General features: G+C 66.7%; 321 protein-coding genes and 3 pseudogenes (1 of these 324 only partly in view). 130 read left to right on the forward strand and 194 right to left on the reverse strand.

From position 1 onward, the window contains the following. Positions 1 to 977 carry the 3' portion of an AGE family epimerase/isomerase gene (locus tag CFB52_RS27755; protein WP_060011226.1) on the forward strand. 133 nt of this gene lie to the left of the window's left edge, so the window shows 977 of its 1,110 coding nt (coding positions 134-1,110); the start codon falls outside the window, past its left edge; its stop codon occupies positions 975 to 977. Here CFB52_RS27755 and CFB52_RS27760 read toward each other — a convergent pair. Continuing rightward, on the reverse strand, positions 950 to 2,569 hold the full coding sequence (locus tag CFB52_RS27760) for a methyl-accepting chemotaxis protein (protein WP_059608901.1): 1,620 nt from the start codon (positions 2,567 to 2,569) through the stop codon (positions 950 to 952). The two genes, CFB52_RS27755 and CFB52_RS27760, sit on opposite strands and share 28 nt — an antisense overlap. A 281-nt stretch (positions 2,570 to 2,850) precedes the next feature. Between CFB52_RS27760 and CFB52_RS27765 the strand changes: the two genes are divergently transcribed. Next, entirely contained in the window at positions 2,851 to 3,294 is a 444-nt protein-coding gene (locus CFB52_RS27765) for a PaaI family thioesterase (RefSeq protein WP_059581818.1), read from the forward strand. Between the two features lie 58 nt (positions 3,295 to 3,352). Here CFB52_RS27765 and CFB52_RS27770 read toward each other — a convergent pair whose 3' ends face one another. The 8 genes from CFB52_RS27770 to prpB all read right to left on the reverse strand — a co-directional run bounded on the left by CFB52_RS27770 (position 3,353) and on the right by prpB (position 12,638). After that, positions 3,353 to 4,405 (reverse strand): CaiB/BaiF CoA-transferase family protein, encoded by a 1,053-nt coding sequence (locus CFB52_RS27770; RefSeq protein WP_099318043.1) that lies wholly within the window; start codon positions 4,403 to 4,405, stop codon positions 3,353 to 3,355. Positions 4,406 to 4,693: 288 nt separating this feature from the next. Beyond that, positions 4,694 to 5,602, reverse strand: a complete 909-nt coding sequence (locus tag CFB52_RS27775; RefSeq protein WP_060317894.1) for a hypothetical protein — start codon at positions 5,600 to 5,602, stop codon at positions 4,694 to 4,696. Between the two features lie 167 nt (positions 5,603 to 5,769). Further along, positions 5,770 to 6,219, reverse strand: a complete 450-nt coding sequence (locus tag CFB52_RS27780) for a response regulator transcription factor (protein WP_081083368.1) — start codon at positions 6,217 to 6,219, stop codon at positions 5,770 to 5,772. A 220-nt stretch (positions 6,220 to 6,439) separates the two neighbouring features. Beyond that, complete coding sequence (locus tag CFB52_RS34435; protein WP_124860187.1) at positions 6,440 to 6,649, reverse strand: hypothetical protein; 210 nt, start codon at positions 6,647 to 6,649, stop codon at positions 6,440 to 6,442. Beyond that, the gene (gene prpF / locus CFB52_RS27785; protein WP_060317888.1) at positions 6,639 to 7,829 is read right to left on the reverse strand and encodes a 2-methylaconitate cis-trans isomerase PrpF; all 1,191 of its coding nucleotides are present in this window, start codon (positions 7,827 to 7,829) and stop codon (positions 6,639 to 6,641) included. Before prpF ends, CFB52_RS34435 begins: the two co-directional genes overlap by 11 nt. 26 nt (positions 7,830 to 7,855) lie before the next feature. Then, complete coding sequence (gene acnD / locus CFB52_RS27790; RefSeq protein WP_060317885.1) at positions 7,856 to 10,450, reverse strand: Fe/S-dependent 2-methylisocitrate dehydratase AcnD; 2,595 nt, start codon at positions 10,448 to 10,450, stop codon at positions 7,856 to 7,858. Between the two features lie 82 nt (positions 10,451 to 10,532). Continuing rightward, the gene (gene prpC, locus CFB52_RS27795) at positions 10,533 to 11,705 is read right to left on the reverse strand and encodes a 2-methylcitrate synthase (protein WP_099318044.1); all 1,173 of its coding nucleotides are present in this window, start codon (positions 11,703 to 11,705) and stop codon (positions 10,533 to 10,535) included. Positions 11,706 to 11,744: 39 nt separating this feature from the next. Beyond that, complete coding sequence (gene prpB / locus CFB52_RS27800; RefSeq protein WP_059581788.1) at positions 11,745 to 12,638, reverse strand: methylisocitrate lyase; 894 nt, start codon at positions 12,636 to 12,638, stop codon at positions 11,745 to 11,747. Positions 12,639 to 12,808: 170 nt separating this feature from the next. Between prpB and prpR the strand changes: the two genes are divergently transcribed. Continuing rightward, positions 12,809 to 14,791 (forward strand): propionate catabolism operon regulatory protein PrpR, encoded by a 1,983-nt coding sequence (gene prpR, locus CFB52_RS27805; RefSeq protein WP_059644326.1) that lies wholly within the window; start codon positions 12,809 to 12,811, stop codon positions 14,789 to 14,791. Positions 14,792 to 14,815: 24 nt separating this feature from the next. Here prpR and CFB52_RS27810 read toward each other — a convergent pair whose 3' ends face one another. Continuing rightward, on the reverse strand, positions 14,816 to 15,445 hold the full coding sequence (locus CFB52_RS27810) for an ABATE domain-containing protein (protein ID WP_226093802.1): 630 nt from the start codon (positions 15,443 to 15,445) through the stop codon (positions 14,816 to 14,818). Between the two features lie 275 nt (positions 15,446 to 15,720). On the opposite strand from CFB52_RS27810, the gene CFB52_RS27815 reads away from it, so the two are divergent. Beyond that, the gene (locus CFB52_RS27815) at positions 15,721 to 16,104 is read left to right on the forward strand and encodes a VOC family protein (protein ID WP_059581780.1); all 384 of its coding nucleotides are present in this window, start codon (positions 15,721 to 15,723) and stop codon (positions 16,102 to 16,104) included. Positions 16,105 to 16,328: 224 nt separating this feature from the next. Here the strand turns inward: CFB52_RS27815 and CFB52_RS27820 are convergent, their stop codons facing one another. Next, positions 16,329 to 17,177: an ureidoglycolate lyase gene (locus CFB52_RS27820; protein WP_059644333.1), complete on the reverse strand. Its 849-nt coding sequence runs from the start codon at positions 17,175 to 17,177 to the stop codon at positions 16,329 to 16,331. A gap of 643 nt (positions 17,178 to 17,820) precedes the next feature. Between CFB52_RS27820 and CFB52_RS27830 the strand changes: the two genes are divergently transcribed. Continuing rightward, positions 17,821 to 18,642, forward strand: coding sequence for an IclR family transcriptional regulator (locus CFB52_RS27830; protein WP_060968222.1), 822 nt, complete (start codon positions 17,821 to 17,823; stop codon positions 18,640 to 18,642). A gap of 176 nt (positions 18,643 to 18,818) precedes the next feature. Beyond that, the gene (locus tag CFB52_RS27835; RefSeq protein ID WP_059581772.1) at positions 18,819 to 19,370 is read left to right on the forward strand and encodes a hypothetical protein; all 552 of its coding nucleotides are present in this window, start codon (positions 18,819 to 18,821) and stop codon (positions 19,368 to 19,370) included. A 663-nt stretch (positions 19,371 to 20,033) separates the two neighbouring features. On the opposite strand, the gene CFB52_RS27840 is transcribed toward CFB52_RS27835, so the two are convergent. The 5 genes from CFB52_RS27840 to CFB52_RS27860 form a co-directional block, all read right to left on the reverse strand. Next, the gene (locus tag CFB52_RS27840) at positions 20,034 to 22,391 is read right to left on the reverse strand and encodes a GNAT family N-acetyltransferase (RefSeq protein ID WP_099318045.1); all 2,358 of its coding nucleotides are present in this window, start codon (positions 22,389 to 22,391) and stop codon (positions 20,034 to 20,036) included. Between the two features lie 581 nt (positions 22,392 to 22,972). After that, positions 22,973 to 23,275: an H-NS family nucleoid-associated regulatory protein gene (locus tag CFB52_RS27845; RefSeq protein WP_099318046.1), complete on the reverse strand. Its 303-nt coding sequence runs from the start codon at positions 23,273 to 23,275 to the stop codon at positions 22,973 to 22,975. Positions 23,276 to 23,377: 102 nt separating this feature from the next. Beyond that, entirely contained in the window at positions 23,378 to 23,650 is a 273-nt protein-coding gene (locus CFB52_RS27850) for a hypothetical protein (protein WP_059608900.1), read from the reverse strand. Positions 23,651 to 23,711: 61 nt separating this feature from the next. After that, on the reverse strand, positions 23,712 to 24,248 hold the full coding sequence (locus CFB52_RS27855; RefSeq protein WP_099318047.1) for a BON domain-containing protein: 537 nt from the start codon (positions 24,246 to 24,248) through the stop codon (positions 23,712 to 23,714). Between the two features lie 53 nt (positions 24,249 to 24,301). After that, positions 24,302 to 25,789, reverse strand: coding sequence for a sigma-54-dependent Fis family transcriptional regulator (locus CFB52_RS27860; RefSeq protein WP_059581763.1), 1,488 nt, complete (start codon positions 25,787 to 25,789; stop codon positions 24,302 to 24,304). A 327-nt stretch (positions 25,790 to 26,116) separates the two neighbouring features. Here CFB52_RS27860 and CFB52_RS27865 point away from each other — a divergent pair, with 327 nt between their 5' ends. Together CFB52_RS27865 and CFB52_RS27870 are read left to right on the forward strand one after the other, a co-directional pair. Further along, positions 26,117 to 27,520, forward strand: coding sequence for a GntP family permease (locus tag CFB52_RS27865; protein ID WP_059581760.1), 1,404 nt, complete (start codon positions 26,117 to 26,119; stop codon positions 27,518 to 27,520). Between the two features lie 344 nt (positions 27,521 to 27,864). Further along, complete coding sequence (locus CFB52_RS27870) at positions 27,865 to 28,116, forward strand: DUF4148 domain-containing protein (protein ID WP_011694888.1); 252 nt, start codon at positions 27,865 to 27,867, stop codon at positions 28,114 to 28,116. Positions 28,117 to 28,155: 39 nt separating this feature from the next. Here CFB52_RS27870 and CFB52_RS27875 read toward each other — a convergent pair whose 3' ends face one another. Next, a complete protein-coding gene (locus CFB52_RS27875; protein WP_099318048.1) occupies positions 28,156 to 29,754 on the reverse strand; it encodes a thioredoxin family protein in 1,599 nt (532 codons plus the stop codon). A 275-nt stretch (positions 29,755 to 30,029) separates the two neighbouring features. Continuing rightward, entirely contained in the window at positions 30,030 to 30,530 is a 501-nt protein-coding gene (locus tag CFB52_RS27880; RefSeq protein WP_059581756.1) for a GNAT family N-acetyltransferase, read from the reverse strand. A gap of 470 nt (positions 30,531 to 31,000) precedes the next feature. Here CFB52_RS27880 and CFB52_RS27890 point away from each other — a divergent pair, with 470 nt between their 5' ends. The 3 genes from CFB52_RS27890 to CFB52_RS27900 all read left to right on the forward strand — a co-directional run bounded on the left by CFB52_RS27890 (position 31,001) and on the right by CFB52_RS27900 (position 35,035). Beyond that, positions 31,001 to 33,346, forward strand: a complete 2,346-nt coding sequence (locus tag CFB52_RS27890; RefSeq protein WP_099318049.1) for a phosphocholine-specific phospholipase C — start codon at positions 31,001 to 31,003, stop codon at positions 33,344 to 33,346. 272 nt (positions 33,347 to 33,618) lie between these two features. Then, positions 33,619 to 33,888, forward strand: a complete 270-nt coding sequence (locus CFB52_RS27895) for a hypothetical protein (RefSeq protein ID WP_059581751.1) — start codon at positions 33,619 to 33,621, stop codon at positions 33,886 to 33,888. Between the two features lie 154 nt (positions 33,889 to 34,042). Further along, a complete protein-coding gene (locus CFB52_RS27900) occupies positions 34,043 to 35,035 on the forward strand; it encodes a DedA family protein/thiosulfate sulfurtransferase GlpE (protein ID WP_099318050.1) in 993 nt (330 codons plus the stop codon). A 54-nt stretch (positions 35,036 to 35,089) separates the two neighbouring features. Here the strand turns inward: CFB52_RS27900 and CFB52_RS27905 are convergent, their stop codons facing one another. The 7 genes from CFB52_RS27905 to CFB52_RS27935 all read right to left on the reverse strand — a co-directional run bounded on the left by CFB52_RS27905 (position 35,090) and on the right by CFB52_RS27935 (position 42,979). Next, complete coding sequence (locus CFB52_RS27905; RefSeq protein ID WP_099318051.1) at positions 35,090 to 36,562, reverse strand: OprD family porin; 1,473 nt, start codon at positions 36,560 to 36,562, stop codon at positions 35,090 to 35,092. Positions 36,563 to 36,725: 163 nt separating this feature from the next. Continuing rightward, positions 36,726 to 37,748, reverse strand: a complete 1,023-nt coding sequence (locus CFB52_RS27910) for an ABC transporter ATP-binding protein (RefSeq protein WP_059581742.1) — start codon at positions 37,746 to 37,748, stop codon at positions 36,726 to 36,728. Beyond that, positions 37,745 to 38,737, reverse strand: a complete 993-nt coding sequence (locus CFB52_RS27915; RefSeq protein ID WP_060317836.1) for an ABC transporter ATP-binding protein — start codon at positions 38,735 to 38,737, stop codon at positions 37,745 to 37,747. The genes CFB52_RS27910 and CFB52_RS27915 overlap by 4 nt, the downstream gene beginning before the upstream one ends. A gap of 2 nt (positions 38,738 to 38,739) precedes the next feature. Next, on the reverse strand, positions 38,740 to 39,642 hold the full coding sequence (locus CFB52_RS27920) for an ABC transporter permease (RefSeq protein WP_059644373.1): 903 nt from the start codon (positions 39,640 to 39,642) through the stop codon (positions 38,740 to 38,742). 13 nt (positions 39,643 to 39,655) lie between these two features. Next, positions 39,656 to 40,594 carry an ABC transporter permease subunit gene (locus CFB52_RS27925; protein WP_059581735.1) on the reverse strand — a complete coding sequence of 313 codons (939 nt, stop codon included), beginning with the start codon at positions 40,592 to 40,594 and terminating at the stop codon, positions 39,656 to 39,658. 11 nt (positions 40,595 to 40,605) lie between these two features. Further along, positions 40,606 to 42,222: a peptide ABC transporter substrate-binding protein gene (locus CFB52_RS27930; RefSeq protein ID WP_059581732.1), complete on the reverse strand. Its 1,617-nt coding sequence runs from the start codon at positions 42,220 to 42,222 to the stop codon at positions 40,606 to 40,608. Positions 42,223 to 42,400: 178 nt separating this feature from the next. Then, entirely contained in the window at positions 42,401 to 42,979 is a 579-nt protein-coding gene (locus tag CFB52_RS27935; RefSeq protein WP_011548888.1) for a cupin domain-containing protein, read from the reverse strand. Positions 42,980 to 43,476: 497 nt separating this feature from the next. Between CFB52_RS27935 and CFB52_RS27945 the strand changes: the two genes are divergently transcribed. Further along, positions 43,477 to 44,994, forward strand: coding sequence for a peptide MFS transporter (locus CFB52_RS27945; RefSeq protein ID WP_059608903.1), 1,518 nt, complete (start codon positions 43,477 to 43,479; stop codon positions 44,992 to 44,994). Between the two features lie 120 nt (positions 44,995 to 45,114). Further along, positions 45,115 to 45,321 carry a hypothetical protein gene (locus CFB52_RS27950; protein WP_059581729.1) on the forward strand — a complete coding sequence of 69 codons (207 nt, stop codon included), beginning with the start codon at positions 45,115 to 45,117 and terminating at the stop codon, positions 45,319 to 45,321. A gap of 44 nt (positions 45,322 to 45,365) precedes the next feature. Here CFB52_RS27950 and CFB52_RS27955 read toward each other — a convergent pair whose 3' ends face one another. The 3 genes from CFB52_RS27955 to CFB52_RS27965 all read right to left on the reverse strand — a co-directional run bounded on the left by CFB52_RS27955 (position 45,366) and on the right by CFB52_RS27965 (position 48,132). Continuing rightward, positions 45,366 to 46,490: an OpgC domain-containing protein gene (locus CFB52_RS27955; RefSeq protein ID WP_099318052.1), complete on the reverse strand. Its 1,125-nt coding sequence runs from the start codon at positions 46,488 to 46,490 to the stop codon at positions 45,366 to 45,368. 418 nt (positions 46,491 to 46,908) lie between these two features. After that, positions 46,909 to 47,808, reverse strand: a complete 900-nt coding sequence (gene rarD / locus CFB52_RS27960) for an EamA family transporter RarD (RefSeq protein WP_099318053.1) — start codon at positions 47,806 to 47,808, stop codon at positions 46,909 to 46,911. 27 nt (positions 47,809 to 47,835) lie between these two features. Further along, positions 47,836 to 48,132 (reverse strand): acylphosphatase, encoded by a 297-nt coding sequence (locus CFB52_RS27965; protein WP_099318054.1) that lies wholly within the window; start codon positions 48,130 to 48,132, stop codon positions 47,836 to 47,838. Positions 48,133 to 48,284: 152 nt separating this feature from the next. On the opposite strand from CFB52_RS27965, the gene hpnA reads away from it, so the two are divergent. Beyond that, a complete protein-coding gene (hpnA, locus tag CFB52_RS27970) occupies positions 48,285 to 49,292 on the forward strand; it encodes a hopanoid-associated sugar epimerase (RefSeq protein ID WP_059581722.1) in 1,008 nt (335 codons plus the stop codon). 108 nt (positions 49,293 to 49,400) lie between these two features. Next, positions 49,401 to 50,807 carry a phage tail protein gene (locus tag CFB52_RS27975; protein ID WP_099318055.1) on the forward strand — a complete coding sequence of 469 codons (1,407 nt, stop codon included), beginning with the start codon at positions 49,401 to 49,403 and terminating at the stop codon, positions 50,805 to 50,807. Positions 50,808 to 50,929: 122 nt separating this feature from the next. Here the strand turns inward: CFB52_RS27975 and CFB52_RS27980 are convergent, their stop codons facing one another. Then, positions 50,930 to 52,117 carry a glycosyltransferase gene (locus tag CFB52_RS27980; RefSeq protein ID WP_099318056.1) on the reverse strand — a complete coding sequence of 396 codons (1,188 nt, stop codon included), beginning with the start codon at positions 52,115 to 52,117 and terminating at the stop codon, positions 50,930 to 50,932. A gap of 402 nt (positions 52,118 to 52,519) precedes the next feature. Between CFB52_RS27980 and ispH the strand changes: the two genes are divergently transcribed. Further along, the gene (ispH, locus tag CFB52_RS27990; protein WP_059581714.1) at positions 52,520 to 53,461 is read left to right on the forward strand and encodes a 4-hydroxy-3-methylbut-2-enyl diphosphate reductase; all 942 of its coding nucleotides are present in this window, start codon (positions 52,520 to 52,522) and stop codon (positions 53,459 to 53,461) included. A 12-nt stretch (positions 53,462 to 53,473) separates the two neighbouring features. After that, a complete protein-coding gene (gene hpnH / locus CFB52_RS27995; protein ID WP_006480287.1) occupies positions 53,474 to 54,634 on the forward strand; it encodes an adenosyl-hopene transferase HpnH in 1,161 nt (386 codons plus the stop codon). 148 nt (positions 54,635 to 54,782) lie between these two features. Here the strand turns inward: hpnH and CFB52_RS28000 are convergent, their stop codons facing one another. The 4 genes from CFB52_RS28000 to CFB52_RS34830 all read right to left on the reverse strand — a co-directional run bounded on the left by CFB52_RS28000 (position 54,783) and on the right by CFB52_RS34830 (position 56,619). Beyond that, on the reverse strand, positions 54,783 to 55,043 hold the full coding sequence (locus CFB52_RS28000) for a hypothetical protein (protein ID WP_059581711.1): 261 nt from the start codon (positions 55,041 to 55,043) through the stop codon (positions 54,783 to 54,785). A 182-nt stretch (positions 55,044 to 55,225) separates the two neighbouring features. Next, positions 55,226 to 55,705 carry a hypothetical protein gene (locus CFB52_RS28005; protein WP_059581708.1) on the reverse strand — a complete coding sequence of 160 codons (480 nt, stop codon included), beginning with the start codon at positions 55,703 to 55,705 and terminating at the stop codon, positions 55,226 to 55,228. Positions 55,706 to 55,928: 223 nt separating this feature from the next. Next, entirely contained in the window at positions 55,929 to 56,306 is a 378-nt protein-coding gene (locus tag CFB52_RS28015; protein ID WP_060011197.1) for a hypothetical protein, read from the reverse strand. 136 nt (positions 56,307 to 56,442) lie between these two features. Continuing rightward, a complete protein-coding gene (locus CFB52_RS34830) occupies positions 56,443 to 56,619 on the reverse strand; it encodes a hypothetical protein (RefSeq protein WP_180278274.1) in 177 nt (58 codons plus the stop codon). A gap of 175 nt (positions 56,620 to 56,794) precedes the next feature. Between CFB52_RS34830 and CFB52_RS28020 the strand changes: the two genes are divergently transcribed. Beyond that, positions 56,795 to 57,148 carry a DOPA 4,5-dioxygenase family protein gene (locus tag CFB52_RS28020; protein WP_059581700.1) on the forward strand — a complete coding sequence of 118 codons (354 nt, stop codon included), beginning with the start codon at positions 56,795 to 56,797 and terminating at the stop codon, positions 57,146 to 57,148. 120 nt (positions 57,149 to 57,268) lie between these two features. Further along, positions 57,269 to 57,694, forward strand: a complete 426-nt coding sequence (locus CFB52_RS28025; protein WP_099318057.1) for a nuclear transport factor 2 family protein — start codon at positions 57,269 to 57,271, stop codon at positions 57,692 to 57,694. 58 nt (positions 57,695 to 57,752) lie between these two features. On the opposite strand, the gene CFB52_RS28030 is transcribed toward CFB52_RS28025, so the two are convergent. The 3 genes from CFB52_RS28030 to CFB52_RS28040 form a co-directional block, all read right to left on the reverse strand. After that, entirely contained in the window at positions 57,753 to 58,373 is a 621-nt protein-coding gene (locus CFB52_RS28030; protein ID WP_050013387.1) for a hemolysin III family protein, read from the reverse strand. A gap of 205 nt (positions 58,374 to 58,578) precedes the next feature. Continuing rightward, positions 58,579 to 58,785, reverse strand: coding sequence for a YbdD/YjiX family protein (locus CFB52_RS28035; protein WP_027781714.1), 207 nt, complete (start codon positions 58,783 to 58,785; stop codon positions 58,579 to 58,581). A gap of 12 nt (positions 58,786 to 58,797) precedes the next feature. Continuing rightward, complete coding sequence (locus CFB52_RS28040) at positions 58,798 to 60,876, reverse strand: carbon starvation CstA family protein (protein WP_099318058.1); 2,079 nt, start codon at positions 60,874 to 60,876, stop codon at positions 58,798 to 58,800. 269 nt (positions 60,877 to 61,145) lie between these two features. Here CFB52_RS28040 and CFB52_RS28045 point away from each other — a divergent pair. The 8 genes and pseudogenes from CFB52_RS28045 to CFB52_RS28085 all read left to right on the forward strand — a co-directional run. Continuing rightward, a pseudogene (locus tag CFB52_RS28045) lies at positions 61,146 to 61,535 on the forward strand (diaminopimelate epimerase); the annotation flags it as partial. A 77-nt stretch (positions 61,536 to 61,612) separates the two neighbouring features. Beyond that, positions 61,613 to 62,497, forward strand: coding sequence for an RNA polymerase sigma-70 factor (locus CFB52_RS28050; RefSeq protein WP_099318061.1), 885 nt, complete (start codon positions 61,613 to 61,615; stop codon positions 62,495 to 62,497). Between the two features lie 192 nt (positions 62,498 to 62,689). After that, positions 62,690 to 63,169, forward strand: coding sequence for a carboxymuconolactone decarboxylase family protein (locus tag CFB52_RS28055; RefSeq protein WP_059581685.1), 480 nt, complete (start codon positions 62,690 to 62,692; stop codon positions 63,167 to 63,169). Positions 63,170 to 63,242: 73 nt separating this feature from the next. Further along, on the forward strand, positions 63,243 to 63,647 hold the full coding sequence (locus tag CFB52_RS28060) for a cupin domain-containing protein (RefSeq protein WP_059644407.1): 405 nt from the start codon (positions 63,243 to 63,245) through the stop codon (positions 63,645 to 63,647). A 109-nt stretch (positions 63,648 to 63,756) separates the two neighbouring features. After that, positions 63,757 to 64,770, forward strand: a complete 1,014-nt coding sequence (locus tag CFB52_RS28065; RefSeq protein ID WP_099318062.1) for a LysR family transcriptional regulator — start codon at positions 63,757 to 63,759, stop codon at positions 64,768 to 64,770. Positions 64,771 to 64,975: 205 nt separating this feature from the next. After that, on the forward strand, positions 64,976 to 65,731 hold the full coding sequence (locus tag CFB52_RS28075) for an SDR family oxidoreductase (protein ID WP_059581677.1): 756 nt from the start codon (positions 64,976 to 64,978) through the stop codon (positions 65,729 to 65,731). 20 nt (positions 65,732 to 65,751) lie between these two features. Further along, complete coding sequence (locus CFB52_RS28080) at positions 65,752 to 66,267, forward strand: Ohr family peroxiredoxin (protein ID WP_059644411.1); 516 nt, start codon at positions 65,752 to 65,754, stop codon at positions 66,265 to 66,267. Positions 66,268 to 66,307: 40 nt separating this feature from the next. After that, positions 66,308 to 67,060: an SDR family NAD(P)-dependent oxidoreductase gene (locus CFB52_RS28085; protein WP_060317800.1), complete on the forward strand. Its 753-nt coding sequence runs from the start codon at positions 66,308 to 66,310 to the stop codon at positions 67,058 to 67,060. A gap of 61 nt (positions 67,061 to 67,121) precedes the next feature. On the opposite strand, the gene CFB52_RS28090 is transcribed toward CFB52_RS28085, so the two are convergent. After that, positions 67,122 to 67,550: a PRC-barrel domain-containing protein gene (locus CFB52_RS28090; RefSeq protein WP_059581669.1), complete on the reverse strand. Its 429-nt coding sequence runs from the start codon at positions 67,548 to 67,550 to the stop codon at positions 67,122 to 67,124. Positions 67,551 to 67,923: 373 nt separating this feature from the next. Then, on the reverse strand, positions 67,924 to 69,054 hold the full coding sequence (locus CFB52_RS28100; protein WP_099318063.1) for a 3-deoxy-7-phosphoheptulonate synthase: 1,131 nt from the start codon (positions 69,052 to 69,054) through the stop codon (positions 67,924 to 67,926). 352 nt (positions 69,055 to 69,406) lie between these two features. Between CFB52_RS28100 and CFB52_RS28105 the strand changes: the two genes are divergently transcribed. Together CFB52_RS28105 and CFB52_RS28110 are read left to right on the forward strand one after the other, a co-directional pair. After that, positions 69,407 to 69,961, forward strand: coding sequence for a hypothetical protein (locus CFB52_RS28105; protein ID WP_060317797.1), 555 nt, complete (start codon positions 69,407 to 69,409; stop codon positions 69,959 to 69,961). 55 nt (positions 69,962 to 70,016) lie between these two features. After that, complete coding sequence (locus CFB52_RS28110) at positions 70,017 to 71,282, forward strand: hypothetical protein (protein ID WP_099318218.1); 1,266 nt, start codon at positions 70,017 to 70,019, stop codon at positions 71,280 to 71,282. Positions 71,283 to 71,325: 43 nt separating this feature from the next. Here CFB52_RS28110 and CFB52_RS28115 read toward each other — a convergent pair whose 3' ends face one another. Further along, entirely contained in the window at positions 71,326 to 72,033 is a 708-nt protein-coding gene (locus tag CFB52_RS28115; protein WP_059644423.1) for a YceH family protein, read from the reverse strand. A gap of 405 nt (positions 72,034 to 72,438) precedes the next feature. On the opposite strand from CFB52_RS28115, the gene CFB52_RS28120 reads away from it, so the two are divergent. After that, on the forward strand, positions 72,439 to 73,200 hold the full coding sequence (locus CFB52_RS28120; RefSeq protein ID WP_099318065.1) for an SDR family oxidoreductase: 762 nt from the start codon (positions 72,439 to 72,441) through the stop codon (positions 73,198 to 73,200). A gap of 17 nt (positions 73,201 to 73,217) precedes the next feature. Here the strand turns inward: CFB52_RS28120 and CFB52_RS28125 are convergent, their stop codons facing one another. The 3 genes from CFB52_RS28125 to CFB52_RS28135 are packed head-to-tail and all read right to left on the reverse strand — an operon-like array spanning position 73,218 to position 75,648. Further along, a complete protein-coding gene (locus tag CFB52_RS28125) occupies positions 73,218 to 73,922 on the reverse strand; it encodes an MOSC domain-containing protein (RefSeq protein WP_099318066.1) in 705 nt (234 codons plus the stop codon). Then, positions 73,919 to 74,815 carry a dihydrodipicolinate synthase family protein gene (locus CFB52_RS28130; RefSeq protein ID WP_060968201.1) on the reverse strand — a complete coding sequence of 299 codons (897 nt, stop codon included), beginning with the start codon at positions 74,813 to 74,815 and terminating at the stop codon, positions 73,919 to 73,921. The genes CFB52_RS28125 and CFB52_RS28130 overlap by 4 nt, the downstream gene beginning before the upstream one ends. Positions 74,816 to 74,865: 50 nt before the next feature. Next, positions 74,866 to 75,648, reverse strand: a complete 783-nt coding sequence (locus CFB52_RS28135; protein ID WP_099318067.1) for an aldolase — start codon at positions 75,646 to 75,648, stop codon at positions 74,866 to 74,868. A gap of 146 nt (positions 75,649 to 75,794) precedes the next feature. Here CFB52_RS28135 and CFB52_RS28140 point away from each other — a divergent pair, with 146 nt between their 5' ends. Then, positions 75,795 to 76,337: a helix-turn-helix domain-containing protein gene (locus CFB52_RS28140; RefSeq protein WP_059644440.1), complete on the forward strand. Its 543-nt coding sequence runs from the start codon at positions 75,795 to 75,797 to the stop codon at positions 76,335 to 76,337. 32 nt (positions 76,338 to 76,369) lie between these two features. After that, positions 76,370 to 77,107, forward strand: coding sequence for a histidine utilization repressor (gene hutC, locus CFB52_RS28145; protein WP_059581643.1), 738 nt, complete (start codon positions 76,370 to 76,372; stop codon positions 77,105 to 77,107). Positions 77,108 to 77,174: 67 nt separating this feature from the next. Here the strand turns inward: hutC and CFB52_RS28150 are convergent, their stop codons facing one another. After that, positions 77,175 to 78,032 (reverse strand): phytanoyl-CoA dioxygenase family protein, encoded by an 858-nt coding sequence (locus CFB52_RS28150; RefSeq protein WP_099318068.1) that lies wholly within the window; start codon positions 78,030 to 78,032, stop codon positions 77,175 to 77,177. 586 nt (positions 78,033 to 78,618) lie between these two features. Between CFB52_RS28150 and CFB52_RS28155 the strand changes: the two genes are divergently transcribed. Both CFB52_RS28155 and CFB52_RS28160 read left to right on the forward strand, forming a co-directional pair. Next, positions 78,619 to 79,098, forward strand: coding sequence for a helix-turn-helix domain-containing protein (locus tag CFB52_RS28155; RefSeq protein ID WP_089465868.1), 480 nt, complete (start codon positions 78,619 to 78,621; stop codon positions 79,096 to 79,098). Continuing rightward, positions 79,095 to 79,784 carry a nucleotidyl transferase AbiEii/AbiGii toxin family protein gene (locus CFB52_RS28160; protein ID WP_089465869.1) on the forward strand — a complete coding sequence of 230 codons (690 nt, stop codon included), beginning with the start codon at positions 79,095 to 79,097 and terminating at the stop codon, positions 79,782 to 79,784. Before CFB52_RS28155 ends, CFB52_RS28160 begins: the two co-directional genes overlap by 4 nt. On the opposite strand, the gene CFB52_RS28165 is transcribed toward CFB52_RS28160, so the two are convergent. After that, positions 79,781 to 79,954, reverse strand: coding sequence for a hypothetical protein (locus tag CFB52_RS28165; protein ID WP_226093803.1), 174 nt, complete (start codon positions 79,952 to 79,954; stop codon positions 79,781 to 79,783). The genes CFB52_RS28160 and CFB52_RS28165 overlap by 4 nt on opposite strands. On the opposite strand from CFB52_RS28165, the gene CFB52_RS34835 reads away from it, so the two are divergent. Then, positions 79,953 to 80,177: a hypothetical protein gene (locus CFB52_RS34835; RefSeq protein ID WP_180278268.1), complete on the forward strand. Its 225-nt coding sequence runs from the start codon at positions 79,953 to 79,955 to the stop codon at positions 80,175 to 80,177. The two genes, CFB52_RS28165 and CFB52_RS34835, sit on opposite strands and share 2 nt — an antisense overlap. Before the next feature lie 27 nt (positions 80,178 to 80,204). Next, positions 80,205 to 81,068: a LysR family transcriptional regulator gene (locus tag CFB52_RS28170; protein ID WP_059581630.1), complete on the forward strand. Its 864-nt coding sequence runs from the start codon at positions 80,205 to 80,207 to the stop codon at positions 81,066 to 81,068. Between the two features lie 220 nt (positions 81,069 to 81,288). On the opposite strand, the gene CFB52_RS28175 is transcribed toward CFB52_RS28170, so the two are convergent. The 3 genes from CFB52_RS28175 to CFB52_RS28185 all read right to left on the reverse strand — a co-directional run bounded on the left by CFB52_RS28175 (position 81,289) and on the right by CFB52_RS28185 (position 84,268). Continuing rightward, positions 81,289 to 81,762 carry a nuclear transport factor 2 family protein gene (locus tag CFB52_RS28175; protein WP_059581627.1) on the reverse strand — a complete coding sequence of 158 codons (474 nt, stop codon included), beginning with the start codon at positions 81,760 to 81,762 and terminating at the stop codon, positions 81,289 to 81,291. A 54-nt stretch (positions 81,763 to 81,816) separates the two neighbouring features. Then, positions 81,817 to 83,001 (reverse strand): amidohydrolase family protein, encoded by a 1,185-nt coding sequence (locus CFB52_RS28180; RefSeq protein ID WP_099318069.1) that lies wholly within the window; start codon positions 82,999 to 83,001, stop codon positions 81,817 to 81,819. A 67-nt stretch (positions 83,002 to 83,068) separates the two neighbouring features. Further along, entirely contained in the window at positions 83,069 to 84,268 is a 1,200-nt protein-coding gene (locus CFB52_RS28185) for an amidohydrolase family protein (RefSeq protein WP_099318070.1), read from the reverse strand. Between the two features lie 464 nt (positions 84,269 to 84,732). Between CFB52_RS28185 and CFB52_RS28195 the strand changes: the two genes are divergently transcribed. Beyond that, positions 84,733 to 85,380, forward strand: coding sequence for a glycine zipper 2TM domain-containing protein (locus CFB52_RS28195; RefSeq protein ID WP_059581620.1), 648 nt, complete (start codon positions 84,733 to 84,735; stop codon positions 85,378 to 85,380). A 279-nt stretch (positions 85,381 to 85,659) separates the two neighbouring features. Next, positions 85,660 to 86,169, forward strand: coding sequence for a GNAT family N-acetyltransferase (locus tag CFB52_RS28200; RefSeq protein WP_059582180.1), 510 nt, complete (start codon positions 85,660 to 85,662; stop codon positions 86,167 to 86,169). A gap of 64 nt (positions 86,170 to 86,233) precedes the next feature. Here CFB52_RS28200 and CFB52_RS28205 read toward each other — a convergent pair whose 3' ends face one another. Both CFB52_RS28205 and CFB52_RS28210 read right to left on the reverse strand, forming a co-directional pair. Then, positions 86,234 to 88,231 (reverse strand): glycoside hydrolase family 28 protein, encoded by a 1,998-nt coding sequence (locus CFB52_RS28205; protein ID WP_099318071.1) that lies wholly within the window; start codon positions 88,229 to 88,231, stop codon positions 86,234 to 86,236. A gap of 261 nt (positions 88,232 to 88,492) precedes the next feature. Beyond that, positions 88,493 to 89,068, reverse strand: coding sequence for a CS1 type fimbrial major subunit (locus CFB52_RS28210; RefSeq protein ID WP_099318073.1), 576 nt, complete (start codon positions 89,066 to 89,068; stop codon positions 88,493 to 88,495). A gap of 481 nt (positions 89,069 to 89,549) precedes the next feature. Here CFB52_RS28210 and CFB52_RS28215 point away from each other — a divergent pair, with 481 nt between their 5' ends. Then, positions 89,550 to 90,911: an aspartate aminotransferase family protein gene (locus tag CFB52_RS28215; protein ID WP_099318074.1), complete on the forward strand. Its 1,362-nt coding sequence runs from the start codon at positions 89,550 to 89,552 to the stop codon at positions 90,909 to 90,911. A gap of 129 nt (positions 90,912 to 91,040) precedes the next feature. Here CFB52_RS28215 and CFB52_RS28220 read toward each other — a convergent pair whose 3' ends face one another. Beyond that, positions 91,041 to 92,225, reverse strand: a complete 1,185-nt coding sequence (locus CFB52_RS28220; RefSeq protein ID WP_099318076.1) for a M20 aminoacylase family protein — start codon at positions 92,223 to 92,225, stop codon at positions 91,041 to 91,043. Positions 92,226 to 92,254: 29 nt separating this feature from the next. Continuing rightward, positions 92,255 to 93,487, reverse strand: a complete 1,233-nt coding sequence (locus CFB52_RS28225) for a diaminopropionate ammonia-lyase (RefSeq protein ID WP_099318077.1) — start codon at positions 93,485 to 93,487, stop codon at positions 92,255 to 92,257. Between the two features lie 179 nt (positions 93,488 to 93,666). On the opposite strand from CFB52_RS28225, the gene CFB52_RS28230 reads away from it, so the two are divergent. After that, complete coding sequence (locus tag CFB52_RS28230) at positions 93,667 to 94,143, forward strand: Lrp/AsnC family transcriptional regulator (RefSeq protein ID WP_059581607.1); 477 nt, start codon at positions 93,667 to 93,669, stop codon at positions 94,141 to 94,143. A 63-nt stretch (positions 94,144 to 94,206) separates the two neighbouring features. Here the strand turns inward: CFB52_RS28230 and CFB52_RS28235 are convergent, their stop codons facing one another. The 14 genes from CFB52_RS28235 to CFB52_RS28300 all read right to left on the reverse strand — a co-directional run bounded on the left by CFB52_RS28235 (position 94,207) and on the right by CFB52_RS28300 (position 112,150). Next, the gene (locus tag CFB52_RS28235) at positions 94,207 to 95,931 is read right to left on the reverse strand and encodes a tannase/feruloyl esterase family alpha/beta hydrolase (RefSeq protein WP_099318078.1); all 1,725 of its coding nucleotides are present in this window, start codon (positions 95,929 to 95,931) and stop codon (positions 94,207 to 94,209) included. A gap of 33 nt (positions 95,932 to 95,964) precedes the next feature. Beyond that, positions 95,965 to 97,104: a porin gene (locus tag CFB52_RS28240; RefSeq protein ID WP_059644485.1), complete on the reverse strand. Its 1,140-nt coding sequence runs from the start codon at positions 97,102 to 97,104 to the stop codon at positions 95,965 to 95,967. A 68-nt stretch (positions 97,105 to 97,172) separates the two neighbouring features. Continuing rightward, positions 97,173 to 98,378, reverse strand: coding sequence for a 3-(3-hydroxy-phenyl)propionate transporter MhpT (mhpT, locus tag CFB52_RS28245; RefSeq protein ID WP_060317739.1), 1,206 nt, complete (start codon positions 98,376 to 98,378; stop codon positions 97,173 to 97,175). 215 nt (positions 98,379 to 98,593) lie between these two features. Further along, positions 98,594 to 100,507, reverse strand: a complete 1,914-nt coding sequence (locus tag CFB52_RS28250) for a feruloyl-CoA synthase (protein ID WP_373680981.1) — start codon at positions 100,505 to 100,507, stop codon at positions 98,594 to 98,596. Further along, positions 100,504 to 101,952 carry an aldehyde dehydrogenase gene (locus CFB52_RS28255; protein WP_099318079.1) on the reverse strand — a complete coding sequence of 483 codons (1,449 nt, stop codon included), beginning with the start codon at positions 101,950 to 101,952 and terminating at the stop codon, positions 100,504 to 100,506. Before CFB52_RS28255 ends, CFB52_RS28250 begins: the two co-directional genes overlap by 4 nt. A 70-nt stretch (positions 101,953 to 102,022) precedes the next feature. Next, positions 102,023 to 102,853 carry a p-hydroxycinnamoyl CoA hydratase/lyase gene (locus tag CFB52_RS28260; protein ID WP_059581593.1) on the reverse strand — a complete coding sequence of 277 codons (831 nt, stop codon included), beginning with the start codon at positions 102,851 to 102,853 and terminating at the stop codon, positions 102,023 to 102,025. Between the two features lie 231 nt (positions 102,854 to 103,084). Beyond that, a complete protein-coding gene (locus CFB52_RS28265) occupies positions 103,085 to 103,603 on the reverse strand; it encodes a MarR family winged helix-turn-helix transcriptional regulator (protein ID WP_099318080.1) in 519 nt (172 codons plus the stop codon). Positions 103,604 to 103,707: 104 nt separating this feature from the next. Continuing rightward, a complete protein-coding gene (locus tag CFB52_RS28270; RefSeq protein WP_099318081.1) occupies positions 103,708 to 104,616 on the reverse strand; it encodes an SMP-30/gluconolactonase/LRE family protein in 909 nt (302 codons plus the stop codon). A 50-nt stretch (positions 104,617 to 104,666) separates the two neighbouring features. Continuing rightward, positions 104,667 to 105,692: an L-arabinose ABC transporter permease AraH gene (araH, locus tag CFB52_RS28275; RefSeq protein WP_059581586.1), complete on the reverse strand. Its 1,026-nt coding sequence runs from the start codon at positions 105,690 to 105,692 to the stop codon at positions 104,667 to 104,669. A 30-nt stretch (positions 105,693 to 105,722) separates the two neighbouring features. After that, entirely contained in the window at positions 105,723 to 107,273 is a 1,551-nt protein-coding gene (araG, locus tag CFB52_RS28280; protein ID WP_059581583.1) for an L-arabinose ABC transporter ATP-binding protein AraG, read from the reverse strand. Positions 107,274 to 107,293: 20 nt separating this feature from the next. Further along, positions 107,294 to 108,307 (reverse strand): arabinose ABC transporter substrate-binding protein, encoded by a 1,014-nt coding sequence (locus tag CFB52_RS28285; protein ID WP_059581581.1) that lies wholly within the window; start codon positions 108,305 to 108,307, stop codon positions 107,294 to 107,296. 91 nt (positions 108,308 to 108,398) lie between these two features. Then, entirely contained in the window at positions 108,399 to 109,328 is a 930-nt protein-coding gene (locus CFB52_RS28290) for a Gfo/Idh/MocA family protein (RefSeq protein ID WP_060968186.1), read from the reverse strand. 25 nt (positions 109,329 to 109,353) lie between these two features. Beyond that, positions 109,354 to 110,283, reverse strand: coding sequence for a dihydrodipicolinate synthase family protein (locus tag CFB52_RS28295; RefSeq protein WP_059581575.1), 930 nt, complete (start codon positions 110,281 to 110,283; stop codon positions 109,354 to 109,356). 115 nt (positions 110,284 to 110,398) lie between these two features. Beyond that, complete coding sequence (locus CFB52_RS28300; RefSeq protein ID WP_059581572.1) at positions 110,399 to 112,150, reverse strand: IlvD/Edd family dehydratase; 1,752 nt, start codon at positions 112,148 to 112,150, stop codon at positions 110,399 to 110,401. Positions 112,151 to 112,264: 114 nt separating this feature from the next. On the opposite strand from CFB52_RS28300, the gene CFB52_RS28305 reads away from it, so the two are divergent. Next, positions 112,265 to 113,215, forward strand: a complete 951-nt coding sequence (locus CFB52_RS28305; protein ID WP_059581569.1) for a LysR family transcriptional regulator — start codon at positions 112,265 to 112,267, stop codon at positions 113,213 to 113,215. A gap of 168 nt (positions 113,216 to 113,383) precedes the next feature. Here CFB52_RS28305 and CFB52_RS28310 read toward each other — a convergent pair whose 3' ends face one another. From CFB52_RS28310 to CFB52_RS28325, 3 genes are all read right to left on the reverse strand, one after another. Then, positions 113,384 to 115,120 carry a ShlB/FhaC/HecB family hemolysin secretion/activation protein gene (locus CFB52_RS28310; RefSeq protein WP_099318082.1) on the reverse strand — a complete coding sequence of 579 codons (1,737 nt, stop codon included), beginning with the start codon at positions 115,118 to 115,120 and terminating at the stop codon, positions 113,384 to 113,386. Positions 115,121 to 115,516: 396 nt separating this feature from the next. Beyond that, positions 115,517 to 124,696, reverse strand: a complete 9,180-nt coding sequence (locus CFB52_RS28320) for a hemagglutinin repeat-containing protein (protein ID WP_180278275.1) — start codon at positions 124,694 to 124,696, stop codon at positions 115,517 to 115,519. A gap of 438 nt (positions 124,697 to 125,134) precedes the next feature. Then, complete coding sequence (locus CFB52_RS28325) at positions 125,135 to 125,611, reverse strand: OsmC family protein (RefSeq protein ID WP_060011291.1); 477 nt, start codon at positions 125,609 to 125,611, stop codon at positions 125,135 to 125,137. A 130-nt stretch (positions 125,612 to 125,741) separates the two neighbouring features. On the opposite strand from CFB52_RS28325, the gene CFB52_RS28330 reads away from it, so the two are divergent. Continuing rightward, positions 125,742 to 126,383 (forward strand): GntR family transcriptional regulator, encoded by a 642-nt coding sequence (locus CFB52_RS28330; RefSeq protein WP_089465873.1) that lies wholly within the window; start codon positions 125,742 to 125,744, stop codon positions 126,381 to 126,383. Positions 126,384 to 126,409: 26 nt separating this feature from the next. Here CFB52_RS28330 and CFB52_RS28335 read toward each other — a convergent pair whose 3' ends face one another. Beyond that, on the reverse strand, positions 126,410 to 127,435 hold the full coding sequence (locus CFB52_RS28335; RefSeq protein ID WP_059581555.1) for a LacI family DNA-binding transcriptional regulator: 1,026 nt from the start codon (positions 127,433 to 127,435) through the stop codon (positions 126,410 to 126,412). Positions 127,436 to 127,624: 189 nt separating this feature from the next. Here CFB52_RS28335 and CFB52_RS28340 point away from each other — a divergent pair, with 189 nt between their 5' ends. The 5 genes from CFB52_RS28340 to CFB52_RS28360 all read left to right on the forward strand — a co-directional run bounded on the left by CFB52_RS28340 (position 127,625) and on the right by CFB52_RS28360 (position 133,972). Further along, entirely contained in the window at positions 127,625 to 128,773 is a 1,149-nt protein-coding gene (locus CFB52_RS28340) for an ABC transporter ATP-binding protein (RefSeq protein ID WP_099318083.1), read from the forward strand. Between the two features lie 9 nt (positions 128,774 to 128,782). After that, on the forward strand, positions 128,783 to 130,774 hold the full coding sequence (locus CFB52_RS28345; protein WP_099318084.1) for a beta-galactosidase: 1,992 nt from the start codon (positions 128,783 to 128,785) through the stop codon (positions 130,772 to 130,774). A gap of 66 nt (positions 130,775 to 130,840) precedes the next feature. Further along, entirely contained in the window at positions 130,841 to 132,100 is a 1,260-nt protein-coding gene (locus tag CFB52_RS28350) for an ABC transporter substrate-binding protein (RefSeq protein WP_099318085.1), read from the forward strand. A gap of 54 nt (positions 132,101 to 132,154) precedes the next feature. Next, positions 132,155 to 133,099: a carbohydrate ABC transporter permease gene (locus CFB52_RS28355; protein ID WP_059581543.1), complete on the forward strand. Its 945-nt coding sequence runs from the start codon at positions 132,155 to 132,157 to the stop codon at positions 133,097 to 133,099. 21 nt (positions 133,100 to 133,120) lie between these two features. Then, complete coding sequence (locus tag CFB52_RS28360; RefSeq protein WP_099318086.1) at positions 133,121 to 133,972, forward strand: carbohydrate ABC transporter permease; 852 nt, start codon at positions 133,121 to 133,123, stop codon at positions 133,970 to 133,972. Between the two features lie 246 nt (positions 133,973 to 134,218). Here CFB52_RS28360 and CFB52_RS28365 read toward each other — a convergent pair whose 3' ends face one another. Together CFB52_RS28365 and CFB52_RS28370 are read right to left on the reverse strand one after the other, a co-directional pair. After that, on the reverse strand, positions 134,219 to 134,602 hold the full coding sequence (locus CFB52_RS28365) for a hypothetical protein (RefSeq protein ID WP_060011169.1): 384 nt from the start codon (positions 134,600 to 134,602) through the stop codon (positions 134,219 to 134,221). 172 nt (positions 134,603 to 134,774) lie between these two features. Beyond that, a complete protein-coding gene (locus tag CFB52_RS28370; protein WP_099318087.1) occupies positions 134,775 to 136,226 on the reverse strand; it encodes a DEAD/DEAH box helicase in 1,452 nt (483 codons plus the stop codon). A gap of 51 nt (positions 136,227 to 136,277) precedes the next feature. On the opposite strand from CFB52_RS28370, the pseudogene CFB52_RS35245 reads away from it, so the two are divergent. The 8 genes and pseudogenes from CFB52_RS35245 to CFB52_RS28410 form a co-directional block, all read left to right on the forward strand. Continuing rightward, positions 136,278 to 136,577: pseudogene (locus CFB52_RS35245) on the forward strand (hypothetical protein); the annotation flags it as partial. Positions 136,578 to 136,599: 22 nt separating this feature from the next. Then, positions 136,600 to 137,004 (forward strand): heme-binding protein, encoded by a 405-nt coding sequence (locus tag CFB52_RS28380; RefSeq protein WP_099318088.1) that lies wholly within the window; start codon positions 136,600 to 136,602, stop codon positions 137,002 to 137,004. 39 nt (positions 137,005 to 137,043) lie between these two features. Further along, positions 137,044 to 139,218 carry a malate synthase G gene (locus CFB52_RS28385; RefSeq protein ID WP_099318089.1) on the forward strand — a complete coding sequence of 725 codons (2,175 nt, stop codon included), beginning with the start codon at positions 137,044 to 137,046 and terminating at the stop codon, positions 139,216 to 139,218. Between the two features lie 573 nt (positions 139,219 to 139,791). Continuing rightward, positions 139,792 to 141,360, forward strand: a complete 1,569-nt coding sequence (locus CFB52_RS28390) for a sensor domain-containing diguanylate cyclase (protein WP_059581528.1) — start codon at positions 139,792 to 139,794, stop codon at positions 141,358 to 141,360. 193 nt (positions 141,361 to 141,553) lie between these two features. Beyond that, positions 141,554 to 142,939 carry a cache domain-containing protein gene (locus tag CFB52_RS28395; RefSeq protein WP_060011165.1) on the forward strand — a complete coding sequence of 462 codons (1,386 nt, stop codon included), beginning with the start codon at positions 141,554 to 141,556 and terminating at the stop codon, positions 142,937 to 142,939. A 31-nt stretch (positions 142,940 to 142,970) separates the two neighbouring features. Beyond that, a complete protein-coding gene (locus CFB52_RS28400; RefSeq protein WP_059581523.1) occupies positions 142,971 to 143,615 on the forward strand; it encodes a response regulator transcription factor in 645 nt (214 codons plus the stop codon). 166 nt (positions 143,616 to 143,781) lie between these two features. After that, on the forward strand, positions 143,782 to 144,345 hold the full coding sequence (locus tag CFB52_RS28405; RefSeq protein WP_257220687.1) for a hypothetical protein: 564 nt from the start codon (positions 143,782 to 143,784) through the stop codon (positions 144,343 to 144,345). Positions 144,346 to 144,354: 9 nt separating this feature from the next. Then, a complete protein-coding gene (locus tag CFB52_RS28410) occupies positions 144,355 to 144,573 on the forward strand; it encodes a hypothetical protein (RefSeq protein WP_081059309.1) in 219 nt (72 codons plus the stop codon). A 253-nt stretch (positions 144,574 to 144,826) separates the two neighbouring features. Here the strand turns inward: CFB52_RS28410 and CFB52_RS28415 are convergent, their stop codons facing one another. Further along, a complete protein-coding gene (locus CFB52_RS28415) occupies positions 144,827 to 145,423 on the reverse strand; it encodes a phospholipid-binding protein MlaC (protein ID WP_059581520.1) in 597 nt (198 codons plus the stop codon). 327 nt (positions 145,424 to 145,750) lie between these two features. Here CFB52_RS28415 and CFB52_RS28420 point away from each other — a divergent pair, with 327 nt between their 5' ends. Beyond that, entirely contained in the window at positions 145,751 to 148,384 is a 2,634-nt protein-coding gene (locus CFB52_RS28420) for an MMPL family transporter (RefSeq protein WP_099318091.1), read from the forward strand. Next, on the forward strand, positions 148,377 to 149,381 hold the full coding sequence (locus CFB52_RS28425) for a VacJ family lipoprotein (protein WP_099318092.1): 1,005 nt from the start codon (positions 148,377 to 148,379) through the stop codon (positions 149,379 to 149,381). Before CFB52_RS28420 ends, CFB52_RS28425 begins: the two co-directional genes overlap by 8 nt. Positions 149,382 to 149,862: 481 nt before the next feature. Here the strand turns inward: CFB52_RS28425 and CFB52_RS28430 are convergent, their stop codons facing one another. The 7 genes from CFB52_RS28430 to CFB52_RS28465 all read right to left on the reverse strand — a co-directional run bounded on the left by CFB52_RS28430 (position 149,863) and on the right by CFB52_RS28465 (position 156,853). Continuing rightward, positions 149,863 to 150,456, reverse strand: coding sequence for a peptidoglycan recognition family protein (locus CFB52_RS28430; RefSeq protein WP_099318093.1), 594 nt, complete (start codon positions 150,454 to 150,456; stop codon positions 149,863 to 149,865). 14 nt (positions 150,457 to 150,470) lie between these two features. Then, a complete protein-coding gene (locus CFB52_RS28435; RefSeq protein ID WP_060011158.1) occupies positions 150,471 to 150,953 on the reverse strand; it encodes a type VI secretion system tube protein Hcp in 483 nt (160 codons plus the stop codon). Between the two features lie 496 nt (positions 150,954 to 151,449). Then, complete coding sequence (locus tag CFB52_RS28440; RefSeq protein WP_059581508.1) at positions 151,450 to 152,106, reverse strand: phosphorylase; 657 nt, start codon at positions 152,104 to 152,106, stop codon at positions 151,450 to 151,452. Between the two features lie 54 nt (positions 152,107 to 152,160). Then, positions 152,161 to 154,134, reverse strand: coding sequence for a squalene--hopene cyclase (gene shc / locus CFB52_RS28445; protein WP_060317681.1), 1,974 nt, complete (start codon positions 154,132 to 154,134; stop codon positions 152,161 to 152,163). A 12-nt stretch (positions 154,135 to 154,146) separates the two neighbouring features. After that, on the reverse strand, positions 154,147 to 155,400 hold the full coding sequence (gene hpnE / locus CFB52_RS28450; protein ID WP_099318094.1) for a hydroxysqualene dehydroxylase HpnE: 1,254 nt from the start codon (positions 155,398 to 155,400) through the stop codon (positions 154,147 to 154,149). A 13-nt stretch (positions 155,401 to 155,413) separates the two neighbouring features. Further along, positions 155,414 to 156,262, reverse strand: coding sequence for a presqualene diphosphate synthase HpnD (gene hpnD, locus CFB52_RS28455; protein ID WP_059581498.1), 849 nt, complete (start codon positions 156,260 to 156,262; stop codon positions 155,414 to 155,416). 258 nt (positions 156,263 to 156,520) lie between these two features. Continuing rightward, entirely contained in the window at positions 156,521 to 156,853 is a 333-nt protein-coding gene (locus tag CFB52_RS28465) for a hypothetical protein (protein WP_059581495.1), read from the reverse strand. A 205-nt stretch (positions 156,854 to 157,058) separates the two neighbouring features. Here CFB52_RS28465 and CFB52_RS28470 point away from each other — a divergent pair, with 205 nt between their 5' ends. Next, positions 157,059 to 157,943 carry an alpha/beta fold hydrolase gene (locus tag CFB52_RS28470; protein ID WP_059581492.1) on the forward strand — a complete coding sequence of 295 codons (885 nt, stop codon included), beginning with the start codon at positions 157,059 to 157,061 and terminating at the stop codon, positions 157,941 to 157,943. A gap of 15 nt (positions 157,944 to 157,958) precedes the next feature. On the opposite strand, the gene CFB52_RS28475 is transcribed toward CFB52_RS28470, so the two are convergent. The 3 genes from CFB52_RS28475 to CFB52_RS28485 are packed head-to-tail and all read right to left on the reverse strand — an operon-like array spanning position 157,959 to position 159,884. Then, positions 157,959 to 158,900, reverse strand: a complete 942-nt coding sequence (locus tag CFB52_RS28475; protein ID WP_059581488.1) for a GGDEF domain-containing protein — start codon at positions 158,898 to 158,900, stop codon at positions 157,959 to 157,961. Further along, positions 158,897 to 159,523 carry a chemotaxis protein CheC gene (locus CFB52_RS28480; protein ID WP_059581485.1) on the reverse strand — a complete coding sequence of 209 codons (627 nt, stop codon included), beginning with the start codon at positions 159,521 to 159,523 and terminating at the stop codon, positions 158,897 to 158,899. Before CFB52_RS28480 ends, CFB52_RS28475 begins: the two co-directional genes overlap by 4 nt. Beyond that, positions 159,516 to 159,884 carry a response regulator gene (locus tag CFB52_RS28485; protein WP_011548759.1) on the reverse strand — a complete coding sequence of 123 codons (369 nt, stop codon included), beginning with the start codon at positions 159,882 to 159,884 and terminating at the stop codon, positions 159,516 to 159,518. Before CFB52_RS28485 ends, CFB52_RS28480 begins: the two co-directional genes overlap by 8 nt. A gap of 474 nt (positions 159,885 to 160,358) precedes the next feature. On the opposite strand from CFB52_RS28485, the gene CFB52_RS28495 reads away from it, so the two are divergent. Beyond that, positions 160,359 to 162,608, forward strand: a complete 2,250-nt coding sequence (locus tag CFB52_RS28495; protein WP_059644560.1) for a hybrid sensor histidine kinase/response regulator — start codon at positions 160,359 to 160,361, stop codon at positions 162,606 to 162,608. A gap of 68 nt (positions 162,609 to 162,676) precedes the next feature. Here CFB52_RS28495 and CFB52_RS28500 read toward each other — a convergent pair whose 3' ends face one another. After that, a complete protein-coding gene (locus tag CFB52_RS28500; protein ID WP_059581481.1) occupies positions 162,677 to 163,231 on the reverse strand; it encodes an NADPH-dependent FMN reductase in 555 nt (184 codons plus the stop codon). 370 nt (positions 163,232 to 163,601) lie between these two features. Between CFB52_RS28500 and CFB52_RS28505 the strand changes: the two genes are divergently transcribed. Next, positions 163,602 to 164,201, forward strand: a complete 600-nt coding sequence (locus CFB52_RS28505) for an RNA polymerase factor sigma-70 (protein WP_059581479.1) — start codon at positions 163,602 to 163,604, stop codon at positions 164,199 to 164,201. Further along, a complete protein-coding gene (locus CFB52_RS28510; RefSeq protein ID WP_089465883.1) occupies positions 164,179 to 164,394 on the forward strand; it encodes a zf-HC2 domain-containing protein in 216 nt (71 codons plus the stop codon). Before CFB52_RS28505 ends, CFB52_RS28510 begins: the two co-directional genes overlap by 23 nt. 148 nt (positions 164,395 to 164,542) lie before the next feature. On the opposite strand, the gene arsC is transcribed toward CFB52_RS28510, so the two are convergent. Beyond that, entirely contained in the window at positions 164,543 to 164,899 is a 357-nt protein-coding gene (arsC, locus tag CFB52_RS28515; protein WP_059644600.1) for an arsenate reductase (glutaredoxin), read from the reverse strand. A gap of 1,119 nt (positions 164,900 to 166,018) precedes the next feature. Here arsC and parA point away from each other — a divergent pair. Beyond that, positions 166,019 to 166,681, forward strand: a complete 663-nt coding sequence (parA, locus tag CFB52_RS28525; RefSeq protein WP_059581476.1) for a ParA family partition ATPase — start codon at positions 166,019 to 166,021, stop codon at positions 166,679 to 166,681. Positions 166,682 to 166,704: 23 nt separating this feature from the next. Next, positions 166,705 to 167,766 carry a ParB/RepB/Spo0J family partition protein gene (locus tag CFB52_RS28530; RefSeq protein WP_099318097.1) on the forward strand — a complete coding sequence of 354 codons (1,062 nt, stop codon included), beginning with the start codon at positions 166,705 to 166,707 and terminating at the stop codon, positions 167,764 to 167,766. Between the two features lie 92 nt (positions 167,767 to 167,858). On the opposite strand, the gene CFB52_RS28535 is transcribed toward CFB52_RS28530, so the two are convergent. Then, positions 167,859 to 169,226, reverse strand: a complete 1,368-nt coding sequence (locus tag CFB52_RS28535; RefSeq protein WP_099318098.1) for a replication initiation protein — start codon at positions 169,224 to 169,226, stop codon at positions 167,859 to 167,861. A gap of 1,819 nt (positions 169,227 to 171,045) precedes the next feature. Between CFB52_RS28535 and CFB52_RS28540 the strand changes: the two genes are divergently transcribed. Beyond that, positions 171,046 to 172,227 (forward strand): DNA-binding protein, encoded by a 1,182-nt coding sequence (locus CFB52_RS28540; protein WP_059581468.1) that lies wholly within the window; start codon positions 171,046 to 171,048, stop codon positions 172,225 to 172,227. Between the two features lie 136 nt (positions 172,228 to 172,363). Here CFB52_RS28540 and CFB52_RS28545 read toward each other — a convergent pair whose 3' ends face one another. The 3 genes from CFB52_RS28545 to CFB52_RS28555 form a co-directional block, all read right to left on the reverse strand. After that, positions 172,364 to 173,383 (reverse strand): tyrosine-type recombinase/integrase, encoded by a 1,020-nt coding sequence (locus CFB52_RS28545; RefSeq protein WP_099318099.1) that lies wholly within the window; start codon positions 173,381 to 173,383, stop codon positions 172,364 to 172,366. A gap of 102 nt (positions 173,384 to 173,485) precedes the next feature. Beyond that, positions 173,486 to 173,863, reverse strand: coding sequence for a DUF2471 family protein (locus CFB52_RS28550; protein WP_059581462.1), 378 nt, complete (start codon positions 173,861 to 173,863; stop codon positions 173,486 to 173,488). A 141-nt stretch (positions 173,864 to 174,004) separates the two neighbouring features. Next, complete coding sequence (locus CFB52_RS28555) at positions 174,005 to 174,616, reverse strand: helix-turn-helix domain-containing protein (RefSeq protein WP_059581459.1); 612 nt, start codon at positions 174,614 to 174,616, stop codon at positions 174,005 to 174,007. A 158-nt stretch (positions 174,617 to 174,774) separates the two neighbouring features. Here CFB52_RS28555 and CFB52_RS28560 point away from each other — a divergent pair, with 158 nt between their 5' ends. From CFB52_RS28560 to CFB52_RS28580, 4 genes are all read left to right on the forward strand, one after another. Next, complete coding sequence (locus CFB52_RS28560; RefSeq protein ID WP_059581457.1) at positions 174,775 to 175,974, forward strand: glycine C-acetyltransferase; 1,200 nt, start codon at positions 174,775 to 174,777, stop codon at positions 175,972 to 175,974. Between the two features lie 13 nt (positions 175,975 to 175,987). Next, positions 175,988 to 177,016: an L-threonine 3-dehydrogenase gene (gene tdh, locus CFB52_RS28565; RefSeq protein WP_006480187.1), complete on the forward strand. Its 1,029-nt coding sequence runs from the start codon at positions 175,988 to 175,990 to the stop codon at positions 177,014 to 177,016. Between the two features lie 547 nt (positions 177,017 to 177,563). Then, the gene (locus CFB52_RS28575) at positions 177,564 to 178,169 is read left to right on the forward strand and encodes a TetR/AcrR family transcriptional regulator (RefSeq protein WP_099318100.1); all 606 of its coding nucleotides are present in this window, start codon (positions 177,564 to 177,566) and stop codon (positions 178,167 to 178,169) included. A 64-nt stretch (positions 178,170 to 178,233) separates the two neighbouring features. Next, positions 178,234 to 178,713: a nuclear transport factor 2 family protein gene (locus CFB52_RS28580; protein WP_099318101.1), complete on the forward strand. Its 480-nt coding sequence runs from the start codon at positions 178,234 to 178,236 to the stop codon at positions 178,711 to 178,713. A gap of 465 nt (positions 178,714 to 179,178) precedes the next feature. On the opposite strand, the gene CFB52_RS28590 is transcribed toward CFB52_RS28580, so the two are convergent. Continuing rightward, the gene (locus tag CFB52_RS28590) at positions 179,179 to 180,264 is read right to left on the reverse strand and encodes a tartrate dehydrogenase (RefSeq protein WP_099318103.1); all 1,086 of its coding nucleotides are present in this window, start codon (positions 180,262 to 180,264) and stop codon (positions 179,179 to 179,181) included. A 115-nt stretch (positions 180,265 to 180,379) separates the two neighbouring features. On the opposite strand from CFB52_RS28590, the gene CFB52_RS28595 reads away from it, so the two are divergent. Further along, a complete protein-coding gene (locus tag CFB52_RS28595) occupies positions 180,380 to 181,303 on the forward strand; it encodes a LysR substrate-binding domain-containing protein (protein ID WP_059581443.1) in 924 nt (307 codons plus the stop codon). A 66-nt stretch (positions 181,304 to 181,369) separates the two neighbouring features. Here the strand turns inward: CFB52_RS28595 and argC are convergent, their stop codons facing one another. Continuing rightward, entirely contained in the window at positions 181,370 to 182,311 is a 942-nt protein-coding gene (gene argC / locus CFB52_RS28600; protein ID WP_099318105.1) for an N-acetyl-gamma-glutamyl-phosphate reductase, read from the reverse strand. Positions 182,312 to 182,432: 121 nt separating this feature from the next. Here argC and CFB52_RS28605 point away from each other — a divergent pair, with 121 nt between their 5' ends. Then, positions 182,433 to 183,317, forward strand: a complete 885-nt coding sequence (locus CFB52_RS28605) for a LysR family transcriptional regulator (protein ID WP_099318107.1) — start codon at positions 182,433 to 182,435, stop codon at positions 183,315 to 183,317. 48 nt (positions 183,318 to 183,365) lie between these two features. Here CFB52_RS28605 and CFB52_RS28610 read toward each other — a convergent pair whose 3' ends face one another. From CFB52_RS28610 to CFB52_RS28625, 4 genes are read right to left on the reverse strand one after another with little or no spacing between them, the layout of a single operon-like run. Further along, a complete protein-coding gene (locus CFB52_RS28610) occupies positions 183,366 to 183,830 on the reverse strand; it encodes a hypothetical protein (RefSeq protein ID WP_060317653.1) in 465 nt (154 codons plus the stop codon). A 60-nt stretch (positions 183,831 to 183,890) separates the two neighbouring features. Then, a complete protein-coding gene (locus tag CFB52_RS28615; protein WP_099318109.1) occupies positions 183,891 to 185,108 on the reverse strand; it encodes a patatin-like phospholipase family protein in 1,218 nt (405 codons plus the stop codon). Then, positions 185,105 to 185,890 (reverse strand): 3-hydroxybutyrate dehydrogenase, encoded by a 786-nt coding sequence (locus CFB52_RS28620; protein ID WP_099318111.1) that lies wholly within the window; start codon positions 185,888 to 185,890, stop codon positions 185,105 to 185,107. The genes CFB52_RS28615 and CFB52_RS28620 overlap by 4 nt, the downstream gene beginning before the upstream one ends. A gap of 52 nt (positions 185,891 to 185,942) precedes the next feature. Beyond that, positions 185,943 to 186,683: an acetoacetate decarboxylase gene (locus CFB52_RS28625; protein WP_059581426.1), complete on the reverse strand. Its 741-nt coding sequence runs from the start codon at positions 186,681 to 186,683 to the stop codon at positions 185,943 to 185,945. A gap of 435 nt (positions 186,684 to 187,118) precedes the next feature. Here CFB52_RS28625 and CFB52_RS28635 point away from each other — a divergent pair, with 435 nt between their 5' ends. Next, entirely contained in the window at positions 187,119 to 187,700 is a 582-nt protein-coding gene (locus CFB52_RS28635; protein ID WP_099318113.1) for an undecaprenyl-diphosphatase, read from the forward strand. 25 nt (positions 187,701 to 187,725) lie between these two features. On the opposite strand, the gene CFB52_RS28640 is transcribed toward CFB52_RS28635, so the two are convergent. From CFB52_RS28640 to CFB52_RS28650, 3 genes are all read right to left on the reverse strand, one after another. Beyond that, positions 187,726 to 187,959 carry a hypothetical protein gene (locus tag CFB52_RS28640; RefSeq protein WP_060317637.1) on the reverse strand — a complete coding sequence of 78 codons (234 nt, stop codon included), beginning with the start codon at positions 187,957 to 187,959 and terminating at the stop codon, positions 187,726 to 187,728. Between the two features lie 148 nt (positions 187,960 to 188,107). Continuing rightward, positions 188,108 to 188,929: a siderophore-interacting protein gene (locus CFB52_RS28645; RefSeq protein WP_099318115.1), complete on the reverse strand. Its 822-nt coding sequence runs from the start codon at positions 188,927 to 188,929 to the stop codon at positions 188,108 to 188,110. Between the two features lie 38 nt (positions 188,930 to 188,967). Continuing rightward, positions 188,968 to 189,678: a PadR family transcriptional regulator gene (locus CFB52_RS28650; protein ID WP_099318117.1), complete on the reverse strand. Its 711-nt coding sequence runs from the start codon at positions 189,676 to 189,678 to the stop codon at positions 188,968 to 188,970. Between the two features lie 655 nt (positions 189,679 to 190,333). Between CFB52_RS28650 and CFB52_RS28660 the strand changes: the two genes are divergently transcribed. The 4 genes from CFB52_RS28660 to CFB52_RS28675 all read left to right on the forward strand — a co-directional run bounded on the left by CFB52_RS28660 (position 190,334) and on the right by CFB52_RS28675 (position 194,479). Further along, positions 190,334 to 191,368, forward strand: a complete 1,035-nt coding sequence (locus CFB52_RS28660) for a LysR family transcriptional regulator (protein WP_059644993.1) — start codon at positions 190,334 to 190,336, stop codon at positions 191,366 to 191,368. 160 nt (positions 191,369 to 191,528) lie between these two features. Beyond that, positions 191,529 to 191,909 carry a response regulator transcription factor gene (locus CFB52_RS28665; protein WP_059581410.1) on the forward strand — a complete coding sequence of 127 codons (381 nt, stop codon included), beginning with the start codon at positions 191,529 to 191,531 and terminating at the stop codon, positions 191,907 to 191,909. A gap of 30 nt (positions 191,910 to 191,939) precedes the next feature. After that, positions 191,940 to 193,838, forward strand: coding sequence for a PAS domain-containing sensor histidine kinase (locus CFB52_RS28670; protein WP_060317628.1), 1,899 nt, complete (start codon positions 191,940 to 191,942; stop codon positions 193,836 to 193,838). Next, complete coding sequence (locus CFB52_RS28675; RefSeq protein ID WP_059581405.1) at positions 193,835 to 194,479, forward strand: response regulator transcription factor; 645 nt, start codon at positions 193,835 to 193,837, stop codon at positions 194,477 to 194,479. Before CFB52_RS28670 ends, CFB52_RS28675 begins: the two co-directional genes overlap by 4 nt. Positions 194,480 to 194,599: 120 nt before the next feature. Here the strand turns inward: CFB52_RS28675 and CFB52_RS28680 are convergent, their stop codons facing one another. From CFB52_RS28680 to CFB52_RS28725, 10 genes are all read right to left on the reverse strand, one after another. After that, a complete protein-coding gene (locus CFB52_RS28680; RefSeq protein ID WP_089465886.1) occupies positions 194,600 to 195,928 on the reverse strand; it encodes an MFS transporter in 1,329 nt (442 codons plus the stop codon). A gap of 500 nt (positions 195,929 to 196,428) precedes the next feature. Continuing rightward, positions 196,429 to 197,793, reverse strand: coding sequence for an FAD-dependent oxidoreductase (locus CFB52_RS28685; protein ID WP_099318121.1), 1,365 nt, complete (start codon positions 197,791 to 197,793; stop codon positions 196,429 to 196,431). Positions 197,794 to 197,872: 79 nt separating this feature from the next. Next, positions 197,873 to 199,306, reverse strand: coding sequence for a catalase (locus tag CFB52_RS28690; protein ID WP_059645005.1), 1,434 nt, complete (start codon positions 199,304 to 199,306; stop codon positions 197,873 to 197,875). Between the two features lie 103 nt (positions 199,307 to 199,409). Further along, positions 199,410 to 200,171: an SDR family oxidoreductase gene (locus CFB52_RS28695; protein ID WP_050012423.1), complete on the reverse strand. Its 762-nt coding sequence runs from the start codon at positions 200,169 to 200,171 to the stop codon at positions 199,410 to 199,412. Between the two features lie 56 nt (positions 200,172 to 200,227). Continuing rightward, positions 200,228 to 201,028, reverse strand: a complete 801-nt coding sequence (locus tag CFB52_RS28700; protein ID WP_099318123.1) for an SDR family oxidoreductase — start codon at positions 201,026 to 201,028, stop codon at positions 200,228 to 200,230. 295 nt (positions 201,029 to 201,323) lie between these two features. Next, positions 201,324 to 202,085 (reverse strand): glycine betaine ABC transporter substrate-binding protein, encoded by a 762-nt coding sequence (locus tag CFB52_RS28705; protein ID WP_099318125.1) that lies wholly within the window; start codon positions 202,083 to 202,085, stop codon positions 201,324 to 201,326. Between the two features lie 28 nt (positions 202,086 to 202,113). Continuing rightward, entirely contained in the window at positions 202,114 to 203,037 is a 924-nt protein-coding gene (locus CFB52_RS28710) for a DMT family transporter (RefSeq protein WP_059581387.1), read from the reverse strand. Between the two features lie 90 nt (positions 203,038 to 203,127). Next, positions 203,128 to 203,781: an oxygen-insensitive NAD(P)H nitroreductase gene (gene nfsB / locus CFB52_RS28715; RefSeq protein ID WP_059581384.1), complete on the reverse strand. Its 654-nt coding sequence runs from the start codon at positions 203,779 to 203,781 to the stop codon at positions 203,128 to 203,130. 36 nt (positions 203,782 to 203,817) lie between these two features. Further along, on the reverse strand, positions 203,818 to 205,041 hold the full coding sequence (locus tag CFB52_RS28720; protein WP_099318127.1) for an L-dopachrome tautomerase-related protein: 1,224 nt from the start codon (positions 205,039 to 205,041) through the stop codon (positions 203,818 to 203,820). 62 nt (positions 205,042 to 205,103) lie between these two features. Beyond that, positions 205,104 to 206,111 carry a zinc-binding alcohol dehydrogenase family protein gene (locus CFB52_RS28725; RefSeq protein ID WP_059581379.1) on the reverse strand — a complete coding sequence of 336 codons (1,008 nt, stop codon included), beginning with the start codon at positions 206,109 to 206,111 and terminating at the stop codon, positions 205,104 to 205,106. Positions 206,112 to 206,251: 140 nt separating this feature from the next. On the opposite strand from CFB52_RS28725, the gene CFB52_RS28730 reads away from it, so the two are divergent. Together CFB52_RS28730 and CFB52_RS28735 are read left to right on the forward strand one after the other, a co-directional pair. After that, positions 206,252 to 207,184: a LysR family transcriptional regulator gene (locus CFB52_RS28730; protein WP_059581376.1), complete on the forward strand. Its 933-nt coding sequence runs from the start codon at positions 206,252 to 206,254 to the stop codon at positions 207,182 to 207,184. 469 nt (positions 207,185 to 207,653) lie between these two features. Beyond that, positions 207,654 to 208,022 (forward strand): BON domain-containing protein, encoded by a 369-nt coding sequence (locus CFB52_RS28735; RefSeq protein WP_099318129.1) that lies wholly within the window; start codon positions 207,654 to 207,656, stop codon positions 208,020 to 208,022. On the opposite strand, the gene CFB52_RS34440 is transcribed toward CFB52_RS28735, so the two are convergent. Further along, positions 207,988 to 208,302 carry a hypothetical protein gene (locus CFB52_RS34440; protein ID WP_144029772.1) on the reverse strand — a complete coding sequence of 105 codons (315 nt, stop codon included), beginning with the start codon at positions 208,300 to 208,302 and terminating at the stop codon, positions 207,988 to 207,990. The two genes, CFB52_RS28735 and CFB52_RS34440, sit on opposite strands and share 35 nt — an antisense overlap. Before the next feature lie 225 nt (positions 208,303 to 208,527). Between CFB52_RS34440 and CFB52_RS28740 the strand changes: the two genes are divergently transcribed. Further along, positions 208,528 to 209,064: a carboxymuconolactone decarboxylase family protein gene (locus tag CFB52_RS28740; protein ID WP_059581370.1), complete on the forward strand. Its 537-nt coding sequence runs from the start codon at positions 208,528 to 208,530 to the stop codon at positions 209,062 to 209,064. Between the two features lie 225 nt (positions 209,065 to 209,289). Continuing rightward, on the forward strand, positions 209,290 to 209,577 hold the full coding sequence (locus CFB52_RS28745; RefSeq protein WP_060317923.1) for a putative quinol monooxygenase: 288 nt from the start codon (positions 209,290 to 209,292) through the stop codon (positions 209,575 to 209,577). A gap of 211 nt (positions 209,578 to 209,788) precedes the next feature. On the opposite strand, the gene CFB52_RS28750 is transcribed toward CFB52_RS28745, so the two are convergent. From CFB52_RS28750 to CFB52_RS28760, 3 genes are all read right to left on the reverse strand, one after another. Beyond that, a complete protein-coding gene (locus CFB52_RS28750; protein WP_257220701.1) occupies positions 209,789 to 211,024 on the reverse strand; it encodes an MFS transporter in 1,236 nt (411 codons plus the stop codon). A 145-nt stretch (positions 211,025 to 211,169) separates the two neighbouring features. Beyond that, positions 211,170 to 212,030, reverse strand: coding sequence for an N-acyl homoserine lactonase family protein (locus CFB52_RS28755; RefSeq protein WP_059581364.1), 861 nt, complete (start codon positions 212,028 to 212,030; stop codon positions 211,170 to 211,172). Between the two features lie 140 nt (positions 212,031 to 212,170). Next, the gene (locus tag CFB52_RS28760; protein WP_099318133.1) at positions 212,171 to 212,719 is read right to left on the reverse strand and encodes a TetR/AcrR family transcriptional regulator; all 549 of its coding nucleotides are present in this window, start codon (positions 212,717 to 212,719) and stop codon (positions 212,171 to 212,173) included. Between the two features lie 729 nt (positions 212,720 to 213,448). Between CFB52_RS28760 and CFB52_RS28765 the strand changes: the two genes are divergently transcribed. After that, positions 213,449 to 214,450, forward strand: a complete 1,002-nt coding sequence (locus CFB52_RS28765; RefSeq protein ID WP_099318135.1) for an FHA domain-containing protein — start codon at positions 213,449 to 213,451, stop codon at positions 214,448 to 214,450. Further along, positions 214,447 to 218,496 (forward strand): TOMM system kinase/cyclase fusion protein, encoded by a 4,050-nt coding sequence (locus tag CFB52_RS28770; protein ID WP_099318220.1) that lies wholly within the window; start codon positions 214,447 to 214,449, stop codon positions 218,494 to 218,496. The genes CFB52_RS28765 and CFB52_RS28770 overlap by 4 nt, the downstream gene beginning before the upstream one ends. 423 nt (positions 218,497 to 218,919) lie before the next feature. On the opposite strand, the gene CFB52_RS28780 is transcribed toward CFB52_RS28770, so the two are convergent. The 10 genes from CFB52_RS28780 to CFB52_RS28825 form a co-directional block, all read right to left on the reverse strand. Then, positions 218,920 to 219,492, reverse strand: coding sequence for an AidA/PixA family protein (locus CFB52_RS28780; protein ID WP_059581353.1), 573 nt, complete (start codon positions 219,490 to 219,492; stop codon positions 218,920 to 218,922). Positions 219,493 to 219,620: 128 nt separating this feature from the next. Beyond that, positions 219,621 to 220,175: an AidA/PixA family protein gene (locus CFB52_RS28785; protein ID WP_059581350.1), complete on the reverse strand. Its 555-nt coding sequence runs from the start codon at positions 220,173 to 220,175 to the stop codon at positions 219,621 to 219,623. Between the two features lie 242 nt (positions 220,176 to 220,417). Next, entirely contained in the window at positions 220,418 to 221,602 is a 1,185-nt protein-coding gene (locus CFB52_RS28790) for an NAD(P)/FAD-dependent oxidoreductase (RefSeq protein WP_099318137.1), read from the reverse strand. 9 nt (positions 221,603 to 221,611) lie between these two features. Next, entirely contained in the window at positions 221,612 to 223,732 is a 2,121-nt protein-coding gene (locus CFB52_RS28795; RefSeq protein ID WP_099318139.1) for a LodA/GoxA family CTQ-dependent oxidase, read from the reverse strand. Positions 223,733 to 223,814: 82 nt separating this feature from the next. Further along, complete coding sequence (locus CFB52_RS28800) at positions 223,815 to 225,092, reverse strand: hypothetical protein (protein ID WP_124659251.1); 1,278 nt, start codon at positions 225,090 to 225,092, stop codon at positions 223,815 to 223,817. Positions 225,093 to 225,463: 371 nt separating this feature from the next. Next, on the reverse strand, positions 225,464 to 226,555 hold the full coding sequence (locus tag CFB52_RS28805; protein ID WP_099318140.1) for a porin: 1,092 nt from the start codon (positions 226,553 to 226,555) through the stop codon (positions 225,464 to 225,466). Positions 226,556 to 226,723: 168 nt separating this feature from the next. Further along, positions 226,724 to 227,446 (reverse strand): SDR family NAD(P)-dependent oxidoreductase, encoded by a 723-nt coding sequence (locus CFB52_RS28810; RefSeq protein WP_059581339.1) that lies wholly within the window; start codon positions 227,444 to 227,446, stop codon positions 226,724 to 226,726. Continuing rightward, entirely contained in the window at positions 227,424 to 228,545 is a 1,122-nt protein-coding gene (locus tag CFB52_RS28815) for a 2,3-butanediol dehydrogenase (RefSeq protein WP_099318142.1), read from the reverse strand. The genes CFB52_RS28810 and CFB52_RS28815 overlap by 23 nt, the downstream gene beginning before the upstream one ends. A gap of 1 nt (position 228,546) precedes the next feature. After that, the gene (locus CFB52_RS28820; protein ID WP_099318143.1) at positions 228,547 to 229,851 is read right to left on the reverse strand and encodes an MFS transporter; all 1,305 of its coding nucleotides are present in this window, start codon (positions 229,849 to 229,851) and stop codon (positions 228,547 to 228,549) included. Positions 229,852 to 229,869: 18 nt separating this feature from the next. Next, a complete protein-coding gene (locus tag CFB52_RS28825) occupies positions 229,870 to 230,403 on the reverse strand; it encodes a 2,4'-dihydroxyacetophenone dioxygenase family protein (RefSeq protein WP_059581331.1) in 534 nt (177 codons plus the stop codon). Positions 230,404 to 230,579: 176 nt separating this feature from the next. Here CFB52_RS28825 and CFB52_RS28830 point away from each other — a divergent pair, with 176 nt between their 5' ends. Continuing rightward, entirely contained in the window at positions 230,580 to 231,560 is a 981-nt protein-coding gene (locus CFB52_RS28830) for a helix-turn-helix domain-containing protein (RefSeq protein WP_059581328.1), read from the forward strand. 89 nt (positions 231,561 to 231,649) lie between these two features. Here CFB52_RS28830 and CFB52_RS28835 read toward each other — a convergent pair whose 3' ends face one another. The 5 genes from CFB52_RS28835 to CFB52_RS28855 all read right to left on the reverse strand — a co-directional run bounded on the left by CFB52_RS28835 (position 231,650) and on the right by CFB52_RS28855 (position 237,440). Next, positions 231,650 to 233,215, reverse strand: coding sequence for a GMC family oxidoreductase (locus CFB52_RS28835; protein WP_099318144.1), 1,566 nt, complete (start codon positions 233,213 to 233,215; stop codon positions 231,650 to 231,652). Between the two features lie 187 nt (positions 233,216 to 233,402). Continuing rightward, positions 233,403 to 234,371 carry a helix-turn-helix domain-containing protein gene (locus tag CFB52_RS28840; RefSeq protein ID WP_060011764.1) on the reverse strand — a complete coding sequence of 323 codons (969 nt, stop codon included), beginning with the start codon at positions 234,369 to 234,371 and terminating at the stop codon, positions 233,403 to 233,405. Positions 234,372 to 234,574: 203 nt separating this feature from the next. Next, on the reverse strand, positions 234,575 to 235,369 hold the full coding sequence (locus CFB52_RS28845; protein WP_059581320.1) for a hypothetical protein: 795 nt from the start codon (positions 235,367 to 235,369) through the stop codon (positions 234,575 to 234,577). Between the two features lie 155 nt (positions 235,370 to 235,524). Beyond that, positions 235,525 to 236,472 (reverse strand): aldo/keto reductase, encoded by a 948-nt coding sequence (locus tag CFB52_RS28850; protein WP_099318145.1) that lies wholly within the window; start codon positions 236,470 to 236,472, stop codon positions 235,525 to 235,527. A gap of 347 nt (positions 236,473 to 236,819) precedes the next feature. Further along, positions 236,820 to 237,440: a LysE/ArgO family amino acid transporter gene (locus CFB52_RS28855; RefSeq protein ID WP_059581314.1), complete on the reverse strand. Its 621-nt coding sequence runs from the start codon at positions 237,438 to 237,440 to the stop codon at positions 236,820 to 236,822. 113 nt (positions 237,441 to 237,553) lie between these two features. Between CFB52_RS28855 and CFB52_RS28860 the strand changes: the two genes are divergently transcribed. After that, a complete protein-coding gene (locus tag CFB52_RS28860; RefSeq protein WP_059581311.1) occupies positions 237,554 to 238,447 on the forward strand; it encodes a LysR family transcriptional regulator ArgP in 894 nt (297 codons plus the stop codon). Positions 238,448 to 238,507: 60 nt separating this feature from the next. Here CFB52_RS28860 and fnr read toward each other — a convergent pair whose 3' ends face one another. The 3 genes from fnr to CFB52_RS28875 form a co-directional block, all read right to left on the reverse strand. Then, a complete protein-coding gene (gene fnr, locus CFB52_RS28865; protein ID WP_059581308.1) occupies positions 238,508 to 239,254 on the reverse strand; it encodes a fumarate/nitrate reduction transcriptional regulator Fnr in 747 nt (248 codons plus the stop codon). 103 nt (positions 239,255 to 239,357) lie between these two features. Then, complete coding sequence (locus CFB52_RS28870) at positions 239,358 to 239,825, reverse strand: universal stress protein (protein ID WP_059581304.1); 468 nt, start codon at positions 239,823 to 239,825, stop codon at positions 239,358 to 239,360. A 477-nt stretch (positions 239,826 to 240,302) separates the two neighbouring features. Further along, entirely contained in the window at positions 240,303 to 240,710 is a 408-nt protein-coding gene (locus CFB52_RS28875; RefSeq protein WP_059581302.1) for a DUF3005 domain-containing protein, read from the reverse strand. Positions 240,711 to 240,988: 278 nt separating this feature from the next. Between CFB52_RS28875 and CFB52_RS28880 the strand changes: the two genes are divergently transcribed. Further along, entirely contained in the window at positions 240,989 to 241,222 is a 234-nt protein-coding gene (locus tag CFB52_RS28880; protein WP_006480138.1) for a hypothetical protein, read from the forward strand. Between the two features lie 137 nt (positions 241,223 to 241,359). Beyond that, positions 241,360 to 242,280, forward strand: coding sequence for a serine O-acetyltransferase EpsC (gene epsC / locus CFB52_RS28885; protein ID WP_059581299.1), 921 nt, complete (start codon positions 241,360 to 241,362; stop codon positions 242,278 to 242,280). Between the two features lie 44 nt (positions 242,281 to 242,324). Here epsC and CFB52_RS28890 read toward each other — a convergent pair whose 3' ends face one another. The 3 genes from CFB52_RS28890 to CFB52_RS28900 form a co-directional block, all read right to left on the reverse strand. Next, positions 242,325 to 243,128: an SDR family oxidoreductase gene (locus CFB52_RS28890; protein WP_034203083.1), complete on the reverse strand. Its 804-nt coding sequence runs from the start codon at positions 243,126 to 243,128 to the stop codon at positions 242,325 to 242,327. Then, the gene (folE, locus tag CFB52_RS28895; RefSeq protein ID WP_059645050.1) at positions 243,128 to 243,763 is read right to left on the reverse strand and encodes a GTP cyclohydrolase I FolE; all 636 of its coding nucleotides are present in this window, start codon (positions 243,761 to 243,763) and stop codon (positions 243,128 to 243,130) included. The genes CFB52_RS28890 and folE overlap by 1 nt, the downstream gene beginning before the upstream one ends. A 96-nt stretch (positions 243,764 to 243,859) precedes the next feature. Further along, entirely contained in the window at positions 243,860 to 244,786 is a 927-nt protein-coding gene (locus CFB52_RS28900; RefSeq protein ID WP_099318146.1) for a LysR family transcriptional regulator, read from the reverse strand. A 116-nt stretch (positions 244,787 to 244,902) separates the two neighbouring features. Here CFB52_RS28900 and pobA point away from each other — a divergent pair, with 116 nt between their 5' ends. From pobA to CFB52_RS28935, 7 genes are all read left to right on the forward strand, one after another. Further along, positions 244,903 to 246,135: a 4-hydroxybenzoate 3-monooxygenase gene (gene pobA, locus CFB52_RS28905; protein WP_060968134.1), complete on the forward strand. Its 1,233-nt coding sequence runs from the start codon at positions 244,903 to 244,905 to the stop codon at positions 246,133 to 246,135. Between the two features lie 144 nt (positions 246,136 to 246,279). Next, positions 246,280 to 246,996: a 3-oxoacid CoA-transferase subunit A gene (locus CFB52_RS28910; protein WP_034205770.1), complete on the forward strand. Its 717-nt coding sequence runs from the start codon at positions 246,280 to 246,282 to the stop codon at positions 246,994 to 246,996. Between the two features lie 69 nt (positions 246,997 to 247,065). After that, positions 247,066 to 247,722: a CoA transferase subunit B gene (locus CFB52_RS28915; RefSeq protein ID WP_006482308.1), complete on the forward strand. Its 657-nt coding sequence runs from the start codon at positions 247,066 to 247,068 to the stop codon at positions 247,720 to 247,722. 88 nt (positions 247,723 to 247,810) lie between these two features. Beyond that, positions 247,811 to 249,184, forward strand: a complete 1,374-nt coding sequence (locus CFB52_RS28920) for a 3-carboxy-cis,cis-muconate cycloisomerase (protein WP_099318147.1) — start codon at positions 247,811 to 247,813, stop codon at positions 249,182 to 249,184. Further along, positions 249,184 to 249,969 (forward strand): 3-oxoadipate enol-lactonase, encoded by a 786-nt coding sequence (pcaD, locus tag CFB52_RS28925; RefSeq protein ID WP_099318148.1) that lies wholly within the window; start codon positions 249,184 to 249,186, stop codon positions 249,967 to 249,969. Before CFB52_RS28920 ends, pcaD begins: the two co-directional genes overlap by 1 nt. Before the next feature lie 9 nt (positions 249,970 to 249,978). Continuing rightward, on the forward strand, positions 249,979 to 250,365 hold the full coding sequence (pcaC, locus tag CFB52_RS28930) for a 4-carboxymuconolactone decarboxylase (protein ID WP_059581279.1): 387 nt from the start codon (positions 249,979 to 249,981) through the stop codon (positions 250,363 to 250,365). A gap of 222 nt (positions 250,366 to 250,587) precedes the next feature. Further along, on the forward strand, positions 250,588 to 251,946 hold the full coding sequence (locus CFB52_RS28935; protein ID WP_060968130.1) for an MFS transporter: 1,359 nt from the start codon (positions 250,588 to 250,590) through the stop codon (positions 251,944 to 251,946). A gap of 130 nt (positions 251,947 to 252,076) precedes the next feature. Here CFB52_RS28935 and CFB52_RS28940 read toward each other — a convergent pair whose 3' ends face one another. Beyond that, on the reverse strand, positions 252,077 to 252,325 hold the full coding sequence (locus CFB52_RS28940) for a hypothetical protein (protein WP_060317524.1): 249 nt from the start codon (positions 252,323 to 252,325) through the stop codon (positions 252,077 to 252,079). 108 nt (positions 252,326 to 252,433) lie between these two features. Beyond that, positions 252,434 to 253,051: a LysE family translocator gene (locus tag CFB52_RS28945; RefSeq protein WP_059581272.1), complete on the reverse strand. Its 618-nt coding sequence runs from the start codon at positions 253,049 to 253,051 to the stop codon at positions 252,434 to 252,436. A 669-nt stretch (positions 253,052 to 253,720) separates the two neighbouring features. Here CFB52_RS28945 and CFB52_RS28950 point away from each other — a divergent pair. Beyond that, positions 253,721 to 256,669 (forward strand): DEAD/DEAH box helicase, encoded by a 2,949-nt coding sequence (locus tag CFB52_RS28950; RefSeq protein ID WP_099318149.1) that lies wholly within the window; start codon positions 253,721 to 253,723, stop codon positions 256,667 to 256,669. A 32-nt stretch (positions 256,670 to 256,701) separates the two neighbouring features. Here CFB52_RS28950 and CFB52_RS28955 read toward each other — a convergent pair whose 3' ends face one another. Then, on the reverse strand, positions 256,702 to 257,793 hold the full coding sequence (locus CFB52_RS28955; RefSeq protein ID WP_099318150.1) for an IS630 family transposase: 1,092 nt from the start codon (positions 257,791 to 257,793) through the stop codon (positions 256,702 to 256,704). Positions 257,794 to 257,890: 97 nt separating this feature from the next. On the opposite strand from CFB52_RS28955, the gene CFB52_RS28960 reads away from it, so the two are divergent. Then, entirely contained in the window at positions 257,891 to 258,451 is a 561-nt protein-coding gene (locus tag CFB52_RS28960) for a hypothetical protein (RefSeq protein WP_144029774.1), read from the forward strand. After that, positions 258,451 to 258,666: a hypothetical protein gene (locus CFB52_RS28965; protein WP_099318152.1), complete on the forward strand. Its 216-nt coding sequence runs from the start codon at positions 258,451 to 258,453 to the stop codon at positions 258,664 to 258,666. Before CFB52_RS28960 ends, CFB52_RS28965 begins: the two co-directional genes overlap by 1 nt. A gap of 210 nt (positions 258,667 to 258,876) precedes the next feature. Here the strand turns inward: CFB52_RS28965 and CFB52_RS28970 are convergent, their stop codons facing one another. The 9 genes from CFB52_RS28970 to CFB52_RS29000 form a co-directional block, all read right to left on the reverse strand. Further along, on the reverse strand, positions 258,877 to 259,437 hold the full coding sequence (locus CFB52_RS28970; protein WP_099318153.1) for a RidA family protein: 561 nt from the start codon (positions 259,435 to 259,437) through the stop codon (positions 258,877 to 258,879). Beyond that, on the reverse strand, positions 259,434 to 260,666 hold the full coding sequence (locus tag CFB52_RS28975) for an acyl-CoA dehydrogenase family protein (protein WP_099318154.1): 1,233 nt from the start codon (positions 260,664 to 260,666) through the stop codon (positions 259,434 to 259,436). The genes CFB52_RS28970 and CFB52_RS28975 overlap by 4 nt, the downstream gene beginning before the upstream one ends. Further along, positions 260,666 to 261,805 carry a class I SAM-dependent methyltransferase gene (locus CFB52_RS34945; RefSeq protein ID WP_257220715.1) on the reverse strand — a complete coding sequence of 380 codons (1,140 nt, stop codon included), beginning with the start codon at positions 261,803 to 261,805 and terminating at the stop codon, positions 260,666 to 260,668. Before CFB52_RS34945 ends, CFB52_RS28975 begins: the two co-directional genes overlap by 1 nt. Then, positions 261,700 to 263,223, reverse strand: a complete 1,524-nt coding sequence (locus tag CFB52_RS34950; protein ID WP_218964213.1) for a class I adenylate-forming enzyme family protein — start codon at positions 263,221 to 263,223, stop codon at positions 261,700 to 261,702. Before CFB52_RS34950 ends, CFB52_RS34945 begins: the two co-directional genes overlap by 106 nt. Beyond that, positions 263,213 to 264,433, reverse strand: coding sequence for an MFS transporter (locus tag CFB52_RS28985; protein WP_099318155.1), 1,221 nt, complete (start codon positions 264,431 to 264,433; stop codon positions 263,213 to 263,215). The genes CFB52_RS34950 and CFB52_RS28985 overlap by 11 nt, the downstream gene beginning before the upstream one ends. 106 nt (positions 264,434 to 264,539) lie before the next feature. Continuing rightward, complete coding sequence (locus CFB52_RS28990) at positions 264,540 to 264,926, reverse strand: ectoine synthase (protein ID WP_039344448.1); 387 nt, start codon at positions 264,924 to 264,926, stop codon at positions 264,540 to 264,542. Between the two features lie 645 nt (positions 264,927 to 265,571). Continuing rightward, a complete protein-coding gene (locus tag CFB52_RS28995) occupies positions 265,572 to 266,306 on the reverse strand; it encodes a polysaccharide deacetylase family protein (RefSeq protein WP_059581267.1) in 735 nt (244 codons plus the stop codon). 23 nt (positions 266,307 to 266,329) lie between these two features. Continuing rightward, positions 266,330 to 266,482 (reverse strand): hypothetical protein, encoded by a 153-nt coding sequence (locus CFB52_RS34840; protein WP_155634572.1) that lies wholly within the window; start codon positions 266,480 to 266,482, stop codon positions 266,330 to 266,332. Next, positions 266,479 to 267,633: a glycosyltransferase gene (locus CFB52_RS29000; RefSeq protein WP_099318156.1), complete on the reverse strand. Its 1,155-nt coding sequence runs from the start codon at positions 267,631 to 267,633 to the stop codon at positions 266,479 to 266,481. The genes CFB52_RS34840 and CFB52_RS29000 overlap by 4 nt, the downstream gene beginning before the upstream one ends. Positions 267,634 to 268,126: 493 nt before the next feature. Between CFB52_RS29000 and CFB52_RS29005 the strand changes: the two genes are divergently transcribed. The 3 genes from CFB52_RS29005 to CFB52_RS29015 all read left to right on the forward strand — a co-directional run bounded on the left by CFB52_RS29005 (position 268,127) and on the right by CFB52_RS29015 (position 273,002). Further along, positions 268,127 to 269,425: a dicarboxylate/amino acid:cation symporter gene (locus tag CFB52_RS29005; RefSeq protein ID WP_059581262.1), complete on the forward strand. Its 1,299-nt coding sequence runs from the start codon at positions 268,127 to 268,129 to the stop codon at positions 269,423 to 269,425. Positions 269,426 to 269,881: 456 nt separating this feature from the next. Next, on the forward strand, positions 269,882 to 271,816 hold the full coding sequence (locus CFB52_RS29010; protein WP_099318157.1) for an SMP-30/gluconolactonase/LRE family protein: 1,935 nt from the start codon (positions 269,882 to 269,884) through the stop codon (positions 271,814 to 271,816). Positions 271,817 to 272,159: 343 nt separating this feature from the next. Further along, positions 272,160 to 273,002, forward strand: a complete 843-nt coding sequence (locus CFB52_RS29015; protein WP_081059333.1) for a peptidylprolyl isomerase — start codon at positions 272,160 to 272,162, stop codon at positions 273,000 to 273,002. A gap of 31 nt (positions 273,003 to 273,033) precedes the next feature. Here CFB52_RS29015 and CFB52_RS29020 read toward each other — a convergent pair whose 3' ends face one another. The 10 genes from CFB52_RS29020 to CFB52_RS29070 form a co-directional block, all read right to left on the reverse strand. Next, entirely contained in the window at positions 273,034 to 273,471 is a 438-nt protein-coding gene (locus CFB52_RS29020; protein ID WP_059645112.1) for an N-acetyltransferase, read from the reverse strand. Positions 273,472 to 273,513: 42 nt separating this feature from the next. Then, a complete protein-coding gene (locus CFB52_RS29025) occupies positions 273,514 to 274,470 on the reverse strand; it encodes a hypothetical protein (RefSeq protein ID WP_099318158.1) in 957 nt (318 codons plus the stop codon). A 286-nt stretch (positions 274,471 to 274,756) separates the two neighbouring features. Next, positions 274,757 to 275,791 (reverse strand): MerR family transcriptional regulator, encoded by a 1,035-nt coding sequence (locus CFB52_RS29035; protein ID WP_099318160.1) that lies wholly within the window; start codon positions 275,789 to 275,791, stop codon positions 274,757 to 274,759. Between the two features lie 82 nt (positions 275,792 to 275,873). Then, a complete protein-coding gene (gene xylB, locus CFB52_RS29040) occupies positions 275,874 to 277,340 on the reverse strand; it encodes a xylulokinase (protein ID WP_099318161.1) in 1,467 nt (488 codons plus the stop codon). Further along, a complete protein-coding gene (locus CFB52_RS29045) occupies positions 277,337 to 278,272 on the reverse strand; it encodes an AraC family transcriptional regulator (protein ID WP_060968105.1) in 936 nt (311 codons plus the stop codon). Before CFB52_RS29045 ends, xylB begins: the two co-directional genes overlap by 4 nt. Before the next feature lie 29 nt (positions 278,273 to 278,301). Continuing rightward, complete coding sequence (locus tag CFB52_RS29050) at positions 278,302 to 279,495, reverse strand: ABC transporter ATP-binding protein (RefSeq protein ID WP_099318162.1); 1,194 nt, start codon at positions 279,493 to 279,495, stop codon at positions 278,302 to 278,304. A gap of 3 nt (positions 279,496 to 279,498) precedes the next feature. Next, positions 279,499 to 280,533 carry an NAD(P)-dependent alcohol dehydrogenase gene (locus CFB52_RS29055; protein WP_099318163.1) on the reverse strand — a complete coding sequence of 345 codons (1,035 nt, stop codon included), beginning with the start codon at positions 280,531 to 280,533 and terminating at the stop codon, positions 279,499 to 279,501. Positions 280,534 to 280,543: 10 nt separating this feature from the next. Beyond that, a complete protein-coding gene (locus CFB52_RS29060) occupies positions 280,544 to 281,374 on the reverse strand; it encodes a carbohydrate ABC transporter permease (protein WP_059581236.1) in 831 nt (276 codons plus the stop codon). Then, positions 281,362 to 282,258, reverse strand: coding sequence for a carbohydrate ABC transporter permease (locus tag CFB52_RS29065; protein ID WP_059581234.1), 897 nt, complete (start codon positions 282,256 to 282,258; stop codon positions 281,362 to 281,364). Before CFB52_RS29065 ends, CFB52_RS29060 begins: the two co-directional genes overlap by 13 nt. Before the next feature lie 46 nt (positions 282,259 to 282,304). Then, positions 282,305 to 283,570 carry a sugar ABC transporter substrate-binding protein gene (locus tag CFB52_RS29070; RefSeq protein ID WP_264160034.1) on the reverse strand — a complete coding sequence of 422 codons (1,266 nt, stop codon included), beginning with the start codon at positions 283,568 to 283,570 and terminating at the stop codon, positions 282,305 to 282,307. Between the two features lie 398 nt (positions 283,571 to 283,968). On the opposite strand from CFB52_RS29070, the gene CFB52_RS29075 reads away from it, so the two are divergent. Both CFB52_RS29075 and CFB52_RS29080 read left to right on the forward strand, forming a co-directional pair. Further along, the gene (locus CFB52_RS29075; RefSeq protein WP_059581228.1) at positions 283,969 to 285,117 is read left to right on the forward strand and encodes an AAA family ATPase; all 1,149 of its coding nucleotides are present in this window, start codon (positions 283,969 to 283,971) and stop codon (positions 285,115 to 285,117) included. Then, on the forward strand, positions 285,117 to 287,333 hold the full coding sequence (locus CFB52_RS29080; protein WP_081066505.1) for a S8 family peptidase: 2,217 nt from the start codon (positions 285,117 to 285,119) through the stop codon (positions 287,331 to 287,333). Before CFB52_RS29075 ends, CFB52_RS29080 begins: the two co-directional genes overlap by 1 nt. A 49-nt stretch (positions 287,334 to 287,382) precedes the next feature. Here CFB52_RS29080 and CFB52_RS29085 read toward each other — a convergent pair whose 3' ends face one another. The 6 genes from CFB52_RS29085 to CFB52_RS29110 form a co-directional block, all read right to left on the reverse strand. Then, on the reverse strand, positions 287,383 to 288,342 hold the full coding sequence (locus CFB52_RS29085) for an amidohydrolase (protein WP_099318164.1): 960 nt from the start codon (positions 288,340 to 288,342) through the stop codon (positions 287,383 to 287,385). A gap of 1 nt (position 288,343) precedes the next feature. Continuing rightward, positions 288,344 to 289,291: a YncE family protein gene (locus tag CFB52_RS29090; RefSeq protein ID WP_059645137.1), complete on the reverse strand. Its 948-nt coding sequence runs from the start codon at positions 289,289 to 289,291 to the stop codon at positions 288,344 to 288,346. Positions 289,292 to 289,334: 43 nt separating this feature from the next. Beyond that, entirely contained in the window at positions 289,335 to 290,627 is a 1,293-nt protein-coding gene (locus CFB52_RS29095; RefSeq protein ID WP_059574796.1) for an MFS transporter, read from the reverse strand. A gap of 97 nt (positions 290,628 to 290,724) precedes the next feature. Further along, on the reverse strand, positions 290,725 to 291,642 hold the full coding sequence (locus CFB52_RS29100) for a dihydrodipicolinate synthase family protein (RefSeq protein ID WP_059574794.1): 918 nt from the start codon (positions 291,640 to 291,642) through the stop codon (positions 290,725 to 290,727). Between the two features lie 8 nt (positions 291,643 to 291,650). After that, entirely contained in the window at positions 291,651 to 292,823 is a 1,173-nt protein-coding gene (locus CFB52_RS29105) for an L-rhamnonate dehydratase (RefSeq protein WP_099318165.1), read from the reverse strand. 50 nt (positions 292,824 to 292,873) lie between these two features. Continuing rightward, a complete protein-coding gene (locus tag CFB52_RS29110) occupies positions 292,874 to 293,929 on the reverse strand; it encodes a 4-hydroxythreonine-4-phosphate dehydrogenase PdxA (RefSeq protein ID WP_059574789.1) in 1,056 nt (351 codons plus the stop codon). Between the two features lie 119 nt (positions 293,930 to 294,048). On the opposite strand from CFB52_RS29110, the gene CFB52_RS29115 reads away from it, so the two are divergent. Next, the gene (locus CFB52_RS29115; protein WP_099318166.1) at positions 294,049 to 294,996 is read left to right on the forward strand and encodes a LysR family transcriptional regulator; all 948 of its coding nucleotides are present in this window, start codon (positions 294,049 to 294,051) and stop codon (positions 294,994 to 294,996) included. A 378-nt stretch (positions 294,997 to 295,374) separates the two neighbouring features. Here CFB52_RS29115 and CFB52_RS29120 read toward each other — a convergent pair whose 3' ends face one another. From CFB52_RS29120 to hchA, 4 genes are all read right to left on the reverse strand, one after another. Then, complete coding sequence (locus CFB52_RS29120) at positions 295,375 to 296,646, reverse strand: MFS transporter (RefSeq protein WP_059574785.1); 1,272 nt, start codon at positions 296,644 to 296,646, stop codon at positions 295,375 to 295,377. A gap of 383 nt (positions 296,647 to 297,029) precedes the next feature. After that, positions 297,030 to 298,115: an ATP-binding protein gene (locus tag CFB52_RS29125; RefSeq protein ID WP_060314657.1), complete on the reverse strand. Its 1,086-nt coding sequence runs from the start codon at positions 298,113 to 298,115 to the stop codon at positions 297,030 to 297,032. After that, complete coding sequence (locus CFB52_RS29130) at positions 298,112 to 298,849, reverse strand: response regulator (protein WP_099318167.1); 738 nt, start codon at positions 298,847 to 298,849, stop codon at positions 298,112 to 298,114. The genes CFB52_RS29125 and CFB52_RS29130 overlap by 4 nt, the downstream gene beginning before the upstream one ends. Positions 298,850 to 298,970: 121 nt before the next feature. Then, a complete protein-coding gene (gene hchA, locus CFB52_RS29135) occupies positions 298,971 to 299,852 on the reverse strand; it encodes a glyoxalase III HchA (protein WP_060968091.1) in 882 nt (293 codons plus the stop codon). 358 nt (positions 299,853 to 300,210) lie between these two features. Here hchA and CFB52_RS29140 point away from each other — a divergent pair, with 358 nt between their 5' ends. Both CFB52_RS29140 and CFB52_RS29150 read left to right on the forward strand, forming a co-directional pair. Further along, positions 300,211 to 301,878, forward strand: a complete 1,668-nt coding sequence (locus CFB52_RS29140; RefSeq protein ID WP_180278276.1) for a fatty acid--CoA ligase — start codon at positions 300,211 to 300,213, stop codon at positions 301,876 to 301,878. A 295-nt stretch (positions 301,879 to 302,173) separates the two neighbouring features. Continuing rightward, complete coding sequence (locus CFB52_RS29150; RefSeq protein ID WP_099318169.1) at positions 302,174 to 304,939, forward strand: LuxR C-terminal-related transcriptional regulator; 2,766 nt, start codon at positions 302,174 to 302,176, stop codon at positions 304,937 to 304,939. Between the two features lie 24 nt (positions 304,940 to 304,963). Here the strand turns inward: CFB52_RS29150 and CFB52_RS29155 are convergent, their stop codons facing one another. Beyond that, complete coding sequence (locus CFB52_RS29155) at positions 304,964 to 305,836, reverse strand: LysR family transcriptional regulator (RefSeq protein WP_099318221.1); 873 nt, start codon at positions 305,834 to 305,836, stop codon at positions 304,964 to 304,966. Positions 305,837 to 305,928: 92 nt separating this feature from the next. Between CFB52_RS29155 and CFB52_RS29160 the strand changes: the two genes are divergently transcribed. The 3 genes from CFB52_RS29160 to CFB52_RS29170 all read left to right on the forward strand — a co-directional run bounded on the left by CFB52_RS29160 (position 305,929) and on the right by CFB52_RS29170 (position 308,616). Beyond that, complete coding sequence (locus CFB52_RS29160) at positions 305,929 to 307,068, forward strand: NAD(P)H-quinone oxidoreductase (RefSeq protein WP_179231808.1); 1,140 nt, start codon at positions 305,929 to 305,931, stop codon at positions 307,066 to 307,068. Between the two features lie 138 nt (positions 307,069 to 307,206). Next, positions 307,207 to 308,190: a LysR family transcriptional regulator gene (locus tag CFB52_RS29165; protein ID WP_099318170.1), complete on the forward strand. Its 984-nt coding sequence runs from the start codon at positions 307,207 to 307,209 to the stop codon at positions 308,188 to 308,190. A 48-nt stretch (positions 308,191 to 308,238) separates the two neighbouring features. Further along, positions 308,239 to 308,616: a BON domain-containing protein gene (locus CFB52_RS29170; protein WP_099318171.1), complete on the forward strand. Its 378-nt coding sequence runs from the start codon at positions 308,239 to 308,241 to the stop codon at positions 308,614 to 308,616. A gap of 127 nt (positions 308,617 to 308,743) precedes the next feature. Here the strand turns inward: CFB52_RS29170 and CFB52_RS29175 are convergent, their stop codons facing one another. Further along, a complete protein-coding gene (locus tag CFB52_RS29175) occupies positions 308,744 to 308,899 on the reverse strand; it encodes a DUF3309 family protein (protein ID WP_006483086.1) in 156 nt (51 codons plus the stop codon). Between the two features lie 203 nt (positions 308,900 to 309,102). Here CFB52_RS29175 and CFB52_RS29180 point away from each other — a divergent pair, with 203 nt between their 5' ends. From CFB52_RS29180 to CFB52_RS29215, 8 genes are all read left to right on the forward strand, one after another. Continuing rightward, positions 309,103 to 309,777, forward strand: coding sequence for a histidine phosphatase family protein (locus CFB52_RS29180; protein WP_059574768.1), 675 nt, complete (start codon positions 309,103 to 309,105; stop codon positions 309,775 to 309,777). 19 nt (positions 309,778 to 309,796) lie between these two features. Continuing rightward, positions 309,797 to 310,828: a phosphotransferase gene (locus CFB52_RS29185; protein ID WP_059574766.1), complete on the forward strand. Its 1,032-nt coding sequence runs from the start codon at positions 309,797 to 309,799 to the stop codon at positions 310,826 to 310,828. Between the two features lie 78 nt (positions 310,829 to 310,906). Further along, positions 310,907 to 311,671, forward strand: a complete 765-nt coding sequence (locus CFB52_RS29190) for an SDR family oxidoreductase (RefSeq protein WP_059574764.1) — start codon at positions 310,907 to 310,909, stop codon at positions 311,669 to 311,671. Positions 311,672 to 311,678: 7 nt separating this feature from the next. Further along, entirely contained in the window at positions 311,679 to 312,437 is a 759-nt protein-coding gene (locus CFB52_RS29195) for an SDR family NAD(P)-dependent oxidoreductase (protein WP_059574762.1), read from the forward strand. Positions 312,438 to 312,476: 39 nt separating this feature from the next. Beyond that, on the forward strand, positions 312,477 to 313,721 hold the full coding sequence (locus CFB52_RS29200; protein WP_089465897.1) for an acyl-CoA dehydrogenase family protein: 1,245 nt from the start codon (positions 312,477 to 312,479) through the stop codon (positions 313,719 to 313,721). 61 nt (positions 313,722 to 313,782) lie between these two features. Beyond that, positions 313,783 to 314,688, forward strand: a complete 906-nt coding sequence (locus CFB52_RS29205; RefSeq protein WP_099318172.1) for a LysR family transcriptional regulator — start codon at positions 313,783 to 313,785, stop codon at positions 314,686 to 314,688. Positions 314,689 to 314,833: 145 nt separating this feature from the next. After that, entirely contained in the window at positions 314,834 to 316,030 is a 1,197-nt protein-coding gene (locus tag CFB52_RS29210) for a M48 family metalloprotease (RefSeq protein ID WP_099318173.1), read from the forward strand. Continuing rightward, entirely contained in the window at positions 316,027 to 321,516 is a 5,490-nt protein-coding gene (locus CFB52_RS29215; RefSeq protein ID WP_099318174.1) for an AAA domain-containing protein, read from the forward strand. The genes CFB52_RS29210 and CFB52_RS29215 overlap by 4 nt, the downstream gene beginning before the upstream one ends. A 197-nt stretch (positions 321,517 to 321,713) precedes the next feature. Here the strand turns inward: CFB52_RS29215 and CFB52_RS29220 are convergent, their stop codons facing one another. Both CFB52_RS29220 and CFB52_RS29225 read right to left on the reverse strand, forming a co-directional pair. After that, on the reverse strand, positions 321,714 to 322,841 hold the full coding sequence (locus CFB52_RS29220; protein WP_099318175.1) for a J domain-containing protein: 1,128 nt from the start codon (positions 322,839 to 322,841) through the stop codon (positions 321,714 to 321,716). 132 nt (positions 322,842 to 322,973) lie between these two features. Further along, the gene (locus tag CFB52_RS29225; RefSeq protein ID WP_099318176.1) at positions 322,974 to 325,358 is read right to left on the reverse strand and encodes a DNA polymerase II; all 2,385 of its coding nucleotides are present in this window, start codon (positions 325,356 to 325,358) and stop codon (positions 322,974 to 322,976) included. Between the two features lie 140 nt (positions 325,359 to 325,498). On the opposite strand from CFB52_RS29225, the gene CFB52_RS29230 reads away from it, so the two are divergent. Both CFB52_RS29230 and CFB52_RS29235 read left to right on the forward strand, forming a co-directional pair. After that, on the forward strand, positions 325,499 to 326,083 hold the full coding sequence (locus CFB52_RS29230) for a TetR/AcrR family transcriptional regulator (protein ID WP_099318177.1): 585 nt from the start codon (positions 325,499 to 325,501) through the stop codon (positions 326,081 to 326,083). 90 nt (positions 326,084 to 326,173) lie between these two features. Then, the gene (locus tag CFB52_RS29235; RefSeq protein ID WP_180278277.1) at positions 326,174 to 326,914 is read left to right on the forward strand and encodes a 3-oxoacyl-ACP reductase family protein; all 741 of its coding nucleotides are present in this window, start codon (positions 326,174 to 326,176) and stop codon (positions 326,912 to 326,914) included. A gap of 83 nt (positions 326,915 to 326,997) precedes the next feature. On the opposite strand, the gene kdgT is transcribed toward CFB52_RS29235, so the two are convergent. Then, positions 326,998 to 328,017: a 2-keto-3-deoxygluconate transporter gene (gene kdgT, locus CFB52_RS29240; protein ID WP_059574750.1), complete on the reverse strand. Its 1,020-nt coding sequence runs from the start codon at positions 328,015 to 328,017 to the stop codon at positions 326,998 to 327,000. A 209-nt stretch (positions 328,018 to 328,226) separates the two neighbouring features. Here kdgT and CFB52_RS29245 point away from each other — a divergent pair, with 209 nt between their 5' ends. Then, positions 328,227 to 328,598 (forward strand): SH3 domain-containing protein, encoded by a 372-nt coding sequence (locus CFB52_RS29245; RefSeq protein WP_099318223.1) that lies wholly within the window; start codon positions 328,227 to 328,229, stop codon positions 328,596 to 328,598. 18 nt (positions 328,599 to 328,616) lie between these two features. On the opposite strand, the gene CFB52_RS29250 is transcribed toward CFB52_RS29245, so the two are convergent. Then, complete coding sequence (locus tag CFB52_RS29250) at positions 328,617 to 330,221, reverse strand: EAL domain-containing protein (RefSeq protein ID WP_099318224.1); 1,605 nt, start codon at positions 330,219 to 330,221, stop codon at positions 328,617 to 328,619. A gap of 425 nt (positions 330,222 to 330,646) precedes the next feature. Here CFB52_RS29250 and CFB52_RS29255 point away from each other — a divergent pair, with 425 nt between their 5' ends. Then, entirely contained in the window at positions 330,647 to 330,943 is a 297-nt protein-coding gene (locus CFB52_RS29255) for a hypothetical protein (RefSeq protein ID WP_059574748.1), read from the forward strand. Between the two features lie 22 nt (positions 330,944 to 330,965). Here CFB52_RS29255 and CFB52_RS29260 read toward each other — a convergent pair whose 3' ends face one another. Next, a complete protein-coding gene (locus CFB52_RS29260) occupies positions 330,966 to 331,277 on the reverse strand; it encodes a hypothetical protein (protein ID WP_099318178.1) in 312 nt (103 codons plus the stop codon). Positions 331,278 to 331,567: 290 nt separating this feature from the next. Here CFB52_RS29260 and CFB52_RS29265 point away from each other — a divergent pair, with 290 nt between their 5' ends. Next, the gene (locus tag CFB52_RS29265) at positions 331,568 to 332,104 is read left to right on the forward strand and encodes a YcxB family protein (RefSeq protein ID WP_099318179.1); all 537 of its coding nucleotides are present in this window, start codon (positions 331,568 to 331,570) and stop codon (positions 332,102 to 332,104) included. 89 nt (positions 332,105 to 332,193) lie between these two features. Here the strand turns inward: CFB52_RS29265 and CFB52_RS29270 are convergent, their stop codons facing one another. The 3 genes from CFB52_RS29270 to CFB52_RS29280 all read right to left on the reverse strand — a co-directional run bounded on the left by CFB52_RS29270 (position 332,194) and on the right by CFB52_RS29280 (position 336,110). Then, positions 332,194 to 333,813 (reverse strand): histidine-type phosphatase, encoded by a 1,620-nt coding sequence (locus CFB52_RS29270; protein ID WP_099318180.1) that lies wholly within the window; start codon positions 333,811 to 333,813, stop codon positions 332,194 to 332,196. Positions 333,814 to 333,992: 179 nt separating this feature from the next. Further along, complete coding sequence (locus CFB52_RS29275) at positions 333,993 to 334,427, reverse strand: phosphatase (protein WP_099318181.1); 435 nt, start codon at positions 334,425 to 334,427, stop codon at positions 333,993 to 333,995. 324 nt (positions 334,428 to 334,751) lie between these two features. Beyond that, positions 334,752 to 336,110 carry an NAD(P)/FAD-dependent oxidoreductase gene (locus tag CFB52_RS29280; RefSeq protein WP_099318182.1) on the reverse strand — a complete coding sequence of 453 codons (1,359 nt, stop codon included), beginning with the start codon at positions 336,108 to 336,110 and terminating at the stop codon, positions 334,752 to 334,754. 100 nt (positions 336,111 to 336,210) lie between these two features. On the opposite strand from CFB52_RS29280, the gene CFB52_RS29285 reads away from it, so the two are divergent. Next, entirely contained in the window at positions 336,211 to 337,164 is a 954-nt protein-coding gene (locus CFB52_RS29285; RefSeq protein WP_059574736.1) for a LysR family transcriptional regulator, read from the forward strand. A gap of 20 nt (positions 337,165 to 337,184) precedes the next feature. Here the strand turns inward: CFB52_RS29285 and CFB52_RS29290 are convergent, their stop codons facing one another. Further along, positions 337,185 to 337,379, reverse strand: coding sequence for a hypothetical protein (locus CFB52_RS29290; protein WP_099318183.1), 195 nt, complete (start codon positions 337,377 to 337,379; stop codon positions 337,185 to 337,187). A gap of 194 nt (positions 337,380 to 337,573) precedes the next feature. Between CFB52_RS29290 and CFB52_RS29295 the strand changes: the two genes are divergently transcribed. Both CFB52_RS29295 and CFB52_RS29300 read left to right on the forward strand, forming a co-directional pair. After that, the gene (locus tag CFB52_RS29295) at positions 337,574 to 338,476 is read left to right on the forward strand and encodes an AraC family transcriptional regulator (protein ID WP_099318184.1); all 903 of its coding nucleotides are present in this window, start codon (positions 337,574 to 337,576) and stop codon (positions 338,474 to 338,476) included. Positions 338,477 to 338,707: 231 nt separating this feature from the next. Beyond that, positions 338,708 to 339,595 carry an NAD(P)H-binding protein gene (locus CFB52_RS29300; RefSeq protein ID WP_099318185.1) on the forward strand — a complete coding sequence of 296 codons (888 nt, stop codon included), beginning with the start codon at positions 338,708 to 338,710 and terminating at the stop codon, positions 339,593 to 339,595. A gap of 25 nt (positions 339,596 to 339,620) precedes the next feature. Here the strand turns inward: CFB52_RS29300 and CFB52_RS29305 are convergent, their stop codons facing one another. Together CFB52_RS29305 and CFB52_RS29310 are read right to left on the reverse strand one after the other, a co-directional pair. Next, positions 339,621 to 340,823, reverse strand: coding sequence for a benzoate/H(+) symporter BenE family transporter (locus CFB52_RS29305; RefSeq protein WP_059574728.1), 1,203 nt, complete (start codon positions 340,821 to 340,823; stop codon positions 339,621 to 339,623). Between the two features lie 172 nt (positions 340,824 to 340,995). Next, positions 340,996 to 342,021 (reverse strand): fatty acid desaturase, encoded by a 1,026-nt coding sequence (locus tag CFB52_RS29310; protein ID WP_059574726.1) that lies wholly within the window; start codon positions 342,019 to 342,021, stop codon positions 340,996 to 340,998. 240 nt (positions 342,022 to 342,261) lie between these two features. Here CFB52_RS29310 and CFB52_RS29320 point away from each other — a divergent pair, with 240 nt between their 5' ends. Next, a complete protein-coding gene (locus CFB52_RS29320) occupies positions 342,262 to 343,083 on the forward strand; it encodes a phosphate/phosphite/phosphonate ABC transporter substrate-binding protein (protein WP_099318186.1) in 822 nt (273 codons plus the stop codon). 50 nt (positions 343,084 to 343,133) lie between these two features. Here the strand turns inward: CFB52_RS29320 and dbpA are convergent, their stop codons facing one another. The 4 genes from dbpA to CFB52_RS29345 all read right to left on the reverse strand — a co-directional run bounded on the left by dbpA (position 343,134) and on the right by CFB52_RS29345 (position 348,354). Continuing rightward, positions 343,134 to 344,531 carry an ATP-dependent RNA helicase DbpA gene (gene dbpA / locus CFB52_RS29325; RefSeq protein WP_059574722.1) on the reverse strand — a complete coding sequence of 466 codons (1,398 nt, stop codon included), beginning with the start codon at positions 344,529 to 344,531 and terminating at the stop codon, positions 343,134 to 343,136. Continuing rightward, positions 344,528 to 344,725 carry a hypothetical protein gene (locus tag CFB52_RS29330; protein WP_006483193.1) on the reverse strand — a complete coding sequence of 66 codons (198 nt, stop codon included), beginning with the start codon at positions 344,723 to 344,725 and terminating at the stop codon, positions 344,528 to 344,530. The genes dbpA and CFB52_RS29330 overlap by 4 nt, the downstream gene beginning before the upstream one ends. A gap of 299 nt (positions 344,726 to 345,024) precedes the next feature. Further along, positions 345,025 to 346,710: a malate dehydrogenase (quinone) gene (gene mqo, locus CFB52_RS29335; protein ID WP_226224000.1), complete on the reverse strand. Its 1,686-nt coding sequence runs from the start codon at positions 346,708 to 346,710 to the stop codon at positions 345,025 to 345,027. A gap of 774 nt (positions 346,711 to 347,484) precedes the next feature. Next, on the reverse strand, positions 347,485 to 348,354 hold the full coding sequence (locus CFB52_RS29345) for a mechanosensitive ion channel family protein (protein ID WP_059574718.1): 870 nt from the start codon (positions 348,352 to 348,354) through the stop codon (positions 347,485 to 347,487). Positions 348,355 to 348,651: 297 nt separating this feature from the next. On the opposite strand from CFB52_RS29345, the gene CFB52_RS29350 reads away from it, so the two are divergent. Beyond that, positions 348,652 to 350,025 (forward strand): M23 family metallopeptidase, encoded by a 1,374-nt coding sequence (locus CFB52_RS29350; RefSeq protein ID WP_099318188.1) that lies wholly within the window; start codon positions 348,652 to 348,654, stop codon positions 350,023 to 350,025. 496 nt (positions 350,026 to 350,521) lie between these two features. Next, positions 350,522 to 353,821: an autotransporter outer membrane beta-barrel domain-containing protein gene (locus CFB52_RS29355; protein ID WP_099318189.1), complete on the forward strand. Its 3,300-nt coding sequence runs from the start codon at positions 350,522 to 350,524 to the stop codon at positions 353,819 to 353,821. A 163-nt stretch (positions 353,822 to 353,984) separates the two neighbouring features. Here CFB52_RS29355 and CFB52_RS29360 read toward each other — a convergent pair whose 3' ends face one another. The 3 genes from CFB52_RS29360 to CFB52_RS29370 all read right to left on the reverse strand — a co-directional run bounded on the left by CFB52_RS29360 (position 353,985) and on the right by CFB52_RS29370 (position 356,206). Beyond that, entirely contained in the window at positions 353,985 to 354,719 is a 735-nt protein-coding gene (locus CFB52_RS29360) for a fucose-binding lectin II (protein WP_099318190.1), read from the reverse strand. 162 nt (positions 354,720 to 354,881) lie between these two features. Beyond that, complete coding sequence (locus CFB52_RS29365; protein WP_099318191.1) at positions 354,882 to 355,703, reverse strand: fucose-binding lectin II; 822 nt, start codon at positions 355,701 to 355,703, stop codon at positions 354,882 to 354,884. A 113-nt stretch (positions 355,704 to 355,816) separates the two neighbouring features. Beyond that, complete coding sequence (locus CFB52_RS29370; protein ID WP_059574709.1) at positions 355,817 to 356,206, reverse strand: fucose-binding lectin II; 390 nt, start codon at positions 356,204 to 356,206, stop codon at positions 355,817 to 355,819. Positions 356,207 to 357,124: 918 nt separating this feature from the next. On the opposite strand from CFB52_RS29370, the gene leuA reads away from it, so the two are divergent. From leuA to CFB52_RS29395, 4 genes and pseudogenes are all read left to right on the forward strand, one after another. Next, on the forward strand, positions 357,125 to 358,834 hold the full coding sequence (gene leuA / locus CFB52_RS29375; RefSeq protein WP_059574803.1) for a 2-isopropylmalate synthase: 1,710 nt from the start codon (positions 357,125 to 357,127) through the stop codon (positions 358,832 to 358,834). Positions 358,835 to 358,994: 160 nt separating this feature from the next. Beyond that, positions 358,995 to 359,546 (forward strand): annotated as a pseudogene (locus CFB52_RS29385) (putative Na+/H+ antiporter); the annotation flags it as partial. A 205-nt stretch (positions 359,547 to 359,751) separates the two neighbouring features. Continuing rightward, positions 359,752 to 360,189, forward strand: coding sequence for a cation:dicarboxylate symporter family transporter (locus CFB52_RS35465; RefSeq protein WP_144029775.1), 438 nt, complete (start codon positions 359,752 to 359,754; stop codon positions 360,187 to 360,189). Beyond that, entirely contained in the window at positions 360,162 to 361,163 is a 1,002-nt protein-coding gene (locus CFB52_RS29395) for a cellulase family glycosylhydrolase (protein WP_099318194.1), read from the forward strand. The genes CFB52_RS35465 and CFB52_RS29395 overlap by 28 nt, the downstream gene beginning before the upstream one ends. Here the strand turns inward: CFB52_RS29395 and CFB52_RS29400 are convergent. From CFB52_RS29400 to CFB52_RS29440, 9 genes are all read right to left on the reverse strand, one after another. Continuing rightward, the gene (locus tag CFB52_RS29400) at positions 361,146 to 362,228 is read right to left on the reverse strand and encodes a hypothetical protein (protein ID WP_099318225.1); all 1,083 of its coding nucleotides are present in this window, start codon (positions 362,226 to 362,228) and stop codon (positions 361,146 to 361,148) included. The two genes, CFB52_RS29395 and CFB52_RS29400, sit on opposite strands and share 18 nt — an antisense overlap. Next, the gene (locus CFB52_RS29405) at positions 362,218 to 363,501 is read right to left on the reverse strand and encodes a polysaccharide biosynthesis protein (RefSeq protein ID WP_099318195.1); all 1,284 of its coding nucleotides are present in this window, start codon (positions 363,499 to 363,501) and stop codon (positions 362,218 to 362,220) included. The genes CFB52_RS29400 and CFB52_RS29405 overlap by 11 nt, the downstream gene beginning before the upstream one ends. Beyond that, entirely contained in the window at positions 363,498 to 364,661 is a 1,164-nt protein-coding gene (locus CFB52_RS29410) for a polysaccharide pyruvyl transferase family protein (protein ID WP_099318196.1), read from the reverse strand. Before CFB52_RS29410 ends, CFB52_RS29405 begins: the two co-directional genes overlap by 4 nt. Next, the gene (locus CFB52_RS29415; protein WP_099318197.1) at positions 364,658 to 365,875 is read right to left on the reverse strand and encodes a glycosyltransferase; all 1,218 of its coding nucleotides are present in this window, start codon (positions 365,873 to 365,875) and stop codon (positions 364,658 to 364,660) included. The genes CFB52_RS29410 and CFB52_RS29415 overlap by 4 nt, the downstream gene beginning before the upstream one ends. Then, positions 365,872 to 368,154 (reverse strand): polysaccharide biosynthesis tyrosine autokinase, encoded by a 2,283-nt coding sequence (locus CFB52_RS29420; RefSeq protein ID WP_099318198.1) that lies wholly within the window; start codon positions 368,152 to 368,154, stop codon positions 365,872 to 365,874. The genes CFB52_RS29415 and CFB52_RS29420 overlap by 4 nt, the downstream gene beginning before the upstream one ends. After that, positions 368,151 to 368,657, reverse strand: a complete 507-nt coding sequence (locus CFB52_RS29425; protein WP_099318199.1) for a low molecular weight protein-tyrosine-phosphatase — start codon at positions 368,655 to 368,657, stop codon at positions 368,151 to 368,153. The genes CFB52_RS29420 and CFB52_RS29425 overlap by 4 nt, the downstream gene beginning before the upstream one ends. Continuing rightward, positions 368,654 to 369,907 carry a polysaccharide biosynthesis/export family protein gene (locus tag CFB52_RS29430; RefSeq protein ID WP_099318200.1) on the reverse strand — a complete coding sequence of 418 codons (1,254 nt, stop codon included), beginning with the start codon at positions 369,905 to 369,907 and terminating at the stop codon, positions 368,654 to 368,656. Before CFB52_RS29430 ends, CFB52_RS29425 begins: the two co-directional genes overlap by 4 nt. 128 nt (positions 369,908 to 370,035) lie before the next feature. Next, positions 370,036 to 371,424, reverse strand: coding sequence for an undecaprenyl-phosphate glucose phosphotransferase (locus CFB52_RS29435; protein ID WP_099318201.1), 1,389 nt, complete (start codon positions 371,422 to 371,424; stop codon positions 370,036 to 370,038). Between the two features lie 485 nt (positions 371,425 to 371,909). Continuing rightward, positions 371,910 to 373,565 (reverse strand): APC family permease, encoded by a 1,656-nt coding sequence (locus CFB52_RS29440; protein WP_099318202.1) that lies wholly within the window; start codon positions 373,563 to 373,565, stop codon positions 371,910 to 371,912. A 288-nt stretch (positions 373,566 to 373,853) separates the two neighbouring features. On the opposite strand from CFB52_RS29440, the gene CFB52_RS29445 reads away from it, so the two are divergent. Further along, a complete protein-coding gene (locus tag CFB52_RS29445; RefSeq protein ID WP_218964214.1) occupies positions 373,854 to 375,383 on the forward strand; it encodes a catalase in 1,530 nt (509 codons plus the stop codon). Positions 375,384 to 375,466: 83 nt separating this feature from the next. On the opposite strand, the gene katG is transcribed toward CFB52_RS29445, so the two are convergent. Then, positions 375,467 to 377,623: catalase/peroxidase HPI (gene katG / locus CFB52_RS29450; protein ID WP_099318203.1), on the reverse strand; the 2,157-nt coding region annotated here is incomplete at its 5' end.

Below are 377,623 nucleotides of genomic sequence, written 5' to 3' on the forward strand. Positions count from 1 at the left end.
CCACCCACGCGCCGCTGCCCGTGACCCGTTATCGCGCAATGGCGTGCGCGAGGCAACTGTTCGTGTTCGCGCAAGCCGGCGATACCGCACACGCGGCCACGCTGTTCGACGCGCTGTGCCGGCACTTTCGCGACCCGCGCCACGGCGGCTGGATCTACAGCGTCGATGCGCACGGCGCGCCGCTCGATACGACCAAGGACCTCTATACGCACGCATTCATCGTATTTGCGTGCGCCGCGTGGCATGCGGCGTCGGGCGACGCCGCCGCGCGTACGGTCGCAGAAGAAACGGCCGCACTGATCCAGGACCGCTTCGCGCCGCGCCACGGCGACGCGTTGCTCGATGCCGCACGGCACGCCGATTTCTCGTCATCCGGCAGCGGCGCGCTGCAGAATCCGCTGATGCACCTGACCGAAGCGTGGCTTGCGGCCGCCGATGCGTTCGGCGACACCGCGTTCGACGATGCGCTCGCGCGCACCGCGCAGGCCGTCGAGCGCACGTTCGTCGATCCGGCAACGGGCTGCGTGGCCGAGCTGCCGCTCGGGGCGGCCGACAACCGTTTCGAGCCCGGCCATCAGTTCGAGTGGTTCTATCTGGTCGACGCGGCCGGTGCGCGGCTCGCGCAGACCGGGCTCCCCGCCGCGCTGTCGCGCGCGTTCGCGTTCGCCGAGCAATACGGCGTCGATCCGCAGACGGGCGGCGTGTGCGCGGCGCTCGACGCGCAAGGCGCGTGCATCGACGGCACGCAGCGGATCTGGGCGCAGACCGAATACCTGCGCGCGCTCGCGACGCACGGCGGCACGCCGGCGTCGGCGCCGCTCGCACGTCAGATCGAGCGGTTCGCCGCGCGCTTCCTGCATCCGCGCGGCTGGTTCGAGTGCAAGACGGCGGACGGGCAGGTATCGCGCGCCGACATGCCGTCGACCACGCCCTACCACCTCGCGACCGCCTACGCGGCGCTGCCGGCCGGTTCGTAACCTGCCGCGGCAAGCGACGGCGCCGCGCGATCGCCGCGTGCGGCGCGTCCGTCGCCCAGTTCGAACACCGACACCGCCTGCATCAGGTGCGCGGTCTGGTCGTTCAGCGACGCGGCCGCCGCCGCGACTTGCTCGACCAGCGCCGCGTTCTGCTGCGTGAGCTGATCCATCTGCGTGACGGCCTGGTTCACCTGCTCGATCCCGACGCTCTGCTCGACCGACGCCGCAGTGATCTCCGACATCGTCTGCACGACCCGCGTGATCGACGCCGACACCGTGCGCATCGCGTCACCGGCGCGCTCGACGAGCTCCGCGCCGCCATTGATCTGCGCGACCGAATCCTCGATCAGCGCCTTGATCTCCTTCGCCGATTGCGCGCTGCGCTGCGCGAGCGAGCGCACTTCGCCCGCGACCACCGCGAAGCCGCGCCCCTGTTCGCCGGCCCGCGCGGCCTCGACCGCCGCGTTCAGCGCAAGGATGTTGGTCTGGAACGCGATGCCGTCGATCACCGAGATGATCTCCGCGATCCGCCCCGAGCTCTGCGCGATGCCGCGCATCCGGTCGATCACGCTGTCGACCACACCGCCGCCATGGCTCGTCGCTTCGAGCGCCGCGTCGGCCAGCGCGCTCGCCGCGCGGGCGCTGTCGGTGTTCTGCCGGACGGTCGCGGTCAGTTCCTCCATGCTCGCGGCGGTTTCCTCGAGCGACGCGGCCTGCGTGCCCGTGCGCGCCGACAGGTCGGCGTTGCCCCCGGCGATCTCGCCCGCGCCGAGGTGAATCGCGTCGGACGCGTGGCGCACCGTGCGCACGGTGCCCGCGATGCTCGTCTGCATCGCGGCGAGGCCGCGCAGCATTCGGTCGATCTCGAACACGCCGCCCGCCTGCACGGCTTCGTCGAGACGGCCCTGCGCGATCCGCTCGAAATGGCGGCCGGCCTGCTCCAGCGGCGCGACGACCGCGCGCCGCGCGGCCGCGTAGATCGCGGCGCTCGCCGCGAGCATCGCCACCAGCAGCACGATGCCGACCGACTTGAACCACAGCATGCCGCCGTCGATGGTGTCGAGCGCCGCGCGGCTCGACGTGCCGCCATAGTCGGTGAAGCGATGCAGCTCGGCGATGTACGCGTCCTGGAAGCCCTGGGTCGGCTGGTCGAGGAACGCCTGGATGTTGTCGGCGTCGAGGAACTGCACGAGTTCGCCCAACGCGCCGCGCAGCGCGCGATAGCGCTCGGTGAGCGCCGCGACGCGCGTGCGGTTGGTCTCGTCGACCGGCTGCGCGGCCGTCAGCACGGCGAACGCCTTGTCCGCTTCCGCGAGCGATGCGCCGGCGTGGCGGATGATGTCTTCGGGCTTCGGGCCGCCGCGCACCATCCGCGTGCCGGCGCGCGACAGGTTGATGCGCGCGTCGAGCAGTTGCTCGGTCGCCCGGCTGGCCGCGTCGACCTGCGCGATCGCGACGTTCGACAGATCGTCGACGCCGCTGCGCGTCGACGCGAGCGTCCAGAAACCGAGCGCTTCGATCGCGAACAGGAAGAGACAGAACACGGTCAACACGCCGAGCAGACCCGACGCGAGCTTGATTTTTCCGAACATGGGGGGATTCCTGGAAAGCGGACGATGAGGCAATGCCCCGGCATTAGCGGCATTTCTTCGTCGGACTTTAGGCGGAACGGCCGGAAACGCGGGCCAATCGCGCGCTTCGCTCGCGCATTCGCGTCGAATCGCCCGCAAACGCGGAGATCTTCGGTATTCGACGCAATAATCGCGTCGCATCGCACCGGGATTTGCACGAAATGCGGACGAATTTCCTTGCTTATCCGGAACCCCCTTCCTAGAGTTCAGCGCAAGCGGGCACTCATTTCGAAGGAAATTCGATGACCGACATCACGGACCACGCGCGCGGCGCATTGCGCGCGCAGCCGTTCAGCATGCTGCTGGGCACGGAGCTGATGCATATCGGCGACAACGAAGTGTCGCTGTGTCTGCCGGTGCGCGAGGAATTGCGGCAGCAGCACGGTTTCGTGCACGGCGGCGTCATCAGCTATCTCGCGGACAACGCGCTGACCTTCGCCGGCGCGCTCGTGCTCGGCCCGCGCGTGATCACAGCCGAATACAAGATCAACTATCTGCGGCCGGCCGTGAACGGCACGCTCGTCGCCCGCGCGAAGCTCGTGTACGCGGGCCGGCACCAGGCGACCTGCCAGTGCCACGTGTTCGTCATCGACGGCGATCACGAGCGGCTCGTCGCGATCGCGCAAGGCACGATCAATCGGGTCGGCGACGGCAAGATGCCGGATGCGCCGGCGGAAACGGCGTGAGAACGGCCTGAGCAACCGGCGCGCAATATCGCGGCCGGCTGGCCCCTGAGTCGCGCCGCTAGGCCGCGTCATCCCCCGCCAACGGCAAAAACCGCGGCGCCACCCTCGCCCGCACGTTCCCGCGCTCATCCGTCCGATAGATCCCGCGCGCCGCGTTGTGCGGATGCACGGCCGCGTCGGCCACGCTCAGCACCGGCGCGAAACACGCGTCGGTGCCTTCGAGCAGCGCGCGCCAGTGCGCGGACGGCCGCTGCGCGAACACCTCCGCGAAACGCGCCTTCAGCGCGGGCCAGCGCGCCCGGTCGTACTGCGACGCGGGATCGACGTCGGTCAGCCCGAGCCGTTCGACCAGCAGCGCATAGAACGGCGGCTCGAGCGCACCGATCGTCACGCATTCACCGTCCGCGCAGCGATACACGTCGTAGAACGGCGCGTCGTGGAACAGGCTCGGCTGCGCGCCGTCGAGCTGCCCGTTCGCGCGTGCCCACAGCGCGAGCGAACCAAGCATCGACACGATGTCGACGATCGCGCCGTCGACCACGCGGCCCGGCCCGCCGCCGCGCACGTCGAGCAATGCGCAGACGATCCCGAAAGCAAGCCCGAGCGCGCCGCCCGCATCGCCGACGATCGTCGGCGGCACGCCCGGCCGGCCGTCGCGCGGCGCGGACAGCGACAGCAGCCCGGTCAGCGCGACATAGTTCAGGTCGTGCCCGGCCGCGGCCGCGAGCGGTCCATCCTGGCCCCAGCCGGTCATGCGCCCGTAGACCAACGTCGGATGGCGGCGCGCGCAAACGTCGGGCCCGAGGCCGAGCCGCTCCATCACGCCGGGCCGCAAGCCCTCGATCAGCGCATCGGCCTGCGCGATCAGGTCGAGCGCGGCGTCACGCCCGGCCGGCGCCTTCAGGTCGAGTTCGACGATCGTCTTGCCTTCACGCAGCAGGTCGCCGTCGCGGGCCCGCAGCGCGTCCGGTGCGCTCGTGCGGCCGGACGGACGCGCGACAAGCGTGATGCGCGCGCCCATTCCGGCGAGCATCCAGCCTGCGAGCGGGCCGGGGCCGAGACCTTCGAATTCGACGATGTGGATGCCGGAAAGCGGTGCGTTCAATGACATGGCGACCTCGTGGGAATGCGATCGAAGCGGGGATAGGCGAGCCTTCACCGCAGGCAGGCATGTGCGCCGGATACACGTATTCTGACGTGCTTTCGCGCATCGACGACGTCCGGTTCGAATCCGTGAGGCGGCAGGCAGAACGGCAAACGAAAAGGCCGGCGAAACGTCGCCGGCCTCTGCCGTCAGGGGATGATCCAGGACCGCCCCCGATACACGCGGGCCGCCGTCGAAACGCCGGAGAGATCGATCTCGACGTAACGGCCGACAACCCGGTCGGTCACGGCAGGATCACGGCGTTTTCCATTGCCCGCCTTCGTACACTCGCCCCGTCGAATTCGTATTCGTGAGGTCAATCTCGATGCTCCGCGACCGCGCCTTCGAGAAGATCGTCGACGTCTCGATGTTCTGCTCGAACCACACGAGCACTTTCTCGATCGGCGTGAACGATGCCTCCCCGGACACCATCACGTCGGGGGCTGCGTAGATCGGCGTGCTGATGGCCTCGCCGTCCACACCCGTGCTCAGTTGGCAGATGCCCGGGTGGATGTCGCCGTAGTCGTTCTCCATGTTGATCGCGGTCGGGTCGCCGCCCGTCGACGGCGCCCCGAACTGGCCGTACTTGTCGAGGGTAACGATCTCCCCAAGGCCGATCGAGACCTTCTTGGTCGACGCCTTGACCGAAATGCCGTCCTGATAGCGGTTCGTTCCGAAGATCTGGTAGATCGGCGTCCACGAGAACTCGTTGTCCTCGAGATACTCGAACGATGCGCGCCAGACCACGTTGTACGCCGCGTCTCCGACCTTCTTGGCGAAGCACAGGTTGTAGCGGGCCTGCTTGAGCGTCGCGAAGTCCTTCTTGCCGATTCCGATATCGACCGTCTTCGTCGCGGCCGCCAGCGCGTTCTGGAACGACTGGACGAGCACGCCGTATTCCTCCGCCTGGAACAGCTGCGCCTGAACCTGGAACTCCGCCACGTTCCCGGTCGGACTGAGGCTCTTGCACACGACCTTCTGGCCCTGGTCGGCATGCGAGCCCTGATACACGTAGTACGTGCTTTCGGTTCTCAGCTGGTCCTTGTTCACCCCGGTCACGGAGAACTTCTCGCCGGCCTTTTTCTTCAGCTCCCCGGTCCCCTCGGTAATGACGTCCCAGGTAACACCGACCTTCGGCCAACGGCATACTTTCAGAATGCTCATTTTCTGATCCCCTCGGATAAGCTCGCTGAAAATAAATCTCTTGCACGCGGCGAGCATCGCGCACAAAAACCAAAGACACCTCTTTATTGGTGAATTGAACAATTTCAAATTCGAAAATTATCGACGACTCAATTCATCGATTCGAATGTGCAGCGCATGGACCCAGATTAGGATTCGCCGGACAAATTGGCCATGCCACACTTCGCGTATTGACTGGCGATCCAGGCGACCAGTTGACGCGTCGATTTGCAGCCGCATTTATCGAGTAAATGCTCGCGATGCTTGTCGACGGTACGGGGACTGACTTGAAGCACGCGTGCGATCTGCTTGCTGCCGTGCCCCTGGCACAGCAGCCGCAGCACCCGGGATTCGGCCGGGCTCAGGCGGATACCGCCCAGGTCGAGTCGCTCGAGCCATCCGGGCTCGTCCGGCAGGTCGCCGGCAGGCAATGCGATGACGGATCGGACACCCGTCTTTCGCTTGATGCGGCTTACGTGGCGTCGCGCGGTATCGAGTCCGATTCCGAGGTGAACGGCAATGGCCTTGTTGCTGAATCCGAGACGCAGCAGATCCACGACTTCTTTCTCTCGCGGCGTGAGAGCAGGATCCGAATCCATCGGCCCGGTCGTCTTGTTTTCGCCGCCGGGTAGGTGTGGTCAGTTGAATGCGATGCTGTCGGCTGCGGGTGTTTATGATCGAAATTTCCGGCAGGAGCGTCGCTTATATCACGTTTCAATACGTGCAATTTCACTGGACATCGACCCGGGTCAATCGATATCCAAAAGAAAGAAAATTACGCCGCACATGCGGTACGTAAATTGAAATCGTTTTCCACGGTCAGGATATTTTTATCATCCAGCCGTCAACGACCGGATTTTTCTTTCGAATCGAAACATCGTGGAATATCGCGATTGCGGAGGCCGCATCGCGCGATGGCCCACCCATGGCGGACAGGCCGCCCGCTTCGCCGGCCGCGAAGCCGGCGAAGCGGGAAAATCGCTTGTCGCACGCCCCTTCCAGGGCGATGCGGTACCGATCAGAACGCATCCCCCGGCACGCGCACCCAGCCTTCCATCAATACGCGCGCGCTGCGGCTCATGATCGCCTTCGTGACGGTCCATTCGCCGTTCTCGCGCCGCGCTTCCGCGCCGACCCGCAGCGTGCCCGACGGATGGCCGAAGCGCACCGCATTGCGTTCGCCGCCGCCCGCCGCGAGATTGACGAGCGTGCCGGGAATCGCCGCGGCCGTGCCGATCGCGACCGCCGCCGTGCCCATCATCGCGTGATGCAGCTTGCCCATCGACATCGCGCGCACCAGGAGGTCGACATCGCCCGCGTTCACGCGCTTGCCGCTCGACGCGACGTAGTCGGCCGGCTTCGCGACGAACGCGATCTTCGGCGTGTGCTGCCGCGTCGCGATTTCGTCGAGCGTGTCGATCAGGCCCATCCGCAACGCGCCGTGTGCACGGATCGTCTCGAACTTCTCGAGCGCCTTCGCGTCGCCGTTGATCGCGTCCTGCAACTCGGTGCCCGTATAGCCGATCGCTTCCGCGTCGACGAAGATCGTCGGAATGCCCGCGTTGATCATCGTCGCCTTCAGCGTGCCGATGCCCGGCACGGCCAGATCGTCGACGAGGTTGCCGGTCGGGAACATCGAGCCGCCCGCGCCTTCTTCCTCGGCGGCCGGGTCCATGAACTCGAGCTGCACTTCGGCGGCCGGGAACGTGACGCCGTCCAGCTCGAAGTCGCCCGTCTCCTGCACCGCGCCGTTCACGATCGGCACGTGCGCGACGATCGTCTTGCCGATGTTCGCCTGCCAGATCCGCACGGTCGCGACGCCGTCGCGCGGCACGCGCGCCGGGTCGACCAGCCCGCCGGCAATCGCGAACGGGCCGACCGCCGCCGACAGGTTGCCGCAGTTGCCGGTCCAGTCGACGAATGCACGGTCGATCGCGACCTGACCGAACAGGTAGTCGACGTCATGACCGGGCCGCGTGCTCTTCGACACGATCACCGTCTTGCTGGTGGACGACGTCGCGCCGCCCATCCCGTCGATCTGCTTGCCGTACGGATCGGGGCTGCCGATCACGCGCAGCAGTAGCGCGTCGCGCGCGGCGCCCGGCGCCTGCGCGGCGTCCGGCAGATCCTGCAGCCGGAAGAACACGCCCTTGCTGGTGCCGCCGCGCATATAGGTCGCGGGAATCCTGATTTGAGGAATGTGAGCCATGTTTGCGTTATCCCTGTGTGCGCCGGTCAGGCTGCCTGCGACGATTCGAGGAAGTCCTGCGCGAAACGCTGCAGCACGCCGCCCGCTTCGTAGATCGACACCTCCTCGGCCGTATCGAGCCGGCACGTCATCGGCACCTCGACACGTTCGCCGTTCCTGCGGTGAATCACGAGCGTCAGGTCGGCGCGCGGCGTGCGCTCGCCGATCACGTCGAAGGTCTCGGTGCCGTCGATGCCGAGCGTCGTCCGGTTGGTGCCCGGCTTGAACTCGAGCGGCAGCACGCCCATCCCGATCAGGTTCGTGCGGTGGATCCGCTCGAAGCCTTCGGCGGCGATCGCCTCGACGCCCGCGAGCCGCACGCCCTTCGCGGCCCAGTCGCGCGACGAGCCCTGGCCGTAGTCGGCGCCGGCGATCACGATCAGCGGCTGCTTGCGATTCATGTACGTCTCGATCGCTTCCCACATCCGCATGACCTTGCCGTCCGGCTCGACGCGCGCGAGCGAGCCCTTCTTCACCACGCCGTCGACGACGGCCATCTCGTTGACGAGCGTCGGGTTCGCGAAGGTCGCGCGCTGCGCGGTCAGGTGGTCGCCGCGGTGCGTCGCGTACGAGTTGAAGTCTTCTTCCGGCAAGCCCATCTTCGCGAGATATTCGCCGGCCGCGCTGTCCGGCAGGATCGCGTTCGACGGCGACAGGTGGTCGGTCGTGATGTTGTCGCCGAGCACCGCGAGCGCCCGCATGCCTTTCAGCGTGCGCTCGCCGGCAAGCGCGCCTTCCCAGTACGGCGGGCGGCGGATGTACGTGCTCTGCGCGCGCCAGTCGTACAGCGGCGCCGCGCGCTCGCCGGCGTCGGCGCTGCGCGCGAACATCGGCTCGTAGACCTTGCGGAACTGCTCGGGCTTCACGCTCGACGCGACGATCGCATCGATCTCCTCGTCGGTGGGCCAGATGTCCTTCAGCGTGACGGGGTGGCCGTCCCGGTCGTGGCCGAGCACGTCCTTCTCGATGTCGAAGCGGATCGTGCCGGCGATCGCGTACGCGACGACGAGCGGCGGCGACGCGAGGAACGCCTGCTTCGCATACGGGTGGATACGGCCGTCGAAGTTGCGGTTGCCGGACAGCACGGCGGTCGCGTAAAGATCGCGATCGACGATCTCCTGCTGGATCTTCGGATCGAGCGCGCCCGACATCCCGTTGCAGGTCGTGCACGCGAACGCGACGATGCCGAAGCCGAGCTTTTCGAGTTCCGGCAGCAGGTTCGCTTCCCGCAGATACAGCTCGACCGCCTTCGACCCGGGCGCGAGTGAGCTCTTGACCCACGGCTTGCGCGTGAGGCCCTTCGCGTTCGCATTGCGCGCGAGCAAGGCCGCCGCGATCACGTTGCGCGGGTTGCTGGTGTTCGTGCAGCTCGTGATCGCGGCGATGATCACCGCGCCGTCGGGCATCTCGCCCGGCTTCTCTTCCCACTGGCCGGCAATGCCGCGCGCGGCGAGATCGGAGGTCGGCAGCCGCTTGTGCGGGTTCGACGGGCCGGCCATGTTGCGCACGACGCTCGACAGGTCGAACGTCAGTGTGCGCTCGTATTGCGCGTTCGCGAGCGTATCGGCCCACAGGCCCGCCGTCTTCGCATACGTCTCGACCAGCTTCACCTGCTCGTCGCTGCGACCGGTGAGGCGCAGGTAGTCGATCGTCTGGCCGTCGATGAAGAACATCGCGGCCGTCGCGCCGTATTCGGGCGCCATGTTGGAGATCGTCGCGCGATCGCCGAGCGTGAGGCTCGCGGCGCCTTCGCCGCGGAATTCCAGATACGCGCCGACCACCTTCTCCTTGCGCAGGAACTCGGTCAGCGCGAGCACGACGTCGGTCGCGGTGATGCCGGGCTGGCGCTTGCCGGTCAGCTCGACGCCGACGATGTCGGGCAGCCGCATCCACGACGCGCGGCCGAGCATCACGTTCTCGGCCTCCAGCCCGCCGACGCCGATCGCGATCACGCCGAGCGCATCGACGTGCGGCGTGTGGCTGTCGGTGCCGACGCAGGTGTCCGGGTACGCGACGCCGTCCTGCGCCTGGATCACCGGCGACATCTTCTCGAGGTTGATCTGATGCATGATGCCGTTGCCGGGCGGGATCACGTCGACGTTCTCGAACGCCTTCTTCGTCCACTCGATGAAGTGGAAGCGATCCTCGTTGCGACGATCCTCGATCGCACGGTTCTTCGCGAACGCGTCCGGGTCGAAGCCGCCGCATTCGACGGCGAGCGAGTGGTCGACGATCAGCTGCACGGGCACGACCGGGTTCACCTTCGCCGGATCGCCGCCGCCGTCCGCGATCGCGTCGCGCAGGCCGGCGAGATCGACGAGCGCGGTCTGCCCGAGGATGTCGTGGCACACCACGCGCGCCGGGAACCACGGGAAATCGCGTTCGCGCTTGCGCTCGACGATCTGCTTCAGCGAATCGGCGAGGATCGCCGGATCGCAGCGGCGCACGAGGTTTTCGGCGAGCACGCGCGACGTGTACGGCAGCGTGTCGTAGGCGCCGGGCGCGATCGCATCGACCGCGGCACGCGCGTCGAAATAGTCCAGCGACGTGCCGGGCAGGGGTTTGCGGTTGGCGGTATTCATGATGTGGGGCGGAATTCGGGGAATGACGCGCCGCACGCGCGGGCCGCCCGCATCACGGGCGCCGGCGCGCGCGGCGGGCGTTTCAGCGCTTCTCGATCGGCACGAACTGCAGGTCTTCCGGGCCCGTGTAGTTCGCGCTCGGGCGGATGATCTTGTTGTCGATGCGCTGCTCGATGATGTGCGCGCTCCAGCCCGACGTGCGCGAGATCACGAACAGCGGCGTGAACATCGCGGTCGGCACGCCCATCATGTGATACGACACCGCGCTGAACCAGTCGAGGTTCGGGAACATCTTCTTCGCGTCCCACATCACCGATTCGAGGCGCTCGGCGATGTCGTACAGCCTCAGGTCGCCCGCTTCCTTCGACAGCTTGTGCGCGACGCCCTTGATCACCTTGTTGCGCGGATCGGAGATCGTGTAGACGGGGTGGCCGAAGCCGATCACGACTTCCTTGCTCTCGACGCGGCGGCGGATGTCGGCTTCGGCGTCGTCCGGCGAGCTGTAGCGGCTCTGGATCTCGTACGCGACTTCGTTCGCGCCGCCGTGCTTCGGCCCGCGCAGCGCGCCGATCGCGCCGGTGATCGCCGAGTAGATGTCCGAGCCCGTGCCCGCGATCACGCGGCCCGTGAACGTCGACGCGTTGAATTCGTGCTCCGCGTACAGGATCAGCGACGTGTGCATCGCCTCGACCCACGACTTCGACGGCGCCTTGCCGTGCAGCAGGTGCAGGAAGTGGCCGCCGATCGAGTCGTCGTCGGTTTCCGTCTCGATGCGCTTGCCGTTGTGCGAGAAGTGATACCAGTACAGCAGCATCGAGCCGAGCGACGCCATCAGGCGATCGGCGATGTCGCGCGCGCCCGGCAGGTTGTGGTCGTCCTTCTCCGGCAGCACGGTGCCGAGCACCGACACGCCGGTGCGCATCACGTCCATCGGGTGGGCCGACGCCGGGATCTGTTCGAGCGCGGCCTTCAGCGCGCTCGGCAGGCCGCGCAGCGCGCGCAGCTTGGTCTTGTACGCGGCCAGTTCGGTCAGGTTCGGCAGCGTGCCATGCACGAGCAGGTGCGCGATTTCCTCGAATTCGCACGATTCGGCGACGTCGAGAATGTCGTAGCCGCGGTAGTGCAGATCGTTGCCGGTCTTGCCGACCGTGCACAGCGCGGTGTTGCCGGCCGTCACGCCCGACAGCGCCACCGACTTCTTCGGCTTGAATGCGCCTGCGGCGGCCGGTGCTGCTGCGTCTTTCGTCTCGCTCATGTTTTCCTTCTCCAATGGGTATCGGGGGTGCGGGCCGCGTTACTTCCTGCCCTGCGCGAACAGTTCGTCGAGCTTGCGTTCGTATTCGTGATAGCCGAGGAAGTCGTACAGCTCGGCGCGCGTCTGCATCGTCGGCACGACCGCCTTCTGCGTGCCGTCGCGGCGCAGCGTTTCGTAGAAGTTCAGCGCGGCCTTGTTCATCGCGCGATACGCGCCGCAGCAGTACAGCGCGATGTCGACGTTCGCCTCGCGCAGCTCGTCCAGCGTGAACAGCGGCGTCGAGCCGAATTCGGTCAGGTTCGCGAGGATCGGCACCTTCACCGCGGCCTTGAAACGGCGGTAGTCGTCGAGCGTCTTCATCGCTTCCGGGAAGATCATGTCCGCGCCGGCCTCGACGTACGCGACCGCGCGCTCGATCGCCGAGTCGATCCCTTCCGCGGCGGCCGCGTCGGTGCGCGCCATGATCACGAACTGGTCGTCGGTACGCGCATCGACCGCGGCCTTCACGCGATCGACCATCTCCTCGGTCGGCACGACTTCCTTGCCCGGGCGATGGCCGCAACGCTTCTGGCCGACCTGGTCCTCGAGGTGCACGGCCGCGACGCCGGCGTTGATGAACGAGCGGACCGTGCGCGCGATGTTGAATGCGCCGCCCCAGCCCGTGTCGATGTCGACCAGCAGCGGCAGGTCGGTCGCGTTGGTGATCCGGGTCGCGTCGATCAGCACGTCTTCCATCGTGCTGATGCCGAGGTCGGGGATGCCGAGCGAGTTCGCGGCGACGCCGCCGCCCGACAGGTACACGGCCTTGAAGCCGACGGCCTGCGCCATCTTGGCCGCGTACGCGGTGATCGCGCCGACCACCTGCAGCGGCTGCTCGGCCGCGACTGCCGCGCGGAACTTCGCGCCGGCGCTCTGAAGATGCGTATTGCTCATGAACGGCCTCCTGATGGAATGCCTGATAACAGCAAGGACCGGGCCAGCTTGCGGAATGTCGCTAACCCACTGATTCTTAAGCAACGGCCGTGGGCGTTGCATCGGCCGTCGATTTCAATTCGGCAATTTGGTGTTTCAAAAATGAAATGGCACGCGCATAATCGACCGTCATGGACCTCTCTTCGACCAAGCCCGTCGGCCCGGCCGACCGCACGGTGCGCCCGCGCATCTGGGCGATGGGCATCAGCCGGCTGCGCGAGCTGTTTCGCGAGATCGCCGGCGAATTCGACGAACGCGCCGACGTGCGCATCGTCACGCGTGCCTATGAAGATGCGCTGAGCGCCATCGCGGAAGCCGGCACCGCGCGGCCCGACGTGATCGTCGCGGCCGGCTCGAACGGCGGCTTCCTGAAAACGCGCGCGCAGGTGCCGGTGGTGGTCGTGTCGCCGACCGGCTTCGACGTGATGCAGGCGCTCGCCCGCGCGCGGCGCGACGCCGCGCGGATCGCGCTCGTCAGCGCCGGCGAAACGCCACCCGAAGTGCGCCGCTTCGTCGCCGCATACGGCCTCGACGTGCAGTTTGCGTCATATCAGTCCGCGCAGGAAGCGGAAGCCTGCGTGCACGACCTGCGCGACCGCGGCATCGAGACGATCGTCGGCCCCGGCCTCGTCACCGATCTCGCGGCCAGCGCCGGCATGGGCGCGGTGTTCCTGTATTCGCATGCGTCGGTGCGCAAGGCCGTCGAAACAGCGCTCGAAGTCGCGTATGCGACGCACGCCGAGGCTTTTCGCCGCCAGCGGCTCGACACGCTGCTGCAGCACTTGCGCGACGGCGTGGTCGCGCTCGATGCGCACGGCCGCGTCGAGGCGATCAACGAGCGGCTCGCGTCGGCGCTCGGAGTCGAACCCGCGGCGGCCGTCGGCCGCGCGCTCGTCGACCTGCGGCCCGAGCTGCGCACGCTCCGTGGCGAGGACGGTGACGCGCTCGCGACCGTGCGCGGCGTGCGCTACGTCGTGCATCGCGGGCCGCTCGTCGATCGCGGCGTCACGTCGGGCAGCGTGCTGACGTTCCAGGAATCGCGCGCGGTCGAACGGCTCGATCGCGCGTTGCGCTCGCAACCGACCACGCAGCAGTTCGCCGCGCGCTATGCGCTCGACGACGTGGTCGGCGCCTCGGCGCCGATGACGCGCGTGCGCGACCTCGTGCGCCGCTACGCGAAATCCGACGCGACCGTGCTCGTGCTCGGCGAAAGCGGCACCGGCAAGGAAATGATCGCGCAGAGCCTGCATGCGCTGTCCGCGCGGCGTAGCTACCCGTTCGTCGCGGTCAACTGCGGCGCGTTTCCGGAAGCGCTGCTCGAAAGCGAGCTGTTCGGCTATGAGGAGGGCGCGTTCACCGGCGCGCGGCGCGGCGGCAAGACCGGCCTGTTCGAGGCCGCGCACCGCGGCACGCTGTTTCTCGATGAGATCGGCGAGATGCCGCCGTCGTTGCAGAGCCGGCTGCTGCGCGTGCTGCAGGAGCGCGAGGTGATCCGCCTCGGCTCGACCGAGCCGATCCGCATCGACGTGCGCGTGATCGCCGCGACGCACCGGCCGCTGCTCGCGGCGGTCGAGGCCGGCACGTTCCGCGCGGATCTCTATTACCGGCTCAACATCCTGAACATCGGCCTGCCGCCGCTGCGCGAGCGCGCGGCCGACATTCCCGCGCTCGCGGCGACGCTGCTCGTGCAGGCCGCGCGGCGCGAGCCGCGTCTTGCCGAACGCGTGCGCGACACCGACGACGCACTGCGCGTGCTCGACGCGACGCAGGCGACGCTCGCGCGCTACCGCTGGCCGGGCAACGTGCGCGAACTGCAGAACGTGGTCGAGCGGATCGCGGTCGAGCTGGCCGAGGAAGTCGACGAAAGCGATCCGGCTGCCCCGTGCGCGGCGCTCGCACCCGGCGCGCTGCAAGTGATCGCGCCCGAGCTGTTCGCCGCGCGGCCCGATGCGGCCGACGCCGACGACGCGCAAACCCTGCAGGCGCGCCGTCGTCGAGCGGAAGCCGACGAGATCCGCGCGGTGCTCGACGCGTGCGGCGGCGACCGCGACCGCGCCTGCGCGATGCTCGGCATCAGCAAGACGACGCTGTGGCGCAAGTTGTCGGCGAAATAGGTTCGGGCGGCGCCAGCCGCGCCGTCATTCGGCCTTGTGGTAGTGGCGATACGCCTTCGCGCGATTGCCGCACGACGACATCGAGCACCAGCGGCGGCTGCCGTTCTTGCTGTCGTCGATGAACAGCCACTGGCATGCATCGTTCGCGCAGCGCTTGACCTTCGCGAGCCGCGCGCCGCCGAGCAGGTCGATCGCCGACCACAGCACCGGGCTCAACAACCCCGCGAGCGTCGCGCTCGACGCGTCGACCCGCCACGCATAGCGGCCATCGACGCGCGCCAGCGCAACGCGCGGCGACGCTTGCGCCAGAAAGCCGCCGAGCAGCGCGAGATCGTCGGGCTGCGGCTCGCGTTGCTCCGCCTGTGCAAGAAACAGCCGGTACAGCGCCTCGCGCAATGCGAGCGCCCGCGCAAGCATCGGCGGCGCGTCGCTCTTGTCTTTCTCCTTGTCGGGCACGCGGCATGCGTCGGTCAGGCAGGCCGGCACGCCGGCCCGCTCGCGGCACCACACCAGGAGGTCGTCCATCGTGGCGAAGGTTTCCGTCGGCGGATCGCTGCCGCGCCAGTACAGCGTGTTCGCGAAATCGACGCTCAGCGTATCGGGCGGCGCCGGGACCAGGCAGTCGGTCGCGACAGAAGGTTGCATTTTGTTCATGACGCGATCGTATCTAACCACCATGCCGGTTGACAAGCGCTCGAGCGATTTCTAACATAACCAGCATGGTGGTTAAAAACAGGTTGATTGCACTGACGCCCCTTCAATCCAAGGAGACACAGATGATCGATTGCCTTTCGTTCGACGTTATCCACACCGCGGCCGGCCGCGCGTACGACGACAGCACGCTCGGCGCGCTTCGCTACAAGCGGCTGGCATGGTGCCTTTGAGCAGGTCTGCCGCACTGACGTCCCCTTCCGTTCAAGGAGCCACAGATGATCGATCACCTTTCATTCGGCGTTGCCCACGTCGACCGCAGCCGCACCTTCTACGACAACGCGCTCGGCGCACTCGGCTACAAGCGTCTGTATAGCGACGACAGCGCCATCGGGTACGGCGCGACCGAGCCCGAGCTGTGGTTGCAGCACGCGGCTCGCCCTGTCGCCGCCGATCCCGAGTCGGGGATGCACCTGTCGTTCAAGGCCGCGTCGCCGGCCGAGGTCGATGCGTTCTACCGCGCCGCGCTCGAGCACGGTGGCAAGGACAACGGCGGGCCCGGCAAGCGCGAGCACTACGGCCCCGGCTATTACGCGGCGTTCGTCGTCGATCCCGACGGATATCGGCTCGAAGCGCATTGCGAGCTGGACAACGTCGTTTGATCCGCTTCGTGCGGACGCCGACGAGCGACAACGGCCCGATTCCGCATCGCGCGGAATCGGGCCGTTGGTTTAGGGCCTGTTCACGCTAATAACGGGCGTGCGCTGGCTGCATCGTCGTTCGGTTCGCGGCCGCCACCGACGGCGGCCGGGCCGACATGTCGAAGCGCGTGACCGGCACGCGCGGACGGGTTGCGCCCTCCGGCCAGCGCCCGCCGCGCACGCGCTTATTGCGCGTTGCGTGTGCGCTGCAACTGTTCGCCGAGCCCTTCGATCCCGAGGCGCACCGTCTGGCCGGCCTTCAGGAACACCGGCGACGGCTTGACGCCCATGCCGACGCCCGGCGGCGTACCGGTCGTGATCACGTCGCCCGGCTGCAGCGTCATGCACGCCGACAGATAGGCGACCAGTTGCGCGACGGTGAATACCATCGTGCGCGTGTTGCCGTTCTGATAACGATGGCCGTCGACGTCGAGCCACAGGTCGAGACGCTGCGGATCGGGCACTTCGTCGCGCGTGACGAGCCACGGGCCGATCGGGCCGAAGGTGTCGAAACCCTTGCCCTTGTCCCACTGGCCGCCGCGTTCGATCTGCCATTCGCGCTCGGACACGTCGTTGACGACGCAGTAGCCCGCGACGTAATCGAGCGCGCGCGCTTCGTCGACGTCCTTGCATGTCGCGCCGATCACGACGCCGAGTTCGACTTCCCAGTCGGTCTTCACCGAGCCCTTCGGGATATCGATGCCGTCGTTCGGGCCGCAGATCGAACTCGTCCATTTGCCGAACACGACCGGCTCCTTCGGCACCGGCATCCCGGCTTCGGCCGCGTGATCGGCATAGTTCAGGCCGATGCCGATGAACTTGCCGACGCGCCCGACGCACGCGCCGATGCGCGGCTCGCCCGACACGAGCGGCAGCGTGGCCGGATCGATCGCGCGTAGCCGCGCGAGGCCGGTGTCGGACAGCACGTCGCCGGCAAGATCCGGTACATGTGCGGACAGGTCGCGAATCCGGCCGGCCGCGTCGAGGATGCCGGGCTTTTCCTGGCCGGACGGGCCATAGCGAAGCAGTTTCATCGTGCTTAACCTCTGTTGTCGAATGGGACAGCATACCGGCCGGCGCGGCCTTCCGCAGCCGCGCACCGGACGGATGGTCGATCGTCGATTGCGCGCGTCGGCGCCGCATGCGGCATGCCGTCGACGCGCGGGGGTCGCGCGGGCGCAGCGATCGGGGCGCCATACGGAAGGACGGCGCGCATCGAACGGGCAGCCGCCGGTCCGTGCATCGGCGACGACGGCCCGGCACGCGCGACGCGTGCCGCCCCATGCGGCCGCGCCGTCGCCGGCCTGCAACCCTTTGTACCATCGGCCGCGCGCCGTGAAATGACGCGCGACGGATACCGACTATTGGTGCACCCGCAGACGCTGCGACGCAGCACGCGCTGCACCGGCGTCGGTGGCTCGGCCGCCATTCGCAATGGCGCCGGCCATCGGTGCGTGAATACTGGCTATTCGGGGTGCCCTGTCATCGGAAACGTTTGCCCATCCGTTCTTTTCCGGTAATGATCAGTAAAAAGACGCTGCATTGCACACTGTATGTTTATTGCTAAGCTCGTACGGATGGCTTTCATCGCCATCCGCGGGGCCGCCCTCTACACGTGCAGAACCGGCCAGCGTGCGTCGCCAATCGATCGAGTAATCCCCCAACCTCACACCGACAATGCAGACAACCAACGACCCGCTTCCCGGCTGCGACGCACGGGAATCGATGGCCGCTATCGAACGCTATCGCGCCCCCGCGCTCGACAAGGGCCTCGACATTCTCGAACTCCTGTCCGAGCAGAAGGAAGGACTCACCCGCACCGAAATCACGAAGGAGCTCGGCCGTAACGCGAGCGAAATCTACCGGATGCTCGAACGCCTCGTCGCGCGCCGCTACGTGATGCGTTCGACCGGCGGCGATCGCTACACGCTCAGCCTCAAGCTGTTCGCGCTTGCACACCGGCATCCGCCGATGAACCGGCTGATCGCCGAGGCGCTGCCGCCGATGCAGCGCTTCGCCGATGCCGCGGAGCAGTCGTGCCACCTGTCCGTCTACGATCGCGGCAACCTGCTCGTGATCGCCCAGGTGGACGGGCCCGGGCCGTGGGGCGTGTCGGTCCGGCTCGGCTCGCGCGTCGGGCTCGCCGATACGGCGTCGGGGCGCATGATGCTGGCGTTCCAGGGCTCCGAGCAACGCGCGCACATGCTGGCCGAGCACCGCAAGGTCAAGGGCGAGGCGCCGCTGAACGAACAGGAGCTCGCGACTGCGTGCCAGTCGATCCGGCAGTCCGGCTATCTGCGCCAGGACAGCCGCCAGGCGTACGGCGTGACCGACCTGACCGTGCCGATCCTCGGGCCGGCCGGCCATGCAATCGCGGTGCTGACCTGCCCGTACATGCGCCGGATCGATGCGCACATGGCGCCGTCCGTCGACGTGGTCGTCGGCGCACTGCGCGACACGGCCGCCCATCTGTCGATGTGCCGCACCGAGACCTGCTGACACGCGGGATAGCCGGCAACGCGCACCGGGCAACGCGAAGCGGCGCCGGCTCCGGTTGCGCGCGACGCCCGTGCGGCGGCCGGTGCGCGATGTCGCATCGGGCGCCCGCGGCGCTACGCTAGAATAGCGGCCCTCTCAAAAACTACGGCGGCCGGTTGTCGCGGCCGTCGTGTCCGATGGATGTCATGGCCAAACTTCTGAACGATCAAGAATTCCAGCGTTTCTCCGAACTTCAGCAGAAGCAGGCAAGCTTCACGATCACGCCCGAGGAAGCGGACGAGCTGCGCGATATCGTCGCGCGCGCACAGAAGAAGCGCGACGATCGCGCCGCCGCGATGCAGGCGATCGAGAACTACATCGAGCAGTTCGACATCACGCCTGACGAACTCTTCTCGCCGGAGCAGATCGGCGACGCGGCCCGTACTTACGGGCTCATCACGGCGACCAAGAAGGAACGCACGCTACCGCCGTCGATCACCTTCAACGGCAAGCCGTACCAGTGGACCAAGACGCTTCCGGACGACGTGCGCGGCGCACTCTTCGACGCGTTCACGTCCGGCGAATCGGTCAAGCGCTTCATCGCGATGCCGAAAGACACCGCGCGCTGTGCGCTGACGATCGCCCGCCTCGAGCGCGAAACCGGCGCCGTCTATGCCGATCCGCACCTCGAGGAACTCGCGATTTCGCGCGATCAGGTGAACGACGCGGCGTCGAAACTCACCGCGTGAATGTCATCACGGGCACGCTTCCTGCGTGCCTGCACCCGCGCATGACGCCGGCATCGGCCGGCGCCGCGCCTGCGGGAGCCGTGCATTCGCATGCTCCCGAAAAAGCTCACCTCGGCATCCTGCAAGCGCTCACCACCGCCTCCCGGAAAACCTCACCCAAGGCGCGCGGAGACGCTGACTGACGCCTCCCGAACATCCTCACCGATTGCTCCCGCACGTGCTCACCGAGGCGTCCCGGAAAGGCTCACCGGCACCTCCCGCAGGTGCTCACCGGCCGTTCCCGGGAAAGCTCACCGAATGCTCCCGTATCGGCTCACCATGCTGTCCCGGAAAAGCTCCCTCACTGCTCCCGAAAAATCTCACCTGTCTCACCTTCGTGATGGCTATGAATCCGCGAGGCCGGCATATGGCCGCGAATATTTGCGAGCACATCGCTTGAAACGGCGGCGCAAGACGAATATCGCAGCACGCTGGTGCGCATCTCCCGACCTCATCCGTGCCTCGCGATATCGCCGCGATCGACAGGCTCGACACGTTGGCAAGCGCTTCATCCGGGATGATTTTTCGACTTCTTTGCATCCCTGATCGAAATTCCGGCATGGCGAAACATTGCTGCCTCGACGCCATGCGCTCACCCTTCAGCGTCGGGGCGCGGGCTGCCGCCTACGGCTGCAACTTCATCCTGAAACCCACGACACCGGGCTCCTCCGTCGTCGACACCTCGAAACCGCACGATTTCGCGAGCGAAATCATCGCCGAATTCTCGCGCAGCGCCTCGCCGACCATCCAGGCGGTGCCGCGCGAGCGTGCGTAGTCGATGATGCGCGTCATCATCAGCCGGCCGAGCCCCTTGCCCTTCTGGTCGGGCCGCACCGCGATCGCGAACTCCGCCGTCTCGTTGTCGGGATCGGCCACCGCGCGCACCACCGCGAGCGTGTGGTCGCGCCCGGACACATCGGTAAACGACACGATGAAAGCCATCTCGCGGTCGTAGTCGATCTGCGTCATGCGCGCCACCTGCGAATGATCGAAGCTGCGCACCGCGCCGAAGAAACGCATCCGCAGATCTTCCGGCGTCATCGCACCGAGCAGTTCGTTGTGCGCGGCTTCGTCCTCCGGACGGATCGGGCGGATCGTCACCGTCTCGCCGTGCCACTCGAGCGTCTGCTCGAGGTGCCGCGGATACGGCATGATCGCGAGCCGGCTGCGCCCCGAAGCCAGCGTGATGCGCGGCGCGATTGCCCATGCGCGGTCGGACAGCACGCGCAGCGTGACCGACATCGCCACGACTTCACGCACGTCGCAAACGGCCTGCGACAGCGCGGTCAGCGCATCGAGCGTGGGCTCGACGGGCGTGCTGCGCGCATACGGCGAGCGCTCCATCACCGCGCGGGCGAGCACGGTATTCAGCGGCGGCAGGCCGTAGACGACGAACGGCGCCGATACGCCATCGGCCGGCGGCACGGCATAGCGAAACACCGGACCGAAGTTCGAATCGTCGTACATGTCGACCGTGATATCGACGATTTTCTTGCCGGCCGGCTCGTCGGGCTGCTCGCCCTGCAGACCGAAACGGGACAGCCAGCGCAGCGCGGCTTCGCCGGCCAGTTCATGCTGACCGGCTTCGACCATGCGGCGCGCATCGGCCTGGGCCGATGCCACGCACTCGGCCGGCTGCAGCGGCGTGCCTTCCGGCGTCTGCATCAGCAGTTGGCGCCCGAGGTTGTAGTCGACGAGACGCGCATACGCGCGTGCGAGCCGCTGCGGCGTCGTATGCACCGGAATGCCGTTCGCGTGCAGCGCGTCGCGCGTCGCCGCGTCGACCGCGCCGAAGAAACACGCGAGGATGCCGCGATGCGCGTATTGCCGCGAGTCGATCAGCGTGCGCGCGACCCGATCGGCCGGCGCGCTGTGCGAAGTCGAATGAACGACGAACAGCGTGCCCGTCTGCGGAAACGGAGCGAGCGCCTTGATCGCCTCGGCAAAATGCTCGGGGCGCGCATCGTCGCCCAACGTGAGCGGGTTGCCGGGTGCCGCGAGATGCGGCAGCGCGGCCGCGACGGCCGACGTTGCCGCGGGCGACCAGTTTGTCAGTACGTCGCGCACCTCGGCCACCGCATCGACCGCGAGTTTCGCCACGCCCGCGTCGCTCGTCACGAGCGTCGCCGCCCCACGCGCGGTGACACGGCCGACGCCGAGCGTCTCGATTTCGTCGAGCAGATCGTCGAGCGCATCGACACGCACCATGCCCGCGCGCTGGAACGCCGCCGTGTACAGCGCGTCGCCAGGGTCGGCCCGGCCGGTGCGCAACGCGAGCACCGGCTTGTTGCGTGCGGCCGCGCGCGCGGCCGACATGAACTTGCGCGCCGCGCGCACGGTATCGAGTTCGAGCAGGATCGCGCGCGTGCCGGGGTCGCTTGCCAGATAGTCGAGTACGTCGCCCGCATCGACGTCGGATTCGCTGCCGAGCGCGACGACATGCGAAAAGCCGAGGCCGCGCGCATCGGCCCAGCCAAGCACCGCGTTCGTCAACGCATTCGATTGCGACACCCACGCGACACCGCCCGATCGCGCCGTATACGCAGGCGCGCCGAAATGCGCATGCCGCGCGGGCGACAACACGCCCAGGCTGCCGGGCCCGACGATACGGAGCACGAACGGCTTCGCCGCCTTCAGCGTACGATCGACCGCGGCGCGATCGGCATCGGTGCGCGCCTCGCCGACGATCACCGCGACGCGCGTGCCGAGCTCGCCGAGCTTGCGCACGATGCCGGCCCAGGTCGCGGGCGGCGTGCAGATCACGGCAACCGACGGCGGCGCGGGCAACCGGTCGACATCGGAGACGACCGCATGCCCGTCCAGCTCGCGATATTTCGGGTTGACCGGCCACACGGGCCCCTGGAACGCGCCGTCGAGCACGCGTGACCACACCATCGCGCCAATACTGCCCGCGCGCGATGACGCGCCGACGACCGCAACGGACCTGGGCTGGAACAACGCATCGAGATGGCGAACGGTCACATCGGCTCCCTGCGGTGACGAAAGACGACACGATCGGCATGCGGCCGGGCAGGCCATGCACCGATCGACGCGAACTCCAAGCATAGGCGAAGCGCCCGCGACTGCCTATATGCCGAACGGCCGACTATTCGACGAACGTCAATGCCCGCACCATGGGCCTGCACCACATGCGGCCCGGCATCGCAGCGCCGCTCGCATGATGCACGCAACGCGGCACGACGCTGCAGCCGCTTTCTCAAAGGTGAGGATTTACAGGAGCCATGGTGAGTATCTTCGGGAATCGCACGACATACCGCGCCACCACGCGAACGGTGATGAAAATCCGCGTCATGCATGCACCGCGAAAATGGCGAATGCCAATGCGCGTGCGTTGCGCCATTACGCGGGTGTTTATGGAAATTCCCCGCGATATGCAGTCGGATCGCGGCAAATTCGCAAAACGGTATCCGTTAATTGCGCGGCGGCGCACTTCAATCCGTCGGGGAAAATCGCATGACGCGCGCGCAAAATCAAAACGGTGCGAAGGCCGCATGGCCATTCGCACCTTCGGTCGACACGCGAAAGGTGAGGATTTTCGGGAGTCAGTCCTTGATCAGGAAACGTCCGCGATTCTTGCCGAGCCATGCCGGCGCCCGCCCGCGGCCACTCCAGGTTTCGCCCGTCTTCGGGTTCAGGTACTTCGGCGGCAAGGTGCGCTTGGGCTTCGCGGCGGCAGCGGCGGCCGCTCCTGCCGGGCGAAAACCGAGCTCTTCCGGCGTGATGTCGTATTCGTCGATTTTCGCGCGGATCGTCGCAATCGCGTCGGCGATCGCCTTTTCACGTTCCTTGTCGATCTTTTGCTGAAGCCGTTCGAGCTGCGCGGTCAATTGCCTGTAGGTCGCCATATGGATGGGACTCCGTGAGTGTTATTCGTGAAAAACAAGTGACTCAAGCAAACAGAAAAGCGCTTCGCCCGATCGTGGTCTCCTCAGCCGGTCATTTCGGGATCAATAACCGCTTTTCTTCTTGCATGCGAAGAGAAGATTTCGCACGGCGTCATCCGTCGATTGCTGGATCACGTCGAAATCTCCGTTGCACATGGCCCGGGCATTGTCCGTGCAATTGCTCCAGTCGCTGCCGGTGCATTGCACCTGCGTGGTCGGACGCCCGTCCGAAGTGAACAGCGGAGCACCGCCACCGCACCCGCCGAGCCCGGCAACCAGAACCAGCATCACGGCCGCCCGAGGCCACCGACAGACCGACGCAAGCATGTGTTTCATTGTTGTTCCCGTCAACCTTTTTTTGAATGTCGCGAGTATGCCATGGGCAGCCGTTCGGCCGTCAGTCCGGCGTGCGGTCGGGTTGCCCGCGCGCCTTGTACGGCAAGCGCTTGCGCGGATCGTCGGTGATGCGAATGAAAACCTGCTCGACGTCCGGAAGCGCCTCGAATTCGCGTTGCAGCGCCTGGCGATCGAATGCCGTATCCGCGCATCCTTCGACGTAGATGAAACGTCGCTGCACGGTGATCCACAGGCTCGTGCTGCGCAGACGATCGGAGCCGGCAAAGTGCGCCTTCGCCGCATCGGCGATCGACGCGTCATACATGTACGAGTTCGGCTTCGTGCAGCGATGGGCGAGCCAGCAGGTCGTGCCGCGTTCGGCGCGGTAGTGCGCATCGTCCGCCATCTCCGCGCGCGTCATCCACGGGCCGAGCGGCAACGGGCATTCGGCCACGTCCCGCGACAGCGCGACGAACGGATCGTTGTACCAGTTGCGCCGCGTGTCGGGCGCGTCGGGCGTGTCGGTGTTGCCGGCCTGCGCGAGTGCGGCGCCCGCCAGCAACATGGTCAGCCACCCCGCGATGCCGATCTGCTTCATCGTGACTCCTGTTCGATGCGTTACATCGGGCCGCATCGGCGTCGCCGATCGGCCTACCGGGCGATACCGAGCGCCGCCAGTTTCTTGTACAGCGTCGCGCGGCCGATGCCGATGCGCGCGGCCGCTTCAACGACCTTCCCGTCACAAGCCGCCAGCGCATCGGTCAGGAACTGGCGCTCCCACGCCGCCAGTGCATCGGCATACGAAACGGCCGGCGCACCGGATGTCGTCAACGCGTCGCCCGCGCGCTGCTCGGCCGGCACCGCGGCAATCCGCTGCGCCGGCGCCGCACCGTCCGGCGAGATGCGCACCGGCCCGAGAAACGGTGCGAGCGCGCGCGCATCGATCACCGAACGGTCCGACAGCATCAGCGCGCGTTCGAGCGTATTGCGCAACTCGCGCACGTTGCCCGGCCACGGATACGCGCACAGCATCCGCAATGCATCGTCGGTCAGCTCGCAGTGCGCGGCGCGCCCGTGCTGGGCCGCCAGTTCCTCGAGCGTCGCATAGACGAGCGCCGCGATGTCGGATGCGCGTTCGCGCAGCGGCGGCGCGTGGATCGTCAGCACGTTCAGCCGGTAATAGAGATCCGCGCGAAAACGCCCGGCTGCCACGAGCGCCGGCAGGTCGGCCGACGTGGCGGCGATGATGCGCACGTCCGCCCGCACGATCCGGTTCGAGCCGACCGGCTCGAACTCCTTGTCCTGCAGCACGCGCAGCAGCTTGCCCTGCAACGGCAGCGGCATGTCGCCGATCTCGTCGAGAAAGAGCGTGCCGCGATCGGCCAGCTCGAACTTGCCGACGCGCCCCTTGCGATCGGCGCCGGTGTACGCGCCGGGCGCCGCACCGAAGAATTCGGTTTCGAGCAGCGTGTCGGGAATCGCCGCGACGTTGACGGTCACGAGCGGCTGGAGCGCACGCGCCGACGCCGCGTGAATCGCGTGGGCGAGCAGTTCCTTGCCGGTGCCCGTCTCGCCGAGCAGCAGCACCGGCGAATCGACTTGCGCCGCGCGACGCGCCTGGCGCTTGGTCTCGAGGCTCGCGGCGCTCGTGCCGACGAAGCTCGCGAACGTGTATTTCGCGCGGCGCGCCTGCGCGAGCGAGCGCTGCGTCGCGATCAGTTGCTGCTGAAGCTGCGCGTAGCGGGAAAAAATCGGCGTGAGCGTCTTCAACTGGTCGAACAGCGCGAAGCCGATCGCGCCCACCGTCTCGCCGGCCTCGTTCTTCAACGGCAGGCGCGTGACGACGAGCGGTTCGCGGCCCGTCTCCATGATGTCGAGCAGGATCGGCTGCCCGGTCGACACGACCTCGCGCATCAGGCTGTTCGGAATCACGGCCTCGCAGTCGAGGCCGACGGCCTGCTGCGGATCGGCGAAACCGAAGCGTGCGGCGTAGCGCTCGTTCATCCACACGACGCGCGCCTCGCGATCGACGACCACCGTGCCCGCACTCGAATCCTCGAAAGTCCGGAACAGCGACTCGGCGGCGCGCCGCAGCACGTCGCCGTAGTTGACGGGCAGGCGGGCCCAGTCGTTCATCATCGTGTCGTCGTCTCCATGTATCGTCGGCCAGATTGTCTCTGGAACGAGACGGATTATCTCACTCTGGAGACACCCCGCAATGCGTTGTCCGGGAAAGCCCTGCATGATTTCGAGGGTCGGCCGGATGGCCGAAACGTCTCCCGATGGAGACGTTTTATGTAGAATCGTCAGACTTACGCCGGCGCGGGCCCGCCGGCCGTCGGCGGGCCCATGTCCGGCGGCGCAATGCGCCCGGTGGCACGAAACCTGCACCAACCCGAGTTGGTCCGCGGTGCACCGCGCGATCGAACAACAACCAAAGCCATTCCAAGCTTTTAGGAGACTCCCTTGTCTTTCGTGATCGTCCTCGCCGCGCTGGCGTTCCTGATGTTCGCCGCGTATCGCGGCTACAGCGTGATCCTGTTCGCGCCGATCGCCGCGCTCGGCGCGGTGCTCCTGACCGAACCCGCCGCCGTCGCACCCGTTTTCTCGGGCATCTTCATGGAGAAGATGGTCGGCTTCGTCAAACTGTATTTCCCGGTCTTCATGCTCGGCGCCGTGTTCGGCAAGGTGATCGAGCTCTCCGGGTTCTCCGAGTCGATCGTTCACGCGGCGATCCGCTACATCGGCCGCTCGCGCGCGAATGCGGTGATCGTCGCGGTGTGCGCGCTGCTCACCTATGGCGGCGTCTCGCTGTTCGTCGTGGTGTTCGCGGTCTATCCGTTCGCGGCCGAACTCTATCGCCAGAGCAACATCCCGAAACGGCTGATGCCCGGCGCGATCGCCCTCGGCGCGTTCTCGTTCACGATGGATTCGCTGCCCGGCACGCCGCAGATCCAGAACATCATCCCGACCACGTTCTTCAAGACGACCGCCTGGGCCGCGCCCGCGCTCGGCACGATCGGCTCGCTGTTCATCATCGTCGTCGGCCTCGCGTATCTCGAATGGCGGCGCCGTTCGGCAATGGCGAAGGGCGAAGGCTACGGCACGTCACTCGTCAACGAGCCGGAACGCGTCGAGGCGAAGGCGCTGCCGCACCCCGCGCTGGCGATCCTGCCGCTGATCCTCGTCGGCGTGTCGAACTTCGCGTTCACGAAGCTGATCCCGCAGTGGTACGGCGCCGCGTCGTACACGGTCGCGCCGGAAGTGCTGCCGGGCGTGCACGCGCCGGTCACGACGTCGATCAAGACCGTCGTCGCGATCTGGTCGGTCGAGGCCGCGCTGCTGCTCGGTATCGTGCTGGTGGTGCTGACGGCATTCAAGCGCGTCAGCGACCGCTTCGCGGCCGGCTCGAAGGCCGCCGTCGCCGGCGCGCTGCTCGCCGCGATGAACACCGCGTCGGAATACGGCTTCGGCGGCGTGATCGCCGCGCTGCCGGGCTTCCTCGTCGTCAGCGATGCGCTGAAGAGCATCCCGAACCCGCTCGTCAACGCAGCCGTGTCGGTCAGCTCGCTCGCCGGCATCACGGGCTCGGCGTCGGGCGGCATGAGCATCGCGCTCGCCGCGATGTCGGACTTGTTCATCAAGGGCGCGCAGGCCGCCAACATCCCGATGGACGTGCTGCACCGGGTCGTCGCGATGGCGAGCGGCGGCATGGACACGCTGCCGCACAACGGCGCGGTCATCACGCTGCTCGCGGTCACGGGCCTCACGCACCGCGAGTCGTATCGCGACATCTTCGCGGTCACCGTCATCAAGACGCTCGCCGTGTTCTTCGTGATCGCCGTGTACTACGCGACGGGGCTCGTGTAAGCGTTGGCATCAGGGCGGCGCTTCGTGCGCCGCCTTCCCGTCTTTCAAGATCGGACCGCATGCGCGCCGGAATCAATTCCGGAATGCGCATCCGGTCCGACTTCATTTCCCTGCCCGCCGAATCAGGTCAAATTCACGCCGCCGCGCCTGCACACGCGTGGCGGCTACCCGGGGCCATTGCACGACCTCGCCCCTTACGCGCCCATTGTTACCCGCAGCAAAACACTGCGTTGGGCGCGATCGCATTTTTCCCGGGCCCGCCGCGGCCTACACTGGTTCCAACGTCGCGCGGCGCTTCGACGAACGAAGCGCCGCGAATCACCGGAATCGTGGAGGTCCCGATCATGAAGCGCCTGATCCAAGCCGTTGCCATCGCCCTGGCCGTCTCGGCCCCGTTCGCCGCACAGGCCCAGTCGAACCAGCCGCTCACGCGCGCGCAGGTCCACGCCGAAGTCAAGGCGCTCAAGCAGGCCGGCTTCCAGTCGAGCGACTGGTTCTATCCGGCCAGCATCGTATCGGCCGAAGCAAAAATTGCCCGCGAGCACGACGCCGGATACGGCAGCGACCGCGGCGCATCGTCGGAGTCGGGCCGGTAATCGTTCGCCCCGCCCGCTCGACGATCCGTCGACGCGCCGTTACGCCTTCACGGGCTGGATCAGCTTCGCGCACGCCGCTGCCTGCGGATCGCCCGCCGGCAACTTCCCGCACACGCCGTCGAACTGCTTGACGACCGACCTGACCGACGCATCGTGCGCGCCGCTGCCGCGCCAGCGGTTCAACTGCGTGACGACCTTGGTCAGCGCGCGCAGGTTCGCGCCGTAGAACGCGTCCCGGGTCTTGTCGGCCTGTGCGAGCACGCTGGCCGCAATCCCTTCGATGCGCGCCGAATCGTTCGGCGCCAGTTCCACCGCATTCGCAAAGTAAGTCGCGCCCCAGCGCAGCTTCGTCGCCGGCCCGCTCGCCGCGTCGTACGCCTTGCGATACCAGTCGAGCGCGGCCGCCTTGTCGCCGCGCGCCTTCGCGTTCGCGGCCAGCCCCGACATGAAGTAGTACGGCGTGGACGAACGCGGCAGCTCGGCCTTCAGCAACGCATCCGATTCGTCGTACAGGCCGGCGTCGGTCAGCGTGTCCGCGCCTTCGCTGACGAGCGCCTGCCGCTCGTACGCGTTCGCCGCGCCCTGCACCGACGCGGCGATCTGCTTGCGTGCGGTGTCGGCCAGCGCCGCCGGTGCGGCGGGCGACGTGCCGCTGCGCGCGTCGCCGCGCGCGAGCAGCACGCGGCCGTGCAGCGCCATCAGCCGGTCGATCGACGATAGCGTGGTGTCGGTCGACAGGCGCGCCAGCGCCGCGTCGTATGCGCCGCGCAACTTGGTGCGCTGCGCGTCGTCGCTACCGAGATACGCGACCACGCGCGCGGGGGCCGCGACCAGCACGTCCGAATCGGCGCGCGACAGCGCGGCATCGTGCAGCACCGTGCGCAGCGAATCGGCCAGCGCAGCCTTGTCGAGCGCACCGGCCTGCGTCGGGTCGTCCGACGCGGCGACCACCGCCGACTTCAACGCGAAGCGCGCCGATTCGGCTTTCGCGCCAGCCGCCCGTGCGCGTTGCGCGAGCGACTGCAGCGTCTCGGCGACACGATCGGCCGGCACCGGCAGCGCACCGTCGGTATCCCACGAATAGTCGGCCAGCAGGCGCCATTCGTCCGGCGTCAGCGACGCGCCGTTCTTCAGCGCCGTCGCGAGCGTCTGCCGCACCGGATGCGCGGCCGTCATCCCGAGCGACAGCGCCTGCATGTAGCGGTCGAGATCGGCCTCGCCCGGCAGCCGCGTCACTTCGGTGCCGTCGGGACGGAACAGGATCATCGTCGGATAGCCGTGCACCTTGAAACGCTCGCCGAGCTTCTGCGCGCTTTCGGTATCGCCGTCGAGATACACGGGCACGAAGAACGACGAGCGCGTCTTGAATGCCTGCTGGCTGAAGATCGTCGACTTCACCTGGTTGCACGACGGGCACCATACCGCGCCCCAGTACAGCAGCAGCGGCTTGCCCTCGCGCTTAGCGAGCGCGAACGCGGCATCGACGTCGCCGTGTTGCCACGCGATGCCGGGCGGCAGATGCGCACCGTCGGGCGATGCGCTCGCCGCCGGCGCGGCCGCGGGAGTGGCAGCGGCAAGCGCCGCACCGGCGGCGGCGAACAGGCAGGCGGCGGTGAGATTGCGGAGAACGGTTTTCATCGAAGCGGATTCCGTTGAAAAAGACGGTTTCAGGGCGATGCCGCGCACGCAACGAGGGCCGTGAAGCGATGACGATGAAGCCGGCCGACATGCCGCGCCGCGCAGGCATCGATACGGAGAAGCGAAGCCGGCCGAATCGGCCGGCAAATCGTTCGACGATACGACGGATACAGCGGAAGGAAAACGAACGAATTCTCGATTGAATATGACGCGCGGCAGCGCGGCAGCGCGGCTGCACGGCCGCGCGTGCCGTCACGTCCGCGACGGCCGGCCCTTCATTGCCGCGCCCTGATCCGGGCCATGTGATACACGGACGCATGCACGCCGTCGCGCAATGCGTAATCCGGCGATTCGCCCTCGATGCGGAAACCGTGTTTCTCGTAGAGCGCGATCGCCGCGCGGTTGTCGGTGAACACGGTCAGCTCGACGCGCGTGATGTTCAGCCAGTTCTCCGCGAGATCGATCGCGGCCGCGAGCAGCCGGCCGCCGATGCCATGCCCGTGACGGGCCGCGTCGACCATCATGCCGAGCGCCGCCGCGTGCCGCCTGCGGGGATTCGGCTCGGGACGCAGGCCGAGATGGCCGACCACCGTGCCGTCGATTTCGGCGACGAGGCTCACGCCGTGCGCACGTATGTCGTCGAGCCGCTTCTGCCATTTTTCGAGCGACGGAAACGGCTGCAGCAACGTATTCATGTACACCGCGGGGTGCGCGGCGATCTGCCGGATCGCGTCGACGTCGTGCGTCTCGCTGTGCCGGATCCTGATATCGGTCATGGGTGGGCCGGGTCCGAAAAGTCGCGCCGATGGCGCGGACCGCGCACGCGCGCGGCAATGCATCGAGCTTAGCCGATTTCACGCATTTGAAACACGGGGTCACGCCGTGTCCGTCAGGTTGCATCCGCAACGAAACGCCTTCGCGCCGCGCGCGCGGAATCCGGAAAATTCTGACCGGCCGCCCCTCGGCGATCGGTAATTTATTACCGTTTTCAAGCTCGCAAAGCGCTCGAACGTATCGTTGTGCATGCAACGTCGCTTTCGCGACATGCGATGTCATTTCTTCATCACGTCGACGTCATGCGGCCTCCCTAGACTGAGCGCCGCGCCGGCCGCGATGCGCGCACCGCCGCGACACGCGGCCGACGCCCCGAACGCGCATGCATCGCGGACCGTCCCGTGGCGGGACGACACCCGGGCACCGCCAGACGAACTCACGAACGCTCCCACCTTCACAGGATCCGAACGCCATGACGTCACGCCGCAAATTCCTTCAGCAGACCGCCGGTTCCGGCCTCGCCGCCGCCGCGCTGTCCGCGTTTCCGCCGAGCATTCGCCGCGCGCTCGCCATTCCCGCCTTCCACGAAACGGGGACCATCCAGGACGTGAAGCACGTCGTGCTGCTGATGATGGAGAACCGCGCGTTCGACAGCTACTTCGGCACGTTCAAGGGCGTGCGCGGCTATGGCGACCGCTTCGCGGTGCCGTCGCCGAACGGTCGCGACGTGTTCTACCAGTCGTACACGAAGGTGACGGCCGCCGCGACCGTGACGCCGTATCACCTCGACGCGCGCCAGGGCAACGCGCAGCGCGCGGGCGGCACGCCGCACGCATGGGCCGATGCGCAGGCCGCGTGGGATCACGGCCGGATGAACCGCTGGCCCGACACGAAAACGCCGCTGTCGATGGGCTATTACGACGCGGCCGAAGTGCCGTTCCAGCGCGCGCTCGCCGATGCGTTCACGCTGTGCGACCACTACCACTGCGGGATGCACACGGGCACGATCGCGAACCGCCTGTTCTACTGGAGCGGCACCAACGGCCCGAACGGCATCAGCCCGGCCGACGGCAGCCGCGTGAAGATCGCTGCGCTGAACAACCAGTTCAACGGCGGCAACGACATCGGCCCGTCGAGCCAGGGCTGGACCTGGACGACCTATGCCGACCGGCTGCAACAGGCCGGCGTGAGCTGGAAGGTCTACCAGAGCCTGATCGACAACTTCGGCTGCAACGAGATGATGAGCTTCCGCCACTGGCGCGCGGCGATCGAGCAGATGCCGGCCGCGCGCCGGCCCACGTACGTCGCGTCGACCGACATCACGCAGCCGGTGACGGCGGCCGGCGCGTTCTACGATCCGGCGATCGACGATCCGCTGAGCCCGCTCGCGAAGGGGTTCGGCAACACGATGCCATACGGCTTTCTCGAAACGTTGCGCGACGACATCCGCGACGGCAAGCTGCCGGAAGTGTCGTGGATCATCCCGCCGTCCGCGTACAGCGAGCACCCGGGGCCGTCGAGCCCCGCGCAGGGCGGCTGGTACGTGCAGGCCGTGCTCGACGCGCTGACGGCGAACCCGGAGGTCTGGAGCAAGACCGTGCTGCTGGTCAACTACGACGAGAACGACGGCTTCTTCGACCACATGCCGTCGCCGGCCGTGCCGTCGCGCAACGCCGACGGCACGCTCGCGGGCGGCCATACGCTGTCGGCCGCCGACGTCGCGGTCGAGTACCACGACTTCACGCCGGCCACGTCGAGCCAGCCGGCCAGCGACGGCCGTCCGTACGGCCCGGGCCCGCGCGTGCCGATGTGGATCGTGTCGCCGTGGAGCCGCGGCGGCTGGGTCAACTCGCAGGTGTTCGACCATACGTCGACGCTGCGCTTCCTCGAGAAGCGCTTCGGCGTCGCGGAGCCGCAGATCAGCGCGTACCGCCGCGCGGTGTGCGGCGACCTGACGAGCGCGTTCAACTTCCGCACGCCGAACGACGAGCCGCTGCCGACGCTCGCGGGCCGCACGACGAAAAGCCAGGCCGATGCGCTGAGCGCCGCGCAGCAAACCGCGCCGAAGATCGTGCCGCCCGCCACGCCCGCGCTGCCCGCGCAGGCGACCGGCGTGCGCCCGTCGCGCGCGTTGCCGTACGAGCTGCACGCGAGCGCGCGCGCCGATGCCGCCGCCGGCACGGTCACGCTGAAGTTCGCGAACACCGGCCGCGAGGCCGCCGTGTTTCACGTCTACGACAAGCTGCACCTCGACCGGCTTCCGCGGCGCTACGTCGTCGAGCCGGGCAAGACGCTGCATGGCGACTGGGCCGCGCGCGCGGACGACGGCGGTAAATATGACCTGTGGGTGCTCGGCCCGAACGGCTATCACCGCCGCTTCACCGGCGATCTGAGCCGCCTGGCCGGGGGGCGCGCGCCGCACCCGGAAGTGCGCGTCGGCTATGCGGGCGCGAGCGGCAGCCTCCACCTGCGGCTGCGCAACGACGGCGGCGGCACGGTGCGCTTCACGGTGAAGTCGAACCAGGTCTACGGGCCGCTGTCCGGGCGCGGCGCAAGCGCCGACCATGGTCATGGCCACGGCGACGAAAACGGTCACGGTCACGGCAACGGCCATGGCACCGGCACCACGTGGACCGTCACGGTGCGCGCCGGCGATCAGTCCGAACTGCACTGGAAGCTCGATTCGACCGGCTACTGGTACGACTTCATCGTCACCGCCGACAGCGACGCGAGCTTCTCGCGCCGCGTGGCCGGGCGCGTCGAAACCGGCCGCCACTCGGTCAGCGACCCGGCGATGGGGCTCGCCGACCGCTTCTGACGCCACCGCGGCGACGCGCGGCGCGGCGCGCGCCGCCCGCGCCGGGGCGGCCGCGAACGCCGTTCGGGTACCGGTTCCGGCCGGGGCCGATCCGGCGCAGACGCCCGCCCGGCGCGGCTCAAACATCAGAAGGATCGGTGGTGTAGCCCTCATTTCCGGCCCACGAAAATGCTCCGTGTCGCGGCCCGTTCGCGTTAAACTGCGTCAAGCCGTATTCAACAAAGACATCCTTGCCGCTCCGGCATCCACGACACGATACGAGGATAGGTTCGATGCGCACTACCGGCTCATCCGGGGCAATGACCCTGCTCACCGAACACGACGCGGCCGACGGCCGCGAACTGCGCTCGCTCCGGCTCGAAGCGACCGGCGACGGCAAGAGCGTGCTGCTGATCGAGGTCGACGAACGCAAGCCCGGCATCCACCGCGAGGTTCGCTACGAGATCACCCCGGCCGAACTGATCGCGGCGATCCGCTCGCACGGCGCCGAGCTGCCCGGCGAAAACCACGGCGCCGCGTCGCTCGCCCGTACGCCTTCCTGATTCCGAACGGTGAGCCGCGTGCAACGCGCCGGCTCACCCACATTCCCCTGCCGCCGTCAGGCGCTTTGCATCATTCCCGCCGCTGCGTTGAAAAAGGCCGATAATCGGCCCATCCGCCTTTCCTGCCCACGCGTTTCCTTTTCGGCCAGCCGTCATGCTCCGTGACCTCGTCGCCCAGTACGGGCCGCTTCTCGTGTTCGCCAACGTGCTCGCGGCGGCCATCGGCCTGCCGGTGCCCGCGATGCCGACGCTCGTGCTGTTCGGCGCGATGTCCGCGATGCATCCGGCGATGATCGGCTCGCAACTCGTGACGGTCGTGGCGCTGTCGGTGCTCGGCGCGCTGGTCGGCGACACGGTCTGGTACGTCGCCGGGCGGCGTTACGGCGGCACGACGCTGAAGACGATCTGCCGGCTGTCGCTGTCGCGCGATACCTGCGTGAAAAAGACCGAGCGCTTCTTCGGCCGCTACGGCGTGCGCGTGCTCGCGGTCGCGCGCTTCATTCCGGGGTTGTCGCTCGTGTCGGTGCCGATGGCCGGCGCGCTCGGCACGCGCTACCGCACGTTCGCCGGCTACGACGCGCTCGGCGCCGCGCTGTGGACGATCGTCGGGCTGGGCGCCGGCCTCCTGTTCTACCGGCAGATCGACTGGCTGTTCGCCGGCGCGAGCCAGCTCGGCCGCGCGGTGCTGCTGGTCATCGTCGCGCTGCTCGCGGTCTATGCGGCCGTGCGCTGGATGCGCCGCCGTGCGCTGATCCGCCAGCTCGCGAACGCGCGGATCGGCGTCGACGAGCTCGACATGCTGCTGCGCGACGCCGCCGCGCCGGTGGTGCTCGACGTCCGCTCGCCCGAGCACCGCAAGCTCGACCCGTTCACGATTCCCGGTGCGCAGTTCGCCGACGAGCGCCAGATCGGCGACATCGTCGCGCGCTATCCGCTCACGCAGAAATTCGTCGTGTATTGTTCGTGCCCGAACGAAGTGACGGCCGCGCTGATGGCCAAGCGCCTGCTCGATGCAGGCTTCACCGATGCGCTCGCATTGCGCGGCGGCCTCGACGCGTGGCGCGATACGGGCCGCCAGCTTACGTCGCTCGTGGAAGAGGTGCCCGCCGCGAACGATTCCGTAGCGGGATGGCACAAGCCGGCCTGATCGCATCGATCGCCGGCCGGCCGTGCGAGACAGGGGGCCTCGCGCCCCCTTCGGTCAGAACGCGTGCAGCGGCAGGTTCACGACCAGACGGTACTCGGTGTTCGTCGCGTCCGAGTAGTGGGCCGAACCGTTGTGCCACATCGAGATGAACGTGACCTTCGTGTTCTTCAGCTTGCCGCTCTGGAACGTGTACGAAGGGATGAAGCCGAACTCGTGGTGACGGCCCTGCACCGGCGCGCCGTTGCTCCAGTAGATGCTCGACTTGCTCGGGTCGTTCGCCGCGCCCGCACTGCCGTCCGCGCCCCAGCCGGTCACGCCCCACACCATCGCCTTGAAGCCCGGCAGGCCCGCTTCCTTGCCGTAGAACGTGTAACGCAGCTGCAGCGATTTTTCGTGCGGCGCGTTGTAGTCGACGTCCATCGAGTTGGTCAGGAAGATGCCGTTCGTTTCGTTCAGGTAGTCGAAGAACTGGTCGCCGAGCACCTGCTGGAAGCCGACCAGCAGCTCGTGCGGGCCGTGCTGCGCCGCCAGCGACAGGCTGTACGCGTTGTTGTTGATCTTGCCTTGCAGCGCGTCGCCCGTGTCGTGCGTCGAGTAGACGTTGCCGAAGCCGGTCCACTTGATCGTCTGCGGGCTGCCGATGCTGTGCTTCACCGACGCGTAGTACTGGTGCCACACGTCGTCGGCCTGGTTCGCGTACAGCGCGACCTCGCCGTTCGGCGAGTAGTCCCACGTGCCGCCGACGTAGGTCAGGCGGTTCACGCGCGTGCCGCCGTATTGCGTCGTCAGGTTGGTAAGCGTCGTATGGCCGCGTGCGTCGGTCTTCGTGAAGCTGCCGGCCTCGAGCATCACGTTCTTGAATTCATTGCTGACGATCGTCGCACCGAGGAACGTCGGCGGCAGCGCGCGGTTGTCGTGCTGCTCCATGAACGGGTTGTCGACGGCCTGCAGACCGTACTTGACCACCGTGTTCGAGATGCGCGCCTTCACGTCGTAGATGCCCGGGTACGCCCATGCAAGCTGATTCGACCCGCCGCCGCCCTTCGCCACGTGCACCATGTTGCCCGCGCCGGCGCCGCCATCGAGCTTCAGGCCCGCGTACAGCGATGCGTCGACGCCGAAGCCGATCAGGCCCGCCGTATAACCGGACTCGAAGTTCGCCATCACGCCCTGGACCCACGCATGGCGATGCGGCCCGCCCTTGTTGTCGAGGATGTCCGAATAGTTGCGGAACAGGAAGTCGAGATGGCTGTCGGCGATGAAGCCGTTCGATTTCGACTGCGCCGACGGCTCGTCGGGCGGCGTGACGGCCTGGCTGGCCTCGGCATTGACAATGGCGTTCGGGGTCGTTGCCTGCGCAACGGCCGCGCCCGAGCCGGCGGCCGGCGCGGCCTGCGCGACCGTCAACGGCGCGGGGGCCGCGTCGTCGGCGTGCGCGACGCCCGTCAGCGAGACGCCGGCGAGCGCCGGCAGTCCCCATGCAAGCAGCATCTTCGATGCCGTCCCGATCGTCTTCTGCTTTTTCATCGTAATAATTCTCGTCTTGTGTTGATATCGTCCACGCCGGTCGCGATCTGCTCCCAGCCCCCCGGCGAGCCCCGCCAAGGACGCGCCTGTACCCGCGGTGCGAAGATCGTTCGCGCCGCACCTACCCCTGTTGACCTGCCTTGGTTATGTTTGCTGTGTCACTTCAGCACGCCGCGCCCGCGCGGATGCATGCGACGCGCGCCGCCGACCCCTGCCGCACTTCCGGCAGCGGCACGTCCCGCGCGCATGCGTCGATCGCGACCGGACAGCGCGTGCGGAACGCGCAGCCGGACGGCGGGTTGAGCGGCGAGGGCATCTCGCCCGCCAGCAGCATCGGACGGCGAGCACGCTCGCGCGCCGGCTCCGGCGTCGGCGCCGCATCGAGCAGCGCCTTCGTGTACGGATGCTGCGGCACGCCGTACACGTCATGCCGCGTGCCGAACTCCATGACGCGGCCGAGATACATCACGAGCACGCGCTGGCTGATGGCCTTCACCACCGCCAGGTCGTGCGCGACGAACAGATAGGACAACGACAGTTCGCGTTGAAGATCGCGCAGCAGGTTCACGATCTGCGCCTGGATCGACACGTCGAGCGCCGATACCGGTTCGTCGCAGATCACGAGCTTCGGCTCGCTGATCAGCGCGCGCGCAATGCCGACGCGCTGGCACTGCCCGCCGGAAAATTCATGCGGATAACGCAGCAGGTGATGCGCGTTCAGGCCGACGCGTTCGAGCATCGAGATCACGCGGCGGCGCACTTCGGTACGGCCGAGGCCCGCGTGATGCGTGACGAGCGGCTCCGCGACGACCTGCTCGATCGTCATGCGCGGGTCGAGCGACGCGAGCGGATCCTGAAAGATCATCTGCACTTCGCGCCGCATCGCGGTGCCGCGCAGGTGATCGGGCGCGACGGCCTGGCCGCGCCATTTCACGGTGCCGGCCGTCATCGGCACGAGGCCGATCAACGCCCGCGCGAGCGTCGACTTGCCGCAGCCCGATTCGCCGACGAGCCCGACCGTCTCGCCGCGCTTGACGTCGAACGACACGCCGTCGACCGCGCGCAGCGTGCCCTTCGGCGACCACGGATAGCCGCCGAGCGGCACGCGGAAATGCACTTTCAGATTGTCGACGGACAGCAGCGTGTCGTCCGTCGCGCCGGCTTGGCGGCGTTCATCGACGCTCATCGCAGACCTCCGATCAAATCGGCCACGGGCCGGTGGCACGCGCGCACCGCGCCCGCGGCGCCATAGGTTACGAGCGCCGGGCGCTCGGCGCCGCAGCGTTCTTCCGCATACGTGCAGCGCTTCGCGAACGCACACCCGGCCGGCGCGGTGCCGGGCATCGGCGGGTTGCCGGGAATCGCGACGAGCGGCGCATCGTCCGCGTCGGTCAGGCGCGGCAGCGCGTTGAGCAGGCCGATCGTGTACGGATGCGACGGCGCCGCGAAGATCGAGTCGGCCGGCGCGTATTCGACCGTGCGGCCCGCGTACATGACCATCACGTCGTCGGCGAGGCCGGCGACCACGCCCATGTCGTGCGTGATCAGCACGATCGCGGTGCCGCGCTCGCGGTTCAGCTCGCGCAGCAGGTCGATGATCTGCGCCTGCACGGTCACGTCGAGCGCGGTGGTCGGCTCGTCGGCGATCAGGATTTCCGGCTCGGACAAGAGCGCCATCGCGATCATCACGCGCTGACGCATGCCGCCCGAGAACTCGTGCGGATACATGCGAATGCGGCGCGCCGCGTCGGGAATGCGCACCGATTCGAGCGCCTCGATCGCGCGCTTGATCGCTTCCTTGCGCGACAGCTTGCGATGCAGCTGCAGCGTCTCGGTCATCTGCCGCTCGATCGTCAGGAACGGATTGAGCGACGTCATCGGATCCTGGAAGATCATCGCGATGCGGTCGCCGCGCACCGCGTTCAGCGCGCGCGTATCCATGTCGAGCAGGTTGTCGCCGCGGTAGCGCGCGGCGCCCGTCGTCGTGCCGTTGCCGGCCAGCAGGCCGAGCAGCGCCATCACGGTCTGGCTCTTGCCCGAGCCCGATTCGCCGACGATGCCGAGCGTCTTGCCGGCTTCGAGCGAGAACGACACGCCGTTCACGGCGTCGATCGGCGGCGCATCCTTGCGCGTGAAGCGCACGCCGAGGTTTTCAACTTCCAATAGAGCGGCCATCTTCAGCGATCCTTCGGGTCGAGCGCGTCACGCAGGCCATCGCCGACGAAGTTCACGCAGTAGAGCGTCACGCACAGCATGACGGCCGGGGCCAGCAGCAGCCACGGCATCGATTCCAGTTTCTGCGCGCCGTCCTGGATCAGCACGCCCCAGCTCGTCATCGGCTCCTGCACGCCGAGGCCGAGGAACGACAGCACCGATTCGGTGAGCACGATGTTCGGCACCGAGACCGTCGCGTACACGACGACCACGCCGAGCAGGTTCGGCACGACGTGGCGCAGCACGATCGACGCCGGCGACACGCCGATCGCGCGCGCCGCATCGACGAACTCGCGGTTGCGCAGCGACAGCGTCTGGCCGCGCACGACGCGCGCCATGTCGATCCACGAGAACGCGCTGATGGTCAGCACGACCAGCATGAACGAGCGGCCGAACAGGGTCATCATCAGGATCGCGATCAGCAGGTACGGGATCGCGTACATCATGTCGACGACGCGCATCATCACGGCGTCGACGCGGCCGCCCGCGAAGCCGGCGGTCGCGCCCCACGCGACGCCGAACAGGCCTGACACGAGCGTGCCGAGCAGGCCGACCTCGATCGATACGCGGCCGCCGATCAGCGTGCGCACGAGCAGGTCGCGGCCGAGCTCGTCGGTGCCGAACCAGTGCTGGTTCGCCCAGGTCGGCGGCAGGCTGATCGAGGCCCAGTCGCTCGCGGCGGGATCGGCCGCGAGCAGCCACGGGCCGACGAAGCACGCGAGCGTGATCAGCGCGAGCAGCACGAGGCTGAACACGGCCGCACGGTTGTGAAGGAAGCGTGCGAACGCCAGCTCGAGCGGCGAGCGCGAACGCGGCGGCGAATCGGTCTGCACGGGCAGGCCGACGACGGGAGTGGTCGGGGTCATCGCTGTGCCTCGCTCAATAACGGATGCGCGGATCGAGCCACGCGTACGCGAGGTCGACCAGCAGGTTGAACAGCACCGCGAAGACGGTCGTCAGCACGACGAGGCCGAGCACCAGCGTGTAGTCGCGGTTGATGGCGCCGTTCACGACGAGCTGCCCGAGGCCCGGCAGCGCGAACACCGATTCGGTGACGACGGCCGCCGTGATCGACGTGATGCAGACCGTGCCGAACAGCGACACGACCGGCATCAGCGCGGGCTTGAGCGCGTGGCGCAGCACGATGGTCGAGCCCGGCAGGCCCTTCGCGCGCGCGGTGCGGATGTAGTTGCTCGACAGCGTCTCGATCATCGAGCCGCGCATCACGCGCGCGAGCAGCGACACGTTGATGAGTGTCAGCAGCGCGATCGGCAGCAGCCGGTACCGCCAGCCGCCGTCGCCCCAGCCGCCGGCCGGCAGCCAGCCGTTGCCTTCCGACGTCTTCAGCAGGATCGCGAAGATCCACACCATGACGGGGCCGAGCACGAACGGCGGCACGACGTTGCCGAAGTTGCCGATCAGCATCACGAAGCGGTCGATCACGCTGTCGCGGCGCACGGCCGCGACGGTGCCGAGCAGCACGCCGAGCACGATCGAGATCGGGATCGACACGCCGCCGACGCCGAGGCTCACGGGCAGCGCCTTCTTCACGAGATCGTTGACCGACCAGTCGACGTAGCGGAACGACGGGCCGAGATCGCCGTGCAGCAGCGAGCCGAGATACAGCAGGTACTGCTTCCACAGCGGCTCGTCGAGGTGGTACTTCGCGTTCAGGTTCGCGAGCGTCGCGGCGGACAACTGCTTCTCCGTATCGAACGGGCCGCCGGGCGTGAAGTGCAGCAGCAGGTAGCAGACGGTGATGACCGCGAGGATCGTCGGCACCGCCCACAACGTGCGCCTCAATGCGTAGGCCAGCATGATCGCTCCGCTCAGTGCTTGATCAGGTACATGTCCTGCGAGGCGCGCATGTCGATCACGTTCTTCAGCGAATAGCCGCCCACGTACGACTTCACGAGACGGTCGGCCGAATACTGGAACAGCGGCACCATCGGCGTGTCCTTCATCGCCATGTCGTGCGCCTGCGTGAGCAGCGCGGCGCGCGCCTGGTCGTCGAGCTTCTGGTTGCCTTCCTCGACGAGCGCGTCCACCTGCTTGTTGCAGTAGCCGACGGTGTTCTGCGCGCTGCCGCAGCGGATCAGGTCGAAGAAGGTCATCGCGTCGTTGTAGTCGGCGAACCAGCCGTCACGCGCGATCTGCACCTTGCCGTCGTGCCGCTGCTTCATCAGCACCTTGAACTCGACGTTCTCGAGCTTCGTGTTGATGCCGAGCTTCGTGCGCCACTCCGACGCGGCGAATAGCGCGACCTTCTTGTGCAGGTCGTTGGTGTTGTACGTGAGCGTGAACGACAGCGGCTTCGCGTCCGAGTAGCCGGCCTGCTTCAGCAGGTCCTTCGCGGCCGCGACGCGCCTGGCCATCGGCCACGACGCCCATTCCGGCGTGAACGGCTGCTGCACGCCCTTCGTGCCGTTCGGCATCAGCCCGTACATCGGCTTCTCGCCGGCCTGCGTGAGCTTCGACGTGAGCACGTCGCGATCGATCACCATCGACAGCGCCTGGCGCACGCGCTTGTCCTTCAGCGCCGCGTCGCTGTTGTTCAGGTAGTAGTAGTAGGTCGCGAGCTGCAGGCCCTGGCGCAGCTCGCCGCCGAACTGCTTGCTGACCTGCTGGAAGATGCCCGACGGGATCGAGTAGCTGTAGTCGATCTGGCCGGCCTGGTACATGCGCATCGCGGTTTCGTCGCTTTCGATCGGCAGGTACGTGACCTTGTTGATCACGACCTTCGACGCGTTCCAGTACTTCGCGTCCTTCGTCGCCACGATGCGGTTGTTCGGCTGCCAGTCGGCGAGCTGGTACGCGCCGTTGCTGACGATGTTGCCCGGGCGCGTCCACGCGTCGCCGAACTTCGCGACCACGTCCTTGTTCACCGGCGCGAGCGGCGCCATCGCGGTCAGTTCGGGGAAGAACGCGACGGGCACGTCGGTCGTCACCTCGAGCGTGTACGGGTCGACCGCACGCACGCCGAGCGTCGACGGCGCGGCCTTGCCGGCGATGATGTCCTTCGAGTTCTTGATGAACTCGACGAGGATCGTGTACTTCGAGCCCGTCTTCGGATCGACGAGGCGCTGCCACGAGTAGACGAAATCGGCGGCCGTCACCGGCTGGCCATTGCTCCACTTCGCGTCGTGGCGAAGCTTGAAGATCCAGGTCTGCGGCGTCTTGCGTTCCCACGACAGCGCGACGCCCGGCACGATCTGGCCGGCCGCGTCGATGCGCGCGAGCCCTTCGAACAGGTCGAGGCCGATCGTGTTGCCGGTCCACGATTCGATGTGCGCCGGGTCGAGCGACTCGACTTCGGCCGGCACCTGGCGCGTGAGGTCCTGTTGGGGAGCGAGCGCGACGTTGGACGGAACGGTCACGGCGTGGGCGGCGGGCGTCGTCAGGGCGAGCGCGGCCAGCACGGCCGACATGGCATGCAAGGATTTCATCGTGGCGGTCTTGAGAAGGTGGTTCGGTGGGCGTCGCGCGGCGGATGCCGCGGCTTACGCGTGAGACGCTGACGGGTGCAGCGATCGGGGAGGCCCGTGGTTCTCGTATTGCATGTTAGTATTCCTTACATTTCTTTCGACGGGCATCCCGTCGAAGAAACGAAGGAATACCCGTGCGTTAGAACAGCCGCGGCGTACCGACCCAGACCACCACCGACTCGATCTTCGCGGTGTTGACCCAGCTGTGCGGGACCGTCGACTGATAGTGCGAACTGTCCCCGGCCTGCAGGACGAACGTCTTGCCTTCCAGCGTCAGCGACACTTCCCCTTCAATCACGTACAGGAACTCCTCTCCTGCATGTGTCGTCACCTCCGACCGCTTCTGCCCCGGCGGCATCCTCACGAGGATCGCCTCCAGCTGGCGCCCTTCGGACACGTTCGTCAGTCGCGCGAACAGGTTCGCCGAATCGGCAAACCCGAAGAAGCGCAACTGATCGCCTCGGCACACCGAGCGTTCCTCGCTCGGCGTATCCACGAAGTACTGCACCGTCACGCCGAGCGCGTGGGCGATACCGGCCAGCGACGTCAGTGACGGCGACGCGAGCCCGCGCTCGACTTGAGACAGAAACGGCTTCGAAATCCCCGCGGCGGTAGCGGTGTCGTCGAGCGTGCGCTTCAGACGTTGGCGCAACGCGCGAATCTTGCTGCCCAGTGCGACAGCGTCTGCCGATCGCGAGTTTTCAGTGGGGGGAACCATAGCAGGCCGAAAAGTGGTCGTCAAAAAATGTTTGATGGAAAGTAACTAAGTTAATTAGAGATAGCTTAATCTTCGGTTTCGTACACGCTTTCGGCGTTGAGCCCGGTGCACTAAACAGGGGCCGAAGCGAGCGAAACGACGCGCTATCTTGCCAGACTCGCCGGCTTCACAGGCAAGCTGCAAGCGGCTCTCCGGGAATTTGCGGAGAACGGTCGCGAAGCTTACAAGTAGATGATGAGACAAATGTTCCTGAAAGCTGCTGCCATATCGGGAGTTTCCCTAAGTGGCGCGGACCCGACGCACCGGACCGGCAAACGTTACCATTCGCGCGCCGGTCGGGGGCTTGCTCCGCCTTCCAACGCGGAGTTCGACCCCGGCCCGGGCTAACCGCCCGACTGCTCCATCGCCGACGCCAAGCCTACCCGGCCACCGTGCTCCGGCGCCAGTTCGACCCCAAGGCGACGCGCGATCCGCGCCGTCCGTTTCAAACGAGATTGATGATGCAAGCACCTGTTTCACAGACCCGATCGTTTACGACGGTCTTCCTCATCGAAATGTGGGAGCGCTTCGGCTACTACGGCATGGCCGCGCTCCTGGTCCTCTTCATGGTCGACCGGCTCGGCTTCACCGACAGCCACGCGAACCTGACCTGGGGGGCGTTCACCGCGCTCGTCTACGCCGCGCCGTCGATCGGCGGCTGGATCGGCGACAAGGTGCTCGGCGCGCGCCGCACGATGATCATCGGCGCGTCCGTGCTGTGCGCCGGCTACCTGATGCTCGCGGTGCCGAACGATCACCTGGCGTACATGTACGCGTCGCTCGGCGTGATCGTCGTCGGCAACGGCCTGTTCAAGGCCAACGCGGCGAACCTGGTGCGCCGCATCTACGAAGGCGACGACGCGCGCATCGACAGCGCGTTCACGATCTACTACATGGCGGTCAACATCGGCTCGACGGTGTCGATGCTCGCGACGCCGTGGATCAAGGATCACTGGGGCTGGCACACCGCGTTCGCGGTCTGCTGCGGCGGCATGCTGCTCGCGATCCTCAACTTCATGCTGATGCACCGCACGCTCGCGCACGTCGGCTCGCAGCCGGACGACGAGCCGATCCGCTGGAAGCGCCTCGGCGCGGTCGCGGCCGGCGGCGTCGCGCTCGCGCTGATCACGCTGTACGTGCTGCAGCACAAGCAACTCGCGGTCGCGAGCGTGTGGACGGCCGCATTCGCGATCCTCGCGATCTTCGCATACATGATCGCGAAATCGGAGCGTTCGGAACGCGCCGGCCTGATCGCGGCGCTCGTGCTGATCGGGCAGGTGATCCTGTTCTTCATCTTCTACGTGCAGATGTCGACGTCGCTGACGCTGTTCGCGCTGCGCAACGTCGACCCGCGCTTCATGCTGTTCGGCACGACGCTGTTCACGTGGAGCGCCGCGCAGTTCCAGGCGCTGAATCCGATCTGGATCATGCTGCTGAGCCCGGTGCTCGTGTGGGTCTACAACGCCGTCGCGAAGGGCGGCCGCGACCTGCCGGTCGCCGCGAAGTACGCGCTCGGTTTCGGTGCGGTCGCCGCGGGCTACCTGGTGTTCACGATCAGCGGCCGCTATGCGGTCGACGGCCGCGTGTCGTCGTGGTTCATGGTGTGGGGCTACGGCCTGTACTCGCTCGGCGAGCTGCTCGTGAGCGGCCTCGGCCTCGCGATGATCGCCCGCTACGTGCCGGCGCGCATGAGCGGCTTCATGATGGGCGCGTATTTCGTCGCGACGGGCGTGTCGCAGTATCTGGGCAGCGTCGTCGCGAACTTCGCGCAGATGCCGTCGCACGAACTGCCGGCCACCGAATCGCTGCCGCTCTACCTGTCGCTGTTCGAGAAGCTCGGCTGGCTCGCCGCGATCGGCATGCTGCTCGCGCTGCTGCTGCTGCCGCTGATGAACCGCCTGTCGCGCCAGCATCAGCGCTGCACGGACGAGCGCCGCGAAGAAGCGCTGCAGGCGCAGGCCGCCGCCGCGCAGTAAGGACTATCCCTCGGCGTGCGGCATGCACGCCACATTCTCCCGCCAGAAACGCGAACGCGTCCTACACTGGTTGCAGGCAACGCATCCGCTTCGCGAGATGCGCACTGGCGGGAGAACACGATGAAAAGCAAGACGACGCGGCTTTTGAGGATCCTGTCGGACATCCGGCACGCGCAGCGCTGCACCGCGATGCGCGCCGCCCGGGCCGCGGCCGAAGCCGACGCGGTGCTCGCGGAGCGCGACGAGCCGGCGCAGGACGAACGCGACGACGCCGAACCCGACGACGCCACCGCCACGCCCCGCTCCCGTATCGGCTCACCTCACTGACGCCGCGCGGCGCCTGCCGCGCCGCATACGCCACTTCCGCGCGCCTACGCCGCCGCGCCGCGCCATCGCGCGATCCACGTTCCCGAACCGGCCACCGCCATCATCAGCCCGAGCGCGCACGCGTCGGCCACGAGGCCCACGCCGACATGCCGCAGATCGGCGCCGCGCACGACCGGATGCAGCAGCGAATCGATCACGAGCGAGATCGCCGCGCCCGCGACGAAGCAGACCAGCCCGCGCTGGCCGACCGCCACGACGGGCCGCACGCCCTGCGCGATCCGCGCGATCCAGCCGAAGCGCACGCAATCGGCCATCAGCCACGCGACGGCCGCGAAGCTCACGACGCGCGGCAGCGCGAGATCGCGCTTGAACACGCCTTCCGGCACCGGCAGCCCCGAGAACAGCTTGTAGCTCGCGCAACCGAGCACGATCGCGCACGCGAGCCCGGTCGCCGCGGCGCCCCAGCGGCCGAGCGCGATGCGCTGGTAGAACGGCTGGCAGCGCGCGAGCACGCCGGCGACGAACATCAGTTGCCACGCGAACGGGTTGAAGCTCCAGCGAAAGCCATCGGTGTCCAGCAGCTCCGGGCCGAGCCAGGCCGCCGCGAGCCACGACGCGACGCTGAGCGCGACGAGCGGCCACGGATGGCGCCGCGCGAACGGCACCAGCACCGGCGACGCGAGCGCGAACAGCACGTACATCGGCAGCACCGACGCGAGATACGGCTGGCGCTGGAACGTCAGCAGCTCGGCGAGCCCCGTGAGCGGCGACGCGAGCATCACGCTGACGTCGTCGAGCGCGAGGTTCGGCGCATCGATCCCGTAGTGGTCGAGCACCGCCGACACGACGAGCATCAGCGTCGACGTCGCGAGAAACGCGCGGTAGATCTGCATCGCGCGCCGCACGAACCGCTGCTGCGCGGCGCGCGCGCCGTGCCGCTCGGCGATCGCGCCGTACGCGCTCGCGGTCGCGAAGCCGCCGAGGAACACGAACACCTCGGCCGCATCGCACAGCGCGAACGCGTGCAGCGTCACGCGCGACAGCACGCTCGCACCGATGTGATCGACGACGATCATCAACAGCACCAGCCCGCGGAAGAAATCGATTTCGATCAGGCGGCCGCTGCGCGGCAGCTGCACCGTAGTGGAATGCAGCGGGCTCAACGACATGAGCGCACCTGTACGGCGGCGGTGCGGCGTGCACCGGGGAGGGGATCGGGAACAAGCAGGCGAGCGCGATCGGCGGCGATACGCGTATGCTCGCATCGCGCCAACCCGGGCGGCTCGGCACGGAGGTGACCGTTCATTGAAAAGCTGCATACGAAGGGAAGTCGGTCAGATCAGTCTAATGGCCGATCAGGGGAGACCCTAAGTAACAAAGTGCAACCGAATCTTCTCTTCGATTACACGCGCGAGCGTGGCGCAGCAAGGCAGGCAGCGTCGCCAGATTCGCGTCAGCGCGGCGCCAGTTGGCGGTCAGTATCGATGGATTCGGCGGAACCCGGCAGCGAAACGAAGCTGTCGGATGGTCGATGAAACACGCGATGCGCGGCACGTTGCGCACGGCCGGCGCATCGCGACGATGCGGTTAACCGCGCGCGGGCAAGCGCCGCATCAGCATCGCGCTGTGCCATGCGGTCAGCGCGACGGCGACCCAGATCGGCCCGTACGTCGCGAGCTGCGCGACGCTCAGCGTTTCGCCGAGCAGCAGCAGCGACACCACGACGAGCAGCACCGGCTCGACGTAGCCGAGAATCCCGAACAGCGCCATCGGCAGCATGCGGCTCGCCTTCAGGTAGCTCGCGAGCGCGAGCGTGCTGAGAATGCCGAGCCCCGGCAGCAGCGCGGCCCACAGCAGCGGATGGCCGGCGACACGCGTCGTGCTCGTCGCGACCATCGCGAACGCGACCGGGCACAGCAGCACGATCTCGATCGCGAACGCGGCCAGCGAATCGGCGCTGATGCGCCGGCGCAGCACGAAATACGGCGGATAGCCGAGCGCGACGACCAGCGTCGGCCACGCGAACGCGCGCGTCGCCCACACCTCGTGCGCGACACCGAGCGCCGCACAGGCGACCGCCGCCCATTGCAGCGGGTCGAGCCGTTCGCGATAGTAGAAGCGGCCGACGAGCACCATCGTCAGCGGCAGCAGGAAATAGCCGAGCGACACTTCGAGCATGCGGCCGTGCAGCGGCGCCCACAGGAACAGCCACAGTTGCACGCCGAGCAGCGCCGCGCTCGCCGGCAGCGCGATCAGCAGGCGCCAGTCGCGCGCACCGCGCGCGGCGAGGGCGACGAGCGCCGGCCAGCGGCCGCGCAGCGCGATCAGCGCGAGCGCGCCCGGCGCGGTCCAGAGGATGCGCCACGCGAAGATGTCGAGCCCCGTGAGCGGCGCGAGCAGTTTCGCGTAAGCCGACATCAGCGCGAACAGCGTCGACGCCATCACCGACAGCATGAGGCCGCGCCCGGCTTCCGGATACCCCGTCATATTGTTGTGTGTCCCCTCGCGTGGTGCTTACTGCTGCTGGAAACGTTCGAAGCGCTTCTCGGTCAGGCGTTCCTCGAACGTCACCTCGGTCACGCGCGCGGCGGGCGGCCCGTGACGCAGCCACGCGAGCATCCGGTCGATCTGTGCGCCGGGCCCCTGGATCATCGCCTCGACGGTGCCGTCCTCGAGATTCGCGACCCAGCCGCGCAGCTTCAGCGCATGCGCTTCGCGCACCGTCGCATGACGAAAGCCGACGCCCTGCACGACGCCGCGCACCCGCACGTAGTAGGTCTCGATCCGTTCGTCCAGTTCATTGCGGCTCATCGCGTCGCCCTCCCGTTGCATTCAAGCCCGGCATTGTAGTCGCGTCGGCCGCTTCGCACACGCGCCGGCCGGGCGTCGCCGCGCACGCCGACCACGTACAATCTCGCCGATGCCCAACCGCCGCGCCGCCCGCGCGGCCCAGAAGGAAACGCATGACTGATACTTCCCGCGATCTCGTTCTCGTCACCGGCGCGTCCGGTTTCGTCGGCTCGGCCGTCGCGCGCATCGCGCAGCAGAAAGGCTATGCGGTGCGCGTGCTCGTGCGCCCGACCAGCCCGCGCACGAACGTCGCGGATCTCGATGCCGAGATCGTCACCGGCGACATGCGCGACGAGGCGTCGATGCGCGCCGCGCTGCGCGGCGTGCGCTACCTGCTGCATGTGGCGGCCGACTACCGGCTGTGGGCGCCCGACCCTGACGAGATCGAGCGCGCGAACCTCGAAGGCGCGGTCGCGACGATGCGCGCGGCCCGCGCGGAAGGCGTCGAGCGGATCGTCTATACGAGCAGCGTCGCGACGCTGAAGGTGACGAGCGCCGGCGACCCGTCCGACGAGAACCGGCCGCTCACGGCCGAGCAGGCGATCGGCGTATACAAGCGCAGCAAGGTGCTCGCGGAGCGTGCGGTCGAACGGATGATCGCCGACGAAGGGCTGCCGGCCGTGATCGTCAATCCGTCGACGCCGATCGGCCCGCGCGACGTGAAACCGACGCCGACCGGCCGCATCATCGTCGAGGCCGCGCTCGGCAAGATTCCCGCGTTCGTCGATACGGGGCTGAACCTCGTGCACGTCGACGACGTCGCGCACGGCCACTTCCTCGCGCTCGAGCACGGCCGGATCGGCGAGCGCTACATCCTCGGCGGCGAGAACCTGCCGCTGCAGCAGATGCTCGCGGACATCGCGCAGATGACGGGCCGCAAGGCGCCGACGATCGCGCTGCCGCGCTGGCCGCTGTATCCGCTCGCGGTGGGCGCCGAAGCGGTCGCGAAGTTCACGAAGAAGGAGCCGTTCGTCACCGTGGACGGGCTGCGGATGTCGAAGAACAAGATGTATTTCACGTCCGCGAAGGCCGAGCGCGAGCTCGGCTACCGGGCGCGCCCGTATCGCGAAGGGCTGCGCGATGCGCTCGACTGGTTCGGCTCGGCGGGCTACCTGAAGTAACACAAAGCGGCGCACCTCGCGCCGCTTTGCGCACTTTGTTACACGTCGCGCACGGACCGGCATCGGCGCAGCGGTTAAAATCGCGGGTCTTACGCAGAGAAGACACGCATGAACCTCAACGATCAGATCGCTTCGCTCGCCACGGGCGTCGATCAGCTCCTCCACGATCACCACGCCGCACAGCAGGCGGCACGCAGCGCGGAAGCCTTCGCGCGCGCCGCCGCGGCGGAAGCCCGGGCTGCCGCCGAGCGCCACGCGGCGGCGGAAGCCGAAGCGAAGGCCGCCGCGCAGCGCCACACGGCCGCCGCCGCCGATGCCGAAGCCGCGCAGCGGCGCCATGCCGATGCCACCGCCGTCGCCGAGGCGGCCGCCCAACGTCATACCGATGCCGCCGCGCAAGCCGAAGCCGCTTCGCAGCGCCATGCGGAAGCCACCGCGCTGACCGAAGCGCTCGCGCAACGTCACGCGGATGCCGAGGCCGCATCGCAGCGGCACGCGGCGGCGATCGCCGAAGCCGAGGCCGCCGCGCAGCGTCATCACGCTGCCGCGACCGAAGCCGAAGCGGCCGCGCAACGTCATGCGGCGGCGACCGCCGAAGCCGAAGCCGCCGCGAAGCGCCACGCGGAAGCGACCGCCGAAGCCGAGGCCGCCGCGCAGCGCCACCGGACCGCGATCGCCGAGGCCGAGGCGCTCGCCCAGCGTCACACGCAGGCGCTCGCCGACACGCAGGCCGCCGCCCGGCGTCACGCCGAAGCGACCGCCGAGGCCGAAGCCGTCACGCAGCGCCACGCCGAGGCGATCGCCCAGGCCGAAGCCGCCGCGCAACGCCACGCCGAGGCCACCGCCGAAGCCGAAGCCATCACGCAGCGCCATACCGAGGCGATCGCTCAGGCCGAAGCGGCCGCGCAGCACCACGCGAAGGCCATCGCCGACGCCGAGGCGCTGGTCGAGGCCGTCGTCCAGGAAGCCGCGACGAGCGCGGCGGCAACCGCCGTGGCGGCTGAAGTCGTCGAGCCGGCGGTGGCGCCGCCAGCGTCCGTGAACGCGGCCGCGCCGGCCGTGGCTGAAACGGTCGAGACGGTCGAAGTGGTCGAAGCAGCCGGCGCGCCGGCCGATGCCGAGACGGCACCGATTCCGACCACACGAGCCGAAACCGCGGTTGAAGCCGGCGCCGCTGCCGCGCCTGCCGACAAGGCGACGCTGCACGTGTCGCGCCCGTCCCAGAACGAACTCACGCTGTCCATCAACGGCCAGTCGATCACGCTGCATCCCGAGCAACTGGGCCAGTTGATCGAGGAGCTCGCGCATGCACGCGCGTCGATGCAGCCGGAGCCGCCGCCCGGCATTCCGGCCGGCTGGCGTTTCGTGACGACGAAGAACCCGATGATGGCCGTGCAGAAGCAGGCGAACGGCGACCGCCTGCTGGTCGCGCGCCACACGGGCTACGGCTGGGTGCCGTTCACGTTCTCGCCGGACGTCGTGATCCAGATGTACATGATGCTGACGCAGCGGTAAGCGCCGGCATCGGCCGGCAACCGGCCGGAGGACACACAGCCCGAATCGGCTTGCGTCGATCCGGGCTGTGTGTTTTCAGGGGGCCGGTTTATCGGTACGGCAGCGGCATCCGCCGGCGTGGGTCAGCGCTCCACCGGCGCCTGCACGCGCGCCTTCCACTGGCCGCCCTTGCCGCGCCAGTAACGCCACGCGGACGCGAACGTCGCGCCGACGTAGAACAGCGCGACGAGCGGCAGCGCGGGCGCCCACAGCGGCGAGCGCCGGTAGTAGCGCAGCATCGGCGCATACGCGGCGCACATCGACGCCCACGCGAGCCAGGCCGGCCATGCGCGCGCGCCGTAGGCCAGCGCGGCGCAGGGCGGCACCAGATAGATGATCGTCATCCCGAGCAGCGTGCCGGCCAGCAGTAGCGGCGAATAGTGCAACTGCGTGAACGCGGTGCGCGCGATCATGTTCCAGATGTCGCGCCAGCTGTCGTACGGGCGCAGCGACACGCTGCGATCGGCGAGATCGAGCCGGATCGGATGACGGCCGCCGCCGCGATGCTTGATCTGCGCGGCAAGGCTGCAGTCGTCGATCAGCGCGCCGCGAATCGATTCGATGCCGCCCGCTTCCTCGAGCGCCGTGCGCTTCACGAGCATGCAGCCGCCCGCGGCGCCGGCGGTCCGGTTGCGCGGGTTGTTGATCCACGAGAACGGGTACAGCTTCGCGAAGAAGAACACGAACGCCGGAATCAACGCCTTTTCCCAGAACGAATCGCAGCGCAGCCGCACCATCAGCGACACGAGATCGCGATTTTCGGCCTGCGCGCGCGTGACGAGCTGCGCGACGGCGTCGGGCGGATGGCCGATGTCGGCATCCGTCAGCAACAGGTAGTCGGCCGGCAGGCCGAGCGTCTGCACGGCCGCGATCCCCTGCGATTGCGCCCACACCTTGCCCGACCAGCCGGCCGGCAACGGCTTCGCGCTCAGCACCGTCAGCCGGTCGGCGCGGTTGATCGCGAGCGCGGCCGCGCGGGCCGCGTCGGCGGTGCCGTCGTCGCTGTGGTCGTCGACGATGATCAGATGAAAGTCGCCCGGATAGTCCTGCTCGAGCAGCGAAGTCGCCGCGCGGGCGATCACGTCGGCTTCGTTGCGCGCCGGCACGACGGCCACGACGGCCGGCCAGCCGGCCTCGGCCGCCGCGCCGCGGGCGTCGGCCGGCAGCGGCCGCGCGGGCTGCGCGCGCCAGAAGCCGCCGCGCGCGACGAGCAGCACGATCCAGATCAGCAGCGACAGGCCGGACACCAGGAAGGCGATCGCGAGCATCATCGGCCTGCCCCCTGCCGGGCACCGGCGCGTGCGACATCAATAAGGGTCTGGAACAAAACACCCGGCCCCGCAGGAGCGGACGGGCAATACGCGTAAGAATCGACGGTCATCGAATGGCCTTGAAATGAGCGCGATGGCGGGCAGCCGGAGCGGCCGCCCGCGAAACCGCGCAGTTTACCGGGTTCCGCGCGCGCCAGCGCCGACGCGGCTCTCCCGCAATTGCAACGGTGTCGATACGGCACCGAAGCAAGGACGGCCCGATAGGGTTAAAATGCGCGATTAATTCGGGGTTCCGGGGCCTGGCCGGCCGGTTCGTTCCTGCCTTCATAACATCAAGCCGGGGCGAGCAAGCGCGTGCCAGCGCCTCGAACCCCGGCGTCTGTCGTCGGAGTTCGCTCACCTATGCGAGTCATCCTTGCCCAGCCCCGCGGCTTTTGTGCGGGGGTTGTCCGTGCGATCGAGATCGTCGATCGCGCGCTGCAACAGCACGGTGCGCCGGTCTATGTGCGTCACGAGATCGTGCATAACCGGCATGTCGTCGAAAATCTGCGTAATAAAGGGGCACGATTCGTTGAGGAGCTCGACGAGGTGCCGCACGGCGCTGTCGCGATCTTCAGCGCGCACGGTGTCGCCCAGACGGTCGAGCGCGACGCGCAAACGCGCGGGCTCGACGTGCTCGACGCGACCTGCCCGCTCGTCACGAAAGTGCACGTGCAGGGCCGCCAGTACGTCGCGGCGGGCCGCCGGCTGATCCTGATCGGCCACGCGGGCCACCCGGAAGTCGAGGGCACGATCGGCCAGATTCCGGCCGAGGTGATCCTCGTGCAGAGCGAGGCCGAAGTCGATACGCTGACGTTGCCCGTCGACACGCCGGTCGCGTACATCACGCAGACCACGCTGTCGGTGGACGACACGCGCGGCATCATCGAAGCGCTGCAGCGCCGGTTCACCGACCTCGTCGGCCCGGACACGCGCGACATCTGCTATGCCACGCAGAATCGCCAGGCCGCCGTGCGCGAGCTGAGCGAACAGGTTGACGTGCTGCTCGTCGTCGGTGCGACGAACAGCTCGAACTCGAACCGCCTGCGCGAGATCGGCACGGAAAGCGGTGTGCCGAGCTATCTCGTCGCCGACGGCTCGGAAGTGAAGGCCGAATGGTTCGCGGGCGTGCAGACGGTCGGCCTGACCGCCGGCGCGTCGGCGCCCGAGGAAATGGTCGAGGATGTAATCGGCGCGCTGCGCGCGCTGGGGCCCGTCGAGGTCGCGACGATGGCGGGCCGTGAAGAAAAAGTCGAATTCAAGTTGCCGGCGAAGCTCACGCAAGCTGTCGCCCGCGAAGTTTAAGGAGGACATCCCTTGTCTATTCCGCTGCTCCAGCAAGTCCGTGTCGGCGCCTACATCGTGCGCCAGCACCTGTCCGGCAACAAACGCTATCCGCTCGCGCTGATGCTCGAGCCGCTGTTCCGCTGCAACCTCGCGTGCAACGGCTGCGGCAAGATCGATTATCCGGATCCGATCCTGAACCAGCGTCTTTCCGTCGAGGAATGCCTGCAGGCCGTCGACGAGTGCGGCGCGCCCGTCGTGTCGATCGCCGGCGGCGAGCCGCTGCTCCACAAGGAGATGCCGGAAATCGTCAAGGGCATCATGAAGCGCAAGAAGTTCGTGTACCTGTGCACGAACGCGCTACTGATGGAAAAGAAGATGGACGACTACCAGCCGAGCCCGTATTTCGTCTGGTCGGTCCACCTCGACGGCGACAAGGACATGCACGACCATTCCGTGTCGCAGGAAGGCGTGTACGACAAGGCGGTCGCGGCGATCAAGGAAGCGAAGCGCCGCGGCTTCCGCGTGAACATCAACTGCACGCTGTTCAACGATGCGATCCCCGAGCGCGTCGCGAAGTTCTTCGACACGCTGGGCCCGATCGGCGTCGACGGCATCACCGTGTCGCCGGGCTATGCGTACGAGCGCGCGCCGGATCAGCAGCACTTCCTGAACCGCGACAAGACGAAGAACCTGTTCCGCGAAATCCTGAAGCGCGGCGAAGGCGGCAAGCGCTGGTCGTTCAGCCAGTCGTCGCTGTTCCTCGACTTCCTGGCCGGCAACCAGACGTACAAGTGCACGCCGTGGGGCAACCCGGCGCGTACGGTGTTCGGCTGGCAGAAGCCGTGCTACCTGGTCGGCGAAGGTTACGTGAAGACCTTCAAGGAACTGATGGAAACGACGGAGTGGGACAACTACGGCGTCGGCAACTACGAGAAGTGCGCGGACTGCATGGTCCACTGCGGCTTCGAGGCCACGGCCGTGATGGACACGATCTCGAACCCGCTGAAGGCGCTGCGCGTGAGCCGCAAGGGCATCAAGACCGACGGCCCGTTCGCACCGGACATCTCGATCGCGAAGCAGCGTCCGGCCGAGTACGTGTTCTCGCGCCACGTCGAGATCAAGCTCGAGGAAATCCAGCGCGCCGGCAAGGGCAAGCTGCAGAAGCCGGCGAAGTCGGCAACGGCCGCTTAAGCGCGTTTCGCCGCGCGGCGGTTCGCGCCTTCAGCGGCCACGCATCGAAGCAGCGCCACGGAGTTCGCTCCGTGGCGCTTTTGTTTTGTCGGACGCCGTGTGACGCGTGGCGCTTGCACGTGTACGTGCGGGGGCGAACGTCCGTTGCCTAGCTTCGCGACTCCGCCGCGGCGATCAGTTGCCACGCGGTCGGCCCCGGATCGAGCAGCGGATCGGACGGCGGGTCGAGATCGTGCCGATGCGCTTCCTCCGACGGCAATCTCTGTGATTTCGCGATGCCGATTTCGTCGCCGCAGACGGTGCATCGGTAGATGCCCGCCACCGTCACCTCGCTGCCCGGCGGGAGATTCTCGCTGAATGCGCGGCCACTTCCGCACGTGAAGTAGCCGCCGCTCCTGTATAGCGCCATCGCTCCTCCTGACCGAAAACGAATGCGTTCGCGTCGACACGCATGATCGCGGCGTTCGCCGCGAACGTCGCGAACATGGATCGTCGTCGCCCGGCCACACCGGGTTCCAGTCATGTCATTAGACGGCGCGCGGCCGCGCGATGGAATCGGACACGTATGAAACGCGGCCGTCGGCCAGCCGTTCAATGCAGAATGGCCGGCTCCCGCATCTTCGTCGCGGCCTGCGCGACCAACCCCGGCTGTTCGGCGGAAGCGAACGTGCAGACATGACGCCACAGCTCTGCCAGCCGATGCCGCGTGAGCGTCGCGACGCACGCGTCGTTCGCGGCGAGCACGCGTTCGAGCACCGCGCATTCGTCGGCGTGCAGCGTCCATGCACCGCCTTGCGCGGCGCGCGCCGCGCTCGCGTCCAGCACGCGCTCCGCGTCGACGCACAGGGCGATGGTCGCATCGGGGGAGACCGCATCGTCGAGCGCGAGGAAGACCAGATACACGCTCGTGCGCAGCCGCATCAGCAGCGCTTCGCTACCGTGCTCGCCGCGCAGCGCGACCAGCGCCATGTGGCATTTCAGCGAGATGTCGCGTGCATGCGCGAGCGGCAGCGGCAGCAGCCATTCGCGCGTCAACGGCGGATGGCGCCGGCCTTTTCGGGCAACCTTCATGATTCGCCCTCGCTCGCGCATGCGTCGTTCGCCGCCGCCCCCGGCCACGCGCTGCGGCACACGCGCGCGCAGCGGCCCGCGTCGCGCAGGGCGTGCGCCCGACGTCGCACGCCGCGCACATCGGCGCGCCGTCGCGTCGCGCTCGCTTGCGGCAGCCTGCGTATCGCCAGCTCACGCAACACGCCGAACAATCGGTTCGGGCACGCCATGTCCGTCTCCCGCATCAAAACGTGTTGTCGCCCTTCAGGTAGTACGCGGTTTTCACGAAGAACGCCTTCACCGGATGGCCGCTCTGCGCGTCGCGGGCCGCCCGCGCTTCCATCGCGGCCTTCTCGTCGCGCCACCGGTCGGGCATCGGGTTGTTCACGCGCTCGAGCGCACGCTGCATCGCGAGCGGATAGTTCTGGTTGCCGGCCGTCGTCGCGCGATAGCCGGCGCGCGTCATCTGCATGAGCTGCGCATCGGTTTCGGCACGCGCCGCCGACCAGGTCAACGGCGCGGCATTCGGGGTGTCGGCGACGCCGATCGACTGCGCAAAGCTAACGGCCGGCAACGCAGCGAGTGCGCAAGAAAGAACGGCAACGGGAACGAGGGATCGCATAATGGCCTCCAGATGGTTGTCCCCGCATCGATCCAGCATCGATGCGTTGAAATCATCGTATGTCGGGCCGCATCCCGGTTGAATAGCCGAATCCGCAATTGTTATTTTCAGCCGCGCATTCGGCGCATGAGCCGCGTCATTCGCGAATCCATTCGAAACGGAATTTCTTTATTTCATTCAACGACCTGATCGGATTCTTACCGGCGATCCGGCTCGGCGCACATACCGTTCTTTCAATTTCCGAAATGACGTGTTGCCGGCGCGATGCCGGCCGGCGCGCCTGCAGACAAGGCTTTGGCGTGATGTCGCGCATGCGGATACCGCCGAAACGATTTCATCCGATCAGCCGATTCTTCTGATGCAGGACAAATCATCCGCGTCGGCCTGCCGGATCGGGACACGACGCATGCCGCAAGGACGCGCGATAATCACGCATCGGCCGTTTCGCACGGCATGTCAGGTGTTTTCATTTTTAATCGAGCCTCTTCATGGTCGCTCTCGACATTACTGCCATCGACAGTTGGCACGCGCACGTCTATTTCGATGCGGCGAGCCGCGACGCGGCCTGGGCGTTTCGCCAGGTCGTCGACGCGCGGTTCGGCGCGGTCATCGAACTCGGCCGCTTTCACGAACGCCTCGTCGGCCCGCATCCGGCGTGGTCGTACCAGATCGCGTTCGGCGCCGCGCGATTCGACGACATCGTGCCCTGGCTCGTGCTGAACCACGGCGCGCTCGACATCTTCGTGCATCCGAATACCGGCGACGACCTGCGCGACCATCGCGATTGCGCGATGTGGATCGGCAAGTCGTATACGCTGAATCTCGACGCGCTGGCCGGCTAACCGCACGCGCGCCCTGCCGCCTTCGCCGCGGCGAGGCATTCACGTTTCGGGTCGACGTGAAACGTCTGGCGGCGGCGCGCCTCTACAGTGGTTTCCATGATCGACTTCCGGAAACCCGCGATGACACCCGCAGCCACCCACGCCGACGCCCGGCGTATCCATGAAGACTGGCACGCCGCCGTCGTCGCCCGCGACCTCGACGCGCTGATGTCGCTGTATGCCGACGACGCGGTGCTCGAAACGCCGCTCGTCGTCGCCACGCTGCCCGCGCACGGCTCGGGCGTGCTGCACGGCAAGGCCGCGATCGGCGCCTTCCTCGCGGCCGGCCTGCGCGATCCGGACAACGGGCTCGGGCGCTGGTACCGGACCGGGCTGTTCTTCTCGAACGGCCGCCAGCTCGTCTGGGAGTACCCGCGCGCAACGCCGGACGGCGACCAGGTGGATCTGGTCGAAGTGATGGATCTGCGCGACGGGCTGATCGCGCATCATCGTGTGTATTGGGGATGGGCCGGGTTCAACGCGCTGCGGGCCGCCTCGCGCCCGTAACGCATGCTCGGGCCGGCTCGCCACGCGCGGGCATCACCTGCCCGACGCTCCATGCCGCTCACGCGACATACATCGCGACACTGACGAACTGGCACAGGCTGCCGGCCAGCACGAAAAGGTGCCAGATACCGTGCCCGTGGCGGATGCGTTCGTCGTTGATGAAGAAGTAGATCCCCGCGCTGTAGATCACGCCACCGGCCACGAGCCACGCGGTGCCCACGGGCGGCAGCGCATGAATCAGCGGACGCACGGCGACGAGCGCGAGCCAGCCCATCAGCACGTACAGGATCATCGACAGCAGGCGCGTGCGGCGCCCGAGCGTCAGCTCCTGCACGATGCCGAACACGGCGAGCCCCCAGCTCACGCCGAACAGCGACCAGCCCCACGGGCCGCGCAGCGTGACCAGCGTGAACGGCGTGTAGCTGCCGGCGATCAGCAGGTAGATCGCGGCATGGTCGCATTTCTGCAGGATCGCCTTCAGGCGCGGGTTGCGCACGCTGTGATACGCCGTCGAGATCGCGTAGAGCAGGATCAGCATCGCGCCGTACACGCTGAAGCTCACGACCTTGTACGGGTCCCCTTCGAGCGCGCCCATCGTCACGAGCGCCACGAGGCCGGCTACCGACAGCACCGCGCCGACGAGATGGGAAATGCTGTTGAAACGCTCACCGACATGCACGACGTGTTCTCCTGCGGTCCATCGGGAAAAGAGGGAGCCCTATGATACCGGCGGCCGGATAGCCCGTGCTGCGCCCGGGCAAACGGCGTGCGAGCGCCATGCGCCGCGCGCCGCCGGCCGGCGCAAAAAAAAGCGCCGCGACATCCATCGCGGCGCTTCCGTTTCGTCAACCGGACCGATTCGTCAGGTCATTGCAACGGCCGGTTCAGCAACACTTCCCTGCTCCCGACCCATACCGCGCGTTCTGGCGTTCGCGGAAGAATTCCTCGTAGGTCATCGGCTCGCGGTCCGGATGGGTTTCGCGCATGTGCGCGACGTAGGTGTCGTAGTCGGGCAGGCCGACCATCAGCCGCAACGCCTGCCCGAGGTAACGCCCCGCGCTGCGCAGGTCGCTGCCGAGATCGGTAAACATCGCGGCCTCCCGTTATCGTCCGCTGCCGAGCGCCTGCGCGGCCGGCATTGCTTCGTACGGCGTCTCGCGCACGGTCGGCTTCGATTCGCGGCGCGCGCGCAGCACGGCGAGCAGGCCGTACACCGCGATGCTCAAGACGACGAAGATGAACAGCCCGGCCAGCGCCGCATCGATGTAGTCGTTGAAGATGATCCGCTTCATCTGCGCAATCGACTTCGCCGGCGCGAGCACCTTGCCTTCGTCCACCGCGGCCTGCAGCTTCGCGGCGTGCGCGAGGAAGCTGACCTTCGGGTTCGCGTCGAAAATCTTCTGCCAGCCGGCCGTCAGCGTGCAGATCAGGAGCCACGCGGTCGGTACGATCGTCACCCACGCATAGCGCTCGCGCTTCATCTTGAACAGCACGACGGTGCCGAGCACCAGCGCGATCGCGGCGAGCATCTGGTTGGAGATGCCGAACAGCGGCCACAGCGTGTTGATGCCGCCGAGCGGATCGACCACGCCCTGGTACAGGAAGTAGCCCCATGCGGCCACGCACAGCCCGGTGGCGACCAGGTTCGCGGGCAGCGACTCGGTGCGCTTGAGCGCCGGGTGGAACGTGCCGAGCAGATCCTGCAGCATGAAGCGGCCCGCACGCGTGCCCGCGTCGACGGCCGTCAGGATGAACAGCGCCTCGAACAGGATCGCGAAGTGATACCAGAACGCCATCATCGCTTCGCCGCCGATCACCTGGTGCAGGATGTGCGCCATGCCGACGGCCAGCGTCGGCGCGCCGCCCGCGCGCGCGATGATCGTCGTTTCGCCGACGGCCTTTGCGGTTTGCGTGAGCATGTCGGGCGTCAGCACGAAGCCCCATTGCGTGACGGTGTTCGCGACCGCTTCCGGCGTCGAGCCGAGCACGGCCGCCGGCGCGTTCATCGCGAAGTAGATGCCCGGCTCGATCACGCACGCGGCGACCAGCGCCATGATCGCGACGAACGATTCCATCAGCATCGCGCCGTAACCGATGAAGCGCGCGTTGGTTTCGTTGTCGATCAGCTTCGGCGTCGTGCCCGACGAGATCAGCGCGTGGAAGCCCGATACGGCGCCGCACGCGATCGTGATGAACAGGAACGGGAACAGGTTGCCCGACCACACCGGGCCCGTGCCGTCGACGAACTTCGTCAGCGCGGGCATCTTCAGTTCCGGTGCGACGACCAGGATGCCGATCGCGAGGCCGAGGATCGTGCCGATCTTCAGGAACGTCGACAGGTAGTCGCGCGGCGCGAGCAGCAGCCACACCGGCAGCACCGATGCGACGAAGCCGTAGCCGATGAGAATCCACGTGAGCTGCGTGCCGCTGAACGTGAACCATGCGGCGACCGTGGGCGAGGCGGCCACGTTCTGGCCGAACGCGATCGCCGCCATCAGCCCGATGAAGCCGATGATCGACACTTCGCCGATGCGGCCCGGGCGGATGTAGCGCGTGTAGACGCCCATGAACAGCGCGATCGGAATCGTCGCGGCGACGGTGAACGTGCCCCACGGCGAATTCGTCAGCGCCTTCACGACGATCAGCGCGAGCACCGCGAGGATGATCACCATGATCAGGAACGCGCCGAACAGCGCGATCACGCCGGGCACCGTGCCGAGTTCCATCTTGACGAGGTCGCCGAGCGAGCGGCCGTCGCGGCGCGTCGAGATGAACAGCACGATGAAGTCCTGCACGGCGCCCGCGAACACGACGCCGGCCAGGATCCACAGCATGCCGGGCGTATAGCCCATCTGCGCGGCGAGCACGGGGCCGACCAGCGGCCCGGCGCCGGCGATCGCGGCGAAGTGATGGCCGAACAGCACGTACTTGTTGGTCGGCACGTAGTCGAGGCCGTCGTTGTACTTGACCGCCGGCGTCATGCGCAGCCCGTCGAGCTGCATGACCTTGCTGGCGATGAAACGGCTGTAGAAGCGATATGCGATCAGATACACGCAGACTGCGGCGATCACGATCCAGAGGGCACTGACGCGCTCGCCGTGCGCGAGTGCGATCGTGCCGAATGCGAACGCGCCGAGTAGCGCGACCGCGATCCAGAGCAGGGTACTGGAAGCCCGATTCATGGCGTCTCCTGGTCTCCAATGTGTTTTTGAGTGGATGCGGCCCGAAAGCCGAACCCGCGTGACGTCGATGCGTCGTGCCGCAGCCTCGCAGAAGCCGCGGCGATGGGCCGTAGTATTCCGCGCGACGGGGGCCGCTTACAAGCGGATAACTACGTATGAGGATCTACGTAGAATTACGTAGTCGCTGTCACATGCCCGCCGTCAGGCCACGATTGCTCACGACCGGCGAGCCACGTACAGTATTCGCCTGCCCCCATTCCGGAACCGCCATGCCGATTGCATTTCAGAAGACGAACGCGAATGGCGATGACTTCGTCATCGTCAACCTGCGTGGTCAAGGGCACGATCCCGCGCATCGCGTCGATCGCGACCTCGTGCGACGCATCGGCGGTCGGCATCGCGGCATCGGCTCCAACCCGCTCGCGGTTGGGTCGGATTGCGACGATGCGGCCGCCCGTGTCGCGTTCCGGAACCCCGACGGCTCGGCGCTCGATACCTGCGGCAGCGCGACGCGCGGTGTCGCATTGAAGCTGATGCGGGGAACCGGCGCGGCGTCGGTCGTGCCGTGCACGAATCGCGGGCGCCTGCACTGTTCCCAGGATACAGACGGGTTGATCGAGGTCGAAATGGGCGTGCCGCTGCTCGGCTGGCAGGACGTGACGGTTCGATGGAACGGCACCGGCAGCGTGTTCCTGAGCGGGCACGTGACATTCGGGTTCAACGGGGCGTGGCTGTGATGACCGACGACGCACAAACCTTTCACGCGTTGCGCCCGCGCCTGCAGAAGATCGCGTACCGGATGCTCGGCTCGATCGCGGACGCCGAGGACATCGTGCAGGACGTGTGGCTGCGCTGGCACGACGCGGCGCGCGAGCGCATCGAGAACGCCGAGGCCTGGCTCGTCGCGGTCACGACGCGGACGTCGATCGACCGCCTGCGCGCGGCGAAGCTCCGGCGCGAGCACTACACGGGCATCTGGCTGCCCGAGCCGGAACTGGGCGAATCGCCTGCCACGCCGGAGGAAATGACCGAGCGCGCGAACGACGTATCGGTCGCGTACCTGCTGCTGCTCGAACGGCTGACGCCGGAAGCGCGCGCGGCCTTCCTGCTGCGCGAAGTGTTCGATGCCGACTACGACGAGATTGCCGACGCGATCGGCAAATCCGAAGCCGCGTGCCGGCAGCTCGTCAGCCGCGCGAAGGCCCAGTTGCGAGACGACGACAGGCCGCGCCACGCCGTGCCGCGCGAAACCCACCGGCAATTGCTGCAGAGCTTTTCGCACGCGCTCGCGCAAGGCGATTTCCCGTCGATCCAGGCGCTCCTCGCCGAAGACGCGATGCTGATCGGCGATGGCGGCGGCAAGGTCCAGAGTTTCCCGAAACCGCTGGTCGGCGGTCGCCGCATCGCTCAACTGTTCTATGCGACGTGGTTGCGCTGCGGCAGCGGTGTCGAGATGCGGCCGGTCGTGCTGAACGGCGAATGGGCGATGCTGCGCTTCATCGCGGGGCAACTCGAAGCAGCGATGTCGTTCGAGACCGACGGCGCGCGCATCGGCCGGATTCTCGTGCAGCGCAACCCCGACAAGCTCGCGCGGATCGCGGCCGCCTGCGCGGCCGGCTGACTTGCGCGTCCCCGCGCCGGCGCCGGCCGCACCCGCAGTCGAGCGCGGATTGATGCAGCGCGCGCAACACGATGCGTCCCTGTGCGTGGCTACCGCGTACCGGCGCACCCTCCTAAGATGATTTCGCGCGGCGCCCTGCCGCCCACGACACCCGCACCACGCGGGCCAGCCTCTTCGTCGCCAGGAGAAATCATGACGCAGCGTCTCAACTACATGCATCAATCGCCCGAGCTGTTCAAGCAGTTCCTCGAACTCAGCAATTTGCTGCGCGGCAGCGCGATCGAGGAATCGATCCGCGATCTCGTATCGGCCCGTGCGTCGCAGCTCAACGGCTGCGCGTTCTGCCTCGACATGCACGTGAAGGAAGCGCGCCTTCACGGCGAGCGCGAGCTGCGCCTGCACCATCTGGCGACGTGGCGCGAATCGACGCTGTTCTCGCCGCGCGAGCGGGCCGCGCTGGCCTGGACCGAAATACTGACGAAGCTTCCCGAGCACGGCGTGCCGGACGATGTCTACGATCGCGTGCGCGGCCAGTTCTCCGAGAAGGAATTGTCGGACCTGACGTTCGAAGTGATGGCGATCAACGGCTGGAATCGCGCGAACGTGGCGTTCCGCACCGCTCCGGGTTCGGCAGACAAGGCTTACGGCCTCGACAAGGCCAATCTCGCCTGACGCCCTCGCCCGGTCGCGGGCGCCCTTCTTCGCCGCCGGCGGCCTGCCGGCGGCGGTCACTGGAATACATCCCATGATTCGCTTGAAACATGCCGTCGCATCCGCGCTCCTGGTCGCGGCCGCCACCGCCGGCGCCGCCCATGCGGCGCCCTCGGCCATCGTCACGACGCTGATGACGAAGCCGCTCGACGACTATCCGGGCAAGGAAGCCCAGATGATCTCGGTCGAATACCCGCCCGGCGCGGTAGACCCAGTTCACCGCCACCACGCCGACGCGTTCGTCTATGTCGTCGAAGGCTCGATCGTGATGCAGGTGAAGGGCGGCGAGCCCGTCACGCTGAAACCGGGCCAGACCTTCTACGAGGGCCCGAACGACCTGCACACGGTCGGACGCAACGCGAGCCAGACCCGGCCCGCGAAGTTCATCGTGCTGCTGTTGAAGGACAAGGGCGCGCCCGTGCTCGTGCCGGAAAAATAGCCGGCTCGCACGCCGCCGCGACCTTTTTGAAAAAATGCGGCGGGCGGTGTCACAGGCGGCAGCGCTGAAACGTCTAGTCGCATACGGACACCACGATTCAAGCGCCACCATGCCCGACACCTCCATCCGCCGCCCCGATGCCGACGACCCGTTCGCGCGCAGCTTCTCGACCTGCTACGCCGGCGTGGTCACGTTCCTGGCCGTCGTCACCGAGGGCAGCTTCGCGCGCGCCGCCGACCGCCTCGGCGTCGGCCGCTCGTCGGTCAGCCGCCACGTGCAGCGGCTCGAGGACCGGCTCGACGCACGCCTGTTCCAGCGCACCACCCGCAGCATGTCGCTGACGCGCGAAGGCGAGCTTTTCTACGAAAACTGCCGGCCCGGCATCGAGCATCTGGCGCAGGCGCTCGAGGACATGCGCGAGCTGCGCAGCGGGCCGCCTAGCGGACACCTGCGCATCGGCGCGACGCCGGGCTTCGGCCGCAAGGTCATCGCGCCGCTGCTGCGCGACTTCCATGCGCAGTATCCGGACATCACGCTCGAACTGCTGCTGAACGACCGGCCCGTCGATTTCTCCGCCGACCGCATCGACGTCGCGTTTCGCGACGGCCGCATGGAGGACAGCGCGATCGTCGCGCGCCGGCTGATTCCGATGCAGATGATCGTCTGCGCGTCGCCGTCGTACGCGCATCAGCACGGCTTGCCGCGCCACGTCGACGATCTCGAGCGGCATCGCTGCATCAACCTGCGCACCGCATCGGGCCGCGTGACGGAATGGGAATTCAGGATCGACGGCGTGACGCAGCAGCGCCAGATCGCCGCGCATCACACGTTCAACGACATCGATCTCGTCGTGCAGGCGGCGCTCGACGGGCTCGGCATCGCGCAGTTGCCCGCGTACCAGGTGTGCGACCTGCTCGCCGACGGCCGGCTGGTGAGCTGTCTCGGCCAGCACGCGCCGGACGACGGCGGCCACTATCTCTGTTACCTGAGCCGCAAGCACCTGCCCACGCGGATCCGCGTGTTCATCGACTACATGATCGAACAGACGCGTGCGCGCGAGCTGCAGTGCCCGACGACGATGACGACCATGACGACGACGGCGCCGCTGGAGGCGGTCGATTGATGCATTCGCGGCAACATGGTGAGGGCTTGCAGGACACTGGCGGATCGCGCGGCGCATGCCTACGATGCGGGCTGTTCGGCAGGCACGCGCATACGGCGCGGCGCCGCTCGGCAAGGCGGCGGCCCGATCGCGCGAACGCGATCGGCGCCGGTTTCGGCAGGTTCAAGCGGCGCGCATGTCGCGCGCCCGTTCAAGGAGAGCAATCGTGAAGATCGTCGTCATTGGTGGTACCGGCCTCATCGGCAGCAAGGTCGTCAGGAACCTGATCGCACGCGGCCACGACGCGGTGGCGGCAGCGCCGTCGACGGGCGTCGATACGATCACGGGTGCGGGGCTGGACGATGCGCTCGCCGGCGCGGAGGTCGTGGTCGATCTCGCGAATTCGCCGTCGTTCGAGGAAGCGGCCGTGAAGGCATTCTTCGAGGCGTCGGGACGCAACCTGTTCGCCGCGGAGCGCGCGGCCGGCGTGCGCCATCACGTCGCGTTGTCGGTGGTCGGCACCGACCGGTTGCAACAGAGCGCGTATTTCCGCGGCAAGATCGTTCAGGAGAACCTGATCCGCGAAGCGGGCGTGCCGTACACGATCGTGCGCTCGACGCAGTTCTTCGAATTCGTCGGCGCGATCGCGCAGGCTGGCGCGCAAGGCGACACGGTCCGCTTGACCACCGCGCATTTCCAGCCGATCGCGTCGGACGACGTCGCGGCCGCCGTGACCGATTTCGCGCTCGATGCGCCGCGCAACGGCATCGTCGAGATCGGCGGCCCCGAGCGCGTGCGGATCGCCGATCTGGTCGAACGTTTCCTGTCGGCCACGCACGACGCGCGCACGGTGACGCGGGATGCGGGCGCCGACTACTTCGGCGCGGTGCTGCAGGACGACACGCTCGTGCCGGCGCCCGGCGCGCGCCTCGGCGCGACGACCTTCGACGCGTGGTTCCGGCAGCACGCGCTCGCGCGCTGACCACCGCCGGATCGCACACCATGACGCCGCTGCGCCCGCCGCCGCTGTCGCTGCTCGACCGGTATCGCGGCCGAGAACCGCAGACGCTGTACTCGACGACGGTCACCGTCACGGGCGGCGAGGCCGAGCACGGCCGCGCATCGGGCGTCGCGCGTTCCGACGACGGGCGCCTGGATGTCGCGCTGCGCCTGCCGTCCGCACTGGGCGGGCCCGGCGACGGCCCGAACCCGGAGCAACTGTTCGCCGCGAGCTACGCGGCGTGTTTTCACGGCGCGCTGAGCCTGCTGGCCGCACGGGCGGGCGTAGCGATCGCCGGCGCGTCGGTGTCCGCATCGATCGACTTCTGCCGCGATCCGATGGACGGGTTGTTCATGCTGAACGCGAACATTCGCGTGCGGCTGCCGGGCGTCGAACGCACGTTGGCGGAAGAACTCGTCCGCAATACGGAGCGTTTCTGTCCGTATACGAAGATGGCGCACGACGGGATCAGCCACATCGTGGCGCTTGCGCCGGCGGACGATGCGCCCGAACGCTAGACGGCGCGAACGTTCCACCCATCGTCTTCACGAGGGAGTCATGCAGTCATTCGACAACAAGGTGGTCCTCATTACCGGCGGCGGCGCCGGCATCGGGCGGGCGGCGGCCGTCGCGTTCGCGCGCGAAGGGGCGCGCGTCGTCATCACGGGCCGCCGCGAAGAGGCGCTTTCCGCCGCCGCGCGCAGCGCGCCGGGCATCGACTACGTGGTCGCGGACGCCGGCAATCCGGCCGACGCCATGCGCACGATCGACGAAACGGTCGCACTGGCGGGGCGGCTCGACGTGCTGGTCAACAATGCGGGCGCGGGGGCGATCCTGCCGCTCGAGTCGGCGACCTTCGACGCGATCAGCGCGATCTTCCGCGTCAATACGCTCGGGCCGTCGATGCTCGCGACCGCCGCGCTGCCGCATCTGAAAGCGGCGCGCGGCAGCATCGTCAACGTGTCGAGCACGTTCGGACACAAGGCTGCGGCGCTGTTGTCGCACTATGCGGCGAGCAAGGCCGCGCTCGAGCATCTGACGCGCTGCTGGGCGCTCGAGCTCGCATCGGCGGGCGTGCGCGTGAACGCCGTTGCGGCGGGCCCGACGGAAACGGACTTCCTGTCGGAACGGATGAAGCTGTCGGAAACCGACATCGAAGCGATCAAGGCGCAGGAGCGCGCGCGCATTCCGCTCGGCCGGCGTGGCGAGCCCGCGGACGTCGCGAGCTGGATCGTGTCGCTGGCGTCGCCGCAGGCGGCATGGATGACGGGGCAGGTAATCACGGTCGACGGCGGGCTCGACGCAACCTGACCGTCGCCGGAACGCGCGTCACCCGTCGCGACGGGCGACGCGTGACGCGCGAGATGGAGGATCAGTGCTTTTCGTCGACCTTCTTCGGCTTCGGCGGCGACGGCACCTTCGCGTACTGGAACGCCGGCGTGGCCTTCAGCGCCTCCTTCGTCGCGCCGGGCAGGTAGATGTTGCCGTTGCGCACGTCGAGCGACGCGATCGGCACCGCGACGTCATGCGCGGCCACGCCGAGGAAGCCGCCGGCCGACACGATCGCGGCGGACACCGAGCCGTCCGGCGCGACGATCAGGTCGCGCACCTTGCCGACCTTCTGGTTGTCGTCGTTGTATACGGTCTTGCCGAGCACGCTCTTCTTCACGCTCCAGCCTTCGAGCAGCGCCTGCGACTGCTCGACGGTCACGCTGATCGGCTGCGCGCCCGCGATCTGCGCGTGCGCGCTGACGCTCGAGGCGAGGACGGTTGCTGCGATGAGGGTCTTGTAGAACTTCATGTTTCATGCACTCCGGTGCGGTTGTTGTGGATTCCGGGCGCGAAGCGGGCGCAACGGCTGATCGGTGGGCACCCCGCGGATGGCCGCCCCGCGCTTCGTCGGTCGCGTGACGGCCGGCCGCACCGCCACTGCGCGTGTGCGTGGCGGACCGGCGTGGCCGGACTGCGGCGAGCAACACGTCTTTCATGGTAGCGGCATTCGCCGGATCGTGCGTTCACGATGCAACACGGCAGATGGGGCAAGCCGGATCCGGATCAACGATCGTGCGGACAAGTGGAGCGAGCGGCCCCGAAAAATGGCGCCGCGGCCTGCCGATCGGGACAACCTCACGAAACGCATACCCGGCCTTCGCGGCGCATCGGACCACGCGGCGTCACGCATTGCGCGAATACGTTCGCCGGTGCCGCACGGCGTCGGCCAGCACGTCGAGCACAGGCTCCGTCTGCGTCCAGCTCAGGCACGCATCGGTGATCGACACGCCGTACTTGAGCGGCACGCCGGGCTTCAGGTCCTGTCGGCCGGCTTCGAGATGGCTCTCCACCATCACGCCGACGATCCGATGCTCGCCCTGCCCCAACTGCCGCGCGAGATCCTGCGCCACGTCGATCTGCCGCTCGTGCGACTTGTTCGAGTTCGCATGCGAGCAATCGACCATCACCTGTTCGCGCAATCCGGCCTTGCGCAGCACCGCGCAGCTTGCTTCGACGTGCTCGGCGTCGTAGTTCGGCCCGTTCTTGCCGCCGCGCAGGATCACGTGCGCATCGTCGTTGCCGCGCGTCTCGAAGATCGCGGCCATCCCCATCTTCGTCATCCCCATGAACGCATGGCTCGCAGCCGCGGCGACGATCGCGTCCGACGCGACCTGCACGCCGCCGTCGGTGCCGTTCTTGAAACCGATCGGGCAGCTCAGCCCCGACGCCAGCTGACGGTGGCTCTGGCTCTCGGTGGTGCGCGCGCCGATCGCGCCCCACGCGATCAGGTCAGCGATGTACTGCGGGCTCAGCAGGTCGAGGAATTCGGTCGACGCCGGCAGGCCGAGCGCGTTGATGTCGAGCAACAGTTGCCGCGCGGCGCGCAGCCCTTCGTTGATGCGGAAGCTGCCATCCAGGCGCGGATCGTTGATGTAGCCCTTCCAGCCGACCGTCGTGCGCGGCTTCTCGAAGTAAACGCGCATCGTGATCAGCAGGTCGTCCTTCAACGCGTCGGCGGCCGCCTTCAGCCGGCGTGCGTAATCGAGCGCCTGGTCGTGATCGTGGATCGAGCACGGGCCGACGACGAGCAGCAGGCGGTCGTCGCGGCCGTGCAGGATGTCGCCGATCGCGCGGCGCGTGTCTTCGACGAGCGTCTGCGTGGCGGCCGGCACCGGCAGTTCGTCGAGCAGCAGCGCGGGCGAAATCAGCGGGCGCACCGCGCCGATGCGCACGTCGTCGATGCGCGTGGTGTCCTGCGTCGCGTCGGCGCTGCCTACCTCGCGATCGTGGGAAGGATTGTCGAGGTTCTGCATGGTGATTCTCCGGGGGACGTCTGTCTGGAATGATGGGCAGGCTCGATTATGGCACTCGCGCGAAACGGTAGCGGCTTGCGGCAGGGGAAGGCGGGCGAGCGCCGCCGCGGGAATGCGGCCGACGTCAAAACGAGGCAAAAAAGGCGTGTCGCAAGGGTTCGCCCGCGGTTCGCCGCGTTGCGCGGCGTGGTGACCAGCAAGTGGCCCGGCCGTTCGGCCGAGTGTTCGCGTGCGGGCGAAGTACCGTACGATCGCAATTGTCCGGTAGCGAAGCGGCCCGTCGGGTGACGTCCGCCGCTTCGCGTACCGCTTGCCTGCGACCACGCGTTCCCTGCCCGACCGACACATCACGATGACCGTCTCCGAATTGCTCCGCGCCATCCGCCAACCCTATGCCGATCTGCTCGCGAAAGCGGCCACGCAACCGGCGGTCGTCGTCGAACCGGCCTACCGGCGGGACGACGGCACGCTGGCCACCGAAGGTCCGCTCGCGCTGCCGTGCCGCGCCGATACCATCGCCGCCGAAGGCGAATCGGCCGGCGAGCCCGCGATGGTCGACTCGGCCACGCAACTGGATTTCGAGCCGTTCGCGTTCGAGCTCGAAACGGCGGCCGTGTCGATCCGCCCGTTTGTCTGGGACTGGGCCGCGGTCGAAGCCGACGGTCTCGACGCAACCGCTGCCAACGACGCCTTCAAGACGTGGTTCCTCGCGTGGTTCGACGGGGACGACGAGAACACGCCAGCCGAGGATGGATTGCACGGCATCGTTCACTACCTGTCGGAACCGGTTCGCACGGAACAGGGCTGGCGCATCCACGCGGATCTCGGTTCCGCACCGGAGACGGCCGTCGAGGATCTGCTGTTCCGGCTCGTCGATGCCGGCGCGACGCGGATCAGTGTCGGTTGACATGCATCTTCATCATTCACGCACCGTCATGAAAACCATCCTGTTGTCGCCCGTGATGCGCCCGTTGATCCGAAGCGCGTGTGCGCTGATCGCGCTGCACGCGAGCTTTGCCAACGCCGCGCCACGCACCGTCTATGAAGGAACGCTGCAAGGCGCCGGAACCGTCGTGATGGAACTCGACGATCGCCCGGCCGCGGACGGCTCGATCACGGGCCGCTATTTCTATGCGCAGTTCGGCGTCGATATTCCGCTGCGAGGCAAGCCCGCGCAACTGGTCGAGCCGCTCGTGCGTTCGCAATTGCCGGACGATGTGCGCAGCGCGTCGAAATACAGCGGGCAGCCCGATTTCGATCACAGGGCGGCCACCTGGCAGGGCACACGGGACAAAGATGGCTATCGCGGCCGTTGGATCGATGCGCGCTCGGGCAAGACGCGGCCCTTCGCGTTGCGCCGCGTGGCTGCATACGATCCCGACGCGGTTGCACCCGGCCCCGTCGAAGCGATTAGCGCGCTCGTGGCGGGCGGTATCGGCAGCGGCGTCGCGCGCAGTGAGGACATCGACATGCAGCACGCGCCTTATGCCACATTGAAGCTTGCCGGGCACGCGCAGCCGGTCGGCTCCGAAGTGGGCGACGGTACGGTTGCGTACCGAATGTGGCGCGACCCGCGCACGGTGCTCGCGTATCCGCGCCTGAGCCGCCATCCCGACCCGGCCGTGATGGCGCGGATCAATCGTTTGCTCGAACAGCGGCACTGGCAAATGAATCTCGCGGCGCTCGAATGCGCGTCGACGCGCTATACCGACGACGGGCCGGCCGCCGGAACGCTGGGCAGCTACGACGACGAGAGCGTGACGGTCACGTGGCTGTCGCGGGCGGCGCTGGGGATCGTGGAAGCAGGCAGCACGTACTGCGGCGGCGCGCACCCGGACAATCACTACGATCCGGTCACGTTCGACCTGCTGCGCGGCACGTATCTCGACTGGAATCGCGTGATCGACGCCGCTGCGCCGGCCGAAGACCATGAATCGGCAACGAGCGCCGCGCTGGCGAAGTTCATTGCGCGGCTGCGCGACGGAACCTCACCGGGCACACAATCGACGGACGGCGACGACGATTCGCTATCGTGCGCCGACGTGTTCCCGCAATATCTGGCATTCGAACTCGATGCGCCCGGGAAGCTGTCGTTCGTCGTATCCGGGATCGGTCACGCAATGGGCGCCTGCCTCGGGCCTCAGCTCGACGCGCCTTTTGCCGCGCTCGCGCCGATCCTGAGACCGGGCGGTGCGCGTTACCTCGTCCCCGGCGTCAAGCTGAAGTAACGCGGCGGTGCGCACGCTCCGCCGTCATCGCATCGGCAGACGATCAGCCCGCGTCGCCCGGCGCGTCTGCGTCGATGCCGAGTTCGCTCGCCATCCGCTGAACCAGCGCATTCAGGCGCGCCACTTCGTCCGCCAGGCGCTTCTGCTCGGCCTTCAGCGCTTCGAATTCGGAAGGCGGCACCGAATCCGCGCCGCCTGCATCCGCGCTCGCGAAGTCGGCCATGTTCACTTCGCCGCACATCAGGTGCATCCAGCGGTTCTCGCGCGCGCCCGGTGCACGCGGCAGGCGGACGACGAGCGGCTGCGCGCGCGCCGCGAGTTCGTCGAGGAACGCCTCGACCGACGAGATATCCGCGAAGCCGTGCAGGCGCGCGCTGTTCAGGCGCAACTCCGCGGCCGTCTGCGGGCCGCGCAGCAGCAGGATCGTCAGCAGCGCGATCGCCTGGCTCGGGATGCCGAGCACGCGGTTCATGTTGTGCTCGAAACGCGGCACGCGGCTGCTGCTGCCCTCCATCACGAGGCTCAGGTGCTTCAGCCCGTCGAGCGCGGTCGTGACTTCGTCCTCGCTCACGTTCATCACGGGCGAGCGCGCGGTTTTCTGGTTGCAGCCGGCGGTCAGCGCGTTCAGCGACAGCGGATAGGTATCCGGCACCGTGTGCTGTTTCTCGACGAGCACGCCGAGAATGCGGGCCTCGAGGGGCGTGAGTTCGCGAAGGGCGCGGGGCGTGGGCGTATCCGGCGTGGTGTTCATGGGTGGCGTCGCAGCGTGCAGCAGGTGAAGGGAACGGTCGCGGCCCGCGCGGCATCGCGCACGGGCGAGCCATATGATAGCTCGCGACGCGTGTCCCGGCGCCGCTCGCCGCCCCGGCGTGCGCACTTGCCGCAGCGGGCTTTCGTCGGACGTGGCGGTGCGCCCGATGGCACGCGGCACCAAGCGGCGATGCATGCGCGCGCCGCACCGCCGATTCATCGTCCACGCGCGCCCGGGCGTTTGCGCGATGCGCATGCCGGCGCTACGATATGCGTTCATCCCGATACCCGCGGCGCCGCGCGCGACCGTCCTCGCACGCCACACCACGCATGACTCGCCGAACGCGCCGCCGCCGTGCCGCGCGCCGCTCGTCACTCCTGCTCACCCCCTCACCGGTTCACCACCATGACTGCATCTTCTTCCGCACACGTGCGCGCCATCGTCACCGGACACACGCGCGGCGTCGGCGCGGCGCTCGCCGAACAACTGCTGCAGGAAGGCATCGTCGTGCTCGGCGTGTCGCGCAGCCGTCATCCGTCGCTCGCGTCGCAAGCCGGCGACCGCTTCGCCGAAGTCGAACTCGATCTGTCGGACATGACGGCCGTCGCCACCTGGCTGGCCGGCGACACGCTGCGCGGCTTCGTCGACGGCGCCTCGCTCGTGCTGCTGTTCAACAACGCGGGCATCGTCGATCCGATCGGCCCGCTCGCCGCGCAGGACCCGACGATCGTCGCCCGCGCGGTCGGACTGAACGTCGCCGCGCCTCTGATGCTGTCGGCGGCGCTCGTGCAAGCCGCATCGGCGTCGACCGAATGCCGGATCGTGCACCTGTCGAGCGGCGCGGCCCGCAACGCGTATGCGGGCTGGAGCGTCTACTGCGCGACCAAGGCCGCGCTCGATCACCATGCGCGCGCCGTCGCGCTCGATGCGAACGGCGCGCTGCGCATCTGCAGCGTCGCGCCGGGCGTCGTCGATACCGGCATGCAGGCCACGATCCGCGCGACCGGCGAAGATCGCTTCCCGATGCGCGGGAAATTCGAACAGTTGAAGTCGAGCGGTGCGCTCGCCACGCCCGAAGCGACCGCCCGACAACTGATCGGCTATGCGTTGAGCGACGCATTCGGTGCCGAGCCGACGGCCGACGTGCGCAACCTGCCGACGAAGTAAGCGCCGGACGCGGCCCATCATCCTTCGAGCCGCTTCGTCCAGTCTTCGACCTGCCGCTCCGTGCGGCGCCTGTCGAGCATCTTGCGCCAGCCGGGCGGCAGCAACGGCACGTCGCACAGCGCATCGAGCGCGGCGATGTCGAGCGTGCGCCGATACAGCACGTCGAGCACCGCCGACAGCGGCCATTGCGGGTAGGGGCGCTCATGCAGCGCCAGCACATCGCCCGGTGCGACCCGGCCTTCCTGCAGCACGCGGTAATACCAGCCGGTCCGGCCGCTTTGCTGCACGAGCGCCGCCATGCGCGGATGATCGAAGCGCGCGTTGAGCTTCCAGCACGGCTGTCGCGACTGCGAGACCTGAAGCACCGCGCCGCCCAGCGTGAACACGTCGCCGAGACACACGTCGTGCTCGGTGATGCCGCGCGTCGACAGGTTCTCGCCGAACGCACCCGGCCGGGTGAGCACGTCGCGCGCGCCGATCTGCGCGGCCCACCACACATAGTGATCGTGCGCATAGTGGTGGACGGCCTTGTCGGGGCCGCCGTGATGCCGCGTATCGGCCTGCGCGTCGCCGGCAAACCCGAGCGCGCCCAGCCACAGACGCGCCTCCGTCGGCTGCTTGTCGATCGCGCTCGCGTGCGGTGTGCCGGCAAGCGGCCGGCTCGCGCCGATCCGCACCGCGCCGATGGCGACCGCGATCGCCGGCCGTGCGCCGTCGCTCATGCCGCCACACCGTCCGGCAGCGTCGCGAGCAGGCGCTCGAGCTCGCGCGTGCGTGCCTCGCCGAGCGGCAGCAGCGGCCGCCTCGGTTCGCCCGCGTCGAAGCCGCGCAGCCTCAGCCCGGCCTTCACGGTCACCGGCAACCCGCCGTTGACGATGAACTGCAGCAACGGCAACTGCGCGTGAAAGACCGACCTGGCGCGCGCGAGGTCGCCTGCGCGCATCGCATCGAACAACGCGAGCGGCAACGCGGCATTCAGGTTCGGCGCGGCCGTGCACCATCCGGCCGCGCCGGCGGCCAGCGCGGCAAGCGCCATCGGATTGCTGCCGTTGTAGAACGGGATCGTCCCGTCGCTCAATTGCGCGAGCCGATGCATCCGGCCGATGTCGCCGGTGCTTTCCTTGACCATCGTCACGTTGTCGACGGCCCGGCAGATCGTCACGATCAGGTCGGGCGACATGTCGACACCGCTCGTCGCCGGGTTGTTGTACAGCATGACCGGGATGCCGATTGCGTCGCCGATCGCGCGATAGTGCGCGACGATCTCGTCGTTGCCGAGCTTCCAGTACGACACCGGCAGCACCATCACCGCATCGGCGCCGGCCTGTTCGGCGAAGCGGGCACGGCGCACCGCGCCCGCCGTGGTGAGATCGGAAATCCCGACGACGGTCGGCACGCGCCGGCGCACCGCGTCAATCGACGCGGCGGCGACGGCCTCCCATTCGGCGTCGGACAGGTACGCGCTTTCGCCGGTGCTGCCCAACGGCGCGATCGCGTGAACGCCGTCGGCGATCAGGCGTTCGATCAGCGCGTCGAGCGCTTTGAGATCGACGCCGCCGTCGGCGGAGAACGGCGTGACCGGGTAGGCAATGATGCCTTTCAGCAGGATGGACACGATGGGTATTCCTCAATGATGGTCTGACGGAGTTGAAGCGATGCGCCGATTCACGCGACGCAATCCCGATGCGTACGCAACGCGCGGCGCGCGTAGTAGTCGAACGTCACCGCATCGCGTTTCGGCTTCGAGATCCAGTCGTGCGCTTCACGCGCCAGCGCCGGCGGTACCGGCCTGATCTCGCCGGCCGACATCGCGAGCAGTTGCAGCTTCGCCGCGCGCTCGATCAGCAGCGCGAGGATGCAGGCCTCCTCGATCGTCTTGCCGACCACGAGCTGGCCGTGATGCGCGAGCAGGATCGCGCGCTTGTCGCCCAGCGCCTTCGAGATGATCTCGCCCTCCTCGTTGCCGACCGGCACGCCCGGCCAGTCCTTCAGGAACGCGCAATCGTCGTACAGCGGGCAGGTGTCCATGTGCGACACCACGAGCGGCTGCTCGAGCATCGACAGCGCCGCGACATGCGCCGGGTGCGTGTGGATGATGCAGTTCACGTCCGGGCGCTCGCGATAGATCCACGTATGGAACCGGTTGGCCGGGTTCGGAATGCCTTCGCCGTCGACGACGTCGAGATCCTCGTTGACGCGCAGCAGGTTCGCGGCCGAGATCTCGTCGAAGCCGAGCCCGAGCCGCTGCGTGTAGTACGTGCCGGCCGCGTCCGCGCGGCAGGTGATCTGCCCGGCCAGACCCGAGTCGTGGCCCGCGTCGAACAAGATCCGGCACGTGAGCGCGAGCTTTTGCCGCGCGGACCAGCCGCTGTCGCCCACCTCGTTTTCGAGCCGCCGCTCCGCCAGCGCGACCAGCGCTGCCTTCGTCAAATTCAGCGTTTCCGCCATGTTCGCCTCCTGAATGAACCGGGCCTGCCGCGCCGCTCGCGACCGTCTCCCGGGGTGTCCCACGCGACACGAATGACACACGATACACCGAATGACACTTTGTGTCATGCGTTACAATCGGTTTTTCGAAGGACACCTGGCGCACCATGACGATTCGCCTGAAACTGCTGAGAAAACAGAAGGGCTGGACGCTCGACGTGCTGGCCGACGAAACCGGTCTCACAAAGAGCTACCTGTCGAAGGTGGAACGCGGCCTGAGCGTGCCGTCGATCGCGGTCGCGCTGAAGCTGTCGAAGGCGCTGAACGTCGACGTCGAGCAACTGTTCTCGGAAAGCCGCAACCGCGAGCTGATCACGGTCACGCGCGCCGGCGAGCGCACCGCGATGGGCGCGGCGGCCGACAGCCATGCGCACCGCTTCGAGAGCATCGCGGCCGGCGTCGCGCCGAAGAAGATGCTGCCGTTCGTCGTGCATCCGCCGCACGAATTCGTCGCGTCGACGTTTCGCGAGCACGAAGGCGAGGAATTTCTGTTCGTGCACAAGGGCCGCGTCGAAATCGAATTTCCGAACGAGACGGTGCAACTCAGGGCCGGCGATTCAGTCTATTTCAACGCGCTCATCCCGCACCGCACGCGCAGCCTCGGCACCGCGCAGGCGGAGATCCTGGTCATCGTCAGCCACGACGACTAGCCTCGTCACTTTCTTCGCGCAAGGATCTTCCGATGGTCACCAAGGCCACCGCACCGTTCCAGCAGATCAAGACGCTCGTTCGCCAGAACGTCGAGTCCGGCGACTGGCGCCCCGGCGACCGCATTCCGTCCGAGCTCGATCTCGCCGCGCAGTTCGGCGTCGCGCGCATGACGGTCAACCGCGCGCTGCGCGAGCTGACCGAGGAAGGCGTGCTCAAGCGCATCGCGGGCGTCGGCACCTTCGTCGCCGAGGTGAAGCCGCAGTCGAACCTGCTGATGATCGCGCATATCCGCGACGAGATTCGCGCGCGCGGCCACGAGTACCGCTGCCGCGTGCTCAGCCAGTCGCGCGAGCCCGCGTCGTTCGACGTCGCGGCCGCGTTCGGCCTGCCGGTCAACACGCCGGTCTTTCACGTGGTGTGCGTGCACGAGGAAAACGGCCGCCCGATCCAGCTCGAGGACCGCTACGTGAACCCGGCCGCCGCGCCCGGCTTCATCGATCAGGATTTCCAGACCGAGCCGCCGTCCGAGTATCTGTACAACAACGTGTCGCACGACGAACTGGAAATCGAGCACGTCGTCGACGCATCGCTGCCGACCGGCGAACAGGCGCGGCTGCTCGACATGCGCGCCGACGAGCCGTGCCTCACGCTCACGCGCCGCACGTGGACGGACGGGCTGCCCGTCACGTTCGTGCACTTCCTGCATCCGGGCAACCGCTACCGGCTCGGGTCGCGCTTCAAGCCGGGCGCGGGGCGCCACCCGACCTGATTCGTCGTCGTACGCCCCCAGACGCACGGCGGCCGTTTCGTCACGAAGCGGCCGCCGCGTTCGTTATCTACGCCGCTCGGATCGCACCCACCTGCCCCGCGTCGCGCGACCACACGACCGGAAACAACGGGTGATCGAGCGGCGCGCCGGCGGCCAGTTGCGCCGCGAGCCCCGGGAAATCGGGCGAGGTTTTCCAGCGGCGCGGCGCGTGACGGATGTCGTCGCCGACGAAGCGCAGTGAAAACGCGCGCCGGCGGTTCTGCGTGCCGCCCGACGCATGCAGCGTGAGCATCCGGAAGCACACCATGTCGCCGGGTTCGAGCGCCCAGCGGCGGATCGGAAAGGCCGCGCGATCGGCTTCGATGTCGGGCAGGTCGGCGAGGCTGCCTTCCGGGAACCACTTCGCCTCCTTGTCCATGAACGTGCGCGGCATCAGCCACGGGCCGCGGTGCGAGCCGGCGACGAATTCCAGCGTCGATTCGAACGGCACCGGATCGACCGGAATCCACATGCTGACGTTGTCGTCGCCTTCGATGTTGTAGTACGGCTGATCCTGATGCCACGGCGTGCGCTGCCGCGTGCCGGGCTCCTTCACGAGCAGGTGGTCGTGATGCAGCCGCACGGTGTCCGTTCCCATCAGCGCGGCGGCGACAGACGGGGCCGGCGAGCGCGCGATGAAGTCGCGATACGCGTCGTTGTGCTGCCAGTTGCAGAAATCCTCGAAGAACCAGCCCGGATCGTCGGGCCGGCTCGCGACTTTCGCGCGTTCGCTCGGCTGCGCGAGGTTCGCGTCGATGCCGGCCCGCAGCGCGGCCACTTCGTCGGGGGAAAAGATGCCTTTGATGCAGACCGCGCCTTCCTCGCGGAACGCAGCGATCAGTTCGGGCGTCACGGCTTGCGCGACGCGATCCGGGATACTCGTCATGGTGTGCCCTGTCGGTCGAATGAGTTGCGGGGTCACGGTGCCGAAGTCAGTTGCCTTGCGCCGTAGGTGTCGATACGAGCGGCGCGAACGCCGGCGCGGTAACGAGGAGCGTTGCGGTGCGGGTCATGGCGTGTCCTTGAAAGTCTCGACGCGGCGGGCGACGCCGGCGTCCGGTGGAGGCGCTGCGACGGGATGCCGGCGCTGGGCGCGAAAGACAGGGATTTCGATGAAACTGCGATGCAGTCTAGACTGCTCAATTTTCGAGCGCAAGCGGGGAAATGGGGAGCGCGGCGGATGGAAGATGCGGACTGAGAAGACGGGAAAATCCTCCGCTGAAGGCCTTTCTGCGGAATTTTCGGTTATTTACCGCGTGTGACAAACGTCTGTCGCAAGGCGTGTTTTCGAGGTGTCAGCGAGACGTGGCGGTCTATACCGTCAACCACGGCGACGCATTTCCCCGATGTTCCATCGAACCGGTCGGCAACACGCCCTATACCGCCAAGGAATTTTTCAGCACCGACATCACGCTCGAGATGTAAGATATAGCTTACATTGAAGAGCACCCAGCCGTCGTCGGGAGGTCGCCATGCAACTCTATGAAATCGGACAGGCCGTCGCAAAACGGCGGGCCCAACTCGACCTCACTCAGGCGCAACTTGCCAAGCTCGCAGGGTTGTCTCGCCTTACCATCAACCAACTCGAAGCCGGCAAGGTCAAGGATCTCGGTATCAACAAGCTCATCCCGTTGCTCAGTGTGCTCGGCATTGAACTCCTGGTACTTCCGCGACAGGCTCAAAACGGGCTTTACAAAGCCGTCGTGAGCGCAAACGTCAGCTACAAGGGCGAACTGACCGAACGCCTTCTGGCTGAGGCGTTGACCACGGGACGGATTCCGAAGGGATACGAATCACAGTTCTCCGTCATCCTTGACGAGGTGCCACTCCCTGTCGTGGTGAAGGCGGCAGAGGAAGCCGCCGAGCGCTCGGGCACCCCGCTTCGGACCATCTGGAAAAATCTTGCCGCCTGGTCGAAGGAGCTTCATCTGTATCGGGAGGTGTGGGCATGACCGCACCATCCACGTTGCCCGACGGCCCGTGGCAAGGTCTTTTTCGCCACGCACTGACACTGATCGACGAGATACGGAAGCATGGCACGTCGAATCCGTTCTGGACATTTGGCGGAGGCACCGTCCTCATGCTGCGTCACGGCCATCGCGTCAGCAAAGACGTCGACATCTTCGTACCCGATCCCCAGTATCTCGGGTACGTGAATCCCCGCATCAGCGATGCCGCGTCCGACATCACGCCGAATTATGAGGAACACGCCGGGTTCGTGAAGCTGATGCTTCCCGATGGCGAAATCGACTTCGTGGTCTCCCGGAATCTGACGTCTCCCGGTTACGACGAATGGACGCTGATGGATCGCGTCGTCAAGGTCGAGACTTCGGCGGAAATCATCGCCAAGAAAATGTGGCACCGCGGTGATCGTCCGACTGCGCGGGACCTGTTCGATCTGTGCCTGGTCATCGAGCGGGAGCCGGGAAGCCTGATCGAAGCCGGTGCGTTCCTCGTTCGGCATCGCGACACGTTTCTGCGTCTGCTCAACGAGCATCGCGCCTTCGTACGACCGCGCTTCGACGACATTCGGACACTCGGCTACGCGCCGTCGTTCGACTATTGCATTGAACTCGCCGATGCATTCCTGCGAAAACTCCCCGGTGGCACGCCCGAACCAAAATCGCGCCGCCGCTAAACCTGACGCGCCCCCGCCGCCGCCAACACCCGCTCGACCTCCCGATACCCGCTTTGCCGCCCACGCCGCAGCGGCGTCACGCCGTTCGAATCGGCAAGATCGACGTTCGCATGCGCATCGACGCGCAACTGCACGATCCGCACGTACCGCTCGCTGCCGTCGCCGGCCATGCTTGCCTCCAGCAGCGCGGTCGATGCAAACGAGCCGATGATCGCGATCCGTTTGAAAAACATCCGGTTCCCTCCCGACGTGCCGGCGCTCGTCGACGCGCGGCCGATACGATGGGTCGAGCGCCCCGAGAACGCCGCGAAATACCGCGCCCAGGTCGGGCGAAACCGCGATTGCCCGCGCCGTCCGGTCATGTTAAAAATCGTCGCACGCATTTGGAAATGAAATGCTCTTATCCATATAAGTGCAGAAATGAATAGACCCCTGTTCGACATCGATCTGCTGCGCGCGCTCGTGATGGTCGCCGATTGCGGCAGTTTCACGACGGCGTCCGCACGGCTACATTCGACGCAGTCGACGGTCAGCCAGAAGGTGCGCCGGCTCGAGGAGATCGCCGGCCACCGCCTGCTCGACCGCGGCACGCGCGACGTGCGGCCGACCGACGCGGGCGTGACGGTGCTCAGCTACGCGCGGCGCATGCTCGCGCTGAACGACGAGATGCTCGAAGCGCTGTCGGGCGCGACGGTCGCGCTGACGATCCGGCTCGGCGTGCCCGACGATTTCGCGGCGGGCCGCACGACGCACGCGCTCGCGGCGTTCAAGCGCGAGCATCCGCAGGTCAAGCTCGAAGTGACGTGCGGGCTGAGCCGCGACATCAGCGCCGCGTACGATCGCGGCGAACTCGATCTCGTGCTGATCAAGCAGCGGCGCGACAGCCGCGAGGCCGTCGTGCGCTGGCCGGAGAAGCTGCGCTGGATCGACAGCGCGAAGCATCCGTCGATCGATCTCGACCCGGTGCCGCTCGTCGTGTTCCCGCCGCGCGGGCTCTATCGCGACGACATGATCAAGGCGATCGAGGAGCGCGGCCGCCGCTGGCGGATCAGCTTCACGACGTCGAGCCTGAGCGGCATCCAGGCGGCCGTCGCGGACGGGCTCGGCATCAGCGTGCTGCCCGCGCGCGTCGTGACGGACGAGCATGTGGTGCTGACCGCGAAGCAGGGCTTCGCGCCGATCGAGCACATGGACATCGCGATCCTGCACCGACCGACGGCCGACCCGATGGTCGGCGCGCTGACGAAGACGCTCGCGAAGATGCTGGAACTCGAAGGACGCTAGGGTCTGTTTACATACGGAACGCACATGCGAATGCGCGAAATCGCTCGTCCCCCAAGGGGACTTCCTTGCGGGGGCGCAGGCAAGGAGGAAGGAGCGCCGTTTGGCCGAGCCAAACAAGTGACGCGCAACGCCGCCATGCGGGCGATTTCGGGCATTCCCCTGGAATGATTTTTGAATTTGGGGTGGCCACGAGAACGGCCCCTGGGCAACGCGGATCGCGTCAGAACATCGTGTTGCCGTTCGCCGCCTGCTCGGGCACCGGCTGGTTGACGTCCCAGTGTTCGACGATCTTGCCGTGTTCGAGCCGGAAAATGTCGATGATCGCGCTGCCGCGCGTGCCGGGTTCGCGCACCGCGTGCACGTGCAGGATCACGTAGTCGCCGTCGACGAACGCGCGCTTGATCTCGCTGTGCGACTGCGGATATGTGTCGCGCAGAAAGGCGACGAACTTGCGGAAACCGTCGCGGCCGTCGGCCGCGTTCGGATTGTGCTGCACGTAGCGATCGCCGACGTACGCGAGCGCGGCGTCCGCGTCCTTCTCGTTCAGCCCCTTCTCGTAGAACGCGAGCACCGCGCGCCGGTTGGCTTCCTGCTGCGCGTCGGCCGGGCCGGCCGCCACCGCATGCGCGGCGCTCGCGGCGAACAGGGCCGCCGCCATCCATCGTGCGGCCCGTGCCGCGGTCGTGCGTCGCATCGTGGTCTCCCGAAATCCGGCCGAAAACCCGATCATACCGGCGCGACGCGGCGCTCAGACCAGCGCGCCGTCGCGCGCGACGATCTTCCCGGACGATACGACGAGGCGCCGCACCGGCCGCGCGACGACGGCCTCGGCGAACGTCAGTGCATCGACGAGCACGACGTCCGCGCGATTGCCCGGCTGAAGCCCGTAATCCGCGAAGCCGCAGCCGCGTGCCGCGCCGTACGTCACGCAGTCGAGCGCGACTTCGAGCGCATCGTCACGGCGGAAATCGTTGCGCATGCCGATCAGCATCGCGCGTTCGAGCATGTCGGGCGAACCGTACGGCGTCCACGTATCGCGCACGCCGTCGTTGCCGCCGATCACGGTCACGCCCGCCGCACGGCACGCGGCCACCGGCGGCACCGGCACCGCCGCCGGCGCGGTCGTGACGATCGCGACGCCGAGCGCCGCCATCCGCGCGAGCAGCGCATCGCGCTCGCGTTCGGCGATATCGCCAAGGCAAAAGCCATGGCTGATCGCGACCTTCCCGTGCATCCCGTGCGCGGCCGTGCGCTGCAGGATCAGGTCGAGCGAGTACGCGCCCATCGAGCCGCGCTCGTGCAGATGGATATCGAGCCCGCGGCCGTGGCGCGCGGCGATCGCGAACAGCACGTCCACCGCCTGCACCGGATCGCCTTCGATCGCGCACGGATCGAGCCCGCCGAGCACGTCCGCGCCGGCGTCGAGCGCGTCGGACAGCAGCGCATCGGTGCCCGGCCGCTGGAGCACGCCCGATTGCGGAAACGCGACGATCTGGATCTCGACCTGCCCGCGCAGCGTCTCGCGCGTCGCGAGCACGCCGTGCAGATGGCGCAGCCCGGCTTCGGTATCGACGTCGACGTGCGTGCGGATGCGCGTCGTGCCGGCCGCGAGAAACGCGCGCGCCAGCGCGAGCGAGGCGGCGCCCGCGTCGTGGCCGCTCGTCGCGCGATAGTGGCGCTCGTTCTCGATGCGATCGACGAGGCGCGGCCCGACGTGGTTGCGATACCACGGCATCCCCCAGTGGGTCTTGTCGAGGTGCGTGTGGCCTTCGACGAGGCCGGGCAGCGCCAACGCGAGCGCGCCGTCCTCGATCGCGCAGCCGGCGGGCGCGTCGAGCGACGGACCGACGCGCGCGATACGATCGCCTTCGATCAGGATATCGACCGCGGCGTCGGCGCGCGTGCGCACATTGCGGATCAGCAGGTTCGTCATGTCGGCTCCGGTCGGGTCGGTCGGTGCAAGGCGGACACGGCGCGTGCCGCGCCGCCGGTCGGGCGGGTCAATGCGCGAAGCGCAGCGACGGCGTGAGCGGTGCGCCCGTATCGCTTTCGCCGCGGCGGAATACCCTGCGCTCGGCCGGCACGCCCGCGACGGCCGCCGCCGCATTCGGCGCGCGCACCGCGACGAAGCTCGCGTCGCAGCCGACCGCGATTCCGTAGTTCTCCTTGTCGATCACGCGAGCGCCGGCGTGCGTCGCCATGTCGAGCGCGATGCCGAGCGCTTCGTCGGTGTAGAAACCCGACCGGTAGCCGATCATCATCGCGCGCTGCAGCATGTCGCCGTTGCCGTACGGCCACCACGCGTCGCGGATGTTGTCGTTGCCCGCGAACACGTGCACGCCCGCGTCGCGCAGCCGTCGCACCGGCGGGAACGCGCAGTCGCCCGGCGCATTCGTCAGGATCGACACGCCGGCTTCGGCCAGTGCCGCGGCGGTGCGCTGCACGTCGTCGTCGCTCACCTGGCCGAGCGCGTACGCATGGCTCACGTTCACGCGCCCGCCGAGCCCGGCCGCGCGCGTGCGCGCCGCGATCCGCAGCAGTTGCGCGATGCCCGTTTCGCCCGGCTCGTGCAGATGGATGTCGATCTTCGCGCCGCGCTTCTCGGCGATGCCGAACACGATGTCGAGCTGGCCGTCCGCGTCGCCGTCGAGCGTCGTCGGGTCGATCCCGCCGACCACGTCCGCGCCTTCGCGCACGGCTGCGTCGAGTATCTCGGCAGTGCCCGGGCACGTGATCACGCCGGCCTGCGGAAACGCGACCAGTTCGATGTCGACGATGCCGCGCCATCGTTCGCGCGCGGCCATCACGGCGTGCAGGTTCGACAGGCCGGTCGTCGCATCGACGTCGACGTGGCTGCGCATCGCGATCGTGCCGAACGCGGCGGCCTGCGCGATCAGCGCGTTCGCACGCTCGACGATCGGCGGCGCGGCCGCGAGCTGGCGCTTCTCGACCGCGAGCCGCTCGCGCAGCGAGCCGACCGGTTCGTGCGGCACCCAGCGATCGCCGACGAAGCTCTTGTCGAGATGGATATGGCCGTCGACGAAACCGGGCAGCACGACGCGGCCGTCGAGGTCGATCGTCTGCGCGCCGGGCGCGGCGGCGCAATCGGCGCCGATCGCGGCGAAGCGGCCGTCACGGACGACGAAGTTGACGGGCCGACCGCCGGCGTCGACGGCGTTGAGGAAGAGTCGTTCGGTCATGGCTTGATAGGTGGAGCGGTCGCGGCGCGACACCGGCGCGGACAGGGGGAGGAACCGCGGCCGGCGCGGCGCGACCGTTGGCAGGGAATCCGGCCACGATATCGGACGCCGCTGCGCGAGGCCAATTAAATGTCGCGATGCCGCGCATTCGATTTCCCGATGCTCGGCGCGCAGGGCCGCCGGGCCGGGCGCGGGACGGGTTTCGCCGGCCGTGGAAACGGCTGGAATGTCGGCGGCCGCGCATGGGCCGCATCGCCCACCCGCGGGTGCCGGGAAGCCGCGTCGCGCCGTTGCGCGCGGGGGCTTCGACGCGCCGCCCAGCCGGCGATTTACGCGGCAACAGACTTTACACGTTGTTACCCGGCCGCACCGGACGCGCATCCGCCCATTCCTTATACTCACGCCGAGTTCGCCACCCATGACGGGAATCCATCGGCGGACACGTTGCCGATGCAGGAACCATCATGATGCGCATGCCTTCCACGAAGACCGTTCTGTTCGCCTCGCTCGTCGCCGTGGCGGCGCTTCCGCTCACCGCCTGTGTCGCGCCGGGCTACTACGGCGCGCAGCCCGGCTATCCGCAGCAGCAATACGCGACGCCCGGCTATGCGCAGCCCGCGTATTCGCAACCGGGTTACGTGCAGCAGCAACCGGCGTATCCGAATCAGGCGCCGCAACCGTACGATCAATACGGCAACCCGTCGCAGTACGGATCGCAGCCTTACGACCAGTACGGCAATCAGCAACAGCAATACGCGAACCCGTACGGCACGCAGTACGGCACCGTGTCGAACATCCAGCCGGTCAGCAGCTCGGTCGGCCCGTCGGGCGTGGCCGGCACCGTCGTCGGTGCGCTGGTCGGCGGCCTCGTCGGCAACCAGTTCGGCCGCGGTCACGGCCGCGATGCGGCAACCGTGATCGGCGCGCTCGGCGGGGCGGTGGCGGGCAACCAGATCGGCCAGCAGATGGGCGCCGCGCAAGGCCCGAGCAGCTACCGGATCGACGTGCGGGTCAGCGACGGCTCGATGCGCTCGTTCGACGTGCAGTCGCCGGGCAACCTGCGTCCGGGCGACCGCGTGCAGATCAACGGCAATCAGCTGTCGCGCTATTGATGCCGCCGGCGGGCGCGTGAGCCGATCGCGCGCACGTCGTTTGTTTGACGTCGTGCGCCAGACCGGCGCGACGGCGCATGCGCTTGACGCGCTCCCTCCTTGATGGCGGTACGACGTACCGCCATCACTGTCTTGTCCGTTCACGATCGTGCGCGCCGCGCGCGCGACGCACCGCACATCGCGACGCGGCATCCGGATTCCTATTAGGATAAGCACGATGCATCCCGCGACCGCGGCAGCGGTGCGCCGGCATGCGCGCCCTCGACCGGAATACCCCCGATGACGATCACGATCCGACTGCTTGACGCCGCCGACGCGGCGCAGTTCCAGACCGTCCGCCTGCGTGCGGTCGACACCGCGCCCACGTCCTTCCTGCCGACGCTCGACGAAGAATCGCAGGTGCCGGTCGACGAATTCGCGAAGCGCCTCACGCCGACGCAGGTTCAGGCCGTGTTCGGCGCGTTCGACGGCGACACGCTCGTCGGCATCACCGGCGTACGCCGCGACGCACGCACGAAGATCGCGCACAAGGCGACGATCTGGGGCGTGTACGTCGACGCCGCGTATCGCGGGCAACGCATCGCGCACGCGCTGCTCGACAGCGCGACCGCGCATGCGGCTCAGGCGTGGGGATGCAGCCAGTTGATGCTGTGCGTGAACGAGGTCAACCGTACCGCGGAGCGACTGTATGCGTCGCAGGGGTTCGTGCGGTTCGGCACGGAGCCGCGCTCGATGTTCGTCGATGGACGCTTCTACGACGAGCACTACATGATCAAGACGCTGGCGTAACCTGATGGCGTTCGCGTGCGGGCACCGGCCGGTTGCACGCGAACGCCGCGGCGCGTTGCCTTTCTCACCGCTTGTCGGTGATCGTCGTGTCGACGACTTGCCCGGCGATCGTCACGTTCGTGAGCGCCATGGTGCTCACGTTGAACGCGTAGATCGGCCCCGGCGACGTGACCGTCGGCGTGCCTGACGCCACCGGCGTGCCGAAGTCGCAGTTGCTGATCGTCACGCCGGAGATCGGCTGCACGGCCGGCGCCGGCGGCGTACCGTTGTAGTCGAACGCGACCGGCCCCTGCGCGACGATCGCCTGGAAGCACGATGCGGTCACGCCGTTCAGCGTCACGTTGCTCGCCCTCACGTCGGCGATCGTCACGTTCTGTACGACCGGCGGCCGCGTGCGCACCGCGTCGCTCGCCGGCTGGTAGTCGCAGTCGAACGTGACGATGCCGCCCTGCGCGGCCGACGGGTTGCCGGCCGACGGCGTGACCACGCCGAGCGGCACGCTCGCGTTGATCGGACTGCCGGCGAGTAGCGCACTGCCGTAGCCGCCGCCCTTCAGCGTCACGCCGTTCGGCAGCGCGACGCCCTTCACGTGGAAATCCTTCACGTAGCCGCCGCGGTTCATGTTGGTCTTCACGCGAATCGCGATGTTCAGCGGATTGGTCTGCCAGTTTGCGTTCAGCATCGACAGGTTGGTCGCATAGATCTGCTCGACGCCGCCGCCCATCTCGCTGCCGAGCGTGATCCCGCCGTGCCCGCTGTTCATCGTGCAGTTGCGGATCAGGTGCCGCTTCGCGGGCCCGTATTCGGTGTCGCGGTCCTTGCCCGACTTGATCGCGATGCAGTCGTCGCCGGTGTTGAACGTGCAGTCCTCGCACAGCACGTCGATGCATGCATCCGGATCGAAGCCGTCGTTGTTCGGGCCGATGCTGTTGGTCGTCACGCCGCGGATCACGACGTTGCGGCTCGCGGTCGGATGATGCTGCCAGAACGGCGTGTTCTGCGTCTGGTAGTTCGCCATCAGCACGTTCGTGCAGCCGATGAATTCGACCATGCACGGCCGCAGGTAGTGGCCCAGTCCGAAAATCCGCTTCTCCACCGGCACGCCGGCCTCGGACAGCGCGGGCAGGTAGTTCTGGTCCTGCTGCCACGGCGTGACGGGCGACGTCAGCATCGCATAGAGCGCGTCGGGAATCGCGGGCGCGACGATCCGCAGGTCGACGTTGTTCGGGTTCGCGCCATTCTGGGCCGGCACCGCCGCGCTCGCGCCGTATGCGCCGGACGTACCCTTGTAGGTCCACCAGCAGACGCTGTTCGCGCCGCTGCCGGAGAACGGCGTCGTTGCCTGCCCGTTGAGCACCGACGTCGGACCTTCGCCGGTCAGCGCGATGTTCGTCGCGTTGCGTGCGTAGACGGGCGCGCCGTAGTTCAGGCAATCGTTCGCCTGCCAGCGGCTGTAATACAGCCGGCCGTTCGCGCCGCAATCGACCGGGCCGTCCTTCGCGTAGTCGGCCGGGTTCGGGCTGAAATAGATCGTGCAATTCGCGCTCAGATGGAACGTGACGTTGCTCTGCAGCACGATCGGCCCCGCGCAATACCAGGTGCCCGCCGGCACGACGACCCGGCCGCCGCCTTCGCGCCGGCACGCGTCGATCGCCGCGAGAAACGCCGGCCGCGAATCGAATGCGCCGGGCGCGGTCGTCAGTTCGGAACCGGGGCTGACGGGCGATTTCGCGACCGGCCACGGCGACGTCTGCGCGACCGTCGCGCACGGGCGCGCGCCGTAGTGCGTCACGTCGAAGTCGCGACCGTGCCGCGCGAGCCGCGACACGTGCGCGAGCGACGCGGCGATGCGCGCCGCCGCGCCGTGCTCGCCCCACACGAGATCGACCGCCGACGCATGGGGCGTCGTGCCCGCCGCCAGCGCCCGGGTGGCCGTCAACGGCCCACCGAACATCGCGCCGCTGGCGAGTGCGCCGGTCCAGCCGATGAAGGCGCGGCGCGATACCCGTTTCGGGGTGGATGATCGGACGGGCGAAGACGAACGGCGGCGAGGGGCGGCCATGGGCACTCCTTCAGGGTAAGGGTATCGATGCGCCGGGCGGCGGATCATGATTTATACGTCGTCGTACTACATTGCGCAGTCTAGACGCGATCGATGGAAGACACGTATTTGTCGTTTACCCTGTTTTCTCTGACATTTCGTGCGGTATGTGTGCGCACACTCACCTCGCCTAACCAGCCTTTAGAGATATGTTGTCGTATGTTTATGCGCAACAACTTCAACTGGATCGCGCGGCCGACGATGTGCTCCAAGGCGATTTTCCTACTCGCCCGCTACCGCAGTCGGCGCCGTCGCCGGCTCGCGTCCCGCCGACGCAGCCGGCTCGAACACCAGCATCAGATCGCCGCGATAACTTCCGCGGGCCGGCGGCGCCGCGCTCGCGGCCGGCGCTTGCGCGCTGACCTTCAGCATGCGGGTTTCGTCATAGCCGTCGAAGCCGTCGCGCCCCCGCGTCGTCGCCACGAGCGCGTGGGCGGCGCCGGGCGCGATTTCCGCGCTGCTCGCCTTGCCCGTCAGCACGACCTTCGCATGGGCCATGTCGTCGCGACCGTTCGAGAACCGCAGCGGCTGCAACAACGTGACGTTGATATCGGGATTCGTCGTGCGTACGCGGATCGGCAGCGCCGCGGCGAACGTCTGCTGCTTGCCGTCCGTGTCGTTCAATTCGACCAGGCCGTATGCGGCATCGTCCGGCTGCGAAACGAACAGGATGTCGCCGATGTGCGCGGTCAGGCGGATTGTCTTGACGACCGCTTGCGGCGACGTCTGGCCCGCATGGGCGACCTCGATCAATGCAATGCTCACGGCGAGTGCGACGAGATGTCTGGAGGTCTTCATGGTGTGGTTTCGCATCCTGATGGTTAAAATCCGATCGTCGAAAAACGGCTCACTTCACGCACCCAACTCCCACCATTACGGAAAAAATCCGGAATTCCTTTATCTCGAAATTAGCCGGCAAGATTGTCGCGGAATTCAATGCACCACCCGTCCGTGCAATCGAACGGGCCGGCCGGTGCCGATCCCGACCGCGCCGAGGCCGCGTCGCCGGGCCCCACGCCTGAATGGCGTCGATGCCGCACTCGGCCTGCAACAACGATAGGTCGGGCGCAGGCGGATAAAAATCCATGCAAACCTTCACAACCCGTATCCGTTTCAGTTCACCAGTGCTATCTCAAAATCAAATGGAAATCGCCCGAAAATCGCGCTGCCGCGCGGGCCGCGTCGCGCCCGTCGCCCACCCGCTTCGGTAATTCCGCCTCTGTTCAGCCCCCCACCGCCCGCGCTATCGTTTCCCATTCCCACAGCCCAGGAGCTGCCTTTGCCTACCCACCACGGAGTCGACCTCATCCGCGCCCGCGCGCTGTTCGATCGCGAGCGCCGCGCGTTCACCGAAGCCATGCCGGTTTCCCGCGCGCTGTCCGCGGAAGCGTCCGAGCATCTGCTGTTCGGCGTGCCGTTGCACTGGATGCAGGACTGGTCGACCCCGTTCTCGCTATACGTGAAGGAAGCGCGCGGCGCGACGTTCACCGACGTCGACGGCCATCGCTACGTCGATTTCTGCCTCGGCGATACGGGCGCGATGTTCGGCCATGCGCCCGAACCCGTCGCCCGCGCGCTCGTCGAGCAGGCCACGCGCGGCTACACGACGATGCTGCCGAGCGAGGACGCCGCGTGGGTGTCGCGCGAACTCGCGCGCCGCTTCAAGCTGCCGGTGTGGCAATTCGCGTTGAGCGCGAGCGACGCGAACCGCTTCGTGCTGCGCTGGGCGCGCGCGGCGACCGGCCGAAACACGATCGTCGTGTTCAACGGCTGCTATCACGGCACGGTCGACGACGTGTTCGTCGATCTCGTCGACGGCCGCCCGGTGCAGCGCGACAGCCTGCTCGGGCAGTCGTACGATCTGCTCGCGAACACGCGCGTCGTCGAATTCAACGATCTGGCCGCGCTCGAAGCGGCGCTTAAGGACGGCGACGTCGCATGCGTGCTCGCCGAGCCCGCGATGACGAACATCGGCATGGTGCTGCCCGACGCGGGCTTCTGGGAGGCCGCGCGCGAATTGACGCGCCGCCACGGCACGCTGCTCGTGATCGACGAGACGCACACGATCAGCAGCGGCCCCGGCGGCTACGCGGTCGCGCACGGTCTCGAACCCGACATGCTGGTGGTCGGCAAGCCGATCGCGGGCGGCGTGCCGTGCGCGGTGTACGGGTTCAGCGCCGAATTCGCGGAGCGCGCGAAAGCGGCGAAGCTGAACGCGCCGCCCGGCCATTCGGGCATCGGCACGACGCTCACCGCGAACATGCTCGCGATGCACGCGATGCGCGCGACGCTCGCCGAAGTGGCGACCGACGCCGCGTACGCGCACATGTTCGAACTCGCCGCGCGGCTCGCGACGGGCCTCGAACAGGCGATCGCGAAACACGGGCTGCCGTGGTGCGTGACGCGCATCGGCGCGCGCACCGAGTTTCAGTTCGCGCCCGTGCCGCCGCGCAACGGCACGCTGGCCGGCGCGCAGCTCGACAGCGAACTCGAGCACATCGTGCACCTGTACCTGCTGAATCGCGGCGTGCTGATCACGCCGTTCCACAACATGATGCTCGTGTGCCCGCAAACGACGGCGGACGATGTCGACCGGCTCGTCGCGCAATTCGATGCGTGCCTGGGCGAACTGGCCGGTTGATCGAATACGACGACGGAGGATTCTCGGCGTGCCGGCAAGCCGGTGCGCTCGCGCATCGATGCGGCGTCGATGACGAAGTGGCGCCGCGCGCGCAGCGAACCGAATACGCAGCGACCCGCCCCCGTCGCGCTACGCGGCCCGCAACGCGCGCCGCGCCACTTCCGCGAAATACCGCGCGCCGATCGTCAAAATCTCGTCGTTGAAATCGTACGCCGCGTTGTGCAGCGGCACGCCGCCCTGCCCGGCCGCCTCGCCGTTGCCGATGAACACGAAGTTGCCCGGCACCGCCTGCAGGAACGCGCCGAAATCCTCCGAGATCATCATCGGCTGCACGTTGGCGTTCACCGCGTCGGCGCCCGCGACGTGCGCGGCGGCCTGCACGGCCGTATCGACCCATTCCGGCGAGTTCACCGTCGGCGCGAACTCGTGCGTGTACTCGAACGTGCAGGTCGCGCCATGCGTGCGGCAGATCCCTTCGGCGATCTCGGCCATCCGCGTCTCCAGCAGCGCCTGCACGTCGCGCGAATAGCTGCGCGTGTCGCCCTTGATCGTCACGGTCGACGGCAGCACGTTGCGCAGCCCGTCGGTGATGAATTCCGTGCACGACACCACCGCCTGCTGACCCGGGTCGAGATTGCGCGACACGATCGTCTGCAGCGCGAGCACGATCTGCGCGCCGATCACGATCGGATCGATGCCCATGTGCGGCCGCGCCGCATGCGTGCCGCGCCCGTCGATCCGGATCACGAAATTGTCTTCGCTCGCCATGATGCCGCCCGCACGTGTCGAGAACGTGCCCGCGCGCATGCCCGGCATGTTGTGCGCGCCGAAGATCGCGTCGACCGGAAAGCGTTCGAACAGCCCGTCGGCCATCATCGCCTTCGCGCCGCGGCCATGCTCTTCCGCCGGCTGGAATATGAAGCGCACCGTGCCGTCGAAATCCTTGCGCTCGGCCAGTAGCCGCGCGGCGCCGAGCACCATCGACATGTGGCCGTCGTGCCCGCACGCATGCATCTTGCCCGGCGTGCGCGATACGTGTTCGCGGCCCGGCGCGTGCTCCGCGATGTTCAGTGCGTCCATGTCCGCGCGGATGCCGATCGCGCGCCGGCCCGTGCCGGCCGTCAGGTTCGCGACGAGCCCCGTGCCGCCGATTCCGCGATGCACGTCGAGCCCGAGCGTCGTCAGGATCCGCGCGACGTAGTCCGACGTGTTCACTTCCTCGAATCCCGTCTCGGGATACTGGTGCAGATGGCGGCGCCACGTCTTCAATTGGCCCTGCAGCGTGCTTTCGTCGATTGTGTCGATCGTGTCCATTGCGTTCGCCTCGTCGGTCGTCGTGTCGTTCAGGCCGCCACCGCCGCGCGGCTCAGCCAGTCGCGCTGGCGCGCGAGCACCGCGTCGGCCGTCTCGCCGACGCAATGCCGGTACACGGACGGCGCGGTCGCCCCTTCCGTGTTGATCGCCAGCACGCGCGCGCTCGCATCGAGTCCGACCTGCCGCGCGCGCGCCGGGTCGCGCATCAGCACGGCCAGCCCCGCGACGCCGGCCGCGCCCGACTCGCCGGCGACGAGCGGCACGTCGCGTTCGCTGCCGGCCGCGAGGGCGCGCATTGCCTGCACCGCGTCTTCGTCGTCGATCAGCATGAAGTGGTCGATGCACATCTCGAGGAAATCCCACGCGAGCGGCGACGCCTCGCCGCACGCGAGCCCCGCCATCACCGAATCGACGCTGCCGGTCGCCTTCGTCGCGCGCCCGGCCAGCGCGCTCTGGTACAGGCAATCGGCCTGGCGCGGCTCGACGACGACGAAGCGCGGCCGCTGCACGCCGTCGCGCTCCCACAGGTAGCTCGCGACGCCCGCGGCGAGGCCGCCCACGCCGCCCTGCAGGAACACGTGCGTGAACGGCCGCCCGTCGTCCTCCGCCGCCTGCGCGGCGGCTTCGGCTGCGATCACGCCGTAGCCCTGCATCACGTCGCGCGGAATCGCTTCGTAGCCGTCGTATGACGTATCCGACACGACGTACCAGCCGTTCGCCTGCGCGAGCTGCGCCGCGCAGACGACCGATTCGTCGTAGTTCCCCGCGATGCGCACGATCCGCGCGCCGTAGGCCGAGATCGCGCGTTCGCGCTCGGCGTCGACGTTCGCGTGCAGCACGATCACGCAGCCGCAGCCGATCGCGCGCGCGGCGGCGGCCAGCGCGCGGCCGTGATTGCCGTCGGTCGCGCTGATCACCGTCAGGTCGGCCAGCTCGGACGCGTAGCGGCCCGTGACAAGCCCCTGCGGATCGAGCGCCTGCGTGCGCCGCAGCCGCTTCACGAGCCGCACCAGCGCGATCGGCGCACCGAGCGCCTTGAAGCTGCCGAGCGGCGAACGGCACGACTCGTCCTTCACGCTGACGCTCGCGACGCCGAGCCGCGCGGCGAGATCGGGCAGCGCACGCAACGGCGTGCGCGCATTGCCGACGAGCGGCCAGTGCGCGAGCCACGCACCGCTTTCGTCGGCCGACGCGATGTTCATCACGCGGCGCAGCGCGTTCGGGTAGGCGGTGCGCGACGCGCGCGGGTTGGCGATGAGCATGACGGAAGGCTCCGGATCGGGACCGCGCGGGCGGCGGTCGGGTGGGTCGGATCGGGCAGGCGCGAGTTGCGCTTGCGGTCGGTTGGGAAAATAATATTGCGCACGCCGGTCAACAAAATCGCCAAATCGACGGCGTCGACGCAAAAATTTCTCATTCTTTCGAGGCTTCACGCGCCATCATGACGACCCCTCTCGATGCGTTCGATCGCAAGCTGCTGATGGAAGTCCAGCGCGACGCGCAGACGCCGCAGGCCGAGCTCGGCGCGCGCGTCAACCTGTCGACCGCCGCCGTGAACCGGCGGCTGCGGCGCCTCGCGGAAGCCGGCGTGATCGAGCGCTATACGGCCGTCGTCGCGCCGGACAAGGTCGATCATCCGCTGACGATCGTCGTGAACGTGGAGGTCGAAAGCGAGCAGATCGACCAGCTCGACGCGATGAAGCGCGCGTTCGAGCGCTGCCCGCAGATCCAGCAGTGCTACTACGTGACGGGGGAATGGGATTTCGTGCTGATCCTCGCGGTGCGCAACATGGATCAGTACAACGCGCTCACGCGCGAGCTGTTCTTCGCGAACAACAACGTGAAGCGGTTCAAGACGCTCGTGAGCATGAGCCGCGTGAAGGTCGGGCTCGACGTGCCGGTCGATGCCGGCGAGTGAACGCAACGATGAAGCGGCCGGCGCGCGACTGCATGCGCCGGCCGCTTCCCGTCGACGGCTACGTCAACGACAACTGAAGCTCGCCGCCGAATTCACGTCGCCCGCGCCGTTGTAGCGCGCGACCTGCGGATACGGACACAGCGGCCGCGTGCGCCCCGCGCCCCACGATGCGGGCACCTCCGCGTTCGGCACCGCGTTCGTCGCGTCGCGCGCGGTCGCCACGATCGCCGCCGGCGCCTGCCCTTGCTCGACCCATGCGACGAGCGGGGTCAGCATGTCGAACTGGTCAGCCGCCGGTCCGCCCGAGCAGTGGTTCATCCCCGGCACCGGATAGAAGCGTGCAAAGCTCGACGCATCGCCGCCGTTCGCCTGCGCGACCTGTGCGTACCAGTCGCGCGTGTCGTTGAACGAAAACACCGGGTCGCCCGTGCCGTGATAGACGAGCAGCTTCGCGCCGCGCGCCTTCAGCGCGGCGAGGTTCGTCTCGTCGGGCGGCGTCATGAACGACCATGATGATTGCGTGTACGTGCCGTTCGTCGCGAAGATCGCCGGCGCGTCGTTGTCCATGTCGAAACCGAGCGCGAAGCCGGCGAGGTTCGCGAGCGTCGCGGCGGTTTTCGGCGGCGTCATGAACGTGAACGCCATCGCGGCCGGATCGAGCGCGATCGAATTCGACTGCTTCCACGCGGCCCAGCCGCTGCCGGCCACGCCCGGATCGTACGGAAAGCTCGCGTACAGCGCCGTGCCCGCGCTGTTGCGCGCGCCGGCGAACACGTTCGCCAGCGCGGTTTTCTGCGCGGGCGTCAGGCAGGCGCCCGTGCGCGTGCCGTTCGCGCAGGTCGGGATATCGACATCGATGCTGAAGTGCGCCTGGCACGCGGCGACGTCCTGCACCATCCCGTCGGCCGCGCCGTCGAGCGCATCGCATTTGTCGAGGATCTTCGCGCCGACGAACTGGCGCTCCGCATCGTTGAAACCGCTGCGGATATCCGGCAACCCGTTCGAGCCCGTCGCCGACGCGATCTTCGCGAACTGCTGCGCGCCGTACATCTCGCCGATCGCCGCCTTCGGCAGATGGAAGCCCGGGTCGCCCGCGATGATGCCGTCGTAGTCGGCCGGATTGCGCACCGCCGTGACCATCGCGTGGCGGCCGCCGTTCGAGCAGCCACCGAAATAGCTGCGATCGGGCGCCTTGCCGTACGCGAGCCGGATCACCTGCTTCGCCATCGGCGTGAGCGCATCGACGGCGCCGTAGCCGTAGTCGATCCGCGCCTGCGGATCGAGGCCGAACAGCGGATTCTGTGCGGCGCTGTGCCCGGAATCCGAGCTGATCACCGCGAAACCCTGGTTCAGTGCATTGGTCAGCGGCCCGCCGCCGCCGATCTCGCCGGTCGCGGTCACGACGTTGCCGTCGAGCCCGCCGTTCGCCTGGTAGAAGAAGCGGCCGTTCCATGCTTTCGGCAGACGCATCTCGAAGCCGATCGCATAGGTGTTGCCGTCCACCGCGCTCACGCGCTGATTCATCTTGCCGGCGATCACGCAGTGCTCGGCGACCGGCTTGCCGGCCACCGTCAGCGCGCCGGCCGCCGCGGTCGTCACCGACGTGAACGACGTGTTCGCATACGCGAGCTTCGCGGCCAGCGCGTCGCACGTTTGCGTCATCGCGGCCGGCGTCGCGGCGCTCAGGTGCGTGGGCGCGGCGCCGATCGAATCGTCGCCGCCGCACCCGGCGAGCATCGCGGCGGCGGACAGCGGCGCAATACAGAGGAATGCAGATTTCGTGTTCAAGATAGCTCCCGTTCGGTTCGTCACGCCGGTAAATCAGAACATGTGCCGCACGCCGACCATCGCGCCGAGCTGCCCCATCCCCGCGCCGGGCGTCGTGCCGGGCCCGCCGCCGCTGACCGAGTAGCGCGCATGCGCGCTGTTCCACAGATACGACGACTGCGCGTAGACGGCCGTGCGCTTGGTGAGCAGATAAGTCGCGCGCAGCGTGGCCATCGTCGCGCGCGTGTCGTGCGCGGTGTTGACGATCCGGTAGCCTTCGCCGTCGACGATGAAATCGGGCTTCACCGCATACGACGCGCCGACGAAGAACAGGTCCGAATGCGCACCGGGCGCGGCCGGCGAACCGGTCGATACGCGCCGCCCGATCCAGCCCGCGCCGATCTTCGCGCCGGCCGCTTGCGCATACGCGCTCACGTGCGTGCGTGCATCCTTGCCGCCGCTGCTCGTGAACGGGACGGGCGCCACGCCGTCGAAGAAGTTGGCGGCCGCGCCGGTGCCGCCGCGCTGTTCCTCGTACGATGCCGCCGCGCCGAAATACGCGCTGTCGTACTTGAGCATCACCGACCAGTTGCGGCACTGCACCGCGTCGCCGGGCACCTGCCCCGCGCACGTGCCCTGCCCCGGCGAATTGCCGGTGCCCGCGCCGTCGCGGCCGAACGAATACGCGGCGCCGAGCGTCACGCCGCGATACGTGCCGACGTAGGTCACCGCGTTGTCGGCGCGGCCGTTCGGCACGTATGCGTCGAACGAGCCGAGCCCGTAGATGTCGGGGCCGATGATGTCCGCACCCTGCAGCGCGAGATAGGTCATCGTGTACTGGCGGCCGAACGCGAGCGTGCCGAAGCCGCTCTTCAGCCCGACGAACGCCTGCCGCCCGAACAGCCGGCCGCCCTGCCCGAGATCGCCGCCGCGTACGTTGAAGCCGCTTTCGAGCGTGAACACCGCCTGGTAGCCGCCGCCGAGATCCTCGGTGCCGCGCAGCCCCCAGCGCGACGGCAGTTCGCCCGTCACGCCCGGCATCCGCACCACGTGATCGCCGGCCGCGTTCGCGTGCGACACGAACTCGACGCCCGTGTCGATGATCCCGTACAGCGTCACGCTCGACTGGGCGTGCGCGCCGGTCGCGGCCAGCGCGCATGCGCCGGCTGCCAGCAAGGCTTTGGTGTGCTTCATGATGAATGTCTCCAGACCTGTGTCGATATCGCGCTCTGTCGGCGCTGGTGGGTTGAAAGCAACGGAATTCAGTCGTGTGCCTGCGGCCGCCGGATCAGCACCAGCGCGGCGACGGCGGCGACCAGCGTGACGGGGATGCTCGCGCCGATCACCATCGGCGCGCTGCGGCCAGCGGCCAGCAGCGTCGCGGCCGCGAGCGGCCCGACGACGGAGCCGAGCCGGCCGACGGCGACCGCGGAGCCGACGCCGGTACCGCGCATCGCGGTCGGGTAGTACATCGCGGCAAGCGCGTACAGCACCGACTGCCCGCCGACGACGAACATCCCGGCGGCGAACGCGGCCGCCGCGAGCGACGCGAAGCCGGGCGCGGCCGCGAGCGCGGCGAGCGACAGCACGATCCCGACGTACATGCCACCGACCACGCGCGATGCGCGCATCCGGTCGAGCGCCGCGCCGATGCCGAGCGCGCCGAGCCCCGCGCCGACGTTGAACGCGATCTGCACGAGGCCGACGTGCGCGCGATCGAGCCCGCGCGACGCCATCAGCGACGGCAGCCAGTTCAGCAGGAAGTACAGGACGATCAGCGTGCAGAAGTAGCTGACCCACAGCGCGACCGTCGACGTCGTGCGGCCGTCGCCGAACAGCGTGCGTGCGACGCTGATGCGCGCGGCCTGCGTGCCGGCGACGTCGAGATACGCGCGCGATTCCGGCAGGCACCACACGAGCAGCGGCACGAGCAGCAGCGGCCCCACCCCACCGACGTAGAAGATGTGCCGCCATTCGGTGTCGCCGGCGAGCAGCACGCCGATCAGCGATGCGATCACGCCGCCGAACGGAATCCCGCAGTACATCGTCGCGACCGCGCTGCTGCGCGAGCGCGGCTCGACCGCTTCGGACGACAGCGCGATCAGGTTCGGCATCGCGCCGCCGAGGCCGATGCCGGTCAGCACGCGCACGACGACGAGCATCGCGAACGTCGAGACCTGCGCGGTCGCGATCGACAGCAGTCCGAACAGCACGACCGATGCGATCAGCACGCGCTTGCGGCCGATCCGGTCGGCGAGCCGCCCGCCGAGCATCGCGCCCGGCAGCAGCCCGAAGGTGCCCGCGCTGAACGCGATGCCCATCTGCGACACGCTCAATCCGAATTCGCGCGCCATCCGCGGCGCGGCGACGCCGACCGACTGCAGGTCGAGCCCTTCGAGAAGGGCGATCGCGAAACACAGCGCGAGCGTGGTCGCGACCGTGGATTTTTCGGCAACGTAAGTGTTCATGTCTCCATTCCCATGTCTTTGTAGTCGGTCGGCCCTGCAACGGCCGCCGCGCGCCGCCGCCGGCCAGTGGCGGTTCGGCGCGCGAGGTGTCGTATGAACGTCCGCCTTTATCAGGCAGCCTGATTCACTGGCCGCGAAAGTGCCTGCCGGTGTCGTGGCCGGCCGGTCGTTGTGCCTGCGTGCTGCTTACCGCTGTAACTGCTCGCGCGTGCTGCTCACGCGTAAATCGCGTCGGGATCGCGCCGCGCCGGGTCGTACAGCGCGTCGATCGTCGCCGCGCGATGCTTCTGCACGGCCGCCTGGTTCAGCGATCCCTTGTCGGTCACTTCGCCGAGATCGAGCGACGGCGGCGTGTCGATCAACCGAATCCTCGCGACGAACGTCGAACCGCCGCTCGCGTTCCGGTTCAGCGCGGCCAGCCACGCCGCGAACGCCGCACGCACGGCCGGCGCACGCAGCACGTCGGTCACGGACGCATCGGCGGCGAGCCTCGCTAGCGCACGGCATGCATCGACGCGCGGAAACACCAGCAAGCCGATGTCGTCGCGATTGATTCCCGTCACGACCACGTCCTGCACGTACGGCGCGCCGCTCGACACCGCGTTCGCGCGCAGCGGCCCGACGCTGACGAACGTGCCGCTGCTCAGCTTGAAATCCTCGGTCAGCCGTCCGTCGAACATCAGCCCGAGCTCCGGCCGCTCCGGATCGGCAAACACGCCCGCGTCGCCGCTGCGGTAGTAGCCTTCTTCGTCGAACACGTCGCGCGGATCGACATCGGCATGCCAGTAGCCGCGCATCACGTTCGGCCCCTTGAAGCGCAGTTCGTGCTTGCCGCCGCACGGCACGAGCTTCGCGTCGCAGCCGGGCGCGGGCAGCCCGATATAGCCCGCGCGCATCAGCGGCCCGGTCGTGAACAGGCACGACGGCGACGCCTCCGTCATCCCGAGGCCGGCCATGATCCGGATGCGCTCGCCGCAATGCGTTTCGGTCACGCGGTCGAGCCGGTCCCACGCGGCCTGCGACAGCCCCGCGCCGCCGAAGAAATACAACTTCACGCGCGAGAAGAACGTGTCGCGCAGTTCGGCGTCGCGTTCGAGCGCGGCGGTCAGCTCCTCCCAGCCCTTCGGCACGTTGAAGTAGATCGTCGGCGCGATCTCGCGCAGGTTGCGCACGGTTTCGTCGAAGCGGCCGGGCATCGGGCGGCCATCGTCGATGTAGAGCGAGCCGCCGTTGTACAGCGCGATGCCGAGGTTGTGACTGCCGCCGAACGTGTGATTCCACGGCAGCCAGTCGACCAGCACCGGCGGCTCGCGCGTGAGCTCGGGCATCGTCTGGCGCAGCATCTGCTGGTTGCTGCACAGCATCCGGTGCGTGGTCGGCACGGCCTTCGGCAGCTTCGTCGAGCCGGACGTGAACAGGATCTTCGCGAGATGGTCGGGGCCGACCGCCTCGTGGATCGCGTCGATCGTGCGCGGGACGGTGGCGAGCAGGCGCGACAGCGGCACCGCGCGGGCCTTTCCGTCCGCATCGGCATCGGCATCGGCATCGCGCGCGACGATCAGCACCGCATCGGCCGGCAACGTCGCGTCGAGCGCACGCGCGAACGACGCGCGTTCGGCGACGAACACGGCGCCCGGCTTCAGCACGCCGAGCGTGTGACGCAGCTTGCCGTAATCGGTCGACACCAGCGAATACGCGGGCGAGATCGGCGAGTACGGCACGCCGGCCAGCATCGCCGCGAACATCAGTTGCAGATGCTCGAGATCGTTGCCGGACAGCACCGCGAGCGGACGCTCGGCCGACAACCCGAGATCGACGAGGCCCTGGCCGAGCGCGCGCGCGCATTCGAGCATCTGCGCGTAGGTGATCTCGATCCAGTGCCCGTCGGCGCCGCGCCGCGCGGCCAGCACGCGGTCGGGGTGCGCCTGCGCGCCGCGCACGAGGCAGTCGGTGATGCGCGTCGGGTAATCGCCGAGCGGCTCGCGCGAGCGCAGGTACCAGGTGCCGTCGTCGGCGCGGCGAATCTCGGCCGCGCCGACCGCGACGGCGGCCGCGCGATAGCGTACGCCGCCGGCGTGTTGGCCGACCTGAAGCGGCGCCTTCTCTGCATTCATCGTCGGCTCGCTCATATCGGATAGTGGCGCGGCGTGGTCTGCACGGTGATCCAGCGCAGCTCGGTGAACTCGGCGATCGACGCGCGGCTGCCGAAGCGGCCGTAACCGCTCGCCTTCGTGCCGCCGAACGGCATCTGCGCCTCGTCGTGCACGGTCGGCCCGTTGACGTGGCAGATTCCCGATTCGATCCGGCGCGCGACCGCCATCGCGCGGGCGATATCGCGGCTGAACACGCTCGCCGACAAGCCGAACTCGCTGTCGTTCGCGAGCTCGACCGCTTCGTCGTCGCTGTCCGCGCGCAGGATCGCCACCACCGGCGCGAACGATTCCTCGCGATACAGGCGCATGTCGCGCGTGACGCCGTCGACGATCGCGGGCTGCATCGTCGCGCCTTCCACGCGGCAGCCGAGCGGCAATTGCGCGCCCAGTGCGCGCGCATCCTCGACCAGCGACGCCGCGCGCGCGGCGGCCGACGCATCGACCATCGTGCCGAGCGGATGGCCGGCCAGCGGATCGCCGGCAACCAGCGTGCGCGCCTTCGCGGCGAGCCGCTCGACGAGTGCATCGGCGATCGGCCGCGCGGCGATCACGCGCTCCGTCGACATGCAGATCTGCCCCTGGTTGAAGAATGCGCCGAATGCGATCGCGTCGACCGCCGCATCGAGATCGGCATCGTCGAGCACCAGTACCGGCGCCTTGCCGCCGAGCTCGAGCAGCACCGGTTTCAGGTGCGCGGCCGCGTGGCGCGCGATGATCCGGCCGACGTGCGTCGATCCGGTGAAGTTGATCCGCTTCACATGCGGATGCGCGATCATCCGCTCGACGAGCTCGGGCGCGTCGGCCGCCGCGTGCGTGATCACGTTCACCACGCCCGCGCCGAGCCCCGCTTCGTCCAGCACCGCGCCGATCAGCGCGTGCACGCCCGGGCACGCCTCGGACGCTTTCAGCACGATCGTGTTGCCGCATGCGAGCGGCATTGCGAGCGCTCGCGTGCCGAGGATCACCGGCGCGTTCCACGGCGCGATGCCGAGCACCACGCCGCACGGCACGCGCATCGCGAGCGCGAGATTGCCCGGTACGTCGGACGGGATCACGTCGCCGGCGATCTGCGTCGTCATCGACGCGGCCTCGCGCAGCATGTTCGCCGCGAGCGTCACGTTGAAGCCGATCCAGCCGGGCGTCGCGCCGGTTTCGGCCACGCCCGCCGCGACGAACGCGTCGATGCGCGCGTCCATCAGGTCGGCCGCCTTCAGCAGCAGCCGGCGGCGCTCGGTCGGCGCGAGCGCCGCCCATGCGGGGAACGCGCGGTGCGCGGCGTCGATCGCCGCGTCGGCATCGGCCAGGCCGGCCGCCGGTGCGCGCGATGCGAGCGCGCCCGTCGCGGGGTTGAAGCGGTCGAAGGTGCGGCCGTCGCGAGCGTTGCACCACTCGCCGCCGATCAGCATCCGTCTGTCGGTCATGTCGTCTCCTGCCCTGCCTGTCTCTTGCGGTTACGTCCGCGGTTATATCGGCGGCTGCGTTCGCGCCGTATCAGCGCTTGTATGCCTGCAGGCCCGGCTTGATCGTCTTGTCGTCGAGGAACTGCTTCAGCCCCTGTTCGCGGCCGCGCTCCGGGTCGCGCAACTGCGCCTGGTCGAGCTTCGCATACAGGTAATCCTCGCACTGCTCCCACGTGAGCTCGCGCGAGCGCTTGAAGCCGTGTTTCGCCGCGCGCAGCACGACCGGGTTCTTGTCCATCAGCCGCGCGGCGAGCGCGATCGTCGCGTCACGCAGCCCGGCGAGCGGCACGCTGCTGTTCACGAGGCCCATCTCGGCCGCTTCCGCGCCGGTGAACGTGTCGCCGGTCATGATGTAGTGCAGCGCGCGGCGATGCCCGACGGTGTCCGCCATCGCCTTGCTGACGAGGTTGCCCGGCGGGATGCCCCAGTTGATCTCCGACAGCCCGAACACCGCTTCGTCGGCCGCGATCGCGAGATCGCACGCGACGAGCGGCGAGAATCCGCCGCCGAAACACCAGCCGTTCACCATCGCGATCGTTGGCTTGTTGTACATCCGCAGGCGGCGCCACTGCCATTCCGACGCGTCGCGGCGCACTTTTTCCTGCAGCGCGTCGGAGCCGCCGTCGATCTCGCGGAAGTATTCCTTCAGATCCATGCCGGCCGTCCACGCGGCGCCCGCGCCGGTCAGCACCAGCACCTTCGCTTCGTCGTCGAATTCGACCGCGTCGAGGACTTCCAGCATCTCCCGGTTCAGCGTCGGGCTCATGGCGTTGCGCTTCTCCGGGCGGTTCAGCGTCACCCACGCGATGCCGGCCTCCACTTTCAGTTCAACGGTCTGCCAGCGGTTGTCGTACTTGCTCATGTCTGTTCCTGTCGTTCGTTCCTGTGCGATTCGGTGCGCAGCATTCCTGCTGCGGACGACTTCATTTAATATCAGGCTACCTGATATTGCAAGCGGCACGAGCGCCGGTGTAAACCCGGAGCGGAAAGCGGGAAAACGGGGAGGAATCGGGGAACGGTCAGGCGCCGGGAGGCGGGGAAGCGAAGCGGACGCGCGCCGCCCGGGCCGCGCGTCGTGAAGGGTCGGAGCCGATCAGCCGCGCAGGTTGCGCGAGAACAGTTCGAGCGCGCGCTGAACGTGCGCGGCGGCGTCGGCCGAAATGTCGCCGAGCATGCGCATTTCGAGCGGGCGCAGCACGGCTTCGCATTCACGCAGCATCGCCGCGCCGGCGTCGGTCAGCTTCAGCAGGATGATGCGGCCGTGCGACGGGTCGGCTTCGCGCGTGACGAAGCCGCGCGCGGCCATCACGCTCATCACCTCGTTCGCCGATTGCGGCGTGATCCACGAGCGTTCGGCCAGTTGCGCGTTCGACGATGCGCCGCGCGCCTCGAGCACCGACAGCGCCGTGTATTGCGCGAGCGTGATGCCGAGTGGTGCGAGCGCGTCGGTCATGTGACGGCGCAGCAGCCGGTCGAGGCCGCCGATCACGTAGGTCAGGCGCTGCTGCACGCGCGGCTTCGGCTTGTCGCCCGGGGCGCGGGCGGCGTCGTTCTTCGCGGCGGCTTTTGCAGCGGTTTTCGGGTTCGCGGGCTTGGTCGGGGTGGAACTCATGGTGCGGGCGGGATGGAATTGCGGGCCATCTTACCAGCACGCGAAACGTCGCTCTGTCCGGTTGTATGCGACACGCGCCCGGTACGCGCGGTCAGCCGCGACGGTCAGCCGTCCGACGGGCGCGTGCCCGCAAACCGCGCCGTCGGCAGCCCCGCATAGCGCGTCTGCGCGACGAACACACCACCCGCGTGCGCATCGCCGGCCAGCGCGTCATCGCTCAGGTCAACACGCGCACTCGTCACATACAGCCTGCCTTCGCCATCGATCGCCACGCAGCTAGGCTGCGCGGTCGGCACCGCCACGCGGTCCGTCTCGACACCGTCGGCGCCATAACGCACCACCCTTCGCCCGCCCCACTGCGCGTTCCAAAGCCCGCCGTCGCGATCGACGATCGACCCGTCCGGATCGCCATCGGCATCGGTCAGCCGCGCGAACGGTCTCACGTTCGCGACATCGCCGCCCGCCCGGTAATCGCACACAAAAATCTCGCGCACCAGCGAATCGCAGAAATACATCTTCGTGCCGTCCGGCGAGAACCCGATGCTGTTCGCGATCGCGGCCGGCGGCAGCGCAAGCCGCTCCAGCGTGAGATCGGCATTGAGCCGATAAAACCCGCCGACCGCGCGCGGCGGATCGCCCCCCTCATCCTTCATCCCGAACACGAACGCGCCGAACGGATCGCAGCGCCCGTCGTTCAGCCGCGTCGGCAGCTCGGGTTCGACGTCGACGATCCGCGTGAACGTGCCGCTGCGCAGATCGAAGAACGCAAGATGCGTCGCGAGCCCGACGAGCAGCACATCCGGATCGTCGGTCAGTGCGAAGCACGCGAGCCGTTCGGGCATCGCCCATTGCACGAGGTCCGAACCGTCCGCGCGGCAGCGCCACAGCTGCGCGCCTTCGATGTCCACCCAGTACAGCGCGTGCGTCCTGTCGCACCACGTCGCGCCTTCGCCGAGCGTGTTGCGGCTGTCGGCCAGCAGCGTCGCCGCCGTGCCCGGATGAGTCTGTTGCATGCCGTCTCCCGATATTCGTCGTATTTGCAGGCGGCCGCACGTGGTCGACATCAGATCTTCATCGCGCGCCGCTGGTTGCGACGATACTGGTCGAACAGCACCGCAAGCAACAGAATTCCGCCGCGTATCAGATATTGGTAAAAGGTCGGCACGTTCAACAGGCTCATCGCGTCCTGCACCGAGCCCATGATCAGCACGCCGACCAGCACGCCGGAGATCGTCGCGACGCCGCCCGTCAGCGACACGCCGCCGAGCACGCACGCGGAGATCACGCCGAGCTCGAGGCCGACCGAGGTTTTCGGGTCGCCGAGGCTCATCCGCGACGCGAGCATCACGCCCGCGAAGCCGGTCACGAGCCCCTGCAGCACGAACACCGTGATCTTGATGCGCATCACCGGCAGCCCCGCGAGCAGCGCGGCCTCGCCGTTGCCGCCGACGGCCAGCACGTTCTTGCCGAACACCGTCTTGCGCAGCAGGAAGCCGAACACGACGAAGCCGACGATGTTGCTCCAGATCGGAAACGAGATGCCGAGGAACGACCCACCGCCGAGATCGAAGAAGCGCTCCTCGGAGATCATCACCGCGTCGCCGTTCGACGTGATGAATGCGAGGCCGCGCACGACTTCCATCATCGCGAGCGTGACGATCAGCGAGTTGATCCGCCAGCGCGCGATCAGCACGCCGTTCACGAGCCCGACCGCGCCGCCGGCGAGCACGCCGGCCGCGATGCCGAGCACGACGCTGTGCGTCGCGGTGATCAGCGTCGACGCGACGACGCCGGAAAACGCGACGATCGACGCGACCGACAAGTCGACCTCGCCTAACGCGAGCACGAACATCATCGTCACCGCGATCGAGCCGATCAGCGTGACCGACAGCAGCAGGCCCTGGATGTTGCGCGGCGTGAGAAAGTCCGGCACGGTCAGCGACAGCACCGCGAACAGCACGAGAAACACCATCACGATGCCGGAACGGTTGATCAGCTGCCACACGCCGCCACGCGGACGCGCGGGCGTGGCCGCGGCGGCGGCATCCGGGGATGGGGAGGTACGTTGGGGTTGCATTGCCTGGCTCATATCAGTTGCTTTCCGGTTGACTGCTCGCCGCTAGCGCGGCAGCGCGAGCTTGATCAGCGCGTCGGGCGTCGCGTGCGCCTTGTCGACCTCGCCCGCGATCCGTCCTTCCTTCATCACGATGATGCGATCCGACACGCCGATCACCTCGGCCAGATCGCTCGACACGAGGATCACCGTGCGGCCCGCTTCCGCGAGTTCGTAGAACAGGTTGTAGATTTCCGCGCGCGCGCCGACGTCGATGCCGCGCGTCGGCTCGTCCATCAGGAACACGTCGATGCGCTCGGCCAGCCAGCGCGCGATCACGACCTTCTGCTGGTTGCCGCCCGACAGCGCGCCGATCGGCGTGTCGCCGTCGCGGGTCTTGATCGCGAGGCGCTCGATGTATTTCTGCGCGAGCTCGCGTTCCCGCCGCCCGTCGAGCAGCACGCGCGCCGGGCTGAAATGACGGCGCACGCTGATGTTCAGGTTGTCGGCCACCGACGCGATCGCGACGATGCCCTCCTGTTTTCGGTCTTCCGGGCACAGCGCGATGCCGGCGCGCACCGCGTCGCGCGGGCTGCCGAACGCGACCCGCTTGCCGTTCAGCTCGACGTGCCCCGCGCTCGGGCGCGCGGCGCCGTACAGCAGCTTCATCAGTTCCGAGCGGCCCGCGCCGACGAGCCCGAAGAAGCCGACGATCTCGCCGCGCCGCGCGGTGAACGACACGGGCTCGGCGAGCCCCGGCCCCGTCAACCCTTTCGCCTCGATCAGCACGTCGCCGGCCGTGCGCGGCCGGTAGCCGTACACGTCCTCGATCGAGCGGCCGACCATGCAGCCGATCAGCCGGTCGCGGTCGAGATCGGCGACGGAATCGAACGTGTCGATGCGGCGGCCGTCGCGAAACACGGTCACGCGGTCGCACAGTTCGTACACTTCCTCCATCCGGTGCGTGACGTAGATGATCGCGCGGCCTTCCGCGCGCAGCGCGCGGATGATCCGGAACAGTTGCGTGGTCTCGCGCGCGGACAGCGAGCTCGTCGGCTCGTCGAACGCGATCACCCGTGCGTCGCGCATCAGCGCCTTGCCGATCTCGATCATCTGGCGCTGGCCGATCGACAGATACTTCACCGGAATACCCGGATCGATATGCTCGCCCAGCCGCTCCAGCGCATCGAGCGCGCGCGCGGCGAGCGCGCGCTCGTCGACCACGCCGGCCCGGCTCGGCAATTGTCCGAGCATCAGGTTCTCCGCGACCGTCAGTTCGGGCACCAGATGCAGCTCCTGGTAGATGATCGCGATGCCGGCCTCGAGCGCCGCGCGGGTCGACGCGAAGCGCTGCACCGTGCCGTTCAGCGTCAACGTGCCGGCCTGCGGCTGGTTCACGCCGGACAGCACCTTCAGCAGCGTCGATTTCCCCGCGCCGTTCTCGCCCATCAGCCCGTGCACTTCGCCCGCGCGCACCGACAGCGACACCGTGTCGAGCGCACGCACGCCCGGAAACGTCACGGTGATGCCGTCGAGCGCGAGCAGCGCGCCGCTCGGCGGCGTGCCCGCTTCGGCACCGTGGCCGGCGGACGCGGCCGTCATCGTCTGCATCGTCATCGCGTTCTCGCCTCGCCCGCTCAGATGCCGAGCTCGGCGCGCACGGCCTGCCAGTTCGTGCGCGTCATCAGCTTGCCGCTCGTCTGCGTGTCGGCCGGCGGCACCTTGCCGTTGCGGATCCAGTCGACGAGGTTCTGCGTGCTGTCCTTGCCGTGGTTCGTCGAGCTGACCGCGATCGTCCCGTAGAAGCCGGTCGGCTCCTTCTTCTGGAATTCAGCGAACGCCTCGCCCGCACCGTTGATGCCGACGCCGATCACGTCGGCCGCCGGGATGTGCAGCTGTTCCGTCGCGCGCACCGCGCCGAGCACGGTTTCCTCGTTCAGCGCGTAGATCACCCATTTCTTCACGTTCGGATGGCGGGCGAGCACGGGTGCCGCCGCGCTGAAGCCGCCTTCGTCGTCGGTCGTCTTCTGCGGCGCGTCGAAGATGTTCTCCTTGCGGAAGCCGTTCGCGAGCAGCGCCTGCGTCGCGCCGTCGGTGCGCAGCTTCGCGGTCGGCAACTCGTAATTGGTGATCCGCAGCGCGCCGACTTCTTCGGGCTTCCAGCCGCGCCGCTTCATTTCGTCGGAGATTGCCTGGCCGACCTGGTTGCCGATCTTGGTCGCCGACATCCCGAGGTGCGGCACGTTCGGCAGCGGCTTGCCGCTCGAATCGACGAGCTGGTCGTCGACGGTCACGAACTTCATGTTGTAGCGCTTCGCGCGCGACGCGATCGCCGGCCCGAGGCGCACGTCCGGCGCGCAGATCACGAAGCCCTGCGCCCCCTGCGAACCGAGGTTGTCGATCGCGGCCAGCACCTTCTCGCCGTCCGGCGTGCCGATCTTCACGACCGAGAAGTTCTCCTTCTGGCCGAGCGCGGACGCCGCGTTCTGCTCGTTGATGAACCACGCCTGCTCGGGCATCTTCACGAGGAAGCCGATCTTCAGCGGCGCGTCGGCGTGCGCGGCGCCCTGCATGCCGAGCGGCGCGATGCACAGCGCGGCCAGCAGCGCGCGCAGGGTATGTCGACGGATCGTGTGAGTCGTGCGGTTCATGTGGTGTCTCCTTTGTGTCGGCCGATGCCGTGATGTGTGTCCGTAATCAATCGTTCGTCGTGCGCGCCCCAGGCGGTGCGCGCACGCAGGTTCAGCGGCCGAACGCGTCGGTCTGCACGCGTCGGCCGAACAGGAAGGCGTCGGCGACGAGCCGCAGCGGCCGCACGTCGACGTCGCTTTCGCCACGCGCGATCAGCGCACGAAAGTGCGCATACAGCGCCGGATACTCGCGTTCGGGCCCGATCTCGACCGGCTCGCCCGCGATCGACAATTGCGCGCCGCCGCGGCTGATCGCGAGCACGCCGTCGGCCGTGTCGACCGCGATTTCCCATTGCTCGACCGGGCCGTGCCGCCAGTCGAATTCCGCGCGCACCGGCACGCCGTCGGTATCCGCGCAATCGAGTTCGGCCGCGATCGGCGTCTGCACGTCGCTCGGCACGATGAGCGTCGCCTCGCGCAGCACGAGCTCGCGCGGCAGGATCCGCGTGACGATCGACAGCGCGTTGATGCCCGGATCGAACACGCCGAGGCCGCCCGGTTCCCAGATCCACTGCTGCCCCGGATGCCAGCGCCGCACGTCTTCCTTCCAGCGAACCTGCACCGCGCGGATCGTGCGTGACGCAAGCCACGCACGCGCCGGTTCCACCGCGCTCGCGCAGCGCGAATGCCAGGTCGCGAACAGCGTGAGGCCGCGCTCGCGCGCCAGCGCGTCCAGCGCGGCCACTTCGCCGAGCGTCGCGCCCGGCGGCTTCTCGAGCATCACGTGCTTGCCGGCCTCGAGCGCGGCGCGCGCCTGCGCGTAGCGCACCTGCGGCGGCGCGCACAGCGACACGGCGTCGAGCTCGGGCTCGGCGGCGAGCAGCGCGTTCAGATCCGGATAATTGCGCACGCCGTTGACTTCCGCGTGACGGCTCGCGCAGGCAGTCAACGCGAAGCCCGGTTCGGCGGCGATCGCCGGCAAATGCTGGTCACGGGCGATCTTGCCGATCCCGATCACACCCAGCGAAATTGGATTGCTCATCGTGCGTCTCTCCTTCGCGAATCGCTCAGCGCGCCCAGCGCAGCACGAGCGGATCGAGCCGGCGCGCGATCGCGAGCAGCTCCGCGCGCGTGTCCGGGTGCAGTTCCGGCATCGGATGCCGCGGCCGCTCGCACGCGATCACGCCGCCGGCGCGCATCAGCGCCTTCGCGGTGAGGATCCCGGACTGGCGGTTCTCGTGATTGATCAGCGGCAGCCACGTCTGGTAATGCGCGAACGCATCGTCGTGCCGGCCTTCGCGGAACGCTTCGAGGATCGGCCGGATGCCGTCCGGAAAGCCGCCGCCCGTCATCGCGCCGGTCGCGCCCGCATGGAGATCGGCGAGCAGCGTGATCGCTTCCTCGCCGTCCCACGGCCCCTCGATCGCGTCGCCGCCGAGCCGGATCAGCTCGCGCAGCTTGTTCGCGGCGCCCGGCGTCTCGATCTTGAAGTACGCGACCTGTTCGATCTCGCGCGCCATCCGCGCGAGGAACGGCGCGGACAGCGGCGTGCCGCTCGCGGGCGCGTCCTGGATCATGATCGGGATGTCGATCGCATCCGACACGCGCGCATAGAACTCGAAGATCTGCGCCTCCGGCACGCGGAACGTCGCGCCGTGATACGGCGGCATCGCCATCACCATCGCCGCGCCGAGCTGCTGCGCGCGCAGGCTGCGCGCCGCGCACACCTGCGTGCCGTAGTGCGACGTCGTGACGATCACCGGCACGCGGCCGGCGACGTGTTCGAGGATCGTGCGCGTGAGCACGTCGCGTTCGTCGTCGGTGATCGCGAACTGCTCGGAGAAGTTCGCGAGGATGCACAGGCCGTCCGACCCCGCATCGATCATGAAGTCGACAGCGCGCTTCTGGCTCGCGAGGTCGAGCTCGCCGGTGTCGGTAAACGTCGTCGGGACGACGGGAAAGATGCCGCGATAGCGCGGCGTGCTGCTCGATGTCATGGTTCGCGTCCTGCTTCGGCCCGGTTGTCGCCGGCCGTCATGCGTTCATGGTTTCATGAAGCGCGGGCCGGGAAGGCCCGCCATCGGCGGCGGCGCACGTCGCGCCGCCCGCCGCTCAATGCGAATGGCTCGGCACGTCCGCGCCGCGCGTGCCGACCAGGAAGTCGAGGTCGCACCCCTCGTCGGCCTGCAGCACGTGATCGATATACAGCCGCGCATAGCCGCCCTTGCCGAGCTGGCCGGCCACGCCGGGCGCCGCGGTCGGATCGACGTCCGACAGGCGGCGCTGCAGTTCTTCATCCGTGATGTCGAGATGCAGCGTGCCGGCCTCGCAGTCGAGCTCGATCCAGTCGCCGTTGCGCACGGCCGCGAGCGGGCCGCCCGCGGCCGCTTCCGGTGCGACGTGCAGCACGACCGTGCCGTACGCGGTGCCGCTCATCCGCGCATCCGAGATCCGCACCATGTCCTTCACGCCCTGGCGCAGCAGCTTCGGCGGCAGCCCCATGTTGCCGACCTCGGCCATGCCCGGATACCCGCGCGGCCCGCAATTCTTCAGCACCATCACCGAGCTCGCGTCGATGTCGAGCGCTTCGTCGTTGATCGTCGCCTTGTAGTGGTCGAGGTTCTCGAACACCACCGCGCGGCCGCGATGCTTGAGCAATTCGGGGCTCGCCGCCGACGGCTTCAGCACCGCGCCGCGCGGCGCGAGATTGCCGCGCAGGATGCGGATGCCGCCGTCCTCGATCAGCGGCCGGTCGAGCGGGCGGATCACTTCTTCGTCGTAGTTCGGCGCTTCGCGCACGTTGTCCCACAGCGACTTGCCGTTGACCGTCAGCGCGTCCGGGTGCGGCAGCAGCCCGCCTTCCCCGAGCCGGCGCAGCACGGCCGGCAGCCCGCCCGCGTAATAGAACTCCTCCATCAGGAAGCGCCCCGACGGCATCAGGTCGACGATTGTCGGCGTGTCGCGGCCGATGCGCATCCAGTCTTCCAGCTCGAGCGGCACGCCGATGCGGCCGGCGATCGCCTTCAGGTGGATCACGGCGTTGGTCGAGCCGCCGATCGCCGCGTTCGTGCGGATCGCGTTCTCGAACGCCGCGCGCGTCAGGATCTTCGACAGCACGAGCCCTTCGAGCGCCATCTCGACGATCCGGATGCCCGACATGTGCGCGAGCACGTAGCGGCGCGAATCGACGGCCGGAATCGCCGCGTTGTGCGGCAGCGCGACGCCGAGCGCCTCAGCCATGCACGCCATCGTCGACGCGGTGCCCATCGTGTTGCAGGTGCCGGCCGAGCGCGACATGCCGGCTTCGGCCGACAGGAAGTGATGCACGTCGATCTCGCCGGCCTTCAGCGCTTCGTGCAACTGCCACACGGCCGTGCCCGAACCGATGTTCTTGCCTTCGAGCTTGCCGTTCAGCATCGGGCCGCCCGACACGACGATCGCCGGCACGTCGCAGCTCGCCGCGCCCATCAGCAGCGCGGGCGTCGTCTTGTCGCAGCCGGCGAGCAGCACGACCGCGTCGATCGGGTTGCCTCGGATCGCTTCCTCGACGTCCATCGATGCAAGATTGCGCGTGAGCATCGCCGACGGCCGCAGGTTCGATTCACCGTTCGAGAACACCGGGAACTCGACCGGGAAGCCGCCTGCTTCCGAGATCCCGCGCTTCACGTGCTCGGCGAGCTTGCGGAAGTGCGCGTTGCATGGCGTCAGTTCGGACCACGTGTTGCAGATGCCGATGATCGGCCGGCCGTCGAATTCGTGATCGGGAATGCCCTGGTTCTTCATCCAGCTTCGGTACATGAAGCCGTTCTTGTCGTTCGTGCCGAACCATTGAGCGGAGCGCAGCCTGGGTTTTGTTGCCGACATCGTCAGTCCTGTGGTGACGGGATACCGGCGCAGTCTAGGCAGAATTTTGATAACTGGCTAATGACGATTTAGGCGATTACGATATCGATTCCGATATCGATATAAACCCGTACGATGACCGAAGCCAGCCCGTGGGGCAACCGCGCCCGCCTGAAGACGCGCCAGTTGCTGCTGCTCGTCGCGCTCGCCGACGAAGGCAGCATTCACCGCGCGGCGGCCGCGCTGAACATGACGCAGCCGGCCGCGTCGAAGCTGCTGCGCGAGCTCGAGGAATCGATCGGCGCGGTGCTGTTCGAGCGCCTGCCGCGCGGGATGCGGCCGACGCTGTACGGCGACGCGCTGATCCGCCACGCGCGCGCGGCGCTCGGCAGCCTCGACCAGGCGCGCGAGGAACTGGCCGCGCTGAAGGCCGGCCATCTCGGGCACGTGGCGGTGGGCGCGATCACGTCGCCGGGCCTGCGGCTCGTGCCGCCGGCCGTGGCGGCGGTAAAGGGTACGCATGCGGGCCTGCACGTGTCGGTCGAGATCGATACCAGCAACGTGCTGCTCGAACACCTCGCGCAGGAAAAGATCGACATCGTGCTCGGCCGGCTGTCCGCCGAACACGACAAGCTGCGCCTGCGCTACGAGCCGTTGACCGGCGAGTCGGTGGCCGCCGTCGTGCGGCCCGGCCACCCGCTGCTCGCGCACGCGCCGCTGGCGCTCGCCGACGTGCAACGCGCCGCGTGGGTCGTGCCGCCGGCCGGCAGCGTGCTGCGCCACCGCTTCGAGCTCGTGTTCCAGCGCGCGAGCCTCGCGCCGCCGGCGAACCTCGTCGAAACCTCGGCGCTGCTGTTCATCACGCAACTGCTCGAACAGAGCGACATGATCGCGGTGCTCGCCGAGGACGTCGCGCACTACTACGCGCGGCACGGGATCGTCACGGTGCTGCCGCTGGAGATGGATTGCCGGATGGACGATTTCGGGATCATCACGCGCACCGACCGGCTGCATTCGCCGGCAGTGGCGGTGATGGTCGAGGCGATTCGGGCGGCGGCTGGGGAGGTTTACGGAGTGGGGTTGTGAGGCGGCGATTTCGGGCTTTGCCGCCGCAGCGCGGATAGCATGGTCGCCACACGTGGCCCTCCGACAAGAGAGCCATGCACTATACGATCGAAAAAGCCGTCAGTTCTCGATCCTCGCCGCCGTCGTCTCAAACGACGGCGGGCAAAGTAGCGGATTGCGCCCACTTCGTCAGAACTGTGCGGTGAGCTGAAAGCCAACGGTCACGCGTGCCGTAGGAAACCCGGACGGCTTGTAGATCGGCGTGCCGGCAAACAGGTCGTAACCGTAGGCACCCAAGCGAGTCGCGACGCTCCCCTTCACGCCGATCACGGCCCCTGCCAGTTGCGTGCCCACGAGTGTGACCGGCTGCGGGCCCCACACGCGGCCGTAGTCGATGCCCGCATACACCGCCTGCCCGGTTTGATCGATCGGCGCCTGCAGTTCATTGCGCCAGTAAAAACCACGGGAGGCGGCCAGCATCGTCTCCCCGTCGAAGCCGCGCACCGTGTAGCGGCTGCCGATCGTCATGTCGTCGATGTAGTACAGCGTGTTGCCCGTGAATTGGCCGTGGAGGGTCGTCACGTAACGAAACGGCTGCTGCGCGATCGCGAACGGCACCGACAGGTTCGCATCGAGCACCGCCATCTTGTAGCGGTAGGTCGGGCCGCCGTCGGCCGCCACGCTGTCGTCCTGTGCGCCGAACGCACCGACGCCCTGCCGGTACGCGAGCGTGCCGTCGAACTGCGCGTTGCCGAAGTAGTGCCGATCGGTCAGGCCGAACTCGACGAACGTGTTGTTGCGGCGCTGCTGCGGGATTTCGGTGTCTTCGATGAAGCTTTGCCCGAACCGGCGTGACAGCCGGAACTGCACGCCGAACACGTCGTTCTGACTGCGCGACAGCACACGGTTCAGCTTGAAATCGACGGTCTTCGAGTTGCCGCTGGCGACGAACGTCTGATTCACGCCGGCGATCTGCTGATAGTACGTGTTCGTGTACGCCGAAAGCGTCGCGGTCCAGTAGCCCCAAGGGATCGAACAAAAGCCGTTCCAGCCGTGCGAGCTGAGGCGCTTGTCGCCCAGCTCGAGATCCTGGCTCACGCCGATGTTGAAGATGTCGTTCAGGCCCAACGGATTGTCGATGCCGAGCGACAGGTTGCCCTGTAGCCGGCCGGTCGCGCGCGTGCCCGAGTTGTCGATCGACGCGACCACTGTCCAGGGCTTGCCGCGCTTCACGTCGAGCACGACGTCGCTCTCGCCCGGCACATCGGCGGGGACAATCTGCATCGACACGTCCTGGCTCGACACGCGCTTCATCTGCTCGAGGCCCTGTTCGAGGTCGCGCAGGTTTAGCAGTTCGCCATCGCGCGTCGGGAAGGCGGTTTTCCAGGTGCCGCGCAGCTTCTCGTCAGCGAAGCGCACGTGGCGGATCACGCCGGGGATCAGCGATAACTTCAGGGTGCCGGTCGACAGATCCTGTTCAGGCAGCAGCACGCGGGTCGTGACGTAACCGCGCGCCAGGATCGCTTGCGACAGGCCCTTGACGAGCGCGTCAAGGCCTTGTTTGCCGACGCACTGGCCAGCGTAGTGGTCAAGCCATTCGCGCGCGAACGCGAAGCGGTCCATCGGCAAGGCGGAAGCACCTTGCGCTTTCACGGAAGCGGGCAGCGCGTTCGGCACGTCGAGCGAAAAACGATCGATGCGAAAGCACGGCGACTCCGACGACAGCGTCGGATAACCGGCGCTCGCCGTCACGCCCGAACGCACCCCGGGCGCGGAGACCGTTCGTTCGCGCTCGCGCGCCTCTTCCTGCTGACGGATTTGCTGGTCGTTCCCCTGAGCAGCCAAGCGCGGCGCTTCCTGCGCCGACACACTTGCCGCTATCAGCAGCAGTGCTGCTGCAGAGTTCCCCCGGCGAATAGTTCTCATATTTTTCTAGACATGTACTCGCGGACTTCGATTTCTTAGCGGAATCGCTCAAAAGTCACCGCTACTCACCTAATAATCTCAATCGAGACTAAAGCAAAAAGTGCCCGGCCCAACACTGTCAAGATAGTCATTTATACAATCCTCATTTATGGCTATCTTCCCGGTATGTCTTCTTTGCTTTACGCCACGCCGAACCGCCAAATGGTTTAATCTTAAGCATATGCGCTCGACTAGAAATACCGCCAAGCGCCATTGTCGCAAAGCCAAGGATGAATGCCCCGGCTCTGATCCATCGGGGCATTTGGTCAAATCCAAGCCCCCCCACAGCCACGGCTAAGCCAATCAAGAAAAGTACAACCCTCAGCCACCCTGCGAAATTACCATCTTCGATTAGTCTCATTTCTTTCCCTTGTCAGCGCTCGGACCGAAAATCGAATTCAGCTGCTGTCCAACCCAGTTGCTGATCGTTGTTGAGAATGGTTGCTTTTTTATGACTTCGGATGTGCCATTGATGACCAGCGACGCGATAGGCATTTTATCCCCAACCACTTGACCACCCAGTGCCAAAGCACCCTCGTAAGTGTATTGACCTGCATTGGGACTTACCAGTTGGGACACGGCGTCAGCACCGATACCTACAACCGTCGCTCCGTATGCAATTGTTCCAAACGCTGGAGCAAAGGGTGACGGCACGGCAGCCCCAGTTGCCGCAGTTGACGAAATCCACCCTGCGGTGTTCGACACCATCGACGCCATATCCGCAGTCGTGCCCTTCACATAGTTCGCATCCGACTGGTCGAACTTCGTAAACGGTCCCGTTATGTTCCAGCTTCCACCGCTTCCGTTGGGAGCATAAATAACGCGCGGCACGTCACCCGCCGGGACCGATCCCGCATTCGTCGCGATGTATGTCTGCAATTCCGGATTAGGCTGTGCTGTAAGCTGCGTGAGAATCGTTTTCCCATCACTGGTCGTGCCGCCCGACACCCATCGCGCCCCCGAATCGGTGGGCAACTGACCAATCAGCGTCGCTGGCGCACCCGACTCGTTCGTCCCGTTCACGTTGGCGCCCATAATACGCATCTGGTCTTCGATCTGCGCTTGCGTGTATTTCCCCTTGCTTTTATCGGCGAGCTGCTTCGCGAGCGTCTTGTCTTCGGCATGCAGTTGACGGTTGAACCGGTCAACGTTGTACCCCGAGAACGCTCCCGCCTCACCTCCTACAGCGGCGCCCGCACCTGTCGCAAGCGCGTTCGCCACGATGTTGCCCAGCGCCTGATTCATATTGGCATTGCCGGTCGGATCGCTGCCGGCGATCGCGCTGCTCAGCTCGTTCAGCTTGCCCGACGCGATCGATGCAATCGCCGCGCCGGCTGCACCACCTACCGCGTTGCCGCCAGCCAGTCCCGTCACCAGCGCCGCGCCGGCACCTTGCATCAGCGCGCGATTCGCTCCGCCTTCCTTCCACGCTTCGACGCCGGCCTGGTCACCGCTCGCGGCGGCGTCCTTCATCATCTTGTCCGCGTAATCCCCAATCCGGCGCGACACCGCTTCGCCGGCCGCGCTGGCTGCCGCCATCATGTCCGACTGATTGGCCAGCAGGTTCTGCATGTCGGGGAGTTTGGCGACCGTACCGTTCGTATTCGTCGTGTCGCGGTTCAAGCCCGCCACATCCTGCTTCTGGTTTGCCGAATCCGTAATCGTAATGGTCCCCGCACTCACGCCGCTCTTCGTCGTCGCGCTATCACTGCCGCTGTCGTTTTGGCCAAGCATCGGTGCGACACCACCGGCATTCTTGCCCGACGCGCTGCCGTGCGTGCTGTAGTTCATCCCGCCGTCGCCGGTCGTCGCGCCCGCGCTGAAGCCGCTCGAGCTCGCGTCGTAGTGCGACTGGTTCTGGATATCCGAGAACGAGAGGGAACCCGTCGTCAGCGAATTCTTCGACGCATCCGCGCTACTCGCGATCAGCCCGCCTTTCAGGTCGGTATTGCCGGTGACGTTGATATTGAAGCCGCCGTCGCCCGCTTGGATCCCGGCTTGCTCGTTGACGCCCGCATAGCTGCCCGACGCGTTGCCCTTGCTCTGGCTGAAGCTCGCACTGGCGCCGCCCTGACTGATGCTGAAGCCGCCGCCCGAACTCGACTGATGCGCCGCGCTCGTCAGCGTGTCTTGCACGCTCGCGATGTTCAGGTTCCCGCCCACATCGGCATTCACCTGGTTGCCGTTCACGTTCGAGCCGATGATGTTCGTATCACCGCCCGAAATGATCGTCACGCCGTTTGCCGCATTCACGTGACTGTTGTTCTGCGTGGCCAGATCGCTGTTGCCGTCGCCATTGGCTTTCGACATCGCCGCCGAGATACCAAAGCCGCCCGTGCCGACCGACACGCCCACGCTCGCACTCTTCGACTCGTTCGTGCTGCGCGTCGAATCCGTATCCGTCGTATTGACGATATTGACCTGATTCTTCGCCGCCAGAATCACATCGCTCGCGTTCACGTTCGAGCCGGCGATCGTCACATTGCCGCTGCCCGGCTCACCGTTGCCGGTTGCCGCAAATGCCACCGTTCCGCCGGCGTTCACATTCGAGCCGCGATTCGTCACGCTGTTCTCGGTAAACGCGCTCTTGCTATGGCTGCTGCCGACGCTGAGTTCGACCTTGAATTGGGGCGTCTGGCCTGCTCCCAGCGCGTTGACCACGTCGCCTGCAGTCACGTTCGCATCCCACGCCGCACTCGCCGCGGCCATCCCGTGCAGCGCTGCTGCACGGCCATCCTGGCTATTACTGGACGCACGCGATTGACCCACCGCATTCGACACCGCATCGATCACCGGCGCTTTCAACGCCAGCGTCAGGCCGCTCTTCGACACTTCCTGCGTCTCGCCGTGGTGGTTCTTGTCCTGCGCGGCGTCGATCGTAACGTTCGCGCCTGTCCCGCTGAGATTCTTCGCCGCGATCAGGTCGCTGCCGGTCACGTGCAGATCGTTGCCAGCCGCGATGCTCAGGTTGCCGTTCAGCGAGCCGATCGTGCTGGCGTTGTTCGACACCTCGGCGCTCTGGTTGGTTGTCTTCAGCGAACTGCTGCCCACCGACACCGACAGTCCGCCGCCCGACATCAGCCCGGATTCCTTCTTGTTGTAGTAGCTCGACGACTGCAAGGTATCCTGCGACGTCGTGACCGTTACGTTACGCGCTGCCGTGAGCGTCACGTCATTCGTTCCGACGATGGTGCTGCCCTGAACATTGACGTCCTTTCCACTGACGATGTTCGCACCGTCCGCTGATACCAGACTACCCTGATTCAGCGTCATCGTCTGGTCGATCCCGCTCGCGACCTTCACGCCGCTCACGACGTTGCTGTGGCTATGCGTCTCGTGTGAGTTCAGCTCATGCGTTTCGGTCGCCGCGCCGATATTCACGTCGCCGGCCGCCATCAGGTTCGCATTCCCCTTGTCGAGGCTAACCGTGCTGCCACTGATCGTGAGATCCTTGCCCGACGCAATCGTGACCGTGTCGCTGCCTTTAAGCGTCGTCCCGGTCAGCGCCTGATCCGACGTGTGCAGCGTCTCCGCGTAACTGCCGTGACTATCGCTGCCCGAACTGTTGCTGTTCACGGTCGACGTCGCGCTCGCTGCGCCGAGCGTGACGTTGCCCTTGGCTGCGATCGCCCCGCCTTGGCCGAGGTCGATCTGCGCACCCTTGGCGGTCAGATCTCCGCCGACGCCAATCAGTGAAGCACCGCCAACCTGCACAGTGCTGCCGGTGACCTTGTTGATGTCGGTATTCGACACGCCGTTCGCGCGCTGCACGATCTTGTGCTCGCCGGTCTGGACCGCGCCGAGATCCCAGTTGCCGCCGACATTCATCCCGAGATTGCCGCCGACCGACAGGTTGCCCGCGTTCTGCTGGAAGTTGCCGCCCGTCGTGATCGACGCATTGCCCGACACGTCGAGTTTGGCGGTCGGCCCGAGCGTCGTCACCACGCTCGTCGCGCCGTCCCGGCTCACGCGCGTGTTCGTCTTCGTCGCCGTATCGAGAACCAGGTCTTTCCCGGCATCCAGCTGCAGGCTGCCAGCCTTCACGTTGGCCGACGTCAGATCGATGTTGTTGTCGGTCTTCAGCGACATCAGCCCGCCGCTTTGCAGCGCACCGAACGCGTTGTCGATCTGCTTGCCCTGGATCTCCAGCGTGTTGTCGGCCTTGATCGTGCCGCTGTTCGTGAACGACTGCGCATTCTGGAAATCGATGTTCGTCGCGCTGATCAGCGGGCCGTTGATATTCTGCTGATTCGCCTGCGCGAGATATACGACCGGCACCAGCACCGACTGGCCGTCGACCACACGCGTCTCCATCATGATCACGTTGCTGGTTAGCTTCGACACCTGCTCGGCCGTCAAGCTCGCGCCCATCGGCAGATCGAGCGATCTCGACAGATCCGCGCCCGCCGTCATCAACGACTGATACATCGTCTGCAGGTCCGCGTACGGGCCGAGCACCGCCTTGCCGGTCAGCGCCGTCACTTGATTGCGTACGAGCTGCTGCTCATAGAAGCCGTCGCCGAGCCGCTTCGGGATGTGCGTGAGGTCGACGCCGAGCTGACCGAAGAAGTAGTCGCTCGAAATGAAATTCTTCTGGTTCGTGAAAGCCGGATTCGTCTCGATCACGTAGCTCGCGTTCGGCGCGGTGGTCGGCTTGAACAAGCCTCCTTGCGGAATGGTGAGGTTATTCAGGACGTTCAGCGCCGTTGCACTGGCGATGATCGGATCGACCGGCGCCGGCGGACCGCCGTGCACCGACGACGCCCCCGATTTCGCGCCGCTCGCGTTACCGCTCAGATTGGCGGGCGTGAGGCCCGGCACCGACTGTCCCGGCAACAAGCCGAGCGACGGAATCGATGTGTTGGCCGCCGAGTTGTTGACGCTCACACCCGTACCCGAGATCGTGCCGTTGGAACTCAGCGTCGAAAAATAGCCCGGCAGCGTGTAATCCTTGATCGACGCCGGCGCCGCCTGCGTATAGCCACCCGGGCGCCCCGTCACGAACGGCGCATTGCCGAACGGCAGTTGCCAGTCGTGTTCAGTGTTGTCGTAGTTGTTGTAGTGGTATTGCCCCGAGTAGGACACCGTCACGCCCGGCAGTTTCTGCCCGGTCACCGCCCAGCCGTCGGCGTCGTAGTGCCCCGGCACCTTGATGTCGCCGACCGCCGCGATATTGCTCCAGTAGTTTTGCAGCGTGCCGACCGACGACGCATCGATCTTGCCGCCCGACACGATCTGCGCGGCCGGGCTGATGTCAGACACGGTCGTCGCTGTCGCGCTGTCGGCATAGTACGTCGTCTTCTGGTAGTTGCTGTTCCACTGCCCGCTATGCGGCGGATCGGTCGGCACCCCACCCACGAAACCCAGAAAAAGTTCACGTACTGCGGGGTCGCGAAGGTCGACCCCGCCCACGTCCCGACCCGCGCAGGCTTCCATGTGGACCGCCACGCATCCGGACATGCTGATGCCGAACTGCGCGAGCAGTGCCGGATCGATCTGGCTGGTGGACGTCTTCATCACGCGGCGCGTGCTCGTCACCTTGTCCGCGTGCAGTTCCATGTCGCCGCTGGACTGGATCAGCGCCGACACATTGTTGACGAGCCCCGCGTTCGTGTAGTTGCCGCTCGCGTCCTTGCCGCCTCCCAGTACGACTTTGCCCATCCCGAAGATGGCCGTCGTCGCCATCGAATCGGACGCAGTCGTGTCGTCGCGGTTTTCGATGTCGCGTGCGAGGATTTCGAGCGTGCCGTTGCTGTCGGATGCGCCGATCAGCGCGGTCGGGCCGAGGTTCGAGATCGTATTGACGGCGTTAAGCGACGCGCTGGCGCCCACGAGCGCACCCGTGTTCGTCAGATTGATCGATTGCGTGTGCAGCAGGCCGCCGGCAGTCAACGCGCCCACGTTGACGATGTTGCCCGCGTTGACGCTCAGGTTGTTGACCGATTGCAGGTTCGCAATGTTCGTGAAGGTGCCGGGCAGCGTGAAGGCGAGATCGTGCCCAACGTTGAACTGCGTATCGGACGCCGCCGTGTAGTCGCCCTGCAGGTTCACGTTGGCGTCGTGCGTTGCGCTGTACGTGCCGCCGCCCAGCAGCGTGGCCGCCGACACCGACAGATCGTGCGTCGAGCTGATCTGTCCGTTCGTATTCGTGATCGCGCCGGTCGTCGTGACGTCCACGTCGCCGTTCGAATTCGTGACGTTGCCGATGGTGCCGCCGCTGTTGTCGAGGGTGTTGCCTTGTACGTGCAGCGACGCGCCGCTGAGCTGCCCGCCCTGCGTGTTGCTGATCGATGCCGCGCTGACCGTCACATCGCCGTTGCCGGTGATCGCACCCATGCCCGACACGCCGCTGGCGTGGCTGTTCGCAATCTGGCTGCCGCCTTGCACGGTCATCTTGCCGGTGCCGAGGTCGACAATGGCGCCGTCCGCGTTGTCGATCGAGGCCGATTGAATGGCGAGCGTGCTGGTGTCGCCTGCAACCGATTGCCCTGCCTGGATGTGGCCGCTTCGGTTCGACAGCGCCCCACCGTTCTTCAACGACAGCGACGCGTCTGATCGGAGCAAACCCTGCGCGTTGTTTACGTCACCGGCAATGGTCGCGTTGATGCGGCGTTGCGCCGCGAGAATACCGCCGGCGTTATTCCAGGAAGCCGCGTTGACGATAGCTTGTCCCTTCGTCACGATGGTACCGGACGCGTTGTTCAGCGCGCGGGCGCCATTGCCCGGCGCAATCGTCAGCGTGCCGGTGCCAGCATGCGTAATGGTGCCGCCTGCGTTGTTCAACTCGGCCGGCTCAAGCGTCAGATCCGTGGCATTGGTCTGGATCACGCCGGCGGCCGAGTTGTCGAGCGTGCCGCTGACGTTCATTCCCATCGCCGACGAGCCGTACTGCGTGATCGTGCCGCCGTGATTCACGAGGTTCGCGGCCGTCAGCGCGAGCTGATTGGCTTCGAGCTTGCCGCCGCTGTTGTCGAGCGTCGAATCGGCGATGACAGACAGATTCGGCGCGACGATCGAGCCGCCCTGATTCGTCATGGAGCCCGTGCGGAGCGTCGCATTCGTGCCGGCACCGATCTGGCCGCCGTCGTTCGACAGCGTACCGCTGGTGACGCCGAGATCCGTGTTCGACAGCAGCTTGCCGCTCGCATTGTTCAGCGTGCCGGCGACGGTTGCCGCCAGTCCGTTCTGCGCGTTTATCGAGCCCGACATGTTGTTCAGCGTGCCGGCTTGCGCGACCACGCGCCCGTTGCTCGCGATTGCGCCGCCGACGTTCGATACCGAGCCCGAACCATTGCCGAGCGTCAGCGTGCCGGTTCCAGCATGCGTGATCGTGCCGCCGTCGTTCACGAGTGCCGTCGGCGCGAGCGTCAGGGCGGTACTGTTCGTTTGCAGCGTACCGCCACTCGAATTGTCGAGCGTGCCCGACACGTTCACGTCCATCGCGCCGGCGCCGGTCTGCGTGATGGTGCCGCTGTGATTCATGAGCTCGGTCGCGTTCAACGACACCTGACTCGCCTGCACGGCACCCGCGCTATTGTCGAGGGTCGTGCCCGTCAGCGCGGCCGTCTGACCGACGATCGAGCCGCCGTTGTTGATCAGGCGCGCGCCCGCATCGACAGCCACCTTTTGCGCGGCCTGCAGCGTGCCGCTACCGTTGTCGACCGACTGGCCCGATACCCGCAGATTCGTGTTGGACGTGATCGCGCCGCGATTGACAACGTTTGCGCCGCCGACCGACACATCGCCATTGCCGCCGATCACACCGCCTTGCGCACCGTTCGCGGTGGTACCTGCCGCATTGATCAATTGGCCGCTCGTCGTGACCGAGAGGCCGTCTGCGTTGAGCGACGTGATCCGCCCCGCCGTGTTGTCCAGTGACGCGCCGGCCACCGTCATGCCGGCCGCGCTTTGAATAGTGCCCTGGTTGTTCGCGATATCACCGCCACGCAGGTCGGCCGTGCTTTCGGATACGAGCTCGCCCGATTGGTTGGCGATCTGGCCGGCGACATTCACCGACAACGCGCTCTGTGACGAAACCTTGCCGCTCTGGTTCGAGAGGGCACCGCCGGTCAGCGTCGTGCTGCCGCCGCTCGACAGGTTGCCGTGATCGTTGATCATCGTGCCCGAAGCATTCGCGTGGACGTCGCCTTGCGCGCTCGTCGTCGCGTTCGACAGGTTCATGTCGCCGGCCGTCGCGTTCAGCGACAGATTGCCGTTTGCTGCGGTCTGGCTGCCGGCGAGATTCACGCTGCTGCCGGACAGCGACGCATTGCCGCCTGCCACGTTCTGGCCGGTTGCGCTCAGTTGGCCCGACGTCGAGACGTTCAGGTCGCCACCGCGGCCGACGGAGCCATCGTTGTTCACACCCGCGCCGAGCGTACCCGTCGAATTGACGGTGCCGGCGTTCACGGTCGTATTCTGTTGCGCCGCGAGCGTCCCGGTGTTCGTCAGATCGGCGACGGTATTCACCGACGCCGACTGTTGCGCGTACGTCGTGCCGCTGTTCTGGAGGCCACCGGCGGCCGACAGTGCGAGATTGCCGCTCGCCGTGGTCTTGCCGGTCAGCACGAGCCGGCCGTTCGACTGCAGCGTCAGGTCACCGGCCTGCGCCGCGATCGTGCCAGCGTTGGCCACCCCGACACCGAACTCGTTGGACGCCAGGAAGATCCGATTACTATACATACCGCCTAACTGGCTCACGTCGATCGCGACTGACGGAGCGGGGCCGTCGCCGGCGATCGGCGTCGCGGCAAGCGTGTCGTGGTTGACCTGATTCGTACCGGCGATCACGTTCATGTTCTTCGCGTAGACCGCCGCGTTCACCTGTACCGCGCGAGCAATAAGATCCACCTGATCGGTACCGGTTGCATTCAAACCGGCACCCGAGACGGTCACGAGCCCGCGGTTGACGTTGTAACCGGCGAGCGAACCATCGGCGCCGTAGTACGGCGCGCCCGTTGTGAGGGTTGCGCGACTGGTGTTGATGAAGGACGCGCCATCAAGATAAATGCCCGACGGATTCGCGAGGACGAGCTCCGCCCGGGAGCCGGCGATCTCCAAAGCGCCACGAATTTGGGAAGGATTCGGACTGTTGACCTGATTGACGATGATCCGCGCGGCCTGCCCGGCGCCGAAGTTCGGGTTGCCGTTGATCCAGCCCGCCTGCTGCGTCTGAACCATCGTGGCCGAGTTGTTCAGGATCGCGCCAGCCTTTTGTACGTCGAACTGGTTGTAAGTGTTGACCGAGACGCCCGCATTCGACGGTCGCGCCACGTTGACTTGAGGCAAGCCGTTCGGCGTCTGGATCACGTGCGTGCTCGTGCCCGGCGTCGGCACGATCTGCGCATCGGACAAGGTGGGGAACATGCCAAGCGCAGCAACGCCCGCTGCTACGACGTGCACACCGGATATCGACGAGCGTCGACGTGCGCGTGCCTCGGCTGTTGCGGATTTGCCCTCGGCGATCGCCGTCTCCGCGACGGCCACCACGATACCCCGAAGCCTGGAATACACCAGGCGATGCGTATTTTTGTTCACTCTCGTTGACGCGGCCCGCGTCCATTCGTTGGATTATCGAGCGTGAGCGTACCAAAGCACTGGTAAATCACTGTCAACAATTGCTAAGCCGTTGAAGAAACACCACAAATTGTGAATTCCGGATGCGTCTGATTGACATGCGCCGTGGACATTTCCTGTCAGATACGTAAGGCATACTGACGGACAATCGGACTGACTTTTCGCATAAATTTTGTTTTCCGATTTCTCTCGCACGACTCCCGTCCGAAAATAATCGTTATCGTATGCAGTCAATTAAACAAGAGGCATTCGACATCGATGGCGCGCCCGTAGCCCACTCGGTCACAATAAACGGGCGTATATCGGAAGCACGACTCGCATCGCTATCCCGAGCGTCCATGCAGGCGCATTGATCTGCTCGAAAATGTCCGGCTACGAACGAGGACTGATTGCTCCGAGCTAGGCTGCCTCGACCTCGATCACCGGCTCGCAACGAATCGGAAAATTGACCGAATTCGCGATATAGCACTTCGCGTGCGCATCGTGATGCAGCCGCTCGGCGAGCGCGCGATCGTCGCCCGCCCGGATCATCACCCGCGGGCGCAGCACGATTTCGGTGAAGCGCCCGGCTTCAGCGCTGTCGACCATCGTGCCTTCCGCGTGGTCGACGTAGGCCAGCACGCGGATGCCGGCCTCGGCGCACAGATGCAGATACCAGAGCTCGTGGCATGCCGATGCCGACGCGAGCAGCAGATCTTCGGGGTTCCAGCGCGCGGCGTCGCCGCGGAACGCCGGGTCCGACGAACCGGGGATATCCGGCTTCGAACCAGCCCGGATCACATGATCGCGGCCGTACTCGCGATAGCCGGACGTGCCGGTGCCGCGATTGCCCGTCCACTCCACCGCGACGCGATACCGGTGTTCGCCAGATGCCATTTCGCTCTCCATTGATGTTGGTTGCCCCACCGGGCCGAACGCCGTTGCGTGCAGCCCGTCGATGGTCGCCATTGTGGCACTGGATGGTCGTTTGGTATACCATTATTCCAAAATTAACGAACAGGCACGCATGGAAGCCAAACTCGACTCCACGGCGGACGCGATCGCCGCGTCGCTGCGCGACATGATCATCAACGGCGAGCTGGCGGCCGGCGAGCGGCTCGTCGAGCGCGACCTGGCCGAGCGGTTCGGCATCAGCCGGATCCCGATGCGCGAGGCAATCCAGCGGCTGGAGCGCGAAGGTTTGCTCGATATCTTCCGGAATCGCGGCGCGGTCGTGCGCATGCTGAGCGCATCGGACGTGCAGGAAATCTACGATCTGCGCGTGCTGCTCGAAGGCGACGCGATCTACCGCAGCGTGAAGCGGCTCGACGACGAAACGCTCGCGCGCGCCGAGCTCGTGCATCGGCTGCTCGGCGATGCAACCGCGCCGCGCCGGCAGGGCGAGCTGAACCGTGAATTCCACGCATTGCTGTATTCGTGCTGCGGCAACGCGCGGCAGTTGAAGTCGATCGGCGAACTGCGCGGCCAGGTCGAACGTTATGAGCGCCTGCAGGCCACGCTGCTCGCGGACACGCCGTCGTTCCAGGTCGAGCACGAAGCGATTCTGCAGGCATGTCGCGAACGCAATGCACGCGCGGCACGCGCGATGACGGTCGCGCATCTCGAGTCGGCAAGAAGCATCGTGCTGCGGCTCGTCGAAGGCGGCTGAGGCGGCGCACGACCGCCCGCGCCTCGCTATGCCGCGTGCGGTACCGGCCCGGTCGTCCCGCGCACCGCCAGCGTCGGCGGTGACGCGACCCGCACGCGCGATGCGTCTCCACCCTGCCCGCCCGCCTCGCGCAGCGTATTGAGCAATTCGACCGCGAGGCCGGCCGCCTCGGCGGTCGGGATCGCGACGGTCGTCAGCGTGGGCCGCGTGTCGCGGGCGAGATGGATGTCGGTGATGCCGACGATCGACAGATCGTCGGGCACGCGCCGGCCGCGATCGGCGGCCGCATGCATCGCGCCGATCGCCGGCAGGTCGTTGGTCGCGACGAGGGCGGTCAACCGCGGGTGCGCATCGAGCAGCCGGCCCGCCGCACGCAGTCCGCCTTCGATCGAATCGTGCTCGGCCGCGACGATCGACGCGTCGAGCCCCGCGTCGCGCATCACGTCGACGAAGCCGTCGTAGCGCGCCGCCTGCACGCCGCTCGCCGCGCCGCCGACGATCACGCCGATCTTCTCGTGACCGAGCTCGAGCAGATGCCGCGTCGCGATCCGTCCGGCCTCGCGGAAATCGATCGCCACGCACGGCAGGCCGTCGGGCGGCGCGTCGGGCCGCTCCCACAGGCACAGCACGACCGGCACGCCGCGCCGCGCGACGTCGAGCAGATCCGGCAGGTGCAGGTTCGCATTGGTCACGAGAATCCCCTCGGAGATCGTGCCGGCGATCTGGTCGAGATACGCACGCCCCTGCAACGGGTCTTCATTCGTATTGCAGACGATCAGGAACTGCCCGTTGCGGCGCACCGCGCGCTCGACCGCCAGCGCGAACTCCGGATAGAACGGGTTCGCGATACTCGATACCATCAGCGCGACCGTCGGCGCACGGCCTTCGGCCAGCGCCCGCGCGGCGAGATGCGGGCGGTAGCCGAGCGCGTCGACCGCTTCGAGCACGCGCGCCCGCGTCGCGTCGCCGACCCGGCCGCGGCCGCGCAGCACGTTCGACACCGTCGCGGCCGTCACACCGGCGCGGCGCGCCACTTCTTCCAGTGTTGCCATCGTTTGCCCACTATATGAGACGTCGATCCAGTATTTGCTTCGCTCACCGAAGCGGCGCACTATCGCCGCACACCTTGCCGCCCGACCGACGGGCGCGACTCGGCCGCGATCGCATCGCCTCTTTTTTTGATCGCGATGATTAAGCGCTTAATCACGCAGGATGGCGCATTAAAACATGGAGCGGAGACAATGGCGAGCATCTCGATGCGGCGCGTGCAGAAAGCCTTCGGCGAGCACGCGCCGGTCATTCGCGACGTCGATCTGGAGATCGGCGCGCACGAGTTCTGCGTGTTTCTCGGGCCGTCCGGGTGCGGGAAATCGACGCTGCTGCGCATGATCGCCGGGCTCGAGGATCTGAGCGCGGGCGAGCTGTCGATCGACGGCCGCCGCGTCGACGACGTGCCGGCCGCCGAGCGCGGCGTCGCGATGGTGTTCCAGAGCTACGCGCTGTTTCCGCACATGACGGTGTACGAGAACATGGCGTTCGGGCTGAAGCTCGCGCGCGTGCCGAAGGCCGAGATCGACCGGAAGGTGCGCGACGCCGCGCGCATCCTGCAGCTCGACGCGCTGCTCGAGCGCAAGCCGAAGGCGCTGTCGGGCGGCCAGCGGCAACGCGTCGCGATCGGCCGCGCGATCGTGCGCGAGCCCGGCGTGTTCCTGTTCGACGAGCCGCTGTCGAATCTCGACGCGGCGCTGCGCGGCCAGACCCGCGTCGAAATCGCGAAGCTGCATCGGCAGTTCGAGCGCGCGAGCGTGGTGTACGTGACGCACGACCAGACCGAGGCGATGACGCTCGCCGACAAGATCGTGCTGCTGCACGCCGGCGCGGATACCGCGCGGCACGGCAGCATCGCGCAAGTGGGCGCGCCGCTCGACCTCTATCACCACCCTGCCAGCCGCTTCGTCGCCGGCTTCATCGGCTCGCCGCGCATGAATTTCCTGCCGGCCGTCGTGACCGCGTGCGACGCGCGGCGCACGAGCGTCACGCTCGTGCCGTCCGGCGAAACCTTCGTGCTGCCGCGCGACGGCTCGGCGCTCGGCGCCGGCACGGCCGTGACGCTCGGCATCCGCCCCGAACACCTGACGCTCGGCGCCGCGCCCGACGCGACGACGCTCGCGCGCGACGTCGTGCTCGTCGAACGCCTGGGCGAACAGACCTACGTGCATCTCGATCCGCCCGGCGGCGCACCGCTGATCGCGAAGGTGCCCGGCGACGCGCAGGTCCGCACCGGCGAACGCGTGCACGTGCACGCGCCGGCCGCGGCCTGCCACCTGTTCACCGAAGACGGCCGCGCGGTGCCCGCGCGCGCCGACGTTCACGTTCACCACTACGCATAAGGATCGGGCATGCGCCTCGGAGTCTGTTACTACCCGGAACACTGGCCGGAATCGATATGGGCCGACGACGCCCGCCGGATGAAAGCGCTCGGCATCGAGCAGGTGCGGATCGCCGAATTCGCGTGGAGCCGCATCGAGCCGTCTCCCGGCGAATACGACTGGGGCTGGCTCGACCGTGCGGTCGACGTGCTCGGCGCGGCCGGCCTCGAGATCGTGATGTGCACGCCGACCGCCACGCCGCCGAAATGGCTGGTCGACCGCCATCCCGACATTCTCGCGATCGGCGCCGACGGCCGGCCGCGCGCGTTCGGCTCACGCCGCCACTACGATTTCTCGTCGCCGACCTATCTCGAAGCGTCGCGCCAGATCTGCACGGCGGTTGCCGAACGCTACGGCCGCCACCCGGCCGTGCGCTACTGGCAGACCGACAATGAGCTGGGCTGCCACCAGACGGTCGTCAGCTATTCGCCGGCCGCGCTCGTGCGCTTCCGTGCATGGCTGAAGGCGCGCTACGGCACGATCGATGCGCTGAACCGCGCGTGGGGCACCGTGTTCTGGAGCATGGAGTATCGCCATTTCGACGAAGTGGACGCGCCCGTGGGCACCGTGACCGAAGCCCATCCGTCGCATCGCCTCGACTACCGGCGCTTCGCGTCCGACGAGCTCGCGCGCTATCACCGGATGCAGGTCGACGTGATCCGCGCGCACTCGCCGGGCCGGCCGGTCGCGCACAACTTCATGCAGCTGTTCACCGAGTTCGATCACTACGAGGTCGCGCGCGACCTCGACGTCGCGACGTGGGACAGCTACCCGCTCGGCGCGCTCGAGGAGCTGTGGTTCGCGCCCGACGTGAAGGCGCGCTGGCTGCGCACCGGCCATCCTGATTTCGCGTCGTTCAATCACGATCTCTATCGCGGCATGTCGAAGCTGCCGTTCTGGGTGATGGAGCAGCAGCCGGGCCCTGTGAACTGGGCGCACTGGAATCCCGCGCCGCTGCCGGGCATGGTGCGGCTGTGGAGCTGGGAAGCGTTCGCGCACGGCGCGGGCTGCGTGTCGTACTTCCGCTGGCGGCAGGCGCCGTTCGCGCAGGAGCAGATGCACGCGGGCCTGAACACACCCGACAATCAGCTCGACGAAGGCGGCCGCGAAGCGCGGCGCGTCGCGCAGGAAATCGCCGCCGTGCTCGACGCCGGCGCGGATGCCGACGCGAACGGCGCGGTGCGCGCGCCCGTTGCGCTGGTCTTCGACTACGAGGCGAAGTGGCTGTTCGAAGTGCAGCCGCAGGGCGCCGATTTCCACTACCCGCGGTTCGCGTTCGAGTACTACTCGGCGCTGCGCTCGCTCGGCCTCGACGTCGACATCGTTTCCGCGCATGCACCGCTCGACGGCTATCGGCTCGTCGTCGTGCCGCCGCTGCCGATCGTGCCGGACGATTTCGCGTCGCGGCTCGCCGCATCGGGTGCGCACGCGGTGTTCGGCCCGCGCACCGGCTCGAAAACCGCCGACCTGCAGATTCCGCCGGCGCTGCCGCCCGGCCCGCTCGCGTCGATCCTGCCGGTGCGTGTCTGGCGCGTCGAATCGCTGCGGCCGAACCTGACCGAACGGATCGACGGCACGCTGCGCGACGGGTCACCGCTCACGGGCGCGGCGCGCCACTGGCGCGACTTCGTCGAGTTGCACGACGACACGCGCAGCGTCGTGCACGCGCGCTTCGCCGACGGCCATCCGGCCTGCCTATCGCACGGTACGCTGCATTACTGGGCCGCGCTGTTCGACGATGCGACCACCGTGCGCCTGTTCGCCGATATCGCGGCCGAAGCCGGCCTGGCCCCGACGCCGCTCGGCGACGCCGTGCGCGTGAGCCGCCGCGGCGGCCTGACCTACGTCTTCAACTACGGCGACACACCGCACGCGATCGACGCGGTACCGCCGTCGGCGTTCGTGCTCGGCGCCGCGCAGGTGGAGCCGCAAGGCGTCGCCGTGTATCGAAGCCGTTCGTAGCAACCGCCCCGGCGCGAAGACGCGCCGGTCACGCACAAACAACGACACACAGGACTGGAGACACTCATGACCCATCGCCCCCTTCGCGTCGCTGCCCGCCTGGCGACCGTCGCCGCCATCGCATCCGCATCGTTCGGCGCCGCGGCGCCCGCCGATGCCGGCACGCTGACGATCAACATCGCGTTCAAGGGCGCGAGCCAGCGCGCCGTGTGGCAGTCGACGATCGAAGCGTTCCACAAGGCCCATCCCGACATCGACGTGAAGCCGACCTTCGTCGACGAGGAAGCGTACAAGGTGCAGCTCCCCGCGTGGCTCACGACCGTCGCGCCGGACGTCGTGAACTGGCACGCGGGCGAGCGGATGGCGTACTACGCGAAGCGCGGGCTGTTCGAGGACCTGAGCGGCGACTGGACGAAAAACGGCTGGGACGCGATGTACGCGTCGACGCGCAGCGCCTCGTCGTACAACGGCAAGCAGTACGCGGCGCCGACCGTCTACTACTCGTGGGGGCTGTTCTACCGCAAGGACCTGTTCCGCAAGGTCGGCATCGCCGACGCGCCGAAGACGTGGGACCAGTTTCTCGATGCGTGCAGGAAGCTGAAGGCGGCCGGCATCACGCCGATCGCGATCGGCGGTCGCGACGCGTGGACGCTCGCCGGCTGGTTCGACTATCTCGACCTGCGCCTGAACGGCAACGCGTTCCACCAGCAGCTGATGGCCGGCGACGTGCCGTACACCGACCCGCGCGTGAAGAAGGTCTACACGACGTGGAAATCGCTGATCGATGCCGGCTACTTCATCGACAACGCGCTGTCCTACGATCTCGACGGCGCGCAGCCGTTCCTGTTCCAGGGCAAGGCCGCGATGATGCTGATGGGCACCTTCATCGCGGCGGGTTTCCCGCCCAACGTGAAACCGGAAATGGGCTACTACCGCTTCCCGATCATCGACCCGAAGGTGCCGACCGCCGAGGACGGCCCGGTCGAATCGCTGCACATCCCGACCAAGGCGAAGAACAAGGCCGACGCGCACACGTTCCTCGCATTCGTCGAAACGCCCGAGATCGGCGCGAAGCTCGCCGAAGGGCTCGGCTCGCTGTCGGCCAACAGCAAGTCGCCGGAGCCGGCCGATCCGATCTCGCGCATCGGCTTCCGGATCCTCGCCGACACGAAGGGCGGCGTCGCGCAGTTCTACGACCGCGACATGACCAAGGAAATGGCCGACGAGGGGATGAAGGGCATGCAGCAGTTCGTCGCGAATCCCGCGCAGCTCGATACGGTGCTCGCGCAACTCGAACAGACCCGCAAGCGGATCTACAAGAAGTGACCGCGTGACCCAACCGGCGGCCGCGCGCCGCCGTGTCCGTTCAGGAGGCTTGCCGTGTCCAGTCCGACCACGTCCACCCCGCGCGACGGCACCGCGCCGCCGTCGCGCGGCTCGTCCGCCAGTGCATGGCGCGCCCGCCGCCCGTCGCCCGCCGTGCGGCGGCAACGGCGCGCCGCATGGCTCTTTCTCGCGCCGGCGTGCGCGATGGTTGCCGTCTATGTGATCTGGCCGATCCTGTCGACGCTGTCGCTGAGCCTGTACAACTGGGACGGGATGACCGAGCGCACCTTCGTCGGCCTCGCGAACTACGCGGAGCTGCTTCATGCGCCGACGTTCTACACGGCGCTGCGCAACAACGTGATCTGGCTCCTGCTGTTCATGCTCGCGCCGCCGCTCGGCCTCGCGCTCGCGCTGTATCTGAACCAGGCGGTCGGCGGCATCCGGCTCGTGAAGTCGCTGTTCTTCGCGCCGTTCGTGCTGTCGGGCGTGGTGGTCGGCCTGATCTTCTCGTGGTTCTACGATCCGACCTTCGGCCTGCTCGCGCTGCTCGCCGGGCATGGGATCCCGGTGCTCGGCGACGCGCGCTACGCGACGTTCGGCATCGTGTTCGCCGCGCTGTGGCCGCAAACGGCGTACTGCATGATCCTGTACCTGACCGGCCTCACGTCGGTCAACCCGGAACAGATCGAGGCCGCGCGGATGGAAGGCGCGCGCGGCTTCGCGCTGTTGTGGCACGTCGTGCTGCCGCAACTGCGGCCGACCACGTTCATGGCGATCGTCGTCACCGTGATCGGCGCGCTGCGCAGCTTCGACCTGATCTCGGTGATGACGGGCGGCGGCCCGTTCGAAAGCTCGACCGTGCTCGCGTATTACATGTACGACCAGGCGATCAAGTACTACCGGCTCGGCTATTCCGCGTCGATCGCGGTCGTGCTGTTCGCGATCATGCTCGTCTACATCGTGTTCCAGTTGCGCCGCATGCTGCGCAACGAACAGTGACCTTTCGGGAGTTCACTCATCATGTTTCCGACACCCGTTGCCCACTGGAAGCCGGTATCGCGCCGGCTGTACAAGCTGTCGCTGCCCGTCGCGCTCGTGATCTGGCTGCTGCCGATGATCGCGGTGTTCGTCACGTCGGTGCGCTCGACCGAGGAGCTCGTCGAAGGCCACTACTGGGGCTGGCCGCGCCGCTTCGCGATGATCGAGAACTATCGCGACGCGCTGACGACGTCGCCGATGCTCCATTATTTCTGGAACAGCGTGCAGATCACCGTGCCGTCCGTCATCGGCTCGATCGCGCTCGCGGCGATGGCCGGCTTCGCGCTCGCGACCTACCAGTTTCGCGGCAATACCGCGCTGTTCGGCACGTTCGTCGCCGGCAACTTCGTGCCGGTGCAGGTGCTGATGATTCCGGTGCGCGACCTGTCGCTGCGGCTCGGCGTATTCAATACCGTCGAAGCGCTGATCCTGTTCCACGTCGCGTTTCAGACGGGGTTCTGCACGCTGTTCCTGCGCAACTTCATCAAGCAGTTGCCGTTCGAGCTGATCGAGGCGGCGCGCATCGAGGGCGCGGGCGAATGGACGGTGTTCTGGCGCATCGTGCTGCCGCTGATCCGGCCGGCGCTGGCCGCGCTCGCGATTCTGGTGTTCACGTTCGTGTGGAACGATTATTTCTGGGCGCTGTGTCTCACCCAGGGCGACGAGGCGGCGCCGATCACGGCGGGCGTCGCGGCGCTGAAGGGGCAATGGACGACGTCGTGGAATCTCGTATCGGCCGGGTCGATTCTCGCCGCGCTGCCGTCGGTCGCGATGTTCTTCGCGATGCAGAAGCATTTCGTCGCGGGGCTCACGTTCGGCGCGACGAAAGGCTGACCGCGCGCCGATCGCGTTTTCGGATCTCCCCCTCCGCATCGTGAGGTTGCCCGCTTCGGCGGGCTTTTTTCATGCGTCGCGGGTTCGCTGGATCTCGTTTGGCAACCCTGGCCCGCCGTTCAGCTTCAACACCGTCCACGAATCGGATGAGCGAGAAGACTGATATGAACGGCGAGCGTCCGATACGTGGTGCGGAGCCGACCTTCACAACGGCACGCCCAACGTACCGGCGAATGACAGGCCCGGTCAGAGATCTCCGCGCACTTCACCCGTTCCCAGCGCGTTCCGCTGCCGGTTGACTTCCGCCCACAGTTCATCGCTGTCGTCGTCGCGCAGCACGACCATCCAGTCCAGTTGATCGTCGGTCACGCCGAAGTACTCCAGAATTTCCCGCCGAACCCCATCGATGAACTGCGCGTATTCCGGCGTGGCCTGCGCTCGCGCGTGCAGGGCGTCGTATTCCGCATCGTCCACGCCGCCGCCGTGCTCGTCGATATAGCGCGAGATCCACTGGTCTCGTTCGTGGTCGTAATCGGCTTCGGCGCGCATCGCTTGCACGGCCGTGTAGAAATCCAGTTGGGCAAACGCGGCGATCGCCGCCGTTGTCGCCTCGTCGAATGTCGTCGTCATTCCATCTCTCACTTCAGTCATCGCACATCATCGGTCATGCCGCGAAGCTTCTATCGCGGCCGGTTTCAGGTCGCTCACGACAAACCCGGCAGCGCTGTTCCGAACCACCCGTATGCGTTCACGGCATCGGACAGCTCGATCGTATCGGGCACGTCGAAAGCGAAGGATCGGGCTATCTGGACGGTTTGCCAGGTTTGCCGCGACCACTCGCGGATTTGCCCGCAGCCTTTCCCGCCGCCGGCTTGCCCGCCGGCTTGCCGCGCGGCTTGTGCACGCTGAACGGGCTGCCGACGGTGTAGTCCGTTCCCGTGCCGACGGCTGGCTTCGCATGCTGCGCCGCGGGCTTGCGCTTGCCTTCGCTCCCTTGCGTAGGCGGCTTCTTGCCCGGCGCCTGCCTGGCGACCGGCACGGCTTGCGGCACTTTGGGCTTCTTCGGCTTTTTGGGTTTCTTGATGATCTGACCCGTCGCGCTGGTTTCCGGCACGCGGTGTTCGGCTTCGAAACCCGGCTCTTCTTCCCGACGCAGCGTCTGCCGGATCAGCGCTTCGATCGCGGCCAATTGCGGCGCTTCATCGGCGCACACGAGGGACACCGCCACCCCGCTGGCACCTGCGCGGCCGGTACGGCCGATACGGTGCACGTAGTCTTGCGCGACGATCGGCAGATCGACGTTGATCACCAGCGGCAGATCGTCGATATCCAGCCCGCGCGCCGCCACATCGGTGGCGACCAGCATCTGCACCTCACCCGTCTTGAAGCGCTCCAGCGCACGCAAACGCGCGGGTTGCGGCTTGTCGCCGTGGATCGTATCGACCGCATAGCCGGCTTTCTCCAGCATGAGCGCCAGATAATCGACGCCATTGCGGGTCTTGACGAACACCAGCGCGTGTTCCCACTTGTTTTGGGCCACCAGGTGCATGAAGAGCTCTGGCTTGTTCCGCTTGTCGACCGTCACCACCCACTGCTTGATCTTGCTGGCCGTGGCGTTGGGCGGGCTGACGCTGATATCGACCGGGCTGCGCAGAATGCTCGCGGCCATCTTGCGGATTTCGTCCGAAAACGTGGCCGAGAACAGCAGCGTCTGGCGCCTGGCGGGCAACGCGGCAAAGACCGCGTCGAGTTCGCGCGCGAAGCCGAGATCGAGCATGCGGTCGGCTTCATCGAGCACGAGCGTCTGCACCTGATCGAACTGCACGGCGTTCTGGCGATTGAGGTCGAGCAAACGGCCGGGCGTCGCCACGAGCACGTCGACGCCCTTGCGCAGCTTCATCATCTGCGGATTGATGCTCACGCCGCCGTAGGCGGCCAGAAATCGCAGATCGAGGCCTTTGCCGTACTCGACGAAGCTTTGCAGCACCTGCTCGGCCAGTTCACGCGTCGGCACCAGCACCAGCACGCGTGCACGGTTGCTGGATACCGCCGGGCCGTGTTGCGCCAGCCGTTGCAACAGCGGCAGCGCGAAACCGGCCGTCTTGCCGGTGCCGGTCTGTGCGGCGGCCATGACGTCCTTGCCGCCGAGCACGGCGGGAATCGCCTTGGCCTGCACCGGGGTGGGTGTCTGGTAATTGAGGCCCTGCAGATTACGCAGCAACGGCTCGATCAGGCCAAGCGAGGCAAAAGACATGGACGTGTTCCGGGCTAAAACCGCAATTCTAGCGGTTACCGCGCCGGCCAAGCCCCGCCCGCTCACGTCCGGCCATCGAGCCACAACGTCGACGCGTGGTGGCCCGCGATCGAAGCCGGCGCGGCAGCGATCGCCGCCGACCGCAAGCGGCTGCGGCAAGTTCATGAAGGAATACGGCGGCCTGTCGCGCTCCGACCCCGTCCATGCGGAGAAGGCGCGCGCGCGTCGGCGCGCTCGCGGCCGGACCTGATTGTCACCGCCAACGTCGGCTGCCAGACTCATCGGAATGGCGCGAGCCGCACACCCATGCGCCACTGGATCGAGCGCGTCGACAACCGGCTGGTCGACTGACCGCCTATTCCGGAGGAAAGCCATGCAAACGAAACCCGAACTCGAACTGGCCGATGCCGAGTGCATGCTCGCCGCGGCCCGCGCGGAAGCGGAACGCCACGGCTGGGCCGTGTCGATCGCCGTCGTCGACGACGGCGGCCACCTGCTCGCGTTCGCGCGGCTGAACGGCGCATCGCCGGCCAGCAGCTGCATCGCGCAGGACAAGGCGCGCGCGGCGGCGCTCGGCCGTCGCGAGACGAAGGCGTATGAGGATATGATCAACGGTGGCCGCACCGCGTTTCTGAGCGCGCCGCTGACGGGGTTGCTCGAAGGCGGCGTGCCGGTCACGGTCGGCGGCCGGATCGCGGGCGCGATCGGCGTGTCTGGCGTAAAGTCCGAACAGGACGCGCAGATCGCCCGCGCCGGCACACAGAGCGTCGCGGAATAACCAGCCAAACCGCGCGCATTTTCCCCGGGAGGATTCACGATGATCGACCAAGCAGGACTGCAAGTCGCGCCAGCGCTGAGCCAGTTCATTGAAAACGAAGCGCTGCCGGGCACCGGCATCGACAAGACCGCGTTCTGGAGCGGTTTCTCGGCCCTGGTGCACGACCTCGCGCCGCCCAACCGCGAGCTGCTCGCCGAACGCGACCGCCTGCAGCAGGAACTCGACGCGTGGCATCGCGCGCACCCCGGCCCGGTACGCGACCATGCCGCGTATCGCGCATTCCTCGAACAAATCGGCTACCTCGTGCCGGTCCCGTCGAACGTCGCCGCAGCCACCGCGAACGTCGACAGCGAGATCGCCACGCAGGCCGGCCCGCAGCTCGTCGTGCCGCTGTCGAACGCGCGCTATGCGCTGAACGCCGCGAACGCGCGCTGGGGCAGCCTGTACGACGCGCTGTACGGCACCGACGCGCTGCCGGAAGACGGCGGCGCCGAACGCACCGCGGCCTACAACCCGACGCGGGGCCAGCGCGTGATCGACTACGCGCGCGACGTGCTCGACAACGCCGCGCCGCTCGCGAGCGGCTCGCACCGCGACGCGCTGCGCTACCGCGTGCAGGACGGCCAGCTCGCGGTGGAAACCGCGAAGGGCGACGTCGGGCTCGCGCAGCCGGCGCAGTTCGTCGGCTACCAGGGCGCGGCCGATGCGCCGTCCGCGATCCTGCTCAAGCACAACGGCCTGCACCTCGAGATCCAGATCGATGCATCCACGCCGATCGGCCGCGCCGATCTCGCGAACGTGAAGGACGTCGTGCTCGAAGCCGCGGTCAGCACGATCATCGACTGCGAGGATTCGGTCGCGGCGGTCGACGCGGACGACAAGGTCCAGCTCTACCGCAACTGGCTCGGCCTGATGCAGGGCACGCTGGTCGAGGAAGTCGCGAAGGGCGGCAAGACCTTCACGCGCCGGCTGAACGCCGATCGCGAGTACACGACGCCCGCCGGCGGCACGCTGTCGCTGCACGGCCGCTCGCTGCTGTTCGTGCGCAACGTCGGCCACCTGATGACCAACGGCGCGGTGCTCGACCGCGACGGCAACGAGATTCCGGAAGGCATCCTCGACGGCGTCGTCACGACGCTGTGCGCGCTGCACGACCTGAAGGCGAAGCGCAACTCGCGCACGGGCTCGATCTACATCGTGAAGCCGAAGATGCACGGCCCGGCCGAAGTCGCGTTCGCCGATACGCTGTTCGCGCGCATCGAGGATCTGTACGGCCTGCCGCGCAACACGCTGAAGATGGGCATCATGGACGAGGAGCGCCGCACCAGCGTGAACCTCGCCGCGTGTATCGCCGCCGCCGCCGCGCGCGTCGCGTTCATCAACACCGGCTTCCTCGATCGCACCGGCGACGAGATGCACACCGCGATGGAAGCGGGCCCGATGATCCGCAAGGGCGACATGAAATCGTCGGCGTGGATTCAGTCGTACGAGCGCAACAACGTGCTCGCGGGCCTGTCGGCCGGCCTGCGCGGCCGCGCGCAGATCGGCAAGGGCATGTGGGCGATGCCGGACCTGATGCACGCGATGCTCGAGCAGAAGATCGCGCATCCGCGCGCCGGCGCGAACACCGCGTGGGTGCCGTCGCCGACCGCGGCGACGCTGCACGCGCTGCACTACCACCTCGTCGACGTGCAGGCCGTCCAGCAGGCACTCGAGAAAACGCCGTACGCGAGCGAGCGCGACGCGCTGCTCGAAGGGCTGCTGACCGTGCCGGTCGTCGAGCGCGCCGCGTGGAGCGAGGCCGAGATCCTGAGCGAGGTCGAGAACAACGCGCAGGGCATCCTCGGCTACGTCGTGCGCTGGGTCGAACAGGGCGTGGGTTGCTCGAAGGTGCCGGACATCCACGACGTCGGCCTGATGGAAGATCGCGCGACGCTGCGCATCTCGAGCCAGCACATCGCGAACTGGCTGCGCCACGGCGTGATCACCGAGGCGTTCGTGCTCGACGTGTTCAAGCGGATGGCCCGCGTCGTCGACCAGCAGAATGCCGGCGATCCGAACTATCGCCCGATGGCGCCCGATTACGACCGGTCGACCGCGTTCAAGGCCGCGTGCGCGCTCGCGCTGCAAGGCACGTCGCAGCCGAGCGGCTATACCGAGCCGCTGCTGCACCGGTTCCGGCTCGCGTTCAAGGCGCAGCAGCACGGCGCATGAACCTGCGCATGCGGGCTCGTCCCGCATGCCGGGCGCCGCATGCCGGTGGTACACCGGCCTTGCGAAACGGGCGGCCCTCGCGGCTGCCCGTTTTCACATGGGTATTCACCCGACCGTTGAAACCGATAATCGGCGCATATCGCGCGCTTTCGCGTGCGACGCCCGCCCGCCGTTAATCCGCCGATCCGCCGGTATCCGCGGCCGGAAGCCGCGCGAACTTTCCCGCCGCACCGCAATGCCTTGCTCGGCAACGATCCGCCCGATATTTGCAAGCGCGGGATTACCCCATAATTTGACCCCGATCAACCGGTCGCAACATTTTCCGCGCACCCAAACACGCGCGTTATACTCCGTGGCATTCGCATCGCGCGATTTGTCAGATCGTCGAATTGCAGCCGATGTTACCTGTGAATATCGGGTTTATCTGGCCGCGGTTGTCGATAATCGGTGCCCGTTTTCTCCGCTGGACGGAAGGTATGCACGGGCAGGGCTGCGCACCGGGTCGCCACCGGTAGCCATACGAACAATCGCATCGGCACGCCGCCCGGCGACGATGCCCCCGATCCACGGACCATGGCCGAAACCAACTACGCAATGCCCAGCGAATCCGGCGTGACGAGCCGTATCGCCGCTCATCTGCGCCGGTTGTTGCTGCCGCACCTGATCTTCTACACGGGGCTGCTGATCGCGCTGATCCTGCTGCTCCTGTGCGCGATCGTGCTGTACGAAGGCCGTATCGACGCGCGCGACCGCTCGCGCAGCATGCAGCAGAACCTCGCGCTGATGGCGGCGTGGGACATCGAACGCAACATCGAGATCTATTCGCTGTCGCTGCAGGCGGTCGTCGACGGCGCGAACGACCCCGAGGTCGCCAGGCTGCCGATGCCGCTGCGCCGCCAGGTGCTGTTCGACCGCTCGACGACGGCCAAGTACCTCGGCGGCATCTACGTGCTCGACGCGAAAGGCGACATCGCGGTCGACGGCATGAGCGACGTGCCGCGCAAGGCCAACTTCGGCAACGAGCCGTACTTCGCCGTGCACCGCGACCGCCCCGACGTCGGCCTGTACGTCAGCCCCCCGTATCATTCGCGGCTGCGCGGCGGCTCGCCGAGCATCGCGCTCAGCCGGCGGATCACGCGGCCCGACGGGTCGTTCGGCGGCGTCGCGGTGATGTCGATCCGGCTCGAATATTTCCAGAACCTGTTCTCGCGCCTGTCGCTCGGCGATCGCGGCTCGGTCGCGCTGATCAACACGGACGGCAGGATGGTCGCGCGCGAGCCGTACGACCCCAGGATCGTCGGCCGCGACATCAGCCGCGCGAGTACGTTCCGGCAATTCATGACCGCCAGCGAAGGCAGCTTCGCCGACACCGCGTCGATCGACGGCGTGCGGCGCCTGTACGTGTTCCGGCACCTCGATCACCTGCCGCTCATCGTCATGGTCGCGCGCTCGGAAGCGGACACCTACGCCGCGTGGTACGACCGTGCGATCCCGATCGGCTCCGCGATGGTGGCGCTTGCGATCGGCTTCGTCGGCCTGTCGCTGCTGCTCGACGTGCAACTGCGCAAACGCCACCGCGCCGAAACCGAGCTGCAGGCGCTCGCGCGCACCGATGGCCTGACGGGCCTCGACAACCGCCGGATGCTCGACGTCACGCTCGCGCGCGAATGGCGGCGCGCCGCGCGCTCGCAACATCCGCTGTCGCTGCTGTTCATCGACGTCGATTACTTCAAGCACTACAACGACACGCAGGGCCACCAGGCCGGCGACGACGCGCTCGCCGCGGTCGGCCACTGCATCGCCGGCTGCCTGCGCCGCCCGGCCGACTATGCGGCGCGCTACGGCGGCGAGGAATTCGTCGTGGTGCTGCCGGACATCGATAGCGACGGCGCGGCGACGATCGCCGAAACGATCCGCACCGGCATCCTCGATCTCGGCATCCGGCACGACGCCGGCACGGTCGGCCGGCTGACCGTGAGCATCGGCGTGACGACCAGTTATCCCGAACGCGACGACAACATCCAGGCCGCGCTGAAGCTCGCCGACGATGCGCTGTATCGGGCGAAGGAAGGCGGGCGCAACCGCGTCGTCGTGCAGACGGCGGCCACGCCGCCCGTCGATCTCGAATCGCGGCGGGCCTGAGCGTACGAGCAGCGGCGGGGCAGCCGCCGTCCGCCTGCAAAATCGCCGACAATATCGGCTCGATACGCCGCCGCGCGGCCGATGCGCCCGGCCGGCCCGCGCCTGTCGGCAGCACCCCGGCCGCGCTTGGCCGGCCGCGCCTCGCCGGCCGCGCCTGGCCGGCCGCGCCGCTTCACGGCCGCTTCGCACCACCATGAGACTCAAGGCAAAGATCTTCCTTCTGGCCATCGTGCCGTTTCTGCTCACGATCGCCGGCATCGGCTTCGGTGTGCGCCACCAGGCGACGTCGCTCGCGCGCACGCAGCACGCGACGATCCAGGCCGCGTACCTGTCGAGCAAGGAAGTCGAGCTGAAACACTACGTCGAGCTCGCGACGAGCGCGATCATGCCGCTCTACGACGCGAGCGGCCGCAATGCGCGCGACGACGCGCTGCTGCGCACGCAGGCGCTCGCGATGCTGCAGAAGATGGATTTCGGCCCTGACGGCTATTTCTTCGTCTACGACCTGCACGGCAATTCGCTGATGCATCCGCGCGAGCCCGAGCGCGTCGGCCACAACTTCTGGTCGATGCGCGACCCGCAGGGCGCGCTCACCATCCAGAAGCTGATCGGCGCGGCGTCGCAGGGCGGCGGCTACGTGCGCTACGCATGGCAGCGGCCGTCGACGGGCCGCGTCGCGCCGAAGCTCGGCTACGTCGTCGCGCTCGAGCGCTGGGGCTGGATGGTCGGCACCGGCATCTATCTCGACGACGTCGACACCGCGCTGCAGCGCATCGACGCGCGCGCGTCCGCGAACATCGAGCGCACGATGAGCTGGCTGACGGCGATCGCGCTCACCGGCGCGGCGGCGATCGCCGTGTGCGCGCTGGTGCTGAACGTCAGCGAGTCGCGCAGCGCCGACGCGAAGCTGAAGCTGCTCGCGCAGCGCGTCGTCGAATCGCAGGAGCAGGAACGCGCGCGGCTGTCGCGCGAGCTGCACGACGGGATCAGCCAGATGATGGTGTCCGCGAAGCTGATGCTCGAATCCGCGCTCGCGCGCTTCGAGCGCGGCGCGTCGCGCGTGCCGGAAGCCGAGCAGGCGCTCGCGTCGGGCGTCGGGCGGCTCGGCGACACGCTGCGCGAAGTCCGGCGCATCTCGCATGCGCTGCGGCCGTCGATGCTCGACGATCTCGGCCTCGCGGCCGCGCTCGAACAACTCGTGCGCGAGCTCGGCGCCGAAAGCGGCATCGACATCGGCTATACGCAGGTCGCGCACAGCGGCACGCGGCCGCTGCCCGAAGCCGTCAATACCGCGCTGTTCCGGATCGCGCAGGAAGCGCTGAGCAACATCGTGCATCATGCGCGGGCGTCGCGCGCGGCCGTCACGCTGGACGTCGGCGCGCAATCCGTCACGCTGACCATCGCCGACAACGGCTGCGGCTTCGACGCCGAACGCTCGCAGGCCGACGCGAGCCGCGGCATCGGCCTGCGCAACATGCGCGAACGCCTCGACGCGCTCGGCGGCACGCTGACGATCACGTCGCAGGTCGGCCACACCGTCGTGGCCGCGCGCGTGCCGCTGCGGCGTGCCGCCGCCTGAGCACGCGCACCCTAACCGGAGACTTTTGCCCATGAGCGCCCCCGATACCGCCCGGCCCGCCGCGCGACTGCTGCTCGTCGACGATCACCCGCTCGTGCGCGACGGCTTGCGGATGCGGCTCGAAGCCGCCGACCTGTCGGTGGTCGGCGAGGCCGGCAACGCGGACGAGGCGCTCGCGCTCGCCGCGTCGCTCGAACCCGATCTCGCGCTGATGGACGTCGGCATGAACGGAATGAACGGCATCACGCTCGCGGGCGTGTTCCACGAGCGTTTTCCGGGCATTCGCGTGCTGATGCTGTCGATGCACGACAACATCGAATACGTGACGCAGGCGGTGCGCGCCGGCGCGAGCGGCTATCTGCTGAAGGATTCGCCCGCGAGCGAGATCGTCCGTGCGATCGGTGCGGTGCTGGCCGGGCAGACCTTCTTCAGCGAAGGGCTGGCCGCGCGGATGATCCAGGCCAGCGCGACGGCGTCGCCGCTGGACCGGTTGACGCCGCGCGAACGCGACATCCTCGACATGTTGGCCGAAGGGCTGTCGAGCAAGCAGATCGCGCAGCAGACGGGGCTGTCGGTGCGCACGGTCGAGACGCATCGGCTCAACCTGAAGCGCAAGCTGGAGATCGAAGGGCAGGCCGAGCTGATCAAGTTCGCGGTCGAGCATCGGCGGCGGTAGAGTGACACCGGGGCGGCTTGCCCCCCGCGCCAAGACCGTCGCGCGAACGGCCACAAACCCGCAGCGGGCAATACGCCAGCGCGTCTGCCTTGCGCCACGCGCAATTCGCCCGTCCGATTTCATACTTGTCCAATCGCCCCCTCGCTGGATAGATGACACTATTCCGGTGGCCACGACATTCGAATCGAATGCTGGTGGCAAGTCGCTTCCCCCAAAGAACCGGCACATCACCGTACAACAACTTTCCAACGGAACATTTTTTGATATGAACGAGTGCCGCGATTTCTTTCAGGTATTTAGGGGCAACATGGAAGCGCTGGGGCTCGACGTCCCGACAAGCTGGTTCGGCGCCCAAGGGACCACATTGGCGAATATCTCCGCCTTGGTTGCCGCAACGGAAAAGCTCGGAAAAACGGCGACGGTCGCCGAATTGGCGGGCGCGACTCTGTTGTCTGAAAAATTGCTGGTCGCCGGGGCCTTGTATGCGTCGTATTACACCGGGGCTGCGATCGGAAGCGCAATGGTTGCATCGGCAGAGCGCTTGACTTGCAGACGAACCGCCGACGTTTCAACCGTGATCCGGAATTTCCAGTCGCAAACGGCCATCTACGTGCCCTACAGCCTTCAATTGCATTTGAAAATGCATCCCGAAATATTCGACGCGGAAAATCCGGCGCGTGCAACGTATGCGCGCAAAGGGCTCGCGTGTACTCGCCGCCGATATAGCTGAGGTCGCAACGTGAAACTGGGTTCGTACGCGTGGTGGAAGGACCGGTTACTGCTTTTGCTGGTTGCGTTTTTGTGCGCTGGGCTGGCGAGCGCGTTTGCCCGAATGTCGGGAAAGAATGCACCGACGATCATCCTGGCAATTACCGTCTTCGCACTGCTTATCGATAACCGCAGGCTTCGCAAGGCGCTGCGGCAAGTCACCGACGAAAATCGGCGACGCGAGCCGTGAGCGGGGCATGCCGCACGGCGTTCATTCATGCCATGGCGAGGCAGCCTGCCGGATGACGGAACCTGCCGTCCGGCGCTTTGCCGAACGGATTGTCACCGCAGACTCGCAGCGTCCGGCCCGGCATTGATCGGCTTGCGCCGAGGCGGGCGGATATTGCCCGGCCACGGCGCAATGTGAAACGCCCCGGCAGCATCCGCGACCGGGGCGTCATGGTTTGCGAGCCGCATTTCAGTCGCGCATCGCGCGGCAGCCGTCAATTCGTCCGCGAGTTGTGCTTCTGCAGATACGCGATCAGGCCGTCGATCCCGCCCGCCGCGAGCTGGCTCTTGAACTGGCCCTGGTAGACCTGGATGAGCCACGCACCCGACATGTCGATGTCGTAGATCTTCCAGTCGTTGCCGACCTTGCCGAGACGATAGCCGACCGACTGGCTGTCGCCCGGCGTCGTCACCGTCGACTGCACGAGCGCGTCGGCGCCCGATGCGCCGCCCGGCTTGAACGAGAACTTCGCGTCCTGGTTGCCGAGCTGCGCGAGCGACGCGGCGTAGGTGCGCGTCATCAGCAGCCTGAACTGCTTGTACAGCTCCTGCTGCTGTTGCGGCGTGGCCTGCTTCCATGCGTCGCCGACCGCGATGCGGGTCGTGCGCTCGAAGTTCGTCACGGGCAGGAAGCGCTGCTCGACGACTTGCGTGATTTTCGCCATGTCACCGCCGCGCGCGGCCGGATCGGCCTTCATCGCATTGACGGTGCCCTCGACCGCCGTGCGGACGACATCGACCGGCGCGCTCTGCGCGAAAGCGGAAACCGACACGGCGGCCGCCGCGACGAAAGCAAACAGATGACGTTTCATACGAATTTCGCACTCGATGGAAAAAAACGGCCGGCTCTTTGCATCGGCCGGTGGAGCAAAGTATACCGGGCCCGACGCCCCGGTGCCGCCCGGTGACCGACTGTTACCTTTCAGCGCCGTTTGTCACAGGCGCTCGGCCGCATGTCGGCGCGTCGCCGCGCCCCATTATGTAAATATCCCCATACAAATGAACCGACCGCGCACTCCGATTGCGACGCCGGAAGCAAATATCCTTCCCGCCCCGAATCTCCCCACCGTCACGACCGTCGCCGCGCCGCGCCGGTATACTTGGCTACTTTGCCCTAGCCAGCCGCTCCCCACCGCCACATGGTGACATCTCTCATCGTCCGACTCGTTGCGTGGTCGGTGCGCCGCCCCGTCTGGGTCGTCGTCCTGTCGCTCGTCATCGCCGCCTTCAGCGGCGTCTACGTCGCGCAGCATTTCAAGATCAACACCGACATCAGCAAGCTCGTCGATGCGGAACCGCAATGGGCCGCGCTCAGCCAGGCCGTCGACAAGGCGTTCCCGCAACGCAACGGCACGATCCTCGCGGTCGTCGAGGCGCCCGCGCCGGAATTCGCGACCGCCGCCGCGCATGCGCTGGCCGAAGCGCTGCAGAAGGATGCCGCCGCCGGCCGCATCGGCCCGGTCGCGGAACCGGGCGGCGGGCCGTTCTTCGAGCACAACGGGCTGCTGTTCCTGTCGCCGCAGGAAGTCTCCGATACGACCGCCCAGCTCGCGAGCGCGCGCCCGCTCGTCAACGAACTCGCGAAGAACCCGAGCCTCACGGGGCTCGCCACCACGCTGTCCACCACGCTCGGCCAGCCGCTCCTGACCGGCCAGGTGAAGCTGCCCGCGATGGCGAAGCTGCTCGCGCGCAGCGCCGCGACGGTCGACGACGTGCTGGCCGGCAAGCCGGCCGCGTTCTCGTGGCGCGCGCTGGTCGACAACGATGCCGCGCGGCAGCCCGCGCGCGCGTTCGTCACCGTGCAGCCGGTGGTCAACTACGGCGCGCTGAAGGCCGGCGCGGCAACGAGCCAGGTGATCCGCGACGCGGCCCGGTCGCTCGATCTCGACAAGCGCTACGGCGCGGCCGTGCGCCTGACCGGCGAACAGCCGCTCGCTGACGACGAATTCGCGTCGGTCGAAGACGGCGCCGCGCTCAACGGCGTGCTCACGCTGCTCGCCGTACTCGTGATCCTGTGGCTCGCGCTGCGCTCGAAGCGGATGATCGGCTCGGTGCTCGTCACGCTGTTCGTCGGCCTCGTCGTGACGGCCGCGCTCGGCCTCGCGATGGTCGGCTCGCTGAACATGATCTCGGTCGCGTTCATGGTGCTGTTCGTCGGCCTCGGCGTCGATTTCTCGATCCAGTACGGCGTGAAGTACCGCGAGGAACGCTTTCGCGATCAACGCATCGATCACGCGCTGATCGGCGCCGCGCACTCGATGGGCATGCCGCTCGCGCTGGCCACCACAGCGGTCGCGGCGAGCTTCTTCTCGTTCATTCCCACGGCCTATCGCGGCGTGTCCGAGCTCGGCCTGATCGCGGGCGTCGGAATGTTCGTCGCGCTGCTGACCACGCTCACGCTGCTGCCCGCGCTGCTGCGCCTGTTCGCGCCGCCGGGCGAATCGAAGACGCCGGGCTTCCCGTGGCTCGCGCCGGTCGACGATTATCTCGATCGCCATCGCAAGCCGATCCTGATCGGCACGCTGGCGGTCGTGATCGGCGCGCTGCCGCTGCTCGCGTTCCTGCATTTCGACTTCAACCCGCTGCACCTGAAGGATCCGAACAGCGAATCGATGGCGACGCTGCTCGCGCTGAAGGATTCGCCGGAAGCCGCCGTCAACGACGTCACGCTGCTCGCACCGTCGCTTGCCGAAGCCGACGCGGCCGCGAAGCGCCTCGACGCGCTGCCCGAAGTGGGCCGCACAACCACGCTGTCGACCTTCATCCCCGCCGACCAGCCGGCCAAGCACGCGGCGATCGCGGCGGCCGCGAGCGAGCTGCTGCCCGCACTGACGCAGCCGGCCGCGCCGCCTGCGACCGACGCGCAGCGCGTGGCCGCGCTCAAGCGCGTGTCGGACCTGTTGAGCTATGCGGCCGAAGATCACCCGGGCCCGGGCGCGGCCGCCGCGCAGCACCTGTCCGCGTCGCTCGCGAAGCTCGCCGCCGCCGACAGCGCGACGCGCGACCGTGCCGAACGGGCGTTCTCCGATACGCTGCGCATCGCGCTGAACCAGCTCGCCGCGCTGCTGCAGCCGCAGGACATCACGCGCGAATCGCTGCCGCCGCAGGTCGTGCGCGACTGGGTCGCGCCGGACGGCCATGCGCTCGTGCAGATCTCGCCGAAGGTGCCGAAGGGCGTCGACCCGAACGACGACACGATGCTGCGCCGTTTCGCGAAGGCCGTGAAGGCCGCGGAGCCGGGCGCGACCGGCGGGCCGATCTCGATCCTGCATTCGGCCGACACGATCATCAACGCGTTCCTGCATGCGGCGCTGTGGTCGATCATCTCGATCACGATCCTGCTGTGGGTCACGCTGCGCCGCTTCGGCGACGTGCTGCGCACGCTGGTGCCGCTGCTCGTGTCGGGCATCGTGACACTCGAGATGTGCGTCGTGCTCGGCATGTCGCTGAACTTCGCGAACATCATCGCGCTGCCGCTGATGCTCGGCGTCGGCGTCGCGTTCAAGGTGTATTTCGTGATGGCGTGGCGCGCGGGGCAGACGGGGCTGCTGCATTCGAGCCTCACGCACGCCGTGCTGTTCAGCGCAGCGACGACGGCGACCGCCTTCGGCAGCCTGTGGCTGTCGCATCATCCGGGCACATCGAGCATGGGCAAGCTGCTCGCGCTGGCCCTGACCTGCACGCTGATCGGTGCCGTGGTGTTCCAGCCCGTCCTGATGGGCAAACCGCGCGTCAAGCGCGCCAAGAACCAATCGCAAGGAATCAATGAATAAGGTGCGAATCATTGCGGCGACCGTCGCCGCCAGCGCGATGCTGACCGGCTGCGCGACGGGACCGAACCGCAATCCCAACGACCCGCTCGAGCCGATGAACCGGGCGATGTACAAGTTCAACGACACGGTCGACACGAACATCGCCCAGCCGATCGCGAAGGGTTACCAGAAAGTCACGCCGACGCCGGTGCGCACCGCGATCAGCAACTTCTTCTCGAACCTCGGCGATCTCGGCAACATGGCGAACAACCTGCTGCAGTTGCGCATCACCGATGCGACGCAGGATCTGATGCGCGTGGCGATGAACTCGCTGTTCGGCGTCGCCGGCCTGATCGACATCGCGACGCCGGCCGGGCTGCCGAAGCATCACCAGGATTTCGGGCTGACGATGGCGCGCTGGGGCATGCCGTCCGGCCCGTACCTCGTGCTGCCGGTGTTCGGGCCGAGCACGATCCGCGACGGCGTCGGCCGTGCGGTGGACGTGCGCTTCAACCTGCTGAACTACATCGAGCCGGCCGCGCGCAATCCGATGTACATCGCGCAGTTCATCAGCGCGCGCTCGGACCTGCTCGGCGCGACCGACCTGCTGAAGCAGGCCGCGCTCGATCCGTATTCGTTCGTGCGCGACGCGTACCTGCAGCAGCGCAAGTCGCTCACGTATCGCGGCCAGTCGACATCGGCCGCGGCGCCGAACTACAACGAGCCGGGCGAAGCGGGCGCCGTGCCGGCCGCGACGCCGGCCGTGCCGGGGCTGCCGAACTACGAGGATCCGGGCGATGCGGGCGGCACATCGGGCGCCACGCCGAACAACGCGCCGGCGGCACCTGGATTGCCGCAGTACGACGATCCCGGCGCGGACAGTGCGATGCCGGCGAGTACGCCTGCTGCGGCACCGGCGGCAGCATCGTCGGGCGCCACCACGGCGCCGGCCGCCAACGGCGCGCCGATCGCGCCGGCGATGCCGACGCTGCCCGCGAGCGGTCCGGCCGCGCAGTAACGCCGCAACGGCGGACGCGCACAAACGAAGAGCGCTGCATGATGCAGCGCTCTTTTTTTCACACCAGGCCTGGCAACCTAGCATTCCCCAACGTCGCCCAGCCCATAAGTACAAGCAAACGGGTCGTACCATTTATTGTTTTTATAAAACAGCGTTACTGCATCGCCTCTGGTGAAGATAAATGTAGCAACGCCACTTGAAGATAGATCCCACTTCCCCGAACTGCCGTCATCGAATTTCAAAGTTCCCGCCGCATAACACGAAGAATACCGTTCGTGAGAAAACATATATCCCTCGACCGGATATGCCCTCGTGAAGAAATTCCTGATCTGCCTGACCGTGGGTCGAAATCTCTTACAGACCTCCAACGCATCAGCCTCTCTGCTCTTCCCGGATTCGAGAATCTCGATATCCCTCACCCCTCTCGCCTGCGACGAGGAACAGAACAAGAAAATACATACAAGAAAAAAATACCTACACATCAATCCCATTTTGCAGTTCCCGCTTCAGTTTCCCTCTTGTACGACACCTCAGGATGCCTGTATATCTCGGAAAAAGATATTCCCAATGTTTCGCAAAGCTCCTTTACGAGCCACCTCAATGAATCATTTTGCCTGTCATTTACCACTTCGTATATTTTCGTTTCTCTATCCATTCGACCGACGATTTCTATCCCAATAGAGTCCGCATTTCCCGGATACCTATCCGGAAAACCATTCCCATACTCCACCCCCGATAATTTTGCATATTTCCCTGCCATGCCAGACACCCTTTTAAATTCGGATGGACTACACTTTCTTTCCATAAGACACCGAGATTTGAGCAACCCGACATGGTTGGTTCTCTTGTACACTGAAGCGGTTTGATATATGGCTCCACTCTTGTCTATCAGGAAGTGCGCTCCATTTGCCCCACTTGCTGCATAGCTATTAAACGTACTATCAGCCGTGGTCCCGTCAGTTTGGTGAACAACGATTCCATTCACCTTTGCCATCGCGCTTCGCTCAATTGTCGAAAAAATCCTGACCTCGATGCGCTCCGCATCGACATGGCCTTGTTTTGAAATAAACAGCATTGCGCCCCCTGTCGTTAAATAGTCATGTTGGCCTTGATGTCGTAGCCCATGCTCACCGTTCCGCCATTTCCTCCCCGCGAGTTCTGAACCAGATATTCCTGTCTCACTTGGGAGAAGGATAGTCGAACCGCCTCGCGCGGAATTCTCATATTGGTGGTACTAACCTGACTAACCTTGGTAACAAGTACGTCCTCCATCGTGACCCTGAGGTATCCGAGCGGCGTACCGCCGGCTTTGCGCATAACCAGCACCGCACGCTCAATATGCCTTCCTGTCAGGCAGCACTGGATAAGATTCGGTGTGGCACGGTCGATGTAGTGCTCGAAAGTCAGGTCGTCGACGATACTTCTGCCTGCTCCGCCACCACTTCCCATATGCATATTGGATTGCTGACTCACCGACCAATCCCACGTCAGCACTTCAATTTCATTCGAGTGATCTGCATCGAGCGATTCGCCCGCTATGCCCGCCAGCTTCAAGAAAATGTCTTGCGCCATTCGCCTCTCTCGCTCGGTAAATAAGAAAACCAAATCAATTCGAACGATGAAAGATGGGGCCCGACGCGTCAATCAGACAAAATCGAAAAGCAGGATCCAATTGCGTCGACGCACAGCCCACCGGAATGAGTCCGTGGGCACGCGCTTATACCGGGATGAACCTGGAGCAAAGGAAGCTCACCGGGGTATTGACTGCCGATGAGCGACGGGATATCGGATGGTTGAGCGCCGACGGGTTACACAATGGCAAATAGTGCCCACCATACCGACGCACAAGCGCGAACACACTCTGCGTACGATGCCCGCGCGATTCCCGTTCGAGATTCGGGAATCTCATACGGACGGCTGTTCCGGAGACACCCACTCCGCTGCGGCTGCCATGCCGGTGCAGGCGCGCGCCGACTTCATGCGCTCGCGGCTGCGGCGCGGCAACGACAGCGCGTCGGTTCCGCGCGATCGAATGGGGAAGAAAGAAGTAAAGCGCGGCGAACGCCGCTCAGACGATCCGCATCGCGCCTGCCCGCTCGAACGCGTGGCGCGCCTGGATCAGCGTCGTGCGCGCCGCACGCGCGTCGCTGGCGACCTGCAGCAAGGGGCCGAGCTGCGACGGCTGCTTCAGCAGTTCGCGCAGGATCGGCAGGATCGCCGTGCTGCCGTCGTCGCGCAGGCCGGCCGTCGCCGCACGCGGCAGCGTGCGCCACGCCGGATCGACGATCGCGCGGCACACCGCGAACGGCACGCCGCGCGCGGCCGCGAACGCGGCGGCGATGTGCGACTCCATGTCGACGGCCAGTGCACCCTTCGCATGATGCAGCGACGCCTTGTCCTGTTCGCTGACGACCGGCGCACCGACGGCCGCGATCGTGCCGCGCGTGACGCGCGCCCACACCGGCGTGTCGTGCAGCGCGGCGACGAGCCGCGTGCTCCAGCCCGCATCGGTCTCCACGCGGCCGAACGGCCCGTCGATCGCGTTCGCGATCACGAGCGCGCCAGGCGTCAGGTCGGGCGCGAGCCCGCCCGCCGTGCCGAAGCTCACGATGCCCGCGCAACCGCGCGCGGTCGCTTCGGTCAGCGCGCGCTCGAGCCGGTCGGCCCGCGCGGCGAACACGGCCTCGACGCCTTCACCGCGCGCGATGCGCGCCTCGAACGCCATCCCGGTAACCGCGATGACGGGCAACGTGCCGTTGTGCTGCGTCGTCGGCACGCGTTACATCCCGACCGTCACGCGCGTCGCATTGGCGCGCTTCAGGTTGCGGTAGCGCGCGAGCGCCCACAGCGGGAAGAACTTGCGATAGCCGTGGTAGCGCAGGTAGAACACGCGCGGGAAGCCCGTCGCCGTGAAGCGCGTCTCGTCCCACAGGCCCTCTTCGTTCTGCTGAGCGACCAGGTAGTCGACGCCGCGCGCAACGGCCGGGTTGTTCACTTCGCCGGCCGCCATCAGGCCGAGCAGCGCCCAGGCCGTCTGCGACGCCGTGCTCGGCGCCTGCTCGTAGCCGCGGTAGTTCAGCTTGTAGCTGTCGCCGTCCTCGCCCCAGCCGCCGTCCTTGTTCTGGATCGACAGCAGCCACTGCGCCCCGCGCTTCATGCGCGGATCGTCCGGCGTCAGGCCGGCCGCGTTCAGCGAGCACAGTGCGGTCCACGTGCCGTACACGTAGTTCATCCCCCAGCGGCCGTACCAGCTACCGTCCGGCTCCTGCTCCTTGAGCATGTAGTCGAGCGCACGGCGCGCCGGCTCGCTGTTCAGCGGCGTCTCGCCGAGCTGCGACAGCATCGACAGGCAGCGGCCCGACACGTCGGCCGTCGGCGGATCGAGCAGCGCGCCGTGATCGGAGAACGGGATGTTGTTCAGGTAGTACTGCGTGTTTTCCGGTTCGAACGCGCCCCAGCCGCCGTCGCTGCTTTGCATGCCGACGACCCATTCGCGCGCACGCGCCATCGATTCGCGATACGTGTCCGACTGCGTGAGCTTCTGCGCGCGATCCATCGCCATCACGACCACGGCCGTATCGTCGACGTCCGGGTAGTGCGCGTTCGCGTACTGGAACGCCCAGCCGCCGGGCCGCACGTTCGGGCGGCGCGAGATCCAGTCGCCGCGCACGTCGAGGATCTGCAGCGGACGCAGCCATTCGAGGCCGCGCAGCACGGCTGCCTGCGCACGCGCGTCGCCGGTCTCGAGCAACGCATGCGCGACGAGCGACGTATCCCATACCGGCGACAGGCACGGCTGGCAATACGCTTCGTCGTCGTGCACGACGAGCAGCTTCTCGACCGACTTGCGCGCGAGCGCGCGGTTCGGATGATCTTCCGCGTAACCGAGCACGTCGTACATCATCACCGCGTTGGCCATCGCCGGATAGATCGCGCCGAGGCCGTCCTCGCCGTTCAGGCGCTCGTCGACGAACGACACGGCCTGACGGATCGCGCGTTCGCGCGTATAGCTCGGGAACAGGCCGTCGACCGCGCGCAACGCATGGTCGACCACGCGGAAGAACGCGAACCAGCCCGGGCTCTGGTGACCCTGGCGCGGCAGCAGCCCGGCGTTGACGGGCGGGTCGATGAACAGCTCGTCGATGCGCACGCCGCGCGGGTTCTTCGCGAGCGGACGCTTCGCGTTCAGCACGAGCAGCGGCACGATCACGGTGCGCGCCCAGTACGACACCTTCGACAGGTGGAACGGGAACCACTGCGGCAGCAGCATGATCTCGACCGGCATCATCGGCACCGCGCGCCACGGGATCGCACCGTACAGCGCGAGCTGGATGCGCGTGAACACGTTCGACATCTCGGCGCCACCCATCGCATGGATCGCGCGGCGCGCGCGCTGCATGTGCTCGGCATTCTCGTCGTCGCCGATCACCTTCAGCGCGAAATACGCCTTCACGCTCGCGCTGATGTTCGGCGCGCCGTCGGTGAACAGCGGCCAGCCGCCGTCGGCCTGCTGGATGCGGCGCAGATACTTGCCGATCTTCTGTTCGAGCTCGAGGTTCGGCGTCTCGCCCAGATAGTGGACGAGCAGCACGTATTCGGCGGGAATCGTCGAATCCGCTTCGAGTTCGTAGACCCAGTGTCCGTCCGGTTGCTGCGCGGCGAGCAGCGCGTCGGTCGCACGCGCGACAGCCGCGTCGACGCCGGCCGGCACGGCGCCGGCGGACAGGGTAGCCATTTCGGTGAGATCGTTCATCGGTCCCTCTGTTTATTGCGTCTGGAGCACGTCCGCGGCCAGCTGGCCGGAACGGATCGCGCCCTCGATCGTGGCGGGCAAGCCGGTGGCAATCCAGTCGCCCGCGAGTACAAGATTGGTCCAGCGCGTACGCACGGCCGGACGTTGCATTTCCTGCGACGGCACCGCCGCAAAGCCCGCGCGCGGCTCGACGACGAGCTGCCACGCGGGAATGGCTTGCGGGTTCGCGCCGGTCACGCGCGCGACGTCTTCCCAGATGCGCCGCGCGAGCGTGTCGCGCGGCAAGTCGAGCCAGCGCCCCGCATCGCGGATCGTCGCCACGAGCTGGCCGTCGCCGGTACGCACCGCGTCGACGACGCCGTTGACGACGGTCGTCTGCAACGGATTGCCGGCCGACGATTCGACCGCGAAATACGCGGTCACGACCGCGCTGAACGTGTCGGGCGCGGTGAGTTCGGGCACGAGCGGCTGCGCGACCTCGGGCGGCACGGCCAGCACGACCGCGTCGCCCGGCGCGAGATCGATGCGCTCGCCGCCGACCGACACCGCGTCGACCGCATTGCCGTGCGCGCCGAATTCGAACGCATCGAGCCGCGAATTCAGGCGGATCTGCGCGCCGCCGTACTGCAGCATCCGCAGCGCCGGTTCGACGAACGCGCTGCCGAGCCCGCGGCGCGCGACGAGCGGACGGCAGCCGGGGCCGCCCGCGGCGAACGTGCCGCACAGCGCGGCGCGCGCGAGCTCGGCGCTCGCGTGGCGCGGCTCGATATTCAGCACCCCGAGGAAAAACGGTCGCAGCCAGCGATCCCACAGCACGCCGTCGCATCGCATCGTCTGCGCAAGCGAGCGGCCCGTGCGGGCGAACGCGAGCGGAGCCAGCGCGAGGTAGTCGAACGGCGTCGTGCCCGGCGCGCGCGACGCGGCATCGAACAGCCACGACGGCCAACGGCCGTTGCCGAAGCGTAGCGTCCAGCGCTGCTGCGACGCGATGTCCATGACCGGGAATTCCGCCAGCGCGGGCCCCGCGAGCTGATCCGCCGCGCCGATCGCGCGCAGGTAGCGCTGCGTCGCGGGCTGCCCCGCGAAAACCGTGTGCAGCCCGCTGTCGAGCGTCGTGTTCAGCGTCCCGTCGAACCACGAGCGGCAGCGGCCGCCCGCGTGCGCATGCGCGTCGTGCAGCACGATGCGCCGCCCGCGACGTTGCAGCTCGACCGCGGCCGACAGGCCCGCGAGTCCTGCGCCGATCACGTGGACGGTTCTGGGCATCGCGTCGGTCGACTCAGAACAGCGCGTAGCGCGCGGCGATCATCAGCATGCGCGCCTTCGGCTTGCGCAGCGGTGCGCGCGGCGCGGCAAAGCCGCGTGCGATCGCGGCGTCGAGAATGCAGCGATACGCGCCCGACATGATGCGCGGCGCCTTCACCTGCGCACGCGGACAGGTGTCCATCACCGCGTCGGCCTGGCGGAAGTGCTCGAGCGCGCGCTCGACGAGCGTTGCACACACGCGCGGCAACGCCGGATCGCGCACGATCGTCGCCGGATCGGTGATCGCGATGCCTTCGCGCGCGAGCAGCTCGCGCGGCAGGTAGCAGCGGTTGATCGCCGCGTCGTCGTCGATGTCGCGCAGGATGTTCGTCAGTTGCAGCGCACGGCCGAGGTGGTGCGACAGCGTGATCCCTTCGGCTTCCGGCATCCCGAAAATCCTCACCGACAGCCGGCCGGCCGCGCTCGCCACGCGATCGCAGAAGAGGTCGAGCGTCGGCTCGTCGGGCGCGCAGATGTCTTCCACCGCGTCCATCGCCATCCCGTCGATCATCGCGTGGAAATCGGCGCGCTGCAGGTTGAACGCGCGGATCTCGCGATCGAGCGCGGCCAGGTGGCGCGGCGGGCGGCCGGCGAAGCATGCGTCGATGTCCGCGCGCCAGCGATCGAGGCCCGCGTTGCGCTCGGCGCGCGGCAGGTCGCTGTCGGCGATATCGTCGACCGCGCGGCAAAACGCGTAGACCTGGAACATCGCATCGCGCTGCGCGGCCGGCAGGATGCGCATCGCCAGATAAAAAGAACTGCCCGATGTGACGGCAGCGGCGTCGGTTTCTTGTTCGTCCACGACGGAATGGGAAACGGCCAAGACGAGCTCCACGGAGACACCCACGCGGGGCGATTGAAGAAGCCATGCCCGGCTGGGATGGTCAGGGCGTCGAATGCGAGCGAGATATGCGAACGATCGACGCAGACAGGCACAAATTACCGGCCGGAAGCCGGAATTGGCCGAAAGTATAGCAATCTTTGAAGGTCGATGGCGGACACGCGCCAGGTCTGGCGGGGTGTCGAGCACCGCCGCGAGGGCGGTGCAGCCGGCCTTCGCGAAGGGATGCCGCGCGGCGCGTCAGCCGTAGACGATGTCGCGCTGCAGGTCGAGCGCGATGAGCCCCATTTCACGCGTGAGCTGCAGCATCGAGCGGCGCTCGAGGCGCGAGCCCATGAAGCTCGTCACGCGCCCGTCGGGCTCGGCGGTGAACTGGAACACCGCGCCGCCCGTGCCGAACCACGCGCCGGGCACGTCGGGCGATTCCTGCCAGTCGATCTGCTCGAACACGCGTGCGATGCCCGCGCGCACGAGTTCACCTGGGCCGATCGGCGGCGCGATGTCGCCCAGGTCGTCGAGCGAATAGGGGCCGGGTTTGTCCGGCTTCCGATAGAAGAGGTAGTCGACGTTCATGGGGTGCAATCGCAGGCAAACCGACAAATTAGCGCGCTTCGGCGCAAATTCAAATCAGATCAGGACGAAATGTGGCCTGTACGAGACAAATGGCCTGTATCGCGACGGCCGGTGCGAACCGGCGCTGGCTCGGGCCCGGCGTTCATGCCGGGCGGCGCGCGGCTTCGTCTAAGATGAACACCTTTCTCGAAAAAACACGGACACCATGGAGACGAACGACACCGCCACCCCGCAGTCCGATCATCCCGTTTTCGTGCTCGTGCACGGCGCATGGCATGGCGCGTGGTGCTATGCCCACGTGGCGGCCGCGCTCGCCGCGCGCGGCTACCTGTCGATCGCGCGCGACCTGCCCGCGCACGGCATCCATGCACGCTTTCCCGCGTCGTATCTCGCGCGGCCGCTCGACAAGGACGCGTTCGGCGCCGAGCCGTCGCCGGTCGCGAACACGACGCTCGACGACTACGCGACGCAGGTGATGCAGGCCGTCGACGACGCGTACGCGCTCGGCCGCGGCAAGGTCGTGCTGGTCGGGCACAGCATGGGCGGCCTCGCGATCACGGCGGCCGCCGAACGCGCGCCGGAGAAGATCGCGAAGATCGTCTATCTGGCGGCCTTCATGCCCGCGTCGGGCGTGCCGGGCCTCGACTACGTGCGCGCCCCGGAAAACAACGGCGAGCTGCTCGGCCCGCTGATGCTCGCGAGCCCGCGCGTGGCCGGCGCGCTGCGCATCGATCCGCACAGCGGCGATGCCGCGTATCGCGAATTGATGAAGCGCGCGCTGTACGAAGACGTGCCGCAGGCCGACTTCGATGCGGTCGCGAACCTGATGAGTTGCGACGTGCCGGCCGCGCCGTTCGCGACCGCGATCCCGACGACTGCCGCACGCTGGGGCGCGATCGACCGTCACTACGTCAAGTGCCTGGCCGATCGCGTGATCCTGCCCGCGCTGCAGCAGCGCTTCATCGACGAAGCCGACGCGTTCGCGCCCGGCAACCCGACCCACGTGCACCAGCTCGACAGCAGTCACTCGCCGTTCGTGTCGCAGCCGGCCGTGCTGGCCGGCGTGCTCGCCGACATCGCGAAAAGCTGAGCGGGGCGGGCGCGGTCAGTCGGCGTACGCGACCGACCGATCGCGCCCGAGCCGCTTCGCGCGATAGAGCGCGGCGTCGGCCTCGTTCACGAGCACGTCGCAGGTCGACGCGCCGGCTTTCGCGCACGCGCCGCCGACGCTCGCCGTGACCGGCACGCTGACGCCCTCGGCGTCGACCGGCACGCTGCCGATCGCCTCGCGCACCTTGTCGGCCACCCGCATCGCCTCGTCGAGATTCGTGCACGGCAGCAGCAGCGCGAATTCCTCGCCGCCGAAGCGGCCGAACGTATCCTGCGCGCGCACGATCGACGCGACGCGGCGCGCCGTCTCGCGCAGCACGGCGTCGCCCACCGCATGCCCGAAGCGGTCGTTGATCGTCTTGAAGTGATCGAGGTCGAACAGCAGCACCGACAGGTCGCCGCCGTAGCGCTGCCAGCGCGCGAATTCGTCACCGAGCCGCACCTCGAAAAAGCGCCGGTTCGCGATGCCGGTCAGCCCGTCGAGATTCGCGTGTTCGCGCAGCTTCGCGACCGCTTCCTCGCGCTCCCGTTGCATCACGCTCACATGCGTGACGTCCGAGATCGTCACGCATACGGCCTCGACGTCGCGGCCGCGCGTGAGCGGCATGAACGTGCAGTCCTGCTGCATGTAGTCGACGCCGCCCGTGATCGGCCGGTCGTGCTCGAAGCGGAACAGGTAGGGCCGCTGCTCCCACGAGCTGAACGCGAAGCTGCCGAGCTGGAACACGCTCTCGAGCTTGCGCGACAGCCATGCGCGCGGCAGATCCGGAAAGCGGTCGAACAGGTTGCGGCCGATCACGTCGGCGGCGGGAATGCCGCTGTGGTCCTGCATGAAGCGATTCCACATCAGGACGGTCATCGAACGGTCGAGCACGAACAGGCCGAAGCCGACCCGCTCGATCACGAGGTCGCTCAGCGACGGGGCGGCGGCCGTCATAGCGCGGACAGCAACGCGTCGAGCGCGTCGCCCATCAGCCGGATCGAATCCTCGGCCATCAGCATCACGAAATGCGCGCGGAACGTGTGGTCCTCGAGCCCGAAGTTCACCTCGAGCAGCAGCGCGACGCTCCACCCCAGTTCGTTCGGCTGGAAGACGTCGTCGAACGACACGTTCGCGCCGAGCAGCCCCGGCGGAAAGAACACGGGCTTGCGGCCGAGTTCGTCGAGGATCGACGCGACGCAGGCGCCCATCAGCACGTTCGCGACGTCGAACACGAGCTCGTCCGGCGTCGCCATCCCGCCGTACACGCCGTCGCCGAACGTGCGGTCGACGACCGACATGAGCCGCGCGACACCCGCCGTGCGGCACAGCACGATCGCCTCGCCCTTGATGTCGGAACGGAAGCCCTGGCGCACGGCGGTCACGTTGTCGTGAATGCCTGTCATCTCGCGCAGCGCGTCGCTCGCGTCGGCCGCTTTCACGACGCGCACGCGCGGCACCGACAGCTCGATGAAATGTCCGAGCAGCAACGCCAGCCGCGCGGCGGCGCGGCCCATTGCAAGGTTGGCGATCTCCTGCAACGCGTCGCGTTGCTCCGCCGTGAACACCGATTCAGGCATACAACCCATACTCCTTGAGAATGGGCAGCAATGCCTCCGACGTCACGGGCTTGGCAACGAATGCGATCGCGCCCAATTCACGCACGCGTGCTTGCGCCTGCGGCTGGATATCGGCGGATACCACGATCACGAACGTGTTCAGATCTTCGTGGCGCAGTGTTTCCAGGACCTGATATCCGCTCATGTCGGGCATCGTCAGGTCCAGAAACATCACGGAAGCTTTGCCGTCACGATAGAGCGCCAAGGCCTCGCGACCATTCGCTGCATACGCGACGTCAACGTCCCAATCCCCCGGCAGCGCCTTTGTCAGCAGTTTGCGAGCGAGCAGCGAATCGTCGGCAATTACAATCGGCAAAGGCATGGGGCGATGCGGTATACGGAATGGTCTCTCTCGCGTTAACGACCGCGCGGCGCACTTCTTTAGGTGCCATGCGTTTCGGGCGCGGGCAACCGCCTTGCGGCCGCGCACGGGGCGCCGCGACGCCAGGTGCGCGCGACGCACCGCGCGGCAATCGCCGGCGGGCGCATGTATCTGTCATAGGGAAAGCAAGGCGCGATTCTCGGAGTAAACCGGAGGCGATGCAACTCGCCATATTCACCATTTCGAACAGAATCGATCCGATCGCGCGCCATTCCGAAAACAGGCGCGACCATTTTCGAGATAAGCACGCAAAATTTTTCCTTGTGTACGTTTGCGCTGCCGGATTCGTCGCGTTTTCAATCTGACGGTTTACCTCTGTCACATACGACAGGATTGCGCCCGTACGGCGCCGCGCGGCGGGCCGCCGCAACTCGTTTATGATGGCAGACACCTCCGCTTCACCCGCTTTCCTCGATGACGTCCGAACGGCCTGCCGACTCCCGCGCTCCCGCCCCCGCTCCCGCCGATGACTGGCAGGACGACGGCAGCTACGCGTCCGGCGCGCCCGAGCACGATTTCGCGGTACGCCGCGTGACGCTGATCGTGCTGCTCGTCGCGGCGATCGTGCTGCCGTGCATCTACGTGGCGGTGATGGCGTACAACGACCTGAAGGCGCGCGAGGCCGCGGCGAGCGACGTGACGATGCGCACCGTGCGCGTCGCCGAGGAGCATGCGCTCAAGGTGTTCGACCTGAGCGAAACGCTCGATGCGCGCATCGTCGACCTCGTGCAGGACATGGACGACGCAGCCGTGCGCAGCAGGGAATCCGACATCCACGAAGCGCTGAACACGATCGGCGGCGGCTATCCGCAGGTGGCCGCCGTGTCGATCTTCGGCGCGAGCGGAATGCTGCTCGCCAACAGCCTCTACTATCCGGCGCCGTACGCGTCGATCGCGAACCGCGACGACTTCGCCGGCATCCGCGACGGCAAGGTCATCGAACACATCTCGCGGCTGATGATGGGGCCGCTCAAGCTCGAGAACATTCCCGTATTCAACACGGGCGTCGCGCGACGCCATAGCGACGGTTCGTTCGCCGGCATGGTGTCGATCGCACTGAAGTCGTCGTATTTCAACGCGTTCTACCGCGACCTGCTCGGCGGCGCGAGCACGCCGATGACGATGGCGCTCGCGCGCTCGGACGGCGCGGTGATCGCGTCGTATCCGCCGCCGCCGTCGCTCGCGCACACCGATCGCTCGGTCACGTTCGGCAATGCGCACAACGATCCGCGCGCGGGCGTCGTGCGCGTGCGCCACGACGGTGCGAGCAGCGAGATCGTCGCGTATCGCCAGGTCGGCAGCTACCCGGTCTTCGTGACCTGCGCATACCGCACGTCGGCGATCTGGCATGAATGGTACGAACACCTGAGCGTGCTGTTCATCTCGATGTTCGCGCCGTCGGTCGCGCTGTGGTCCGTGATCTGGCTGTCGCTCAAGCGTCTGAAGGCGGAAGAGGAGGCGTGGGACCGCTGGCAGGCCGAAGCGTCGATGCGGCGCTCGATCGAATCGGCGTACCGGCAGTCGCGCAAGATGCAGGCGCTCGGCAATCTCGTCGGCAGCGTCGCGCACGACTTCAACAACCTGCTGATGATCATCTCCAGCAACGTGCAGATCGCGCGGCGGCGCGGCGTCCAGCATCTCGACAAGGAGCTCGGCGCGATCGAACGCGCGCTGAAGAACGGGCAGTCGCTCACGCGCCAACTGCTCGGCGTCGCGCGCAAGCAGCCGCTGCACAACGAGACGATCGACATCGGGCAATGGCTCGGCACGTGCCGCGAACTGCTGAAGACATCGCTCGGGTCGAAGTCGTCGCTGGTCGTCGCGATCGAGCCGGGCGTCTGGCCGATTCGCGTCGATGTCGCGGAGCTCGAGCTCGCGGTGATCAACCTCGCGGTCAACGCGCGCGATGCGATGACGACCGGCGGACGCTTCACGGTCGGTGCGCGCAACGTCACGCTGCGCCGCGAGGACGGCTTCCCGCTGACGGGCGAGTTCGTGCAGATCTCGCTGGACGACACGGGTTCGGGCATGGCGCCCGACGTGCTCGCCCGCGCATTCGAACCGCTGTTCACGACGAAGGCGCAGGGAATGGGGACGGGGCTCGGCCTGCCGCAGGTATTCGCGTTCTGCGAACGCTCGGGCGGCCTCGCGACGATCGACAGCGCGGTCGGCGCCGGTACGTCGGTGCGTCTGTACCTGCCGCGCGCGCGCGCCGAGGACGTCGTCGCACGGCCGGCGGCCGGCGCGCACGATGCGGGGAACGGCACGCTCGCCGGCCTGCACGTGCTGCTCGTCGAGGACAACGGCGAAGTCGCGGCCGGCACCGAAGCGCTGCTGTCGCTGCTCGGTCATCGCGTGACCTATGCGCCCACCGCCGACGACGCGTTGCGCCTGATCGAGGGCGCCGCGGCGAACGACGCGTTCGACCTCGTGATTTCGGACATCCACATGCCGGGCCGCATGAACGGCATCGACCTGGCCGAAGCGGTCGAGAAGCGGCCGGGGAAGCTGCCCGTGATTCTCGTCACGGGCTATGCGGAGGAGCTCGACCGCACGCGCACCGTCAACGTCCGCGTGCTGTCGAAGCCGTTCGATATCGCGCTGCTCGACGAGATCCTGCTGGGCATCCGCGAAGCGCGCGACGCACGACACGCCGGCGCGTGACCGGCCGCGTGCGGGCCGGCGCCGGCGCGACTGCGTGAACGGGCGCGGCGGCGATCAGGCCAACGACATCACGCCGATTTCAGCAGGCGCACCCAGCCCGCGTAGCGATCGACGAAGCCCTGCAGGAACTTGCGCGTGTCCTCGCTGACGATCTGCCCCTGGTCGTCGATGCGCGCCGGATCGTGCTTGATGAACATCTCGGGCTGACCGAGCGTCTTCACGTCGAGGTACGCGAGCACGTTGCGCAGGTGCTGCTGCGCGAGTGCGGTGCCCGTCGCGCCCGGCGACGTGCCGAGCACCGCGCCCGGCTTGCCCGACCACGAATTGGAACCCCACGGTCGCGAGCCCCAGTCGAGCGCATTCTTCAGCACGCCCGGAATCGACCGGTTGTACTCGGGCGTGACGAACAGCAACGCGTCGGCGGCTTCGATCGACTGCTTGAAGCGCTTCGCGACTTCCGGGAAATTCGCGTCGTAGTCCTGGCTGTACAGCGGCAGTTCGCCGATCTCGACGAACTCGAACGAAAAATCGGCGGGGGCGAGCGAGATCACGGCGTGCGCGAGCGCACGGTTCGTCGAAGCGCTGCGCAGGCTGCCGACGACGACCGCAATTCGATAGGACATGGCATTCTCCTTCCGGTAAGTGAGGAATCGGAGCGATTGCTTCCGAATGGGCGACAAAGGTCTGTTTATAGGCAAGCCAGCCCGCGAGCCGTCCGACGGGGCCGTCCGGCCGACTTTCCACAAGGTTTTCCACAGAAATTGTGGATAACTCGAGCGTTATGTTCCGACGTTACAATTTGCCCGCCGCGCGGCGTCTTCGACATGCGAGACGAGAGGTTCGGCAAGCATAGCGCAGCGCGGCGGCCGGCTTCATGAAATCGCGACCGAACATGGCGTTGCAGGCCGGCACCGCAACCAGTAAGCTGCTCGCACCGCGATGCGCCCGTTCCGTGACGCATGCGCGATCGCTTCGAAACACGACAACCCACACATGCCGTCCGCATACGACGACCCCGCCTATCTCGCACAACTGCGGCATGATCTGCTGCGCTTCGCACGACTCCAGCTTCGCGATGCCGACGCGGCCGAAGACGCCGTGCAGGAGGCGCTGGCCGCCGCGTGGTCGCATGCCGGCGAGTTCGCGGGGCTATCGGCCCACAAGACGTGGGTGTTCGCCATCCTGCGCAACAAGCTGATCGACGTGCTGCGCGCGCGGCAGCGGATGGTGAGCCTGACCGCGCTCGATGCGGAGCTCGACGGCGAATCCGTGCTCGATCGCGAACTGTTCAAGGACAACGGGCACTGGGCCGCGCATGCGAAACCGCGACCGTGGCCGAAACCCGAGACGCTGTTGCAGCAGCAACAGTTCTGGATGCTGTTCCAGGTGTGCCTCGACCATCTGCCGGAGCAGATCGGACGCGTGTTCATGATGCGCGAATTTCTCGACGTCGAGATTCCGGACATCTGCAGCGAATTGACGCTGACGACGAATCATTGCAGCGTGCTGCTGTACCGGGCACGCACGCGCCTGCGAACCTGCCTGAGCGAAAAAGGACTGACGACCGAAGATGCTGCCGGGGAAATGTACTGACGTGACACGACTGCTGTCGGATGCGCTCGACCGGCCTCTGACACTGCACGAGCGCCTGCGGGTGCGTGTGCATCTGCCGACCTGCAGCGGATGCCGCGCCTATCGCGGGCAGATCGCGCTGTTGCGGACCGCCGCGAAAGCGGCGGCGGGGCGGGAGCCGGATGATGATGACGGGCCGGCCGGTGGCGGTTAGGGCGTGTTCACGCCCGAGGCGCCGCGACGTCGGCGTATCGTTCCGGTGACGGCTAGCGGGCGGCCTGGACGTTGCGTCGGCCTGGATGCCGTTGCGCGTGCCGGGCTGGGCCGCATCGATGCAATAAGAAAAATACGCCGGACAAGAATTATTCGAACAACGCCTTCACGGACTCGGGCGGTCGACCGATAGCCGCCTTGCCGCGATACACGACGATGGGGCGCTGCAGCAGGATCGGATGAGCGACGATCGCCGCGTAGGCTTCGGCGTCGGTCAGATCCGCGCGGGCAAGATTCAGCGTCTTGTACGGCTCCTCGCCGTCGCGCAGCATGTCGCGGACCGGCCGGCCGAGCTGCTGATGCAGCGTTTCCAGTTCCTCGACTGTCGGCGGCGTCTTCAGGTACTCGACGACGGTCAACGGCGTGCCGGCAGTATTCAGCGACTCGACCAACGCAAGCGTCTCGCGGGACTTCGAGCATCGGGGGTTGTGGTAGATCGTGATCATCATTCAAGCCTGGGTGGGGGAGCCCTGTATTGTAGCCACTCTGCATTGAGCGGCTTGCTGGCGTGGTTCAGCCGAGACCGGGGTGGCGTTCCTTTCGACAAGTGGCTGAGACGGTTTGGTTTAGCGACGCGCTGTGATGGAAGAGCGTGTCTCCGGTGTTCGAAAACGCTTCAAAGAGCCGTTGTTTATGCGCATAAAGCTAGAACACCTGGTTCGCGGGATCCCGGACTGCGATTAGCCCAGCAATGGTCGCAGAGGCTGTCCGATGGTGGAAGGGGTGCGGGATTGCCCGGCGCGTCGAGTGGTTTATGCGCATAAAGCCCGCGATTTTCGGCCGAGGCGACGCGCGACTCCGGGCGTAGACGTATGCGACACAAGACGGCAAAGGGCGATCGCTGTATCGATAAGACACCCCAGCGCGACATCATCGGCCGCCTGCCTCCGGGCAGGTTTATGCGCATAAGGCCGGCGATTGTCGGGCGAGGCGCGGCGTGACTCAGGCCGTGGGCGATGCCGACACGAGACGGCACCGGGCGATCGCTGCAAACGACAGACCGTCCGGACGCGACATCATGGGTCGCGTGATTCGGGCGAGGTGCCGGCTGCGGCCCTTCATCGCGGGTCATCGTTGCGTCGGGTTTATGCGCATAAACGCTGCGGGGCCGACAGAATGTCACCCTGAGGCATGTCCGTTCACGGAGGCGACTCAGGGTCGCGCATTCGCCTCGAAACTCGCAGATCGCTCAGGTCGCTTGCAGATGCCTGGCACGCTCCTCGCCGAGTTCATCGCTTCGTCCGCTGCGGAGTTTATGCGCACAAACTCCCCGGCTCGCCGACAGCCCTATCCGCCCCGGAAAGGGCAGAGCACGCGATATCCCAGTGACGAATAGGTGCTCGACGATGTAGCACGTGAAGATCCCCCCACCCACGCAGCCCATCGCCGCTCTCCCTCAGCTTCGCCATCTCGAACACCGCCCCAATGAGCCACCCATCTTCACCACTTCGTTTATGCGCATAAACCGATCGTCCGAATGGCCAATGCGTCGTTGTCGACCGACAATTTCATTGAAATTCAAATATCGTCCTGTAGAATTCCAACGACCAAAACAGGAGTGAAAATTGGCCGCGGAAATCATTGCAGTCACTCAACAAAAAGGTGGCGTCGGCAAAAGCACGATTGCCATGCATCTCGGCGCCGCGTTCCATGAAAAAGGGAAGCGCGTCCTCGTCATCGATGCTGACCGTCAAAACACGCTGGTTCACTGGTCGAGCGCATCCGGCGACAGCGAAAACGGCATCCCGTTTCCGGTCGTCAATCTTGCCGAAGCCGACGGCCAGATCCATCGCGAGATCAAGAAGTTCATCAACGATTACGACATCATCGTCGTGGACTGCCCGCCGTCGATCACCGAGAAAGTCTCGGGTGTCGTCCTGCTGGCCGCATCGATTGCCGTGATCCCGACATCGTCGTCGCCGGCCGATTACTGGTCGAGCGTCGGGCTGGTCAAACTGATTCAGCAAGCGCAGGTGATGAACGAAGACCTCCGCGCGGTCTTCCTGCTGAACAAGACCGAAGAGAAACGCATGCTGACCCGCGAGCTCAAGCGTGCACTCGAGGAACTTGGCTTTCCGTTGCTGAAGACGCAGATCCCGACTCGGGAAGCGTACAAGCAGGCGATGGCGCTCGGTCAGACCGTGCTGCAAATGAACGATCGTGGCGGCAAGCTGGCCGCCTCCGAAATTCGCGCATGTGCCGACGAAATCGTCGCCATGCTGCCCTGACTTTATGCGCACAAAGGAGTCACATGAAACCCTCCCAATTTGCCAAAGGATTCCAAGCGCGCCCGGATATCACGACGAGCGAGAAGCGCACGGCGCTCGATCGGCTCAATGCGATCGACGGCATCGTCAAGTCCGAGACGCCGACCCCGGCGTCGACCAAATCCACGAAGAAGGACATCGCACCGCCGCCTGCTCCGGAATTCACGATCGACCCCTCGATCGACGAATCGCAGCAATATCGCGCGTGGCGTCTCGAGAATCGCTATGCCCCGGGGCAGGTGATCGAGTTGCCGTTGAAGGCGATCAAACATAGCCCGTTCAACCCGCGGCACTTCTATCTGAAATCGTCGATTGCCGAACTCGCGGTGAACCTTGCGAAGCAAGGGCAGCAGCAAGCGATCCACGTGATTCCGGATTACGACAACCCGGGCACGTATTTCGTCAGCGATGGTGGCCGCCGCGTGCGGGCGCTGAAGGAAGCGAACAAGGAGTCGGTCAAGGCGATCGTGATCGACGTGCCGATCGGCATCCAGAGCTACAAGCTCGGCTATGACCTCAACGTTCAGCGCGATTCGCAGACGGTGTTCGACAATGCCGTCGTGTGGCGCCGCTTCCTCGACGACAAGCATTTCCAGAGCCAGAAAGAACTCGCCGAGCATCTCGGCCTCGACGAATCGACGGTGGCCGTCGCACTGTCGATCGGCAAATTGCCGGAAGCGATCATGCAGGAAATGGTCGCGCGCCCCGATCGCTTCGGATCGAACATGGCGTATCAGGTCGGCCGCTATCACAACGCGCGCGGCACCGAGGCGACGCTGCGGCTGATCAACAAGATCGTGTCGGACGACCTCAGCACGCGCCAGGTGTCGGACATCGTCAAGGGCCGCGTCGCGGCACAGGAGACGCCGAAGGCCGCGGGCCGTCAGCGCTACGCGCAGCGTCTCGAGATCAAGCTCGGCGGCAAGTCGGTCGGCGATCTGAAATCGTATGGCGAAGACCGCATCGAACTGCGCCTGCGCGGCCTCCCGAAGGACAAGCGCGACGCAATCCTCGAGCAACTCGAGCGGATGCTGTTGTCGGAGTAATGGAAGCGGCCGGCAGAGCCTGACACGGGCGCCGGCCCCGCCCGACCAACGGATGGGACCGGCGGCGGCCCGTCAGCGGGCCTGAGCAGGCCTCAAGCGGCCCGCGACTGGTTCAGCGTGAACGACAGCAGATCGCCGTCCGTCGGCTCGCCCCAGGTCTTCTGGGCCAGCCAGTCGAAAAAGGCCGTCTCGGCCAGCTTGGAATCGAGGCCGCGCTTGCGCCAGTCGTCGCGCAGATGCGAACCCATCGTCGGCAATGCCTCGGACTCGAACGACTCACGCGCCACTTCGCGCTCCGCGTCGCCCTGCTCCTCGTACAGCGCCTTCGCTTCCTTGCGGCGGAACGCCGCGAACTCGCTCAGCAGGCGAGCCTTCAGATCGTCCGGCTGCGCAGCCGCAGCCTTCGCGGACGGCGTGCCGGCAGGCAGCGCGTCGACCGACTCGACCGGCGGCGCATAACCCTTCTTCAGCGCGTCCTTGAACAGCGCCGGCGCGCTGCGCACCGGCGGCAGCGTCGTGCTGCGCATCCGCTGCTCGGTCATCTGCAATGCGGCGCGAATCCGGTTTTCCTCGCTGTCCGCATAGAGTGTTTGTGCTTCCTTCAGCGGGATCCCGAGTTTCACCATCCGGTCGACCAGCGTGCTGTCGAACACGTTCGGGTGTTCGTCGAGCGCGAGCATCGGCTGCTTGCGTTCGGTCACGCGAAACTGGATCTCGGCCACCCGACGCCCTTCGCGGTGCTCGATCAGTTCGACGAAGATGTTGGTGACCGCATTGACTTCCGCGATCGCGGGACGCAGGTAGTCGCGCTTGAAGTACTTGTACTCGCGCTTCGCTTCGTCGCCGGCTTCCGTGTCGGGCGTGCCCGACAGAATCGGCCGCCACCATTCCCACGGCTCGCGCATCGTCAAATGGCTCGGGTTCGTCAGGTAGCGCACGCAGATCTCGTACAGCGCGAGCCCCGCGCTGCTGCGTAGCTGGCTCTGGAACTGCAGGCTCAGGCGCGCATACTGGACCGGGTCGAGCAGCTTCTTCTTGATCTTCGGCGCGAACGAGAATTCGACCCACACGCGGCGGGTGGTCGGATCCTCGAGAATTTCCGCATCGGCAATCAGCGTGGAGATCCCCCACTTGCGGCCCGGCTTCTGGCTCGACGTCCCCGTGCTCCATTCGACCTGCACCGACACCATGCGACGCAGGTGTTCCTTCACCAACGCGGTGTCGTTCGAATCGAAAGCGGAGTTGGCAACGATGTCCGACAGCAGCGCGCGATACGTATCGCCCGAATCGTCGGCCTGCTGCGCGACGGCCAGCAGGACATTGAACAGCTTGCGAGTGAGGAGCGTGATCTTGCCGCTCTTCGGCTGAATGGCGATCGCCTCGACGGCCTTTCGCAATTCGGCTGAACTGGCACTCACCACATCCACATCGGTTTTCTTGGCGCGCTTCGTCGTGGCCATACGTCGGGTCGGAGGAGAAGTTTCCCGGAAGGATAGCGCCTGCGGTGATGTGCGTCCAGAACGACATGCTCACCATAGCCGGTGAAGCGCGCCGGCAAAACGGCACTCACCCGAACCCCTCCCGAAAACGCTCACCGGTCGGCCAGGGCGGCGTTCCGGACTCTTCCAGACGTGCCGCGGCATGCGCCGATTCACAGAATTTCCCCTGTGCGCGACACGTGCGGAATTGGCTCCCGTATCGGCTCACCTTTCGATTTGTCGTAATTTTGCGACTGCGCAGCCGTGAATTCGACACAGGCTTGCGGCTGCACCTCACCGCCCGTCCGCGACTGAAGCACACCGGCCTGTATGCATGTACAGGCACGGCTCGCGAGGAAGCCGATTCGGTTCCGACATAGGGGAAAGCACCGCGGAAACCGGCACGCGCAGCCCGAACGCGTGATTGGCTGGCCCGGGCGCGCATTGTACAGCGCGCAAATCGTATCCGGTCCCGAAAATACTCACCTCGAGCACAGCAGGTCGATTCGTCCGGATACCGATAAATGCCCGACGGACGCGGGACCGAGCGCCAACGACTCCCGAAAACGCTCACCTTACCAATCAAATGCGGCACGGCGGTGGGCACGGAACTGGCTCCCGAAAAACCTCACCGTAACCGGCGCGGTATCAAAAACTCCAATCTCTTCCGATACTTATGCACAGAAGGCATTTGGCTGTGCATCGTCGCGATCTCCCGGAAAGCCTCACCTTTAGGCCGAAATCTTTCATCAGACGACCGTAGGACCGCCCCCGAAAAATCTCACCTGTGCCAAAAAGTGGCACAGCAAAAACGGGATTTCTTCCAGTCCTGGCGGGCTTTTCGGCGAATCCGACCGGTCCCGGCTCCTGAAAAACCTCACCTTTGCCCATTTTTCGAGCAGATCTCTCTCCCGGAAAATCTCACCTGTCAGCCAAGCCGCAGCCTGTGATTCATGCCCCGAAAAAGCTCACCTTGCGCCCAAAGGGGCAGGAAGACCCGGATTTCCCTCCCGAAAAACCTCACCTTTGGGGCATCACAGGCACCGGCGAGCACTTTTGCTGTGCAAAATGGCGTCCGCTTCCCGGAAATCCTCACAGCAAATTCCCGTGAGGTCCCGTGAAATCTCACCTTTCCCCCGATCTGCCCAAAAGATGAGCAGAATCGGGGCGCGAAACAGGTCCCGCAAATTCTCACCTATGTCTGCACAGGCAGAAAACTGTGCGGTCAGGCGCGGCGCGGGTTCCATGGCTGCACGGCCCCGAAAACCCTCACCTTTGGGAAAACTCGTGTTTTACTGTGATCCCGAATCCGCTCACGACCCTTCCTGCAACGGCTCACGCAGCTCCCCGAACCCCATCACGTCAGCTCCCGCAGAAGATCACCTTGGCTCCCGTAAAACTTCACCTTGTCGGCCGGAAAGCCTTGTGCCACAAGGCTGTGCCGTGGCGTTAACGTTTTTAACTAAGGGTTCAAGGGTGTTTACTTCTAATACTCTCAAGACATCGGTTGACGAGTTTTCCACAGATACCCCAACCCCTGAACACCCACGGGCCATCGGATCCGATGTCATGTGAAACAAATGCCAAAATTCGGGGTCCGCTGAAAAACGCTTGCCGAACAAAGACTTGGATGATTTTCTTCGCTTTGTTTCACGGAATCCGAGGCCACCTTCGGGCAAACGCGTTCGCAGCGCTGATTTCGGTGCAAAACGACGTAAATTCACAACGGACCGTCGAAACAAGTATCAATGGATACGTGTTTCGTTATGATTGCAACACTTCATTGCCTGCGAGTGTTGTCATGACCCTGGACGAAATGCGTCAAGTCATTCGGGAAGAACTGGAATCGCTGCGCGCAAGTGGTGCACGGCGTCAGGAATTGTCGCTGCATGCGTGCAAGCGCCTGTTTTTCGATCTCGGCATCCGGCCGTCGGCCGCCAACGTGCGCGATCTCACCCAGACCGGCAGCGCCAGCGACATCCCGAAAGACATCGACCACTTTTGGGAGCGCATCCGTTCCGCCTCCAAGATCAGGCTCGACGGCGCGGCGATCCCGAAGGCCGTCGAGGAAAAGGCCGGCGCATTGCTGGGCGCACTTTATGAAGAGGCGTTGAAAGCGGCGCGCGACAGCCTCGACGGCGACCGCGAGCAGGTTCGCGCCGACGTGGCCGCGGCCGAACAGCGGTTGCGTGACGCAACCGTCCGGCAGGAAACGCTTGAAGAAGCGCTCGCGCGCGGCGAAGCGAGAAACGAACAATTGCAGGCGCGGGTGACCGAACTCGAGGTCCAGCTTGCGTCGCAGACCACGCACGGTTCGGCAAGCGAAGCAACGTTGCTCACCACAGTCGCCCGACTAGAAAAGGAACTGGCCGCGGCTGCCGGCCGCCTCGATGCCGAACAGGCCCAGAATGCCGCGTTGCGCGACCGCATCGATGCGTTGCAAGCCGAATTGCAGCAGCGCACCGAGCACTATGCGCAGCAAATCAAGGATGCGGTGGCCGAAGCCGAACGCCGCGTCAAGCCGATGCTGGTCGAACTGGACGCGTTGCGCAGCATGGCGTCGACCTACCAGAGCGGGTTGCGCGACGTTCAGCGCAAGGAGTTCGATTTCCTGCAGCAATTGAGCTCGGCCAAGGCGCGCGCCGACCGGCTCGAAGAACAGTTGCGTACCCAGAGCGACGAACTGGACCGCGCGATGCGCGACGCGAACGCGTTGCGCGCGAACCGCGGGATGAATCCGGAAATCGCCGCGCTGCTCCGGCGCCTGGCCGATGCCGGACAACTCGATGCGAACGCGTATGCCGCGATCGGCACCTCGCTGGATCACGAGATTCCGGCGCCGGCCCGGTGCCCGCATTGCGACGGCGAGCCGGAACTGTCACATGGCGACGACGGTTTTGAAGTCGCGTGCCCCGAATGCGAGCACGCTTCGGGCCCATGGCCGTCCCGTTTCGAAGCCGCCGCGCGTTTCGCGCAGACTTGACCCGGAAGCTGGCGATACCGCACAGGTGAGAATATCCGGGAGACTTGAGGTGAGGTTTTTCGGGAGCTGTGAAATGGTGAGGCTGCGCCGCGCAAGGCTGCTCACGGATCGTTTTGCGTGAGCAGCCGTTTCCCGATCAGTGAGTTTCGTCACGCTCGGACGCGTCACCGTTGTCGTCGGCCAGCCCGTCGCGCCAGTTTTTCCATGCGCGATGCAGGCGATTCGACGAGATCGGCCGCATGAAGCCCAGCCATTTGCCGACCCGCTCGGGCGGGACGTCGTGCTCGAACAGTTCGGCCGCGTACGTATTGCGCAATGTTTGCGGGCTTGCGCGCGCGGTGCGTGACGACGTGAGCCCGGCCGATTCGACGATCGCGTCGATCGCGCGCAGCATCGTCGCCTTGTGCATCGGCCGCCCGGCATGCGACGCGGGGAACACGAGTTCTCCCGGGATCTCCTGGCGTTTGCGTTCGGTGAGCCAGGCTTCGAGCAATGCGATCGCGAACGAGGCGAGATGGGTTTCGCGCGCGTAATCCGGATGCGCCGACTCGATCCGCAGCGACGTGCCGCTCGTGTTGAGGCAACTAATCGTAAGCGCGCGCGCTTCCCCGGTTTTGATGCCGGCGCCGAGAAACGCGGCAACGAGCGCGCGGTCGCGGCGCTCCTTCCAGTACGCGGCGCCCGATACGCCGATCGGCGAAAACAGATACGCGAGCAACGTCGCGCGTTCCGCCGGTGTGAGGAAGCCGGTCGGTTCGTTGTCGCGGGCCTTGCGCCAGTTCGCTTCGCCATCCTGAGCAATGAAACGGGCGGGATTGGTCGATGCGTATTCGGTGCGGCGGATATGGTCGAGCACACGCTCGATCAGCCTTAAATAGCGCATCCGCTGTGTCTTCTTGATCGGCAACTCGCCGACGAAGTTCGCGATGGTCGGCGTATCGACCGTGGCCAGATTCTTTTGATGCGCACGCATCCACGCGAGAAACGCGCCCCATTGCGCGCGATAGACATCGGCCGACGAGCGGCGATAGTCCTGCATCGCGAGCCACGCGTCGAAAGCGGCTTCGGGAGAGACGACCCAGTCCGATGCGTCGCGGTCGAACAGATCCTTTTCTTCCACACGCGCGGCGGTGTTGGGAGAGGCGGGAAGGGACATGGTGTTAATTCCGTTAGTTGCGTATATCGTAGCCCTTTTCGCAACGTATCGGGCAGCACGCGGGTGAACCGGCCGCCATGCATCGCGGCCGGGGCTCGGCCATCAGTCGCCCCACGCCTTGGACGGGCGGTGAGCGCGCACGGGCCGTGCGGTGTCGTGCGTGGTTGCTGCGGCTTCGTACGCGAGAACGGCGAATGAAAAGACCGCGGGCAGCGCGTTCGAGCGCCCGAAGTCGATTGGATCGTCCGTTTCGGGAAACGTCATGTCGGACGGTCGTTCGAACAGTTGCCGCATGCCGGCGTCGTGCCGGCTCGCAAAGCCGAGATCGGCGAGCGCTTCGGCTTCGATCGCGTGCAGCAGGCGCCACGTCAGCGGCACGCGCTGACGGATGTAGCGCGCGGCGATATGGCGAACGATCAGTTCGAGGTCGTGCGCGGCAGCCTTGAAGCTGAGCGCGGCCAAATCTTGTTCTTCTGTCATTGCAGGCTCCTGTCGACCGGGGCGGGCGCCTCGGTGCGCCGGCTCCGGCCCATGCATGGCGGAATGTCCGTATACTGTACAAACATACAGTGTTTTCCGCAACTGGCCTGCGATCTGCCTTTTGGCCGACTATACGCGCCGTCAGCGATGGATCACGATCAACAAGGCCCGCGCTTCGGTCTTGCCGGCGTTGCGGATCGCATGCGGCTCGTCGGCCGGATAGCGAGCGGTGTCGCCCGCCTTCAGGCGTCGGCTGGCCGCGGCGGCTTCGATTTCCATCGCGCCGTGCAGCACGGTGAGATGCTCGCGCGTGCCCGGTTCGTGCGCGTTCGATACCAGTGCGCCGCCGCCCGGCAGCGTCAGCTCGTACCACTCGAACTTGCCGGCGAGATCGATCGGGCCCCATACGCGCAACTGGTACCGGCCGTCGTGGCCGGCGAGCGTCGGAATGTCGTGCGGGCCGTCCACGCGAATCGTGTCGGGCGCCTTCGGCTGCGAGAACAGTTCATCGAGCGTGATGCCGAGCGCGTTCGTCAGCCGCCACGCGACCGCGATCGTCGGGTTGGCCTTGTCGCGTTCGATCTCGGAGAGCATCGATTTCGATACGCCGGCTGCGCGCGAGAGGTCGTCGAGCGTCAGCTTGCGCTCGTTGCGCAGCCGCTGGATTTGCTCGCCCACGCGCGGCGGGGTCGCGGCCGGCGGTTGCGGGGCGGCGCCGGCAGGCGTGCGCCGCGATCCGGGGGAACTTGCCATTTGAATTCCGTTCGCTTAGAGTTGTTCGATATTTCGAATTCTAGTTCGGAATATCGGATAAATGCGGTCAACCGAACGACCGACTATAACAGTAGCAGGCCGTTGCGCCGCCACGAGCGGTGCGCTGCGGAATGCGAAACCCTGTCAGGAGCTTTGCGATGCGTGATGCCTTTCTCGCCCAGGTGCGCGGGACGCTCGACCAGATCCGCGCGGACGGTTTTTACAAGACCGAGCGCGAGATCGCGAGTCCCCAGGCGGCAGCCGTGCGGCTCGCCGGCGGTGCCGGCGTGCTCAATTTCTGCGCGAACAACTATCTGGGCCTGGCGAACGATCCGCGCCTGGTCGACGCGGCGAAGGCCGGCCTCGACCAGGACGGTTTCGGCATGGCATCGGTGCGCTTCATCTGCGGCACGCAAACCGTGCACAAGCAACTGGAAAGCGCGCTGGCCGCGTTTCTCGGCACCGAGGACAGCATCCTCTATTCGAGCTGCTTCGACGCGAATGGCGGGCTGTTCGAGACGCTGCTCGACGAGAACGACGCGGTGATCAGCGACGAGCTGAACCACGCGAGCATCATCGACGGTATCCGCCTCTGCAAGGCGAAGCGTTTTCGCTACAAGAACAACGATCTTTCCGACCTCGAGGCGAAGCTGAAGGAAGCCGACGCCGCAGGCGCCCGCCACAAGCTGATCGCGACCGACGGCGTGTTCTCGATGGACGGCATCATCGCCGACCTGAAGGGCATCTGCGATCTCGCCGATCGCTACGGCGCGCTCGTGATGGTTGACGATTCGCATGCGGTGGGCTTCATCGGCACGCATGGCCGCGGCACGCCCGAGCACTGCGGCGTCGAAGGCCGCGTCGACATCATCACAGGCACGCTCGGCAAGGCGCTCGGCGGGGCGTCGGGCGGCTATGTCGCCGCGCGTCGCGAGGTGATCGAGCTGCTACGCCAGCGCTCGCGTCCGTATCTGTTCTCGAACACGCTCACGCCGAGCATCGCCGCGGCGTCGCTGAAGGTGCTGGAACTGCTCGGCAGCGACGAAGGCGCGAAGCTGCGCGAGCGCGTGCGCGAGAACGGCGCGCGGTTCCGCAAGCAGATGACCGAAGCCGGCTTCACGCTCGTGCCCGGCGCGCATCCGATCATCCCGGTGATGCTCGGCGACGCGCAGCTCGCGACGAACATGGCCGACAGGCTGCTCGGCGAAGGCGTCTACGTGATCGGCTTCTCGTTCCCCGTCGTGCCGCGCGGCCGTGCGCGCATCCGCACGCAGATGAGCGCCGCGCATACGCCCGAGCAGATCGACCAGACGGTCGCCGCGTTCGTGCGCGTCGGCAAGTCGCTCGGCATCATCTGACGGAGGCGCGACCATGAAAGCACTGGCAAAGCTCGAACGCGGCCCCGGCCTCACGCTCACGCGCGTGAAGCGCCCCGAAGTCGGCCACAACGACGTGCTGATCAAGATCCGCCGCACGGCGATCTGCGGCACCGACATCCATATCTGGAAGTGGGACGACTGGGCGCAGAAGACGATTCCGGTGCCGATGCACGTCGGCCACGAATACGTCGGCGAGATCGTCGAGATGGGGCAGGAAGTGCGCGGCTTCGCGATCGGCGATCGCGTGTCCGGCGAAGGCCACATCACGTGCGGTTTCTGCCGCAACTGTCGCGCCGGGCGCCGGCATCTATGCCGCAACACGGTGGGCGTCGGCGTGAACCGCGAAGGCGCATTCGCCGAATACCTGGCGATTCCGGCGTTCAACGCGTTCAAGATTCCGCCGGAGATCTCCGACGATCTCGCGTCGATCTTCGATCCGTTCGGCAACGCGACGCACACGGCGCTGTCGTTCAACCTGGTCGGCGAAGACGTGCTGATCACCGGCGCGGGGCCGATCGGCATCATGGCCGTCGCGATCGCGAAGCACGTCGGCGCGCGCAACGTCGTCATCACCGACATCAACGACTATCGGCTGGAACTCGCGCGCAAGATGGGCGCGACGCGCGCGGTCAACGTCGCGCGCGAGTCGCTGCGCGACGTGATGGCCGACCTGCACATGACCGAAGGCTTCGACGTCGGTCTCGAGATGTCCGGTGTGCCGAGCGCGTTCACGAGCCTGCTCGAGGCGATGAACCACGGCGGCAAGGTCGCGCTGCTCGGCATCCCGCCCGCGCAGACGGCGATCGACTGGAACCAGGTGATCTTCAAGGGGCTCGAGATCAAGGGCATCTACGGCCGCGAGATGTTCGAGACCTGGTACAAGATGGTCGCGATGCTGCAGAGCGGCCTCGACCTGTCGCCGATCATCACGCATCGCTTCGCGGCCGACGATTACGAGCAAGGCTTCGCCGCGATGCTGTCCGGCGAAAGCGGCAAGGTGATTCTCGACTGGACGGTCTGAGTCGGGTGTCGAGAGACGGGGCGGCGCGGCACGTTTGCCGGCTGCCCCGTTTTCGTTTGCACACACGCACCGTCGCGCCGCGGACGCACGATTGAACGCTTGAGGTGAGATTTTTCGGGAGCCGTGTTCGTGCGCCGAATCATCACACGATCGCGCATAGGTGATGCGCAATAGCAGGCTCGCGTCACCTGTCGGCAACTGCTTCGCTTCTCCCCGCCATAGCATTCGGCGCCCGTTTCTCCTCTTCCACGCGCTTCCCCGCTTCGCCTGGCGTGCGAGGGTTCGCTCGCGACCGTATGCGAGATCGTACCGACCCGGCACGTCCGCCGTGAGCCGCACGCTGCGTTGCGACTCACTGATACGCGGCGTTATCGACATCGATCGGTGCGCCGACCCCTACCTGATCCGTTCACCTTCCCATCCGCACGGCTCGAACGGAAGGCTCACCCCGACGAGCCAGCGCTTCGGGCACGATTCAGCCCTCCCGCCGACAGGGCTTTTTCATCCGGATATTGACAAGGTAGAACGATCGTTCTACCGTAAACCCATGAACCCACTTCTCGACTCCTGCGGCGAACCGGGCGTTCGCGAGCGGCTGCTGGACGCGGCCGAAGCGCTGATCTATTCGGGCGGCATCCACGCAACCGGTGTCGATGCGATCGTCAAGCGATCCGGCGCGGCGCGAAAGAGCTTTTATTCGCATTTCGAATCGAAAGAGGCGCTGGTGGTCGCCGCGCTCGAACGTCGCGACGAGCGCTGGATGCGCTGGTTCGTCGACGCCACGCTGGCGCGGGGCAAGACGCCGCGCGCGCAACTGCTCGGCATGTTCGACGTGCTGCGCGACTGGTTCGGGCAGCCCGACTTTCACGGCTGCGCGTTCCTGAATGCGTCGGGCGAGATACCCGACGCCGAGGATCCCGTGCGCGTCGTCGCCCGTATGCACAAGGCACGCCTGCTGGCGTTCGTGCGCGAGCGCTTCGACGCCTATGCCGACGAAACCGGCATCGAGCGCCGCGGGCTCGCGCGCATCGCGCGTCAGTGGCTCGTGTTGATCGACGGCGCGATTGGCGTGGCGCTCGTCAGTGGCGATGCAAACGCCGCGCGCGATGCGCGCGCGACGGCTGAACTGCTGCTCGATACCGTATCGCGGTAGCCGACGCAGCGAATCCGAACCGGCCGCGTGCGTTCGCGGCCGTCACCCTGAACAGGAGCAACCCATGTCCGCTTCCCCCGAAGTTCGTCCGCCCGTTCCGCCCTTCACGCTCGAAACGGCGCGCCAGAAAGTGCGCGCCGCCGAGGACGCATGGAACACGCGCGACCCGCAACGCGTGTCGCTCGCCTATACGCCGCAAAGCCACTGGCGCAATCGCGCGGAATTCGTGACGGGCCGCGACGAGATCGTCGGGCTGCTGCAGCGCAAGTGGGCGCGCGAACTCGACTACCGGCTGATCAAGGAGCTGTGGGCGTTCGACGGCAATCGCATCGCGGTGCGCTTCGCGTACGAGTGGCATGACGATGCAGGCAACTGGTTCCGTTCGTACGGCAACGAGAACTGGGAGTTCGATGAAAACGGCCTGATGGCGCATCGTCACGCGAGCATCAACGATCTGCCGATTCGCGAGGCGGACCGTCTTTATCACTGGCCGCTCGGCCGTCGCCCCGACGATCATCCGGGGTTGTCCGACCTCGGGCTGTGATGCGAGCACGCGTTCAACGGACCGGCGAACGCATCACCGGGGTTCAATGGTGAGGAAATTCGGGAGCCGTCCGCTGAAGGTGAGATTTTTCGGGACGAGGTGAAATGTCGCGTCGAGCTGTGTGCCTCGAACAGGTCGACGCGGCGTTGCGCCCGGTGAGGCGGCGTATGTGGCGACGTGCAGCGGTGTGCTTCACCGCGTAAGGCATCTCACCGATCGCGTCGATGCGATCGTGTGTTGATGATTGGTGTGTGCGAGTGCGGCGTGCAACTCACCGGTCGGATCGACTTCAATTTTCAACGACAAACTGTGCAAGCGGTGCGCGTTGCGATGCGTCGTTGCTCACCGCTCGATTTGACTGCCGACGCATCGACGGAGTCCGCACAAGTGCGCAACCGTATCGCGTGTCGCTCACCGCAGCCGGATTCACGCGACGCCGCCCGGCGCGAGCGCCGGGCATGACCGTCAACCCGCGACCCGCGCGGCGATTGCCTCGCCCACTTCCTGCGTGCCCGCCTTGCCGCCGAGATCGCGCGTATGCGGCCCCGTGCGCAGCACGTCCTCGATCGCGGCGACGATCGCATCGTGCGCGTCGCGTTCGCGGCCCGTGCCGTTGCCGAGGAAGTCGAGCATCATCGCCGCCGACCAGATCATCGCGACCGGATTCGCGATGTATTGCCCCGCGATGTCGGGCGCCGAGCCGTGCACCGGCTCGAACAGCGACGGGAACGTGCGGTCCGGGTTCAGGTTCGCCGACGGCGCGATGCCGATCGTGCCCGTACAGGCCGGCCCGAGATCCGACAGGATGTCGCCGAACAGGTTCGACGCGACGACGACGTCGAAGCGGTCCGGCTGCAGCACGAAGCGCGCGCACAGGATGTCGATGTGCTGCTTGTCGACCGCGATCTCCGGATAGCGTTCGGCCATCTCGGCCGCGCGCGCATCCCACCACGGCATGCTGATCGCGATGCCGTTGCTTTTCGTCGCGACGGTGACGCGCTTCGCGCGCCGCTGCGCGAGCTCGAACGCGAATTTCAGCACGCGCTCGGTGCCGTGCCGCGTGAAGATCGACTGCTGCATCACGACTTCGCGCTCGGTGCCTTCGAACATCGTGCCGCCAACCGACGAATATTCGCCCTCGGTGTTCTCGCGCACGATCATGAAATCGATGTCGCCCGCGCGGCGGCCGGCGAGCGGCGACGGCACGCCGTCGAACAGGCGCGCAGGCCGCAGGTTGATGTACTGGTCGAATTCGCGGCGGAACTTCAGCAGCGAGCCCCACAGCGAAATGTGATCGGGCACGGTCGCGGGCCAGCCGACCGCGCCGAACAGGATCGCGTCGACGCCCGACAGTTGGGCCTTCCAGTCGTCCGGCATCATCGTGCCGTGCTGCGCGTAGTAGTCGCAGCTCGCCCAGTCGATCTCGACGAAGTCGAAGCGGATGCCGAAGCGCGCGGTCACGGCGTTGAGCACGCGCCGGCCCTCGGGCATTACTTCGCGGCCGATGCCGTCGCCGGGGATCACGGCGATCCTGTAAGTCCTGTCGGTCATGCAAATCTCCTTGGCTGTTCGGCCGGCTACCGGGAAGGCAGCGGCCCGTCACGTCATTCTATTTGTTTCAATCTGGATTAAAATCACGCAAAAGTTAATCGACTTTCCACGAATCGTGAATAAATCGCCGAACCTCGACGACCTGCGCGTGTTCAGCCTGGTTGTCCGACTGATGAGCTTCAGCGCGGCCGCCGAGCAGCTCGCGGTGTCGCCCGCGTATGTCAGCAAGCGCATCGCGATGCTCGAGGCGCAACTCGGCACGCGCCTGCTGCATCGCTCGACGCGCCGCATGACGGTGACCGAGGCCGGCGAGCGCGTGTTCGCGCGTGCGGAAAAAATTCTCGACGACGTCGATCATCTCGTCGAGGACGTGTCGACCACGCGCACGGTGCCGCGCGGCACGCTGCGCATGTCGAGCAGCTTCGGCTTCGGCCGGCACGTCGTCGCGCCGGCGCTGCTCGACTTCAGCGCGCGCTATCCGCAACTGAACGTGCGGCTCGATCTGTTCGACCGGCTCGTCGATGTGGCCGGCGAAGGCTACGACCTCGACGTGCGCATCGGCGACGACATCGCCGATCATCTGATCGCGCGCCGACTCGCCGCGAATTACCGCGTGCTGTGCGCGTCGCCCGACTATCTCGCGCGCCGCGGGACGCCGCGCTCGCTCGCGGATCTCGCGTCGCACGACTGTCTCGCGATCAAGGAGCGTGACCATCCGTTCGGCGTATGGCGGCTGAACGTGCGCGGCGAGACGGCCACGGTAAAGGTCGGCGGTGCGCTGTCGACGAACCATGGCGAGGTGGCCGTGCAGTGGGCGCTGGCCGGGCGCGGCATCGTGCTGCGCTCGATCTGGGAAGCCGGGCCGCTGATCGAACGCGGCGCGTTGTGCCGCGTGCTGCCGGACGCGATCCAGCCCGCGAACATCTGGGCCGTGTATCCGGAACGCGTCGCGGCATCGGCAAAGGTGCGCGTGTGCGTGGATTTTCTGGTGGAGACGCTCGCCGGCCTGAATGCGGCCGCGGGTGACGATGCGGCCTGAAACCGGCTAAAGGTGAGCTTTTGCGGGAGACGTGCGCAGGCACCGTCGACGATACCCGCGGGAGCGTCACGCCGCGTGTCGCGCACCGAGCATCAAGTCGAGATTCTGCACGGCGGCACCGGATGCCCCTTTGCCGAGATTGTCGAACACGGCGGACAGCAGCACCTGGCCACGATCTTCGTTGACGAACACGCCGAGCCGCAGGTCGTTGGTGCCGTTCAGCGCTTGCGGGTCGAGATGCATTGCCGCGCGTGCGTCCGCGAGCGGCATCACGTCGACGTAATGCGCATCCGCGTAGTGATGCGCGAGACACGCATGCAGGCGCTCGCCCGTCACGCCGGCCGGAAGCAGGCGCAGCTCGATCGGGATGGTGAGCACGATGCCTTGCCGATAGGCACCGTAGGCCGGCACGAAGAACGGGCGGTGCGCGAGCCCCGCATGCTGACGGATCTCGGGCACGTGCTTGTGCTCGAGCGCGAGGCCGTAGACCTGCAGCGGCAACGCGTTGGCGGCGGCGTCGCCCGATTCGAATGCGTCGACGGCGGCCCTCCCGCCGCCCGAGTAACCGGACACCGCGTGGATGCTCACCGGGTAGTCGCGCGGCAGCAGGCCTGCCTGCAACAGCGGGCGAAGCAGGCCGATCGCGCCGGTCGGGTAACAGCCGGGATTGGTCACGCGCTTCGCATGAGCGATGTGCCGTGCGTGTCCGTCGGCCATCTCGGGAAAGCCGTAGACCCAGTCGGGCTGCGTGCGATGGGCCGAACTCGCATCGATCACGCGTACCGCCGGGTTGCGGATGAAGCCGACCGCTTCGCGCGCGGCCGCGTCGGGCAGGCACAGGATCGCGATATCGCACGCGTTGAGCGCGTCGGCACGCCGCGCCGCGTCCTTGCGTTCGGCGGCGGGAAGCGTGAGCAGTTGCACGTCGGTGCGGTCGCGCAGCCGCGCGTGGATCTGCAACCCGGTCGTGCCCTGGTCGCCGTCGATGAAGACAATGGGGAGGCTCATGATGGTCGTGTGCGTCGCGTTCGATCGTCGGGGGAAGCCGTATCGTCCACCGAACGCCTAGAATAGGAAAAGTTGAATTTACTGACCGTCCGATTCAGCTTTCCTGAACAAGAGGTGTGTGATGCGCGAGATCAGTCTGGACCGTCTGCGTACGCTGGTCGCGATCGCGGATCACGGATCGTTCGTGGCGGCGGCGCAATGGCTTCATCTCGCGCCGCCGACCGTCAGTCTGCATATCGCCGAGCTGGAAAGCCGCGTCGGCGCGCCGCTGCTGTCGCGCACGCGCGGCAACGTGCGCCCGTCGGCGATCGGCGAAGTGCTGGTGGAGCGGGCGCGGCGTCTGCTGGCGGAAGTCGAAGCCACGCTGGACGACGTGCAGCGACAGGTGCAGGGGTTGACGGGGCGTGTCCGCCTCGGCGCATCGACGGGTGCGATCGCGCATCTGTTGCCGCAGGCGGTGGCCGGATTGCGCGCGCGGCATCCGGATATCGACGTGCAGATCGCGGTGCTCACGTCGCAGGACACGCTGGCGCGCATTGCACAAGGCACGCTCGATGTCGGGCTGGTCGCGCTGCCGCAGGCGCCGGTCGCGGGGCTGTCGATCCGCCCATGGCGTCGAGACCCGGTGATGGCTTTCCTGCCTGCGGACTGGCCGCTTCCGGCCCGGGTGACGCCGGCGTATCTGGCCGCGCGGCCGCTGATTCTCAACGATGCGACGACGCGCCTGTCGCGGCTCACGGCCGAATGGTTCGCGCTCGCCGGCCACCGGCCCGAGCCGCGGATCGAACTCAACTACAACGATGCGATCAAGAGCCTGGTCGCCGCAGGGTACGGCGCGACGCTGCTGCCGCACGAAGCCGGGGCTCCGCTGCCGGATGCGCGCATCGTCATGCGGCCGCTACGGCCGGCGTTGTGGCGCGAGTTGGGCATTGCGCATCGGGCGGGCTCGGTCGAACGGGCGACGCAGCACGTGCTCGATGCGCTGTGGGCGCTCGGTGCGCGATAGCGGGCCGTCGTGCGGCTGGCCCGTGCCGGCCGCGCGGCCCGCACGCGTTCAGAGCCGGTTGTCTTTCGCCAGCGTGAGCACGCGCGCCCAGCGCCGCGCATCGCGCTTGTCCATCATCGGCAGCCTCCATTCGCCGTGCACGGCGTCGCGCACGCGCACGACGAGATGCCAGCGGCCGTCGATCGGCGCGGCCTCGCAACCGTCGAGTTGCGACAGCGTATAGCGGCCGTCCGCGCCGTCACGCGACAGCCACAGCAGCCCTTGCGTCGCGGACACGCGCAACTCGCCCCACGCGCGATGCACGACGTGCGTCCAGCCTTCTTCCTTCGTGTTCGGCGCGATGTCGCGGCGGCGCTTGAGCCACCACGCGATCAGCGCGATCAGGAGCGCGGCGGCCAGCACGGCGGCCGCGATCGCGACCGGCTGGCCGAACTGCGCGGCGATGACGTGAAACAGATGAACGGCGCCCCAGCCCAGGGCGATGAGCGCGAATAGCGCAATGAAAATCGGCATGTCGAATCGGAAAGGAGGACGGGCCGGCGCACGCGGCGCACCGGCCCGTCGTACACGGCATTACCGGCGGCGGTGAATGTCGTGCGTGACGAAGCCCGCGTCGTTGACGGGCAGCGCGAGGCCGTCCTTCACCGCGAGCGTCTTGCGGATGTCGTCGAGACCCGCGGACCAGTGGTCGCGCATCGTCGACAGACCGAACTGATAGTCCTTGTAGTGATGTTCGTACGCCTTCTGCTGATAGATCAGGTGCTGGATGTTGTACTTCTTCCCGCTCGACATCGCTTCGGCCTCGACGCACCACGGGTCGTTCTTGCGCTGCGCTTCCGGCACCTGTTCGAGCACGTGGCGCAGCACGTTGCGGTAGCGCTGTTCGCGCTGCAGCGTGTCGGTGACGAAACGCGTGCGGCTCGAATACTGCACGTCCTTCGTGCGCTCGGCGACGTCGGCCATCGTGCGCGGCAGCGGCCCGCGCGCGCTCCACAGATCGACCTGGAACGCGAGCGTGTCGCGGCGCGGATGCGCGCGGAGCACTTCCATCAGCGGCGTGTTCGACACGACACCGCCGTCCCAGTAATACTCGCCGTCGATCTCGACGGGTGGGAACGCGGGCGGCAACGCACCGGACGCCATGAAATGCTCGGGCGCGAGACGGATGCGCGAGTTGTCGAAGTACACGAAGTTGCCGGTGCCGACGTTGACCGCGCCGACCGACACGCGCGTCTCGCTCGAGTTGATCCGGTCGAAATCGCACAGTTTCAGCAGCGTCGTGCGCAGCGCCGACGTGTCGTACCAGCTGATTTTCTCAGGATGGTCGGACACGCCCGGCAGCGGCGGCGGAAAGCGCGGCACGAAGAAGCCCTGCTGGCCCTGCATCATCGCGCTGGCGGCCTGCGACGCGGTGAAGAACGTCCGGATCTGATCGATGCTGTTGAACAGCGCGAATTCGAACGCGGCCGGAATCGTCGGAAAGAACGCCGGCTGGCAGATCGTTTCCCAGAATTCACGCAGGCGCTCGACGCGGTGCTCGGGCGCATTGCCGGCGATCAGCGCGGTGTTGAGCGCGCCGATCGAGATGCCCGCGATCCAGTCGAGCGGAATGCCCGCCTCGTGCAGCCCTTCGAATACGCCGGCCTGATACGCGCCGAGCGCACCGCCGCCCTGCAGGACGAGCGCGATCGTTTCGTACGGCAGCGACCGCGCAGCGGCCGGCGCGCCGGCTTCGTGCTGCAGATCCGCCGCATCGACGGCCTGCTTTTCTGTACGCGCGTGCGGCTTCATTGCATGAACCAGCCGTGGCTGACGATGAACGACTGGCCCGTGAGCGCGGCGCTCGGGAACGCCGACAGGAACAGCACCGTCTGCGCGACGTCCTGCACCGTCGTGAACACGCCGTCGACCGTGTTGCCGAGCATCACCTTCTTGATCACGTCCTCTTCGCTGATGCCGAGCTCCTTCGCCTGCTCCGGAATCTGCTTGTCGACCAGCGGCGTGCGCACGAAGCCCGGACACACGACGTGCGAGCGCACGTTGTGCTTCGCGCCTTCCTTCGCCAGCACGCGCGCGAGACCCAGCAGCCCGTGCTTGGCCGTCACGTACGCCGACTTCAGCGGCGACGCTTCGTGCGAATGCACCGAGCCCATGTAGATCACGACGCCGCCGCGATCGTCCTTGTACATGTGCTTGAGCGCGGCCTTCGTCGTCAGGAACGCGCCGTCCACGTGGATCGCCTGCATCTTCTTCCAGTCGGCGAACGAGTAGTTCTCGATCGGGTTGACGATCTGGATGCCCGCGTTCGACACGAGGATGTCCACCGAGCCGAACGTCGCGGCGACCTTGTCGATACCGGCGTTCACGGCTTCCTCGTTGGTGACGTCCATCGCGACGCCGATCGCCTTGCCGCCTGCCTTGACGATCTCGTCGGCGACCGCGTTCGCGCCGTCCTGGTTCAGGTCGGCGATCGCGACGGCCGCGCCCGCCTTGGCGAGCTCGAGCGCGATTTCCTTGCCGATGCCGCTCGCGGCGCCCGTGACGACTGCGGTCTTGCCATTCAGGTTGCTCATGTTCGAATTCCCGTGGTGAAAGGATTGACAGGGAGAAGGGACTGCGGACGCGTTACTGGCCCAGGTAATCGTAGACGACTTCGCCGAGGCCCAGCGTCAAATCCGCGACGATGTGGCGGGCCTCGACGATCTCGAGCACGGGCAGATCGGCCACCGGCGCGAGCGCGTGCGGCGCCAGCTCGAGCGATGCGGGACCCGTCCATGCGCCCTTCATCTTGATGTCCTGCATGTAATAGCGCACCAGTTCGCACACGCGCGCGGTGCCGTCGACGTGCGGAATGATCTTCAGCAGGAAATTGGGGCCGGCGAGCCGCTTTGCCTGCTCGTCGATGTCGAGTTCCTTGTGCTTGTAGCCCATCGTGCCGGTCGCGACGCGCACCTTGCCGTAATCGAGTGTGCCGAGGAGGTGATCGGTGTTCACGTGCAGCGTGGGCGACGCGAGCTTCTTCGGGAAGCCCCACAGCTCGCGGCCGCCGGCGATCGGCGGGTGATCGTCGAGATACATCGCCAACGTATAGCCGCCCCGCTGGCCGTTGTACTCGACCGGAATCACCTGGCCGCTCTCGGTGTAATCGCCGAAACCGGTGGAATCGGCCATGCGGATGAATTCGTACTGCACGAGCGGCTCGGTGACCTGCAGCGGCTCGGGGACGATTTCACGGAGGCGGTCCGGATCGGTGCGGTACGTGATGATCAGGAACTCACGATCGACGAAACGGTACGGGCCCATCGGGAACGCAGGGCTGGTCAACGGCATCGCAAACGCTTTCGATCGGACATCGCTGGGTTTCATGCGGACTCCTTGTTGTTGATCGCTTCGTGGATGAGTGGTCGTAATCGTATGCCTGTGCGTTGCCGTTGTGCGATGCCGCATCTGGAATTAATTGTTGCCGATTTCGAATAATTTGCGGCGTCAATATTGAGATGAACGATGCAAACGGCCGGGGCGGCACGCCGGCCGGGGCGATGGTCGCACGCGCCGATGACGCCGTGACGTGAAAAGGTGAGCCTTTACGGGAATCGCGGTGAGCTTTTACGGGAGACGGTGGCGCCAGAATATGACAATTGTGTGAACTTGTGTTGCAGTGCAGGCTCTAAGTGCGTTCGCCGCGCGGGCCTTGTCCGGGCGGCGGCCGCATCAGATACCGCTCGAGCGGCCACGCCCTGGCATCGTTCGTATCCGACCGGGCAACCGGCCGATCTTTTTACGCCCCACGCAACCCGATTCATGCAGAACGTCAATCTCGCCCTCTTTTCCGCCATCAACGCCGGGAGTGCACCGCACCCGGGCATTGCCCGCCTCGCGATCTTCGCCGCCGACTGGCTCGTTTATGCGCTGCCCGCGATGCTGCTGCTGACCTGGATCTTCGGCGCGCGCCCCGCGCGGCGTCAGGCGATCGAGGCCGGGGTCGGCGTTTGCGTGGCGCTTGCGCTCGCGCAGGTACTCGGGCATGTCTGGTTCTCGCCGCGCCCGTTCATGGCCGGCGCCGGCACGCTGCTGATTCCGCACGCGCCGGACAGCTCGTTCCCGAGCGATCACATGACGTTCGCGTGGAGCATGGCGGTTGGCCTGCTGCTCGGCGGTACGACGCGGGTGACCGGCTTCGTGATGGCCGCGATGGCCGTGGCGATCGCATGGGGGCGCGTCTATGCGGGCGTGCACTGGCCGTTCGACATGGCGGGCGGCGTGCTGGTCGGCACGGCCGGCGCACTGGCCGCGCACCTGTACGGGCAACGTGTGACCGCGCTGCTCGAACGGCTCGGCGATTCGGTGCATGCCGTCGTGATGGGGCGCCGGCAGGCGCCGTAAGCGGAAGGAAACGACCGGGCTGCCGTCAGCCGGGCGAGCCGGACGTGCGGGCCGATTCGGCCGACGCGGACGGGCCGCCGCCGCCGTCGCGCAGTTCGGGCGTATCGGCCGGATGCCGGGCGGCATCGCGGTCGAGGGCGCTTTCCTTCAGGATCGCGCACATCGCGACGAACAACGCAAGGACTACCGCGGCGAGGCCGCAATAACCGGCGATCTTCAGGTGGCGAAGGAAAGGCGAAGCGTGGCTTTCTTTTGTCATGACCGGGCGCTCCTGGGCGGGCTGCGGCGGCTGTCGCCCGACAGCGGCGCGCAGACACAGATATATACCAGCCGCGATGCCGGTGCCAAGCCCGCCGCTGCGCCGGCGCAACGATTGTTTCGGCCGCCGGCGAACCCGGTGTTTCCGGTCAGTCTTCCAGCGTTTCGTGCACGGCCGCCGCGCCGCGCTTCCAGTAGGCCGCCGCGCGGATGCGCGACTTGTCGATGCCGCGCTCGCCGGTCAGGTGCTGGCGCACCGCGCGCATCGACAACGCTTCGCCGGCCGCCCACACGTAGCCGTCGCCGGACGACGGCAGCGGCAGGCCACGGACGGCATTGAGCAGCACGTCGCCGTTCGCCGCGGCGGTTTCGGCGCGGAAGCGCCAGATTTCGTGCACGTCGGCGCGCGTGTCGAACGAGATCTGCGCGGTGCGATCGGCCACTTCCAGCACGACCGCCGCGCGCGCCCCGGCCGGGAATTCCTCGAGACGCCGCGCGACGGCGGGCAACGCCGTATCGTCGCCGATCAGCAGATGCCAGTCGAAATCGGTCGGGACCACGAACGAACCGCGCGGGCCGCCGATGCCGAGCCATTGGCCGACGCGTGCCTGCGCGGCCCACTGCGATGCCGGGCCCGGATGGTTCAGCACGAATTCCAGATCGAGCTCGCAGGCGGCGCGGTCGAAGCGGCGCGGCGTGAAGTCGCGCGCGACCGGCTTCGGTTCGCCTTCCGGAAACTCGGGGCCGTTCGCGCCGAGCGTCGGCAGCGCGGGCCGCTCCGCGCCGGGCGGCGGGAAAAATACCTTCACGTGATCGTCGAACGACGCGGATTCGAAGTCCGCGAGATCGGGGCCGCCGAGCGTGACACGCAGCAGGTGCGGCGTCACGGCATGCACGCGCAGCACCTGCAGCAGGCGGAACTTGAGGGTGTGGCGCACGCGGGTGACGGTGCGTTCGGACGTGTTCTGCATCAATCCGTTCTCCTTGGGTGGTGACGGGGCGGCGCGGCTCATGCGCCGGCGCCGCCTTCGATTTCGGCCGTCGCGCGGCGCAGGATGGCGGCGATGCGGCGCTGTTCGTCGGTATTGGCGGCGCTCTTGTGCAGCAGCGCGCGCTTGAGCGCGAGACGCGCCTCGACGAATTCCGGCAGCCAGCCGGCTTGCGATTCCTCCTGCGCTTCGTTGCCCGCCGATTCCCCGGCGAACGCGCGGCGCATGAATTCCATCTTGCGGGCAAGGTGCGTGAGACGCGCGAACAGCGTATCGACGCGTTCACGCTGGGTATCGAGGTGCGCGCGGCCCGCGTCGGTCAGCGCATAGCGCTTGCGGTTGCCTTCCGCCTGCGACGCGACGAAGCCGACTTCTTCGAGGTACGTGAGCGCCGGATACACCATGCCGGGGCTTGGGCTGTAGAAGCCGTTCGAACGCGTGTCGAGCGCCTTGATCAGCTCGTAGCCGTGGCTCGGTTGCTCGGCGAGCAGCGCGAGCAGCAGCAGTTGGAGATCGTCGGAGCTGAACTGGCGGCCGCGCGGCATGCCGTCGTCGCCGAAATCGCCGAAGCCGCGCCCGCCGCGGCCACCGAACGGACCGCTGCCGAATGCATCGGGGCCGCCGCGACGGTGGCGGCCGATCGCGTACCAGAGACCGGCGAACCCGTCGGGGCGGGCATACGTACCATGACTGTAGCAGCGGGCATGGCCGCGGAAGGGGTTGTGCCGCATGATCGTGTCCTATGTGTCGCAAAACATATCTAAAGATATATATCGAAAGATAGGGCGTCAAGGGGATTATTGGGGGCGGGATGGTGGCGTTGGGCGGGAGTGGAGGGCTTGTGGTTGACGTTTGCAGAAAAGGTCGCCTTGCCCGCAGTTGACAGGATCTTCTGCCGAAAACATGTCCAGAGTCTCGAGACGGAGATTGTTGCCGTAGCTTTGAGAACCCGGATCCGGGGATGGATTTTTCTCGGAGATGCTGTCCGGACCATCATCGAGGAGGGCGGCATGAGATTGGCGTTTTCAAAGTGCCGCCAATGAATGTTCGACGGCCGCAAGTAATTCGGATCGCGTACTAATGCGGGGCAGGTGCGTGCCTGATAACGGCGCTATTTCGGATCAGCACATTGCTCAACGGAGCGTAATGGTACTGCGCCAGTCTGTCGTCCAGAGAGTCCGGATCGGTGTCACGCTATGTACCGGCGGGTAGGCGGGCGATTCCGTCCAATACGGCGAGCCGCACGCTTCGATCGCGCTGCGCCCGCGGTGCGACTATTAACACCATCGTATAAGGTCCAAACTCCCACGAGGTGATATTGCCGCGGCCGACTGTTCTCTAGACTTCCGGTTAATCCTTCTACCGCAACGATTTCCGGAGAACAGCATGGACCGTACTCTGCATGCGATGTCAGTGTTTAGTCACGTCGCCCGACTGGGCAGTTTCACAGCAGCGGCTGAGATGCTCGGTATCAGTGCAGCGTCGGCCAGCACGCTGGTCCGTCGATTGGAGGAGCATCTCGGCGTCACGCTGCTTCAGCGGTCCACCCGTTGTGTTCGCCTCACCACGGAGGGGGAGCAGTATCAGGAGCACTGCCAGCGCATTCTCGGCGAGATCGAGCATATGCAGCAGCAACTCAGCGGGGCGGGGAAGATCGCGCGTGGGCGGCTGGCGGTGGACCTCGACCAGGAGGTCGCGCATTCGGTTTTGCCGCTCGTGCCGGCTTTCCACGCCAGTTACCCCGAGGTGGGCTTGCGCGTGGACGTCGGCGGGGATGCGGACGGCCTGATCGCCAACGGCGTGGACTGCGCCGTCGTCGTCGGACAACTCGCGGATTCGTCGCTGCGTAGCCGGCGCGTCGGGAATTTTCACGTGGTGACCGTCGCCAGTCCGGACTATCTGCGTGTTCGGGGCACGCCGGCCGACCCGGATAGCCTTCATTGCCACGATGTCATCCATTACACCCCGAGGCGCTTCGGCCCAGCCCGGGAATTCCGCTACACGGTGGACGGAGCAGAGACACGGCTCAAGCTGGCGGAGCGCATTTCCGTCAATGACGTTCGTTCGGCGGTTCGTTATGCGGTGGAGGGTGTCGGTATTGCCCAGGTCAGCGCGCGTATGGTGACGGAAGAGCTCGCAAAAGGGCGGCTCGTCACCGTGCTCGACGAGTATGGTCCGCCGCCGCTACCGATTTCTGTCCTCTATCCGGACCGCCGGCAGGTGCCGATGTCGATACGGGCGTTCATCGACTGGATTCAAGCCCAGCTTCGCGATCTGGAGACTGCCAGCTTCGACGGCACGCCCGCGATCAACGGCGGGCGCGACGCAGCGCCATACTGGATGGCGGGCAGTGGCCGACACGACTCGCGGTTCATGCCCAAGGGGCTGCAGCAACTGGCAGCGACTGCCGCAACTGCATGACACACGCGGGCAACGCACGACGGTGTTGGCCGAGATGGCACTCATACCGACGTATAGTTTGCGCGCCGATTGCCGGCGGCATAGGATGCGGTCGAGCCGCCGACCTGAAATGCTCGCGTTCTCGATATTTTTACTGAATTGAAGGTCAAGGACCGCTCGTATGCCGAACCAAGGTATTGTTTCCATCGTCGATGATGACCGGTCCATCCGCAGGGCCACGCGAAGCCTCGTTCGTTCGCTCGGCTGGGAGGTCAGGGTCTACGAGTCCGGCGAGGAGTTCCTTGACGCCGACTTGATAATGGACGTCGCGTGTATCATTTCGGACGTCCAGATGAAGGGCATCACAGGGCTGGAGATGTACGAAGCGCTTCTCGAGCGCGGACCGGCTCCGCCCGTGATCTTCATCACGGCTTTTCCATCCGAAACCACCCGCGAGCAAGCGATGAAGCTTGGCGCGATCTGCGTATTCAGCAAACCGGTGGATCCGGCGCAGATCAAGCAGCGCCTGGAGGAGATCGGCTCGGAAAGCAATCGGACCTGATCCGGAAATCCGTCTTTACCGAGTGACTCTATGAATAACGACCGCCAGGCGGGTGACGGCCACGGCGCATACGCGGATCCGGTCATCGCTCCGGCCGAACTCGCGGCGGCGCGTGCGTCCGAGCTCGGGCCCAATCTCCAGGCGCAACTCCGGAACAGTCAGCCCGCGGTATACGCGGTCGCGATTGCGTTGGGCCTCGCGGTATTCCTTGTCGACGCGTTTGCGCCCGTCGACGTCGCCGTCGCGGTTCTGTATGTCGTCGTGGTGCTGCTGGTCGCGTCGGTCGCGTCCCAAACGGTCACCGTCGGCGTGGCCTGGGCCTGCGTATCCCTGACGGTCCTCGGATTTCTTCTGGCTCAGAGCGACCAGATAGCCGTCAGTTCTCTCGCGCGCTGTATCGTGAGCGTCATCGCGATCGTGACGGTCTCGGCATTGGCGTTGCGCAATCAGAGCAGCAGGGCGACGCTGCAGAACCAGGTCGACTTGCTCAATCTGACCCACGACGCGATCGTGGTGTACGGGCTCGACGGGCGTATCCGCTTCTGGAGCAAAGGCGCGGAGCGCCTATACGGATGGAGCGCGCAAGAAGCGTTCGGGAAAGCGTTCCATGAGCTGACGCGCACCGGCGCCGCGCTGCCGATTGCCGACCTGATCGAGAAGACGGTGGCGCACGGCAACTGGCAGGGAGAGCTCACGCGCATTCGCAAGAACGGCGAGCGCGTCGTGATTTCCAGCCGATGGATCGTGTCGCGAGACAAGTCGGGCCTGCCCGTCGCCATTCTTTCCACCGATAGCGACGTCACTCAGGCGAAATCGCTGGAAGCCGAATTGCGCCGCCAGAAGGAAGAGCTCGTGGCCACCGTCGACGCGATTCCCGCGATGGTCTGGAGCACGGACGAAGACGGGCGCTTGCTGTACCTCAATCGGCGCTGGACGGATTACGGTGTGCGGACCAGTGACGGCACGGATGTATGGCGCGATATCGTTCATGCCGACGACATCGAGACGTTGCGCGCCGCGTGGCGCCAGGCGATTTCCACGGGAAGCCCGTTCGAGGTGACGGCGCGCGTCCAGCTCGGCAGCGGCGAGTATCGTTGCATGATCGTCGGTGCCGCACCTTTGCGCGGCGGAGACGGCCGGATCCTGCGCTGGTACGGCGTCAACACCGACATCGAGGCGCGCCGGCAAGCCGAGCAGGCGCTCGAGCGATCGCGCGCGGAGCTGGCGCATGTCACGCGGGTAACGATGCTCGGCGAGCTGGCGGCTTCGATCGCGCATGAAGTCACCCAACCGCTGGCTGCGATAGTCACGTCGGGTGAGGCAGGGCTGCGCTGGCTGGACCACGACGTGCCGGATCTCGTCGAGGTGCGGGATTCCGTCGAGCAGATGACAGACGACGCGAGACGGGCGACGGATATCATCCGGCAGATCCGTGCGATGGCCAAGCGCAGAGACAGGGACGACGCGCTCGTCGACGTGACGTCCATCGTCGAACAATCGATCGATCTCGTGCGCCGCGAGCTTCAGATTCACGGCGTCGAGGTCGCGCAAAGCTGCGAGCCGTCGCTCTGGGTCCGCGGAGATCGTGTCCAGTTGCAGCAGGTCATCATCAACCTCCTGATGAACGCCGTTCAGGCGATGAGCGACGTCGCGGACCGCAAGCGGACTCTGGTCGTGTCGACCGGGCTGGTCGATGGCGCGAACGTGCAGGTACGCGTGGAGGATTCCGGCCCCGGCATTCGCAGCGAAGACGTCAATTCGTTGTTTACGCCGTTCTTCACCACCAAGAAGGAGGGCATGGGCATGGGGCTCTCGATTTGCCGTTCGATCGTTGAGGGGCATGGCGGCCGCATCTGGGCCGAGTCGCAAGAAAACAAGGGTGCATCGATGCAGTTTGTTCTACCGCTTGAAGGAATCACGCAGTCATGAGCCACGGTCCCGATCTCATCGCAACAAACTCCGTCGTGTACGTTGTCGACGACGACGATTCCATGCGCAAGGCGCTCGGCCGGCTGTTTCGCTCGGTTGGCTTGAGTGTCGAGCTCTTTGGCTCCGCGCAGGAGTTTCTGGATTTCGACAAGCCCGATGTGCCGAGCTGTCTGATTCTCGACGTCCGGCTCAAAGGACAGAGCGGACTGGCGTTGCAGGAGCAGATCGTCGCGGGCGACGTGCAGCTGCCGATCATCTTCATTACGGCTCATGGCGATGTCGAGATGTCGGTGAAGGCGATGAAGAACGGGGCGCTGGATTTCCTGTCCAAGCCCTTTCGCGACCAGGACATGCTCGATGTCGTCCAGAATGCATTGCTGAAGGATGAGAAGCGGCGGAAGTCGGAGAGCCGTGTCGCCGACGTGCGCCGCCGCTACCAGACGCTGACGCCGCGCGAGCGCGAGGTGATGAAATACGTCGTGAGCGGCCTCCTGAACAAGCAGATTGCCGCAGAGCTCGGATTGAGCGAAATCACCGTGAAGATCCATCGCGGCCACGCAATGCGGAAGATGGGCGCGCGAACCCTGCCCGAGTTCGTGCTGGGCGCGCAATCGCTGGGGCTGGATCCCACCGCGGAGTAGCAGTACCGATCTCGACGCGCGTGGGCGCCGCGCCGCGTCAGCGCAACGGAACACGCCGGTGGGGCGATCCGGCCGCATCGCCCTGTCGATCCGGAGCGAACCGGAATCGCGGCCCGGGGGCTATCTGTTGACGATGTGTTTCGGCAACGACAGCGTCAGGCAGAAGCCCAGCAACAGGCACGCGATCATGCACGAGACGGGAAGCGCGAAGCTCCCGGACGACTGTTTGAGAACGCCGACCACATAGGGGCCGAAAAAGCCGCCGATGTTGCCGATCGCGCTGATCCATGCGATGCCGCTGGCGGCGTTGCCGGGGCCGAGAACCGCCGTGGGCATTCCCCAAAACACCGGGGGAAGAGAAAGCAATCCCGCATTCGCGATGCACAGTGCCATCACGGTAAGCCACAGATTGCCGTGCCAGACGAGGGCGAGTGTCAGCCCCAACGCTGCCAGCAAGAATAGGGCGGCGGTGTGGACGCGCCGCTCTCGGCGGCGATCCGCGCTTTGTCCGGCCGTGATCATCACGATCATCGCGAACGCGTTGGGCAGCGCCGCGATCAATCCGATGAAGAGATCCCTGCCCACGCCGAGCGACTTGATCATCGTGGGCGCCCACAGCGTGTAGCCGTAAATGCCGACGACGTCGAGGAAATAGATCAGCCCGAATACCCAAAAGATCCAGCTGCCGAACATCGCGTTGTTGTTCGCCGAAGCGGCGAGAGCACGATCTTCGGCAAGCGTTCGGGTGAGGTAGGCTCTGTCGGCCTCCGTCTCGTGGCGGCTTTGGGTGACATCGTCCTCGAGATACTTCCAGCAGAGAAGCGCGGCGACGAACGCAGGCAGCGCCTCGACCATCAACATCCATTTCCAGCCGGAAAGCCCGCCGATTCCGTCGAAATACTCCATGATGAAGCCGCTCAGCGGCGAGCCGATCAGACCGGACAGCGGCAGCGCCGCGTAGAAGGTGGACAGCACCCGCGCGCGGTGGTATCGCGGGAACGACTGGGAGATGTAATAAACGATGCCGGGCACGAGCCCGGCCTCCGCCACCCCGAGCAGATAGCGCATGACATAGAACTGCTTGGGCGTCGCGATGAAGGTGGTCAATGCCGAAACGATCGCCCACGACAGGATGATTCGCGTGAGCCATCGCTTGGCGCCCACCCGCTGCAGGATCATGTTGCTCGGAACTTCGAACACCACGTAGCCCAGCGCGAAAGTACCCGCGCCGAATCCGAACACCGCATCGGTGAAACCCAGGTCGACCCCCATCTGGAGTTTCGCGAAGCTGACGTTGATGCGGTCGACGTATGCGGCAACATACGCAAACATGAAAATGGGCAGGATTCGCAGCGCGAGATGCCGCGAAATACGATTTTCCCGCGCTTCGTCGTTCGGGTCGTTGCTATCGACCGGATGACCGGATGCGCGCGTCGCGTTCAGATCCAAGAGGTTCCCCCGTTGCTCGGCGAGCAAGGCCGCACAAATGTGTCGACATCGACGCCAGTGATCGTCGATATCGGATGCCAGCAGCAATTCATGTATCCACTCCACGACGCACGGCCGTGCCCGCACTTCGTTCGCGTCGGTAACGAGGCGCAGGCAATGCTGGATGAGGTGGAAGAACGGCGACTTTGCCTATCGTTCACTCGAGGCGTCCGGACCGGGACGCCGGTGTTGACGAAGGCATATTTTTCTCAGGGCCCGCGATCGCGGAACTGCCCGTGCGGCACATGACGGGCTGGTGTTGCGCGATTCGAACTCGTCCGGAGATTTTACCGGATAGTGTCGATCGCAGGAGAGCGGCTGTCAGCATTTTTATCGTGGCGGCGACGACTGATTTGGAAGCGCGAAAGCCGCCGCGACGCAAAGCGCGTCGTGGCGGCACGAGCATCGGGCTGGCCCCGCGTTCGGTGGGGGCAAGCCAGGCAAATGGCAAAGGCACTCGCTTATTTGATGGTGGCGAAGAGCAGATTGAGGCCTTCGGCGAGAAGCGGGTGGGCGATGATGGCGTCGCGCACGGATGTGTACGGCAGGTTGCCGATCATTGCCATTTGCACGACCGACATCACTTCGCCCGCCCCCGAGCCGACCATCGTGAAGCCCAGGATCTGTCCGGTTTCGGGCGCCACGAGTGCCTTCATGAAGCCTCGCGTCGTTCCGTTGGTGCGGGCTCTCGGCACGGCCGCCATCGGCAATTTCGCGACGATGACGGGCGTATTGCGCGCCTTGGCGTCCGCTTCGTTCAGGCCGATACGCCCCAGTTCCGGATCGGTGAACAACGCGTACGGAATGATGCGCGCTGCCGCGCTGCCTGCCCGCCCTTCGATACCGGCCTTCAGTACGCGATAGTCGTCGAACGACGCGTGCGTGAACATCGGCGTGCCGGCGACCTCGCCGATCGCCCACGTTCGTTCAGCGGTAGTCGCGAGCGCGTCGTCGACCTTGATGAAGCCCCGCTCGTCGCGATCGACGCCTGCCAGATCCAGGCCGATGTCGTCGGTGACCGGCCGCCGGCCTGCCGCGACGAGCAGATGACTGCCGTCGATCGATGTGCCGTCGTCGAGCTTGACCGTGACGCCCGTACCCGACCGCCCGCTTACGCCGGTAATCCGGGCAGACAGATGCAGCGAGATGCCGTCGTCCTCGAGCGCGCGCTGGATTTCGACGCTGACGTCCTCGTCCTCGCGAATGGCGACCCGCGGTGCGTCGTGAATGAGTGCGACCTCGCTGCCGAGGCGCCGAAACGCCTGGGCCATCTCCAGGCCGATGTAGCCGCCGCCGATCACGATGAGCTTTTTCGGCAGCACGTCGAGGTTCAGCGCTTCAACGTGTGTGAGCGGGCTCGAATCACGCAGGCCGGGCACGTCCGGAACCGCCGCCACGGTGCCGGTGTTGATATAGACGTTCTCGCCTTCGAACAGCTGTTCGGAGCCGTCGCCGGCCCGAACGAGGATGCGTCGCGGCGCGACGAACCGACCGGAACCGATCACGAGATCGAGGCCCGACTGTTCGAAAGCGCGGCGGTTGATATCCACCATGCCGTCGACGACTGCACGGACGTTCGCATGCACGCGCGCCATGTCTGCAAGATGGTGCGCGTCGGCGGACGCCGCTCGCCACGCATGCATGTTGCGCGCGTTCTGAATCAACGTCTTGCTGGGGATGCACGCGACGTTGATGCATGAACCGCCGATCATGCCGCGTTCGATGACGGCGACGCGCTTGCCGCTTCGGGCGAGGTCCATCGCCAGGGATTTTCCGCCCTTGCCGCCGCCGAGGAACAGATATTCGTATTGCTTCGCGCTTTCCATAACGTTACTCCTTGATTAATCCGACAGGCGAATCCGCGAGATCGACGCGCGACGTCCGCTCGGCGCGCGCACGCCGGCCTTACTCGGCCCAGATCGCAGTGCGGACACCGGCGGCATACGCCGGATCGATGCGCTCGAGATGGGCGAGCACTCTGTCGACCACGTCCTGCGGGACGCCGCTGATCGCCCGCCCGATGTTGGCGAACAGTCTCTCCTTCTGGTCGGCGCTGAACAGACGGAACAGCGCACGGGGCTGGCTGTAATAGTCGTCATCGTCACGATGGTCGTAACGGTCGACCGTGCCTGCCTGCACCGGCGGTTCGGCCGCTGCTGGATTCGCGGCGAAGTCGCCTTGACGGCTGGGTTCGTAGTTCACGGTGCTGCCGAGGTTGCCGTCGACACGCATCGCGCCATCGCGATGGAACGAGTGAAACGGGCAGCGCGGTGCGTTGACGGGGATCTGGTGATGATTGATGCCGAGCCGGTAGCGCTGCGCGTCGCCGTACGAAAACAGCCGCCCCTGAAGCAGGCGGTCCGGCGAAAACCCGATTCCGGGTACGACGTTCGCCGGCGTGAACGCGGCCTGCTCGACGTCCGCGAAATAGTTCTCGGGGTTCCGGTTCAGCTCGATCGTCCCGACGTCGATCAGCGGGTAATCGTTGTGCGGCCAGACTTTGGTGATGTCGAACGGGTTGTACGGCACTTTCGATGCGTCCGCTTCCGGCATCACCTGGATGCGGAAATGCCATCTCGGGAAGTTACCGTGTTCGATCGCCTCGTAGAGATCGCGCTGCGCGGACTCGCGATCCTGACCGACCACGCGAGCGGCTTCCGCATCCGTATAGTTTTCGATGCCTTGTGCGGACTTGAAATGGAACTTCACGTAGAAGCGTTCGTTCGCCGCGTTGACGAACGAGAACGTGTGCGAGCCGAAGCCGTGCATTTGCCGGTAGTTCTTCGGGATGCCTCGATCGCTCATCAGGATCGTGACCTGATGCAGCGACTCGGGATGGCGCGACCAGAAATCCCACACCGCGACGTTGTTGCGCATGTTCGTCCGCGGATCGCGCTTTTGCGTGTGGATGAAATCCGGAAACTTGAGCGGGTCTCGCACGAAGAACACGGGCGTGTTGTTGCCGACGATGTCCCAGTTCCCTTCCTCCGTGTAGAACTTGATCGAGAAACCGCGCACGTCGCGCTCCGCGTCGGCGGCGCCGCGCTCGCCCGCGACCGTCGAGAATCGCATGAAAATCGGCGTTTCCTTGCCAACCTGGTCGAAGACCTTGGCTTTCGTGTAGCGCGAGATGTCGTGCGTGACCTTCAGCGTTCCGAAGGCGCCCGATCCCTTTGCGTGTACGCGACGCTCGGGAATCACCTCGCGGTCGAAATGGGCCAGCTTTTCAACGAGCCACATGTCCTGCAGTACGACCGGGCCACGCGCGCCGGCGGTCATCGAGTTCTGGTTGTCGGATACGGGGGCGCCGGCGGCGGTCGTCAGGCTCTTGTCGGACATTGTTGTCAGCCTCAAGTCGTTTGTCGTTCGGTGAGTGATCGAATTGCGGGGGGCGGAAGGCGGCGTCGCAGGGCCACCCTCCGGAGTCCTTCTTCGCGGCGGCTCAGGCTACCGGAATGGGGTTCTCGACGAGCGCCTGATTGAACTGATCGACGAACGCATACTCGTCGGGGCCGACGTTGTTACGCAGCGGCTGCGCCATCTCGACCACGACTTCCGTCGTCGCGGTTTCGAGACGCTGGATCGTCTCGGCGATGAAGGCGTCCAGCGGCATTGCTCGCGGATCACCGCTCTTGTGGATCAGATCCGTGTCGACCCACGGCGGGGCGATTTCCAGCACGCGGACACTCGTATTGCGCAACGCAAAGCGTTGCGACATCGTGTACGAATGAATGGCCGCCTTCGTCGCGGAGTAGAGCGCCGTGGCGGCAAGCGGGACGAATGCCAGTACGGAGCTGTTGTTGATGATGAACGACTCGGGTTGCGCCTTCAGATGTTCGACGAGCGCGGCGCTGACACGCACCGGCCCGAGCAGGTTCGTGTTCACGAGCCGGACGGCTTGCGCGTCGTCCAGCGCACCGCCGGCGTCATCGAACGGCATGATGCCCGCGTTGTTGATCACGACGTTCAGCGTCGGATAGTCCGCGATCAGCTGTCGCGCGACACGCTCGATCTGCGTGGGATCGCCGACGTCCAGCTCCACGGTGTCGATACCCGGATTGGCCCGAGCGATCTCGTCCAGCAACGCCTTGCGACGCCCCGCGACAATGACCTTGTTGCCACGCTTGTGAAGGTTTTCTGCGAAAGCGCGGCCGATACCCGACGTGCCGCCGGTGATGAAGACAGTGTTTCCGGTGAGTTTCATGATCGGAGTTCCTTTGAATGGACGACTGGAGCGGTTGCGAAAAAGGTTTGCTGCGTTTATTGCGCGACGGCGTAACGCGCCGCGGGGGTATTGCTCGAGAGATGGGGAATCATCACGCGGCGGGCGGCGTCGTATGCGGCCCATTCTTCTCCTGCGTGCAGGGATGGAATCGTGACGAGTTCCTGACGGTCGAAGCCGGTCAGCGCTGCGTCGACCATGTCGGAAGCCGACATGACGATCTCCTTCGGGAGGTTGTCCAGCGGGAGCCCGCCAATCTCCCAGAATTCCGTCGCCGTCGCGCCCGGGAGAACGGCCTGAACCTGCACGCCCTTGTCTGCCAGTTCGTGATGAAGGGACTGCGTGAACGCGAGCGTGAATGCCTTGCTTCCGCCATACACGCCGTTCAGCAGCTCGGGCCCGATCGCAACGATGGACGAGATGTTGATGATCGCGCCGTGGCCGCGAGCGACGAAGCCGGGCGCTGCTGCATAGGTGAGACGCGTCAGCGCCGTGACGTTGAGATCGATCATGCGCGTCATTGCGTCGACGTCGCTTTCGAGCAGCGGCTTATGCGTGCCGACACCGGCATTGTTCACGAGCAGCGTGATGCTCGCGTCCGTGCGCAGCTTCGCTTCGATGGCCGCCAGCGCGCGCGAATCGCCGAGGTCCGCGGCGATCGCTTCGACACTGCGTTGCGTGTCGTCGGTAATGCGCTTCGCAAATGCGTCGAGCCGATCCTTGTTGCGTGCAACGAGAATCAGATCGAACCCGCGGCGTGCGAGTCGTTCGGCATAGACCGCACCGATACCCGACGATGCGCCCGTGATCAGTGCGGTGCCTTTGTGTGCTTGCGTCATGATGTTGTTCCGTCGATGGTTACGAAGTGAATGACATCTGCCGGGAAACGCCGAGCCGGTTGCGTCATCTCGGCCGGCTCGTTTCAGTCTTCTGTTTCTCGGCGATTGCGATGTAGTGCGATGCAGTTTATTGGCGAGGCGACGTGTCGATCAATGCGCTCCGCCCATAAAGTCATTTCACTTACTCCGAATATTCGTTCGCGCGAACTGCATAACGGCCGTCGACGTTCGCGGCGGTTTCGGTCGATACGCGTCGTCTACGCGTTCGTCACCGACGGTGCTCGCCCGTGGCGCCTCAGGTCGTTCGCGGCGAGCCGGTGCGTGAGAGGACATGGTCCAGACGGCTCGTTTCCCGGTTGCCGAGGCTGAGAGTGCGCAGTTCGGACAATGCGGCCAACGGGATCGCGTCAAGCGACGAATTTCTGACGATCAACGTGGCGTCGTCCGTGCCGCCGAGCAGACCCTTCGGGTCCTTGAGTTCGCGGATGGTGTATTGCTCGTGAAGATACTGTGGAGTCCAAAGCGGAACCACCACCCACCGGCGCGCGGCGACGGCCTCCTCGAAGGCGCGTACGCAATCGTCGAGCGTGCCGTTTTCGAAGTGATACCCTGCGTCCGCCAGGCCGTACTGCGCGACGATTTCGCGGGAAAATCTGCTGATGCCCGCGCCGGGATTGATGCCCTGAATCCGCTTCACCATCCGTGACGCCACATCCGGCCGTTTCAGATCGGAGATGGAGCTCACCGCGCTTTCGGGCACATAGTCGGGTACGCCCCACAATGCATATGGCCGGTAAAGGACGGTGATCTTGTGCACGTCCTGCTCGAACGGAGCGAGGTAGAGACTATGACTGCTCGGGAGCCACGCGCTGCTCAGCATGTCGGCTCGCCCTTCCCGCAGAATCCGGAAGGCTTCTTCGTGCGGTGCGAATATTTCGTCGACCGTTACGCCATGCTCGTTCAATATCCGCCGCACGACGCCGGAGGCCGCGCGATGGAACGACAGGTCGATGGTAACGAGCGTGAGTCTGGGTTGAGTCGGGTCGAGATCGACCATGGCATTCTCCTGGTTCAGACGATCAAGGTCAGCGTGATGCGATAGAGAGCGCGATGCCGGCCACGATGAGAACGACGCTTGCCGCAAGCCCCATCGTGAGATGCTCGTGAAGAAAGAGGACCGACGTCATGAGGCCGACGACGGGAACGCCTAACATCGCCGTCGCCATGCTCGTGCTCGACATGCGCGTGTTGGCGGCATTCACCGCGCAAAAGCAAAATGCCGTTGCAATCGGACCGATGTAGATCAGCGCCGACGTCAGGCTGAGGCTGCCGTCGCCCGTGTAGGGCCCCTCGAGCACTCTGGCAAGCACGGCGAGCGGTACGGCGGCAACGAGCATTTGCCAGGGCGCGAGCACGTAGGCGCTCGACGCGCTGCGGAAATGCCGGAGATGAAGAATGCAGACCGCCCAGCACAGCGACGCGCCGAGCAGCATGACGTGCGCGACAACGGCCTGACGATCGTGCCAGTCGACATCGAGCGGATTGAAAAGCAGCAGCACCCCGGCCACGCCAAGTGCCGTGCCGAATGCTTTACGCACGGACAGGTGCTCGCGAAATGCCAGCACCGACGCGGGCGTCACCCAGATCGGCGTCGTATAGGCGAGCACGGCGGAACGGCCGGCGCTCACGTGGTGCAGCGCGACGGCGCTCATCGCGGTGAACGCCAACATCTGAAGCAAGCCGACACTGGCGAGAAACGGCAGGTCGGCGCGCTTCGGCAAGCGCAGCGTCCCGGTCGCAGCTTGCACGACGAACAGGCACAGCGCCCCGGATGCGAACCGTGCTGCCGACAGCCACAGCGGTGTGACGTGCGCCAGGCCGAGCTTCATCGCCGGCCAGTTCGCGCCCCACAACAAAATCGCCGCGCCCAATAACAGCGCACCGCCATATCTGGACGAGGGCACGGTCGCGGTGCGGCCGTGCGTGTCCATCCGAATCAACTCGGACATGATGACGCTCCTCGAAGTCGTGCAGCCGAGCGTGCGCGAAACGGTAGCTCGGAACGCTTGCCGCGCGGGCGGCAAGCCTGCTTCGGGTGATCAAATGAATGTGAATATCCGTTCGCGCGGCAGCCGCGATTTGGGCAGATCCGCGTTGAAGTCGTCGCCGCTGCGAAAACCCAGGGACACGATGACGACGCTCGTCAGGCCTCGTTCGCGCAGGCCGAGGCTTGCATCGAGCGCGCGGCTGTCGAACCCTTCCATCGGCGTTGCATCGACGCCGAGGACCGCCGCGCCGAGCAGCAGGCCGCCCAGCGCCAGATAGACCTGCTTTTCCATCCATTGCGGCGTATCGCGCAGCTCGTATTTGTGCATGTCGACGTACGAGCGGCGGCTCTTGTTCTGCGCGGCGCGCATTTCGGCGGTCTTGAATCGACCATCCACCGATTCGCGCTCCAGAATGGCCTGAAGGTGTTCGTCGTCCATGTCGGTCCGCATGCACATCGCGATGACGTGCGATGCATTGACGACCTTGGCCTCGTTGTACGCGTAGGCGCCCGTTGTGGCGGCCGCGATGCGCGCGCGGCCTTCCGGTGTCGCGGCCACCACGAAATGCCACGGTTGGGAATTCACCGAGGACGGCGACTGGTGAAGCAGCGACAGCAATGTTTCGACCTGCGCGGCGGGAAGCGACTTGCCGCCCTCGAAGGCTTTGACGGTATGGCGGGCATGAATGGCGTCGGCGAGATTCATGTGCGGGACTCCGGTTGTCGGCGATGGCGAAAGGGATTAACGGGTCGGTGCGGGACCTGCGCCGATGCGTACGCGGAACAATGCGTACGGCTTCTGGCGCTCGTCCTTGCCGCCGTGGAATACCGGTTGGCGGTGAAGCTGGTTCGCGGTGAAGTAGAGGTAACCGTCCGGACCGACCGACAGCGTGTCGGGCCACAGCACGCGCGGATCGTGCAGGATCGTCTGCCATTCGCCGCCCGGCTCGAGCTTGCGAATCGAGTTGTGCTCGTAATCGCCGGCATAGACATTGCCGTTCGCGTCGCTGGCAAGACCGTCGGACGCTCCTTTCTCCCCGAGATCCTTCACCGCGGCCGCCAGTTGCGCGTCGCTGATCGACGGATCGCGCAGCATCGCGGTCGGAATCGAGTAGAGATGGCGGCTCGACAGCGGGCAGTAGTAGAGGGTCTGGCCGTCCGTGGAGAGCGCGATGCCGTCGGACGCCACGGAAAAGGGCTTGGTGGTCCCGTTCGGGTCGCGGACTTTCAACGACTGGCCTTCGACGACCGGGACGAAGCGAGGATCCGCCGACGTCGACACGTCGCCGGTCAGGCGGCGCATCGCCTTTCCGCTGTCGAGGTCGATCACGATCAGGCCGCCGATGCCCGACAGCGAGGAGTCGGTCACGTAAGCGACTCCGGCCTTTCCGATGCGAAAATCGAAGCGCATGTCGTTCACATAGGTCTGGGCGCGCATCACGTTCGCGGGGAACACGATCGTCTTGACGACGCGGTTGGTTGCGAGATCGATGGCGACGAGCTTCGCGCCGCCCGCGACCGGCTCCGAAAAATTCGGTGCGGCGGTATCCAGAACCCAGAGCTTGCCGTGACCGTCGGCAACGACGCTTTGGACACTCAGGAAGTGCGTGGACGGGTGCGCCGCATCGGCATGGTTGATCTCGGCGTTTGGATAGGCGACGACGCGGCCGTCACGCAACTCGCCAACGGTGAAAGGCACGGCGTCGCCCCAGCGCGGGAAATTGACGAAAATCCGGCCGTTCTCGGCAACCGTCACGCCGGTGGGCATCGGGCCGGAAAAGGTGGCCACCGTGTCCATCGCGCCGATGGTGCGGTCGGTCGCCTGAACCGCCGGCGCCGTTGCCGGCGCGGACGGTTGCGCCAACACCTGGTTGACCAGCAGCGTGAAACTCAAGCCGGCTGCCAGTGCGGTTGCGGTCCGGCGGAGGGAGGTGAATCTCGTGATGCGTCGATGCGGGAAGTGCATGTTTGTTCTCCGGTCTTGTCCAGCATGTTCGGAATGGCGATACAGGGCGTCGTCGGCGTGCGTCAGAAGCCTTCCAGCACGATCTTTCCTCGCGCGCGACCGCTCTCGATGAGGGCATGGGCGCGCCGGAGATTTTCGGCATTGACGGTTCCGAAGTGATCGGCCATGGTCGTGCGCAACGTACCGTCGTCGATGAGGGTGGAGACGCGATCGAGGATTTCGTGCTGCCTGACCATGTCCGCGGTTTCGAACAGCGATCGTGTGAACATGAGTTCCCAATGAAGCGAAATCGACTTGCGTTTGAGCGGCATCGCGTCCAGCGTGTCGGGGTCGTCGATCACGGCAAGTCGGCCCTGCGGCGCCAGCGCCTCGACGAGCTGCGCGTAATGGACGTCCGTCTGAGTGAGGCTGGCGACGTAGCGCACTTGCGGGGCGCCGATGCGGCGCAGCCCCTCGAGTAGCGGCTGCGTATGGTCGATGACGTCGTGTGCACCGAGCGCTTGCGCCCATGCGCGCGTTTCGGGGCGAGACGCCGTCCCGATTACACGCAACCCCGTCAGTTGACGCGCCAGTTGCGTCAGCATGGAGCCGACGCCGCCGGCCGCACCGACGATCAGCAATGCATCGCCGGCACCGGCGCCCTCGGCGATCCCGAGGCGATCAAAGAGCAGTTCCCACGCCGTCAGCGACGTAAGCGGCAACGCTGCCGCTTGAGCATCGGAGAGCGTCGCGGGCTTGCGGCCTGCGATACGCTCGTCGACCAGAACATATTGCGCATACGCGCCGGGCCGGGCGATCGAGCCCGCGAAGAAAACCTTGTCTCCCGGAGCGAACATGGAAACGTTGCTTCCGATTGCCTCGACGGTTCCGACGGCGTCCCATCCCAGGATCCGCGGCTGCTCGGTGGGCGACCCCATACGAACCTTCGTGTCGACGGGATTGACGGCGATCGCGTCGACCTTGACCAGCAAGTCGCGCGGCTCGGCTTCGGGCTTGGACACCTCGGCATCGAGAAGGGACTCGGGATGGTCCGCGGGCAGGCCATGCTGTGTATAGACAACCGCTTTCATGGATGAACTCCGAATGATGGTTGAGTGGCGCCGGGCTGCTCGCTGCAGACCGGGCGCCAGCGTGTGAGTGAAATACTGCTCGACCTCGACTGCGGGAAAAACGCGTTACATTAGGGAGGACTTTCACTCCAGGAATGAAAATGGTGCGGCTCGAGGACCTTCAACTATTCGTGAGAGCCGCGGCGCTCGGCAGCTTCTCGAATGCGGCGAGGGAAGCCGATCTGCTGCCAGGGCAAGTGAGCGCCGCGATTCAAAGGCTCGAGCGCGAGCTGGATACCCGTCTCTTTGCACGCTCCACCCGAAGCCTGAAACTCACCGCGGAAGGCGAGCAGTACCTGCCCTATGCGGAGGAAGTGCTTTCCATGGTTCACGAGGGGCGTGAGCGGTTGCACGGAGGAAAGCACGCGTTGCAAGGTACGTTGCGAATCGCCGCACCGTCGGATATCGGACGCAATGCATTGCTTTCCTGGCTCGGCGTGTTCCGCGATGCGCATCCGAAGCTGGTGCTGAAGCTTTCGTTGTCCGACTACGTGACCGACGTATTTCGCGATCCGGTGGACGTGGCTATCCGCTATGGCGCGCCGGAGGCCGCAAGCTACGTCGCGCTTCCGCTCGCCGAAAGCAATCGAAGAGTGCTCGTCGCCGCTCCGGAATACGTGAAACGGCACGGCGCGCCTGCGTCGCTCGACGAGCTCGTTTTGCACGACTGTTTGCCCTACGTGCTCGGTGGGCGTGTCTACGATCGCTGGCTGTTCCCCGCAAGCGGCGTGAGGCGGCAGGTCACGGTGAAGGGTGTGCTGCTGTGCGACGATGCCGAAATCGCGCGGCGCTGGGCTGTCGAGGGCAGGGGCATTGCCTACAAATCCTGGCTCGATGTCCATGACGACGTCAGAGCGGGGCGCCTGACAGTATTGCTGCCCGATCAGCGAGGCGAGGCGGCTCCGCTGAGCCTCGTGTGTCCGCATCGTCGCCAGTTCTCGCCGGCGGTCAGATACCTTCATGCGCACCTCCGCGAACGAATTTCGCCGATGATCGCCGCGATGCGCGACTACGTTGGCGACGCGATGGAGTAGCACGGCCTTTTTAGCCGCGCGAGCCGTGACGTGCGGAGGTGAATGGAGAACGACGCGCAACGGAGTATTCATCAGCTTCTCGGCTCCAATTCGGGACGCTGTCTGGTCCCCAGGTTTCGTTAACGTCCAGTCGCGATAGTCCACGGCAACCGGGTTCCCGCTGGCAGATCGCCCACGTTCGAGCGTCGTTCAGGCGCCTTTCGGGTCATCGGGCAACACATGCAGCCAGTTTGGCGTTTCGGAGTTGCCCGGAAAATCGTCTCGCCGTGTATTCGAGCTAGTCGAAAATAGTCAATGCACCTATGCGCAGGTATAGGTGGCTTGCGAGCATCGGTGCGGGAAGGCGAAGAACGCGCGTTGAAAGCTGTTTTCAGGGAGAGGCCATTGAGGTCGGCCCATTGTCTTCCTACCATTCACTCGGGTTTTATCCCTTGATAACTTTACGTTCACGTTGGTTAAGGAGAGTGTGATGAAGAAAACGATCGCGTCGATGCTGTATGTCAGCTATTTGGCCTTCGGTATTTCAGCCCATGCGGCGGAGCAGAATACCGCTCCGCCGCCGGAGCAGGTCGTCAGCCAGAAAGAAGTGACGAAGAGTGAAAAGAAGGCGCAACACGCGGCCGATCGCGCGCTGTCGCGGAAAATCGTATGGGCGCTGTCGAAAACGAAAGGATTGAATGCAATCAACGTGCGGGTGCTCGCTCGCCGGGGAGCCGTGACCCTGACCGGATACGTGCCCGACAGCGAACAAGTCCAGCTTGCCGGCGATAGCGCCGCGCGGGTCGCGGGCGTGACGTCCGTCGTCAACAATGTGGTACCGGGTGAACCGGGCCGTTGATTGCCTTCACCGGAGGCCGACGCGCGCGTACCGATGCGTTCGCGCGTCGCTCGGTGTTCGCGGCGGCTCGCAGGCCGAGTTCCGATTTTGAATGTTGCATGGCGCCATGCATGGAAAACGGGTGTGTTCGTCGCGCCGAAATAACGTCCTTTTTGCCGGGTAATTGGTGGGTCGATATCGCGCCGACACGTTCATGACGTGCCTGAAAATGAATGATCTGCAGGCGAAACGGGCCGGCCCCGATGTTGACGAGCAAAGTCAGTTTTTCGGTAAATCGCATTCAAATTCAAGCAGCGAATTTTTATGATGACAACTGCTGCGATTAAATCGGGTCGTGGGTTTTCGATGTCGATAATTGTCGTGCGCGTTGCGTGACCCGACCTATTCGGCATTTGGCGCGGTTATCCGGCAGTAAAACCAGGGGCGCGGGCTCCGACTCGTCATCGTCGCTATCCTGCCGGCCGTTTCCGGTCGGTACTTCGTTATCCAACTCGTTGAGAGATATATGACACGCTTGACTACCCTGAAGCCGTCGGAAGCTACCGGCGAAACCGCAGCTGTGTTCGGTCAGATCAAGGCCGCACTTGGGAAGGTCCCGAACGCCTACGCGACCATCGGCACGCACAGCCCGGCCGGTCTTTCGGCCATGTTGAACGTCGATGCGGCGATCGCGGCAAGTTCTCTGGATCAGGCCGACATTGAAACGGTGCGCCTTGCGGTAAGCGCGCTGTCCGGTTGCGACTATTGCCTGGCCGCTCATACGATGCTCGGCAGGATGTCGGGTCTCACGCCGGAGGTGATGAAGAATATCCGCGCCGGTCGCGCGTCGGGGGAGGCCCGGCGTGATGCGCTGCTCTCGTTCGTGCGATCGATCGCGACGACGCGCGATACCGTGCCCCAGGGCGTGCTGGAGGCGGTGCTGGACGCGGGGTATACCGAGCGGCAGGTCATCGAGATCATCCTGGTCATGACATCGATCACCTTCACCAACCTGGTGAACCGCGTGAACGACACTACGCTGGACTTTCCGGCAGTCGACTGAACGTGTCGGGCGTCGGCTCGACTGACGGCCAATGCCCGGTGTCGTTCCGGAACGCCACACAGCGCCCGTCGGGCGCTGTGTGCATTGACGCTCGCGAAGCAGTTGGAAGACTGAATGAGCGACGGGGCGCCATGCGGACGAACCGATCCGTCCGATCGTGTCGTCGTACTGGCGTGTCAAACGAAAGCAGATGCTCGAAAGATCCCTTTACGATGGAGAATGAAAATGTCAAAGCAGTTTGTCGTTGCCACGATTACCGCGGATCCGCAACACGCGAAGGCGGTGGAAGCGGCGTTGTTGGCGGCCGTACCGGCCGTCCGGACCGAGGATGGGTGCGAGCAGTATGAGCTGCATCGCGACCGCGAGGCGGCTCATCGCTTTACGATGATCGAGCGATGGCGGGACGAACGTGCGCTGAAGGTCCACGGCGAAGCACCGGCGTTCCAGAACCTGGCGCGCGAACTCGCGGGCAAGGCGACGCTCGATGTCGTGCTGCTCGAGAAACTGATCTAGGCGAACCGAAATCATTCTGGAACAAGCCGGCGGCCGGATCGATTTCCGGCCGCCGTTATTTTTCGTTCGTTCGATCGAGGCCGGACGTCGCGTGCGCGACGTCGATCATCGAACGAGCAGCGCGAGTACGGGCGCGACGAGTGCGGTCAGGACGCCGTTCATTCCGATGGCCTGCTCGCGTATCCGCGGGCCGGTGCTTGTCTCGATCGCGTCATGATTGAAGCGATTCCCGACACCCGGCCGCGCAGGTCTTCGCGTTGACCGACGCACGGGACACGAGCAGGCTGCCGGTCGCCAGCGCGAGAAACGCCAGTGAACTGCCGATCGACCCTGTCAAACCGAACGCGGGATACACCCACCCCGCGACGGCGGAGCCGACGCCGATGCCGCAAAACACGAAGGATGCGGTCAAGGCCAACGCAATGCCCCGCCATTGCGGTACGAGTTCGACGATGCGCCGTTGCTGTGAAGGCCACAGCAGGTCGGTCGCGAACGCCCACGCCGTCAGTGCGACAAAAAGCAGGTGCAGGCTCGGGGGCGTGAACCAGAGAAACACCAGGTCCACTGCAAGCAGGGCGAGGCCGGCGAGCAGCATCGTTTCCGCGCTATGGCGCCGCGCGGCGCGCGTCACGAACAGGTTGCCCGCGACGCCGGCTACGCCGAGCACCACGAGCGAAGTCGACACCATGTCGGCGCCTGCGTGGAATACGTCGCGAATGATGGGTGCGATAAAAGCGTACGTCGAATAGACGCCGGCCGCGATGAAGAACACGACCAGAAATGCACTGAGCGTAGCGGTGCGCGTCAGAAGAGAGACCATCGTCGCGAATTCGATGTTCTCGCCCCTGCTCGTGTCGGGTACGGCCCATACGATGAGCGCGGCGGTCACGGCGCCGGCGAGCCCGATGGCGACGAAGAGCGATCGTGCGCCCCATGCGTGCGCGATCCATGCGGACAGCGGCATGCCGACCAGGCCGGCGACGCTCAAGCCGAGCAGCACGGTGGCAATCGCGCTGCCCTGCTGGTCGCGCTCGACGAGGCTCGAACCCAAGGCGCCGAGCACGGGGCCGATGAAACCCGCGCCGAGCCCCATCAGCACGCGCGACAGCAGCAGCACGGGATAATTCGGCGCGGCCGCCAGCAGGAGGGCAGCCGTACTGAACAGCGCCAAGCCGAGCAAAACCTGGCGACGGCGTCGCAGATGTCCAAAACCGACTTGCAGCAGCGGAGCGGCGAAAGCGAACGTCACACCGAACACGGTAACGAGGTAAACGCTTTGCGAATCGGCGAGCCCCCATTGACGCGATATCGAGTCGAGGCTGCCGACGACGGAGAGCGCGCCCGTCGCCTGTACGAAGTACGCGAGGCTGAGGGTGTGGAGTGCGCGCGCCGTCCGCGCGGAAAAGGGCGTAGTCATGAGAGAGTCCTTTCGAGGCTTGAGAAGCACGCGGCGCCGCAGACGAGACGGGCACGCACCGATCAACCGACTAGCTGCCGAGCGTGTGCAGAACCAGCGCGGCCGCGGCGTGGAATGCGCCCGCGGCGACAATCAACAGTCCGAGCGTTCGACGCAGAAGGCCGGGCATCTGGGTTCAACCCTGCGTCAATGGCGTGTAATTCGACGCCTTCGTGACGTCGGCCCGCGGGTTCGAGATGGCGTTTTCCATCAGGCCGACCACCTTCCCGCCGCTCACCAGCGCGGGCACGTCGTGGCTTGGCAGCAGGAAGCGGCTCGTTGCAAGCGCGCGCTTGATCGCGCGCTTCTCGTCGAGCGTCGACATCGCGCGGTTCGCGGTAATGGTGGGTTCGTGCGCGGCCTGGTCGAGGATCGGGTCGATCAACTGATCCTTCAGGTTGTAGGCGATGTCGCCGCAGATGTTGGCAATGCCTTCGTCGGTTTCGACGAGCACCGACAGCGAACCCGGCGTATGGCCACCGGAGAGACGGACCGCGACGCCAGGAATGACCTCTTCCTCGAACGTGCCGTCCACGTCGAACAGCCGGATTGCGCCGCGCGTATGCAGGCGGTCGATCAGATGCTTCGTATCGGCCGCGGTGTACATCAGCGGGCCCATGATCCCGGATGCCGCGAATTCCAGCTCGCGACGCGAGATACCGACTGTTGTCGTCATGGGAAATCGGTCGGTCATCCCGACGTGATCGATATGTGCGTGCGTATGGACGATGTGACGGATGTCGCTCATCTTCAGGCCGTGTTGAGCGAGGTGATACTCGATCGTCATCTCTGGCGTGACTTCGTAGGGCAGACCGAATTCAGCGTACTGCTCGACGCTGCGCGAACCCGTATCGACGAGCACGGGATGCGCGCCACCCGTGATCAGAAACCCGAGCACCGGTATCGTCACCTGCTTGCCGGGTTCGCGAAACAGGACGAGGCCGCTCGAATCGAGCGACATGTTGCCGAAGTTGATCGGGTGAATCTTCAAGCTCATGGCTGCTCTCCGCTGTAGATCGGTACTTTATTGAACCGATCGGTTCAGTATGATCAAGCGGGCGAGGTGGGGCCAATTAAAAAAACCAATCGGTTCAAAACGATTGGTCTATCGCGAAGCGGGCCGACCGCGGACGAGCGTCAGAGGAGGCGTAGCGCTTGCATGAATGCGCCGACGGCGTCGCCTTCGGCCTCGGCGGGCAAATTGCGCTCGATGCAATAGCCGGCAAAGAACACCGTCACGATCGTGGCGATGGTCGCGGCAGGCAGGTGATGAGGCTCGGCCTCGATATTTTCGATGATCTGCGGGATCAGCCGATGGTGATACGCGCCGACGACTTCGCGCACGCGGTCGGACAACGACGGGAATTCACGCAGCGAATTGACGGAGAAACAACCTACGCAGCCGTCGTCTTGCGCATCGCCCAGCCGCAGGAAGCGCTCGATGTTGCCGTAACTTTTCGGCTCCGCGGTAAGGATCTGCAGCGCCCCGCGATGTTCGTAGTAGTAGAGGAGGGTATGCATGAACAAGTCTTCCTTGTCCCCGAACTCCGCATAGAGCCCGGACTTGTTGACGCCCGACGCCCGTTCCAGCTGCTGGAGCGACGTGCCGGCGAAGCCGTACTTCCAAAAGAGCGGGAGGACCTTTTGCAACACGCCTTCTCGACTGAATTTTTTGGGTCTGCCCATGCCCATCACACCATGAGATGATTTGCAAACATTTTAAACCGAACGGTTTTTTTGGGGGGGGCCGGGCGAATCGATACGGCGACCGGCGGGGTGCGGGGCTGTATCCGGTGTCGCGGCCGTTCGATCGACTACCCCATGTGCATCGTCGCGCCGACATACCCACGTTAGCCGGCTATCCCGAAAGGCATGAGCGGCGCGGCTTGATTTACGGACGGGTTAAACGGCATCGATTATAAAAACGCCAGGGAAAATTATTTAAACAATCGAAACGGCGTGATTTTATTTTCGCTCGGGCAAACAAAATTTCCGTGTTGGCAAAGGTCATTAATCCCGCTCTGTCATTCAATGTCGCCATACCGGTCGGATGTGTGTCTGGCGGCGATTTGCGAGACGATGAATAATTTCGACCCCTTATTGGTAACCCGGAAATTTATCGGAAACGTAAAGGATTGCAATATGAAGTCGTTATCCGTGTATTCCGGTTGCGGGGCATGATTTTATTTGGCAGGATTTCATCGGGCGCCCGATTTTAAAACAACAAAGCGATCGACAGTTCAATTTGCTGAAATAACGTGCGATGCCGGGGCGACCCCTTGCAAGACAGCTGATCAGAAAAACAGGTAACGAGGCGGCGAACGTGCGACCGTTCGCGATCATTGAATCAATCGCTTGTCCGGCAACGTCGATGCGGCACTCGAACGATCCGGGCGAATCCGACACGGGGCGGCCATGGCGATACTCAAGAACGACGCTTCCGGAGAAGCATGCCTGCTCCGCGCGTATCACGTGTTCGGCCGCGACGACGCGCGCTGCGACACGGTCATCCGGGACGGCTCGGTGTCCCGCGTCCATGCCCATGTCCGCTGGGTCGGCGGGCTCTGGGAACTCCACGATCACAGCAGCAACGGCACGTCGGTATCGGGCGTATCGTTGCGCGACGGCGAGCATGCGGTGCTGCGGCAAGGCGACGTGATCCGCTTCGGCCGGGCCGGCATCGCGCCCTGGCGCGTCGAATCGCTCGACGATCCGGCCGATACGCTGTGGCCGATCCGTGGCGCCGTGGAACCAATCGTGCTCGCGCCGCGCCAGATCCTGCCGGCCCCTGCCGCGCAGCCGGTCACGATCGTCCGATCGCCGGCCGGCGAATGGCTGTGCGACGACACGCTGCCGCCGCGCGCGCTCCATGACGGTGACGAAGTGTCGACCGGCGACTTCGCATGGCGCCTCGCCCTCGCGCGCCAAGGCTCGACGGTGACGCTCGCCGCCCACGTCGATCCGGCCGCGCCGGCGCAACTGCTCGAATTCTTCGTCAGCCGGAACGAGGAGCACGTGCGCATGCTGCTGCATGTCCGCGGCGGCGTGGTCGACCTCGGCGAGCGCGCCCATCACTACAGCCTCGTCACGCTCGCCCGCGCGCGCTCGGCCGACAGGCAGGCCGGCCACGACGCCGCCACGCAGGGATGGATCGAGCTCGACCGGCTCGCGCGCATGCTCGGCATCGACACATCCCACGTCAACGTGCAGATTCATCGCGCCCGGAGCCAGTTCGCGGCGCTGCCGGGGCTGGGCGCGAGCCAGCTCGTCGAGCGTCGGCGCGGCAGCGTCCGCTTCGGCGATGTTCCGTTCCGGATCGTGCGCGGCGAGCATCTCGAATGCGAGTGGGTGCCGAGCGGCGGGCCGCGTCCCGGCGCGCCGCGCGCGGTGCCGGGCCCGGCCGTCCATTGTCCGTGAACGCCGGAGGACCGGCCGTGTTGCCGATCGTGTCCCGCGCGCCCGCCCGGCCGGATGCATCTGAACCGCCGAGGCATGCGGCGCCTTTCGCGACGCTCGCCGGCAGATGGCATTACCGGCTTGGCGCGCTGCTCGGCGAAGGCGGCAACGGCGTGGTGTTTCGGGCGACCTGCGACGAGACGGGGCTCGCGGTCGCGATCAAGCTGATGCGCGACGACGCCGCGCTGATCGCGCCGGAGCGCATGCGCCGGCGTGCGCGCTTCCGGCGCGAGACGAGCCTGTGCGAGGCGCTGCGGCACCCGAACATCGTGGCGCTGCTGGACCAGGGGCAGGCGCCCGACGGGCGGCTGTTCGCGGTATTCGAACTGGTCGAGGGCCGGACGCTGCGCGACCGGCTCGCCGCGGACGGGCCGCTGTCGGCCATCGACACCGGGCGGCTGATGACGGAAGTGCTCGACGCGCTCGCGGCCGCCCATCGGCGCGGCATCGTGCATCGCGATCTGAAGCCGCAGAACGTCGTGATCGCGATGGCCGACGACGGGCCGCACGCGAAGCTGCTCGATTTCGGCATCGGCGCGTTGCTGCCCGGTACCGAAGACATCACGCGTCGGACCGCGACGCTCGCGACCGAGGTGCTCGGCTCGCCGCCCTACTGTGCGCCCGAGCAATTGCGCAACGAGCCGCCGACGCCCGCCAGCGACCTGTATGCGTGGGGCCTGATCGTGCTCGAATGCCTGACCGGCGAGGTCGTCATGCAGGGCGCGAGCGTGGCCGAGATCCTCCATCAGCAGCTGAGCCCCGTGGATGTCGCGCTTCCACCGCCGATCGCCGCGCTGCCGCTCGGCGCGGTCCTGCGGCATGCGCTGAACAAGAATCCTCGGCAGCGCGCCGCGTCGGCCGACGCGCTCGCGGCGCAGTTTCGTGCGCTCAACTTCGCCGCGCTCGTCGGCCGGTTCGACACCGGTCGCACCGGCCGCCGCGCACGTGCGCGCCCGCTTGGGCCGCGCGGCGAGACGATCGCGGAGGGGGGCGAGTACCGGCAGATCACCACGCTGTGCTGCTGCGTGACGATCGCCGGAGAGGGCCGCCAACGTCGTGCCGGAACCGAGCAGGGGATGGCGCTCGACGGCTACGAGGCGCAGTGGCTGACGAAGTGCGCCGATATCGCGATCGGTTACGGCGCGCACGCGGGTGGACGGCTCGGCGACACGCTGCTGTTCCATTTCGGCCTGCAAGGGGACATCGACCGGCCCGCGCGTCGCGCGGCGCGGGCGGCGCTCGACATGGTGCGCGTCGCCGAGCGTGCGCGGCTGCCGGTGCCGTCGGCCGCCGGCGGCAGTGCCGGCGGCGCGGAAGAAGGCTGGCGAGTCGAAGTGGCCGCCGCGATTCACGTCGGGCAGATGCTCGCGCATGCGTCGCACATGTCGGGCGCGTCGACGCCGGCCGCGGCGTCGCGGCTGCTGCGGCTGGCCAGGCCCGGACAGATCCTGATCAGCGACGATGCGCGGCTCGTGCTAGAACGGCATGCCGATTCGCGTCCGACCGCGTTGCGGCTGCCGCGCGCGGGCCTCGTGTCGCAGCCGGTTCATGAATTGCTCGGCGAGCGGCACGCCGATACGCCGTTCGATTCGCTCGACGCGGGCAGGCGGACGCCCATGGTCGGCCGCGCGCGCGAATTCGACGTGCTGTTGCGCGCGTGGCAGGACGCGCACGAGCGGCATCGTCGCGCGATGCGTGGCGAGCCGCTGCCGCGCGGCGTGCCGCGGCTCGTCGTCGGTGATGTGGGCTTCGGCAAGTCGCGGCTCGTGCACGAACTGTGCGAGGCCGTGCGGACGCGCGGCCATGCCTTTGCGCATTGCGGGTGCCTGCCCGAACGCGAGAATCATGCGTTGTTTCCGGTCCTGAGATTCATCGCCTCGCACTGGCACGTCGACGCCGACCACGCGCCCGGCGCCGCGCTCGCGGCGATCGACGCGATGATCGCACCGCTCGATTGCGACCATGCGGCGGCGCGTGTCGCGCTCGCGGCCTGGCTCGGGCTGCCCTGCGATGCGAACGGGCTCCTGTGGTCGAGCGCGCGCGAACAGCACGCGCTGTTCGACGTCCTCGAGCAACTGATCGTGTCGCTCGGCAACGGCGCGCCGGTGCTGCTCGTGATCGAGGACGTTCAGTGGCTCGATCGCTCGACCGAGGATTTTCTCGCGTATCTGCAGCACTCGCCGCGCGCGGCGGCACTGTGCATCGTGCTCACGTCGCGCCCCGACAAGCTCGCGCGCTGGCGCGGCGCGACCGACCGCCTGGTGCTGCGCCGCCTGCCGCGCGACGACGCGCAGCGCCTGATGTCGGCGCATCTGGGCCCGGGCGCGTTCGATCCGGCGTGGCTCGACCGACTCGCCGATCGCACCGCGGGCATCCCGCTGTTCATCGAGGCCGTCGCCCGCGAACTGACGGTGAGCGGCGCGGACGGTCCGATTGCCGAGCCAGCGGCAACGGACCCGTACCCGCTGCCGCTCGGTCTCGGCGGCATGCTCGGCCTGGCCTTCGACCGGATCGACGACGCGCGCGACACCGCGCAGTTGGCCGCGACCATCGGGCTCGAAGTGGATGCGCAATTGCTCGCCGACGCGTCGCCGCACGATCGCGCCACGCTCGACGCACATCTGCGGCTGCTGCTCGAAGAGCGGATCGTGTACGCGCAGCATCGGCGCGACCGCGTGTTCTATGCGTTCCGCCATGCGCTGATTCGCGACGCCGCGTACGAATCGATGCCGCCTGCCGTACGGCGCGGCAATCATGCGCGCGTCGGCCGTGCGCTGCTCGCGCAGGCCGATCGCGGTGCCGGTGCGCATGCGTTCGGCGTCGCCGCGCACTTCGCGCGCGCAGGCGCGTACGCGGACGCGATCGCGCACGGCATCGATGCGGCGCATCGCGCGCTCGAGCGTTCGCGATACGACGACGCGATCCGCTACGGGCAGGCCGTGTCCGACTGGCTCGCTACTGCCGATCACGCGCGGCGCGAGCACGACAGTGCGCGCATCCGCGCCACGTTGACGCACGCGACGATGGCGCGATTCGGCTGGGCCGACCCGCGGGTGCGCGAGCATGCGGAGCAGTTGCTGCGGCAGACGCAGACGCTCGACGATCCCGAACTTGAGATCAGCGCGCTGTGGACGCTGTCGACGTACTACCACGTCGCCGGCGACCGTCCGACCGTGCGCCGGATCGGCAAGCGGCTCGACACGCTGGCGACCGAGCGCGGCGATGCGGGCGTGCAGGTCGCGGCGGACGCGATGCGCGGTATGAGCCTGTGGATCGACGGCGACTATGCGCGCGCCCGTGCCGCGTTCGACGCGGTGCTGGCTGGCTACGACGTGCGACGCGACGCGGGGCACCGGCGCGTCCTGGCGCTCGATACGCGCGCGTGGGCGATGGCGTCGCTCGCCAGCGTGCGCTGGTGCATGGACGACGATCCGCAGCCGTCGTTCGCGATGGCGCGCGAAGCCGTCTATTGCGCGACCTGTCTCGATCATCTGCCGACGCTCGGCGTCACGATGCTATACCTCGCGCGCACGCATCAGCTCGCCGGAGACCGCGACGCGGCGCGAGCGGTGTCGGAAGCGATTCTCCGCCTCGCGGACGAGCACCGGCTGCGGGCAGTCGGGCATTACGCCGCGATCATTCATGCGTGGGCGCAACGCGATCGCGCGGGCGTCGTCGCGCACCTCGATGCGCAGCGGCAGTCGGGCGGCCTGCTCGGCATGACCTACTACGCGTCGTTGCTTGCCGAGCTGGATGCCGAACGCGGCGACTACGGCGCGGCGCTCGCGCAGGTCGGACAGTGTCTCGCCTGGTGCGAATCGAGCGGCGAACGGTATTACGAAGCCCAGCTGTTGCTCAAGCAGGCCGAGTTCTTGCGCCGGGCCGATCCGCGCTGCGGCGGCGTGGCCGCGCTCGATGCGTGCCGGCGCGCAGCCGAAATTGCAACGACGGCGGGCATGGGCCGGATCGCGAGGCTCGCCGAGGCGACGTTGCAGTCGTTGCCGTAAGCCGTTCAAACCGACATTCAGCAGAGCAGACGACCGCGCGACCGTCATCCGGGCGATCGCCCTCGCCTGGCATTCGCCGACGTTTCTCGACAAGCTCGAGGCCGGTCCGCCGCACGCTGACGACGCGGCGCTCCGGAGTGCGCTCGACGCGGCCGGTATCGACATTGAAAGGGAGTCCGAACTGACTATCGCGATCGCCGATACGCACGACCGCGACGATCTCGCCGTATGCGTCGCCCGCGCGGCGGTGTGACGAAGCGGAGCTTAATCCGGCGCTGCGGTTTCCATGACCTGGCCTCGGGTCCGCCCGTGGCCGGCTGCGGGATGGAACCGCCAACGGGAAAGCGGAGAATGAGCCGAGGTCGTCCGCCGGGCATGGTCCGGCGCCTTGTTCCGGGTTGCGTCCAAGGCGCCGGCTCGAGTTCACCTGTCGGTGATGGTGATGTACGGATCCCAGGTGACATAGCCCTTCAACTGCGCGTGCCGGTCGTAAATCGCGACGACGAACGTATAGGTCTCGGTGCCGGGGCTGAGCACGGTGGCTTGCGCGTAGTAGTCCGCGCGCGGCTCTTCGTTCACGCGGTTGTTGTCGGGCCAGCCCGGCGCGGGATAAGGCTCGGTGACGTTGGCGGTGAGGTACGAAACCTGCCCAAGCCGATTGGGACCGATCGCAGTGAAGCGATACAGGAAGCACTTGTAGTCCGCCGTGTCGGTCAACGACACGGTGCGCCAGCGGATCACGTCGTTGACGCTGGCCTTGATCCGCAAATTGCTGCCCGCCTCGCCCTGGTCGACGCCCTGCAACGGGCCCTGGCCGTAGCCGTACGCCGCATTCGCCAGCGTGGTGATCATGTAGACGGTGTCGGGATTCTGGCCGAGAGGGGTCGGCGCATCCGGACGCTTGCTGAGCGAGTTGGCGTTCCTGTTCAGGATTTCCTCGACATCGAACGCGGTCAGGACGTCGATGATGTTGTAGGTGCTCAGAATTTCAGGCATGACAGCTCCTTTTCGATTGTACGGCGTTGAAAAAACGATGCTTCGGCCAGCGGCGCCGATGCAGTACGGACCGCCGGGCGCATGAAGCCGGCGCGGCCCTTCCCGACATGCGGGGCGCCCGTGCGCGTTCAGTTGCGGATCGTGATGGACGGGTCCCACTGGAAGTAGCCCACCAGCTCGCCGTTGCGCTGATACATCGCCACGACGAACGTATAGGTGGCCGAGCCCTGGCTGCGCGCCGTGGCTTGCCAGTAGAAGTCCGAGCCGGGTCGTTCCTTCACGCCGTTGTTCGGCCAGCCCGGTGCCGGATCGGGTTCGCTCGGGTAGGTATGTTCGAACGTCGGCTGAGACAGCGGCGGGTCGTTCGGGGAGGTGACCGAGAGGAACTTGAACGTGTGGATGAAGCACTGGTAGTCCGCGACGTCGGTCAGCGAGACGGTGCGCCACCGGACGATGTCGTTGACCTCGACGCGCATGCTCAAGTTGCTGCCGGCCTGGCCGGAAATGACGTTCCTGTCCGTGGTGATCATGTAGACCTCGTCGTAGCCGTTGGACGGCAACGGAGTCGGTCTGGTCGGATCCTGGCTGAGCTGCTTGCCCGGCTTTTGATAGCCGAGGATTTTTTCGACGTCGAACGCGGTCAGGACGTCGACGATGTTGTAGGTACTCAAGATCTGGGACATGGCAGTTCCTTTCACGCTTGATCGTTGGCGAAACACGCCGCCGCGCGACGATGCCCGGGGCGCTTGCACCTCACTCGTCCTGCGAGACCGCGTTCGGGAAGAACGCGGACCTCGCAGGCGTAACGACAGCGTAGGAAGAATCGGATTGCGAAGCGATTACACGCGGTTACAGCGTGCGTGTGACGACGCATGCGGTGTGCGATGGTGTCGGTGCTGGACAGCAACCGTGTCGCGCAAGGCGTTCAGGCAAGGCTCGACGCCTCGGTGCACTGCCGCCAGAAATCCGCTGCCGGCCAGCGCTGCTCGAGGCCGTAGAAGTGATGCCGCATCTGCAGGTAGCGCCGGTATTGCGCGTCGACCATCCGCGCGAACGCTTCCAGTGCATGCGGATCGCCATCCATGTGCTTCCGGATGGTTTCCGCTGCGGCGATGCCGTTCGAGATCGATTTGACGATGCCTTGTGCCGTGATCGGATCGTAGGCCGAGGCGGCGTCCCCGATCGCCAGCCAGTTGTCGCCGTACAGTCGATCGAGGTGATGCGACGGCGCTGGATACGACTTCACGCGCAGATCGGACAGATCGAGGCCCAGGTCGCACACGAGCTGCCATGTGCGCCGCGCGGCCTGAAGCATGCGACGCCATGACTCCGCCCGATGCAGCCGCATCGTCCGGACTGCCGGCGCATGCGTGGCGAACATAACGACGACCATCCTGCCGGGCACCGATGCGAGGTACCACCAGCCATGCTCTACCGCTTCGAGGTGTGTGAGCATCGAAGCAGGCGCGCCGGTGTCCGGCCGCGCAAGCCTTGCCGCGATGCAGATCAGCGGATTCGCGTCGAGCCGTGTCGCGCCGCGTTGCCGGGCGAATGCCGCGCGCGCGCCGCTGGCATCCACGACGAAATCCGCCTGAACGCGCGACGCGACATGGGTCGCCCGTCCCAGGCTCAATGTATGCCCGGACGCGGCATGCGGCGCGGATGCCAGCAACGTATGGCCGGTCAGCAATTCCGCCCCGGCGGCGCGCGCCTGCGAGGCGAGGAATGCGTCGAACCTGCGCCGGTCGAGATGCCAGCCATGCCCGTGCGGGCTCAGCACGGAGTCGTTATAGCCGCGTTTGTCGCTGCCCCAGTACGAGCAGCTGCCGTAGCAAGGCTCGTGCGCTTGCGCGACGAAGGCGGCGTCGATGCCGAGGCGGCGGAACAGAATCCGGCTCTCCGGCGGAATGCTTTCGCCGATCCGCGCGTCGGCATAGGAACCGGCCTCGACGAGCAGAATGTCGGCGATGCCGGCCCTTGCCAATGCCAGCGCGCAACTGCTGCCCGCCGGCCCGCCGCCGATCACCGCGACCCGGTAGCGGGCCCGGTCGGGTGCCGGTGCGGCCGGGCGTTCGATGGACGGCGTCTGCACGATCCGTTCGGCGAGCATCGTGCGACCTCAGCTGTTATCGGGCGGCAGGAGCGGGTCGGTCACGGTGTTGGGCCATGGCTGCACGAGGTTGCTGTAGTCCTTCTTGAAGAGGCTCTGCACTTCGAGGTAGTAGTTCGGCGGATACTTGCCGTCGTACTCGTCTATCGCTACGCCCTGTATCACGAAGCCGATCTTGTCCCAGTCGAGCAGGATGTCGACGCGATTCTGATAGCGCCCGACGTTCATGGCCGGCGAATTGAAGGTCTTGCTCGAATCCTGCTGAATGGCGGCCGTGCCTTCGCCGCGTACCGAGTAACGCTGCACGGGCAGCGCGCCGTGGTTCGCGACCAGGTCGTCGTAGGTGTAGACGGCCACTGGTCGCTGCGCGGGCCACGACCAGTACAGGGTCGTGTTCACGCCGCTATACACGTTGCTGCCATCCGGATCGATTTCGCCGCCCGGATTGGGTGTGGGCAAGTGGGTCGAGCAGGAGTTGTAGTCCGTGTGCCACGGAATCGCCATGAATTTGCACAGATCGCCTGGCTCGACCGGGTTGCCGCGCAGCGGGAAATAGCCGACGCCGAGGAACGGCTGGTTCGCGCTGACGGTCGTGTAGTCGAGCGGGCGCATGTTGATGCGGAACGGGCCGACCGCCGGGCCACCCGTGCGGCTGGTCTGCCAGTTCGGGTTGTACAGGTTGGGGTCGCGGACGATGAACGTCAGATCGATGCCGGGGCTGAACCGCCCGCCGAGGCAGTTCGACAGCACGTTCCGGTCGAGCGCCTCGCCCGGGCCGTACGATACCGGCGACGCTTGCTCGGACAGGCCGTTCGCCCATTGCCGGACGAAGAAGTACTGGGCCCGGGTCAGCGTCAGGAAGCTCGCTTGATTGTCGCCGAGCGCGAGCGGCATCAGCGGCGAGCCGACCGCTGCCGCTGGCGACCGCGGATCCGGATCCCGAATGAACGACATGATGTTGAACGGCGGCCTGGCGGCCGTCAGCTTGTCGATATTGTCGTGGCTCTTCATCGCCGTGGCCGGCAAATTGGTATTCCACATCTGCAACGACGCGGCCCGCAGGATCGGGAAGATGTATTCGTCGAACGACGGCCGGAAATCCTCCCGGTAAACGCCTTTGTCGTGGATGTCGGGTCGCAGCCCGAATGTCTCGATCCACGTGGCCAGGATCTCGTCCCACAGCGTCACGATATTTCTCGTCTGAGGCGCGTACGACGGGTCGGTCGAGACCACCCATGCGCCGCTGTCGACGGCGCGGGCGGTACCGTCGTTGAACACGAGGATCGCCGTGACGGGGCCATCGCCGGTATCGTCGAGCCAGTTGTCGTTGTCGACGTCGTGCACCAGCGGAGCGTCGGCGTTGGCGCGGCCGTTGGCGTCGAATCCACACGCGAAGCCATATGCGCCCAGCACGAGCAGCCGCCCGTTCGATTCCGTGGTCAGCGCGCCCAGCGTGGTGATCGGATGGCTGCCCGTGCCGGGCGGCAGGTTCGCGACGTTCGACGCGGGAAACGCGACCGGATAGCGCGGCACGTCGACGATATCGCCGGTGGCCGAGCCGTAACTGGCTCGCGTGTTCTTGTCGAATGGGACGGTGCTGCGCGAGGACGCCTTGATCGCGCGCGGCCCGGCATCGATGATCAGCTTTTGCAGCCGTGTCTGGTTCGACGGATCGGACGTCGATGCAAAGCTCGCGTTGCGGATCGGCGGATGCTGGCCGTTCTCGTACGCGGCCAGTCCCGCCGGCGTCGCCTCCATGATCCAGCAGTTGGCCTTCTTGTTGGCGAGGTGCACGGTCCACACGATGTCCTTCACGACCTTGCCATCCACCGACGAACCGATCACGACTTCGGCGCCTGTCCCGGTCGGGTAACGTGTGAGCGCCGCGTCGTCGTACTGATAGATCCTGAAGCGCGCGGCTTGCCGCTTGAGGCGCCCCGCGGCGTCGCGCAGGTCGCTGCTCGTGATCGGCGTGCTTTCCGTGCCCGGCTTGATCGGCAGGCCGCCGGTGAGGGCCTGCCCGTCGAGAGGCAGGCCGGCCGAGGTCTCCGGCGCAATGTAGTACTCCTCGCTGCTACCGACACGCGCGAAGCCGATAGCGGGATGGATGCGTAACTTCGTGTTTGTCATGACGGGCCTCTGGAATCTCGATGGCGGTCGCGCAGGCGGTCGCCGTCCTGCACGGATGGATGGCAGCGAAACCGGGGCGACGCTATCGCCGGATCTGTGGGTTGTTCATGTACTTGCGCAACAGGATGTGGCTCGTGCTGATGTCCTTGCCCGGCAGCGTCAGCGTCAGGTCGTTCGTGTCGGTGACGGCCATCGTGTTGTGACAGCTGAAGCATTGATGCTTCGAAACCTGGTTCTGCGTGAAGGTCTCGATGACCGAGTTGGACAGTTTCGGCGTGCCGCGGATGGCCTTGGAGTCGAAATTCGGGCTCCAGTCCGGGTGGAACGGCTCGTCGGGATCCTTGATCCAGACCGCGCCCACTTCCCTGTAGTACTGCCAGATGGAGTTGTTCTTCACCAGGCGGGCCAGGATGTCGCCGTTGAGCTCCGTGATGTTGGCCTGGTTCGTGCTGTCGGCCCCGCCATACTGGTATTGCCGGCACACCTGCGTGACCGGCGCCAGGATCTGCGTCTTCTCGTCGATCGTCACCCGCGACGCATTGTTGACGTTGCAATCCGACGCCTTGGTGCCCGCCTGGTAGAACGTGAACGACTTGTCGGAAACGGGTTGCGACGGGCGCTGGTTGGGCTGGAAGTCCGGCGCGTTGTCGACGTGCTCGAACGTCGACCAGATCGCCTCCGGATGACCCTTGACGACCCACGCGATATGAAACCCGACCAGCGCGACCTTCACGGTGGCGGTGCTGGGTTGCGGCGGGATGCCGACCGCATTGCCCGTCTTCGCCAGCAACTGAATTCTCGCGGTGGTCGTGTAGAAGCGGCTCGTGTCTTCATTCGCGCCGACGATTTTCCACGCCGCCTTCAGCGACAGCGCGCCGGTGGTGAATTCGAGCGTGGGTCGCGCGTTCTGCATGCCGGCACGCGTGTACAGCTTGTTGGCGATCGAGAAATCGCGATAGATCGGATTGATGTACATGTTCGTGTAAACCGCGCGGCCATTCCGGTCGATCACGATGCCGAGCGAATCGGCCTGCTGCACGCCGTCCAGCACGTGCTCGGTGGGCAGCGCCACGCTAGGATCGATGGCTGCATCGGAATACAGGCTGTCGAAGCGCGGCGCGCCGTTCAGCGTGTCGGTGAGCCAAAGGAACGCGTGCCAGGAGAAGCGGTGGAAGTTGCAATTCTCGTTCTTGGGATCGTTCGGATCCTGGAACTGCGGATCGAGATAATTTGGCTCGGTGATGCCGGCGGAAGTAAACCACTGGTCGAATGCCGTGCACGGCTTTGCCGCCGCGGGCTGACTGAAACCGGCGCAGCAGCTGATCATCGCGACCGCCACGCAACTGCCAAGGTTTTTCATGCGCTTCTCCGCTCGTTCAAGGGTCGGTGGGGCAAGACGCCGGATGCGGTCCGACGCAGTGCGCTCGCCGTGCTGTCCGGCGTCGCAATGCGAAGCGAACGGTTTGCTGCATCGAGGATGGAAGTGGGGGCGACGGCAATTTCCGTTCGAACCCAAGGCTAGGTCGGCGATGTTCTCGAATCAATTACACGCGATTACGCCGCCGGGGCAGGTTGCAGACCGTGTTGCCGATGCCGGCCATTGAATCGAAAAAGGAAACGGCGTGACGATGCGAGACGGGCCCGTCCGGTTGCGACGCCGCTGCGATGCCGGCGCCGGTTACGCCGTACGCTCGCCGGCGCCGCGCGTGCGCCGGCGGAATGATCCGCCCATCAGAACCGCGCACTGATCCCCACCCGCGCGATCGACTGCAACGCGCCGCTCGCCGCGCCGTCCGCGTCCATCACGCCGTTGATCTGCGCGTGCCTGCCGCGGCTCGCGCGCTGATGCACGCCCGCGACGTACACCATCGTGCGCTTCGACAGCCAATACTGGACGGCGGCGAGCAACTGGTGCGCATGGGCATTGTCGAGCGTGTCGTTGCCCTTCATGTACGTGTAGCTCGCCCCGATCACCCAGGCCGGCGACGGATGCCATGCGGCGCCAGCTTCCGCCGACCACGCGAGCGCGCCGTTCCGCGCATTGCGCACGGTCGTGAAGAGCGCCTTCCCCGTGACCGTGCCGACCGTGTAGTGCATGCCGGCGCCCCAGTTGCGCACGCTGGTGGCGGGCATCCCGCCGGCCGCGCCGTATTTCTGATTCGTATAGGCGGCGCCCGCGCCGAACGGGCCGTTGTCGTAGCTTGCGCCGACGCTGACTGTGTTGTTCGCGCCGATCGATCCCGCGACGTTGCCGAAGCCGTACAGCGCGCCGATGGTTAGGCCCGACAGCGACGGGCTCGTGTACTTGACCGAATTCGCGACGCGATTGCTGCCGGCGACGCGGTCCCAGTCGAACGCGCCGGTCGGGTTGTTCGGTAGCGCGAGCCGGTCGAACGGCCCGTTGCGAAAGCCGTACAGGCCGACGAGATCCTGCGCGATCTCGTTGCCGCCGGCGGCGAGCGAATCGACCATGAACTCGTACTGGTTGCCGAGCGTCAGCGTGCCGTACCGGTCGTTCTGCAACCCGACATAGGCCGTGCGCGCGAACAGCCCGCCGCCGATGATCGAGCCGTTGCCGAGCGAATACTGGTTGACGAGCCGGAAGATCGCGCGCGTGCCCGCGCCGAGATCCTCCTTGCCTTCGAAGCCGAGCAGGTTCGGAAAGAAGATGTTGTCGCCGAATTTCGCGGCGCCGTGGCCGTCTTGATTGCTGACGTAGCTGATGCCGGCATCCATCAGCCCGAACATCGTCACGCTGCTCTGAGCGAATGCCGCGGCCGGAAGCGTGCAGGCCACGAGCGCCAGAAGGGTCTTTTTCGTCATCTCCAAAGTGCTCCTCACATGTTTCCGATCGGGTCGGATATTTTTTAATGGGACTACTGATTGATACGAATAAACCGAACCGGGTGAACCCGGTTCAGCGACAATCGAAGGGAATCGCGATGTGCAACGGGCATCGGCGGGTCGCGCCGATGCGTCAAGCGTCGTGTGCTACACCGTCGAATACCCGCCGTCCACCGGCACGATCGCGCCGGTGACGAACGACGCGCCGGGCGAGCACAGGAACAGGATCACTTCCGCGACTTCGTCGGCCGTGCCCCAGCGCCCGAGCGGCGTGCGCTCGAGGATCCGTCGCGACGCCTGCGTGTCGGCCATCAGCCCGCTGCTGAGCGGCGTGTCGATCCAGCCCGGCGCGACCGCGTTCACGCGAATGCCGTGATCGGCCCACGCCTGCGCGAGCGAACGCGTGAGCTGCGCGATACCGCCCTTGCTCGCGCTGTACGCGGGCCGGTCCCTGCTGCCGAAGTACGTGTACATCGACGCGATATTGACGATGCTGCCGCCGTGGGCCGCCAGCGCGGGCAGCGCGGCGTCTGATGCTCGCATCACCGACGTCAGGTTCACGTTCAGCACGCGCTCGAACTGGTCCATCCGGTATTCGTCCGCGTGGCGGCTGATGCCGACGCCGTTGACGAGCACGTCGAGCCGCGGCAGCGCGGCGATCGTGCGCGTCAGTGCCGCGCCGTCGGCCACGTCGAGCTCCACGCACCGGACGCCGGCATGCACTGGCGCATGCGGGCCGGCCGCATCGAGCCCGAGGGCGACGACCGATGCGCCGGCCTGCGCGAACCGCAGCGCGGTGCGCGCGCCGATCCCCGACGTGCCGCCCGTCACGACGACGGACTGCCCTTCAAACGTCCACTGACGACTCATGCTCGACACTCCCGAGGGTGGATGCGCGGCGGGCCGGCCGCTGCGCGGGTGAAACGAGGATCTTGATCTGCGCGCGGTCGGCGAGCAGCGCGTCGAAGCCGTCGGTGACGGCGTCTTCGAGCGACACGGTGCGCGTGACGATCGACGTGAGGTCGAGCGCGCCCGACGCGACGATGCGCAGCAGGTCTTCGTACGCATGCCGATAGCCGACGCTCGCGGTGAAGGTCAGCTCGTCGTTGACCGCGCGGAACGCGTCGAAACCCGCGTGCGGCATCAGGCCGACCATCACGACGCGGCCGCCCTTGCGCAGCGCCTGCATCGCGGATTCGAACGTGACCTGCAATCCGGCCGCCTCGAAGCTCGTATCGACGCCGAGCCCGCCCGTGGCCGCGCGAATCGCGTCCTGCAACGCGGACACATCGAGCCCGCGCGCGTCGAACGCATGCGTCGCCCCGAAGCGCGTGGCGGCCGCGAGCCGTTCCAGCGACACGTCGACGGCGACGATCGTCGTCGCGCCCTGCAGCTTCGCGAGCATGATCAGCAGCAGGCCGATCGGCCCGAGCCCGAACACCGCGCAGGTGTCGCCGAGCCGCAGTTCGGCGCGCCGCAGCGCGTGCAGCGCGACGGCGGCCGGCTCCATCACCGCGGCCTGTTCGAGACTCACGCCGTCGGGCAGGCGATGCAGCATGTAGGCCGGCACGACCGCGAAGTCGGCCATCCCGCCGTCGCCCATCAGCCCGGCGAAGCCCATCGACACGCACAGGTTGTACGACCCCGAGCGGCAGTACGCGCACTGGCTGCAGCGATACTCGGGCTCGACCGCGACGCGGTCGCCGGTGCGCAGCGTCGTCACGCGTTCGCCGACTTCGACGACGGTGCCGCAGAACTCGTGGCCGAGCGTCAGCGGCGCGGTGCGGCGCGACAGCGGATGCGGCGCGTCGACCGGAATCGCGTGCGGGCCGTCCGCGTATTCGTGCAGGTCGCTGCCGCAGATGCCGCAATACGCGACCGCGATGCGCACGTCGCCTGGCCCGATGCGCGGCGTGTCGATTTCGACGAGACGGACGTCGCGCGCGCCATGCCATTGAAGTGCGCGCATGTCAGCGTCCTCCGAGGTTCTGCGTGTCGAGGCGGCCGGCGGTGGCGCCTGCCAGCGCGCGCTTGCGCAGCACGGCCGGCGCGGTTTCGACGAGGCCGAACGACAGCACGCACGCGAGGATCGCGCCGATGGTCGACGTCCACATCGCGAACTGCAGGCCATACCTGTCCGCCGCGAAGCCGGCGACGGTCGGCGCGACGAAGCCGCCGATCAGCTCGCCAGCGCCCATGATCAGCCCCAGTGCGCTCGCGATCGCGCGCGGCGGCACCGTTTCGGCCGGGATCGTCGCCATGAACAGCGTGAAGCAGCCCAGCCCCGTGTACGTGACGAACACGAGCGCGCCGAGCGCCCACACCGGGCCGACATGGATCAGCACGACCGGGCACACGGCTGCGATCAGCGCGAACGCGATCATCGTCGGCTTGCGGCCGATCCGGTCGGAGATCGCCGGCACGGCGAAGCCCCAGAACACCCACGCGGCGCCGAGGCAGGTCATCACGACGCCCATGCCGGACGGCGACAGGTGGCGGCTTTCCACGAGGAACACCGGCGCGAACGAGATGATCACGACGAACCACGTGAGGAAGAAGCAGCTGATCAGCACGCAGAGCAGGATGTTGCGTTCCTTCAGCAATGCCCAGCGGCTGACGTCGGCGCCGCGTGCGGCCGGTACCGCGGTGGTATCGGCCTGCGCGTGGCGCGCGCCGCCGGGCGGCATTTCGCGCACCCAGCGCCAGATGCCGAACGCGATCAGGAAGCCCGGAACGCACGACACGTAGAACGCCTCGCGCCAGCCGTATGCGGTGGCGATGCCGATCACGACCGGCGGGCCGATCATCGCGCCGAGCAGGCCAGCGGCCGAGCCCTGCAGCAGGCCCATGTTCAGCCCGCGTCGGCTCGGCGTCGAACTCGCGACCATCAGCGATTGCGACAGCGGCAGCACGGGGCCTTCGGCGATACCCATCAGCGCGCGAAACGCGATCAGGCTCGCGAAGCCGCCGACGAGGCCCGACAGCGCCGAGCACACGGAAAAGCCGAGCACGGCCGCGATCAGCAGCGGCTTGCGCGTGCCGCGCGCGTCGGACCACGCGCCGGTCGCAGCACCCGACAGCGCCCACGTGAGCGCGAGCGCGGACGACACCATGCCGAGCTGCGTGTTCGTCAGGTGCAGCTCGGCCGACATGAACGGGAACAAGAACGACAGCGCGAGGCGGTCGAAGAACACAAAGCCGAACGTCATGAACAGGATCAGCAGCAGCCTGTTCTCGTACGTCCAGGCAGGTCCGGAAGAGGAAGGGGATGTCATCGTGAGCCTCGCCGCGCGTCAGCGGAACAGTTTCTCGATCGCTTGCGCGCCGAGGCCGACCTTCTCGTAGTGCGCCTTGCACATCGCGATGTACGAATGCACGTCGAAGTAGCCGTCGGGATTGCCTTCTTCGTCGAGCCAGATCAGCGGGCCCTTGACGATGAAGAACGCGCGCATCGGCTCGGGGTGATCGAATGCGACGAGCGTGTGGCCTTCGCCCGGCGTCTCGTAGACGAAATCGCCGCGCGTCGCGGTCCATTCGTGCTCCAGGTAGCCCCATTTCCCGGACAGCGTGTACGCGAACACCTCGTGCGGGTGATAGTGCCGGTTCACGAGCCCGGCTTCCTTCGCCATCAGGATGTCGCACCATTTGTTCTGCGACGGCGAGATCCACAGCGGCCGCGACGACACCGTTTCGGTAAACGGAACGTAATAGCGCTCGTCGTCGGTGGCCGCGTTCGGGATGTAGGCTTCGGGGAGCGCATCGGGCTTGAACGGATTGGCAATCGCCGGGATGTTTTGCCAGAATTCGGATACGGCTTGGTCGACCACGGTCTGTCTCCTTGTATGGGTTGTCGTGGGCTCGACTTTAGTCAGCCGGTGCGCGCCGCTCTTGACTGGGCTGGACGAATTGCTTGATCGCGCCGGACATTGCATCGCACCAAGATCCAGACGAACCATTCCCCGATCGGTGCCGCTCCGCACGACTGGCGCCAGCAGGAGGCGACGTGACGAATTCGACCGTTCTTTCATGCACGCGAGGCTCGACGGCCGACGTGCCGGCGCGCGACAGGATGGCGTACTGGGATGCGTTCAACGCGGCGACGCTGGTCGGCCTGCGCTGCTCGTCGCTGTCGCCGGCCGGGCTCGAAGTCGAGAAGACCGACATCGCGCTGCCGGGCCTCGGCATCGCGGACATCAGCGGGCAGGATCACGTGATCGAGCGCGGCCCCGCGCTGGTGCGCCAGTTGCCGAAGGAGTCGCTGTTCGCGTGCCAGATCGTCAGCGGGCGCGCGTATTTCATCCAGCGCGACCGCTGCCTGCTCGCGGAAGCCGGCGATGTCGTCGTCTACGACACGCGCGTGCCCTATCTATTCGGATTCCTGACGCCGATGCGGCAGCTGCTGATCGATATCCCGATCACGACGTTCGACGACCGCCTCGATGCGGAGCTGGCCGCGCTGCCGCTGCGGATCGCGCCGAAGCCGGGTGCGGGCGCGATGCTCGGCGCGACGTTGCGCACGAGCGTCGAGCGGTTCATGAAGGCGCCCATCGAGCGCGACGCCGCGCGGTTCGCCGAGCATGCGCGCACGCTGGTCGCGGAACTCATCGACACCGAAGTGAACGGCGCGGGCGCATCGCGCGCGTCGCTGTCGTACCTGCTGACCGCAAAGCAGTACATCGCGACGCATCTCGGCGAGCCGGAGCTTGCGCCGCAAGCCGTCGCCGATGCGGTCGGGCTGTCGCTGCGGCATCTGGGTCGCCTCTTCGCGGCCGAAGGCGAGTCGATCACGCAGCACATCTGGTCGGAGCGGCTGTCGCACGCGCATCGCGAGCTGACGGATGCGCGGCTACGCAAGACGAGCGTCGGCGAGATCGCGTTTCGCTGGGGGTTCTCGAGCCAGGCGCACTTCAGCCGCGCGATCCGCGAGCGCTACGGCGCGTCGCCGATGGCGCTGCGCGATGCGGCGCGTGAGGCCGTGGGGTGACGCCGGCTTGCGGATGATTCGGCGGCCGCGCGTGCATCACGCGCCGCTTTCGTTTTCGGCGCGGTGGGGTGCAGCGCACGCGCATCGCGTCACGCTGTCAGCATGAACTCGGCGCAGCGCTCCGCGATCATGATCGTCGGCGCGTTCGTGTTGCCGGACACGATGCGCGGCATCACCGAGGCATCGCAGATTCGCAATCCGTCGACGCCCCGCACCGCGAGACGCGGCGTGACGACCGCGTACGCGTCGCTGCCCATGCGGCACGTACCGGCCGGGTGATAGACGGTTTTCGCGCGACGCCGCACGTAGTCGGCGAGTGCGGCATCGGTCAGCGGCTCGGCTTCGCGGACGATGCGCGCGAGCGACGGCGCGCGGAGGATCCGCCGCGCGAGCGCGACGCCGCGCACGAGGCCGTCGACGTCGGCCGGATCCGACAGCGCACCGCTGTCGAACTGGATCGGCGCGGCCGGATCGTTGCCGCGCAGCCGAACGGAGCCGCGCGAGCGTGGGCGGAGCAGGCACGGGTTGATCGACAGGCCGTGGCCGGGCAGCGGTTCGCGGTCGACGTCGCCGACGAGCGTCGGCAGCACGTGGAACTGGATGTCCGGGCGGCCGCTGCCGGTGGTGTCGACGAACGCGCCCGATTCGACGACGTTCGACGTCAGCAGGCCCGTGCGGCACATCAGCCATTGCAGCCCGTGCCGCAACGCCCGCCACCCGCGATCCTCGCCCAGCAGGCTGATGGGCGCATCGCTGCGGCCGTAGATCGATACCTCGAGGTGATCCTGGTAGTGCGCGCCGACGTCGCGGCTGTCGTGCAGCACGTCGATGCCGTGCGCGTGCAGGTGCGCGCCGGGGCCGATGCCCGACAGCATCAGCAGCTTCGGCGTGCTCAGTGCACCGGCCGCGAGCACGACGTCGGCGCGCGCGGCGGCCGATCCCGTCGCGCCGCTCGCGGTGCACCATTCGACGCCGCTCACGCGGCGGCCGTCGAACCGGATGCGCGTCACGCGGCAGCCTGTCAGCACGCGAAGGTTCGGATCGGCGATCGCGTCGGCCAGGTAGGTGGCCGCGGTGCTGCCGCGCTGCCCGTCGAAGATCGTCGTGTGATAGAAGCCGACGCCATGCTGCGCGGCGCCGTTGAAGTCGTCGTTGTACGCGATGCCGGCTTCCTGCGCGGCCTTCACGAACGCGAGGCTCAGCGGATGCCGAAAGCGCGTGTCGCCGACCTTCAACGGCCCGTCGGTGCCGTGGTACGGCTCCGAGAGCCGCAGATGCGATTCGGCGCGCTTGAACACGGGCAGCACGTCGTCCCATCCCCACCCGGTGCAGCCGAGCGCGGCCCAGTCGTCGTAGTCGTCGCGCGTGCCGCGCACGTACAGCATCGCGTTGACCGAGCTGCCGCCGCCGAGCGTGCGGCCCTGCGGCACGTAGGTCTTGCGTCCCGCCGCGCCCGGCTGCGGCTCGCTCTCGAACGTGACCGTGCGTTGCGTGCCGAGCACGCGGATGAACGTCGCCGGAATCCGGATGAACAGGCTGTCGTCCTTCGGGCCGTCCTCGAGCAGCAACACGCGCCGGCCGGCCTTCACCAGCCGGTGCGCAACCGTGCAGCCGGCCGAACCGCCGCCGACGACGATGTGGTCGTACGTCTCCATCCCGCTTCTTCTCCTGGCTGTCGGGCGGCGGAACGAGTGCCGCCGCGCACGAAGTCAGCTTAGCGAGCAGGTTGCGGCCCCATTTGCCCGAGGCGGACGCCGTGCTTGCCTCGCCGGGACATCGCAACAAGCGGCGGTGTGAGCGGGAAACGGGCCAACGCAAGCCCGTTATTGGCGTGAACGGACCCTAGCACGCCGCGGCCGGCGCGCGTGTGTCGCTCGGTGTCTCGCCGAACCGCGCGCGATAGCTGCGGCTGAAGTGCGCGCTGTTGTTGAAGCCCCAGCGGAACGCGATCTCGCTGACCGTCAGGTGCCTCAGCGACCGGTCGCGCAGGTCGGCGCGGCAGCGTTCGAGCCGCCGCGCGAGGATGTAGCGCGTGAGCGGCATCCCCTCGATCTCGAAGACGCGCGCGAGCTGGCGCGGCGACAGGTTGATCGCGCGGCTGACCGACCGGCTGTCGAGGTCGTCGTCGGCAAGATGGCTGTCGATGAACGCCTTCGCGCGCGACAGCGTGTGGACCGTCGACTTCGTCGGCGACGCGTCGCCGTCGTGCAGCCGCAGCATCGACTGCACGAGATCGAGGATTGCGGCGGCGCGCCGTTCGCGCGCGTCGGGCGTCGGCTCCGGCGGCGCGGCGAGCAGCGCATACACCTGCCGCACGGCCCACGACGCGACGCCGTCGCCGCGGTCGATCTTGACGAGGCTGCGATAGCGCCACGGGCCGACGCGCGCCTCGAACACGTCGCGCGGCACGTCGAGCACGGTCATCGCCATGTCGGCGGGAAAGCCGTGACCGTACGGCATCGACGTGTCGTACAGCACGAGGTCGCCGGGCCCGTGCTGCATGCAGTCGACGTCCTGGAACGTATAGCCGTGCCCCTCGTGCATCAGGCAGATGAAGACGGCGTCGCGCTGGTCCGCGTGGATGTTGTGCGGCGTGCGCACGACCGCGTGCCGGTTCGCGACGATGTCGCATGCGCGGAACAGCCCGAGATCGCGTCTGCGCAGCGACGCGTCGATCCCCTCGGACGACCTTCCGCTGCATTCGATCCGCACGAGCGTGCGCGCGACATGGTCGACCCAGAAGTCGACGCGCTCGGCGCCGCGTACGGCGCGCGTCGAGATCGTGGCGATCTCCGTGCTGGTGTCCGGCATGACGTTCTCCCGATGACGGCCCGAGCGGGGCAGTCTCGGGCACGCCGAACGCCGCGGTCAATCCGTGAAAGACCCGGGGCACGCGCGTAATGCGCTTGCAGCGGGGCGCGGCGGGCGGTTGCGTGGCCGATGTCCGTCCAGGTCAACGAAAGCGGCCGTGCGAGTCAAGACGCGTATGCGGCTTTGGGGCAGGCGTTGCCGGCTTACTTCGACTTCGATGAAGACGACGGCAACCCGAGCGGCACGTCCTCTGTGTAGCCCATCTTGCCGCCGCGGAACTCGACGCTCACGTGGCCCGGCCGCTGTGCGTCGGCGACGTTCGCGTAGATCGACGTCATCACCATGCCTGCGTCGCAGTCGAGCGCGATCGTGCGATCGACGCGGCCCGTCGCGATGTTCACGGCCCGCAGCGACTGCATCGCCACGCCGCACTTGTCGGACAGCGCGTAGACGCCGACCAGCATGTGCGTCTTGGTGCGATACCACATCGGGATATCGACGCTGCCGTCGAGCTGCGGGTGCCGGTCGTCGGTGTCGTTCAGCCGCCCGCCTTGGCTCAGCGTGATCGGCAGCGCGTTGCGGCCGTCGTCCCACGTGCCGGTCGCCGTTTTGCCGACGACGTTCAGCACGATCGGGCAGGGCTTCGGCCGTGACGGCGACGCGGCCGGCACGACCGGCGAGTCGGCGTTAGACGCGGGCGACGAGGCTTCGCACAGCGTCAGGCGGCCGTCGGACTCGCGCTGGCCCCGCAGCGGGATCGGCTTGCGATGCGTGTCGTAGTAGTAGCTGCCGTCGACGCGCCAGCGGCCCGCGTCGTTGCGGTTGAGGGTGTCGTAGGTCTGCAGCGACACGTGCACCGGCGCGTTGCCGATTGTGCCGGTGTAGTTCGCGATTTCGTACCAGCCCGCGAACGACACGGCCGGTGCGCAGGCGAGCAGCGCGGCAATCGTTGCGGCGAGCGGACGGGCATGCCGGGAGCGGCGGGCGAGGTGGATCATCGGTGGTTTTTTATGCGACGTGGATTCGGCGCGAAGAATCCCGATCGAGCTGCGCGGCCATCGGATGTCCGCCATTGTATCCATCCCGCGCGCATCGCAGGCAGGCCGCAGAACCGCAACGCCGTTTTCCCGGTCTGCCTGCCGCCGCCACGGACTCACGGCGCGCTGGCTTCGTCGATCTGGCGGATGTCGTCCTGGTCGAGCGTGACGCGGATCGCTTCGCCGAGCAGTTCGAGCTGCTCGAGCGACGTCGCGCTCGCGATCGGCGCGGTGATCGTCGGCCGCGCGATCTGCCATGCGAGCGCGATCGCGGCCGGCTGCGTGCCGTGCTTCGCCGACACGGCGTCGAGCGCCGCGAGGATGCGCAGGCCGCGTTCGTTCAGATAGCCGGCGACGCGATCGCCGCGCACGCTCTTCTTCAGGTCGGCCTCGCTGCGATACTTGCCCGACAGGAACCCGCTCGCGAGCGCGTAGTAGTTGACGACGCCGAGCTTCAGGTCGCGCACGACCGGCTCGAGATCGCGTTCGTAGTCGGCGCGGTTGAGCAGGTTGTATTCCGGCTGGATGACCTGATACACGGGCAGCCCGTCGCGCGCGCTGATGGCGGCGGCTTCGCGCAGGCGTGCGCCGCTGTAGTTCGACGCGCCGATGATGCGCACCTTGCCCGCTTCGATCAGCGTTTGATACGCGCCGAGCGTTTCTTCGAGCGGGGCCGTGTCGGCGAGATCGCGGTGCGAGAAATACAGGTCGATGTAGTCGGTCTGCAGGCGGCGCAGCGAATCGTCGGCGGCCTTCAGGATGTTGTCTTTCGACAGCCCGGCACGCGCGCCGAGCATGCCGACCTTGGTCGCGATCACGACCTGCTCGCGCTTGCCGGAGCGCTTCAGCCACTTGCCGATGATCGTTTCCGATTCGCCGCCGTGGTTGCCGGGAACCCACGCCGAATAGACGTCGGCCGTGTCGATGAAGTTGATGCCGGTGTCGGCGAGCGCGTCGAGCAGCGCGAACGATGCGTTTTCATCGACGGTCCAGCCGAAGACGTTGCCGCCGAACGCGAGCGGCGAAACCTGGATGCTGGACGTGCCGAGGGTGCGATGTGCCATGTTCCTCTCCGATAACTGCGGGTAACGGGATTGAACTGCGGGATGGGTCGAGGCGATCGCGGCGGGACGGCAGGGTGCGCGGTGCGGTTCCGCCGTGGTCGCGGGACACCGGACATTCTCGCCGATCGCTTCGATTCGTGCAGGCGGCGCGCCGCCGCGATGGTGGACGGTTTGCGGCAGATGGCGGATACCGTGTCCGCTACGTGAGCGCTCCGTGCGGCTGCGTTCGATCGGGAGCGAATTTTTTGCGACGGGGTGCGCGACGGAAGGAGGCTGACTGCCCCGGTATTGCAGCGGAGGGGGGGAAGACGGGCGGCAGACCGCCGCCCGTGCGCGGGACGGTTCGGTCAGCGCAACTGCACGGCCGCGAGAAACAGCACCATGCCGCCGATCGCGCCATCCAGCACGCGCCACGCGACCGCCTTGCGGAACCACGGCGCCAGCAATCGCGCACCATAGCCGAGCCCGAGGAACCACACGACGCTGACCGTCATCGCGCCGATCGCGAACGCGAGCCGCGCGCCTTCCGGCTCGCGCGCGCCGGCCGTGCCGATCAGCAGGAACGTGTCGAGATACACGTGCGGGTTGAGCCACGTGAACGCGAGCGTCATCAGCACGATCGCGAGCGCGCCCTGCGGCGGCGGCGCGACCGCGTCGCCGCGCACGTCGAGCGTGTCGTGGCCCGGCTTGAACGCCCGGCGCAGCGCGTTGATGCCGAACCACGCAAGGTACGCGAGGCCGACGTACAGCACCGCATGAACGAAGGTCGGATAGCGCTCGACGAGCGCCGATGCGCCGCCGACGCCCGCGCCGATCAGGATCATGTCGGACACCGCGCACAGCAGCACGATCTTGCCGACGTGCGAGCGCATGATGCCCTGGCGCAGCACGAACGCGTTCTGCGCGCCGATGGTGACGATGAGCGACGCGCACAGTGCGGCGCCGTGGGAAAAAGCGAGCCAGTTCATGATTGGGGGGGAAAGCCGTGGAAGCAGTGGACGAACGAATCGGGTAGCGGTAGTCTGCGATCAGCACGGAAATAAGAGAAGCTAAATCACCTAATGCGGATTAAGGAAATCTAATGCTCGACTACGCGTTGCTCGATGCCCTCGCGGCCGTGATCCGGCACGGCTCGTTCGAGCGGGCGGCCAAGGAGCTGAACGTCACGCCGTCGGCCGTGTCGCAGCGCGTGAAGCTGCTGGAGGAGCGGGTCGGCAGCGTGCTCGTCAAGCGCGGGCAGCCGTGTGTCGCGACCACGTCGGGCGCGCTGCTGTGCCGGCATACCGAACGCGTGCAGTTGCTGGAAGCCGAACTGGGCGGCCGGATGCCGGCATTGCCGGGCCAGATCGCGAGCGCGTGGCCGACGTTGCGCGTGGCCGTCAACGACGACAGCGTCGCGACGTGGTTCATCGACGCGGTCGGGCCGTTCTGCACGGCGCGCGAGACGCTGCTCGACCTCGTGATCGACGATCAGGATTACACGGCGTCGCGCATTCGCGACGGCAGCGTGCAGGGGGCGGTGACCGCACAGGCCGAGCCGATCCAGGGGTGCCGGTCGGAGCGGCTCGGGCGGATCCGCTATCGCGCGGTGTGCTCGCCGGCGTTTTACGCACGTTATTTCGACGCGGGGATCACGCGCGATGCGCTGCGCCGCGCGCCGTGCGTGATGTTCAATCCGAAGGACGGGTTGCAGGCGCGTTTCATCCGGCGCGTGACGCGCGCGGATCTCGATCCGCCGCAGCACTGGATACCGCACGTCGCGGGTTACCTGCGCGCGTGCGAAACGGGATTGGGATGGGGGATGTGCCCCGACCGGATGGTCGACCGCCAACTGGCGGCGGGCGAGTTGATCGACATGTCGCGCGGGCGAACCATCGACATCGATCTGTACTGGCAGAGCTGGCGTCTGTCGATCGGCTGGCTCGACGATTTCAGCGCGGCGCTGAAGGCGCGTGCCGCGCTGTTTCTCGATTGACCGGCGGCGTCAGGGCGTCACGCAGGCGGCGCGCGTGGTGCCTGCGCGCGCCGTGCGGCGTCAGACGTGCTGCAGGCCGTCGAAGTCGACGATCTGCACGTGGCGGCCCTGCATTTCGATCAGGCCGCGCTTCTGGAATTTCGACAGCGTGCGGCTGACCGTTTCGAGCGTCATGCCGAGATAGCTGCCGATGTCCTCGCGCGTCATCCGCAGGTTGAATTCCGACGGCGAGTAGCCACGCTTCAGGTAGCGCGACGAGACGTCGAGCAGGAAAGCGGCGACGCGCTCCTCGGCGTTCAGCGAACCGAGCAGCATCGTTTGCGACGTTTCGCGCACGATCTGTTCGCTCATCAGCTTGTGCATGCGCAACTGCATCGAGCCGGCTTCCGAGCACAGCGCCTTGAGCGCGCTGTACGGAATCACGCACACCGAGCTGTCTTCCAGCGCGACCGCGGTGCGCGGGTGCGTATCGTCGCAGATGCCGTCGAGGCCGAGCGCTTCGCCGGCGAGGTGCAGGCCCGTGACCTGTTCGCGGCCGTCGTGGCGCGTCGCGACGGTTTTCAGCGAACCCGAGCGCACCGCGTACAGGTTGTCGAATGCGTCGCCTTCGCGAAACAGCGCTTCGCCGCGCTTGACCGGGCGAGCCGCGCAGATGACCGACTCGAGGCGGCTGAGCGCTTCGGGCGCCAGGCCCTGCGGCATGCAGAGGTGCCGCATCGCGCACGACGAGCAGTGTGCGGCCTGGCGGGGAGCCCAGCTACCGGTATGGGCCGTGGCGGCGGGGCGGGTGGCGACGGGCGTCAGCATGATCGTTTACTCCGGCGTTGAATCGACGAAATCATTGTCCCACCGCAAGTTGCCGCTGTCGGGTGACAAAACGTCGCGACCGGCCGCGCGTGCCGAACGCCGCTCACGCAGCCGGCTCATCCGCGTTGGCGGCGGCCGGGATCAGCAGCACGGGCAGCGTCGCGTGGCGCACGCATTGTTCGGCGATGCTGCCGAGCACGAGGCGGCGGAAGCCGCGGCGGCCGTGCGTGCCGAGCACGAGCAGATCGGCGCCGAACGCTTTCGCGCCGTCGAGGATCAGCGACGATACGTCGTTGAGCGACGTCGCTTCGTTCAGCCGCGTTTCGCCTTTCACGCCGGCGGCCTGCATCCGCTTCGCGAAATCCTGCGCGAGCGCGTTGCCCTGTGCGACGAGCTGATCGCGCAGCACGGACGGATCGTAGCCGGGCACGTTGTAGTAGATCGCGGCGTTCTCGACGACGTAGAACGGCTGCAGCTCCGCGCCGTGCGCTTTCGCGAGCGCCAGCGCGGCGTCGAACGCGTGGCGGGACGTGTCGCTGCCGTCGACGGCAACCAGAATACGCTTGTACATAGTGTCTCCGAGTGGCGGGTTGGAACGAAGTCGGCCGGATGGCCGGTCGGGCCGGGCAATGCGCGATGCTGCGAGGCAGAGTAAACCAACGGGCACGATCGTGCAGCGAGGTGTCCGCGCGTGCCGCGCTGCCCCTGTTCAGCTCGTGAACGGACATGCGGTGGCCGCCTCATTGGCGAAAACGCATGCGCGCGCATCGACCCGGCACGGCGATCACGCCGATGCGCCGCACGTATCGCCATTCAATCGCAATCGCGTCGGGGCGCCATGACTTCGGTCAATGCATGTGCGTCGATGCGATGCGCGGCATGCATGAATTGCGAAGTCCGATGCCAATGCGCGGCATCGTTCACTTCGGCATCGTGCGAGCGAGTATCGACGTGCGGTCCGGTCGCACGCGCCAATGCACCGCCGTCGATCGCCGTCGGCGGCCGACGGCGATTCCCAAACGAACGATCGATTCAAACGCCGCGCCGGCTATTTCGGCACGGCCGTCAGCTCGATGACACGCTCCGGCCGGCGGCCGTGGCCGGGCCAGTACGCGCTGCCGTACATCCGGTGCACGGGACCGAACGGCGCGTCGCCCGCGGGCGGCGTGTCGAAGCCTTTCTCGATCACCACGTAGCCGGCGCGCAACGCGAACGCCGGATGGTTGCCGTCGGGGCGGCTGTCGAAACCGGCGAGGCCGTCGCCGGCTTCCGGCATCGCATTGACGAGCGACGCATTGCTGCGCGTGACCTGGTCGGGCGAGATCGGCCCGGCCCCGGCGACGCGCGCGGCTTCGCGGTTCTTGCCGTCGGTATCGACCGTGCTGTCGTGGGTGGCGTCGTTGTCGAGTTCGATGCTGCGCGGATGCGCACGGCCTGTTTGAGCGGATGATTCCATCGCGGCTCTCCTGGCGGCGACACGCTCCGGATCGAAGCAAATCCCGTTCCGGGCACGACGGGAAAAGGCGCGCGGGCGATCGCCGCGGTCGCGCGGCGCGCACTGATTTGTCATGATTTATTTCAGCTAGAAGACGCGTTTTCTACAGAGTATGATTCTTTTCCTGCGAAGCGGCGACAGGGGATGAAGTCTCGCCGCCTCTGCCCGCGCCGGGGCGCCGCAGCACCCTCAAAGACGGGTAGCGAACAACAAAGCAAGGGACTAGAGGTGGCGGACTCATGCAAGCGACTACTGCCTTCACGCACCGCGGTTATCTGTTGAATTGCGCGCCCGCACGCGCCAGTGACGGTTCGTTCAAGCCCTACGTCGTGATCTCCCGATCGAGCGACGGGGAACTCGTGGCGAACCGTTTTTTCCCGATCGAGCTCCAGTTCAACGACGAAGGCGACGCGATCGCGCACGCGCGCGACTGGGCCGTGCGCTGGATCGACGCGAGCAGCATCTCGATGTGATGCCGTCGCGCGCGTACGGCGTCGGCCGTCCGGCCGATCCCCGGGGTGCCGCTCGCGGACAAAAAACGCGGTAATCTTGCGGAACCCGTCACTTTATTAGCGGCCGCTCGACCGAGCGCGGCTGCCCGCTTTGGCCTATGTCGACATCAGCCGCCCGTCAATGGGGCCTCGAAGAAATCGTCGCCGGCTTGCGCGAATCGCGCGAGGAACTCCATCGCACGCGCCATCCGCGTGGCATCCGCGAACTGCCGTCGCGCGATGCAATCTGCAAGATTGTGACCGGCCTGCGCGCGTCGATGTTTCCGACGCACTACGGCGCGCCCGACCTGACCGACGAAAGCGTCGACTACTACGTCGGCCATACGCTCGAAAGCACGCTTCGCATCCTGTCCGAGCAGATCCGCCGCGCGTTGCCGTTCCTGCCCGAGCACGTCGATACGCCGTTCGCCGAGCTCGACGAACGCGCGTTCGAGATCGCGCGCGAATTCGGCCGGCAGTTGCCGGCGATCCGCGCGCTGCTCGTCAGCGACATCCAGGCCGCGTACGCGGGCGATCCGGCCGCGCAGCACATCACCGAGATCCTGCTGTGCTACCCCGGCGTGTTCGCGATGATGCACCATCGGCTCGCGCACGCGCTGCACCAACTCGGTGTGCCGTTGCTCGCGCGGTTCATCAATGAAATCGCGCATTCGGCCACCGGTATCGACATCCATCCGGGTGCGCAGATCGGCCCGAGCTTCTTCATCGACCACGGCACCGGTGTCGTGATCGGCGAAACCGCGATCATCGGCGAGCGCGTGCGCGTGTACCAGGCCGTCACGCTCGGCGCGAAGAGTTTCCCCGCCGATGGCGAAGGCGCGCTGGTGAAGGGCAATGCACGGCATCCGATCGTCGAGGACGACGTGGTGATCTATGCGGGCGCGACGATTCTCGGCCGCGTGACGATCGGGCGCGGCTCGGTGATCGGCGGCAACGTGTGGCTCACGCACAGCGTGCCGCCCGGCACGAGCGTCGCGCAGGGCAAGGTCCGCGAAGGCGGGAGCGCCGAGAAGCCGTAACGCGGCGGGCGGCGCGCCCGGTTCCCCGGCGCGCGCCGCATGCGTCAGTGCTTGCCGTCCGGCGAGCGGTGCTTGTACAGCACGTCCTGGTCGACGCGGATCAGGTTCTGGCCCGCATCGACGACGAAATCCACGCCGTTGTACGCATTGCCCGTCAGCAGTAGGATCGCGCTTGCGACGTCGTCGGGGCCCGCGATGCGCGCGAGCGGTGTCGAGGCGCGGCTCGCGTGTTCGAAGTCGGCTTGCGTCTGGTCATCGCTCGGCAGCATCAGCCCCGGGAATACCGCATTCACGCGCAGCACCGGCGCGGACGACAGCGCGAGCATCTGCGTCAGGTTGCCGAGCGCGGCCTTCGCGACCGTGTAGCTGAAATGGTCGCGGTGGAAGTTTTCCTTGATCTTCTGGTCGACCACGTTCACGACGACGCCCTGCGTGCCGGCCGCGCGGGCTCGCTCGTAGAACGCGCGCGTGAGCAGGATCGGCGCGCGGCAATTGACGGCCCATGCCTGGTCGAACGCCGCGAGATCGAAGCTCGGGAAATGGTCCTGCCAGAACACCGACGCGTTGTTGACCAGCACGTCGAGACGCCCGAAGCGCGCGTAGACCTGGTCGATCAGCGCGGTGATCTGCGCGGCATCGGACAGGTCGGCCTGCAGCGCCGCCGAATCGTGCCCGCGTTCGGCAATCGCGCGGGCGGCGGCCTGCGCGGCATCGGCCGAACGGTCGTAGTGCACCGCGGTGCGATAGCCGTGCGCGGCGAAATACTCGGCGAACGCGCGCCCGGCCCGGCGCGCGGCGCCGGTCACGAGCACGACGGGCGCGTGCGCCGTTTGCTTCGTCTGCTCCATCAGGTATTCGTCAGGTTGACCGAGGAAGGATTCGCGACGATCGACAGGAATTCGCGACGCGTCGACGGATCGGTGCGGAACGTGCCCAGCATGCGCGACGTGACCATCTCGACGCCCGGCTTGTGCACGCCGCGCGTCGAGATGCACTGGTGCGCGGCTTCGAGGATCACGCCGACGCCCTTCGGCTGCAGCACGTCGAACAGCGTGTCGGCGATCTGCACGGTCATCTTTTCCTGGATCTGCAGGCGCTTCGCGAATGCGTCGACGAGGCGCGCGAGCTTGGAGATGCCGACGACGCGATGGTTCGGCAGATACGCGACGTGCGCGCGGCCGATGATCGGCACCATGTGATGCTCGCAGTAGCTCTCGAAGCGGATGTCCTTCAGCACGATCATTTCGTCGTAGCCGTCGACCTCGCTGAACGTGCGCGCGAGGATGTCGCGCGGCTCCAGCGCATAGCCGGCGAAGAACTGCTCGTATGCGCGCACGACGCGTGCGGGCGTGTCGAGCAGGCCTTCGCGCGCGGGATCGTCGCCGGCCCAGCGCAACAGCACGCGCACGGCGTCTTCGGCTTCTTCACGGCTCGGCCGGGAGGCGACCGCCTCGGGCTGCGCGGATTTCTTTCCCTTACCCATCTAGTGGCTCCATCGAAGGCCGCCTGCGGCGGCCGATATCCGGGCATTGTTTCATGCTTTTGCCGGCCGTGCGTGCGGGCCGCCGCGCGTGCTTCTTCACTTCGGCCATTCGTCCTGCTCGTCGTTGAACAGCGTCGCGACGACGCCGCGCAGCCACGCGGTGCGCGGGTCGTTGTGGTACTTGCGGTGCCAGTGCTGCTTCAGGTCGAAGCGCGGCAGCGCGAGCGGCGGCTCGACCGGCACGATGAACGCGTGCTCGGCTGCATACGCATAGCCGATCGCATGCGGCACCGTCGCGATCAGGTCGGTGCGGCTCAGGATGAACGGCAGGCTCATGAAGTGCGGCGTCTCGAGCACCGCGCGGCGCTGCATGCGCTGCTTCGCCAGATATTTCTCGAGCACCTCCTGGCTGCGGCCTTCGGCGCGCACCACCGCGTGTCCGCACGCGAGGAACTGGTCGACCGTGAACGGCGGCGTCTGCTCGAACGGATGGCCGCGTCGCATCAGGCAGACGAACCGGTGCGTGAACAGCCGCTGCTGGAAGAAGTTGTTGCCGTCGAGATCGGGGAAGTAGCCGACCGCGAGATCGATCGACCCGGCCTCGAGGCCGCGTCCGACTTCGTCGTGCGCGAGCGAGACCGAACGCAGGTTCGCGTGCGGCGCATGCGTCGCGAACGCCTGCAGCAGCTTCGGCAGGAACACGATCTCGCCGACGTCCGACAGCGCGATCGAGAACGTATGCGTGCTCGCGGCCGGATCGAAATCGTGCGGCGCGACGAGGCCGCGCTCGATCTGCGCGAGCGCGTCGCGGGCGGCCGGCAGCAACGCGAGCGCGCGCGGCGTCGGCTCCATCCCGCGCGACGTGCGCACGAACAGCGGATCGCCGAAGTACTCGCGCAGCCGGCCGAGCGCCGTGCTCACGCGTGGCTGGCTCACGCCGAGCAGGTCGCCCGCGCGGCTCACGTTGCGAGCGTCGTCGAGGGCGACGAGGTAGGGAATCAGGTTCAGATCGAGCGCATCCATCGCCGGGCCGGTATCTCCAGAACGTATACAACATATCTCCTGAATCGCGTTGCCGCATAGTCGGGAAAGCGCTGAAATGTGTTTCATTACTCGAACCAATGTTCTGGAGACGAACAATGCGCACCCAAGTCGCGATCATCGGCGCCGGTCCGTCCGGCCTTCTGCTTTCCCATCTGCTGCGCCTGCAAGGCGTCGATTCGATCCTCGTCGAAGCGCGTTCGCGCGAATACTGCGAGAACCGCATCCGCGCCGGCGTGCTGGAGCAGGGCACGGTCGACACGCTGAACGAAGCCGGCCTCGGCGACCGGATGCGCCGCGAAGGGCTCGAACATCACGGCATCGAGCTCCTGTTCGACGGCCAGCGGCACCGCATCGACCTGTCCGAACTGACCGGCGGGCGTGCGATCACCGTCTACAGCCAGCACGAAGTCGTGCGCGACCTGATCGCGGCCGGTGTCGAACACGGCCATCAGATGCATTTCGAAGTCAGCGACGTCGCGCTGCACGATGTCGAAAGCGAGCACCCGTTCGTCACGTTCAAGCACGCGGACGGCCGTGCGGACCGCATCGACTGCGATTACATCGCCGGCTGCGACGGCTTCCACGGCATCGCGCGCCAGACGATTCCCGCCGAGCGGCTGAAGACGTTCGAGCGCGTCTATCCGTTCGCGTGGCTCGGCATCCTCGCCGACGCGGCGCCGTCGCTCGACGAGCTCGTCTACGCACATCACGACAACGGTTTCGCGCTGTTCTCGATGCGCTCGCCGACGGTCACGCGCCTGTACCTGCAGTGCAAGCCCGACGAGGATCTCGCTCAATGGTCCGACGCGCGCATCTGGGACGAGCTGCACACGCGCTTCTCGAACGACACCGGCTGGACGCCGACCGAGGGCCGGATCACGCAGAAGAGCGTGACGCCGATGCGCAGCTTCGTGTCGGAGACGATGCAGCACGGGCGTCTGTTCCTCGCCGGCGACGCCGCGCACATCGTGCCGCCGACCGGCGCGAAGGGCATGAATCTCGCGGTGGCCGACGTCCGCGCGCTGTCCCGCGCGCTGGGCGCGCGCTACCGGACGGGCGACGCGACGCCGCTCGAGCGCTATTCGGCGACCTGCCTCGAACGCGTGTGGCGCGCCGAGCACTTCTCGTACTTCATGACGAACATGTTGCACGCGTCGCCGGACGATTCGCCGTTCGTCAATCGCCTGAAGTTTGCCGAGCTGAAATACGTGACGCGCTCGCGAGCCGCCGCGCAGTCGCTCGCCGAAAACTACGTCGGCCTGCCGTTCGAAGACGCGACGGCCCCCGAGGGAACCCGCCTTGACAATGCGCTGTGCGCGCCCCTATGATCGGCTCATCGTTCGCTAATCGAATCTAGGTTCGATTAGCGAACAAATGCCGAGGGTCGACGAAGGCCTCCGGCGCGGCACGCGGCACGCGCGTGTCCCCTCGACAGGCCGCGCACGAGCCGCGGGTTCGCATCAGGAAGAGACATGGTCAACAAGATTTTCGAATCGCTTCAGTCGGCGGTCGCCGACGTCCACGATGGCGCGACAATCATGATCGGCGGTTTCGGCACGGCCGGCATGCCGTCGGAGCTGATCGACGCGCTGATCGAACAGGGCGCGCGCGACCTGACGATCGTCAACAACAACGCGGGCAATGGCGAGACGGGCCTCGCGGCGCTGCTGAAGGCGAAAAAGGTGCGCAAGATCATCTGTTCGTTCCCGCGCCAGAGCGACTCGCAGGTGTTCGACGCGCTGTACCGCGCGGGCGAGATCGAGCTGGAGCTCGTGCCGCAAGGCAACCTCGCCGAGCGCATTCGCGCGGCGGGCGCCGGCATCGGCGGTTTCTTCACGCCGACGGGCTACGGCACCAAGCTCGCGGAAGGCAAGGAAACGCGCGTGATCGACGGCAAGCCGTACGTGTTCGAGACGCCGATTCACGCCGATTTCGCGCTGGTGAAAGCGTACAAGGGCGACCGCTGGGGCAATCTCGTCTATCGCAAGACCGCGCGCAATTTCGGGCCGATCATGGCCAGCGCCGCGAAGGTCGCGATCGTCCAGGTGTCGGAAGTCGTGCCGCTCGGCGCGCTGAACCCGGAACACATCGTGACGCCGGGCATTTTCGTCCAGCGCGTCGTCGAGGTGCCGCAGGCCGCGCACGCGGCCGAGCTGGCCGCCGAACACGCTGCATCGCAAGCCGCCTGACCCGCCTGGAACTTTGTATGGGACCGGAGTAAGCGCTGAAGCGCCAACTCCGGTCGACAGGAAACCGACATGAAACGACTGACCCGCGATGAAATGGCCAAGCGCGTCGCCCAGGATATCCCCGAAGGCGCGTACGTGAACCTCGGCATCGGCGTGCCGACGCTGGTGGCGAACCACCTCGACCCGAGCAAGGAGATCTTCCTGCACAGCGAGAACGGCCTGCTCGGCATGGGCCCGGCGCCCGCGCCCGGCGAGGAAGACGACGAACTGATCAACGCCGGCAAGCAGCACGTGACGCTGCTCACCGGCGGCGCGTATTTCCACCACTCGGATTCGTTCGCGATGATGCGCGGCGGCCATCTCGACTACTGCGTGCTCGGCGCATTCCAGGTATCGGCGAACGGCGACCTCGCGAACTGGCATACGGGCGCGCCCGACGCGATTCCGGCCGTGGGCGGCGCGATGGACCTCGCGATCGGCGCGAAGCAGGTGTTCGTGATGATGGAGCACCTGACGAAGCAGGGCGAGAGCAAGATCGTCGCGCAGTGCTCGTATCCCGTCACCGGCGTGCAATGCGTGAGCCGCATCTATACGGATCTGGCCGTGCTCGACGTGACGGCCGACGGCCTCGCGGTGAGCGAGATCTTCACCGACCTGTCGTTCGACGAGCTGCAGAAGCTGACCGGCGTGCCGCTGATCGACGCGACGCAGAAGGCCGCCGCCTGAACGGCAAGCGTGCCGGTGCGCGCATTCGAGCGCACGCCGGCACGCTTGGGTAGACAATAGGCGCACGCCGTTTCCCCATCTTGATGCCATGCTCGAAGACAGCGCCCGCCTGACCTCCCTGATCTGCGGCACCGAGCCGCTCAACCGGATCTGGTCGCCCCGCGCGACGATCCAGCGCATGCTCGACGTCGAGGCCGCGCTCGCGCGCGCGCTCGCCGCGCAGCAGGTGATTCCCGCTACCGCGGTTGCCCCGATCGAACGCGCGTGCGATGCCGGCCGGCTCGACGCCGACGCGCTCGCGCACGGTGCGGCGCTCGGCGGCAATCTTGCGATTCCGCTCGTCAAGCAGCTCACCGCGCAAGTGAAGGCCGACGACCCCGAGGCCGCGAAGTTCGTGCACTGGGGCGCGACGAGCCAGGACATCATCGATACCGCGACCGTGCTGCAGTTGCGCGACACGCTCGACGTGCTCGAGCCGATGCTCGACGAAGCCTGTGCGTCGCTCGCGGCGCTCGCGCGCACGCATCGCGCGACGCCGATGATCGGCCGCACGTGGCTGCAGCAGGCGCTGCCGATCACGCTCGGCCTCAAATTCGCGCAGTGGCTCGACGCGCTGCTGCGCCATCGCACGCGTTTCGCCGAGTTGCGCGAGCGTTTGCTCGTGCTGCAGTTCGGCGGCGCGGCCGGCACGCTCGCGAGCCTGCGCGAGCATGCGGCCGGCGTGAGCGCCGCACTCGCGTCCGACCTGAATCTCGCGCTGCCGGCCGTGCCGTGGCATACGCAGCGCGACCGCATCGCGGAAGCCGCGGCGTGCTTCGGCATGCTGAACGGCACGCTCGGCAAGATCGCGCGCGACGTGTCGCTGCAGATGCAGATCGAAGTGGGCGAGCTCGGCGAACCGGCGGCCGCCGGCAAGGGCGGCTCGTCGACGATGCCGCACAAGCGCAACCCGGTCGGCTGCGCGGCCGTGCTGACGGCTGCCGTGCGTGCGCCGAACCTCGTTGCGACCGTGTTCGCGGGGATGGTGCAGGAGCACGAGCGCGCGCTCGGCGGCTGGCAGGCCGAATGGGACGCGTTGCCCGATCTCGCCCGCCTGACGGGCGGCGCGCTCGCGCAGGTCGCGCAGATCGTCGCGGGCCTCGACGTCAACACCGAACGCCTCGCCGCGAACCTCGACCTCACGCACGGGCTGATTCTCGGCGAAGCGGTGATGCTCGCGCTCGGCGACAAGATCGGCCGGCTCGATGCGCACCACGTCGTCGAACATGCGTCGAAGGAAGCGGTGCGCACCGGCGCGACGCTGTTCGACGTGCTCGCGGCCGACGCAACCGTATCGGCCCACCTGTCGCGCGACGCGCTCGCGCGGCTGCTCGATCCCGCACATTACGTCGGCGAGGCGCAGGCCTACGTCGACGCCGTGCTCGCGCTGCACGCGGGCGCGAAACAACCAGGAGAACATTGATGCCTTTCGCCACTGTCAACGGCGTGAAACTGCATTACCGGATCGACCGTGCCGCGCGCGACGACGCGCCGTGGCTCGTTTTCTCGAACTCGCTCGGCGCCGATCTGCAGATGTGGGCGCCGCAGATCCGCCCGCTCACGCAGCACTTCAACATCCTGCGCTACGACACGCGCGGCCACGGCCATTCCGACGCGCCGGCCGGCTCGTACACGATCGAGCAACTGGCGGGCGACGTGATCGGCCTGCTCGACCATGTCGGCATCGAACGTGCGCATTTCTGCGGGATCTCGATGGGCGGGCTGACGGGCGCCGCGCTCGCTGCGCGCTACCCGTCGCGCATCGTGCGCGCGGTGCTGTCGAATACCTCGGCCAAGATCGGCTCGCCGGAAGTGTGGGTGCCGCGTGCGCAGAAGGCGCGCGCCGAAGGGATGGCCGCGCTCGCCGGCGCCGTGCTGCCGCGCTGGTTCACCGACGCATTCGTCGAGCGCGAGCCGCGCCTGTTCGACGCGATCCGCGACACCTTCGTGCATACCGACAAGGACGGCTATGCGGCGAACTGCGACGCGCTGAACGCGGCCGACCTGCGCGAGGCAGTGAAAGGCATCGCGCTGCCGGTGCTCGTCGTGACCGGCGACAAGGACATGTCGACGCCGCCCGACCAGGGTCGCGCGCTGGCTGCCGCGATTCCCGGCGCGCGGCACGTCGAATTCGACGCCGCGCACATTTCGAACATCGAGTGCACGGACGGTTTCAACCGTGCGCTCGTCGAATTCCTGGCTGCGTGAGGCTCTGCGATGGACGACCAGCAACGTTATGAAGCAGGGATGAAGGTGCGCCGCGCGGTGCTCGGCGATGCGCACGTCGACCGCTCGCTCGAGAACCGCACGGAGGTGACGGAGGAATTCCAGAACCTGATCACGCGCTATGCGTGGGGCGAGATCTGGACCCGCGACGGGCTGCCGCGCCATACGCGCAGCCTGCTGACCATCGCGATGATGGTCGCGCTGAACCGCGGCGAGGAACTGGCGCTGCACCTGCGCGCCGCGCGCAACAACGGCGTGACGCGCGACGAGATCAAGGAAGTGCTGCTGCAGACCGCGATCTATTGCGGCGTGCCGGCCGCGAATTCCGCGTTCCATCTCGCGGACAAGATCTTTAAAGAACAGGATGGGGCCGCCTAGGCGGGGCCGCACAAGACGGCCGGCCGAGTGCCGGCGGCGATCCGATCGCATGGCCGCTGATGCTGGCGAGCCGTGACGATCAACGAGCGCACCGGCAGCGAATCGGCGCGTGAACGAAGGAAAGGCGCGGCCACGAGGCCGCGCTTGTTGCATATATATCAATGTTGGATGCGACCGGTTCGAGCGCTGACGCGCCCACACCGGCCGACAAGGAGACAAGCGATGAACCGCACACCCGTGGTCGATGTCCAGACCTTCATCAACGAGCAGCCGTTCGGCGGCTTTCAATGGCTCGTGTTCCTCATGTGTTTCGTGATCGTGCTGCTCGACGGCTTCGATACGGCCGCGATCGGCTTCATCGCACCGTCGCTGCTCGGCGAATGGAACCTCACCAAACCCGATCTCGCGCCCGTGTTGAGCGCCGCGCTGTTCGGCCTGGCGTGCGGCGCGCTCGTGTCGGGCCCGCTGTCCGACCGGCTCGGCCGCCGCTCGCTGCTGCTCGGCTCGGTGTTCCTGTTCGGCGTCGCATGCCTGATGTCCGCGTTCTCGAACACGATCGGACACCTGACCATCCTGCGCTTCATCACCGGCGTCGGGCTCGGCGCCGCGATGCCGAACGCGGTCACGATGATGGGCGAATTCTGCCCGGACAAGCGCCGCGCGACCGTGATCAACCTGATGTTCTGCGGCTTTCCGCTCGGCGCCGCGTTCGGCGGTTTCCTCGCCGCGTGGATGATTCCGCATTTCGGCTGGCGCAGCGTGCTGGTGCTCGGCGGCGTGACGCCGCTGCTGCTCGGCGTGCTGTTGCTGCTGAAGATGCCGGAATCGGTGCGCTTCATGGTCGCGAGCGGCCAGGGCATCGACAAGATCCGCGCCACGCTCGCCCGCATCTCGCGCGACGCGCTGAACGCCGGCTCGTTCGCGCTGACCGAAGCCGCGCCGCAGACCGGCGGCAAGGGCCTCGGCGTCGTGTTGTCGCGCTCGTACATCGTCGGCTCGGTGATGCTGTGGCTCGCGTACTTCATGGGCCTCGTGATCTTCTACGCGTCGATCAACTGGATGCCGATCCTGCTGAAGGATGCCGGCCTGACGCCGAAGAGCGCGACGCTGATCTCGGCGCTGTTCCCGCTCGGCGGCGTGGGTGCCGTGCTGTGCGGCGTGCTGATGGACCGCTTCAACGCAAACCGCGTGATCGCCGTGTGCTACGCGCTGACGGCGGTGAGCGTGTATGCGATCGGGCAGGCGGCCGGCAACGTCGGGCTGCTGGTGCTGGTGGTGTTCGTGGCCGGCGTGCTGATGAACACCGCGCAATCGTCGATGCCGGCGCTGGCCGCCGCGTTCTATCCGACCGAAGGGCGCGGCACGGGCGTCGCGTGGATGCTCGGCGTCGGCCGCTTTGGCGGGATCGCGGGGTCGTTCCTCGTCGCCGAGCTGACGCGTCGGCATTTCTCGTTCGCGGGCGTGTTCGCGACGATCGCCGTCGCGGGCGTGCTCGCGTGTGTCGCGCTGCTGATCAAGCAGATGGCGCGGCCGCATGGCGTGGCGCAGCCGGCAGGCAAGATCGAGTCGCTCGGGCACTGAGCGACCGGGGGCCGGTACGTTGTGCCGGCCCAGTGATGATGGATTCGGGGCAGTTGCAAGCAGATCGACCGACGCACGACAGCAGACCAGGCCGCGTTCGCGGCCCGTCGACATTCCGGCCGGCGCACCGTTACTCTTCCGCGTCGTGTTCCTTGACGAAGGTGCGCAGATACGCGCGCAACGCGGCTTCCCGGCGGCGATGATCGTCGTGGTTCGCGGCGCCCATTTCCTCCTCGTCGCCGAACAGCGTCGGCGGCGCGCAGTAAGTGCCGACTTCGATGTTCTCGCGCAGCACGCGGATATCGTGCGTGAGCGGATGATACTCGGCGATCCAGTGCATGCCTTCGATGTGCTCGCCCGCTCTCAGCATTGGCTTCATCGGCAATCTCCATACAGAGCAGCGGCGCAACCGCCGAAGCGGTTGCACGCGCCCGTATCGAAAGGGTACGCCTGCCTCACGTGAAGCTCAACGGGCGCTTGTGAGCGCTTACTGCGGCAGCAGATGGGCGACGAGCGGATACAGCGACAGGATCAGCAGCACGGCCATCGTCACGTTGAAGACGCGCAGCGCGCGGGGATTCGACAGGAAGCGGCGCAGGCCCTGGCCGAACGCGGCCCACAGGCAGATGCACGGGAAGCCGATCAGGATGAACACGACGGACATCCACGCGGCGTTCATCCCGTAGTCGGCGGACAGGCGGACCGTCGTCGCGGCGGTCAGCACCATCATCCACGCCTTCGGGTTGACCCACTGGAACGCGGCGGCTTCGATGAACGTCATCGGCCGCGGCTTGGCGCCGTGTGCCTTTACTTCTCCCGACGTGCCGATGCGCCATGCGAGGTACAGCAGATAGGCGACGCTCGCGGCTTCGAGGACGGTGTACAGGACCGGCACGCGACGGAACGCTTCGCCGAGACCGAAGCCGACGCAGAGCATCAGGATCGCGACGCCGATGCTGATGCCGAACAGGTGCGGCATCGTGCGGCGGAACCCGAAGTTGACGCCGGACGCGAGCAGCATCGTGTTATTGGGGCCGGGCGTGATCGACGTGACGAGCGCGAACAGCATGCCGGCTGGCAGCGCGCTGAGGGTGAGGAATTCCATCGCGGATTCTCCGTTCAGTTCTAGGCTGGGATGGAGTCAGTGTAGCGACGGTTTTCTGTACAGTACCGGTACAGTTGGATTGACGAATGCCGGTACGGAGGTGCTGGGGGTGTTCAGATATTGGTTCTCAGAAAAGATGTCCGTGGTCTCGATATGTTGTCTTTGAATAAAATGACTTTTTCGGTGCCGTGCGCTCTATTGGTGAAATAAAGTAAAAGATTCGATGACATATGCGGCATATTTGATGTATGCGCAATCCATGACCGCGTTGGTGTTTGGTCTATGGAGTAAGTGAATATTCACATCGAATGACATACCGATCAGGATGGAAGAGTGCTGCGACGATCGATATGAGGGAAAGAGTTGCACTCGCCGACAGGATGGGGCCGTCCGAGATTCTCGATGTTTAGTCGTGTAACAGTTTGCATGGATTTCGGTGAATTCGGTTGATCCGTTCGACGTCGCGATCAGCCGCATCTTCGTTGGGTGATAAGAGCCACTGATCGATCCCCCCACTTTGCAAAGTCTGTTTCGTGCCAAAGGCACTGATCTGCCGTCGGCGCGTTACGCTACAGTGGATGCTCGACTAGCAACGGCTTAGTCTGCTGCGAGATGTGCTTACGTCGTTGCGTGATACAAACATATGAAGCTTAACGGGGGAGCAAGGGAATGGACGTCGATGTTGATTTTTATGGGAAGAATGAGATTTACAGGAGCTGGGCCGACAACCGCATCAACTTTGATCTCGCAACCGAAGCTAATGAAGGGCGCGGATTCAGGCCACCCCAGCGAGCGGCAGTCCTTGCCGTTCTATCACATCTCGACATGGAACCCACTAAACCTGCAACAGTCGTCATGCCCACGGGAACTGGCAAGACGGATACGATATTCGCTCTTGTCTTAGCTGGGTTGTTCAAGCGAACACTGTTGGTGGTTCCGTCCGACGCACTGCGAACGCAGATGAGCGAGAGGCTGCGGTCGCTTCAGACGCTCAGGACCATCGGGGCTGTGTCGGACAGCGTGCAATCACCGGCTGTCCATGTAGCCGAAGGAGCAGAGAGGGCCTTGGATACAGCCGCAATTGAGAACGCCAACGTGACGGTTGCAACGCCGGCAACACTGGCCACGCTGGATACGAATACATTAGAAAGCGTTCTGGCGCTATATACCCACATCGTATTCGATGAAGCTCATCATGTAGTGGCTGAAACTTGGGATCGAATCCGGACCGGTGCCGAAGGTAGACCCATGCTTTATTTCACGGCTACGCCATTCCGTCTCGATGAACAACGCTTGGGCAGCAAGATCGTGTTCAACTACACCTTGCGGCAGGCCCAGCGAGATGGCTACTTTCAACAAATTGAATTTCACCATGTACGCGAGTACCGCGACGAACTGGCGGATGAGGCCATTGCAGAGAAGGCGCTGGAGCTACTGCAAAAGGACCTTGCGGAGGGATTCGACCATATCCTGATGGCCCGGTGTTCATCGATTGCGAAAGCCAAGACTATTGCAGCCATCTACGAGCGTCTCTCGGAAGGAACCGAACTCAATCCGGTGCTCCTGCATAGTCGAACTGGCGATCGCCGTGAGACGTTGAACACAGTCCTTGAACGTCGGAGTCGGGTCGTAATCTGCGTGAACATGCTGGGGGAAGGTTTCGATCTACCTCAACTGAAACTGGCCGCGATTCACGACCAACATCGTAGCCCTGCGGTGACGCTTCAGTTCATCGGACGGTTGACTCGCGTGTCATCCAAGCTTGGTCCCGCCAAGTTTGTTGCGAATATTGCCAACCAAAGAATTGAGGGGGAGATGCAAGGGCTCTACGAGTCAGACGCCGATTGGGGCATGGTTATTCGCGAAGTCAGCGAGAATAAGATCCGCCGGGAGGTTGAGCGGCAGGAATTCGAGGCTAAGTTTGAGGGCAATGACGATGCCGAAAAGATCGTAGCTCTCAATCCTCGGCCACACACTAGTGCCGTCGCTTACCGAGTCGATCGATCCGGGTGGCGACGTGCCAATGTAAGCATGCTTCGCGGTCGAGGCGAGTCGCTGGAGTTGGAGTCAGTCAGCGATGATGAGCGCATCGTGATGGCTGTCACAAAGGAGAGCATCCCGGTCGACTGGGCGAGGAGCGCGTCGGTAATGACAACCAGTTGGCAGCTTTATCTTGCGTACTACAGGCCGTCGGACAGGACTTTGTTTGCTACTTGCACCGGTGACGAGATTCAGCTCGGGCGATTCGTGAAGCTAATCGCGCCTTCGGCCTCTCGCATCCGAGATGAGGCAGTCTTCCGGATTTTAAGTGGCATCGATCTACTGAAGCTGCAGAACGTTGGCCTGATCAGAGGGGGGCGTGAGGTTCGCTTTACCATGCATGTTGGCCATGATGTAAACACGGTCATGGCCGATCTAGAGAATGGAATGTCGGCCAAGTCCAACATCTTCGCCGTCGGGCACTCCGAGGGCGAGCGAACATCAGCGGGATGTTCCGCCAAAGGAAAGCTGTGGAAGATGGACTCTACTGCAGTGGATGAGTGGATCAGCTGGTGTGACGAGGTAGCCGTCAAGATCAACGATGAGAACATCGATACGACAGACATCCTGAAAAATGTACTTCGCTCCGACAGGATCAAGGATGCTTGGCCACAAGGACTGTTTTTCGCAGACTGGCCAGATCAACTGTTTATCGACACGGAGACGAAGTGTATGGTCACTGTGGAGTCGGAGTCTTATGCAATAGCGGATCTGGTCTTGGGGCCGCCATCCATCGAGGCGGCCACAACGCTTGCGGTGCCGTTGATCGCCGCACGCGAGGGCGAGTCGGAGCGGGAGCTATTGAAGATCAGGATCCATCTGCGCGGCGATTCTTACTCCTACTCCGCGCCAGGTGCTCGCTTCACAGTCGGCAGTAGAGAGTGTGCGCTTGCGGAGTACCTCGACCGTGATCGACTGAGACTACTCAGTGTCGATGGCTCCATCGTGATCGGCAACTACCGGATCTACTCCCCAACGAGCCTGAATGTTCGATTACCCCAAGAGCTGATGCGGAGTTGGTCATGGGACGGGGTCGATATCAGTCGGGAATCTATGGCAGATCGAAGCGATCTTGCGAGCGTACAGGGCTATACGTTCAGCAAGATCGAAGACGACTACGACATCATTTTCGATGACGATGGCGCTGGCGAGGTCGCGGATCTGGTTGCGGTGCGTGTACGGCAACACTGGATTGAGGTTGACCTCTATCACTGCAAGTATTGCAAGTCTGGCCAAATGCCTGGCGCTCGGGTTGACGACGTATACGTCGTGACCGGCCAAGCAAGCCGGTCAGTGAAGTGGCATACACGAGGGCCAGCGTTGTTCCAGCGTCTGTTAGATCGTTATAGCAAATCCCAAAGCAAGGGGCGAGATCGTATCCTCAAGGGCTCACCCGAGGAAATAGACGTATTGCGAAAGAAGGCGAGGGACATGGAAGTTCGACTGGGTTTCATCGTGGTACAGCCTGCAATTTCTGCAGCGGGCAACCTAGATGAGGTTCTCTCGGTTCTCGGCACAAGCTATCTGTACATCAGAAGCGTCGCAAATGTGAATCTGCTCGTGATCGGCAGCCCCTGAACACTTCAATCGGTTCTTGAGATAGCGGAGCGCTAGTGTCCTGTTCCGCTGATTCGCGAGCAAAGTCGATGCAGCTTTTCGAGGATGGAATCGGCTGACGCGGTCCAGACGAACGGTTTGCAGTTTTCGTTGTAGTGGGAGACGAATTGATCGATTCGCTTGACCAGTTGTTTGACCGAGCCGAACGAGCCTCTACGAATCGCCTTGTCGGTGATCAACGCAAAGAAGCGTTCGACCTGGTTGAGCCACGAACTGTAGGTGGGAATGAAATGCATATGCCAGCGGGGGCGTGCCGCCAGCCACGCCTTGACCTTCGGATGCTTGTGACTGCCGTAGTTGTCGACGATGCAGTGCACGTCGAGTTCGGCTGGCACGGCCTTGTCGATTTCGCGCAGAAACGACAGGAATTCCTGATGTCGATGGCGCGGTTTGCAGGTAGCGAGCACGGCGCCATTGAGGACATTCAGGGCGGCAAACAACGTCGTGGTGCCATGACGGACGTAGTCGTGAGTAACGCCTTCGACGTAGCCGAAACCCATCGGCAGCATGGGTTGTGTACGCTCGAGCGCCTGACATTGACTCTTCTCGTCCACGCACAGCACCAGCGCGTTCTCCGGTGGACTCAGATACAAGCCGACCACATCGCGCAGTTTCTCGATGAAGAACGGATCGGTCGAGAGCTTGAAACTTTCACTTCGGTGCGGCTGCAGGCCCAGCAGTTTGAAGTAACGGTGCACGCTTGTCGGCGAGATGGCGGTTTCGGCGGCAATCGTGCGCACACTCCAATGAGTGGATCCATCTGCCGGCTTCGTGTGCAGGGTCTTGTGAATCAGTTGGGCCAACCGCTCGTCGTCGATGGGACGCGGCTTGCCGGGACGTACTTCATCGTAGAGTCCGTTGATTCGCTGCTCCAGAAACCGCAGACGCCACTTGCCCACCGTGGCACGCGTGAGTTGCAGGCGCTGCGCGATCGCGCTGTTGGGCTCGCCGTCCGCAGCCGCCAACACGATACGCGCCCGCGAGACCAACGCAGCCGAAATCGAGCGAGAACGCGCGATCGACATCAGTTGCGAACGCTCGTCTTCGCTCAGCACCAGTTCCGCCTTCGGTCGTCCCATCGCCATGCTGACGTCTCCCGTTCCGTTGACGTCAACATGCTACGTGAAGATAGACCAGTTAACAACGGAACAGGACACTAGCCCGGCACCGTGAAAGACAACCATGAGTATTATGCAACGCCCGCCATCCGGAACTTTCAAGTCATTTCAAGATGAACTGAACTCACGAATTTGTGGAGATTACGGCCGCTGGGTGCTCGTCAAGTTGTATTCAGGACGATGGGCTCCGGTGTGGTACGCGTGTCTCGATATGGAAGACTATTGCGAATTGATACTTGAGGAAGACGAATTTTTCCACGACAAGCCGCGCTTCGATGGTGACACGGCAAATCCATCATACCCCATCGCTAGGGAGGCATTGTCCGCCATCATCGAGAGTCTACGAAATGAAGTCGCAGAGTATCCACTTATGGCAGAAGCGTTTGACGAACATATTCAGAAGGCCACCCGTGATTTGAAAGGCTGTCTCGAGTCCGTTACGCCTACAGTAGGCGGCTGTCGCCCTACCGTCTCGATGCGGTACTCGAAAAATGGGGAAGCTGACTACTGCTTGGACGTGCAAGTCACCGGGTTAGCGTCTGAACAGCACGCGAAGGCTGCTGCCGCTCACATTCAGAGATTGCTCTTCGATGATTCCGCTTCTGACGAATTGGAGGGAAAGTGATGGTGCGAACGTTCAAGGTCATTGGTGTGCAACTGGCCGATCGCAGGATCGAGGAGGTAGCCGAGACGACTGACGAACTGGCGCGCGAGCGAAGTTTCGAAACGCGAGCAGCTTGCGAGCTGGTCGAACAGATGATGCTGAGAGTAGGTAGCGAGCCCCCCGGCTCGACGTTGTTTCGAAAGCTGTTGATCGAGTTAGCCAGGAGAGTCGGTTGACACTAAAAAAGGAATCGTCGAGATTATTTGTCGCTTGGTACTACAGGGGCACTCGGACGCGGGAGGGCGCGCACCAAAGACAACTTTTCTGCGAGCCATCCACAGTGCGGGTTGTCAGAAAAGATGCTCGCGGTCCCAATATGTTGTCTTTGAATTGATGGTGAAACGGCCTCGAAATAATCTGCTCTAACCGTACAATTTTTTGGACTTCTACGTCCGCCCCTTACCCCTCTCTGTGAGCCCGCCTTCCGCGGCATCCTGCCAGACGAACGCAACCAGATCCACTTCGACCGCAGCGTATCGAGGCAGCCGGAATGCGCTGAGTGACGTTCTGGCGTGCACGCCCGCTTCGCCGAACACGGAATACACCACCTCCGATGCGCCATCGGCGACGGCACTGTGTTCTTCGAATGCAGGGTCGCTTTGCATGTAGACGCCGATGCGCGGAACTGCCCGGACCCGATCGAGGGTGCCGAGTGACCGTTGTAATAGCGCGATGCAGCGAGCGGCACAGATCATCGCGCCGTGCCGACCACTGTCCACCGACACGTCCGATCCGATCAAACCGCGAACGGCGATTTCGCCGTTGAGCTTCGGAATTTGTCCACTGACGAAGATCTGGTTGTCACAGCGCATGAGCGGAGCGTACCGCCCGGCCGCACCAAGACCCTCGTCCACGGCGAGTCCCAGCGCATCGGCAATGCCGCGGAATATCGCGTCCCGGTTCATGTCGATCATCTCCGTTTCGCCGTCCGGCGCAGCGGTATTCATTGATACGCCGGCGGGGAATCGCGGGACGTATCCGTCGAATGCGCGATCGCGTGGCCGCCATACGCAACAGCCGCGGCGTCCCAGCCGACGTCGATGTGCGATGCCATGACCTGCAGGTCACGCCAGTGACGTTGTGCAGGATGGGCGTCGAACGCCACGGCAGTGCCCATGCTGCCGATCATTCGTCGGATCGCGCCGACGCAAAGCTGCGCGATGAATGCGCGATCACGCCTGATGCGGACCGTCTCGGCAGGCGACACCGCGCGCCGCGCGATGCCGGCCATGTGCAAGGTGCGGACCAGCGCGTCGTAGAGACGCCCCGCGCAGGCGAGCTCCGCGTCGCTTTTCGCGATGTGCCCGCAAAGCACCGCGTCGCCGCTTCTACCGTGACCGCGGAGCGTATTGATGCAGTGCATATACGCGCCCTGTGCGCAGCCCAGAATCGGTCCGATGATCCACGTCGTGCTGTACGGGATGAGCGGCACGTCGTACAGATACGCGTCGGGATGCAGGTCGGCGCCGGCGGGGTGCGGGCCAAAATAGTTCGAACGAGCGAAGACCCACTCGTCCGATACGTACAGCTTGTCGAATGCAATATCCTTGGAACCTGTCGCGCGCATGCCAGACACGTGCCACGTGTCGAGCGCACGGACGTCTTCGCGTCGAACCACGACCTTGAAGATCTCCCGGGCTTCCGGTGCGTCCGTCCCGCTGAGTCGTGCCGAGACGATCAACCAGGTTGCGTGATCGATGCCCGAGCTGTAACGCCAGATGCCGTTCAACCGGAATCCGCTGCCGTCCCTGACGAACGTGCCGTTCTGAACCGTGGCCGTCGCGAACAGCTGTCGCGGCCCGTTCGCGAAGATGATGTCCTGACAGGCGGCGGGCAGGCGCGCCGCAGTCGTCACATGTCCGCCGACGACGCTCAACATCCAGGCCGTGGACGCACACGCGGTGGCCGCGAGCCGCGCAGCTTCGACGAGTGTCGGAAAGTCCTGCTGCAATCCGCCGTAGCGGCGCGGTGTCAGCAGATGGAGCAGCCCGGTGTCGTGCAGTTCGGCCATTGTCTCGGGCGACAGGCGCGCGAACTGATCGGCTGCCTGTGCGCGAGCCTGCCAGCGCGGGAGCAGTTGTTCGATGCGTCTTCCGATCTGCGTGCGCTTGAGTTCGAGCCCGTCCACGCATGACCGGATCGTATCCATTGCCGGCAAGTCATCATGCAGTTGCATCACGTCGCCTCTCCTCGCGGCCCGGCCACTCTGCGCGGTACGGGGTGCTCGAAGCAGAACACGGGCTCGATGCAGGGTTCGCCGAGCAGCGAGACGAATTCCTCGATCGATCGCGAGTCGTTGGACGCGACGAACTCGTGAAAATTCGTCCCGTTCCAGAGCAGATAGACATGTTCGAACTGCTCGTGGATCGCCGCGACGAGCGTATCGAACGTCACCTGTCCGTTTTGCATCTGCGAAAGCATCTGGTTGCGCTTCCAGTCGATTTCCTCGCGGCTGAAGTAATGACGCTTGTGCAGTTCGTCCTTGACGCGCTCGCGCTTGTCGTACTCGTCGAACGAATCGCAGTTGAGCTTCTCGAGGAAGAAGATCAATCCGTTCGGCTTGAGCAGACGTGCGACATGACGAATCTGCTCCGCGCGATCCACGCCATAGAACTGAAATGCGGCAGTCTCGTAGATGTAGTCGAACGTGCCGGAGAAGCGGTCGAGGCGCGGATGCTCCCGGAACAGCCGAGGGGTAACGTGGGCGAATGCCTGCGGATGGAACGTCGAGAAGTCGTGATTGGCGAACTGGTTGAACCCCGTTTCGTTGGCCGGATTGGGCGAGTTCGTGAACGTGCGGATCAGGCCGTTCGATCGTTTTGCCAGCGTTCTGCCGTTGGTGCCGTCGAAGGCATCGACTTCGTAAAACTCGAAGTGCTGATCCGCGTGCTGCCTGCGACGTTCGGAATACCGCGTGAGCGCGACGCCGACGCGCGACATTTCCTCCAGTATGGCTGGCACGCTGGCAAGAAAATGCGTGAACAGCGGCCCGGCCTCGGCGACCATCAGGTCGTGATACGCAAGCACGTCCGGATCGTGCAGCAAATGGCGGATGCGGCTCGCGACCGATTGCTTCGGCACTTGCGTCGCGCCCGTCGCCAGGCTGTGAAAATAACTTGCCATCCGGATCATCGGCGCGCTTTCCAGGTATTGCTCCGCGCCGTCCTCGATTCCGCTTGACGTCATGGTTGACCTCTTCGCATGTGGTATCAGTTCAAACCCTGGGCGGATGCCTTGCCGCCGAACGTTCTTGGCAGCGCTCGCAGAAAGTCGATGCTTGCCGGAACCGCGGCGGAATCCAGATGGCGGCGACAATGATCGAGCAGCTCGATTGCATTGGCCGCAGATGTCGCAGCCGGAACGACATAGGCTTTGGGGACGTGTGCGCCGTCGGATCGGGAAACCGGTACGACGAGCGCTTCCGAAACGGATTCGTGATCGAGCAATACCCGCTCGACGGCACGCGGATTCACCGGCACGCCGTCTCGATCGAACAGGTCGCCCTTCCTGCATTGAAAGAACAGGAATCCGTCCTCGTCCATCGCGAACAGATCACCGGTCATGAACACGCGCGATTCACCGAAACATCCTTTGCGAATGACGCGGGCGGTATCGCTTTCGCGCCCCCAGTATCTCTCCATCAGCAGATCGCCGGCTACCGCCAGTTCACCGACCTGCCAGGGCTGGACCACGAGCGCATCGTCGTTGCCGACGAGGTAGGTTCTGACGCCCGGAATGGCTTTGCCGACCGAGCCGATACGTCGATCGAGTTCGGCGGGCGGCAGGTAGGCGATGCGTTTGCACTCGGTCGAACCGTAGTTGCAGTAGATCAGGACAGCCGGTAGCGCACGCCTGAGCAGGCGTATGTACTTGCCGGGCAACGCCTGTCCGCTGGTCGAGACATACCGCAGCGATTGCAGTCTCGAGGCAGGCAGGTCGCCCGATTCGCACAGACGGAAAAGTGCCGGCGGAAAGACGTGCAGGCCGGTTACGCCGTGTCGCTCGATGATGTCGACGATGGCGGCGCCCGACGCGGGCAACGCCGTCTCGACCACGGCACGGCCCCCGAACAGTAGCGGCATGACCGTGTTGTAAAAGCCGTAGTCCGAACTCAAGCCCGGGGAGAAACTGAGCACGATGTCGCGTTCGCTATTGGCGAGATAGCCGGACACGGAGCGGAATGCGGCAATCATGTTCCGGTGCGTGACGAGCACGCCCTTCGAATCGCCGGTCGAGCCGGATGTGTAGAAGATCGTTGCGGCGTCATCCACGGAGGGATTGACCGCTTCGGATGCGCCGTCGGTCGCGAAGCAGACGACATAGTCCGACAGGTCGCCGCGGGTCGCGTCGATCGTGACCGCGCGATGACGAGACGCGACGCGCGGCGAGGTCGATCGCGATGCCACAAGCGCGCTGGCGCCGCAATCCGCGATCTGCTGCTCCAGTTCGGCGGTGTCGATCGTGTGCCTGATGCATGCCAGTATGCATCCCGCCTTCAGGATGCCGAATGCAGCCGCCACCGCATGCACGGACATCTCCGAATAGAGCGCGACGCGCGCGCCGGCGGGAATGCCGAGACGGTGAAGCGTATCGGCTATCGTCGACATCACGTCCAGCAATTCGCCATAGGTTGCCGAACGTCCGTCGACCACCAGCGCGACTTTGTCTCGCCGGCTGCTCGCGCTGCGCTCGAAGTACTCCGGGAATCGTTCAATCATGGCATCAGCCTTCATGCGAGGACGCCGAGGCCGACGAGGGGCTGTGGTCTTTTCGAATGCGGGGCGCGAGCGAGACCAGCGACCCGAGGCAACCCATGCACACGGACAGAACCATGATCACCGTGTCTGGTCCGAAACGCGTCGAGAACACGCCTACCGCGACGCCCGCGAGCGGCTGTGTCATGTTGTTGAGGAGGATGATGACGCCCGTCGTCTTGCCGTAGTCACGCGCGGGGATGATCTTCTGCCGCGTGCTCCGGATGTACACGTTGAACATCTTGTCGAACCCGACGATCAGCAGGAAGCCGAAAACGTACCCCGCAATTCCCGGGCTGGCTGCCGCGATCACGCCGCCGACACAGATCGAACCGAAGCCGACGAGGCCGAGGATGCGCCGCGGGACATGCAACCTCGCCGTCATCAGCAGAATCGCGATCGTCACGCACGCGCCTGCCGTTTGCAGTCCTGCGTAATAGCGTCCGCTTTCGTGATGAAAGCCGGTGACCATCGCAGCGGATGTCGCGAGCGTGACGCCGATCACGAGGTTCTCCGCGGCAGCCAGCATGATGACGGACTTGAGGCCCGGCAGATGGACGACGTGAGACAAGGCCGTCTTGATCGGCTTGAACCAGGTGCCGTGCGAACCTTCCGGCATCGCGAATTCGAACGCGCTGGCCTTTTGCCAATAGGCGAGCGCGACGTCGGCTGTGACGAACAGCACGGCCGCGGCCGCCACGACGAATTCCCAGCGCCACCAGGACAGCAGGATCGCCGCGAGCATGGGGCCAAGCACCAGGCCAAGCTGATCGGCCAATTGCGAATACGACAGCACTTTTTCGAAGCGATGGCTGCTGAATATCTGCGGCAGCATTACCTCGCGCGCAACGATGCCTTGACTCGTCAGCATGCCGCACAACGCGGACAGTGCGATCAGCCATCCGATGCCGCCGACGAGGTCGTAGGCGGCGACGCCCGCGACGCATACCGCCGCGCGGAGAACCTGACTGACGCGCATCAGCTTCGTGGGCGAATACCGGTCGCAAAGCGCGCCGAGAAACGGGAAGCACAGGTATCTCGGCAGTGTTTCGAGCGAAAACGCGATGCCCGACCACGACACGCGTCCTGTCATCTGGAAGATGACCAGCGGCACCAGAAACAACAGAATCTGATCGGCGAGGCGGGCAAGGAAAAGCGAATGGAAAAAGGCTTGATGCTGGGCGCGCACGAACGGTCACCTTTCTTTTGCGCGGAGCACGCGATGCATGGGCGCTCCCGCGGACGTTGCCGGGAGGACTGGTACCCCGGGCCTCCCGGGATGAGCGTATCCAGCCTCAGTATGCGGATGCTTCCGCAGACTCCAGGTTATGCCGTTCGTGTCCCTTGAGCGGGGGATTGAATACGCTGACAAGTACCAGATCCCCGTCTTTGCCACCGCGCAGGTAATGCTGGTCGTGTTGATCGAGCACGTAGATGGTGCCCGGGCGGATCGGAAAGACGTTACCGTTCATGTCCTCGACCTCACCTTCGCCCGCAATGCAATAACAGGCTTCGAGATGGTTGCGGTATTGGAGGAGCGATTCCGTCCCCGCACGCACCACCGTATGGCACACGCCGTAACCCATGCCGTCCTTTTCCGTCAACAGGCGATGGCTTGTGCCGGAGCCCCATTCGACAAGCAGTCCATCTTTTTCGACATCTCTCAGGTTTCTGACGAACATATTCGCACTCCTTTCTTTTATGTAAGAAATTATTATCCTGCTCTCGGCGGAAGCGAAGCCAATAAAACGAAAGCCGGTTCTCGTAACAGAATGGTCGGATAAATTATGTAGTTTTTCAACATTAACCGCTGACGGCGTGGCTGGTCAAGGGTGAAATGTGGGGTAATTTCGGGCGATTATGTAAATATGTCTTGGTGGCGTCGGGGTGGGGCTGGAGATTGTCGATGTAGTTTTTCTACATTTTCGTGGGTTGCCAGGCTTTCAAAGCTGTCTTGATGAGGGGCGTTTTCACAATTTGGGAGGGGTTGAATTTTCTACCTTCGATGGACGTATTAAACCTGGCAATTTTACGAGCTGCGTGATCCTTTAATTATCGAATTGATGGTGGAGGATGGACTTCTATTTCATGCTCGGAGCATGAGTTGTGTTGAATTTTTGAACCGGGCGATGCATTGATAGACGACGTGCCGGGCTAATATCCGGCCGGTCGTATCGGAGATCCGCGCATCGAAAGATTCCGCCGTTCCGTTGTTCGCACGGCCGCTGACGGATTTCCTCGATACCGTGGTTGTGAGCGACACCGTGCTATACCACGGTCCCAATGCCGCTCAGCAGGCCACCCAGTTGGACGTCTGACGACGCACGCTACCCGCCCGCCGCAACCCGCCCCTTCACACACTTGAACCACAGCCTCGCAGCCCCGACCCCACCCGCGACCGGAATCCGCGGCAACAGAAACGGATCGTCGGTCGCACCGGCGCATCCGCGCCGGGTCGTCGTCGCATTGCCGTAACCGGCGGCGATGACCTGGTCCCGCACGCGTGCGTCGAGATCGCCGTACGGATAGCAGAACGATTCGACGCATTGGCCGCTCAGCATTTCGAGCTGCCGCTTCGACTCGGTCAACTGAAACGCCGATACATGTGACGGCGCGTATGAGAGGGCCACATGATCGAGCGTATGCGAGCCGATTTCATGGCCGTGATCGCGCCACGTGAGCATGTCTGCGCACGTCATCAGCGGCGAGCGCGCAGTCGGCGCACCGGCATCCCAGTCGTTCGCGCCGCCGAACCGGCCGGCGACGAAATAGCAGGTCGCGGTGAACCCGAGCGCGTCGAGCACGGGCATCGCATGCGTCAGCACGTTGAGAAAGCCGTCGTCGAACGAGATGCCGAAGACCTTGCCATGCCGTTCGCCGCGCAGGTACGGCTGCAGTTCGCGCACGCTCAACCCGCGGTAGCCGAGCCGACTGAACAAGGTCATCTGGCGGCGGAACGCGTCGGGCGCGACGCTCAGGCTGCGCAGTCGGTCGGTCGGCGGCGGGAGCGGGCGGATCTGGTGATACATCAGGATCGGATAGCGTGGGGTGCGCGCAAGCATCGGTGGATCGCAGGAAAGTGGGGTTATGCGGCCTTGCGGAAAATCCGCAGGGTCTTGAAGTCGCCGATCTCGGCGAAATCGGCATGCGCGGCCCACTTCGCGATGATCGGCTCGGCTTTCCGGTAGGCCGACGATTCCTTGTGGCGCCGGTCCCGGTACTTCTTCCAGATATTCATTGCCATTTCGCGGATCTCAACGAGGTCACCCAGCGGGAGGAGTTGTGTCGAACCGATTGCTGATAAACGGACAAGGTCGCGTCGACGAACGCGTCGAACGAGAACTCTCGCTTGCCTTTCAGCCGCGCGCTGCGTCCCATCGCGCGGACGCGGCCCGGATCCTCCGCGATCGTGCGCAGGATCGCTTCGATCGCCGCGGGCTCGCGTGGCGGGACGACCCAGCCGTCCACGCCCGGCTCGACGTTCTCGGGCAGCCCGCCCACGCGCGTCACGATCGCGGGGCAGCCGAGCGACATCGCTTCGCGGCATGCATACGACAGGCTCTCGTGATACGACAGCACGAACGACACGTCGATGATCGAGAACGGCGCCCGCACATCGTCGAGTCGCCCGGTGAACGCGGTACGCGACGCCATGCCGTGCCGCGCGAGCTCCTCGCGCTGTTCGCCGGATGGCTCCGCGCCGACCAGCAGCACGCGAAACCGCTCCCGTTCAGTTTCGGGCAGGCGGCCGAGTGCGGCGATCAGGTCCATCCAGCCTTTTTCTGGCGCGGTGCCGGCGCTGCTGCCCAGCACGATCGCATCCGCGCCGGCCGCGCCGAACAGCGCGATCTTGCGGCGGCGGATCTCGTCGGCCGCCAGTCGTTCGGCAGCCGGCCGACGCACGCCGTGCTTGACCACCGTGACGTTGCCGTACGGCGAGCGCAGCGCGAGCATGCTCGCGACGTAGTCGCTGACCGCGATCGTGTGGTCGGTGGCCAGCCGGGCGCGCAGGAGGTTGCCGAAGCTGTCGGCGCGATAGGTGTTGTGCTTGGTCAGCACGACCGCGGGCCGATACCGGCAACCGAGCAGCGCGAGCATGACCTGCCGGTGATCGGCGGACCCGTTCACATGGATCACATCGAAGCGTTCGGCGGCGATCCGCTGGCGCAGCCGGAGAATCTCGCGGCACAGCCGGTTCCAGCGCGGCTTGAATTCCATGTCGAAGATGGCCACGTCGGGAGTGCCCTTCAGCAGTCGCGACAAGCGGCTGCCTTCCGGCGACGCGACGGTCACGCGGTGATGACGGCTCATCGCGACGGCGAGATCGCGGACGTAGGTGTCCTGTCCGCCGCCATAGTCGCCGTGGAAGTTGGTGTAAAGAATGTTCATCACGATGCCGCTTTTTCCCGATCCTTCATTTCAAGGAATACTGACGAAATGAATAACTCGGCCTGATGGAAGCCATGGCGCGAACGCGGTGCCGCATTTCCGGCTCGGAATTGCGCGTTGACGTCGCTGCACGTTGTCAACGCGAATCATTTCCAAATATTACAGACCGTTTACGTGCCGTAGTGTCGAGGTCTGCGCAGGTTTGTGAGAATGTGTCGCGATCGCTTGATCGTGTCGCTGCCTGCGTGACGATTTCGGCAGGCCGGGCGTGGCAGGCGTCCCTTTCCCGGCGGGTTCAGGACGCAGATCAACCCGTGCTGCTTTCAGATTTGAAAGCCGGCGAGCCATTTGCGTTAGAATGCCCCCCCTGTCCGCCATGGCGAGCGCCGATGGCGGGCAGGTCGCACCCAGAGAGACGTGGGTTTCGATTCGCAGCCGGACGCGGAAGCTGTGCCAGCCGTTAGCAACATACGCTTTGTGATTTGGATTACTAATGAAGAAGAAGCACAACATCACCAGGTACATCGTCGTCGCGATGATGCTGGGTATCGCCGTGGGTTACGCCTGCCATAGCGCGTTTCCCGACCCGAAGATGGCGAAGGAGGTCGCCGGGTACGTGTCGTTGCTGTCCGATGTGTTCCTGCGCCTGATCAAGATGATCATCGCGCCGCTGGTGTTCGCGACGCTGACCGTCGGCATCGCGCAGATGGGCGACGGCAGCGCGGTGGGCCGCGTGGGCGTCAAGGCGTTCGGCTGGTTCTTCATCGCGTCGTTTACGTCGCTGCTGCTCGGCCTGCTGACCGCGACGATCCTGCAGCCCGGCAGCCACCTGAGCCTGCCGCTTCCGGCATCCGATGCGGCACTCAACCTGAAGACGGGTGCGTTCACGCTGAAGGATTTCGTCGTGCACCTGGTGCCGAAGTCGATCGCCGAGGCGATGTCGAACAACGAAATCCTGCAGATCGTCGTGTTCTCGATCTTCTTCGGCTCCGCGCTGTCCGCGCTCGGCGAAGCGGGCAAGCGCCTGACCGCCGTGATCGACGATCTCGCGCAGGTGATGCTGAAGGTAACGGGCACGGTGATGTGGTTCGCGCCCGTTGCGGTGTTCGCGGCGCTCGCGTCGACGATCACGACCGAAGGGCTCGGCATCCTGCTCACGTTCGCGAAGTTCATGGCGAGCTTCTATCTGGCGCTCGCGCTGCTGTGGGCCGTGCTGACGCTCGCCGGCGTGACGTTCCTCGGCAAGCGCGCGTTCACGCTGCTCCGGCTGATCCGCGAGCCGTTCCTGCTGTCGTTCGCGACGGCCAGCTCCGAGGCCGCGTATCCGAAGCTGCTGGACGCGCTCGACCGCTTCGGCGTGAATCGCAAGATCTCGAGCTTCGTGCTGCCGATCGGCTATTCGTTCAACCTCGACGGCTCGATGATGTACTGCACGTTCGCGGTGCTGTTCATCGCGCAGGTGTACGGCATCCATCTGCCGCTCGGCACGCAGATCACGATGCTGCTGATGCTGATGGTGACGTCGAAGGGGATGGCCGGCGTGCCGCGCGCGTCGCTCGTCGTGATCGCGGCGACGCTCAATCAGTTCAACCTGCCCGAAGCCGGCTTGCTGCTGATCATGGGCGTGGACATGTTCCTCGACATGGGGCGCTCGGCCACCAACGCCGTCGGCAACTCGATCGCGGCGGCCGTAGTCGCGAAGTGGGAAGGGCAGCTCGACGCGCCGCGCGATGGCGACGATCCGGACGGCGCGCGCGTCGCCGAGGTGAAGGTGAGGGAAACGTCGGCTTGACGCACGGCAATGCGGTGGCGCAAACGCTGCATTGCCTGACCCGCAGCAAATGATATTCGCCGGCCTGGATTCGACACGGATTCAGGCCGGCGTTTTCGTTTGGGGACAGTGGATTTTACCCGATACTGCCGAAATGGCATTCGCCGTTTCAATCTATCGTCGTTGAATCCCCGGCGATATTCCCGGCGGCGAATGCCTGATTTTCTCCATTTCCGATCTGACGCGTAAGTGACCATTTACTGACGCGAAGCCGCGCTCGCCGCAAGCGCGGGCGATTCGCAATTTTTTTCGATTTATATAACGCTATTCTCGCCCTGCGCATTATCGAACGCATGCCGTACGTCATACCGACTGCGCCGGATGATTCAGGGAAGAATTTACATCTCGCGGACTTCAAGCCATCTGGCCGGCCGATCCTTCATGTGAATGTTTGTCTCATTCAGGAGAGCCTCCGTCATGGTCGCCAGACAACGAATCCGGGCCGCGCTTGTTGCCGCGGCGATCGCCGCATGTGCATCCGCCGCGCATGCAGCCAACACGACCGACTGGATCGCGAACACGTACGGCACGCTCGCGGCGCACGCCGGCAACGTGGCGCGCGCGATGTGGGTCGCACCCGAAGGCGTGATCTACACGGCGTCGATGTGGGACGAGGACGAAGGTGGCGTCGCGATCTACCAGAACGGCAAGAGCATCGGCTCGATCGGCGCGCATTCGGAATTCCAGGGCAGCGCGATCACCGGCAACGCGACATCGCTGTTCGTCGCGCTGCAGCCCGGCAAGACCTACGGCAGCGGCGCGGTGGGGCGCTACAACCGCGCGACGAAGTATCGCGACCGCGTGATCCAGATCAGCGCGGCAACCAACCAGCCGCGCATCGACGTCGTCACCGGGCTCGCGACGGCCGGCTCGCTGTTGTATGCGAGCGATTTCTACGGCAATCGCGTGCGCGTGTTCACGACCGATGGCGTGTGGCAGCGCGACATCGGCGTGTCGGCGCCGGGCGCGCTCGCGGTGGACGGCGCGGGCAACGTGTGGGTCGCGCAGAAGCGTGCCGGCTCGATCGTCGGCTTCAGCCCGGCCGGCGCGCTGCTGAACACGATCCGCATGCCGGCCGGCTCCCAGCCGTCGGCGGTGTATGTCGACGCGGCGGCCGGGCAATTGCTGGTGGGCGACGAAGGCCCGGACCAGAACATCAAGCGTTATTCGATCTCGGGCCGGCCGGCGCTCGTCGGCACGTTCGGCGTGCGCGGCGGCTATCTCGACACGACGACGGGCATCAAGGGGCAGGTCGGCCCGCAACGCTTCACGCGCATCGTCGGGATCGGCAAGGATACCGGCGGCAATCTCTATGTGCTCAACAATCCGTGGGGCGGCAGCTGGGATCTCGGCCGTAACGGCGCGACCGATATTCACGCGTACAGCAGCACCGGCAGCCTGCGCTGGACACTGCAGTCGCTGAACTTCGAAGGCATCGCCGCGCCGGACCCGGTCACGGACGGCGCGCTGTTCTACGGCGGCACGCACATCTACAGCGGCCGAGCGGGCGGCAAGTTCGTCGCGAACACCGTCGATCCGTTCACGTATCCGTCGGACCCGCGCATCAACATGAGCGACACGCAGCGCGACGAACACTTCGGGCTGCTCACGTCGGTCGGCGCGAACCGGATTCTCGTCGCGGCCGGCCAGAACCCGCCGGTGTTCTACTTCTATCATTTCAACGCGGCGAACGGTTACGTCGCGATTCCGGACGGCTCGCTTCCCGGCCCTGCGTTCAACACGACGCAGCGCGTGACGGGCGGCTTCAGCCTCGACAGCCAGGGTGGCGTATGGGCAGGCCTCGACAAGACCGGCGCGATCACGCATTACCCGCTGACCGGCTTCGACGCGAACGGCAAGCCGTCGTGGGGGCCCGGCGTCGCGACCCGCATTCCGGCCAGCATCCAGCCGCTCACGCGCATCGTCTATCTCGCGGACAGCGACACGATGGTGCTCGCGCAGGGCGCGCTCGGCAGCAACGACTGGACGTCGATCGGCACGCGCATCGAGGTGTATCACGGCTGGCGCGCGGGCAACACGACGAAGCCCGACCCGGTGATCACGCTGCCGCACAGCGGCGCGAAATCGATCGACGCGGCGGGCAACCACCTGTTCGTCGGCTACTGGTTCAGCAGCAGCGGGCCGCTGTGGCCGAACGTCGACGCGTTCAACCTGACCACGGGAAGCCTCGACACGACGCTGGTGAACGCGAGCCCCGCGACCGTTGATACCAGCAGCGCGATCGATGCGATGTACAGCATCCGTGCGTATCGCCGGTCGAACGGCGAGTACGTGGTGATGAAGAACAACGTGAAGGGGAACAGCATCACCGTGTACCGGTGGACGCCATGACATCGATCACGCGTGCGCGGCCGCTGTCCGCCGGCCGTGCCCGCGCGGCAACGACGGGATTCACCGCGTGTCGCCGGACGTCCATCGTGCTTCCACGCAATTTCCGCATCGCGCGTGCGTAATGAGCGGCGTGCGCAACGCGCGCCTCACCGCCCGCCGGGCGGCCGTTCCCAACCCCACGGCGCGGAAAGCCCGATCCGGGCACAATAGCGGCGGCACCGGCAGGCAGTGCACGTGCACACGACGATGAACCGAATCGACCGACCGGTTGCGCCGGCACATTGCCGCGCCGGTGAATTTGCGCGGCAGCCCGATGCCGCGATTTTTGAGCCGAAGTGACGACATGACGAAAATGAAAACGACACCGAACCGCCTGTTGCTGATCGCTGCGCTAGCCGGCGCGCTGACGGGCCCCGTCCACGCGGAAACGGCGGCGGGCGCGGCGACCGTCGCGACCGTCAACGGCACGCCGATCACGCAGGCCGACGTCGATACGCTGCTGCGCGCGTCCGGGCAGGCCGATTCGCCGCAGATCCGCGAGGCGATCAAGAATCAGCTGATCACGCGCGTGCTGGTGCAGCAGGCGGCCGAGAAGGCCAACTACGCGGACAAGCCCGAGGTCAAGGCGGCGATGCAGCAGGCGAAGGTGACGGCCGAGGTGCAGCTGTACCTGCGCGACAACGTGAAGCCGGAGCCCGTGACAGACGAGCAGGTCAAGGCGCGCTACGACGAGCTCGTCGCCGCGCTCGGCAAGAACGAATACAAGCCGCGCGTGATCGTCGTCAAGGATCCGGTCGCGGCGGCCACCGTGCTGAGCGAGTTGAAAGCGGGCAAGTCGTTCGACGGGCTCGCGCGCCAGTACAGCGTCGCGCCGAGCCGCGATACCGGCGGCGAGCTGCCGTGGGTGAGCTTCAACACGCCGGCGGCGGCGGGCAAGACGGCCGGGTTGCCGCTGCCGGTCGCGCAGGCGCTCGAGAAACTGCCCGTCGGCGCGGTGACGAAGGATTCGATTCCCGTCGATGGCGTGCGGGCGATCGTGAAGCTGGATGCGAAGCGGCCGACGCAGGTGCCGGCTTTCGAAACCGCGAAGCCGACGCTTCAGCAGCAGTTGCAGGCGATCGCGGTCGAGAAGGCGAGTGCGCAGATGATCGGCAACCTGCTGAAGGACGCGAAGATCACGCAGTAACAGAAATGTGGCGGCGTCGAAACGACACGTGTCACGCGCGCCGGATCATGTTCGCGCTCGTATCGGTTTCCGATACGACGCGAAAGCCGAGCCGTTCGTAGAGCCGCCGCGCCGGGTTGCCGTGCAGCACGCTCAGCGATACGGATACGCGCTCGCGTGCCGCGTCGGTCAGCAATGCGTTCAGTACGGCCGCGCCGATTCCACGACCCTGGCACGCGGGAAGGATCTGGATCTGATGGACGTGCCAGTCGCCGGCCGCGCGCGTCACCTTCAGCAGGCCGATGGCGTCGGCGCCTTCGCAGACGATCATCGCGTCGTCGAAGTTCGCGCGGATGCGTCGGTCGTGTGCTTCGTCGTCGGTCGGCGCGCCGACGCGCTGCAGGTGCTCGGTCATCGTGAGTCGACGGAGCGTCAGCAGGAAGGGGAGGTCTTCCCGCGAGGCGGCACGCAGATGGATCGCCGGTTTCATGAGTGGTGAGAAGTTGCGTCGGGCGCGAGGCGGCGACGTGGATCAGAGGCCCGACAACGGAATCTGCAGGCCCGCCGGGCGATGTTCGAGGACATCCGTGACCTCGTATTCGGTTTTTGCGCCGTCCGAAGTTTGCCACTGCTGCATACGGACATTGCACAGGAGCACGTCGCCCTTGCTGAAACTGATCTGGCTGTTGTTCACGCGCGACAGGAAGCCGGCGTCGGTGATCGTCGCGTGAATCGTCGACGTGCCGTCGTACAGCCGCCACTTGTTGTCGTCCTTGAACGCGAGCGACACGATCGAGAACGCCATCTTGCGATGCTCGTCGAGCAGCAGCGCATCGGCTGGCTCGGGCGCGTGAAACCATGCGATCTCGTTGCGGGCGACTGTCTCGTACACCTCGGTATCGGTGCCCGCCGCGAAAATCTCGATGCCTTCGCGCGCGAGCGGCGCAAGCACTTGCGCGGTTGCACGGCGAACGCGGACGTCGCGCAGCAGTGTGAGCACGGGCAGGTCGATCTCGAGTGTGTCGCCATCGACGTGCAGCACCGCGGTGTGGTCCTTCATCCGCACGTGCGTGATCTCGCGCCCGCGCAGCCATTTGAGGACGGCGAAAAGCCCCTTCCTCGCCTTGGGTGCGGCAATGCCCAGCGCGGTCAGGATCGTGACCGCATTGGCGAGCGCCGTGCCTTCGCTGCCGCTCAGCAGATCGCGCATGCGGCCGAGCAGCGAGGTGGCGAGCGTGAAGTCGATGCCGAAGCTGCCGGTCTTGAAGCTGCCGCGCACGTTCACCCGCGGCCGAACCTGATCGCCGCACAGGGCGCGGGTCGACGCGTCGAGCAAATCGCCGAAGGCGAGCAGCGCGGGCGCGAGTTCGCGCACGTCCATCTCGGACGATTCGAGCGCGGGCCCGTCGTACGTGATGCGGAATCGGCTCATCGCGTCGAAGGGGCCGATATCGGCCGGGGCGGTGCTGTTTTCATTGCGTGCGGTCATGTGGAATGCTGGGGCAGAGGTGGACGATACCTCGGAACGAACGGTTTCGGATGCCCTTCATCGTAGGGGCGATCGTCCGGCCGCGCGCGTTTTTGGCCATCCGGACAAGACGGCTTGCTGACCCGTCCAATAGCGCCCGGCAAGCACCGGACTTTTCCGAACCTTTCTCGGTCACGATCGCAGGCTTGCGGGCACGCCTGTCGTCCAGGTCGATTTCTACCTGCTTGACGCGTGCCGCCAGGTTCGCCGACGGGGCGGGCCGGCAAATCTTCTCTTCTGCTGCCTATCAGGCCTGACAGCGCGCCGCTTCCGGCCGCCGCGCGACCCGCTCCCGAACTTCCGGCGCCGCCAGGCACGTGGCCACGGCTTCATACCCCGGCGCGCCCGGGTAAGGCGCCACGCGCACAGGCGGGCTGTGATTGGCCGGGCACAGCAGAATGGTTTCGTCGGGGCCGACCGCCGCGAGATCGAGGATCGCCGACGAGCGCGTCAACAAGAACAGCGGCCGCATGCCGGCGGCCGCGCATTCGCGCAGATGCGCGATCAACGCCAGTTGCGTGGCGCGATCGAGATCCTGTTCGATCATGTCGACGATCCGCACGCGCGGGCTTGCTGCTTCGAGGCCGACGAGCAGTGCGGTCAGCGCCGCCGACGGCGTCGCGCCTTTGCCGATGAGCAACGCCGACGTGCGGTCGACACGCGACTTCAGTTCCGGATCGGCACGCAATGCATTCGATGCGGCTGCACCATCGTCGTCGAGCCGATCGAGGCCGACGAACACGGCGCCGGGCAGCGCGTCGGCCAGCCGAAGCGCGAGCCGCGTCTTGCCGCTCCCGAGCGAACCGATGATGTAGTTCAACGGCCGGATATCGCGATACTCGAACCGTTCGCCGCCCCACGGCCACGGCAGGCTGAACGCGACGCCGGCGCTGCCCGTGTCGAGCAGCCGCGTGAGTTCCCCGTCCGCGGGCATCCGTCCCCGAGCCAGGCCGGCGCGCATCGCACGCACGCGGTCGAGCTTGCTCACGAGATCCTGAATTCCGCGATCGAGCGCCGCTTCGTGAGCGCCGAGCGCCGCATCGAGTCTGCGCGCATCGCCGCCGAGCACGCGCGCCACCTGCGCGAGACCGAGGCCGAGCTTGCGCAGCGCCGCGATGTCGGCGGCGCGCGCGAGGTCGTCCGGGCCGTACGCGCGGTATCCGGCCGGCGTGCGCTCGGGCGTGACGAGGCCGTGCCGCTCGTACAGCCGCAGCGCCTTGATCGAGACGCCGAGCCGCGCGGCGGCGGCCGATGCGTTCAAACGGGGCGTGGACGAACCCATCCGTCACCTCTTTGCTGTCGATTCGTTGCGGTCAGCATAAAGGCGATCCCAAGGGCCGGGTCAAGCGCGATCGCTCTAACGCTCAATCGGCCGCCGCGAACTCGTCCCGCAGCGCACGATACAGCCGCCGATACCGTGCAAGCCGCCCCGCCAGCAGATCGACCGACGCGGCATCGGGCGCGACCGTTTCCGTGACGGGCGGCGCGACACAGACTTCCGCGAGGGTGTCGTTCGTCGCAGCCAGCCGCGCGAGCCGCGCCGCGCCGAGTGCCGCGCCGACCGCGCCGTCCGCGTGGCGCTGCATCGCGAGCCCGGTCGCATTCGCGCACAGCCGCGCCCAGAACGCGCTCTTCGAGCCGCCGCCGATGAACGACACCGCGTCGAGCGTCGTGCCGGCCGCGCGCAGCGCGTCGTAGCCGTCGGCCATCGCGAACGCGACGCCTTCCATCACCGCATACGCGAGCTCGTCCGCACCGTGTTCGTTCGACAGCCCGAAGAACACGCCACGCGCATGCGCATCGTTGTGCGGCGTGCGCTCGCCGCCGAGATACGGCAGGAACAGCGGCGCGCGGGCCGGATCGGCGCGTTCCGCACGCGGGGCGAGCGCGCCGGCCGTCGTGCCGTGCGCGCGCGCGAGCCAGTCGAGGCTCGCGGCGGCCGACAGGATCACGCTCATCTGGTGCCAGCGCCCTTCGACGCAGTGGCAGAACGCGTGCACGGCGGCGTCCGGATTCGGCGCGAAGCGGTCGTTGCCGGCGAACAGCACACCCGACGTGCCGAGCGACAGGAAGCCGCTGCCGGCGCCCGTGACGCCCATGCCGATCGCGGACGCCGCATTGTCGCCGGCACCGCCGGCGATCGTCACGGGCCCGGCGATGCCCCATTCGCGCCGCAGCGTGTCGCGCAGTTGCGCGGCGGCCGCGTTGCCTTCGACGAGGCGCGGCATCTGCGCGCGCGACAGCTCGGTCGCGGCGAGCATCCGGTCGGACCAGTCGCGGCGCGCGCAGTCGAGCCATAGCGTGCCCGACGCGTCGGACATGTCGGACACGAATTCGCCGGACAGCCGCCAGATCAGGTAGTCCTTCGGCAGCAGCACCTTGTGGACTGCGCGAAACACGGCCGGCTCGTATTTGGCGAGCCACAGCAGCTTCGGCGCGGTGAAGCCGGGCATCGCCATGTTGCCGGTGATCGCGCGCGATTCCGGCACCAGCGCCTCGAGCTCCACGCATTCGGTACCGGCGCGCGTGTCGTTCCACAGGATCGCGGGGCGCAGCACCTGGTCCGCGCGGTCGATCAGCGTCGCGCCGTGCATTTGCCCGGACAGCGCGATGCCGCGCAGCGCGGCGAAGCCGGCCGGGTGCGCGGCCCGCACCGACGCGATCGCGTCGAGCATCGCGTGCCACCACGCCTGCGGGCTTTGTTCGGACCAGTGCGGATGCGGACGGCTGATCGACAGCGTGGCCGAGCCGGTCGCGAGCGGGACCGATCGGGAATCGGTGAGCAGAACCTTGACCTCGGACGTGCCGAGATCGATGCCGAGATATGTCACGTATGAAGCGTCCTGTCAGGGGCGCGCGGCGGCGCGCGCCGCGGGGGCGGCGCGTCGTCGCGGCCGTGCGGTTCGTTGAGCCGGTGCAGCGCGCGGAACTTCGACGGCGGCACCTGCTTCATCGCGAGAAACTGACGGTTGAAGTTCGACAGGTTGTTGAAGCCAACGCGGTAGCAGATGTCGGTCACCGTCAGGTCGGAAAACATCAGCAGCTCGCACGCCTCGTTGATGCGCAGCCGGTTCAGGTAGCGCACGAACGACGAGCCGGTGTGACGCCGGAAAAACCGCGTGAAGGTGCTCACGCTCATGCCGGCGAACGCGGCGACGTCGGCTTCGCGCAGCATGCCGGGCAGGTTCTGCTGCAGGTACGACAGCACCTGGTTGATGGTCGACGACATGTAGTGCTGCGCGTCGCTGCGGTAGCCGGGGCCCGCGAGCACGCGCCGCTCGCGGCACGACGACAGCCGGTCGAACAGCGACATCAGGATCTCGACGCGCCGGCAGCCGTGCGCGTTAGCGAGTTCGAGCATCAGCGGCGCGACCTCGATGCCGACGCGATCGGGAAACTGCACGCCGCGCGCCGCGTCGTCGATCAGCTCGATCACCGGCTGCAGCTCGCTGAACGCGTCGACCATCTTCTCGATCGCATCGCGCGAGAACTGCAGCACGACGTCGCGCGACGGCACGCGTTCGCCGTCGGCGAGCTCGCTGACCCAGTTGTGCGGCAGGTTCGGCCCGGTGACGATCAGGTTGCCGGGGCCGAAATCGCCGATGTGGTCGCCGACGAACACCTTGCCGCGCGACGCCTGGATCAGGTGAATCTCGTACTCGGGATGGAAGTGCCACTTCGCGACCGAATGCGGATAGTCGTGGACCCACGCGCGGAACGATTCGTCGCGGTGGGTGGGAACGATCTCGAGATCCGGGTTCATCGTGTGCTCCGTCGGGGCGTGCCGGCGTGCTACGGGCGGGACATCGACCAGCCCGTCGCGGCAGGCGGCGTGGCGCGCGTCGCGGCCGCCGGCGGCGCCGCGTGCGCGATCGGGTTCGCATCCGGCAGCGTGACGTTGCGCTCGGTGCCGGCGTCGAACAGATGCAGGGCTTCTTCGTCGAAGCGAAACGCTACCACGGCGCCCGGCGTCGGGGCCATCGGGGCCGGCACGAGGGCCGCGCACGGCTGGCCGCGCCAGTCCAGCGTGACGAGCGCCTCCGCGCCGAGCAGCTCGACGAGCTCGACCGTGCCGGTGAGCGACAGCGTGCCCGGGGTCGGATCGCCTTCGGCGGCGAGCCGCAGGTGGTTCGGGCGAATCGCCGCCTTGACCTGCTGGCCGTCCTGCAGCCGCGCGAAGCGTGAAGACGCGAGCGGCCAGCGCGCGCCGTTGCAGTCGAGCAGCACGGTCGCGCCGACGCGCTCGATCGTGCCGTCCGCGAAGTTCATCGCGGGCGTGCCGACGAACCCCGCCGCGAATACCGTATGCGGCTGGCCGTACAGCTCGGCCGGCGTGCCGATCTGTTCGATGTGGCCGCCGCGCATCAGCACGACGCGGTCGGCGAGCGTCATCGCTTCGAGCTGATCGTGCGTGACGTACAGCGTGGTCGTCTTCAGTTGCCGGTGCAGCCGCTTGATGTCGCCGCGCAACTGCGTGCGCAGCTTCGCGTCGAGGTTCGACAGCGGCTCGTCGAACAGGAACACGGCGGGCGTCTTGATCATCGCGCGCGCGATCGCCGCGCGTTGCTGCTGGCCGCCCGACATCGCACGCGGGCGGCGCTCGAGCAATGCATCGAGGCTCAGGATGCGCGCGACGTCGCGCACGCGGCGGTCGATCTCGTCGGCGGGCACCTTCAGCCGCCGCAGGCCGAACGCGATGTTGTCGTACACCGTCATGTGCGGGTACAGCGCGTAGTTCTGGAACACCATCGCGACGTTCCGGTCGCGCGACGGCAGATCGTTGACGACCGCATCGCCGATCACGAGCTCGCCGCCGGTGATCGCCTCGAGGCCCGCGATCATCCGCAGCATCGTGGACTTGCCGCAGCCGGACGGGCCGAGCAGCACGATGAATTCGCCGTCGGCGATCTCGAGGTCGAGCGGATGCAGCACGGCGGGGCCGCCGTCGTAGTGCTTCGACAAGGCTTTGCAGGTGATCTGGGCCATGGCTCAATCCATTTCGATCTGAATCTTGACGTCGCGCGGGTGCCCGCTCGCCGCTTCCTCGAACGCGCGCACGCCTTCGGAGAACGGGAACGTGCGCGAGATGAACGGCTTCACGTCGATCGCGCCGGACGCGATCAGCGCGAGCGCGCGCGGGAAGATGTTCGCGTAGCGGAACACCGATTCGATGCGGCCTTCCTTCGCCTGCAGCGCGACCACGTCGAGCGGCACCGGCGCGACCGGCATCCCGATCAGCACCGCGCAGCCGCCCGGGCACATCAGGTCGACGAGCCCCGCATACGCATTCGCGCTGCCGCTCGCCTCGAACACGACGTCCGCGCCCCAGCCGCCGGAGGCGTCGGCCACCGCGTCGGCCAGCGGCCGCGTGCGCACGTCGACGGTCGTGACGGCCGGGTTGGCGGCGAACAGCGCGAGCTTGTCCGGCACGACGTCGGCGAGGATCACGCGCGCGGCGCCGCCGGCGAGCGCGGCGAGCGCCGTCATCGCGCCGATCGTGCCGGCGCCGATCACGACCGCGAGGTCGCCCGGCTTCATCGCCGCCTTCTTCGCGGCCTGCAGGCCGATCGACAGCGGCTCGACGATCGCGCCTTCGGCGAACGACACGTTGTCGGGCAGCCGGTACGTGAACGCGGCCGGATGCACGACGAACGGCGTCAGGCAGCCGTGGATGGGCGGTGTCGCCCAGAAGCGCACGTCGGGATCGAGGTTGTAGAGCCCGCGCAGCGTCGCGGGCGAATCGAGGCGCGGCACGCCGGGCTCCATGCACACGCGGTCGCCGACGCGCAGGTGCGTGACGTCGCTGCCGGTTTCGACGACCGTGCCGGACGCCTCGTGGCCGAGCACCATCGGCGCGTCGACGCGAAACGGGCCGATCCCGCCGTGCACGTAGTAATGCACGTCGCTGCCGCAGACGCCGACCGTATGGACCTTGATCCGGACGTCGCCGGGGCCGACCGCTTGCGGCAGGTCGATGTCGCGCAGCGCGAGCTCGCGCGTGCGTTCGAGTACGAGTGCTTTCAACGTGTTCTCCTCATTTTCCCTTGACGATCGAATTGAGCAGCCGGCTCAGCATGCCGACGAAGACGAGCGGCGGCAGCGCGAGCAGCACCGTCGATGCGTTGATCACGCCCCACGGCACTTCCTGGCCGAGCGACGTGAACGCGGACGCGACCACCGGCAGCGTCGCGCTGCGCGACGACGTGAGCGCGAGCGCGATCATCAGTTCGTTCCATACCAGCACGAAGCTGAACACGATGCCGCCGAGCAGCGTGCTCGCGCACACCGGCAGCGCGATATGCCAGAACACCGCGTACGGGCCGTAGCCGTCGAGCGCGGCGGCTTCCTCGATCTCGCGCGGCAGCCGGCGGAACACGGGGATCGAGAGCCACGTGATGGTCGACAGCGTGACGAGCAGGTACGTGACGATCATCGACAGCTTGGTGTCGTACAGCCCGAGATCGACCCAGATCGCGATCAGCGGCAGCGCGACCGCGACCGGCGGCAAAAAGCGCAGCGACAGCAGGAAGAACTGGATGTCGCGCTTGCCGCGCACCGGGTAGCGCGCGATCGCATACGCGGCCGGCACGCCGAGCACCGCGCCGATCAGAACGGCCGCGCCGACGATCGCGATGCTGTTGCCGAGGCCGATCAGCACCTCGGGGCTCGACAGCACCTGTTCGTAGTTCGCGAGCGTCGGCGTGAAGAAGAAGCGCGGCGCGGGCGTGACGATGTCGAGCAGGTGCTTGAGCGAATTAAGCACGGCCCAGAACAGCGGGAACGCGGCGACGAGCAGGATCGCGCCGGCGATTACGGCGGTGGACACGGTGGCGGCGGGGCCGCGGCGGGCCGTCAGTCGTCCCATTTGTTGACCCTCTTCCAGATGAGCGTGAAGACCAGCGTGGTCGCGACCATCATCAGCACCGCCATGCCCGACGCATACGACACCTTGCCGGCGAGGCCGATGCCCTGCTGGTACGCGTAGAGATCGAGCGTTTCGGTCGCGATGCCCGGGCCGCCCTTGGTCATCACGTAGATCAGGTCGAACGAGCGCAGCGACTCGACCATCTTGATGAACACGAGGCTCACGAGCGGCGCCTTCAGCATCGGCAGCGCGATGTACGCATGCACCTGCCACGTCGTCGCGTAGTCGAGCCGCGCGGCTTCGAGCGGCTCGGGCGGCAGCGTCTCGAGCAGCTTCAGGATCACGACCGCGAAGAACAGCCCCCATTGCCACACGTCGACGAGCGCGACCGCGTACAGCGCGAGATGCGGATCGGCGAGGAACGCGGTGTGCTCGACGCCGAGCGTGCCGAGCAGCCAGCTCAGGATGCCTGTGAGCGGCGCGTACATGAACTTCCAGATGAACGCGGCCGACACGCGCGGCAGCAGCACCGGCATGATCAGCACCAGCGACGCGAAGCGGCGCCAGCGGCCGTGCACGCGCTCGAACAGGAACACCGCGAGCGCGATGCCGACGAGCACCGCGCCGGCGACCGTGACGACTTCCCACAGCACCGACACCTCGATCGCGTTCAGGAAGCGCCGGTCCGACGCGAGCCGGATGAAGTTGCGCAGGCCGACGTATTCGCTGTCCGGGTAGCGCAGCACGCGATTGCGCAGCGCAAGGTTGATCGCGGCGATCGTCGGGACGAGGCTCAGGACCGCGAGCAGCGCGAGCGTCGGCGCGAGGAACACCCACGGCAGGCTCGTGCGGTCGCGGCGCGTGCGGCCGCGCCGGGCCGACATTGCGGAAGGGGCCGGGCGGACGCCGAGCGCGCGTCCGCCGGCGCCGTCATTTGCGAGCGCCATGTTCGAGCGCGTCCTTCGCGTACTGGTCCGCATCGTCGAGCGTGCCGCGGATATCCGTCTGCGTGCCGGTGAACACCTGTTCGAGCGCGATGCCGAGGTTGTCGCCGATATCCGGCCACTGCGGCGTGCGCCAGATCGTCACCTGCGTGACGGGGTTCGTGTCGTTCAGTCCGGCCTGGATCTGCGGCGCGACGTGCTGCTTGAAGTACGGGCTGCCGATCGTGCTCGAACGGTTGTAGTCGCTGAACACGCCGTTGCGCAGCCGCGCCTGTTCCTGGTCCTTGCTGGTCGCCCATGCGATGAAGCGGCCGGCGGCCGTCCGCGTGCAGTCGTCCTTCGCGCCGACCGCCGAGATCGCGAAGCCGTGGCCGTATGCGGCCGACGGCAGCGGCGCGGGCGGGCGCGTGTAGCCGACCTTGCCGGCCACGCTCGACTTGCTCGCATCTTCCATCCAGTCGGCGAACGGCGTCGATTCGATCATGAACGCGACCTTGCCGGAGCGGAACGCTTCGAGCGCGTTGCTCCAGTCGTAGGTCGCCGAGCCGGGCGGCGCGTACTTGAACAGGTCGCTGTAGAGTTGCGTGGCCTTCACCGCGGCCGGCGAGTCGAACGCGGGCTGGCCGCCCTTGTCGGTCCACGTGCCGCCCATGCCGAGCATGAACGGCGACCAGCGCCACACGTTCATTCCCGAGCCGCGCTGGCCGCGCGCGACCCAGCCGTACACCTTCGGCGGCGCGTTCAGCTTCTTGATCGCGGCGACGAGCTGGTCGAGCGTCTTCGGCACCGGGATGTGCGCGGCGTCGAGCAGGTCGCGGCGGTAGAACAGGAAGTCGCCGCCGCCGATCAGCGGCGCGAAGTACGCGACGCCGTTGTAGCTCGCGACCGCGCGGCGGCCGGGCAGGAAGTCGTCGTAGTCGTAGTCCTTCGGGTAGTACTTGAGGAGCGGCACGATCCAGTTGGCCGACGCGAATTCGGCGACGTTCGCCTCGTCGACGTAGTAGATCTGGTAGGAACCCGCGCCGGTCGACGCGTCGAGCCGCGATTTCGCGCGGCGATCGTTCTCGCCGAAATAGCTGATCTCGACCTTGGTGCCGCTCTTCTTCTCGTAGTCGGCCAGCGATTTCTCCATCACCGACAGGCCGAGGCTCTTCTGCGCGAGCACCCGAAGGGTCGGCACCTTGCAGGTTTGCGCGGCCGCGACGCCCGGCAGACAGGCGCCGAGCAGCAGGCCGGCTGCGACGATTCGCATCTTGTTCACCCGTGTCTCCTTGATTCTGCTTGTTCGAATGCCGCCGATGACGGCAGGAACAATGGTGTGACGCGGGCGATGCGATCACCACATCAAAAGGATTCGCGAACCGATACTTTTTGCTCAGGGTCGGTCGTGCGATGCACAAAATGTGGTGGTGGGGGCGTACGGTGGGTAGCGGCACTATGCGTATAGCTTGGAGATCTCAGTTGACCTAGGTACGTCGGTCGACGTCCCTGCTTCGATGCGGCGCTGTATATACATACAGTATTGTGTCATGCTCATCAGGTAGCAAACAGGTTTCCTCTTCCGTATTCTTCACTTTCGTCATAAACTTCGTCAGTTGGAAAAGTGAAGAGATTCCTTTCTTTTGGCGGGATGCGCTGGGTGCGTGTGGTATGAAAGACGAAATTGACGAAATTGAAAGGGACTTCGCTACTTTGGCAAGGCTCGCTGCTGCACAATCCTACGAAGATGTGCGGCTGCTGTTGGCTCGACTGGTACGGAAGTATCGGCAGCGCAACCCTGATTTGGCAGCAATGCTCGATCAGAGCCTGAAGGCGACGCAGACGCGTAGCTCGGGCAGTTCGATATTGCGCCGTGACGCGTCGCAACTTGATGCTCCGCTACCGATCGATCGCGACTCCCGTCTCGCGCTGATAAAGGAGTTTGATGATCGCGGAGGGCTTGAGGTCCCGTTGCTTTCGGACCTGCTTAAACATCAGATTGAGGCCATTGTTCTGGAACGACGGGAGCGCGACAAGTTGCTCGCGCGAGGAATTGCACCGACGCGTTCAGCCATCTTGGTTGGCAAACCAGGCCTCGGTAAAACGCTCTCGGCGAGATGGATTGCTAGTCAGCTAGGGAAGCCCTTGTGGGTGTTGGATTTAACGGCCGTGATGAGCAGCCTATTGGGAAAAACCGGCAACAACGTTAGGGCGGCTCTCGACTATGCGAAGGCGAATTCTGCGATCCTGCTTTTGGACGAAATTGACGCGATTGCGAAGCGCCGTAGTGACGAATCCGATATCGGGGAATTGAAGCGTCTTGTCACAGTGATCCTCCAGGAGGTAGATCAGTGGCCCGATACGGGATTGCTGCTTGCAGCGACGAACCACCCTGAGTTGGTAGACCCTGCGCTGTGGCGACGGTTTGACGCAGTTTTGGAGTTCTCGGCTCCTGACGCGAACGCGACGATCGCAGCTGTACGTCGTTTCCTTGGCCAGGACCTCGAGGCACTTGCACCATGGGTGAATACGCTGGCGTCTGGTCTGCAGGGAAAAACACTGTCGGACGTCGAGCGCGCTGTCACCTCGCTTCGCCGTGGGCATGCCTTGCACCATGCGCCAACAGAAGTCCTCGTGTCTCAAATCGTTGGCTCCAGTATTGACGTCCAGCCTAGAGCGCAGAGGCTGGAACTGGCTATCCAGATGGCTAGGGATGGCCAACACTCATACCAAGAGATCAGCAAATTGACCGGCGTGGCTAGAGACACGATTCGCAAACATGCCGGGCCATCGAGAAGGCAAGGACGGGGGCTTAAGTAATGGTTACACGATATCTGATCGGTAAAGGTGAACTACTGACCTACCCAATTGATGCCCCAAAGAAGAAGCCTGGCGAAAAGGCTCATCCGTACACCCTGGAGGAGGCGAGGCGAGCGCTTTTGCCGCAGATTGAAGCCGCGAACCAGACGTTCGCGGAACTACCTGCGGCCGCTTGCCCGGATGACTTGGCCGTAGCCATGGTCACTCTCCATCCTGCGTACATTGCGAAGTCGTATTTTCCAAAGCATCTGCTTTTAGCGGCCGGTCTGCAGCATTTGGGTAGTCGTACTCGACGCGTACAGCCGAGAAAGAAGGCTTCCACGAAGGCTCCCTCGGAAGCAGATACCACTCAGCTCTTCGTTGCCGGCAGACGTTCGGTTTTACGCAATCTCGGCGTTTACGCACAACAACTTGAACCGGAGACGCGCGAAGGGATGGAGTTTGCTCAGATCGAGAGCATCGCTCCTATGAGTCCGGCGGACCGTATCCGCCTCGGTTCGACTGGTGGGAAGCACGTCTTTGAAGTCGGCCTTCATGTTCCATCCGACGAGGATCCTGCGCAGTTGCGTGCCATTTTCGCCAAGTACGCACAGACGTGCGGTTTTGTCGTTAATCCGACGTTCGATTTCCAAGCCGGGCAGCTATTGTTCCTTCCTGTCGAGGGGCCTCAAGAATACTTGGAGCGACTTGCGCTTTTCACGCTGATGCGAGTTATTCGCGAGATGCCCCGCCTGCGCGCGGCAAGACCGCTAACGCGGAGTACTCCGGTTGCCGTGTCGTTTGATCTTCCCGCCGGCGAACCTTTGTCCAGAGAGCCAAGAGTGGCTGTACTGGACGGTGGGCTACCCGACACTCACGTTCTTGGCGATTACGTGCGACGCTACTTCCTCTCGGATGAGGATGCAAATGATGTCGAACCTTATTTAGCACACGGACTTGGCGTTACTTCGGCACTTCTTTTCGGCCCCATCGAGCCAGGTGGTCAGGCTCATCGCCCGTATTCGGCGGTCGACCATCATCGGGTTCTCGACGCAAAATCGGAGGAAGAGGATCCTTACGAGTTGTACCGGACGCTCGGGCATGTTGAGACGGTATTACTCTCGCGCTCCTATCAATTCGTAAACCTTAGCCTCGGTCCTGATCTGTGTGTCGAGGATAATGACGTTCATGCCTGGACTGCGGTTATTGACGATATTCTCAGCGATGGCGAGACATTGATGAGCGTGGCAATCGGCAATAACGGGGAGAACGATGCCGAAGCCGGACTGAATCGCATACAAGTACCTGCGGACAGCGTCAATGTTTTATCGGTAGGTGCAGTTAATCGCACTACTAGCAATTGGAGCAAATCCAGCTACAGTGCTGTAGGTCCGGGCCGAAGTCCCGGACGAAGAAAGCCGGATCTGGTTGCATTCGGCGGTTCACCGCACGAATACTTCCACGTTGTTGCGCCGGGCAACAGACGGGACTTGGTCGCCACTCTTGGGACAAGTTTCGCTGCTCCGTTTGCATTGCGCACTGCTGTCGGTATTAGAGCAATTCTCGGTAGCTCAATCGCTCCATTGACAATCAAGGCGTTGATGATCCATGGGTGCGAAACGCAAGTGGGGGAGTCAGTTGACGCTGTAGGATGGGGCATGGTGCCCATCGACCTGAATACGTTGATTACTTGCGGTGATGGAGTGGCGCGCATTATCTATCAAGGTGAATTGCGCCCTGGGAAATTTCTACGTGCACCGGTTCCTCTGCCGGTGATGCCTCTGGAGGGAAAGGTGACCCTCAGCGCCACGTTCTGTTACGCCAGTCCTGTTGACCCTCAGGATTCGAGTGCCTATACGAAAGCGGGGCTGGGAATCACTTTTCGCCCACACATTGATAAGCGTAAGCCGGGAGCACAACACGCGACTCCGCAAAGTTTCTTTCCGGCCAATGAGTGGCGCACGGAAGCGGAACTACGCTCAGATCTCCATAAATGGGAAACGGTCCTGCATGCGGAACACTCTTTCCGGGGCGCTAGCCTGAAGGAGTCGGTTTTTGACGTGCACTACAACGCACGCGATGCTGGCGGCGCGACCTCAGGTGCAGAGCGTATTAGATATGCCCTCGTTGTGACGGTGAAAGCACCGAAGCACGCAAACCTTTATCAGGACATTTTGAATGCCCACGCGGTATTGCAGGCGCTCGAGCCGCAGGTAACTTTGCCGATCCGTAGCTGATGGTTCGCTGCCGAATCTTCGACGCTCGGCGAAGGTCGGGAAACCGGCGCTACCCGCGCGCGGGTTGATGCGGCGCGTCGAGTGCGATCCGGTACACCCGCAGCGCGTTGTCATGCCAGATCGCGCGGCGCGCGGGGCCGTCGAGGTGCGCGATCGCGCCGGCGAACGTGCGCAGCAGCGCGGGATAGGACACGCGCAGCCCGGCCACCGGAAAATTGCTCGCGAACAGGCAGCGCTGCCAGCCGAAGATCGCGATCGTGTCGCAGATGATCCGCGCGTTGTCCGCGTCGTTCCACCCCGCATCGCGCAGGCCGAGCTCGGAGATTTTCACGGTCACGCGCGGCAACTCGGCGAGCGCCGCCATCCCGCCGCGCCAGCGCGCGAGCCCGGCTTCGGACCGGTCCCACGGCAGCCCCGCATGTTCGAGCACGACGTCGACGTCGGGCGCATCGGTCAGCATCGCGGCCGCGTCGCCGAGATGCCAGAACGGCACGCGCAGATCCCAGCTCAGACCGTGGGCGGCAAGGCGGTCGAGTGCGGCCGGCCAGCGCGGATCATGCAGCGTGCCCGGCCCGTCGATCGATGCATCCGGCGCCGCCGCGGTGCGCGGCTTGAACCGCACGCCGCGCACGCGAGGCCACGCGGCCTGCTCGGCGAGCCGTTCGTCCGCATCGCGAGCCAACAGGTCGACCCACGCGACGATTGCCGAGGGCAGCGCGTGCGTGGCCGCGACCTCATGCAGCCAGCGCGTTTCCACGAGCGCCTCGGCGCGCGCGCGTTCGGCCTCGACATGCACGCTGGCGACGAGCGGCGCGCATTGCGCCGCTCGCCGGAAATCGTCGACGTCGAAGTTGCGGCACAGCGCCGCGTAGTCGCCGAACATGAAGCGCGCCGGATCGTAGTGCGTCTGCAGCCACGGATAGTGCGCGCCCGCATCCAGCCGCCACAGATGGTGATGCGCATCGACGAGCGCATCGGGCATGCCGCCGGGCGGCCCTTCGTCGCGCATGTCAGAGCGCGCCGGCGAGCACGTACGACGCATCGGGTTCGCGCAGCGTCGCGAGCGCACCGACGAAACGCCACCCGTCGAGGTCGAGCTCGCGCACATGGTCGTCCTGGAACGACACGTACGCGACGCGCCTCGACGGATGGAACGACAGCGCGGTCGGGTTCGCGGGCAGCGCGATGCGCTCGATCTCCTCGAGCTGCCGCGCATCGAATACGGAAATCGACCGCTCGCCCGAATTGGTCAGCAGCAGCAGGTCGCGGCCGTCCCGCGTGCTGGTGCGGTAGATGCGATTCGGATCGCTGCGCGTCTTCACGCGACGGCCACAGGTCATCGTTTCCGTGTCGATCTCGACCAGCGTGTCGTCGCCGCGGTTCGCGACGAACAGCGTGCGCTCGTCGCTCGACAGCGCATTGCCTTCGGGGCGCGGGCCGGGCATCACCGCGCGCGGCGCGACCGTTGCGTCGCGCGGATGGAATTGCGTGACCGTGTTCGACAGCAGATGCACGCCGTACGCGCGGCTCGCGTCGCGCGTGAGCGTCACGAGGTGCGTCTTCACGCCGCCGGACGGCACGGCCATGTTCGGTACTGGCTGCCGGGTCGGCTCGTCGAATACGAGCAGCATGTCGTGTGCCTCGCTCATCGCATACAGCCGACCGTCGCGGTCGCTCGCCATCCCGTGCGGCCGGTAGTACGGCCACAGGTCGAGCATGCGCGTATGGGCGCGCTCGACGAGATCGATCTCGGCGATCCGGTGATCGCCTTCGTGGCCGCGCGACCATGCGGTCTCGATCCCGAAAATGCCGACGTACGCGTATCGGTCGTTCACGTCGACGGTGAATTCATGCGGGAAGTTCGGCAGCACGATGTGCTTGAGCGGCGCTTTCGTGTCGAGGTCGTAGAAGCTGAAAGTGTGCGCGCATTTCTGCACCAGCAGCAGGATGTCGTTCATGGTGGGTCTCCGGTGTGTCGTTCGCTGTCTCGTGTCGTCGTGGTCAGCCCTCGCAGCGCTTCGGCAGCGTCAGCGCGAGCAGGCCGGCCACCGCGAGCGTGGCCGCGAGGCTGTAGACGCCGGCCGCCGCGCTCACGTGCTGCGTCAGCACGCCGACCGCATACGGGCCGCAGAAGCCGCCGAGATTGCCGAGCGCGTTGATCAGGCCGCGTGCGCTGCCGGCCGCCTCGACGCTGCAGAGTTTCGGCGGAATCGCCCAGAACACGCCGGCCGCCGCCTGCAGGAAGAAGCCGCATCCGATCAGGAACGCGAACGACACGGCCATCGACGCATGCGTGAGCACCGACAGCGCAAGGCAGGCGGCGAACGCGACGAGCGGCAGCAGCACGAACAGGCGCCGCTTGCCGGTCCGGTCAGACAAATACGACGTGGCGAGCATCCCGATCACCATCGCGACGTACGGCAGCATCGCGAGCAGGCCGACCCGGCCCATCCCGCCGTGCGTGAGGTTTTTCAGCAGGGTCGGCAACCACATCGTGTAGCCGTAGACGCCGGCCTGGTAGCAGAAGTTGATCGCGATGAGCAGCCAGATCGTCGGGTGGCGCAGCAGCGCGCCGAACGATGCGGCCGCCGGCGTGCCGGCCGCGCGCTTGCGCTCCTGCTCGTCGCGCAACGCGTCGAGGATGTACGCTTTCTCGCGCGGCGACACCCAGCGCGCGGTCTCCGGGCCGTCGTCGGCGAACAGCATCCAGACGACGAGACACAGCACCGACAGCGCGCCCGCGCTGTAGAACAGGTGATGCCAGTCGTACGCGGCGAGGATGAAGCCGGACAGCGGCGCGGTGATCATGCCGGCGAGCGGCACGAACAGGATGACCATCGCATTCGCGCGGCCGCGTTCGCGGTCGGGAAACCAGTGGCTGACCATCGTGAGCACGACGGGCAGCATCCCGCCTTCTGCCACGCCGAGCAGGAAGCGCAGCGCCAGCAGCTGCCACGTGTGCGTGACGAGCCCGGTCAGTACCGACAGCACGGCCCAGCTCACGAGCGACCACGCGATGAAGGTCTTGCCGCTGCCGAGCGCCGCGCGCCGGCCGCCGGGAATCTGCAGGAACAGATAGCCGAAGAAGAAGATGCCGCCGGCGAGGCCGGCCATCGTCGCGTCCATGCCGAGATCGGCGTTCATCCCGCCGGGCATCGCGAACGCGATGTTGACGCGATCCATGTAGGAAATGATGCAGGCCAGCAGCAGCGGCGGAATCACGCGCAGCCAGCGGCGGCGCGGAATGGCTTCGCCGGCGTCGTAGGCCGGGGTAGCGGGGTTCAGCAGGTTCATGGTGTCTCCATCCATCCGATGAGCGGCGGCGGCCTTCTGTCGGGCCGCCGTCACGCCGATGCGCAACGCACGCGCGTTGCGGGTGCAAAAACGGTGTCTAGCGCCCCCAGTGCAGTACGAGCGGATCGAGCCGCCGCGCCGTGTCGAGCAGCCCCGCGCGTACCAGCGGATGCAGCTCGGGCCACGGCGAGCGCGGCCGGTCACACGCGATCACGCCGCCTTCCTTCATCAGCGCCTTCGCGGTGAGGAAGCCCGACTGGCGGTTTTCGTAGTTGATCAGCGGCAGCCAGCGCGCGTACTCGTCGTATGCATCGTCGCGGCGTCCGGCGAAATACGCGTCGGTGATCCGGCGAATTCCATCCGGATAGCCGCCGCCCGTCATCGTGCCGGTCGCGCCGGCATCGAGATCGGCGAGCAGCGTGATGCCCTCCTCGCCGTCCCACGGCCCCTCGATCGCGTCGCCGCCGAGCGCGATCAGCTCGCGCAGCTTCGACGCGGCGCCGGCCGTCTCGATCTTGAAGTACGACACCGCGTCGATCTCGCGCGCGAGCGTCGCGAGCAGCGACGCCGACAACGCGACGCCGCTCGCCGGCGCATCCTGGATCATCAGTGGAATGTCGAGGCCGTCGGCGACTTCGCGGAAGTACGCGCGTACCTGTCCATCGGAGACGCGGAACGTCGCGCCATGGTACGGCGGCATCACCATCACCATCGCCGCGCCGAGCGCCTGCGCGTGCCGGTTGCGTTCCGCGCAGATCCGCGCGCTGAAATGCGACGTCGTGACGATCACCGGTACGCGGCCCGCGACGTGTTCGAGCGTGGTGCGGGTGATGAGATCGCGTTCGTCGTCGCCGAGCGCGAACTGCTCGGAATAGTTCGCGTGGATGCAGAGGCCGTGCGAGTCGGCATCGATCATGAAATCGATGCAGCGGCGCTGGCCGTCGAGATCGAGCGCGCCGTGCGCGTCGAAGATCGTCGGCACGACCGGAAAGACGCCCTGGTAGCGCGCGTTCATGGCCGGCCTCACTCGACGATGTCGAACTGGTCGAGGAACGCGGTCTTCAGCGTGAGGCCGAGGCCCGGCACGTCGTCGCGCAGTTGCAGGAAACCGTTCTCGGCCACCGGCTCGCCGTCGAAGATGTAATAGAACAGCTCGTTGCCGACCTCGACGTCGAACATCGGGAAGTACTCGCTCATCGGCGACGCGAGCGTGCTCATCGTCAGGTGATAGTTGTGCATCTGGCCCGCATGCGGAATCACCGGCACGCTGTACGCCTCGCACAGCGCGTTGATCTTGTGCGCCATCGTGATCCCGCCGACGCGGTTCGTGTCGTACTGGACGACCGACACGGCCTTGCGGTCGAGCAGCTGCTTGAAGCCGTACAGCGAGAATTCGTGCTCGCCGCCGGAAATCGGGATGCGCGTCAGCCGGTTCAGCTCCGCGTAGCCGTCGATGTCGTCGGCGATCACCGGCTCTTCCAGCCAGCGCGGCTGATACTTCTCGAGCTTCGGCAGGATGCGTTTCGCGTATTCGAGGTTCCAGCCCATGTAGCACTCGAGCATCAGGTCGTTGTCGTAGCCGATCACCTCGCGGATCGCCGCGACCGATTTCAGGTTTTCGGTCACGCCCTGCGGCCCGTGCGCGGGCCCGTAGCCGAAGCGCATCTTGAACGCGCGAAAGCCTTCGGCCAGATAGCGTTGCGCCTCGTCCTGCATTGCCTTCAGGTCGGTGCGGTAGAGCTTCGAGTAGTAGCAGGGGATCTGTTCCTTCGTGCGGCCGCCGAGCAGCTTGAACACCGGCTTGCCAACGCTTTTGCCGAGGATGTCCCAGATCGCGATGTCGACCGCCGAGATCGCCGCCATGCCGATGCCCTTGCGGCCCCACGCGTGGGTGGCGCGGTACATCCGCTGGTTCAGGTATTCGTAGTCCCACGGGTCCTGGCCGATCACGAGCGGCGCGAGGTACTGGTCGATGATGACCTTCGCGACGTGCGGCGCGAGCGCGACGTTGCCGAGGCCGACGATGCCGTCGTCGGTCTCGACTTCGACGACCGTCCACGCATGGAAGCGGAACGTGCTCATCGTTTCCTGCGGCGCGTACAGCAGATCCATCGCATTCGAGCAGAAGTTGCCCTGGGGCGGAACGGTCTTGCCTTTCCACTGGAATACGCGAGCGCGTACGGAACGGATTTTCATGATGGTGTCTCCGGGAATCGATGTCGTCGTGTGTAAAGGGCGCGCGAACGTCACGCCGAAACCGTGGGCGTGCGGCGCGCGGCGCCCATCCGGCAGGCGATCTGCAGCGCCTGCCAGGTCGCGCCGACGTCGGCCGTGCCGCGGCCCGCGATGTCGTACGCGGTGCCGTGCGCCGGCGTCGTGATCGGCACGGGCAGCCCGCCCTGCACGGTCACGCCGCGCGAGAAGCCGAGCAGCTTGATCGCGATCTGCCCCTGATCGTGGTACATCGTGACGATCGCCTGGTAGTCGCCGGCCTGCGCCTTCAGGAAGATCGTGTCGGCCGGGAACGGGCCGTGGAATGGTGCGTCGGTCGGCCAGTCGCGCGACTGCAGCTTGCGCACCGCCGGCTCGATGATGTCGACTTCCTCGCGGCCGCAGCTGCCGCCGTCGCCGCCGTGCGGGTTGAATGCGGCGATCGCCACCTTCGGCGCCGTGACGCCGTTCTCGAGCAGCGACCGGTAGATCAGTTCCGACGCCTGTTCGATTCGTTCGACACTCAATTGGGCCGCCGCATTCTTCAGCGGGATATGCGACGAGATCCGCGCGGTCCACAGCTCGCCGAGCGTATTGAATTCGCAGAAGTAGCCGGTCACGCCGAGCGCGGCGGCGAAGTGGTGCAGTTCGTCGTCATGTTCGAGGCCGCCGAGCTTCATCGCGTACTTGTTCAGCGGCGCGAAGCAGATTGCGTCGATGTCGCCGGCGAGTGCGGCGTCCAGGCACTGGTCGAGCACGGCGAGCGTCGAGCGGCCGCCCGGCGCGCCGGCCTGGCCGACCTTGACCTGCGCGGGATCGACCGTATCGACCGCGACGAACGCGGCGCGCGCGGTCGACGGCCGGCCGCGCGCGGCGGCGAGCGATGCGACCGGGTCGACGTCGATGGAGACGCCGGCGACGCGCTGACCGGCTTCCCACAGCCAGCGGTCGCCGATCAGCACGAGATTCGCGCGGGCGGTCGCGTCGGGGCGGGCGAGCAGTTTCGCGATCAGTTCGGCGCCGATGCCGGCGGGGTCGCCGAGCGTCAGCGCGACGACGGGCCGGGTGGCGGTGGACGAGGGGGTGTTCATGCGGTGTCTCCGGTGGCGGCATGCGGCCGTTCGTTCGTCTACGGGGTTCATGCTAGGTAGACGGAATGAGTCGGTAAATTGAAAACTCTTGATGAATCGATAACCTGGAGTAATCAGAGATGGGCTCGATCGACCGACGAGATTCGACGCCGCAGTTGCTGAACCGGCTGCGCATGCGCCAGATCGCGCTGCTGCTGGCCGTGGACGAATGCTCGACGCTGCGTGCCGCGGCCGAGCAGATGGGCCTCACGCAACCGGCCGCGACGAAGATGCTGGCCGAGCTGGAGAGCGCGCTCGGCCAGCGGCTGTTCGATCGCATCGGGCGCGGGCTCGTGCTGAACCCGGCCGGCGAGCGCGTGCTCGGCTATTTCCGCGGCATCCGCGGCAGCATGGAGGCGCTGAACCGCGAGCTCGGCGAACTGCAGCTTGGCAGCGCGGGGCGACTCGCGATCGGCAGCATCATGGCGGCGTCGCCGGGGCGGCTGACCGAGGCGCTGGTGAGGTTGAAGGCGCGTTATCCGCTGCTCGCGATCGATATCGCGGTGGATACGAGCGACCGGCTGATGCCGCAGCTTCGCGAAGGCGTGCTCGAAGTGGTGATCGGGCGCCACGTCGGGACCGATTGCGACTTCCGCGTGGTCGACGACGAGGCGCTCGCGATCATCGCGGGCCGCGACCATCCGCTCGCGGGCGCGGGGCCCGTGGAATTCGACGCGCTGCTCGATTACGCGTGGATCCTGCAACCGGCCGGCAGCCCGGCGCGCGAGGTCGTCGAGCGCGAATTCCGCGCGCGTCACCAGCCGATGCCGCGCGGGCTCGTCGAAACGGGGTCGATCCTGACCACGATGAACCTCGTCGACCGTTCGTCGATGCTCGGCGTGATTCCGCTGACGGTCGCGCAGCGCAACGCGGCGCACGGGCTCGTCGCGATCATCGATTACACGCTCGAACAGAAGCTGCCGTCGTACGGCAGCCTCGTGCGGCGCGACCGGCCGCTGAGCATTCCCGCGCAGCAGTTTCTCGCGCTGTTTCACCGGGACGGGGCAGAGGATGACGGCGCCGCGTAATGGCGCGGCTTGCCAGCCGAGGCGACCGAGTCAGCCGCGCCAGCCGCGTCGGCCGAGCAAGCCGCGCAGACCGAATCAGCCGAATCAGCCGAATCAGCCGAATCAGCCGAATCAGCCGAATCAGCCGAATCAGCCGAATCAGCCGAATCAGCCGAATCAGCCGAATCAGCCGAGCAGGCCGATCAAGCCGATCAAGCCGATCAAGCCGAGCAGGCCGATCAAGCCGCGCTGGCCGACCCAGCCGACCCAGCCGACCCAGCCGACCCAGCCGACCCAGCCGACCCAGCCGACCCAGCCGACCCACCATCGCGGAACGCAGTGAAGCGTGACGGCGACGCCAGCAAGACGGCCGCGGCAGGCGAACCAGGGCGAACGGATTCAGTGCGCCGACGGCGCCGCCGGCGCGTCCGCGAGCGCCGGTATCGATTCGGACAGCGCGCGGTCCGGGCGAATCCGCAGCGCGGCGACGATGCCGATCAGCAGCATCGCGACCGAGCCGATGAACGGCACCATCCAGCTGCCCGTGCGATCGACGAGATAGCCGAACAGGATCGGCGACAGGATTCCCGAGATCGCGGAGCCGGCGTTCATCATCCCGCTCGCGATGCCGGCGTGCGTCGGCGCGATGTCGCTCGGCACGGCCCAGATCGGTCCGATCGTCAGTTCGAGGCACAGGAACGACCCCGACAGGCACAGCGCGACGCCGGCCGTCGAGTGCACGAACGCGAGCGGCAGCAGGCAGACGAGCGCGCCGACGAAGCTCGTGACGATCACGCTTTGCCGCGACATCGCGAGATTGCCGGTCTTCCGATAGATCCGGTCGCACATCCAGCCGCCGAGCGTGTCGCCGACGACGCCCGCGAAGAACACGCCGGACGCGAACAACGCGGTCGATTTCAGGTTCAAGCCCTGGCCGTTCAGGAAGAAGGTCGGCAACCACGTGAAGAACAGCCAAGCGGTCCAGCCGTAGCAGAAGTAGACGAAGATGGTCGGCGCCATGCGCCGGAACAGCGGCCCCCACGGCGTCGGGCCGGACGGTGCGGCACGGCGCGCTGCGCGCCTGCGGCCGTCGTCGTCGCCCACCGGGTGCTCGCGGAAGCCGACGATCCACCACGCGAGCCAGACGAGCGTGACCGCACCGATCACGAAGAACGCGGCGCGCCACGACAGCCATGTCATCAGCGCGGCGACGATCGGCGGCGTGACCGCGTTGCCGAGCCGCGAGAAGGAGTGCGTGAAGCCCTGCACGACGCCGCGCCGCTCGCGCGGGAACCAGTGCGTGATCGCGCGGGCCTGGGCCGGCAGCGTCGCGCCTTCGCCGACGCCGAGCAGCAGGCGCGCGGCGAACAGCAGCGTGAGGCTGTGCACGAGCCCGGTCGTGAACGTGGAGACGACCCAGATCAGCCCGCAGCCGATCAGCGTGATGCGGGCGCCGAACCGGTCGGCGATCCAGCCGCCGCCGATCTGGCAGATCGCATACGAATACGCGAATGCGGAGAACGCGATGCCGAGCTCGGTATTCGACAGCCCGAGTTCGGCCTTGATCGCGCCGGCGGCGGTCGCGAGATTGACGCGATCGACGTACAGGATGAATGAAAGCGCGCACAGCAGCCACAGTGTGTGGCGCCGTTGACGGTGGTCGTTGGGCATCTGTCTCACTCCATGTTCGTGCGCGGCGTTGCAATGACGCTGCGTTCACGGGCCGGCCCAGCATCGCGCGGCGGCGGAGACACTGTCCAATGAATCTTTGGGATCAATCGATAACCCCAGGTGTTCATTTCCGTTTCACCCGCGCGGCTTCGGCGCGGTACGGACGCCGGCGATCGCGCGAGGCGAGGAACGGAGGGATTGCGCTACGTGGCCGTCGGCACGCGGCTGACATTCGACCGTGCCGACGCCGCGCGCGCGGGGGCGTGCGGCGCGCGGCCGGGAAGCGGGGCGGTGCCCGTGATGGCGTACACGGCGCCGGGTTCAGCCCGCCGCTCGAACAGGTCGCGCGCGAACCGCGTGCGTGAGCGGGGAGCGGCGTCGTGCTACGCCGGGAAGCGCGCGCTGTCGGGCGCCGGCACGAGATCGTCGGGCCACTGCACCTCGAACCGCGTGCCGCCCGCGCCGGTCGGCACGCACAGCGCTTCGCCGCGGTGCGCGCGCGCGATCGCCGCGACCACGGCGAGCCCGAGGCCCGTGCCGCCGGGTTGCGTCTCGTCGACGCGCCGGAATGCCTGGAACACGTGCGGCGCGAACTCGGCCGGGATGCCCGGGCCGTCGTCCTCGACGCGCAGCCGGCACATCCCGTTCTCGATACGCGTCTGGATCCGGATCGCGCCGGGCACCGCGTGGCGGCGTGCGTTTTCCAGCAACGCGAGCAACGCCTGGCGGATGCGGACCGGATCGCAGCGCATGCGCCGCGGGTCGAGATCGAATTCCGGATGCTGGCCGGCGGCCTGCAGCGCGTGCGCGAACGCGTCGACCACGGCGCGCACCTCGGCGGCGAGGTCGGTGTCGCGGATCTCGATGCTCAGGTGGCCGCTGTCGGCGAGGCTGACCACGCGCAGATCCTCGATCAGCCGCGTCAGCCCTTCGACCTGCGCGAGCAGGCTGCGGTACAGCGCGTCGCTCGGCGTGAACACGCCTTCGGCGAGCCCCTGCAGCCGCCCGCGCAGCACGGTCACGGGCGTGCGCAGTTCGTGCGCGATCGCCGCGTTCCAGAAGGTTTGCTCGGCGGTCACGCGCTGCAGCTCGCTCGCGAGCGCGTTGAAGTTGTCGGCGAGCAGCGCCGCTTCCTTCAGCGAACGGTCGCCGGCGACGGCGCGCGCCCCGAGATCGCCGCGCGCGACTCGGCGGATGCTGTCCGTCACCGAATTCAGCGGCACGAGGATGCGGCGCGACAGGTTGATCGCGACGACGACCGCGATCAACAGGCCGACCAGCGTGGTCGAGATGATCCACACCCACTCCGGCCCGCTCGGCAGCCAGCTCACCGCCTGGAACGACTGGGGCGAGTACTGGTACAGCAGGTAGTAGAACGCGTAGGCCGTCACGACGATCAGCACCGTGACGCCGAAGGCGATCGCGCCCATCGTCAGCGCGATCTGGCGGCTCAGGCCGTCGAGTCTCACTCGCCGCTCCACAGTTTGTAGCCGACGCCGCGCACGCTTGCCGGCACGCCCGCGACGCCGAGATCGTCGAGTTTCTTGCGCAGCTTGCTCACGTGGCTGTCGACCGTGCGCTCCAGCGCGTCGCCTTCCGGCAGGCAGGTGGCCATCAGCTCGGCGCGGCTGAACACGCGGCGCGGCGCGCGCGCGAGCTGCGCGAGCAGCTTGAATTCGGTGAGCGTCAGCACGAGCGTGCGGCGCGTGCCGTCGATTTCGACCGTCGCTTCGTGGTGCGCGAGATCGATCTCGAACGGCGCCGCGCGCAGCACGCGCTGTTCGTCCTGGCGCGCGCCGCCCATCGACCGGCGCAGCACGGCCTGCGCGCGCGCGACGACTTCGGCGGGGTTGAACGGCTTGACCACGTAATCGTCGGCGCCGATGCGCAGCCCGGTCAGCTTGTCGATGTCCTGGTCGAGCGCGGTCAGCATGATGACCGGCGTGTCGCCGCGATGGCGGATCTCGGCGAGCACCTTCCAGCCGTCGACGTGCGGCATCTGCACGTCGAGCAGCACGAGGTCGGGCTTCAGCGACAGGTGGAGTTCGAGGGCGCGGCGGCCGTCGGCGGCGTGCACGGTGCGCAGGCCGTTGCGCGCGAAATAGGCGATCAGGATCTCGGCGATCTCGGGTTCGTCCTCGGCGATGAGGACGAGCGCTTGCGCGCCTTGGCCGGCGCCGGCAGATGAAGAAAATTCGGGCATGGCCACTCGTTCGGATCCATCGGGGTTCCATTGGATCGCCATACTACCGTACGGCCCGGTCGATCGATTGGAGACGGGCGGCCACGCCCCGGCGAGACGCCGCCCCAGGCGGCGCAAACCGTCAGTGCCCGACTTCCTTCAGCAGCGCGGCGGCCGCGAGCTTGCCGACGCCGTTCGACGCGAGCGGGCTGTCGCCCGTGATCAGTTTGCGGTCCTGATGGCAGCGGCCGGTCATGTCCTTGTTCAGCACGCGCGCGCCGAGCTTTTCGAGGCTTTGCGCGACGAGCCACGGCAGCGGGCCCGGCATGTAGCCGATGTCGAGGTTCGGCCCGGTGTCGAGCGCATCCGGAAACACGCACATCTCGTAGTCCTTGAACGGGTAGTCGCGCGGATCTTCGTCGATGGCGGCCGACAGCAGGCATGCGGGCCCGTGACACAGCGTGACGATGTGCCGGTCGTGGTCGAGCGCCCAGCGCAGCGTACGCTTGACGTCCTGGCTGTGCGGAATGCCGGCGAGCACGCCATGGCCGCCGGGAATGAACACCGCGATATACGGCGAATCGGCGCCGGGATGCTGGTCGAGCACGTCGGACAGCTTGAGCGGCGTCTTCAGCTTCGGCAGGTACTTGCGGTAGGTGCTCTGCACGGCTTCGTCGTCCTGCGGCATCGCCCAGAGTTCGAGCTTGGCCGGATTGCCGGACAGCGTCGCGATGTCGATCTCGAAGCCGGCCTTGTCCATGTGGTGCATCGGCAGCAGCATCTCGACCGGATGATTGCCGGTCGAGAACATCTTGCCGTTCGTCATCAGGACGTAGCGCTCGTCGGTCGCGATCATCAGAACTTTCCACTTGCCGCCGGTGTACGGATTCGGATAATCCGCGCCGTCGAAGTCCGTCTTCGACGACGTGTACTGCGACAGCGAATATGGCGACGGGAAATACGCATTGTTCTCCGCCGGGTCGGGTGCGGGCGTGCGGCTCATCTGCGTCGTGTCGGAAGTCATGGCTGCTCCTTGCTGGGGAGATGGGGTAGGTGGCGGGCGCGAGCCGGTGGCCGCATGCGCGAGCCGGAGAGGGCGATCCCGCATCGGCGGCGCGGCGTTCCGGTCATGTCCGGTCGGGTGAACGGGCACCCCACGGGAAGGATACGCGCTGCGATGCATCTTACAGCGGCGTGTTGCGGCGAGCGCCTCCCCGAACGGGTGGGTATCGCGTGCCAATCGCCGTGTTACGTGCACGGGCGGCCGGCGGCCGGTTTCGACAAGGGCTGGCTCCCCCCGGACAGGGGGGACGCGAAAGCCGGGCGGTCCGGTATCGTGGCCGCACGCTCGACGACCCGACCGGTCGCCCATGGAGACACTCATGAATTCGTCGTACTCGTATCCGCAAGCCGAACCGGCGCCGTCCGCCCACGCGTATCCGCTGCTGATCAAGCAGTTGCTTCACGCGCCGCTGGCGACGCGGCCCGAGCAGGAGATCGTGTACGGCGACCGCGTCCGGCACGACTACTGGGCGTTCCGGCATCGCATCGGGCAGCTCGCGAGCGGGCTGTCGTCGATCGGCGTCGGCGCGGGCGACGTCGTCGCCGTGCTGGATTGGGACAGCCATCGCTACCTCGAGTGCTACCACGCGATTCCGATGATGGGCGCGGTGCTGATGACGGCCAATGTCCGGCTGTCGCCCGACCAGTTGCTGTATACGCTCGACCATTCCGGCGCACGCGTGGTGCTGGTTCACCGCGATTTCCTGCCGTTGCTGGCGAGCATGCGCGACCGGCTCGACTCGGTGCGGCACGTCGTGCTGATCGCCGACGGCGACGACATCGACCTGCCCGACGGCTTCGCCGACGAATACGAGCGGCTCGTCGCGGCCGGTTCGCCCGATTTCGCGTTCCCCGATTTCGACGAGCACACCCGCGCGACGACGTTCTACACGACGGGCACCACCGGCCTGCCGAAGGCCGTCGCGTTCACGCATCGCCAGCTCGTGCTGCATACGCTCGCGGGCATGGCGGCGTTGTCGAGCGCGCGCGATCGCGGCCGCGTGCATCGCGACGACGTCTACATGCCGATCACGCCGATGTTCCATGTGCACGCATGGGGGATGCCTTACATCGCGACCGCGCTCGGGCTCAAGCAGGTCTATCCGGGCCGTTATTCGCCGGACGGACTGGTCGCGCTGATCGTGCGCGAAGCGGTAACGTTCTCGCATTGCGTGCCGACGCTGCTCGCGATGATTCTCGACAGCCCGGCGTCGGCGGCGGCCGACCTGTCGGCGTGGAAGGTGATCGTCGGCGGCTCGCCGCTGTCCGACGGGCTCGCGCGGGCAGCGCTCGCGCGCGGGATCGAGGTCTACACCGGCTACGGGATGTCGGAAACCTGCCCGCTGATGACGATCGCGCAGATCGACCCGCCGCGGGCGGGCGGCGGCGTGTCGGCCGACGACGACATCGCGCGCCGGACGAAGGCGGGCTTGCCGTTGCCGCTCGTCGACCTGCGCATCGTCGACGCGCAGTGTCGCGACGTGCCGCACGACGGCCGGTCAGCGGGCGAGGTCGTCGTGCGGATGCCGTGGGCGACGCCCGGCTATCTCGGCGACGCGCAGGCGTCGGCCGCGCTGTGGGCGGGCGGCTACCTGCATACGAACGACATCGGCGTGATCGATCCCGACGGCCGGCTGCAGATCACCGACCGGATCAAGGACGTGATCAAGACGGGCGGCGAATGGGTGTCGTCGCTCGAACTCGAGGACATCCTGTCGCGCCACCCGGCCGTGCGGGAGGCAGCGGTGATCGGCGTGAAGGATGCGCGCTGGGGCGAGCGTCCGCTCGCGCTGGTCGTCCTGACCGACGAGCAGGTCGGCCGCGTCGGGCCGGACGAGCTGAAAGCGCATGTGAAGCAGGTGGCCGACCGCGGGCTGATCTCGCGCTATGCGGTGCCGGAACGGCTGCTGATCGTCGACGCGATCGAGAAGACGAGCGTCGGGAAGATCGACAAGCGCGCGCTGCGCGAGCGCTACCAGCCCGATTGAGCGGCGCGCCCGGCCGCCGTCGGCGCCGGCCGCTCGGGACGAGACGACTTCCTCGCCGCCGGATACCCCCCGAATGGGGGGCTGAACAGCGCGCGCCGGTTCGAGAACAATGCGGGTCCCATGTCGCGGCCGATATGCGCAGCGTGCGCACACGCCGGTACGGACATCACCTACTTTTGACGGCCGGCGCCGAATCGTTATGCTGTTTGCGGCGCACGGCGAGACCGGGCCCGGTCGACGGCTTCGCTCGCGGTGCCGGCGGACACGCGATCAGCGCGAGGAGAACAGGAGCAGCATGGCGCCGACGGACAGCAGACAACCGGCCCGCCCGCCGGACACCGATGCGATCGAAGTGCTGGTGCGCACGAAGCTGGCGCCGGCGTCGGCCCGCGGGATCGTGGCGCGCATCGCGCGGCTCGGGCGGCTCGGGCGTGGCCTCGACCGTCGGCTGACGCTCGTGAGCGCGCCGGCCGGTTACGGCAAGACCACGCTGCTGGCGGAGTGGCGCCAGGCACTGGTGGCGTCGGGCGTGAAAGTCGCGTGGGTGAGTCTCGACCAGGACGACGACAACGCGTCGATCTTCGCGTCATACGTGGTCGCCGCGATCGTCGACGCGACCGGCGGCGTCGGCGCCCGCGCGCGGCAGTTGTTGCGCGATCGCGCGCTGATTCCGCTGAAGACCGTATTCGACGAACTGCTCAACGAACTGGACAGCGCGGGCGTCGACCTGTTTCTGATGCTCGACGACTTCGATCGCCTCGCGTCGCCGGTCATCCACGACGCGATGTTCGATCTGCTGCGCTACGCGCCGTCGAACCTGCATGTCGTGCTGTCGTGCCGCTCGGTGCCCGCGTTGCCGCTCAGCTATTTCGAGTCGCGCGACGAGCTGGTGCGGGTGGACGAGAACGACCTGCGCTTCGACGACGCGGAGACGCGCGCATTCTTCGAGCGGGTGGCCGGCAAGCCGCTCAATGCGGAAAACGTCGGGCGCCTTCGCGCGGCGACCGAAGGCTGGGTGTCGGGCCTGCAGCTGGCGGCCCTGGCGCTGCACGACGACAGCGACGCGGCGCGCGTGGCCGAACAGGTCGGCCGCGCGCGGGCCGGCATCGCCGCGTACATGAACGAGAACGTGATGACGCAGGTGCCGGACGCGATCCGCCACTTCCTGCTGCATACGGCGGTGCTCGACCGGATGACGCCGGCGCTGTGCGATGCGCTGACCGGTCGCGACGATGCGCTCGACTGCCTCGAATGGCTGAGCGCGCACAACCTCTTCATCCGGTCGATCGACGGCGACCGCCAGCGCTACCGTTATCACGCGCTGTTCCTGCACTACCTGCGGGAGGAGCTGGCGCTGCGGGAGCCCGGCGCGGTGGCCGCGCTGCATCGCCGCGCGAGCGCGTGGTACGCGGCCGAGCGGCAATGGCCGGACGCGGTCAGGCACGCGCTCGCGGCCGGCGACTTCGACGCGGCCGCCGGCTGGGTCGAGGCGTGCGCGATGAAGCTCATCGCGTCGAGCGACGTGCGTACCGTGCTCGACTGGGTGTCGCGCCTGCCCGCGCAGGCGCTGACGGGCCGCCTGCGGCTGCGGATCGCGCATACGTGGGCGCTCGCGCTGTCGATGCAGATCGTCGATGCGCGGCGCGCGCTGGAAGCGCTGGAAGCCGACATCGAGATCGGGCGGCTCGATACCGATGCCGTCACGGCGACCGAACTGCTGGCCGTGCGCGCGCTGATCGCCGGGCTGTCGGATCGCAGCATCGAATCGCTGCAACTCGGCGAGCGCGTGCTGGCGGCCGCACCGCCGGCCGGTTCCTGGGTCGAGCAGATCGGGCAGACGACGCTGATCTTCGGGCTGGGCTACGCGGGCCGCCTCGGCGACGTGCTGGATCTCGGCGCGCGCGCGGAGCACGCGGCGTCGGGGCACGAGCCGCTTTACGCGAACGTGTACCGCCAGAACATGGCGGGCCTGGCCGAGTTCGTCGCCGGGCGGCTGCACGACGCGTCGAAGACGTTCGAGACGGCACTGCGGGCCGCCGAACGCTCGGCGGGGCGCCTGTCGGCGGCGACGGCACTGTCGGCCGGCTACCTGTCGGCGATCTATTACGAATGGAACGACTGGGCGAAGGTGCGCGACGCCCAGGCCGACCGCTTCGACATCGCGATGCAGGCTTGTTCGCTCGGGCCGTTGCTGAGGTTCATGCAGACTGCCGCGCTGCTGCAATTCCGGTCGGGGAACGACGCGCGTGCGCACGACATGCTCGACGAAGCCGATCACATCGCATGCAGCCGGCAATGGCTGCGGTTGCGCGTCGCATGCATGGCGACCGGCATCCGGCTGCATCTCGCCGCCGGCCAGCCGACGCAGGCCCATCGTGTGGGGCGCGCGCTGGCGTCGCTGGTGTCGCCCGTGCCGCCGGACGAAGCGTCGAGCCACGTCGAGACGTGGCAGATGGCGCAATCCGCGCAGGCAAGGCTGCTGCTTGCCGATGCGCGCGCGAACGAAGCCGCGCAGTGCATGGCGACCGTGCATGCGGTGCTGGCCGCGCGCGGATTCGACTGGTTCGCGGCGCAGGCCGCCGTGTTGCATGCGATCGCGCTCGATCAGGCGGGCGACGAAAGCGCGGCGCTCGCGGCGTTGGCGCGTGCGCTCGAATACGGCCAGGGCAACGGGCTCGTCCGAACCTTCGTCGACGAAGGGGCGGCGGCCGAGCGCCTGCTGGCGCGCGTACAGAAGCGTGCCGACCGCTTTCCGGCAGTCGGCGCGTGGTATCTGCGCGATCTGGCCCGTGCGTTCGACGCGCAGCGGGCATCGAGCGGGGCGCCGGCCGCGCGGCAGGGTGCGCCCGGCAACCTCAGCGCCCGTGAAGTCGAGATTCTCGACTACGTCGCGCGCGGCCTGTCGAACAAGGAAATCGCCCGCGCGCTGCGCGTCGCGCCGGAGACGATCAAGTGGCACCTGAAGAACATCTTCGAGAAGCTCAACGTGACGTCGCGCATCCAGGCGGTGCGCAGCGGGCTGGCGCTCGATGCGTCACGGGTGCGACGCGACGACGAATGACCGGCTGACGCGGCGCCGCCCGCGTCAGCCGTGCGCGGCGAACGCGGCCACGATCTCGTCGATCGCCGCGCGGATCCGTGCGGTGTGGCGCAGGTCGCGGTGCGTGACGAGCCAGACCTCGTACGGCGACTCCCGCACGCGGTCCGGCCAGATGCGTGCGAGCCCGTCGCGCTCCCCCATGTGGACGGGAATCTCGCCGACGCCGAGGCCCGCGCGCAGCGCCGCGCGCAGCATCAGGTTCGAGTTCGTGCGCGTGACGATGCGCCCGCCGTCGATCTGTTCGCCGGCGAGGGTGGGCTTGCGGCTGGCGTCGACGTACGGCTGGTAGACGGCGAGGTCGTGGCCCGCGAACGCGCGGCCGCGCTCGGGTTCGCCGTGCCGGTGCAGATAGTCGGGCGACGCGAACAGGCCCATGTCCCAGCGTGCGAGACGGCGCGCGACCAGATCTGGGTTCTCGGGCCGCACCGTGCGGATCGCGATATCGGCTTCGCGTTTCGCGAGATTCAGGATGTGCGTCGACGTGTTCAGCGCGACGGAGACGTCGGGATGTTTCGCGTGCAGCCGCGCGATCGACGGCATCACGAACTCGATCGCGAGCGCGTCGGTCGTCGTGATCTTCACCTCGCCGGCGAGCCGCCGGTCGATGCCCTGCGTCAGTCGCACCAGCTCGTGCGCGTGCTGCTCCATCGCCTCGGCGGCGCGCAGCGCCAGTTCGCCGACCGGCGTGGGCAGATAGCCTTTCGACGAGCGCAGGAACAGCGTCGCGCCGAGCATGTGCTCGAGCGTCGCGAGCCGCCGCCCGACCGTCGCCTGATCGACGCCGAGCGTGCGCGCCGCGCGGCGCAGCGTGCGCTCGCGATGGATCGCAAGAAAGACGCGCGCGTCGTCCCAGTTCATCGTGTGTCCCGACTGATGCATTTTTGCATTCCCCGACCGGTAATTCGCTGCGTGCCCGCACGCGGCATCGCCCATAGACTGGCTTCACTTACATGGCGATGCCGCGATTCGGGGATGGCCCGCGAATCGGCCGCGCATCGACGAACGTTGAGGATCATATCGTGACTGATGACGCGAACGCCCTTCCCACTCACATGACGGCGATCGAAATCGTGCGTCCCGGCGGCCCCGACGTGCTCGTGCCCGCGACCCGCGCCGTACCGGCGCCTGGCCCCGGCGACGTGCTGATCCGGATTCACGCGGCCGGCGTCAACGGCCCCGACGTATTCCAGCGCAAGGGGCTGTACGATCCGCCGCCTGGCGCGTCCGACATTCCCGGCCTCGAGATCGCCGGCGAGGTCGTCGCGATCGGGCGCGACGTCACGCGGTTCGCCGTCGGCGATCGTGTCTGCGCGCTGATTCCCGGCGGCGGCTACGCGGAATACGCGGTGGCGAACGAGAGCAACACGCTCGCGATTCCCGACGGCCTCGGGATGGCCGAGGCGGCGGCGCTGCCGGAAACCTTCATGACGGTGTGGCTGAATCTGTTTCAGCGCGGTGGGTTCAAAGCCGGCGAAAGCGTGCTGATCCACGGCGGCGCGTCGGGCATCGGCACGACGGCGACGATGCTGGCGAAGGCGTTCGGCGCATCGTCGATCGTCACGACCGTCGGGTCGGACGCGCAGCGCGACGCGAGCATGCGGCTCGGCGCGGATCTCGCGATCGACTATCGCAGCGAGGATTTCGTCGACGCGGTCGCGCGCTTCACGGGCGGCAAGGGTGTCGACGTGGTCGTCGACATCATCGCGGGCGACTACGTCGCGCGTAATTTCGCGGCGGCCGCGATGAACGGGCGCATCGTGCAGATCGGCGTGATCAATGGCCCCGCGAAGGAGCTCGACCTGTTTCCGATGCTGACGAAGCGGCTCACGCACATCGGCTCGACGCTGCGCTCGCGCACCTACGCGGAGAAGGCGCAGATCATTCGCGAGCTCGAGGAGGCAGTGTGGCCGCTGATCCGGCAAGGCACGGTCAAGCCGCAGGTCTATCGGCTGTTCGATCTGCGCGACGCGCGCGCGGCGCACGAGCTGATGGATTCGGGGCGGCATATCGGCAAGATCGTGCTGGCGACGCCGGCCGCGGATCGTTCGATTCGGGCGGCCGTCGATGCAAACGCCAAGCATTCCACATGATCGGCCGACGCTTCAGCCCCCCGGTCGGGGGGCTGAAGCCGCGGCGCGGATGGCCCGACAATCGACGACATCGAATGCGCCGCCGCGCCCCGCCGGCGCGTCGCATGGATGCAGCACCGGACCGGACGATCAATCGAAATGGACATGCTCGAAAACATGCGGACATTCGTGCGCGTCGTGCAGGCCGGCAGCTTCACCGCCGTCGCGAAACAGGCCGATATGGCGACCGCGCAGGTGTCGCGGGCCGTCGCGAGCCTGGAGGCGTATGCGCAGATTCGGCTGCTGAACCGGACCACCCGAAAAATCGCGCTGACCGACAGCGGGCGCCGCTATTTCGAGCGCCTGCAATCGATCCTGGGCGAGGTCGACCAGGCGAATGCCGAGGCCCGGAACGCGCTGATCCGTCCGTACGGACGCTTGCGCGTGCATACGATGCCGGGGCTCGGACAGAGCCACGTGACCGCGTCGGCGGTCGCCTATCGGGCGCGCTTTCCCGAAGTCGCCATCGAGATGACTTATTCGCAACGGATGCCCAATCTCGTCGAGGAAGGCTACGACGTCTCGGTCGTGACGGCCGCGAGCCTGCCCGACTCCGCCTGCATCGCGCATTCATGCGGCACGTCTTTCAGCGTGCTGGTCGCGTCGCCGGCCTACCTCGCCCGCTACGGCGCGCCGTCCGTGCCCGCCGACCTGGCGCGCCATACCTGCCTGCGCCTCGACACGCCGGCGGAAGCGAACGACGAATGGCTGCTGCACGGCCCCGGCGGCCAGACCGCGTCGCATGCGGTAACGGCCGCGCCGTTTCACGCGAATGCGCCGGAAGCGCTGTCGATCGCGCTGTGTGCGGGACTCGGCATCGGCTCGCTCGCGATCTATTCGGCGATCGACGACCTGCGCAGCGGGCGGCTCGTGCGCGTGCTGCCGGACTACCGGCTGACGATGCTCGACGTGTACGCGATGTATGCGTCGCGCCGCTTCGTGGACGCGAAGGTCCGCACTTTCCTCGACCATCTGCGTGCGACGTTGTCGCCCGCGCTGAAAGCCGACGTGCGTGCGCTTGACGCGCTCACGGCGCCGCACGGGCGCGACCGCGCCCGTGGGTTGTCCGGTGTCACGGCCTGACGGCCGGCCCATTCGTCGTACCCGTTCGTTCCTGTCCAGGAGAATCCGATGAAGTCCCGTTTTGCAATCGTCGTTGCAGGTTTCGTTGCGTTGTCGCCGCTGGCCGGTCATGCGCAGTCCGCCACGGCCGCCGCACCCGCCGAGCAGGCGGCGTCGGCGCCCGCGTCGCCACGCGCGGCAAAGAAGGCCGAACGCGCGGCCGACCGTGCATTCGCGAAGAAGGTTCGCCAGGCGATCGTCAGAGCGCCCGGCGTCGGCCATGCGCAAGTCACCGTGTTCGCGAACGCGAAGACGGGCGACGTGACGCTGGCCGGGCAGATCACCGACGAGTCCCAGGATCGGGCCGCGGTGGATGCGGCCCGCCGGGTACCGGGCGTGACGTCGGTGAAGAGCAGGCTCCAGTTGCGTCTGGAGGGCGGCCAGTAACGGGCCGCGTCGACGGCATCGGGTGCATGTCTTCGCGGGCTTCGTCGTGTAAAGAATCCACGGCGAAGGCTGCGGAAGGCACGCACCCGTGCCGGCTGTGACGCGTCCCCTCGCCGGTGCCGGAGCGTCAGATCCGACCGAGCAGCACCAGTATCACGACAATGACGACGATCAGCCCGACGGTCCCCGATGGCCAGTAGCCCCAGCTTCGGCTATGCGGCCATGCAGGAAATGCTCCGATGAGCAGCAGAATCAGAACGATGATGAGGATCGTACCGAGCATCGCATCCCTCCTGGATTTATTCGACACGGTGTGGGCTGACGCAATTCGCGTGCCGCGACGCGGTGGCCGATGAAAGGCGGCGCGAGGGCGTCGTTTGAATGTTCTGAATTCACACGATGAATACCCGATGATTCAAAAAATAAATTTCAAAAATGCCCGCCCGGTCGCTATGCTGGGCCTTCGGTTTTCCTCGGGCGAGTGCAATGGCTGAACTCTTTCTGGTACGGCACGGGCAGGCGTCGTTCGGCACCGACGACTACGACCGGCTTTCCGCGGCGGGCGACCAGCAGGGCGCCTGGCTCGGCGAATACTTCGCGCGGCAGGGCCTGACGTTCGACCGCGTGATCTGCGGCACGATGAACCGTCATGCGCAGACGGTCGCCGCGATCCTGCGCGGGATGGGCCGCGAAGGCGTCGCGGTCGACCGACATCCCGGCCTGAACGAATACGATTTCCACGGCCTGTTCGCGGCAGCCGCCAGCGACTACCCGGAGATCGCGCGGCTCGCGGCCGGCTCGATGAAGGAGCACTTTCGCGCGCTGCGGCAGGTGCTGCAACTGTGGACCGAGGACAAGCTAGGCGATGCGGCGCCCGAAACGTGGGCTCATTTCCAGCAGCGCGTGGCCGCCGCACGCGCGGCGATCCGCGCAGGCGGCGGCCGGCGCGTGCTGGCGGTGAGCTCCGGCGGCCCGATCGCGGTGACCGTGCAGCAGGTGCTCGCGGCGCCGCCATCGAGCGCGATCGCGCTGAACCTGCAGATCCGCAACAGCAGTCTTTCGCAGTTTTTCTTCAACGCCGACGCGTTCCACCTCGCGTCGTTCAACGGCATCCCGCATCTGGAGGATCCCGAACGACACGCGCTGCGCACCTACGGCTGACCCACGAACGATCGCGACGATGACGAACCCTTCCCAGCAACTCGACGTAGCCCGCCTCACGCGCTATCTGGAAACGCACGTGCCGGGCTTCGAAGGCCCGGTCGACACGGAGAAGTTTGCCGGCGGCCAGTCGAACCCGACTTTCCTGCTGAATGCGAAGAGCGGCCGCTACGTGCTGCGCCGCCAGCCGCCGGGCGAACTGCTGAAATCCGCGCACGCGGTCGACCGCGAATTCCGCGTGCTCACCGCGCTGTCGGGCACCGCGGTGCCGGTCGCGCGTCCGTATCACCTGTGCGAAGACCGCGACGTGATCGGCAGCCTGTTCTACGTGATGAGTTTCGAGGATGGCCGGATCTTCTGGGATCCCGCGCTGCCGGAACTGCCGAAGGCAGAGCGCGCGACCTGCTACGACGCGCTCTTGCAGACGATGGCCGCGCTGCACGACGTCGACGTCGAAGCGGTGGGCCTCGCCGATTACGGCCGCCCCGGCAACTACTTCGAGCGGCAGATCGGCGTGTGGACGAAGCAGTATCGCGCGGCCGAAACGGGGCGCCTCGACGCGATGGAGACGCTGATCGACTGGCTGCCGAAAGCGTGCCCCGAGGACACGGGCCGGCCGGCGCTCGTGCACGGCGATTTCCGGATCGACAACCTGATGTTCGCGCGCGACGGCTATCGCGTGCAGGCCGTGCTCGACTGGGAACTGTCGACGCTCGGCAATCCGCTCGCCGATCTCGCGTATTTCTGCATGTGCCTGCGGCTGCCGTCCGGCGGGCAGGTACGCGGGCTCGCGGGCCAGGATCGCGTGGCGCTCGGGATTCCCGACGAAGCGGCGATCGTCGCGCGCTACTGCGAACTGCGCGGCATCGCGCCGATCCGCGACTGGCATTTCTACCTCGCCTTCAGTTTCTTCCGGCTCGCGGCGATCGCGCAGGGCGTGAAGGCGCGCGCGCTGCAGGGCAACGCATCGAGCGAGCAGGCGCTGCGCGTCGGCGAAATGGCCGGCCGGCTGGCCGAACTCGCCGTCGGCGTGATCGACGCGCATCGCTGACGTCGCCGCGAAGCGTCGCGATTGCGACGCTCGTCGAGCGGCGACACGACAACACAATCAATGGAGGAGCACAGCAACATGGCAACGAACCTGTTCGACCTGACGGGCAAGATCGCACTGGTGACGGGCGCGAGCCGCGGCATCGGCGAGGAAATCGCGAAGCTGCTCGCCGAGCAGGGCGCGCACGTGATCGTGTCGAGCCGCAAGCTCGACGACTGCCAGGCGGTTGCGGACGCAATCATCGCGGCGGGCGGTCGCGCCGAAGCGCTGCCGTGCCACGTCGGGCGGCTGGAGGACATCGCCGCGACGTTCGATCACATCCGCGACAAGCACGGCCGCCTCGACATCCTCGTGAACAACGCGGCAGCGAACCCGTATTTCGGGCACATCCTCGATACCGATCTCGCCGCGTACGAGAAGACCGTCGACGTGAACATCCGCGGCTACTTCTTCATGTCGGTCGAGGCCGGCAAGCTGATGAAGACGCACGGCGGCGGCGCGATCGTCAACACAGCGTCGGTGAATGCGTTGCAGCCGGGCGACCGGCAAGGCATCTACTCGATCACGAAGGCGGCCGTCGTCAACATGACGAAGGCGTTCGCGAAGGAATGCGGGCCGCTCGGCATCCGCGTGAATGCGCTGCTGCCGGGCCTCACGAAGACGAAGTTCGCGGGCGCGCTGTTCGCCGACAAGGACATCTACGAGACCTGGAAGGCGAAGATTCCGCTGCGCCGCCACGCGGAGCCGCGCGAAATGGCCGGCACCGTGCTGTATCTCGTGTCGGACGCGGCGAGCTATACGAACGGCGAATGCATCGTCGTCGACGGCGGCCTGACGATCTGAGCGCGCGATGAGACTCGACAGCTACGCGGGCCAGGCCGTGATGATCACCGGCGCCGCGAGCGGCTTCGGCGCGCTGCTCGCGAGCGAACTCGCCGCGATGGGCGCGCGGCTCGCGCTCGGCGACCTGAACGGCGAAGCGCTCGAACGCGTGGCCGCGCCGCTGCGCGCGGGCGGCGCCGACGTGATCGCGCAGCGCTGCGACGTGCGCATCGAAGCTGACGTCGCAGCGCTCGTGCATGAAGCCGTCGCGCGCTTCGGGCGGCTCGACGTCGGCATCAACAACGCGGGTATCGCACCGCCGATGAAGGCGCTGATCGACACCGACGAAGCCGACCTCGACCTGAGCTTCGCGGTGAATGCGAAGGGCGTGTTCTTCGGGATGAAGCACCAGATCCGCCAGATGCTCGTGCAGCGCGAAGGTGTGATCCTGAACGTCGCGTCGATGGCCGGCCTCGGTGGCGCGCCGAAGCTGGCCGCGTACGCGGCGTCGAAACATGCGGTGGTCGGGCTCACGAAGACGGCCGCGCTCGAATACGCGCGCCACGGCATCCGCGTGAACGCGGTGTGTCCGTTCTACAGCACGACGCCGATGGTCACGGACAGCGACATCGGCGAGCGCCAGGATTTCCTCGCGCAGGGCTCGCCGATGAAGCGGCTCGGCCGGCCCGACGAAATCGTCGCGACGATGCTGACGCTGTGCGCGAAGGAAAACACTTATCTGACCGGGCAGGCCGTCGCCGTCGACGGCGGCGTCTCGGCCTTCTGAACCGGACGAACGGAAACACGCAATCTCGAGGAGTCGATCATGGACTTTGGCTACACCCCGAAAGTGGAAGCGCTGCGCGAACGCGTGCGGGCATTCATGGACGCGCACATCGTGCCGCGCATCCGTCAGTGGAACGACGAAGTGCATGCGGGCCAGTATCCCGTGTCGTTCATGGAGGAACTGAAGGAACGCGCGAAAGCGGAAGGGCTGTGGAACCTCTTCCTGCCGCATTTGAAGGACGACGAGCCCGGCACGGGCCTGACGAACCTCGAATACGCGCCGCTCGCCGAGATCATGGGGCGCGTGAGCTGGGCGTCGGAAGTGTTCAACTGCAACGCGCCGGATACCGGCAACATGGAACTGCTGCACATGTTCGCGACGCCCGAGCAACGCGAACAGTGGCTGCTGCCGCTGCTGCGCGGGGAAATCCGTTCGGCGTTCGCGATGACGGAGCCCGACGTCGCGTCGTCGGATGCGACCAACATCACGACCCGCATCGAGCGCGTGGGCGACGAGTACGTGATCAACGGCCGCAAGTGGTTCATCACGAACGCCGCGCATCCGAACTGCAAGATCTTCATCGTGATGGGCAAGACCGATCCCGAGGCCGAATCGCACCAGCAGCAGAGCATGATCCTCGTGCCGCGCGACACGCCGGGCGTGACGGTCGTGCGCAACATCACGGTGGTCAATCACCATGCGCCGGAAGGGCATTGCGAGATCACGTTCGACAACGTGCGCGTGCCGGTGCGCAACCTGCTCGGCGAGGAAGGCAGCGGCTTCGCGCTCGCGCAGGCCCGCCTCGGGCCGGGCCGCATCCACCACTGCATGCGTTCGATCGGCGCGGCCGAGCTGGCGCTGGAACTGATGATCGACCGCGCGCAGTCGCGTGTCGCGTTCGGCAAGCCGCTGAACCGGCACGGCACCGTCGGCGAATGGATCGCGCGCTCGCGCATCGAGATCGACCAGGCGCGCCTGCTGGTGCTGAAGGCCGCGTGGATGATCGACAAGGTCGGCGCGAAGGCGGCGCGCAAGGAAATCTCGATGATCAAGGCGCTCGTGCCGACCGTCTACACGGACGTGTGCGACCGCGCGATGCAGGTATTCGGCGCGGCGGGCCTGAGCCCCGATACGCCGCTTGCCGACCTGTGGACCTGGGGCCGCGCGCTGCGCTTCGCCGACGGCCCGGACGAGGTGCACCTGCAGGCGATCGCGCGGATGGAGATCAAGGACGGCGAACCCGGTGCGACCGCGCCGTACCTGACGCCGCCGCCGCGCGGGTGAGCGGCGCGACGTGGACGAACGAATGGCGCCCGCCGTAAGATCTCGGCAAGGAGATTCGGCGATGCGTCTTTCGAAGATTGATCTGAACCTGTTCGTCGTATTCGAGGCGATCTACAACAAGCGCAACCTGACGCGCGCGGCCGAGGTGCTGAACCTCACGCAGCCGGCCGTCAGCAACGCGCTGGCGCGACTGCGCAAGACGCTGAACGATCCGCTGTTCGTCAGCACGCCGGCCGGGATGATGCCGACGCCGATGGCCGAGAACATCGTCGGCCGCGTACGCGAGGCGCTGCAACTGCTCGATTCGAGCGCGCACGAAGGCGACGTGTTCGATCCGGCTACTTCGGAGCGCGTGTTCCGGCTCAGCATGAGCGACCTGACCGAAGCGCTGCTGCTGCCGGCGCTCGGCGAACTGCTGCAGGCGCATGCGCCCGGCATGCACGTGCGCAGCTATACGATGGACCGCCGCGAAGTCGCGACCGCGCTCGCGAACGGCTCCGTCGACATTGCGATCGACGCGCCGCTGATCGGTGATCCGCATCTGCACCAGGCGCTGCTCGTGCAGGACCGCTACGCGTGCATGATCCGCGACGATCATCCGTTCAAGGGCGACACGCTGACCATGGACGACTACCTGTCGATGGGGCACATCCACGTGTCGAGCCGCCGCAAGGGCAGCGGGCACGTCGACGCGGAACTGACGCGGCTCGGGCTGCGCCGCAACATCCAGATGCGCGTGCAGCACTACATGGTCGCACCGCTGATCGCGATGCGCGGCGATCTCGCGTTGACCGCGCCGTTGCGGCTCTTGCAACGCTATCCGGCGCGGATTCTCGAACTGCCGTTCGAGATGCCGCGGCTCGACTACTTCTGCTACTGGCATCGCAGCGCCGACCAGGATCAGGGGAGCCGGTGGCTGCGCGAGCAGTTGATGACGCTGATGGGTGGGATCGGCGACGAGCGGTGAGGGAACGCCGCGCGTGCGATCGTCACCGTCGAATCGATCGGCTGCGCGCACCGTTCTGAGCAGCGACCTCGATAAGGCGCTTTTCGACAGTTGCGGCGACGTATTCCGTCGGTAGAATCGGTACTTCCCTACCGGAGTGCCTCGCATGGACTCTCACGCCCCGAATCGCCACGCGCTGGCGCCACTCGCGTACCACGAAGCCGTGGCCGACTATTTGCGCCGGCACGAGCCGGACGTCTGGCGCTGGACCGGCGAGCGCGCGACGCATGTCGAACAGCTCGAATCGCTGCGCGCTTCGCTGCTGCGCGAAACCTACCGGATCGACGCCGACGCGCATGGCGATGTCCATGCCGCCCTGGCGCTGGCGATGGAGCGGCTCGGGATCATCGACGTGCCGGCCACGCTCTATCAGTCGCCAGGCACCCAGATGAATGCGTCGCTCGTATTCGTGCCGGGCGAGATCCACATCCTGTTGCAGGGTCCCGTGCTGGAGCGGCTGGCGCCGCCGGAACTGCTGGCGATCCTCGGGCACGAGCTCGCCCACTATCTGCTGTGGTCGCTCGACGACGGCCGATTCCTGACGGCGGACAGGGTCCTTAACGATGCGGCGGCCGCTCCCGGGGGAGCCGACAGCCATCGCGAGACGTTTCGGCGTTATGCGTTGCACACCGAGCTCTTTGCCGATCGGGGCGGCGCGTTGGCGGCGGGCGCGGTGGCGCCCGCGGTTTCGACCCTCGTGAAGGTGCAGACGGGCATCAGCACGGTGGATGCCGCGGCTTATCTGCGTCAGGCCGCCGAAATCGAATCGAACGAATCGAGTGCCAGCGCGGCATTGAGCCACCCAGAGACTTTCATCCGTGCCCGTGCGCTGGCGTTGTGGTGGGACGGCGAGGCGAGCCTCGACAGCTGGATCGACACGCGGCTGCACGGCCCGCTTTCGCTGGAGCGGCTCGACCTGCCGAGCCAGGCGCGTCTGCAGGCGCTGACGCGCGGATTCCTCGCGCATTACCTCGATGGCGCGTCGCTGGCCAGCGATGCCGTGCTGGCCCAGGTACGCATGCTGTTCCCGGACTGGCGTGAGGACGAACCCGTCGTCGGCCCGGACGCCTTCGACGCCGCAGGTATCGACGACAGCGTGCGCAGCTACCTGAACGCACTGATGATGGATCTTGCACTGGCGGATCCCGATCAACGCGACGTGGCGTTGCTGCGCGCCGGCCTGGTTGCGCGGGCGCTCGGCAGTCTCGATGCACTGCAGCTCAACCTCCGGCGTGACGCGGGTCTCGGCAAGCGCGAACTCGAACGCTACAAGCGGCAACTGGCCGAGGAGAAGGAAGCATGAACGACAGGATCGCCGACGGTGTGCCGCGCACGCTGCATACGCTGATTGCCGCGCAGGCCGGCGCGGCATTGTCGACTGATGACGTGCTTGTACTGGTGCTGCCGCTATTCGGGCAGGTAGCGGAACTGCATGCGGAAGGCAAGGTGGCGGCGCTCGACGCGGACAGCATCGTGATCGATGAGGGAGGCGGGCTGGCGCTGCGACGCCCCGACGGCGAGGTGCCGCTGATGGATGTCGGCGCGGTGCACCGAGTGCAGCCGCACCCTGCGTCGGGCCTGAACATCGTCGGCGCGCTGCAGCTGGATCACACGCCCGACGGCCATCACAGCCAGACCGATCTCGCGTTGCAGCTTGACGCGGCGGCGCCGGTCGAGCGGCCCGTCTATTTGCCCGGGTACGCGAGTTGGGAGCGGTCCATCGGGCATCACGACGAGATCACCGACGTGTTCATGCTAGGAATGGTGCTGGCCAGCCTCGCATGCGGGTTGAATTTCGAAACCGAAAGCGACCTGCGCGCGTTCGTCGAGCATCGGCGCAATCTGTTCGTGCTTCACGAACGGCTGCATCCGATCGTTGCGGCGGCGATCGTCGAAATGACGGAAGTGAACCGTCATGACCGTGCGACCGACGTGGCGGCACTTGCGATGCGTCTGCGCACCTGGCGCGAGCAACCGCTCGGCCTGGACGTCGAGCGTGCGCTGGCCGGCGCGACGGGCACGGCCTCGCGCCGCGGTGCCGTGCTGACGCATCTTCGCGACCGGCTGTTCGATCTGTCGCGTCGCAACCGGCTGCTGCATTTCCGCCCTACTGCGGCGACCGTCAACCTGACCGTGGCCAGCGTGCCGCTGATGCTGCAGATCGAAAGCGTGCGCCCGGAGCACATCTGCACGTGGGGCGGACCGTTCGCGGCCGACGTCGTGGCCGGCAAGGCCGTGCCGCTGCAGCAATGGCTGCGATTCGACGATCAACCGTACCTGCCCGCATCGCTGGACCGCTTGATCGCCGATACGCGCCGCGAACGGGCCGAATTCGGCTTCAGCAACCTGCGTCTCGTGGTCGCGTTCCTGCGCTGGCACAACCTGAAGGAGGCACCCGACGAGCGCGTCGTGTCGCCGTTGCTCTGGTTGCCGGTCGAGCTCGTCAAGCGCAAGGGCGTGCGTGATCAGTACGTGATTCAGTGCACCGGCGGCGACGCCGAATTCAATCCGGTGCTGCGGCACCACTTGAGCCAGCTCTACGACATCCGGCTGCCCGAGACGGTCGATCTGGGCAAGATCACGCTGGCCGAAATTCATGCGGATATCCTGGCGCAGATCCGGCGTTCGGAACCGTCGGTCGAGCTCCGGCTCGTCGACAAGGCATCCGTTCGATTGGTGCGCCAGAAGGCGCAGCAGCGCATGCAGCAATACCGGCGGCGCAAGCCGGCCGCGGGTGCCGGTGGTTCGCACGGCGGTCGGCTGCCTTCGTTCAGCTATGCGCAGGACGACTACCGGCCGCTCGGCCGCGCGTTGTTCGAGGCGTGGGTGCGGCCGAGCGAGCTGCCGCAACGCTTCGAAGCCGGCGCCGCGCCCGACGCCAGCGTGCGGCGGCCACAGATGGCCGACGCCGCGGCGGAGGCCGTCGATGAGCGGCAGGGTTACGTACTGCAGGAATCCGACGGGCATCGCTACGCGTGGGATCTCGACCTGACGCAGGTCACGCTGGCCAATTTCAACTACAGGAAGATGTCGCTGGTGCGCGACTACGCGCAACTGCTCGACGAGACCGGTGTGAATCCCGCGTTCGACCGGGTGTTCTCGATCGAGCCGCGCGAGGTGGAAACGTCCGCGGCCGCGCCGCTGCCGGTGGGCGAGCAGTGGAACGTGGTGGCTTCCGATGCGACCCAGAATGCGTCGGTGAGCCTCGCGCGCAGCAAGCGCAGTTTCATCATTCAGGGGCCACCCGGCACCGGCAAGTCGCAGACCATCACCAACCTCATCGCCGATTACGCGGGGCGCGGCAAGCGTGTGCTGTTCGTGTGCGAAAAGCGCGCGGCGCTGGACGTCGTGTTCCACCGGCTCAAGCAGAGCGGGCTGGACGCGCTGTGTTGCCTCATCCACGATTCGCAGTCGGACAAGAAGGCGTTCATCGCCGATCTGAAGACATGCTACGAGCGATGGATCGCCCAACCGCACGACAGCGAGGCGCTTCATGCACGGCGGGCAGCGCTGATCGATGCGCTCGACGTCCAGCAGCGGCGCATCGATGCATTCGAAGCGGCGATGGCGGCGGCGCCCGACGCGCTGGGCGCCAGCGTGCGCGCCTTGCTGCGCCGGCTGGTTGCGCTGCCGGCGGTGCCGGACGTCGGCTTTGCGCTGCGCGAGCGCTTGCCGGCGCTGGCCGTATGGGACCGCCATGGCGAGCTGACCCAGCGCGTGCATCGTGCGATGCGCGAACGATTCGGCGCGAATAGCCTGGCTTCACAACCCTTCGCGCGGCTGTCGGCGGCGCTGCTGGCCGACGAGCGGGCATTCGGGCGCGCCGAGCAGCTATGCCGGGACGCCGACGCGCTGTTCGACGCGCTCGATCCGGTGCTTGAAAGCACGGTGGCGTCGATCGGACACGGCACGGCGCTGTCGCGCGCATGTGCGATCGCTGCCGACTGCCAATGGCTGATCGATACCGGCCTCGCTGCGCATCTCGACGTGCTCGATCCGGCGTCGTCCGCCCAGACGGCATTGCAGGAAGTCCGCGACGCGTTGTCCGCGCACGCTGACGCGCTGACGGCCGCACAGGCCACTACCGTGCACTGGCGAGACAAACTGTCGCCGGGCGATACTGCGTCGGCGCTCGCACTCGCGCGCCGGTTCGAGGCGTCCGCTTTGCGATGGCTGCAGCCGGCATGGTGGCGGTTGCGCGCCGAGCTTCGGCGTCGCTACGACTTCGCGCAGCATGCGGTGCATCCCGGCTACGTCAAGGTGCTGGAGCAGCTTGCCGCCGAGCAGGCCGCTGCTGCCGCACTCGACGCAGCCGATGTCGAGTGCCGCAAGCGCTATGGCGTGAGCGAAATGGGGGCGTTCCTGCGCGCGCTGGCCGAGCTGGAGGCTCGGCTGGCGTCGGACGGCGATCTGCGCGGACGGATCGCGCATCTGCGTCAGGCGGTCGATCCGCTTGCTGCCGCGCGTATCGATGCCGGCGCGCGCGAGGCGCTCGACAAGCTCGAGCGTCGCATCCGCGACAACCTCGTCATGGACGACGGCGTGTCGCTGGCCGAAGTCGCCGAAGCGCTGCGTGATCTTCGGGAGGGGGTGGACGACTTGCCCGACTTGCTGCCGCTATTGCGTGCGGTGCACGCGGCTGACCCCGCGTATGCGGCGACGCTGCAGTCGGTCGACCTCGCGCCCGCGGAGCTGGAGGCGCTCGTTGCCGACGAGGCGTTGCGCCGCCTGGAGCGCGAGAATCCGGTGCTCGCGCGATTCGGCGGCGCGGCGCTCGCGCAATCCGCGCGCGCTGCCGCCCGAATCCAGCGCGAATTGCTGACCGTGAATGCACAGGTAGTGAGCGCGACGTTGCATCGGCAGTTTGCCGACCACGTGCGCCAGTCCTCGCTGTCGGCTACGCAACTCGATGCCGACGGCAAGACCTTCAAGAAGCGCTACGCAACCGGCCGGCGTGAACTCGAACACGAATTCGGCAAGAGCATGCGCCACCGGTCGATCCGCGATCTCGCCGACGACGAGACGGGTATGGTCGTCAACGACCTGAAGCCGATCTGGCTGATGAGCCCGCTGTCCGTATCCGACACGCTGCCGCTGTCGCCCGACCTGTTCGACGTGGTGATTTTCGACGAGGCCAGCCAGATTCCGACCGAGGAATCCGTGCCGGCGCTCAGCCGGGCCCGCCAGGTCGTGGTGGTCGGCGACGAGATGCAGCTGCCGCCCACGAGCTTTTTCACGGCAGCGGGCACGGAAGGCGAGGACGAGATCGTGATCGAGGAGGAGGGCGAGCGCATCGCCATCAACCTCGATTCCGACAGCCTGTTGAATCAGGCAGCGCGCAATCTGCCCGCGACGCTGCTGGCGTGGCATTACCGCAGCCGGCACGAAGCGTTGATCAGCTTCTCCAATGCGGCGTTCTACGACGGCCGTCTCGTTACGATTCCCGATCGCGTGCTGGAGCGCGCCGATGAGGACGGGTGGTCGGTGCAATCGACTCAGGATGATGCCGGCATCGTGGGTGCCGATGCGCTGCTCGCTCGGCCGATCAGTTTCCACCGGCTTGACGACGGCGTGTACGTCGAGCGCAGCAACGTGCCGGAAGCGCGCTATATCGCATCGCTCGTCCGCGAGATGCTGCGCCGCGAGACGGGCCTGAGCCTCGGCATCGTCGCGTTTTCCGAGGCGCAGCAGAGCGCGATCGAAGCCGCGCTGGAGGCACTGGCGGCCGAAGACGCCGATTTCGCCGCGCGGCTCGAGCGCGAGTACGTGCGCGAGGACGATGACCAGTTCAATGGCCTGTTCGTCAAGAACCTGGAAAACGTCCAGGGTGACGAGCGCGATGTGATCATCCTCAGCATCTGCTATGCACCAGGCCCCGACGGCAGGATGCTGATGAATTTCGGGCCGATCAACCAGCGTGGCGGCGAGAAGCGTCTGAACGTCATCTTCAGCCGCGCACGGCACCGGATGGCCGTGGTCTCGACGATTCACGCCGAGGCGATCACCAACGTGCACAACGACGGCGCGGCCGCGCTGCGGGCCTTCCTGCAATTTGCGCAGGCCAGCGCCACGGGTCAGTTCGACCGTGCGCAGGCGGTGCTCGGTGCGCTGAATCAGGGCGCGCGCGATGCGTTCACGCGGCGGACATCGGCTGACGCCATTCGCGATGCGCTGGCCGAAGCGTTGCGCGCGCGTGGTCACCCGGTCGATATCGACGTTGGGCGCTCGCAATTCCGCTGCGATCTGGCGATCGTCGATTCATCGAAGCGGGACTACGCGCTCGCCATCCTGCTCGACAATCCGGCCCATGTCGTGGCCGATACGACCGAGCGCTACGTATTCCGGCCCGACATCCTGCGCGGCTTCGGCTGGCGCGTGCTGGACATCCCCGGCAAAGACTGGCTGGATGACCCGGCTGCCGTGCTTGCACGCATCGAGGCCATGCTCGTGGATGGCCAAGATCGAGCACTCGACCAGGAAATCGAGTTGCCGGCACCGGCTGTTCAGGCGCCCGCGCCGGAGGAGGCAACTGGGCAGAAGGAGGCCGTGGCGGCCGCCGTGGTACCGACGGAACGCGTGCGATCGCTGCGATTCGAGCAAGGCGCTTCCAGCAAATTCTGGCGCGCCAGCCTGAGGGGCACGGAGCTGAACGTGACGTACGGTCGGATCGGATCGACCGGACAAGCCAACCTCAAGCAATTCGAAACCGTCGAGCGTGCACAGCGCGAGATGGACAAACTGGTGACGGAGAAACTGCGCAAGGGGTATGTCGAAGACCCGGCCGGGTGACGGCCGGCGTTCGATATGCCGGTGATGCGGGCGTTCCACACGCAGTTAGGGGCCGACTTCAGGTTTCGACGTTCCTCGCGTGGATCGACAGCATATTCAACCGGACCGGCGAAGCGTGGCCGATCTCGGGGCACAGGGTGTAACGCGGGTCGGATGAATGGGGAGGTGGCGGCGCGCAGATGCGTGCCGCCGTAACGTCAATACGAATCGTCGTCGAAGCGCGACGATGCCGGCCGACGCTTCATGTCCTTCAACCAGCCCCGGACCTGTTCCGGATCCTCGAACTCGCGCAGCGCGACGCTCAGGTCCTGGTTGCTCCGCTGCATGCCGGCAATGTCGCGCGCGAGCATGCGCAGCACGGTATCGGGCGCGACCTTGGTGGACGACGCGATGCCGTAGGTCCGCCGGAAGTCGTTCTCGACGTGCACGATCTCCTGATCGAGCTCACGCAGTTGTTCCTCGAGGATACCGTTGTAGCGCGTGAGTCGCGCTTCGCCGAGGCCGTCGATCGCACGTCGGTCGATCTGTTCGATCTCCAGCTGCAACTCGAGCAGTTGCAGCAGGTTGCCCTTCTCGTATGCGCGGTTGACCCGCTGCATCAGCACGGTCTTGCGTTGCTGCTCCTGCGGATCGGTTTCGCGATCGGGATGCAGCGCGCTCGCGAGCTTGCGATAGATCTCGCGGATCGACTTGCTCGACTCGGCCCGCTCGGCTTCGATCCGGGCCTGCGCGGCCGATTGCTTCGGTGCTTTCTTGCGCTTCGCGCGCTGGGCCTCGCGGGCAGCGTGAGCGGCCATGTCGCGCTCGAACTGCGCGTCGAGTTCGGCCTGCATGCGTTCCGCGAGTTCGTCGGGCGACAGCGCGTCGAGATCGTCCAGCGGTTGCGATTGCGGTTCGGCTTCCCGTGCCGGTTCCGCCGGCTCGGGATCGGCCGCGGCGGCGCCGACGTTTCCGGACGCGGCATGCCGGTTGTAGATGATCTTCAGCGCCGGGTCGTCGCTCACGTTCAGCAAATCACCCGCCATGTCGGCGATCAGGTCGGACAGCGTGCGTTGCTCGGCCTTGCTCAGGCCCTTCTGCAGGAACGCGTCGTCGAGCAGATGGATCAGCCGGATGCGCAGTGCCGTTGCTTCCTGTTCGAGCGGCAACAACCCGTCGACGAATTTCTTCTGGAACGCCGGCATCACGGCGTCCCACGCGCCGAGCCGCTCGCGCCGCTTTTCGATCTGCTTGACGAGCGTATTGAACGTGTTCTGGGCTTTCGACAGGCTGGCTGTCTCGTGGCCGGGCGCGATGGCGACCGCGGCGCCGCGACGTGCGGTCATGATGGTGTCCTCCGGCCGCGGCGGGACGCGCGGCAGGCCGGTATTTTAGCCGGATGCCCGCAGGCGGCGCGCAATGGGCACTTCCCGGCGGGCCGCCGCGGCGTTCTCGTGTTCGGGCCGGATCGTGGGCCGTCAATCGCCGAACAACTGCCCCTGCCCGGAGATCACGCGTTCGAAATCGTCGCGCAGGAACGGCAGGATCGCATCGGCGACGGGCTGAAGCTGGCGGCTCAGGTAGAACGCGTAGTCGATCGGCGAGCGCATCGTCTCGAGCGGCTCGGGGCCGGCCGTCGTCATCACGTAGCTGATCCAGCCGCCGCGCTGATACTGCAGCGGCCGGCCCTGCGCATGATTGAACTCGTCGGCGATGCGCGCCGCGCGCACGTGCGGCGGCACGTTGCGCTCGTATTCGCGCAGCGGCCGGCGCACGCGCTTGCGGTAGACGAGCTGGTCGTCGAATTCGCCGGCCAGCGTGCGCCGCACGTAGTCGCGAATGAAATCCTGATACGGCTCGCGCCTGAACACGCGCCGGTACAGCTCGCGCTGGAATTGCTGCGCGAGCGGCGTCCAGTCGGTGCGCACCGTTTCGAGCCCCTTGAACACGAGGTCCTCGCCGCCGTCGGCGGTCGCCGCGAGCCCCGCATAGCGCTTCTTGCTGCCTTCTTCCGCGCCGCGCACTGTCGGCATCAGGAAGCGGCGGTAATGCCGTTCGTATTGCAGTTCCAGCGCGCTGTCGAGCCCGAACTGCTCGCGCAGGTGAGTATGCCACCAGCGATTCACGTGTTCGACCAGCGCGCGGCCCTTGGCGCCGGCTTCGTCGTCGTCGTGCGCGCGGCCGAGCCATACGAACGTCGAATCGGTATCGCCGTAAATCACTTCGTATCCCTGACCTTCGATCAGTTTGCGCGTGCGATGCATGATCTCGTGGCCGCGCATCGTGATCGACGACGCGAGGCGCGGGTCGAAGAAGCGGCAACCCGTCGAGCCGAGCACGCCGTAAAACGAATTCATGATGATCTTCAGCGCCTGCGACAGCGGCGCGTTGCGCTGCCGCTTCGCGTCGTCGCGGCCTTCCCACACGCGGCGCACGATGTCGGGCAGGCAGTGCGCGGTGCGCGAGAAACGTGCCCCGAGAAAACCGGGCACCGATGCGTCGTCGCCGGGATGCGCGAGCCCTTCAATCAGGCCGACCGGATCGATCAGGAACGTGCGGATGATCGACGGATAGAGGCTCTTGTAGTCGAACACGAGCACCGAGTCATACAGCCCGGGCCGCGAATCCATCACGAAGCCGCCGGGGCTGTTTTGCCCCGTCACGTCGCCGAGGTTCGGCGCGACATAGCCGAGCCGGTGCATGCGCGGCAGGTACAGGTGCGTGAACGCCGCGACCGAGCCGCCGGTGCGATCGGCAGCCAGCCCCGTGACGCTTGCGCGTTCCAGCGCGAAGGACAGCAGGTCGGCCTTGTCGAAGATGCGCGTGACGAGTTCGCAATCCTTCAGGTTGTAGCGCGCGAGCGCGGGCTTGTCGTGATCGAAGCGGCGCTGGATCTCGTCCATCCGCTGGTACGGGTTGTCGATCGACTTGCCTTCGCCGAGCAGCGCTTGCGACACGTATTCGAGGCTGAACGACGGGAAGGTCCACGTCGCGGATTTCAGCATGTCGATGCCGTCGAGGATCAGCCGGCCGGCCGCGCCCGCGAAGAAGTGGTCGGGCTGCTGGCCGTGCGCGCGCCAGTCGAGCACGCTGCCGCCGCGCCCGAGCTTCAGCGGGATGCCGTACTGCTCGGAATGGGCATGCAGGATGCGCAGGTCGAACTGCACGAGGTTCCAGCCGATCACCGCATCGGGATCGTGCTCGTCGAACCAGTCGTTCAGCCGCGCAAGCATCGCGGGCCGGCTGTCGCAGTAGTCGAGGTCGAAGTCCAGGGGGCCTGCGTCGCTGCTTGCATCGCCGTTCGGCGGGCCGAGCATGTAGACCTGGCGCTGCCCGCAGCCTTCGAGCGCGATCGAGTACAGCTCGCCGTGGATGCTGGTTTCGATGTCGAGCGACACGCAGCGCAGCGTGGGGCGGTAACCGGTCGCGGGCTTCAGCTCGCCGCCGGTCAGCGTGCCATCGCGGCCGGGCTGGCCGCGAAACGCCACGCACGCGGTGATGAAGCGCTCCATCGCGTAGCGGTCGGGCGGCTGCACGTCGGCTTCGTACACATCGACGCCGGCGGCGGCCAGACGCTTCTGGAGCCCCGACAGATGGCGGTAGCGCTTGCAATAGAGGCCGACGACCGGGCGCTGCCGGAAATCGCGCAGCGCGAGCGGGCGCAGCTCGGCGTCGCGCTCGCCGGCCAGCGTGCGCTCGGCGAGCGCCTGCTGCTCGGCCGGGATGAACGCGACGGCTTCCTGCGGGCGCAACCGCACGCGGCGCGGGCCGTGTCCGGTTGCCAGCCAGAACTCGATCTCGATGCCGGATGCGGTGTCCCGCCAATGGCGGGTAAGGATGAAGCCCTGCTCGAACGCCGTCAAAACGCTTGCTCGTCGTGGATGCCCAGGCGGCGGATTTTAGCGCTTGGGCGGCGGATATGCCGACGTCACCGCGGACAAAAAAAGGGGCGGAGCGACGTCGAATTATTGACTGATGTGTCCATAACGCCTATTCTGCCGCCATGGTGAGACCACGTGAATTCGATCGGGACGAGGTGCTGGAGCGCGCGCTGCGCGTGTTCTGGGAGAAGGGCTACGCCGCGACGTCCACTGACGACCTGCTGAGCGCAATGCAGATCGGCAGGCAGAGCCTCTATAACGCGTTCGGCGACAAGCGCAAGCTGTACGTCGAAGCGCTTGAACGCTATCAGTCGGAGAGCGTGTCGGGCCACATCGCGCGCCTGACGGCGCCGGCATCCGCGCTCGCGGGCATCGAGGCGTTGCTGCTCGGCGTGATCGCCGTCAACCCGGCCGAACGTGTGCTCGGTTGCATGGGGGTCAATGCGATCTGCGAATTCGGCGCGGCCGATCCCGAACTGGTCGGCTTGCGTGAGAAGGCCGGTGCGATGCTGCATCGGCAGGTCGTCGCCCGCATCCGTGAAGGGCAGGATGTGGGCGAGATCGCCCGTGCGCTCGATGCGCGCGAGGCCGCGAACTTCGTCCTGACGACGATGTACGGGATCCAGCTCGGTGCGCGCGCCGGCGCGAAGCCGCAGGCGTTGCGCGCCACCGCCGGCTTTGCGGCCGACCGGCTCAGGGCGCACTGATATCGATGCAGGCAGGGCAACGCGCCGGCATGAGAGCCGGCGCTTTTTTGTGGGAAGTTATTGACTGATCAGTCCATTAAGGAGCGAAGCATGACAGGCAATTCCGAGGGTATGCACAAGGCGGCGATCGTGTTTGGCGGCTCGCGTGGGATCGGCGCGGCCATCGCGCGGCGGCTTGCGGCCGACGGCGCGAATGTCGCGTTCACCTATGTCTCGGCGCCGGAGCGCGCGCACGAGACCGCGGCCGCGATCGAGGCGCGCGGGCGAGCCGCGCTGGCGATCCGTGCCGACAGCGCGGATGCGGACGCAATCCGGCAGGCCGTCGCACAAGCAGTCGAACGTTTCGGGCGGCTCGACGTCGTCGTGGTCAACGCGGGCATCCTGAAGCTGGGAGACGTGGCCGACGTGAGCGTCGACGATCTCGACCGGATGCTCGCGGTCAACGTGAGAGGCGTATTCCTGGCCATCCAGGCCGGCGCTGCGCATCTTGCGCGCGGCGGCCGCATCGTCACGATCGGCAGCAATACGGCCGTGCGCAGCGGACATCCGGGTTCGAGCGTCTATTCGATGACGAAGGCCGCGGTGGCCGTGATGGTCAAGGGCATCGCCGTCGATCTCGCACCGCGCGGCATTACGGTCAACAACGTGCAGCCGGGGCCTGTCGAGACCGACATGACGGCCGATCATCTCGACCAGATCCGTCCGTTGATTCCGCTGCAGCGCGCCGGCAGTGGGGACGAGATCGCATCGCTGGTGGCGTGGCTCGCCGGTTCGGAATCGGGCTACATGACGGGTTCGAGCCTGACGATCGACGGCGGGATGGCGCTGTAGCTCGAAGAAGCACGCGAAACCGTTGCGCGACGCGCCGTTGGGTGCGCATTGAATTGGCCGGTTCGAGCGCGAACCGGCCCCGCTCAAACATGCCCCTCATGCTCGATCGCCCCACCATTCCCGACTGGCGCCGCGACCCTCACCGGCACGCCTGCCGCCCTTGCCGCCCGCTTCGCCCACATCGCCGTCAGAATCGGCACGAGAATCGCCGTCACGAGGCACGCGGTCGCGACGATCGCCGTTGCCGCCGGCACCATCGGCTTGAACTTCGGAATCATCTCGCCGATGATCGCCGGGTTCGCGACCGCGGCGCCGGCTGTCGACGACGCGGCCAGCCCGGCCGTCCCGTTACCGCCGCCGATCACCTTGTCCGCCAGCATCAGCGGCACGCCCGTCACGACGATCACCGCGAGCCCGAGCGCGATGCCCGGCAGCCCGCTCTTCGCGATCACGTTCAGGTCGATGCCGTTGCCGAGCGCGAAACCGAAAAACGGGATCAGCGGATGCACGCAGCGCCCGAACAATTCGCGCAACGCCACATCGAGGTTGCCGAGCGTGAAGCCGATCAGGAACGGCAGCACCGCGCCGACGAAGAGCCGCGTCTCGAACACCGCGACCCCCGCCGCGCCGAGAATCAGCATGCTGACGAGCGGCCCCGATTCGATCGACATCAGCACGAACGCGCCGGCCTCTTCCTTGCTGCCGTACTGCTGCATCACGGCCGCGTAGAGGCCGCCGTTGGTCATGTCCATCGACGTCGTGATCGCGAGCAGCGACAGGCCCGCGAACAGGCCGGTGCGGATGCCGTCGTCGGGGATGAACCGCGCGGCGATCACCGTCGCGAGCCACGCGACCACGATCTTCGTCGCGAGCAGCGTGCCCGATTTGCGCAGCACGACGCCCGCTGCGCGCAGGTTGATCGTCGCGCCCATGCAGAAGAACCATACGGCAAGGATCGGCACCGTGCCGGCGATCAGGCCGTTGGTGAACGAGCCGAAGTACTTGCCGGCGTTCGGCGCGAACGTATGCACGCACGCGCCGAGCAGCATCGGGACCAGCATGAGCCCGCCCGGAATGCGGTCGATGGCCTGTTTCAGCTTCACGTCTCCTCCGTGGACGTCGATGCGTCCCGTTGTCGAATGATGTCTGTTGACTGACTATAGGACATGTTTCGGCATGGTGGTCCGTTTTTGTGAATGTCGACGGCGGTCGTATCATCCGGAAGCGACGACGGTCGCGCGGGATCGAGCGTGTGCCGTCCGCGAACCGGCAAACCGAAAAAACGAGACGGCGCAAAGAACGAATGAAACAGATGAAAATGACGATGCGCATGGGCATCGCGATGCTGGTGCTCGGCGCGCGCCTGGGCGCGAACGGCGCGCACGCAACGAGCACGGTGGACTGCGGGAAGCTCGATGCGGCCACGAGCGGCCCGGACGACAACTTCCGGCCACCGGCGTCCGGCACGGTCGTCGGTACGGGGCGCGCGTATTTCCATTCGGCGCCCGACGCGCGGTGCGTCACGAAGCGGACTTTCATCGTCCCCGGCGATTCGGTGACGGTCTACAAGTCGCACGGGCGCTGGTACGACATCATGTACGTGAACGGCAAGACCGGCGACGACTTCGAAGGATGGGTCGAGCAGGACCGTGTGCGCCTCGGCGGTCAGTACGGCGCGCAGTAGCCGCCGGCCGCGGCGGCGCTACGCGGTCGCCCATGCGAAATCGCGCTCGAGGTTTTCCGCGCGCAGCGGCCGCTGATACAGGTACCCCTGCGCGTACTGGATCCCGACCGCATGCAGCGCGCGATGCTGCGCCTCGGTCTCCACGCCTTCCGCGATGATCTTCAGGCCGTAGTGATGCGCGACGGCCGCGATTCCCTCGATCAGCCTCGCGCTGCCGCCGTCCAGTTGCGACACGAACTGTCGATCGATCTTCACGTAGTCGAACGGAAAGCGCGACAGCATGTCGAGATTGCTGTGATGCGTGCCGAAATCGTCGATCGCGAACTTCGCGCCTTTCGACCGCAGCGCCTGGAAGATCTCGGTGGTGCGCGCGTTCTTCTCGAGCAGGATGCGCTCGGTGACTTCGAGCACCAGCGTGAAGCCGGGCGGCAGCGCGCGAATCGCGTCCTCGACGACGGCCACGAACCGCGCGCGCTCGAGATCCTGCGGCGCGACGTTTACCGCGATGCGCAGCGGCGCGGACGGCGTCAGCGCGGTCAGTTCGGATACGGCCGTGCGCAGCACGAATTCGGTGATCTTCGGCAACATGGGGCTCGATTCCACCTGCGGGATGAACGCGGCCGGGCTGATGGCCCCCCACTTCGGATGCTGCCAGCGCAACAGCGCCTCGACGCCGACCGTCCTGCGCGTCCGCACGTCGACGATCGGCTGGTACACCACATGGAACTCGTTGCGCCTGAGCGCGTGGCGCACGGCTTTCAGCAGCAGCCGCCGCGGCGCCATCGCGAGCAGGTAGGCGGCCATCACGAGGCTGTCGGCCAGCAGCACGATCGTCGCGCAGATCAGCCGGTAGTGGCGCTGGACCTGTGACGCGTAGCGCGCCGATGCGACGACCGACACCGTGAACGGCCAGCGCCGCGAGGCCATCGTGCTGCCGCCCGCGGGGCCTGCATCCGTTTCCGGCGCGAACGCACCGTGCTGATCGAGACGCCCCGAGCCCGCGATCGATAGCGTGGCCGTTTCCGCTTCGTTGCCGGCGCCGCGCGCGAGCGCGTCGGCCACGTAGTCGCCTTCGATCAGGTACAGGACGCCCGCGCCGCGCGCGGTGGCGCGGAACGCGGACAGCACCGGAACGCCATGCTGGAACGGCGTCTGACGCAGCAGCGTGACGATCGTCGATCCCGGTTCGGGTTCGCGCGCGTACGCGGCGAGCGGCAGGTCGATCGAGCCGAGCGCCGACGAGCACGTGACGCGACCGTCGCTCACCAGTGCGACGGCACGCAGATAGCGCAGGCGAGTGCTCACTTCGGCAAGTGACCGGAACACCGTCGCGCACGGCCGACCGACGAGCGCGGTCAACTCGTCCGCGTGTCGGAGGCGCACGCCGTCCAGAATGCGATCCACGGAAGCCACGATGTCGTTTGCCACGACACGCTCGTGCGCGGTGACGGCATCGCGCGCATAGCGGTCGGCCAGCATGATCGCCAGCACCGGCACGAGCACGCAAATGATCACGGCGACGAAAAAGACGACGCGCGGCCACGCGCCGCTGCGCTGAAAAAGGGGCTTCGAGCCGGGCGTGAGCGCCCACCGTCGTGCGATTGCCTTTGGTGTTGTACGCATGGCGTGGCAAGTCGAACTGGTCGATGCGCGAACGGCGCGCATGCCGCATGCCTGATTCGGGCCATGCGGCTCGCGCGCCGGTTTCGGGACGCCGATCGATTCGGCCGTCGCGACGACATCGGGTGAGCCTGTCGCGATCGGCCATTCATCTGGCAGCATTCCTCAATAACACGCGCGCATCAAGCATGTATATCGACGCAGCGTACCGAAAAAAGCCCCGGCCGCACAGTGTGTGCGGCCGGGACAAAAGACACCGTCTCTTGGCACGAGGATGGTGCGCGGCCAGTATAAGATGCGGCGCGCCATTACGAAATATTATTGTCTAAAAATTGGCGCCGTTTTGTGATTGTGTCTCAAAAAGAAACATTTCAATGTGGCGCCGTGGCCGGCAGTCTGCCGCCAGCGCGTCAAACCGGAGCGTTGTGATGGAAGAAAATGCCGCACCCACGGTCGTCGTGACCGATGGCGCCGCCGTGGCGGACGGCGGTTCGCTGTGGATCCGGATTTCTGTGGACGGAGAGACCCGCGACTATTCGCTCGATCGCGCACTCGCGTCGCGCGGTACGCCGAGCTACGACAGCATCCGCGGCGCGCACGGCGTGCTGTCGAACGACGAACGACGCGAATTGCGGCGGTTGCTGGCGCGCATCGCCGACCCGGCGATGTGGCGCGGCATCGTCGGCACGTTCATCGAGGTGCTGGAGCGGCCCGACGAGCCATGAACGAGGCGGGGCCGGCCGGGATTCAGAAATCTTCGCGCATCTTGTGGAGCAGGCCGCTCGGTGACTGATGCGTGTCCACGGCGGTAAGGACATCGGTCAGGAACCACGGCAGGTTCAGCTGCGTGTCGGAATCGCCGATGCAGACGCGGATCGGCGGTGCGCTGGAGGGGGAACGGGCGCCTTGCGCGGCATCCCGCGACGGCACGCAATTCTTCGCGTATGCGTGAGCCGCAGCCGGAGCCGGCGCGACGGCCCCGGAGGGCGTACCGGCGATGGCCGGCGCGCTGATGGCGGTAAACAGGGTCAGGGCAGCGGCAAGGGCGACGCGTTTCATGGGGACTCTCCGACGATGCTCGTTCGACCGTGCGAGCCGATGCGAGTTCGTCCCGACAGGATCGCTCAGCCGCCCGCGCCGGCCGCCGGCTGCGCCACTGCCGCGGCTGCGCCCCGCGTGGACGTCATTCCACGCAGGTATATTGTCGCCGTGCATCGACCGGCCGGCGATATCGCGCGGCTTCGTTTGCACGTCACCGTGCGCGTGCACTGCCGGCCGTCTGGATCGCGCAGCCCGCGGTGAAGCATCCACAGCAAATCCAGGAACCAGAGAACATTCCGAGCCCGCCCATGCCCACGAGCGATACCGAAGTCGTTTTTCAAATAACCGCGGATGATCTCGTCCACGCATACCGCCTGAATCTTTGGCGCAGGTACAACGGGAAAGCCCTGCTCAAGTCGTTTGCGACTCTCGCGATCGTGTACATCGTGCTGCTCGTCGGCGGCGTCCGCGTAACAAGCGGACATTTTCCGGAATGGCGCCATGTCTGGATGGCCGCGGGAATCGCGGCTGTCGTGGCGATCGGCGTGCCCGTTCTGAATCACCTGATATTGCCGCGCGCAGGCCGCAAGATTTACGACCAGCAAAGGGCGCTTCATCAGCGTTACACGGTCATTTTCGAAGGCGACCGCTTCGTTGTCGAAACGCCGACTTCGCGCGACGAAATTCGCTATGCGGATCTCATTCACTGGAGCGAGGATCGTCAGATGATCCTGCTTTATCAGTCGTCGGTGATGTTCCGCGTGGTGCCGAAGCGCGTGCTGGATGACGGACAACTGGCATTCCTGCGCCAGGCGCTGCTTCGGAACGGCGTGCACAAGGTCTAGCGGGACGCGGCGTGTGTAGCGAAGTCCGGACGGTCCGCGCCGTCCGGGTCTCAACGTGCGGTTCCGGCCAGAAGACCCCGCGCATCACGTCACTGATAGCCGTAACACTGCTTCAGCCCCGCGTAGTCGTAGAAGTGGCTGCCCGGCGCGATCTTCGCGCCGTCGCACGCGGCCTGGAAATCCGTCTCGCGCTCGTTGTACAGCATCTTCACGATGAGCCGCGACCCGTTGCGATAGACGTCCCACTGCATGTTCGCGGCCATCGGCGATACCTGATCGCCGCGCCACGGGTTGTTCGCATACGTGTACGTCTGCGCCTGAGGCGTCGGCACGAACACGTTCTTCAGGTTCATGATCGACGCGAACGGAATCACGACCTCCGCATGCGTGAAGCGCAGCTTCGCGGCGTGCGTCAGGTCGCCGCGCGCGATCGCGTCGACCTCGGCGAAGAAATCGTCCTGCAGCCCCTTCGCCATCCGGTACGTCACGGGGTTCGCTTCCTGGATGCCGGGGCCCTTCTGGTAGTAGTCCTCGGCATCCTGCAGGTACGCGAGATACTGCGCCTGCTCGGCACCGATGTACTGCTCCATCGTGACGCCGCCGGTTTCAGCGGTCATGGCAGGCGCAACCTGCAGCAGGTTGTACAGCACGTTCACTGCGTCGACGGCCGTCGCGATCTTCGTCTTGCCGTCGCCCTTCAGCGTGTTGGTGAACTTGCCGTCCGTCGACGTGAACGCATAAGTGCCGGTGTTCGCGAACGTGTAGCCGTCGGTGCCGAGCTTCGCGATGAAGGCGGGCGACACGAGCGCGGACAGCACCGTTTGCGCAACGTCGGCCGCCTGCGGCGCGGCCTTGATCGCCTTCAGCTTCGCGGCCACCGTCGCGTCGTTTGCATAGGCCTGGTACGCCTGGCTCGCCTGATAGGTCGCGTAGTACGGATCGCTCGCGTCGGTCACGAGATCGGTGGCCGGTTTCAACGCGTGGAAATACAGCAGGAAACGATTGGTGCCGGCCGGCTGCGCGACCGGCGCGCTCGCCGGATAGCCGGACGGCGCGGCCGGCAGCGTGATGGCCGACGCCAGTGCCGGCTGCGCGGCAACGAGCGCCGCCGAGAAATACGTCGAACTGTCGACCGCGCGATCCTGGCCCGAGTTGACGACCACCACCTGCCGGTTGCCGGCGGCGAACAGCGCGGGCAGCCGCTGCGCGAGACGCGCGGCGAGTTGCTGATGTTCGCGGATGCCGGCTTGCGTGAGGTTGCCGTACCCGGGTGTCGAGATGCCCTGCACGCCGTAGCCGAGTAGCGCATTGGCCTTCATCATCGTGTATGTGTCGGCCTTGAGCTGCGCGCCGAGCGCGGTCAGCGCGCCGTCGGCCTCGGCCTTGAGCAGCATCGCGTAGATCGCGCCGTCGTACTTGAACCCCGACAGCCCGCGCGAGCCGTGACGGGCGACGAGTTCGGTATAGACGGGCGCGTAGCCGGCCGGCGGCGCTTCGTACGTCGCGGCGTCCTGTTGCGGACGGTACGGCGTCTTCGTCTGGTAGTAGGTCGCGGGTGCCGGGGCCGGCGTGGGCTGCGGCTGCGGGGCCGGCGCCGTGCCGTTGTTGTCGGCCGACGTGGCAGGCGCTGTCGAGTCATTCCCGCCGCAAGCGGCGAGCAACAGGCAGGCAATCGTGAGGGCGGCGGCGGTGCGGGTCGGGCGTGTCATCGTGGCGGGCAACGGATCGGACGATGCGCATGCGCGTCGTCCGTTTCCGGGGATGTGATCGAACCCCGAAGTGTTGCAAGCGACTTTGACAGCAGAATGTCAGGATGCGGGCGGGCACGCGCCCGATTGCCGCCGGACCGGCGATGACGGCCGGCCGCGGCCGGCCCGTGTGCTGGCGTTCAGTGCAGCCCGGCCGATGCGATCGAGCGCACCGTATCGGTGATGCTCATGCAGCGCGACAGCCCGAAATGCTCGGCCTCGCGGCGTTCCGGCTCGCTGCTCGCGATCCCGACCGCGCGCTCCGGCGGCACGCCGAGCGCGTGCAGCGCGACATCGAACGGATGCTGATTCGATCCGGACTCCTGTCGATTCGCGTCCGTGACGACGACCGAGAAGCGGTCGAGGTTCGCGCGGCCGAACTGGCCTTCGAACATGTCGCTGAGCCGCGCGGCCGGCAGCGTCGTGACGAGACCGAGTCGATAGCCTTCTTCCGATGCCCGGTCGAGCCACTGGATGATCGCGTCGCGCTGGTTGCGCGATTCGCGCGAATCCGGTGTTGCTTCGATCTGCGCGAATGCTGCGTCGAGACGGGTGACGATGGCTTCGATGACCACGGTGATTCCTTTTCAGAAACGTGATGATCCGTTCGCCGACGGGAATGCCTCACACCTTAGCGTCGATCCTGAAAACGCGACCAATTAATATTTTTAGCCGACTCATACGATCGGACTAATGAATGGGGCGGCCGGCCACAGCGGGCGCGGGATGCGTGTCGCGCGGCATGTCCCGCCGGAATGGCGTCGTATCGGTGGCCTTCAACACGATGCACCAGCGTGGCGCACATTGCGGACGAATTACGCATATGCATCGGGAAAAACGGCATATCGGGCGATGGCCACGCGATATGCCGTGTTGCGATGCCGTGTGTGAGTCGTTGCTCAGTGCAACTTGATCGACGGCTGGTGACGGCTTTGCAGCCAGTGGCTCAGCGACTGGAACAGCGCGCGCTTCATGCCCACCACGTTGAACAGGTGCTTGCGATACAGGAACTTGTACAGCCCGATCGCCGCCAGCCCGTCGACGATCAGCGAGCGCGAGCGCACGCCGATGCCCGCCTGGTACACGGCGCCCGCGTGCCCGAGCGACACGACGGTGCCCGCATCGCGGAACGTGAAGCCGGCCACCGGCTTGCCGGCGACGCGGCGCGCGAATGCGTTGACCAGATACACGGCCTGCTGGTGCGCGACCTGCGCGCGCGGCGGCAGGAACCCGCCCGCACCGGTCGACGGGCACGCGGCGCAGTCGCCGAACGCGTACACGTGCGGATCGTCGGGCGTCTGCAGCGTGTCGGTCACGATCACCTGGTTCGACCGGTTGAGCGCGATGTCGCCGATGTCCCGCAGCATCGCGGGCCCGGCGACCCCGGCCGCCCAGATCGTGATGTCGCTCGCGAGGCGTTCGCCGGTCGCGGTCGTCACGGCATCCGCGCCGACTTCCGCCACGCGCGTATCGGTCAGCACGTCGACGTTCAGCGCGCGAAGCTGCGCGTGCATCTTGCCGGACAACCGTTCGTCGAGCGCCGGCAGGATGCGCGGGCCGCCTTCGATCAGCCGGATGTGCACGTCGCGCGCGGACACCAGCGCCTTGAAGCGGTACGTCGTCAGTTGCTGGATCGCGTGCCGCAGCGCGGCGGCCAGCTCGACGCCGGTCGCGCCCGCGCCGATCACGTTGATGGAGATCGGCGCCGCGCGCCGCGCGGGCTGCTGCTCGGCCAGATGGTTCGCCTTCGTGCACGCAGCGAGGAACTTGCGGCGAAAATCCTCGGCCTGGTCGAGGTTTTCGAGCGGCAGCGCATGACGCTCGGCGCCCGGCACGTTGAAGAAGTTCGTCACGCTGCCGACCGCCAGCACGAGGTCGTCGTAATCGAGTTCCCGCTGCGGCAGGATTTCCGTGCCGTCCGCATCCTGCACGGCCGCGATCGTCGCCGTGCGTGCCGCGCGGTCGACCCGCTGCAGCGCGCCCTGCACGAAGCGAAAGCCGTGGCGCTTCGCCTGCGCCGCGTATTCGATCGTGTGGGAAGCCGGATCGCGATGGCCCGACGCGGCTTCATGCAACAGCGGCTTCCAGAAGTGCGTCGGATAGCGGTCGACGAGCACGACTTCGGCTTGCCCGCGGCGTCCGACCGTATCGCCGAGACGCGTGGCGAGCTGCAGGCCGCCGGCGCCGCCGCCGACGATCACGATGCGCGGCAGGCGCGGTGCGTGGTCCGTTGCAAGATTGGGCGTGGTGTTGTCCATGATGGGCTCCCGCTGAATGACGATTCGCATGACATTGCTCAAGAACCGACGATATAGTTTCGTACCCAGTCGAACAATTTAATGTTTATAAGCGACTCATATGTATTCACTTATAGGAAAGACCGCGACGTTCCGGCAGTTGAAGGCGCTGGACATGATCGCGCGGCTCGGCAGCGTGTCGCGCGCGGCCGAGGAGCTGAACCTGACGCAGCCGGCCGTGTCGCTGCAGGTTCGCCTGCTCGAGGAGGCCGTGGGCGCCGCGTTGCTGCAGCGGGTGGGGCGCGGCGTGCAATTGACCGCGGCGGGCGAGATCGTGGCGCGCTACGCGCGCGAGATCCTGCATCTGTGGAGCGAGGCCGGCGACGAAGTGGCCGCGCTGACGGGCGATCTCGGCGGCACGCTGCGGATCGGCGCGATCACGACGGCCGAATACCTGATCCCGCCGCTGCTCGTCAAATTCACCGCGACGCGCCCGCACGTGAAGACGTATTTCAAGGTCGGCAACCGCGACGACATCATCCGCATGCTCGCGACGCATGAAATCGATCTCGCGGTGATGGGCAGCGCGCCGAAGGAGCTGCGTACGCACGCGGTCGAATTCGCGAAGCATCCGATGGTGTTCGTCGCGGCGCCCGGCCATCCGCTGATGCAGCGCAAGCGCGTCGCGCTGAAGGATCTCGAATCCGCGCACCTGCTCGTGCGCGAACGCGGCGCGGGCACGCGCTCGACCGTCGAGAGCCTGTTCAAGAACGCGGGCTACCGCTTTCATGTGGGCTCCGAACTGTCGAGCAACGAGGCGATCAAGCAGATGGCCGAAGCGGGGCTCGGCGTCGCATTCCTGTCGTTGCACGCGTGCGCGCTTGAATTGCGCACGGGCCTGCTCGGGCAACTGCCGTTTCCGGGCAACCCGATCGAGCGCGAATGGTATGTGGTGACGCTCGCCGATCGGCGGATCTCGCAGGTGACGGGGCTGTTCCGCGACTTCCTGATCAAGCAGGGCGCGCCGGTGATCGACGGGGCGTCGGCCGCGCCGCACGAGCGGCGGCGCAAGTAGGCGGGGTGTCGACCGGCCGGTCAGACGAGCGCGAAGTCGTCGTTGCTGTCGGGAATCGACGCGAGCAGCCGTTCGAGCCCGTACCAGCCGACCACGCGCAGGCACCACGCGGCGATGGCGGTGCGGCGGTGGCGGGAGTCGGGGGCGGATGAAGCGCGAGCGGTGGAAGGCGAGGGCGCGATGAACGCCGCGCGTAGCGGGCAGTCATGGGGCATGACGGGGCTCCGTAGGTGTCGGATGAGGCGATCGTAGGCTTCGTGGCGCCTGCCGGCGCGCACGCAAGGATCGTCCCGAGCAGAAACGGATGATCTTTTTTCTGCTCGACTCGACGGCGGCCACGCAGGGCCGGCGCGCCGGCCCGAAACGCGTCACAATGTGCGTTCGGCACCTGATCTGGTGGAGGCCATCAATGAGCGATCCGATTCTTGCCGCGCCGGCGGACAACGGTGTTCCGGTCAGCCTGCGCTCCAGCCGCGGGCGGGGCTGGCGCGGCTTCGGCGCGTCGCTGCTGGAAATCCGTGCCGGCACGTACCGGATTCCGGCGGCCGAGCATCACCGGATCGGCGTGCATATCGGCGCGCCGGTGCGCGCCGACTGCGTGTGCGACGGCGAGCGCGTGTCGCGCATCCAGGCGCATGGCGACGTCGACGTGATTCCGGCCGGCTTGCCCGGCCAGTGGACCGACAGCGCCGACTGCCGGATCCTGCACATCGCGCTCGGCGATACGTTCGTGCGGCGCACGGTCGAACAGCTCGAACTGAAGCCGTCGCACGCGCAGATCCGCCGGCGGCTGCAGGTGCGCGACCCTCGGCTGCAGCACATCGCGTGGGCGATGGCCGCCGAACTCGAAGCGGAAGACGCATCGGATCCGCTGTACGCGGAAAGCCTGTGCACCGCGCTCGTCGCGCGGCTGGTCGACGGCCAGCCGGCGTTTCGCGAACGTCGGCGCACGCTGGCGCCGAAGGCGGCGGCGCGCGTGATCGACTATGTCGAGGCGAATCTCGACCGGCGCATGACGCTGGCCGAGCTCGCGGCGCTCGTGTCGATCAGCGTGCCGCATTTCAAGGTGCTGTTCCGCGAAACGCTGGGGATGCCCGTGCACCAGTACGTCGTGCGGCGCCGGGTGGAGCGCGCGAAGGCGCTGCTGCTCGAAGGCCGGCTCGGCATCAGCCAGATCGCGCTGGAAGCCGGCTTTGCGCATCAGAGCCACATGGCGAGCTGGATGAACCGTGTGCTCGGTGCGACGCCGACGGAGATTGCGCGGTCGGGTATGCGGGGTGGGTTGCGGCTGGAGGGCGGGCGAGACGCATAACGCAACAGCGGTACGCGGACGCTGCATTTGATCCGAGGGCAATTGTCCAACAGCGTGTTGGACAATTGCTGCATTCGCCTTCTCCGGTTTTGACGCGCTTGGATCGGAGAGCCCGTATGGCTACGGCCATTCAACGCGTCATCCTTTCCTGCTCGATTCATCCCCCCGTGCGCGCCTTCCCGGCCGCGCGTGCCGACAATCACAGCACCTTCATCCCCCTAGGAGCGAACCGTGTTCGTGATCTTCGGCGCATCCGGCAACGTCGGCCTGTCGACCGTGACGACCTTGCGCAACGCAGGCCATTCCGTGCGCGCGGTGCTGCGCGACGCACGTCACCGCGACCGTTTCGCGCAGCTCGGCTGCGATGTCGCAATCGCGGACCTGACCGACGCGAACGCGATCGCCGCGGCGATCGACGGCGCGCGGGCCGTGCAGATACTGTGTCCGGTGCCGACGGTCGACGCCGATCCGGCCGCGACGATGACGCGGACGATCGATGTGGCGGCCGCCGCGCTCGCCGCGAACCCGCCGCCCGCGCTGCTCGCGTTGTCGGACTATGGCGCGGAGCTCGAAGGCAATACGGGTATCACGCGCCTGTTCCATGACTTCGAGGAACGATTGAAGACGATCCCCACGCAGTTGACGCTGCTGCGGTCGGCCGAGCATCTGCAGAACTGGGCGCGCGTGCTGCCGGTCGCGCTCGGCACCGGCGTGCTGCCGAGCTTCCACCATCCGGTCGGCAAGGTGTTTCCGACGGTCTGGGCGCCCGATGTCGGCGTCGTTGCGGCGCGGCTGCTGCGCGATGCGCCGGAGGGCGGACGCGGGCCGCGCATCGTCAGCGTCGAAGGGCCGCGGCGCGTGAGCGTGGCCGCGATCGCGGATACGTTGGGCGCGGCGGCGGGCCGCGCGATCGTCGCGCACGAACTGCCGCGCGACATGTGGAGCGCGACGCTGCTGCGCGCCGGGCTCAGCGAACGCCATGCACAGCTGATCGTCGATCTGTACGACGTGCATAACGCGGGGCGGATCGATGTCGAGGCCGATGTGTCCGAGCGGGCCTACGGCACGACGACGCTGGCCGATGCGCTCGCGCAACTGGTGCGCCAGCCGGCGCGGTAAGGGAAGTGGCCGCGCAGGGTGCACATCATGCAGGCTGCCGCACCCTGTTCAACACCACATACGCCGCCGACCCGATCACGATCCCCCAGAACGCGGACCCGAGCCCGAGCCACGTCATCCCCGACGCGGTCGCGAGGAACGTGATCACGGACGCTTCGCGGTGGTTTTCGTCCTCGAAGATGCCGTGTACGTTCGCGCTGATCGCACCGATCAGCGCGAGCCCGGCCAGAATCGCGACGAACGCCTTCGGCAGCGCGAAGAACAGCGTGACGATCGTCCCCGCGAAGAGTCCGCCGATCAGATAGATCACGCCGTTCGCGATGCCCGCGATATAGCGCCGGTCCGGATCTTCGTGCGCGTCCTTGCCGGTGCACAGCGCCGCGGTGATCGCCGCGAGCACGATCGTGATTCCGCCAAAGCATGCGACGACCAGCGACATCACGCTGGTCGCCGTGATGATCGGCCGTGCGCTCGTGTGATAGCCCGACACACGAAGGATCGTCATCCCCGGCAGGAACTGGCCGGTGAGGCTGACGACGACGAGCGGCAGCGCGAGGCTGAGCGTCGTGCCGAGCGTCCATTCGGGGGCGATGAAGATCGGCCGCGCGAGGCTCGGCGACACGTTTCCGAGATGCGTCATCCCGAGCAGCGTCGCGAGTGCGGCGCCGGCGAGCAGCACGAGCACGATGCTGTAGCGCGGCAGCAGGCGCCTGAAGATCACGTAGGCCGCGATCATCCCGAAACCGAGCAGCGGCTGCGCGGTCGCCGCGGAGAACGCATGCATGCCGAACGGCAGCAGGATGCCGGCCATCATGCCGCAGGCGATGCCGCGCGGGATGTGGCGCACGAGCCGGTCGAAATAGCCGGTGATGCCGATGACGAGGATGATCAGCGCGGCCGTGATGTACGCGCCGACGGCCTGGTTGAGCGTCAGTTGCGGAAACAGGCCGACGAGCAGCGCGGTGCCGGGCGCCGACCATGCGGTGACGACCGGCACCTTTAGCTTCCAACTCGCGAACAGGCCCGATGCACCGGCGCCGATCGAGATCGCCCAGACCCATGACGACACCATGTCGTTGGACGCATGCGCGGCCTGCGACGCCTGGAAGAAGATCGCGAGCGGGCCCGCGTATGAAATCAGGACCGCGAGAAAACCCGCGGTGATCGCGGAAACGGACCAGTCGTTGCCGATTGCGCGGATCGCGCCGGGTGGGGAGTTCGGTTGCATCGTCGTCGGGGAAATGCGGCGCGCGGCCGTGCGGCGGAGCCGGGCGAATGGTCGTCGGAAGCGCCGGATGAGCGGCCATTCTGGGCATTGCCGACGCAATTGGCAATTCACGGGCGGCGAACCGCGCTGTCGGCTTTTCGTAAGGATGGGTGCCGAAACGCGCGGGCCGACATCACGTACTGATCTGCAGCACCCTGTCGACCACCGCCACCTTGATCCCGCTGCCCGTCGACAGCGATGCCGTGCCCTCGTCGAACGGATGAACGGGCGAATCGGTCGGCGTCCACGCATGGCGCGCGAGCAGCGCGCGATACCCGCCGCGGATCACGAAGCCGCCGCATTTCTCCGCATACGCGTCGCGCCGCATCCGGTACGCACGCGGCAGGTCGTACCACGGCAGCTTCGGCAGGTCGTGATGGACGAGGTGATAGTTGTTGTTCAGGTACAGCAGCCGCATCGCGAAGCCGGCTTCGTTGATCGTGATGCGCGCCTTCGGATGCGGCGCGGCGCGATGCTCGTACAGCGAGCGGATCATCGCGAGCGACAGCGCGGGCCACGTGACGGCCAGCAGGTAGTACCACCACGGCACGCCGATCGCCCAGTGCAGCCACGCGAGCAGCGCGGCCACGCAGGCGACGTGAGTCAACCACATTGGCAGATAACGGAAGTCGCCGCGCCGGAACGCGGCGAACGCGTCGCGAAACGTCGTGGCGATGGCGAGCGGCGGCCCGACGACGAGGCGTCCGAGGAAAGTCTTGCGCGCGACCGTCAGCGCCCGGCGCCAGCGCGGCAGCCGCGCCCAGCGTTCACGCGTCACGTAGTTCGTTTCGGGATCGACGCCCGGCACGGTCAGGTCTTCGTCGCGATGATGCTCGAGATGCGTGTCGCGATACAGCGTGTACGGATACCAGACCGTCAGCGGCGGATAGCCGAGCAGCTTGTTCACCAGGGCGGAACGTGTCGGATGGCCATGCAGCAGCTCGTGCTGCAGCGACAGGTGCCACGCGCCGAGCAGGATCAGCGGCGGCGTCGCGGCGGCGCGCGACAGGTGCCCGTCGCGCACGAGCAGCAGCACGGCGAGCCAGCCGCCGTAGATCACGACGACGAGCAGCCAGGTCGGCCACTCGGTGCGGGCGGTGAAGCGGGCGTGGAGCGCGGCGATCGCGCGCGCGTGGTCGACGTCGAAGTATTCGGCCATGGCGTTGAGGCGGATGGATCGGGCAGTGCGGGGAACGCGCGATGGAACCGGGGCGCTCGGCCCGGGTGCGCTGGTGTCTCGCGGATCACGGTCGGCCCGCCCGGCATCGCGCACGGCGGCGCCGGCAGGCCTTCGAACGGTACCGGGGCGGCGCGGCCTCGCCAACCAATCGATTCGCATTTGCTTATCGTGTCGCGGCCCATAAGCTTCCTGACCGCCGCCGATGCGTAGAATGCCCGCATGAACGCCTGGATTGCAGTCCTGCCGATGTACAACGTGACACCGCGCCACGCCGCGCTGTGGCGCGCGCTGCTGCGCGACGCGCTCGATGCGTTCGCGAACGCGGGCGGGCCGGCCGGCGTCGCGCTGCCCGACGCGCCCGACGACCTCCAGGCACTGTGGCGGCGCGACGATCTGCTGCTGTCGCAGACCTGCGGCTACCCGTACCGGATGCTCGGCTTGCGCGACGTCGTGCGATTGATTGCGACCCCCGTTTTCGATGCGGACGGCTGCGACGGGGCGCGCTACCGCAGCGTGCTGGTCGTGTCGGCGCGCGTGCATGCGGGCGGTGCGACGACGCTCGCCGCCTGCCGCGGGTTGCGGGCGGCCTTCAACGGCGAGGATTCGCACAGCGGGATGAATGCATTCCGGCACGCGGTCGCGCCGCATGCGCACGACGGGCGGTTCTTCGGCTCGGTCACGCCGTTCGGTTCGCACCTGAACGTGCTGCGCGCGCTGGCGTCGGGAGAAGCCGATTGCGCGGCGATCGACTGCGTGACGTTCGCGTATGTGCGCGACGCGCTGCCCGGGCTGCTCGAGGATATTCGCGTGATCGGCACGACCGCACCCGCGCCGGGATTGCCGTTCGTCGCGTCGCGGGCGCTGGCGGATACGCAGGTCGGCGCGTTGCAGGATGCGCTCGATCGCGCGGTGGCCGCCGATGCGGAGCGGGCGCGCGTGCTGCGGCTGAGGGGATTCGACCGGCTGTCGCCGGCCGACTACGACACGATTGCGCGGTTCGAGCGGGAAGCCGCCGCGCACGGCTATCCCGAACTCGGGTGACGTACGGGGCGGCGCGCGGCGGTGCTGCGACCGCCCGCGCCGCGGCCCGCTTACTCGTCGTCCATCAGCCGGACCTTGACCCGCTTGCCCTTGATCTTCCCCGCATTGAGCTTGCGCAGCGCGTCGCGCGCGACGCCGCGCTCGATCGCGACATAGGTCGAGAACTCGGTCACGTTGATCTTGCCGATCTGCTTGCCGTCGAACCCGGCGTCGCCGGTCAGCGCGCCGAGCACGTCGCCCGGACGGATCTTGTCCTTGCGCCCGCCGAGGATCTGCAGCGTTTCCATCGGCGGCAGCAGCACGCTGTCGTCCGCCGGCTTCAGTTCGGCGAGCGGATGCCATTCGACCTCGCGCTTCTGCGCCTGTTCGATCGCGCCGACGCGGCCCATCTCGTCCATGCTCGCGAGGCTCAGCGCCCAGCCGTCCTGATCCGCGCGACCCGTGCGGCCGATGCGGTGCACGTGCACTTCGGGGTCGGGCGTCACGTCGACGTTGATCACCGCTTCGAGCTGCGCGATGTCGAGCCCGCGCGCGGCGACGTCGGTCGCGACCAGCACCGAGCAACTGCGGTTCGCGAACTGGATCAGCACCTGGTCGCGCTCGCGCTGGTCGAGCTCGCCGTGCAGCGCGAGCGCGTGGAAGCCCTGCGCGTGCAGCACGTCGAGCAGGTCGCGGCACTGCTGCTTGGTGTTGCAGAACGCGATCGTGCTCACCGGCCGGTAGTGATTCAGCAGCTGGCCGACCGCATGCAGCCGCTCGTCCTCGGTCACTTCATAGAAGCGCTGGCGGATCTTGCTGTCGTCGTGGCGTTCCGCGAGCTTGACTTCCTTCGGATTGCGCAGGAACTGCTGGCTCAGCTTCGCGATGCCGTCCGGATAGGTCGCGGAGAACAGCAGCGTCTGGCGCGTCGTCGGGCACATGCGCGCGACCTTCGCGATGTCGTCGAAGAAGCCCATGTCGAGCATCCGGTCAGCTTCGTCGAGCACCAGCGTGTTCAGCGCATCGAGCTTCAGGTTGCCGCGATCGAGGTGATCCATGATGCGGCCCGGCGTGCCGACGACGATATGCGCGCCGTGCTCCAGGCTCTGCGCCTGCGGACGCATCGGCGTGCCGCCGCACAGCGTCAGCACCTTCACGTTCTCCTCGGCGCGCGCGAGGCGGCGCACTTCCTGCGCGACCTGGTCGGCGAGCTCGCGGGTCGGGCACAGGATCATCGCCTGCACGTCGAAGCGGCGCGCGTCGAGGCGCGCGAGCAGCGCGAGCGAGAACGCGGCGGTCTTGCCGCTGCCCGTCTTCGCCTGCGCGATCAGGTCCTGGCCGGCCAGCGCGATCGGCAGGCTCGCGGCCTGGATCGGCGTCATGTCGACATAGCCGAGCTGCGCGAGGTTCGCGAGCGTGGCGGGCGTCAGCGGCAGCGCGCTGAACGGCGTGGCGGTCGGTTGGGTCAAGACAGGTCTCCGAGGTAGGGGCGGCCTTCCATCTGCTCGTAGACGACGTTGCCTTCGTCGTCCTCGAAGCGTTCGAGATAGTTGCGGGCGCCGCACAGCGGGCAGCGGAACAGCAGCCCCTGGCCTTCGTCCTTGATGACGACGTCGGACTGCTCCCACTGCGTGCCGCAGCTCTGGTTTCGGCAGGTAAACACGGTCTTTCTCCAGCTGAATTCGGTTGATGGCGCGCCCGGCCGGGCGCGGCCACGGCGGGCGGCGCCCGCGCGGCTCGGGCGCGGGCCGCACCGGCGGTCGCTCGGGTTGTGTCGATGCGGGTGATGGATCGGGCGGCGACGGGGTCGCGCGTGCCGCAATTCTAGCGGAAGCCGGTGCCTGCGCCCGGCGCGCGCCAGGAAAAACGGCCGCCCCGGAGAGGGCGGCCGTGTCGGGCGGCGTAATGCGCGCCGCGGGTGCCGCGCAGGCTCTGCGCGGGTTATGCGCGGCGTCGCGCGCGTTACAGCGCCATGTCGGCGGACGCCTTCGCCGGGCGGGCCGGCGCGGTGCCGGTCGCCTGCGACGGCACGCCGAGGTCGATCTTCGGCGGCGGCGACAGTTGCAGCACGTCGCTCGTGTAGGTCCATTCCTCGACGACCTTCGCCGGGCTGTCGTTCAGCTTCGTGCCGTAGCTCGGCACGATCTGGCGGATCTTCTGCTGCCACTCGGGCGTCGCGACCTTGTCCTTGAACACCTTCTTCAACAGGTTCAGCATGATCGGCGCGGCGGTCGACGCGCCCGGCGACGCGCCGAGCAGGCCCGCGATGCTGCCGTCCTGCGACGCGACGATCTCGGTGCCGAGCTTCAGCACGCCGCCCTTGACCGGGTCGCGCTTGATGATCTGCACGCGCTGGCCGGCCTGCCACAGGCGCCAGTCTTCCTTCTTCGCGTTCGGGAAGTACTCCTTCAGCGCGTTGAAGCGATCGTCGTCGGACAGCATCAGCTGGCCGGCGAGGTACTGCACCAGCGGGAATTCGTCGACGCCCACGCGCATCATCGGCGCGACGTTGTGCAGGTTGGTGCTCTTCGCGAGGTCGAAGTACGAGCCGTTCTTCAGGAACTTGGTCGAGAACGTCGCGAACGGCCCGAACAGGATGATCTTCTTGCCGTCGATGATCCGCGTGTCGAGGTGCGGCACCGACATCGGCGGCGAGCCGACCGACGCCTTGCCGTAGGCCTTCGCGAGGTGCTGCTTCACGACCTCGGGGTTGTCGGTCACGAGGAACGAGCCGCCGACCGGGAATGCGCCGTAGTCCTTCGCCTCGGGGATGCCCGACGCCTGCAGCAGGTGCAGCGCACCGCCGCCCGCGCCGATGAACACGAACTTCGCGTCGACCGATTGCGGCGGCTCATCCGAGTGCAGCTTGACCCACGACACGTGCCACGTGCCGTCGGCGTTTCGCGAGATCTCGCGCACTTCGCTCGACAGCGACAGCGTGAAGTTCGGCTGCGTCTTCAGGTAGCCGACGAACTGGCGCGTGATCTCGCCGAAGTTCACGTCGGTGCCGATCGGCGTCCACGTCGCCGCGACCTTCTGGCTGCGGTCGCGGCCTTCCATCATCAGCGGCACCCACTGCTTGATCTGGTCGTAGTCTTCCGAATATTGCATCCCGCGGAACAGCGGGCTCGCCTGCAGCGCTTCGTAGCGCTTCTTCAGGAAGCGGACGTTGTCGTCGCCCCACACGAAGCTCATGTGCGGCGTCGAGTTGATGAACGCGCGCGGGTTCTTCAGCACGCCCTGCTTCACCTGCCACGCCCAGAACTGGCGCGAGATCTGGAACGACTCGTTGATCTCGATCGCCTTCGAGATGTCGATCTTGCCGTCCGCCTTTTCCGGCGTGTAGTTCAGCTCGGCGAGCGCCGAGTGGCCGGTGCCGGCGTTGTTCCAGCCGTTCGAGCTTTCCAGCGCGACGCCGTCGAGGCGCTCGACCATCGTCATCGACCAGTCCGGCTGGAGTTCGTGCAGCCAGACGCCGAGCGTCGAGCTCATGATGCCGCCGCCCACCAGCAGGACGTCGACTTTCTTCGTGTCGGCGGCGTGCGCGGACGATGTCGCGACGCACAGCGCGAGCGCCGACAGTATTACCCGTAACGTTTTGATCACAGCAGAGATCCCTTTTTCAACTTGAATGCATCGGTTTGCCATGCCGCCCGGCGCGGTTCCGTGGCGCTGAAATGCGGGTCCGGAGATCCGGATCGCGAATCCGGAATTCCGGATCGGCGCCGCGCGCCGTTGCATTTGCGCACGGAAGCCATTCGGAAGGACACCTTCGGATCGGCTTCCCGCGGGCAGGCAAGCGCCTGCGTCGCGACGGTGCGCCACGCGCCGGGGCCCTGACGGCAAGCCCGAGCGGACGGCGCTTCAGACTGCGTTGAAAGAGGCCGCGCGCGACGTGTTTTGCGGGGGCGGGGTGGCAAGGGGCGCGTAATATAACCGAACTCGGACACTGTGTCGCAGACGCCGAATATCCTTGTTTTCGTGGGGTTTTTTGTGCGTCCGGGTTTCCGGAATGACGGTGCGCGACGCGGGAAAATCGAGGGGGATCGGCGGGGTCGAATCCGTGCGACGGGTATGCCATGCACCAGGCCGGAACGTCATCGGATCGCGGCGTTGCACCGCGACCCGTTTACTCGCATCACATCACATCACTTCATTTCGCTCCGCCGCTCCGGCAGTACTGTTCACAAGCCTCGACTGGATCGACGACACGCCGGCCCGCTTCGTCGGCACGCGCTCGACGAACCCGCGACGGCGCCGGTCGCAATGCTGGCCAGAGTCTATCGCGGCATGACGGGGGAAACGAGCTTCACGCCGCCGGGCGACCTGAAGCACGGCGCGATGTCGGAGTTCACGTAAAGGAGCGGCAGGAAGGCGCTGCTCGACATCGTCAGGATGTAACGTCGCGGGCGGCGCGCTGCCTTACGACACGCGCATGCGCACGCCGTCCGCGCGGCGCTCCGCGTCGTGCACGATGTGCAGCTCGCGCGTGCGGATCGGCAGCGCGCAATCCGCATCGGCGAGCGTCTTGCGGACCTGGCGCGCGAGGCGCCAGCGCATCGCCCAGAACTTGTCGGTGTGCGTCCACACGCGCATGTTCGCGACGGCCGTGCTGTCGTCGAAGCGCATCACCATTACGTCCGGCGCGGGATCCTGCAGCACGTCGGGGTCGGCCGCGGCCAGCGCGTGCAGTGCATCCAGCGCGCGATCGATATCGTCATGCACGGACACTTCCACTTCGAGATCGAGGCGGCGCGTCGGGTTGCGCGTGTAGTTGCGGATCGAGCTGCCCCACAGCGCGCTGTTCGGCACGTACTCGCAGATGCCGTCCGGCTTCGTGAGGCGCGTCATGAAGAGCCCGACCTCTTCGACGGTGCCCGCGACGCCCGTGCCGCCGTCGATGTAGTCGCCGACCTTGAACGGCCGCAGCAGCAGAAGCATGATGCCGGCCGCGATGTTCTGCATCGTGCCCTGCAGCGCGAGCCCGATCGCCAGGCCGGCCGCGCCGAGCACCGCGACGATGCTCGCGGTTTCGATGCCGAGCTGCGACAGCGCGCCGACGATCGCGACGATGCGGATGCCCCACACGGCGACGTCGCACAGGATCGGCCGCAGCGTGTCGTCGACGCGCTCCTTGTTCGAGAGCAGCCGGTTCAGCCAGTTGCCGACGCGTTTGGACAGCCACCAGCCGGCGACGAGCAGCGCCAGGCCGGCGGCCAGCTTGATGGAGAGCGTGGACAATGCATTCCACAGGAACGTCCAGCGTTCCGGATGAAGATGTTCGAGAAACATGACGGGATTCCGGTGTTGAAGACAGATCGTTCGGCGCGTGGCTGTGCTCACCCGCCGGCAGCGTTCGACTGTACACGGCGCCGGGTGGTTCGCGCGAATGAAGGGGTCGAATACGAGCCGCGGCGAAATTGCGATTTCGTCCGTGTACGAAGCGTATGCCCATCCAAATAGGACATGGCCTATTTGGTCATTTTGCGTGCGCCGATACACTCGCTTCCAAGTTGCCGGATCGTGACGGTCGTTCTTCCGCGATACCCGGCTTTTCCCGATTTTTCATCGATAGCGAGTGACGACGTCATGCGGTTGAACCTGCGTTTCCGTCTCGCACGCGAACAAGGTCAATCCGCCCGGCGCGGTGTCCCGTGTTTCCCGATTAGCCGTGCGCTGTTGCGCAGCGCCGTCGTGACGGCCTGCATGGCGGGTACGCACGGCATGGTGGCACAGGCGACTCACACCGCGGCGCCCGTTGCGCCCGTGACGGCTGCAACGCCCGACCTTGTCGACGTGCCTTTTTTCAATCCCGCCCGGACGACGTGGGGCGGCTTGCGCGCATCGGCGGCGGTGCCGCTCGACGTCGCGTACGCCGCGCATGCGTCGGGCCTGTCGGCGGGCGCCGATCGCGACGATCTCGCCGTTCGATTCGGCGCGTGCGTGGCTTACCGCGTGCTGTGCGATTCGGCGCGCGACGCGGTCGAACGCGGCTATGCGTCGCGGTTCGATTACGGTCTGGCGTCGGCGTTGCCCGCGATGGACGCGCAGCCGGCGGCCGAGCGGGGCGCCGTCGATCTGGCATCGGCCGAGCCGTTCACGCTCGCGGCGCCGGATCGCGGCACGCGCGCCGGTGCGATCGTCGGCAACCTGCGCGCGTCGCTGGCGCGCGCCGATCTGCCGGCCGGCGTCGCTGCGCAGATCACCCGCATGCTGGCCGGGCGCATCGATCCGAAGCAGCGCGCCGCGGCCGGCGATACCTTCCGCGTCGCCTTCGAACGCGACGACAGTGCCGGGCGGCCTGGCCGCATGCGCGTGACGGCGCTCGACGTCCGTTTTCGCGGCCAGCGCGTCGCGGGCGTGTGGTTCGCGCCGAAGGCGGGTGCGCCGGGCGCCTATTACGACTTCGACGGCATGCCGCTCGCCGGCGCGCGGTTTGCGATGCCGGTCAATGCGAAGCGCATCAGCTCGCGCTTCGGCACACGCGTGCATCCGGTCACCGGCGTGCGCCATGTGCATTCGGGCATCGATCTGGCTGCGCCGGCAGGCCGCGCCGTTCATGCGTCGGAGCGCGGCGTCGTGACGTTCATCGGCACCGAGCCGCGCGGCTACGGCAAATACGTGGTGATTCGGCATGACGGCGGCTACGCGTCGTACTACGCGCACCTGTCGGCGTTCGAGCCGACGCTGCGAACCGGCGCGCGCGTCATGCGCGGCCAGCGTGTCGGCGCGGTCGGCAGCACGGGGACCGCGACCGGCCCGCATCTGCACTTCGAGGTGCGCCGGCATGCCCGCCTCGTCGATCCGATCGAACTCGTTCATGCGGCCAAGGCGGCGAGGCTGAAGGGCGCGCAACGTATGGCGTTCAACCGCGTGGCGCGCGATGCGCGCACGCAGCTCGCGTCGGCCACGGTCGCGCAACCGGTCGCGATGTCGAAGGCTGGCGCGTCGCAGGCGGGTTGATCGTTCGCCGGATGCCGGCCGCGGTGGTCGGCATCGTATCGGTGGGGCACATTTTTCGTCGACGCGCGGCTATCCGGCAATGTGGCCGTGTTTGAACGGCGCGCGATCGTGCGAAGCAACATCGTCAAATGGCGCGCAATAGTCCGCGCCTTCCGTCATTCATCGAGTCGCGTCAAATTTTCCGATTGATTCGGATTGCATCACGTTCGATGAGTATGTGTAAGCGAGTGTCGGTAAATTAAACCGACTTCTCGTCTCGCCAAGCCGCCCACGCCCGGCTGCGGCTTCGCATGCTGCATGGCGGCAATTCCACTCCATTTATTTCCCGATGCGAAATGATTCGCGGCGTGATTGCCGGTATCACGCATTCTGATCTTGCGATTGTTTCAAGACAGGTGCTATAACCCGTTCCACGCACCGATTTGCAGCAATAACGTCACCAATAAATGCGAGCGGAAAAATGAAAAGAAAGGCGTGGAATCTGGGTTTGGGCGGAATGGCGATCCTGAGCGGCGCGGTGCCGGTCAGTGCGTATGCGGCGTGCTCGGCTACCGCGCCGGGCAGCGGAACGACGGTCACGTGTACCGGCGCGAACGCACCGTCGGTCGTGGCCACGGGCGGCAGCACCAACGTGACGATCAACCTCGATTCGACCGTGACAGGCGGCTACGTGCTGACGTCCGCGCCGACCCCGTTCTCCGTCGACACATCGAGCGCGATCACCAACAACGGCAACCTGTCGATGTCGGGCAACGGCACGGGCGTCGCGAACCGCGGCGCGGTGCTGCTCGGCGTGAACAACGGCAACACGCTCACCAACGGCGCGACCGGCGTGATTTCGACGTCGGGCACCTACAACGACGGGATGGCCGCGAACGGCAACGACAACACGCTCGTCAACAACGGCACGATCACGACCACCGGCAACAACGCGTACGGGATGACGGCCGCATGGGGGCAAAGCAATCCGGGCGCGTCGGGCAATCGGATCGTCAACACGGGCACGGTGACGACGTCCGGCAACAACGCGCGTGCGGCGTCGCTGCTCGGCGGCAACGGCACGATCACCAACAGCGGCACGCTGACGTCGAATGGCCGCGATGCGCCGGCCGTCTACATGCAGGGCAACAACGACACGCTCGTCAACAGCGGCACGATCCAGACGACGGGCACCGCGACGAGCGGCGGCAGCGTCGACGCGGTCGTGTCGAACACGCTCGGCGGCTCGTTCACCGCGACGATCACGAACCAGGCCGGCGGCAGGATCATCAGCAACAACGGGATCGGCGTGCGCTCGACCAACGGCGCGACGACGATCACCAACGCGGGGCTGATCCAGGGCGGTGGCGGCACCGCGATCCAGGGCGGCAACGGCAACGTGACGCTGATCCTGCAGACGGGCTCGCAGATCGTCGGCACGGCCAACGGCGGCGCGGGCGCCAACACCGTGACGTTGCAAGGCACGGGCACCGCATCGAACGCGTTCGCGAATTTCCAGAGCCTGACGATGGCCGGCACAGACTGGACGTGGGCCGGCACCGGTACGTTCTCGACGGCGCTCGTGCGAAGCGGCACGCTGAACCTCACGGGCACGCTCGGCACGACGACGGCATCGGTCGTCGCGACCGTCGACGCGGGCGCGACGCTACAGGCGAATGCATCGAACCTGCCGCTGTCCGTCACCGACAACGGGCTCGTGCGCTTCCAGCAGGACGGCGCCGGCACGTACACGGGCACGATCGGCGGTTCGGGCGCGGTGGAGAAAACCGGTGCGGGCACGCTGACGATGGCGCCTTCATCGGCCGGCGGCAACACCTATTCGGGCGGCACGACGATCACGCAGGGCACGCTGTCGGTGGCCGCGGACACTGCGCTCGGCGCGGCGTCGGGCGGGCTCGCGTTCAATGGCGGCACGCTGCAACTCGGCAGCGCGTTCGACGTCGCTTCGAGCCGGGCGGTATCGATCACGGCGAACAATGGCACGATCGATACGCAGGGCTTCAACTCGACGCTGACGCAGGGCGTCACGGGTGCGGGCTCGCTGACGAAGCTCGGCAGCGGCACGCTGACGATGAACGGCACGAACGGCTACGCGGGCGGCACGAACGTCAATGCGGGCACCGTGATCGTCGGTGACGCGACGAGCGCGTCGGCGACGCTGGGCGGCGGCGGCCCGGTGATGGTGGCATCGGGCGCCACGCTCGGCGGCTACGGCAGCGTGACGGGCAACGTGACGAACAACGGCACGCTGTCGGTCGCGAACGCGCTGGCGAGCCTGGGCGGCGGCGCGACCGGCAATTTCCGGATCAACGGCAACCTGACCACCGCGGGGCTCGTGCAGCTCGGCGGCAGCGGCGTGGGCAACACGCTGACGGTCGCGGGCAATTACGTCGGCCAGAACGCGACGCTCGCGCTCAACACGACGCTTGCCGGCGATGGCGCGCCGTCGGACAAACTCGTCGTCAGCGGCGGCACGGCAAGTGGCGCGAGCACGCTGAAGGTGACGAACGTCGGCGGCGCGGGCGCGCAGACGACGGGCGACGGCATCCAGGTCGTGCAGGCCGCGAACGGCGCGACGACGAGCGCGGGCGCGTTCTCGTTGTCCGGCGGGACGGTCAGCGCGGGCGCCTATACGTATTTCCTCGCGAAGGGCGGTGCATCGACCGGCACGGGCGACAACTGGTACCTGCGCAACACGGTGCCGCCGAAGCCGCAACCGCCCGTCGTTCATCCCGGCCAGCCGACGCCGCCCGCCGAGCCGCCGATCACGGCCGCCGAAGGCACGCCGGAATCGATCGTCGAAGCGGTCGACCATGCGGGCGCCGACGGCAATCCGGAACCGATCTACCGCCCGGAAGTGCCGCTGTACGCGGAAGCGCCGGCCATCGCGCGCCAGCTCGGCTTGCTGCAGATCGACACGTTCCATGACCGGCAGGGCGAGCAGGGCTTGCTGGCCGAAAACGGTTCGGTGCCCGCGTCGTGGGCCCGCGTGTGGGGCGGCCACGGCAACATCAAGCAGAAGGGCGACGCGACGCCGTCGTTCGACGGCGCCGTATGGGGGATGCAGATCGGGCAGGATCTTTACGCCGATACGACCGCCAGCGGCCATCGCAATCACTACGGCTTCTTCCTCGGCTTCTCGCGCGCGGTCGGCGACGTGAGCGGCTTCGCGCTCGCGCAGCCCGATCTGGGCGTGGGCTCGCTGCAGGTCAATGCGTACAACCTCGGCGGCTACTGGACGCACATCGGCCCGGGCGGCTGGTACACGGACGCCGTGCTGATGGGCAGCGCGCTGACCGTGCGCTCGCATTCGAACGACAACGTGAACGGCTCGACGAACGGCAACGCGTTCACCGGCTCCATCGAAGCCGGGCTGCCGATCGCGCTCGGCAACGGACTGACGCTCGAGCCGCAGGCGCAGCTCGTGTGGCAATGGCTGTCGCTCGATCGCTTCGACGACGGCGTGTCGAGCGTCGCGTGGAACAACGGCAACACATTCCTCGGCCGGATCGGCGCGCGGCTGCAATACGCGTTCGACGCGAGCGGCGTGAACTGGAAGCCGTACCTGCGCGTGAACGTGCTGCGCGCATTTGGCGCCGACGACAAGACGACGTTCGGCGGCTCGACGGCGATCGGCACGCAGATCGGGCAGACGGCCGGGCAGATCGGCGCGGGGCTCGTCGCACAGCTGACGAAGCGCGGCAGCGTGTATGCGACGGTCAGCTATTTGACGAATCTCGGCGGCGAGCATCAGCGCACGATCACCGGGAATGCGGGCGTGCGGTGGGCGTGGTGATGGCGAGGCGCGGCGATCGAGATAGCGCAAGGCGGCACGGTTTCGCGAAACGGCTCTGCTGATAACCAACAACTTCAAGAACCGGGACGGGGCAGGTCCGTCCCTGGAACGTTTCCCATCGCCACGCCGGGCGGCGTGGCGACGCTCGTCGGGCTGACGCGACTCAACCCAGCGGCCAGTTCAGGATCGCGATGCCGTCGTTGTAGTCGCCGTCGCCGCCATCTTCCGATCCGACCAGCCCGAAGTAGGTCTTCTTGAAGATGTCGACCTGACGCGAGCCGATCTTCGACGGTTTGCCGTTCGCCGTCACGACCACCCGCACTTTCCCCTTGCCCGAGTTCACGATCTGCGTGTTCAGGTTCGCGTCCTGCGTGCCGGCGCCCTGGAACGTCGCGGCCGGTTTCGGGTTGTCGTCGACGAAGACCTCGATCGTCTGCGGGGACGACGAATTGACCAGCGCGGTCACGCCGAACGCGATGTTCGGCGGCAGGTTGAAGACGCCGTCGCGTTCGCCGCCGCCGGTCGGCACGGGCGCCGGCTGCACGGGCTGCGGCGTCGCTTTCGAGAAGTAATTGACCACCGCGCCGACACCGAACTTCGCCGCGGCGCCGGGCAGCACGCCCGGCGCGCCGGCCCACGTCACCGTGCACGCGACGACCTGGCCTGCCGCATCGGTTTTCACCTTGTTCTGCCAACTGCCGACGTCGAAGCTGTACGGGATCGTCGCGATATCGACGAACACGTCGTATTGCGGCAGTTTCTCGACGAGCTGCGCGGTCATGAACTGGCGCATCCGGTCGAGCACGGCCTGATCGCCGTTGGCCTGCACGGCGGTGGCGTCGTTGCCCGCGAGTTGCAGCAGTGCGTACAGGTCGTCGTGGGTAAAGGGTTGTGACATGTCGTCCTCGTCTCGATGGAAGGTCTCGCATCGCGCGGCCCGGTGAACGGATTTCACCGGGCCGCGCGCGGAGCAAAGCATGGGACTGCAAATGACTGCCCGAACGATGCGCAATGCGTGGTCGTCCCCGTCGCCATTGCGATCGTTCGTGACGGCCGCCGATCAACCCAGCGGCCAGTTCAGGAACACGATGCCGTCGTTGTAATCGTCGTCGGCGCCGTCTTCCGATCCGACGATCCCGAAGTACGACTTCTTGAAAATGTCGACCTGTCGCGAGCCCAGCCGCGACGGCCTGCCGTTCGCCATCACGATCACGCGCACGCGCCCGTTGCCGGAATCGAGCACCTTCGTGCCGAGGTTCTGGTCCTGGACGCCGGCGCCCTTGAACGTCGCGGCGGGTTTCGGGTTGTCGTCGATGTAGATGTCGATCGTCTGGTCGTTCGCCGCGTTGGTGAGCGCGGTGACGCCGAACTTGATGTTCGGCGGCAGGTTGAACGTGCCGTCGCGCTCGCCGCCGCCGCCGACGGTGCCGGCCCCCGTGCCCCCGGCTTCGGCGCCCTGGTTGCCGCCGCCTTGCGACGACGGGGGAGCGGCCGTGTCCCCGATCGCGGAAAGGCTCGCGTACGAATCGATGTGCATCGCGCTGCCGCGCACGCTCTTCCACTGGCCCTTCACGAACGTGACGCCGCTGCCGACGTCGATCGTCGCGACGAGCGTGAACGGCATGCGGCCGGTTGCCTCCGGGACCTTCGACGAATAGGTGAAGCAGCCGTCCGCGACGGTGCCCTTGTTCGTCGCGATCGCGAAATAGATGCCGGGGAAGTTGTTGCCGGTCGCGTAAGGCGTCGGCACGTTGAGGATGACCTGCAGTTTCCCGTCGCGAATCCCGGCCTTCGCGATGTCGATGTAGAGGCCCGGGATGTCGACGTAAGTCTCCGATGTCGCGACGGGTGCGCTGACGATCGAAGCCGAAAGGAGCGGCATGAAAGTCTCCGATGATGAGGGGGGCTGGATCAGGCGGGGCCCGCCGAACGCGGCGCAACCCGCCGGCCGCCATGGAGGCCACCGGCGGGGACGGCCGTCGATCGTGCGTCAGGTCAGCCGATCGGCCACTGGAGCACGACGATGCCGTCGTTGTAGTCGCTGTCGTGGCCGTCTTCCGATACGACGATGCCGAAGTTGACCGTGAACGGCGAGCCGTCCGACTTCTTGCCGGTGATCGGCGCGAGGCGCGCGTCGGTGGCCGACGGCTTGCCGTTCACCGACACTTCGAAACGGATCTTGCCGTTGCCCGAATTCAGCGTGGCTTCACGCGGGCCGTCGCGCGTCGTCAGCTTGTGATACGCGGCGGGTTCCTTGCTGTCGCCGATAAACAGCTTGATGTGCTGTTGCTCGGCGGCATTCGCGAAGAAAATCGCGCGGAAATCGGTATTCGGTGGAATCGAAAACTCGCCGGCGCGGTTGGATGACGTTTGAGAATCGGCCATGCTTGCCTCCTGATAAGTATTGGATAAGGCGCGAACCTTGCCGCGCAAACGTTTGCCGTTTGAAACGCGACGGACAAAGCATGACGAAAAATAAATAAAAAAATATTCGAACGAGAATGGTTATTGTTCAGAAAATCGAAAAGGCAGGCTAATCGATTGAGTGAAATGTTTTTAATGAGCGCGATTTCGATATATTCGGGAAACTATATCGATGCGTATATCGTTTTCGTGAACGATGCGCGAGCGGGGAGGCGGCGGGGGAAGCAATCGCGCTTCGGAGCAGACGCTCGGCGTTCGCATATGGCAGCGTTTCGTTTCAACATCGGTATCTCTGTCGTGGCCGCGCCCACCGGCCACCGTCGAACGCCCACACCGAAGCGCGATTGCAAGGGAGGAGTGTGCGGCGACTGGCGAAGAGGCTGGACCGACTCACTCCGAACATGAATAGGACTTCACCGGTGCCGCACCCGTGAAGCATAGCCACGGAGGATGCCGGCGCCTATCGGACTGGACTGATTCTGCGCCCGGTTGACAGCCGTGGCCGCCCTGTGATTTGATGCCGGTCATGCACGCCGCCCAGTTCCTCTTCCCCCTACGACTACTAGCCCGCTTCTCCGGGCTGGGTCCGCGGCTGCGCGCTTTCCATCTGCTTCTTTCCTGAAGCGCCAGATTTTCCCCGCATCACCGACCTGGCCCCGGTTGTCGACCGGCGCCTGAGTTCGTCTTTCCTTCGTCGTCTCTCCGCTTCGTCCCGGTCGCTCAACCGTCAAGGCCGTCGTTTGCCGTACCGCTTTGCCGTTGTGCCGCTTTGTTACCGCTTTTCCTGCCGTTTTCACCGCTGCGCAGGCAGCCGGCGCCTGACGCCGATGGCCGCCGCGCCGCGCTTTACCGACGAACAGACCGAGGACCGACATCATGATGCTGAAGAACCCCGCGACGAAATACCGACCGTTCATGCCCGTCAACCTGCCCGACCGCACGTGGCCGTCGCGCACGATCACGCAGGCGCCGATCTGGATGAGCACCGACCTGCGCGACGGCAACCAGGCGCTGTTCGAGCCGATGGACGGCGCGCGCAAGATGCGGATGTTCAAGACGCTGGTGGCGATCGGCTTCAAGGAGATCGAGGTCGCGTTCCCGTCCGCGTCGGAAACCGATTTCAACTTCGTTCGCGAACTGATCGAAGGCGGCCACATTCCCGACGACGTGACGATCGAAGTGCTCACGCAGGCGCGCGACGACCTGATCGAGCGCACCTTCGCATCGCTGCGCGGCGCGAAGCGCGCGATCGTCCACCTGTACAACGCGACCGCGCCGGAATTCCGCAAGATCGTGTTCGGCCTCGACCGCGACGGCGTGAAGCAGCTCGCGGTGAACGCGGCGCGCACGATCAAGCGCTGCGCCGACGCGGCGACCGACACGCAATTCACGCTGCAGTACAGCCCGGAAACGTTTACGGCGACCGAACTCGATTTCGCGAAGGAAGTCTGCGATGCGGTGTTCGACGTATGGCAGCCGACGCCCGAGCGCAAGTCGATCGTGAACCTGCCGGCCACGGTGGAAATCGGCACGCCGAATTACTATGCGGACCAGATCGAATGGATGCACCGGAATCTCGCGCGCCGCGATTCGCTGATCCTGTCCGTGCACCCGCACAACGACCGCGGCACCGCGGTCGCGGCGGCCGAGCTCGCGGTGATGGCGGGCGCCGACCGGATCGAGGGCTGCCTGTTCGGCAACGGCGAACGCACGGGCAACGTCGATCTCGTGACGCTCGCGCTGAACCTGTACACGCAGGGCGTCGATCCGGGTCTCGATTTCTCGCGGATCAACGAAGTCGCGCGCACGGCCGAGGAATGTACGCAGTTGCCGATCCACCCGCGCCATCCGTACGTCGGCGATCTCGTGTTCACCGCGTTCTCCGGTTCGCACCAGGACGCGATCAAGAAGGGCTTCGCGGTACAGCGCGCCGACGCCGTATGGGAAATGCCGTACCTGCCGATCGATCCGAGCGACCTCGGCCGCACGTACGATTCGATCATTCGCGTGAACAGCCAGTCGGGCAAGGGCGGTATCGCGTATCTGCTCGAACAGGGTTACGGCGTTGCGCTGCCGCGCCGCATGCAGGTCGATTTCAGCGCGGCCGTGCAGCGCCTGACCGACGACAGCGGGCACGAGGTGACGAGCGCGCAGATCTGGTCGCTGTTCCAGCAGGAATACGTCGAAAGCGCCACGCCGCTGCGCTATGTCGGCCATGAGCTGACCGAGCGCGACGGCCGCGAGACGATCGTGCTGACCGCGGATGTGCACGGCGAGCGCCGTGTGCTGCGCGGCGAGGGCAACGGCCCGCTCGACGCGCTGATGCATGCGCTGCGCACGCCGCTGCGGATCCAGCATTACGAGGAACGCGCGCTGTCGCAGGGCGCCGATGCGAAGGCGATCGCGATCGCCGAGCTGGCCGGCACGGGCGTGCGCGGCAGCGCGTTCGGTGTCGGCGTCGACGCGAACCTGACGACCGCGTCGATCCGTGCGGTGATCAGCGGCGTGAACCGCGCGTATGCGCGTGCGGATGAGGTTGCGCGGGCAACCTTCTTCGACGCGGAGCGCGCGGTGACAGCCGTGGCGTAACCGCGGCAGGGGCGGACGTGCAGCCGGGCGGGTCGATTTCCGGCGTGTACGAGCGTGCGCCCGGGCTCGTGAATCGGCGCGTGATGCGTGGCGTGAGGCGCGAGGCCCTGCCGATGGCGTACGGTGCGCTGGCCGGCGCGCCGGCGCGCCGGCGGTCGCGTCGGCGGCGCAGGGCGAGCGGGTGCCGGCGGGCGTGACGCTCGTTCACGTCGGTTTTCTGGTCGGCGTCGTGCTCGGCGCGCATCATCCGGCCGTGTTCATCGGTCTGCTGCTGTTCTTTCTCGGCTTCACGGCCGCGTACGAACGCTATCAGTCGCCGCTGATGCTGCGCGAGAGCCTGCTCGTCGCGTTCTTCCTCGGCGGGCTCGTCGTGCTCGGCGGCCTGCAGCAGTGGTGGCTGCAGCCGATCGTCGCATCGATGGACGCGTACGCGCTCTATGCCGGCGCGCTCGGCCTGACCGCCGTGATGGACAACGCGGCGATCACCTATCTCGGCTCGCTGATCGCCGGCATGCCCGACGGCGCGAAATACATGCTGGTGTCGGGCGCCGTCGCGGGCGGCGGCCTGACGGTGATCGCCAACGTGCCGAATCCCGCCGGGCTCGCGATCGTGCGACGCGGCTTCGCGGACGAATCGGTCAGCGTGGCCGGCCTGCTCGCCGCGGCGATCGGGCCGACGCTGGTCGCGACGGGTGCGCTGTTGCTGCTCTGAGCGACGGCGTCGCGTGAAATAGGACCTGGCTGATTCACGTCGTCGGGCCGTTACGCAATAATGAATTCGTCGGCGGCGAGTGGGCCGCCGGTGGGTGATTTGGGTTGGGCCGCCTGTCACGGGCGGCCCCTTTTTCACCGGCACGACGAGTGTGCAGGCGCGAGTGTCCCATGGCGGCCGGTGGGCGCGGCCGCAAGCCGGTTTCATGTCGGCTGCCGTTCGGAAAATCACGCTGCCAGATGCGAGCACCGGGCATTCGCGCGTGCGCGTTCGACGCGTATGGCGGCCGCCGTGCGGCCGTTTCTTCGCGAGAAGGACGCTCGATGAACGACACCATCCGTACCGAGCCGACGCCGCCGCGCCGCAGCCGCTCGGCGGCCTCTTCATTCCGTTGATCCGGATCTGCGTGATTCCGGTCGCGTTCGCGTCGCTCGCGTGCGCGATCATGTCGTTGTCCGATCTCGCCGCGAGGCGGCGGATCGCCTGGAAGCCGATCGCGATCCATGCGGCGCCGACGGCCTTCGCCGCCGGGCTCGCGACGGCCGCCGCGACGCGCCTTTTTTCCGCTTCCGCGTGTTCGTGCATCGGCACGTCGCGCTTCATCGCAGGACATCCATGCATGTCGTCTTTCGCTATCCGTTGATCGCCGCGCTCGCGCTGGCGGCCGGATGCGCGTGCGCCGGCGCGCGCGCGCATTGGCCGGCGCCGTCGCGCGACGGTGCGCCGCTCGTGGGCGTGCAGGTCAAACTGCCGTCGTTCACCGCGGACGACGCCCGGCGCATCCGCGTCACCGGCTTCGATTTCGTGCGGATCGGCGTCTGGACCGACCGGCTGGATCGGCCCGCGTATCGCCGTGCGGTCGATGCCGCGATCGCGGCGGCGCACGACGCGCAATTGCCGGTGCTGCTGACCATCCGCACGCTCGAACCGCTCGCGCCGCGCGATGTGCCGGCCGAACGGCGCATGGCTGCGCTCGCCGAAGCGGGCGCGACGCTGGCGGACACGGTGACGCGGCTTGCCGACCGATACCGCGCGCAACTGCTGGCCATCGAGCTGTGGAACGAGCCCGATCTCGACAAATACTGGCCTACCGGCGAGGTCGATTCGACGTTCGCGCCTTTCATGCAGGCCGTCTGCGTGCGTTTGCGCGAACACCGCTCGCGTGTGCCGGTGATCGGCTTCGCATTCTCGCGCGCGCCGTTCGCCGGCTCGGTGCCGGATCGGCTGCTGAAGCCGCTGGCGCCATCGCTGGCCGGATGCGTCGACGCGATTTCGTACCACGCGTACGGCATGGCGCCCGCGCGGATTCGCGCGGCCGCGCGCGACGTGCAGGCGCGCTATGGGCTGCCGGTCGCGATCACCGAGGACGGCGCGACGTCGGTCGGCCCCGGCGGCGACGCGCGCCAGGTGAAACGCCTGACGACGTTGCTCGCCGCATCGAATGAATCGATGACGCCGCTGATCTCGATCTACGAATGGGCCGATACGCCGAACGGGCCGGATGCCGCGCAGCGGAACTACGGCCTCGTCCGCGCGGACGGGACGCCCAAGCCGGCGCTCGACGCGGTGGCGCGGGCGCTGCGCGATCGCCGGGGCGCGCTACACGGACCCGACTGACGCGGCCGGCGGCGCGGACGGGGCCGCCGCGCGAGCCGTGCGCAACGGCCACAGCACGGCGGCGAACAGCGCGACGCTCGACAGATGCCGTGTGTAGCTGCCCAGATCGGGTTCGAACAGCATCGACACCGCGACGTGCCCGAGTACCAGACACGCGAGCGTGTCGCCGCCGCGCAGCGACGCGGCGCGCGTGTCGGCCGGCGGCGCGACGCGCGGCCACGCGGACGCGAGCACGAGCGCGATGAAGCCCTGCATCGCGATGCCTTTCACGTCGAACGAGAACAGGATCGGCAGGTTGAGCCGCGCGACCGAGTACGCGTAGTTGCCGGCGAAATGCAGGAACGAATCGGGCGGATACGGATTGTAGAAGCTCGTCCGCGCGCCGAACGGCGATTCGTACACGAGGTAGTCGACCGCCACGTCGCGCGGGTGCTGAAGCAGCGTGTAGACCGAATCGGGCAGCGCGACGAATGCCGCGCCGGCCAGCAGCAGCGCGACGAACTTCAGTGGCAACGGCGCGCGGCGGAACGCCCACGCGCTGCCCGCGCACAGCACGATCAGCGCGAAATAGCTGCGGATGAGCGCCGCGTAGCCGGCATACAGCACGACGGCGATAGCCAGCGTGCGCACCGTGCCGAGCCGGCGCGCGGCGAGCGCGACCAGCACCGCGATCAGCACGACGAGCGTGTCCTTGCTGGCGACGAACAGGTTGAAGAACAGGCAGGGCGCGATCAGCACGAGGTTGGCGAACAGCGAGCCGGCGCGACGCGTTTGCCGCAGCGCGAGCCAGATGAACAGCACGCCGAGCGCGGCGACGAACACGCTGGTGCCCGCGCCGCCGAGCGCGCGATAGAAGCGGCCGACCGCATCGAACGACGTGCCGTCGTAGGTTGCGCCGCCGCCGATCTGCGTATCGATCTTGTCGGCATCGCGGAAGATGAACTCGGGCAGCAGCGCCCGTGCGTTCGCATAGACCGCGAGATACAGCAGCGCGACGCACGCGGCGATCGCATCGACGAGCCGACGGCTCAGCAGCGGCCCGCTTGCCATCAGCTTACGAAGCATCGGCGGCTCCCGGTAACGCGCCGGCCGTGCGGGCACGGCGCGACGCGACGATGCACGCGAGCGCGGCCGTCATCGCGACGCTCGCGGCGAGATGGGCGTACGCCGCGCCGAGCGCGCCGAGGCCGCGAACCAGCGCGATCGACACCGGCAGGCAGGCGAGCGTCAGCGCCACCATCGCGAGCGCGACCGGCCGGCCCGCGCGCAGCGCGACGGCCGCCGCCCACAGCACGTCGGCGAGCGCGCGCAGCACGAACGACGTCGACAGGATCGCGAGGCCGGCCGTCTGCAGTGTCCCGGCGCGCTGGTGCGCGAGCTGGAAAACCGGCCCGTGCAGCGCGGCGATCGCGACGGCGGCGGCGGCCGTCAACGCGAACGATGCGCCGATCGAGCGGGCGAGTTCGCGTCGGAACGCGGCGCGCGCCGCGCCGAGCGCGCGCACGAAGCGCGGCGCGGCGACCACGACGACGGTCGCCGCCGCGACGGTCTGGATCGCATTCGCGATCGACCAGACGAACACGTACCGGCCCAGTTCGGCGGCCGGCAACGCGCCGGCCGCGACGAAGCGCTCCAGATATTGCAGGACCGACATCAGCAGCAATGCGACGAAGAACGGCAGTCCGTCGCGCCACACGGCCGCCAGGCTGCCCGCGGGCGGGCGGGCCGCGGTGCGCGACGCGGGCTGGGCGCGCGCGATGCGCGAGATGACCGCCCAGCCGATGGCGACCACCGCGACATCGGCCGTCAGCCACAGCACGAACAGCGCGTCGACCGACCCGATCGCACCGGCCGCGAGCGCCGCGATCGCGACGCCGGCCCACGCGCCGGTCCGCACGAACAGCAGCCACGACGCGACGCGGGCGCGATGCAGCGAAAACAGATAGGTATTGATTTCGAGCGCCGCGTGTTCGGCGCATGCGATGAATGCAACGAGCACGAGCGGCAGGTCGGGCAGCGCCGCGACGTGCAGCACGCGAGCCGCCCAGCCGGGCACCGCGAGCGGTGCGCAGAGCGCCGCATATACGACGCCGTAGCGCGCGAACACGCGCGTCGCGGTGCGGATCGCATTCGCCGGCGCATCGCCTGAAAGCCGCCGGTTCAGCTCGGTGCTGAAGCCGAGCCCGAGCACTTTCGACGCGACGACCGACACGGCGACGGCGAAGCCGTAGGCGGCGACGGCATCGAAGCCGAGCGTGCGCGCGACCGCGAGCGTCAACGCGAACTTCATCGCGAGCGCGGCGATGCGCAGCGCGAGCCGGGAGCCGAGCGCCGTCATCGCGCGGCCGGCCGGGACACGGCGTTACGCAGCGACGCGACGAGGGCGTCGCGCGCCGACTGCAGGCGCGTCAGTCCGCCGTGCGTCGCGTCGCGAAAGCGCGCGAGCGCGCCGGGGGCGAGCAGCGTTCGCGCGACGGCCGCCGCGTCGAAGTCCGCCGCGTTCGCGACCCAGTCGGCCACGCCGAGATCGGCGTATGCGCCGAAACCCTTGCGTTCGTAGCTCAGGTGGTATGCCGGCACGCCGTGCAGGATCGATTCGAGCGCGCCGTGCAGGCGCACCGATACGACGGCGTCGGGCGTGTCGTGCGCGAGGACATGCTTGAGTGAACTCGGCGCGTCGATGCCGAGCGTGCGGTAGTACGCGCTGTCGTCGTTGCCGCGGCCGGTGCTCTGAACCGCGAACGTCAACCGGCACGCGGGACGCAGCAGCGCGATCAGCTCGACGGTCGACGCGTGATAGCGTGCGCGCTGCGCGTCGTTCCACGCGGGCGGCTTGCGCAGCACGATCGCGATGTGCGCGGGCCGTGTGTCCGCGGCCGGGCGACGCGGGGCGACGCCGGCGTGGCGGCGCGCGAACTCGAGTACCGCCAGGTCCGGCGCGCGGCGCGTGTTCGCGTTGCCGGCGAGGAAGGCGACCGACCGGTCGTCGCGCACGAACACGTCGTCGAACGATCCGAGCATCGTCCGCAGATGCGCGGCGAGCCACGGCCGGTTCGCCGCGGGCCCGATGCTTTGCGGCAGGTAGACGGTCGGCTTGCGCGCGGCGCGCGCGAGCCGCATCTGCAGCAGGTGGCCGGCTTCGAGCTTCAGCGCTTCGATCGCGGTGCGCGCGCGCAGGTAGCCGCCGCCCACGCCGACGATCAGGTCGACGCCGTCCAGCAGGTGGCCGAGCGCGCCGAGCGAAGGATTGAGCGCGACCGGCAGCGGCGCCGCGCCTGCCTGCACGACGCGGGCCGCGCCGCGCGCCGCGAGCACCGGAGCCGGATGAACGTCGGGCAGATGCGCAAACGATGCCGGATCGGCGGCGACCACGGTGACACGCACGTGCGGGCCGAACGCGTCACGCAGCAGGCCGATCGACAGGTCGACGAGCAGGCCGTCGCCGGAATTGCGCGTGCTGTATGCGTGCAGCAGCGCGACATGAACGGGGGCGCTCATCGGGGGGCCTCCTCGAGGCGTTCGCGGTAGACGGCGAGCGTGCGCTCGACCATCGTGTCCGCCGAGTAATGACGGGCGGCGAGCGCGCACTGCTCGCGCATGCTCGCGAGCCGTGCCGGAGAGCCGGCGAGATGCGCGAGGGCGGCGGCGAATTCGCGCGGGTCGTCGCCGTTGGCGACGCTCAGGCCGACCTGGTAGCCGTCGACGAGTTCGGCCGCGCCCGCGACGCGGGTCGCGACGATCGGCACCTGCGCGGCGACGGCCTCGATGCATACGTACGGGAACCCTTCGTAGCGGCTCGGCAGCGCGAACACGTCGAACGCGGAGAAGTAGCGCCGCGCGTTGTCGATACGCCCCGCGACGCGCAGGTTCAGCGGCAGGTCGTCCGCTTCGGCGCCCGCGGCGCGGTTGAAGTCGCCGGAGCCGATCGCGACGATGTGCAGCCGGCCGTCGTCGCGCGCGGCGAGCGTGCGCGCGATGCGCACCAGCCGGTCGACGCCCTTCTGCGCATCGAAGCGGCCGACGAAGCCGATGACGAACGCGTCGTCCGGCACGCCGAGCGCGGCGCGCGCGGCTTCGCGCGGCAGCAGCGCGGGCGGCGTCACGCCGTTCGGGATCGTGCGGATGCGGTCGCGCGCGATGCCGAGGGCGTGCAGGTGGTCGGCTTCGTCGCCGGAGACGGCGATCACCGCGTCGGAGCGGCGATTGCCGAGCCAGCGCTCGATGCCGCCGTAGACGCGGCGCTTCACGGCCGACAGCGTCGGGTTCAGCGTATATACGGCGTGCGGCGTGTAGATCTGTTTCCACGGCCCGCCGCACAGGCGCGCGAGCGCGCCGGCTTTCGAACTGTGGCTGTGGACCACGTCCGGCCGAATCTCATGCAGCAGCCGGGCGAGCGCGCGTGCGGCGCCGACGTCGTGCAGGCCGACCGAACGGCGGAACGGCAGCCGATGAAACGAAGCGCAACGCAGGGGCGTGTCGGCCAGGATGGCTTCGTCGAAACGCGCGCCGCGCGGTGCGATCAGATGGATCTCGACGTTCGCGCGCGCGTGGAGGCCGGCGATCAGGTCGACGAGATGCACGGCGACGCCGCCGCCGGCCGCCTCGACCACCATCGCGATGCGCAACGGCGGCCCGGTGCGCTCGGGTGCGCGCGTGGGCGCATGGGCGGCCCCGTGTCGGGAGGGGGGCGTGGCCAGATCGACGACCGTCATGCCGCTCTCCCGGTCAGGCGGCGCAGCGCCGCGCGCCAGCCGCGCGCGGACGCGTCCTCGGGCTCGTTCGCATAGCGGTATTCGGTGTAGCGGTAGCCGCCGTATTTCGTGCCGTACGCGCAGCGCCCGCCGCGCGCGTCGATGCCGTTCAGCACGACGCGGGGCGCCGCGCCGCCGTGGCCCGCGACGCGCTTCGCGGCTTCGGCGAGTTCGCCGGCCTTCGTCTTGCCCGCGCGCGCGACCAGCAGGATCGCGCTGGCGTGCTTGCCGAGCCAGCTGGCGTCGGCGGCGGCAAGCACCGGCGGCGCGTCGATCACGACCATGTCGTACTGCGCGCGCCATTGCCCGATCAGCGCGCCGACGCTCGCGCGCTGCAGCAGCGCGGCCGGCGCGTGCGGCAACGCGCCCGTCGCGATGAAGTCCAGATTCGGTTCGACCCCGCGATGCACGATGCCGTCGTGCGCCGCATGTGCCGCGAGCGCATCGGCAAAGCCGTTGTCGCGCGCGACACCGAAATACTGATGCAGGCGCCCCTTGCGCAGATCGCCGTCGATCAGCAGCACCCGCTTGCCGTCGGCCGCCTGCACCGCCGCGAAATTCGCCGCGACGAACGACTTGCCGGCGCCCGGCGCCGGCCCCGTGATCAGCACGACCGGGCGCGCGTCCTGTGCAAGCGAGAAATGCAGCGCGGTCTGCAGGCTGCGCAGGCTTTCGATCGCCGGCTCGTACGGCTCGGCGAGCGCGAGCAGGTGCGGGCCGGCGTCCTGACGCTCGATCGCGCGCATCATCGCGCGCTGGCCGGCGGCGGACGGCACGACCGCAAGCACCGGCAGCCCGGCGTGGCGCTCGATCTCGTCGACGCTGCGCAGGCCGCCATAGAGGAAGTCGCGGGCGAACGCGATCAGCATCCCGAGCGCGAGCCCGACGAGCGCGCCCACGCCGATCGCGACCGGACGGTTCGGCCGCACGGGATCGTCCGGCGCGACGGCCGTATCGACGACGCGCACGTTGCCGGTCTTGCCGGCCTTGACCAGTTCGAGCTGCTGGATGTTGTTCAGCAGCGCCGTGTAGAGATCGGTGCCGACCTTCACGTCGAGTTGCGCGCGCACTTCGTCGCGCTGCCGCTGCGGCAGCCGCGCGAGATCCGTGTCGAGCGCGGCCTGCCGATGCCGCAGCGTCGCGAGCTGCGCATCGAGCGCGGCCATGTCGGGATGCGACGGCAGGAACCGCCGCGACAGCTCGTCGCGTTTCTGCTGCAGTTCGAGCACGCGGGTCTGCAGGTCCGCGCCCTGCTGCAGCGCGAGCTTGCCTTCCTCGGCGAGGTCGATCGAATGCCCGCTGCTGCGCAGCGTCGCATAGCGTTGCTCGGCCTCCTCGAGCTGCCGCTTGACGGTCGGCAACTGGTCCCGGAGGAACGCCAGCGAGTGCGCGGCCTCCGCGGAGCGGCGCTCGACGTTCTGTTCGACGTAGCGTTGCGCGAGCGCGTTGAGCGTGGCGCCCAGCGCGGCCGGATCGTCGCCGCGCAGCGTCGCGACGAGCACGCCCGACTGCTTGATCTTTTCCTGCACGTCGAGCGCGGTGCGCAGCGCGTCGATCGTGTCGGCGCGGCCGTTGCGGATCAGGCGAAAGCGCGTGCCGGGCAGTGCGTCGAAGCCGGCGACCTCGATCGACAGCGGGCCATGGCGCGTGGCAAAGGTTTCCGCGCGGCCGATATGGCCGATCGCGTCGTCGGGCAGATCCCGGCCGGACAGCCGGTAGCGCCGCGCATCGATGCGCGTGAGGCTGAACGTGTCGCCTTGCGCGCGCCTCGGCACGTCGAAGCGCGTGACGTTCGCGCGTTCCTGGCCCCATGCATAGCCGCCGATGCCGAGCAGGCCCGGCTGCACGACGCCGTCGTTCAGGCGCGACACGAAATCGCCGATCAGCGGAAAGCGCTTCGGTTTCGCGACGATGTAGCTGCGCAGATCGTCCACGGCGCGCGTCACGACGAGCCGGGACGACAGAATCTGCGCTTCGGCCGAGGCCGGCGCGTTGACGTTGAAGAACGACGCGGCGTCGCCGAGCAGGTTCTTCGCCGCGCTGTCGCCGCCGTCGTCGGTCTGGATCATCAGGTCGGCCTGATAGGTCGGCGGCGCGAGGAAGGCGTACAGCGCGCCGACGCCGAGCCCGGCGGCGGTCAGGGTGGCGATGGTCCAGCGTGCGCCGCCGAGCACGTCGAGCGCGTGAACGAGATCGAACTCGCTTTCGGCAGCGGGTTCGCGGGAAGGCGATGCGGTCATGATGAGGTCGACGGGGAAAGGGCGGCCGGCCGGTCGGGCCAGCGCGCGAGGATGAGCGGGCGCCAGCCGTCGACGGCGGCGGCGATCAGCGATGCGCAGCGCACGAAGTCGGCGCGCGTGCCGCGATAGGGATCGGGAACGTCGAAGGCGGCGCGCGTGCCGCCGGGCGCGATCGCGTGCTCGCCGAGGCGAAACACGCGGCCGCGCGTGAACAGGTGGCGCGCTTCGATATCGCGCTGCTGCGCGCGGTCCATCACGAGGATCAGGTCCGCGTACCGGCACAGGTCGGCCGTGACGGGGCCGGCCACGTGCGCGTCGAGATCGAGACCGAGCTCGCGCGCGACGGCGCGGGCGAGCGGATCGGCCGGATGGCCGGTGCGCGGCGCGAGGCCGGCGGAGCGGACCGTCGCGTGCGGCAGCCGTGCCGCCAGCAGCGCGGCGGCGATCGGGCTGCGGCACAGATTGCCTTCGCACACGACGAGCAGGGACGGGCGCGCGCTCATTTGGTTGCCAGCGCGGCGGCGGCGCCCGTGTTGACGCTCGGCAACAGCAGCGCGAGCACGCGGCTGAAGCGCACGAGGCCGTTGCCGTCGACGTAGACGGTGTCGTTCGGTTCCAGCTCGAACTCGTTCGCGAGCACCATCGCGACCGGCGAGCGCGCATCGAGATGGAATACGGTCGGCGTGCCGCGCGCGTCGCCGCGGATCACGAACATCTGCGCGGCATCCGCCGTGTTCGAGTTGATGCTGCCGGCCTGCAGCAGCGCGTCGCCGAGCGTGAGGCGGCCGTTGCGCTTCGGGAGCGCGCGCAGCGGGCGGTTGACTTCGCCCATCACGTATACGCCGTTGTCGTCGCGCGCGGCGATCTTCAGCAGATCGCCGCCGCGCAGCACGATGTCGGCCGGATTGCGATGCTCGCGAATCATCTTCGCGACGTCGATGCGCACCGGCACACCGTCGCGAACGAGCGTCACGTCGCTCTGGTCGGCCGCCGGCGTGAAGCCGCCGGCGCGGGCGAGCGCGTCGGCGAGCGTCATCGGCACGTCGTTGACCGCCTGCGCGCCCGGCGCATGCACTTCGCCGTCGATATAGACCTGCTGCGAACGGTACGACGCGACGCGCAGCGTCACCTGCGGGTCGCGATAGACGCGCGCGAGCGCCTGCGTGACGCGCGCCTGGGCGTCGGCGGCGCTCAGGCCCGCGACTTTCAGCTTGCCGGCATACGGAAACGTCAGATTGCCGCGATCGTCGACGACGAACCCGGCAACCGGATCGGCCGCGCGCGGCGGCGTCTGCGGCGAGCCGGGCTGCGCGGCGGCCAGCTCCGGGTGGTCCCAGACGGTGATCTGCAGCACGTCGCCGGGGCCGATCCGGTAGCGCGAAGCGGCGGGGGCGTCGAGCGCCGACAGCGCGGCCGTCGCGGCCGCCTTCTCGGCGCGCTGGCGCTGGATCAACTGCGGGTCGATCTGCACGATGGGCACGGGCAGGCGCGCAGGCGACGCGTCCGCGCGTGCGGGTGCGCCGTCGTCCGCCGGATGCGCGGGTGCGTCCGCGCGCGCGATGCCCGGCGCCGCATCGGGCGCGCGCGTCGCGCGCAGTTCCTGGACGAACGGGTGATCGCCCATTCGCATGCCGGGCGCGAGCGCGCACGCGGACAGCGCGAGGCCGGCCAGCACCGCGAGCGAGGCCGTGCGTATCGCGTGTACCGCACGCCGGCGTGCGCCGGCCGCGGTCGAAACGTTCGAGGTCTTCATCTGACATTCCTTGATGGCGGCGCCGGGGTGCGGCGGCCGCGCGCGCTCGGCCCCGGGGTAGCCGGGCGCGAGCGGGGTTCGGGTGAGTGCGCGCCGCGTTCGCTGGTCACGCGAACGCGGCCGGCCGCTCAGTAAGCGTTGGGATGCACGATCCCTTTCAGCACGGTCGCGCCGATGATGCGCAGATCGAGCGCGAACGACCAGTTGCGCAGGTAGTACAGGTCATGCTCGATGCGCGACTGCATGCTTTCGACGCGTTCGGTCGCGCCGCGCAGCCCGTTGACCTGCGCCCATCCGGTGATGCCGGGCTTGATCCGGTAGCGATGGATATAGCCGTCGACGATCGTGCGGTACTGCGCGTCGTGCTCGACCGCGTGCGGGCGCGGGCCGACCACCGACATGTCGCCGAGCAGTACGTTGATGAACTGCGGCAGCTCGTCGAGGCTCGTGCGTCGCAACAGCGCGCCGACGGCCGTGACGCGCGGATCGTTGCGCATCGCCTGCACGACCGTTCCGTCCCGCTCGACGTGCAGCTTCATCGTGCGGAACTTGTAGATGTCGAACGTTTCGCCGTCGGCGCCGCGCCGCTTCTGCGTAAAGAACACGGGCCCCGGCGACGACAGCTTCACCGCGACGCCGATGACGAGCAGCAGCGGCATCAGCGCGATCAGCGCGACCGCGGCGAAGGTACGGTCGAACGCCGCCTTCAGCATCCGCGCGCGCGGCGTCAGCGGCGACACGGCGAGCGAGATGGCCGGCTGGCCGAGCACTTCGTCGGCCTGACTGCCGAACGGCGCGAGCTGGCTCACGTCGGGCAGCAGCCGCAGATCGACGAAGTCGTGACGGAATTCCTCGATCACGTCGACGATCGCGCGCTCTTCGCTCAGCGGCAACGCGATCCAGATCTCGCTCGCGCGAAGCTGCCGCGCGTGTCTCGCAAACGTCGCGAGGTCGCGGTGCACCGGAAGCTCGCCGACGCTCGCCCCGGCGTCCGGCGAAACCCGGTAGATCGCGACGAACCGGTACGGCGAAGCCATGCGCTCCACCGCGGACGTCAGTTGCGCGATGCGCTCGTCGGTCCCCGCGAGCGCGATCGCGCGATAACGCTTGGGCGCGCGCACGCGGCGGCACCGCCATACGAACAGCGCGATGCGAAACGCGATCAGCGACACCGCGACGCCCAGCGTCCAGCGAACGAACCACGCGAACGACGCGACGTTGACCGCGGCCATCGCGATCATCATGACGAACACGCTGCCCTGGGCGATCAGCCATAGCGCGAGCGCGCGAAGCAGATAACGCGCGATGCGCACGCCGTTGTCGCTCAGGTCGCGGTCGATCAGGCCCAGCAGGAAGGTCGCGCACAGCACGCTCGTCGCGACGAGTACGGTTTCCGTTCGCAGCGCCGCGAGCGACATGGTCGTTTCGTCCAGCATCACGACCGCGATCGTGACGATCATCGCGATGTCGGCCGCGAGTACGGCGAGCGCCCGGTTTCTGAGCAGTTTTTTCAGCATTTCACGTCGCCTCACGACATGCCGGCTTTGCCCATGCGGCCCGCATGGAGATACGCGTGTGGAGGCGCCTCGGGTGGTTCACGTCAAGTTATTCGAGATCGGACGAATGATTCGCGGTCCGAATCGGATTCGTTCGATTCATTCTATTGACGAGGAATGCGCGGGACCATCAGGCAACGGGAAGATCGGCAGCGCTTGCCGGTCGGACTGGTCCTGTTCTGTGCGGCCGGTTCGCCATGTCGTGCCGTCGCGATGAAACAGCATCGTGCGGAGATCGGTATCGTCCGCGCGTGTGGACCCGGGGGCGGGCGCTCGATGCTCGCATCTGGCAGCGTTTTGGAGCATGCAGCACGATCAGCATGTGAATCGTGACGTGGCCGCGCCCACCGGCCACCATCGAACGCCCGCTCCCGGGTCTTGTCCCGGCGAAGGCCGGCCCGGCAGGCCGCGCGTATCGCCGCCGGCCGGAAGCCGGCAGCGAATGCTCAACGCCCCCACGCGAAGTAATGGGAACCGGCGACCGCTAGCACCGCGCCGATCAGCGCCGCGTAAGGCGCGAGATTCAGCCACATGCTGCGCGTCGGCACCTCGAGCTCCATGTCGCGCTGCATCTGCGCGGGGAAGCGGCCGCGGTCCTGCCAGTAGTGGCGATACAGGAACACCGGCACGATCAGCAACATCGCGATCAGCCCGTTGCGCAGCGTGCCTTCGCCTTGCAGATCGGCGCCAGCGCCCGCATAAACGAGGTTCGCATAGCCGCAGATCGAGCCCGCGACGAGCAGCCACGTCGGGCAGCGGAACGGCCGATCCCAGTTGCCGCGATCCATCCGGTGGATCCAGCCCGACTGAAGATTCAGGAATACGAACAGCATGTAGCAGACGTTCGAGATCGACAGCACCGTCATGTAGTCCGACATCATCAGCAACACGAGGTTGAAGCCGAGGTCGGTCCACATCGCGCGCGTGGGCGAGCCGTGCTCGTTCACGTGCGACAGGTACTTCGGTAGCCAGCCGTCGACCGATGCCTGGTACAGCGTGCGCGACGAGCCCATCATCGACGTCATCACGATCAGCAGGATCGACAGCATCAGCATCACGACGACCGCATTCGCGACCCAAGCGCCGCCGCCGACGATCTTCGCCATCGCGGCCGCGACGCCGGTGCCGTCGCGAATCGACGGATCGAGCATCGCCTGGGTGCCGAGCGCGCCCTGGAACGCCATCGGCACGAGCGTCATCACGACGAGACACAGCGCGCCCGACCAGAAGATCGCCTTCGCGGTATCGCGCCGCGGATCGCGGAATTCGCGCGTGTAGCAGACGGCCGTCTCGAAACCGTACGACGCCCAGCCGGCCATGAACATCGCGCCGAGCGCCATCGTCACGCCCTGCCCGTTCCACGCGCCGAAGGTCGCGGCCGTGAGGTTGCCCTGCGCGTCGTGACCGAGCGGCAGCAGCGGGAGCAGGTTCGACATCGGCACGTCGCCGGTGACGAACGGCACGATGCCGACGATCAAGAGCGGCGTGAGCGACGCGATGCCGAGAATGCGCTGCGTACGCGCGGCCTTCGACGCACCGCTGTGCTGAAGCTTGAACGTGATGAGAAGCAGAATCGTCGCGATGATGAACGTCGCGTTGATTCGCAAAGACAGACCGGGCTTGATGAACCCGAGATCCGCAACCTTGAGCTGCCAGTGCAGCACCGCCGCATCGGCGGGAAAGAGACTTGTGAGCGCGTAGCTCGCCGCGAGGCCGCAGCCGAGCGCGAGCATCGGCGACCACGCGAGCCAGTTGCACCATACGGATACCGGCGCAATCAGCTTGCTGTAACGGACCCAGCCGATCGCGCCGTACACCGACGCGCCGCCCGATTTATGCGGAAACAGGCTGGAAATCTCCGCGTAGGTCGCGCTTTGAATCAGCCCCATCGTGATCGCGGCGATCCACACGGCCCACGCCGGGTGGCCGATCGTCGCGGACACGCCGCCGATCGTGAACAGCACGCCGGCGGGCACGCCGCTCGTGACCCAGAACGCGTCCTTCCAGCTGAGGCCGCGTTGCAGCGTGTGGCCGCCGGCATCGTGCGGCGTATCGGCCGCGACGTCGGCGGCATGGCGGATGGGCGATCCTGCATCGTTCATGGTGCTTGCTCCTGGGTGGTCGAGTTCCCGGCCGGCGGGACCGGCAAGCGGATCGGGCAGGGTGCAGGCATTGTCGAATGCGCGGCTGCGTGAAATGAATCGGCCCAGTCTGAAAATCGGCCGGTGCTCGGACCGGTCCGAGCCGGCGCATATTTTTTCACTCGCCGATCGTGCCGCCGCGAACCACGACGATAGCGATCGCCAATCGAGCCGATATGAATAAGTCAATTCACGGCCGGCTTACATGCGAATTACAGTGAGGCCCCATTTCAAACATGGAGTCGACAGATGTACAACACGCAAGCCGCATGGCGTACCGCTTTGCTGGTATGCGCGACCGTCCTGACCTTCGACGCGAGCGCATCGACACTGACACGCGACAACGGCGCGCCCGTCGGCGACAACCAGAACTCGCAGACGGCCGGCCCCGGTGGCCCCGTGGTGCTGCAGGACGTCAACCTGATCCAGAAACTGCAGCGTTTCGACCGTGAGCGCATTCCGGAGCGCGTCGTGCACGCGCGCGGCACCGGCGCATACGGACACTTCATCGCGACCCGCGACATTTCCGACTACACGCAGGCGAAGGTGTTCGCGCCGGGCACCGACACGCCGGTGTTCGTCCGGTTCTCGAGCGTGATCCACGGCGGCACGTCGCCGGAGACGCTGCGCGACCCGCGCGGCTTCGCGACGAAGTTCTATACGTCGGAAGGCAACTGGGATCTGGTGGGTAACAACCTGCCGGTGTTCTTCATCCGCGACGCGATCAAGTTCCCGGACATGGTTCATTCGCTGAAGCCGGCGCCGGACACGAACATCCAGGATCCGAACCGCTTCTTCGATTTCTTCTCGCATCAACCCGAAGCGACGCACATGCTCACGCGCCTTTATTCGGACTACGGCACGCCGAGAAGCTATCGCGAGATGGACGGCAACAGCGTGCACGCGTACAAGTTCGTCAACGCGCGCGGCGACGTGCACTACGTGAAATTCCACTGGAAGAGCTTGCAGGGCGAGCACAATCTCGACGCGAAGGAAGCCGAGCGCATTCAGGGCAAGGACTTCAATCACATGACGCGTGATTTGCAGGCGGCCATTGCCGCCGGCAACTTCCCGAAATGGGATCTGTATATCCAGGTGCTGAAGCCCGAGCAGCTCGCGCGCTTCGATTTCGATCCGCTCGACGCCACGAAGATCTGGCCGGACGTTCCCGAGATCAAGATCGGCACGATGACGCTCGACCGCAATCCGGCGAACATCTTCCAGGAAACCGAGCAGGCCGCGATGGCGCCGTCGAACCTAGTGCCGGGCATCGAGCCGTCGGAAGACCGGCTGCTGCAAGGGCGCCTGTTCGCGTATGCGGATACGCAGCTGCATCGGGTGGGCGTGAACGGGCTGCAATTGCCGGTGAATCGCCCGCGCGCCGACGTGGCCAACCACAACCAGGACGGCGCGATGAACGGCGGCATGACCAAGGGCACCGTGAACTACGAGCCGAGCGCGGCGAAGGATCTGTCGGCGGATGCGCGGTACAAGTACAGCCGGCTGCCGCTGACCGGCACGACGCAGCAGGCGCCGATCGCGCGGACGCGGAACTTCGCGCAGGCCGGTGCGTTCTATCGATCGCTGCCGGAGAACGCGCGCAAGGATCTGATCGCGAATCTCGCGGGCGATCTGGGGCAGGTGAAGGACGAGAACGTCAAGTACACGATGCTGTCGTATTTCCAGAAGGCCGATCCGGAGTACGGCCGCAGGATCGCGCTGGCGGTCAATGCGGATCCGCGGCGCGTCGAGGCGCTGGCGGCGCGGCTGGCGGACTGACGCAAGGTTGAACCCATGATGAAAACGGCCAGTCGCGAGACTGGCCGTTTTCGTTTGCTACGCGAGCGGCGTGAAGCCGTCGGTCACGCGAGATCGAAGCGGTCGAGGTTCATCACCTTGTTCCAGGCGGCGACGAAGTCGCGCACGAACTTCTCCTTCGCATCCGCGCTGCCGTACACCTCGGCCAGCGCACGCAACTGCGAGTGCGAGCCGAAGATCAGGTCGACGCGCGTGCCCGTCCACTTGACCGCGCCCGTCGCGCGGTCGCGCCCCTCGAACACGTCGTTCGCGCCCGACACCGGCTTCCACTCCGTACCCATGTCGAGCAGGTTCGCGAAGAAGTCGTTCGTCAGCGTGCCCGGACGATCGGTGAACACCCCATGCTTCGAGTCGCCGACGTTCGCGCCGAGCACCCGCAAGCCGCCGACCAGCACCGTCATCTCCGGCGCCGTCAACGTCAGCAACTGCGCCTTGTCGACCAGCAGTGCCTCGGCCGGCGTCTTGTACGCGTGCTTCAGGTAGTTGCGGAACCCGTCCGCCACCGGCTCGAGCACGGCCATCGCGTCGACGTCGGTTTCTTCCTGCGACGCATCCATCCGACCCGGCGCGAACGGCACCGTGATCGCGACACCCGCGTTCTTCGCGGCCTGCTCGACGCCGGCCGCGCCGGCCAGCACGATCAGATCGGCCAGCGACACCTTCTTGCCGTCCGTCTGCGCATCGTTGAACGCCTTCCGCACGCCTTCGAGCGTTTCGAGCACCGCCGCGAGCGCCGCCGGCTGGTTCACTTCCCAGTCCTTCTGCGGCGCGAGACGAATGCGCGCGCCGTTCGCGCCGCCGCGCTTGTCCGAGCCGCGGAACGTCGCCGCCGACGCCCATGCGGTCGACACGAGCTGCGACACCGACAGGCCGGTGGCCAGCACCTTCGCCTTGAGCGCGGCGACGTCGGCGGCGTCGATCAGCGGGTGATCGACGGCCGGGATCGGGTCCTGCCACAGCAGGTGTTCCGCCGGCACGTCCGGGCCGAGATAGCGCGAGCGCGGGCCCATGTCGCGGTGCGTGAGCTTGAACCATGCGCGTGCGAACGCGTCGGCGAACTCGGCCGGGTTCTCGTAGAAGCGGCGCGAGATCTTTTCGTAGGCCGGGTCGAAACGCAGCGACAGGTCGGTCGTCAGCATCGTCGGGCGATGTTTCTTCGACGCGTCGTACGCATCGGGAATCACTTCGTCGGCATCCTTCGCGACCCACTGGTGCGCGCCGGCCGGGCTCTTCGTGAGCTCCCATTCGTAGCTGAACAGGTGTTTGAAGAAATCGTTGCTCCACTGCGTCGGCGTCGACGTCCACGTGACTTCGAGGCCGCTCGTGATCGTGTCCTTGCCCTTGCCCGTGCCGAAGGTGCTCTTCCAGCCGAGGCCCTGCTGCTCGATGCCCGCGGCTTCCGGCTCGGGGCCGACGTTCGACGCCGGGCCGGCGCCGTGCGTCTTGCCGAACGTGTGGCCGCCCGCGATCAGCGCGACCGTTTCCTCATCGTTCATCGCCATGCGCGCGAACGTCTCGCGGATGTCGTGCGCGGCGGCGACCGGGTCGGGGTTGCCGTCCGGGCCTTCCGGGTTCACGTAGATGAGGCCCATCTGCACCGCGGCGAGCGGGCTTTCGAGCTCGCGCTTGCCGGTGTAGCGGCTGTTCGGGCCGCCGCTCAGTTCCAGCCAGATCTTTTCCGAGCCCCAGTAGACGTCGTCCGGCTCCCACGTGTCGACGCGGCCGCCGGCATAGCCGAAGGTCTTGAAGCCCATCGATTCGAGCGCGACGTTGCCGGTCAGGATCAGCAGGTCGGCCCACGAGATGTTGCGGCCGTACTTCTGCTTGATCGGCCACAGCAGGCGGCGGGCCTTGTCGAGGCTGACGTTGTCCGGCCAGCTATTGAGCGGCGCGAAGCGCTGCTGCCCGCCGCCGGCGCCGCCGCGGCCGTCGGCCGTGCGGTAGGTGCCGGCGCTGTGCCACGCCATGCGCACGAACAGGCCGCCGTAGTGGCCGAAGTCGGCCGGCCACCAGTCCTGCGAGGTCGTCATCAGCGCGTGCAGGTCCTGCTTCACCGCGGCGAGATCCAGCTTCTTGAACGCTTCTGCGTAGTCGAAATCCGGGTCCATCGGATCGGACAGCGCCGAATGCCGGTGCAGGACGTTCAGGTTCAGCTGATTCGGCCACCAGTCCTTGTTCGTCGTGCCGCTGCCTGCGGTGTG

Source organism: Burkholderia sp. AU18528 (genome assembly GCF_002223215.2).
GTDB classification, from domain to species: domain Bacteria; phylum Pseudomonadota; class Gammaproteobacteria; order Burkholderiales; family Burkholderiaceae; genus Burkholderia; species Burkholderia semiarida.

Bases quoted from the DNA above. Each gene is read 5' to 3' on its own strand.
- CFB52_RS27760 (WP_059608901.1), bottom strand. From the start codon at position 2,569: ATGTTCGGAAAAATCAAGCTCGCGTCGGGTCTGCTCGGCGTGTTGACC.
- CFB52_RS27765 (WP_059581818.1), top strand. From the start codon at position 2,851: ATGACCGACATCACGGACCACGCGCGCGGCGCATTGCGCGCGCAGCCG.
- CFB52_RS27770 (WP_099318043.1), bottom strand. From the start codon at position 4,405: ATGTCATTGAACGCACCGCTTTCCGGCATCCACATCGTCGAATTCGAA.
- CFB52_RS27775 (WP_060317894.1), bottom strand. From the start codon at position 5,602: ATGAGCATTCTGAAAGTATGCCGTTGGCCGAAGGTCGGTGTTACCTGG.
- CFB52_RS27780 (WP_081083368.1), bottom strand. From the start codon at position 6,219: ATGGATTCGGATCCTGCTCTCACGCCGCGAGAGAAAGAAGTCGTGGAT.
- CFB52_RS34435 (WP_124860187.1), bottom strand. From the start codon at position 6,649: ATGCGTTCTGATCGGTACCGCATCGCCCTGGAAGGGGCGTGCGACAAG.
- prpF (WP_060317888.1), bottom strand. From the start codon at position 7,829: ATGGCTCACATTCCTCAAATCAGGATTCCCGCGACCTATATGCGCGGC.
- acnD (WP_060317885.1), bottom strand. From the start codon at position 10,450: ATGAATACCGCCAACCGCAAACCCCTGCCCGGCACGTCGCTGGACTAT.
- prpC (WP_099318044.1), bottom strand. From the start codon at position 11,705: ATGAGCGAGACGAAAGACGCAGCAGCACCGGCCGCCGCAGGCGCATTC.
- prpB (WP_059581788.1), bottom strand. From the start codon at position 12,638: ATGAGCAATACGCATCTTCAGAGCGCCGGCGCGAAGTTCCGCGCGGCA.
- prpR (WP_059644326.1), top strand. From the start codon at position 12,809: ATGGACCTCTCTTCGACCAAGCCCGTCGGCCCGGCCGACCGCACGGTG.
- CFB52_RS27810 (WP_226093802.1), bottom strand. From the start codon at position 15,445: ATGAACAAAATGCAACCTTCTGTCGCGACCGACTGCCTGGTCCCGGCG.
- CFB52_RS27815 (WP_059581780.1), top strand. From the start codon at position 15,721: ATGATCGATCACCTTTCATTCGGCGTTGCCCACGTCGACCGCAGCCGC.
- CFB52_RS27820 (WP_059644333.1), bottom strand. From the start codon at position 17,177: ATGAAACTGCTTCGCTATGGCCCGTCCGGCCAGGAAAAGCCCGGCATC.
- CFB52_RS27830 (WP_060968222.1), top strand. From the start codon at position 17,821: ATGCAGACAACCAACGACCCGCTTCCCGGCTGCGACGCACGGGAATCG.
- CFB52_RS27835 (WP_059581772.1), top strand. From the start codon at position 18,819: ATGGATGTCATGGCCAAACTTCTGAACGATCAAGAATTCCAGCGTTTC.
- CFB52_RS27845 (WP_099318046.1), bottom strand. From the start codon at position 23,275: ATGGCGACCTACAGGCAATTGACCGCGCAGCTCGAACGGCTTCAGCAA.
- CFB52_RS27850 (WP_059608900.1), bottom strand. From the start codon at position 23,650: ATGAAACACATGCTTGCGTCGGTCTGTCGGTGGCCTCGGGCGGCCGTG.
- CFB52_RS27855 (WP_099318047.1), bottom strand. From the start codon at position 24,248: ATGAAGCAGATCGGCATCGCGGGGTGGCTGACCATGTTGCTGGCGGGC.
- CFB52_RS27860 (WP_059581763.1), bottom strand. From the start codon at position 25,789: ATGATGAACGACTGGGCCCGCCTGCCCGTCAACTACGGCGACGTGCTG.
- CFB52_RS27870 (WP_011694888.1), top strand. From the start codon at position 27,865: ATGAAGCGCCTGATCCAAGCCGTTGCCATCGCCCTGGCCGTCTCGGCC.
- CFB52_RS27875 (WP_099318048.1), bottom strand. From the start codon at position 29,754: ATGAAAACCGTTCTCCGCAATCTCACCGCCGCCTGCCTGTTCGCCGCC.
- CFB52_RS27880 (WP_059581756.1), bottom strand. From the start codon at position 30,530: ATGACCGATATCAGGATCCGGCACAGCGAGACGCACGACGTCGACGCG.
- CFB52_RS27890 (WP_099318049.1), top strand. From the start codon at position 31,001: ATGACGTCACGCCGCAAATTCCTTCAGCAGACCGCCGGTTCCGGCCTC.
- CFB52_RS27895 (WP_059581751.1), top strand. From the start codon at position 33,619: ATGCGCACTACCGGCTCATCCGGGGCAATGACCCTGCTCACCGAACAC.
- CFB52_RS27900 (WP_099318050.1), top strand. From the start codon at position 34,043: ATGCTCCGTGACCTCGTCGCCCAGTACGGGCCGCTTCTCGTGTTCGCC.
- CFB52_RS27905 (WP_099318051.1), bottom strand. From the start codon at position 36,562: ATGAAAAAGCAGAAGACGATCGGGACGGCATCGAAGATGCTGCTTGCA.
- CFB52_RS27910 (WP_059581742.1), bottom strand. From the start codon at position 37,748: ATGAGCGTCGATGAACGCCGCCAAGCCGGCGCGACGGACGACACGCTG.
- CFB52_RS27915 (WP_060317836.1), bottom strand. From the start codon at position 38,737: ATGGCCGCTCTATTGGAAGTTGAAAACCTCGGCGTGCGCTTCACGCGC.
- CFB52_RS27920 (WP_059644373.1), bottom strand. From the start codon at position 39,642: ATGACCCCGACCACTCCCGTCGTCGGCCTGCCCGTGCAGACCGATTCG.
- CFB52_RS27925 (WP_059581735.1), bottom strand. From the start codon at position 40,594: ATGCTGGCCTACGCATTGAGGCGCACGTTGTGGGCGGTGCCGACGATC.
- CFB52_RS27930 (WP_059581732.1), bottom strand. From the start codon at position 42,222: ATGAAATCCTTGCATGCCATGTCGGCCGTGCTGGCCGCGCTCGCCCTG.
- CFB52_RS27935 (WP_011548888.1), bottom strand. From the start codon at position 42,979: ATGGTTCCCCCCACTGAAAACTCGCGATCGGCAGACGCTGTCGCACTG.
- CFB52_RS27945 (WP_059608903.1), top strand. From the start codon at position 43,477: ATGATGCAAGCACCTGTTTCACAGACCCGATCGTTTACGACGGTCTTC.
- CFB52_RS27950 (WP_059581729.1), top strand. From the start codon at position 45,115: ATGAAAAGCAAGACGACGCGGCTTTTGAGGATCCTGTCGGACATCCGG.
- CFB52_RS27955 (WP_099318052.1), bottom strand. From the start codon at position 46,490: ATGTCGTTGAGCCCGCTGCATTCCACTACGGTGCAGCTGCCGCGCAGC.
- rarD (WP_099318053.1), bottom strand. From the start codon at position 47,808: ATGACGGGGTATCCGGAAGCCGGGCGCGGCCTCATGCTGTCGGTGATG.
- CFB52_RS27965 (WP_099318054.1), bottom strand. From the start codon at position 48,132: ATGAGCCGCAATGAACTGGACGAACGGATCGAGACCTACTACGTGCGG.
- hpnA (WP_059581722.1), top strand. From the start codon at position 48,285: ATGACTGATACTTCCCGCGATCTCGTTCTCGTCACCGGCGCGTCCGGT.
- CFB52_RS27975 (WP_099318055.1), top strand. From the start codon at position 49,401: ATGAACCTCAACGATCAGATCGCTTCGCTCGCCACGGGCGTCGATCAG.
- CFB52_RS27980 (WP_099318056.1), bottom strand. From the start codon at position 52,117: ATGATGCTCGCGATCGCCTTCCTGGTGTCCGGCCTGTCGCTGCTGATC.
- ispH (WP_059581714.1), top strand. From the start codon at position 52,520: ATGCGAGTCATCCTTGCCCAGCCCCGCGGCTTTTGTGCGGGGGTTGTC.
- CFB52_RS28000 (WP_059581711.1), bottom strand. From the start codon at position 55,043: ATGGCGCTATACAGGAGCGGCGGCTACTTCACGTGCGGAAGTGGCCGC.
- CFB52_RS28005 (WP_059581708.1), bottom strand. From the start codon at position 55,705: ATGAAGGTTGCCCGAAAAGGCCGGCGCCATCCGCCGTTGACGCGCGAA.
- CFB52_RS28015 (WP_060011197.1), bottom strand. From the start codon at position 56,306: ATGCGATCCCTCGTTCCCGTTGCCGTTCTTTCTTGCGCACTCGCTGCG.
- CFB52_RS34830 (WP_180278274.1), bottom strand. From the start codon at position 56,619: ATGCGCGACATCACGCCAAAGCCTTGTCTGCAGGCGCGCCGGCCGGCA.
- CFB52_RS28020 (WP_059581700.1), top strand. From the start codon at position 56,795: ATGGTCGCTCTCGACATTACTGCCATCGACAGTTGGCACGCGCACGTC.
- CFB52_RS28025 (WP_099318057.1), top strand. From the start codon at position 57,269: ATGACACCCGCAGCCACCCACGCCGACGCCCGGCGTATCCATGAAGAC.
- CFB52_RS28035 (WP_027781714.1), bottom strand. From the start codon at position 58,785: ATGTTTACCGATCTCGGCAGCGACCTGCGCAGCGCGGGGCGTTACCTC.
- CFB52_RS28040 (WP_099318058.1), bottom strand. From the start codon at position 60,876: ATGAATCGGGCTTCCAGTACCCTGCTCTGGATCGCGGTCGCGCTACTC.
- CFB52_RS28050 (WP_099318061.1), top strand. From the start codon at position 61,613: ATGACCGACGACGCACAAACCTTTCACGCGTTGCGCCCGCGCCTGCAG.
- CFB52_RS28055 (WP_059581685.1), top strand. From the start codon at position 62,690: ATGACGCAGCGTCTCAACTACATGCATCAATCGCCCGAGCTGTTCAAG.
- CFB52_RS28060 (WP_059644407.1), top strand. From the start codon at position 63,243: ATGATTCGCTTGAAACATGCCGTCGCATCCGCGCTCCTGGTCGCGGCC.
- CFB52_RS28065 (WP_099318062.1), top strand. From the start codon at position 63,757: ATGCCCGACACCTCCATCCGCCGCCCCGATGCCGACGACCCGTTCGCG.
- CFB52_RS28080 (WP_059644411.1), top strand. From the start codon at position 65,752: ATGACGCCGCTGCGCCCGCCGCCGCTGTCGCTGCTCGACCGGTATCGC.
- CFB52_RS28085 (WP_060317800.1), top strand. From the start codon at position 66,308: ATGCAGTCATTCGACAACAAGGTGGTCCTCATTACCGGCGGCGGCGCC.
- CFB52_RS28090 (WP_059581669.1), bottom strand. From the start codon at position 67,550: ATGAAGTTCTACAAGACCCTCATCGCAGCAACCGTCCTCGCCTCGAGC.
- CFB52_RS28100 (WP_099318063.1), bottom strand. From the start codon at position 69,054: ATGCAGAACCTCGACAATCCTTCCCACGATCGCGAGGTAGGCAGCGCC.
- CFB52_RS28105 (WP_060317797.1), top strand. From the start codon at position 69,407: ATGACCGTCTCCGAATTGCTCCGCGCCATCCGCCAACCCTATGCCGAT.
- CFB52_RS28110 (WP_099318218.1), top strand. From the start codon at position 70,017: ATGCGCCCGTTGATCCGAAGCGCGTGTGCGCTGATCGCGCTGCACGCG.
- CFB52_RS28115 (WP_059644423.1), bottom strand. From the start codon at position 72,033: ATGAACACCACGCCGGATACGCCCACGCCCCGCGCCCTTCGCGAACTC.
- CFB52_RS28120 (WP_099318065.1), top strand. From the start codon at position 72,439: ATGACTGCATCTTCTTCCGCACACGTGCGCGCCATCGTCACCGGACAC.
- CFB52_RS28125 (WP_099318066.1), bottom strand. From the start codon at position 73,922: ATGAGCGACGGCGCACGGCCGGCGATCGCGGTCGCCATCGGCGCGGTG.
- CFB52_RS28135 (WP_099318067.1), bottom strand. From the start codon at position 75,648: ATGGCGGAAACGCTGAATTTGACGAAGGCAGCGCTGGTCGCGCTGGCG.
- CFB52_RS28140 (WP_059644440.1), top strand. From the start codon at position 75,795: ATGACGATTCGCCTGAAACTGCTGAGAAAACAGAAGGGCTGGACGCTC.
- hutC (WP_059581643.1), top strand. From the start codon at position 76,370: ATGGTCACCAAGGCCACCGCACCGTTCCAGCAGATCAAGACGCTCGTT.
- CFB52_RS28150 (WP_099318068.1), bottom strand. From the start codon at position 78,032: ATGACGAGTATCCCGGATCGCGTCGCGCAAGCCGTGACGCCCGAACTG.
- CFB52_RS28155 (WP_089465868.1), top strand. From the start codon at position 78,619: ATGCAACTCTATGAAATCGGACAGGCCGTCGCAAAACGGCGGGCCCAA.
- CFB52_RS28160 (WP_089465869.1), top strand. From the start codon at position 79,095: ATGACCGCACCATCCACGTTGCCCGACGGCCCGTGGCAAGGTCTTTTT.
- CFB52_RS34835 (WP_180278268.1), top strand. From the start codon at position 79,953: ATGCTTGCCTCCAGCAGCGCGGTCGATGCAAACGAGCCGATGATCGCG.
- CFB52_RS28165 (WP_226093803.1), bottom strand. From the start codon at position 79,954: ATGGCCGGCGACGGCAGCGAGCGGTACGTGCGGATCGTGCAGTTGCGC.
- CFB52_RS28170 (WP_059581630.1), top strand. From the start codon at position 80,205: ATGAATAGACCCCTGTTCGACATCGATCTGCTGCGCGCGCTCGTGATG.
- CFB52_RS28175 (WP_059581627.1), bottom strand. From the start codon at position 81,762: ATGCGACGCACGACCGCGGCACGGGCCGCACGATGGATGGCGGCGGCC.
- CFB52_RS28180 (WP_099318069.1), bottom strand. From the start codon at position 83,001: ATGACGAACCTGCTGATCCGCAATGTGCGCACGCGCGCCGACGCCGCG.
- CFB52_RS28185 (WP_099318070.1), bottom strand. From the start codon at position 84,268: ATGACCGAACGACTCTTCCTCAACGCCGTCGACGCCGGCGGTCGGCCC.
- CFB52_RS28195 (WP_059581620.1), top strand. From the start codon at position 84,733: ATGATGCGCATGCCTTCCACGAAGACCGTTCTGTTCGCCTCGCTCGTC.
- CFB52_RS28200 (WP_059582180.1), top strand. From the start codon at position 85,660: ATGACGATCACGATCCGACTGCTTGACGCCGCCGACGCGGCGCAGTTC.
- CFB52_RS28205 (WP_099318071.1), bottom strand. From the start codon at position 88,231: ATGGCCGCCCCTCGCCGCCGTTCGTCTTCGCCCGTCCGATCATCCACC.
- CFB52_RS28210 (WP_099318073.1), bottom strand. From the start codon at position 89,068: ATGAAGACCTCCAGACATCTCGTCGCACTCGCCGTGAGCATTGCATTG.
- CFB52_RS28220 (WP_099318076.1), bottom strand. From the start codon at position 92,225: ATGGACACGATCGACACAATCGACGAAAGCACGCTGCAGGGCCAATTG.
- CFB52_RS28225 (WP_099318077.1), bottom strand. From the start codon at position 93,487: ATGCTCATCGCCAACCCGCGCGCGTCGCGCACCGCCTACCCGAACGCG.
- CFB52_RS28230 (WP_059581607.1), top strand. From the start codon at position 93,667: ATGACGACCCCTCTCGATGCGTTCGATCGCAAGCTGCTGATGGAAGTC.
- CFB52_RS28240 (WP_059644485.1), bottom strand. From the start codon at position 97,104: ATGAAGCACACCAAAGCCTTGCTGGCAGCCGGCGCATGCGCGCTGGCC.
- mhpT (WP_060317739.1), bottom strand. From the start codon at position 98,378: ATGAACACTTACGTTGCCGAAAAATCCACGGTCGCGACCACGCTCGCG.
- CFB52_RS28250 (WP_373680981.1), bottom strand. From the start codon at position 100,507: ATGAGCGAGCCGACGATGAATGCAGAGAAGGCGCCGCTTCAGGTCGGC.
- CFB52_RS28255 (WP_099318079.1), bottom strand. From the start codon at position 101,952: ATGACCGACAGACGGATGCTGATCGGCGGCGAGTGGTGCAACGCTCGC.
- CFB52_RS28260 (WP_059581593.1), bottom strand. From the start codon at position 102,853: ATGAGCAAGTACGACAACCGCTGGCAGACCGTTGAACTGAAAGTGGAG.
- CFB52_RS28265 (WP_099318080.1), bottom strand. From the start codon at position 103,603: ATGAGTTCCACCCCGACCAAGCCCGCGAACCCGAAAACCGCTGCAAAA.
- CFB52_RS28270 (WP_099318081.1), bottom strand. From the start codon at position 104,616: ATGCAACAGACTCATCCGGGCACGGCGGCGACGCTGCTGGCCGACAGC.
- araH (WP_059581586.1), bottom strand. From the start codon at position 105,692: ATGAGCCAGGCAATGCAACCCCAACGTACCTCCCCATCCCCGGATGCC.
- araG (WP_059581583.1), bottom strand. From the start codon at position 107,273: ATGACGATGCAGACGATGACGGCCGCGTCCGCCGGCCACGGTGCCGAA.
- CFB52_RS28285 (WP_059581581.1), bottom strand. From the start codon at position 108,307: ATGAACCGCACGACTCACACGATCCGTCGACATACCCTGCGCGCGCTG.
- CFB52_RS28290 (WP_060968186.1), bottom strand. From the start codon at position 109,328: ATGAGCAATCCAATTTCGCTGGGTGTGATCGGGATCGGCAAGATCGCC.
- CFB52_RS28295 (WP_059581575.1), bottom strand. From the start codon at position 110,283: ATGACATCGAGCAGCACGCCGCGCTATCGCGGCATCTTTCCCGTCGTC.
- CFB52_RS28300 (WP_059581572.1), bottom strand. From the start codon at position 112,150: ATGTCGGCAACAAAACCCAGGCTGCGCTCCGCTCAATGGTTCGGCACG.
- CFB52_RS28305 (WP_059581569.1), top strand. From the start codon at position 112,265: ATGACCGAAGCCAGCCCGTGGGGCAACCGCGCCCGCCTGAAGACGCGC.
- CFB52_RS28310 (WP_099318082.1), bottom strand. From the start codon at position 115,120: ATGAGAACTATTCGCCGGGGGAACTCTGCAGCAGCACTGCTGCTGATA.
- CFB52_RS28325 (WP_060011291.1), bottom strand. From the start codon at position 125,611: ATGGCATCTGGCGAACACCGGTATCGCGTCGCGGTGGAGTGGACGGGC.
- CFB52_RS28330 (WP_089465873.1), top strand. From the start codon at position 125,742: ATGGAAGCCAAACTCGACTCCACGGCGGACGCGATCGCCGCGTCGCTG.
- CFB52_RS28335 (WP_059581555.1), bottom strand. From the start codon at position 127,435: ATGGCAACACTGGAAGAAGTGGCGCGCCGCGCCGGTGTGACGGCCGCG.
- CFB52_RS28340 (WP_099318083.1), top strand. From the start codon at position 127,625: ATGGCGAGCATCTCGATGCGGCGCGTGCAGAAAGCCTTCGGCGAGCAC.
- CFB52_RS28345 (WP_099318084.1), top strand. From the start codon at position 128,783: ATGCGCCTCGGAGTCTGTTACTACCCGGAACACTGGCCGGAATCGATA.
- CFB52_RS28350 (WP_099318085.1), top strand. From the start codon at position 130,841: ATGACCCATCGCCCCCTTCGCGTCGCTGCCCGCCTGGCGACCGTCGCC.
- CFB52_RS28360 (WP_099318086.1), top strand. From the start codon at position 133,121: ATGTTTCCGACACCCGTTGCCCACTGGAAGCCGGTATCGCGCCGGCTG.
- CFB52_RS28365 (WP_060011169.1), bottom strand. From the start codon at position 134,602: ATGACGACGACATTCGACGAGGCGACAACGGCGGCGATCGCCGCGTTT.
- CFB52_RS28370 (WP_099318087.1), bottom strand. From the start codon at position 136,226: ATGTCTTTTGCCTCGCTTGGCCTGATCGAGCCGTTGCTGCGTAATCTG.
- CFB52_RS28380 (WP_099318088.1), top strand. From the start codon at position 136,600: ATGCAAACGAAACCCGAACTCGAACTGGCCGATGCCGAGTGCATGCTC.
- CFB52_RS28385 (WP_099318089.1), top strand. From the start codon at position 137,044: ATGATCGACCAAGCAGGACTGCAAGTCGCGCCAGCGCTGAGCCAGTTC.
- CFB52_RS28390 (WP_059581528.1), top strand. From the start codon at position 139,792: ATGGCCGAAACCAACTACGCAATGCCCAGCGAATCCGGCGTGACGAGC.
- CFB52_RS28395 (WP_060011165.1), top strand. From the start codon at position 141,554: ATGAGACTCAAGGCAAAGATCTTCCTTCTGGCCATCGTGCCGTTTCTG.
- CFB52_RS28400 (WP_059581523.1), top strand. From the start codon at position 142,971: ATGAGCGCCCCCGATACCGCCCGGCCCGCCGCGCGACTGCTGCTCGTC.
- CFB52_RS28415 (WP_059581520.1), bottom strand. From the start codon at position 145,423: ATGAAACGTCATCTGTTTGCTTTCGTCGCGGCGGCCGCCGTGTCGGTT.
- CFB52_RS28420 (WP_099318091.1), top strand. From the start codon at position 145,751: ATGGTGACATCTCTCATCGTCCGACTCGTTGCGTGGTCGGTGCGCCGC.
- CFB52_RS28425 (WP_099318092.1), top strand. From the start codon at position 148,377: ATGAATAAGGTGCGAATCATTGCGGCGACCGTCGCCGCCAGCGCGATG.
- CFB52_RS28430 (WP_099318093.1), bottom strand. From the start codon at position 150,456: ATGCTGTTTATTTCAAAACAAGGCCATGTCGATGCGGAGCGCATCGAG.
- CFB52_RS28435 (WP_060011158.1), bottom strand. From the start codon at position 150,953: ATGGCGCAAGACATTTTCTTGAAGCTGGCGGGCATAGCGGGCGAATCG.
- CFB52_RS28440 (WP_059581508.1), bottom strand. From the start codon at position 152,106: ATGGCGTTCGAGGCGCGCATCGCGCGCGGTGAAGGCGTCGAGGCCGTG.
- shc (WP_060317681.1), bottom strand. From the start codon at position 154,134: ATGAACGATCTCACCGAAATGGCTACCCTGTCCGCCGGCGCCGTGCCG.
- hpnE (WP_099318094.1), bottom strand. From the start codon at position 155,400: ATGCCCAGAACCGTCCACGTGATCGGCGCAGGACTCGCGGGCCTGTCG.
- CFB52_RS28465 (WP_059581495.1), bottom strand. From the start codon at position 156,853: ATGAACGTCGACTACCTCTTCTATCGGAAGCCGGACAAACCCGGCCCC.
- CFB52_RS28470 (WP_059581492.1), top strand. From the start codon at position 157,059: ATGGAGACGAACGACACCGCCACCCCGCAGTCCGATCATCCCGTTTTC.
- CFB52_RS28475 (WP_059581488.1), bottom strand. From the start codon at position 158,900: ATGACGGCCGCCGCCCCGTCGCTGAGCGACCTCGTGATCGAGCGGGTC.
- CFB52_RS28480 (WP_059581485.1), bottom strand. From the start codon at position 159,523: ATGCCTGAATCGGTGTTCACGGCGGAGCAACGCGACGCGTTGCAGGAG.
- CFB52_RS28485 (WP_011548759.1), bottom strand. From the start codon at position 159,884: ATGCCTTTGCCGATTGTAATTGCCGACGATTCGCTGCTCGCTCGCAAA.
- CFB52_RS28495 (WP_059644560.1), top strand. From the start codon at position 160,359: ATGACGTCCGAACGGCCTGCCGACTCCCGCGCTCCCGCCCCCGCTCCC.
- CFB52_RS28500 (WP_059581481.1), bottom strand. From the start codon at position 163,231: ATGTCCTATCGAATTGCGGTCGTCGTCGGCAGCCTGCGCAGCGCTTCG.
- CFB52_RS28505 (WP_059581479.1), top strand. From the start codon at position 163,602: ATGCCGTCCGCATACGACGACCCCGCCTATCTCGCACAACTGCGGCAT.
- CFB52_RS28510 (WP_089465883.1), top strand. From the start codon at position 164,179: ATGCTGCCGGGGAAATGTACTGACGTGACACGACTGCTGTCGGATGCG.
- arsC (WP_059644600.1), bottom strand. From the start codon at position 164,899: ATGATCACGATCTACCACAACCCCCGATGCTCGAAGTCCCGCGAGACG.
- CFB52_RS28530 (WP_099318097.1), top strand. From the start codon at position 166,705: ATGAAACCCTCCCAATTTGCCAAAGGATTCCAAGCGCGCCCGGATATC.
- CFB52_RS28535 (WP_099318098.1), bottom strand. From the start codon at position 169,226: ATGGCCACGACGAAGCGCGCCAAGAAAACCGATGTGGATGTGGTGAGT.
- CFB52_RS28540 (WP_059581468.1), top strand. From the start codon at position 171,046: ATGACCCTGGACGAAATGCGTCAAGTCATTCGGGAAGAACTGGAATCG.
- CFB52_RS28545 (WP_099318099.1), bottom strand. From the start codon at position 173,383: ATGTCCCTTCCCGCCTCTCCCAACACCGCCGCGCGTGTGGAAGAAAAG.
- CFB52_RS28550 (WP_059581462.1), bottom strand. From the start codon at position 173,863: ATGACAGAAGAACAAGATTTGGCCGCGCTCAGCTTCAAGGCTGCCGCG.
- CFB52_RS28555 (WP_059581459.1), bottom strand. From the start codon at position 174,616: ATGGCAAGTTCCCCCGGATCGCGGCGCACGCCTGCCGGCGCCGCCCCG.
- CFB52_RS28560 (WP_059581457.1), top strand. From the start codon at position 174,775: ATGCGTGATGCCTTTCTCGCCCAGGTGCGCGGGACGCTCGACCAGATC.
- tdh (WP_006480187.1), top strand. From the start codon at position 175,988: ATGAAAGCACTGGCAAAGCTCGAACGCGGCCCCGGCCTCACGCTCACG.
- CFB52_RS28575 (WP_099318100.1), top strand. From the start codon at position 177,564: ATGAACCCACTTCTCGACTCCTGCGGCGAACCGGGCGTTCGCGAGCGG.
- CFB52_RS28580 (WP_099318101.1), top strand. From the start codon at position 178,234: ATGTCCGCTTCCCCCGAAGTTCGTCCGCCCGTTCCGCCCTTCACGCTC.
- CFB52_RS28590 (WP_099318103.1), bottom strand. From the start codon at position 180,264: ATGACCGACAGGACTTACAGGATCGCCGTGATCCCCGGCGACGGCATC.
- argC (WP_099318105.1), bottom strand. From the start codon at position 182,311: ATGAGCCTCCCCATTGTCTTCATCGACGGCGACCAGGGCACGACCGGG.
- CFB52_RS28605 (WP_099318107.1), top strand. From the start codon at position 182,433: ATGCGCGAGATCAGTCTGGACCGTCTGCGTACGCTGGTCGCGATCGCG.
- CFB52_RS28610 (WP_060317653.1), bottom strand. From the start codon at position 183,830: ATGCCGATTTTCATTGCGCTATTCGCGCTCATCGCCCTGGGCTGGGGC.
- CFB52_RS28615 (WP_099318109.1), bottom strand. From the start codon at position 185,108: ATGAAGCCGCACGCGCGTACAGAAAAGCAGGCCGTCGATGCGGCGGAT.
- CFB52_RS28620 (WP_099318111.1), bottom strand. From the start codon at position 185,890: ATGAGCAACCTGAATGGCAAGACCGCAGTCGTCACGGGCGCCGCGAGC.
- CFB52_RS28625 (WP_059581426.1), bottom strand. From the start codon at position 186,683: ATGAAACCCAGCGATGTCCGATCGAAAGCGTTTGCGATGCCGTTGACC.
- CFB52_RS28635 (WP_099318113.1), top strand. From the start codon at position 187,119: ATGCAGAACGTCAATCTCGCCCTCTTTTCCGCCATCAACGCCGGGAGT.
- CFB52_RS28640 (WP_060317637.1), bottom strand. From the start codon at position 187,959: ATGACAAAAGAAAGCCACGCTTCGCCTTTCCTTCGCCACCTGAAGATC.
- CFB52_RS28645 (WP_099318115.1), bottom strand. From the start codon at position 188,929: ATGCAGAACACGTCCGAACGCACCGTCACCCGCGTGCGCCACACCCTC.
- CFB52_RS28650 (WP_099318117.1), bottom strand. From the start codon at position 189,678: ATGCGGCACAACCCCTTCCGCGGCCATGCCCGCTGCTACAGTCATGGT.
- CFB52_RS28660 (WP_059644993.1), top strand. From the start codon at position 190,334: ATGGACCGTACTCTGCATGCGATGTCAGTGTTTAGTCACGTCGCCCGA.
- CFB52_RS28665 (WP_059581410.1), top strand. From the start codon at position 191,529: ATGCCGAACCAAGGTATTGTTTCCATCGTCGATGATGACCGGTCCATC.
- CFB52_RS28670 (WP_060317628.1), top strand. From the start codon at position 191,940: ATGAATAACGACCGCCAGGCGGGTGACGGCCACGGCGCATACGCGGAT.
- CFB52_RS28675 (WP_059581405.1), top strand. From the start codon at position 193,835: ATGAGCCACGGTCCCGATCTCATCGCAACAAACTCCGTCGTGTACGTT.
- CFB52_RS28685 (WP_099318121.1), bottom strand. From the start codon at position 197,793: ATGGAAAGCGCGAAGCAATACGAATATCTGTTCCTCGGCGGCGGCAAG.
- CFB52_RS28690 (WP_059645005.1), bottom strand. From the start codon at position 199,306: ATGTCCGACAAGAGCCTGACGACCGCCGCCGGCGCCCCCGTATCCGAC.
- CFB52_RS28695 (WP_050012423.1), bottom strand. From the start codon at position 200,171: ATGAAACTCACCGGAAACACTGTCTTCATCACCGGCGGCACGTCGGGT.
- CFB52_RS28700 (WP_099318123.1), bottom strand. From the start codon at position 201,028: ATGACGCAAGCACACAAAGGCACCGCACTGATCACGGGCGCATCGTCG.
- CFB52_RS28705 (WP_099318125.1), bottom strand. From the start codon at position 202,085: ATGGTCGATCTCGACCCGACTCAACCCAGACTCACGCTCGTTACCATC.
- CFB52_RS28710 (WP_059581387.1), bottom strand. From the start codon at position 203,037: ATGTCCGAGTTGATTCGGATGGACACGCACGGCCGCACCGCGACCGTG.
- nfsB (WP_059581384.1), bottom strand. From the start codon at position 203,781: ATGAATCTCGCCGACGCCATTCATGCCCGCCATACCGTCAAAGCCTTC.
- CFB52_RS28720 (WP_099318127.1), bottom strand. From the start codon at position 205,041: ATGCACTTCCCGCATCGACGCATCACGAGATTCACCTCCCTCCGCCGG.
- CFB52_RS28725 (WP_059581379.1), bottom strand. From the start codon at position 206,111: ATGAAAGCGGTTGTCTATACACAGCATGGCCTGCCCGCGGACCATCCC.
- CFB52_RS28730 (WP_059581376.1), top strand. From the start codon at position 206,252: ATGGTGCGGCTCGAGGACCTTCAACTATTCGTGAGAGCCGCGGCGCTC.
- CFB52_RS28735 (WP_099318129.1), top strand. From the start codon at position 207,654: ATGAAGAAAACGATCGCGTCGATGCTGTATGTCAGCTATTTGGCCTTC.
- CFB52_RS34440 (WP_144029772.1), bottom strand. From the start codon at position 208,302: ATGCGATTTACCGAAAAACTGACTTTGCTCGTCAACATCGGGGCCGGC.
- CFB52_RS28740 (WP_059581370.1), top strand. From the start codon at position 208,528: ATGACACGCTTGACTACCCTGAAGCCGTCGGAAGCTACCGGCGAAACC.
- CFB52_RS28745 (WP_060317923.1), top strand. From the start codon at position 209,290: ATGTCAAAGCAGTTTGTCGTTGCCACGATTACCGCGGATCCGCAACAC.
- CFB52_RS28755 (WP_059581364.1), bottom strand. From the start codon at position 212,030: ATGAGCTTGAAGATTCACCCGATCAACTTCGGCAACATGTCGCTCGAT.
- CFB52_RS28760 (WP_099318133.1), bottom strand. From the start codon at position 212,719: ATGGGCAGACCCAAAAAATTCAGTCGAGAAGGCGTGTTGCAAAAGGTC.
- CFB52_RS28765 (WP_099318135.1), top strand. From the start codon at position 213,449: ATGGCGATACTCAAGAACGACGCTTCCGGAGAAGCATGCCTGCTCCGC.
- CFB52_RS28780 (WP_059581353.1), bottom strand. From the start codon at position 219,492: ATGCCTGAAATTCTGAGCACCTACAACATCATCGACGTCCTGACCGCG.
- CFB52_RS28785 (WP_059581350.1), bottom strand. From the start codon at position 220,175: ATGTCCCAGATCTTGAGTACCTACAACATCGTCGACGTCCTGACCGCG.
- CFB52_RS28790 (WP_099318137.1), bottom strand. From the start codon at position 221,602: ATGCTCGCCGAACGGATCGTGCAGACGCCGTCCATCGAACGCCCGGCC.
- CFB52_RS28795 (WP_099318139.1), bottom strand. From the start codon at position 223,732: ATGACAAACACGAAGTTACGCATCCATCCCGCTATCGGCTTCGCGCGT.
- CFB52_RS28800 (WP_124659251.1), bottom strand. From the start codon at position 225,092: ATGAAAAACCTTGGCAGTTGCGTGGCGGTCGCGATGATCAGCTGCTGC.
- CFB52_RS28805 (WP_099318140.1), bottom strand. From the start codon at position 226,555: ATGACGAAAAAGACCCTTCTGGCGCTCGTGGCCTGCACGCTTCCGGCC.
- CFB52_RS28810 (WP_059581339.1), bottom strand. From the start codon at position 227,446: ATGAGTCGTCAGTGGACGTTTGAAGGGCAGTCCGTCGTCGTGACGGGC.
- CFB52_RS28815 (WP_099318142.1), bottom strand. From the start codon at position 228,545: ATGCGCGCACTTCAATGGCATGGCGCGCGCGACGTCCGTCTCGTCGAA.
- CFB52_RS28820 (WP_099318143.1), bottom strand. From the start codon at position 229,851: ATGACATCCCCTTCCTCTTCCGGACCTGCCTGGACGTACGAGAACAGG.
- CFB52_RS28835 (WP_099318144.1), bottom strand. From the start codon at position 233,215: ATGGAGACGTACGACCACATCGTCGTCGGCGGCGGTTCGGCCGGCTGC.
- CFB52_RS28840 (WP_060011764.1), bottom strand. From the start codon at position 234,371: ATGCCGGACACCAGCACGGAGATCGCCACGATCTCGACGCGCGCCGTA.
- CFB52_RS28845 (WP_059581320.1), bottom strand. From the start codon at position 235,369: ATGATCCACCTCGCCCGCCGCTCCCGGCATGCCCGTCCGCTCGCCGCA.
- CFB52_RS28850 (WP_099318145.1), bottom strand. From the start codon at position 236,472: ATGGCACATCGCACCCTCGGCACGTCCAGCATCCAGGTTTCGCCGCTC.
- CFB52_RS28855 (WP_059581314.1), bottom strand. From the start codon at position 237,440: ATGAACTGGCTCGCTTTTTCCCACGGCGCCGCACTGTGCGCGTCGCTC.
- CFB52_RS28860 (WP_059581311.1), top strand. From the start codon at position 237,554: ATGCTCGACTACGCGTTGCTCGATGCCCTCGCGGCCGTGATCCGGCAC.
- fnr (WP_059581308.1), bottom strand. From the start codon at position 239,254: ATGCTGACGCCCGTCGCCACCCGCCCCGCCGCCACGGCCCATACCGGT.
- CFB52_RS28870 (WP_059581304.1), bottom strand. From the start codon at position 239,825: ATGTACAAGCGTATTCTGGTTGCCGTCGACGGCAGCGACACGTCCCGC.
- CFB52_RS28875 (WP_059581302.1), bottom strand. From the start codon at position 240,710: ATGGAATCATCCGCTCAAACAGGCCGTGCGCATCCGCGCAGCATCGAA.
- CFB52_RS28880 (WP_006480138.1), top strand. From the start codon at position 240,989: ATGCAAGCGACTACTGCCTTCACGCACCGCGGTTATCTGTTGAATTGC.
- epsC (WP_059581299.1), top strand. From the start codon at position 241,360: ATGTCGACATCAGCCGCCCGTCAATGGGGCCTCGAAGAAATCGTCGCC.
- CFB52_RS28890 (WP_034203083.1), bottom strand. From the start codon at position 243,128: ATGGAGCAGACGAAGCAAACGGCGCACGCGCCCGTCGTGCTCGTGACC.
- folE (WP_059645050.1), bottom strand. From the start codon at position 243,763: ATGGGTAAGGGAAAGAAATCCGCGCAGCCCGAGGCGGTCGCCTCCCGG.
- CFB52_RS28900 (WP_099318146.1), bottom strand. From the start codon at position 244,786: ATGGATGCGCTCGATCTGAACCTGATTCCCTACCTCGTCGCCCTCGAC.
- pobA (WP_060968134.1), top strand. From the start codon at position 244,903: ATGCGCACCCAAGTCGCGATCATCGGCGCCGGTCCGTCCGGCCTTCTG.
- CFB52_RS28910 (WP_034205770.1), top strand. From the start codon at position 246,280: ATGGTCAACAAGATTTTCGAATCGCTTCAGTCGGCGGTCGCCGACGTC.
- CFB52_RS28915 (WP_006482308.1), top strand. From the start codon at position 247,066: ATGAAACGACTGACCCGCGATGAAATGGCCAAGCGCGTCGCCCAGGAT.
- CFB52_RS28920 (WP_099318147.1), top strand. From the start codon at position 247,811: ATGCTCGAAGACAGCGCCCGCCTGACCTCCCTGATCTGCGGCACCGAG.
- pcaD (WP_099318148.1), top strand. From the start codon at position 249,184: ATGCCTTTCGCCACTGTCAACGGCGTGAAACTGCATTACCGGATCGAC.
- pcaC (WP_059581279.1), top strand. From the start codon at position 249,979: ATGGACGACCAGCAACGTTATGAAGCAGGGATGAAGGTGCGCCGCGCG.
- CFB52_RS28935 (WP_060968130.1), top strand. From the start codon at position 250,588: ATGAACCGCACACCCGTGGTCGATGTCCAGACCTTCATCAACGAGCAG.
- CFB52_RS28940 (WP_060317524.1), bottom strand. From the start codon at position 252,325: ATGAAGCCAATGCTGAGAGCGGGCGAGCACATCGAAGGCATGCACTGG.
- CFB52_RS28945 (WP_059581272.1), bottom strand. From the start codon at position 253,051: ATGGAATTCCTCACCCTCAGCGCGCTGCCAGCCGGCATGCTGTTCGCG.
- CFB52_RS28950 (WP_099318149.1), top strand. From the start codon at position 253,721: ATGGACGTCGATGTTGATTTTTATGGGAAGAATGAGATTTACAGGAGC.
- CFB52_RS28955 (WP_099318150.1), bottom strand. From the start codon at position 257,793: ATGGCGATGGGACGACCGAAGGCGGAACTGGTGCTGAGCGAAGACGAG.
- CFB52_RS28960 (WP_144029774.1), top strand. From the start codon at position 257,891: ATGAGTATTATGCAACGCCCGCCATCCGGAACTTTCAAGTCATTTCAA.
- CFB52_RS28965 (WP_099318152.1), top strand. From the start codon at position 258,451: ATGGTGCGAACGTTCAAGGTCATTGGTGTGCAACTGGCCGATCGCAGG.
- CFB52_RS28970 (WP_099318153.1), bottom strand. From the start codon at position 259,437: ATGAATACCGCTGCGCCGGACGGCGAAACGGAGATGATCGACATGAAC.
- CFB52_RS28975 (WP_099318154.1), bottom strand. From the start codon at position 260,666: ATGCAACTGCATGATGACTTGCCGGCAATGGATACGATCCGGTCATGC.
- CFB52_RS34950 (WP_218964213.1), bottom strand. From the start codon at position 263,223: ATGAAGGCTGATGCCATGATTGAACGATTCCCGGAGTACTTCGAGCGC.
- CFB52_RS28990 (WP_039344448.1), bottom strand. From the start codon at position 264,926: ATGTTCGTCAGAAACCTGAGAGATGTCGAAAAAGATGGACTGCTTGTC.
- CFB52_RS28995 (WP_059581267.1), bottom strand. From the start codon at position 266,306: ATGCTTGCGCGCACCCCACGCTATCCGATCCTGATGTATCACCAGATC.
- CFB52_RS34840 (WP_155634572.1), bottom strand. From the start codon at position 266,482: ATGAATATCTGGAAGAAGTACCGGGACCGGCGCCACAAGGAATCGTCG.
- CFB52_RS29000 (WP_099318156.1), bottom strand. From the start codon at position 267,633: ATGAACATTCTTTACACCAACTTCCACGGCGACTATGGCGGCGGACAG.
- CFB52_RS29005 (WP_059581262.1), top strand. From the start codon at position 268,127: ATGAAGAAGAAGCACAACATCACCAGGTACATCGTCGTCGCGATGATG.
- CFB52_RS29010 (WP_099318157.1), top strand. From the start codon at position 269,882: ATGGTCGCCAGACAACGAATCCGGGCCGCGCTTGTTGCCGCGGCGATC.
- CFB52_RS29015 (WP_081059333.1), top strand. From the start codon at position 272,160: ATGACGAAAATGAAAACGACACCGAACCGCCTGTTGCTGATCGCTGCG.
- CFB52_RS29020 (WP_059645112.1), bottom strand. From the start codon at position 273,471: ATGAAACCGGCGATCCATCTGCGTGCCGCCTCGCGGGAAGACCTCCCC.
- CFB52_RS29025 (WP_099318158.1), bottom strand. From the start codon at position 274,470: ATGACCGCACGCAATGAAAACAGCACCGCCCCGGCCGATATCGGCCCC.
- CFB52_RS29035 (WP_099318160.1), bottom strand. From the start codon at position 275,791: ATGGGTTCGTCCACGCCCCGTTTGAACGCATCGGCCGCCGCCGCGCGG.
- CFB52_RS29045 (WP_060968105.1), bottom strand. From the start codon at position 278,272: ATGAACCCGGATCTCGAGATCGTTCCCACCCACCGCGACGAATCGTTC.
- CFB52_RS29050 (WP_099318162.1), bottom strand. From the start codon at position 279,495: ATGGCCCAGATCACCTGCAAAGCCTTGTCGAAGCACTACGACGGCGGC.
- CFB52_RS29060 (WP_059581236.1), bottom strand. From the start codon at position 281,374: ATGGGACGACTGACGGCCCGCCGCGGCCCCGCCGCCACCGTGTCCACC.
- CFB52_RS29065 (WP_059581234.1), bottom strand. From the start codon at position 282,258: ATGTCGGCCCGGCGCGGCCGCACGCGCCGCGACCGCACGAGCCTGCCG.
- CFB52_RS29070 (WP_264160034.1), bottom strand. From the start codon at position 283,570: ATGCGAATCGTCGCAGCCGGCCTGCTGCTCGGCGCCTGTCTGCCGGGC.
- CFB52_RS29075 (WP_059581228.1), top strand. From the start codon at position 283,969: ATGAAAGACGAAATTGACGAAATTGAAAGGGACTTCGCTACTTTGGCA.
- CFB52_RS29080 (WP_081066505.1), top strand. From the start codon at position 285,117: ATGGTTACACGATATCTGATCGGTAAAGGTGAACTACTGACCTACCCA.
- CFB52_RS29085 (WP_099318164.1), bottom strand. From the start codon at position 288,342: ATGCGCGACGAAGGGCCGCCCGGCGGCATGCCCGATGCGCTCGTCGAT.
- CFB52_RS29090 (WP_059645137.1), bottom strand. From the start codon at position 289,291: ATGAACGACATCCTGCTGCTGGTGCAGAAATGCGCGCACACTTTCAGC.
- CFB52_RS29095 (WP_059574796.1), bottom strand. From the start codon at position 290,627: ATGAACCTGCTGAACCCCGCTACCCCGGCCTACGACGCCGGCGAAGCC.
- CFB52_RS29100 (WP_059574794.1), bottom strand. From the start codon at position 291,642: ATGAACGCGCGCTACCAGGGCGTCTTTCCGGTCGTGCCGACGATCTTC.
- CFB52_RS29105 (WP_099318165.1), bottom strand. From the start codon at position 292,823: ATGAAAATCCGTTCCGTACGCGCTCGCGTATTCCAGTGGAAAGGCAAG.
- CFB52_RS29110 (WP_059574789.1), bottom strand. From the start codon at position 293,929: ATGAACACCCCCTCGTCCACCGCCACCCGGCCCGTCGTCGCGCTGACG.
- CFB52_RS29115 (WP_099318166.1), top strand. From the start codon at position 294,049: ATGGGCTCGATCGACCGACGAGATTCGACGCCGCAGTTGCTGAACCGG.
- CFB52_RS29120 (WP_059574785.1), bottom strand. From the start codon at position 296,646: ATGCCCAACGACCACCGTCAACGGCGCCACACACTGTGGCTGCTGTGC.
- CFB52_RS29130 (WP_099318167.1), bottom strand. From the start codon at position 298,849: ATGCCCGAATTTTCTTCATCTGCCGGCGCCGGCCAAGGCGCGCAAGCG.
- hchA (WP_060968091.1), bottom strand. From the start codon at position 299,852: ATGACTTCCGACACGACGCAGATGAGCCGCACGCCCGCACCCGACCCG.
- CFB52_RS29140 (WP_180278276.1), top strand. From the start codon at position 300,211: ATGAATTCGTCGTACTCGTATCCGCAAGCCGAACCGGCGCCGTCCGCC.
- CFB52_RS29150 (WP_099318169.1), top strand. From the start codon at position 302,174: ATGGCGCCGACGGACAGCAGACAACCGGCCCGCCCGCCGGACACCGAT.
- CFB52_RS29155 (WP_099318221.1), bottom strand. From the start codon at position 305,836: ATGAACTGGGACGACGCGCGCGTCTTTCTTGCGATCCATCGCGAGCGC.
- CFB52_RS29160 (WP_179231808.1), top strand. From the start codon at position 305,929: ATGGCGATGCCGCGATTCGGGGATGGCCCGCGAATCGGCCGCGCATCG.
- CFB52_RS29165 (WP_099318170.1), top strand. From the start codon at position 307,207: ATGGACATGCTCGAAAACATGCGGACATTCGTGCGCGTCGTGCAGGCC.
- CFB52_RS29170 (WP_099318171.1), top strand. From the start codon at position 308,239: ATGAAGTCCCGTTTTGCAATCGTCGTTGCAGGTTTCGTTGCGTTGTCG.
- CFB52_RS29175 (WP_006483086.1), bottom strand. From the start codon at position 308,899: ATGCTCGGTACGATCCTCATCATCGTTCTGATTCTGCTGCTCATCGGA.
- CFB52_RS29180 (WP_059574768.1), top strand. From the start codon at position 309,103: ATGGCTGAACTCTTTCTGGTACGGCACGGGCAGGCGTCGTTCGGCACC.
- CFB52_RS29185 (WP_059574766.1), top strand. From the start codon at position 309,797: ATGACGAACCCTTCCCAGCAACTCGACGTAGCCCGCCTCACGCGCTAT.
- CFB52_RS29190 (WP_059574764.1), top strand. From the start codon at position 310,907: ATGGCAACGAACCTGTTCGACCTGACGGGCAAGATCGCACTGGTGACG.
- CFB52_RS29195 (WP_059574762.1), top strand. From the start codon at position 311,679: ATGAGACTCGACAGCTACGCGGGCCAGGCCGTGATGATCACCGGCGCC.
- CFB52_RS29200 (WP_089465897.1), top strand. From the start codon at position 312,477: ATGGACTTTGGCTACACCCCGAAAGTGGAAGCGCTGCGCGAACGCGTG.
- CFB52_RS29205 (WP_099318172.1), top strand. From the start codon at position 313,783: ATGCGTCTTTCGAAGATTGATCTGAACCTGTTCGTCGTATTCGAGGCG.
- CFB52_RS29210 (WP_099318173.1), top strand. From the start codon at position 314,834: ATGGACTCTCACGCCCCGAATCGCCACGCGCTGGCGCCACTCGCGTAC.
- CFB52_RS29215 (WP_099318174.1), top strand. From the start codon at position 316,027: ATGAACGACAGGATCGCCGACGGTGTGCCGCGCACGCTGCATACGCTG.
- CFB52_RS29220 (WP_099318175.1), bottom strand. From the start codon at position 322,841: ATGACCGCACGTCGCGGCGCCGCGGTCGCCATCGCGCCCGGCCACGAG.
- CFB52_RS29230 (WP_099318177.1), top strand. From the start codon at position 325,499: ATGGTGAGACCACGTGAATTCGATCGGGACGAGGTGCTGGAGCGCGCG.
- CFB52_RS29235 (WP_180278277.1), top strand. From the start codon at position 326,174: ATGACAGGCAATTCCGAGGGTATGCACAAGGCGGCGATCGTGTTTGGC.
- CFB52_RS29245 (WP_099318223.1), top strand. From the start codon at position 328,227: ATGAAAATGACGATGCGCATGGGCATCGCGATGCTGGTGCTCGGCGCG.
- CFB52_RS29250 (WP_099318224.1), bottom strand. From the start codon at position 330,221: ATGCGTACAACACCAAAGGCAATCGCACGACGGTGGGCGCTCACGCCC.
- CFB52_RS29255 (WP_059574748.1), top strand. From the start codon at position 330,647: ATGGAAGAAAATGCCGCACCCACGGTCGTCGTGACCGATGGCGCCGCC.
- CFB52_RS29260 (WP_099318178.1), bottom strand. From the start codon at position 331,277: ATGAAACGCGTCGCCCTTGCCGCTGCCCTGACCCTGTTTACCGCCATC.
- CFB52_RS29265 (WP_099318179.1), top strand. From the start codon at position 331,568: ATGCCCACGAGCGATACCGAAGTCGTTTTTCAAATAACCGCGGATGAT.
- CFB52_RS29270 (WP_099318180.1), bottom strand. From the start codon at position 333,813: ATGACACGCCCGACCCGCACCGCCGCCGCCCTCACGATTGCCTGCCTG.
- CFB52_RS29280 (WP_099318182.1), bottom strand. From the start codon at position 336,110: ATGGACAACACCACGCCCAATCTTGCAACGGACCACGCACCGCGCCTG.
- CFB52_RS29285 (WP_059574736.1), top strand. From the start codon at position 336,211: ATGTATTCACTTATAGGAAAGACCGCGACGTTCCGGCAGTTGAAGGCG.
- CFB52_RS29290 (WP_099318183.1), bottom strand. From the start codon at position 337,379: ATGCCCCATGACTGCCCGCTACGCGCGGCGTTCATCGCGCCCTCGCCT.
- CFB52_RS29295 (WP_099318184.1), top strand. From the start codon at position 337,574: ATGAGCGATCCGATTCTTGCCGCGCCGGCGGACAACGGTGTTCCGGTC.
- CFB52_RS29305 (WP_059574728.1), bottom strand. From the start codon at position 340,823: ATGCAACCGAACTCCCCACCCGGCGCGATCCGCGCAATCGGCAACGAC.
- CFB52_RS29310 (WP_059574726.1), bottom strand. From the start codon at position 342,021: ATGGCCGAATACTTCGACGTCGACCACGCGCGCGCGATCGCCGCGCTC.
- CFB52_RS29320 (WP_099318186.1), top strand. From the start codon at position 342,262: ATGAACGCCTGGATTGCAGTCCTGCCGATGTACAACGTGACACCGCGC.
- mqo (WP_226224000.1), bottom strand. From the start codon at position 346,710: ATGGCAAACCGATGCATTCAAGTTGAAAAAGGGATCTCTGCTGTGATC.
- CFB52_RS29345 (WP_059574718.1), bottom strand. From the start codon at position 348,354: ATGTTTCTCGAACATCTTCATCCGGAACGCTGGACGTTCCTGTGGAAT.
- CFB52_RS29350 (WP_099318188.1), top strand. From the start codon at position 348,652: ATGCGGTTGAACCTGCGTTTCCGTCTCGCACGCGAACAAGGTCAATCC.
- CFB52_RS29355 (WP_099318189.1), top strand. From the start codon at position 350,522: ATGGCGATCCTGAGCGGCGCGGTGCCGGTCAGTGCGTATGCGGCGTGC.
- CFB52_RS29360 (WP_099318190.1), bottom strand. From the start codon at position 354,719: ATGTCACAACCCTTTACCCACGACGACCTGTACGCACTGCTGCAACTC.
- CFB52_RS29365 (WP_099318191.1), bottom strand. From the start codon at position 355,703: ATGCCGCTCCTTTCGGCTTCGATCGTCAGCGCACCCGTCGCGACATCG.
- CFB52_RS29370 (WP_059574709.1), bottom strand. From the start codon at position 356,206: ATGGCCGATTCTCAAACGTCATCCAACCGCGCCGGCGAGTTTTCGATT.
- leuA (WP_059574803.1), top strand. From the start codon at position 357,125: ATGCTGAAGAACCCCGCGACGAAATACCGACCGTTCATGCCCGTCAAC.
- CFB52_RS35465 (WP_144029775.1), top strand. From the start codon at position 359,752: ATGTCGGCTGCCGTTCGGAAAATCACGCTGCCAGATGCGAGCACCGGG.
- CFB52_RS29395 (WP_099318194.1), top strand. From the start codon at position 360,162: ATGCATGTCGTCTTTCGCTATCCGTTGATCGCCGCGCTCGCGCTGGCG.
- CFB52_RS29400 (WP_099318225.1), bottom strand. From the start codon at position 362,228: ATGCTTCGTAAGCTGATGGCAAGCGGGCCGCTGCTGAGCCGTCGGCTC.
- CFB52_RS29405 (WP_099318195.1), bottom strand. From the start codon at position 363,501: ATGACGGCGCTCGGCTCCCGGCTCGCGCTGCGCATCGCCGCGCTCGCG.
- CFB52_RS29410 (WP_099318196.1), bottom strand. From the start codon at position 364,661: ATGAGCGCCCCCGTTCATGTCGCGCTGCTGCACGCATACAGCACGCGC.
- CFB52_RS29415 (WP_099318197.1), bottom strand. From the start codon at position 365,875: ATGACGGTCGTCGATCTGGCCACGCCCCCCTCCCGACACGGGGCCGCC.
- CFB52_RS29420 (WP_099318198.1), bottom strand. From the start codon at position 368,154: ATGACCGCATCGCCTTCCCGCGAACCCGCTGCCGAAAGCGAGTTCGAT.
- CFB52_RS29425 (WP_099318199.1), bottom strand. From the start codon at position 368,657: ATGAGCGCGCGCCCGTCCCTGCTCGTCGTGTGCGAAGGCAATCTGTGC.
- CFB52_RS29430 (WP_099318200.1), bottom strand. From the start codon at position 369,907: ATGAAGACCTCGAACGTTTCGACCGCGGCCGGCGCACGCCGGCGTGCG.
- CFB52_RS29435 (WP_099318201.1), bottom strand. From the start codon at position 371,424: ATGCTGAAAAAACTGCTCAGAAACCGGGCGCTCGCCGTACTCGCGGCC.
- CFB52_RS29440 (WP_099318202.1), bottom strand. From the start codon at position 373,565: ATGAACGATGCAGGATCGCCCATCCGCCATGCCGCCGACGTCGCGGCC.
- CFB52_RS29445 (WP_218964214.1), top strand. From the start codon at position 373,854: ATGTACAACACGCAAGCCGCATGGCGTACCGCTTTGCTGGTATGCGCG.